This is a genomic window from Kaistella gelatinilytica, assembly GCF_015679325.1.
In the GTDB taxonomy this organism is placed as follows: domain Bacteria; phylum Bacteroidota; class Bacteroidia; order Flavobacteriales; family Weeksellaceae; genus Kaistella; species Kaistella gelatinilytica.
In genome coordinates, this window is the sequence record NZ_JADPVI010000001.1 from 980,415 (window position 1) to 1,441,787 (window position 461,373).

At 35.7% G+C, this 461,373-nt stretch carries 434 protein-coding genes, 3 tRNA genes, 1 other RNA gene and 1 pseudogene (1 of these 439 cut by a window edge); 213 read left to right on the forward strand and 226 right to left on the reverse strand.

Translation table 11 applies throughout. The features are described 5' to 3' along the window. The 9 genes from IV494_RS04250 to pdhA all read right to left on the reverse strand — a co-directional run. Window positions 1–1,124, reverse strand: partial view of a sodium-translocating pyrophosphatase gene (locus IV494_RS04250; protein WP_196078911.1) — the 5' portion only. 1,615 nt of this gene lie to the left of the window's left edge; 1,124 of the gene's 2,739 nt are visible here — the first part of the coding sequence; its start codon is at window positions 1,122–1,124; its stop codon lies beyond the left edge, outside the window. Between the two features lie 145 nt (window positions 1,125–1,269). Continuing rightward, window positions 1,270–1,881, reverse strand: coding sequence for an inorganic pyrophosphatase (locus IV494_RS04255; protein ID WP_196078912.1), 612 nt, complete (start codon window positions 1,879–1,881; stop codon window positions 1,270–1,272). 8 nt (window positions 1,882–1,889) lie between these two features. Beyond that, window positions 1,890–2,399, reverse strand: a complete 510-nt coding sequence (locus IV494_RS04260) for a DUF7935 family protein (protein WP_196078913.1) — start codon at window positions 2,397–2,399, stop codon at window positions 1,890–1,892. A 36-nt stretch (window positions 2,400–2,435) separates the two neighbouring features. Then, on the reverse strand, window positions 2,436–3,311 hold the full coding sequence (locus tag IV494_RS04265; protein ID WP_196078914.1) for a hypothetical protein: 876 nt from the start codon (window positions 3,309–3,311) through the stop codon (window positions 2,436–2,438). Beyond that, the gene (radC, locus tag IV494_RS04270) at window positions 3,308–3,985 is read right to left on the reverse strand and encodes a RadC family protein (RefSeq protein WP_196078915.1); all 678 of its coding nucleotides are present in this window, start codon (window positions 3,983–3,985) and stop codon (window positions 3,308–3,310) included. Before radC ends, IV494_RS04265 begins: the two co-directional genes overlap by 4 nt. 48 nt (window positions 3,986–4,033) lie before the next feature. Further along, window positions 4,034–4,591: a murein L,D-transpeptidase catalytic domain-containing protein gene (locus tag IV494_RS04275; RefSeq protein ID WP_196078916.1), complete on the reverse strand. Its 558-nt coding sequence runs from the start codon at window positions 4,589–4,591 to the stop codon at window positions 4,034–4,036. 20 nt (window positions 4,592–4,611) lie between these two features. After that, entirely contained in the window at window positions 4,612–5,277 is a 666-nt protein-coding gene (locus IV494_RS04280; protein WP_196078917.1) for an ABC transporter ATP-binding protein, read from the reverse strand. Window positions 5,278–5,521: 244 nt separating this feature from the next. Beyond that, the gene (locus IV494_RS04285; protein WP_196078918.1) at window positions 5,522–7,198 is read right to left on the reverse strand and encodes a pyruvate dehydrogenase complex dihydrolipoamide acetyltransferase; all 1,677 of its coding nucleotides are present in this window, start codon (window positions 7,196–7,198) and stop codon (window positions 5,522–5,524) included. Window positions 7,199–7,271: 73 nt separating this feature from the next. After that, window positions 7,272–8,276, reverse strand: a complete 1,005-nt coding sequence (gene pdhA / locus IV494_RS04290; protein WP_196078919.1) for a pyruvate dehydrogenase (acetyl-transferring) E1 component subunit alpha — start codon at window positions 8,274–8,276, stop codon at window positions 7,272–7,274. A 165-nt stretch (window positions 8,277–8,441) separates the two neighbouring features. Between pdhA and IV494_RS04295 the strand changes: the two genes are divergently transcribed. The 3 genes from IV494_RS04295 (at window position 8,442) to IV494_RS04305 (ending at window position 11,382) form a co-directional block, all read left to right on the forward strand. Further along, window positions 8,442–9,044, forward strand: a complete 603-nt coding sequence (locus tag IV494_RS04295) for a phosphatase PAP2 family protein (protein ID WP_196078920.1) — start codon at window positions 8,442–8,444, stop codon at window positions 9,042–9,044. 4 nt (window positions 9,045–9,048) lie between these two features. Continuing rightward, window positions 9,049–9,528, forward strand: a complete 480-nt coding sequence (locus tag IV494_RS04300) for a BlaI/MecI/CopY family transcriptional regulator (RefSeq protein ID WP_196078921.1) — start codon at window positions 9,049–9,051, stop codon at window positions 9,526–9,528. Window positions 9,529–9,591: 63 nt separating this feature from the next. Next, on the forward strand, window positions 9,592–11,382 hold the full coding sequence (locus IV494_RS04305) for a DUF4153 domain-containing protein (RefSeq protein ID WP_196078922.1): 1,791 nt from the start codon (window positions 9,592–9,594) through the stop codon (window positions 11,380–11,382). Window positions 11,383–11,429: 47 nt separating this feature from the next. On the opposite strand, the gene IV494_RS04310 is transcribed toward IV494_RS04305, so the two are convergent. Together IV494_RS04310 and IV494_RS04315 are read right to left on the reverse strand one after the other, a co-directional pair. Continuing rightward, entirely contained in the window at window positions 11,430–11,810 is a 381-nt protein-coding gene (locus IV494_RS04310) for an RNA recognition motif domain-containing protein (RefSeq protein WP_230379899.1), read from the reverse strand. 137 nt (window positions 11,811–11,947) lie between these two features. Then, window positions 11,948–12,811: an aldo/keto reductase gene (locus IV494_RS04315; RefSeq protein WP_196078923.1), complete on the reverse strand. Its 864-nt coding sequence runs from the start codon at window positions 12,809–12,811 to the stop codon at window positions 11,948–11,950. Window positions 12,812–12,915: 104 nt separating this feature from the next. Between IV494_RS04315 and IV494_RS04320 the strand changes: the two genes are divergently transcribed. The 3 genes from IV494_RS04320 (at window position 12,916) to IV494_RS04330 (ending at window position 16,189) form a co-directional block, all read left to right on the forward strand. Beyond that, window positions 12,916–14,379: a T9SS type A sorting domain-containing protein gene (locus tag IV494_RS04320; RefSeq protein ID WP_196078924.1), complete on the forward strand. Its 1,464-nt coding sequence runs from the start codon at window positions 12,916–12,918 to the stop codon at window positions 14,377–14,379. Window positions 14,380–14,639: 260 nt separating this feature from the next. After that, on the forward strand, window positions 14,640–15,506 hold the full coding sequence (locus tag IV494_RS04325; protein ID WP_039354162.1) for a sigma-70 family RNA polymerase sigma factor: 867 nt from the start codon (window positions 14,640–14,642) through the stop codon (window positions 15,504–15,506). 95 nt (window positions 15,507–15,601) lie between these two features. Further along, window positions 15,602–16,189 carry a hypothetical protein gene (locus IV494_RS04330; RefSeq protein ID WP_196078925.1) on the forward strand — a complete coding sequence of 196 codons (588 nt, stop codon included), beginning with the start codon at window positions 15,602–15,604 and terminating at the stop codon, window positions 16,187–16,189. Between the two features lie 30 nt (window positions 16,190–16,219). Here the strand turns inward: IV494_RS04330 and IV494_RS04335 are convergent, their stop codons facing one another. The 3 genes from IV494_RS04335 to IV494_RS04345 are packed head-to-tail and all read right to left on the reverse strand — an operon-like array spanning window position 16,220 to window position 17,764. Continuing rightward, on the reverse strand, window positions 16,220–16,807 hold the full coding sequence (locus IV494_RS04335) for a Crp/Fnr family transcriptional regulator (protein WP_196078926.1): 588 nt from the start codon (window positions 16,805–16,807) through the stop codon (window positions 16,220–16,222). Window positions 16,808–16,818: 11 nt separating this feature from the next. Further along, complete coding sequence (gene ytxJ, locus IV494_RS04340) at window positions 16,819–17,193, reverse strand: bacillithiol system redox-active protein YtxJ (RefSeq protein WP_196078927.1); 375 nt, start codon at window positions 17,191–17,193, stop codon at window positions 16,819–16,821. A 34-nt stretch (window positions 17,194–17,227) separates the two neighbouring features. Beyond that, entirely contained in the window at window positions 17,228–17,764 is a 537-nt protein-coding gene (locus IV494_RS04345; protein ID WP_196078928.1) for a YfiT family bacillithiol transferase, read from the reverse strand. A 143-nt stretch (window positions 17,765–17,907) separates the two neighbouring features. Here IV494_RS04345 and pncA point away from each other — a divergent pair, with 143 nt between their 5' ends. Both pncA and IV494_RS04355 read left to right on the forward strand, forming a co-directional pair. Next, entirely contained in the window at window positions 17,908–18,513 is a 606-nt protein-coding gene (gene pncA, locus IV494_RS04350) for a bifunctional nicotinamidase/pyrazinamidase (RefSeq protein WP_196078929.1), read from the forward strand. 96 nt (window positions 18,514–18,609) lie between these two features. Then, window positions 18,610–20,154, forward strand: a complete 1,545-nt coding sequence (locus IV494_RS04355; RefSeq protein ID WP_196078930.1) for a S41 family peptidase — start codon at window positions 18,610–18,612, stop codon at window positions 20,152–20,154. 70 nt (window positions 20,155–20,224) lie between these two features. On the opposite strand, the gene IV494_RS04360 is transcribed toward IV494_RS04355, so the two are convergent. After that, window positions 20,225–20,602, reverse strand: coding sequence for a GreA/GreB family elongation factor (locus IV494_RS04360; protein ID WP_196078931.1), 378 nt, complete (start codon window positions 20,600–20,602; stop codon window positions 20,225–20,227). Between the two features lie 470 nt (window positions 20,603–21,072). Between IV494_RS04360 and tpx the strand changes: the two genes are divergently transcribed. Continuing rightward, window positions 21,073–21,645 (forward strand): thiol peroxidase, encoded by a 573-nt coding sequence (gene tpx, locus IV494_RS04365; protein ID WP_196078932.1) that lies wholly within the window; start codon window positions 21,073–21,075, stop codon window positions 21,643–21,645. A gap of 360 nt (window positions 21,646–22,005) precedes the next feature. On the opposite strand, the gene IV494_RS04370 is transcribed toward tpx, so the two are convergent. From IV494_RS04370 to IV494_RS04385, 4 genes are all read right to left on the reverse strand, one after another. Continuing rightward, complete coding sequence (locus IV494_RS04370; RefSeq protein WP_196078933.1) at window positions 22,006–22,353, reverse strand: hypothetical protein; 348 nt, start codon at window positions 22,351–22,353, stop codon at window positions 22,006–22,008. Between the two features lie 79 nt (window positions 22,354–22,432). Next, window positions 22,433–23,110: a peptidoglycan DD-metalloendopeptidase family protein gene (locus tag IV494_RS04375; RefSeq protein ID WP_196078934.1), complete on the reverse strand. Its 678-nt coding sequence runs from the start codon at window positions 23,108–23,110 to the stop codon at window positions 22,433–22,435. A 189-nt stretch (window positions 23,111–23,299) separates the two neighbouring features. Then, window positions 23,300–25,285, reverse strand: coding sequence for a urocanate hydratase (locus IV494_RS04380; protein WP_196078935.1), 1,986 nt, complete (start codon window positions 25,283–25,285; stop codon window positions 23,300–23,302). A 179-nt stretch (window positions 25,286–25,464) separates the two neighbouring features. Continuing rightward, entirely contained in the window at window positions 25,465–25,758 is a 294-nt protein-coding gene (locus tag IV494_RS04385) for a hypothetical protein (protein ID WP_196078936.1), read from the reverse strand. A gap of 315 nt (window positions 25,759–26,073) precedes the next feature. Here IV494_RS04385 and IV494_RS04390 point away from each other — a divergent pair, with 315 nt between their 5' ends. After that, complete coding sequence (locus tag IV494_RS04390) at window positions 26,074–26,484, forward strand: acyl-CoA thioesterase (protein ID WP_196078937.1); 411 nt, start codon at window positions 26,074–26,076, stop codon at window positions 26,482–26,484. Between the two features lie 45 nt (window positions 26,485–26,529). Here the strand turns inward: IV494_RS04390 and IV494_RS04395 are convergent, their stop codons facing one another. Continuing rightward, the gene (locus tag IV494_RS04395) at window positions 26,530–26,781 is read right to left on the reverse strand and encodes a hypothetical protein (RefSeq protein ID WP_196078938.1); all 252 of its coding nucleotides are present in this window, start codon (window positions 26,779–26,781) and stop codon (window positions 26,530–26,532) included. Window positions 26,782–26,958: 177 nt separating this feature from the next. On the opposite strand from IV494_RS04395, the gene IV494_RS04400 reads away from it, so the two are divergent. The 3 genes from IV494_RS04400 (at window position 26,959) to IV494_RS04410 (ending at window position 31,650) form a co-directional block, all read left to right on the forward strand. Next, window positions 26,959–29,418 carry an FtsK/SpoIIIE family DNA translocase gene (locus tag IV494_RS04400; protein ID WP_196078939.1) on the forward strand — a complete coding sequence of 820 codons (2,460 nt, stop codon included), beginning with the start codon at window positions 26,959–26,961 and terminating at the stop codon, window positions 29,416–29,418. A 62-nt stretch (window positions 29,419–29,480) separates the two neighbouring features. Then, entirely contained in the window at window positions 29,481–30,128 is a 648-nt protein-coding gene (locus IV494_RS04405) for a LolA family protein (RefSeq protein ID WP_196078940.1), read from the forward strand. A 67-nt stretch (window positions 30,129–30,195) separates the two neighbouring features. Continuing rightward, on the forward strand, window positions 30,196–31,650 hold the full coding sequence (locus IV494_RS04410) for an LptF/LptG family permease (protein WP_196078941.1): 1,455 nt from the start codon (window positions 30,196–30,198) through the stop codon (window positions 31,648–31,650). A gap of 136 nt (window positions 31,651–31,786) precedes the next feature. Here the strand turns inward: IV494_RS04410 and IV494_RS04415 are convergent, their stop codons facing one another. The 4 genes from IV494_RS04415 to IV494_RS04430 all read right to left on the reverse strand — a co-directional run bounded on the left by IV494_RS04415 (window position 31,787) and on the right by IV494_RS04430 (window position 35,367). After that, window positions 31,787–32,356: a glutathione peroxidase gene (locus IV494_RS04415; protein WP_039354208.1), complete on the reverse strand. Its 570-nt coding sequence runs from the start codon at window positions 32,354–32,356 to the stop codon at window positions 31,787–31,789. 187 nt (window positions 32,357–32,543) lie between these two features. Continuing rightward, a complete protein-coding gene (locus tag IV494_RS04420; protein ID WP_196078942.1) occupies window positions 32,544–33,206 on the reverse strand; it encodes a histidine kinase in 663 nt (220 codons plus the stop codon). A 162-nt stretch (window positions 33,207–33,368) separates the two neighbouring features. Further along, window positions 33,369–34,109, reverse strand: a complete 741-nt coding sequence (kdsB, locus tag IV494_RS04425) for a 3-deoxy-manno-octulosonate cytidylyltransferase (RefSeq protein ID WP_196078943.1) — start codon at window positions 34,107–34,109, stop codon at window positions 33,369–33,371. A 4-nt stretch (window positions 34,110–34,113) separates the two neighbouring features. Next, window positions 34,114–35,367, reverse strand: a complete 1,254-nt coding sequence (locus IV494_RS04430; RefSeq protein WP_196078944.1) for a pyridoxal phosphate-dependent aminotransferase — start codon at window positions 35,365–35,367, stop codon at window positions 34,114–34,116. A gap of 317 nt (window positions 35,368–35,684) precedes the next feature. On the opposite strand from IV494_RS04430, the gene IV494_RS04435 reads away from it, so the two are divergent. Continuing rightward, on the forward strand, window positions 35,685–36,509 hold the full coding sequence (locus tag IV494_RS04435; RefSeq protein ID WP_196078945.1) for a hypothetical protein: 825 nt from the start codon (window positions 35,685–35,687) through the stop codon (window positions 36,507–36,509). Between the two features lie 58 nt (window positions 36,510–36,567). Here the strand turns inward: IV494_RS04435 and IV494_RS04440 are convergent, their stop codons facing one another. The 5 genes from IV494_RS04440 to IV494_RS04460 form a co-directional block, all read right to left on the reverse strand. After that, on the reverse strand, window positions 36,568–37,068 hold the full coding sequence (locus IV494_RS04440; protein WP_196078946.1) for a hypothetical protein: 501 nt from the start codon (window positions 37,066–37,068) through the stop codon (window positions 36,568–36,570). A gap of 83 nt (window positions 37,069–37,151) precedes the next feature. Then, window positions 37,152–38,864, reverse strand: coding sequence for a phospho-sugar mutase (locus tag IV494_RS04445; RefSeq protein ID WP_196078947.1), 1,713 nt, complete (start codon window positions 38,862–38,864; stop codon window positions 37,152–37,154). A gap of 181 nt (window positions 38,865–39,045) precedes the next feature. Then, on the reverse strand, window positions 39,046–39,747 hold the full coding sequence (locus IV494_RS04450) for a GIN domain-containing protein (RefSeq protein ID WP_196078948.1): 702 nt from the start codon (window positions 39,745–39,747) through the stop codon (window positions 39,046–39,048). Between the two features lie 13 nt (window positions 39,748–39,760). After that, a complete protein-coding gene (locus IV494_RS04455; RefSeq protein WP_196078949.1) occupies window positions 39,761–40,711 on the reverse strand; it encodes a glycosyltransferase family 2 protein in 951 nt (316 codons plus the stop codon). Between the two features lie 88 nt (window positions 40,712–40,799). Continuing rightward, entirely contained in the window at window positions 40,800–41,378 is a 579-nt protein-coding gene (locus tag IV494_RS04460; RefSeq protein ID WP_196078950.1) for a DUF4199 domain-containing protein, read from the reverse strand. Window positions 41,379–41,522: 144 nt separating this feature from the next. Here IV494_RS04460 and ffs point away from each other — a divergent pair. Continuing rightward, an RNA gene (ffs, locus tag IV494_RS04465) (signal recognition particle sRNA small type) lies at window positions 41,523–41,620 on the forward strand. Window positions 41,621–41,707: 87 nt separating this feature from the next. Here the strand turns inward: ffs and IV494_RS04470 are convergent. From IV494_RS04470 to IV494_RS04490, 5 genes are all read right to left on the reverse strand, one after another. Further along, complete coding sequence (locus tag IV494_RS04470; protein WP_196078951.1) at window positions 41,708–42,388, reverse strand: metal-dependent hydrolase; 681 nt, start codon at window positions 42,386–42,388, stop codon at window positions 41,708–41,710. Window positions 42,389–42,403: 15 nt separating this feature from the next. Beyond that, window positions 42,404–43,333, reverse strand: coding sequence for a 1,4-dihydroxy-2-naphthoate octaprenyltransferase (gene menA, locus IV494_RS04475; protein WP_196078952.1), 930 nt, complete (start codon window positions 43,331–43,333; stop codon window positions 42,404–42,406). A 75-nt stretch (window positions 43,334–43,408) separates the two neighbouring features. Continuing rightward, a complete protein-coding gene (locus IV494_RS04480) occupies window positions 43,409–44,245 on the reverse strand; it encodes a 1,4-dihydroxy-2-naphthoyl-CoA synthase (RefSeq protein ID WP_196078953.1) in 837 nt (278 codons plus the stop codon). Between the two features lie 314 nt (window positions 44,246–44,559). Beyond that, window positions 44,560–44,796: a putative signal transducing protein gene (locus tag IV494_RS04485; protein WP_196078954.1), complete on the reverse strand. Its 237-nt coding sequence runs from the start codon at window positions 44,794–44,796 to the stop codon at window positions 44,560–44,562. Window positions 44,797–44,990: 194 nt separating this feature from the next. Next, entirely contained in the window at window positions 44,991–46,403 is a 1,413-nt protein-coding gene (locus tag IV494_RS04490; protein WP_196078955.1) for an APC family permease, read from the reverse strand. Between the two features lie 207 nt (window positions 46,404–46,610). On the opposite strand from IV494_RS04490, the gene IV494_RS04495 reads away from it, so the two are divergent. Then, complete coding sequence (locus IV494_RS04495; protein ID WP_196078956.1) at window positions 46,611–47,114, forward strand: DUF4920 domain-containing protein; 504 nt, start codon at window positions 46,611–46,613, stop codon at window positions 47,112–47,114. A gap of 53 nt (window positions 47,115–47,167) precedes the next feature. Here the strand turns inward: IV494_RS04495 and IV494_RS04500 are convergent, their stop codons facing one another. After that, window positions 47,168–48,274, reverse strand: coding sequence for a M14 family zinc carboxypeptidase (locus IV494_RS04500; RefSeq protein ID WP_196078957.1), 1,107 nt, complete (start codon window positions 48,272–48,274; stop codon window positions 47,168–47,170). Between the two features lie 346 nt (window positions 48,275–48,620). Here IV494_RS04500 and IV494_RS04505 point away from each other — a divergent pair, with 346 nt between their 5' ends. The 13 genes from IV494_RS04505 (at window position 48,621) to recG (ending at window position 65,926) form a co-directional block, all read left to right on the forward strand. Beyond that, a complete protein-coding gene (locus IV494_RS04505; RefSeq protein WP_196078958.1) occupies window positions 48,621–49,712 on the forward strand; it encodes a TerC/Alx family metal homeostasis membrane protein in 1,092 nt (363 codons plus the stop codon). Window positions 49,713–49,846: 134 nt separating this feature from the next. Next, complete coding sequence (locus tag IV494_RS04510) at window positions 49,847–50,359, forward strand: helix-turn-helix domain-containing protein (RefSeq protein ID WP_196078959.1); 513 nt, start codon at window positions 49,847–49,849, stop codon at window positions 50,357–50,359. A 140-nt stretch (window positions 50,360–50,499) separates the two neighbouring features. After that, window positions 50,500–51,855, forward strand: coding sequence for an AAA family ATPase (locus tag IV494_RS04515; protein ID WP_196078960.1), 1,356 nt, complete (start codon window positions 50,500–50,502; stop codon window positions 51,853–51,855). 164 nt (window positions 51,856–52,019) lie between these two features. Continuing rightward, window positions 52,020–54,146 carry a S9 family peptidase gene (locus IV494_RS04520; protein WP_196078961.1) on the forward strand — a complete coding sequence of 709 codons (2,127 nt, stop codon included), beginning with the start codon at window positions 52,020–52,022 and terminating at the stop codon, window positions 54,144–54,146. Between the two features lie 165 nt (window positions 54,147–54,311). After that, the gene (locus IV494_RS04525) at window positions 54,312–55,166 is read left to right on the forward strand and encodes an alpha/beta fold hydrolase (RefSeq protein ID WP_196078962.1); all 855 of its coding nucleotides are present in this window, start codon (window positions 54,312–54,314) and stop codon (window positions 55,164–55,166) included. A gap of 217 nt (window positions 55,167–55,383) precedes the next feature. Beyond that, on the forward strand, window positions 55,384–56,115 hold the full coding sequence (locus tag IV494_RS04530; protein ID WP_196078963.1) for a hypothetical protein: 732 nt from the start codon (window positions 55,384–55,386) through the stop codon (window positions 56,113–56,115). Window positions 56,116–56,170: 55 nt separating this feature from the next. Continuing rightward, a complete protein-coding gene (locus tag IV494_RS04535; protein WP_196078964.1) occupies window positions 56,171–57,178 on the forward strand; it encodes a sensor histidine kinase in 1,008 nt (335 codons plus the stop codon). Next, window positions 57,175–57,927, forward strand: coding sequence for a LytR/AlgR family response regulator transcription factor (locus IV494_RS04540; protein WP_196078965.1), 753 nt, complete (start codon window positions 57,175–57,177; stop codon window positions 57,925–57,927). The genes IV494_RS04535 and IV494_RS04540 overlap by 4 nt, the downstream gene beginning before the upstream one ends. A gap of 47 nt (window positions 57,928–57,974) precedes the next feature. After that, window positions 57,975–59,639, forward strand: a complete 1,665-nt coding sequence (locus tag IV494_RS04545; protein ID WP_196078966.1) for a peptide MFS transporter — start codon at window positions 57,975–57,977, stop codon at window positions 59,637–59,639. Between the two features lie 135 nt (window positions 59,640–59,774). Next, the gene (locus tag IV494_RS04550) at window positions 59,775–61,523 is read left to right on the forward strand and encodes a peptide MFS transporter (protein WP_196078967.1); all 1,749 of its coding nucleotides are present in this window, start codon (window positions 59,775–59,777) and stop codon (window positions 61,521–61,523) included. Between the two features lie 122 nt (window positions 61,524–61,645). Further along, window positions 61,646–63,157, forward strand: coding sequence for a peptide MFS transporter (locus IV494_RS04555; RefSeq protein ID WP_196078968.1), 1,512 nt, complete (start codon window positions 61,646–61,648; stop codon window positions 63,155–63,157). Between the two features lie 37 nt (window positions 63,158–63,194). Continuing rightward, a complete protein-coding gene (locus tag IV494_RS04560; protein ID WP_196078969.1) occupies window positions 63,195–63,728 on the forward strand; it encodes a thioredoxin family protein in 534 nt (177 codons plus the stop codon). A 107-nt stretch (window positions 63,729–63,835) separates the two neighbouring features. Further along, window positions 63,836–65,926, forward strand: a complete 2,091-nt coding sequence (gene recG, locus IV494_RS04565; protein WP_196078970.1) for an ATP-dependent DNA helicase RecG — start codon at window positions 63,836–63,838, stop codon at window positions 65,924–65,926. 9 nt (window positions 65,927–65,935) lie between these two features. Here the strand turns inward: recG and IV494_RS04570 are convergent, their stop codons facing one another. Further along, a complete protein-coding gene (locus IV494_RS04570) occupies window positions 65,936–66,631 on the reverse strand; it encodes a hypothetical protein (RefSeq protein ID WP_196078971.1) in 696 nt (231 codons plus the stop codon). Between the two features lie 139 nt (window positions 66,632–66,770). Here IV494_RS04570 and IV494_RS04575 point away from each other — a divergent pair, with 139 nt between their 5' ends. Next, entirely contained in the window at window positions 66,771–69,209 is a 2,439-nt protein-coding gene (locus IV494_RS04575) for a DUF5686 family protein (protein WP_196078972.1), read from the forward strand. Window positions 69,210–69,211: 2 nt separating this feature from the next. Then, the gene (locus IV494_RS04580) at window positions 69,212–69,448 is read left to right on the forward strand and encodes a hypothetical protein (RefSeq protein ID WP_196078973.1); all 237 of its coding nucleotides are present in this window, start codon (window positions 69,212–69,214) and stop codon (window positions 69,446–69,448) included. Here IV494_RS04580 and folP read toward each other — a convergent pair. Next, window positions 69,445–70,299: a dihydropteroate synthase gene (gene folP / locus IV494_RS04585; RefSeq protein ID WP_230379903.1), complete on the reverse strand. Its 855-nt coding sequence runs from the start codon at window positions 70,297–70,299 to the stop codon at window positions 69,445–69,447. The two genes, IV494_RS04580 and folP, sit on opposite strands and share 4 nt — an antisense overlap. 95 nt (window positions 70,300–70,394) lie before the next feature. On the opposite strand from folP, the gene IV494_RS04590 reads away from it, so the two are divergent. From IV494_RS04590 to tpiA, 4 genes are read left to right on the forward strand one after another with little or no spacing between them, the layout of a single operon-like run. Next, a complete protein-coding gene (locus IV494_RS04590) occupies window positions 70,395–70,937 on the forward strand; it encodes a DUF1599 domain-containing protein (protein ID WP_196078974.1) in 543 nt (180 codons plus the stop codon). 29 nt (window positions 70,938–70,966) lie between these two features. Then, complete coding sequence (locus IV494_RS04595; protein ID WP_196078975.1) at window positions 70,967–72,055, forward strand: BT_3928 family protein; 1,089 nt, start codon at window positions 70,967–70,969, stop codon at window positions 72,053–72,055. Between the two features lie 42 nt (window positions 72,056–72,097). After that, entirely contained in the window at window positions 72,098–72,448 is a 351-nt protein-coding gene (locus IV494_RS04600) for a tellurite resistance TerB family protein (RefSeq protein WP_196078976.1), read from the forward strand. A gap of 41 nt (window positions 72,449–72,489) precedes the next feature. Further along, the gene (tpiA, locus tag IV494_RS04605; protein WP_196078977.1) at window positions 72,490–73,245 is read left to right on the forward strand and encodes a triose-phosphate isomerase; all 756 of its coding nucleotides are present in this window, start codon (window positions 72,490–72,492) and stop codon (window positions 73,243–73,245) included. A gap of 71 nt (window positions 73,246–73,316) precedes the next feature. Here the strand turns inward: tpiA and clpP are convergent, their stop codons facing one another. Together clpP and dnaG are read right to left on the reverse strand one after the other, a co-directional pair. Continuing rightward, window positions 73,317–74,018, reverse strand: coding sequence for an ATP-dependent Clp endopeptidase proteolytic subunit ClpP (gene clpP, locus IV494_RS04610; protein ID WP_196078978.1), 702 nt, complete (start codon window positions 74,016–74,018; stop codon window positions 73,317–73,319). Window positions 74,019–74,111: 93 nt separating this feature from the next. Then, entirely contained in the window at window positions 74,112–76,037 is a 1,926-nt protein-coding gene (gene dnaG / locus IV494_RS04615; RefSeq protein WP_196078979.1) for a DNA primase, read from the reverse strand. A gap of 381 nt (window positions 76,038–76,418) precedes the next feature. Here dnaG and IV494_RS04620 point away from each other — a divergent pair, with 381 nt between their 5' ends. From IV494_RS04620 to IV494_RS04640, 5 genes are all read left to right on the forward strand, one after another. Beyond that, window positions 76,419–77,423 carry an isoaspartyl peptidase/L-asparaginase family protein gene (locus IV494_RS04620; protein WP_196078980.1) on the forward strand — a complete coding sequence of 335 codons (1,005 nt, stop codon included), beginning with the start codon at window positions 76,419–76,421 and terminating at the stop codon, window positions 77,421–77,423. Window positions 77,424–77,426: 3 nt separating this feature from the next. Continuing rightward, complete coding sequence (tsaE, locus tag IV494_RS04625) at window positions 77,427–77,834, forward strand: tRNA (adenosine(37)-N6)-threonylcarbamoyltransferase complex ATPase subunit type 1 TsaE (RefSeq protein ID WP_196078981.1); 408 nt, start codon at window positions 77,427–77,429, stop codon at window positions 77,832–77,834. A 102-nt stretch (window positions 77,835–77,936) separates the two neighbouring features. Beyond that, the gene (locus IV494_RS04630) at window positions 77,937–79,130 is read left to right on the forward strand and encodes an alanine dehydrogenase (protein WP_196078982.1); all 1,194 of its coding nucleotides are present in this window, start codon (window positions 77,937–77,939) and stop codon (window positions 79,128–79,130) included. Further along, on the forward strand, window positions 79,131–79,502 hold the full coding sequence (locus tag IV494_RS04635; protein WP_196078983.1) for a DUF4258 domain-containing protein: 372 nt from the start codon (window positions 79,131–79,133) through the stop codon (window positions 79,500–79,502). Window positions 79,503–79,544: 42 nt separating this feature from the next. Then, complete coding sequence (locus IV494_RS04640; RefSeq protein WP_196078984.1) at window positions 79,545–80,390, forward strand: prephenate dehydrogenase; 846 nt, start codon at window positions 79,545–79,547, stop codon at window positions 80,388–80,390. Between the two features lie 201 nt (window positions 80,391–80,591). Here IV494_RS04640 and IV494_RS04645 read toward each other — a convergent pair whose 3' ends face one another. Further along, window positions 80,592–82,010, reverse strand: coding sequence for an L-serine ammonia-lyase (locus IV494_RS04645; protein WP_196078985.1), 1,419 nt, complete (start codon window positions 82,008–82,010; stop codon window positions 80,592–80,594). Window positions 82,011–82,142: 132 nt separating this feature from the next. Here IV494_RS04645 and IV494_RS04650 point away from each other — a divergent pair, with 132 nt between their 5' ends. Further along, entirely contained in the window at window positions 82,143–83,678 is a 1,536-nt protein-coding gene (locus IV494_RS04650; protein WP_196078986.1) for a GMC oxidoreductase, read from the forward strand. Between the two features lie 10 nt (window positions 83,679–83,688). Further along, on the forward strand, window positions 83,689–84,432 hold the full coding sequence (locus IV494_RS04655; RefSeq protein ID WP_196078987.1) for an aquaporin: 744 nt from the start codon (window positions 83,689–83,691) through the stop codon (window positions 84,430–84,432). Window positions 84,433–84,460: 28 nt separating this feature from the next. On the opposite strand, the gene IV494_RS04660 is transcribed toward IV494_RS04655, so the two are convergent. The 6 genes from IV494_RS04660 to IV494_RS04685 all read right to left on the reverse strand — a co-directional run bounded on the left by IV494_RS04660 (window position 84,461) and on the right by IV494_RS04685 (window position 88,808). After that, window positions 84,461–85,105 (reverse strand): alpha/beta hydrolase, encoded by a 645-nt coding sequence (locus tag IV494_RS04660; protein WP_196078988.1) that lies wholly within the window; start codon window positions 85,103–85,105, stop codon window positions 84,461–84,463. Between the two features lie 125 nt (window positions 85,106–85,230). After that, the gene (locus IV494_RS04665; RefSeq protein ID WP_196078989.1) at window positions 85,231–85,797 is read right to left on the reverse strand and encodes a YceI family protein; all 567 of its coding nucleotides are present in this window, start codon (window positions 85,795–85,797) and stop codon (window positions 85,231–85,233) included. A gap of 74 nt (window positions 85,798–85,871) precedes the next feature. Beyond that, window positions 85,872–86,444, reverse strand: a complete 573-nt coding sequence (locus IV494_RS04670) for a YceI family protein (RefSeq protein WP_196078990.1) — start codon at window positions 86,442–86,444, stop codon at window positions 85,872–85,874. An 83-nt stretch (window positions 86,445–86,527) separates the two neighbouring features. Continuing rightward, the gene (locus IV494_RS04675; protein ID WP_196078991.1) at window positions 86,528–87,574 is read right to left on the reverse strand and encodes a glucokinase; all 1,047 of its coding nucleotides are present in this window, start codon (window positions 87,572–87,574) and stop codon (window positions 86,528–86,530) included. A 126-nt stretch (window positions 87,575–87,700) separates the two neighbouring features. Further along, window positions 87,701–88,270: a hypothetical protein gene (locus tag IV494_RS04680; RefSeq protein WP_039352362.1), complete on the reverse strand. Its 570-nt coding sequence runs from the start codon at window positions 88,268–88,270 to the stop codon at window positions 87,701–87,703. A gap of 250 nt (window positions 88,271–88,520) precedes the next feature. Next, a complete protein-coding gene (locus IV494_RS04685; RefSeq protein ID WP_196079490.1) occupies window positions 88,521–88,808 on the reverse strand; it encodes a rhodanese-like domain-containing protein in 288 nt (95 codons plus the stop codon). 113 nt (window positions 88,809–88,921) lie between these two features. Here IV494_RS04685 and queG point away from each other — a divergent pair, with 113 nt between their 5' ends. Then, window positions 88,922–89,851 (forward strand): tRNA epoxyqueuosine(34) reductase QueG, encoded by a 930-nt coding sequence (gene queG / locus IV494_RS04690; protein WP_196078992.1) that lies wholly within the window; start codon window positions 88,922–88,924, stop codon window positions 89,849–89,851. Window positions 89,852–89,870: 19 nt separating this feature from the next. Continuing rightward, window positions 89,871–90,548, forward strand: a complete 678-nt coding sequence (locus IV494_RS04695) for a TIGR02117 family protein (protein ID WP_196078993.1) — start codon at window positions 89,871–89,873, stop codon at window positions 90,546–90,548. A gap of 109 nt (window positions 90,549–90,657) precedes the next feature. On the opposite strand, the gene IV494_RS04700 is transcribed toward IV494_RS04695, so the two are convergent. The 22 genes and pseudogenes from IV494_RS04700 to IV494_RS04805 all read right to left on the reverse strand — a co-directional run bounded on the left by IV494_RS04700 (window position 90,658) and on the right by IV494_RS04805 (window position 108,603). After that, on the reverse strand, window positions 90,658–91,164 hold the full coding sequence (locus tag IV494_RS04700; protein ID WP_196078994.1) for a YceI family protein: 507 nt from the start codon (window positions 91,162–91,164) through the stop codon (window positions 90,658–90,660). 60 nt (window positions 91,165–91,224) lie between these two features. Next, the gene (locus tag IV494_RS04705) at window positions 91,225–92,550 is read right to left on the reverse strand and encodes a hypothetical protein (RefSeq protein WP_196078995.1); all 1,326 of its coding nucleotides are present in this window, start codon (window positions 92,548–92,550) and stop codon (window positions 91,225–91,227) included. Between the two features lie 38 nt (window positions 92,551–92,588). Next, a complete protein-coding gene (locus IV494_RS04710; protein WP_196078996.1) occupies window positions 92,589–93,122 on the reverse strand; it encodes a YceI family protein in 534 nt (177 codons plus the stop codon). 475 nt (window positions 93,123–93,597) lie between these two features. After that, window positions 93,598–93,912 (reverse strand): annotated as a pseudogene (locus IV494_RS04715) (VIT1/CCC1 transporter family protein); the annotation flags it as partial. A gap of 200 nt (window positions 93,913–94,112) precedes the next feature. Beyond that, a complete protein-coding gene (locus IV494_RS04720; protein ID WP_196078997.1) occupies window positions 94,113–94,604 on the reverse strand; it encodes a DUF2231 domain-containing protein in 492 nt (163 codons plus the stop codon). A gap of 12 nt (window positions 94,605–94,616) precedes the next feature. Continuing rightward, window positions 94,617–95,381, reverse strand: coding sequence for a rubrerythrin family protein (locus IV494_RS04725; RefSeq protein WP_230379904.1), 765 nt, complete (start codon window positions 95,379–95,381; stop codon window positions 94,617–94,619). Window positions 95,382–95,409: 28 nt separating this feature from the next. After that, window positions 95,410–95,649, reverse strand: a complete 240-nt coding sequence (locus IV494_RS04730) for a hypothetical protein (protein WP_196078998.1) — start codon at window positions 95,647–95,649, stop codon at window positions 95,410–95,412. 94 nt (window positions 95,650–95,743) lie between these two features. Continuing rightward, the gene (locus IV494_RS04735) at window positions 95,744–97,120 is read right to left on the reverse strand and encodes a HAMP domain-containing sensor histidine kinase (protein ID WP_196078999.1); all 1,377 of its coding nucleotides are present in this window, start codon (window positions 97,118–97,120) and stop codon (window positions 95,744–95,746) included. 2 nt (window positions 97,121–97,122) lie between these two features. Next, window positions 97,123–97,794: a response regulator transcription factor gene (locus IV494_RS04740; protein ID WP_196079000.1), complete on the reverse strand. Its 672-nt coding sequence runs from the start codon at window positions 97,792–97,794 to the stop codon at window positions 97,123–97,125. Between the two features lie 26 nt (window positions 97,795–97,820). Further along, window positions 97,821–98,279: a DUF2231 domain-containing protein gene (locus IV494_RS04745; RefSeq protein ID WP_196079001.1), complete on the reverse strand. Its 459-nt coding sequence runs from the start codon at window positions 98,277–98,279 to the stop codon at window positions 97,821–97,823. Between the two features lie 318 nt (window positions 98,280–98,597). After that, entirely contained in the window at window positions 98,598–99,593 is a 996-nt protein-coding gene (locus IV494_RS04750) for an FAD:protein FMN transferase (RefSeq protein ID WP_196079002.1), read from the reverse strand. Window positions 99,594–99,723: 130 nt separating this feature from the next. After that, window positions 99,724–100,536 carry a T9SS type A sorting domain-containing protein gene (locus IV494_RS04755; RefSeq protein ID WP_196079003.1) on the reverse strand — a complete coding sequence of 271 codons (813 nt, stop codon included), beginning with the start codon at window positions 100,534–100,536 and terminating at the stop codon, window positions 99,724–99,726. Between the two features lie 24 nt (window positions 100,537–100,560). Continuing rightward, window positions 100,561–101,109, reverse strand: coding sequence for a YceI family protein (locus IV494_RS04760; protein ID WP_196079004.1), 549 nt, complete (start codon window positions 101,107–101,109; stop codon window positions 100,561–100,563). 23 nt (window positions 101,110–101,132) lie between these two features. Then, the gene (locus IV494_RS04765; protein ID WP_196079005.1) at window positions 101,133–101,459 is read right to left on the reverse strand and encodes a cytochrome c3 family protein; all 327 of its coding nucleotides are present in this window, start codon (window positions 101,457–101,459) and stop codon (window positions 101,133–101,135) included. 24 nt (window positions 101,460–101,483) lie between these two features. Next, window positions 101,484–102,368 (reverse strand): DUF5777 family beta-barrel protein, encoded by an 885-nt coding sequence (locus IV494_RS04770; RefSeq protein WP_230379906.1) that lies wholly within the window; start codon window positions 102,366–102,368, stop codon window positions 101,484–101,486. 14 nt (window positions 102,369–102,382) lie between these two features. Next, on the reverse strand, window positions 102,383–102,766 hold the full coding sequence (locus IV494_RS04775) for an OB-fold protein (protein WP_196079006.1): 384 nt from the start codon (window positions 102,764–102,766) through the stop codon (window positions 102,383–102,385). Window positions 102,767–102,844: 78 nt separating this feature from the next. After that, window positions 102,845–103,273 carry a QcrA and Rieske domain-containing protein gene (locus IV494_RS04780; protein WP_196079007.1) on the reverse strand — a complete coding sequence of 143 codons (429 nt, stop codon included), beginning with the start codon at window positions 103,271–103,273 and terminating at the stop codon, window positions 102,845–102,847. A 137-nt stretch (window positions 103,274–103,410) separates the two neighbouring features. After that, complete coding sequence (locus tag IV494_RS04785) at window positions 103,411–105,798, reverse strand: TonB-dependent receptor (protein ID WP_196079008.1); 2,388 nt, start codon at window positions 105,796–105,798, stop codon at window positions 103,411–103,413. Window positions 105,799–105,939: 141 nt separating this feature from the next. Then, complete coding sequence (locus IV494_RS04790; protein ID WP_196079009.1) at window positions 105,940–106,836, reverse strand: FecR family protein; 897 nt, start codon at window positions 106,834–106,836, stop codon at window positions 105,940–105,942. Window positions 106,837–106,887: 51 nt separating this feature from the next. Next, window positions 106,888–107,406, reverse strand: coding sequence for an RNA polymerase sigma factor (locus tag IV494_RS04795; RefSeq protein WP_196079493.1), 519 nt, complete (start codon window positions 107,404–107,406; stop codon window positions 106,888–106,890). Window positions 107,407–107,643: 237 nt separating this feature from the next. After that, a tRNA-Leu gene (locus IV494_RS04800) sits at window positions 107,644–107,725 on the reverse strand. Window positions 107,726–107,838: 113 nt separating this feature from the next. Continuing rightward, complete coding sequence (locus tag IV494_RS04805; protein ID WP_196079010.1) at window positions 107,839–108,603, reverse strand: MBL fold metallo-hydrolase; 765 nt, start codon at window positions 108,601–108,603, stop codon at window positions 107,839–107,841. A 56-nt stretch (window positions 108,604–108,659) separates the two neighbouring features. Between IV494_RS04805 and IV494_RS04810 the strand changes: the two genes are divergently transcribed. Both IV494_RS04810 and IV494_RS04815 read left to right on the forward strand, forming a co-directional pair. After that, entirely contained in the window at window positions 108,660–110,087 is a 1,428-nt protein-coding gene (locus IV494_RS04810) for a TonB-dependent receptor (RefSeq protein ID WP_394368400.1), read from the forward strand. 12 nt (window positions 110,088–110,099) lie between these two features. Next, window positions 110,100–110,549 carry a GAF domain-containing protein gene (locus IV494_RS04815; protein ID WP_196079012.1) on the forward strand — a complete coding sequence of 150 codons (450 nt, stop codon included), beginning with the start codon at window positions 110,100–110,102 and terminating at the stop codon, window positions 110,547–110,549. 70 nt (window positions 110,550–110,619) lie between these two features. On the opposite strand, the gene IV494_RS04820 is transcribed toward IV494_RS04815, so the two are convergent. Both IV494_RS04820 and IV494_RS04825 read right to left on the reverse strand, forming a co-directional pair. Next, window positions 110,620–111,090: a GNAT family N-acetyltransferase gene (locus IV494_RS04820; RefSeq protein WP_196079013.1), complete on the reverse strand. Its 471-nt coding sequence runs from the start codon at window positions 111,088–111,090 to the stop codon at window positions 110,620–110,622. A 214-nt stretch (window positions 111,091–111,304) separates the two neighbouring features. Continuing rightward, complete coding sequence (locus IV494_RS04825) at window positions 111,305–112,639, reverse strand: dihydrolipoamide acetyltransferase family protein (RefSeq protein ID WP_196079014.1); 1,335 nt, start codon at window positions 112,637–112,639, stop codon at window positions 111,305–111,307. A gap of 130 nt (window positions 112,640–112,769) precedes the next feature. Between IV494_RS04825 and IV494_RS04830 the strand changes: the two genes are divergently transcribed. Together IV494_RS04830 and def (IV494_RS04835) are read left to right on the forward strand one after the other, a co-directional pair. After that, window positions 112,770–113,063, forward strand: a complete 294-nt coding sequence (locus tag IV494_RS04830; RefSeq protein WP_196079015.1) for a putative quinol monooxygenase — start codon at window positions 112,770–112,772, stop codon at window positions 113,061–113,063. A gap of 3 nt (window positions 113,064–113,066) precedes the next feature. Further along, window positions 113,067–113,684, forward strand: a complete 618-nt coding sequence (gene def / locus IV494_RS04835) for a peptide deformylase (RefSeq protein ID WP_196079016.1) — start codon at window positions 113,067–113,069, stop codon at window positions 113,682–113,684. Between the two features lie 48 nt (window positions 113,685–113,732). Here def (IV494_RS04835) and lipB read toward each other — a convergent pair whose 3' ends face one another. From lipB to IV494_RS04905, 14 genes are all read right to left on the reverse strand, one after another. Then, window positions 113,733–114,455 (reverse strand): lipoyl(octanoyl) transferase LipB, encoded by a 723-nt coding sequence (gene lipB, locus IV494_RS04840; protein ID WP_196079017.1) that lies wholly within the window; start codon window positions 114,453–114,455, stop codon window positions 113,733–113,735. 174 nt (window positions 114,456–114,629) lie between these two features. After that, window positions 114,630–115,409 carry a tryptophan synthase subunit alpha gene (trpA, locus tag IV494_RS04845; RefSeq protein WP_196079018.1) on the reverse strand — a complete coding sequence of 260 codons (780 nt, stop codon included), beginning with the start codon at window positions 115,407–115,409 and terminating at the stop codon, window positions 114,630–114,632. 160 nt (window positions 115,410–115,569) lie between these two features. Continuing rightward, on the reverse strand, window positions 115,570–116,751 hold the full coding sequence (gene trpB, locus IV494_RS04850) for a tryptophan synthase subunit beta (protein ID WP_196079019.1): 1,182 nt from the start codon (window positions 116,749–116,751) through the stop codon (window positions 115,570–115,572). A 29-nt stretch (window positions 116,752–116,780) separates the two neighbouring features. After that, window positions 116,781–117,410, reverse strand: a complete 630-nt coding sequence (locus tag IV494_RS04855; protein WP_196079020.1) for a phosphoribosylanthranilate isomerase — start codon at window positions 117,408–117,410, stop codon at window positions 116,781–116,783. A 140-nt stretch (window positions 117,411–117,550) separates the two neighbouring features. Further along, window positions 117,551–118,330 carry an indole-3-glycerol phosphate synthase TrpC gene (trpC, locus tag IV494_RS04860; protein WP_196079021.1) on the reverse strand — a complete coding sequence of 260 codons (780 nt, stop codon included), beginning with the start codon at window positions 118,328–118,330 and terminating at the stop codon, window positions 117,551–117,553. Window positions 118,331–118,332: 2 nt separating this feature from the next. Continuing rightward, on the reverse strand, window positions 118,333–119,319 hold the full coding sequence (gene trpD / locus IV494_RS04865; RefSeq protein WP_196079022.1) for an anthranilate phosphoribosyltransferase: 987 nt from the start codon (window positions 119,317–119,319) through the stop codon (window positions 118,333–118,335). A gap of 1 nt (window position 119,320) precedes the next feature. Next, a complete protein-coding gene (locus IV494_RS04870; protein WP_196079023.1) occupies window positions 119,321–119,890 on the reverse strand; it encodes an anthranilate synthase component II in 570 nt (189 codons plus the stop codon). Window positions 119,891–119,902: 12 nt separating this feature from the next. After that, the gene (locus IV494_RS04875; RefSeq protein WP_196079024.1) at window positions 119,903–121,321 is read right to left on the reverse strand and encodes an anthranilate synthase component I family protein; all 1,419 of its coding nucleotides are present in this window, start codon (window positions 121,319–121,321) and stop codon (window positions 119,903–119,905) included. Window positions 121,322–121,520: 199 nt separating this feature from the next. Beyond that, the gene (locus IV494_RS04880) at window positions 121,521–122,645 is read right to left on the reverse strand and encodes an efflux RND transporter periplasmic adaptor subunit (protein WP_196079025.1); all 1,125 of its coding nucleotides are present in this window, start codon (window positions 122,643–122,645) and stop codon (window positions 121,521–121,523) included. A 13-nt stretch (window positions 122,646–122,658) separates the two neighbouring features. Next, complete coding sequence (locus IV494_RS04885) at window positions 122,659–123,231, reverse strand: cytochrome b/b6 domain-containing protein (RefSeq protein WP_196079026.1); 573 nt, start codon at window positions 123,229–123,231, stop codon at window positions 122,659–122,661. 19 nt (window positions 123,232–123,250) lie between these two features. After that, on the reverse strand, window positions 123,251–124,471 hold the full coding sequence (locus tag IV494_RS04890) for a TolC family protein (protein ID WP_196079027.1): 1,221 nt from the start codon (window positions 124,469–124,471) through the stop codon (window positions 123,251–123,253). Window positions 124,472–124,619: 148 nt separating this feature from the next. Beyond that, the gene (locus IV494_RS04895) at window positions 124,620–127,790 is read right to left on the reverse strand and encodes an efflux RND transporter permease subunit (RefSeq protein ID WP_196079028.1); all 3,171 of its coding nucleotides are present in this window, start codon (window positions 127,788–127,790) and stop codon (window positions 124,620–124,622) included. Between the two features lie 45 nt (window positions 127,791–127,835). Then, on the reverse strand, window positions 127,836–128,348 hold the full coding sequence (locus IV494_RS04900) for a hypothetical protein (protein ID WP_196079029.1): 513 nt from the start codon (window positions 128,346–128,348) through the stop codon (window positions 127,836–127,838). A 90-nt stretch (window positions 128,349–128,438) separates the two neighbouring features. Beyond that, entirely contained in the window at window positions 128,439–128,822 is a 384-nt protein-coding gene (locus IV494_RS04905) for a hypothetical protein (RefSeq protein ID WP_196079030.1), read from the reverse strand. A gap of 220 nt (window positions 128,823–129,042) precedes the next feature. Here IV494_RS04905 and lysS point away from each other — a divergent pair, with 220 nt between their 5' ends. Both lysS and IV494_RS04915 read left to right on the forward strand, forming a co-directional pair. Further along, window positions 129,043–130,743, forward strand: a complete 1,701-nt coding sequence (gene lysS / locus IV494_RS04910) for a lysine--tRNA ligase (protein WP_196079031.1) — start codon at window positions 129,043–129,045, stop codon at window positions 130,741–130,743. Between the two features lie 21 nt (window positions 130,744–130,764). After that, window positions 130,765–131,184 carry an OsmC family protein gene (locus tag IV494_RS04915; protein ID WP_196079032.1) on the forward strand — a complete coding sequence of 140 codons (420 nt, stop codon included), beginning with the start codon at window positions 130,765–130,767 and terminating at the stop codon, window positions 131,182–131,184. Window positions 131,185–131,240: 56 nt separating this feature from the next. Here IV494_RS04915 and IV494_RS04920 read toward each other — a convergent pair whose 3' ends face one another. Then, window positions 131,241–131,519 (reverse strand): helix-turn-helix transcriptional regulator, encoded by a 279-nt coding sequence (locus IV494_RS04920; protein ID WP_196079033.1) that lies wholly within the window; start codon window positions 131,517–131,519, stop codon window positions 131,241–131,243. Window positions 131,520–131,818: 299 nt separating this feature from the next. Between IV494_RS04920 and IV494_RS04925 the strand changes: the two genes are divergently transcribed. The 4 genes from IV494_RS04925 to IV494_RS04940 all read left to right on the forward strand — a co-directional run bounded on the left by IV494_RS04925 (window position 131,819) and on the right by IV494_RS04940 (window position 137,017). Beyond that, window positions 131,819–132,805 carry a hypothetical protein gene (locus IV494_RS04925; protein ID WP_196079034.1) on the forward strand — a complete coding sequence of 329 codons (987 nt, stop codon included), beginning with the start codon at window positions 131,819–131,821 and terminating at the stop codon, window positions 132,803–132,805. 412 nt (window positions 132,806–133,217) lie between these two features. Continuing rightward, window positions 133,218–135,152 carry a DNA topoisomerase (ATP-hydrolyzing) subunit B gene (gene gyrB, locus IV494_RS04930; protein ID WP_196079035.1) on the forward strand — a complete coding sequence of 645 codons (1,935 nt, stop codon included), beginning with the start codon at window positions 133,218–133,220 and terminating at the stop codon, window positions 135,150–135,152. Between the two features lie 151 nt (window positions 135,153–135,303). After that, window positions 135,304–136,113 carry an RsiV family protein gene (locus tag IV494_RS04935; protein WP_196079036.1) on the forward strand — a complete coding sequence of 270 codons (810 nt, stop codon included), beginning with the start codon at window positions 135,304–135,306 and terminating at the stop codon, window positions 136,111–136,113. A 52-nt stretch (window positions 136,114–136,165) separates the two neighbouring features. Beyond that, a complete protein-coding gene (locus tag IV494_RS04940; protein ID WP_196079037.1) occupies window positions 136,166–137,017 on the forward strand; it encodes a diacylglycerol/lipid kinase family protein in 852 nt (283 codons plus the stop codon). Between the two features lie 20 nt (window positions 137,018–137,037). Here the strand turns inward: IV494_RS04940 and IV494_RS04945 are convergent, their stop codons facing one another. The 8 genes from IV494_RS04945 to IV494_RS04980 are packed head-to-tail and all read right to left on the reverse strand — an operon-like array spanning window position 137,038 to window position 142,741. Continuing rightward, window positions 137,038–138,336 carry a cryptochrome/photolyase family protein gene (locus IV494_RS04945; RefSeq protein ID WP_196079038.1) on the reverse strand — a complete coding sequence of 433 codons (1,299 nt, stop codon included), beginning with the start codon at window positions 138,334–138,336 and terminating at the stop codon, window positions 137,038–137,040. Continuing rightward, entirely contained in the window at window positions 138,326–138,979 is a 654-nt protein-coding gene (locus IV494_RS04950) for a MarR family winged helix-turn-helix transcriptional regulator (RefSeq protein ID WP_196079039.1), read from the reverse strand. Before IV494_RS04950 ends, IV494_RS04945 begins: the two co-directional genes overlap by 11 nt. Before the next feature lie 15 nt (window positions 138,980–138,994). Next, a complete protein-coding gene (locus IV494_RS04955) occupies window positions 138,995–139,690 on the reverse strand; it encodes an SDR family NAD(P)-dependent oxidoreductase (protein ID WP_196079040.1) in 696 nt (231 codons plus the stop codon). Between the two features lie 18 nt (window positions 139,691–139,708). Beyond that, the gene (locus tag IV494_RS04960) at window positions 139,709–139,846 is read right to left on the reverse strand and encodes a DUF2256 domain-containing protein (RefSeq protein WP_196079041.1); all 138 of its coding nucleotides are present in this window, start codon (window positions 139,844–139,846) and stop codon (window positions 139,709–139,711) included. Window positions 139,847–139,861: 15 nt separating this feature from the next. Further along, window positions 139,862–140,551 (reverse strand): flavin reductase family protein, encoded by a 690-nt coding sequence (locus IV494_RS04965; protein WP_230379907.1) that lies wholly within the window; start codon window positions 140,549–140,551, stop codon window positions 139,862–139,864. Beyond that, complete coding sequence (locus IV494_RS04970) at window positions 140,481–140,717, reverse strand: TIGR03643 family protein (protein ID WP_196079495.1); 237 nt, start codon at window positions 140,715–140,717, stop codon at window positions 140,481–140,483. The genes IV494_RS04965 and IV494_RS04970 overlap by 71 nt, the downstream gene beginning before the upstream one ends. 35 nt (window positions 140,718–140,752) lie before the next feature. Continuing rightward, window positions 140,753–142,072: an ABC1 kinase family protein gene (locus IV494_RS04975; RefSeq protein ID WP_196079042.1), complete on the reverse strand. Its 1,320-nt coding sequence runs from the start codon at window positions 142,070–142,072 to the stop codon at window positions 140,753–140,755. Between the two features lie 3 nt (window positions 142,073–142,075). Then, window positions 142,076–142,741, reverse strand: coding sequence for a TetR family transcriptional regulator C-terminal domain-containing protein (locus IV494_RS04980; protein WP_196079043.1), 666 nt, complete (start codon window positions 142,739–142,741; stop codon window positions 142,076–142,078). 86 nt (window positions 142,742–142,827) lie between these two features. Here IV494_RS04980 and IV494_RS04985 point away from each other — a divergent pair, with 86 nt between their 5' ends. From IV494_RS04985 to IV494_RS05010, 6 genes are all read left to right on the forward strand, one after another. Next, window positions 142,828–144,297 (forward strand): phytoene desaturase family protein, encoded by a 1,470-nt coding sequence (locus tag IV494_RS04985; protein ID WP_196079044.1) that lies wholly within the window; start codon window positions 142,828–142,830, stop codon window positions 144,295–144,297. Window positions 144,298–144,301: 4 nt separating this feature from the next. Next, window positions 144,302–145,147, forward strand: a complete 846-nt coding sequence (locus IV494_RS04990; RefSeq protein ID WP_039352487.1) for a phytoene/squalene synthase family protein — start codon at window positions 144,302–144,304, stop codon at window positions 145,145–145,147. After that, window positions 145,147–145,605: a hypothetical protein gene (locus tag IV494_RS04995; RefSeq protein WP_196079045.1), complete on the forward strand. Its 459-nt coding sequence runs from the start codon at window positions 145,147–145,149 to the stop codon at window positions 145,603–145,605. The genes IV494_RS04990 and IV494_RS04995 overlap by 1 nt, the downstream gene beginning before the upstream one ends. A gap of 1 nt (window position 145,606) precedes the next feature. Then, window positions 145,607–146,083, forward strand: a complete 477-nt coding sequence (locus tag IV494_RS05000; RefSeq protein WP_039352489.1) for a sterol desaturase family protein — start codon at window positions 145,607–145,609, stop codon at window positions 146,081–146,083. Window positions 146,084–146,289: 206 nt separating this feature from the next. Further along, on the forward strand, window positions 146,290–146,775 hold the full coding sequence (locus tag IV494_RS05005; RefSeq protein ID WP_196079046.1) for an SRPBCC family protein: 486 nt from the start codon (window positions 146,290–146,292) through the stop codon (window positions 146,773–146,775). Further along, complete coding sequence (locus IV494_RS05010; RefSeq protein WP_196079047.1) at window positions 146,772–148,199, forward strand: SDR family oxidoreductase; 1,428 nt, start codon at window positions 146,772–146,774, stop codon at window positions 148,197–148,199. Before IV494_RS05005 ends, IV494_RS05010 begins: the two co-directional genes overlap by 4 nt. Window positions 148,200–148,399: 200 nt before the next feature. On the opposite strand, the gene IV494_RS05015 is transcribed toward IV494_RS05010, so the two are convergent. Next, window positions 148,400–149,008: a Crp/Fnr family transcriptional regulator gene (locus tag IV494_RS05015; protein ID WP_196079048.1), complete on the reverse strand. Its 609-nt coding sequence runs from the start codon at window positions 149,006–149,008 to the stop codon at window positions 148,400–148,402. A gap of 6 nt (window positions 149,009–149,014) precedes the next feature. Continuing rightward, entirely contained in the window at window positions 149,015–150,700 is a 1,686-nt protein-coding gene (gene ggt / locus IV494_RS05020) for a gamma-glutamyltransferase (protein ID WP_196079049.1), read from the reverse strand. A 222-nt stretch (window positions 150,701–150,922) separates the two neighbouring features. On the opposite strand from ggt, the gene IV494_RS05025 reads away from it, so the two are divergent. From IV494_RS05025 to IV494_RS05055, 7 genes are all read left to right on the forward strand, one after another. Beyond that, complete coding sequence (locus IV494_RS05025) at window positions 150,923–151,888, forward strand: NAD-dependent epimerase/dehydratase family protein (RefSeq protein ID WP_196079050.1); 966 nt, start codon at window positions 150,923–150,925, stop codon at window positions 151,886–151,888. Window positions 151,889–151,893: 5 nt separating this feature from the next. Further along, window positions 151,894–152,646 (forward strand): polysaccharide deacetylase family protein, encoded by a 753-nt coding sequence (locus tag IV494_RS05030; RefSeq protein ID WP_196079051.1) that lies wholly within the window; start codon window positions 151,894–151,896, stop codon window positions 152,644–152,646. Between the two features lie 367 nt (window positions 152,647–153,013). Beyond that, window positions 153,014–154,897, forward strand: coding sequence for a T9SS-dependent choice-of-anchor J family protein (locus tag IV494_RS05035; RefSeq protein ID WP_196079052.1), 1,884 nt, complete (start codon window positions 153,014–153,016; stop codon window positions 154,895–154,897). Between the two features lie 130 nt (window positions 154,898–155,027). Further along, window positions 155,028–155,369, forward strand: coding sequence for a 30S ribosomal protein S6 (rpsF, locus tag IV494_RS05040; RefSeq protein ID WP_039352511.1), 342 nt, complete (start codon window positions 155,028–155,030; stop codon window positions 155,367–155,369). Window positions 155,370–155,396: 27 nt separating this feature from the next. Next, window positions 155,397–155,699: a 30S ribosomal protein S18 gene (gene rpsR, locus IV494_RS05045; RefSeq protein ID WP_039352513.1), complete on the forward strand. Its 303-nt coding sequence runs from the start codon at window positions 155,397–155,399 to the stop codon at window positions 155,697–155,699. A 143-nt stretch (window positions 155,700–155,842) separates the two neighbouring features. Then, the gene (gene rplI / locus IV494_RS05050; RefSeq protein WP_196079053.1) at window positions 155,843–156,364 is read left to right on the forward strand and encodes a 50S ribosomal protein L9; all 522 of its coding nucleotides are present in this window, start codon (window positions 155,843–155,845) and stop codon (window positions 156,362–156,364) included. 112 nt (window positions 156,365–156,476) lie between these two features. Then, on the forward strand, window positions 156,477–157,889 hold the full coding sequence (locus IV494_RS05055) for a chloride channel protein (protein ID WP_196079054.1): 1,413 nt from the start codon (window positions 156,477–156,479) through the stop codon (window positions 157,887–157,889). Between the two features lie 54 nt (window positions 157,890–157,943). Here IV494_RS05055 and IV494_RS05060 read toward each other — a convergent pair whose 3' ends face one another. The 7 genes from IV494_RS05060 to IV494_RS05090 form a co-directional block, all read right to left on the reverse strand. Beyond that, window positions 157,944–159,464: an FMN-binding glutamate synthase family protein gene (locus IV494_RS05060; protein ID WP_196079055.1), complete on the reverse strand. Its 1,521-nt coding sequence runs from the start codon at window positions 159,462–159,464 to the stop codon at window positions 157,944–157,946. Window positions 159,465–159,563: 99 nt separating this feature from the next. Then, the gene (gene bglX / locus IV494_RS05065) at window positions 159,564–161,891 is read right to left on the reverse strand and encodes a beta-glucosidase BglX (RefSeq protein ID WP_196079056.1); all 2,328 of its coding nucleotides are present in this window, start codon (window positions 161,889–161,891) and stop codon (window positions 159,564–159,566) included. Between the two features lie 267 nt (window positions 161,892–162,158). Next, window positions 162,159–163,529, reverse strand: coding sequence for a glucoamylase family protein (locus tag IV494_RS05070; RefSeq protein WP_196079057.1), 1,371 nt, complete (start codon window positions 163,527–163,529; stop codon window positions 162,159–162,161). 25 nt (window positions 163,530–163,554) lie between these two features. Next, the gene (locus tag IV494_RS05075; protein ID WP_196079058.1) at window positions 163,555–164,946 is read right to left on the reverse strand and encodes a glucoamylase family protein; all 1,392 of its coding nucleotides are present in this window, start codon (window positions 164,944–164,946) and stop codon (window positions 163,555–163,557) included. Between the two features lie 48 nt (window positions 164,947–164,994). After that, the gene (locus tag IV494_RS05080) at window positions 164,995–165,972 is read right to left on the reverse strand and encodes a LamG-like jellyroll fold domain-containing protein (RefSeq protein ID WP_196079059.1); all 978 of its coding nucleotides are present in this window, start codon (window positions 165,970–165,972) and stop codon (window positions 164,995–164,997) included. A gap of 21 nt (window positions 165,973–165,993) precedes the next feature. Beyond that, window positions 165,994–167,460, reverse strand: a complete 1,467-nt coding sequence (locus IV494_RS05085) for a RagB/SusD family nutrient uptake outer membrane protein (RefSeq protein ID WP_196079060.1) — start codon at window positions 167,458–167,460, stop codon at window positions 165,994–165,996. A 17-nt stretch (window positions 167,461–167,477) separates the two neighbouring features. Further along, complete coding sequence (locus IV494_RS05090; RefSeq protein ID WP_196079061.1) at window positions 167,478–170,261, reverse strand: SusC/RagA family TonB-linked outer membrane protein; 2,784 nt, start codon at window positions 170,259–170,261, stop codon at window positions 167,478–167,480. 188 nt (window positions 170,262–170,449) lie between these two features. Here IV494_RS05090 and IV494_RS05095 point away from each other — a divergent pair, with 188 nt between their 5' ends. The 3 genes from IV494_RS05095 to IV494_RS05105 all read left to right on the forward strand — a co-directional run bounded on the left by IV494_RS05095 (window position 170,450) and on the right by IV494_RS05105 (window position 172,417). Further along, window positions 170,450–171,133, forward strand: coding sequence for a DUF4197 family protein (locus tag IV494_RS05095; RefSeq protein ID WP_196079062.1), 684 nt, complete (start codon window positions 170,450–170,452; stop codon window positions 171,131–171,133). Window positions 171,134–171,202: 69 nt separating this feature from the next. Beyond that, complete coding sequence (locus IV494_RS05100) at window positions 171,203–171,511, forward strand: DUF493 family protein (protein WP_039354379.1); 309 nt, start codon at window positions 171,203–171,205, stop codon at window positions 171,509–171,511. Between the two features lie 12 nt (window positions 171,512–171,523). Then, a complete protein-coding gene (locus tag IV494_RS05105; protein ID WP_196079063.1) occupies window positions 171,524–172,417 on the forward strand; it encodes a TIGR01777 family oxidoreductase in 894 nt (297 codons plus the stop codon). A gap of 18 nt (window positions 172,418–172,435) precedes the next feature. On the opposite strand, the gene IV494_RS05110 is transcribed toward IV494_RS05105, so the two are convergent. The 4 genes from IV494_RS05110 to IV494_RS05125 all read right to left on the reverse strand — a co-directional run bounded on the left by IV494_RS05110 (window position 172,436) and on the right by IV494_RS05125 (window position 175,339). Beyond that, on the reverse strand, window positions 172,436–172,783 hold the full coding sequence (locus IV494_RS05110; protein WP_196079064.1) for an ArsC/Spx/MgsR family protein: 348 nt from the start codon (window positions 172,781–172,783) through the stop codon (window positions 172,436–172,438). A gap of 53 nt (window positions 172,784–172,836) precedes the next feature. Then, window positions 172,837–173,451 (reverse strand): deoxynucleoside kinase, encoded by a 615-nt coding sequence (locus IV494_RS05115; RefSeq protein ID WP_039354382.1) that lies wholly within the window; start codon window positions 173,449–173,451, stop codon window positions 172,837–172,839. Window positions 173,452–173,536: 85 nt separating this feature from the next. Further along, on the reverse strand, window positions 173,537–174,295 hold the full coding sequence (locus IV494_RS05120) for a hypothetical protein (protein WP_196079065.1): 759 nt from the start codon (window positions 174,293–174,295) through the stop codon (window positions 173,537–173,539). Between the two features lie 21 nt (window positions 174,296–174,316). Beyond that, entirely contained in the window at window positions 174,317–175,339 is a 1,023-nt protein-coding gene (locus IV494_RS05125) for a glutaminyl-peptide cyclotransferase (RefSeq protein ID WP_196079066.1), read from the reverse strand. 115 nt (window positions 175,340–175,454) lie between these two features. Here IV494_RS05125 and IV494_RS05130 point away from each other — a divergent pair, with 115 nt between their 5' ends. Then, the gene (locus tag IV494_RS05130) at window positions 175,455–177,074 is read left to right on the forward strand and encodes a M1 family metallopeptidase (protein WP_196079067.1); all 1,620 of its coding nucleotides are present in this window, start codon (window positions 175,455–175,457) and stop codon (window positions 177,072–177,074) included. A gap of 74 nt (window positions 177,075–177,148) precedes the next feature. On the opposite strand, the gene IV494_RS05135 is transcribed toward IV494_RS05130, so the two are convergent. From IV494_RS05135 to dacB, 3 genes are all read right to left on the reverse strand, one after another. Beyond that, window positions 177,149–178,084: a hypothetical protein gene (locus IV494_RS05135; RefSeq protein WP_196079068.1), complete on the reverse strand. Its 936-nt coding sequence runs from the start codon at window positions 178,082–178,084 to the stop codon at window positions 177,149–177,151. A 109-nt stretch (window positions 178,085–178,193) separates the two neighbouring features. Beyond that, the gene (locus tag IV494_RS05140) at window positions 178,194–179,360 is read right to left on the reverse strand and encodes a sensor histidine kinase (protein ID WP_196079069.1); all 1,167 of its coding nucleotides are present in this window, start codon (window positions 179,358–179,360) and stop codon (window positions 178,194–178,196) included. A 17-nt stretch (window positions 179,361–179,377) separates the two neighbouring features. Beyond that, window positions 179,378–180,751 (reverse strand): D-alanyl-D-alanine carboxypeptidase/D-alanyl-D-alanine endopeptidase, encoded by a 1,374-nt coding sequence (gene dacB / locus IV494_RS05145; RefSeq protein ID WP_196079070.1) that lies wholly within the window; start codon window positions 180,749–180,751, stop codon window positions 179,378–179,380. Between the two features lie 168 nt (window positions 180,752–180,919). On the opposite strand from dacB, the gene IV494_RS05150 reads away from it, so the two are divergent. After that, window positions 180,920–181,360 carry a hypothetical protein gene (locus IV494_RS05150; protein ID WP_196079071.1) on the forward strand — a complete coding sequence of 147 codons (441 nt, stop codon included), beginning with the start codon at window positions 180,920–180,922 and terminating at the stop codon, window positions 181,358–181,360. A 142-nt stretch (window positions 181,361–181,502) separates the two neighbouring features. Here IV494_RS05150 and IV494_RS05155 read toward each other — a convergent pair whose 3' ends face one another. Beyond that, entirely contained in the window at window positions 181,503–184,007 is a 2,505-nt protein-coding gene (locus IV494_RS05155) for a T9SS type A sorting domain-containing protein (RefSeq protein ID WP_196079072.1), read from the reverse strand. A gap of 374 nt (window positions 184,008–184,381) precedes the next feature. Here IV494_RS05155 and IV494_RS05160 point away from each other — a divergent pair, with 374 nt between their 5' ends. Beyond that, a complete protein-coding gene (locus IV494_RS05160; RefSeq protein ID WP_196079073.1) occupies window positions 184,382–186,586 on the forward strand; it encodes a RelA/SpoT family protein in 2,205 nt (734 codons plus the stop codon). 13 nt (window positions 186,587–186,599) lie between these two features. After that, complete coding sequence (gene nhaA, locus IV494_RS05165) at window positions 186,600–187,772, forward strand: Na+/H+ antiporter NhaA (protein ID WP_196079074.1); 1,173 nt, start codon at window positions 186,600–186,602, stop codon at window positions 187,770–187,772. Between the two features lie 20 nt (window positions 187,773–187,792). Here nhaA and IV494_RS05170 read toward each other — a convergent pair whose 3' ends face one another. Continuing rightward, window positions 187,793–188,758, reverse strand: coding sequence for a YihY/virulence factor BrkB family protein (locus tag IV494_RS05170; RefSeq protein WP_196079075.1), 966 nt, complete (start codon window positions 188,756–188,758; stop codon window positions 187,793–187,795). Window positions 188,759–188,788: 30 nt separating this feature from the next. Here IV494_RS05170 and rlmH point away from each other — a divergent pair, with 30 nt between their 5' ends. The 3 genes from rlmH to IV494_RS05185 all read left to right on the forward strand — a co-directional run bounded on the left by rlmH (window position 188,789) and on the right by IV494_RS05185 (window position 190,635). Further along, window positions 188,789–189,262: a 23S rRNA (pseudouridine(1915)-N(3))-methyltransferase RlmH gene (rlmH, locus tag IV494_RS05175; protein ID WP_196079076.1), complete on the forward strand. Its 474-nt coding sequence runs from the start codon at window positions 188,789–188,791 to the stop codon at window positions 189,260–189,262. Between the two features lie 220 nt (window positions 189,263–189,482). Next, the gene (locus tag IV494_RS05180; protein ID WP_196079077.1) at window positions 189,483–190,265 is read left to right on the forward strand and encodes a HipA family kinase; all 783 of its coding nucleotides are present in this window, start codon (window positions 189,483–189,485) and stop codon (window positions 190,263–190,265) included. Continuing rightward, window positions 190,252–190,635: a DUF3037 domain-containing protein gene (locus IV494_RS05185; RefSeq protein ID WP_196079496.1), complete on the forward strand. Its 384-nt coding sequence runs from the start codon at window positions 190,252–190,254 to the stop codon at window positions 190,633–190,635. The genes IV494_RS05180 and IV494_RS05185 overlap by 14 nt, the downstream gene beginning before the upstream one ends. A gap of 20 nt (window positions 190,636–190,655) precedes the next feature. On the opposite strand, the gene IV494_RS05190 is transcribed toward IV494_RS05185, so the two are convergent. Beyond that, window positions 190,656–192,743 carry a tetratricopeptide repeat-containing sensor histidine kinase gene (locus tag IV494_RS05190; RefSeq protein WP_196079078.1) on the reverse strand — a complete coding sequence of 696 codons (2,088 nt, stop codon included), beginning with the start codon at window positions 192,741–192,743 and terminating at the stop codon, window positions 190,656–190,658. After that, window positions 192,740–193,441: a LytR/AlgR family response regulator transcription factor gene (locus tag IV494_RS05195; protein WP_196079079.1), complete on the reverse strand. Its 702-nt coding sequence runs from the start codon at window positions 193,439–193,441 to the stop codon at window positions 192,740–192,742. Before IV494_RS05195 ends, IV494_RS05190 begins: the two co-directional genes overlap by 4 nt. A gap of 305 nt (window positions 193,442–193,746) precedes the next feature. On the opposite strand from IV494_RS05195, the gene IV494_RS05200 reads away from it, so the two are divergent. The 7 genes from IV494_RS05200 to IV494_RS05230 all read left to right on the forward strand — a co-directional run bounded on the left by IV494_RS05200 (window position 193,747) and on the right by IV494_RS05230 (window position 201,384). Next, the gene (locus IV494_RS05200; protein WP_196079080.1) at window positions 193,747–195,849 is read left to right on the forward strand and encodes a beta strand repeat-containing protein; all 2,103 of its coding nucleotides are present in this window, start codon (window positions 193,747–193,749) and stop codon (window positions 195,847–195,849) included. Between the two features lie 20 nt (window positions 195,850–195,869). Further along, the gene (locus IV494_RS05205) at window positions 195,870–197,198 is read left to right on the forward strand and encodes a hypothetical protein (protein ID WP_196079081.1); all 1,329 of its coding nucleotides are present in this window, start codon (window positions 195,870–195,872) and stop codon (window positions 197,196–197,198) included. Window positions 197,199–197,219: 21 nt separating this feature from the next. Continuing rightward, on the forward strand, window positions 197,220–197,519 hold the full coding sequence (locus IV494_RS05210) for a hypothetical protein (protein ID WP_196079082.1): 300 nt from the start codon (window positions 197,220–197,222) through the stop codon (window positions 197,517–197,519). Window positions 197,520–197,778: 259 nt separating this feature from the next. Then, window positions 197,779–198,855, forward strand: a complete 1,077-nt coding sequence (locus tag IV494_RS05215; RefSeq protein WP_196079083.1) for a serine hydrolase domain-containing protein — start codon at window positions 197,779–197,781, stop codon at window positions 198,853–198,855. A gap of 442 nt (window positions 198,856–199,297) precedes the next feature. Next, window positions 199,298–199,786 (forward strand): T9SS type A sorting domain-containing protein, encoded by a 489-nt coding sequence (locus IV494_RS05220; RefSeq protein ID WP_196079084.1) that lies wholly within the window; start codon window positions 199,298–199,300, stop codon window positions 199,784–199,786. A 2-nt stretch (window positions 199,787–199,788) separates the two neighbouring features. Then, window positions 199,789–201,072, forward strand: coding sequence for a complement C1q domain-containing protein (locus IV494_RS05225; RefSeq protein WP_196079085.1), 1,284 nt, complete (start codon window positions 199,789–199,791; stop codon window positions 201,070–201,072). Between the two features lie 18 nt (window positions 201,073–201,090). Further along, window positions 201,091–201,384 carry a hypothetical protein gene (locus IV494_RS05230; RefSeq protein WP_196079086.1) on the forward strand — a complete coding sequence of 98 codons (294 nt, stop codon included), beginning with the start codon at window positions 201,091–201,093 and terminating at the stop codon, window positions 201,382–201,384. Between the two features lie 73 nt (window positions 201,385–201,457). Here the strand turns inward: IV494_RS05230 and IV494_RS05235 are convergent, their stop codons facing one another. Then, window positions 201,458–203,788 (reverse strand): ATP-dependent helicase, encoded by a 2,331-nt coding sequence (locus tag IV494_RS05235; RefSeq protein WP_196079087.1) that lies wholly within the window; start codon window positions 203,786–203,788, stop codon window positions 201,458–201,460. A gap of 164 nt (window positions 203,789–203,952) precedes the next feature. Between IV494_RS05235 and IV494_RS05240 the strand changes: the two genes are divergently transcribed. Next, window positions 203,953–204,213 (forward strand): hypothetical protein, encoded by a 261-nt coding sequence (locus IV494_RS05240; protein ID WP_196079088.1) that lies wholly within the window; start codon window positions 203,953–203,955, stop codon window positions 204,211–204,213. A 41-nt stretch (window positions 204,214–204,254) separates the two neighbouring features. On the opposite strand, the gene IV494_RS05245 is transcribed toward IV494_RS05240, so the two are convergent. Both IV494_RS05245 and IV494_RS05250 read right to left on the reverse strand, forming a co-directional pair. Beyond that, entirely contained in the window at window positions 204,255–204,620 is a 366-nt protein-coding gene (locus tag IV494_RS05245; protein WP_196079089.1) for a response regulator, read from the reverse strand. A 10-nt stretch (window positions 204,621–204,630) separates the two neighbouring features. Beyond that, the gene (locus tag IV494_RS05250) at window positions 204,631–206,478 is read right to left on the reverse strand and encodes a sensor histidine kinase (RefSeq protein WP_196079090.1); all 1,848 of its coding nucleotides are present in this window, start codon (window positions 206,476–206,478) and stop codon (window positions 204,631–204,633) included. A gap of 203 nt (window positions 206,479–206,681) precedes the next feature. Here IV494_RS05250 and secG point away from each other — a divergent pair, with 203 nt between their 5' ends. Next, window positions 206,682–207,035 (forward strand): preprotein translocase subunit SecG, encoded by a 354-nt coding sequence (gene secG / locus IV494_RS05255; RefSeq protein ID WP_196079091.1) that lies wholly within the window; start codon window positions 206,682–206,684, stop codon window positions 207,033–207,035. A gap of 55 nt (window positions 207,036–207,090) precedes the next feature. Here the strand turns inward: secG and IV494_RS05260 are convergent, their stop codons facing one another. Genes IV494_RS05260 through recR form a run of 5 tightly spaced genes read right to left on the reverse strand, consistent with a single transcriptional unit; the run spans window position 207,091 to window position 211,269 of the window. Then, a complete protein-coding gene (locus IV494_RS05260) occupies window positions 207,091–208,122 on the reverse strand; it encodes a CgeB family protein (protein WP_196079092.1) in 1,032 nt (343 codons plus the stop codon). Beyond that, the gene (locus IV494_RS05265; RefSeq protein WP_196079093.1) at window positions 208,119–209,255 is read right to left on the reverse strand and encodes an NAD-dependent epimerase/dehydratase family protein; all 1,137 of its coding nucleotides are present in this window, start codon (window positions 209,253–209,255) and stop codon (window positions 208,119–208,121) included. The genes IV494_RS05260 and IV494_RS05265 overlap by 4 nt, the downstream gene beginning before the upstream one ends. Next, complete coding sequence (locus IV494_RS05270) at window positions 209,252–209,812, reverse strand: acyltransferase (protein ID WP_196079094.1); 561 nt, start codon at window positions 209,810–209,812, stop codon at window positions 209,252–209,254. The genes IV494_RS05265 and IV494_RS05270 overlap by 4 nt, the downstream gene beginning before the upstream one ends. Then, complete coding sequence (locus IV494_RS05275; RefSeq protein WP_196079095.1) at window positions 209,809–210,600, reverse strand: glycosyltransferase family 2 protein; 792 nt, start codon at window positions 210,598–210,600, stop codon at window positions 209,809–209,811. The genes IV494_RS05270 and IV494_RS05275 overlap by 4 nt, the downstream gene beginning before the upstream one ends. A gap of 57 nt (window positions 210,601–210,657) precedes the next feature. Next, on the reverse strand, window positions 210,658–211,269 hold the full coding sequence (gene recR, locus IV494_RS05280; RefSeq protein ID WP_196079096.1) for a recombination mediator RecR: 612 nt from the start codon (window positions 211,267–211,269) through the stop codon (window positions 210,658–210,660). A 121-nt stretch (window positions 211,270–211,390) separates the two neighbouring features. Between recR and IV494_RS05285 the strand changes: the two genes are divergently transcribed. Together IV494_RS05285 and IV494_RS05290 are read left to right on the forward strand one after the other, a co-directional pair. Next, window positions 211,391–211,996 carry an LURP-one-related/scramblase family protein gene (locus tag IV494_RS05285; protein ID WP_196079097.1) on the forward strand — a complete coding sequence of 202 codons (606 nt, stop codon included), beginning with the start codon at window positions 211,391–211,393 and terminating at the stop codon, window positions 211,994–211,996. 167 nt (window positions 211,997–212,163) lie between these two features. Continuing rightward, the gene (locus tag IV494_RS05290; protein ID WP_196079098.1) at window positions 212,164–213,606 is read left to right on the forward strand and encodes an aminoacyl-histidine dipeptidase; all 1,443 of its coding nucleotides are present in this window, start codon (window positions 212,164–212,166) and stop codon (window positions 213,604–213,606) included. Between the two features lie 95 nt (window positions 213,607–213,701). Here IV494_RS05290 and IV494_RS05295 read toward each other — a convergent pair whose 3' ends face one another. Then, a complete protein-coding gene (locus IV494_RS05295) occupies window positions 213,702–214,721 on the reverse strand; it encodes an SDR family NAD(P)-dependent oxidoreductase (protein WP_230379908.1) in 1,020 nt (339 codons plus the stop codon). Window positions 214,722–214,903: 182 nt separating this feature from the next. On the opposite strand from IV494_RS05295, the gene IV494_RS05300 reads away from it, so the two are divergent. Continuing rightward, window positions 214,904–215,461 (forward strand): DUF4256 domain-containing protein, encoded by a 558-nt coding sequence (locus IV494_RS05300; RefSeq protein ID WP_196079099.1) that lies wholly within the window; start codon window positions 214,904–214,906, stop codon window positions 215,459–215,461. A 139-nt stretch (window positions 215,462–215,600) separates the two neighbouring features. On the opposite strand, the gene IV494_RS05305 is transcribed toward IV494_RS05300, so the two are convergent. Beyond that, window positions 215,601–215,933: a 2Fe-2S iron-sulfur cluster-binding protein gene (locus IV494_RS05305; protein ID WP_196079100.1), complete on the reverse strand. Its 333-nt coding sequence runs from the start codon at window positions 215,931–215,933 to the stop codon at window positions 215,601–215,603. A 47-nt stretch (window positions 215,934–215,980) separates the two neighbouring features. Next, window positions 215,981–217,033 (reverse strand): NAD(P)/FAD-dependent oxidoreductase, encoded by a 1,053-nt coding sequence (locus tag IV494_RS05310; RefSeq protein WP_039354410.1) that lies wholly within the window; start codon window positions 217,031–217,033, stop codon window positions 215,981–215,983. 145 nt (window positions 217,034–217,178) lie between these two features. Here IV494_RS05310 and IV494_RS05315 point away from each other — a divergent pair, with 145 nt between their 5' ends. Further along, window positions 217,179–217,940, forward strand: coding sequence for a DUF3108 domain-containing protein (locus IV494_RS05315; protein WP_196079101.1), 762 nt, complete (start codon window positions 217,179–217,181; stop codon window positions 217,938–217,940). 109 nt (window positions 217,941–218,049) lie between these two features. Further along, entirely contained in the window at window positions 218,050–220,473 is a 2,424-nt protein-coding gene (locus tag IV494_RS05320; protein WP_196079102.1) for a DUF5916 domain-containing protein, read from the forward strand. A gap of 100 nt (window positions 220,474–220,573) precedes the next feature. Here the strand turns inward: IV494_RS05320 and pheS are convergent, their stop codons facing one another. The 3 genes from pheS to IV494_RS05335 form a co-directional block, all read right to left on the reverse strand. Continuing rightward, the gene (gene pheS, locus IV494_RS05325; protein WP_196079103.1) at window positions 220,574–221,584 is read right to left on the reverse strand and encodes a phenylalanine--tRNA ligase subunit alpha; all 1,011 of its coding nucleotides are present in this window, start codon (window positions 221,582–221,584) and stop codon (window positions 220,574–220,576) included. 334 nt (window positions 221,585–221,918) lie between these two features. Then, window positions 221,919–222,494, reverse strand: a complete 576-nt coding sequence (rdgB, locus tag IV494_RS05330; protein ID WP_196079104.1) for an RdgB/HAM1 family non-canonical purine NTP pyrophosphatase — start codon at window positions 222,492–222,494, stop codon at window positions 221,919–221,921. Window positions 222,495–222,548: 54 nt separating this feature from the next. Next, the gene (locus IV494_RS05335; RefSeq protein WP_196079105.1) at window positions 222,549–223,382 is read right to left on the reverse strand and encodes a CPBP family intramembrane glutamic endopeptidase; all 834 of its coding nucleotides are present in this window, start codon (window positions 223,380–223,382) and stop codon (window positions 222,549–222,551) included. A 214-nt stretch (window positions 223,383–223,596) separates the two neighbouring features. Between IV494_RS05335 and IV494_RS05340 the strand changes: the two genes are divergently transcribed. Then, entirely contained in the window at window positions 223,597–225,192 is a 1,596-nt protein-coding gene (locus tag IV494_RS05340) for a peptide chain release factor 3 (protein ID WP_196079106.1), read from the forward strand. Between the two features lie 332 nt (window positions 225,193–225,524). Then, window positions 225,525–226,676, forward strand: a complete 1,152-nt coding sequence (locus IV494_RS05345; protein WP_196079107.1) for a DUF4349 domain-containing protein — start codon at window positions 225,525–225,527, stop codon at window positions 226,674–226,676. A 99-nt stretch (window positions 226,677–226,775) separates the two neighbouring features. Here IV494_RS05345 and IV494_RS05350 read toward each other — a convergent pair whose 3' ends face one another. The 4 genes from IV494_RS05350 to IV494_RS05365 all read right to left on the reverse strand — a co-directional run bounded on the left by IV494_RS05350 (window position 226,776) and on the right by IV494_RS05365 (window position 229,872). After that, window positions 226,776–227,846, reverse strand: a complete 1,071-nt coding sequence (locus IV494_RS05350) for a DUF2891 domain-containing protein (protein ID WP_196079108.1) — start codon at window positions 227,844–227,846, stop codon at window positions 226,776–226,778. Between the two features lie 17 nt (window positions 227,847–227,863). Further along, window positions 227,864–228,112 (reverse strand): hypothetical protein, encoded by a 249-nt coding sequence (locus IV494_RS05355; RefSeq protein WP_196079109.1) that lies wholly within the window; start codon window positions 228,110–228,112, stop codon window positions 227,864–227,866. A gap of 231 nt (window positions 228,113–228,343) precedes the next feature. Next, entirely contained in the window at window positions 228,344–228,709 is a 366-nt protein-coding gene (locus IV494_RS05360) for a hypothetical protein (RefSeq protein WP_196079110.1), read from the reverse strand. Between the two features lie 14 nt (window positions 228,710–228,723). Further along, complete coding sequence (locus IV494_RS05365; RefSeq protein ID WP_196079111.1) at window positions 228,724–229,872, reverse strand: acyl-CoA dehydrogenase; 1,149 nt, start codon at window positions 229,870–229,872, stop codon at window positions 228,724–228,726. A 242-nt stretch (window positions 229,873–230,114) separates the two neighbouring features. Between IV494_RS05365 and IV494_RS05370 the strand changes: the two genes are divergently transcribed. The 11 genes from IV494_RS05370 to IV494_RS05420 all read left to right on the forward strand — a co-directional run bounded on the left by IV494_RS05370 (window position 230,115) and on the right by IV494_RS05420 (window position 236,542). Continuing rightward, on the forward strand, window positions 230,115–231,893 hold the full coding sequence (locus IV494_RS05370) for an AMP-dependent synthetase/ligase (RefSeq protein WP_196079112.1): 1,779 nt from the start codon (window positions 230,115–230,117) through the stop codon (window positions 231,891–231,893). A gap of 146 nt (window positions 231,894–232,039) precedes the next feature. Next, window positions 232,040–232,414 carry a hypothetical protein gene (locus tag IV494_RS05375; protein WP_196079113.1) on the forward strand — a complete coding sequence of 125 codons (375 nt, stop codon included), beginning with the start codon at window positions 232,040–232,042 and terminating at the stop codon, window positions 232,412–232,414. A gap of 194 nt (window positions 232,415–232,608) precedes the next feature. Beyond that, the gene (locus IV494_RS05380; RefSeq protein ID WP_196079114.1) at window positions 232,609–232,953 is read left to right on the forward strand and encodes a DoxX family protein; all 345 of its coding nucleotides are present in this window, start codon (window positions 232,609–232,611) and stop codon (window positions 232,951–232,953) included. Between the two features lie 2 nt (window positions 232,954–232,955). Beyond that, on the forward strand, window positions 232,956–233,300 hold the full coding sequence (locus IV494_RS05385; protein WP_196079115.1) for a DoxX family protein: 345 nt from the start codon (window positions 232,956–232,958) through the stop codon (window positions 233,298–233,300). Window positions 233,301–233,424: 124 nt separating this feature from the next. Then, window positions 233,425–233,673 (forward strand): hypothetical protein, encoded by a 249-nt coding sequence (locus tag IV494_RS05390; protein ID WP_196079116.1) that lies wholly within the window; start codon window positions 233,425–233,427, stop codon window positions 233,671–233,673. Between the two features lie 3 nt (window positions 233,674–233,676). Further along, on the forward strand, window positions 233,677–234,402 hold the full coding sequence (locus tag IV494_RS05395; protein ID WP_196079117.1) for a DUF3667 domain-containing protein: 726 nt from the start codon (window positions 233,677–233,679) through the stop codon (window positions 234,400–234,402). An 8-nt stretch (window positions 234,403–234,410) separates the two neighbouring features. Next, window positions 234,411–234,668 carry a hypothetical protein gene (locus tag IV494_RS05400; RefSeq protein ID WP_196079118.1) on the forward strand — a complete coding sequence of 86 codons (258 nt, stop codon included), beginning with the start codon at window positions 234,411–234,413 and terminating at the stop codon, window positions 234,666–234,668. Between the two features lie 26 nt (window positions 234,669–234,694). Then, the gene (locus IV494_RS05405; RefSeq protein ID WP_196079119.1) at window positions 234,695–234,937 is read left to right on the forward strand and encodes a hypothetical protein; all 243 of its coding nucleotides are present in this window, start codon (window positions 234,695–234,697) and stop codon (window positions 234,935–234,937) included. Then, the gene (locus IV494_RS05410) at window positions 234,901–235,506 is read left to right on the forward strand and encodes a DUF5694 domain-containing protein (protein WP_196079120.1); all 606 of its coding nucleotides are present in this window, start codon (window positions 234,901–234,903) and stop codon (window positions 235,504–235,506) included. The genes IV494_RS05405 and IV494_RS05410 overlap by 37 nt, the downstream gene beginning before the upstream one ends. Before the next feature lie 45 nt (window positions 235,507–235,551). Next, window positions 235,552–235,770 (forward strand): hypothetical protein, encoded by a 219-nt coding sequence (locus tag IV494_RS05415; protein ID WP_196079121.1) that lies wholly within the window; start codon window positions 235,552–235,554, stop codon window positions 235,768–235,770. 130 nt (window positions 235,771–235,900) lie between these two features. Beyond that, window positions 235,901–236,542: a class I SAM-dependent DNA methyltransferase gene (locus IV494_RS05420; protein WP_196079122.1), complete on the forward strand. Its 642-nt coding sequence runs from the start codon at window positions 235,901–235,903 to the stop codon at window positions 236,540–236,542. 41 nt (window positions 236,543–236,583) lie between these two features. Here IV494_RS05420 and IV494_RS05425 read toward each other — a convergent pair whose 3' ends face one another. Continuing rightward, the gene (locus IV494_RS05425; protein WP_196079123.1) at window positions 236,584–237,324 is read right to left on the reverse strand and encodes a DUF3891 family protein; all 741 of its coding nucleotides are present in this window, start codon (window positions 237,322–237,324) and stop codon (window positions 236,584–236,586) included. 251 nt (window positions 237,325–237,575) lie between these two features. Here IV494_RS05425 and IV494_RS05430 point away from each other — a divergent pair, with 251 nt between their 5' ends. The 3 genes from IV494_RS05430 to IV494_RS05440 are packed head-to-tail and all read left to right on the forward strand — an operon-like array spanning window position 237,576 to window position 243,015. Beyond that, window positions 237,576–237,923: a hypothetical protein gene (locus IV494_RS05430; protein WP_196079124.1), complete on the forward strand. Its 348-nt coding sequence runs from the start codon at window positions 237,576–237,578 to the stop codon at window positions 237,921–237,923. 25 nt (window positions 237,924–237,948) lie between these two features. Next, window positions 237,949–241,923 carry a T9SS type B sorting domain-containing protein gene (locus tag IV494_RS05435; protein WP_196079125.1) on the forward strand — a complete coding sequence of 1,325 codons (3,975 nt, stop codon included), beginning with the start codon at window positions 237,949–237,951 and terminating at the stop codon, window positions 241,921–241,923. Between the two features lie 3 nt (window positions 241,924–241,926). Further along, a complete protein-coding gene (locus tag IV494_RS05440) occupies window positions 241,927–243,015 on the forward strand; it encodes a tetratricopeptide repeat protein (protein ID WP_196079126.1) in 1,089 nt (362 codons plus the stop codon). Window positions 243,016–243,222: 207 nt separating this feature from the next. Here the strand turns inward: IV494_RS05440 and IV494_RS05445 are convergent, their stop codons facing one another. Continuing rightward, window positions 243,223–244,056, reverse strand: coding sequence for a CvfB family protein (locus tag IV494_RS05445; RefSeq protein ID WP_196079127.1), 834 nt, complete (start codon window positions 244,054–244,056; stop codon window positions 243,223–243,225). Window positions 244,057–244,158: 102 nt separating this feature from the next. Here IV494_RS05445 and IV494_RS05450 point away from each other — a divergent pair, with 102 nt between their 5' ends. Continuing rightward, window positions 244,159–245,166 carry a catalase family protein gene (locus IV494_RS05450; RefSeq protein ID WP_196079128.1) on the forward strand — a complete coding sequence of 336 codons (1,008 nt, stop codon included), beginning with the start codon at window positions 244,159–244,161 and terminating at the stop codon, window positions 245,164–245,166. A 59-nt stretch (window positions 245,167–245,225) separates the two neighbouring features. Here the strand turns inward: IV494_RS05450 and IV494_RS05455 are convergent, their stop codons facing one another. The 3 genes from IV494_RS05455 to lpdA form a co-directional block, all read right to left on the reverse strand. Beyond that, window positions 245,226–246,149 carry a DUF4476 domain-containing protein gene (locus IV494_RS05455; RefSeq protein ID WP_196079129.1) on the reverse strand — a complete coding sequence of 308 codons (924 nt, stop codon included), beginning with the start codon at window positions 246,147–246,149 and terminating at the stop codon, window positions 245,226–245,228. A gap of 381 nt (window positions 246,150–246,530) precedes the next feature. After that, window positions 246,531–247,526, reverse strand: a complete 996-nt coding sequence (locus tag IV494_RS05460; RefSeq protein WP_196079130.1) for a T9SS type A sorting domain-containing protein — start codon at window positions 247,524–247,526, stop codon at window positions 246,531–246,533. A 452-nt stretch (window positions 247,527–247,978) separates the two neighbouring features. Further along, complete coding sequence (gene lpdA / locus IV494_RS05465) at window positions 247,979–249,382, reverse strand: dihydrolipoyl dehydrogenase (RefSeq protein WP_196079131.1); 1,404 nt, start codon at window positions 249,380–249,382, stop codon at window positions 247,979–247,981. 56 nt (window positions 249,383–249,438) lie between these two features. On the opposite strand from lpdA, the gene IV494_RS05470 reads away from it, so the two are divergent. From IV494_RS05470 to IV494_RS05480, 3 genes are read left to right on the forward strand one after another with little or no spacing between them, the layout of a single operon-like run. Then, window positions 249,439–250,215, forward strand: coding sequence for a hypothetical protein (locus IV494_RS05470; protein WP_230379910.1), 777 nt, complete (start codon window positions 249,439–249,441; stop codon window positions 250,213–250,215). Between the two features lie 7 nt (window positions 250,216–250,222). Then, window positions 250,223–250,978, forward strand: a complete 756-nt coding sequence (locus IV494_RS05475) for a hypothetical protein (RefSeq protein ID WP_196079132.1) — start codon at window positions 250,223–250,225, stop codon at window positions 250,976–250,978. Window positions 250,979–251,037: 59 nt separating this feature from the next. Then, a complete protein-coding gene (locus IV494_RS05480; RefSeq protein ID WP_196079133.1) occupies window positions 251,038–251,745 on the forward strand; it encodes a DUF2071 domain-containing protein in 708 nt (235 codons plus the stop codon). 64 nt (window positions 251,746–251,809) lie between these two features. Here the strand turns inward: IV494_RS05480 and IV494_RS05485 are convergent, their stop codons facing one another. The 5 genes from IV494_RS05485 to recQ all read right to left on the reverse strand — a co-directional run bounded on the left by IV494_RS05485 (window position 251,810) and on the right by recQ (window position 258,642). Beyond that, window positions 251,810–254,362 carry an adenosylcobalamin-dependent ribonucleoside-diphosphate reductase gene (locus IV494_RS05485; RefSeq protein ID WP_196079134.1) on the reverse strand — a complete coding sequence of 851 codons (2,553 nt, stop codon included), beginning with the start codon at window positions 254,360–254,362 and terminating at the stop codon, window positions 251,810–251,812. 212 nt (window positions 254,363–254,574) lie between these two features. Further along, a complete protein-coding gene (locus IV494_RS05490) occupies window positions 254,575–255,678 on the reverse strand; it encodes a glycosyltransferase (protein WP_196079135.1) in 1,104 nt (367 codons plus the stop codon). Window positions 255,679–255,735: 57 nt separating this feature from the next. Beyond that, entirely contained in the window at window positions 255,736–256,059 is a 324-nt protein-coding gene (locus tag IV494_RS05495; protein ID WP_196079136.1) for a hypothetical protein, read from the reverse strand. Further along, on the reverse strand, window positions 256,044–256,427 hold the full coding sequence (locus IV494_RS05500) for a hypothetical protein (RefSeq protein ID WP_196079137.1): 384 nt from the start codon (window positions 256,425–256,427) through the stop codon (window positions 256,044–256,046). Before IV494_RS05500 ends, IV494_RS05495 begins: the two co-directional genes overlap by 16 nt. A gap of 10 nt (window positions 256,428–256,437) precedes the next feature. Next, window positions 256,438–258,642, reverse strand: coding sequence for a DNA helicase RecQ (gene recQ / locus IV494_RS05505; RefSeq protein ID WP_196079138.1), 2,205 nt, complete (start codon window positions 258,640–258,642; stop codon window positions 256,438–256,440). Between the two features lie 224 nt (window positions 258,643–258,866). On the opposite strand from recQ, the gene IV494_RS05510 reads away from it, so the two are divergent. The 5 genes from IV494_RS05510 to IV494_RS05530 all read left to right on the forward strand — a co-directional run bounded on the left by IV494_RS05510 (window position 258,867) and on the right by IV494_RS05530 (window position 264,220). Continuing rightward, window positions 258,867–259,826 carry a KpsF/GutQ family sugar-phosphate isomerase gene (locus IV494_RS05510; protein WP_196079139.1) on the forward strand — a complete coding sequence of 320 codons (960 nt, stop codon included), beginning with the start codon at window positions 258,867–258,869 and terminating at the stop codon, window positions 259,824–259,826. 112 nt (window positions 259,827–259,938) lie between these two features. Further along, on the forward strand, window positions 259,939–260,757 hold the full coding sequence (tatC, locus tag IV494_RS05515) for a twin-arginine translocase subunit TatC (protein ID WP_196079140.1): 819 nt from the start codon (window positions 259,939–259,941) through the stop codon (window positions 260,755–260,757). Window positions 260,758–260,932: 175 nt separating this feature from the next. Then, window positions 260,933–262,030: an MBL fold metallo-hydrolase gene (locus IV494_RS05520; protein WP_196079141.1), complete on the forward strand. Its 1,098-nt coding sequence runs from the start codon at window positions 260,933–260,935 to the stop codon at window positions 262,028–262,030. Between the two features lie 118 nt (window positions 262,031–262,148). Further along, window positions 262,149–262,919 carry a tryptophan-rich sensory protein gene (locus IV494_RS05525; RefSeq protein WP_196079142.1) on the forward strand — a complete coding sequence of 257 codons (771 nt, stop codon included), beginning with the start codon at window positions 262,149–262,151 and terminating at the stop codon, window positions 262,917–262,919. Between the two features lie 86 nt (window positions 262,920–263,005). Continuing rightward, on the forward strand, window positions 263,006–264,220 hold the full coding sequence (locus IV494_RS05530; RefSeq protein WP_196079143.1) for a 3-oxoadipyl-CoA thiolase: 1,215 nt from the start codon (window positions 263,006–263,008) through the stop codon (window positions 264,218–264,220). Window positions 264,221–264,442: 222 nt separating this feature from the next. Here IV494_RS05530 and IV494_RS05535 read toward each other — a convergent pair whose 3' ends face one another. From IV494_RS05535 to IV494_RS05575, 9 genes are all read right to left on the reverse strand, one after another. Then, complete coding sequence (locus IV494_RS05535) at window positions 264,443–264,889, reverse strand: VOC family protein (RefSeq protein WP_196079144.1); 447 nt, start codon at window positions 264,887–264,889, stop codon at window positions 264,443–264,445. A gap of 16 nt (window positions 264,890–264,905) precedes the next feature. After that, window positions 264,906–265,376 (reverse strand): hypothetical protein, encoded by a 471-nt coding sequence (locus IV494_RS05540; protein ID WP_196079145.1) that lies wholly within the window; start codon window positions 265,374–265,376, stop codon window positions 264,906–264,908. 232 nt (window positions 265,377–265,608) lie between these two features. Further along, complete coding sequence (locus IV494_RS05545) at window positions 265,609–266,064, reverse strand: DUF1569 domain-containing protein (RefSeq protein WP_196079146.1); 456 nt, start codon at window positions 266,062–266,064, stop codon at window positions 265,609–265,611. A 52-nt stretch (window positions 266,065–266,116) separates the two neighbouring features. Beyond that, complete coding sequence (locus IV494_RS05550; RefSeq protein ID WP_196079147.1) at window positions 266,117–266,677, reverse strand: Crp/Fnr family transcriptional regulator; 561 nt, start codon at window positions 266,675–266,677, stop codon at window positions 266,117–266,119. Window positions 266,678–266,771: 94 nt separating this feature from the next. Beyond that, complete coding sequence (locus tag IV494_RS05555; protein WP_196079148.1) at window positions 266,772–267,671, reverse strand: 3-hydroxyacyl-CoA dehydrogenase; 900 nt, start codon at window positions 267,669–267,671, stop codon at window positions 266,772–266,774. A 155-nt stretch (window positions 267,672–267,826) separates the two neighbouring features. Then, window positions 267,827–269,068 (reverse strand): ABC transporter permease, encoded by a 1,242-nt coding sequence (locus tag IV494_RS05560; protein ID WP_196079149.1) that lies wholly within the window; start codon window positions 269,066–269,068, stop codon window positions 267,827–267,829. 22 nt (window positions 269,069–269,090) lie between these two features. Next, window positions 269,091–270,050 (reverse strand): HlyD family secretion protein, encoded by a 960-nt coding sequence (locus tag IV494_RS05565; RefSeq protein WP_196079150.1) that lies wholly within the window; start codon window positions 270,048–270,050, stop codon window positions 269,091–269,093. A gap of 104 nt (window positions 270,051–270,154) precedes the next feature. Continuing rightward, window positions 270,155–271,561, reverse strand: a complete 1,407-nt coding sequence (locus IV494_RS05570; protein ID WP_196079151.1) for a TolC family protein — start codon at window positions 271,559–271,561, stop codon at window positions 270,155–270,157. Window positions 271,562–271,713: 152 nt separating this feature from the next. After that, the gene (locus IV494_RS05575; RefSeq protein ID WP_196079152.1) at window positions 271,714–277,542 is read right to left on the reverse strand and encodes an alpha-2-macroglobulin family protein; all 5,829 of its coding nucleotides are present in this window, start codon (window positions 277,540–277,542) and stop codon (window positions 271,714–271,716) included. Between the two features lie 57 nt (window positions 277,543–277,599). Between IV494_RS05575 and IV494_RS05580 the strand changes: the two genes are divergently transcribed. From IV494_RS05580 to IV494_RS05610, 7 genes are all read left to right on the forward strand, one after another. Further along, on the forward strand, window positions 277,600–278,361 hold the full coding sequence (locus tag IV494_RS05580; RefSeq protein ID WP_196079153.1) for a UbiA prenyltransferase family protein: 762 nt from the start codon (window positions 277,600–277,602) through the stop codon (window positions 278,359–278,361). A gap of 27 nt (window positions 278,362–278,388) precedes the next feature. Then, window positions 278,389–280,191, forward strand: coding sequence for a BamA/TamA family outer membrane protein (locus tag IV494_RS05585; protein WP_230379914.1), 1,803 nt, complete (start codon window positions 278,389–278,391; stop codon window positions 280,189–280,191). Window positions 280,192–280,256: 65 nt separating this feature from the next. After that, window positions 280,257–280,568, forward strand: a complete 312-nt coding sequence (locus tag IV494_RS05590; protein WP_196079154.1) for a hypothetical protein — start codon at window positions 280,257–280,259, stop codon at window positions 280,566–280,568. Further along, a complete protein-coding gene (locus IV494_RS05595; protein ID WP_196079155.1) occupies window positions 280,556–280,864 on the forward strand; it encodes a type II toxin-antitoxin system RelE/ParE family toxin in 309 nt (102 codons plus the stop codon). The genes IV494_RS05590 and IV494_RS05595 overlap by 13 nt, the downstream gene beginning before the upstream one ends. Further along, window positions 280,861–281,964, forward strand: a complete 1,104-nt coding sequence (gene recF, locus IV494_RS05600) for a DNA replication/repair protein RecF (RefSeq protein WP_196079156.1) — start codon at window positions 280,861–280,863, stop codon at window positions 281,962–281,964. Before IV494_RS05595 ends, recF begins: the two co-directional genes overlap by 4 nt. Before the next feature lie 89 nt (window positions 281,965–282,053). Further along, window positions 282,054–282,434 (forward strand): four helix bundle protein, encoded by a 381-nt coding sequence (locus tag IV494_RS05605; protein ID WP_196079157.1) that lies wholly within the window; start codon window positions 282,054–282,056, stop codon window positions 282,432–282,434. A 36-nt stretch (window positions 282,435–282,470) separates the two neighbouring features. Then, a complete protein-coding gene (locus tag IV494_RS05610; protein WP_196079158.1) occupies window positions 282,471–282,761 on the forward strand; it encodes a hypothetical protein in 291 nt (96 codons plus the stop codon). Here the strand turns inward: IV494_RS05610 and IV494_RS05615 are convergent. From IV494_RS05615 to IV494_RS05625, 3 genes are read right to left on the reverse strand one after another with little or no spacing between them, the layout of a single operon-like run. Beyond that, window positions 282,739–284,775, reverse strand: coding sequence for a recombinase (locus IV494_RS05615; RefSeq protein ID WP_196079159.1), 2,037 nt, complete (start codon window positions 284,773–284,775; stop codon window positions 282,739–282,741). The genes IV494_RS05610 and IV494_RS05615 overlap by 23 nt on opposite strands. An 18-nt stretch (window positions 284,776–284,793) precedes the next feature. After that, window positions 284,794–285,438: a monofunctional biosynthetic peptidoglycan transglycosylase gene (gene mtgA, locus IV494_RS05620; RefSeq protein ID WP_196079160.1), complete on the reverse strand. Its 645-nt coding sequence runs from the start codon at window positions 285,436–285,438 to the stop codon at window positions 284,794–284,796. Window positions 285,439–285,493: 55 nt separating this feature from the next. Further along, window positions 285,494–286,540 carry an ABC transporter substrate-binding protein gene (locus IV494_RS05625; RefSeq protein WP_196079161.1) on the reverse strand — a complete coding sequence of 349 codons (1,047 nt, stop codon included), beginning with the start codon at window positions 286,538–286,540 and terminating at the stop codon, window positions 285,494–285,496. A gap of 44 nt (window positions 286,541–286,584) precedes the next feature. On the opposite strand from IV494_RS05625, the gene IV494_RS05630 reads away from it, so the two are divergent. Beyond that, window positions 286,585–286,658 (forward strand) — tRNA-Arg (locus tag IV494_RS05630). A 14-nt stretch (window positions 286,659–286,672) separates the two neighbouring features. Here the strand turns inward: IV494_RS05630 and prmA are convergent. The 4 genes from prmA to IV494_RS05650 form a co-directional block, all read right to left on the reverse strand. Then, window positions 286,673–287,512 (reverse strand): 50S ribosomal protein L11 methyltransferase, encoded by an 840-nt coding sequence (prmA, locus tag IV494_RS05635; RefSeq protein WP_196079162.1) that lies wholly within the window; start codon window positions 287,510–287,512, stop codon window positions 286,673–286,675. A 208-nt stretch (window positions 287,513–287,720) separates the two neighbouring features. After that, window positions 287,721–288,848, reverse strand: a complete 1,128-nt coding sequence (locus IV494_RS05640; RefSeq protein WP_196079163.1) for a lactonase family protein — start codon at window positions 288,846–288,848, stop codon at window positions 287,721–287,723. 201 nt (window positions 288,849–289,049) lie between these two features. Continuing rightward, on the reverse strand, window positions 289,050–290,051 hold the full coding sequence (locus tag IV494_RS05645) for a glycosyltransferase (protein WP_196079164.1): 1,002 nt from the start codon (window positions 290,049–290,051) through the stop codon (window positions 289,050–289,052). Between the two features lie 103 nt (window positions 290,052–290,154). Beyond that, window positions 290,155–291,330, reverse strand: a complete 1,176-nt coding sequence (locus IV494_RS05650) for a THUMP domain-containing class I SAM-dependent RNA methyltransferase (protein WP_196079165.1) — start codon at window positions 291,328–291,330, stop codon at window positions 290,155–290,157. 89 nt (window positions 291,331–291,419) lie between these two features. On the opposite strand from IV494_RS05650, the gene IV494_RS05655 reads away from it, so the two are divergent. Together IV494_RS05655 and IV494_RS05660 are read left to right on the forward strand one after the other, a co-directional pair. Continuing rightward, on the forward strand, window positions 291,420–292,166 hold the full coding sequence (locus IV494_RS05655) for a class I SAM-dependent methyltransferase (RefSeq protein ID WP_196079166.1): 747 nt from the start codon (window positions 291,420–291,422) through the stop codon (window positions 292,164–292,166). 9 nt (window positions 292,167–292,175) lie between these two features. Continuing rightward, window positions 292,176–292,868: a ZIP family metal transporter gene (locus IV494_RS05660; protein WP_196079167.1), complete on the forward strand. Its 693-nt coding sequence runs from the start codon at window positions 292,176–292,178 to the stop codon at window positions 292,866–292,868. A gap of 171 nt (window positions 292,869–293,039) precedes the next feature. Here IV494_RS05660 and IV494_RS05665 read toward each other — a convergent pair whose 3' ends face one another. Both IV494_RS05665 and IV494_RS05670 read right to left on the reverse strand, forming a co-directional pair. Then, window positions 293,040–294,446, reverse strand: a complete 1,407-nt coding sequence (locus tag IV494_RS05665) for an OmpP1/FadL family transporter (protein ID WP_196079168.1) — start codon at window positions 294,444–294,446, stop codon at window positions 293,040–293,042. Window positions 294,447–294,480: 34 nt separating this feature from the next. Beyond that, window positions 294,481–295,497 (reverse strand): prolyl-tRNA synthetase, encoded by a 1,017-nt coding sequence (locus IV494_RS05670; RefSeq protein ID WP_230379915.1) that lies wholly within the window; start codon window positions 295,495–295,497, stop codon window positions 294,481–294,483. 152 nt (window positions 295,498–295,649) lie between these two features. Between IV494_RS05670 and proS the strand changes: the two genes are divergently transcribed. From proS to IV494_RS05700, 6 genes are all read left to right on the forward strand, one after another. Then, a complete protein-coding gene (proS, locus tag IV494_RS05675) occupies window positions 295,650–297,125 on the forward strand; it encodes a proline--tRNA ligase (protein WP_196079169.1) in 1,476 nt (491 codons plus the stop codon). Between the two features lie 123 nt (window positions 297,126–297,248). Further along, entirely contained in the window at window positions 297,249–298,538 is a 1,290-nt protein-coding gene (locus IV494_RS05680) for an OmpA family protein (RefSeq protein ID WP_196079170.1), read from the forward strand. Between the two features lie 114 nt (window positions 298,539–298,652). Beyond that, window positions 298,653–299,993, forward strand: a complete 1,341-nt coding sequence (locus IV494_RS05685; protein WP_196079171.1) for an Nramp family divalent metal transporter — start codon at window positions 298,653–298,655, stop codon at window positions 299,991–299,993. 184 nt (window positions 299,994–300,177) lie between these two features. Beyond that, a complete protein-coding gene (locus IV494_RS05690; RefSeq protein ID WP_196079172.1) occupies window positions 300,178–300,717 on the forward strand; it encodes a nucleotide exchange factor GrpE in 540 nt (179 codons plus the stop codon). Between the two features lie 69 nt (window positions 300,718–300,786). Beyond that, window positions 300,787–301,905, forward strand: coding sequence for a molecular chaperone DnaJ (dnaJ, locus tag IV494_RS05695; protein ID WP_196079173.1), 1,119 nt, complete (start codon window positions 300,787–300,789; stop codon window positions 301,903–301,905). A gap of 99 nt (window positions 301,906–302,004) precedes the next feature. After that, the gene (locus IV494_RS05700; protein ID WP_196079174.1) at window positions 302,005–302,868 is read left to right on the forward strand and encodes an alpha/beta hydrolase; all 864 of its coding nucleotides are present in this window, start codon (window positions 302,005–302,007) and stop codon (window positions 302,866–302,868) included. Between the two features lie 105 nt (window positions 302,869–302,973). Here IV494_RS05700 and IV494_RS05705 read toward each other — a convergent pair whose 3' ends face one another. The 6 genes from IV494_RS05705 to IV494_RS05730 form a co-directional block, all read right to left on the reverse strand. After that, window positions 302,974–303,672: a DedA family protein gene (locus IV494_RS05705; RefSeq protein WP_196079175.1), complete on the reverse strand. Its 699-nt coding sequence runs from the start codon at window positions 303,670–303,672 to the stop codon at window positions 302,974–302,976. 73 nt (window positions 303,673–303,745) lie between these two features. Then, a complete protein-coding gene (locus IV494_RS05710; protein WP_196079176.1) occupies window positions 303,746–304,714 on the reverse strand; it encodes a sterol desaturase family protein in 969 nt (322 codons plus the stop codon). A gap of 35 nt (window positions 304,715–304,749) precedes the next feature. Then, window positions 304,750–305,862 carry a peptide chain release factor 2 gene (gene prfB / locus IV494_RS05715; protein WP_196079177.1) on the reverse strand — a complete coding sequence of 371 codons (1,113 nt, stop codon included), beginning with the start codon at window positions 305,860–305,862 and terminating at the stop codon, window positions 304,750–304,752. A 110-nt stretch (window positions 305,863–305,972) separates the two neighbouring features. After that, entirely contained in the window at window positions 305,973–307,079 is a 1,107-nt protein-coding gene (locus IV494_RS05720; protein ID WP_196079178.1) for an NAD(P)/FAD-dependent oxidoreductase, read from the reverse strand. A gap of 91 nt (window positions 307,080–307,170) precedes the next feature. After that, on the reverse strand, window positions 307,171–308,829 hold the full coding sequence (gene glgP, locus IV494_RS05725; protein ID WP_196079179.1) for an alpha-glucan family phosphorylase: 1,659 nt from the start codon (window positions 308,827–308,829) through the stop codon (window positions 307,171–307,173). Between the two features lie 197 nt (window positions 308,830–309,026). Next, on the reverse strand, window positions 309,027–309,386 hold the full coding sequence (locus IV494_RS05730; RefSeq protein ID WP_196079180.1) for a hypothetical protein: 360 nt from the start codon (window positions 309,384–309,386) through the stop codon (window positions 309,027–309,029). Between the two features lie 50 nt (window positions 309,387–309,436). Here IV494_RS05730 and IV494_RS05735 point away from each other — a divergent pair, with 50 nt between their 5' ends. Then, window positions 309,437–310,030: a DUF1572 family protein gene (locus IV494_RS05735; RefSeq protein WP_196079181.1), complete on the forward strand. Its 594-nt coding sequence runs from the start codon at window positions 309,437–309,439 to the stop codon at window positions 310,028–310,030. A 78-nt stretch (window positions 310,031–310,108) separates the two neighbouring features. After that, on the forward strand, window positions 310,109–311,458 hold the full coding sequence (gene mtaB, locus IV494_RS05740) for a tRNA (N(6)-L-threonylcarbamoyladenosine(37)-C(2))-methylthiotransferase MtaB (RefSeq protein WP_196079182.1): 1,350 nt from the start codon (window positions 310,109–310,111) through the stop codon (window positions 311,456–311,458). Between the two features lie 154 nt (window positions 311,459–311,612). Here the strand turns inward: mtaB and IV494_RS05745 are convergent, their stop codons facing one another. The 8 genes from IV494_RS05745 to IV494_RS05780 form a co-directional block, all read right to left on the reverse strand. Further along, entirely contained in the window at window positions 311,613–311,795 is a 183-nt protein-coding gene (locus IV494_RS05745) for a hypothetical protein (RefSeq protein WP_196079183.1), read from the reverse strand. A gap of 25 nt (window positions 311,796–311,820) precedes the next feature. Further along, complete coding sequence (locus tag IV494_RS05750; protein ID WP_196079184.1) at window positions 311,821–312,435, reverse strand: DUF1684 domain-containing protein; 615 nt, start codon at window positions 312,433–312,435, stop codon at window positions 311,821–311,823. After that, on the reverse strand, window positions 312,432–312,908 hold the full coding sequence (locus tag IV494_RS05755; protein ID WP_196079185.1) for a hypothetical protein: 477 nt from the start codon (window positions 312,906–312,908) through the stop codon (window positions 312,432–312,434). Before IV494_RS05755 ends, IV494_RS05750 begins: the two co-directional genes overlap by 4 nt. A gap of 2 nt (window positions 312,909–312,910) precedes the next feature. Next, window positions 312,911–313,300, reverse strand: a complete 390-nt coding sequence (locus tag IV494_RS05760) for a hypothetical protein (protein ID WP_196079186.1) — start codon at window positions 313,298–313,300, stop codon at window positions 312,911–312,913. Between the two features lie 80 nt (window positions 313,301–313,380). Beyond that, window positions 313,381–314,886: a malate dehydrogenase (quinone) gene (gene mqo, locus IV494_RS05765; RefSeq protein WP_196079187.1), complete on the reverse strand. Its 1,506-nt coding sequence runs from the start codon at window positions 314,884–314,886 to the stop codon at window positions 313,381–313,383. A gap of 37 nt (window positions 314,887–314,923) precedes the next feature. Continuing rightward, window positions 314,924–315,598 (reverse strand): PAQR family membrane homeostasis protein TrhA, encoded by a 675-nt coding sequence (trhA, locus tag IV494_RS05770; RefSeq protein ID WP_196079188.1) that lies wholly within the window; start codon window positions 315,596–315,598, stop codon window positions 314,924–314,926. After that, window positions 315,598–316,605 (reverse strand): NAD(P)H-dependent glycerol-3-phosphate dehydrogenase, encoded by a 1,008-nt coding sequence (locus tag IV494_RS05775; protein WP_196079189.1) that lies wholly within the window; start codon window positions 316,603–316,605, stop codon window positions 315,598–315,600. Before IV494_RS05775 ends, trhA begins: the two co-directional genes overlap by 1 nt. Before the next feature lie 93 nt (window positions 316,606–316,698). Further along, window positions 316,699–318,150: a hypothetical protein gene (locus tag IV494_RS05780; protein ID WP_196079190.1), complete on the reverse strand. Its 1,452-nt coding sequence runs from the start codon at window positions 318,148–318,150 to the stop codon at window positions 316,699–316,701. Window positions 318,151–318,388: 238 nt separating this feature from the next. Between IV494_RS05780 and IV494_RS05785 the strand changes: the two genes are divergently transcribed. The 4 genes from IV494_RS05785 (at window position 318,389) to IV494_RS05800 (ending at window position 323,186) form a co-directional block, all read left to right on the forward strand. After that, entirely contained in the window at window positions 318,389–319,306 is a 918-nt protein-coding gene (locus IV494_RS05785) for a M23 family metallopeptidase (RefSeq protein ID WP_196079191.1), read from the forward strand. Between the two features lie 106 nt (window positions 319,307–319,412). Beyond that, window positions 319,413–321,530, forward strand: a complete 2,118-nt coding sequence (locus tag IV494_RS05790; protein WP_196079192.1) for a type IA DNA topoisomerase — start codon at window positions 319,413–319,415, stop codon at window positions 321,528–321,530. Window positions 321,531–321,725: 195 nt separating this feature from the next. Next, entirely contained in the window at window positions 321,726–322,226 is a 501-nt protein-coding gene (locus IV494_RS05795; protein WP_196079193.1) for an FKBP-type peptidyl-prolyl cis-trans isomerase, read from the forward strand. Window positions 322,227–322,361: 135 nt separating this feature from the next. Beyond that, on the forward strand, window positions 322,362–323,186 hold the full coding sequence (locus IV494_RS05800) for an alpha/beta hydrolase (protein ID WP_196079194.1): 825 nt from the start codon (window positions 322,362–322,364) through the stop codon (window positions 323,184–323,186). A 16-nt stretch (window positions 323,187–323,202) separates the two neighbouring features. On the opposite strand, the gene IV494_RS05805 is transcribed toward IV494_RS05800, so the two are convergent. From IV494_RS05805 to IV494_RS05865, 13 genes are all read right to left on the reverse strand, one after another. After that, a complete protein-coding gene (locus IV494_RS05805; protein WP_196079195.1) occupies window positions 323,203–324,912 on the reverse strand; it encodes an ATP-binding protein in 1,710 nt (569 codons plus the stop codon). Between the two features lie 63 nt (window positions 324,913–324,975). Beyond that, entirely contained in the window at window positions 324,976–326,088 is a 1,113-nt protein-coding gene (locus tag IV494_RS05810) for a sensor protein KdpD (protein WP_196079196.1), read from the reverse strand. A 44-nt stretch (window positions 326,089–326,132) separates the two neighbouring features. Then, entirely contained in the window at window positions 326,133–327,215 is a 1,083-nt protein-coding gene (locus IV494_RS05815) for a porin (RefSeq protein ID WP_196079197.1), read from the reverse strand. A gap of 239 nt (window positions 327,216–327,454) precedes the next feature. Then, complete coding sequence (locus IV494_RS05820) at window positions 327,455–328,012, reverse strand: potassium-transporting ATPase subunit C (protein ID WP_196079198.1); 558 nt, start codon at window positions 328,010–328,012, stop codon at window positions 327,455–327,457. 165 nt (window positions 328,013–328,177) lie between these two features. Continuing rightward, window positions 328,178–330,220: a potassium-transporting ATPase subunit KdpB gene (gene kdpB, locus IV494_RS05825; protein WP_196079199.1), complete on the reverse strand. Its 2,043-nt coding sequence runs from the start codon at window positions 330,218–330,220 to the stop codon at window positions 328,178–328,180. A 17-nt stretch (window positions 330,221–330,237) separates the two neighbouring features. Beyond that, window positions 330,238–331,932: a potassium-transporting ATPase subunit KdpA gene (gene kdpA / locus IV494_RS05830; protein ID WP_196079200.1), complete on the reverse strand. Its 1,695-nt coding sequence runs from the start codon at window positions 331,930–331,932 to the stop codon at window positions 330,238–330,240. Between the two features lie 11 nt (window positions 331,933–331,943). Next, a complete protein-coding gene (locus IV494_RS14935; protein WP_126340520.1) occupies window positions 331,944–332,021 on the reverse strand; it encodes a potassium-transporting ATPase subunit F in 78 nt (25 codons plus the stop codon). A 544-nt stretch (window positions 332,022–332,565) separates the two neighbouring features. Further along, window positions 332,566–333,879 carry a sigma-54-dependent transcriptional regulator gene (locus tag IV494_RS05840; protein ID WP_196079201.1) on the reverse strand — a complete coding sequence of 438 codons (1,314 nt, stop codon included), beginning with the start codon at window positions 333,877–333,879 and terminating at the stop codon, window positions 332,566–332,568. Between the two features lie 202 nt (window positions 333,880–334,081). Beyond that, entirely contained in the window at window positions 334,082–334,762 is a 681-nt protein-coding gene (locus IV494_RS05845; RefSeq protein ID WP_196079202.1) for a type 1 glutamine amidotransferase domain-containing protein, read from the reverse strand. Between the two features lie 159 nt (window positions 334,763–334,921). After that, on the reverse strand, window positions 334,922–336,082 hold the full coding sequence (locus tag IV494_RS05850) for an iron-containing alcohol dehydrogenase (RefSeq protein WP_196079203.1): 1,161 nt from the start codon (window positions 336,080–336,082) through the stop codon (window positions 334,922–334,924). An 18-nt stretch (window positions 336,083–336,100) separates the two neighbouring features. Continuing rightward, window positions 336,101–337,096, reverse strand: a complete 996-nt coding sequence (locus IV494_RS05855) for an NADP-dependent oxidoreductase (RefSeq protein WP_196079204.1) — start codon at window positions 337,094–337,096, stop codon at window positions 336,101–336,103. Between the two features lie 47 nt (window positions 337,097–337,143). Continuing rightward, window positions 337,144–337,719 carry a TetR/AcrR family transcriptional regulator gene (locus IV494_RS05860; RefSeq protein WP_196079205.1) on the reverse strand — a complete coding sequence of 192 codons (576 nt, stop codon included), beginning with the start codon at window positions 337,717–337,719 and terminating at the stop codon, window positions 337,144–337,146. Next, on the reverse strand, window positions 337,716–338,114 hold the full coding sequence (locus tag IV494_RS05865; protein ID WP_196079206.1) for a DoxX family protein: 399 nt from the start codon (window positions 338,112–338,114) through the stop codon (window positions 337,716–337,718). The genes IV494_RS05860 and IV494_RS05865 overlap by 4 nt, the downstream gene beginning before the upstream one ends. Window positions 338,115–338,310: 196 nt before the next feature. Between IV494_RS05865 and IV494_RS05870 the strand changes: the two genes are divergently transcribed. After that, window positions 338,311–340,434, forward strand: a complete 2,124-nt coding sequence (locus tag IV494_RS05870; RefSeq protein WP_196079207.1) for a Tex family protein — start codon at window positions 338,311–338,313, stop codon at window positions 340,432–340,434. Window positions 340,435–340,522: 88 nt separating this feature from the next. On the opposite strand, the gene IV494_RS05875 is transcribed toward IV494_RS05870, so the two are convergent. From IV494_RS05875 to IV494_RS05895, 5 genes are all read right to left on the reverse strand, one after another. Next, entirely contained in the window at window positions 340,523–341,269 is a 747-nt protein-coding gene (locus tag IV494_RS05875; RefSeq protein ID WP_196079208.1) for a glycerophosphodiester phosphodiesterase family protein, read from the reverse strand. 96 nt (window positions 341,270–341,365) lie between these two features. After that, window positions 341,366–342,079 carry a 3-ketoacyl-ACP reductase gene (locus tag IV494_RS05880; protein ID WP_196079209.1) on the reverse strand — a complete coding sequence of 238 codons (714 nt, stop codon included), beginning with the start codon at window positions 342,077–342,079 and terminating at the stop codon, window positions 341,366–341,368. A gap of 181 nt (window positions 342,080–342,260) precedes the next feature. Then, window positions 342,261–344,222, reverse strand: coding sequence for a heavy metal translocating P-type ATPase (locus tag IV494_RS05885; protein WP_196079210.1), 1,962 nt, complete (start codon window positions 344,220–344,222; stop codon window positions 342,261–342,263). Between the two features lie 45 nt (window positions 344,223–344,267). Then, window positions 344,268–344,726, reverse strand: a complete 459-nt coding sequence (locus IV494_RS05890; protein WP_449553825.1) for a Fur family transcriptional regulator — start codon at window positions 344,724–344,726, stop codon at window positions 344,268–344,270. Between the two features lie 45 nt (window positions 344,727–344,771). After that, the gene (locus IV494_RS05895; protein ID WP_196079212.1) at window positions 344,772–345,569 is read right to left on the reverse strand and encodes a hypothetical protein; all 798 of its coding nucleotides are present in this window, start codon (window positions 345,567–345,569) and stop codon (window positions 344,772–344,774) included. Between the two features lie 246 nt (window positions 345,570–345,815). Between IV494_RS05895 and IV494_RS05900 the strand changes: the two genes are divergently transcribed. The 6 genes from IV494_RS05900 (at window position 345,816) to IV494_RS05925 (ending at window position 352,572) form a co-directional block, all read left to right on the forward strand. Beyond that, window positions 345,816–346,940, forward strand: a complete 1,125-nt coding sequence (locus tag IV494_RS05900) for a patatin-like phospholipase family protein (RefSeq protein ID WP_196079213.1) — start codon at window positions 345,816–345,818, stop codon at window positions 346,938–346,940. Between the two features lie 53 nt (window positions 346,941–346,993). Further along, window positions 346,994–349,165, forward strand: coding sequence for a toll/interleukin-1 receptor domain-containing protein (locus tag IV494_RS05905; protein ID WP_196079214.1), 2,172 nt, complete (start codon window positions 346,994–346,996; stop codon window positions 349,163–349,165). An 87-nt stretch (window positions 349,166–349,252) separates the two neighbouring features. After that, window positions 349,253–350,485, forward strand: coding sequence for a TRAFs-binding domain-containing protein (locus tag IV494_RS05910; RefSeq protein WP_196079215.1), 1,233 nt, complete (start codon window positions 349,253–349,255; stop codon window positions 350,483–350,485). A gap of 1 nt (window position 350,486) precedes the next feature. Then, window positions 350,487–351,074 (forward strand): TIR domain-containing protein, encoded by a 588-nt coding sequence (locus IV494_RS05915; RefSeq protein ID WP_196079216.1) that lies wholly within the window; start codon window positions 350,487–350,489, stop codon window positions 351,072–351,074. Beyond that, complete coding sequence (locus tag IV494_RS05920) at window positions 351,074–351,958, forward strand: DUF4231 domain-containing protein (protein WP_196079217.1); 885 nt, start codon at window positions 351,074–351,076, stop codon at window positions 351,956–351,958. The genes IV494_RS05915 and IV494_RS05920 overlap by 1 nt, the downstream gene beginning before the upstream one ends. Window positions 351,959–351,960: 2 nt before the next feature. Next, window positions 351,961–352,572 (forward strand): toll/interleukin-1 receptor domain-containing protein, encoded by a 612-nt coding sequence (locus tag IV494_RS05925; protein ID WP_196079218.1) that lies wholly within the window; start codon window positions 351,961–351,963, stop codon window positions 352,570–352,572. A gap of 96 nt (window positions 352,573–352,668) precedes the next feature. On the opposite strand, the gene IV494_RS05930 is transcribed toward IV494_RS05925, so the two are convergent. The 3 genes from IV494_RS05930 to mce form a co-directional block, all read right to left on the reverse strand. Further along, complete coding sequence (locus IV494_RS05930; protein WP_196079219.1) at window positions 352,669–353,880, reverse strand: TIR domain-containing protein; 1,212 nt, start codon at window positions 353,878–353,880, stop codon at window positions 352,669–352,671. Window positions 353,881–354,130: 250 nt separating this feature from the next. Next, window positions 354,131–354,204: transfer RNA gene (locus tag IV494_RS05935), tRNA-Ile, on the reverse strand. 317 nt (window positions 354,205–354,521) lie between these two features. After that, window positions 354,522–354,926 (reverse strand): methylmalonyl-CoA epimerase, encoded by a 405-nt coding sequence (mce, locus tag IV494_RS05940; protein ID WP_196079220.1) that lies wholly within the window; start codon window positions 354,924–354,926, stop codon window positions 354,522–354,524. 273 nt (window positions 354,927–355,199) lie between these two features. On the opposite strand from mce, the gene rbfA reads away from it, so the two are divergent. The 9 genes from rbfA to IV494_RS05985 all read left to right on the forward strand — a co-directional run bounded on the left by rbfA (window position 355,200) and on the right by IV494_RS05985 (window position 364,808). Beyond that, complete coding sequence (rbfA, locus tag IV494_RS05945) at window positions 355,200–355,562, forward strand: 30S ribosome-binding factor RbfA (protein ID WP_196079221.1); 363 nt, start codon at window positions 355,200–355,202, stop codon at window positions 355,560–355,562. Window positions 355,563–355,584: 22 nt separating this feature from the next. Next, window positions 355,585–356,796, forward strand: coding sequence for an ABC transporter permease (locus tag IV494_RS05950; protein ID WP_196079222.1), 1,212 nt, complete (start codon window positions 355,585–355,587; stop codon window positions 356,794–356,796). Window positions 356,797–357,048: 252 nt separating this feature from the next. Continuing rightward, a complete protein-coding gene (locus IV494_RS05955) occupies window positions 357,049–358,167 on the forward strand; it encodes an endonuclease (protein ID WP_196079223.1) in 1,119 nt (372 codons plus the stop codon). Between the two features lie 209 nt (window positions 358,168–358,376). Continuing rightward, window positions 358,377–359,447 (forward strand): endonuclease, encoded by a 1,071-nt coding sequence (locus IV494_RS05960; RefSeq protein ID WP_196079224.1) that lies wholly within the window; start codon window positions 358,377–358,379, stop codon window positions 359,445–359,447. A gap of 160 nt (window positions 359,448–359,607) precedes the next feature. Beyond that, the gene (locus IV494_RS05965; protein ID WP_196079225.1) at window positions 359,608–360,345 is read left to right on the forward strand and encodes a shikimate dehydrogenase family protein; all 738 of its coding nucleotides are present in this window, start codon (window positions 359,608–359,610) and stop codon (window positions 360,343–360,345) included. A gap of 76 nt (window positions 360,346–360,421) precedes the next feature. After that, on the forward strand, window positions 360,422–362,446 hold the full coding sequence (locus tag IV494_RS05970) for a DUF349 domain-containing protein (RefSeq protein ID WP_196079226.1): 2,025 nt from the start codon (window positions 360,422–360,424) through the stop codon (window positions 362,444–362,446). An 11-nt stretch (window positions 362,447–362,457) separates the two neighbouring features. Further along, window positions 362,458–363,057, forward strand: a complete 600-nt coding sequence (locus IV494_RS05975; RefSeq protein ID WP_196079227.1) for a hypothetical protein — start codon at window positions 362,458–362,460, stop codon at window positions 363,055–363,057. Between the two features lie 93 nt (window positions 363,058–363,150). After that, a complete protein-coding gene (gene ribD / locus IV494_RS05980; protein ID WP_196079228.1) occupies window positions 363,151–364,173 on the forward strand; it encodes a bifunctional diaminohydroxyphosphoribosylaminopyrimidine deaminase/5-amino-6-(5-phosphoribosylamino)uracil reductase RibD in 1,023 nt (340 codons plus the stop codon). A 29-nt stretch (window positions 364,174–364,202) separates the two neighbouring features. Further along, window positions 364,203–364,808 carry an IMPACT family protein gene (locus tag IV494_RS05985; RefSeq protein ID WP_196079229.1) on the forward strand — a complete coding sequence of 202 codons (606 nt, stop codon included), beginning with the start codon at window positions 364,203–364,205 and terminating at the stop codon, window positions 364,806–364,808. A gap of 54 nt (window positions 364,809–364,862) precedes the next feature. Here the strand turns inward: IV494_RS05985 and IV494_RS05990 are convergent, their stop codons facing one another. Then, window positions 364,863–365,570, reverse strand: coding sequence for a zinc metallopeptidase (locus IV494_RS05990; protein WP_196079230.1), 708 nt, complete (start codon window positions 365,568–365,570; stop codon window positions 364,863–364,865). Between the two features lie 110 nt (window positions 365,571–365,680). On the opposite strand from IV494_RS05990, the gene IV494_RS05995 reads away from it, so the two are divergent. From IV494_RS05995 to IV494_RS06130, 28 genes are all read left to right on the forward strand, one after another. Next, window positions 365,681–366,805: a GNAT family N-acetyltransferase gene (locus tag IV494_RS05995; protein WP_196079231.1), complete on the forward strand. Its 1,125-nt coding sequence runs from the start codon at window positions 365,681–365,683 to the stop codon at window positions 366,803–366,805. A gap of 28 nt (window positions 366,806–366,833) precedes the next feature. Further along, window positions 366,834–367,022, forward strand: coding sequence for a hypothetical protein (locus IV494_RS06000; RefSeq protein ID WP_039354797.1), 189 nt, complete (start codon window positions 366,834–366,836; stop codon window positions 367,020–367,022). 117 nt (window positions 367,023–367,139) lie between these two features. Beyond that, window positions 367,140–367,511: an NADH-quinone oxidoreductase subunit A gene (locus tag IV494_RS06005; protein ID WP_196079232.1), complete on the forward strand. Its 372-nt coding sequence runs from the start codon at window positions 367,140–367,142 to the stop codon at window positions 367,509–367,511. A gap of 56 nt (window positions 367,512–367,567) precedes the next feature. After that, window positions 367,568–368,125 (forward strand): NADH-quinone oxidoreductase subunit B, encoded by a 558-nt coding sequence (locus IV494_RS06010; protein ID WP_196079233.1) that lies wholly within the window; start codon window positions 367,568–367,570, stop codon window positions 368,123–368,125. 3 nt (window positions 368,126–368,128) lie between these two features. Further along, the gene (locus IV494_RS06015; protein ID WP_196079234.1) at window positions 368,129–368,629 is read left to right on the forward strand and encodes an NADH-quinone oxidoreductase subunit C; all 501 of its coding nucleotides are present in this window, start codon (window positions 368,129–368,131) and stop codon (window positions 368,627–368,629) included. A 79-nt stretch (window positions 368,630–368,708) separates the two neighbouring features. Next, window positions 368,709–369,932 carry an NADH dehydrogenase (quinone) subunit D gene (gene nuoD / locus IV494_RS06020; protein ID WP_196079235.1) on the forward strand — a complete coding sequence of 408 codons (1,224 nt, stop codon included), beginning with the start codon at window positions 368,709–368,711 and terminating at the stop codon, window positions 369,930–369,932. A 113-nt stretch (window positions 369,933–370,045) separates the two neighbouring features. After that, on the forward strand, window positions 370,046–370,555 hold the full coding sequence (locus IV494_RS06025; RefSeq protein ID WP_196079236.1) for an NADH-quinone oxidoreductase subunit NuoE family protein: 510 nt from the start codon (window positions 370,046–370,048) through the stop codon (window positions 370,553–370,555). Between the two features lie 15 nt (window positions 370,556–370,570). Further along, a complete protein-coding gene (gene nuoF / locus IV494_RS06030) occupies window positions 370,571–371,926 on the forward strand; it encodes an NADH-quinone oxidoreductase subunit NuoF (RefSeq protein ID WP_196079237.1) in 1,356 nt (451 codons plus the stop codon). Window positions 371,927–371,974: 48 nt separating this feature from the next. After that, a complete protein-coding gene (locus IV494_RS06035) occupies window positions 371,975–372,805 on the forward strand; it encodes a hypothetical protein (RefSeq protein WP_196079238.1) in 831 nt (276 codons plus the stop codon). Between the two features lie 36 nt (window positions 372,806–372,841). After that, complete coding sequence (locus IV494_RS06040; protein ID WP_196079239.1) at window positions 372,842–373,879, forward strand: 2Fe-2S iron-sulfur cluster-binding protein; 1,038 nt, start codon at window positions 372,842–372,844, stop codon at window positions 373,877–373,879. Window positions 373,880–373,915: 36 nt separating this feature from the next. Next, a complete protein-coding gene (gene nuoH, locus IV494_RS06045) occupies window positions 373,916–374,989 on the forward strand; it encodes an NADH-quinone oxidoreductase subunit NuoH (protein WP_196079240.1) in 1,074 nt (357 codons plus the stop codon). Between the two features lie 153 nt (window positions 374,990–375,142). After that, window positions 375,143–375,700: a NuoI/complex I 23 kDa subunit family protein gene (locus IV494_RS06050; RefSeq protein WP_196079241.1), complete on the forward strand. Its 558-nt coding sequence runs from the start codon at window positions 375,143–375,145 to the stop codon at window positions 375,698–375,700. Continuing rightward, the gene (locus tag IV494_RS06055; RefSeq protein WP_196079242.1) at window positions 375,701–376,195 is read left to right on the forward strand and encodes an NADH-quinone oxidoreductase subunit J family protein; all 495 of its coding nucleotides are present in this window, start codon (window positions 375,701–375,703) and stop codon (window positions 376,193–376,195) included. It begins immediately after the preceding gene. A 56-nt stretch (window positions 376,196–376,251) separates the two neighbouring features. Continuing rightward, window positions 376,252–376,578 (forward strand): NADH-quinone oxidoreductase subunit NuoK, encoded by a 327-nt coding sequence (gene nuoK / locus IV494_RS06060; RefSeq protein WP_196079243.1) that lies wholly within the window; start codon window positions 376,252–376,254, stop codon window positions 376,576–376,578. A gap of 7 nt (window positions 376,579–376,585) precedes the next feature. Next, complete coding sequence (gene nuoL, locus IV494_RS06065) at window positions 376,586–378,481, forward strand: NADH-quinone oxidoreductase subunit L (protein ID WP_196079244.1); 1,896 nt, start codon at window positions 376,586–376,588, stop codon at window positions 378,479–378,481. 3 nt (window positions 378,482–378,484) lie between these two features. Then, on the forward strand, window positions 378,485–379,978 hold the full coding sequence (locus IV494_RS06070; protein ID WP_196079245.1) for a complex I subunit 4 family protein: 1,494 nt from the start codon (window positions 378,485–378,487) through the stop codon (window positions 379,976–379,978). Between the two features lie 88 nt (window positions 379,979–380,066). Beyond that, window positions 380,067–381,446, forward strand: coding sequence for an NADH-quinone oxidoreductase subunit N (locus tag IV494_RS06075; protein ID WP_196079246.1), 1,380 nt, complete (start codon window positions 380,067–380,069; stop codon window positions 381,444–381,446). A gap of 97 nt (window positions 381,447–381,543) precedes the next feature. Beyond that, window positions 381,544–382,143, forward strand: a complete 600-nt coding sequence (locus tag IV494_RS06080; RefSeq protein WP_196079247.1) for a hypothetical protein — start codon at window positions 381,544–381,546, stop codon at window positions 382,141–382,143. Window positions 382,144–382,288: 145 nt separating this feature from the next. Beyond that, complete coding sequence (locus tag IV494_RS06085) at window positions 382,289–383,245, forward strand: T9SS type A sorting domain-containing protein (RefSeq protein ID WP_196079248.1); 957 nt, start codon at window positions 382,289–382,291, stop codon at window positions 383,243–383,245. A 153-nt stretch (window positions 383,246–383,398) separates the two neighbouring features. Further along, entirely contained in the window at window positions 383,399–383,995 is a 597-nt protein-coding gene (locus tag IV494_RS06090) for a TetR/AcrR family transcriptional regulator (RefSeq protein WP_196079249.1), read from the forward strand. Between the two features lie 13 nt (window positions 383,996–384,008). Continuing rightward, window positions 384,009–385,256, forward strand: coding sequence for a TolC family protein (locus tag IV494_RS06095; protein WP_196079250.1), 1,248 nt, complete (start codon window positions 384,009–384,011; stop codon window positions 385,254–385,256). A 74-nt stretch (window positions 385,257–385,330) separates the two neighbouring features. Continuing rightward, a complete protein-coding gene (locus IV494_RS06100; RefSeq protein WP_196079251.1) occupies window positions 385,331–386,302 on the forward strand; it encodes an HlyD family secretion protein in 972 nt (323 codons plus the stop codon). Window positions 386,303–386,338: 36 nt separating this feature from the next. Then, entirely contained in the window at window positions 386,339–387,310 is a 972-nt protein-coding gene (locus IV494_RS06105) for an ABC transporter ATP-binding protein (RefSeq protein ID WP_196079252.1), read from the forward strand. A gap of 157 nt (window positions 387,311–387,467) precedes the next feature. Next, window positions 387,468–388,220, forward strand: a complete 753-nt coding sequence (locus IV494_RS06110; RefSeq protein ID WP_196079253.1) for an ABC transporter ATP-binding protein — start codon at window positions 387,468–387,470, stop codon at window positions 388,218–388,220. 136 nt (window positions 388,221–388,356) lie between these two features. Then, window positions 388,357–389,457 (forward strand): ABC transporter permease, encoded by a 1,101-nt coding sequence (locus IV494_RS06115; RefSeq protein ID WP_196079254.1) that lies wholly within the window; start codon window positions 388,357–388,359, stop codon window positions 389,455–389,457. A gap of 265 nt (window positions 389,458–389,722) precedes the next feature. Continuing rightward, window positions 389,723–390,844, forward strand: a complete 1,122-nt coding sequence (locus IV494_RS06120; RefSeq protein WP_196079255.1) for an ABC transporter permease — start codon at window positions 389,723–389,725, stop codon at window positions 390,842–390,844. A 47-nt stretch (window positions 390,845–390,891) separates the two neighbouring features. Further along, entirely contained in the window at window positions 390,892–391,263 is a 372-nt protein-coding gene (locus IV494_RS06125) for a hypothetical protein (protein WP_196079256.1), read from the forward strand. Further along, window positions 391,260–391,757 (forward strand): hypothetical protein, encoded by a 498-nt coding sequence (locus IV494_RS06130; protein WP_196079257.1) that lies wholly within the window; start codon window positions 391,260–391,262, stop codon window positions 391,755–391,757. Before IV494_RS06125 ends, IV494_RS06130 begins: the two co-directional genes overlap by 4 nt. A 37-nt stretch (window positions 391,758–391,794) precedes the next feature. Here the strand turns inward: IV494_RS06130 and mazG are convergent, their stop codons facing one another. From mazG to ruvX, 4 genes are all read right to left on the reverse strand, one after another. After that, window positions 391,795–392,562, reverse strand: coding sequence for a nucleoside triphosphate pyrophosphohydrolase (mazG, locus tag IV494_RS06135; RefSeq protein WP_196079258.1), 768 nt, complete (start codon window positions 392,560–392,562; stop codon window positions 391,795–391,797). Window positions 392,563–392,877: 315 nt separating this feature from the next. Beyond that, window positions 392,878–393,438, reverse strand: a complete 561-nt coding sequence (locus tag IV494_RS06140; RefSeq protein WP_196079259.1) for a DUF5606 family protein — start codon at window positions 393,436–393,438, stop codon at window positions 392,878–392,880. 51 nt (window positions 393,439–393,489) lie between these two features. Further along, window positions 393,490–394,062 carry a peptide deformylase gene (gene def / locus IV494_RS06145; protein ID WP_196079260.1) on the reverse strand — a complete coding sequence of 191 codons (573 nt, stop codon included), beginning with the start codon at window positions 394,060–394,062 and terminating at the stop codon, window positions 393,490–393,492. Next, a complete protein-coding gene (ruvX, locus tag IV494_RS06150; RefSeq protein ID WP_196079261.1) occupies window positions 394,059–394,475 on the reverse strand; it encodes a Holliday junction resolvase RuvX in 417 nt (138 codons plus the stop codon). Before ruvX ends, def (IV494_RS06145) begins: the two co-directional genes overlap by 4 nt. 143 nt (window positions 394,476–394,618) lie before the next feature. Here ruvX and IV494_RS06155 point away from each other — a divergent pair, with 143 nt between their 5' ends. Both IV494_RS06155 and IV494_RS06160 read left to right on the forward strand, forming a co-directional pair. Then, the gene (locus IV494_RS06155) at window positions 394,619–395,659 is read left to right on the forward strand and encodes a zinc-dependent alcohol dehydrogenase family protein (RefSeq protein ID WP_196079262.1); all 1,041 of its coding nucleotides are present in this window, start codon (window positions 394,619–394,621) and stop codon (window positions 395,657–395,659) included. Between the two features lie 84 nt (window positions 395,660–395,743). After that, window positions 395,744–396,220: a SixA phosphatase family protein gene (locus IV494_RS06160; protein WP_196079263.1), complete on the forward strand. Its 477-nt coding sequence runs from the start codon at window positions 395,744–395,746 to the stop codon at window positions 396,218–396,220. Window positions 396,221–396,290: 70 nt separating this feature from the next. Here the strand turns inward: IV494_RS06160 and IV494_RS06165 are convergent, their stop codons facing one another. After that, window positions 396,291–397,841, reverse strand: coding sequence for a serine hydrolase (locus IV494_RS06165; protein WP_196079264.1), 1,551 nt, complete (start codon window positions 397,839–397,841; stop codon window positions 396,291–396,293). A gap of 184 nt (window positions 397,842–398,025) precedes the next feature. On the opposite strand from IV494_RS06165, the gene IV494_RS06170 reads away from it, so the two are divergent. The 10 genes from IV494_RS06170 to IV494_RS06215 all read left to right on the forward strand — a co-directional run bounded on the left by IV494_RS06170 (window position 398,026) and on the right by IV494_RS06215 (window position 408,862). After that, on the forward strand, window positions 398,026–399,156 hold the full coding sequence (locus tag IV494_RS06170) for a hybrid sensor histidine kinase/response regulator (protein WP_196079265.1): 1,131 nt from the start codon (window positions 398,026–398,028) through the stop codon (window positions 399,154–399,156). Between the two features lie 4 nt (window positions 399,157–399,160). Then, a complete protein-coding gene (locus IV494_RS06175; protein WP_196079266.1) occupies window positions 399,161–402,745 on the forward strand; it encodes a response regulator in 3,585 nt (1,194 codons plus the stop codon). Between the two features lie 10 nt (window positions 402,746–402,755). Beyond that, a complete protein-coding gene (locus IV494_RS06180) occupies window positions 402,756–403,130 on the forward strand; it encodes a response regulator (RefSeq protein ID WP_196079267.1) in 375 nt (124 codons plus the stop codon). A gap of 2 nt (window positions 403,131–403,132) precedes the next feature. Then, window positions 403,133–403,954, forward strand: a complete 822-nt coding sequence (locus IV494_RS06185; protein ID WP_230379917.1) for a CheR family methyltransferase — start codon at window positions 403,133–403,135, stop codon at window positions 403,952–403,954. Continuing rightward, window positions 403,955–404,521: a chemotaxis protein CheB gene (locus IV494_RS06190; RefSeq protein WP_196079269.1), complete on the forward strand. Its 567-nt coding sequence runs from the start codon at window positions 403,955–403,957 to the stop codon at window positions 404,519–404,521. It begins immediately after the preceding gene. Next, window positions 404,518–404,904: a response regulator gene (locus tag IV494_RS06195; protein ID WP_196079270.1), complete on the forward strand. Its 387-nt coding sequence runs from the start codon at window positions 404,518–404,520 to the stop codon at window positions 404,902–404,904. The genes IV494_RS06190 and IV494_RS06195 overlap by 4 nt, the downstream gene beginning before the upstream one ends. A 119-nt stretch (window positions 404,905–405,023) precedes the next feature. Continuing rightward, the gene (gene pyrF / locus IV494_RS06200; RefSeq protein ID WP_196079271.1) at window positions 405,024–406,382 is read left to right on the forward strand and encodes an orotidine-5'-phosphate decarboxylase; all 1,359 of its coding nucleotides are present in this window, start codon (window positions 405,024–405,026) and stop codon (window positions 406,380–406,382) included. Between the two features lie 152 nt (window positions 406,383–406,534). Further along, complete coding sequence (locus IV494_RS06205) at window positions 406,535–407,461, forward strand: AEC family transporter (RefSeq protein ID WP_196079272.1); 927 nt, start codon at window positions 406,535–406,537, stop codon at window positions 407,459–407,461. 95 nt (window positions 407,462–407,556) lie between these two features. After that, on the forward strand, window positions 407,557–408,261 hold the full coding sequence (locus IV494_RS06210; protein WP_196079273.1) for a DsbA family oxidoreductase: 705 nt from the start codon (window positions 407,557–407,559) through the stop codon (window positions 408,259–408,261). Window positions 408,262–408,361: 100 nt separating this feature from the next. Beyond that, window positions 408,362–408,862 (forward strand): GreA/GreB family elongation factor, encoded by a 501-nt coding sequence (locus IV494_RS06215; protein ID WP_196079274.1) that lies wholly within the window; start codon window positions 408,362–408,364, stop codon window positions 408,860–408,862. Between the two features lie 54 nt (window positions 408,863–408,916). On the opposite strand, the gene IV494_RS06220 is transcribed toward IV494_RS06215, so the two are convergent. Together IV494_RS06220 and IV494_RS06225 are read right to left on the reverse strand one after the other, a co-directional pair. Beyond that, complete coding sequence (locus tag IV494_RS06220) at window positions 408,917–410,080, reverse strand: MFS transporter (protein ID WP_196079275.1); 1,164 nt, start codon at window positions 410,078–410,080, stop codon at window positions 408,917–408,919. A gap of 103 nt (window positions 410,081–410,183) precedes the next feature. Beyond that, on the reverse strand, window positions 410,184–411,056 hold the full coding sequence (locus IV494_RS06225) for a DUF4846 domain-containing protein (protein ID WP_196079276.1): 873 nt from the start codon (window positions 411,054–411,056) through the stop codon (window positions 410,184–410,186). A gap of 78 nt (window positions 411,057–411,134) precedes the next feature. Here IV494_RS06225 and IV494_RS06230 point away from each other — a divergent pair, with 78 nt between their 5' ends. Beyond that, window positions 411,135–413,954: a gluzincin family metallopeptidase gene (locus IV494_RS06230; protein WP_196079277.1), complete on the forward strand. Its 2,820-nt coding sequence runs from the start codon at window positions 411,135–411,137 to the stop codon at window positions 413,952–413,954. Window positions 413,955–414,050: 96 nt separating this feature from the next. Here the strand turns inward: IV494_RS06230 and IV494_RS06235 are convergent, their stop codons facing one another. Next, on the reverse strand, window positions 414,051–414,833 hold the full coding sequence (locus IV494_RS06235; RefSeq protein WP_196079278.1) for a T9SS type A sorting domain-containing protein: 783 nt from the start codon (window positions 414,831–414,833) through the stop codon (window positions 414,051–414,053). 154 nt (window positions 414,834–414,987) lie between these two features. Beyond that, the gene (locus tag IV494_RS06240) at window positions 414,988–415,734 is read right to left on the reverse strand and encodes a T9SS type A sorting domain-containing protein (protein WP_196079279.1); all 747 of its coding nucleotides are present in this window, start codon (window positions 415,732–415,734) and stop codon (window positions 414,988–414,990) included. Window positions 415,735–415,915: 181 nt separating this feature from the next. Between IV494_RS06240 and IV494_RS06245 the strand changes: the two genes are divergently transcribed. After that, window positions 415,916–419,119, forward strand: coding sequence for a hypothetical protein (locus tag IV494_RS06245; protein WP_196079280.1), 3,204 nt, complete (start codon window positions 415,916–415,918; stop codon window positions 419,117–419,119). 133 nt (window positions 419,120–419,252) lie between these two features. Here IV494_RS06245 and IV494_RS06250 read toward each other — a convergent pair whose 3' ends face one another. Further along, window positions 419,253–420,449 (reverse strand): exo-beta-N-acetylmuramidase NamZ family protein, encoded by a 1,197-nt coding sequence (locus IV494_RS06250; protein ID WP_196079281.1) that lies wholly within the window; start codon window positions 420,447–420,449, stop codon window positions 419,253–419,255. A 4-nt stretch (window positions 420,450–420,453) separates the two neighbouring features. Here IV494_RS06250 and IV494_RS06255 point away from each other — a divergent pair, with 4 nt between their 5' ends. Together IV494_RS06255 and IV494_RS06260 are read left to right on the forward strand one after the other, a co-directional pair. After that, the gene (locus IV494_RS06255; RefSeq protein ID WP_196079282.1) at window positions 420,454–421,683 is read left to right on the forward strand and encodes an ABC transporter permease; all 1,230 of its coding nucleotides are present in this window, start codon (window positions 420,454–420,456) and stop codon (window positions 421,681–421,683) included. A gap of 97 nt (window positions 421,684–421,780) precedes the next feature. Further along, complete coding sequence (locus tag IV494_RS06260; protein ID WP_196079283.1) at window positions 421,781–422,761, forward strand: PLP-dependent cysteine synthase family protein; 981 nt, start codon at window positions 421,781–421,783, stop codon at window positions 422,759–422,761. A gap of 129 nt (window positions 422,762–422,890) precedes the next feature. Here the strand turns inward: IV494_RS06260 and IV494_RS06265 are convergent, their stop codons facing one another. The 4 genes from IV494_RS06265 to IV494_RS06280 form a co-directional block, all read right to left on the reverse strand. Continuing rightward, window positions 422,891–424,207, reverse strand: coding sequence for a glycosyltransferase family protein (locus tag IV494_RS06265; protein WP_196079284.1), 1,317 nt, complete (start codon window positions 424,205–424,207; stop codon window positions 422,891–422,893). Between the two features lie 136 nt (window positions 424,208–424,343). Continuing rightward, on the reverse strand, window positions 424,344–426,911 hold the full coding sequence (locus IV494_RS06270) for a YfhO family protein (protein WP_196079285.1): 2,568 nt from the start codon (window positions 426,909–426,911) through the stop codon (window positions 424,344–424,346). Window positions 426,912–426,968: 57 nt separating this feature from the next. Beyond that, window positions 426,969–427,193: a hypothetical protein gene (locus IV494_RS06275; RefSeq protein WP_196079286.1), complete on the reverse strand. Its 225-nt coding sequence runs from the start codon at window positions 427,191–427,193 to the stop codon at window positions 426,969–426,971. A gap of 67 nt (window positions 427,194–427,260) precedes the next feature. Beyond that, the gene (locus IV494_RS06280) at window positions 427,261–428,316 is read right to left on the reverse strand and encodes a DUF6263 family protein (protein ID WP_196079287.1); all 1,056 of its coding nucleotides are present in this window, start codon (window positions 428,314–428,316) and stop codon (window positions 427,261–427,263) included. 228 nt (window positions 428,317–428,544) lie between these two features. Between IV494_RS06280 and IV494_RS06285 the strand changes: the two genes are divergently transcribed. The 3 genes from IV494_RS06285 to IV494_RS06295 are packed head-to-tail and all read left to right on the forward strand — an operon-like array spanning window position 428,545 to window position 431,487. After that, window positions 428,545–429,192, forward strand: coding sequence for a CPBP family intramembrane glutamic endopeptidase (locus tag IV494_RS06285; RefSeq protein ID WP_196079288.1), 648 nt, complete (start codon window positions 428,545–428,547; stop codon window positions 429,190–429,192). A 43-nt stretch (window positions 429,193–429,235) separates the two neighbouring features. Continuing rightward, entirely contained in the window at window positions 429,236–431,248 is a 2,013-nt protein-coding gene (locus IV494_RS06290) for a M3 family metallopeptidase (protein WP_196079289.1), read from the forward strand. 38 nt (window positions 431,249–431,286) lie between these two features. Further along, window positions 431,287–431,487, forward strand: a complete 201-nt coding sequence (locus tag IV494_RS06295) for a YqaE/Pmp3 family membrane protein (protein WP_196079290.1) — start codon at window positions 431,287–431,289, stop codon at window positions 431,485–431,487. On the opposite strand, the gene IV494_RS06300 is transcribed toward IV494_RS06295, so the two are convergent. Both IV494_RS06300 and panD read right to left on the reverse strand, forming a co-directional pair. Beyond that, window positions 431,484–432,509, reverse strand: a complete 1,026-nt coding sequence (locus IV494_RS06300; RefSeq protein ID WP_196079291.1) for a lysylphosphatidylglycerol synthase transmembrane domain-containing protein — start codon at window positions 432,507–432,509, stop codon at window positions 431,484–431,486. The genes IV494_RS06295 and IV494_RS06300 overlap by 4 nt on opposite strands. Window positions 432,510–432,530: 21 nt before the next feature. Further along, window positions 432,531–432,881: an aspartate 1-decarboxylase gene (gene panD / locus IV494_RS06305; RefSeq protein ID WP_196079292.1), complete on the reverse strand. Its 351-nt coding sequence runs from the start codon at window positions 432,879–432,881 to the stop codon at window positions 432,531–432,533. Between the two features lie 389 nt (window positions 432,882–433,270). Between panD and IV494_RS06310 the strand changes: the two genes are divergently transcribed. Next, window positions 433,271–433,579: an HU family DNA-binding protein gene (locus IV494_RS06310; protein ID WP_039354327.1), complete on the forward strand. Its 309-nt coding sequence runs from the start codon at window positions 433,271–433,273 to the stop codon at window positions 433,577–433,579. A 78-nt stretch (window positions 433,580–433,657) separates the two neighbouring features. Here IV494_RS06310 and pdxH read toward each other — a convergent pair whose 3' ends face one another. Then, entirely contained in the window at window positions 433,658–434,302 is a 645-nt protein-coding gene (gene pdxH, locus IV494_RS06315) for a pyridoxamine 5'-phosphate oxidase (RefSeq protein WP_196079293.1), read from the reverse strand. 53 nt (window positions 434,303–434,355) lie between these two features. Between pdxH and IV494_RS06320 the strand changes: the two genes are divergently transcribed. Further along, window positions 434,356–434,904: a YqgE/AlgH family protein gene (locus IV494_RS06320; protein ID WP_196079294.1), complete on the forward strand. Its 549-nt coding sequence runs from the start codon at window positions 434,356–434,358 to the stop codon at window positions 434,902–434,904. A 144-nt stretch (window positions 434,905–435,048) separates the two neighbouring features. On the opposite strand, the gene IV494_RS06325 is transcribed toward IV494_RS06320, so the two are convergent. The 10 genes from IV494_RS06325 to IV494_RS06370 form a co-directional block, all read right to left on the reverse strand. After that, the gene (locus IV494_RS06325) at window positions 435,049–435,855 is read right to left on the reverse strand and encodes an aminotransferase class IV (protein ID WP_230379919.1); all 807 of its coding nucleotides are present in this window, start codon (window positions 435,853–435,855) and stop codon (window positions 435,049–435,051) included. A gap of 73 nt (window positions 435,856–435,928) precedes the next feature. After that, window positions 435,929–436,315 carry an START-like domain-containing protein gene (locus IV494_RS06330; RefSeq protein WP_039354336.1) on the reverse strand — a complete coding sequence of 129 codons (387 nt, stop codon included), beginning with the start codon at window positions 436,313–436,315 and terminating at the stop codon, window positions 435,929–435,931. A gap of 241 nt (window positions 436,316–436,556) precedes the next feature. Continuing rightward, on the reverse strand, window positions 436,557–437,732 hold the full coding sequence (locus IV494_RS06335; RefSeq protein WP_196079295.1) for an aspartate aminotransferase family protein: 1,176 nt from the start codon (window positions 437,730–437,732) through the stop codon (window positions 436,557–436,559). 7 nt (window positions 437,733–437,739) lie between these two features. After that, on the reverse strand, window positions 437,740–440,232 hold the full coding sequence (locus tag IV494_RS06340; RefSeq protein WP_196079296.1) for a T9SS type B sorting domain-containing protein: 2,493 nt from the start codon (window positions 440,230–440,232) through the stop codon (window positions 437,740–437,742). Window positions 440,233–440,374: 142 nt separating this feature from the next. Next, window positions 440,375–442,114 (reverse strand): OstA-like protein, encoded by a 1,740-nt coding sequence (locus IV494_RS06345; protein WP_196079297.1) that lies wholly within the window; start codon window positions 442,112–442,114, stop codon window positions 440,375–440,377. Further along, entirely contained in the window at window positions 442,114–442,587 is a 474-nt protein-coding gene (locus IV494_RS06350; protein WP_039354343.1) for a Fur family transcriptional regulator, read from the reverse strand. The genes IV494_RS06345 and IV494_RS06350 overlap by 1 nt, the downstream gene beginning before the upstream one ends. 70 nt (window positions 442,588–442,657) lie before the next feature. Next, a complete protein-coding gene (locus IV494_RS06355) occupies window positions 442,658–444,658 on the reverse strand; it encodes a KUP/HAK/KT family potassium transporter (protein ID WP_196079298.1) in 2,001 nt (666 codons plus the stop codon). 102 nt (window positions 444,659–444,760) lie between these two features. Then, window positions 444,761–445,744, reverse strand: a complete 984-nt coding sequence (locus IV494_RS06360) for a pyruvate dehydrogenase complex E1 component subunit beta (protein WP_196079299.1) — start codon at window positions 445,742–445,744, stop codon at window positions 444,761–444,763. Between the two features lie 114 nt (window positions 445,745–445,858). Continuing rightward, a complete protein-coding gene (locus tag IV494_RS06365; protein WP_039354349.1) occupies window positions 445,859–446,278 on the reverse strand; it encodes a DUF2147 domain-containing protein in 420 nt (139 codons plus the stop codon). Between the two features lie 137 nt (window positions 446,279–446,415). Beyond that, window positions 446,416–448,338, reverse strand: coding sequence for an LTA synthase family protein (locus tag IV494_RS06370; RefSeq protein ID WP_196079300.1), 1,923 nt, complete (start codon window positions 448,336–448,338; stop codon window positions 446,416–446,418). Between the two features lie 115 nt (window positions 448,339–448,453). On the opposite strand from IV494_RS06370, the gene IV494_RS06375 reads away from it, so the two are divergent. The 5 genes from IV494_RS06375 to IV494_RS06395 all read left to right on the forward strand — a co-directional run bounded on the left by IV494_RS06375 (window position 448,454) and on the right by IV494_RS06395 (window position 451,653). Continuing rightward, window positions 448,454–449,197, forward strand: coding sequence for a CDP-alcohol phosphatidyltransferase family protein (locus IV494_RS06375; protein WP_196079301.1), 744 nt, complete (start codon window positions 448,454–448,456; stop codon window positions 449,195–449,197). Between the two features lie 64 nt (window positions 449,198–449,261). Continuing rightward, a complete protein-coding gene (locus IV494_RS06380) occupies window positions 449,262–450,026 on the forward strand; it encodes a 3'-5' exonuclease (RefSeq protein ID WP_196079302.1) in 765 nt (254 codons plus the stop codon). 21 nt (window positions 450,027–450,047) lie between these two features. Continuing rightward, entirely contained in the window at window positions 450,048–450,470 is a 423-nt protein-coding gene (locus tag IV494_RS06385; protein WP_196079303.1) for a putative signal transducing protein, read from the forward strand. Window positions 450,471–450,516: 46 nt separating this feature from the next. After that, window positions 450,517–451,125 carry a fumarylacetoacetate hydrolase family protein gene (locus tag IV494_RS06390; RefSeq protein ID WP_196079304.1) on the forward strand — a complete coding sequence of 203 codons (609 nt, stop codon included), beginning with the start codon at window positions 450,517–450,519 and terminating at the stop codon, window positions 451,123–451,125. Window positions 451,126–451,218: 93 nt separating this feature from the next. Continuing rightward, window positions 451,219–451,653: a universal stress protein gene (locus tag IV494_RS06395; RefSeq protein ID WP_196079305.1), complete on the forward strand. Its 435-nt coding sequence runs from the start codon at window positions 451,219–451,221 to the stop codon at window positions 451,651–451,653. 80 nt (window positions 451,654–451,733) lie between these two features. Here IV494_RS06395 and IV494_RS06400 read toward each other — a convergent pair whose 3' ends face one another. Continuing rightward, complete coding sequence (locus IV494_RS06400; protein ID WP_196079306.1) at window positions 451,734–451,967, reverse strand: DUF6341 family protein; 234 nt, start codon at window positions 451,965–451,967, stop codon at window positions 451,734–451,736. Between the two features lie 42 nt (window positions 451,968–452,009). Between IV494_RS06400 and IV494_RS06405 the strand changes: the two genes are divergently transcribed. The 3 genes from IV494_RS06405 to IV494_RS06415 are packed head-to-tail and all read left to right on the forward strand — an operon-like array spanning window position 452,010 to window position 454,179. Next, on the forward strand, window positions 452,010–452,918 hold the full coding sequence (locus IV494_RS06405) for a DUF6427 family protein (RefSeq protein ID WP_196079307.1): 909 nt from the start codon (window positions 452,010–452,012) through the stop codon (window positions 452,916–452,918). A gap of 5 nt (window positions 452,919–452,923) precedes the next feature. Beyond that, complete coding sequence (locus IV494_RS06410; protein ID WP_196079308.1) at window positions 452,924–453,508, forward strand: DUF3109 family protein; 585 nt, start codon at window positions 452,924–452,926, stop codon at window positions 453,506–453,508. Between the two features lie 23 nt (window positions 453,509–453,531). After that, on the forward strand, window positions 453,532–454,179 hold the full coding sequence (locus tag IV494_RS06415; protein ID WP_196079309.1) for an MgtC/SapB family protein: 648 nt from the start codon (window positions 453,532–453,534) through the stop codon (window positions 454,177–454,179). Window positions 454,180–454,249: 70 nt separating this feature from the next. Here the strand turns inward: IV494_RS06415 and IV494_RS06420 are convergent, their stop codons facing one another. The 3 genes from IV494_RS06420 to IV494_RS06430 form a co-directional block, all read right to left on the reverse strand. After that, window positions 454,250–455,584: a trigger factor gene (locus IV494_RS06420; protein WP_196079310.1), complete on the reverse strand. Its 1,335-nt coding sequence runs from the start codon at window positions 455,582–455,584 to the stop codon at window positions 454,250–454,252. A gap of 193 nt (window positions 455,585–455,777) precedes the next feature. After that, window positions 455,778–458,234, reverse strand: coding sequence for a TonB-dependent receptor (locus tag IV494_RS06425; protein WP_196079311.1), 2,457 nt, complete (start codon window positions 458,232–458,234; stop codon window positions 455,778–455,780). 168 nt (window positions 458,235–458,402) lie between these two features. Further along, window positions 458,403–458,756 carry a hypothetical protein gene (locus IV494_RS06430; RefSeq protein WP_039354367.1) on the reverse strand — a complete coding sequence of 118 codons (354 nt, stop codon included), beginning with the start codon at window positions 458,754–458,756 and terminating at the stop codon, window positions 458,403–458,405. 91 nt (window positions 458,757–458,847) lie between these two features. Between IV494_RS06430 and pfkA the strand changes: the two genes are divergently transcribed. Next, window positions 458,848–459,834 (forward strand): 6-phosphofructokinase, encoded by a 987-nt coding sequence (gene pfkA / locus IV494_RS06435; protein ID WP_039354368.1) that lies wholly within the window; start codon window positions 458,848–458,850, stop codon window positions 459,832–459,834. A gap of 32 nt (window positions 459,835–459,866) precedes the next feature. Beyond that, entirely contained in the window at window positions 459,867–460,871 is a 1,005-nt protein-coding gene (gene gap, locus IV494_RS06440; protein ID WP_196079312.1) for a type I glyceraldehyde-3-phosphate dehydrogenase, read from the forward strand. Window positions 460,872–461,373 lie beyond the last annotated feature (502 nt).

Here is a 461,373-nt window from a genome sequence, read left to right on the forward strand (position 1 = left end):
TTTCCCATTGCAGTATAATATTCAGTGATGATACTCATCAATGTTCCTACAACCAAACCAACGATGATCGCTCCGAAAACTCCCATCTTGGTGAATTCGTGACCTCTTAAAGTCATGGTTTCCGGCATTAAATAATTCACAAGAAAATAAGAAGAAATCGCCGTCAAGACTATACTTCCCCAGTTTCCTAAATTTAAAGCATTCTGAACCGGTGCTGTATCTAATTCTGCAGTTTCTGCGATTTTCACAAATAATGTTCCGACAATGGAATAAATAATTCCTGTTCCAGCGATCAACATGGGTAAAAGAATCGGCGCAAAACCTCCGAAAAGATCTTGAGAAATAGTTTCGTTACCCAAAACCATGGTCGCTAAAACCGTCGCAACGTAAGAACCAAATAAATCGGCTCCCATACCCGCAACATCTCCTACATTATCTCCTACGTTATCAGCGATCGTTGCTGGATTTCGTGGATCATCTTCCGGAATCCCGGCTTCTACCTTTCCAACTAGATCCGCTCCAACATCGGCAGCTTTAGTATAAATTCCACCACCTACTCTGGCGAAAAGTGCAATTGATTCTGCACCTAAAGAAAATCCGGTAAGGATTTCAATTGCCTTCTCCATCTCATGAGAATTAGCTATTGCATCTGGTGCAAAAATTTGTTTGATAACAAGGTATAATGAACCCAATCCTAAAACTGCTAAACCTGCAACACCCATTCCCATTACAGAACCTCCGGTGAAAGACACTTTCAAGGCTTTAGCAAGAGAAGTTTTTGCAGCTTCCGCGGTTCTAACATTCGATTTGGTGGCGATCTTCATCCCTATAAATCCGGCCGAAGCAGAAAGAATAGCACCTAAGATAAACGAGATACCCAAACTCCAGTGGGAATTTGCACTTGAAGCGCCCATTAAACCAAGTAAAACGGCAACAATAATTACGAAATAACCCATCACTTTGTATTCCGCTTTTAGAAATGCCATCGCCCCATCAGAGATGTAGCCAGCAATTTCCTGCATTCGGGTGCTTCCTGCGTTTTGTTTGGTCACCCATGCACTCTGAATAAAAGTGTAGATCAAGGCAATAATACCAAAAATTGGTACTAAATAAAATAGATTCATAGTTTATAATTTAATGTTAATTTTTTGTTAAATAAAAGGCAAGCCGAAAGTACAAATTTTATTTTAAAATGTGGCTTATTTTCTTCGTAAACACAAAAAAGACAGAATAGAAATTCTGTCTTTTTATGAATATTAATCGTTTTAATTAACCGCCAAACTTATTGGCGTAATCCTGCTCTGAAGCCTGGATCACTTTTTTAGCGTGTTCTGCCCCATAAACCTCCTGAATTCTACATTTTGCAGGTTCATCCGGAAGATTTTTATAGGTCAAGAAATAATGCATCAGTCTTTTAACTTCTGCTTGTGGCAAATCTTCTATATCGCGGAAATGACCGAAAGCATGATCGCCTTTCATCACTGCAACGATTTTATCATCAGCTTCGCCTTTATCGATCATTTTGAATCCACCAATTGGAATTGCTTCCAATAACATTCCACCTGAATGGATATTATGAGAACTCAAAACACAAATATCCAGCGGATCTAAATCACCTGTGGTCACATCGGTTGCACCACTTTCGATCGCAAGTTTTAAAACTTCGTCATGGCAATATGTTCTGGGAATAAATCCGTACAATGCCGGAATGATATTCGAAAATTGCTGCGGGCGGTCAACTTTTAAATAGCCACTCTCTTTGTCTACTTCATATTTAATGGTATCGCTTGGAACGATCTCCACAAAAACATTTACAATGTCTGGCGCCTCGCTTCCTACTGAAATTCCGTGCCAAGGATGGGCTTTAAAATTTGGTATCATTATTATTTTTAATTTACAATTAAGTTTTCTTTTCTTAAATCTTCGATCGTCTGTGAAATGAAATCTGCTTCATTCATATAATTCATTAAAAACACCGTTTTGAAATCATCCAAAGTGGAGTTATCGTTTAGATTTTCATACGTTTTATGCAAAAGATGCAAGGTATTATTTTTACAGTTGACTACATTTTTCCATAAATTTTTGGTGAGATAAAGCTGTTGGGAAGCGTTGTAGTCAAATTCTTCATTAATGGTTTTTTCAACCAAAAAGATAAATTCGTGCGGAGCCAAATTCCGGTCAAATTTGGTTACCAGATTTGAAGGTTTCAATCGCTCCAGAAACAGAGTTATTCTTTCGTAAGCATGAACTCTTTGTTCAGAATTTCCTTTTACGGTTAACAATTTGATCTCCTGATTTTTCAATTTAATGTAGCTGAAAACAAACTGTCGGATGTAAATCAAAAAAGGTAAAGCAATCACTAAGGCAAATGCATACGGAAAATAAGGCCAATCAATCATATGGAATATTGAGGTTGCAAAATTACTAATAATTTGCTACTTTCTATAAAAGTTTTTCAACAAATCTTTTTTAGAATTTTCCAGCACTGGATATTCCTGCAAAACGGAGCCAAAACTTTTAAAGAAAACCTCGATTCCACGGATGCTCCCACCCATAAAGTTAAAAGATTTTTCGTGAATATGTTCTTTTAAAATACGGTCGATGAGGAATGAAGCGCCATTGTCAGACTTATATTGTTCATCATTGATCAGTCCCAAAAGTGAAAATTGATTTTCATCATCAATAATAATTGCCATATTCGTAAGATCATTCTCTTTGTAGGAGCCGAAAAGCCTTAACGTATTCTCACTTTCTAAGAAATTCATGTATCTGAAAAATTGATCCATATCTCCTTTTTTATCCAAACCTTTGAAATTACTTTTGATAAAATCTAAAAAATCTGCAGCTTTTAATTCTTTAAAATTCAAGTATTGTGCAGTCTTTACGGTAGATTTTCTTCCTTTAAAATAGTTTTTTCTTAAAAGTTGATAATCAGTCTTCTGAATAAAATAATTTTTTTTCTTTTTTAAATTCTGGGTGATTAAATTTTTATCATTAAAAAAATAAGAAAATATTCTATAGTTTTTCTGCAAAAAATTTAAAAACTGAAGTTCGATCTCTTCGTTACTTTTTGGTCCAAAAACCCCCAGTTGTTGACAAAATAGCGGCATGATCACAATTCGGAAACCCAATTTTTTCTTGATCGGAATCGGCATTACAAATTCGTAATCTCCATAAATCAGAAGTTCCCAGGACTCACAAAGTACATCGAGTACCTCCTTTTTTGCGTACTGATTTTTTTGTAAAGACTGATCTAAACACTTGCTGTACCGAGAAAAATCGATTTCTTTATATTTGAGTTTTTTGATCATAATAAATTTTCGTCGGCAAAACTTAAATAAGCATTTTGGGTAATGATCAAATGATCGAGCAGTTGAATATTCAAAATTTTTCCGCCTTCACTTATTTGTTTGGTTATTTTCAAATCTTCCTGACTTGGTTTTAAATTTCCGGAGGGATGATTATGCGCGATGACAATTCCCGTTGCAAAATTTTCAAGGGCAGCTTTGAATAAAATTCTTACATCAACAACCGATTGATTTATTCCGCCTGAGGAAAGTTTTGATTTTCCTAAAATCCGATTGCTTTGATTCATGAAAACAACCCAAAACTCTTCGGTTTGTAAATCTCCCAGAAACGGCTGCAAAACTTTAAAAAGATCTGAACTTGAATTGATCTGGATTTTTTCGGGAACTTCCTGCGAGGCTCTTCTTCTGCCTATTTCCAGTGCTGTTGCTATTGAAATCGCTTTGGCTTCTCCGACACCTTTAAATTTTATCAGATCCGAAATCTGCAGGAGCGATAAATTATGCCAGTTATTTCCGACGGAATCCAAAATTTTTCTTCCTAATTCTACGGCAGAATCTTCGCGGTTTCCGCTTCCCATAATAATCGCTAACAACTCTGCATCAGAAAGCGAATTCTTACCTTTTAGTAAAAATTTTTCTCTGGGGCGATCATCTTCTGCAAGGAATTTTATAGACATCTATTTGATGAGTTGTAAGTGATTAATAAAGATATAACTTTCTTGTAATTAATAGAATGCGTAGAGAATTAAAGGTTTTTTGGAGTGATCAATATATTTTTCTGCGGTCCGAAAAAATTCTTTTGAAATCATGGGACAGCCTAAACTTAAACAGGCAGGTTCAGCGCTTTCTTCATTTTGAATACAAGGAAATGAATGCATCACAATTGCACGTTTGATGGCGTTGCTGTTGGTTTTGTCGAGCCCTTTTAAACGGTACGATTTGCCGAAAGTTCCCACATAGGAATTTCCAATTTCGTATTTCCCTAAGGAACTTTGATAAGAATTTTCAGTATTGCTGAAGCGCAAAGAATTTGAATTTTTAACAACTGAACCTGAACCGTGCGAAACAATGGCTTTTTCCACTATCCTTTCGTTTTTCAGATCATAAATAAAAAACCTGAATTTGTTGGAAGGAATTTTAAAATCTATAAAAATTGCGAGGTCTTGATTGTAATTTTTTCCTTTGATAAAATTTTTAACTTCTGAAATTTTTGCACTCGAAATTGATTGTGCTGAGATGCCACAAAAAAGTAAAAAACTGATTAAAAGTAAAATCTTTCTCAAATCCTGCTCTATTTTCTTTCTTAAATAATTTGACCGTCTTTCATTACGAGTTTGCGGTCGGTCGTATCTGCAAGATGAATGTTGTGCGTGACGATCACAAAGGTTTGATTGTATTTCGATCGTAAATCGAAAAAAAGCTGGTGCAGATCGTCGGCATTTTTTGAATCTAAATTTCCTGTTGGTTCATCTGCAAAAATAATTTTCGGAGAATTGATAAGCGCTCTTGCGACTGCGGCTCTCTGCGCTTCTCCTCCCGACATTTCGCTGGGTTTGTGATGAAGTCGATGGGCAATATTCAGGTCTTCGAAAAGGGAATAGGCTTTTTCTAAAGATTCTTTCTCGTTCTTACCCGATATTCTTGTCGGCAATAAAACGTTTTCTAATGCTGTAAATTCGGGTAAAAGCTGATGAAACTGAAAGACAAACCCAATATTTTCATTTCGGAATTTCGAGAGTTGGCGGTCATTCATATTGATAAAAGACTGTCCGGCCAAAGTAATTTCTGTGTTAAAATTTTTCGGATTTGTTGGCGTATCCAAAGTACCGAGGATCTGCAGAAGCGTTGATTTTCCCGCGCCGGATTCACCGACAATCGAGATCACTTCACCTTCTTTGATATGGATATCTACGCCTTTCAAAACTTCTAAATCTCCGTACGATTTATGAATATTACTTGCTTTTATCATGGTTTCAAAATTAGTGAAAATGATTGTAATCTGCGATTTATTTAACGCCTTTTTGCGCAAGGGCGAAGTGCATTGTTAGAGCTCGTTTATAAATTAGGCGGCGGCTTCGCCGCCGCCTAATTTATAAACAGCGACTGCACGCAGACCGACCCGGGAAATGGCAGAAGCTTCGGCGAGGGTTGCGCCCAAATAAAAAATCCTTCCAAAACTAATTGAAAGGATTTATATAAAGTAACGTTAAATTTTAGAGTAGCAACGTTAATGGCTGTTCCAGATAAGTTCTCAAAGTCTGTAAAAACTGTGCTCCAGTTGCACCATCAACAACGCGATGATCGCACGCAAGAGAAAGTTTCATGGTATTCCCGACAACAATTTGTCCGTCTTTTACGATTGGTTTTTCGATGATCGCACCAACGGATAAAATCGCAGAATTCGGCTGGTTGATGATTGAAGTAAAGGTTTCGATCCCGAACATTCCTAAATTAGAAACTGAGAATGTTGAACCTTCCATTTCGTTGGCTTTCAAACCTTTCGATTTCGCTCTTCCGGCTAAATCTTTTACGCTTGCAGAAATCTGGTTATAATTCATCTGGTCTGCATTTTTCAACACAGGAACAACTAAACCGTCTGGAATTGCTACTGCAACGCCAACATTGATATTTCCGTGGTGAATAATTTTATCAGCTTGCCAACTTGAATTTACCTGCGGATGTTTTCTTAAAGCCATCGCAGTCGCTTTGATGATCATATCGTTGAAAGAAATTTTGGTATCCGGTAAAGAATTGATCTCTTTTCGGGCTACAATCGCTTTATCCATGTTGATCTCAACAATCAGATAATAATGAGGGGCTGTAAATTTACTTTCAGAAAGTCTTTTCGCAATAATATTTCTAACCTGAGAATTTGGGGTCTCAGAATCCTGTCCCTGAACGAAATTCATTGTTGTCTGAGCCGGCGCTGCGGAAACTACTGCACTTGGCTTGTTATCACTCACAGCAACTTCTTTCGTACTTGGAGTGAATCCTTCGATATCTTTTCTTACAATTCGTCCGTTTTCACCAGTTCCTTTTAGAGAATGAACATCGATTCCTTTTTCTTCTGCCATTTTCTTGGCTAAAGGGGAAATCGCAACTCGTTCAGAACTGCCCGCAGATACTTGTTTGATATTTTCGGTTTCTTCAGCTTTTGGAGCCTCTGTTTTCTCGGCAGATTTTTGTTCAGAAACTTCCGCTTTCGGCGCAGCATCTTTTTTTCCACCGCCAGAAACGATTCCGGAAACATCCGTTCCTTCCGGTCCAATGATCGCTAAAACAGAATCAACCGGATTTGCTCCACCTTCCTCTGTTCCAACATATAATAAAGTTCCATTAAATTCTGATTCAAAATCCTGAACAGCTTTGTCGGTTTCAATTTCAGCCAGGATATCTCCTTCTTTAACTGCATCGCCAACTTTTTTGTGCCATTTCGCTACTTTTCCTTCCATCATGGTATCTGAAAGTCGGGGCATTGTGATCACTTCGACACCTGCCGGAATTTCTGCAGAAGATGTATTTTCATCAGATTTAGAAGTTTCCTTAGCAGCAACTTTTTCCTCCGTTTTATCTTCTTCTGTTGATTTTTGGTCCGCAGTATCTGACTTTTTATCTTCAGAACTACCACCTTTTAAAGCAGAAATATCTTCACCTTCCGCACCAATAATGGCTAAAACTGAATCTACAGGAGAAGATCCACCTTCTTCAGTCCCAATATACAAAAGCGTTCCATTAATTTCCGATTCAAAATCCTGAACGGCTTTGTCGGTTTCAATTTCAGCTAAGATATCGCCTTCTTTTACGGTGTCGCCTACTTTCTTGTGCCACTTCGCCACTTTTCCGTCTGTCATCGTATCAGAAAGTCGGGGCATGGTTATTACTTCTGCCATAATTTTTATTTTTTAATTATTCCTCACTCTAAATGCCTCTCCAACAGAGATTGATTTTTTGAGCAGGTAATTTTTAGTTATTCTCTAATTTATTTAAAAATGGATAATCTTCCTGCGCGTAAACATATTCGTACAATTTATCCTGCGTTGGATATGGAGATTGCTCCATAAACTCTACACATTCGTCAACAAATTCTCTGGATTTTTCATCAGTAGCAGCTAATTCTTCTTCAGTCGCCCATTTGTTGTCCAAAATTCTGTGCTTCACGATTTCGATGGGATCATCTTTTTTGCGTTCTGCAACTTCATCTTTGGTTCTGTAAGCTTCTGCATCAGACATTGAATGCCCTCTGTAACGATAAGTTCTTGCTTCAATAAATGTTGGTCCGTCTCCTCTTCTTGCTCTTTCGATCGCTTCATAAGCTGCTTCTGCAACTTTTACAGGATCCATAGCATCTACAGGAAGACAAGGCATTTCATAACCTAAACCTAATTTGTAAATATCTTCGTGGTTTGCAGTTCTTCCTACAGAAGTTCCCATCGCGTAACCATTATTTTCAACTACAAAAACAACCGGCAATTTCCAGTTCATTGCCATGTTGAACGTTTCGTGCAGTGAACCTTGACGTGCCGCACCGTCTCCGAAGAAACAGATATTTACGCCACCAGTTTCAAAATATTTATCTGCGAAAGCGATTCCGGCACCCAAAGGAATTTGACCTCCTACGATTCCGTGACCGCCATAAAACCTTTTTTCTTTGCTGAAAATGTGCATAGAACCACCCATTCCGCCAGAAGTTCCCGTAGCTTTACCGCACAATTCTGCCATAATTCTTTTCGGGTCCACTCCCATTGCCATTGCATGCACGTGACATCTGTAAGCAGTGATCATGCTGTCTTTGGATAAATCCATTGCATGAGCAAAACCTGCAGGGATTGCTTCCTGACCGTTATATAAGTGTAAAAATCCTCTGATTTTCTGTTTCAAATAAAGAGATCGGCATTTATCTTCAAACCTTCTCCACATTGTCATTTCTTCATACCATTTAAGGTAAACTTCTTTCGAAAATTCTTTCATGAGTTAGCTGTTGCTTTTTTAGATACACAGAACCGTATGGTTTTATGTCTGTTGGAAATATTCAGCAAAAATAATAAAAATCTTTGTCTTTATTGGTAGCATATCAAAACAAAGTTGAGTTTCTAACCAATAAAAAATATTACTTTTGAAAGCACAATCTTATTTATGATCAAAACCCGCGATTCGTTTATTACTACCATTTCAAAAATCATCTCTAATTTTTTCAATCCACTGACTTCGCTTTTTATATTTTTTATTTATCGCAATTTACAATTACACACTTTCAAAGAAACCTTTTATCTCTTTTTACCCCTGTTTCTTTTTACCGCTGTTCCTATTTATTTGTGGATCATATGGAATGTAAAAAAGGGAAAATACACCAACATGGACGTTTCTAACCGTAAACAGAGGAAAAGTCTCTACTTTGTGATCGCAGGTATATTGCTGACTTACCTTTTATATGATTATTTGATCAATCAAAATACAGACCTGATCATTGTATTTATTCTTCTTTTGCTTTTCGCAATGCAGGTCAGTAACTATTTTATTAAAAGTTCAATGCACACTTCATTCAATATTTTTGTAGCTGCTTTATTTTTTGCAGTAAATCCGGTGATGGGATTGATCTGGTTCGGAATTGCAATTACAGTTGGGGTTACGAGAATTATTCTAAAAATGCATACGACGAAAGAAGTGTTAGCAGGAGCAGCGGTCGCGATTTTAGTTTCTTTTATTTACCTTTATGCCAATATCCAAATTCAGTCTTAAACTTATGAAAATAAATCACCTTACGCCCTCTGAAGAAATCTTAATGAGTATTTTGTGGAAACTCGATTCTGCTTATATGAAAGATGTCATCGAGCATTATCCTGAACCAAAACCACATCAAAATACAATTTCTACTTTCATGAAAATTTTGGTGGAAAAAGAATTTTTGACCACTGAAAAAGAAGGACGAATTTTCAAATACACCGTTGCAGTTCCGTTTGATGTGTACCGAAAGTTTCTACTGAAGAATTTTTTGAAAAGTTATTTTGATGATTCTGCGAGTGAATTGATGAAAACTTTGCTTGATGAAAACCTGCTCCAATTTTCAGATCTCCATCAGTTTTTTGAGATAAAAACCATCGTTAATCCGATTGTCGATCACAGAGAAAAAGACGATTCTATCAGTGATTTTATTGAAGAAATTACTTCTTCGAAGAAATCAAAAAAGAAAAATAAAAAAAAGAAGGATAAGAAAAATAAATAGAGAACTTATTGCTTTATCTTTCGTTTATATTCAAAAATCGCTAATTCATTTAAATTAAGGCGCATGCGAAAAAAATTCAAAGAGATTTTTGGGAAGACCGATGATATGTTTCGTGAATATCCCATGGTTTTACTCATGGCATTTTTAGCTGCTATTTCTTTGATGGCAACTGCGAGAGGGAATTACGACCTAAATTATAATGATTTTGTTTTCTTCAAATTTGGTTTAGTTTCCTGTTTGGGAATTTCTTTGATGTTTGGTTTGAAGATGCTCTCTCAACGAATCGGCAAAGAAATTTATTTAGAAATCGGAGGAATCATATTTCTGATCGGATTTTATCTTTTACTGCCCGATCGGGAAAAAGATTTTACTGAGTTTTACGCTTATTTGCTTCTTCCAACTTTTATTTTATCACATTTACTCGTTTCATTCATCGCATTTTTTGGTGAAAAAAAAGAACTCAATTTCTGGCAGTACAATAAAAACCTTTTCATCAATATCTTCTTAACTGCTGTATTTACGGGAGTTTTGATCGGCGGCGTCGAACTCGCAATTTTAGCAATTGACAAGCTCTTTGATTTTAATTTTAACAATCATTATTACCTGCAGACCTTTTATTTTCTTGCAATTTTTGGTAGTTGTTTTATCTTTCTACTCTTTAATGAAAAAGGACTGAAAGATCTGGAAAAAGATGGAAACTATCCATTGATCCTAAAATTTTTCACGCAGTACATTCTGATTCCTCTTCTTTTCATTTATGTAATTATTCTTTATTTCTATAGCGCAAAAATTTTGATCAATTGGGAACTTCCGCGAGGATGGGTTTCTTACTTGGTTTTAGCTTATTCGATTGTAGGGATTTTAGGTTTATTGCTGGTATATCCTTTAAAACAGGAGGCCGCAAAATCCTGGGTTAAAATATTTTCGAAAATGTTTTATTTTACGATGATTCCGCTGATCGTTTTACTTTTCATTGCGATCTTTACGAGAATTCTACAGTACGGATACACTGAACCGCGATATTTCGTCCTGTTGCTCGCACTTTGGCTTACCGTTGTTGTTTTATATTTTGTATTTACAAGAAGAAGTACCATCAAATTTATTCCAATGAGTTTATTTGCTTTTGGTTTATTTGCTTTGATTTTTCCTTACCTCAATACATTTTCTGTCGCAAAGAGAAGTCAGAAAACTGAATTACAAAAGATCCTGATTGAAAATAGATTATTGGAAAACGGAAAGATCAATTTTGATAGAAAAGTTTCAGATACCGTTGCAGATGAAATATCCGATAAGTTTAAATTTCTGGCAGAAAGGAAATCAGAAGATTTTGTGTTCAAATATTTAAAAGCAGATGATCAAAAAGTATTTGCTAAAAATATAGAGAACGCTGATTTTTACAAGATAGAAAATGACATCAGAAATCGCTTTTCAAATATTGAAAATACGAATAGAAAAGGAAGAGAATTTCGTTTGGAATTGGTCTCTCTCGAGAAATTTCAAAGTATTGAAAACTTTGATTATTTGATCAACGTTCCTTATTCAGAAGAAAATAAATTCATTTTATACGGTGATAAATTCCAGATCGATAATCAGCAGAATAAAGAAAAATTATTGACCATCATAATAAATGATAAAGAATGGAATCTTACTCCATTTATCCTGCAGACTTTGAAAAAACACGAAGGTCAAAATGGGAATATCGAAGTCAATGAAATTACGACCGAAAAAGATTTAGACAACTATCACTTAAAATTGGTATTCGCTAATTTGGTCAATGAAAAGATAGATAATGTAAAAATGTTAAGCAACGGAATTTATTACAATCCGCCCATTTTACTTGTAAAAAAGAAATAAAAAAAAGCGACTTTAAAAAAAGTCGCTTAAATTATTTAGGTAAGTTTTTACCAGTTAGAACCACCTCCACTTCGGCTTCCACCTCCGTATCCGCTTCCACCGCCGCTTCCGCCACGACTTCCACCTCCGTAACCACCACCGCCGCCTCCGCTTCGGTTGTTGTCAAAACTTCTTCTTGGTTTGTCTTCTCTTGGTTTAGCTTCAGAAATGTTAAGTTCTTTACCATCCAATTCTTTTCCGTTTAGAGCTTCGATAGCATTCTTGCCATCTTCGTCGCTCATTTCTACAAAACCGAAACCTCTGGATCTCCCAGTTTCTCTGTCTGTGATAATTTTGGCAGACGATACGTCACCAAATTCTGAAAATAAATCTTGCAACGATTGTTCTTGAGTTGCATAGTTAATGTTTGAAACAAAAATGTTCATCATAAAAAAAATTAAAAAATTAATACTTGCTTGTAAATTATAAATGAAACTCAACTAAGGATGAACATAGATTGACTTCGGTTATAAAAACGGTTGCAAGATACAACATAATATTTATAACAGCAATATTTTTTTAATGTTTAATCAACTTCTTTTCCTTCCTTCGCTTCCAGAAGTTTAAACCAGTCTTCTCTCTCCAGATTTATACTTAAACTATTTTCGAATTTTACGATATTCTCTGCTCGCGAAGTACCGATAACAGGCAATATTTTAGCCGGATGTTTTAAAATAAAAGCCAGTAAAATTTGATTTTCCTCTGCATTGTATTTTTCGCAAAGGATTGCGAGTACTTTTTTTATTCTTAAATTTTCTTCTGAATCTGTTGAAAAATAATTTCCCAACACAGAATAAGCCGTCGGTTTTAGTTTTTTGAGCAGCATTTGATCCAGTGTTCCGTCATAAAAAGTTTTAGTTTGGTTCAAAGATATTTCAACCTGATTGGTGATGATTGGAAAGGAGTTATTAATCAAATCAAATTGAGAAGGCGAAAAATTTGAAACTCCAAAATGACGAACTTTATGCTGTTCTCTAAGAATTGAAAAACTTTCTGCAATTTCATCAGGATTAATCAAAGGCGATGGACGGTGAAGCAAGAGCACATCAAGATAAGCGGTCTTTAAATTCTCTAAACTTTGATCAACCGATCTTAAAATATGTTCCTTCGAATAATTGTAAGATTTAAGGGTGAAATCTCTATTTTCACACGGCATTTCTATCCCACATTTAGAAATAAACTGCACTTCTTCCCTCTTGATGTTCATATCTGAAAATGCATCACCAAATAATTTTTCCGTTGTGTAATTTCCGTAAATATCTGCATGATCGAACGTACAGAGCTTTTGTTCGACAGAAGTTTCAATTAATTTCTGTACTTCTTTTTTGGAATGATCAGCGCCCCAAATTCCCCATCGCATGGTTCCTATAATGATTGGTGAAAAATCCATATTAATATTTTTTTCAAAAGTAAAAAATTCCCTCTCAAGTTTTAACATTTGAAACTTATATTTTCAGCATAATATTTTTAACTTTGAGAAAAATTTTATCAATTATGAAGAAGCTTTCTATTTTTTTACTGTCCTTATTTTCAGTTTTAATGTTTTCCCAATTTGTAAGTCCGGGAACTGGAATTACTTATAATTTAGCGTCACTTTCGACGGCAGCTCCCACTGTGGTTGTAAATAATGGCACCTATTACCAAATGACAGCAAATGTGACCATTTCTGTTGGCGATAAGCTTTTGATGGATCAAAATACAACTCTGAAAATCGACGGCGCAGTACAACTTACGATTTTTGGAACTTATGATACGACGGCAACTAATTTTCTAATTACCGCGACCACTCCGGCAACTGTTTTTAAAGGAATTAGATTTGAAGAAGGTTCGGCGGCAACTTTTAAAAATACCATTTTAGAATATGGTGGTGGAATTCAGGTTTTGACAGCTACTTTTCTAATGGATAACTGTACCGTAAGAAATTTTAAATCTGGATTGGTAACCGGAGCGGCAATCAATTTCTCCCGCGGAAATCCTGTGGTTAAAAATTCTACTTTTAAAGATAATGATCTACCTGCAGTTGCGTCTGGTGCGAATCAATCTGTCGCTTTGGAATTTTCTAATAATTACCTTTCCGGAAATACTAAATTAAACTCTAATCGTCCGCAAATTAATATGGGACCAAGTGGAACAGGAATTACTAAAATTTTAAATAATATCGTACTTGGCGACCGGACTTTAACCAAAGTTGGCGGTATATCTGTTTCTTCCCTTTTAGGAGTTGAAAATAACGTATTGATCGACGGAAATACGGTGACAGACAACCGCTACGGAATTACGTGCGCAGGAAATGCTTCATCCGGAACAATTTCTAATAATATTTTGACCAATAATAACTCTGAAAACATTCCAAATAATGGTGGTAGCGGAATTTCTTTGAACGGAAGCGGAACTGTTGGCGCAGGATTTAAAATTGAAAAAAATCAGATCCGTGGGAATCTCTGGGGAGTGACCATGATCGGAACAGCAACCGCTGATTTTGGGGGCGGAACTTTAGAAAGTGTAGGTCAAAATATTTTTAAAGATAATGGAAACGGTGGAAATCTTTTCGCCCTTTTCAACAATACGCCAAATGCTTTGAGTGCAACCAATAATTGCTGGAGAGAAGGCGAACTTTCAGATGATGCGATGGTTGAAGCTGTAATTTCGCACAAAGTTGATGATCCTTCTTTGGGATTGGTTAATTTCAAACCTTATTTATGTGCAATTCCTTTGGCTACTAATAATTCATCAACAATTCAAAATAAAATTTATCCGAATCCGAGTAAGGGAACTTTTACTTTTGTCGCAGAAAATTCTGGAAATGTAAGTGTTTCTGATGCTTCCGGAAAATTAATTTATTCAGGAATCGTTAATAAAGGAAATAACACCGTTTCTGTAAAAGCAAAATCTGGCATTTACTTTTTGAAGTATGAGTCGCAAACTAAAAAAGAATCTACTAAATTAATTATTAAATAATTGAAAGTCCTATAATTAATTTGAACTCATTCTGTGCCACTGCAGAATGAGTTTTTTTTTGAAAAATAGTTTTTTTATGATGCGGAAATCGCGACCCGGCTTGAGTGGATCCCGATTTAAAATCGGGAGGGAATGGAAAATCTCGTCCTTAAAAGACGAGACCCAAATAAATATTCTACAAATATTACTGAACTTTTGTAACCTTTTGATAATTCATATCGTATAATATAATGCAGTCCTAAAGTGGATTGTTTTACTACATGAGACAATTAAAAATTACAAAGCAGGTTACCAACAGGGAAACCGCATCGCTGGACAAGTATTTACAGGAAATCGGAAAAGTAGATTTGATTACCGCCGACGAAGAAGTTGACTTGGCGCAAAAAATTCGTGCTGGAGACCGTGTTGCCCTGGAAAAATTGATTAAAGCCAACTTGCGTTTCGTGGTTTCTGTATCTAAACAATACCAGAATCAAGGTCTTTCTTTGCCCGATTTAATTAATGAAGGTAATCTTGGTTTGATGAAAGCTGCGAAAAGATATGATGAAACAAGAGGTTTTAAATTTATCTCCTACGCCGTTTGGTGGATTCGTCAGTCGATTCTGCAGGCTTTGGCAGAACAGTCGAGAATTGTAAGATTGCCATTGAATAAAATTGGCTCGATCAATAAAATTAACAAAGCGTACGCACATTTGGAGCAGGAAAACGAAAGACCTCCGTCCCCAGAAGAGTTAGCGGAAGTTTTGGATATGAGTGAAGATGACATTAAGGAATCAATGAAAAACTCCGGAAGACACCTGTCGATGGATGCGCCATTGGTAGAAGGTGAAGATTCTAACTTGTACGACGTTTTGCGTTCAGGAGAATCTCCAAGTCCGGATAAAGATTTGATGTTGGAATCTTTGCAGATTGAAATTGAAAGAGCGTTGCAAACCTTGACTCCACGTGAGGCTGATTTGGTTCGTTTGTATTTCGGTTTAAATGGAAAACATCCGATGACTTTGGAAGAAATCGGCGAAACTTTTGATCTGACAAGAGAGAGAGTTCGTCAGATTAAAGAAAAAGCGATCAAAAGATTGAAACATAATACCAGAAGTAAGATTTTGAAATCTTATTTGGGTAAATAATATTTCTCAGAAGTATCAAATTAAAGGAATTCGAAAGAGTTCCTTTTTTTTTGTAATATTAATGAATATTAATGCAATCATTTTTAAGGTATATTATGAAAAATTTATTAATTGTTACTATCCTACTTTTAGTTTTCTCTTGTAAAGATAAAAGTGCTAACGAAATTAAATCTCAAAATGAGAATGTAATTTCCAGTGTTGAATCAAAATCATTTACGAGATACAGCAAAGGAAGTTCTCTTATTGACGAAATATATTTTGAACTTACTAAAAATGACGATCGCCTAAAAATGCTTGATGATGAAATAAATCTTATCATTAAAAAATCAAAGGAATTAATTACTCAGAAGGAAAAAATTCTCGAGAAACCTACTGAATATTTTAATAACGTAAATGGTAAAATTATGAATTTTACAGATTCTTTATTAAAAAAAGAAATGCAAAACTTCATAAAACCAAGTTTAGAAAATTTCAATAAGAAGAAGGAAGATTTACGATTAATTGTAATGCAAATTCAACGAAATAATCGGAAAATTACAGAGTTTTATGATGCTTTTAAAATCAAAAAGACCTTGCCAGAAATAGAAAAATATCAAAAACAAAACCCTCTAAATTTAAATGATTTGGATAAGATGATTTCTGAGCAAAATCATTTGTTAGATAAATTAAAAAATCTTAAATAAAAAAAAAGAACTCAAATCGAGTTCCTCTTTTTATGATGGTTCAAAATTCTTCCGCGCCAATTCCTTTCGAACTCTGCTCAAACTTTCCGGCGTAATTCCCAGGTAAGATGCAACCATCCATTGTGGAACTCGCAGTAAAATATCGGGATACATTTTAATAAAATTCATGTAGCGTTCTTCTGCAGTATCTGCTAAGAGTGAATTCACGCGATTCTGTAAATTTCGAATGTGCTTCTGCAATAATAAATCATTTTTTTCTGCGGTATGCGGATAAATTTCAATGAGTTTGCTAAAGAAATCTTTTTTCATCAAAATTACTTCTGTATCTTCCACTGCTTCGATGTAGTAATGAGATTTTTCGTTGAAGAAAAGGGAACTTCGATCAGACATTAACCATTTTTCCGGCGCGAACTGTATGATGTGTTCTTTTCCATTTTTATCAATAGAATACATTCTGAGCAAACCTTTTTCCACAAAATAAGTTTCATTGCAAACCTCTCCCGCCTGAAGCAAAAATTTATTTTTCTCTACATTTTTCGATTGATAAAAACTACTGCAATGCGAAACTGCATCCTTCGGAATTTCTAAAGTTTCTGATAAATAATCTTCGATATCCATTTGAAAAGAAATTAAATTATTGAAACGGAAATGCTTTGGTGAGAAGCATTTTCAATTGCTTTTCCATTTTCTAGAACAATCAGCTGCGGACTTTGATGAGTAACATCGAACTGATCTGCAATTTTATTGGAGATATTTCGGTGAGCCAGCAAATCGAGAAAATAATAGGAAACCTCTTTATCAGAATTTGCAACTTCTCTTTCAAAATTTTTCAAAACCGTTTTGCTGATAAAACAGCTCGTTGAATGTTTAAAGATTGCCACTTTCTTGGTGGCAGACTCTTGTACTGCCTTATCGAGATCTTCTTCAGAAGCAATATTTTTCCAAAATGTTTCTGAAGATTTTTCTTCTTCTGAACCGCCAAATAATTTATTTAAAAAACTCATATACTATTTATTTTAATTGAATGATTAAGTAATTTTACCAACCTTTTTCCTGTCTCAGGTTTTCGATATGTGCAAAATGATGGTCGCAATGCCAGGAATAGAAGGCAATACTTTCTCTCAGCGTAATATTTCTATTTTGGTCAGGATGATGAAAAGTACTTTTTAACTCTCTATTCGTAAGACATTTTATTTCGTACACCCATCTTTTGTGCAAACCTTTCAATATTTGAAGAGCAGGTTTTATCTCCATGCTAAAACTGTCTTGTAGTTCTGCCCACTGTGCTTCATCGTAAGTTTTGATGGTAGGATTATCTTCTGTTAAAGCCAGTTTAAAACGAATAAAACTATTCATATGACTGTCGGAAAGATGGTTGATCAACTGCCGAACTTTCCAGCCACCTTCTCTATATTGCGTATCCAATTGGTCATCGCTCCAGTTTTCTACCAGATGTTTCAATTTTGAAGGAAAATCTTTCAAGGTTTTTATATAATGATCCAGATCGAGATCAGAAATTTTTTCAGTCAGTTCAAATTTCCCGATCGGATATTTTTTATGCTCTAAATTGTCCATGATGTTATTAATTTTTGTCGATTTGTCTGAATAATCCTTTTGGCTAAAATTTTGCCTTTTCTCTTTTGTAAATTTACGATATTAAATCAATGTTTTATTTCGTGAATTTCTTAAAGTTATTATAAAATCTCAAGTATCAAGATATGAAAAAAGCCTTAATTATAACCGATGTTCAAAATGATTTTTTTGAAGGTGGTTCTCTCGCTGTTCCAAACGCAAGTGAAATAATTCCGTACATCAATCTTTTGATGGAAGAAAATGAATACGATAAAATTATTCTGACCCAAGACTGGCATCCTGCAGATCATAAAAGTTTCGCCTCCAATAACGAAAAAAACGTCGGAGACACAATTATTCTGAATGAGATCCCACAATTTATGTGGCCAGATCATTGTGTTCAGGGAACTCATGGCGCAGAATTTCATAAAGATCTAAACCGTGAAAAAGTAGATCATATCATCCAAAAAGGTACAAATGCAGCGTTCGACAGTTACAGCGGTTTCCAGGATAATAATCACCTTGTGAAAACCGGTTTAGATGATTATTTAAAATATCATGATATTCAACTGGTAGAAATTGTAGGTTTAGCGATGGATTTTTGTGTAAAATATACGTGTTTAGACGCGGCAAAACTAGGTTATGTAACCTGTTTGCATTTTAATGGAACCCGCGCTGTGAATACGAATCCCGATAGTGGAAAGAATGCGATCTACGAAATGCTACAAAATACGGTGACCATTTTAGGATAAAAACTTTGAGGTCATTTTTTTAAACTCTGCAGTTTTCTGTAGAGTTTTTTTACGTATTTAAAGGAAAAATTTTTCTATTTTTATAAAAAATTTGTCTTGAAAAATACTTTTCTTCTTTTATTCATCTTCCTTCTAACTTCTTGTATTTCCGTTAAAAAATTCAACGAAAAGCTTGAAATTCCAATCGCACCAGAAAAATTAAAAACGGATGTCGATTTTACGAATATAAAACTTCAAAATTTACATCCAAATCTGTACTGGTATATTTCTAAAGAAAAGTTAGATTTTAAGTTCGACAGTTTGAAAACTACGATCAATAGGCCGTTAAAACCGAATGAATTTTTTCAGAAGTTAGCACCGATCATTGCTCAGGTTCGGGAAGGTCATTTAAGTTTGAGGCTTCCCAGCAAAAAATTAACAAAACAGGAAATTAAAAATCTGAAAAAACAAAAAGGTTTGTTGAGCCGATATAATTTTGTTTTAGATGGCGACCGAATTTTCGTAAAAGACAATGCAGACAAAATTCCAGACATGAATGTTGGAACGGAAATTCTTAAAATAAAGGATATTCCTGTAAAAGATTTACTCGATCAGTACAAACCTTTCATCAATAGTGATGGGTATAATGAAACTTTTCAAAAATACATTTTAGCTTTAAGATGGCCTGCTTATTTTACGATAGATCATGGGATTTTAGACAGCGTGAAAGTAGAAACTAAATTTCAGAATGAAATTAAAACTTTCTATTTACACCGGGAAAAAATCACCAAAATAGAAGAGAAGGAAATAAAAACAGAAAATAAAAAGCTCACCAAAAGTGAAAGTGGAAAAACAAAGGATTACAATATTATAACGAAAAGTTTCAACCGTGATCTGCAGTTTCCGACGAAAGACAGCATGGTGGCTTACATGAAAATCAAAACATTTTCGGGAACTTATTCGAAGAAATTCTACAAAGAAAGTTTTGCCGTATTGAAAAATTCGAAGGCAAAATATTTGATCGTAGATATCCGCGATAATCTGGGCGGTTCACTTTCTGAAATCAATAATCTCTACTCCTATCTTGTTTCTGAAAATTTTAAATTCATTAATGATATCAAAGTAACATCGCGTTCAGCTATGTTTCAGGCAGATTATTTATCTGATATTCCTTTCGTTTTTAAACCGGTTGCAGTTATTGGATATCCATTTTATTTGGCTGGAATGGCATTTTCCACAAAAAAGGTGGGTGATCAATTCTACTTGAGAAACAATGGCATATTCGGTCTTAAAAAACCAAAAGAAAATAATTTCAAAGGAAAAATTTACATTTTGATCAACGGAAGCAGTTTTTCGGCTGCCTCTATTTTACCTTCAAAATTAAAAGATGATCACCGTGCCTTTTTAGTTGGTGAAGAAACAGGTGGCGCAAATGATGGAACCGTTGCAGGAAGATATTCAACTGAGAAATTACCAAACTCAAAATTGTTCTTACCTATTGGTTTAATGTTGATTCAACCCAACATCAAATTTACAAATACAAAAAAAGGAGTAACACCTGATAAAGAAATTTTGCTTTCAACTGCGCAAATTTTGCAGAAAAAAGACCTTCAGTTAGAATGGATCATGGATGATATTAAAAGTGATCAACTTCAAAAATAATCTCAGATTTACAACAAAAAAAAACTCTCAAATTGAGAGTTTTTTTCGGTTTTTTAAGGAAACTAAAAAATTAACTTTGGTGTACAACACTTACAATCTCAATTTTTTTCTCCCCATCTTTGAAAGGCCATTCGATGACATCTCCTACTTTATTTCCTACAATTGATAAAGCGATATCGGATAAAATAGAATATTTCCCCCTCTTTACTTTTTCTAAAGCAGCAGGAACAAACTGATAATTTTTCTCCTGGTTATTCGAGAAATCTTTCAGCCTCACCAAACTGTTAACGGTTACAACATCGGCCGGAAGTTCTTTTCGCAAAACCTGTTTTGCCCCTTTCAATTGTGCCAACAGAATTTCTTCTTCTTGCGCGGTTACTTGTTTTCTTCTTAAATGATCTTTTATAAGATCATAAACTCCAGTTGTTAAAACGATACTATTTGTCATAATATTTTTTATTTGAAACATTCTTTTTTGAAAAAACTTTTATACAGACTTAGGCATTAAAACGCACTCCAAAAACTGGAATTTTATTTTATGCAAAAAGCTAAATCGAAAAAGAAATCGGTAATGATGATTATTTAATATACGGTGTAAAACGCCCTGCCCTAAGTCGTGACAGGGATCTTAGATAAACTCTTTCGAATTTTTCAAGAAAATATCATCGTTAAGATATGACAACAACAAAGAAAGTCCCAGTGGGAATTTTTTCTTCGAAAATAAGGAAATTGTTGTCATTTTTTATTATTGAATGGCAAACATACGCCTTATATATGACAAAAGCAAAGTCGGATAGTTTTTCCAATGATTGATCTTCAATATTAGTCTGCTGGAATTGACCAATAGATTTTTCGTATTTAAAATATTTAGAACTTTATTCTAATTCAAAAAGGATAATTTTGTTTAAAATTAAAAATATGTTTTCAAAATTAGTTTTAAGTTCGTTATTATTTTTCTCGGCATTTCTATTTGCTCAAAATTCTAAAACCGCAAATACTGTTTTGTTGGGCGGAAAACCTGTTCACACCTATTCAAAATTACCGGCAGTCAATAAGCAAGCGCCGAAATTTACTTTAACGGGTGTTGATATGAAAGATCAAAATCTGGATTCTTACAAAGGAAAATATTTGATCCTCAACATTTTTCCGAGTGTTGATACAGGAGTTTGTTCGGCTTCAGTTCGTCATTTCAATGAGGATGCTGCTAATCTTCCAAATACGGTTGTCCTTTGTATTTCTAAAGATCTGCCTTTTGCACAGAAAAGATTTTGTGGTGCTGAAGGAATTAAAAATGTGGTCATGCTTTCAGATTTCCGTTCAGATTTCGGAAAAATATATGGTGTAGAAATCACCGATTCTGCAATGAAAGGTCTTTTGAGCAGAGCAGTTGTGGTGATTGATCCTTCCGGGAAAATTATTTATGAAGAACAGGTTGATGATATTTCACACGAACCTAACTATGAGGCGGCGATGAAAGCGGTAAAAATGTAAAATACCTTTTTTCTGAAATATAAAAACCTGCAATTACGCAGGTTTATTTTATGTTATGAATTTTGGTCCTACCAATTTATTTTTAATCTAGGATCTTTTTGTAATTCTGCTCAGGATCTTGAAAGTTCTGAAGAATTCTAATAATTTTTAAAACATCATTCTCAACAAGGTAAATGAGTGTGTTATGTTTAGTAATTAAAATTTTGTGGTAATCAGTATCTTCATATTTTTGAAAAATGACATTACCTTCTAAAATTATTTCCACAATATTATAAAAAACGATCTACGAAATTATCAAACACAGTTATACTCCCCTTTTCTAATAGATAATTTTCTATTTCATATAAATCTTCGAGTGATTCATCGGTGAATTGGACTCTCATCTTTATATTTTTGAATTCGTTTCTTTGTAGCTCCCATCACTTCATAGAAATCGTGCACTCTACCATTTTTGAAATCCTCTTCCGAACGTTTAAAAGATTCTAAAATCTCTTCTTTCGTTTCATTTTTCCAAACTTTGGCTTCCACGGTTTTAGAAATTAGAAGAAGTTCTTCCGGAGTAAACCGTTTCTCTTTTAATTTTTTAAAGAATGTTGGTTTTTTTATTCCAGATTTCTCAATGATATAAGACATTTTGAAAGGAGAGTTTTTTATAATCTCGTCAATATTATTTGATATTTCAATATATTTTTCTATTTCTGCTGTCATAATATTATCATTTTTAGTATCAATTATTGAGACAAATTTACTAAATTTTAGATATCAAAAGCTATCTAGGGAGCAGATTTTATTTAATTTTTAAAAGCAAGTTAGGATCAGGACAATTTTCTTTATAAAAATCCAGTTCCTTCGAACTGCAAACTCCAGGGTAATCCCCTTTTTTATCTTCTATATTTTTGATAATTTGCAAATGTAAATGTGGTGCATAATCTCCGTTAATTGGAGGTTTTCCTAATTCTGCAATTTTTTGACCTTTTTCTACAACCTGACCTTCCACTTTTCCCTCTAAACTTTCAAGACTTAGATGACCATACAAAGTGTAAAAAACAACTCCTTCAATTTCATGTTCTAAAATAATCGTCGGTCCATAATCTCCGAGAGAATTATTGTTTTGGAAACTGTGAATTTTTCCATTTAATGCGCTCAATACGGAAGTTCCAGCTTTGATCCAAAGATCCAAACCGATGTGAATATTTCGCTCTTCTGTATTATGATCATTAAAAGTTGTACTTCTTTTGTAGAGATTTCGTTGTTCTAAATAACCACCAAATGCAACTTTAGCTTTATTTTTTACAAGATGATTTTCTACAAATTCCTCAAACTTTTCTGAATCGGTTAGATTTAAATCGAGTTCATCGGTATGAGAAGCAGAAAGATTGAAAGCCACGTAATCTTTGTAATCGATCGTTGAATCTATTACATAGACATTTTCTTGATTCTGTAGAATTTCTTCTAATGATTTCATCTTTTTATTAAATTTCAATTTTGATTCTATTACTATTTTTAATAAACAATCTTGCAGCCCGACCTGAGTGGAGCTCTTTTTGCGAGGAGGAACGACGAACAAAAAAGCGGGAACGGAGGGCGGAAAAAGCTGCCCAAGAAAATAGGAAATAGCTTTTCGCCGAAGTGAAATGTCTGCCCAAAAAAAAAATTAAAACAAATCCTCATCTACCAAATTCGGCAGCGTCACTTTCAAATTAGGCTCTATTTCCATCGCACGTTTAATAGCGAAAACGGCCCCTTCATTTCTTGCCCAAGATCTGCGGGAAATTCCATTATTGACATCCCAGAAAAGCATTGATTTTAAACGTCGGTCTGCGTCGTCACTTCCATCGAGCAACATTCCGAAACCGCCATTGATCACTTCGCCCCATCCAACTCCACCTCCATTGTGAATGGAAACCCAGGTTGCGCCACGGAAACTGTCGCCAATCACATTCTGAATCGCCATATCTGCGGTGAATCGAGATCCATCATAAATATTAGAAGTTTCGCGATACGGAGAATCTGTTCCGGAAACATCGTGGTGATCTCTTCCCAAAACAACCGGTCCAATTTCACCATTTTTAATGGCTTTGTTAAAGGCTTCTGCGATTTTCATTCTTCCTTCCGCATCGGCATAAAGAATTCTGGCTTGAGAACCCACGACCAACTTATTTTCCTGCGCACCTTTGATCCACGTAATATTATCCTGCATTTGTTGCTGAATTTCGATTGGAGAATTTTTCATGATTTCTTCTAAAACTTCACAGGCAATTTCGTCCGTTTTCTGAAGATCTTCCGGTTTTCCACTTGCGCAAACCCAGCGGAATGGTCCGAAACCAAAGTCAAAACACATTGGTCCCATAATATCCTGAACATAACTTGGATATTTAAATTCTCTTCCCAAAGTTGGATTTTCTGACATTACATCAGCTCCAGCTCTACTCGCTTCCAGTAAAAAAGCATTTCCGTAATCGAAGAAATAAGTTCCTTTTTCGGTATGTTTATTAATTGCCGCCGCGTGTCTTCTCAAACTTTCCTGAACTTTTTCTTTAAATAAATCAGGATTTTCAGCCATCATTTTATTGGCTTCTTCAAAAGGAATTCCGACTGGATAATATCCTCCTGCCCACGGATTGTGAAGCGAAGTCTGATCTGAACCAATATCTATATGCAAATTTTCTTTGTCAAATTTTTCCCATACTTCAACTACATTTCCGAGATATGCCAAAGAAACTGTTTCTTTATTTTCCTGGGCTTTTCGAACTCTTTCTACCAATTCATCAAGGTTTTCATGAATTTCATCAATCCATTTTTGTTCGTGACGAATCTTTGTAATTTTAGGATTTACTTCGGCACAAACAGTGATGCAACCTGCAATATTTCCGGCTTTCGGTTGTGCGCCGGACATTCCACCTAATCCTGAAGTGATGAATAATCCACCTTTTGGTTCTTTTTTAATTTTTCTAAAAGCATTCAAAACCGTAATCGTCGTTCCATGAACAATTCCTTGCGGACCGATATACATATAACTTCCAGCCGTCATTTGTCCGTATTGCGAAACTCCCAACGCATTCATTTTTTCCCAATCATCGGGTTTCGAATAATTTGGAATCACCATTCCATTCGTTACAACAACTCTCGGAGCCTCTTTATGACTCGGAAATAATCCCATCGGATGTCCGGAATACATGGTCAAAGTTTGATCATCAGTCATTTCCGACAAATATTTCATCGTCAAAAGATATTGCGCCCAGTTTTGAAAAACCGCTCCGTTTCCACCGTAAGTAATTAATTCGTGTGGATGTTGTGCAACAGCGTAATCCAAGTTATTTTGAATCATCAACATAATCGATTTCGATTGCTCAGATTTTCCTGGATATTCAGAAATTGATCTCGATTTCATCTCATAATCCGGACGAAAACGATACATATAAATTCTGCCGTATTTCTCTAACTCTTCTCTAAATTCAGTCAATAGTTCAGCATGAAATTTGGGATCAAAATAACGCAAAGCATTTTTCAGTGCCAGTTTTTTTTCTTCTTCGGTAAGGATATCTTTCCGTTTTGGCGCGTGGTTGATTTGTGGATCGTATGGTTTTATGGAAGGAAGTTGATTTGGAATTCCCTGTTGAATCTGTTCTTGAAAAGTCATGATTAAATATAGATTTATGAATTAATCTTGTCAAGGTTCAGAACCATAACAAGCTTTCGGTTACGAAGTTTTAAAGATATTCAAATTAGAAAATACAAAGCAAAAAAAAGAGGAAAAAGCATTTCTTCCGCATTTTCAGCCACAAAAAAAACCTTACTAAAAAAGTAAGGCTGTATTCATTACGACAAAAGATCTTCATTCTTTTCTTCATGATCATCTTCGTTATCGCTGAGACTGTAATAATTATTTTCTTCGTCTTCAGATCCAATTTCTTCCATGTCGTCATCGGCACTAGCGCCGGGAACATCTAAATTTTCGTCCAGATCACTCTCCTCCATTGATTCTTTGGTAATTGGATTTCCGTTTCCATCTAAAGATATATGATCTTCCTGATTAAAAATGTCATTTTCAGGATTATAGTTCATTTGTTTCAATTTTTCATCTTGCTCCCAAGTGTTGTCTTCTGGTGTCATAATATTTGGTTTAGTGTATTTAAAATGCGACAAAAATGAGTCCAAGCTTTCTTTTAAATGAAATTAAAATCACATTTTGAATTCGTTCTAGAATTTATTTTCAAATAAAGAAGACTATTCACGTACTGATAATGATGTTGAAAAACGATATATTTGCCATTGAAAAGGGTGAATCGTGTGAAAATCACGAACTGTCGCGCAACCGTAATTCAGCGAAATGAAAAGTCGGATCCTCAAAAACTTTCGCGATTTGAAGTAGAAAATTATTGACGATTTTCTGTTCATTTCAATTATTAATATTTTAATTCAATAACAATGAACTACGAAGAAAAAATTCAAAATTCAGAAACCCACGTTTTCAAAGTCGTTTTCCCGAATATTACAAACCATCACAATACCATGTTTGGTGGAACAGTAATGGAAATGATGGATGAAGTGGCTTTTATGACCGCTACCCGATTTGCGAGAAAATCTTTTGTTACGGTAAGTTGTGACCGTATCGATTTCAAAAAACCGATTCCTGCAGATACTTTAGTGGAGTTAATTGGTCGCGTAAAATATGTCGGAAACTCCAGTTTAAAAGTAAATGTAGAAGTTTATGTCGAACAGATGTATGATGACATTAGAGAAAGAGCAGTTTCAGGCGATTTTACTCTGGTCGCGATCGGTGCAGATAAGAAACCCATTAAAATATTTGAAAGAGAAGAGATAGCCAACCAACTGTAAATTAAAAATCCACTAAATAGTGGATTTTATTTTTTGCTTTTAAATTTAAATATCATCTTCCAAATCGCGGTTTTTATTATCTTCCCAAGCGTCGTCGTAGGCTTTCTTCTGATTTTTCCAGGCTTCAGGTGGAACCGCATTCTCCGCAACTTTTATAATATTTCCCTCTGCATCATGTTGAACTCCAAATTTTTGATCCGGCAAATTCTGTTCTGAATAATTTGACAATGGTTCATTTGGGTTTAAAATCTCATTATTATTGATTTCTTCGCTATTACTACCTTTATTTTCATTCATGATTTTGAATTTTAATTGTGATCGAAATAGATTCAAATATTATTCCGAAGCCTTAGAAAAATCTGCTCAATTTCTGAAAAAGAAGGTAAAATTCTTTGTAAAAAAAACGCTGAAAAATTCTGTCTATTCGCTGAAAAAATCTTAAATTTTATTATTAAATTTGCCCTCATTGACATTATGGAAAAAAATACTAAAAAAGCCCCGCAACAACCGACTGAACAGAATAAAACACTATCAAAACCCCGTATATTTTTTGGAGTTCTTTTCATTGTTACTTCTATCATTCTTACCTTTTCATTTATATCCTATCTTTTAAACTGGCGCGCTGATCAAAGTCAAGCCGGAACGATGCTTGATAAAACTGTAAAATCTTCGAACATTTTTGGTAAGATCGGCGATTGGTTGGGTAATTTTTTTATTTTTCAAAGCCTTGGAATTGCTGCCTTCGTAGTTGCCTTTCTTTTTGTCGTTTTCGGAATGATGATCCTGAAAAAAAATTATTTCAAACCCTGGAAAACTTTCGGTCATTCCCTGTTTTTGATTTGCTGGGTTCCTATTTTTATGGGAGCGGTAACCAATGGACAAGGCGTTTTAAGCGGTGTTTACGGTTTTCAAATTATGGATTTCTTAAATTCTGTAATCGGCACCGTTGGTTTATGGTTGATTCTTTTGGTAAGCATTTCGTTATATTTTATTCTGGAATTTAATTTAAATCCAACGAACGTAAAATCAAAACTGAACGATCTGAACGATCAAACTTTAGGAAGAGTAAAAGCGATGATGCCAAATTCTTCTGAAAATTTTGAAGCAGATGAGGAATTAGAAAGTGAAGTCGATGGAACTGAAAATAACATTCCAGATTCGAAAGTAAATAAAGTTTCTGATTTTGTTCCGGAAATTGAAATTGAACCCATAGTAACTCCGAACAGAACTTCTTTTGAAGATATTCCAAATGTGAGCGTAACTGAAAGCACAGGAAGTTCCATTAATTTAAATCCTGTTTCTATTCCAGTTGTAGAGTCAACTCCGAAAACTGATGACATTGAATTCAAAGTTGAAGTTCCAAAAACAGTTGATATTGTAGATGAATCGGATAAGAAATCGCAGGAATTAGTCGATAAACATGGACTTTACGATCATAAATTAGATTTGGCAAATTTTCAAATGCCAACTTTAGATTTATTAAGAGATTATGGGAACGAAGAAATTGCCATTAACAGAGAAGAACTCGAAGAAAATAAAAATAAAATTGTTGGTCTTCTCAAAAATTTTAATGTAGGAATTGCCGAAATTAAAGCGACGGTTGGACCGACTGTAACTTTATACGAAATCGTTCCGGAAGCCGGAATTCGTGTCGCTTCTATTAAAAAATTACAGGATGATATTGCGTTGAATCTTTCTGCGCTTGGAATTAGAATTATCGCTCCAATGCCTGGAAAAGGTACTATTGGTATCGAAGTTCCAAGGAAAAATCCGGCTATGGTTTCTATGCGAAGTGTGATCGGTTCTCAGAAATTCCAAAATACGGATATGGATTTACCCGTGGTATTTGGTAAAACGATTTCCAATGAAATTTTCATGGCAGATTTAACAAAAATGCCTCACTTATTGATGGCAGGAGCAACCGGACAAGGAAAATCAGTTGGAATCAACGCGATCTTGACTTCCCTACTTTATAAAAAACATCCAAGCGAATTAAAATTTGTAATGGTTGATCCTAAAAAAGTAGAACTTTCTCTTTATTCAAAAATTGAAAGACATTATTTGGCAAAACTTCCAGATGGCGATGACGCGATTATTACGGATACGCACAAAGTGATCAACACGCTTAATTCATTATGTATTGAAATGGATCAGCGTTATGATCTGCTTAAAAACGCTTTTTGTAAAAATATAAAGGAATACAATAAAAAATTCACGGAGCGAAAATTAAATCCGGAAAATGGACACCGATATTTGCCTTACATCGTTTTGGTTGTTGATGAATTCGCCGATCTAATTATGACGGCCGGAAAAGAGGTAGAAATCCCGATCGCAAGATTGGCACAGTTGGCAAGAGCGGTTGGAATTCATTTAATTGTAGCAACACAACGACCATCTGTAAATGTAATTACGGGAATGATCAAAGCCAATTTCCCGGCAAGAGCTGCATTTCGAGTAATTTCGAGTGTAGATTCCCGCACCATTTTAGATTCTCCTGGAGCAGATCAACTGATCGGAAAAGGTGATATGCTTTATTTTAATGGAAATGAAATTATGCGACTTCAATGCGCATTTGTAGATACGCCCGAAGTTGAAAAAATTGCTGAATTTATTGGGGAACAAAAAGGATATGCAAGTGCTTTTATGTTGCCCGAATATTCCGCAGACGAAACCACTTCGACTGTTGGAGCTTTTGATCCGAACGAAAAAGATGTTTTGTTTGAAGATGCTGCACGAATCATTGTTTCAACGCAACAAGGTTCTACGTCAATGCTTCAAAGACAGCTGAAATTAGGTTACAACAGAGCCGGAAGAATTATGGACCAGCTGGAAGCGTGCGGAGTTGTAGGAGGCTTTAATGGCGCGAAAGCAAGAGAGGTACAGATCTCTGATTTAAATTCTTTGGAACAGTTTTTGGAAGAATTGCGAAAGTAAATTTAAACTTAAACAATAGTTTAACTTTATCTTAAAATTCTAATCAAAAAATAAAGGAAAGAATGAAAAATATACTGAAGAAAATTTCTGTTGGAATCTTTGTTATTGCGACAAGTGCAAGTTTTTCTGCACAAAAAATTGATGCAAAAGCAAAAACTATCTTAGACGCGATATCTACTCAATACAAATCTAAAAATAATGTCTATTTCAAATTTGTTTATGGAACTGGAAATGGTAAAAAGATAACCCGAACAGAACCCGGAATTTTTTATTCTGCCAAAGACAAATACAAATTGAAAATCATGGGAACAGAACAGATTTTTGATGGAAATAAAATTTATAATATTTCCGCAGAAGATCAGGAAGTTACCGTTGCTAAACCTACCGGAAGCGAACAAATGTTTTCCCCTTTAACTTATATGGAAGAATATAAAAAAGGCTATAATGTAAAATATATGGGAAAAGTTATGGTAAATGGAATAAATTCTGATTACATTAAATTAACGCCCGTTGCTAAAAATGGCATCAAAGAAGTCAATCTTTTTATAAATGACGCTAAAAAGCAAATCGTGAAGTTGGAGCAATTTTCTACCGATAATTCAGTTTCTGTAATTGCGATCAGTGACTACAAAGAAAATCAAACTTTAAACAATGCTATGTTTAATTTCGATAAAGATCAATACAAAAATTACATTGTCACCGAACTTTAAAATTTTTTAAATATAAATAAAGTCACAAAGGAAAACTCTTTTGTGACTTTTTTGGTAAATTTGAACCATGATAAAAAAAATCGACGGTTACGTCATAAAAACCTTTTTCGGCCCGTTTATTTTTATTTTCAGTGTGTTGTTCTTCATATTTGTAGTTAACATCATCTGGATCAGGTTGGCGCAGTTTACAGGAAAAGGTTTGAGCTATTGGGAAATCATGAAACTCCTCTCCTATTTGTCTGCAATTGTGGTGCAGCTGGTTTTACCTTTGACGATCTTACTGTCGGCGATTATGACTTTCGGTGATTTTGGGGAACGATACGAACTCGCCGCAATGAAAGCCGCCGGAATTTCTTTGACGAGAATTATGTTGCCCCTGTTTTTTGTCACTTTTATATTTTCTCTCTTCCTCTTTTTCTTTTCCAATAATGTCATACCCGACTTTCAGCGGAAAGCAAAGAATATGCTCTATAACATTGCTGCGACGAAACCTGCACTCAATTTCACACCAGGACAATTCATTCAGCAAATCCCGGGATACAGTGTAAAATTTGATAAAATTTTAGGAGAAAATGGTGAAAATATCGAAGGAGTGTTTATTCATAAAATGGCAAATTCCTACGAGAATCAGCAATCGATCATCGCGGAGAAAGGAAAATTTGTACCTGCAGATAACCGAAACTATTTAAAACTGGTTCTTTTTAATGGCCATATTTTCGAAGATAATATTGAAAATGTAGAATACAGTCAACGTATAAAACAACCGGATCAAGCAATTAAATTCGATACGATGGTTTCGCATTTTAATATTTCAGAAATCATTAATAAAGCCTTGGAAGCAGAAAAGATCACCGATGACTATTCCTTCCAGAATTTTATTGAGCTGAACAAAACCATTCGCAAAGCAAAAGTTCAGAACAGCTCTATTCTGAACAATATTAATTCAGAACTCGTGAATCAAACCAACGGTTTTGTAAGTTATATCGACAAATCGAAGACCAAAATAGCACTTACTCCTGTACCCAAATTAGATACCTTAAAAAAGCAGAAAAAGCAGGAATTTCTGTATGCAGCTTATAATAAAATTGAAAGCGTAAAACAGCTGAACACGGCTAAAGCAGAACAAATTCAGGATTTACATGCTTATTATTCAAGGATCATTATTTATCAACAGCGGATTTTTGCGTACTCCGTTACCTGTTTAATTTTCTTTTTGATCGGTTCAAGTTTAGGCTCGATCATTAGAAAAGGTGGGTTAGGATTACCGGTTGTGATTGCGATCGTAGTGTTTATTATTTTCTACGTCATCAATTTATCGGTAGAAAATATGGCCTGGTCTGGAAAAATGGATCCTTATCTCGCTGCATGGTTACCGAATCTTATTTTGTTTCCATTCGGAGCCTGGCTCACTTACAAAGCATTAACAGATTCCCAACTGTTTGATGTTGAGAAATACAAAGCATTGTTCAAACCACTCATCAACAGGTTTTCAAAAAATAAAGAACACGCGAGATATCGCTAGATCTTTTGAACTAAAAGTTATAGTTTTATAAAAAATTCAAACAAATAAAAAAGCAAAATAGATCAACTATTTTGCTTTTTTATATCTTTTCAGGAAAACTATTTGTGATTCCTAAGTGCTTATCTTTAACTAAAAATTACTTTAAATATTTGGTGATCGATTCGCTTGTAGGTTTCGTAGTACTGATAAAACTATCAATTAATTTACCATTCTCGTCTACCAAAAACTTAGTAAAATTCCACATAATGGTCGTATTTTTTACTCCGTTTAAATTTTTCTCAGTTAAATATTTAAAAATCGGCGCAGTGTCTGCTCCTTTCACTGAAACTTTCGCAGCCATGGGAAAAGTCACTCCGAAGTTTTTCTCGCAAAAAGCTCCGATCTCAGCATTAGTCCCTGGCTCCTGACCTCCAAAATTATTTGCTGGAAAACCCACAACAACCAATTTATCTTTGTACTGATCTGCAACTTTTTCCAGATCCGCATATTGTGGCGTAAATCCGCATTCTGACGCGGTGTTTACGATCAATACTTTCTTTCCTTTGAAATCGGCAAAGTTGATTTCTTTACCGTCGAGACTTGCAACCTTGTAGTCGTATAAGTTTTTCATTTCCTGGGGTTTATCTTTCGATACTTCTTTTTTCTGATTGGTGCAGCTTTGTAAAAAAGCGCCTATTGACAGTAGAACGATGAATAATTTTTTCATTGGGGAGAATTTGTAGACCGTGGTCTTTTGTTAAGTAATTTGATGTTTAAATATATTATTCAATTTAAAAACTAAAAAGTCATCAATAAATAATAATTTCTAAAATGACTTTTTGTGTCTAAAAATAATATTTCAGCCCCAAATTCACATCAAATTTTACACCATTAACATCAATAATTAATTAAATTTAAAATTTAAAAATGTTCGCAGGAAAAACTTTATTGGTTTCAATTTTATTGATGATCATCAGGTAATCACTTTCTCTTTTCTGAGAAGATGATTCTAATCTAAAAGGCATTACCAAGCTCCCAACTTTCCGGTAATCGCCGTATATTAAAGTTTCTTCGCTTTTAATTTCTTTTACAAGCATATAGCTTTTCGTATCAAAATAGTAAATCGTTTTGTTCACATTTTTGGTCAGTTCTACTTTATGACAATAAACTTCTCCAATTTTTTCTTTACCTAGATATTGTGCATCAAAACCTTTATTTTCCCAATCGATGAAATCGTTATCAAAACTTTCCGGGACATAATTTGGGTATTCCTGAATCTTATTTGTTGCGTAATTCATCGCATACCCTTTTTTACCATCGTAACCTTCAATTGGCGTTTCCTTTTTATTAATGGTAATCACCGTTTTAGTAAGATTAGGTCGTTGCTGATAAATTTTTATCGGATATTCATCATTGATTCCCAAAGTTACTTTTCCCTGTAAAGTCACGGAATTTAAAAGTTTCCAGTTGGTCAGACCACCCGATAATTCTATGTTTTTGTCTATAATTTCTTTTGCAGTTTGTGCTGAAACGATGCAGCTCATCACCATTATAAATCCTAAAAATATCTTTTTCATTAAGGCAATCTATTTATTTTTCAAATATATACTTTTATTTCTTGTCGAATTATGATCGACTTTCGAAAAACACGCATATCTACTCTATTTTGTGATCGTGAAGATCATATTTATTATTTTCGCAAACGCTCAATCGCTTTTAAATGGATAAGTCGCGCCTTATCATTTCAAGGTTTGATTCTTCAAAATTTCCCGTGCTTTTTCCAGATCTTCCGGAACATCAATTCCGACTCCAACAAAATCTGTTTCTATCATTTTGATTTTCATGCCATATTCTAAATAACGGATGCATTCTATCTTCTCTGCTATTTCTAAAGGGCTCATCGGCAATTTTGCAAAATTCAGCAACGCATTTTTCCTAAAAGCATAAACGCCAATATGTTTAAAATATTCTGCTTTTACTGCAGTTTCTCTTGGATACGGAATTACAGAACGGCTAAAATAAAGGGCAAAACCTTCGTTGTCAGTAATCACTTTTACATTATTGGGATTTTCGATCTCCTCTTTTTCTTTTAATTTGATCTTTAAAGAAGCTAAAGAAATTTTCTCTTCCACGTCATCTTTAAAAACAGAAATTAACTGTCGCAAAGGTTCGGTTTTCAGAAACGGTTCGTCACCCTGTACGTTGATCACAATATCGCAATCTATATTCGAAACTGCTTCTGCGATTCGGTCGCTTCCTGTTTCATGTTGCGAAGTCATGACTGCATTTCCACCGATCTCTTTAATTTCATTAAAAATAAATTCAGAATCTGTGGCCACAAAAACTTCCTGAAAAAGTCCGGTTTCTACTACATTTTCATAGGTGGTTGCAATCACCGTTTTGTCCCCCAAAATCTGCATCAGTTTTCCGGGAAAACGACTGGCTTCGTAACGCGCTGGAATAACGGCAATGATCTTCATTAAATTATTTTAATTGAGATAAAGCGTTTTCTAGTCTTGGCAACATTTTCTCTATTTCATTTAATGATAATCCACCTGCAGATGCTCTAAACCAAGGCATTTCTCCTGAATTCCCAAAGGCTGAAAACGGAACTAAAGCTACTCCAGCTTCATCAATCAAGTAGAAAACTAAATCGGACGAATTCGTAATCTTTGTTCCATCGGGTTTTGACTTTCCGATATAATTGAGTTCTATCGTCAAATATAAAGCGCCCATCGGTTTGATGCTTTCAACGAGAAATCCACGAGATCTCATATCCTGAATTCCGTTGTGAAGAGTTTGTAGACTTTTTGAAATCTTTCCTTTAAAATCATCAACAAAATGATCGACATTTTCAGTTTCATTCAAGAAAATACTCACCGCTTCCTGCTCAGGTTTTGGCGCCCAAGCTCCAACATGCGTAAGAAGTGCCTTCATCTTATCGATAATTTCGGCGGGACCAAAACTCCAGCCTACGCGAACTCCTGTCGCAGCAAAACATTTAGAAATACCATCAATAAATACCGTATATTTTTTTAGCTCAGGAAAAAGAGAAACAGGGTTGAAATGTTCATCCTCAAAAGTGAGCATCGCGTAAATCTGATCGTACATTAAATAAAGGGGCTTTTCGTTTTCGCCTCTTCTTTTATTTTCTTCCAAGATCAACTCGCAGATTTCCGAAAGCTGGTCTTTCGTAAACATGGTTCCAGTAGGATTGAGAGGTGAACATAAAGCCAGTAAAACAGCATCTTTCAAATGAGGTTTTAAGTCTGCTGCAGTGGGCAAAAAATTATTTTCCTGCGAAGTCTCCACTTCAATTTTATTCGCGTTGGTCAGGTAAGCATAATGGTTGTTATTCCAGGAGGGAATCGGATAAACCACTTTATCACCATCATCAACAATTGTTTTGAAAGTGGCATAAATTAATGGTCTGGACCCGCCCGCAACTAAAATTTCATTTTCATTATATTCTAGATTCCAGCGGTTTTTTAAATCTTTGGAAATTGATTTTCTTAATGATAACAACCCGTTTGCAGGTGGATAATTGGTTAAATTATTCTGATAAGCTTTGTTGATTTCTTCTTTTAGTCGCGCAGGAATCGGATAAATATCAGCGTTCAAATCACCGATCGTAAGATTCGCGATTTCTGCACCTTGCGCCTTCAGATCATTTACCTGATTTCCGATTTTAATAATTTCTGAACCGATTAAATTTTCGGCGAGTTTTGATACTTTCATAGTTAATTTTTAGTAAGAAAATACAGGATCGAATCAACATTCTTATCCTTCTCAAATGTACAAATTTTAAATAATTTTAAAGAGCGAAAATACAAATTGGAAGACTGAAAACCGCATTTTTAATCTTAAAAAAAGTTAAATAATGATCTTTCAAATGAAATAATATTTGCTTTAATCTACCGGAATAATCATTCAACAAAAAGAATTTTGCAAATTTTATGTACTCAATTTGGTTCGTAGTGCAGACTCCTTTACAAAATGAAATAAAATTCTTATATTTAAATCGTTAACTAAACATTCATTAAAAAGAGAAAAACATGATTGAAAACCAGAATTCCGAAGAAATTGTTTCCAGCCCTCCTGCGAAAAAAAAATCTAAAAAAGGATGGATCATAGGAGTTGTTGTTGTAATCGCACTCATAGCGATAGGACTGTTTCTAAAAAATAAATCTTCAGAGACTAATGCCGATGGTACTTATCCTCAGGTTGAAGCGTTATTTTCTGCTCCTGCTTACGACAAAATACCCCAAGATTATAAAGTGTACATCTATAATTATTTGTCGAATAGCGGATATTTGGACGGGACTTACTTTATGACAAAAATTCCAGATCGCGCTAAAAGAGTTTTTGCTTTTGGAGATTTCACTGATGATGGAAAGGAAAACAGCGATCTAGCGGTTATTTTGGAGAAAAATGATTTTAAAAGTTCAAAATTGGTTATATTTAATGATAAGGGAGAACTTCTTTTTGTAGAGGATTATGATTATGATCTGCCAGTTATTAATTCTTTCAATACGGGTGCTAAAATTTTCTTGCAGGAAAATAAATTAATTCCCGCACCTGTCAGTGGTTTAATTATTCAAAAGGAATCGAGTAAATATGTAGTTCTTTACGATAAGAAATCAAAAAAGTTCAGCTCTTATTATCAATATACAGATGATGACAATAGCGTGGCAGATGAAGAATATGATGAAGGCGGTGAATATACCGAGTCTGAAGGAGAGACTGAAATAAGTACGCCAGCTGTAGAAGTTCAGAAACCAAAAACTGAAGTGATCGAAAAAAAATCACCATCTGTAGAAACTGAAAAATCATCTGTTCCAGAGGTTAAAGTAGAGGTAAAGGACGAAACATCGCTTTAGCGTTTCGGTCAATTTTAAAATAAAAAAAGTTTCACAAGATGTGAAACTTTTTTTTATTTTAAAAATCTAAGCCGCCGTCTTCCTCTAATTTTAGTAAACTATTTTCCTGTAGGTAGAATAAACTTTCTTTGCGGGTTTTAATGATCCCTTTGATCCTTGCTTTCTTCTGAGTGGCTAAATTGGTGATCAGAATTCCGGTCTGCATTGATTCATCTTCTGAAAAATAAGTGGAATACACTAAATACTGAAATCCGTTTTGAGTAAAAGCGAGATTTGCGATTTCCTGTCCAGAATTTGCTTTACCACCGCCTCTCATATAATAATTGTAAGAGAATAACTTCCAACTGTCGGCATTTCTTTCTGCGGGAAATTCTAATTCGATCTTATTTTTTGTCCCAAAACGATACTGAATATATTGATTGTTTTTGTCTTTGACCAAAACCATTTTCTTCCGGTCTTTTGTTTCAAAAGAATACAGAATTATTTCATTAGGCCGCAAATATTGAGAAAATAAATTCAGTGGCAAAAGGTAAAGAATAATAAAGAGGAGGCATTTCACGAAGGCAATTTTTTAATTTATGAATAATTTAAAAAGGCAAAAGATAAAAATCCTCTGCCTTTTTTCCTGTAAATACGTTGTTGTTATAGTTTCAGATCCGCTTTAATTCTCTGTATTTTATCTTCCGCTGCAATTAATTTCTTTTCGAAATCATCTTCAGAAGTAACAGTATCTTTCACCGAAACATAAAATTTGATCTTCGGCTCTGTTCCGGAAGGACGAATACAAACCTTCGTTCCATCTTCAGTATAATAACTCAAAACATTAGATTTTGGAATTTCATCCATCACCGATTTTTGATTATCGGCTAAATTTAAAGAGGTTTGTTCCTGAAAATCTTTAATTTCCGTCACTTTCGAACCTGCCAATTCTTTCACCGGATTATTTCTGAAATCGCTCATCATCTGATTGATCTCTTCCGCTCCTGTTCTACCCTTTTTCACCACATTTACTAAACCTTCGTAGTACATTCCCAGATCTTCGTAGATCTCGATCAAGTACTGATACATTGTTTTTCCTTGTGCTTTGCAAACTGCTGCAATTTCGCAAGCCAATAAAATGGAACCACAAGAATCTTTATCGCGAACGAAATCTCCCGTCATGAAACCGAAGCTTTCCTCTCCACCACAAATAAATTTTTCTTTTCCCTCAAAATCGCGGATCATTTTTCCGATCCATTTGAAACCGGTTAATCCAACTTTGCAGTCAACACCGAATTTTTTCGCGATATCATAGAAAATATCTGAAGTCACAATGGTAGAACCGATAAATTCTTTTCCAGTGATTCTGCCTGCTTTGTTCCACTGATCGAGAATATAATACGTCAAAATGGTATTGCACTGATTTCCATTTAAAAGTTGTAATTCTCCTTCTAAATTTCTCACCGCAATTCCCAATCGGTCTCCGTCTGGATCGGTTCCGATGACAATATCACCATTCGTAATTCTTGCTAAATCGAGCGCCATTTCCAGAGCTGCAGGTTCTTCCGGATTCGGAGATTCTACGGTTGGAAAATTCCCGCTCGGAATCATTTGTTCCCTTACCAAAACCACTTTTTTAAAACCAGCTTTTTCCAAAGCTTGAGGAACGGTTGTGTAAGTTGTTCCGTGAATCGAAGTAAAAACAATATTTAAATTATCTCTGCCAATATCCTGATAAAGGGAGTTTTCCATACAGGCATCGATATAAACCTGATCTTGCTCCTCGCCGATCCATTCGATTAGATCATCATTTCCGTCGAATTTAATTTCAGCAAATTTTACAGAATAAACTTCTTTGATAATCGCACCATCTTGTGGCGGGACGATTTGCGCACCGTCATTCCAGTAAACTTTGTAACCATTATATTCAGGTGGATTATGAGAAGCAGTAAGCACAATTCCAGCGTTGCATTTTTTATCACGAACCGTGAAAGAAAGTTCCGGCGTTGGACGGTGTTGCTTAAATAGCAAAACTTTAATTCCATTTGCAGTCAGAACATCAGCACACATTTTTCCAAACTCTTTCGAATTATGACGAACATCGTACGCAATCGCAACTTTTATTTCTTCACCAGGAAACTGCGAGTGAAGGTAATTTGCTAAACCTTGAGTGGCTTGTCCGAGTGTATATTTATTAAGACGATTGGTCCCAACACCCATAATTCCGCGCATTCCGCCAGTTCCGAATTCCAGTTCCTTGTAAAAAGAATCTTCGAGTTCATCAGAATTGGTATCAATCCAGTTTTGAACGGTATTTTTTGTTTCCTGATCGAAAGAATCTGTTAACCAGAGCTTTGCTTTTTCTAAAGTAGTCATGTTTTTTAAGTTTGGAAGAAGGAAGTGGGAAGATGGAAGTTTTAAAGACCTCTAAAATTTCAATTCCCTTCTTGTTATACATTTATTTTAAGGAGTTCAGAAGTTGAATGTTTTGTAATAATATTTTTCTGAACTAAATTTTATTTTTTAAAATTGAATTCTTAAGCTATATTCCTAAGCTCTACTCCAATTTTTTATTTTCTACGGTTGCGTCTTTTTCAATTTTAAAGGCGCGAATCGGATCGTTGTAATAAACAAATTTAGAGGTGTTTTTTATATTCCCTTTGATGGAATCCTTAACATTAACTTCCGTATAATTTTCGTTTTTGGAATCAATCATTAGATCATCGATTTTCCAGTAGGGAGCAATTAAACTTGCGGTATCAGAAATTTTAATGCTTGCACTTTTTGAACTTCCCAGAAAATTTGCACGACTTTTCCCCGTCATTTCAAGGTCTGTTTTTCTTGAATTTACCGACCCAATAAATTTAGCATTTTTTTTCAAGTTCAATTTGAAATTATCTGTCTTAATTTCACTCGAAATATTCATTTCGATACTGTCCGAAAGGCTTAGTTGCTCTAAATTATATTTTGAGTAAATAGTGACGTTGTAAAAATCAACACCTTTGCTTTCTCTTTTTTCAGTAATGCTCAATGTTTTATCTTTCACTGAAATTTTAAGATTATCAGCAATATTCTTATAGGTTTCTACATTGATGAAACTGCTGTCACTTTTAATATAAAATGCACGAAATTTCCCATGAAGACTGAGATTGACGAAATGTTCCACTTTAATATCTTTACTTTCGATTTTACCTTTCGGAGAAATCTTTCCGCAGGAAAAAAGCGTGAAAATTGCGAGCAAATAAAATAAATTTTTCATTGTTTCCGGTACATTAAATCACTTCGTCAATATTATAATTTTTGTGATCTCTGTTGGTGCGAATAATCAGCTCACCTAAGAATCCAGCGATAAATAGAAGCGACCCTAAAATCATCATCGTCAAAGCGATAAAAAACCAGGCATTATTGGTTAAAAGATGACCATAAATTCCGCGCGAAACATCGATTAATTTAGAAAGTCCCAACCAAAATGCAGAGAGAAATCCTACGATAAACATTACCGTTCCAACTGCACCAAAAAAATGCATCGGTCTTCCACCAAAACGGCTCACAAACCACAGCGTAATTAAATCGAGAAATCCGCGAACAAAACGTTCTGATCCAAATTTTGAAGTACCGAAAGGTCTGGCTTGGTGTTGAACCGGTTTTTCAGTAATCTTTCTGAAACCTGCGTTTGCTGCCAAAACAGGAATATATCGGTGCATATCGCCATAAACATCAATTGATTTTACGACTTGTCTTTTATAAGCTTTCAGACCACAGTTGAAATCATGCAATTCTACACCCGACAATTTTCTGGCCGCAGCATTGAATAGTTTGGAGGGCAAATTTTTGGTCATCACATTATCGTAACGTTTCTTTTTCCAGCCGGAAACAATATCGTAATCCCCCAGTTTTATCATGTCGTACAATTCCGGAATTTCTTCGGGAAAATCCTGTAAATCAGCATCCATGGTAATGATAACGTCGCCAATTGCTTTCTCGAAAGCGGCATGAAGAGCCTGTGATTTCCCGTAATTTCTGGAAAATTTGATTCCATGAATTTGAGGAAATTGCACTTTCAGATTTTCGATGATGCTCCACGAAAGGTCGGTACTTCCGTCGTCTATGAACCAAATTTCATACGAAAGATTGGCCGTGTTACAAACGGAATTGATTCTGGAAAAAAGTTCTTCCAGCGATTCTTCTTCATTTAAAAGAGGAATTATAATGGATAAATTCATTAATGATTCAAAATTTGAAATTATTACCTCAAAATTAGAATATTATTTCTTCATTTTGAGATAGGAAAAGTAATACTTTTTACTTAAATTAATTTTCGATGCTGCTGCGGAAAAAACTTGCAAAAAAGACGGACAGAATAACGTAAAATGCCATAATTGCACCAAAATAATAGGTGAATTGTCTAAAAGAAAACATATCTTTTCCCTTGATCATTTCTGGGGAGAAGCTTTGCAAACGGTTCTGATAATTTTTTTCGAGTTCTTGTTTTTGCTCCGCATCCTTCATTCCGATTTTCGCTTTTTCGTACTCATTGTTGAGTTCAGTTTTCTGTCTTTCGATGTATTGATAATTAAGGAGATCTTTAGCGTCAGTATCAACGAAATTTAGAAATAAAAACATGGTAATCACCGATAAAATTCCACCAACAAACATCGGTTTAAAAGTTCGCCCGAAAACTTCCTGAAAACCCATCGGAATTCCCTTCTTTTTGACGGAATATACAGAAAAATAAGCGCCCGCGACAAAAACAAGAGGAAGTAGAAATGCATTCATAAGCAAAGAGTTGCTAAAATATTCGGTGTTCATTCCGAAAAAATACATTCCAAAAAAAAGCAACATCGTCGCACCATACAAGGCGAACCCAACTCCATAAACATTTTTTACCATATCTGAAACTTTGTAAATTTTATTTTTTAACCGTTCAAATTTTAATTTGAGGTCTTAATTATTTCTTTTATCTCTTTATTTAAAAAATCTTTCAAAAATAAGCGATTCTATTTTGAATTTTCAATTAAACCCTTATCTTTGCACCGGCAAGTCCTAAACAACCAGCTCCTGAGAATCCTCCAGGGTGGGAACGCAGCAAAGGTAATTGGTTGTAGCGGTGTGATTTAGGTAGCTTGCCATTTTTTGTGCCTTAAATTCAGATTTTACTGAAATATATCGCACTCCTTTCCAAAATTCTTTTTCTACCCTATTCAACATTTTCTTTCAGCTTAAATTTCGAAAGTTCCTCCTAATTCAGGTAAAACTAATTCAACATTTCTTTCTGCAAATCTTGCTTTAGCTTCGTCGTGATCAATTTTAATGGGCGGAAAGGTATCGAAATGACAACCGATGACTTTCTTAGTTTTCAATAATTCCGAAGCAGCAAAACTGGCTTTTCTTGAGCACATGGTGTAATGAGAACCGATGGGAAGAATTGCTAAGTCGATGTTTCCAAATAGTTTCGGGAACATTTCCATATCTGCCATGACGCCGGTGTCGCCCGCGAAATAGACATTCTTACCTTCGAATCTAAAAATATATCCGCAAGGTTCACCACCATAAGTGCCGTCGGGAAAAGAGCTCGTGTGAGAAGCGGGAACCATAGAAATTTTCATATCCAAAAATTTCGCAGAACCTCCAAAATTAATATCAATCGAATTCGGATGACCGAAATGTCCACAAATTTCTGGTTGTCCAATGATCTGCGCTTCAGGATAATGTTGCAAAACTTCTTTCACATCTGCAATGTGATCACCGTGTGCGTGCGTAATTAAAATGTAATCGATTTTCTGAGCCGAAATATCGAAACCTGATTGATCTTTCTGATAATTATAAAAAGGATCGCTCAATATATTTTTTCCTTTGTAGGAGAACAAAAAACAGTTTTGTCCGAGAAATTGTATTTTCATCGTGATAATTTTTAATTAAAAATAATTTAATCCAACAGCGACTAAAACTGCCATTGTTAAAGTCAAAATCCCAACCTGTTTCAGAAATGGATCTAATTCAGCAGGTTCTTTAACCTCCATAATTTTTCGTCGAACTCCCATCATAGGAAGTATTAAAATAAAAAAGATGAAAGCGTAATATTTTCCCTGCGTATGCAATCCATTTTTCATCATGAAAACCAGCATGATGATCAAAGGAAGTTGTAATAAAATGATCTCATAAATCATGGCATTTTTAAATCCTAATCTTAACGCCAAGGTCTTCTTGCCACTCGATTCATCGCTTACAATATCCCGCATATTATTAAGGTTTAAAACCGCTGCACTCAACATTCCGACTGCCGTTGCGGGTAAAAGCATGTCCCAGTTGAAACTTTTCGTGAACAGGAAATAACTGCCACACACCGATACTAAACCGAAGAAAATAAAAACAAAAATATCGCCTAATCCCATGTAACCATAAGGTTTTTTTCCAACGGTGTAACCAACAGCAGCTAAAATACAGGCAATTCCCAACCCTACGAAAACGTAGAATTCCTTCATTAAATTTTCTCTGAAAAAGGCAAAATATAAAAGTGCGATGGTTGCAACTAAAGACAAACCAGAAAATAAGATGACGGCATTCCGCATTTGATCTGCGGTAATTCGTCCGGAAGCAACGGCTCTCTGTTCTGCTACATTGTGCCGTAATTCATCAGTTCCTCTGATCCCATCGCCGTAATCGTTGGCGAAGTTTGACAAGATCTGATAAAGCAAAGTCACCAAAATTGCCAATGCAAAGATTTTCCAGTCCCAAGTCCCGCCAAACTCTGTCATTCTCCATTTCGCGATGAAGGAACCTAAAATTATTCCGCTCATCGAAAGCGGCAAAGTGCGCAATCTTGCGGCTTTTATCCAATCCGTCATAAATTATGAATAATGAGCAAAGAGTAATTGGTAATGCGTAATAAATTACTTATTACCTATCGCTGATTGCTAATGTTAAGATATCCAATTATTTTCCCCGAAGTCCGGTTTTCTCTTTTCAAGGAAAGCATTTCTACCCTCTTTTGCTTCTTCAGTCATGTAAGCGAGACGCGTTGCTTCACCTGCGAAAACCTGTTGGCCAACCATTCCGTCATCGGTTAAGTTCATGGCAAATTTTAGCATTCTGATAGACAATGGAGATTTTCCTAAAATTTCCTGTGCCCATTCATAAGCCGTATCCTCCAATTTTGCGTGCGGGATTACGGCGTTAACCATTCCCATTTCCGCTGCTTCTTTTGCATTGTAATTTCGTCCTAAAAAGAAAATTTCGCGGGCTTTTTTCTGCCCAACCATTTTTGCCAAATAAGCAGAACCATAACCGCCATCAAAACTCGTAACATCAGCGTCGGTTTGTTTGAAAATCGCATGTTCTTCACTTGCTAAGGTCAAATCACAAACCACGTGCAGAGAATGTCCACCTCCTACAGCCCAACCGTTAACAACGGCAATTACGACTTTCGGCATAAATCTGATCAATCGCTGAACTTCTAAAATATTTAAACGATGTCTTCCGTCTTCACCAACATAACCCTGTTCACCACGCGCTTTTTGATCGCCGCCACTGCAAAAAGCGTGACCGCCATCTTTAGGACTCGGTCCTTCACCGGTCAGTAAAACTACTCCCACAGAAGAATCTTCTGAAACGTGGTAAAAAGCGTCGTATAATTCTGAAGTTGTTTTCGGTCGGAATGCATTGCGAACTTCCGGCCTGTTAAAGGCGATGCGAGCAACCGCACCACATTTTTGATAGGTTATATCTTCGTATTCTTTTACGGTTTTCCAGTCGATCATTTTCTCTAAAAATTTTGCGTAAAGATAGGGAAAATAAAAAGTGAAGTCAAAGGGAAATGGACTTCTATTTCGGGAAGATTATCAGTTTTTGGGAGCGCGAAGATTTGTTTGTTTTTCGAAAACACAACCCGCTTTCCGTTGCAATTTTTTCAATAGGCGCGGCGGCTTCGCCGCCGCGCCTATTGAAAAAGATTTACGCTACAATCGGGGCTAAAATAAAGATTTATTTTTTCTTCAAAAAAAAGTTACTAAGTTTTTGAGTGATTGAGTTGTTCAGTTTTTAAGAGATTGAATGATTGAGTTAACAAGTTTGCCTAAAGCAGATTTACATCTTCTGAAACTTCATCGTTTTCCTGCAATACCTTCTCAGCATTTTCGAAATCTCTTTCGCTGACCATTAAATAATAGTTTTGGGACATCGGAAAAACGGCGATATTATTTACGTATTCATTTTTAATATAGCTTGGAATTTCGCGGGAAGCGAGTTTTGTTTTAGCGACTTCGATCTCGTATAAATAAGAGGACTGGAATATAGAGACTAATTCTGACATTTTTTATTTTTTAAAGTTGCTCCAATGGTATCAAATAGAACGCCATAAAAAGCTTCGGGAAGAAAAAATTCCCTCAATTTTAGCCCCGGTTGAACGGCCTGTTTGAGCTCTCCCGATGCATTTGATCGGGAAGCGAGTAGTGAAAACGGGAATGATTTTGGAGCAAAAACCGAATCTCCTTGCTCCCAGAAGAATTAATCTGCTTTTTTGTTTCGATTAATGAATAAATAGACGGGTAAACCGAGCAAAATCAGGATAAATCCGGGCCACGTATATTGTGGTTTGAAAAAGACCAATAAGACGCAAAACGAGGTTCCAATGACCAAATATAAAATTGGCGTGATTGGATAAAGCCAGGTTTTATAGGGTCTTTCGAGTTCTGGTTTTTTGATCCTTAAATAAATAACGCCGAAAACGGTGATCATATAAAAAAGGACGATGACGAAGGAAATCATGTCGAGTAAATCGCCGTATTGTCCGCTCAAAGCGAGAACCGAGGCCCAAATTCCCTGCATCCATAAGGATTTTCCGGGAACGTTGTTTTTATTATTTTCGATGGCTGATTTGAAAAACAGACCGTCTTTTGCCATGGTTTGAAAAACACGGGAACCTGCTAAAACCAATCCGTTGATACATCCGAATGTTGAAATCATAACTAAAACTGCCATAATCACAGTTCCGATATTTCCAAAAATCACTTCAGAAGCCGCAACAGCAGGACGATTTTTATCGGCAAATGCAATTCCATCGCGATCTAAAGCGTGGAGATAAACGAAATTGACGAGCATGTATAAAACCATCACGACGATGGTTCCTAAAACCATTGATTTTACAACATTCTTCTTCGGATTTTCGATTTCTCCGGAAACAAATGTTACGTTTTCCCAAGCCACAGAACTGAAAACGGAACCAACCATTGCCGCGGCGATCCCGCCTAAAAGGGTAATTCCGCCGATGGATTTCCAACCAGTTGGGACTAAATCGTTTCCTACTTCTTTACCGAAATCCTGAAATGCGCTCCAACCAAAATTCATATTTTCTGTCCACATTGAATTTTTTACCAATATGAATCCGAAAATGATAATTCCGAGTAAGGCTAAAATTTTGGACGTTGTGAAAAGATCCTGAAGAATTTTTCCGTTTTTCAGTCCTTTTGTATTAATATAAGTCAGCAACATGATGACGCAAATTGCTAAGATCTGAATCCAGGTTATTTTGAAACCACCACTTTGAAAAAGAGGCGCAGAATCATTGAGCGCCGGAACAAGATAAGCTGTAAATTTCCCGAAAGCCATTGCTACAGCGGCAATTGTTCCTGTTTGAATTACGGTAAATAAACCCCATCCGTAAAGAAAACCCGTCATTTTTCCGAAAATTTCGGTGATGTAAGTGTATTGTCCACCCGCTTTGGGAAACATGGAGGAAAGTTCGCCGTAAGAAATCGCAGCAGCAACCGTCATAATTCCTGTAATCACCCAAACCGTGATCAGCCAATATCCTGAACCTAAATTCCGCATCATGTCGGAACTTACTATGAATATTCCGCTGCCAATCATAGAGCCCATTACGAGCATCGTTGCGTCCCAAAGTTTGAGTTTTTTGTCCATAAGCTTATTTAGTTTCAGTTCTAATCCGGAAAAATGTAGATATAATAAGTACTTTTCTTCTTTTGAATTTTGAAAGACGTAAATATATAAATTTTCGCTAATGATTTTTATATTTAAGTAGGACTTATCTATCATTATTCGGTAAAAGCTGATTAATCAGAAATTTAGTCTCAATAAAATTTGTTATTTTTGTAAAAATTATATAACATGAAAAAATTAGTTCTTTTATTAACAGTCGCATTTTCAACTGTAGTTTTCGCACAGGAAGCCGAAAAGAAAATGGGGCCGCCAGAAGGAAACGCGACAATAGGTGAAGTTTATGGGGGAAAAGTTTCTGCAGTTGCAGAAAAATCTGCAGTTTCTCCAGCTCAATTACAGAAGAAATTAAAAAAATCTAAAAAAGTTGAGAACGTCGCGATCAAAGGAAAAGTGATCGACGTTTGCGATAAAAAAGGATGTTGGTTAACGGTAGAAACAGAAAACAACGACAAATTTTTTGTGAAAATGAAAGATTACGCCTTCTTCGTACCAACAGCTCTAAAAGGTAAAAATGTAGTTTTGGAAGGAACTGCAGAAAAGAAAGTAATTTCTGTTGATGAACAAAAACATTATGCAGAAGACGCAAAAAAGCCACAGTCAGAAATTGATGCGATTACAAAACCACAAGAAGAAATCAGATTTGTAGCAAACGGGATTAAAGTAGTGAATTAGTTTCTTACTTTTTAAATTAAAATATAAGCGAAGTTTTTTGACTTCGCTTTTTTTTATATAATTTTAAAATTCACTTCTTCATCAAGCTTCGGAAATTTTTTATCGCAAACAAAAGTCTTTCCTGAACAATCAATTTCTTTCCAACCTTTCTTTTTTCCGATATCACCAACTTCAACAACGATTGGGAGAAATGAAATCTCCTCTTCACCTTCTAAAATCTCTTCTTTAAACTGCACTGCAATATCTAAAATACATTCAAAATCGGTATTTAGTTTTACATTTCTGTAAATGATGTCGAAGTGCGTTTCTTTATTTTCAGGAATCTGTTTGTACGTTTCCCATTTTTCTGTTGATCCATTTAATTCTGAAATGGCTTTCAATCCTTCATATAAAGCAATCGTATAATATTTTCTTGTTCCTTCTCTCTTGTAATCGTTCGGAAAATGACCGCCTTCATAAAGAATTGTTGGAATACCCATTTTCGTCAGATTATCACCGGTAGAAGTAGGATAAAATTCATCCGAATATCTCGCGATCTGATTTGGAATTTCTGGTTTTAAATTTTCATAAATTCTGGAGATCACGGCCATCGCTTTTTTACGGGTTTCTGTTATTGTTCTTTCATGATCTTCAGCCGGAGCTAAAAAAGAAAGTGTTGCAGGATGTTCGCCATCTGTTGTAAAAATGGTGCGTTGTTCATGAAGATTTAAAGCATAATTGTAATTTCCTGTTTCTGCCATCTTCTTTAAAACCCGAAATTCTTTACTTGAAAGTTTCAGAAAATCTCTGTTCATATCGATATCTAAAGCATTTCGACGCGACCATTTTTCAGAACCGTCCGGATTAAGCATAAATATAAAATTTAAACTTATTTTCGAAAAGAGCTCTTCTTTTAATTCTGCTTGATGTTTAAAGATTTCTAATAAGTCAAGCATTGCGTGCGTCGCATTCGATTCATTGCCATGCATCTGAGACCAAGCCAGGACTCTGATATCACCATTTCCTACAGTCATTCTAAAAATTGGTTTCTCCAAAAAAGACTGTCCAACTTTCACAATATGATCGCTGTAATTCGTCTGTAGGTAAAAAAATAATTTTTCCGGGGATATGTAACGGTTTGGGAAATCAGGGTTTTTTCGGTACTCCAATGTTTCAGGCATATTTTGAAATTTTACATTTCTCAAATTTAATTTTTTTTAACCGAATTTTAAAATTAACTTTTGTAAATAATTTAAACGCGACGAAATGTCAGTTTGTCTGTTGATTAAATTGTGGATTGCCTTATTAATAATTATAATTCATAAAATATTGAAAAACAATTATTTAAAATATTTAACTTAAGTATTAAATTAATAATACTTTAAGTAGAAAAGAGGTGCAAAAAGCCCATTTGTAGGGTAAAAACATAAACGTGATCAATGTTAGTTACTTCGTAATCTAGTATTGTATTACAAATGTAAATTAGTTTAAAAATGATATTTGAGTATATTTGTACATAATAATATTATGACAAACGAGACCTTATTTTTAATTGGATTTTTAGTCTTCATCTTCTTTATCCTCGCTTTGGATTTAGGACTCCTGAACAAAAAATCTGCTACCGTTTCGATGAAACAGGCAGGCTTGATGAGTTTTCTTGTAGTAGCACTGTCGATGTGTTTCTATGTTTTGCTGATCAGTTACGGTCACCTACTCCACGGCATCAACAGTATGGAAAAACTGCAACATGTCATTTCTTCGCATCATCACGCCGTGAAAATTATTCCCGGAGATTTAGAACATAGCATTCAATTATACAATCAAAATTTAGGATTAGAATATTTGACGGGTTATGTTGTGGAATATGCGCTTTCTGTGGATAATATCTTTGTAATGGTTCTTATCTTCACTGCATTTGGAGTAGCGCAGAAAAACTATCACCGCGTTCTATTCTGGGGAATTTTAGGTGCGATTGTCATGCGTTTCATCTTTATTTTTGTGGGTGCAGCACTTATAGCCAAATTCGCCTGGATCATGTATGTATTTGGAGCTTTCCTGGTATTTACGGGGATTAAAATGTTCCTTGATAAAGACGGCGACGAAAAAATTGATACCCAAAATCACCCCATCGTAAAGTTTGCGAATCGGTTCTTTAAGGTTCACAATCATTTCGTCGGAAGTAAATTCTTTGTGACTATAGAAGGAGTAAAGAAAGTTACGCCACTCTTTTTGGTTTTACTAATCATTGAAGCGACCGATTTGATCTTCGCTGTTGACAGTATTCCCGCTATTTTTTCAGTGACTAAAGATCCTTATATCGTCTTCTTTTCAAATATATTTGCAATTATCGGTTTACGTTCCATGTTCTTTATACTGGCAGGAATTATCGACAAATTCCGATTCCTGAAATTGGGTTTAGCGATTCTTTTAATATTCATTGGTTTAAAGATGTTGTTCCATCATTATCTGGAAAACTGGGGATTTTCAACCACCGATTCCCTCTTCGTCATCATCGGAATTTTAGGTTTAAGTATTCTATTCTCCTTGATTTTCCCTGAACGTAAGAAAGAGCGTACGTTAAAGGTTAACCCTGAAATTGATGATCATACGCGTCATTAATTAAACTTGTAAACAGAATAAATTATTAAAAACCAATGCATTAAGTGTTGTTTTTACTTTTGTAAAGAAGTAAAATCTTTATTTGTTTACTTTTGTATTTTATATTTGTAAAATATTGTTTTACATTTGTAATTATGAATTTGAACGAGCGAATTACAAAAATTATCGAATATTCAGAATTATCTGCGTCTGAGTTTGCAGATGAGATCGATGTGCAGCGATCTAATATTTCACATATTACATCAGGAAGAAATAAACCTTCCCTCGATTTTCTTATTAAGATAAAAAGTCGTTTCCCCGAATTACAATGGGATTGGCTCATTAGTGGATCTGGTGAAATGGTAAAAAAGCAGGAAGAAGAAATCGTTATCGAAAAACCTAAACCCGCATCTCTACCCGATTTGTTCTCTTTGATTAATGACGAAAATTTTGGAGTTACCGAATCTGAAGATAAAATTATAAATGATATTCCTCGAGAATCTAAAATTCATGAACAAAGTCCAAAGAAAGAAGAAATATCAGCTTCTCAACGATTAGCCATTTCGGAACCAAAATTAGAAAGTCAAGTAATTGAAAATCAAGAAAGTAAAATAAAAAGAATTGTCTGGTTCTATGAAAATGGAAAATTTGAAAGTTTTGAACCTTAATTTGGCAAAAAATAGTACTCTTCCTATTTAATTTCAAATTTCATTTTCGTTTCTACTTATATATTAAATATTCTACTTTTTAGCACTTACACTTTTTCTGATAATTTTTGTAGCTTTGGTTATACCCAAAATTTTATCTTATGAAATTGGCCGAACTTGCAAAAGAACTTCAAATCTCCACTGGAAGCTTTATTAAATTTATTCAGGATTTCGATCTCGAACTTGCAGAATGTTTAACAACTAATTTCCAAGTAAAAAAGGACTTTGAGAAGTTCGCAAGAGAAAATATTTCCTTCCTAAAAAAATACGAAAAAGATTTAGACCAAAATAAATCCATCGAAGATATTGCCGAAAATATAAATCAACCCAAAGAAAAAGTTGCGGAAATTATCGCTAATGAAAAACCTCAAGTGTTCGATAACGGTTTGTATAAGTCAACTGTTTCGAGCTTTGGGATCGATAACAAACTGGGCGGAAATTATCAATTTGTTTATGATTATTTTGGTAAAAAATCGACTTTAACAAAACAGGATTTTATTGGATATCGAGATTTATTCTTCTATTTATCCCGGGAATTAGAACCGTTTATCAACAAAACTCCGCTGACCGATTGGGGAATTCACAAACCTGTAGGCATCATTCTTTACGGTCCACCGGGAAGCGGGAAAATTTTTTGGGCGAATAAAATCGCCGAGATCACCGGTTACCGTTTCGATGAAGTTAAAAAGTATTATTACGGAACCTCGTTTGTTGATGGTAATAAAACGAGCTTTAATGATTTTCTCATACAAAAGATGAAAGAAGAAAAGTCACTTCTTTTTATGGAGGATTTTGACACCATCATGAATCAGCGAACCGAGGAAAAGTCAGTGTCTTCGTGTGATGAAGAAACCAAAGAAATCATTTTACATTACATCGGTCATTTTGAAGAGGAAAATTTATTGATGGTTGGTTCAGCCAATTCAGTTGCAGATATTGACAAAGAGATTTTGGCTCCCGGCAGATTTGATGTCTTGATCCCGATTTTCCCGCCCAATGCTCAGGAAAGAGTGGAAATGATCTTGCTGCATATTACACGACATCTGTCGGAAGATTCACTTTTGATGAAAATTCTGATAAAAAACAACGCAAATAAACTTCCTTTCTGGAAAGACATCTCGTCGAAAATGAATGTCTTTTCGAACACGATGATCATCGATTTTACACAGAGTTTAAAAAAACGCCTTCGAAATATGTATTTAAAACACAGTTCTGAAGACATAAAAATTGACAGCAAGCTCTTAAACTCAGCACTTCGCGACGCTTCTGCAAAACTGACAGAAGAATATTTAGATCAGGTCGCTCAATTTCTCAGGGATGTTTCTGTAAACAATTATGATGATTTTCCACACCGAATTGAGAAGTTGAAAAAAGAATTAGACCATTATAAGTTGGTTGAAATTCCAAGACCTTCCATCGGTTTTTCTCATAATGAGGAGGAGAAAATAAAGAAATAACCTTCTTTTGTAAACCTAACTAATTTAAGACTAAAATTTTAATATCCTTACTTTAAGAAAGTTGAGGAAAACACCTTACGTTTATCTCTTTTTCTAACAAACTTATTGAACTTAAATTCCTGTTTAATAAAATTACTATCTTTGAATTCTTACCAAATTATACAATGAAAAAGCTTTTTTTATCAGTTTCAATCCTCGTTTCTGTGTCTTACTTTGCACAGGAAATTACTTTAGATAAAATTTATTCCGGCTATTATCGTGGCAAAGGAATTTCAGGAATCGCCTCCCTAAAAAATGGCGAAAATTATGCAGTCATTGAGAAAGACGGCATTGCAAAATATTCCTATAAAACCTCGAAAAAAGATGGAAATATTGTGGACGGAAATTTCCTGTCCTATATATTTAATGATGACGAATCCAAAATCCTATTATTGAAAGATAGTGAACAAATTTACAGACATTCTTTCCTGGGAAAATTTGATGTGAAAGATTTGAAATCTGGAAAAGTTCTGAATTTAAATGGAGGAAATTTTGTTCAGGAACCAACTTTTTCTCCAGATGGAAGTAAAGTTGCATTCATCGCTGATAATAATTTATTTTACCAGGAATTATCTTCCGGAAAAATTACGCAGATCACTACCGATGGAAAGAAAAACGCTATCCTAAATGGTCTTGCTGACTGGGTTTATGAAGAAGAATTCGGCCATGCAAAACAATACGAATGGACGAAAAATTCTGATGCGATCGTCTATGTAAAATCTGATGAATCCGATGTTCCTGAAATGTATATTCCTGTTTATGGAAAACAGCTCTACCCTTCTGAAATGCGGTATAAATATCCAAAAGCAGGTGCTAATAATTCAGTAGTTTCAGCGCATTTGTATCGTTTGGATTCCAATAAAACGATTGTTTTAAATTTGGCAAGCTTTAAAAATTATTACATTCCAAATGTCTATAAAACGGCAAAAGCGGATGAAATTATTTTGATCACTTCCGAAAGATTACAAAATGCTTCTGACGTTTTAAAAGTGAATACAAAAACAGGAACGATCAATAAATTGTTCACCGAAAGTGATGCAAAATGGATCGATACCGATAATGTTACTTTGGAATTTTTAGATGATAATTCCTTTATCTGGGGCGCAGAAAGAGACGGAAACCGTCACCTTTATTGGTATGACCAAAATGGAAAGCTCAAAAAACAAATAACAAAAGGAGATTGGGAAGTAACTGACTATTACGGATTTAATCCTAAAACTAAAGAGGTTTACATTCAGACAACCGAAAAAGGAAGCATCAACAAAGTCGTTTCAAAAATAAATATCGACTCTGGAAAATCGATATTACTTTCTAATGACTCCGGAAATAATAGCGCAAATTTCAGTGGAAATTTCAATTATTTTATCGAAACTTCTTCTTCTGCCGCAAAACCTTACACCTATACTTTAAAAGATAACAGTGGAAAAAGCTTGAAAGAACTTCAAAATAACAACGAGCTTTTGGCAAAATTGAAAGTCGATAATTTTGTTGATAAGGAATTTTTCACGGTTCCAAATGAAGCAGGCGATCAAATGAATGCCTGGATCATGAAGCCAAAAGATTTCGATAAAAATAAAAAATATCCATTGTTTATGTTCCAGTATTCAGGTCCGGGTTCTCAGCAAGTTTCAAATTCCTGGGATGGAGGAAATGCGATCTGGTTTGAAAGTCTGGTTCAGCAAGGATACATCGTTGCCTGTGTTGACGGACGCGGAACAGGTTTCAAAGGAACCCAATTTAAAAAAGTGACCTATTTAAATTTAGGGAAATACGAAATTGAAGATCAAATCGCCGCAGCAAAATGGTTCGGAAAACAATCCTACATTAATAAAGACAGAATTGGTATTTTCGGCTGGAGTTTTGGTGGTTATATGTCAAGTTTAGCTTTAACAAAAGGAGCTGACGTTTTCAAAATGGGAATCGCTGTTGCACCCGTTACGAACTGGAGATATTACGATTCAGTTTATACCGAAAGATTCTTGAGAACGCCGCAGGAAAACCCGAAAGGTTATGACGATAATTCACCGACAAGTTATGCGCAATTATTGAAAGGTAAATTTCTTTTGATTCACGGAACTGCCGATGATAACGTACATTTTCAAAACTCAATGGAGTTTTCTGAAGCTTTGATTCAAAACAAAAAGCAATTTGAATTTATGGCATATCCAGATAAAAACCACGGAATTAGTGGTGGAAAAACAAGACCACAACTCTATCAGAAAATGACGGATTTTATTCTCAATAATCTTTAAAATATTTTTCAGAATTATAAAAATTGAACCACTTCTTCATCGGAGTGGTTATTTTTATTTCAAAATTTCTTTGATTTATTACAAAAAATGGTGAGTTGATTCAATTTCTATTGGAAAATAAGCTGATCCAAAATACTTTTGTTTTCTAATTTAAAATCATCAGTTATGAAAACATCATTTCAATTCCTTCTGCTATTTTTCGCGATTTCGCTTTCTGCACAAGGAAATAAATATGAACAATGGTACTTTAATACCTCGGACAGTTTACGGATTTATGTAAAAGAGTCACTTTCCAAATCGAAAGACACGGTCATTGTTTTACATGGCGGATTTGGTGCAAACCACGTTTATATGTTGGATGCGACGAAAAATTTAGAAAAAGGTTTTCATTTTGTCTACTTTGATCAACGCGGTTCATTGATGTCTGAACCTTCTGCAAAGGAAAAATCGCTCACTTTCGATAAAAATGTGGAAGATATTTTTACTTTGATGCAGGAATTAGGGATTAAAAAAGCAAAATTTTTCTGCCACTCCATGGGAACATTAGTTGGTATGGAATTTTTGAGGAAACATCCAGAAATGGTGAAGAACATGGTATTAGTTAGCGCAATTGCACCTTTTTCTGAAAAAGAAAATGCCAAAAATGAAAGACTTGCAGACCAAGTAAAATTTCTGATGAATCGACTTGAAGTTCAAAATTTGTTAAAACCTTTAGAAGAGAAAAAAAATCCTACTGCTCGAGAAAAAACACAAATATGGCGTATTAAATTCGCCTCAGTGAACACTTTTCAGATCGAGAAATCTATAAAAAATATTAAGGGCGGAATGGCTTACTACAACCAAAGAGTCGGAAATATAATGCCTAAAACAGTCAACTGGAATTTCGATTACCGCGATGTAATGAATCGCAATGGAAAAGTTACCGTGATTGGTGGAGCTTATGATTTCATCGATTTTAGGGGTGAAAAATACCGGGACCAAATTAAAAATTATCCTAATATTGATTTCAGATTAATTTAAAATTCTGGACATAATATCTGGAGCGATGAACCGGAAATTTTTCAAAAAGAATTAAAAAGAGCACTTTCAAAATAATTAAGAAAATTCGGAGAAACAATTCTATTTCAATTTTCCCCGATTTCATTTTCGATATTCTTGAACTCACTTCATATCGGTTTCAAAAACGAGAACATCGAAATATCTTTACATCATCAATAAAAACCAAAATAAAAATATTATGAAAACAACGATTAAAATGCCTTTCGGAATTGTAGTATTTGGAATACTAACATTACTTTTTACGCTTTTAAATTCTTTTCGATTGGAAAGAAAAATTGAGAATTTTGACGAAATAAATGTGAAAAGAATTAACATCATCGAAAAAGATGGAACCATTAGAATGGTAATTTCCAACAAAGAATTGCAGCATTCCGGCAGAATGAACGGCAAAGATTGGGAGAAACGCGAAAGACAAGCTGGAATGATTTTCTTCAACGATATCGGAGATGAATGTGGCGGATTGATTTATGAAAATAAAAAAAGACCGGACGGAAGTATAAAAAACGGAATGTCCATCACGATGGATCAATATAGAGATGACCAAGTCATCCAGATTTTAAATAATGAATCCATTAAAGGAGACAAAATGACTTCTGAACGTGGCTTTTCTGTAAATAGTTTTAAAGGTTTGGAAGGAATTGACGCCCGAAATAAAGCGTATACAGACGCTGAAAAGATCACCGATGAAAAATTGAGGAAAGAAAAGCTGCGTGAAATTTCTAAAAATCAGGGAAGTAATAAACTTTTATTTTTAGGTAAAACTATTGGTAATTCACAGGGTTTATTCATCGCAGATCAAAACGGTCAACCAAAATTAATGGTCTACGTGGACGAAAAGGGCGATCCGAAAATTCAGACCTTTAATGAAAAAGGAGAAGTAAAAGATTTTCTGGTAGCTGAGGCTAAATAAAATATAAATTGGGTATTATCTTTCAGGAAAAATACCCATTTTTGATTTATCAATTATGAGAACCAAAAAAATACTCCTCAATTCACTCTTTGCATTACTTTTTATCGTAATCATCAATACGGTTCAAACCTACGTTTTGCACATTACTAAAAGATTCGGAGACATTGATTTTTTCAAAATTGGGACGCATATTTTCGGAGTTATTTCCTGCATTATTTCTCTGCTAAGCACAATCATCTCTTGGAAAATCACTTCAAAAATTCAGTTAAGAAAATTTTCCAGGATCGCCTCTGCTTTCGTTTTGTCCATTCTTATTTATGCGATTTTGCAAAGTATTTATTATACAGTTCAGCGATTTCTTATTTATGATTTAGGAACAGATTTTAGTATGTTGGTCGGTAACTTTGTTTTTACCACGGTGATTTTTCATCTTTATATCAGCGGACTTTCTTTGGCTTATTTTTATTTTGAAGAAAATGCTCAAACCAAAATAAATCTTCAGAATACAGAGAAAGAAAAGGAAATTCTGCAGTTCAAAATTTTACAAAAAAATCTGGAGCCGCATTTCCTTTTCAATAATTTGAGCGTTCTTTCCGGTTTGGTGAAGAAAAATCCTGCAGAAGTTGAAGGATTTATCGAGGATTTCTCTGATGTTTATCGGTATTATTTGAAACACAGCGAAAAGGAATTGGTGAGTTTAAAAGAAGAATTGGAATTCCTAAAAAAGTATATTTCTCTCATGAAGAAACGATTTCGCACCGCTTATCATTTTGAAATTGAGCTAGAAAATGAAAGTGGATATGTTCTACCTTGTTCGCTCCAACTTTGCGTCGAAAATGCGATTAAGCACAATCGTGGTTCCGAAGAGAATCCATTGCAAATAATAGTGACTAGAAATCAAGATTACATCATTGTTTCTAATGATTTCAAACCAGTTGATTTTACGGCAGGTTCTGGAGTTGGAAATCAATTTCTCCAAAAAAGTTACGAATTAAATTTCGGTAAAAAAGTGAATTTCAAACAAACGGAAACGCTTTACACCGTGGAAATACCTTTGATATGATGAAAGTTTTAATCATTGAAGATGAAGCGCTGAATGCAGAAATCATCACCGAACATTTGAAAAAATACGATACTTCCATTGAAATTGTTGCCTATTTAAAAAGCAAAGAAAAAACGCAGGAATGGATTGAAAAAAATGGTCAGGTTGATTTAGTTTTCAGCGATATCGAACTTTTAGATGGCAATGTTTTTTCCTTACTAAAAGAAAATATCATCACTTCTCCTATTATTTTCACCACCGCTTATAACAATTTTTATCAGGATGCTTTCGATGTGAATGGAATCGCTTATCTCTTAAAACCAATCAATTACGAGCGATTTTCTCAAGCCATGAAGAAATTTGAAACGTTAAAAACTTCAGCAAAAAATCCAGATTGGAGCGTTATTTCCGAATTACTTCAGCAAAAGACAAAGCAATTTAAAGAGCGGATTATTATCAAAACCTCCGAAGAAATTCAAATTTTGAACACGGAGAAAACGGTTGCGATCCTATCTAATTCCGGAAAATTAACTGCAGTTGATGATTTGGGTAAGGAACATGAATTTCGGTATAAACTCTCCGATTTGGCTGAAGAGTTAAATCCAAAAATATTTTTTCAGATCAATCGTGGAGAAATTGTAAACATTAATTTCATCGAAAAAATCGAACCGTATTTTGGTGATCGACTTTCCCTCAAACTCAAAAACCTTAAGACTAAATTGATAACAAGCGCATCTTCTACAGCTGAATTCCGTAAATGGATCGAATGATTTTGCCATTCAATTAAAAATCCTATTTTTGAGAAAATTAAAAATTTATGGAAAAGTCGACCAGTAAACACCCGAAAGGATTACCGTATCTATTTTTTACAGAAATGTGGGAACGATTCGGATACTACCTGATCTTGGGAATTTTTGTCCTGTACTTAATTGAACCGCAAGGAATTGGCGGTGGTCTGGGAATTACAGATAAAAACGCCGACGACATTTTCGGAACTTATATCGCATTAACTTATCTCACTCCTTTTATTGGTGGATTTTTAGCTGACCGCGTTTTGGGCTACATCAAATCTATTTATTTAGGCGGAATTTTAATGGCGGCAGGATATATTGGGATGGGAATTTTTAAAGACATGACCTGGTTTTACAGTTCCTTAGCTTTAATTATTATAGGAAATGGATTTTTCAAACCTACCATTTCGACACTTCTCGGAAACCTTTATTCAGAAGAACCTTACAAAGCGAACAAAGACTCGGGATACAATATTTTCTACATGGGAATTAATATTGGGGCTTTTATCTGTAACATTATCGCCGCTTTCATGCGGAATAAATTTGGTTGGGGTGAAGCATTTATCACCGCCGGAGTTGGAATGTTAGTTGGCTTAGTTATTTTCACCATCGGAATGAAACACTACAAACACGCCGCGGTCATGAAACCGAGTGAGGAAGGCGACACGAAACTTTCAGAAATTTTATTGAAGGTTTTTGTTCCGGCTTTAATTGCAGGCGCGATCGGTTGGTTTATTCCAGGCAATTTAATTGGAAGTGATTCTACAGATGCTTTTATTTTCGCCACTATTCCAGTGATTTATTTCTATGTTTCTCTTTACTTTAAAGCAAAACCGGAAGAAAAACCTTCAATCGGTGCACTGCTTTCTATCTTTCTAATATCGATGTTTTTCTGGGCCGTTTTTAAACAAAATGGAACCGCTTTGACGAGATGGGCTAATTATTATACAGACAGAAGTGTTCCTGCAGCCTTAGAAAAACCTTTGGAATCTATTTATATGGTTGAAGGTTTGAAATACGCAGACAAAGAAGTTCCTGTTTACGATGAACAGTTTCGGGCACAAAAAGATGCCGATAAAAAAACGGTGAAAGTTCAGGGCAAAGATGTCTATTTCAAAAACATCAGTCCAGAAGAGCGGAAACGTTTAGAATCTGGGAAAGAAAACACAACCTTTCTTTATAATACCGAACTCTTCCAATCGATCAATCCATTTTGGGTAATTGCTTTAACACCAATAATTGTGGGCGTTTGGATGTTTTTAAGGCGTAAAGGAAAAGAACCTTCTACTCCTTCAAAAATAGTTTTGGGACTTTTCATTTCCGCACTTTCGTGTCTGGTCATGATTTTAGCAGTTCAAGCCGGACAAAATGGAGCCATAAAAGTTTCGCCGTGGTGGCTTTTTGCTAGTTATGGCGTCATTACAATTGGGGAACTTTGTCTTTCTCCGATGGGACTTTCCTTCGTTTCTAAACTTTCACCAGCACGAATTACAGCTTTAATGATGGGCGGATTCTTTCTGGCGAATTCTGTAGGAAACAAATTATCCGGAATTTTGGCAAGTACGTGGTACGATTATGAAAATAAAACCAACTATTTTCTGGTGAATTTTGCATTGTTGATCTTCGCAACTTTACTTGGACTTTCAATGTTGAAAAGATTAAACAGAATTATGAAAGAGAAAGGACACTAAATTTTATATTTTAATCTAAATAATTAAACCACAGTTCAATTCTGTGGTTTTTTGGTATAATGTTGCTAAATGTCTTTGTAAAAACACAAAAAAAACTATATTTGCTAATCTTAACAAATAATTAACACTACAAATATGGACGAGCTAGAAGCAGTGAACTCAAGTAACGAACTTTTAAACGAACCAAAATCGAAACATCCGAAAGGTTTGTGGGTACTTTTTGGCACAGAAATGTGGGAGCGTTTCAACTTTTACGGAATGCGCGCTTTGTTGACGCTGTTTATGGTGAACGCTTTGTTAATGAAAGAAGGCGATGTAACCATAATTTATGGTGGTTTTTTGGCGCTTTGTTATCTTACCCCAATGCTCGGTGGTTTTATCGCTGACCGATTTTTAGGAAATAGATATTGTATTATTGTCGGCGGAGCTTTGATGGCAGTTGGACAATTTTTGATGTTTATGAGTGCTTCTACATTCGACTCCAACTTGAGTTCAGCGCAAATGCTGATGTGGATCGCTTTGGGAGTTATTATTTTCGGGAATGGTTTCTTTAAACCAAATATTTCTTCGATGGTTGGAAGTCTCTATCCAAAACAGGAAAAATCGAAATTAGATTCTGCTTTTACCATTTTCTACATGGGAATTAACTTAGGCGCATTTTTAGGTCAGTTCATTTGTCCTTTCTTGGGAGATGTAAAAGATGCAGGTGGGATTAGAGATATTCACGCTTTCAAATGGGGATTTTTAGCCGCTTCCATCGCAATGGTGATCGGAACACTTACTTTCATTTTACTTAAAAATAAATATGTTGTAACACCGGAAGGAAGAGCAATTGGTGGATTACCAAGTCAAAATACTGCAGAAGATTTCGAAGAAGGTGAAACTCAAACCGCTAATTTCTCTGGAAAATCAATCGGTATTGCAGTGGCTATTTTTGTACTTACATTCTTTGGATTTCAATATTTATTCGTTGATAAAATCGGATTTGCTTCCGTTGGAATGGGCGAATTTGTGAAAGCAGTTATATATCCATTCATCTATTCTATGGGACTTGCGTTGGCTTATTTAATTATGTCGGCAACTGAAAATAAGGTAGAAAGAGATAGAATCTGGGTAATTTATATCGTATCCTTTTTCATCATTTTCTTTTGGGCTGCATTCGAACAGGCAGGTTCATCGTTAACATTCATTGCAGATAACCAAACAGATAGAAATATTTTAGGCTGGAATATGCCGCCATCAATGGTACAGATCTTTAATGGTTTATTCATCGTTGTTTTAGCAGTTCCTTTTAGTATGCTTTGGGATAAATTAAGAGCAAATAAGAAAGAGCCAGTTTCGCCTTTGAAACAAGCAATTGGACTTGGTTTAATCGCTTTAAGTTATCTGATCATCGCGTACAACGTAAAAGATTTAGGAAACACCGGATTGCTTGCCGTAAAATGGTTGATCTTACTTTATTTGATCCAGACCATGGGAGAACTTTGTTTGTCACCGATCGGTTTATCTTTGGTTGGAAAATTAGCACCTAAAAGATTTGCTTCCCTGTTATTCGGTGTCTTCTTTATTGCAAATGCTGCAGGATACGCTTTATCCGGAATTTTAGGATCAATTTTGCCCGCAACGGGAGACAAATTCCTAAAAGCTAAGGAGATAGGAATTAATCTTCAAGATGTTTTAGATAAGAAAGTGACCTTAAATGCTGAGCAAATGTCTCTTATGAATAAAGAGCAGATCTCGACAGTTTATAATAGTTTTGTTGGATTTGAAATTCACAATTTATTTGAATTCTTCATGGTATTCGTTATTCTTTGTGGAATTGCAGGCGCAATTTTAGCAATGATCTCTCCAATTTTGAAAAAAATGATGCACGGTGTAAACTAAAAACATTATTCAAAATAATATGTAAACCTCTGATTTATCAGAGGTTTTTTTATAAATTCGTGGGATGGAAATATTTAAAATATCTTCATCATCAAAAATTAATTTCTAACTACTCAAAACTTATGAACCTGACTCTCGATCAAATTCAAGATTTCAAAGGAAAATACCCAAAGCAAATCTGGTCTTTATTTTTCTCCGAAATGTGGGAACGTTTCTGTTTCTACGGAATGCGTGGAATGCTCGTTTTCTTTATGATTTCCCAGCTGAATTTGGGTGAGAAAGAAGCGAACCTGCAATATGGTGCTACTCAAGCTTTTGTTTATGCCTTCACTTTCGTCGGAGGTTTGTTCGCAGATAAAATTTTAGGTTTTCGGAAATCTCTCTTCTGGGGCGGAACTTTAATGATTATCGGAAGTTTAATTTTAGCTGCAGATCCACACCGGTTTTTCTTTTTAGGAATTGCATTTACGGTCGTTGGTACAGGATTTTTCAAACCGAATATTTCCACCATGGTCGGTAAATTGTACAAAGCTGGTGATAACCGTACAGATGCAGGTTTTTCTCTCTTTTATGCAGGAATCAATTTAGGCGCTTTGCTTGGTGGTTATTTGTGTATTGCTATTGGAAAAGGCGAATTACTCCCACATTTGATCCCCGAAGGATTGCACTGGAATGTTGCTTTTGGTTTAGCTGCAGTGGTAATGGTGATCAGCTTAATTAATTTTGTTTTTACTCAAAGAAGTTTAGGTCCCATCGGACTACAACCTCAAACAGTATTAGCGAACGGCGAACTCGTTTCCATGGAAAAATGGAAAGAATACGGTGTTTATGTATTGTCTTTAGTTTTCATTCCGATGATTATGGTGATGGTTGCAAAAACCGAATACACCGATTATTTTATGTATATCGTAGGTCCCTTGACTTTGATTTATTTATTTTATGAAATGTCCAAGGTGAGCAAAGTTGAAAGAAACAAATTGACTGCAGCCCTTGTCTTTATTCTGTTTTCCATTGTATTCTGGGGAATTTATGAACAAAGTGGCGGCTCTCTAAGTATTTTCGCGGCACATAATTTAAATAATGATCTGCTTGGTTTAGATCCAAATGGAGTGAATAATTCTGGTGGTGCATTCTTTATATTATTGGTTGCAATACCAATCGGTTTGCTTTGGATCTGGCTCAGTAAAAAGAAATTAGAACCGAATACCATTATTAAATTTGGTTTAGGATTTATATTTTTAGGTTTAGGATTTTACGCAATTTTTGCCACTAAATTTTTCGCAGATGCAGAAGGAGTAACTTCTTTAAGTTTGTTTACAATTGCCTTATTCATCATCACTTTGGGTGAAATGTGTCTCTCTCCTATTGGTTTGTCGATTATGACAAAGCTTTCTACCCAAAAATTACAGGGAATGATGATGGGAATGTGGTTTTTAGCTTCAGCTTACGGACAATACGTCGCAGGATTAATTGGCGCAAACATGGCTACAGCAAGAGCAGATGCTTCAAACATTGAAAAATTGACAGCGTACACTTCAGGTTACAAAGATCTGGGTTTATATGCGGTAATTGCCGGGATCCTTTTAATTATAATTTCCCCATTAGTTAAAAAACTGATGCACGAAGTAAGATAATATATAATTTGGTATGAATTTAGCCATGCAACACGAGATGAAAAAAATTACCCTTTTATTTTCGCTTTTTATTACAGTTTTAGCTTTTGCACAAGTCAACTGGATGACTATGGAACAAGCAGTTGCAGCGCAAAAGATCACTCCAAAAAAAATCATTATTGATTTTTACGCCGATTGGTGTGCGCCCTGCAAAATCATGGATAAAAATACTTTTAATAATCCCGTGATCGCAAAATATTTGAATGAGGATTATTATCCTGTAAAATTCAATGCAGAAGGAAAGGAAAACATCACTTTATTTGGACGAACGTTTGGTAATCCTGGATACAAAGAGGGAAAAAATAAAAATTCGCTCCATGATCTGACAAAATATATGAATGTGAATGCCATACCGAGTATTGTTTTCCTGGATGAAAAAAGCAATCCGATCACCATTTTGCAGGGCGCACTGACTGCAAAAGAACTTGAGCCCTATGTTCCATTTATAGCAAAAGATGAGTATAAAAAAATTGATACGCGGGAAAAGTGGGAGAATTATCAGAAAAAATTCAAATCAAGTATTAAAGATTGATCGATAAAACCTCGATATTAAAACAGAAGACTTTCAAATAAACTTTGGAAGTCTTTTTAATTTTAACGAAATTCGCTCCTTCACAAAATCAAGTATTTAATTAAAAATTGACTTTAGAAACTTCCATAGAATTCTTAAAAGGAATCGGTCCTGAACGAGCAAAATTCATTAAAAATGTCTTGGGATTTACCACGGTGGAAGATTTTATCACCTTCTACCCTTTGCGTTACATCGACAAAAGCAAGATTCATAAAATCGGTGATTTAACTGAAGACCTTGAAGCTGAAATTCAATTTAAAGGAAAAATTACCGATATTCAGGAAGTCGGTTATGGTAAAGGTCAGAAAAGGATGACCGCCAAATTCCGCGATGAAACCGGGACTTTGGAGTTGGTTTGGTTTCGGTATTCAAAGTGGATGAAAGATCAGCTTCCGCTCAATCAGGAAATTTTTATTTTCGGAAAAATTAATCATTTTAACGGCAATTTTTCAATGCCACATCCAGAAATTGAGATCGATGAAAAGAAAGCCTTGTCCGGAACACTTTTACCGATCTATCCCGGAAGTGAAAAACTTGCCAAAAGAGGACTCAACAATAAGTTCTTCCAGACCGTTCTCACAGATATCACGAAAAATTTGCATTCCCTAATTAAAGAAAATCTCCCGCAGAATTTAAGAAATCAGTTGAATTTAATTGGAAGAATGCACGCTTTTTATCACATCCATTTCCCCAAAGATCTCGATCATTTCGAACATGCGAACCGAAGACTCAAATTTGAAGAAGCCTACTTTTTCCAGTTGGGTTATGGTTTAAAAAAACAGCATCATAAAGCTTCAGCTGTTGGAAATCCTTTTCCAAAAATTGGCAGTCAATTTAAAAATTTTTATGACCATGTTTTGCCTTTCGAACTCACAAATGCACAGAAAAAAGTATTAAAGGAAATTCGGACCGACATGAAAAAACCGGTTCAAATGAATCGACTTTTGCAGGGTGACGTTGGTTCCGGAAAAACCATGGTTGCCTTACTTTCCATGTTGATCGCGCTTGACAATGGTTTTCAGAGTTGCATTATGGCTCCGACAGAAATTTTGGCGCAACAGCATTTTGCCGGAATTTCAGAATTATTAGCAGAAACGGATGTAAAAGTTAAATTACTCACCGGTTCTACAAAAACTTCGGAAAGAAAAATTATCCACGAAGCTTTGCTCAATGGTGAACTTTCCATATTGGTCGGAACGCACGCTGTTTTAGAAGATATTGTACAATTTAAAAATCTCGGTTTGGCAATTATCGACGAGCAGCATCGATTTGGTGTGGCGCAAAGAGCGAGGTTGTGGGCAAAAAATAAAATTCCGCCTCATATTTTGGTGATGACGGCTACACCGATTCCCAGGACTTTAGCGATGAGTTTTTACAGCGATCTCGACGTTTCTGTGATTGATGAAATGCCGGTTGGAAGAAAACCGATTATTACAGCACATCGTCGCGAAAAAGACCGATTAACTGTTTTTCGTTTTGCAAAAGATGAGATTGAAAAAGGTCGGCAGGTTTATTTTGTTTATCCATTAATTGAAGAATCTGAAACTTTAGATTATAAAAACTTACTCGAAAATTATGACCATATCTTAGAATTTTTTGAAGGTAAAAATGTCACCATGCTGCACGGACGAATGAAACCCGCAGAAAAAGAAGCCGCCATGAATTATTTTGCCTCCGGAAAATGTGAAATTATGGTCGCTACAACCGTGATAGAAGTTGGTGTGAATGTTCCAAATGCTTCCGTAATGATCATTGAGAGCGCAGAAAGGTTTGGTTTATCACAGCTTCATCAACTTCGGGGCAGAGTTGGTCGCGGCGGTGAACAGAGTTACTGTATTTTGATGACGTCTGATAAATTATCGAAAGAAAGCCGCACCCGAATAAAAACCATGACAGAAACCAACGACGGTTTCAAAATATCAGAAGTTGATATGCAACTTCGCGGTCCCGGAGATATTTTGGGAACTCAGCAAAGTGGTGTTGTAGATTTTAAAAAACTCGATTTACTTTCGGACGGAAAAATAATTAAAGCTGCAAAAACAGCCGTAGAAATTTTACTTAAAAATGATCCTAATCTCCAAAATCCGGAAAACTTAGATTTAAGAAATTATTACACCAAGCAATATAAAGGCAAAAATAAATGGGGAAGAATTTCCTAAAAAGCATTTCTATTTCATTGGCGGTGGTGGCGACGAATACTCGATGACTTCAGTTACAACTTGTCTTTTTGCCGGAGACAATCCATTGAGAAGATCTAAAATTACGGGGAAATTTGATTCAAAATTTTGTTGCGTAGAAAAGCCAACGACTCCACAATAGCCAGAATTATCGATATAATAGTAACCGGCGTACTCAAAATCGAGACCTTTAATATTGGCGATATACCTGATGTAAATTACGTTTAAACCATTTACGGTGCGGTACTCAGATTCTTTTAACCGAAAATAATCAACTTTGTTTTGAACTCCTGTAAGAATAATATCTTTCAAATTTTTCAGGGTAGGAATTTGCACTTTTTCTGTCATCATAAAAGCTCCCACAGCATTTTCATCATGAACATCATTAAAAACATATTCCGTAAAAGGACTTTTCGTTTGTGTAGAGATCCGCCATATTTTTGTATTCAAATAAAGACCGATATCTAATTTTTTACTTTTAATCTGGAAAGTTGATGCTTTACTCTTTGCAAATAACGTTGGGTTTGTTTTGATCGTTTGCAATGCCAAAGAATCTGTAATATTAACGTATCGCCACGTTCCGTTGTCTAACAACAACACGTCTTTTCCATCCTCTGTGAGTGCTTTTGTCTGGCTGAACACCAGCATATTTATTAGTAAAAACGCAAGCGTATAAAGTTTTTTCATAAGTCTAAAAATACAAATTTTTATTAATGAACAGGAGTTTTAGAATGAAAATAAATTCAAATTTAGACCTTAAATTAAAGAGCAAATTAACTTAAATTCATAGCTCACATTTTTAATTATTTTGAATATATTTGTTTCTATGAAAAAACTTCTTTTTATTGTCTTTTCTTTTATATTTTTAAATATTTCTGCCCAGTCAAAAATAACCGTTTTCAGCGCTGGAAATCATCTGCCAATTGAAGGTGCATCGATATCCTGTAATAATAAACTCTTAGGAAAAACCAATTCTCAAGGGATCCTTCAATTTCGGACAAACTGCAAAAAAGTTGATGTGAAAGCAAACGGATTCTTCGCAGACGAAGCTGTTGTAGATAAAGTGATGGAGACAGTTTTATCTAGATTAGATCCAAAAACACAATCAATTGAAGGCGTGATCATCGACGATAAAAGTGATCCGTTGGCTTTGGCAATTTTGCGAAAAGTAAACGATAATTATAAGAATAATTCTCCGCAAAGTTTAGATTCCTATTCGTTCAAATCCTACGAGAAAATATCTTTAGATATTGATGAAGACAGCATTAAACATTACGATCAGTTCATCAATCACAGAATCGATTCACTGAAAACACTTCCGCAAAAAGTACAGTCGAAGGAGAAAAAGAAAGATTCGATTGAAAGCGTGAATGTGCAGAAATTAATGGCTTCGAGCAAACTTTTTCTTTGGGAAAGAGCTTCGCAGTATTTGTTCTCTAAACAATATGGCGAAAAAATAAACATTCTCGACAACCGTGTTTCAGGATTGAAGCAGCCGATTTACGAAATGATGTCGCTGCGCTCAAATAGAAATCAAATTCCAAGAGAAATTCGGGAGGAAAACCGTACGCTCTACCGCTACTTTTTAACAGATTCAATTGATATTGAGGGAAGAAAAAATTACGTTATCCGCTTTCGACAGGTTGATTATAAACAAGCGGTTAAAAAAAGAAGATTCAATGGATACATTTATGTGGACAGCGAAACTTATGGTCTGAAAAAAATAGAAAGCAACAGCAAGAAAAAAAGTGAAGGTTCCATTACTAGCATCTGGAAACCGATCGATAACAAATGGTTCCTTAGTAAAGAAAATCTGAAATTCAAAATGGGTTCCAATGCTTTTGACACCGAAAAAAATGATAAAAAATCAAAAGATAAAGACGAACAAAAGAAACAGAAATATGGAAACTATGTTTTTATAACTGCAGATTATTTTGATTTTAAAACACCAATTGAAGTTAATAAAAAAGACTTCTCGGGCTACACCATCGATGTGAAAAACTCTGATGGAAGCACGCTTGATCAATTCCGTACCGATTCTCTAACGACACGGGAAAAAATGACGTACGAAAAAATTGACAGTGTTGGAAAAAAGTACAAATTAGATCAAAAATTGAGTGTTTTTACAGGACTGATTAAAGGTGATTTGCGTGTAGGAATGGTCGATTTCGATGGCATTAGATTTATTCAGTATAATGATTATGAAGGGATAAGACTGGGAGCTGCGGCAAAACTGAATGAAAAATTTAATAAATATATTTCTCCCGACGTCTACTTTGCATACGGAATTAAAGATAAAGCCTGGAAATACGGCGCTGGAGTTAGTGTAAAAACAACCTTAGAAAAAGTATCTTTTTTCCGGGTAGAATATTACAACGATGTTGCTGCAGCCGGACGGTTCAACGAGATTCTCTGGAATTTTAAAAAGAGGATCATGAATTCGGGCATCGATATGTATAACAACCGTTTTTACAAAAATGAAGGTTTTAAACTATCGTATCAAAATGATTTAACGAACGCTCTCACTATAAATATATCTGCAAAAAAAGATAACGAAGAATCTAAATTTGATTATAATTTTATGAATCTGGGTAATAAATTTCAAAATTTTGCCACTCAAATTACTTTGAAATATTCGCCAAATTCAAAGAATATTATGACGCCTTCAGGAAAATTCACGTACGAAGAAAATTATCCCGAATTTTTTGCAAATTATGAACAGGGGTTGAAAACATTTGGTGGAGATTTATCTTACAGTCGATTTGATTTGATGGGACAGCACAGTTTCAAAACAAAGATTGGTGTTACAGGAGTTCGCGTTTACGGAGGTTTACTTACGGGAAGTGCGCCGATCTGGCATAATTTCGGGATGAATGGTTTAGGTAGCAACAAAGGTGATTTGAATTTTAATTTAACCTCTTACCTCGGTTTTGCGACCATGGAAGCTGGGAAATACTACAATGATAAATTTGTTGGATTCTATTTCACACACCGGATCCCATGGTATTTTAAAACTTTTGGTAAAAATATTTCAAGTTTTGACATGGTGCTTCGTGGCGTGACCGGAGATATGAAAAACCCACAAAACCACCAGTTTGACTACCAAAAATTAGATCATCTTTATCAGGAAGTTGGTTTTGAAAGCAATAACTTTCTAGGTTCACCTTTCAATCTCGGATTTTTCTACAGAGTTGGATATTACGCAACACCTATTTTCAAAGAAAATTTCGCCATTCAACTTAAACTGAACTTTTTAGGATTTTAAAAATGGAGATCATACAGATTAAAGCCTCCTCATTCTTTGAATTATTAAAGATGAAAGACACTTCGATGTGGGAAATTTTCGCACAAATGCTGGGTGAAAAAGAAAAAGAAGTAATTTTTTTGGATGATGAAGAGAAGATTTTATTCAATTATATTTTGCCCAATAATTTAAAGCAACTGAACGAAGACCGGGAAAAATTTTCAAAAGAGTATTCTGATAAATTATCAGGTTTGAATTAGCGGTTCAGAAACGTGTCAATAGTTTTCTTCGCTTCTGCGACATCGTGAACACGCAAAATTTTCGCGCCTTTTTCTAAAACCTGCTGATGAAATTTTTGAGTTTCTTCAATTATTTCGGAATGTTTTTTTCTTAAAGGTTTATAAATAAAAGATTTCCGTGAAATCCCTATTAACAATGGATGTTTCCCAAAATCGATGAATTCTGTCTCATTCAAAAGTTGATGTTGCTGCTCCACTGTTTTTCCGAAACCAAAACCCGGATCAAGAATGATATCTTTCACACCTAAACTTTGTAACTCATTAATTTTTTCGGAGAAATATCGATTCATCTTTAAAAGCAGATCCTCCTCAATTAATTTTTTGTGCATTAGATCGTACGTCTCATTATTATGCATCAAGATGTACGGAAGTCCAGTTTTCGAAACGGTTTCAAACATTTTAGGATCAAAATTCCCACCTGAAATATCGTTGATAATATCAATTCCTTCATCGAAACCAAACTGTACGACTTCCGAATAAAAAGTATCGAGAGAAAGCGTTACTTCAGGAAATTCCTGCTTGATCATTGGGATTAAATTTCCTAATCTGGAAATTTCTGTTTCCGGCTGTAAAAATTCAGCTTTTGGTCGTGTTGATTGTGCTCCGATATCGATAATCGCTGCACCTTCTTTTAACATTTTCGCCACTTGATCGAGCGCAGGTTTTTCCTCAAAATGTTTTCCACCATCAGAAAAAGAATCAGGCGTCAAATTGAGGATCCCCATAATAATCGGAGTCGATAAATCAAGCAGTTTTCCGCGACAGTTCAGAGAAAAACCAGGATCTTTAATATCACAAGTTGTAACATTCATAACCGCAAATTTAATGAATAGTATGGTGATAACTTCAAACTTCCTGCTTCCATCTTCCCTCCAAAATTCCTATCTTTGAAAAGTTTAGAAATTATATGCAGAAAACAGCGAAACAATTCGACGAAGTTATCAAAGTCTGTCGGGATTTATTCAGTAAAAAGCTCCAGGATTATGGTGCCTCTTTTCGGGTCTTGAGAACGCCTTCTTTGACCGATCAAATTCTAATTAAAGTGAAGAGTTTAAGAACTTTTCAAATCACCAATACTTCGAAAGTTGGCGAATCAGCAGAAGAAAATTTTATCGCCATTGTAAACTACTCCATTATCGGATTAATTCAGCTGGAGAAAGGTTTTGCAGATGATTTCAAACAGGATCAAAATGAAATGCTCGAACTTTACGATAAATTTGCAAATGAAGGTAAAGAATTGATGATGAAAAAAAATCATGATTACGGCGAAGCTTGGCGCGACATGCGAATTTCTTCGATTACAGATTTGATCTACCAAAAAGTTTTGCGAACGAAACAAATTGAAGATAATTCTGGCGCAACACTCGTTTCCGAAGGAGTTGATGCCAATTATTTTGACATGCTGAATTACGCCGTTTTTTGCCTCATTAAATTTTCTGAAAAAAAATAAATATTCAAACTTGATATAAAATAAAAACTATGTTTAAACATGTACTCCGAATCGTAATTGCCCTGATTTTCATCGCTTCCGGATTTGTGAAAGCAGTTGATGTAGTGGGCTTTTCATTTAAAATGGAAGAATATTTTTCACCTTCCGTTTTTAATATTCCGTTTCTGGAAAAACAAGCTTTATTTTTAGCAATTATCATGGTTGTTTTAGAGCTCGTTTTAGGATTTTTATTATTGATAAAAAGACGTCTTAAAATGACACTTTCGCTTCTGATCGCTTTATGTGTTTTCTTCGCTTTCCTTACATTTTACTCGGCTTATTTTAATGTGGTAACCGATTGTGGATGTTTTGGTGATGCATTGAAATTTACGCCTTGGCAAAGTTTTTGGAAGGATATTATCTTATTAATAGGCTTAATAATTCTCTGGATTCTCTACCGAAATCATTTTAATGACATCGATGAAAGAACATCATTCAAAAAATATTTTTCTGCATTCGCTTTTCTAACCATGGTTTTTGTCATCAACTGGGGAATTACGCATGAACCTGTGATTGATTTCAGAGACTATAAGATCGGGACCGATCTGAATGCGGAGAAAGCTAAAATAGAAAAAGATCCTTCTGAATATAAAACATTTTATTCTTTGAAAAACGATAAAACCAATGAAGTTTTAAATGTGAATCAGGATGATTACGTGAATGATAAAAAATATTGGGAAGAAGGATCGCCCTGGAAAATCGAGGAAGGAAAAACAAGCTCAAAAATTGTAAAACAAGGTTACGAATCAGAGATCTCAAAATTTAAACCTGAAAGTCCGGAAGGAATGGATCTAACACCAGAAATATTGCGAGCACCGAAAGCAGTTCTTATCTTTTCTTATCATCCGGAAAATATAGATCCTGTTTTATTGGCTAGAACAGAAGCGAAAGTAAAAGCAGTAAAAGGTGCACTTATTTTGGGTATCTCTACCAATGCAACCACTTTCAAAACAATAAATAATGCAATGATGGACGGAACTGCCATTAAAACTATTGCCAGAAGCAATCCGTTTGTCTTAACTTTGCAGAACGGAAAAATCATCGATAAAAGGTCTGCTAAAGATTATTTAAAATATTAAAAAAAACCTAATTCAATTTAAAAAAGATAAAATAAAATAGAAATGCAAAAATCAAATAAATCAATCGCAGGTTACCACCTTTTAATGATACTTTCTTCTGTAGATGGAGAATTCGCGCCGGAAGAAGGATTAAAATTACAGGAATATTTAGCAGAAGAATTTCCGTTCAAAATCAATTTAGATGATGAATTAGATGTGATCGCAACATTACATGCAGATCAATGGAAAGATCATTTTGAATTTCACGCGAAATGTTTCTTTGATGATTCTACGGAAGAGGAAAGAAAAGATTTTATAAAATTCGCCAAATCACTGATCAAAGCTGATGATAAAGTAAGCGATCAGGAGCATGATTATTACGTGATCTTAAAAAAAATATGGAATCTGAATTAACTAAAATTCAAACGAATTAATTTTAATATTTACCTGAAATTATGAGAAAAAATATCGTAGCCGGAAACTGGAAAATGAACAAAAACGTCACTGAAGCGCAAGACTTAATGTTTCAGTTATTAGAATACAAACGAAATCACACACCAAACTGTAAAGTGTGGATCGCACCGCCGTCTTTGTATTTGATGATGGCGAAAGACCTGTATGAGCAAAATGAAATCGGTGTTTTCTCCCAGGATATGAGCGAACATGAAAGTGGCGCTTACACGGGCGAAACTTCGGCTGATATGCTTGAATCTATTGGTGTGAATGGTTCATTGATCGGACATTCCGAACGAAGACTTTATCATGGTGAAACCGATTCTCACTGCAACAGAAAAATAAAATTAGCTTTAGATAAAGGTTTGACGCCAATTTACTGTAATGGTGAAACTTTGGATCAAAGAAAATCCGGACAACATTTAGAAGTCGTAAAAAACCAAACTGAAGTGGCTTTATTTACGCTTTCTGCAGACGAAATTAAAAAAGTAGTTATCGCTTACGAACCTGTTTGGGCAATCGGAACTGGCGAAACAGCTTCTCCGGAACAGGCGCAGGAAATTCATGCACACATCAGAAATTTAATCGCAAACAAATACGGAAACGAAGTCGCTGACGAAATTTCGATTTTATACGGTGGTTCTGTAAAACCTGATAATGCAAAAGAGATCTTCTCTCAACCCGATATCGACGGTGGTTTGATCGGCGGCGCTGCTTTGAAAATGGCAGATTTCGCACAGATTATCGAGGGATTTTAATTAAAATTTCTCTTTTAAAATAAAAAAATGCGCCTTATTTCCAGGGCGCATTTTGTATGTAATTCGAAAAATTATTTCTCCTCTCCTTTTTTAACCTCTTTTTTTCTTTGCAAAACTTCATCTACCATCCCAAAATCTTTGGCTTCAGAAGAAGTCATCCAATAGTCTCTGTCAGACGCTTTCTCCACCCACTCGTAAGTCTGCCCGGAATGTTCTGAAATGATATCGTACAATTCTTTTTTCAGTTTCAACATTTCTCGTAAGTTGATCTCCATGTCGGAAGCAACTCCTTGAGCACCACCGGAAGGTTGATGGATCATTACCCGCGAATGTTTCAAAGCCGAACGTTTTCCTTTTTCACCTGCAACCAAAAGAACAGCGCCCATTGAAGCGGCAATTCCCGTACAAATCGTAGCAACATCTGGCTTAATGATCTGCATCGTGTCGTAAATTCCCAAACCTGCATAAACACTTCCTCCTGGAGAATTAATGTAGATTTGAATATCTTTTGAAGCATCAGAACTTTCCAGGAAAAGCAACTGTGCGGTTACGATATTTGCAACCTGGTCATCAATTCCTGTTCCCAGGAAAATAATTCGGTCCATCATTAATCGGGAAAAAACATCCATTTGAGTAACATTCAAACGTCTTTCCTCCATAATATAAGGGGTAAGATTGGTCGGTCCGTACATTCCCATGTATTGATCTGTTGCCAAACCGCTGTTTCCTAAGTGCTTTACAGAGAAATCTCTGAAATCTTTTTTTATATCCATTCTATTTTTTTTTAAAGATAATAATCTGCTTTTTTACTTGCCTGACTCAAATTTACACAAACAATATTCCACAACCAAAAATTAGACAATCTGTCACAAAACCCTGAACAGTTTTTCGTCCAGATCCTTTCTTAGCTGGTTTAGATTGATGATCATTTTATATGTTTCGTCATTATTTTCAGTTTCAGAAAGTTTATTTTTCATGGTATTGATGATCTTCATCACATATTCTCTTTTGTGCCGAAAGATAACATCCTGCACAATTTTTGGAACTACCTCTTCTTCGGTGCTGAAAAATATCTGATGTTTTCCCCAATTGCTGTTTTCATAAGGATCAAGCAACGCATCTGCAATTTTTCCCGAAATGTTTTCATCCATTAAAGTCATGAAAAAATTTCCCGACCGAAGTTCATTTTCCGTGATGCCCTGCTTTATCTCTTCAATAATCTTTTTATTGATTTCGGACTGAATTTCATAATCATCTTCCTGCAGATGACCTATTATTTCCTCGATCACTGTAATTTTATACGCTTTGTTTTCCTCGTCTTCCCGCTCCAAGATCAGATCGCCATATTTCAGCATTAATTCGACCAGTTTTTCTTCTAAAATTAAAAGCGGATCAATCGTTGGCGAAAATTCAGTAACTTTTTCCAGTTTCGGCTGAATCTGTATCTCCTGTCTTTGTTGCGGAGAAACGTGCTGTTTCTGCAGTTGTTTCTGAACATTCAGTTCATTAAAAAGCGACTGTTCGGAAAGTCCGAATTTATTAGAAACTTCTTTTAAATAAACTTCCTGTTTCAGCGCATTTTGAACAAAAGCTACCGATTTTACAATATCGCGGATCGCTTCTGCCTTTCTGATCGGATCACTTCCGGCGTCTTTCAGTAAGATTTCAGCTTTAAAATCAATGAAATCCTTAGCTTCATTTTTTATGAAATTCTCAACATATTCCTGCGGATGTTTTCTTGAAAAAGAATCCGGATCATCTCCATCGGGAAAAAGCAAGATCCGAATGTTCATCGACTCCGAAAGCAACATATCTATACTTCGAAAACTCGCTTTAATTCCTGGCGCATCACCATCAAAAAGAATAGTTACATTTTCTGTAAGCCTTTTAATAAGTTTGATTTGCTCCACCGTCAAAGCTGTTCCGGAACTCGAAACTACATTCTCAATTCCGCTTTGATGAAGCGCGATCACATCCATATAACCTTCAACCAGAAGACAAAGATTATTTTTTGAGATCGCCTGTTTTCCCTGATTTAGACCGTAGAGAACTTGTGATTTATGATAAATTTCTGTTTCCGGAGAATTCAGATATTTCGCAGTTTTTACATTATTTCTTAGAATTCTGGCGCCAAAACCTAAAACTCTTCCCGAAAAACTGTGAATAGGAAAAATCACTCTCTCCCGAAAACGGTCGATTCCTCTCGGCGCATTTTCAGGGAAAATAGAAAGTCCTGATTTCTCCAAAATATCTTTCGAATACCCTTTATCTAAAGCAAACTCAGTAAACGCATCTTTCTGTTCCGGCGCGAAACCTAATTGAAATTTGCGAATAATGTCATCGCGCAATTCCCTTTCCTTAAAATAAGAATAGGCGATCGTTTTTCCTTCTTCCGTTTCGAACATTTGGTCCTGAAAAAAATCATTCGCGATTTCATGAATTTTATAAAGCAATTCTTTTTCGGTTTGCGACTGTTTCTGCTCTTCGGTTTGCTCGCGAAGATCTTCTTCGATCTCAATTCCATACTTTTTTGCGGCATGTCGAAGCGCTTCCGGATAAGTAAAACTTTCGATTTCCATCAAAAAAGAAATCGCAGTTCCGCCTTTTCCGCTGGAGAAATCTTTCCAGATCTGCTTGCTTGGCGACACCACAAAACTGGGAGATTTTTCGTCATGAAAAGGACTCAAACCTTTAAAATTTGAACCCGCTCTTTTCAGTTGTACATACTCGCCGATGATTTCTTCCACCCGAATTGTGGAAAATATTTTGTCAATGGTCTGCTTCGAAATCATTTGGTAAAAATAGGGAATAAGTTTTTCTTTTCGTTAAATTATTTGGGCGTATCCCTCGCCGAAGCTTATAATCATTCCTACCATTTTCCCGCATCTCGGGTCGGGCTCTCCATTACAAGTCCTCATTCCATCCCGTCTCTTAAGACGAGATTCCATTCCGGGCTTTTCATTGCGATCCCTTACGCGAGGGAAAACCCAACTAAGAAGAGCCAGGTAAAAAGTGGAAAGACCCAAGGAAAATTAATTTTATATTTTAGGATTCCCAAAATAAGTTCTGAATTTCAAAAATTTATAATTAAGGAAAATTAAAAAAAGACTTTCGGCGCTCGCTTCGCTCCCGCCTCCAAAAAAAATCAATAAATTTGACAAACTTTTCTACTCATGAAAAAACTACTCTTAACTTCTATTCTAACTTTTTCGGTGCTGTTTTCGGCCCAGAAAAAATACGTTTTAGTCATACACGGCGGTGCAGGAACGATTTTGAAATCGAGCATGACCGATGAAAAAGAAAATGCCTACAAAGAAAAACTCACCGAAGCTTTAAAAGCAGGTTATGCAGAAATTCAAAAAGGAAAATCTTCTCTCGATGCAGTTGCCGCTTCTATTATCGTGATGGAAAATTCTCCCCTTTTTAATGCCGGAAAAGGCGCAGTTTTCACCAACGAAGGAAAAAATGAAATGGACGCCGCGATCATGGTTGGAAAAGATAAATCAGCCGGAGCGATTGCCGGAGTTCACACCATCAAAAATCCTATAAAAGCTGCCATTGCTGTCATGCAAAAATCTGAACATGTCATGTTGAGCGGAGAAGGTGCGGAACAGTTTGCAAAAGAACAGGGTTTAGAAATCTTCGATCCTTCTTATTTCTGGACCAAAGACCGTTGGGAAAGCCTTCAAAAAATGAAGCAAAAAGAAAAATTAAAAACAACCAAAAAAATATCTCAAAATACATTGCCCGATTCTTACGAAGTCGATAAAAAATTCGGAACAGTTGGAGCAGTAGCTTTAGATAAAAGCAGAAATATCACCGCAGGAACTTCTACAGGCGGAATGACCAATAAAAAATGGAATCGAATTGGCGACGCACCGATTATCGGCGCCGGAACTTATGCCAATTCCCAGGTTGGAATTTCCGGTACAGGTTGGGGCGAATATTTTATCCGCGCGACTGCAGCCAGAACTTTGGCAGCCAAGATGGAATATCAAAATAAAGACGTTAAAACCGCAGCTCAGGAAACCATCGACGAGATTGAAAAAATGGGCGGAGACGGCGGTCTGATCGCTTTAGATCAATACGGAAATATCGCAATGCCTTTCAACACCGCTGGAATGTATCGCGGTGCAATCACCGAAAACGGAGAAATTTTCATCGAAATTTATAAATAAAACATGGAATTTAAGATTAGTAAACTCGAAGAATGGCAAACCGTCATCAATGAAATTTTACCAAAACTTCAACACAATATATTATTATTAAAAGGAAATCTTGGCGCCGGGAAAACGACTTTCACGCAATTTCTTTTGAAAAATTTAGGAAGTACTGATGAAGTTTCCTCTCCTACTTACGCGATCGTTAATGAATATGATACTCCAAAAGGAAACGTTTTTCACTTCGATCTGTACCGCATGAAAAACATCAATGAAGTTTTTGACATCGGTATTGAAGAGTATCTCGACAACAGCTTTCTCTGCATTATTGAATGGCCGGAAATTTACGAAGAGGAACTTGCAGATTTTCCGCATCATGAATTGAAAATCGAAAATGTTGGCGAGGAGCGCGTCATCAATTTCAGGTAATTTAAACTATTAAGTAATGAAATGATTGTATCTTTGTAGCTTCATTTTATTCGAATTTAATCAATTGATATCCCTGAAATGTCAGGAAATAATTTTTAAATAATGAGCAGTACCAATATATTTACTCCTTTTTCTGAACAGGAATTAATGCCGCAAGAAGAGAAGCTGGAAATCATTAAAAAAGGAAAACAATTCAGTATCGGAATTCCAAAGGAAACTTGCCTTAACGAGCGGAGAACTTGCGTAACTCCGGATGCAGTGCAGGTTTTAGTTTCTCATGGTCATCAGGTTATTGTAGAGACAGGAGCTGGTGAAGGTTCATTTTACACCGATCTGCAATATTCAGAATCGGGTGCTAAAATAACTTACGATCCAAGAGAAGCATTTGCACAGGATCTGGTTCTCAAGATAAATCCGCCAACTACTGATGAGATCGAATTCTTGAAACCCTGTACTTATTTGGTTTCAGCGCTGCAAATTAATCTACGCGACAAAGAATATTTCAAAAAATTATCGGAGAAAAAAGTCAATGCCATTGCTTTTGAATTTATCGTTGATGAATACAAACAGCTTTCTTTGGTAAGACTGATCGGCGAAATTGCCGGTAACATTTCTGTTCTTTACGCAGCCGAACTTTTAGCGCTTTCCAATGGATTAATGTTGGGTGGAATTACGGGAGTTCGTCCGACCGAAGTTGTTGTTTTAGGTGCCGGAATTGTTGGTGAATTTGCGACAAAAGCAGCCATCGGTTTAGGAGCAAGCGTAAAAGTTTTTGACAATTCACTATCTAAACTTCGTCGACTTCACATGATGGTCGATGGACGCGTACCAACTTCAATCATCGATCCGAAAGAACTGGGAAAATGTTTAAAAAGAGCAGATGTCGTAATTGGCGCGCTTTCTAAAATAAGTTTAGCCCCAATTGTGACGGAAGAAATGGTGTCGAAAATGAAGAAAGGAAGCGTCATTATTGATGTGACGATCGATAACGGAAAAGTCATTGAAACTTCAGAACTGACCTGTATGGATGATCCGTATATCATTAAACATGGTGTAATTCACTGCGGTTTACCAAATCTGACTTCAAAAATGCCGAGAACGACGACGAAAGCGATTTCTAATTTCTTTTTGAGTTATCTCTTAAACTATGATGAAGAAGGCGGTTTCGACAATATGTTAGTTCGCAAAAACGAAATGAAACATACTCTTTATATGTACAAAGGTCGCCACACGAAAAAAGTGATTTGCGATCGTTTTGACCTTACTTACCACGATATCAATCTTTTAATTTTTTAAATGAGGAAGATCAAATTTTTCTTAATCGGCCTTGTTCCGGGACTTCTTCTTGTGTTTTTCATTCTCAATAAAAAAGGAGTAAGTTGTAGTGGTTATCTTCCCAATTCGCGCGTAATTGCAGAAACACTTTCTAAAAAAATGGTTTTATCGCCTGCTTTTTACCAAGAAATGGCAGAAAATAAAATCGACGAAAAATTCTTAAAAGACAGCATCATCACGAAAGGCGAAATTGATTTTGACCACAGTCAGGCTCAAAAAAAACCTTGTCCGGAATATGTTTTAGTTTATCCGAAAAAAAATCCGAGATATGAGATTCGCTTCGAGAAATGCAAGGACGACGCAAATTTTACTGCTTTAAAAAAATTAAGATAGTTTCGAATCTTCGACAAACTCATTGATATTATTCTACTTTAAATGAAAATTACACTCATCGGTGTCGGATTAATTGGAGGCTCCATGGCCTTAAAATTAAAAGCAAAAGGTCTTGCTTCCTATATTTATGGCGTAGATCAAAACCAGGATCATTTAAAGGAAGCAAAAAGTCTCGGCATTATCGATGAGATTGCAACTTTAGAAAATGCCGTTTCAAATTCAGAATTGATCATCATTGCGATTCCTGTTGATGCGACGAGAAAAATTTTATCGAATGTTTTAGATCTGGTTGATGACAGAAAAACTGTTATGGACGCCGGTTCTACCAAAGAAGGAATTGTAAATTCTATTGAAGGTCATTCACATCGAGATCGTTTCGTGGCTTTTCACCCAATGTGGGGAACGGAAAACTCCGGACCGAAATCCGCAATTTCTGACAGTTTTTCTGGAAGAGCTGGTGTAATTTGTGATCGTGAAAGCTCTGCAGAAGATGCTTTGGAAACCGTTCAAAAAGTTGCAGATGCGCTCGATATGCATTTAATTTATATGAAAGCAGCCGATCATGATGTTCACACCGCCTACATTTCACATATTTCACATATCACTTCCTACGCTCTTGCAAACACGGTTTTAGAAAAAGAAAGAGAAGAAGATACTATTTTTCAACTGGCAAGTTCGGGTTTTTCGAGTACGGTTCGTCTGGCGAAATCTCATCCTGAAATGTGGGTTCCGATCTTTAAACAAAACAAAGAAAATGTGTTAGATGTTTTGAATGAACACATTTCGCAGCTTCGCAAATTTAAATCGGCGCTGGAAAAGGATAATTTTGAATATTTGGAAGAGTTGATCCGGAATGCGAATAAGATTAGAGGCATTTTGGGTAAGTAATTTCAACCAAATTACACCTGTCTTATAAAAAAATTACATCACTCTTTCCTTATTAACAAGCACTTCCCTACTTTTTAGCCCGGATAGAAACGGCATCCTTTTTATTTTTTTCAAGGAAAAAATAAAAAGATATAGTGGATAGCCGGTACACTTTTCGGAAAAGCGAAAATCTGGTTGCTCTTAAAAATTACAGCATTTATTTTAACATTCGGCGACATTAACTGCAATCGCTAAACCACCTTCCGAAGTTTCTTTAAAGCGTTCACTCATACCTTGCGCAGTTTCCCACATCGATTGAATAACCTGATCAAGAGAAACTTTGGCTTTTGACGGGTCAGATTCTATGGCAATATTTGCAGCCGTAATTGCTTTGATAGCGCCCATAGAATTTCGTTCGATGCATGGAATTTGAACCAATCCACCGATGGGATCACAAGTAAGCCCAAGATGATGTTCCATCGCGATTTCTGCCGCCATGAGAACCTGTCCCGGAGTTCCACCCATAATTTCTGTCAGTCCAGCTGCAGCCATTGCCGAAGAAACACCAACTTCTGCCTGACAACCACCCATTGCGGCCGAAATGGTAGCATTTTTTTTGAACAGCGTTCCAATTTCGCCGGCAACCAAAATAAAACGGATCATATCTTCATCTGAACAATGATCAGTGAAAGCTCGGGCATACATTAAAACCGCCGGAATTACGCCACTTGCACCATTAGTTGGCGCAGTAATGATCCTTCCAAAACTCGCGTTTTCTTCATTCACAGCCAGTGCAAAACAGGAAACCCACTTGTTGATCGTGGTAAATGTCTCATGAGAATCGATGACCAACTGAAACCATTCTTTTTTATTTTTATAAATTTTATCGCCGAGTAACTTTCGGTTCAAACCTGCTGCACGACGCGTAACTCGTAATCCTCCCGGAAGTATTCCTTCTTTATTAACGCCCTTGTAAATACATTCTACAATTTGATCCCAAATATAAAGCGCTTCTTTTTCTGTCTCTTCCTTTGTGCGCCAGGATTCTTCATTGAGGAAAATAAGATCTGATACTTTTTCAAGGCCGAGTTTCTCGATGTTTTTAAGCACAGCGTCACCACTATGACATGGATAAAGTGTTCTGATACAATCATTCTCGAAAGAATTTTCTTCCTGAGTTGCGATAAATCCGCCACCTAAAGAATAGTAATCCTGAATCAGTTCGTCGCCATTTTCGAAAACAGCTTTAAAGATCATTCCGTTCGGATGAAAGTCTAAAGATCTTTGTTTATTTAGAATTAAATGTTCGCCGTAAACGAAATGAATCACTTTTTCACCTCCCAGATTAAGAAGGTTTGATGATTTGATGACCTCAATTTTCTCATCAATTTTTGTGGTATCAATTAATTTGAAATTCTCTCCCGAAAGTCCCAGCATTCCCGCGATATCTGTTCCGTGACCAATTCCGGTTTTTGCAAGTGAGCCGAAAAACTCTACGAAAACTTCTTTAACATCCTGAAGCTGATGATCTGTTTTTATTTTTCTGATAAAGCTTTCTGCTGCGTTCCAGGGTCCCATCGTATGAGAACTTGAGGGTCCGATTCCTACTTTTATAATTTCAAAAACACTGATTGATTCCATGATAAATGATGAGCGATAAGGGAAATTCCCTTTAAAAGTTAACGACAAAGATAATCCTATTTTAATTAAATTTTAACCTTAACTATTCCAAAAAAATCTTTTTAATCGCTACTTTTGATAGAAATAAACAGCATGCTTTTACACTACGACTATATAATTATTGGCACCGGTGCAGGTGGCGGAACGATTGCGAAAGTTTTAGCAGATACCGGAAAATCAATTTTAATTTTAGAGCGGGGCGGATTTTTACCTCAGGAAAAGGAGAACTGGGATTCTGGCGCTGTTTTTCAAGAAGAGAGATACCATACGAAAGAAGTCTGGAAAGATAAAGAAGGCAACGATCTTCATCCCGGAACCGGTTATTGGATTGGTGGAAATACCAAAGTTTACGGCGCAGCATTATTCCGTTTGCGGGAAAGAGATTTTGGTGAATTGCAGCATTGTGCGGGAATTTCCCCAAGTTGGCCTTTGAAATATGATGATTTTGAAAAATATTACGATCAGGCAGAAAAACTGTTTGATGTTCATGGCAAAACAGGCGAAGATCCTACAGAACCTTTTCGTTCAGAACCGCTTCCTTTTGAAGGAGTTGCGGATGAACCCAGAATTGCAGATGTAAGAACTGCGCTGAAAAATTATGGTTTGAAACCTTTTGATATTCCTTTAGGAATTAAATTAAACGAAAGAAATCGGGTTGAAAGTTTATGCATCAAATGTGATACTTGCGACGGTTTCCCGTGTTTGCTTCATGCGAAAGCAGATGCAGATATCAATTGTATCCGACCGATTATGCATGATTCAAATATTACGTTGATGATTGATGCGATGGTAGAAAAATTGATTACGAACGAAGCAGGAGATCAAATACGTGGCGTTGAAACCGTTATTAATGGAGAAAAAATCACTTTTACTGCGGAAACAATTATTGTTTCTTGCGGCGCCATTAATTCTGCGGCATTGTTTTTAAAATCTGCAAACGAAAAACATCCGAATGGTTTGGCAAATAAAAGCGATCAGGTTGGAAGGAACTTTATGAAGCATCAAAGTGCGGCGATGCTTGCGATTTCTTTTACAGAAAATCCGACCAAATTTCAGAAAACAATCGCGTTGACCGACTTTTACTTTGGTGATGAAGATTTCGGATTTCCTATGGGAAGCATTCAGCTCATGGGAAAAAGCAACCGTTATATGTTGACCGATGACGCTCCGATTTTCACGCCTGTAAAGATTTTATCTGAAATGGCTCAACACTCTGTAGATTGGTGGTTTACAGGAGAAGATCTACCCGATCAGGAAAACCGGGTTATGTGGAAAGACGGAAAAATTCACCTGAATTATACCATTAATAACGAGGAAGGTTTTGACCGTTTAATAAAAAAATTCTCTAAAATTCTGACCGAACTGGAAGATGATATTAAATTCCTTCCAGAAAATATTAATATCAGTAAAAAAATTCCGTTGGCCGGAGTTGCGCATCAATGTGGAACATTACGGTTTGGAACAGATCCGGAAACTTCGGTTTTAGATACGAATTGCAAAACCCATGAGATCGATAATCTGTATGTTGTTGACGGTTCATTTTTTCCAAGTTCGGGCGCTGTAAATCCTTCATTAACCATTATTGCAAATGCGATCCGGGTTGGTGAACATTTAAAATCTTTAATTTAAACTCTCGAAATTGTTTGAAGTTCTAAAGAAAAACTACGCCGATTTTTTAATGGAAGGTTTCGGACTTTTCATTTTTATGGTTTCTGCGTGTTTTTTTGCGAGCATTTTAGAACATCGTGATCCCAGTTTTAATATTGGAATTTCGAATCCGAAAATTCGGTTGTTGATCATGGCGATTGCGATGGGAACTACTGCGCTTGTGATATTTTTATCGCCTTTAACTTCACCTTCCGGAGCTTTTATTAATCCCTCGGTTACGATTATGCGATGGAGATTGGGACAATTAAGTTTAGAAAAACTGATCTGGTATTCTGTTTTTCAAACGATTGGCGGCCTCGTTGCCGTTTATTTAATGAAATTTTTATTGGGAAGAATTTTGAGTGATCCGCCGGTAAATTATGTCGTAACTGTTCCGGGAAAGGGAATTTCAGATTTGCAGGCTGCTTTAATGGAAACTTCTACGGCTTTTGTAATGATAGCGATGGTTCTTTTCGTCTCAGATACCAAATTCTCGAAAACTGTTCCTTACTTATCTGCTTTTTTGGTGGGCGTTTACGTTTATGTAGCAGGACCGGTTTCAGGTTTTGGAATGAATCCGGCGCGAACAATTGCGAGTGCTTTTCCAGCAAATATTTACACTGATTTCTGGATTTATATGTTGTGTCCAACCATCGGAATGCTTGCTGCAGCTGAATTATATTTGGTCTTAAAGCACCAAAAACCTACTGTAGATTATCATTTAGATGGAAAATAATTTTAAAGAGTTCAGTTTAAAATTAGATTTATTTACTGAAGATTTCTTCTAAAATTCTCGAAACTTCTTTCGCTTTTGTGGCCGGGAAAAGATGCGTTCCACCTTCTACAATGTAATCAGGCTTGGAATATTTGACGGGAAAGACAATATCTTTGGTTCCTAAAACCTGAATCACTTTTGGATTTACTCCGGATTTCCAGGCAGAAACTTGCTCCAGACTCCATTTTAAATAATACTGATCGGTGACTTTTACATATTGCATCAGCTTTGGATTGCGGGGATCTACTAATTTCCGGGCAACTGAGTACATAATGATCGACTTTAAATTAAACATGCTTTCCGGCATATAACGGGGAATTTTGGTGACCTCTCCTAACTTAATGAATCTCGATTTTTCTTTGTCAGATTTGATGCTTCCTAAAATGACGATCTTTTCCGCGGGTTTTATCTTGTCGATTTCCTGAACGATGATCCCGCCAAAAGAATATCCAAGTAAAGAAAAAGGTTCAGACACATCGATCTTTTCAGCCATTCTTTCAACATAGTGAGAAAACGCTTCCTTTTTCGTGGGAATGAGCCAGTCAATAAAAACAACTTCTAAATTTTCGGGGAATTTTATTCTTTCTAAAACGGTAAAATCGGCAGCAAGTCCGCTTATAACGTATAATTTCATTTTGTTATTCATAACAAGATCGGTGAAAATTTAATTTTTTTAAACTAAATAAGTGCTGATATTTCACTATGTAAAAATAAAAAAAGAGCAGTGAAAACTGCTCTTTTTGATGATCTATTTCAAAATTATTTTGCGGTCACTTTTACCAGCATGTCGATATCATCTTTTACCAGGACGTCCTGCATTGTTGATGCATAAGCAATATCGAATTTTTGTCTGTCGAAAGTAAATTTGTTCGAAACCAAACTCACAACTCCTTTGCTGTAAGCGATCTTTGCGGGGAAAGAAACTGGATTTGTTTTTCCTTTCACAGTAAGATTTCCATTAACAATGTAGTTGTATACTTTGTCGTTATTTTTTTTCACAGAAGTGATCGTATAACTTGCTGTTGGATGCTTTTCAACTTCGAAGAAATCGCCGGTTTTTAAATGGTTATTCAGTTTTGTTTGATATTCTCCCTTTAAATCTGTTGAAGTAAGCGAAGTCATATCTAAAACGAAAGTTCCGCCAACAACCTGGTTTCCTTTCATCACGATGTTTCCTGCTTTCAAATTTACAGTTCCGTTATGAGAAGAAGCTTCCGTTTTTGCGATTTTATAACCCCACCAGTTCACTTGAGAGCCAACAACTTTTTTTGTTTGACCAAATGCTAAATTCCCGATTACCAAAGCAAATAATACTAATTTTTTCATTCTAATTTTCATTAATTATTTAGCAGTAAAAATAGACTTATAAAAGTGAGAACCTATTGATGTATGTTAAGAATTTACTTTGCGACCACGGTAATATTCATCTCAACATCATTGCTGATGAGCATGTCTTCGAAAATATTATATTGCAGACCGAAGTTTTTTCTGTTAAATGTGAATTTTGCCGAAGTAATGGTGGTTAAATTTTTAAAATCGGAAATTTTAGCCGGAAAAGAAATGTTTTTAGAAATCCCTTTGATGGTCAGAACGCCATTAATTTGATAATTAAAAGCAGGATTATTTAGTTTTTTAAGCGATTTAATTTGAAAGGTTGAAACAGGAAACTTTGCGCTGTCGAAAAAGTCATCACTTTTTAGATGATTTTCAAACATTTTCTTCAACTTTTTGTCTTCATTCAAATCTTCTGCATCCATTGTTGTCATATCCATAACAAAATTTCCACCAATAATGTTGTTGTCTTTAAATACAAGATTTCCAGATTTTAATTTAATGGTGCCATTGTGAGAAAGAGATTCTGCCTTCAAAGTTTTATAACCTTTCCAGCGGATTTCTGAAGAAATAATATTTTTAGTTTGGGCAAAAAGGGTGAAAGTAAAAAAGAGAAATATAAATGGAAGCAATTTTTTCATTGTAAAGATTGTTTTAAAAACGTGCAAATTTAAACCAAAAAACTCCAGCAATTGCTGAAGTTTAAATTTTATATTTGAAGATTTTACTCTTCTGAAAAAGCCGCGTAAACAGCTGCTCCATTGATGATCGTATTTTTATCTTTAACCAGATAAATTGGGATATCTTTTAATAAAGAATCCATTTTATCGCTGATGATAAAGTTTTTATAGAATTTGTCATTATTCAAAAATTTCTCCACCATAATTGGTATTTCTCCCGTTAAAAAAAGACCACCGGTTGCTTTCAATTTCAAAACCAAACTATTTGCCTCTCTTGCCAAGAAAATAATGAAAGTATCGATCGTCATGTTACAGATACGATCTCTTTGTTCTAAAGCTCCATTAATAATAGCTTGCGTAAAATTACCTGCTTCAATTTCCTGAGTTAGCCAATCGGGTTGCTTCTGCTGTTTTACGTCTCTTAAAAAACGGTAAATATTGAATAATCCGGAAGTTGAAAGAACAGATTCCCAACTTACAATACCATAAATTTTCTGAAGAAACTGGTAAAACTCTACCTCATCTGTAGTTCTGGGAGAAAATTCACAATGACCACCTTCTGTTGCGAAAGGGCGTAGAGAATTGCCATCATAAAATAATCCAGCTTCACCTAAACCATCTCCCGGAGATAAAAGCGCTATATTTCCGGCAGCAAAATCATCAGAATTATGAAGGGTTAGATAACTGTCGTCAGCATTTCCTAGACCATACGCGGAAGCTTCTAAATCATTGATCAGATAAACTTTTCCAATTTGCGTTTCTCTCTTAATTTCTTCAGCATCAACTTTCCACGGTAAACGCGGCGGCTCACTTCTGCCACCAATAACAGGACCGGGAACAGCTATCGCAATTTTGCTGATATTGGTGAGGGAATGATCTGATACGAACTTTTTAATTATTTCTGAAATCGAGCTAAATTCCTGGGTTTTGTAAATATCCTCTCTTTTTGAAACTACTTTTCCATTTTGGGTAACAAAAAGTGCCACAAAAGTCTGGTCACGGCGAATATCAGCCGAAATCAACGAAATATTATCGTTGCAGGCAGCCGAAAGCGCAGGTAAAAAAAGTTTGAATTTATTTCTGTTCTCCATTTCTTTTATGTTAATAACCAAAGATAATAATTGTTTTTAAAAAATATAGGAAAAAATAAAAAACCTTCTTAAAATAATTAAGAAGGTTTTTATGTTATTGACGTCGAAACATTACTGTTGACGAAATTATTTTCCTAGTGGAATATTGTAACCAACACCTACACCAACAGAACCTGCGCTGTATTTTTGGTTTCCAATCTCTCCTTTGTCACCTGTGAAGGTTTTTTGATACTGTACTGCAAAATTCCAGTCCTTGTTGTGGTATCCGATTTCTGGTTTGATATAAAAACCACCATCAGGTCTTTGTGTATTTGCAAGATCGTTAGAAGCAACATTTTTATCACCTACGATAAAACCGTAACCGATATCAGTTCCTAAATAGAATCCCATTTGTTTTGGATAAATTCTGATCAAAGCTGCTACAGGAACTACACCGAAATCATTGTTTTTGATTCCATTGTTATCTTTCCCAAAAAAGTGAGTATAACCGGTTGCGATCCCTAAACCGAAACCTGGAGTTACCAAGTTCTGGTAAGCAAGGTCTAAACCTAAAGTTGCAGAAGCATTTTCTGCAGGAACTGCTAAACCTCCATTAATACCAACTTTTAGCATGTTTCTCATGTCAGAATTCTGAGCACTTACTAGTCCTACTGTCATTAATCCTAAAGCAAGGATTGTTTTCTTCATTGATTTCATAATATCTAAATTTTTAATTTTACAGAAGGGTTACTTGTCAAAATCGTGCCAAAATCTAAAATACGCCCTGTTTAAAAAGCTTTAAATTACTCAATAAACTGGTTATCAACGAAATAGATTTCATAATTAATTAAACAAGCATTTAAATATTTATGTAATGTTTAACGGAATTTGTAATCTATTTTTTAAGTAAAACATAAAAAAAGAGTCAAATTATAAAATTTGACTCTTCAATATTGTTGAAATGATATTACAGATTTTCTAGCTGCTTCATCATGTCATTATAACCGCCTCCATTGTAAACATCGGTCATTCCTTCCGATTTGAAATATTCAACTGCCTTTCCGCTTCTGTTTCCGCTTCTGCAAAAGAAAATTTTATTTCCTGCTAAATTGGTCACTTCCTGCTTTCTGTCTTCAATTTCGCCTAAGGGAATATTTTGTGCTTCCTCAATACTGCCATCCATTTCGAGTTCCATAGGTTCGCGAACGTCGATCAAATGATAGTTTCCTGCTTTTAGTACTTCTTCTATTGACATCATAATTTTATTTTAGATTTATTTATTCCGGAAATTCTTAGAAATTAAAACTGTAAGATCTTAAATCCTTAGAAGCAAATTTATGAAATAATGTTAGTTTTGCAATATCAAAAATGAATTCGACCGCAGAAAAATATTCACTCCTGATTAAAGCCAAAGCAAAAAAGTTTGGCTTTCAGGATTGTGGAATTTCCCGTGCAGGTTTTTTAGAAAATGACGCCGTCGCTTTGGAAAAGTGGCTAAAGAATGATCACCACGGGAAAATGTCTTACATGGAAAATCATTTCGATAAAAGACTTGATCCTACTCTGCTTGTTGAAGGTTCAAGATCTGTCATTTCGCTTTCTTATAATTATTTCCCGGAAGAAAAGTTGCCCACGATCAATAGCTTTAAGATCTCTAAATATGCATATGGGGAAGATTATCATGAAATCATTAAAGAGATCATGCAGGAAATGGTTGCCGAACTAAAGGATGAAATTGGTGATTTTCAATGTCGGGTCTTTACGGATTCAGCTCCGATTTTAGAAAGAAGCTGGGCGAGAAAATCGGGGATTGGCTGGGTCGGGAAAAATGCAAACCTCATCACCAAACAGAGCGGATCTTTTTATTTTCTGGCAGAAATCATTTGCGATCTCGATCTTCTGGAGGATCATGCAAGAACTGATCACTGCGGATCTTGTACAAAATGTATTGAAGCTTGTCCCACCGATGCCATTGTGTCTGACAAAATTATTGATGGCAGTAAATGTATTTCCTACGCGACGATTGAACTGAAGGATGAAATTCCCGCAAGTTTTAAAGATAAAATGGAGGACTGGATGTTTGGTTGTGACATTTGCCAGGATGTTTGTCCCTGGAATCGTTTTTCGTTGCCTCATCAGCAGGAAAAATTTAAACCTAATACTTTTCTTCAAACCTATAGAAAAGAAGATTGGAAAGAGCTTACGCAGGAACTTTTCTCAGAAATTTTTCGGAGATCGCCCGTAAAACGAACGAAGTTTGCCGGTTTAAAAAGGAACATTCAATTTCTGAGTAAATAAATTTTATTACTTTTGAAAAATGAAGAAATTTATCCTTGTCATTCTTAAAACGATCTGGGCAATCATCGCATTGATCGCAATTTATGTATTGTTCGCATTTTTTATTCCATACATTGAAGTTCCGGCAAAAGAAGTTCACGAACCTAAAAATATCACAGCTTATATTTTAACGAACGGCGTTCATACCGATCTGGTCGTTCCCATCAAAACTGCAGAAATCGACTGGAGCAAAGAAGTTCCTTTTGAAAATACGGTATCAAAAAGTACCAATTTCAATTATCTATCCATCGGTTGGGGCGACAAAGGCTTCTATCTCGATACGCCAACGTGGGCTGATCTAAAAGTTTCAACAGCATTTAAGGCCGCTTTTTGGCTGAATGAATCTGCGATGCACTGTACTTTTTACGATAAAATGACAGAAGGAAAAGATTGTAAAAAAATTATGTTGACGCATGATCAATACTTGGCATTGATTGATTTTATTCAAAATAAATTCGATCACGACAAAAACGGAAATACTATCCTTATAAAAACCGATGCAGTTTACAGTAAAAACGATGCTTTCTACGATGCCAAAGGAAGTTACAGTTTTCTGAATACCTGCAATACGTGGGCGAACAAAGGTCTAATTGTAGCTGGACAAAAAGCAGCATTCTGGACGGCAAGTGATTTTGGGATTTTTCAGCATTATAAATAATTGCGGTTTTGATCTATTAAAATTTCGTTGAAATATTTTTTAAGATCAATTTTACGCAAAAAAAAACTCCCTTTAAAAGAGAGTTTAGAAAAAAATTTAGTTGAAAAAATTAATTCTTAATTGCGAGACTGAAAAGTAAATCAACATCGTCTTTTACATAAATCATTCCGCCCATCTTTTTCGGTGGTGTGATATTGAAATCTGAGAATTTCAATCTTTTATTTCCGACGAGACTTTTGTTGTATTCACTAAATTCGATGGTATATTTTTTAGAAACGTTCATCATTTTGACTTCTACAATTGCTGAGAATCTATTACTAACTGCTTTGAATTCTAAAAATCTGATCGTAAAAAGCGGATATTTTTCCGCATTTAAAGTTTTTCTGAAATCAGCGGTCATCATTTTGTTTCTGCAGTTGAAATCTTCCACTTTTAGGTGAATATTCGGCATTTGATTTTCAGGAGTCGCACTGATCGAAGCCGGCATTTTGAAATTATCATTGGTACATTTGAAAGTATTAACATTCGTCCAACCATCAATTTCAACCGAATTTTTCTGCGCAAACACCATCACTGAAAAGATGATCAAGAGTATGGTGAATATTTTATTTTTCATGATATTTAAAAAAAAAGAAAGAGGGATCATTGCAACCCCTCTTTCAAGAAATAAAAAAAATTAGAAACCTATTGTTGCTTCGAGCATCAATCCATTAAATTTACCGCCTCTTAGAGCACTTGTTGCTCCCCAAACTGCATCATCATTATATTTCTGAGTAACATACTCCACTTTTGCAAGTACATTTTTGGTCATGAACCAACCACCGCCTAAATTCAGTCTGTCGATTTTTCTTTCAGAAGCTGTATCATTATCTTTACCAGTCACTGTATTATATCTTCCACCTAAGTAGAATTGTTCGTGGCCACCTAATCGGTATAGTAGTTCTCCTCCAAGTTGAGTGTAAGAACCTCTGGAAGGTGAAGTAAGCGCTTTGACACCAGTTACATATTCGTAAACTCCGAAGAATTCAAGTCCCTGATATTTAATGAAAGGATTCACCTGGAACGCCTGCATTTTTTTGAATCCTGGGTTAAATCTACCTGTTGACTGATTATTCATTCCCATCAGATCATTTTGAGTAAGAAGTACGTAATAGTATCTTGATCCCGCTCTGTCTGCGCTATATAAATTCGCGGTATTACCACCATTTGTCTGAAGGTAAGAACCGGTAATTCTAACTCTCAGATCTTTCGTCATTTGTTTGTCATATCCAATTTTGGCATATACTGAAGGTGAATTCCAGTTGTTCCCTTTAACAGGAGTCTGATTCAATTTTCCATTAGAAACTCCCAGAACTCCTAAGAAATTATTGTAGAACACATAACCCTCTCCAAAAGCCTCTGTTGTAAAACTGTCCATAATATAGTTTCCTACGAATGGGTTGTTGATCGCTTCTGCGTTATCGGTTCTTCTAAAGTGCGTATCACCGTAGTTGATTTCATCCATCCCCACTTTTACCCTCGCATATTTCATAATGTTTGCGGCAAAACCTTCTTTGATAAAATCTAAATTGTCAACCTGAATATATCCTCCTTTTACCCACGCTTCGTTATGATGACGTGCAGAAAGATAAGTTCTTAAATGCATTTTCAGACCTTTCGCCAAATAAGCATTGATATCTAAGTTCGCAGTAGGAAGGTTGAAGTCGCTTCCCATCACCTGCAAAGTGTTTGGTGTTGTGGTCCCGGTAACTACTCCAAGAGAAGGAGCGCTTGTTGAGTGATCAAGTGCTTGAAACTGCAAAGCAAAATCACCACCTACCACTACTTTTACACCGTCATAATCCGGAGACTCTCCTTTTGGATCTTCAAATACATTTCGGGCAGATTTCTCTGGAGCCAAATAATCTCTCATGGAAGTTGAAGCGGTTTCCTGTGCGCCGACAAAGTTGATTCCTGTGACCAAAACTGCAAGCATTGATGCTTTAATTAACATAGTTTTCATATCCTTAATTTTAATTATTTACTGTTTGAATGTTTGTTTTACTTTGTTACTGCGTTGACGGTAATGGTTATCTCATTTCCGGTTTTAACAGTGTTCATCATAAATGATGGTGGAGTCACGCCGTAATCAGTCATTTTTATAGTTAGTGTTCCCCAAACGGTATAAGAGTTTCCGTTTTTTGTGATGTTAACAGGAACATTAATTGTTTTAGTCACATCAGTAACTGTTAATTTACCGGTCATTGTTCCTTTTCCGATATTTACAGACGATGCGGTAAAGGTGATATTCGGATGTTTATCAGCTTTCAAAGCTTTATAAGCATTAGAATCCATCGCTCCTTTTCCACTTTTCAGGGTTTTAACATTCATTACATATTGAACATCCTGAATAGAGTTGCCGGAAACCATTCCAGAGAATGTTCCGGTTGCAGAGGTCATTTCCCAATTGTGTAAGGTTGAAGTTCCTGAAACGACTGTTCTGACATTGTTACTGCTGATTTTTTGTCCGAAGGCCATTCCGGAGAGTAATCCGAGCCCGAGAACAATTGTTTCGAATTTTGCTAAATTTTTCATTATTTCTAAATTTTAATATTTCTGTATTTCTTTCTCCAATTATAGTGTAAAGATAAGATGTTAATTATGAATTATTAAATTTATAACTCAAAAATTTAGATGATTTATATCTTATTAGACAATTATATTGTCATTTTCATAATGAATTTAAATATTATTTAAAACTAATTATGTTATAAATACAATCTATTAGCGCAAATGTTAAAAAAGGGGAAAAATGTTAAATTTTATTAACATTAAATTAAACAGACATTTAGAAAAAAATGACAGAAATCAGTTTAAAAGATGGTAAATAGTGTATTTTATTGATTATTTTAATCAGGAAAAGCTTTAAAAAAAGATGTAGGTCTGAAAAAAAAGAGTTCAAAAATGTATTGACTGGGGGAGAAAATTTGATATAAAAAAACCTCTGCAATAATTACAGAGGTTTTTGGTACCCGGTGCCGGTTATATGGTGCCAAAACCAATACAATCATACTAATTCGTTTTCTTCTTCTGGCATATCTCGTAATTCTTGAATTTCTCTTTCAATGTCTGCTTTTTCGGTATCGGTTTGAGAACTTACTGAAACATATTCTCCTGCAGCCATGGATAAAGCTCCAGCTACAAGTCCTGCTACAGTTGCTAAAATTATAGGTTCTCTTGTAGAACTTGCTGCAGCTATACCAATCGCTAAACTTGAAATAGAAATGATACCATCATTTGCACCCAAAACAGCGGCTCTTAACCAATTGCTTCTGTGGATATAATGGTTGTCTAAATAGTGATCAATTGTTATCGGTTTATTCATTCTTTTAAAATTATTAGTTGTTTTATTTTGCTTTTTTAATGTAAAATCTTATCACATTATTTTTTTTTAATTATAATAAAGAATGTAATTATTTGTTTTCTAACTATTTGAAATATAAATTTCTAATATTAATAAACAAAAGCGCTTCTATTGAATCGCTTTTGTTTCATTGTTATAATTTTGCAGATTTCTGACTTTTTTTAATCATCATCATCTTGTTCTCCTCCTTGATCAATTGCATTTTGAGTTGTATTTGATGTGATTTCTGCGTGGCGTATTTGACCTCCAAGATAACCGGTTCTGGCTACTAAAACAAAACTAATCATTGCTAAAACCAAGGTTATTGTTGTCGCCGATTTTGGGAAACCATTTTTTTTGTACTCGAGATAAATGTTTATTAGAGAGAAAATTCCCACTGCTATTAAAGCGATTAGTGCATATATTGCAAAATCTGCGTGTTGCTCAATCACATTTTCTGAAACGCCTTGTATATTTTCAACAGTTTCTTCAGCTGCTTCTCCTGTAATATAAGCTATACATGCGCCAATAGCTGAAATAATTAGTAAGTAGTGTGCTGCGATTTTTGTAGTACTGCTTTTTTTCCAAATACCAAATCCTAAAACTAAAGTTCCTAAAAGTGAACCAAATATTGGAAGATGCGTAATTAATAAGTGAATGTGTGTTTGATCCATGATTTCTATATTTTAAAGTGAATTAACTTTAATAAATCGTTCTCCACTCGTCATTGAAATTCCACAACGTTTTGGTGCTGTTGTTTCATAAGTATTACCACAAGTTGGACAAACGAAATAAGTCGAAGCTAATGTATTTGTCGTATTATTGTTTAAAGCTGCTAATGCATTTTCATAAAATACTTTATGTTTTTTTTCTGTTTTGTACGCATAGTTTAAACTAATTAATGCCAATTGATTTCCTGCTGCATCGGCATCTTTTAGAAAATTAGGATACATGGTTGTAGCTTCGTAGGTTTCTCCTTTGATAGCAAATTCTAAGTTTTCTTTTGTAGATTGAACCTTAACGTCAAGCACTGCAGGTTTAACGGCAACTCCCATTTCTTCTAAAACTGCTTTGTGGTTGTTAGCGTGTATACTTTCCGCCAAAGACGCTGCTTTGAACAGCAATGCAATTTCTTTAAAACCTTCTTCATTGGCTTTTTTAGAAAACGCAGCGTAACGAGCGGTTGCATTTGATTCTCCATTAAATGCATCTTGCATATTGTTGATTGTTTTTGCCTTTGCTTCTTCCATAGTCATTGTTTTTTGCGTTGAAGATTCTGTATTATTTGCTCCTTTTTCTGTTGGATTTTTCATTTCATTGCTGTTCTCATTTGCTTTGCTACAAGCGTTTAATGAAAAAACGGCAACCAAAAAAAGACTTACTAAGACTAACTTTTTTTCGCTACGGCTAAAAAAATTATTTACTGAATATTTGCGATTTAGTGATTTCATAATTTCTATATTTTTTTAAATTTTGGGATTAATCTTTATCGTTTTTTTCGTTTGCTTCATTTTCCTTTTTTTCTCCTTTTTCAGAAGATTTCTCTTTGGCTTCAGCAATTCTTGTTTCTGCAGAATCTTTTTCCTTCGGTGAAACTTCAACTCGGTTAGTCGATTCAGTTGTTGCTTGATTTTCTGTTGATTTTCCTTCGGTTTTTTTACAAGAAGTAAAACTTAAGGTTCCTAAAAGTAATGCGATTGTTAAAATTTGCGCTTTCATAATTTAATTGATTTTTAAGATTATTTATACGACAAAGGTAATCTGGGCTGTCTTTTACCTTTCTAAGTGAAATCTTAAAATCAACTAAAGTTTTTTAGGAAATGAACTGTAAGTAGAATGTAGTGCCTTGATTTTTGACACTTTTTACAGTAATGGAAATGTTTTGTACTTCGCACAATCTTTTTACGATAGAAAGACCAATTCCGTTTCCAGGTATTTGAGAATTTCTGGAATCGTCTACTCTGTAAAAACGATTGAACAATAAGGGTAATTTATCGGTTTCAATTCCAATTCCTTCGTCTGAAACGGACAGTATTTTTTCTAATGAATTCCAGGCAATATTTACAGATCCATTTATTTTATTGTATTTAATGGCATTAGAAATCAGGTTGTCTACTATTAATTCTAACAAAATTGGATCTGCTAAAACTGAAATTTCTTCGCGAATAGTATTTTTGAGGAGAATGCTGTTTTCACCGGCAAATGTTTCGTGATTGAGGACGCTTTTTGCAACGACATTGCGTAAAACAATTTGTTCATAATTTGCTTTTAAAACACTTGATTCCAACCGGGCCAACTGTAATAATTGGTCGTGTAATTGTGATAATCTATTGGTTTGACGCAATACTTCTTGCATTTTCGCTTCATATTGTTCGGCAGTTCGTGGTTTTCTTAAAAGCACTTCTATAATTCCTTTAATTGCCGTCAAAGGTGTTTGCATTTCGTGTGAAGCATCTGATGTAAATTGCTTTTGTTGGTAAAAACTATTTTCTAATCTGGTTAACAATTGATTTATAGTAGTTGCTAATTGGTGTATTTCGTCTTGATTTTCGGGTAATGGCAATCGAGAATTAATGTTGGTATAATTAATTTGTGAAGCAGAATTAATCAATTGATGAATGGGTGCAATGGCTTTGGAAGCCACAAATGACATAATAAAATAGAGCATCAATAAAATAATAACATACGTAATGATTAAAATGATCATCAAATTATGCAAAACATTGTAGGATTCTTGTTGCGAAATTCCAATAGTGAGTTGACCAATTATTTTATGATGATCATTAAAAACAGGAAATTGTCCTTGTCTGATTTTTTGTTCATTGATGGTAGAGTTATAAAAAACTACCGTTGTATTTTTTGGATTAAAAAGGAAGTGATCGTCTTGTAAATTAACCGATTTGAATACGCTATTTCCGTTTACATCTACTATTTGAATAAATGTTGGATTTACTTCTATTTGCTTGTGCTCTGCTTCTTGCCATTCGGGTATTTTATTTACTATGATTTGGTGATCATCCCAATCTAAATTGGCAAAAACTTCTCTTTTTTCAGTCGTTATGTCATCATCTAAATGTTTATAAGAAGTATAATAGACCACACTATAAATAGCTATAAATGCGACTGCTGTTAAGGAAGCTATCGCAAATAAATTATAAAAAGCAATTCTTTTTTTAAAACTAAATTTCATTCTTAGTCATTAATGATGTATCCAACTCCTCTGATGGTTTTTATAATTGATTCTTCGTTTTCAGTATCTAATTTTTTACGCAAAGTGTTGATAAAAACATCAATCACTGCGGTGTCTTTATCAAAATGAATGTCCCAAATTTTTTCCATAATTCTGGAACGGCGACAAACTTTACCTTTATTGCGAAGTAATAATTCTAATAAACCGAATTCTTTTTGAGTTAATATAATTTGTTTCCCGTTTTTAATTACTTGATGCGCATCAATATCCATTTGGATGTTACCAACTGTAAATACGGATTGTTCGCCAGTTTTATTTCTCATTAAAACTCTAATTCTTGCTAATAATTCTTCAAAAGCAAAAGGTTTTTTTAGATAATCATTTGCGCCAGTTTCTAATCCGAAAATGGTATCATCTACTGTATCTTTTGCGGTTAAAAAAATAATCGGCACTTGTTGATTTACTTTTCTAACGTTTCTACAAATTTCTATTCCACTCACACCCGGAAGCATCCAATCGAGGAGCATCACATCGTATTCATCTACAAAATCTAAAGCCAGTTCTAAACCTTTTCTTCCATTATCAGCAACATCTACAGCAAAACCTTCTTCCTCAAGTCCTTCTTTTAAAAAACCAGATATAGCCGATTCGTCTTCTACAATTAAAATTCTCATTGCTAATTATTTTTTAAAGTTTTAATCTATTTTTCATTAAAATCTGGTAATGCTAATTCTACACCCGCTCCGTGCTGGTAAACCAATTGTCCACCTAAATATGCAGTGCGAGAAACACCACAAATTACAGAAGCAAATAATACAACACAGGCGACTTTAATCCATTTGTTTGAATACTTCAACCAATTAGCGACAATGTATAATATTGAGGTAATTATTGCAAGCCAAAGCGTTATTACTGCGGCATTTTCGTGTAGTTCAATTGCTTTACCTAATGTTCCGCCTTCCATACCTTCACCAGCAGAACTTCCTGATAGATAGGATGCAATTGTACCAAAAGTACCTAAAATTAAGAGGTAAAATGCTGTTTTATTGAAAAATGTTTTTTTTAAAACAAATCCAGTTACTTCGCTAAGAAATCCGATAAGAAGTAATGCTATCGGAAAATGGATTACCATTGCGTGTAAATGTGTGGCACTAATCATTTGTAAATATTTTTACAAAGATTATAAAATCAGAATTTGGATTGGATTAATTAAATCTAAAGATTGCCTAAAGAAGTACTATAAGACTTAAAAATCAAGGTATTTCAACTATTCGATAGCTGATTTTAAATAATTAAAACGTTTCTAAATAGCTAATCCCAATTTGCTTTTGCATATAAAAAATTGAACCAGATGATGTAGATTTTTTTTCTTTGGAATTGAAGATTTTTCTTTGAATAAATGGATTAATGCAGTGGTCGATTTTTAGTTTTGGAATTTTTATAAATATAATTTTGGCAAACTAATCTAAGGTCTTTTTTATGGAATTCCTTCGATGATATCCTTTATTTTTTCTGTTTCGTAAATTTTATAATTTCCGTTTTCATCAGAATAAATTAAATAGGCTTGTAATTCTGGATGTTTTGACAAAAACAATTTTGCTTTTTCTAAGCCCAATACCAAAACTCCGGTTGCATTGGCATCAGAACTGATGCATTGTTTTGAGAAAATAGAAGCACTTAAAAGATTGTTTTTCGTAGGATAACCTGTTTTCGGATCAATGTGATGTACATATTTAATGCCGTCTTCAACGATAAATCTTCTATAATTACCAGAAGTGGCAATCGCCAAATTTTCTAATTTTGCCACCGCTTTCAAAGGATTAGTGTCTTCTTTATTTTCTATCGGCTTTTCTATACCTACAGTCCACGGTTGATTGTCTGGTTTCAAGTTGTTTGCATATACTTCTCCCCCAATTTCTACAATAAAACTCGTTATTTTTTTAGATTTTAAGTAATCAGAAACTACATCTACAGAATATCCTTGTGCAAATGCATTAAAATCTAATCCAACTCTTGGATCTGTTTTTTTAACATAATTCCCCCTTAAAACAATTTTTTCAAAACCCACAAATTGCATTATACTATCAATAATTTTATTTTCATTTTTCATTTTTCTTCCTGGTCCAAAACCATAAGCATTCACTAATGGATAAACTGTAGGATCAAATGCGCCATTGGTATTTTTCCAAACTTCTTTGGCTTTTTTAAAGCATGTTTTAAAATACTGATCTACTTTTATCCTTTTTTCGTCTCTATTAATTTTAGAAATAATGGATTTCGGATTATAAGTGGAAACTGAAAGATCAAAATCTTGCAATATTTGATCAATTTCTGGTTGTAGATTCCTATTTTGCGCATCGTAATAAGAGATATGATACGTTGTTCCTTGCGCGAATCCTTCAAATTTTACCAATTGTTGCCCGTAAGTTGTACCAAATAATATGATAAAAAAAAGTTGCGTTATGTTTTTCATGAATTTAGTATGATTTTAAATTTATAAAGTTGCTCACAATACTTTAAAATTAATTTCTTGCATAAAATTACACAAGAAATTAATATATTTAGATTACTAAAAGGTCTTTGAGATTATAGAAATAAAAAAATTAGTTTTTAATTAATTTCTGAAGCGGAAGTTTTGTTTTTTCAGATTTCAATTCTACATAATATACTCCATTTTTTAAGTCAGAAATATTATATTTATCGGCTTTGCCCAGAGATTTTATAAATCTTCCTGTAGCATCATATAAAATTACTTCATAAACAAGTTCGTTATTAGCAATCGAAAAATTATTATTAGCAGGATTAGGATAAATTTGATTCGTCGATTTTGCACCATTTACATCTACCGTAGCCAATGAAGAAGGGGTCCATTTTAAAGTAATACCTGTGAAATTGTTATCTGAGGTAGGAGTTTGTGAATCTTGCGATGGTCCTTTCGTAAATGTAAAATATCGTGTTGCTGTATTTGAAGAGTGTCCCCAAGTTTCTTGAACTGCCACTCGATAAGTTCCGTCTGCAACTAATGTCCCATTGGAAGTACCGGATACATTTTTACCATCCCAAGTAAAACTTTTTGATAAAAATGATGTAAGGGTAGCTCCTGTTGTTGCATCTGTAATATTGCAACCAGTTGTGCCCAAAACAGCAGTTGGATCTACACAACCCGCAGCGGTTCCCCAAACTGGAAGATGGTCATCTGTATTTCCACCAACATATCTCATTTTGGTTTTCACAAATACTCCAGCAGAAGTTTCTACCCAGGCTGCAAGTACAAACCTTCCATCTGAAACATAATTTCCTGTTGTGTGTTTCGGAGTGGTGAAGGTAAAAGTAAGCGTACCCGCAGTTTGCGCAAATACGATAGACGATAAGGATAATAGCAATAAAGCAAGTCCTTTAAAATAGTTTTTTTTCATAATGATATTATTTAATTGTTATTTTTAGAAACTAAAATTCACCCAAATTTTGGAATTTTCTGTGATTTTTTGTTTTATTAAAGAAGGAATTTTAATGTTATAATCTTCTGGTTTAATGCCAAAAGTAGATACAATGAGTGTTTTTCCATTTTCTTTAGAAATCATTGCAGGAAATTTGATGTGTTTAGTAACACCGTGTAAAGAAAAATCGCCTTCTACATCATAAGATTTCTTGGTTGCATTTACTTTGGAAGCATCAAAATTTGCAATTTTACCAGAAAAAGTAGCTTTAGGAAATTTATCAGACTCTAAATAGTTTTCATTAAAATGTTCCTCCATCAAAGGGATTTTAAATTTAAAACTCTTGATTAATGCTTGTATTGCAACAGCGCCAGATTTACTATCCATTACCGCTGAAACTGAACTATTGGTAGCCGAAACCTCTTCTAAAGCACTTGCATTAGATGCTAAAAATTTTACTTGTCCGGATTTTGTAACTATTTTTTGCCCAAAAGTAAAATTGGTGGCTAAAATAATTGAGAACAGAAGGATTATTTTGTTAAATATTTTCATTGTAATTGTTGTTAAATTGTTATTTATTGTGGCGTTCCTGCATCTTTCCAAGATTGCACTGTTTGTATTGTTGTAGAAGATAAAGGTCCATTTGGTGGCATACTTCCACTATTTAAATCTTCTAAAATTAAATTAATGTTAGATTTTACATCGTCATAATTATCCAAGTAAGGAGATTGTCCTCCATTTGGGGAATGACAACTGGTGCAATTAGCATTCATAATTGGTTTGATGCTATTGGTATAAGTAATATTTGCAACAGGTGGTCCTGAAATATCTTCGTAGGTTCTGGTATCGCAAGAGTATAAAATTACAGTACAAACGATACAAGAAATGATTATTTTTTTCATTTTTTATTTAAATTTTATTGATTGTTAAAATACTCTGTACATGTTAAAACCAAAGAAGACACCTCCTTTACTAATGTCTCCAGAAGTATTGGTGAAATATCCTACATCATTCATTCTTTGGCTGTTAGAGAAAACAAGTTGGAAAATGTGACCACCGGTATCAATATCTAAACCTACAGAAACAGGGTTTTTATAAGTAGAGGAGCTTACTGGGTTTAATCGAAGTCCGTATTCGCCATTAATGCTCATTCTTTTGCTAATTTTCACTCTACCACCACCAGAAATTATTTGCATATCTTTAGATTCCATCGTTGGATCTATTAAATTTTTATGAACCCATATTCCTGCTAATTCTAAGGAAAATCGATCATTTAATTTTCTAGAAATTAATAATTGATTGGAGAAAGACAGCTTATCCTTAAACATAATATTAGGATATACTGCTTGTTTCAAAGAAGTGTCCATATTTAAAGTATGATATCCTACCAAAGTTACCGGTGACCCTTCTTCTTTTTGGTTGATGATTCGGTATTTTACTGTTGCTTCATATAATTTCGGAGTTAATCTGGATGCTCCAAATGATAACCAATCAGTCATACCGTATATCATTCCTAATTTTGTTGTCGCCTTATCAAAACCAAAGAAATTATCAAAAAAGTTAACATCTTCTCCTCCTAAAGCTCCAAACCTGTGAGAAACTATAAGATAAAACTCTTTTTTTGCTGGCGTTTTGGTGGATTGCATATTAACTACCTGCAATGCTTTGAAAGCGTTCGAGGCGTCTACTGTAATTTTTTCATTGACATTTGCACTGTCCAAAGATTTCATAAGATCATCCTTTTCTTGTGCAAAAGAAAATGCGAAAAATCCTAATAGCAAAAAGCTACAGCTTATTTTTTTTAAATTCATAATTAATTATTTTTTTATTTTACTACAGAACATTGGTCGATGTTTACAATTTCTAAAAGACTGTCATAGCCAACCAATCTGCCTTTTAAGGAAACTTTATCACCAATTTTTAAAGATTTTTCTGCTAAGGTGAAAATGCAATCTACTCCATCGAAAGAAATAGTAGATCCAACAATACTTGTAATTTTTCCATTTACAATCATGGCCTTACTTTGGTATTTTTGGGTTGCCGCCGTTTCATTTTTTACAAATTCTGCTTTTAAACCCTCTGAAGTTGTTGTAAAATCTGCAGTTGCCGTTTCATAATTTTTTACTCCGTAATGATAGGAGAAGTAGTAATAAGCACCAAAAAGGGAGAATCCTAATAGGAGAATAGCGGTAATTATTTTCTTAAGCATATAGTTTGAATATTTGAAATTTAATAGGTGATCTAATTATCTTTTTAATAAATTATGTGAAATAAGTTGATTGTAATTTTAAGAAAACACTCTTAACGTTGTTCCAGTGAGCGTAGTTTTGTAACTCGTCAAATTTTTACTTGCAGGACCATTTGTAACAGCACCATTACTGCTAAACTTTGCACCGTGATTTGGGCAAACAAAATCATTTTCAGACGCATTGTAATTCACATTTGTTCCTTGATGCGTACAAGCTGCAGAAACTGCTAAAAAACTTCCGGTATTTGTTCTTGCGATTACAATTCCATTGCTGACCATAAAACCACCATTTGTAGCGAGACTTCCTGAAGATACATCTACATTAAAATCTACATTTGTGGGACTTGGAGTTACATTACCGTCTTCTTCTCGGCAACTGGTAACTAAACCTCCTGCAAAACATGCGGGTAAAACAACTGCGGCTGCAGCACCAACTCCGGCTAATTTGAAAAATTCTTGTCTTGTCATAGTATAAATTTTAATTTTAACTAAAATGATTTATACTACTATAACACTTGAATCAACAAGCACCCTACCTAAAAAAGTAAAAATTTAAGCTAAAATGTAAAATGTATTGAAAATCAGAGAGATAATAAGTTGGGTAATTAGAAACTTACCCGGAAAGCGGCATTAATAGTTCTGGAAAGACCGAAAGATTTTACTTGTTCTATTTCGGTACTTTCTTGGTTTATTTTGTAATATTCATTGATTTCATTTTTTCTATTAAATATATTTAATAGAGAAACATTGAAATAATAATCCCAATTGTGATTTGTTTTGAAATGGTAGGAAACAGAAGCATCTACTTGAAAATACTGTTCGAGTGGTTTCCCATTTGGAAGCGCAAAATTTAAAACTGGATTATCAGGATCAGAAAAATTGATGTTATTATCTCTCAATTCTGTTTCGGGTTTCCCAGAATGCCATTTGGATCCCAAAGCAAATTTGTATCTCTTTTTTTCGAAGTTGCACCCCAAAGCGAATAGATGATTGATTTGAAAATTATTTTCAAAAACGGAAGGAGTCAACGCAGGAAAATTATATTTGCTTTGCCCAAAATTATAATGGCTCCAAATCAAAAAATAGTTTATTTTTTTTTGTGCCAATAATTCAATTCCTTTTACATTATAATTGCCCGAAGTTTGCACATATTGAAATTGATTCTGAAAACCTTGGCTACTTGTAGTTATTCCAGATACTTTTTTATAATAGGTTTCAGCAGTGATCAACCAATTGTTTTGCTTATAATCTAAACCCAGAGAAATCTGCCTGCTTCTTTGCACAGGAATGTCGGAATTGTTTGCCAAAATCCACCATCTGTTTTCCACTCCAAAAAAATCATTTTGCCGTTCGATTTGTTGAGAAATAATTTGGCTTTTCATTTCTCCCAAAAATATAAGATCAAGGTTTTTGTTAATTTCATAATTTAATTGAAATCTTGGTTCCACCATTATTTTCCGAAATGTTGTAATATAATTTCCTCGTATTCCTGCAGAAGCATTAAATTTTGAAGTACTATCGTTCAACTTCGCTTCAGCAAAAATTGCGTGTTCTGTGAGGTTACTATTTGATTTTTCAAATGAAGAAACAGACTTATCTTCCGCTACATTTCGCACCGCAATTTTATTTAATTGATAACCAAATTTAAGCGCATATTTTTTATTTAATTGATAATGATGGTCTATCTTTAGACTTTGATCATTTACCTTATTTTCTTTGGTATTGTAACTGGAGAGATCAAATATATTTTCTATTTTAGAATCTAATTCATAAACTGAGTTTGATAATTGTATGGTAGAACTATTTTTTGAATTCCAAACGCTTTTCCAAGTTGCATTTAGACCTAAATTTTTTTGGTAAATTGTATTTTTTAATAGATTATCTTCATCTCCGTCTTCATCCGCTTCAGAAGCATTCACTTTGTCATTGATGTTGATAAAATCAAAAATTAAGAGGTTTTTTGCACCAATTTTTTGCACCAATTTGGTAGAAATGTCATAAAACCGAAAATCTTTATTTACAGAATATTCTACATTTTCATTCGTATTTAAATTTAGAATAGAGGTGTTTTGAAATGTTTTCTGAAAATATTTATTAAAAGTAGGAGTGCTTAAAAATTCAGTAAAAGATTTTCTTGCGGCAACTTCTATAAAACTATTTTTTGTAATATTTACCTTAGCATAAATATCTGCATTCAACATATTGAGGCCGAAACTGTATTTGTTTTTAGCAGAAAAATTAGCATCTGTAGAAATATCTACCACACTAGAAACTCCATCTCCAAAAAAAGCCGGACTGCCATTTTTAAAAATTTTAATATAATTAGATAAATAGGGATTTATGGTAGAAATTTGTCCAAAAAAATGTCCTGTTTGGTAGAGTTTAATACCATTCCACAAAATAAGATTTTGATCATTGGTACCACTTCTCACATTGATACTGGAGAGACTTTCTTTTGCACTTGTAATTCCCGGTAGAAAGAGTGTCGTTTGCAAAACATCTGGTTCTATCAATCCAGGAATGATTCCACCTTTTTTAGGCGAAATTCCGTAAGAACCATCTTTGTTTTTTGAAATACTATTTGAAATATACTGTTGTATAAAGACTTCATCAATTTTTTTTATCTTTTCATCTAAAATATAGATGTTTTTTTCAGCATTATTTTTTTCAATTGCTGATACTTGTAGTGTAATAAATTCTGGACTTTCAATTTTGTATCCAACTGGTCTACTAACCATTATATCAAAAAAACCATTTTTATCTGCACTTGTTTTTTCGCCATTTTCTAATATGATAGTTGCGCCTGCAATTGGTGTATTATCTTTCTTATCGATGATTGTTCCAGAAATTCTAATTTTTTTTTCCGGTTGATGAATAGAAAATATATTTTCACTTATTTTTTCAAAAACCAGATGCGTATTTTCTTCTAAATAAAATATTTTATCGCTTACATTAAGATTTTTATCTGGTGCAGAAATAGAAATGTTTTTCAAATCACGCTCCAAAAAATTAAATGATATTTGATGCTGATTTTCAAGGGATTTTAAAACTTTTTTTATTGGAATTTGTGCATAAAAAATACATCCAAAAAAAATCAAAAAAAGTAAGGCGATAATTTTCCGAAATCCTACCATTTATTTTTTATCAATAAAGAGAATTTTTCCTGCACTTTTTCTATACTCTAAATGATAGGTTTTTGAAATGATAGAAAGTGCCATTTCTAAATTATCGTTTGGTAATTTCCCTGTGAACAATTCTTGCGAATTTGATTTTGAAACCATTTTGAGGTGATACACTTTTTCCAATTGAGATAAAATAGTTGATAATTTTTCATCTTTAAAGTCTAAAGAAATTACTTGTTCATATGGATTTTCTGCATTTGCATAGGAATCTTTTTCTATCCCATTTTCAAATTTCACGCGCATTCCTTTGGTTAGAAAAACTTCCTTATTTTTATAATTCACTTTCACTTTTCCTTCAAAACAAACAACATTAAAATTATTTTCTGCAGCTTGCACTTCAAACTTTGTTCCCAAAACGGTCACGTTTCCCAAATCTGTAGAAACTGTAAATTTTTTGCCTTTTGATACATGAAAATAGGCAATTCCTTCCAAATGAATTTTTCTATTAAATAACCATCGAAAATTATTATAATGGGCAATAGAATTATTATTTAAAATCACTTTAGAATAATCTGGTAATAAAAATGTTTTGCTTGTCAACTGATCTGTAACTACTTTTTTTGAAGACAATAGATTTGCAGCAATAAAAGTAAGGGTAAAAATGGCAATAAAAATTGCAGCCATTTTATAAAAATTTGTAAATAAATTTATTTTCTTTTGATCAAGTTTTTTTGCATTTAATATGTTCGTTAAAATTTGATTTTCATCAAAATCTTGTACAGATAAATTTTTAGAATAATTTCTTATTTTCTCGTAGATTTCATAATCTGGATCAGCTTTAAATAACTCTAACTCTTCCTGAGAAAGTTCGTTATTAAGCCATTTTGCCAAAAAGTGTTCTTTTTCCATTGATTTAGCATTTGTGAATATAGAACAATCTAACTTACTTTTTACCCTACCTTATATTTTTTCAACTATTTTTCTTAAGTCCAAAAGAGCGAGGTGTATTCTTTTTTCAACCGCTTTTACACTTATTTGCAGTTCTTTTGCAATTTCGCTGTATTTTTTTCCATCAATTCTATGTAATAAAAATGCAACTCTCTGTTTTTCAGGTAAATTTTCAATGGCTTGGTATAGTTTATTTTTAAATTCTTGTTCTTCTAAAAGAAACTGCGGATTCTCACTATTTCTATCAATTGTGGCATTATTTTTCTCGTAATTTAAAATTACATTTTTATGAGAGATAACGTTTAGAGATGAGTTGATTGCTATCGTGTAGATATAAGATTTCGCTTTTAATAAAGGAACATCGCTGCAATTTTGCCAAAGTTTAATAAAAACATTTTGTACAACATCTTCCGCATCTGTTTGGTTGCCAAAACGGTAAAGTAAATAATTTCGCAGAGGTTTTATATGTTTTTTAAAAAAATCGCTAAAAACGATTTCATTACATATATTATTGATAATTTCCTTATCCATTTGCTTTTCTGTCAATAAAAAATCAAATTTATAATAATCTTAGTGCAAAAACAATGATTTATTTCCCGTTTTTTTGAAAATAATATAAAGCAAGAAGTAATGGTAATAATGCAATTAATTGCTTTTGAAATTATAGCTTCCATCTAAAACTTAATTAAAATGCGGACAAATTGCGGACAGATTACAACCCTTAAAAATACAAAACGCTGCTAATCAACAGATTAACAGCGTTTATAGTACCCGGTGCCGGAATCGAACCGGCACATCTTGCGATACTAGAGTTTGAGTCTAGCGCGTCTACCAATTCCGCCAACCGGGCTTTTTAAATTGGTGTGCAAATATAGAATTATTTTTTATTTAAGGAAAATTATTTTAACAAATTTTCTCTGTTTAAAAGGTTTTTCGACGGAAAATATTTTAACTGATTGATTATCAAAACTCCAGTTCCAAACCATCGTAAGCAAGATGTACATTTTCCGGAAGTTCACTTTCAGTTTCGGCGTGAGTTCCTAAATGATGGGAGATATGCGTGAGATATAATTTCTTTGGCTGAAGTTCTTCAAAGAGTTCCAAGACCTGAGGTAAGATAAAGTGGGCAGGATGAAGCTCTTCTTTACGGATACAATTTAAGATCAAATAATCAAGATTTTGTAATTTTTCCTTTTCCACTTCTGAAATAAAACTTGCGTCAGTAATGTAAGCGAGGTTTTTAAACTTAAATCCTAAAATTGGGATTTTATAATGCATCACATTAACAGGAATGATCTCCGTATCAAATAGATTAAAATTTCCTTCAATTTCGTGCAGGTCAAATGACGGCGCTCCAGGATATTTCACATCCGCAAAAGCATACGGGAATCTGTTTTTTACTTCAGCTCCTACTCTTTTATTACAATAAAGTGCCATGTTTTTTTTACTCCGAAAAATTACGGGACGCAGATCATCCAACCCAATAACGTGATCATTGTGTTCATGGGTAAGTAAAACCGCATCAACATTATCCTCATTATTATTGAGCATTTGAATACGAAAATCCGGACCGCAGTCGATCAATATTTTTTTTCCGGAATCTGTGCTGATTAAAGCCGACGATCGGAACCGATTATCTTTTGGGTCTTTCGAACTGCAAACTTCGCAGTGGCAACCAATAACAGGAACTCCCTGGGAAGTGCCCGATCCTAAAAATTTCAACTTCATTTCTTTTGAGGTTGGTATATTATTGGTAAATTTACAAAAAATAAGAATTGCTTGTGATTAATCCGAAATTAACTCCTAAACAGAAAGCTTTAGCCATTAATTTAGACCCCGATATTTACGGAACTTTTGCCGAAATTGGTGCAGGTCAGGAAACGGTGCGTCATTTTTTTAGAGCGGGAGGTGCGTCTCAAACGATTGCAAAAGCGATGTCTGCTTATGACAAAGATTTTAGTGATGCGATCTATGGTAAAGAAGCCAGAAACAGATATGTGACCCAAAACCGTCTGCGCAAAATGCTTCGTTATGAAGTTTCTTTGATCGAGGAACGATTATCCAGAGAAAATAATCCCGGAAGAAAATTCTTTTCCTACGCTAACACGGTCACGACGATCAATTTCGATAAGACCATGAAAGGTCACGGTTGGGTTGGCTTGAGATTTCAACTCGATGAAAAAGAAGATTACAATGAAATAGTGTTTCATGTAAAATTTAATGAAAATGATACGACTCTGCAACAGGAAACGTTGGGAGGTTTAGGTGTCAATTTGATCTACGGAGCGTTCAACTATTCCGATAATCCGAGAAGGTTAATTGAATCTTTATATGATGACATTTCTACAGATAATGTGGAGATTGACATGATCGATTTCAGTGGTCCTGCTTTTTCTTATGTCGATAATCGCCTAATGAGTTTGCAACTCGTAAAAAATGGTATGACCGATGCGGTAATTTTTAATCCACAGGGAAATAATATGTTGCCTGCAGATATTTTATATAAGAAGAATATTTTCGCAGTTCGTGGGAGTTTTCGCCCTGTAACATTGGTGAATATTGATATGTTCGAGAAAGGTCTTGAAATGTTCATGAAAGATTCCGAATGCAATTTTGATGAAAAGGAAGTTCTTTTTGAAATTACGATCTCAAATTTAAGAGCAGCCGGTGATATTGATGAGCGCGATTTTCTGGACAGAGTTGATGTCTTAGCAAAGTTGGGATACACTGTAATTATTTCAAATTTCTCCGAATATTTCCGGCTTATCGATTATTTCGCCAACTATTCGAGTGGAGAAATAGGAGTGGCAATGGGCGTTAACAATCTTTTGGATGTGTTTGATGAAAATTATTATAAAAATCTCTCCGGCGGAATTCTAGAAGCTTTTGGTAAATTTTTCAGAAAAGGCATGACCGTTTATCTTTATCCGTACAAAGATCCTGAAACTCATGAATTATTGACCTCTACCAATTTGAAGGTGAGCGATAATCTAAAAGAGCTTTATAAATATTTTAAACTTAATAAAAGGATCGTTGATATCAAAAATTACAATCCTAATTTCTCTGAGATCTATTCCCGAGAAATTCTAAATAAAATTGCAAATCACGAAAGTGGCTGGGAAAAACAAGTACCTGCAGATGTTGCCGATATGATCAAGGAACGCGGAATGTTCGGCTACAAAGAAGAATTAAAACTAAAACAGTTTTCCTAAAAAAATAAAAAAATGTCTGAAATAAAAAAACGTCTTTCTTCAATATTAGAAAGTCCAAATCACAATACAGAAGTTAAACTTCAGAAAATCTGTCATCTTCTCGATCAGGAAATTCAATATTTCAACTGGACGGGGTTTTACTTTAGAAACGGCGATAAAGAAGAATTAATTCTGGGACCTTATGTTGGTGCAGAAACAGATCACACCGTGATTCCTTTTGGAAAAGGTATTTGCGGACAGGTTGCAGTTTCTAACGAAACTTTTGTTGTTCCTGATGTTCACGCACAAGACAATTATTTGAGTTGTTCTATCGCAACGAAAGCAGAGATCGTAGTTCCGATCATGAAAGATGGCAACAACATCGGTCAGATCGATATCGATTCTCACGAGTTAGATCCGTTTACTACGGAAGATCGCGAAATGCTGGAATGGTTGTGTGACGAGATCGCGAAAATTATGTAATTGAAATTTTAATATAATAAAAAAGTGTGGGTTTTTAGAAATCCACACTTTTTGTTTTTATGAGCGTTTGTTATTTTGCTAAATCCCCGATTCCTTTTCCATCCAAACGATAAACGGTCCATTCATTCATTGGTTTGGCTTGTAGGGATTCATAGAAGTCGATTGCGGGTTGATTCCAGTTGAGAACCGACCACTCCATTCTGCCGCAATTTTCTGCTTTTGCAATTTTCGTCAGTTCGATAAGAAGCGTTTTACCATATCCTTTTCCGCGGTGTTCCGGCTCTACATAAAGATCTTCTAAGTACAAACCAGGTTTTCCTACGAATGTTGAGAAATTGTAGAAATAAAGGGCAAATCCAGCAGGAATACCATTCTCTTCGCCGATGATTACGTGTGCGAATTTTTTCCCAAATATATTTTCCCGAAGTTCTTCTACGGAAGTCACGACTTCATTTTCCATTTTTTCGTAAACGGCGAGTTTTTTAATGAGATCAAAAATTATTGGAGTATCTTCTGGTGTGGCTTTTCTAATGGTAAACATTTCTTTTTATTTTAGAAATCAAAGTTAAGGTTTTTACCAGAATTTTATTTAAAAATCCAGCCGTATCTAGCCCCGATTGAACGGCCTGTTTGAGCTCTTTTTTCGATGTTGGAATTTGTGGTGGCGAAAAAAAGCGAGTAGTGAAAGCGGGATTTAGCTCCTAAAAAAAACCTCCAGAAATATCCTGAAGGTTTTAATTTTATTTATTGAGATCTTAAATTTCTGTGTCTAAATCCCAGTTCTGCAAATAATCGTGAACATGTTTCAGGAACATTCCACCCAGAGAACCGTCTACAACACGGTGATCGTAAGAATGCGACATGAACATCAAGTTACGGATCGCAATAACATCGCCATCTTTGGTTTCCAAAACTGCCGGTTTTTTAACGATCGCTCCGACCGCCAAAATTGCAACTTGAGGCTGCGGAATAATCGGCGTTCCCATCAAATTACCAAATCCACCAACGTTGGAAATCGTGTAGGTTGCACCTTGCGTATCTTCCGGTCTCAATTTTTTATTTCTTGCTCGGAAAGCCAGATCATTGATCGCTTTTGTCAAGCCTGAAAGTGACAGTTGATCCGCATTTTTGATAACAGGAACAATTAAATTTCCGTCGGGAAGTGCGGTTGCCATTCCGATATTGATGTTTTTCTTTTTGATGATCTTATCACCATCTACAGAAACGTTGATCATCGGCAAATCCTGAATTGCCTTTACAATTGCTTTCACAAAAATTGGCATATAGGTCAGTTTTTCACCTTCTCTTTTTTCGAAAATATCTTTATGTTTCGTTCTCCATTTCACGACGTTTGTTACATCGGTTTCGATGAAAGAAGTGACGTGTGGAGCGGTATGTTTGCTTTTCACCATTGCCTCGGCGATGATTTTTCTTACACGATCCATTTGAATGATCTCGTCGCCTTGTCCAACAACCATGGGTGTAGAAACCGGTGCTGCAGCTTTCGGAGCTGGAGTTGATTGTACTTGAACAGGAGTTTGAACTTCCGGTTGCTTTTGACCTCTTGTGGAAACAAAAGATAAAATATCTTCTTTGGTGATTCTGCTGTCTAAACCACTTCCTTTAATCGACTGCAATTCGTTTTCGGAAATATTTTCCTGTTGAGCGATTGATTTTACGAGCGGTGATAAATAGAGATCGGAACCTGCAAAACTGGTTGCTGATTTTGAACTTTCCATGGCTTCTTCCAGTCCTTTTACGACTTCTGAATCAACATTTGGAATTTGAGTTTTTACTTCTTCTGCAGATTTCGGTTCCTGTGGTTGTTCAGAAATAATTTCGCCTTCTCCCGCAACTTCCAGTATCGCAATGACTTCGCCAATTTTAGCGATTTCATCTTTTTGTTTCAGAATTTTTACAATTTTCCCTGAAACTGGTGTCGGAACATCGGAATCTACTTTATCAGTAGCGATTTCTACAACAGAATCGTCTTCTTTTACCATATCTCCTTCATTGTACATCCAACTGATGATCGTCGCCTCCATCACGCCTTCTCCCATCGAAGGAAGAATTAATTTATATTCTGCCATTTTTCTTTTATTGATTCTTACAAAGATAAAAATTTTTACCGATTAAGAAAAAACGATTTTATGTCAACTTTTTTTATCGATTTTTCAAAAATTCCATTTTCAGTTCATATCTTTAAACTTTGAAAATATTATGAAGAACTTATACATCGTCGCCCTCTTTCAATTTAAAGAAAACGACATCATGGACGCTTTGGAATTACTAAGAAAACTGGTCATCGAAACCCGCAAAGAAGAAGGTTGTATTCAATATGATCTGGTTGAAGACAATGAAAATAAAGGAATGTTCTTTATCACGGAGGTGTGGGAAAGTGTGGAACATCATCATCAGCACAATGGAACCGACCATTTAACGCAGTTCAGAATTCAATCTGTAAGAATGCTGGAGAAGTCTGCGGAAGTTTATAAAGGATTCAAAACCTTTTAAAGCATGAGAAAAACCTCCTTGCTTTTTGTTTTATTTTATATTTTATCTTCCGGACAAAAATATACAAAAGCTGAAATTTCCCTTATTAATGAAGGAAATATTGAGACGGCACTTCCGGTTTATCAAACGGCAGATTCCTTGCAACACAAAGTTTTGCTCGATCGATCTTTAGACGCTGATCCAAAAGACAAAACCACCAAAACTTTGGTGAACCGAATGAAATTGGCATTGCTTTCCACAAAAAGTGGGGTCGGAATTGCAGCTCCGCAAGTTGGTATCAATCGAAATATTATTTGGGTAAAACGTTTTGACAAGCCAGATAAACCTTTTGAATATTTGATCAATCCTAAAATCTTGTGGCGGTCCGAAATTTTAAATCTTGGTCCGGAAGGTGATCTTTCCATCGCAGTTTTTAGAGATTATTTTTACCGAAGTCAGGTCATTCAAATAGAATATTACGATCTGGAGGGAAAACAACACACTGAAATTGTGGAAGGTTTTACCGCTATTATTATGCAGCACGAAATCGATCATTTGTCGGGAATTTTAATTTCGGATAAAATTGAAAAGCAAAAATTGAAGAATTTCGAGAAAGTAGAACTTTACAAAGAGGTGCCATAAAAAAATCACCTTCAAAAGACGTGATTTCTGTTATTTGATGGTATTGGATTAAATAAATTTTGCTTCAAAAACTTCACAGAAATGGTGTTTAATTTTTCCTTTTAAATCTGCAATTTCTTCCGCGGAAAATTCTCGTTCCAACTCGCGTGTTAAAGAAGTCACCGTTTTATCTTTAATTCCACACGGAATGATATATTCAAAATAGCGCAGATCGGTATTTACATTTAAGGCGAAACCGTGCATGGTCACCCATTTTGAGGTCTTCACACCCATTGCACAAATTTTCCGCGCGTAAGGTTTTCCAACATCGAGCCAAACTCCGGTTTCACCTTCAGATCTTTCGCCTTTCAAGCCAAATTCTGCGATGGTGCGAATGATTACTTCCTCCAGATTCCGCATATATAAATGAATGTCGGATTTGAAATTATCGAGATCTAAAATCGGATAACCAACCAATTGTCCAAAACCGTGATAGGTAATATCTCCGCCACGATTTGTTTTCACGTAAGTTGCGTTGATCTCTTCCAGCCTTTTAGAATTGGCGAGCATATTTTCTTCATGACCCGATTTCCCCAAAGTGTAAACATGCGGATGTTCTACAAACAGCAAATAATTTGGAGTTACTTCCTGAATTCCATCGGTTCGGTCGCGGTTTTTCAGTTTCAACGCGATGATTTCTTTCATCAGTTTTTCCTGATATTCAAAGGCCGGAAGATAATCCATCAAACCTAAATCCTGAAATTGCAAAGTTCTGTTCTGTGTCGTTGTCATTGAAATTCATTATTTTGGGCAATCCCCTTTCCTGCGCAAATGCCAACGCTTGGGTCGGGCTCTCTGTTACAATTCCTCATTTCGGCACTCGCTTCGCTCGCGCCTCCATTCCGGGATTTTCACGTCGATCCCTATTGCAGGATTGCGTTTTTTAAGAGGACAAATTTACAAAATTTAATTCTTTATGCTATGAATAAAGTCGCTTCCTTTCTGTTTCCAGTCTTCGTTTCCTAAAAGAATTTTCACAAATGCGGTTCCGATAATTCCACCTTCTGCTTTTTCGGTTACGTTCTCGAAATCGGTCTTATCTTTAATTCCGAAGCCTATAAATACCGGATTTTTTAAATCGAGCTCTGAAAGATGTGTCAAATAATCTTCATTCTTCACTTCTTTATTTTCGTTTCCTGTTGTTGAAGAACTTGAAACCGCGTACAGAAATCCGGAGCTTAAATCATCTAAATATTTAATTCGTTTCTCCGAAGTTTCAGGAGTGACGAGGAAAGTAAAGTTCAGATTATATTTTTTTAGAATTTCGCTGTAATTTTTCTCAAATTCAATCGGTGGAAGATCTGGAATAATTAAGCCAGAAACGCCGGAATCTGCACATTCTTTGCAGAAATTTTCAAAGCCGAAACTTAAAACGGGATTGATGTAACCCATTAAAATAACGGGAATTTTGATCTCTTCTTTTACCGTTTTCAACTGTTCGAAAAGTTTCGCGATGGTCATTCCATTTTTCAACGCAATTTCGTGCGCTTTCTGAATCACTTCTCCATCGGCAACCGGATCCGAATAAGGCATCCCAATCTCCATATAATCTGCCTCGGAATTTTGGATGGTCTTCATAATTTCCGTCGTGTCTTCTAAGTTTGGAATTCCCGCAGTGAAATAGATATTGAGTTTTTTTTGAGGCTGGATGTTGGTTCCTGGATGCTGGATGTTATCGTTGATCATAATTTTACTGTTATTTGATGAGATTGATTTTTACTACAATCTTTTATTTTAAAACTAATATTTGAAAGAAGCGCGATCTGCGCTCCGACATGAGCGGATCCCGATGTAAAATCGGGAGGGAATAGAGGGTCTCGTCTTTTAGAAAGAGACCCTAATTAAATTACAAATTTTGTAAATACATTTCCAGATCTTTATCACCTCGACCACTCAAACAAATCACGACTACATCGTCTTTCGCAAAATTTTTCTTGTCTAAAACTGCCAAAGCGTGCGCAGTTTCCAAAGCTGGAATGATGCCTTCAATTTTAGTCAGTTCGAATGCAGATTTCAAAGCTTCATCATCGGTGATGCTGAAAAATTCAGTTCTTTTTTCTGTAAATAAATTCGCGTGGAAAGGTCCAATTCCTGGATAATCTAAACCCGCCGAAATGGAATGCGGCTCAATTACCTGACCATCATCAGTTTGCATGACGATACTTTTACTTCCGTGCAAAATCCCCAAAGTTCCTAAGAAAGTGGTTGCGGCAGATTTCCCTGAATTGAGTCCAAAACCTCCTGCTTCAGCTGCAATTAATTTGACGCTCGGTTCATTCACGAAATGGTAGAAAGTTCCGGCAGCATTGCTTCCACCGCCGACACAGGCGATAACATAATCAGGATTTTCCCGTCCGATCTTTTCCTTCAACTGCCATTTAATTTCTTCCGAGATCACACTTTGAAAACGTGCCACCAGATCCGGAAAAGGATGCGGACCGACAACACTTCCAATGATATAATGTGTTGTTGTAGCATTGTTGATCCAGTCTCGTAGAGCTTCATTCACAGCGTCTTTCAAGGTTTTAGAACCTGAAGTTGCGGGAATGACTGTTGCGCCCAACATTTTCATTCGGCCAACATTCGGCGCTTGTCTCGCGATATCGACTTCGCCCATGTAAACGATGCATTCTAAATTCATCAGTGCACATGCAGTCGCGGTTGCAACGCCGTGTTGACCTGCACCTGTTTCTGCAATGATCCGTTTTTTTCCTAGTTTTTTGGCGAGTAAAACCTGTCCGAGAGCATTATTGATCTTGTGCGCTCCAGTGTGATTCAGATCTTCGCGCTTTAAATAAATCTGAGTCTGATATTTCTCACTTAAATTTTTAGCGAAATACAATGGTGTAGCGCGACCAACGTAGTCTTTGAGCAAATCTCTAAATTCTTTTTGGAATTCAGGCGTGCTGATGATGTCGACGTATTTTTCCTGTAATTCTTCGACATTTGGATAAAGCATTTCGGGAACGAAAGCGCCACCAAATTCGCCGTAATATCCGTTTTTGTCGGGGTTTTTATAATTTTTCATTTTATATTTTGATTGATTTTTCGTGTAGTTTAACCGAGAAGGTTTTTAAATTCTTTTATTTTTTCGAGATCTTTATTTCCGGGTTCAATTTCAAATTTCGAGTTGATGTCTAAGGCAAAAGGTTTCTGATTGAGAAATTTTAAATTTTCAATATTTTCTTCTGAGATTCCGCCACTTAAAAAGTAAGATTTAGTAAGTTCGAGTTCATTTAAAATTTGCCAGTCAAAAGAATTCCCAGTTCCACCAAAGGATTTTGAGTCAGTATCGAAGAGTAAATAGTCAACTTCTGATTTTAAATTTTGGATCTTAAATTTTAAATTTTCTAATTCTGTTCCTATTCTGAAGACTTTGATGATCTTTATTTCAGGAATTAGCTTTTCTCTTAAATCTGAAATGAACTCGTCACTTTCGTCGCCATGAAGTTGAATGAAGTTGAGTCCTGCTTTTTCCGAGACTTCTAAAATTTGTTCTATTCTTTCGTTAACAAAAACACCTACTTTTCCATGATGTTTTACTGATTTTATTTCTTCTAAAGTCAAAGAATTCAAAACATAACGCGGTGATTTTTTATAAAAAATGAAGCCCAGGAAATTAACGTCTAAAGAAATTAATTCTTCTATTTGATCTATTCTTGTTAAACCGCAAACTTTTAATTTCATATTACAATAAGTTTTGGCTAAAGCCAATTGAACATTTATATTTTGTAAACGGGCTAAAGCCCGTTCCTATTGATAACATTTAGTTTTATATCAATTCTTACAGCAATTAATTTTAAAAATCATTCGTGCATTCGTGGCTTTTAATTTTTAATTGTATTTAAAAATTCTTCGAAAGCAACTCCAGGATTTTCATTTCGCATAAAATATTCGCCCATCAAAAATCCATCAAATCCTTTTTCTTTAAGAAATTTAAAATCTTCTACAGAATAAATTCCGCTTTCCGCAACTGCCAAAACTTCTTTTGGCAAGAGGTTCTTTAAGTTGACTGAATGTTGCAGATCAACTTTGAAATCTTTAAGATTACGGTTGTTGATTCCGACCAGATCGATATTTTTATTAAAATGCTGCAATTCATCTTCTGTGTGAATTTCCAGCAAAACTTCCAGACCTAATTCGTGTGACAAATCCGTAAACTCCTGAACTTGGTTTGGAGAAAGACACGAAGCAATTAATAAAATCACATCTGCACCATTCGCTTTAGCTTCGTAAAACTGGAATTCATCAATCATAAAATCTTTTCGCAAAATAGGAATCGAAATTTCATTTCTGACTTTCAAAATATCTTCTAATTTTCCACCAAAAAATTCTGAATCAGTCAAGATTGAAATTCCACTTGCTCCAAACTTTTGATATGATTTTGCAACTTCTAAAACATCAGCCTTTTCATTAATAACTCCTTTACTGGGAGATTGTCTTTTAAATTCAGAAATGATTCCACTACCCGACTTCACCGATTCCTTTAAAGAAATCGTATTACGTTGAAAAAATTTCGAATCTTTTAATTCAGTTAGAAAAATTTTCTTTTTCGCTTCGTCAACTTCTACCTTTTTCTGGTCAATTATTTTATCGAGAATATTCATTTCTAATCAATTAAAACATTTAGACAATTCAAGGCTTTTCCTTCCATCAAACTTTCTTTCGCCATCATTAAGCAATTTTTGTAATCGCCATATTTCTCAGTATTCTTCAAAGCCATCGCAGCATTTGCTAAAACAACTGCGTTTTGTTCGTATGTTCCTTTTCCTTCTAAAATCGTTTTAAAAATCTCCGCTGCTTCTTCAACACTATTTCCGCCTAAAATAGTTTCTGCTTCGATATTCTTAAACTGCAATTCTTCTGCAGAATAAATCTTCTCGCCATATTTATCAATGATTTTAGTATCGCTCGTCAAACTGATTTCGTCATAACCATCTAAAGCATTGACGAGTAAAAAATCAGCATTTTTCTTCTGCAATAAATATTGATAAATCCTAGCGATTTCCAAATTCGCCACACCGATCATGGTATATTTTGGTTGAGCCGGATTGATCAATGGTCCCAACATATTAAAAAAAGTTTTTAAACCTAAATTTTTACGCATTGGCGCAATTGATTTCAATGAAGTGTGAAAAATCGGTGCGTGTAAATAACAGAAATTCCCTTTTTCCAAATCACTTCTCAATTCGACTTCTGTTTCTTTAAAACGATAACCTAAAGTTTCCAAAACATTTGATGCACCGCTGATTGTTGAGGCTGCATAATTTCCATGTTTGGCTACTTTTTGTCCAGTTCCAGCGACAACCAAACTCGCTAGAGTGGAAATATTAAACGTATTTTTTCCGTCGCCACCAGTTCCAACAATGTCTACTAGATCATCTGTTCCTAAGTCTATTTTCGGCGCGAGCTGCTGCAATGCTTCGGTAAAACCTTCCAACTCTGCCAACGTTATACTTCGCATTAAGAAAACGGTAACGAAAGAAGTCACTTCAATTTCATTAAAAATATTCTTTGAAATTTCCAGCAGAATTGATTTCGCTTGGGCTTTGCTCAGAGTTTGGTGGTCGAATAAATATTGTAATATTTCTTTCATTTTAATTCTGTAAAAAATTTTGGATAATCTTTTTTCCGTGTGGTGTCAAGATACTTTCCGGATGATATTGAACTGCCTGAACATCATATTTTTTATGTTGAAGCGACATGATCATTCCGTTCTCATCAACGGAGGTAATTTCCAGTTCTTCGGGGAAATCTTCAGGATTTACGGCCCAACTGTGATATCTTCCAACTTCAAGATTTTCAGGTAAATCTCTTAAAAGTCGAGCGTCTTTTTTGATGGTTTGAGCATTGGTTGCAACGCCGTGATAAATTTCTGTAAGATTAATCAAACTTCCGCCAAAAGCTTCTGCAATGGCTTGCTGACCAAGACAAACTCCTAAAATAGATTTCGTTGGTGCGTATTTTTTAATCAGTTCAATTAAAATTCCTGCTTCAGTCGGAATTCCCGGACCTGGAGAAAGAACGATCTTGTCATAATTTTCGACATCCTTCAACGCGATTTTATCGTTGCGGAAAACATCTACTTTTTCGCCACTGATCTGCTCAATCATTTGAACTAAATTATACGTAAAACTGTCGTAATTATCGAAGACTAATATTTTCATAATTGTATTTTCTTAAATTGAGGTTGCTTTTTTAACGGCCATTTTCAGCGCATTCAGTTTATTATTCACTTCCTGTAATTCATTTTCTGCCGTAGATTTCGCCACGATTCCAGCACCGGCTTGATAAAAAAGCGTGTTGTTTTTACTTAAAAAAGTTCGGATCATAATGGCCTGATTGCAACTTCCATCAAAGCCTACAAAACCAATACAACCGCCATAAAAGGAACGCGATGTTTTTTCATAAGAATCGATCAACTCCATCGCCTTATATTTCGGTGCGCCACTCAAAGTTCCCTGGGGAAAAGTTGTTGCGATCATTTCATAAGGATTTTGATTTTCTTCAACATCTGCCGTAACTTCACTTACCAAGTGAATGACGTGAGAAAAAAACTGAACTTCTTTCAACTTTGTTACTGTTGTATTTTTTCCGCAAATGCTTAAATCATTTCGCGCTAAATCAACCAGCATCGTATGTTCTGCATTTTCCTTTGCATCTTTTTTCAATTCTTCGGCAGCTTCTAAATCTTTCTGAACTTCACCAGTTCTTTTAAAAGTTCCCGCAATCGGATGAATAATCGCTTTTCCGTCTTTTATGATCAGTTGACTTTCCGGACTGGAACCCATTAATTTAAAATCTCCATAGTCGAAATAAAATAAATAAGGAGAAGGATTAATATGTCGTAAAGAACGATAAACATTGAATTCATCACCATTAAATTTCTGTTCAAATCTTCTGCTCAATACCAGCTGAAAAACATCCCCACGGAAACAATGCTTTTTTGCGGTTTCAACCAAGTCACGATATTCTTCATCTTTTAGATTTGAAGTTTCATAATCAGTTGTTTTAAAGGGAAAAATAGGAGCATTTTTCTGATTGATGAGATTTTCGATCTCAATCATATTCGATTTCAGCCCGTCGATTTTGTTTTCGATAATGAACATTTCATCGTTGTAATGGTTGATGGCAATTACATATTGATAAAGACGATATCGCAGTAATGGAATTTTATTTTCTTCTGAAAGTTTTTTAAACTTAATATTTTCAAAAAAAGGAATTGCATCATAACTCGTATAGCCAAAAAATCCCTGTGCAGATTTACCGATTTCCTTAGTAGTTTCTTCGCAAATAAAACATTTGGTGAAATCATTTAAAAATTCACTCAACTTCTCTTTATCTAATGCGATCTTTTGTGGATTACCAAGCGGAAATTTAATTTCTGCTTCATCAAAATTTCGGATCTCAATTCCAGCAACCGCGTTGATGGCGATAAACGAAAAGTTGTTATCGGTATTTTGGTTTCCGGCACTTTCCAACAAAATGGTATCGCGAAATTTATCACGAAGGCGAAGGTAAATTCCAACCGGCGTGAAAAGATCGCTCATCACCGATTTTACAGTTGTTTTTATGTTTACAGTTTGGTTAAATTCCATGAGATTTTTTAAAATTTAGATAAAAAAAAGACTTTAACGGGTCACGTCAAAGTCTTTTATATGTTATTACAAACAGAATACAAGATTTGCTTCAGACCCTAATAAAGTTTGAATGATGCCACCAAGTAATGTTTGTTCTCGTTTTCATTGGGACAAATATATAAATGTTTTTTCTATCTGCAAATAATTTTTAAACAAATTATTCTTCTACATTTTTCAAAGCCATCAATAATTGATAAGCACCTTTTGTGACAAATTTTTTATTGGCATTGGCTGGGTTGAAATTCAAAAGTTCGGTAAATCCATTTTCAGAATTTCCGATTTGTACGGGAAACATTTTATAGGTTTTAGGCTTAATTTCCTCAAAAATATACTGTTTTTCTTCCCAGGTTACGATCGCATCATCGGGAATTACAGTGCCTTGTTCAGAATCGGCTTCCATTTCGGCGTTCATAAAAGTTCCCGGAAGTAAGGTCAAACTATTATCAACAAAGTGGCAATGAACCAAAACACTTCGGTCAGGAGAAAAATCTTTACCAATAATGAAAACACGCGCTTCATATTTTTTAGTAGGATTTTGATTGGTAAAACCATACACTTTTTGACCTACTTTGATCTTATTTAGATCCTTTTCAAAAACCTTTAAAGCCAAATGCAGATCGCCCGTATTAACGATGTCAAACATCTTATCGATGGGCGAAACGTATTGTCCGATATTGACATTTACGGTAGAAATATATCCTGAAATTGGGGAAGTCACCGCGAAAGTCCGGCGTATATTATTAGCGTTCAAAGAGCCAGGATTAATTCCCATCGCAGTTAATTTTTGAGCCATTCCTTTCATCATAATATTTTGATTTTGACTTTCATTAAAGGCTTTTTGAGTTACTTTATCTGAACTTGCTTTGTTCTCATTCAAATCTTTTTGACGGGAATAATCCTGTTGCGCGTACTGCAAATTCGATTTTGCCAAGAGATAATCCTGCTGTAATTGCACGAGTTCAGGATTTTCCAAAGTTGCTAACGTTTGTCCTTTGATCACATGATTTCCGGGCATAAATCTCGAAACTCGAACATAACCGCCGCTTGGTGCAGAAACGCTCGCCATTCCTTGTGGCGGAACGTCGATTTGTCCGGTAAGCATAATTTTATGCGCAATATCGAGGTTGTTTAAAGTGTTGGTTTCAATGCCCGAATTTTTAATTTGCAGATCAGTCAGAGAGACCTGATCTCCGGAAACAGTGCCCATCTTTTCCTTCTCGAGTTCTTTTTTGGAACAGGAAAAAATAATTAGGCTTAAAAATATAATAAGTAATTTTCTCATTGTAAAAATTTTGTTATTTCGAATCACCGCCAATCATTTGTGAGGTAATTCCTTTTCGATTTGTATTTTCAGAAATCGCAACTCCGCCGAAGTGTAGAACAACGAAAATTGGCATCCAGTAAACGGCAAGTTTGTGGGTTGTTTCTGCTAAATTACCAAGAGATTCTGACCCGATCTCAAATTTTAGAATGCTGCCTGTAATTATTTGGATGGCGATCAAAACGTAGAATCCAAGATAGATGAAACCCTGCAGTTTTTCTTTTGATGTCGTTGTTTTTGAAAAAGGATTCGGAAATCTAATTCCTTTAACGATCATATAAATGATCCTTGCTATAAAAGCAAAAGTAATCAGGTAAGCGGCGTAAACGTGCCATTCAAACATGGGATCCTGAACGGCATGAACGATGGTCCGAAGACTTTGTTTATCTAAATTTAGACTTTGAATTTGTGCATTTTTATTCACAGCATCTGAAATTACGGCTTTGCTCATCCAGACAATTCGGAGGAATCCTGTGGTAAATAAAACCAACATTCCCAATGCGAAAATCCAGTGTAATAAGCGATGTAGAACGGTATATGTTTTCATTTTGATAAAAATTAAATTATTATTGCGTTAAATTATTCAATTGAATTGTTTTCTCATTCAGCATTTTCTGAGTATCGATGAGTTTGTTTTGAATGTCTAAACTCTGGTTGATGAGAATAGACCATTCCAGGTAATTAATTTCACCTTCGTAGTATAAGCGGTTTGCAGTTTTCATAATGGTTTCTGCATTTTTCAGACCTTTGGATTTATAATAATCAGTTTCGCTTTTTAATTTTTGAAATTCACCAAACAATGCTGCATATTGATGTTTTAGATTCTTTGAACCTAATTGATAATTATTTTCGGCGATGAGCTGATTAATTTTCTGACCTTCAATTAGTGATTTCTGAGCTCCATTAAAAAGCGGAATTCCGACGCCGATCATTCCTGAATGAAAACGTGCGGATCTTTCGTAGAACTTATCATCTGCTCCTGTTCCGTACATGCTGGAATTATTATAACCGATATTGAAAGTCGGCAAGAGTTTCGATTTTTCTGCATTTAGTTTGGCGAGTTCGATCGCTTTCTGCTGTTCTAATTGTTTTAAAACAACCGCATTTCCAGCGTAATTTACATCTTGAGTCAGTACATTCATTTCATAGAAATTTGAGTTTTCATTGGAATACAATGTTTCGTCATTGATCAGATAATTGAATTGATAAAGGGAAACTTCACGGTCTTTTTTCAGATTTGCCAGTTGAATTTCTGCCTGACTTCTGTAGTTTTCAGCGGTCGTTTTTTCGAGAATATTGCTTTCTCCTTTTTTCAAACGAAGTTCGGCCCGGTTGTAATAATTGGTGTAAATGGAATCGGCTCGCAAAAGCAGTTTTTCCTTTTCATTTTGATAATTAAGGTCGTTGTAGATCAACGCGATCTCTCGTTTTAACTGCCATTTTTGAACATCTAAAGTCAACATTGAGTTTTTCCATTCCTCGATGAGAACCTGCTTTTGATTGTTATAAAATCCGGGTAATCTCAAAGTTTGGTTGACTGAAAATTTATTGTCGGTGTAAGCGGAAACAAATTGTCCAATTTCTCCGGAGACATTCAGCGGATCTACTACTGCATAAGACTTTTTGATCTTGTCCTGATAATCGATCCGAAGTTGCCCGTTTTTTAAATTCAAATTATTCTTGAAGGCTTTTTCGTAGGCCGATTCGAGGGAAATAGGCGTTTGTGCTTTCAGTTGAATTGCGATCAAGACTGAAAATGCGGTTATTATTTTTATAAGTTGTTTCATTTTTTAATTTATTAAAAGTCATTTGATTGAAGCTAAAATCTGCAGCCCGACTTGAGCGGAGCTCTTTTTTATTGGTGGCTGAGCTTGTCGAAGCCAGCAATAAAAAAAGCGGGAGCGGAAGGCGGAAACGTCTGCCCAAAACCTAATTCTATTCATCGTAGCCATCTTCTTCTTCGCTTATTTCCTGAATTTTTTTGCGTCTGTCGGGGAAATGTTCCTCAAACCAGATATAAATTAGTGGCAATAAATAGAGCGTGAGGAAAGTTGCCAAGAGTAAACCACCGATAACGACTGTTGCTAAAGGTCTTTGTACTTCTGCACCTTCGCCGGTACTGAGTGCCATTGGTAAAAATCCGAGTGATGCTACCAAAGCGGTCATTAAAACCGGGCGTAATCGGGTTCTGCCGCCGATTTTTACGACGTCGTTTAAATCCGAATGTTTTAGTTTCTGCCGATTAAATTCTGCGATCAGGACGATTCCATTTAATACGGCCACTCCGAAAAGTGCTATGAAACCTACGCCTGCAGAAATACTGAAATTCATTCCACGAATCCAGAGCGACATTATTCCGCCGATCATAGAAAGTGGAATTGCGGAGAAAATCAGCAAGCCATATTTGACCGAATTAAAGGCGAAATAAAGCATCAGTAAAATCAGCAATAAACTGATGGGAACTGCGATCATTAAACGGGATTTCGCATGCTGAAGGTTCTCGAAAGTTCCGCCATAAGAGATCGAATAACCGGTCGGAAGTTTGAAATCTTTTTCGACGACTTTCTGCAGATCTTCTACGGTGGACTGAATATCGCGGTTTCTGACATTGAAGCCGACAATAATTCTGCGCTGTGCATTTTCCCGCTGTATTTGATTGACACTTTCTTTGAGTTCGACGGAAGCCACGGTGCTCAAAGGGATTTCAGTTCCTGAAGGAGTCGAAATTAACAGATTGTTGACATCATCGACATTCTTTCTTTGCTCGCCATCTAAACGAACAACAAGATCAAATTTCTTCTCTCCTTCGAAAACAGAACCTGTAGATTGTCCCGCAAATGCAGTGTTTACGATATTATTCACATCTTCTACATTTAATCCAAATTGCGAAAGCGCTTCTCTTTTGTAAGAAATCACGATCTGTGGCATTCCCGAAATTGGTTCTACGTAAATGTTTTGAGCTCCTTTTATTTTTTTGGAGATCGCTCCTAATTTCTCGGCGTAAACTTTTAAACTATCCAGATTTTCACCATAAATTTTAATAACAACATCTTGTCTTGCACCGGTCATTAACTCGTTAAAACGCATGGCGACCGGATATTGGAAGGAATAGGTAACGCCGATCAGATTTTTCTTAAGTTCTGCAGACATCTTTTCCGATAATTCATTATAAGATTTCGCAGAAGTCCATTCTTTGCGGGGTTTCAGAATGATCATCATGTCACTTGCATCGATTGGCATTGGATCGGTTGGGATCTCACTGCTTCCGGTTTTCCCGACGATCTTTTCAATTTCGGGGAATTTTTTCATTAATATTCGGGAAGATTTCTGAACTGCATCGGTGGAAGTTTTCAGATTGCTTCCGGGTAAAACCCGGGTATCAACGGCGAAATCTCCTTCCGGAAGTGAGGGAATGAACTCACCGCCTAATCTCGACATTACAAATAAGGATACGAAAAATAATCCGACAACGCTGAAGAAAACTAAATTCGGAATTTTTAAAACAAAATTTAAAGTCTTATGATAAAAGCTTTCCAGTTTTGCCATCATTCGATCTGAAAAGTTTTTCTTTAGATCTATTTTTTTAGATAAAAACAAAGAACTCATCATTGGAATGTAAGTCAGAGAAAGAATGAACGCACCAAGCAAAGCGAAGATCACGGTTTGTGCCATTGGTTTGAACATTTTTCCTTCAATTCCCTGCAATGTTAAGATCGGCAAGTAAACGATCAGGATAATAATCTGACCGAAAACCGCTGAATTCATCATGGTACTCGAAGAAGTATAAACCTCGCGATCCATAAATTCCTGAGAAATTTTCTTGTCCTGAAACTTCGTTAAATGTTTGAATCGATGTAAGATCGCTTCGACAATAATCACGGCACCATCGACGATCAATCCAAAATCTAAGGCTCCTAAACTCATTAAATTCCCGGAAACACCGAAAATATTCATCATGATGATCGCAAAAAGCATTGCCAAAGGAATGACAGAAGCCACTAAAAGTCCGGCGCGAAAATTTCCCAGGAATAAAACCAGGACGAATATGACGATCAGCGCACCTTCCAGCAGGTTTTTACTTACGGTTCCAATCGCGTTATTCACCATTTTGGTCCGGTCCAGAAAAGCATCAATCTTTACGCCTTCCGGAAGTGTTTTTTGTATTTCTTCAATCCTGCTTTTCACCAATTTAATGACTTCATTGGAGTTTGCGCCTTTCATCATCATTACCACGGCGCCTGCAACTTCGCCCTCTCCATTATAAGTCATCGCACCGTAGCGAATGGCTTTTCCGTATTGAACTTTTCCAATATTTTTAATAAGAATCGGTGTTCCGTCCGCTAAATTTTTAATGACGGTATTCTCAATATCGGGGATCTTATTCATCAAACCTTCCGTTCTGATAAATAAAACGCTGGGTCCTTTTTCAATGTAAGCGCCACCAGTGTTTTGATTGTTTTTTTGCAGTGCATTAAAAACCTCGGTGATCGTAACGCCCATCGATTTTAAAATGGCGGGATTTACTGCAACTTCATACTGTTTCAAATTTCCACCAAAACTTGCGACATCGGCAACTCCAGGAGTTCCTAACAGTTGTCGGCGGACGATCCAATCCTGAATAGTTCGTAATTCCATCGGATTATATCGGTGTTCGTACCCTTTTTTCGGACGGACCACATACTGGTAAATTTCCCCTAAACCTGTGGAAATTGGCGCCATTTGCGGCACTCCCAAATTGATAGGAATTTCTTTTGAAACCTGCTGCAATCTTTCTGCAACCTGTTGACGAGCCACCATCAAATCGATATCGTCTTTGAAGACAATGGTAATTACAGATAAACCAAACCGCGAGAAACTCCGCATTTCTTTGATTCCCTGTATATTGTAATTGATCTGCTCTAAAGGGAAAGTGATGAAACGTTCAACATCGGGCGCTCCCAAACTCGGTGAAACGGTAATGATCTGAACCTGATTATCGGTAATATCAGGAACCGCATCGATGGGAAGTTTTGTGAGTTCGAACAGTCCATAAATTATTAAACCGAGCGTCATCAAAATGATGATCAGTTTATTTTTTATAGAAAATTCTATTATTTTATTAAGCATTTTTTTTCTTTAAAAATTGTCAGAGAATGTAGCGTGTACATCAAATTATTGATCATCATGTTTGTCACTTTTGGAAGTCGGATCATCGCCCTCAAAATTTCGATAATCGAAGTCTTTACCAGTTCTGATTTCAGTGTGTTTAATTTCACCACCGGTTGTTCCTACTTTTTGAGCAAAGAAGAGACAAACAATCGCGAGAATTCCCACTGCAAAGGGAGCATATTTTGATAATGCTGAATTTCTAAAACTTGCAATAAGCGCAAGCAATGAAATTCCACCTAAAACGTAAGTAAGGATTGCAAAAATTTCGGAAAAATCGGCATGTTTTTCAATGAGGTTTTCAGAAAGACCAGCTATCTGTGTGGCAGAATTTTCTGCGTTTTCGCCTGTAACAATCGCTGCAATAGAAGCTATGGCTCCTAGAATAAAGATAATGTAGGCGTTTCGTTTGGTAACTTCGGATTTACTGAAAATCCCGATAAGGAGTATAATGATTCCAACAATAGGAAATATGATCGGCAAATGGTTGACAACCAGATGCAAATGTAATTCGTCCATTTTTTTTAATTTAAAATTTAATTCTTGTTTAGCATATCATGAGTTGAAACCAAAAGATTTAACAACGCGGAATGCGAGAAAATTTTTAAATTAAATCTTAGGAGGTTCCCAAATTTTTTGAAATACAGAAGGATAAAACTTTTCTGAATAAGAAAAATTAGTTGAATAATCAACGTAAATTGACTGATGCGGAAAAATTAAGTTTTCCTTTTCCGGTGGAATGTTTAAGGTGATCAAAGTGCTCGAAAAATCATGAGTTTTAAAGGGAAGCTTCATATCCTCAGAATAATCTTTATCCTTTTTCTGTTCATCTAAATAATGCATTTTAAAAAATGCATATACCGAAATATCATGATCAGCGATCTTGTGTGAAATATAATGTTGCACGAGTTTCGGAAGTTTCGCCACCTGTCTAACTTCACAAAAAGAAGTAAGATAAGTAAAAACCATAAAATACAGCAACCATTTTTTCACATTACAAATTTACATATAATATGCAATACAACGCGGTAATTTGAGAATTTGGAATGAAACCAAATAAAAAACATTAACTACATTTTAGATAGGTTTTATTAAGCACGAATCTTCGAATACTAATTAAAATCCCCGATCTGGGATTAATTTCTCGGAAATTTTAGCCTTCTATTTTTCGCAAAAAATTCACTAAATTTGCCGTCTTAAAATAGCAAGAAAAATGCAGTTATCAGAACAGGAAATCATCAGGAGAGAAAAGTTACAAACCCTGGAAAAAATGGGCATCAATGCTTTTCCAGCCGAAGAATATAAAATTACAGATACTTCTAAAACCATCAAGCAAGACTTTGTTGAAGGTAAAAAAGTGACCATTGCAGGTCGTTTGATGAGCCGTAGAATTCAGGGAAAAGCAAGTTTTGCCGAACTTCAGGATTCAGAAGGTAAAATTCAGGTTTATTTCAACCGTGATGAAATCTGTACTGGTGAAGATAAATCGCTTTACAATGATGTTTACAAACACCTTTTAGACATCGGTGATATTATTGGGATTGAAGGTGAACTGTTCAATACGCAAGTTGGTGAAATGACAGTTAAAGTCAGCAATTTCAAAATTTTAACCAAGTCTTTACGTCCGCTTCCACAACCTCGAACAGATGAAAATGGCGTGACTTACGATGCCTTCAATGATCCGGAACTTCGATACAGACAACGTTATGTCGATCTGATCGTGAATCCTCACGTCAAAGAAACGTTTTTAAAAAGAACGAAATTGTACAATGCAATGCGTCAGTTTTTCAATGATGCAGGTTATATTGAGGTAGAAACTCCTGTTTTGCAGGCAATTGCTGGTGGTGCCGCAGCAAGACCATTTATGACGCATCATAATGCTCTTGATGTTCCATTATATATGAGAATCGCAAATGAATTATATCTAAAAAGATTGATCGTTGGTGGTTTTGATGGCGTTTATGAATTTTCTAAAAACTTCAGAAATGAAGGGATGGACAGAACACATAATCCGGAATTTACCGTTATGGAAATTTATGTAGCCTACAAAGACTACTACTGGATGATGGATTTCACCGAAAAAATGATTGAACATTGCGCAATTGCTGTAAATGGCACAACCGATGCTAAATTTGGTGATCAGGAAATTAGTTTCAAAGCACCTTACGCGCGGGTTTCGATGACGGAAGCGATCATTAAATATACGGGTTTTGATATCACAGGGAAGTCTGAACAGGAACTTTTTGATTTTGCAAAATCAATCGGAATCGACGTGAATGAAACGATGGGTAAAGGAAAGTTGATCGATGAAATTTTTGGGGAAAAATGTGAAGGAAACTTTATACAGCCGACTTTCATAACAGACTACCCTATCGAAATGTCGCCTTTAACAAAAAAACACAGAACGCAGGAAGGCTTAACCGAGCGTTTCGAATTAATGGTTTGCGGTAAAGAAATCGCAAATGCTTATTCGGAATTAAATGATCCGATCGACCAAAGAGAACGTTTTGAAGATCAATTAAAATTAGCCGAAAAAGGAGACGATGAAGCCGGACAATTTATAGACGAAGACTTCCTAAGAGCCTTAGAATACGGTATGCCGCCAACTTCGGGAATGGGAATTGGTATGGATCGTTTGATCATGTTTATGACCAACAATCAATCGATTCAGGAAGTATTATTTTTCCCTCAAATGAAGCCGGAAAAAGCAACACCAACTTTGGAACTGGATGAAGATGAAAAACTGGTTTTAGAGATCTTGAGTTCTTCAGAAGAACCAATGACTTTGGGCTTGGTAAAAGTGAAGAGTAACCTTTCTGGAAAGAAATGGGACAAAGCAGCGAAAAATTTGACGAAATATAACTTGGTTAAAGTAGAGAAGATCGACGATGTCGTTTTGATGAAAAAAATATAAAACACCTTAAACAATTCTATTATGAAAAGAAATGCAACAGCCATTTGGCAAGGTTCAGGTAAAGATGGAAAAGGAAATTTGACTACTCAAAGCACGACCTTAAACAAGACGCAATATTCCTACAGCTCGCGTTTTGAAGAAGGCGTCGGTACGAATCCGGAAGAATTAATCGCTGCAGCACATGCGGGCTGCTTCACAATGGCTTTATCTTTTAAAATAGATGAAGAAGGTTTCAAAGCAGAAAATTTAGAAACAAAATGTGTGATTAATTTGGACGCAAAAGAAGGAAAAATAACGGAATCTATGTTGACATTAGTCGCAAATATTCCGGGAATTTCTAAAGAAAAATTTGACGAATTAGTTGCTGATGCAGAGAAGAACTGCCCTATTTCTAAATTACTCAATACAGAAATTAGAGTAGAAGCAACATTAGTTAAATAAGAAAATTAAGGTTAACTGTTATCTTATTAATCCTCAAATTTTTTTGAGGATTTTTTTTATAAAATATTGCAATGTAAAACGTAAGAAATCAATTCTAGGGTGGTTTTACTTCCCGTTTTTATACGCAAATTCTTCTTGTAATTTTCGACAATGTGATAAGAAATGAAAAGTTCTTCCGCGATTTTTGGACAATTTTTTCTGTTGATCAATAAAGCCAGAATTTCCCGTTCTATCTTCGTAATGTTTGCTCTATTGACGTTGCTGCAAGGTTCATCATTATCAACAATCGCTTTGTAGAAAGGCTTTTTGGAATTTGAAGTATCGATCAACATCATTACAGGTTGATATTTTCGATATCCCTTTTAAAGATCTTCTCTAATTCATTTTCTTTTTATTTTCCACTTTTATAGTCGTGGAAATCGTTTCGTAATCAATTGGTTGAATTTCAGAAGCTTCCCTCATCTTCAATTGTAATTTTTCATTAAAATGACAGATATCTACTATTTTGTTTTCAAACAAACTTAAGGATATTTACTTTATCAAAAAAAACTTTACAAATCTTCCTGATCATCGTTACAAAGGTAAAATACACAAATTCTAAACTTATTTTTTAACAGATTAAAAAATTAAAATCATGAAAAAAATTATACTTCTATTAACGCTCAGTCTGTTTTACTTTGCCACTGCCACTAATCCTGTCTCGAAAAAATCTGGGAAAAATGTCAATATTTTGGCGCTCGAAAATTCAGTCGCGATCGACTTTACTACAGGCGAAGACAATTTAGACCACCGCGATTTTCAGAAAAATGTAGATGTAAGAATTACCTTTAATGGAAAACCTGATCTTTTTCTGGAGAATGTAAATAAAGGGGAAAACTGGCCAAACAATTCGGTGCGAAGATTCGTGTCGCCATTACCGGCAAATATTGTGGTAACCGACATCAAAACCATCGCTGTAATGCGGGGAAATGCGAAAGGTTCCTGGAATAATGTCGATGGCGCAATGGCAGATAACTGGAATTTGGGAAAATTACTGGTTGTCGCTAATATTGCCGAAAATGGAATGATGAAAAGATATGTTTTAGCAGATTTAAAAGGAGTCGGCAGAGTTCCACTTTACAGATTTATCTACGAAAACAGAAATCCCTGCAGCTATTGCGGCGACACTTTCAAATATACTTTCCCTCATAATTATACACCTGCTATGACAACTCCCTCTGTATCGACAAGAACGAATGCCAAATTATCATTCACCATCGCAACGGGCGGAGATAATTTGGAAGGTGGCGATAATAACAATGTAGATATTACCATTCGAATGAGAAACAGCACGCAGGTTTATGTTCTGAGAAACATTAATGCCAAAAGAAAATGGAACAATTTTACGGAAGCAAGCCGTGTTATGGAGATCACGAATTCTGCCGCCATGGATTTTAATGATATTAAGGAAGTAGAAGTTCGACACACAGGAGGCGGCGGTATTGGCGCAGATAACTGGGATGTCGATAAAATTTTTATCAGCGTTGAAAAAAATGGCGAAACAAAAATTCTGATGGATAGAGTCGGAACGCCTACCAGGAGATTTACCGGTGATAATAGAGCTTTAGTTGCTCGATTTTAAAAAGAATACCATGAAAACATTTGTGTTATTATTGATCTTCGCAATACCTAATTCGTGCAGATATCATCAAAAAGTGATTTTAGATCAGTCCGTTGCAAAATTAGAAGCGACAAAATAAATAGACCTGTTAAATTAATTCCGGAATTCTAATATTAATTTCAAAGTTCATAATGAGACCGATTAATTATTCATAACCATAGAAAACTTAGATTTTAAATCCTCAAATATTTTGAGGATTTTTTCATGAAAAACGCTCCTAATTTTATGACTTTGTTAACTTTGATGTTACATCGAAATTCAGTATATTTGTGAGCCTTTTGAAAAAATAAAAAAGACGAAAATTTCAGTTAAAATTTAATATAAATTCATTGAAAATGTTGTTGTAGAAATACTTCAACAAATAATAAATATTATGAGTCAAAAAGAATATACAGCGAGTAGCATCCAAGCTTTAGAAGGAATGGAACACGTAAGAATGCGACCTTCAATGTACATCGGTGATGTAGGTTTAAGAGGTTTGCATCATTTGGTTTACGAAGTTGTAGACAACTCGATTGATGAGGCTTTAGCAGGACATTGCGACACCATCTCAGTGATCATTCACGAAGGTGAAAGTATTTCTGTAAAAGATAACGGTCGTGGAATCCCGGTTGATATGCACGAGAAGGAACAGAAATCTGCTTTGGAGGTTGTAATGACCAAAATTGGAGCGGGTGGAAAATTTGATAAAGATTCTTACAAAGTTTCCGGTGGTCTTCACGGAGTTGGGGTTTCGGTGGTAAATGCACTTTCGAATTCCTTGATCGCAACCGTTAAAAGAGATGGTAAAATTTATGAGCAGAAATATTCTAAAGGAAAAGCTTTAGCAGATGTAGAAGAAATAGGTAGTACAACAGAACGTGGAACTGAAGTTTTCTTCCAGGCAGATGATACTATTTTTCAGGAATTGATCTTCAATTACGACACTTTAGCAAGTAGAATGCGCGAGCTTTCTTATTTGAACAAAGGAATCAAGATTACACTAACCGACGAAAGAGTTTTGGAGGAAGATGGAACAGTTAAACATGACTTGTTCTTTTCTGAAGGTGGATTGAGAGAGTTCGTAGAATACATCGACGGAAACCGTGAAAGTATCATGAACAGCGTGATTTTCATGGAAGGTGAAAAAGATAATATTCCTGTAGAAGTTGCGATGAGATACAATACTTCTTACACGGAAAATCTGCACTCTTACGTTAATAATATCAATACGCATGAAGGTGGAACTCACCTTGCAGGTTTCAGAAGAGCTTTAACAAGAACTTTAAAGAAATTTGCAGATGAATTAGGACTTCCTGCGAAAGAAAAAGTAGAAGTTACGGGTGACGATTTCCGTGAAGGATTGACTGCCGTGATTTCTGTAAAAGTGATGGAACCTCAGTTTGAAGGACAAACAAAAACGAAATTAGGAAACTCTGAAGTTTCTGGTGCGGTTGATAAGATCGTAGGAGAAATGTTGAGCAACTTCTTGGAAGAAAATCCTAACGAAGCAAAACTCATCGTACAAAAAGTAGTTTTAGCTGCAAAAGCAAGACAGGCTGCGAAAAAAGCAAGAGAATTGGTTCAGCGCAAATCTCCAATGGGTGGAAGCGGATTACCGGGAAAACTGTCTGACTGTTCATCCAAAGACCCCGCAATTTCTGAATTATTCTTAGTCGAGGGAGATTCGGCAGGTGGAACGGCAAAACAAGGTCGTGACCGCCATTTCCAAGCGATTCTACCTTTGAGAGGTAAAATTCTTAACGTTGAGAAATCAATGGTTCATAAAGTTTATGACAATGAAGAGATCAAAAATATTTATACAGCTCTGGGAGTTTCTGTGGGAACAGAAGAAGACAGTAAAGCTTTGAATATCGCGAAATTAAGATATCACAAAATTGTGATCATGTGTGATGCCGATATTGATGGTGCTCACATTTCTACTTTAATTTTGACTTTCTTCTTCAGATATATGAAGGAATTAATTGAAAACGGATACATTTATATCGCACAACCTCCTTTATATTTATTGAAAAAGGGAAGCAAAAAAACATATGCGTACAATGAAAAAGAACGCGAAGAAATAACAATGGAAATGGCTCCAGACGGAAAAGGAGTTGAAGTTCAGCGTTACAAAGGTCTTGGGGAAATGAATCCTGAACAGCTTTGGGAAACAACCTTAAATCCGGAAAGAAGAACCTTAAAACAGGTTACAATTGAGAGCTTAGCAGAAGCAGATAATGTTTTCTCTATGTTAATGGGCGATGAAGTACCTCCAAGACGTGAGTTCATCGAGAAAAATGCGATCTATGCAAAAATTGATGTTTAAGATTTCTTAAAATAATTATATAAAACTGTTCAAAATATTGAGCAGTTTTTTTTATTCAAAATCGTGAACAATACAAAGTTTACGATTTTTTGGGTTCAAGAATTAGCTCCGTAACATTTTTTTAAATAAATAATTTTCATTAAATTTAAAAATGAAAAATTTCTTCGCAATTTCCACCATCTTCTTTCTATCTTTTATCAGCTGCAACAAAGAAAAAAATTCGGTAGAATCCACTTCACAATTACCTGAAAAAACCGTTTCAACTCCTGAAAAATTTGCTATTGATTCTGTAAAAGTTGATGATTCTTTGAAGATTGACAATAATCTTACCATCGCTTTTAAATCGAAATTACTGGTCTTTTCCCAGATTAAAGATTCAATTTTACTGGATTCTATTTATGCTAAAGAAAACATTCATTCAACAAATTATTCCAAAGCAAACCTTACTAAAGAACTGGAAGCTAAAAAAGCTGCATTTTACACAGAAACGAAGAATGGATTAAAAGATTACAAACCAGATTTTAAACAAACATGGAACAACAATTCTGATATGAATGTTTTTTCCAATCAAAATGATTTGCTGACCATAAAATATTCAGGTGATGGTTTTACAGGCGGCGCTCACGGATATTACTACGAATTTTACAAAGTTTTTGATCTTAAAAATAACAAAACGCTGTATCTCTCAGATATTCTTTCGGAACAGGACCCCAAAATCTGGAGCAGAATTTTGATGGATAATTTCCTAAAAAATGATTTGGGAAAAGGACAGGCTGAAATGCTTTTAGTGAAAGAAATTCAGCTTAATGAAAATTTTTATTTTGGAAAAGACCATCTGTATTTCCTTTATAATCAATACGAAATTACCGCTTACGCAGCAGGTCCGGTCTTGATCAAAGTTCCTTTTTCAGCCATTAAACCACTCCTTAAAAGTGAATTCAAAACGCGATTAGGATTATAATAATTTTGAAGATATCAGGTTTAATGATCTGCTTTCTTTACTTTTGCAAACCATGAAAAAAGTAGCTTTCATCATCAATCCTTATTCTGCAAAGAAAAATTATCAGCCTTTTGTTGATTCCTTAAAAAAAAGGATCGAAAAGGCAAATTTTTATATTTCAGAATCTCTCGAAGGGACTGAAACTTTCATTAAAGAAAATTTTGAAAATACCGATATATTTGTAGCAGTTGGTGGCGATGGAACCATTTCCTCTGTTGCAAAAAGCCTTATTAATACTGGAAAAATTCTTGCCATATTTCCGGCAGGTTCTGGAAATGGTTTTTCAAATGAGACCAATTTTACTAAAAACTTAGACGGTCTTTTAGCCAAAATTAAAGCCTGTCAATTCCGGGAAATCGACACTTTCAAAGTTAATGATCAACTTTCTATAAACGTTTCAGGTACAGGTTTCGACGGGAAAGTCGTGAAAGAATTCGAAAAAACAAGCCGTGGTTTCAAAAATTATATTCAAGTTTCAATCAAAACTTTCTTTAAGTATAAACCCATTAATGTAAAATTTAAATCGGAAAAATTTAAACAGCACGACGGCGAATATTTAATGCTGAACGTGGCAAATACCCGTCAATTCGGAAATAATGCCTACATCGCACCGCATGCAAGTACAGTCGATGGTTTGGTAGAAATAGTTTTGGTTAAGAAATTCCCGTTAACCTATGGCGCACTTTTCGCAACTCGGATGTTCACAAAAAATTTAAAGGAAGATAAATATGTCACTTATCTTTCAGTTCCGGAAATAGAATTTAGTGTGAATACCAAAGATTGGCACTTAGATGGAGAATACAATGAAATCTCCTCTCCTGTTCACATTAAAGTTTTACCAAAAAGCTTGAAGATTTTAGTTTAAGATTTAGATCTTTTTACAACTTATTCCTGCAATCCTTTTTTATAGGTTTCGAGCGCTCGTAAACGCGCAAACTTGTGATCAACCATTGGTTGTGGATAATCTTTTGTTCCAAATTCTTTGACCCATTTTTTGATATACTTAAATTCTGGATCGAATTTTTTTTGCTGTTCTTCCGGATTAAATACTCTGAAATATGGTGCAGAATCACAACCAGTTCCTGCGCTCCACTGCCAGTTCCCATTATTCGCAGATAAATCGTAATCCAGTAACTTTTCTGCAAAGTAAGCTTCACCGATTCTCCAGTCCATTAAAAGATGCTTCGTGAAAAAACTTGCACAGACCATTCGAACGCGATTGTGCATAAAACCAGTTTCATTGAGTTCGCGCATTCCCGCATCAACAATAGGATAACCGGTTTTTCCTTCCTGCCACTTCTTCAAGCTTTCATCATCATAGATCCAGGTGATCTTGTCGTATTTTCTTTTAAAAGATTCGTGAACAACTTTGGGGAAATGATATAAGATCTGCATAAAAAATTCCCGCCAAATCAATTCCTTCAGATAGGTCTCGTTTAATTGACTGGCAACTGAAGCTAATTTCCGAACGCTTATTGTTCCAAAACGAAGATGAACACTCATCTCGGAAGTTGGTGTTGTTGGAAAATTACGCGTTTCGTGATAAGTTTTTAATATATCACGATCAATTTTTGGAATTTTAAATTGATAATCTGTTTTTTTGAACCCAATTTTTTCTAAAGTTACGTCCTGCTTTTCTACGTCAATAAAATGATGAAGGTGCTTCTCACTGGGATATGACTCGATTTTACCATTATTAAATTTGATTAACCATTGCTTCGAATATGGCGTGTAAATCGTATAAGGAGTACCATCAGATTTTAAAATATCATCTTTATGAAAATGAACCTGATCTTTAAATAATAAAAAATCAATGTCATTTTTATTTAAAAATTCTGCAATTTCTAAATCTCTTTTAATGGCGGACGGTTCATAATCTTCATTACAGAAAACATTTTCAACACTGTAATCATCAATTAGATCTTTAAAAATACTTAGCGCATTTCCGTGCAAAATTTTGATCGATTTTCCCGATTTTTCTAGATATTCGTTGAGTGTTTGCAAAGCCTGCAAAATAAAATCAACGCGTTTATCTTCCTTATTTTCTAATTTAGAAAGAATTTCCTCATCAAAAATAAAGATCGGCAAAACATTTTCTGAAGACTCCAAAGCTTTAAAAAGTCCGTGGTTATCGGACAGTCTTAAATCGCGGCGAAACCAGAAAATACTAATTTTATCCGCCATTTTCTACCATTTTCAATAACTTCTTCGTCGATTCATTTCTGAGATTTGTATAAACGGTATGATGGAATGTATTTAATTTTTTCAATGAAACCAGTAAATGTTCCTTTTCCTCACTGTCCAGTTTCCCGCACATGATTTTAGAAACCATGGTAATATCTTTCATCGATTCTGCAAAAACTTTCTTTCCTTTTTCAGTCACCGAAATTCGGGTACTTCTTTTGTCATTTTCGTCCGGACTTTCGACCAGTAAACCGTTTCTCACCAATCTTTTGATGATCTCGATACCTGTTTGCTTTTCGTGAGCATTTTTCTCGATCAACTGCATTTTCGTCAGCGATGGATAATCCATCAATCTAAAAAGATACGTAAAGTCTTCGTTCACCAAATCCGGGTGATTCTCTAATGACTTCTTTATCAAATGCTTAGAATAACGACCGAGCATAATTACCTGTTTAGCAATTTCATTCTCAAGATCGAAAACCTCCAGACCAAACTTTTCGGTAAGGTTTCTCGGCGTTTCGCTTTCGTATGCTTTCTGATTTAAGTAAAGACGAAATTCTTCCAAACTGGTTTGATTTCCAGGTTGAACTTTTTGAAAAGTATCTAATTCTGATAAGATATCGACGATTAAATGTAATTCCATATGATTGATTTTATGTTATAATTTTATATTTCCCAAACCGCCGTCAACTCCGATCACCTGTCCTGTAATCCAGGAACTCTTATCTGAAAGCAAAAACTCGACGAGTTGCGCGCTGTCTTCTGTTGACCCAATTCTTTGCAGTGGATGACGTTTTGCCGAAGCTTCCCTTTTTTCCTCCGTTGAAAGAAGCATTGCGGCCAAAGAAGTATCTGACAGCGATGGCGCGATCACATTGACCCTGATTTTTGCAGCAGCCAATTCTGAAGCTAAACTTCGGGCAAAACTTTCAATAGCACCTTTACTCGCTGCGATCGACGTATGAAAAGGCATTCCTACTTTCGCCGCAACGGTACTGAACAAGACAATACTTGCACCACCCGACTTTTTTAGAATCGGCAAACATTTTTGAATAATGCGAACTGCTCCCAAAAAATTCTGATGAAAATCTGCTAAAAAATCTTCTTCCGTTAATCGGTTAAAAGGCTTCAAATTAATGGATCCCGGACAAAAAACTACGCCATGCAATTGGTCGGGCAAAGATAATTGACTCAAGTCGTCTTTCGCCACATCAAACTGAAAAAACTGGGTACCTAAACTTTCAAGTTCTGGTGTCAAGTTTCGCGAAATGGTATAGAGATTTTCCTCCTTTAAAAGTTGTGCGGTTTTCAGTCCAATTCCTCTTCCGGCACCAATTATTAATATATTTTTCATTGCTGAATTTTAATTTTTTTATTTATTTCTTTTGCATTTTTCACTGCAGTAAATGACATTATCCCAATTTTTCTCCCACTTTTTCCGCCAGGAAAATTCTTTTTTACAGACGGGACAAATTTTGAAAGGAAGATTTTCCTTCTTTACATTTTTCAAAACTCAAATTTTATCTTAAGGCTTTGCATAGGGCAATTGCTCTAAAAACTGACTCGAATAATACGCATCTAAACCACCACTTAATAACAGATCATCTGGATTGACCAAACCATCCTCAGATAAACGATTTTCTGGAATTTGAAGCGACTCAATACTACCAATGACCATGATCGTATTGTTGATTTCAATATTTAAGATCTGCTCAAATTTCATTTCAATTTTTATGGCTGCTTCCTTCACAAACGGCGGAAAAATTCCATCTAAATACTCTGGCGTGAAACCTACAGCCTCAAACTCAGAAGTATCTTTTGGATAACGAGCCGAAGTTTGATGTGCCTCTTTTACCCACTTTCTATCGATCAAATTAATCGTGTATGTCCCGGTTTCCTTTATATTTTCTAAAGTATCGCGCTCCACAACATCGGGTCTCGAAATAAAACCAAACAGCGGCGGATTCGCTCCCAAATGGATCACCGAATTGAAAATCGCAACATTTTCCTGACCCTCTTTCGACTTCGTTCCTATCAAAGCAACCTGACGAATTCCGGCTAAAGAATTGATCAGTTTGATCCGGAAATATTTTTCACTTTCCGAGATCATTTCTTTCGTCATTATAATTACAGCATCGCTCATCTTATCTCTTACTAATTTTATTTCCAGAGATGGATTTTTGTCGGCTGCATCGGAAGCGATCGATTTCTGCATTTCTTTTGTGCAGATGCTTTTGGCTTACTCCGGAATTTACACGAGCGCGCCACAAATTGAAAGAACTTCTTTTCAGTTTCTTTCTCATCAAAGCGATCACGTCTTTTTCTGCCAAAGCAAATTGGTAAGTAATTGCCTCAAAAGGAGTCCGGTCTTCCCAGGCCATCTCTATAACCCGGTCGATTTGTGCGTCGTTTAAAATCAATTTTTTATAAAATTTTTGTAATTACTAATCTTAACATCTTTCGCATTAATGTCATGCATCAAACTGTATAAACCGAAAAATGTTCTGTTCATGTAGATAAAATGTTTGGAACCACGGTTCGCATTTCGACCTTTCATCTGGGTATTCTTCGCATATTTTTGACCTAAATCAGCGATAGCTTCAAAAAAAGTATTGTCTGAAAAATCAAAATTTTCTTCCTGAAAAGGCGTCGTGAACAAATAGAGCAATTCGTAAAAGATCTGGGTGAAAAATTGCTTCTCTTCCTCAGAATCATCTTCCCTAATGATTTCCAGTTCCAGTAATTTTTTGTCAAAGAATTCTTTATTATCTAAATTTTCTCTCACCGATAATTCAAAATAAGGGACATAAAAATCATCCGGAATCGCTTTCATACAACCAAAATCGATGGCGATCAAAGTTCCATCTTCTGAAACTAAGAAATTTCCCGGATGCGGATCGGCGTGAACTTTTCTCAAGTAATGAATTTGAAACATGTAAAAATCCCACAAAGCCTGCCCAACTTTTTGCGCCAGTTCCGGATCCTTATTCTGCTCGCAAAACGTAGATAAATGCTTTCCGTGCATCCAGTCCATCGTTATTATTTTGCCATTCGATAATTCCGGATAATAATTAGGAAAAGCCAGATTCGGTAAGTTTTCACAACTTTTTCTTATTTCTAAACTTTGTTGGAGTTCCAAAACGTAATCCGTTTCTTCTAAGAGCTTATCCTCAACTTCTTTGAAATATTGATCAGAATTCTTTCCTTTAATATTAAACATCTTCATCGCAATCGGTTTAACCATTGCTAAGTCAGAAGAAATGCTGTCGGAAATACCCGGATATTGAATTTTAACCGCCAATTCTTTTCCATCTTTCGAAGCTTTGTGAACCTGACCAATACTTGCTGCGTTGGTAGACTCTGCATTAAAACGGTCAAATAATTCTGTAGGTTTTTTTCCAAAATAATTTTTAAAAATCTTTACAACCAAAGGTGCAGAAAGTGGCGGAACCTGAAATTGAGAAAGCGAAAACTTCTCAACGTAAGCAGCTGGTAAAATATTTTTTTCCATGCTTAACATTTGAGCGACTTTCAAAGCACTTCCTTTCAATTCTTTCAGACCGTCATAAATATCAGAAGCATTGTTCTTATTGAGGTTTACCTTGGCTTCATCTTCTGTTTTGGTAATTTTTTCGCCGTAATATTTCAGGTAATTCACGCCGATTTTTGCTCCGGTGGAAATCAACTTACTTGCGCGTTCAATTTTACCTGTAGGGATTCTATCTAATGTCTTCATCCGTTATTTTTTTACCTTTTCATTAAATAAAAATTTGCCCAGATCGACTAATTTCTTCAAAGGTTTCACATCTAAAAGTTCAAAACTCGTATCGACTGATTTCTCAATAAAAATGTCTGTTTTCTCGAAATTTGAACTCGTATCATCGAGCCAGAATTTGAGTGTCGCCATAAAATGACCCCAGTACAATTCCTCAATTCCTTTGTTTTTAAATCGTTCGATCTTCGCCATACTTTCAGAAGTTTGCTCCATCATCGGCTCAGAAATTTCTAAACTCCTTACAAATATTTGGAATTCTTTTTTCAAAGGCCACATTTTTTTGATGTTCTGAAGGTCATTTTTCTCAGAATCTAAAAGATAAATGATCAGACTTCGGTTCATTGTTAACTGCTCAAAAAAAGTATAATAAAAAGAAAGCAGTTTGTGTTTCGCACTTTGCGCTGCATAATTTTCTTCTTCTGAGATCAGCATAAGCGCTTGATTCAGGAAGAATCTTAAATAGTCTCCTTCTAACTGAACGAAATTTGCATAGTAAAAATAGAAGTCTGTTTCGCTGATCTGATTATCTTCACAGAAGGTAAAAACATTCAAAGGCTTTTTATTATTTCTTAATACATAATTAGAATAGAGGTCGAGTATTTTTTGCTGAGAAGCATCTATATTTTTCATATCTTGTTGAATATTTATTGACAAATTTAGTAAAAATATTTTCTAATTAAGAAATAAAAGTATATTTTTGTTCTATTATTATTTAAATGAAAAAAGTAGTCATTATTGGATCTGGTTTTTCTGCAATTGCTTCTGCCTGTTATATGGCTAAAGCAGGATATTCTGTGCAAGTTTTAGAAAAAAACGAACAGTTGGGCGGTCGTGCCTCTCTTTTAGAAATCGATGGATTCAAATTCGATATGGGACCAAGTTGGTACTGGATGCCGGATATTTTTGAGCGGTTTTTTTCAGATTTTGGAAAAAAAGTTTCCGATTATTACGAATTAAAAAAACTCTCTCCGGGTTACAGGGTGGTTTTTGGGAAAGATGACTACATCGATATTTCCGATGAGCCTGAAAAAATCATTGCAAAATTTGAAGAAGTAGAGCCAGGAAGCGGGAAACATCTGAGAAAATTCATGGAAGATTCTCGGAAAAATTATCAGATCGCAATGAAAGATCTGGTTTATAATCCCGGAAAATCATTATTAGAACTGGTGAGTTTAGAAACTGCGACGAGATTAAATTTATTTGTGCAAAATATTTCACAAACGGTCCGCAAGAATATTAAGAATCCAAAACTTCAAAGTATTTTAGAATTTCCTGTATTATTTTTGGGTGCAAAACCACAAAATACACCCGCTTTTTATAATTTTATGAACCATGCCGATTTTGGTTTGGGAACGTGGTATCCGAAAGGTGGTTTTAATGCCGTTGCTTTGGGAATGGTGAAACTGGCGAAAGAATTAGGCGTTCACTTTCTCGTCGATCAGGAAGTTACTCATATTGAAACTTTAAATAATAAGGCGACCAAAGTAGTTACAAAGACTGAAACGTTTGAAGCGGATCTGGTAATTTCCGGCGCAGATTATGCGCACACTGAAAAGTTATTAAAACCTGAGCAAAAAAATTACCCCGAAGACTACTGGAAGAAAAAAGTTTTTGCACCTTCCTCCTTCTTATATTATGTAGCATTTGACAAAAAAGTGCCGGAACTTCAACATCATAATTTATTTTTTGACACCGATTTTGGCCTGCACGCTGTAGAGATCTACGACGAACCAAAACTACCAACTAAACCTTTGTTCTACGCAAATTTCTCTTCTAAAACCGATCCTGATCTATGTCCGGAAGGAAAAGAAATTGGCTTCTTCCTGATTCCTGTTGCAGTGGATCTGGAGGACAACCAGGAAATTCACGACCGGTATTTTGAACTGATCATGGATCGTGTGGAAAAAAATATTGGGGTCGATTTGCGGGACTCTGTAATTTTTAAGAAAAGTTTTGGGGTACAGGATTTCAAAGAGCGGTACAATTCTTGTCGTGGTAATGCTTATGGCTTAGCAAACACCTTATTACAAACTTCTATTTTAAGACCAAGTATCAGCAACAAGAAAATTAAAAATCTTTTTTATACTGGTCAATTGACTGTTCCGGGACCCGGCGTTCCACCAGCATTGATTTCTGGAAAAGTAGTAACCGATTATATCATTCAACATCAAAATAAAATATTCTAATATCATGAATAATTTAGAGATTTTCAACTCATTTTGCGGCCAGTCTTCTAAGATGGTTACCGAGAAATACAGCACGTCGTTTTACAAAGCATCGTCGCTTTTTCAGCCAGAAATTCGCCAACACATCTATAATATTTATGGTTTTGTAAGATTAGCTGACGAAATTGTAGATACCTTCCATGATTATGACAAAGTAAAATTGATGGGCGAATTTGAGCAAAATTATCATTCGGCAAAGGAGAACGGTATTTCACTAAATCCGATCCTGCATTCTTTTTGTCTGACGCAGCGTGAAAAAAATATTCCGCAACATTTAGTAGATGCTTTTTTACATTCTATGAAAATGGATCTGGGCGAGATCAAAGATCTGAATGATGAAAAGTATAATGAGTATATTTACGGTTCCGCAGAAGTTGTAGGTTTGATGTGTCTGAAAGTTTTTGTGAACGGAAATGATGAAGAATATGAGAAACTAAAACCTTACGCACAAAGCTTAGGTGCTGCATTTCAGAAAATTAATTTTTTGCGGGATATTAACGCAGATTTTATCGATTTGAACCGTACTTATTTTCCCGGTGTTGATTTTAAAAACTTTTCAGCGCGGGAAAAAATTGAAATTGAGCAAGATATTGCTAAAGATTTTGAACATGCGAAAATTGGAATTAAAATGTTACCTATTTCGAGTAAATTAGCCGTTTTTATGGCTTTTAAATATTACTTTAATCTGTTGAAAAAAATTAAAAAAACCAAACCAGAATTGCTCTTAACGAAAAGAATCAGAGTTTCAAATGCTCGAAAAATGTATCTTTTCGGAGAGATGATCTTAAACAAAAATTTGAATTTGCTTTAATGAAAAAATTGGTCCTATTGTTTTTCTTATTAATTTCCAGCTTTATGTTAACCCAGAATTTAAAAGAGTATAGAACTTTAATTCAACTTGGTAAAGATTCTGAAAAATCTTCAATACAATTAATAGAGAAATCGACAAGCGCTTATAATTCAACCAAAGAACCTATTTTTTTAGGATTTATAGCCGTTGGTGATTTTTTTATGGCCAAACATGCTTTTAATCCGATAAAAAAAATTTCCTATTTTTCGCACGGCAAAAAAATGTTGGAATCAGCAGTAGAAAGGGATCCTATGAATTTGGAAATCAGATTAATGCGTTTAATTGCACAGGAAAACATTCCGAGGATCTTAGGATATCATCAACATATTGAGGAAGATCGTAATTTTGTACACAGAAATTATAAGAAGACCACCGATTCTGATTTAAAAACTTTTATTGTCGAATATTTAAAATTATAAAATGGAAATTTTAGGATATATTATTTTAACACTTTGCGTCTTTGTAACCATGGAAGGCGTCACGTGGCTTACTCACAAGTTTATCATGCACGGTGCAGCGGGTTGGTATTTTCATGAAGATCATCATCAACCGGGATATCCTCATGTATTTGAAAAAAATGATGCTTTTTTTGTAGTTTTCGCAGTTCCAAGCATGTTGCTTTTCTTTTTCGGAACCTGGAATGGATTGAACTGGATGTTTTTTGTCGGACTGGGAATTCTTTTATATGGAATTGCTTATTTCACCATTCACGATGTTTTAATTCACAGAAGATTCAAATGGTTTGAAAAAACGAACAACTGGTATTTGAGAGGCTTGAGAAAAGCTCACAAAATTCACCACAAACACCTAGGAAAAGAAGAAGGTGAATGTTTCGGAATGTTGTATGTGCCGCTGAAATATTTCAAAGAAGCTCGATTAGCGACCGTTAAAAAGTAGTTGATCAAACCTTTAGAGCTGAACTCTTTTCAAGACCAATAATTAAAGCCATCTCATATAATATTTGGCAAAGGAATATTGCGTTTAAGCCATAAACTTTTTGGTTTGAATTTGATCTAACGTCACTACAATAATAATCTCCTTTACATTAAAGTTGAGTAAAATTTGTAATACTCAGCAGAATAAAATTTCTTCTAAAAACTACCATGAAAATTAACATCGTCAAACAATCAGGAATCTATACCTTAACATCAGAACAGATTTTACCCATTTCACTGGAGAAAGCCTGGGAATTTTTTACAGTTCCCATGAACTTAGATAAGATTACCCCTAAGGAAATGGATTTCAAGATCACCAACAATCCGCCTGCGAAAACTTACAAAGGACAGATCATTACTTATAAAATCGGTATTTTACCAATGATCAAAGCCAATTGGGTAACTGAAATTACGCATTTAGAAGACCATCAGTTTTTTGTAGATGAGCAACGTTTCGGACCTTACGCAATGTGGCACCACGAACATCATTTTGAAGAAATTGGTCCGAAAAAAGTAAAGATGACCGACATCGTCAATTTCAAAATGCCTTTCGGGATTTTGGGCGATTTATTCGGCGGAACTTTAGTCAAAAATAAGGTGAGATTTATTTTTGAAAGTCGCTATACTATTTTAGAAAAATTCTTGAAACCATGAAAATACTTCTTACAGGCGTCACCGGTTATATTGGCAAAAGACTTCTCATTCAACTTTTGGAAGAAGGTCATCACATCGTATGTTCTGTAAGAGACCGTCAACATTTTGGAGCGCATCTTTTCAAAAATAATTTGGACCAAATTGAGGTCATAGAAAATGATTTTTTGGACAAGGATACCTTACAGGATATTCCTCAAGATATTGATGTTGCTTATTATCTGATTCACTCCATGTCCTCAAGCGACGGCGATTTTTCTGAAAAAGAAAAAACTTCTGCAGAAAACTTTCGGGATGTTTTGGAAAAAACACAGGTAAAACAGGTCATATTTTTAACGGGAATTATCAATGAAGATAAACTTTCTAAGCACTTAGAATCGAGAAAAAATGTGGAAGAGGCATTGCAGAGTTCGGTTTACGCTTTAACCTGTTTGCGAGCCGGGATTATCGTGGGATCAGGGAGCGCCTCTTTTGAGATCATTCGTGATATCGTAGAAAAACTACCGGTAATGATCACTCCAAAATGGCTGAATACGAAATGTCAACCGATTGCAATTCGTAATGTTATTCAGTATTTAATCGGTGTTTTAGGAAAAGATTTTACCTACAACAAACATTACGACATCGCCGGAACCGACATTTTGACGTACAAACAAATGCTTTTGCAGTACGCTGAAATTCGCGGGTTGAAACGGACCATCTTTATTGTGCCTGTGATGACGCCAAAACTGTCTTCTTACTGGCTTTATTTCGTGACTTCCACGAGTTATTTTCTTGCGCAAAATCTGGTTGACAGCATGAAGATCGATGTTGTTGCCACTAAAAATGATTTAGGTGAAAAATTAGGAATTCATCTTTTTTCTTACAAGGAAGCGATACAAATGGCCTTCGATAAAATTAAGCAAAACAATGTTTTATCAAGTTGGTATGATTCATTTACCAATCAGTTCCATACCAGACAGGTTTGGCAATATTTAGAAGTTCCGGATGAAGGCTGCTTCAAAGATATCAGAGATATAAAAGTCGATGATGAAGAAGCAACGAGCAATCGTATTTTCAGTATTGGCGGCACAACCGGATGGTATTACGCAGATTTTCTCTGGAGGATCCGTGGATTTTTAGACAAACTTTTTGGTGGCGTTGGTTTAAGACGCGGTCGTAGAAATATGACTGAATTAGAAGCTGGAGATTCTGTGGATTTTTGGCGTGTTTTGTACGCTGACCGGGATAAAAAAAGACTTTTACTTTTCGCAGAGATGAAACTTCCGGGTGAAGCCTGGTTAGAATTTAAAATTAAAGACGGCATTTTACATCAGGAAGCTACTTTTCGTCCTTTAGGATTGTCAGGAAGATTATATTGGTATTCCGTGTTACCTTTTCACGGAATGATCTTTAATGGAATGCTGAAAAAACTCGCAGGAAAATAATTGTTTCCGAATTTAAAAACTTGCTGCTTTGTTGTACTATTTTTTAGAATTAAAATAAAGTGCAGTAATTTAAATCACCGAATTTTACTCAATACAACAAAGGCAAGAAATTTTTAATGATTGCTCATTATTCTATTCATCATGTATTCTAGAATCGGTGCAAATGTATCGCACTATTTTCATTTATGACTAAACATTTGTTAATTTACATCATCTTTTATTCTTTCTTTACGAATTCGGGATAAGTGAACAGCAGAAATATTAAGCCAGGATGCGAGATGTTTTAAGGGAACTACATTTAAATAGCGTGAAAAATAACTTTCTATATAATCATAATTCTCGGTTGCTGAATTAAAGCTTATTATATTTCGAAAATTCATCAGTTTCACATAATGTTCCTCCATGATTATTAGTCCAAACAGAGCCCAATCATGATGCTGAATATAAAGCATCATTAATTTATCCCTGTCTATCGTATATATGGTAGAATCTTCGTAGCAACAAATATCACATTTGCTTGGTGTTTGTGTACTAAAACTTTGATACTCTGTAATAAGAGTGCTTTCCTGCTCCAGCCAAATCGTTCTTTCTTCGCCGTCTCGATCCTCAAAATAGCAACGCGTGATTGAATTTTCGCACATAAAAATACCTTTACATATTTCACCTGCTTTCAAAATAAAATCGCCGCTTTTACATTCAAATACCTGAAATTGCTCTAAACCGATTTCTAACATTTCTAAATCGAAATCGGGTTTATAAGCAAGTACTTTTTGCCTTATAAAATCTTTATCTCCTTTATTTTTTATCATAGTAAATTATTCTACTGCGACAGAATCATCGCCGCGTCCGTCTGCAACTGCAACTGCATTTCCTTTTTCATCAATGACGATCATTTCGGTTCTGCCGATTTGAGATTCTCTTTCAATTTTATAATTCATCTTTTCTAAATCTTTGATGGTAGATTCTGGGAAATTCTTTTCAACCATCACGCTTTCAGGAAGCCACTGATGATGAAATTTCGGAGAATTTACGGTCATATTCGGAGTTAACTTAAAATCTAAAACATCAACAATAGATTGATAAACCGAAGTTGGTATCGTAGTTCCACCCGGAGTTCCTACAATAATATTAGGTTTTCCGTTTTTCAAAACAATCGTTGGCGTCATAGAACTCAACATTCTTTTACCGGGTTTAATGGAGTTTGCTTCACCACCAACCGCACCAAACATATTCGGAACCCCAGGTTTTACAGAGAAATCATCCATTTCATTATTCAGGAAAAATCCGGCACCGGAAACGACCACTTTACTTCCGTACAATCCATTTAAGATCGTTGTAACTGCCACTGCATTTCCGTCTTTATCAACGATCGAAATATGAGTGGTTTCTGTAGATTCTTTCGGTTGTGCGATAATTTTCCCTACTTCTGAACTTGGCGTTGCGGCATTTTTATTAAAAGATTTCCATCTGTTTTTTAAGTAATCATCAGAAATTAACATCGCAGTTTGATCTTTAATAAATTCCGGATCACCCATATATTCTGCACGGTCAGCAAATGCGCGGCGTTCTGCTTCTACCATAATTTGAACAGCTTGCGTAGAATTCTGTTGGTATTGATCCAGCTTTTCGAAACCTGCCATTTTTAACATTTGGGCTAGAAGAATTCCGCCACTTGAAGGTAAAGGCATGGCGACGATCTCATTATTTTTGTAATTAAAAGCGAGTGGTTTTCTTTCCACCACTTTGTAATTTTTTAAGTCATTTAAAGTAATGATTCCGTTGCCGCGTTTCATTTCCTGGGCGATGAGTTCTGCAGTTTTTCCTTCATAGAAACCTTTTGCTCCATTTTTCTTGATCAATTTTAAAGTTGCTGCCAATTCTTTCTGAATGAGAATATCGCCTTGTTTCCAGGGAGAAGTTTTTTGAAAAACGGTTTTGCTCTTATTATGTTGATTAAAATATTCCATTTGGTTATTAAGCAAACCGGCTTCTTTTTCTGTGATCGCAAATCCCTGTTCCGCCAGATCAATTGCGGGCTTAATGAGTTTTTCCATGGGTAGTTTTGCATATTTCAAGGTAGCAAAAAATCCTGCAACAGAACCTGGAACGCCAACGGCTAATCTTCCATTTTGGGAAAGGTCGGTATTAGCATTTCCTTTTTTGTCCAGATACATATCTTTTGAAGCCTTTTCCGGAGCTGTTTCGCGGAAATCAATCGTAAATTTTTCGCCATTATTTTTTACGCCAACTAAAAAACCGCCGCCGCCAATATTTCCTGCTTGTGGATAAACAACAGCCAAAGCAAGTTGCGTCGTGATAACAGCATCGTAAGCATTTCCACCCATTTTCATGATTTTTGCGCCTGCTTCACTTGCCAGTGGATGTGCAGAAACAACCAACCCTTTATTTTTAGTGTGAATTTCTTTAACAATATTAATATCGGTGAATTGACCAAAAGAATACTGACAAATAAGGACGAATAGAAAAACAAATTTTTTCATGAATTAAGATTTTATCAAAAGTAATAAAATTGGATGGTTTTGCGAAGATTTTATTTAAAACACGATCTGCGACCCGGCTTGAATGAAGCTCTTTTTGTGGAACGAAGAGGAACAAAAAAGCGGGAATGGAAGACGGAAAAAGTCGCCCAAAAAATTATTTTAAGAATAGTATTTCTTTTAAACTTCTATTTTTCTAAATTTGTGCATCTCAAAAATCAAAATATGGAATCCTACTCGGAAAAAATTCTTATCACCGGTGCTCTTGGACAAATCGGTACTGAACTTACAAACAGACTGGTTGAAATTCACGGCGCAGAAAATGTAGTGGCTTCCGGATTGGACCGATGGGATAAAAACCTTACTTCTGCGGGATTTTATGAGAGAATGGATGTGACGAATACTCAATTGGTGCGTCAGGTTATTAAAGATTACGAAATAACAACAGTTTATCATCTGGCTTCTTTACTTTCCGGGACTTCGGAAAAACAACCGCTTTTTGCGTGGAAATTGAATCTGGAACCTTTGCTGAATTTCTGTGAACTGGCGAAAGAAGGTTTGCTGAAAAAAATCTTCTGGCCAAGTTCTATTGCGGTGTTTGGGAAAGGAATTCCAAAAGAAAATGTAGGTCAGGATGTAGTTTTGAATCCAACAACCGTTTATGGAATTTCTAAAATGGCGGGTGAAAAATGGTGCGAATATTATTTTGACAAATATGGTGTTGATGTTCGAAGTATTCGTTATCCTGGATTAATTTCCTGGAAAACTCCTGCAGGCGGTGGAACGACTGATTATGCGGTCGAAATTTTTTATGAGGCTATCGAAGAAGGAAAATATACAAGTTTTATTTCTGAAAATACAGCGATGCCAATGTTGTATATGGAAGACGCGATCAACGCAACTTTGAAATTAATGGAGGCGCCGAAAGAAAATTTAACGGTTCACACTTCTTATAATTTAGGTGGATTATCTTTCACTCCAAAACAGTTGGCGGAAGAAATTAAAAAGGAGATCCCGGAATTTACGATCGATTACACCACAGATTTCCGACAGGCGATCGCTGATTCCTGGCCGGCTTCGATCGACGATTCGGTCGGTAAAAAAGACTGGAATCTAAGTTATGATTACGATATTTCGGCAATGACAAAAGATATGTTGAAGAATCTTCGTGTGAAACTGGCGGATAAATAATTCTGATGATTCTTTTAACTTTCAACATTATTAACAACAAAAGTGATTTTGAAAAGAATTACGATCTTAATGATGATGAAATCCTAAAAATCACTGAACAAAACACGCTCTCAATTCTGAGAACTCTGGAAAACAATAATGTTCTTGCTACTTTTTTTGTGGAAGTTTCTTTGGTTACGAAGCTGACTCCTTTAATAAAAAAAATAATTGGCAATGGTCATGAGATCGCTTTCTACAATGAGAATTCTTCTTTATCAGAGATCGAAGATGCAAAAAGAAGTATTGAAGAAAACATCGATAAAATCATTCGTGGAATAAGACAAAAAGAAGTTTCCCTTTCAACCGAGGAACTTAAAAAACTGGAATTCACTTACATTTCAAATATAGAGAACGCAGATATTCTTTTTCCGTTTAAGAGGTTGCAAAGAAGTACGCAGATCTTGCAGCAAAGCGGCGTGAGTGTAATCCCGGAGAGCATTTCACCCTACTCCCAAATTCCTTATAACGATTTTGTTTTTCAAGGCGTTCCCCTTCAGTATTATGAAAGTATGGTTTTAGAAACCATTAAAAACGATGATTTTGTTTTGGTTTATTTAAACACGTGGCAATTCACTGATTTCACTAAATTCAAATTCAAAATTCCTTTTTACAGAAAATATAATTCCGGACGAAAAATGAGCGATAAATTGAATGATTTTCTGCAATGGTCCAATAAAGAAGAACTCGCTTTTTCCCGAATTAAGGATTTTATTTTCTAAAGAAATTTTGGACGGGGTGGAATTGATGCGATAACCTTCGCCGGAAATACAAACGGTCTATTCACAAACCGATTCGTAGTTTTCATTGACTGGAATCAAAATGGAAATTTTACCGACGCAAATGAAACCATCGAAATTGCGCAAACAATAAACAAAAGGTCTGTACTATTTACAGGCCTTTCTTATATAAAAGATTTAAGTATTACAGAATAAGATTTATTTTCTACCATTAAATTTCAGTATTTTTTAATTCGCAACGATATCGATGATCTCCTATTTTTTAAAAACATATTTATGGTTTTTATTGTTTTTTAAATAAATATATGGTAGTTTTGAAGGAAGTTTAACCAAATTAAATTATCTTATTATGAAAAAAATTCTACTGATTGCCTCCTTTTTGGCAATTCCTTTCTTGGGAAACTCCCAGATTTTTCAAGAAAATTTCGATGGTAACGGTCCAGGCTTTGCTGCGTGGACATTAATTGACGTAGATGGTCTTATTCATGATCCTGCAGTGACAGATTTTGACGCAGGTGCATGGATCAGAAAAAATCGGGGCGGCCCAATACCAAATTATGGTGGACCTGACAACGATTTTGCTGCGATGAGTTCATCTTGGTATGCACCTCCAGGAACCTCTAATGACTGGCTTATCTCCCCACAAATAACTTTACCGGCAGGAAATGCTTTCCTACAATGGGATTCAAAAGCGCAGGATCTTACCTTTAAAGATGGATACAAAGTAATGTTATCTCCGAACGGTGGAAATACTGTTGCTGATTTTACAGTTCAGTTGTTCACTATTCCGGCAGAAAATTCCGCCTGGACGACCAGAACAGTTAATCTTGATGCATACAAAGGAACTACAGTTCGTATTGCATTTGTAAATAACTCTACTGATATGTTCGTATTGTTGGTAGATAATATTTCTGTGAATCTACAACCAACAGCTCCACCAAACTGCCCTACACTTGTAGCTCCGGCTAATGGTGCAACAGGAATTAACTATTACGTTCCGGTTCCATTATCCTGGGCAGCTTCTACAGGAGCGTCAAGTTATGATGTTTATCTTGGAACAAGCCCAAATCCTACTACCCTATTAGGAAATGTAACTGGTACAAGTACTACTGCGACAGTTTTAGCTGGAACAACTTACTACTGGAGAGTACTCGCTAAAAATACAGCAGGTGCTTCAGTTGGATGTACGGATTTTTCTTTCCAAACTAATCAGGCTCCGACATCGCCACCGAACTGTCCAGCTCTTGTAGCTCCGGCAAATGGTACGGCAAGCGTTGATTATACCGTTCCGGTACCTTTATCCTGGACTGCTTCAGCAGGAGCAACAAGTTATGATGTTTATTTAGGCACCAATGCTAATCCTACAACTTTATTAGGAAATGTAGTTGGAACAAGTACCACTGCACCAGGACTTTTACCTTTAACTACTTACTACTGGAAAGTTCTTGGTAAAAACGAAGCAGGAGCTTCTGTAGGTTGCACTGTGTATTCATTTACAACCGCAGCAAACCCATTCGCACCATATTGCGGACCGTTGGTATTCACTTATAAGGAACCAATAACTTTAGTCAATTTTGCAGGAATTAATAATGTTTCAAGCCCCGCAACAGCAGGAGGAATTGGTCATGAGAATTTCATAAATATCGTCGGAAATGTTAACCAGGGAGGTTCTTATCCTATTACATTGAAAGGAAATACTGATGGACCATACACGAACAGATTTGCAGTATTTATCGACTGGAATCAAAATGGAATTCTTGATGATAACGGCGAATCTTATTTAATCACGCAAACTATTGTAAACTCCACAGGAGTAGATGCAGTACAGGCAGTTCAAACTTTGGCAGTTCCAGCGGGTGCAACCTTAGGAAACACCAGAATGAGAGTTAAAAAGATTTTCGGTACAACAGATTATGCGAATCCATGTTTAGGTGGATCATTTGGACAGGCTGAAGATTACACGATCAATGTTGGAGCAGCTTTAGCAGTAAACGATATGACTAAAAATGCGATTAGAGTTTATCCTAATCCGGTTGTAGATGTTTTAAATATTGAAGCACCATCAAACGTGAAATCAGTATCTGTTTTTGACTTGTCAGGAAAAGCAGTTTCTACCCAAGTTTTAAACGCAGCGAAATCTCAGGTTAATCTTTCGAAATTAGCACCGGGAGTATATATGGTTAATGTTGTAATGGACAACGAAACCAAAACAGTAAAAATTATTAAAAAATAAGTTTTAACTTTTAATACCTAAAGGTCTGCAGCAATGCAGGCCTTTTTTATTTATTTCACTGAAACATTGCGTCTTTGGGAAAAAATTTATATTTTTGCACCTTGAAATAATTAACAAATTAATTAACATTATGAACAATTACGAAACTGTTTTCATTTTAACTCCCGTTCTATCTGATGCTCAGGTGGAGGAAGCAGTAAAAAAGTTTGAAGATTTGCTTAAAGCAAACAATTGCGAAATCGTTGCCAAAGAAAATTGGGGACTTAAGAAATTAGCTTATCCTATTCAATTAAAAAAGAATGGATTCTACACTTTGATCGAATTCAAAGGTGAAGGAACTGTAGTTGCAGATCTAGAAACTGCTTACAAACGTGACGAAAGAGTAATTCGTTACCTTACTACAAAACTTGACAAACATGCGATCGAGTATGCAGTTACAAGAAGAACGAAAGTAAAAACTGCGAAAGTTTAATTTTAACCCTCAAAAAAAAGAAAAGTTATGGCAATAGATGATATGGCAAAACAAGCCTCTGCAGGAGGTGAATCTGAAGTTAGATTTCTAACTCCACTTGACATTAATACAAAAACTGATAAAAAATATTGTAGATTTAAAAAATACGGGATCAAACACGTAGATTATAAAGATGCAAATTTCCTTCTTCAGTTCGTAAACGAACAAGGTAAAATTTTACCAAGAAGATATACCGGAACATCTTTGAAATACCAGAGAAAAGTTTCTTCAGCGATCAAAAGAGCAAGACATTTGGCTATGATGCCTTACGTTGCGGATCTTTTAAAATAAAAACTGCTCTTAGCAATACGCTTTATGCAAAGTGCATATCGCCAAAAAAGTTGCTGAATAATCAATTAATTCTAACGATTTTTAAATAGAAGACCTGGGACTTTATTCTTCATTCTATTTAAATTTAAAAACGGACAACAACAATGCAAATTATACTAAAAACAGACGTAGAAAACTTAGGACTTGAGTTCGATACGGTAGATGTAAAAAACGGATACGCGAGAAATTTCTTATTACCAAAAGGTTTAGGACTTCTTGCAACACCAAAAAACAAAGCAGCTCTAGAAGCAACTTTGGAAGCTAGAAAAGAAGAAGAAGCGAAATTGGTTGCTGCTGCAAACTCAATCGTTGATCAATTGAAGAAAACTAACATTACTATTGCTACGAAAGTAGGGTCTGGTGATAAACTTTTCGGATCGATCAACAATGCTAATCTTTCTGAAGAACTATCTAAAGCTGGTGTTCAGGTTGACAAAAAATACATCAAAATTCCTGGGAATACGATCAAGAGAACTGGTAAAGTAACTGCGATCATCAGACTTCACAGAAATGTAGAACACAATTTCGAATTCGATATTGTTTCTGATGCTCCACCGGTTGTAGCTGCTCCAAAAGCAACTTCAGCTCCGAAAAAAGTTGAAGAAACTCCTGCTGAAGAAGCGTAAGCAATTTGAAAATAAAAAAATAATCCGGTAATTCATTTTACCGGATTTTTTTGGCTTTAAATTCTATACGCAATAATTTTTTTTTAATTTATTAAAGTAATAATTTTGATTTATGCTAAAGATAGTAGATTACCTGCGATACGCGATTAAAAAATCTTTCGACAATCTGCATAATGAAAAACTGAAACATAATTTGTTGCAGGCGATCCCATTTTGGATCGGTTCTTTGATCACCGGATTTTTTGCCGTGATGTATGCGAAAGCTTTTGTTTGGGGAGAAGCGCTGATGAATCTTATATTCGACTGGCATGACTGGATGATTTTCATCATCGCTCCGGTCGGATTTGTGCTTTCCTGGTGGCTTGTTAAAGAATTTGCACCGTACGCCAAAGGAAGTGGCATTCCGCAAGTGATGGCCGCAGTAGAACTGGCGAATCCTAAAGAACATTCTAAAATTCAGAATTTATTAAGCTTAAAAATTATTGTTTTCAAAGTTTTATCGAGTCTTGCATTAATCATTGGAGGTGGTGCAGTTGGGCGGGAAGGGCCTACAATTCAGATCGCCGGCTCAGTTTTTAGGAAAGTCAATGAATACCTTCCCGATTGGTGGCCAAAAATTTCGAAGAAAAATATGATTCTCACCGGTGCTGCAGCCGGACTTTCCGCGGCTTTTAACACGCCTCTGGGTGGAATTGTTTTCGCGGTGGAGGAATTATCAAAAACGCACATTAACTACTTTAAAACCGCTCTTTTTACGGCAGTCATTATTGCAGGTTTAACTTCACAGACTTTAGCCGGTTCCTATCTTTATTTAGGTTATCCAAAAACGTCGAATGTTGGTTTGGGAATTATGTTTCCAGTTATTATGGTTTCGGGAATTGCCGGAATTTTTGCAAGTCAGCTTTCCGTATTGATGCTGAAAATCGGTGCCTGGAATAAAACATTAAAAACAGACAAGCATAAAGTGATCTTTCTCGTTGGATCTGCTTTACTTATTGCTACTCTCGCTTATTTTGTAAACAGAGAAATTTTGGGTTCCGGAAAAAATATTATGGAAAGAACCCTTTTTACCAATGATAAACATGAGGATTGGTACATTCCGTTTTTTAGAATGATCGGTCCAGCTTTATCCTTTACTTCTGGTGGAGCCGGCGGAATTTTCGCACCTGCTCTATCGGCTGGAGCAAGTATTGGTTCCGTAATTTCAGGCTGGATCCATTTATCACCCAATGAAACAAACGTGGTTATTTTAGCCGGAATGGTGGCATTTCTTACAGGTATTACAAGAGCACCGTTTACATCTGCAATTATTGTTTTGGAGATGACCGACCGCCACTCATTGATCTTTCATCTGATGCTTGCGGGAATGGTTTCTACGCTTATTTCTTCGATGGTGAGCAAAAGATCACTGTATGATTATTTAAAGATCGCTTACTTAGAAGAACTGCGCACTGAGGAAGAAAATGCAGATGAAAAGAAAAGAGAAAAAGAAAGTGAGGACGAGGAAAATGAAAAGAACTTTTAATAAAAAATCCCCAGAAATTCTAGAATTCCTGGGGATTTTTATAAGATCGAAAAATTAATATTTCATTGTGTGCTCTTTTACATTTCCTAAAATATCAGGGAAATAAAGATCAGAAAGATGCTCAAATTCATCACCTCTCATAAACATGCTTGCATCAACTTCATCGTAAGAGCTTTTTCCGGCAGCACCGATCAACTCATTACAAGTGTGAAGCGTATTTTTGTGGAAGTGATACACTCTTTCGCTTTTATCAGTTACATCTAAACCTTTGATCAACATCTTATCCTGTGTTGCAACTCCCGTCGGACAATTGTTCGTATTACATCTCAAAGCCTGAATACAGCCGAGTGCGAACATAAATCCTCTCGCATTGTTGCACATATCTGCACCCATTGCGATGGCTCGTAAAATATCGAGGGAAGTCAAAACTTTTCCACTTGCAATCACACGAACTTTATCCCGAACATTAAAAATATTTAAAGTTCTGTTGACAAAGATCAAAGCAGGCTCCAAAGGCATTCCTACTCCATCAGAAAATTCCGGTGGCGCTGCTCCAGTTCCTCCTTCTGCTCCATCAATGGTAATAAAATCGGGATAAATTTTCAGAACATTCATTTGTGCACAAATTTCTTCAAATTCTCTCGTATCTCCGATACATAATTTAAATCCAACAGGTTTTCCGCCAGATAGTTCTCTTAACTGCTGTACGAATCTCAATAATCCAGGTGCATCAGAAAAAGATGAATGCGACGGCGGGGAAATAATGGTAATTCCGGGTTGAACGTGTCGAATTTTAGCAATTTCAAGGGTGTTTTTAGCACCTGGTAAAACTCCACCATGACCAGGTTTTGCACCTTGAGAGATTTTAATCTCAATCATTTTAACACTTGGCAGTGAAGCATTTTTCTTAAAAATTTCCGGAGAAAATTTACCTTCCTCATCTCTACATCCAAAATATCCGGTTCCAATTTGCCAACACAGATCGCCACCCTCTAAGTGATATGGAGAAATTCCCCCTTCACCGGTATTGTGATAAAAATTTCCTTTTTTCGCCCCTTTGTTCAGGGACATTTGAGCGCGGTCACTCAAAGAACCAAAACTCATTGCAGAAATATTAAATAAAGAAGCGTGGTATTTTTGCGTACACTGTTCGCCTCCTACCCAAACTCTCGGTAATTCTTCGTTCGGTGATTTTGCGTAAATGGAATGTTTAATTCCCTCGTATTTTCTTTGGTTCACTTCGAGTTGTGTACCAAACGGAACGGTATCACTGATGTTTTTCGCACGTCGATAAACAGCAGACCGCTGATTTCTTGGGAAAGGTTTTCCATCAGTTTCTCTTTCGATAAAATATTGCTGCATCTCCGGAGAAATTCCTTCAAAGAAATACCGGAAATAACCAATAACAGGAAAGTTCCTAAGGATTGCGTGTTTAGATTGCGTTACATTATAAATTCCTAAAGCATAGATTGCGGTCAATAAAATTGGAATCCAATAGTGGGCTCTGATGAGCAGTGAAACCGCCCAAACCGCTACTAAAATTACAATACCCCAACGAATGAATTTGTCTCTCATTACAAAATTTTTATATATTTTGTCCAAATTTAGCAATAATAAACCGAGTAAAAAAACCGCTTTCGATAATTGAAAACGGCTTTGATCAAGTTGTTACATTTATTTATTCCACGTAATTTTTGTTCGTTGCACCTCATCGGAATTGGTACCGATCATGATGTCAAAATCCCCTGATTCCCAATCATAAATCAAGGAACTGTTATAAAATTTCAGATCTTCGGGAGTAATATTAAACGTTACTTTTTGACTTTCTCCTTTTTTAAGGAAAACTTTTTGAAAGCCTTTCAGTTCTTTTACAGGTCTTGTTATGCTACCGACTAGGTCCCGAATATACAACTGAACAACCTCTGCACCGTCAAAATTCCCAGAATTAGTAACTGTAACTGAAGCTTGGAGCGTTTGATTTCCTTTCAGATCACTAGTTGAAACGGACATATCGCCGTATTTAAACTGCGTATAACTGAGTCCAAAACCGAAGGGATAAAGCGGAGTGTTGCACTCATCCATAAAGTTGGATTTAAATCTTTCGTATTCACATTTCTCCGTTTTTTCCGGGCTCAAAGGTCTTCCTGTATTTTTATGATTATAATAAAGAGGAATCTGGCCCAAACTTCGTGGGAAAGTCACCGGCAATTTTCCGGAAGGATTTATTTTCCCAAAAAGGACGTCGGAGATTGCATTTCCGGCTTCAGTGCCAGAAAACCATACATTTAAGATCGCATCAGGAACGTCTTTCACATTGGTCAACGCCAAAGGTCTTCCCGTGAAAAGAACCATTGCGATTGGCTTTCCTGTTTTCTTCAGTTCATTTAACAGATCAACTTGTGACTGCGGAATATCGATATGAGTTCTCGACGAAGATTCACCGCTCATTTCTGCTGATTCCCCAATTGCTAGGATGATGACGTCGGCTTTGTTTGCAACATCTACCGCTTCTTTTAATAAAATTTCTTTCGAACGGTTGTCCCGATCTGTTAATTTTCCGTGGGCTGCATAAATATTTTCAAGTTTTTCACTGTAATCAATATTGGATCCTTTTGCCGAAATAAATTGAACATCTTTACCAAAATTATCCTGAAGACCTTTCATCAAAGAAACAGAATTAGCATGTTTCGCACCGACACTCCATGTTCCTGCCATATTGAGGGAATTGTTAACCAAAGGACCGATCACGGCGATGGTTCCTCTTGCTTTCAACGGTAAAACCTGTTTGTCGTTTTTCAATAAAACCATAGATTGTGCTGCTGTATTTCTTGCAATATTTCGATTCTCCTGGCTGTACACTTCTTTTGCTGCCCATTTCGGATCTCCGTACTGGTAAGGGTTTTCAAAAAGACCTAGATCATATTTTGCTTCCAGAATTCTCCTGGTTGCCTCATCGATCGTAGCTTGCGAAACTTTTCCGTCATCCAGAGATTTTTTTAAAGTGGTCAAAAATCCTTCTCCAACCATATCCATATCAACCCCCGCATTTAATGCCAATGCGGAAACCTGCTGCAAATCTCCCATTCCATGATCGATCATTTCATTGATGCCCGTATAATCTGACACTACGAAACCTTTGAAACCCCACATGTTTCGTAAAACATCGGTTTGAAGCCATTTATTTCCCGTCGCCGGAATTCCATCGACCTCATTGAAGGAAGCCATCACGGAACCAACTCCCGCATCAATTGCGGCTTTGTAAGGCTGGAAATATTCATTAAACATTCTGATGCGACTCATGTCAACGGTGTTATAATCTCTTCCCGCTTCACCTGCTCCGTACAGTGCAAAATGCTTCACACACGCCATGATGGTATTTTTCAGGGATAAATCTTTTCCCTGATAACCGTAAACCATGGCTTTTGCGATCTCACTTCCGAGATAAGGATCTTCGCCGGAACCTTCAGAGATCCTGCCCCATCTTGGTTCGCGGGAAATATCGGTCATAGGAGAAAATGTCCAGGAAATCCCATCGGAAGCTGCTTCATTTGCGGCGACTCGTGCAGATTGCTGAATAAGTTTCATATCCCAGGAAGCAGCTAAACCTAATGGAATCGGGAAATTGGTTTCATAGCCGTGAATAACATCCATGCCGAAAATCAAGGGGATTTTTAAACGGCTTTTTTCCACGGCAACTTTTTGTACGGCCTGAATTTTTTCAGCGCCTTTGATATTAAAAAGTCCGCCGACTAGACCATCTTCTATTTTTTTGCCGATATTAGAACTTTGAGCTTGTCCCGTAGTGAAATCTCCTGCACTTGGAAGATTGAGTTGGCCAATTTTTTCCATCAAGGTCATCTTGGAGAGAAGTGCCTCTACAAAAACTTTTTTCTTGGCTTTATAAGAATCTGTTTGATAAGACTGAACAGATCTTGTTACGATTTCCTGCGCAAAAATGGCGGTTGAAAATGCCACTGCTGCGATAAACATCAGTTTCTTCATTTTATTTCTTTTTACTTTTTATCTAAATTATATTTTCGAAAACATCTTTTCCTATAATTACGGATAGAACCGGAAGTTATGATTGTCCTGGGAAAATGATACTCCATCTACTTGTTCGCTTTTCTAATTTAATGTTCATCATTTAATTTTTAATAATGATTTCCTAGCCCCGATCGCAACGGCATCCTTTTTCTTTTTTCAGCGGTGGATAAAGCGGTGGGAAAAGAAAAAGATATAGTGGAGAGCGGGAAATAGCTTCAAAAAAACCTACTTATATTTCGTTGATTTGAAATCTAACTTCTTTAAACCGTTCTTAATTTCGGGGGCGTTCATAAATAATTTCCAGAGTAATCCTGTTCTGTAATTTTCGATCATTGGGGAAATTGTTCCCTGATCGATGGCTAAATATCTCGGCGTAAACCAGTTTCCATAATTGATAGAAGTTGCATCGTAAGGACCTGCGGAACCGATAAATTGCGGTTTCTGCGTGTAAATAAATCTTAAAAAATCCATCGATTCTTTTGGGGTGTAGGGAAAACTGCTTAGAGCTGCGGTTGGATTGATGACGCCGTTATCGTTTATGGGCGAATGTGCGGTGTAACCGGTGGAACCGTCTTCATTTCTGGTATATCCGGCGGAAAGTCCCCAGTAATTTGGACCGTAACCTTTGAATTTTTTAGGATTTTCGACGCAATATTGGTAATCAATAAGGACGTGATTTCTGTTTAAGTCAAAATAATTGGAAATATTTTTATCGGATAAACCTGTAGGATCCAAACCCAGGTAAGAATATTGCGCCCAAAAAAGTGGACCGCCATATTCCTCGGACCCATTGTGTTTTACGTAAAGGGGCAAATTGTATTTTTTATGAGCGGTGAGATATTGTCCGTTCCTTGTAAAACCATTGTAATACGTTTCGGCATCGATCGGGAAAGTGGGCGACGACGCTGCTAAAATATAGGTAATTAAAGTTTCGTCATAACCTCTCAAAGGAAAATTCATTTCCCAGCCATAATTTGGGGACCAATGCCAGTAGAGAACCTTTTCGCCGCCTTTGGTATACCAGTTCCACTCTACTCCTTTCCACAGATCATCCATTTTTTTTGCGAGAATTTTTTCGTCGGGACTTCCATTCTTAAAATATTCGCGAACGGTAAGAATTCCCTGGACTAAAAATGCTGTTTCAACCAGGTCGCCGCCATTGTCTTTTTTGCCGAAAGGAACTGTTTTTCCGGTTTCGCCATTGATCCAATGGGACCAAGCTCCGTGATGACGGTCAGCTTTTGCGAGAAAATCTGCCATTGTTGTTAGTCTTTTCACGGCTTCTTTCCGTGGAATAAAATTTCTGTCAACTCCTGCTAAAATGGTCATTAATCCAAATCCGGAACCGCCTGTTGTAATAATATTTTTATCATTCTGTGGGTAAATATTATCTTCATGATATCTTTCGCGTCCCAACATGGAATGAGGTTCGGCAAAATCCCAGAAATATTTTAAAGCATCTTGTTGTACTTTATCCATGAGTTGTTCATCTGTGAAAACTGGAATTTTTTTAGATTTTGAATAAGAGATCGAATTGGTTGTACAAGAAACCAACAAAGCAGAAAATAATATTGAAAAGCTAAAAAATTTAAGCATGAAAAATTTTTGAGTGTAAGTAAATTTAAAATCCGTATTGCGTGGAATGAAACCCTAATTTAATCAATCCTGCTTTAACATCGGGTGCATTCATAAATAAATTCCAGAGGAATGCGGATTTATAATTTTCGATCATCGGAGAAACCGGACCTTGATCAATGGCTAAATATCTTGGCGTAACCCAATTGTACTGCATCGAATAAGCATCATAAGGACCTGCAACACCGATATATTTTGAATAATTTTCGTTGTATAGAAACCTTAAATAATTCATACTTTCTGTCGGAGTATAAGGATAATCTGAAATCGCTGCGGTGGGCGAAATTACTCCAAGATCATTGTTTGGTTGATGCGCTGAATAACCTGTACTTCCATCGGAATTCCTACTGTAACTTGCGGTTAAACCCCAATTCTTTGCACTGTAGCCATTCCAGCCTTTTGGATTTGCGACGCAGTATTGATGCATTATTTTTGCGTGATTGGTGGTAACATCTCCGTAATTTACGTACTCATCTGAAAGTCCACGCGGATCTAAACCTAAAAAAGAATAGTGCGAAAAAAACATAGGTCCAACTGTTCCAGCGGCTCCGTTATGATTGACGACCAAAGGAATTCCGTATTGGGAACCAGACGATTTTATGGCTCCATTTCTTGCCCAGCCTTGTTGATAAACTGTTTTATCAATGGAATAATTTGGTGATGCCGCAGCAAGGATATAAGTCAACATCGTTTCATCATAACCCTGCAATTTGAGATTGATCTGGAAATTATAATTTGGAGACCAATGCCAATACAAAACATTCTGATCTTGGGTGTACCAGTTCCATTCGACCCCTTTCCACAAGGCATCTGCTTTTTGACTTAATGCAATTTCCTGAGGATCTGCACTAGATTTGAAATATTCGCGAACACAAATTAAGCCTTGAACCAGAAAAGCAGTTTCAACGAGATCGCCGCCATTATCTAAAGTCCCAAAAGGAATTACATTTCCGGTAGTCCCATCGATCCAATGAGACCAGGCTCCGTGAAAACGATTAGCATTTTGCAAAAAATTGAGTGCAGTACTTAATCTGGAAACGGCTTCTGCGCGAGGAACATAACCATTTTTGATTCCAACAAGGATTGTCATTAATCCAAAACCTGATCCTCCTGTGGTGACAACATTTGCATCCTGACCGGGATTATCGGTATGATAACGCTCTCTGGCTAATTTGGAATTGACTTCAGCGTAATCCCAAAAATATTTGGTCACGTCTTTTTGAGTCATTTCTATGATTTGGGCGTCGGTGTAAATGGTATTTGTGGGAGGTTCTGTACCGCCACCTCCGATTGGAGTTCCACCGCTTTTTGGTGTTGAATCACGGGAACATGAAACAACCAAAACTGCGACGATCAATAACTGGATTAAATTTTTCATTTGACTTTATATGAAAAGAACCACCTTTCGATGGCTCTTATTAAGAGTTTATCTGTTGTCTTTCTCGAGTTTGTAAAGCGCGATCACATCTGAACTTTTCAAAGCCGTATTATAAATTCTGAATTCATCGAGCATGCCCGCATAACTCGTGGCCCAATCTTGCGCAGAGCCATTATTCAAAGGAGGAATAGTTTGAAACTGATGATTGCCCAGAACTGCTTTTCCATTGGTTCCTGTTAATTGAATTTCACCATAACCTGGAGCACCATTAGGATTATTTAATCCACCGGGATTATCGGCGAACCATTTTGCAGAACCAGTTACGCCTTCATCAGGTGCATAAGCAAAACCTGTTAAGTTAGATGCAGGCTCACCATTTAAATAACAACTAACAAGACTCGTCACTGGATCGTAAGAAATTGTTATATGCATCCATTTATTTTTATTTCCATCGATATTCATCATGATACTCTGCCCTTTCCATTGAACTGCAGATCTGCCGTTTTCTACAGAAAGTTTTAAGCGAATTCTATCAGGTTTTGTATTGTCTGGATTTTCAATAAAAATATTAATTCCACCCCAAAATTCCGTTGGTCTCACGATAGAAAAAATTCCCTGTGCACCTTTTCCCTGTCCTGGTATTGCGGGATCTACTGTGTTTGCACTGTTCATCCAAAAAGATATCGTAAAAGCATTTAATTTAGTTATTGCCTGCGAAACATTTTCAACGGAATATCTCATTTGAGAATCTGAACCATTATAGGCTTGACCTTTTGCACCTTGAGTGTACGCAACCATCACGGGTGCAGGGGAAGTCATATTATTAAATTTATCCTGCAAGTCTCCTTCGAAACTTAATTTTGTAATCAAATTACCGGAAGCGATATCATCTGAATTTGTATACCCTCCAATGGCTGCGTAAGGAACTGGAAGATTTTCCCGATCGATACTGTCTTCACAACTCAGTGTAACTGCACCCAAGAGGAATGCGACACCAATATATTTAAATAAATTTCTATTTTTCATTGTAGATCATTTTTTAGAAAATTAATATCCTGGATTTTGTGCAGATAAACCTTTGGCTTCAGTAATAAAAGAACTCGGCAACGGAAAGACTTCATGTTTACCTACTATAAATGTTTTTCCATCTGCGGCCATGGCAGCAGCAGCTTGTCCGGTTCGTACGATATCAAACCAACGATCGTGTTCGAAGGCCAGTTCTAATCTTCTTTCTTTCCAAATTGCTACTCGTACATCTGCCTGTGAAACTGCTGGTGTATCTGCTAACGCTGCTCTGGTTCTCACCTGATTTAAAAAAGGTATTGCTGCACCAGTTTGTCCCAGTTCATTCATTGCTTCAGCTTTCATTAATAAAACTTCTGCATATCTTAAATATCGGATATTGGCATCAGAATCATCATCTCCGCTGAAGGCAGAGGAATATGCTTTGTAATTATAGTAAGGGTTATCGACCGTGCTCGGAACTACTCTACCATCATATAAAGTAGAATTTCTAAAAATGATGGTCGCATTTCTTCTTACTGTATCTCCTGCTGCATTATAAGCATCTACCAGGTTTTGTGAGGGAGTATTAAAACCCCAACCCCAACCGCCGTTGCCACGTGCGCCCTGAGTCTGAGAATATTGTTGAATTCCCGGCTGATTAAAACCTCCTTTTCCCTGAATTTCAAAAATTGATTCCTGGTTATTTTCGCCTGAGATTTTATAAATATCCTGAAAATTTGGAGTTAAAGAATAACCAACGACCAAATTACAGTTATCGACAACCTGTTGCCATTTTTTTTGATAAAGTGAAACTTTTGCAAGCAATGCATAAGCTGCTCCTTTTGAGGCGCGTCCGGCATTAGCGCCAGAATAAGCAGATTTATCGGGTAAAACCATTATGGCATCCTTAAGATCTTTTTCAATAAAGGTGTAAACTTCTTCCTTCGATTTTTTTGTTAAGGTCATAATTCGGTCTGCATCATTACCAGCAACAGGAACATGGTCCAGAACCGGAACGCCGCCAAATGAACGAACTAAAGTGAAGTAGGAAAAAGCACGCAAAAATTTAGCTTCTCCGGCAAGCCTTTCGCGCAAAGCAGGATCTGCATTTGTGAGTTGAGGTAAGTAAACAAGAGCTTGATTTGCACGGTTGATCACCTGAAAATTACCTTCGAAAACATCTCTGAAAGAAGGTGTTGTCGCAGTGAAGTTCAAAGCATCTAATATATCTTTATCTAAACCTGTATCTCCGGGAGAGGAGCCTTTGTCGGCATCATCACTTGTAATACTGCTTACGCCGATCCAGGGAAATGAACTGATATTAAAATCTAAGAATTTTGCATAGGTTGCAGTTACAAAGCTTTCTGCACCCGCATTGTTATTGAGTAATGCAAGATCTGTAGTAGAAACAAATTCTGTGGGCTTTACGTCTAAGAAATCATCGCTACAACTCTGATTCAGAACTGCGAGCGACATTATCGCCGATAATAATATGATATTTCGTTTCATAATGATTGTTTTTAATTTTAAAATTTAATATTCAAACCGAATAAAAACGACCGAAGCGTTGGATAAGCATCAAGTTCGATCCCGGGAGAACGGTAAGGATTTCCATCACCATTTAATTCAGGTGAAAATCCTGTGAATTTTTGGGTGATAAAAGGATTTAAGGAACTCACATAAAACCGAAGCGAACTGATATATTCAACTGGTTTTGATAGTGAATATCCTAAAGTAATGCTGTTTATTCTGAAAAAATCACCAGACTCTAAATAATAATTAGAGGCGATAGGGACTGTATTTGACGGTGCTGGATTTCCTGCATTTAAATTTCCCGGACCTGCATAATTAGTAGCAACGCTGTATTCTATATTTTCGTCAACAAAACGCTGCGCTTTTTTACCGTTGTATACACTGAAACCATATGCCCCGTAACCGCTTACAGAAAAATCTATGTTTTTGTAATTGAGATCGATATTTACACCCATTGTTGATGTGGGAATGTATGATCCAAAATATTTTCTGTCTTTCTCGTCATTGCTTCCGGTTTGACCGTTTCCATTGGTATCGGTATAGGTGAAATTACCGTTTGCATCATAACCGGAAACTTCCCAGAGATAAAAACTGCCTAAAGGCTGACCAACACTCTCTGAACTAAAATATTTCGTGAATTGCCCATTTCCTAAATCACCACCGCGAATCGGACTGATATTAACATCGGAAATAGCATCTAAATTATTTTTATTGTTTGAATAATTTGCACCCAGTGAGTAAGACCAATTTTCACCGATTTTATCTTTCCAGCTTAATGAGATTTCATACCCTTTGTTAGAAACTTGTCCTAACTGGGCAAAACCTTCAGTAGAAATCCCCGTCGGACTGCTTGGTAATAAAGCCAAGATAATATTCTTCGTTTTTTTATCATATAAATCTACAGATCCGGAAAGTCGTCTGTTAAATAATTCAAAATCAATTCCACCACTGGTTTCCTCCGTAATTTCCCAGGTTAAATTGGGGTCGATTATTTTATTGATCGTGTTTCCGTTTGAGTTAGATCCGCCGCCAAAAGAATAGTTATAACCTGTTCCCGAAGCAAAAGGTAAGATGTTTAAAGGAACATTTTGATTTCCTAATCTTCCCCATCCTGCTCTTAATTTAAGTAGATTCAAAACACTTATATCTTTTAAAAAACTTTCTTCAGAAATAACCCATCCTGCTCCAAATGAAGGGAAATTCCCCCATTTATTACCGTTTGTGAATTGTGAGGAACCATCTCTTCTGAAGGTTGCAGTTAATAAATATCGGTTCATCAATTTATATTGCGCTCTTGCAAAATAAGACAGTGTTCTGTTTTCATTTTGATTTACACTTTCAAGATTTACCAGATCCGGATTTGCATAATTAGTTCCAGCGACATCCCAGTAATTTTGAACCGCAAGCACATTATTTCTTACAAGACTTAATCTGTTAGTACCATCTTTAACGGTAGTTTCGGTACCAACAGTTGCCTCAACATCATGTATTTCAGCAAATTTTTTATTGTACGTTAAATAATTAGTCAATGACCAGTTGTAATAATCTTCTTTGGTATTTGATAATCTGTTTGTAAAACCTGGAGGATTTTCTCCCAGTAATCTAACGCCATTATCATATGCATAAGCTTTAAAATCATAAAACTCCCCTGAAAATTGTGAAGTGAATTTTAAATCTTTATAAATGTTCATATCTAATTTCAATCCGCCCTGTAATTGAAGAGATTTTGACCGCTCGTTGTTCAGTTCTAGCTGTGCAAGTGGATTACCAACGTTATTAAATTTAGACCCGGTTTGACTGGCGAAACCATTTGCACCCACGAAAGAAACTCCATAAGTTCCATCCGGGAAAAATACAGGTACAATTGGTGACTGTTTATAGGCTGTAGTAAATGCTCCCAAAGGTTTTGGTGTATTGTTCACAAAAGCCACACTTAATGTCTGTGTCAACGTGATCTTCTTTGCAATTTTGAACTCATTATTCGTACGAACGGTGGTTCTGTTGTAATCGCTTCCTTTTAAGATCGACTTTTCATCATAATTACTTAAACTCAAAAAATATTTTGCACCTTCTCCGGAACCGGAGATTGAAATATTGTGTTGATTATAAGTTCCAACTCGCGTAATTGTTTTGAACCAATCTGTATTTACGGGTTGATCCTGGGAATATTTTGTACTTCCCAAAGCGGTATTGCTGTAATTAGCAAATAGATTGCTTCCCGCCATTTTAACTTTTTTGAGAGGAACTCTGACGCCTGTAAATCCGTCGTACTCTATTCTAATTTTTCCTTTCCCGGATTTCGTGGTGATGATTACAACACCGTTTGCGCCTCGGTTACCATAAATTGCCAATGCAGAAGCATCCTTCAAAATATCATAAGTCAAAATATCATTGGAGTTGATATTGCCGATGCCATCTACAAATAAACCGTCTACGACATATAAGGGGTTTCGTCCAGATAAGACCGTTCCTAAACCTCTGATCAAAATGGTTGGAGCCGCTCCAGGTAAATCAGATGCAGTTACCTGCACTCCGGCTGCTTTTCCCTGTATTGCCTGGGTTGCATTCAGCACCTTGGTCTTCATTAATTCTTCTGAATTGATGGAACTTATGGCAGTTGTATTATCAACTTTTTTCCGCGTTCCGTAACCAATCATTACCACCTCCTCAATCTGCTGTGTTTTCAGGGTGTCTTTCGGAGTTTCCTGCGCGCTTACATTCATACCGAAGTATAATGCAGCAATCAGGCAGGGAAACTTTAAGTTACTGTGTTTCATATGATCGTTTTATAGTTATAAGTCATTTATAATAAGATGGTTAGTCCTTTATTGAATCAAAGTTAGATAATAAAACAATACAATGTTAAAAAAAACTTAATTTATTTTAAAATTTTGTTAAAACACACAGTAGGCTAATTGGCTTAATATTTGAGAATAGATCGTTATTAACTTAACAAAAATCTATCATGAGAAGAAATACCTTTCTAATAGCGACAGTAACAGCAGTTACTCTTGCACCGGTCACCCAATCTTGCGTCGCTTTGGCCACATCAAGTGTTGGTTTAGCAGTTTTAAAATCAATATTATTAGGTGGAATTACGAAGGGACTCAATATCTTCAGTAATAAAGACAGTTTTCTGGCGAACCAGTTGATCGATGCTGCAATGCCGCAACAGTTAAAAGACGTAAACAGCACTTTACAAAAACTGGGATTAAGCAATTTAGTTCAAAAAGAAAAAGATTATATCGCACAGGCGGCGCAGTTCACCGTTGATACTTCAAGACCAATCTTAGTGAATGCAGTGAATAATCTTACGACGGAAGATGCAGTGAGAATCGCTCAAGGCGGAACTGGTGTTGCGACGCAGATCCTTAAAGAAAGAACTTCGCAGCAATTGATGGCTGCCATCGCACCAAAGGTTGATGCGAAACTGAACGAATTTGGAATTGTGAAAACTTTGAACGCAGCACTTGGAAGTTCCAACATTTTAGGAAATCTTTTTGGCGGACAGAATTCTACAAGTGCAGTAACTGGGGGAATCAGCAGATTTGCTTCAGAGCAGATGGTGAACGGACTGTTCAGTATCATTCAAAACCATGAGCAACAAAATAAAAGCGCAATTATGAATTCACTGACGGGGATGAAATAATTCGTTTTAATTTAATTATATTTGAATTCCGAGTACTTCGGAATTTTTTCATTGTAAAAACCTACAAAAATGGACAATTTAGAAAGTGAAAAAGGAGGTAAAAACCCCGAGGAATTTTACGCTTCGTTAAAAGAAAAACTGGAAGGAACTCATAATTTCCCGGAGGATTATCTCTATAAATTTATCATTACCAATGAAGAGGCAAAAATCACTGAAATCTACCGTGCTTTCGACGATGTGAAATTCACATTGACAACGCGAGACAGTAAAAACGGCAAGTACACCTCTATCAGTATCAGTGCTTTTGTTTTAGATGCAGATCAGGTCATCAGAATTTATAAAGAAGTTGGTAAAATTCCCGGCGTAATAATGCTTTAGTCAAAAAAATAAATGAATATTTTAATTACCGGCGGAACTGGATTGATCGGAAAACCCTTGGTTGAAAAACTGAGACACAAAGGTCATGAAGTAAGAGTTATAACCCGCAAAAAATCTGATGATCCAAACGAATTTTACTGGAATCTCGAAGACGGGTTCATCAATGAAAATGCTTTCAAAAATTTAGATTCGATCATACATTTGGCGGGTGCAACGATCAGCGAAAGATGGTCAGATGATTATAAGAAAGAACTTTTTACAAGCAGGATCGATACTGCAAATCTTTTAAAAGAATATTGCATCGCAAATAATGTTCATTTAAAATCATTCATTTCAGCGTCGGGGATCAATTATTACGGGACTTTCACTTCTGATCAGATTTTAAACGAAAACTCCGGTATTGTACATCCAGATTTTCTGGCCACGCTTTGCGAAGACTGGGAAAAAGCAGCGTATCATTTTTCAGATATTTCCGATCGGATCGTATGCTTGAGAACATCTGTTGTTCTGGCAAAAGACGGCGGAGCTTTTCCTCTTCTTAAAAAAACAGTGGATCTTAATATCGGCTCAGGAGTTGGAACTGGAAACCAATGGATGAACTGGATCCATATTGACGATCTGGTGGAAATGTATGTATTTGCTTTGGAAAATTCAGAACTAAAAGGAGATTTCAACGCTGTTGCCGATTATTTACCGACGAACAAGATGTTTATGAAAAAGTTAGCAAAGATCTCCGGCAAGTTTTTCCTTCCTATTAATGTTCCTGCTTTTATGTTAAAGCAGATCTTTGGAGAAATGAGTTCTATTATTTTGGAAGGAACGCGTGCTTCAAACGAAAAAATCAAATCGCATGGATTTGATTTTAAATATAGTGAACTTGAAAAAGCCTTTAAAGATTTAGTATAAAGTTTGCGTTCGAGTTTCTTAATTATCAATAAAGTATTTCACATTTTCAATAGGTCTTCCAACCATTGCAACTTCTCCTTTGATTAAAATTGGTCTCTGAATTAAGGATGGATTTTCAACCAAAACATCGATCCATTCATCCTCTGAAAGTGTTTGATTTGCAAATTTCTCCTTAAACAAAGGTTCACTTTTACGGATGAGTTCATCTGCAGACATGTGAAGTTTCTTCAAAACCGTTTTCATTTCTAAAACCGTTAAAGGATGCTCTATAAAATCAATGATCTCAAAAGCAACATTGTTCTCATCTAAATGTTCCAAAATAGCTCTGGACTTGGAGCATGAATTATTGTGAAGTACTTTTATCATGGCATTTAGATTAAAGGTGAATAAATGAAAATGAACAAATAAGAATTGTTCACTTAAAACAATCCATGCAATTCAGTTTCGATCCGTTCCAAAATTAAACCGAAGTCTTCCGGTCTTTCTACAAAATCCAGATCGTCAACCTCGATGATAAGAAGCTTTCCTTCCTTATAAGTAGAGATCCATTTTTCGTATTTCTGATTCAATTTCGAAAGGTACTCGATACTGATCGTCGCTTCATATTCACGACCTCTTTTGTAAATTTTCTTAACCAAATTTGGAACGTCGGATTTTAGATAGATCAGCAAATCCGGTGCCGAAACAAAACTCTTCATTAAATTAAAAACTGAGGAATAATTGTTGAAATCGCGATCCGTCAAAAGATTCATATCATTCAGATTCTCTGCAAAAATGTGTGCATCTTCATAGATGGTTCTGTCTTGAATAATGTTTTTTCCACTGTCGCGAATCTCTTTCACCTGCTGAAAACGGCTTCCCAGGAAGTAAATTTGAAGTGCAAAACTCCATTTACCCATATCGGCATAAAAATCTTCCAGATAGGGATTATGATCTACGTCCTCAAATTGCGCATCCCAACCATAATGTTTTGATAACATGGTAGTTAAAGTAGTTTTTCCGGCGCCAATATTTCCTGTAACAGCAATGTGCATTTCCTAAATTTAATTGATGATTAATGATTAAATATGTCTCGTAATCCCTTTCAATAAATGATTTTCATCAATTATTTCTTCTGAATTAGGGTTTGTAAAGATAAAGTTTGTTGTCTTTGATAACAAAATAAGCTGCAGAGTTTTTATCCACAATCTGCGAATTTTGCGAAGAAAAAATCGTCTTTAGAGTAAGATCCTCAAATTTCTGAACTGAATTTTCGCTCATGATCAAAATATTTTGATTTTCGCGCCGAAGTCTTCTTCCATTTTTAAATGGTAGCTCAATAATTTTTTCAGCTTTAAAATTATAAACGGAAAATTGGTTTCGTCCTAGAAAATAGACCTTACTTTCAAATACCAAGAAGTCAGTCAGATCTTCAAAATTAATATCGAAGGGAAAAGAATTGACGATCTTATTATCCCTAAAATTATACTGAATTAGCCGTTTCATACTTTCATCAAGGAGCCAAAGTTGCTGCAAATCTTCGGCGTAAACCATTCTGATAAATCCGAATTTCTGTCGAAAATTGACGGTCTGAATTTCATTAAGATTCTGGTCAAAGAATTTCAATTCCTGCGCATTCTCAGAGAACGAGGGAATGTTCAACGGATTTTGAACGGACTGAATTTTAAAGGGCAGCGTTAACATTAATTTCCCTTTCTGATTTCCGAGAGAATCGTATTTGGTAAAGCTGAAATCTTTGTTTTTGTAGAGATAAATATTTCCGTAATCATCGGCAAATAAATCCCGAACCTCTTTTAATTTTAAAGAATCGAATGCAAGATTTTTCTGCGCAGAAAGTGAGCAAATTAAAAATAGAAATATGATTTTACAAATTTTCAAATTTCAATTCTTAGCATTCAATTATTTAATCGCAACTTCATAAATTTTAGACCAATTTTTCCCCGTAATCAACATATTTTCTCCTTTAAAAGCGATTCCGTTTAATACATCATCATTTCCTGTGGTATTTTTTTTCGCAATTTCAGAGAAATCAAATTTCCCAACAACTTCCCCGTTCGCGGGATTAATTTTCAAGATAATGGGTTTTTGCCAAACATTTGCATAGATAAATCCATTGTGATATTCCAGCTCATTGAGTTGATCGAAAGCCTCTGTATTTCCCGCAACTGCGATATAACGAACCATTTTGGAGGGATCCGAAGCATCTAGAAAATAAATATTTTTAGTTCCATCAGAAGCGATCAGATTTTTACCGTCATACGTTAAACCCCAACCTTCGCCCATGACATTTGGATAAGGAAATTCGCTCAATAATTTTAAAGAATTTTTATCGTAAACAAAACCTTTCTTATCCAGCCAGGTTAATTGAAAAACTTTATCGCCTACAATGGTACAACCTTCAGAAAATATTTTACCAGGTTGCTTCGTAGATGCGATCGGCGTCGTTGTTCCTAACGTATATTTTAAAATCCTGGAGGAACCTTCCTGTCCATCAGATTCATAGATCGTATTGCCTTCCAGCTGAAAACCCTGAACAAAATTTTTGGGATCGTGTGGATATTCTTTGATGATCTCATAATTCAACGTCGCTTCCGGATTTTTTGCAAAAACATTGATCGTTGCATCCTGATTTAGCGTTTCACCTCCTTTTTTCTTGATGATAAATGTAACCGCATTATCGCCTAATGTGAAAAATTTCGGATCAACAACCAAACTCGATGTTGCTTTATCCCCAAAACTGATGGAAACACTTTCTGCATTACCGGTCACTTCTTTTGGTAAATTGAGCGGGTCACCAAAGTGATAACCTTTAGATTCCATCGAAGTATTGTAATCGTTTAAAGTATTGAGAATTTCATTGTCTTTGTTACATGAAATTAAAAAAGCAAAGGCTAGAATTGGTATGATCGTTCTAAGTTTCATTAAAGTAATTTTGCCAAAAATACTGATTTTTAACGACACCTATAAAGGAAAACCTATGTTTCCAAAATTTAATAATGCAAATAATAATTATCTTTGTTTCTCTTACTTTATTACTATGAAAAAATTCGCACTCTTTCTCATTTTACTTTCCGGTATTTTACCTGCTCAAAATTTTACGAAACAGGATTCTCTAAAAGGTTCAGACACTCAATTCAGAAATTTCTGGGATGTCAAAAAATACGAAATTACGGTTGAACCGAACTTTGAAGAAAAATCGGTTTCAGGCACGAATAAAATTACTTTTGAAATTACGAAAGATGTTACGGATCCTGTTTTTCAGATCGATCTGCAACAACCGATGAACTACAAGATCATCAATTCTGACGAAAAACTATGCACTTCAAAAAGAGATGGCGATTTTATTTTCATTGAAACGAAAAGAAATTACAAGAAGGGCGAAACACATTCTTTCACCATTCAGTTTTTCGGAAATCCGACGATCGCAAAAAATGCTCCGTGGGATGGAGGTTGGGTTTTCACAAAAGATAAAAACAATAATCCCTGGATTTCTGTAGCACAGGAAGGAATAGGTGCGTCGGTGTGGCTTCCTACAAAAGATATCTGGAGCGATGAACCAGACAATGGAATGGTCATGAAAATCATTACGCCAAAAGATCTGGTCGGTGTAGGAAACGGCAGACTGATGTCTCAAACAACAGAAAATAATAAAAACATTTTTACCTGGGAAGTCAAAAACCCGATTAACACCTACTCTATCATTCCTAACGTGGGGAAATATGTGAATTTTAAAGAAACCTACAACGGCGAAAAAGGAAAACTAGATCTGGATTATTGGGTACTTGATTATAATCTGGAGAAAGCAAAAAAGCAATTTGCACAGGTAAAACCTATGATGAAAGCTTTTGAGCATTGGTTTGGACCTTATCCTTTTTACGAAGATTCTTATAAATTGGTAGAAAGTCCTTACTTGGGAATGGAGCACCAAAGTTCTGTCGCGTACGGAAATCATTTTGAAAATGGATATTTAGGACGTGATCTCTCCGGAACTGGCGTTGGTTTAAACTGGGATTTCATTATTATCCACGAAAGCGGCCACGAATGGTTTGCGAATAACATCACGGCAAAAGATCAAGCCGATATGTGGATTCACGAAAGTTTTACGAATTACTCGGAAACCCTCTTTGTTGAAGATTATATGGATAAAAAATCCGCAGAAAAATATGTCATCGGAATCCGAAAAAACATTAGAAATGACGCCCCAATTATCGGAAAATACGGGGTAAGAAATGAGGGAAGCAGCGATATGTACTACAAAGGTGCAAATATGATCCACACGATCCGTCAGGTTATTAATAATGATGAGAAGTTTAGAGAAATTTTGAGAGGTTTAAACAAAGATTTTTATCACCAAACAGTGACTACGAAACAAGTCGAAGATTATATATCTAAAAAATCGGGCATTGATTTTTCTTCCGTTTTTAATCAATATTTAAGAACAACAAAGATTCCCACTTTGGAATATTCGCAAGTGGGAAATATTTTGAAATATCGTTATACTAATATCATTGATAACCTTCGATTACCCATTAGAATTAATGGAACAAAGGTAATTTCACCAACAGAAAACTGGAAAACTGTGAAATTAAGTTCAGCGAAACCAGTTATTTTAGATGAAAATTATTACATCATTTATAAAAATCAAAATTTAAAATAAATTTTCTCTTGAAAGAGAGTTTAAAACAAATGCCGCTTCTTATGGAAACGGCATTTTTTATTATTATGAAAAATTTATTTACAGTTCAGAACATCAGAAACCATTAATCTTTGACTTCCGGTATTTGCAGGAACAGCAACATCATCTGACGGAATAAAAGTAGTATTGGTTATCGTACTTGGAACATAAATTTTTACCGTCATTTCCCGATAACCATGAGGTTGGTAAGAAACATAGTATCCTTTGGGATGAAGTCCCCATGTTCCATAAGAAATTTCAGAAGTTTGGGGATTTACTCCGCCGAGCATTGCCAAACGTTCCAGATCTGCATAATTTGAGGAAGATGAACTAAAGAAATTTCGGATCTTGTTCTCCGCGTCTAAAGCCACTTGAACCGGTTGTGGAAGATTGCTTTTTGCTTTAGACATCAAATTATCAGGCACAAAATCGAGTCCCATTTTCGACAGTTGAAACAATTCACTTTTAGTAAGAAGTGTTGCAGCGGCGAGTTGCAGATCCGGACTCATATTTTTGAAACTGGATTTCGCAATAACTCCCCAAACCAAAGCCTGTACTGTCTGCTGCGGAATTTCCTGATGCAAATACCAGTTTTTTACGAGGGAATTTATAATTTCTTTCTTTGGACCTTTCACGGGAGCATACAAATAGCCGTCACCTTTGCTGGGTGCGTGAGTTCCGGCTTTCAAACAAAAACTCTTTAGATTTAATGTATAATATCCCGGTTTTAAAGCATAACCTGAACTTTGAGAAAATTGAGTACTGCAAAGATTGGTATACTTTTCGTTTTTTCCGAAGTCGGCATTTTTTACGTCTGACTTGTTGCAATCTTTAAAATTAGTGGTGATTGCTTCAGTTGTTAAATTTCCGATGAGCTTCTCTCCTACCACTGATGTGGCTTTTTCTTTAACTTTATCTTTTAAGAAATCGATAATTTGGGCATTCGCTGCAAAAATAAAAAGCAGTGAAAAAGTGACTAGAATTTTTTTCATGATATTGGTTTTATTGAGTGTACTAAATTAAACAATAAATCCTGAAAAAATTTAAAATCGCTACCGTGTTTTCACCCAATTATCTTTGTCTCAATACCTTAACAGCTGCTTAAGAATTTTTCATTATAATTCGAAAGGTGCTTCCTTTTCCAACTTCAGTCTGCGCAATTTTAATATCTCCGTTGTGATATTCTTTGATCACTCTTTTTGCCAAAGACAGTCCTAAACCCCAACCACGTTTTTTTGTAGAATATCCAGGCTTGAAAGCATTTCTGGATTGATAATTGGTCATTCCCGCACCGGAATCTTTAAAATCAATGACCGTATACTTATTTTTTTCGTAAAGTTCAATTTCTAATCTCCCTTCTCCTTTCATAGAATCGACCGCATTTTTTACAATATTTTCCATGACCCAACTGAGGAGAATTCGGTTATGTGGAACCAAAATTTCCTGCTTCGGCAATATCAACCTGAAAATGACTTTTTTTGAAATTCTGGACTTCAAATAATCGTAATTCTGCTGTAAAGTTTCATTGATGTTCAAATCCTTGAGTTCCGGGACAGATCCAATTTTAGAGAATCTTTCAGAAATTGTTTTCAGTCGGTTGATGTCGTTCTCAATTTCTTTTACGCCTTCACTATTCTCATTTTCCATGCGAAGAATTGTGATCCAGCCGATCATGGAAGAAAGCGGTGTTCCGATCTGATGCGCTGTTTCTTTAGCCAAACCTGCCCAAACATAACCTTCGTCGGTTTTTTTAATGGTGCGTAAAAACCAAAAGGAGAAGAAAATATACGCAAGGATCAGTGATCCTAAAATGTAGGGCGAATAGCGTAAATTATTGAGCAGATCAGAGTTGGTGTAAAAAACATACTGATTATTTCCATCGGGCATTTGAAGTTCGATAGGTCGGTAAGAACTTTCCATTTTCCGAAGCAATGCCAACATCTTTTTAGGATCTTGCTGTATTTTTTCCGGAATATTTTTTTGGAAATCAGGACCAATTGGAATTTTATTTTTGTCGGTCACGATCACCGGAATTGTATTATTCGTTTTACTGATCTGCAATAATAAATCAAGTGCAATAGGATCTTCAATGATCTCTTCCTGCTGATATTTGATGGCAGTTGCAAAAAGTTCTATTCTTTTAATTTCCTCTTTCCGTAAATAGTCGATCAGTACAATTGATGCAATTACTACTCCTGCAACCGCCGAAGTCAATAAGATGTAAATGACCCAATTATTTATTTTAGTAAAAAAACTTCTGCGTTTCATTGATTATTTTTCTGGAATTATTTCAAAACATTTAAGACTTTATATAATGCATCACTTACATTGCCACCCTGGTAATTATTAATGATGATCGCAAAAACATATTTTTTCCCGTCGCTCGATGTGTGATAGCCTGCAAAAGATTTGGTATCCTTCATCGTACCGCTTTTCATTTTCATCCCATTTCCCTGCGTTGGAAACCCGTCAAAAAATTCATTGAACCAGGACTGTTTTTTACTCCAGACCAAAGACTGAACCTCGGCTCGCGCAGAAACGTAGTTTTGAGGGGAAAGTCCGCTTCCATCGGCAAAATTGATCATCGCAGGATTAATTCCTCTGCTTTTCCAAAATTCTTTTAAATAAGAAACTCCCGCGTCAAAACTTCCTTCATTTTTCTTTTCTTTTCCTAAAGTTTTAATTAAAGTTTCTCCGTAAAAATTAATACTTTTGCGCATAAACCAAAAGATAATCTTGTCTAAAGTCGGCGATCTATATTCCAGAATAATATTAGTTTTAGGAGCATTTGATATCTTTTCGCCTTTTATTTCCTGCATTGATGTGGAAGTTACATTACCTTTAAAATCAATTCCAGCTTCTTTCAGCCAAGCTTGAATTTCGGTACCAAAAGTAAGCGGCGGATTTGGTGTTGCGCCCGAAACCGTGATGTTTTTTGCAGGCAATGTTCCGTTAATGTAAGCGACATCTGAATAGGGTGCCGTATAAATTAAACTTTCATCAGAACTTCCCCCGTTTTTTAAATTATTGACCCATTTCACATTAGGTAAATCTACATTAAAGGCTTTCATTTCTTTTCCAGTCATGTTGATATCAAACTGATTTTCGCGCCAGTTCACTCCAAAAACTCCCGCTCCGTAATAATTACCCATATCATTCCATGGCCAACCTCCGGGCGTACTTTGAAAGTCAAAATAGGAGTCATCAATTATCAAGTCGCCGGAAATTTTTGAAATATTTTTCTCTTTTAAAGCAGCAATTAATTTTTGCTTAAAATTTTCAGGTTTATAACCTTCGTAGCGCCAACTTCCTAAAGTAGGATCTCCATTGGATTTGATGTAAAGATTACCTGACAAATTTCCACCATTAATGGAGCCGGAATATGAGGAAGTTGTCGTAAACTGATAATTTTTCCCCAAAGTTTCTAAAGCTGCGGCTGCGGTAAAAATCTTCTGCGTCGAAGCCGTTGATAATCCTTGATTTCCCTGATATTCATAAATAAAATTTCCACTTTCATCTGACACATAAATAGACAGGTTCGCGGAAAATGCTGGAGCAGTGTTGAGTAAATTTTTGGTGGCAACATCTAACTTCTGAGCCAAATTTTGCGCAAAAAGAACATTTGCAGAAAGGAAAAGGAGAGCAACTAATTTGTACATCGAACTTTTTGATTTCAAATATAACGAAATAAAATTTTTAATAATGAAAATCTACTGCAACACAATTATATTACCATTGAGAGAAAACTTAAATATGACTCAAAAACTTGTTTATATGACATTATTTTCGTAAACTTTGTAAAGAAACTATAATCAAAAACCGAAATTATGTCTTCAATCATCACAGGCTTATTTCACAGCCAAGACCAGTCTGCAAAAATATCCGCAGATTTAGAGAGTGCAGGTTTCACTGATTCAACTTTCATTATGTACCTGCATGAGAAACCAATTTCCAAGGAAATTAAAACATCGATCTGGCGTTCTTTTTTCCATGACAAGACCCAATTGGAAGACGACAGTTTAGTTGTAAGTGTAAAAGTTAAAATACCGATGGAGGAAGAAAAAGTAACCGAAATTTTTAAGAGTAACGAGGTTCGCCATCAAAATTATTTAGCAAACGTTACAATAAAAGATGCGCAGTCATTGGGATATCTAAAAAAAGTTGCGGCCATTCGTGCCAAAGCTCTGATCTATTCTTCACCTAAAATTAACCATCATGGCAAATTGTTAGGTATGAATTCCGAAGTTTTATTTGGAAAAAACTCATAAATAAAAAATTCAATTTTACTATTGCAGAAAATTTTTGGGATTACTTTTCCCATCATCAATTAAAAATAAAAGAACCCTTCAAAAATTTGAAGGGTTCTTAATTAATGTATTTTTTAGAATACTTTTTAGAAATGATCAATCATTATTGTTTGATCACTTTATTGGTAACCACTTTACCGTTAACAAGTGCTTTTACAAGGTAAACGCCTTTTGCTAAAGATGACATATTGATTTCTGATTTATCAGTTTTTGGTGAAAAACTCATTACTTTTTGTCCAACCAAATTATAAACTTCTACATTTTCTATTTTACCAGAAGCTGTAATATTTAAAATTCCTGTAGTTGGATTCGGGTAATAACTGAATTTACTTCCATTCACATTATCTACTGCTAAACTTGCACAAGTGATCGTTGCAGACCAACCTGCTTTTGGCAAACTTGAATCTGAACGGAATCTCACGGTCAATTGTCCGCTTGGATCAGTTGAAGTGAAAGAATCACCTACCAGCAATGAACTTGCAGGAACAGATGGAGGTCCACTTGTTTCCCCACATTTTACCGCTGCTAAAACAGCAGAGTTGATCGTTGGTCCATTGTAGAATGATAAATAATCCCAACATCCACCAACAGTTCCGGTTCCAGAAGATTTTTCAATTTCCACCTGCGTGAAAGTTATTTTAACACCTTGTCCCGCTGTTGTAGGTGCAAAATGATAAACAATATCTTCATTGTTTGAGTAATTTCCAGCAGCGCCTCCAGAATCAAGGAATGTATCACCACAAGTCAATGGTGGAACAAGAGGAGCATTTGGTATTGTATCTGCAATTGTGAACGTAGTTAATTCATTAGCAGCAGTATCTCCCACTAAAGTTGCAGCACCTGTCGCAGTATTTACGGTATAGAGGTTACTTGTTTGGTCGCTTAAGAAAGCTGCCATGTAAAGAACATTATTGGAAGTATTGAAATCAGCATCCTGAGCGTACTGAATATTTATTCCTAAGTTTCCTACTTCTGTCGCAACAGCAGTTGTTAGATTAAGAGAATACAATTTATCTGTTAAAACATCTGCAATGTAAGCAAGACCTGCGTTATCAATTTCTAACCAGATCGGTGCAAGTGAACCTGCGATTGTTCCGACAACGGTAAGTGTACCAGTTGCTAAATCTACAGTGTAAAGTGTGGCTGCAGTAGCGTTTAGTGAGGTGGCATACATTTTATTGTTTGCACGATTCCATGATAATCCTGTTACGCCGTCACCTGCAACTAAATTTGTAAGTGCTCCAACTGGTTGACTTGTCCCGTCGCTGAAAATTTTAACCAGTTTCAGTCCGCCATAATCTAAACCATAAAGGTTTCCATCGCCTGCCAGATCATCCGCAAATATTTGAGTAGACAGTGGATTGATGGTAGTTAATGTATTCGGCGGAGTTAAAGGCATGGTACCAAAAACTACGGGAACATTTGGATTAGAGTTTTTAGTAAACGCTTTATCCAGAACTGGTTCTGTTGTATTTGCGACACTGAACATCGTATATTCAGCGTTATCAGGAGTTGTATCTCCGACTAAAGTCGCAGCACCCGTTGTCGTATTGATGGTGTAGATTCCACCAACGCCACCACCTGTATAAGAAGCCGCATAAAGAACGTTTGTATCTTTATTAAAATCAGCATCCTGCGCAAATTGCATGTTAACTCCTAAAGCTCCGATTTCAGTCGCAGCTCCATTCGCTAAATTAATAGAATACAGTTTATCACTGGTAATATCTGCGGAGAAAGCATTCCCTGCATTATCGATTTCCAGCCATATCGGTGTCGTCATTCCTGTGATCGCCCCAACTAAAGTTGCAGCTCCTGTGGTCAAATTAATACTGTACAATTCTCCGCCAGTTGCGCCAATTGCAATGGCAAACATTTTACTTTTTGTAGCATCCCAGGATAATCCAGATAAAGTGGAAGCAGCAGGAATAGGATTTACAGCACCAATATCTGTTACTGTACCCATATTATTTACAGTGACTAGATTTCTACTGGCATTATCCAGAGCATACAATTTTCCGTTGCCTGCGATATCATCTGCGTAGATTGCTCTCGGAAGTGGTATTGCTCCTGTAGGAGTTAAGGTATGCGGTGGTACAAGCGGCATCGTACCGAAAGGGCGCGCTGCATTTCTTCCATTTAAAGCGTAGGCTTTATTTAAAAGTTTCTCGCCAGATGCCGGCGAAGATCCCTTAGGAGTTTTTAGATTCTGAAGTTCATAAATTCTCAAAGTTTTTAATTCCTGCTGCGTAAAAAGATGCTCAGGAAAAGCAAGTGGTGAATCGCCCAGATTTTTGATCTTGTTCAAAATGGGTTGCACTTCAGTTTGCGAAACTTTAACTTTTAAATCTTGCTCCGTAATTCCGTAAGGATAAGTTTTAAGATTTTTGTTAGTGGCAGTTTGTTGCGATTTGTATGTTCTGTACAAAGCAAATTCTTCTTTAGATAATTTATCCAGCGGAATCGCCCCAGAAGGATTTTGTTTACCTAATGTTTCCAACTTGTCTAAAACAGGTTGAATTTGATCCGCCGAGATTTTCTGTTGAGAAAATGCCGAATTGGAGAGGAGAACCATCGAAATGATTGCTAAACCCGAGTAAATTTTCTTCATAGTATAATTGTTTGTATTTAGTAAGTCGAAATTAAGAATTTAATTTTCAAAACAGACGGTAAATTATTAAAACTTTAAAAAAGTTTATATTTTAATATTTATTGAATTGTATTTACGCGATAAAATTTCAGTATCAACAAGCTTTCCAGATAAACTTAGCATTATATTCATATCCGTATTTTAGTCAATTATTGCTTTCTATTTCAAAATATGAACTTTTTTTCGAAGATAAAAATAATAAATCGCATCATTTTCCGATTATTGATGTGGTGAAAATCGACATATTCGCACCTTTCATACTCGAAAATATTTTAAATTAATCCGGACAGAATCCCTCAGATTTTCGTATTTTCGTGTCTTAATTGGCATTTTGAATGGTTTACGATTTAGAACAGGAAAACAAAGAAATACTCGCACGTTACAGAGATTTGATCTCAAATACCTATCGCGCTTTAGATGAGGAACAGAACAAACTCATCCGAAAAGCGTTTGATATTGCTTTGGATGCTCACAAAGATCAGCGTAGAAAAACCGGCGAACCTTACATTTATCACCCGATCGAAGTTGCAAAAATTGTTGCCAATGAAGTGGGTTTGGGCGCAACTTCAATTGCCTGTGCTTTGTTACACGATGTCATCGAAGATTCAGATTATACCTACGAAGACATCAACAAAATTTTTGGAAAAAAAATTGCAGATATCGTCAATGGACTCACCAAAATATCGGTGATGAACCATCAGAATATTTCCATTCAATCCGAAAACTACAGAAAACTTTTACTTACCCTATCAGAAGATTTCCGGGTTATCTTGATAAAAATTGCAGACCGGCTTCACAATATGCGAACGCTGGAAAGCATGACGCCGGAAAAGCAGAAAAAAATCGCCTCAGAAACGGTTTATATTTACGCGCCACTTGCGCACCGACTCGGACTCTACAACATCAAATCAGAGCTGGAGGATTTATCTTTAAAATTTAACAGTCCAGAAGTTTATGTTGAAATTTCTGAAAAATTAGAACTCGCAGAAGAAAGCCGCGAAAAATATGTCGAAGAATTTAAAAAAGAAGTATCAGAACAGCTGAACGAGGAAGGTCTGAATTTCACCATCAAAGGCAGAGCAAAAGCCATTTCTTCTATCTATAGAAAAATGCTGAAGCAAAGCGTTACTTTTGATGAAGTTTTCGATAATTACGCGATCCGTATTATTTATAAATCCGACGCAAAGAACGAAAAATTTCTCGCCTGGAAAATTTATTCCATTGTTACAGATCTTTATCACAGCAATCCGCAAAGAATGCGCGACTGGATTTCGCAACCTCGATCTACAGGGTATGAAAGTCTGCATTTAACCGTTCTTGGTCCCGACAAAAAATGGATCGAAGTTCAAATTCGGTCCGATCGAATGGATGATATTGCAGAAAAAGGCGTTGCAGCTCATTTTAAATACAAAGAAGGTTTTCGCCAAAATTCAGACGAGAAAAATTTTGAAACCTGGGTCTCCGAGATCCGCGAGGTTTTAGAAAATCAGCAATCACTTTCCACGACAGAACTTTTAGATAATATAAAACTTAATCTTTATTCCAAAGAAGTTTTTGTTTTCACGCCAAAAGGAGAAATTAAAATTTTACCGATTGGTTCTACGGCACTCGATTTTGCATTTTCGGTACACTCCGATCTGGGAATGAAATGTCTTGGTGCAAAAGTGAACGGAAAGTTGGTCCCGATATCCTATGTTCTGCAAAATGGTGATCAGATCGATATTTTGTCCTCTCAAAACCAAAAACCTAAAGTGGATTGGTTAGATTTTGTGGTAACTTCAAAAGCAAAATCAAAAATCAAAGCAGTTTTAAATTCCGAAAATAATCATTTGGTAGAAGAAGGAAAAGAAATTTTGCAAAGAAAAATGCGCCATGCAAAATTGAATTTTAACGACGAGGAGATCAATAAAATGCAGAAATTTTTTGCGCTGAAAACGTCGCAGGAATTATTTTTAAGCTTTCAAAATGGAAATTTAGACACGGGTGATATTAAAAAATACACGGAAGGGAAAGGAATTTTCGGTAATATTTTAAATCGTTTCAGAAAGTCTCCCAACAAAAACGAACTATTTATAGAAACTCCCGAAACCAATCTCGACATGATCGTTTTTGGAAAAGATGAGCAGAAAATGGATTACTCGTTTGCGAAATGCTGCACCGTAATTCCGGGGGATAAAATTTTCGGGTTTATCACCATTTCAGATGGTATCAAAGTTCATCACGACAGTTGTCCGAATGCGATCAACCTTCGCGCACAATACGATTACAGAGTTTTACCTGCGAAATGGGTGAATGAAGAAAGTTTCAAAAACAGAATAAAATTTGAAATTGAAGGTCTCGACCGAATGGGAATGATCAACGATATTACTGCAGTAATCAGTAACTCGATGATCATGGATATGAAAAGCATGTCGATCGAATCGAATAACGGAATTTTCCTGGGAACCATCACGCTCGAAGTGAAAAACAGAAGTCAGCTGGAAGAAACTTTCAAACAGCTCAAAAATATTAATGGCGTTTCGCGCGTTAAACGTCTTTAAAAAATAATAATTCATGCTCATCACCAAGTATTTTAGAAATTTTCTCCAAAGTTCGCAGTCCTCCGGAATCGTCTTAATGGTTTGTGTAGGATTATCATTAATGATCGCTAATTCCTCGATGGGCGAAGCATTTCAGGAATTACTAAATCAAAAAATTGGAACCGAAATTTTTCATCTTAATTATCCATTAAGCATTTGGATCAATGATGGTTTGATGGCGATTTTCTTTTTACTCGTAGGTTTAGAGATCAAACGGGAAATCATCGAAGGGGAACTTTCTACGGTCAAAAGCGCTTCATTACCGATCGTTGCAGCCGTCGGCGGAATGTTGGTTCCAGCTTTGATTTTTCATCTTTTCAATCAGGGAACAGATTACGCAAAAGGTTGGGCAATTCCCATGGCGACAGATATTGCTTTTTCTTTGGCGATTATTTCAATGTTGGGAAGAAAAGTTCCGCTCTCTTTAAAAATATTTCTAGCGGCGCTCGCAATTGTCGATGATTTGGGAGCAATCTTAGTCATCGCAATATTTTACACCGATCAAATTCACTGGAATTATATTGCATTAAGTGGTTTAATGGTGGCGATTTTAGCCCTCTTAAATTTTCTGAATTTCAAAAAGCATGTTTTCTATTTAATTCCAGGCGTTTTTCTCTGGTATTTTATGCACCATTCCGGGATTCACGCGACAATTGCGGGAGTTTTGCTTGCATTTACAATTCCTACTAATATTTCAACCACTGAAATTTCGCCGCTTGAAAAACTGGAACAAAAACTTCATCTTCCCGTGAATTTTTTAATTATGCCCCTTTTTGCACTCGCAAATACCAATATTAAATTCAAAGATGGAATGGTCGATGGATTATTCAGCAATTTCGGATATGGAATTATCTTAGGATTAATTTTGGGTAAAATAATTGGGATCAATCTATTTTCCTGGATTTTTATTAAATTAAAAATATCAAGTTTACCCGACAAAAGTTCCTGGAGTCAAATGTTGGGAGCCGGACTATTGGCTGGAATTGGCTTTACGATGTCAATATTCATCGCTTTACTTTCCTTTAAAAATCATCCCGAAATTCAGGACGAGGCAAAATTTGCAATTCTTGTCGCTTCCGTTATTGCCGGAATTTCAGGATATTCTTTATTAAAATTTGTTGGAAAGAGAAGATTAAACAGAGAATGATAAACAAGGAATCAATACGATCAATCTAACTCCGGAAAAATTTTAGAATCATATTCCAGATTATTCGATTTCATCTCGTCAGAAATCATTTTTTCCACGCGAACTTTCTTAATTGCGATATTCAATTCATTCCCCAGAAGAATTAAAATAATATTTACATTTACCCAAACCATCACCAAAATAATGGAACCGATGGAACCGTAAAGCACATTATATTTCGCAAAATCTTTAACATAGATCGCAAAAAGGTACGTGAGCAGCATGAATAAAACCGTAGTCAAAATCGCGCCCGGCATCGCCTGTTTGAAGGTCGTGATCTTCAAACAACCCACCCAATAAAATAGGGCAAGCAAAATAAAATAGAAAATTGGGAACGAAATAAATCCAATGATTTTCGCCATATTATCTACAAACCAGGAAATATTGATCTGTGGCGTGAAGAGTTTCAGCACAACTTCACTGTAATAAATTCCCAACAATGAAGCGATTATCAAAAATATAAAGGCGATCGTAATACCAAAAGCCACGAAATATTCTTTTACCACGCCACGCTGTAAATTGGTATTCAGATTAAACCCATTAATCAAGGAATGTGTTCCGTTTACTGCAAAAACCATCGCAAAAATAATGGTCAGATTGCTGATGTTTTTCATATTTGGAATAATAAAATCCTTGATGTAACCTGTTACATCATTTTGAATATGTGATGGAAAAACATTGTGCATCAAAACTTCGAAAATATAAAACTGAAGCTTGTCGTAGTGCGGCAAATAGGGCAAAAGTGAAAGTAAAAAAAGAATAAAAGGAAACAGACTCAAAAAGAAACTCCAGGAAATACTCGCAGCGATCCTGCCGATCTGCATTTTGAAAACACCCTGTCCGTAAATTTCGAACATTTTCCAGAGGGATATCCCTAAAAAAGGAATATGAATATCATTAAGAAATCCATGTATTTTGAGAAGGAATTTAGGAGTTTTCAGACCCATTAATCTATATTTGCAACACAAAGATAACAAATGAGAATCAATTTAGTATGTATTGGTAAAACCGATGATAAGGAAATTCAAAATCTCATTAAATATTACCAAAATCGTCTGCCGAAACACTGGAATTTTGACCTGACAGAAATCGCCGATGTGAAAAATGCAAAGAATCTTTCACCTGAATTATTAAAGAAAGAAGAAGGAAAATTATTTTTAAATCAAAGTGAGAATTCAGATTTCATCGTTCTTCTGGACGAAAAAGGGAAACAGTTTACGAGTCGTGAATTTTCTGCCAAGATCGATCATTGGATGAATTCTTCCGTAAAAAAGGTTTCTTTCTTTATTGGCGGTGCTTATGGTTTTTCAGAGGAAATTTACGACCGCGCCAATGAAAAAATTTCACTTTCCAAAATGACCTTTACGCATCAGATGATCCGTTTATTTTTTGTGGAACAATTGTATCGAGCAGATCAGATCTTGCAGGGAAAACCTTATCATAACGACTGAGAAGAATTTAGGGTTTCGGGTTACGAGGTTCGGAATTGAAGGACTAATTTATAATGATTGGTTAGTTTGCAATTTTATTTGAAGTTTTTCAATACTTGTTTTTTTACCATAAACACTAAAAAAATCTTAAATCGAATCCTGAAACTTGAATCTCGCATCTCGCATCTCAAACCACGAAACTCGAAACTCGAAACCCGCCACTTTTTTGTATTTTTGCGACATGAGAAACGATTTATCTTTGCGAACAGTTACGGTGATGCGTTACATTTTGCCTTTGCGAGAAGGCGGTTCTCTTCCTGCGCTTGCCGAAGCTGATGACGATTTTAAATATGTTTTGAAATTTCGCGGCGCCGGACATGGCGTGAAAATGCTGATCTCGGAATTGTTGGGTGGAATGATCGCCCTGAAATTAGGACTTCAAATTCCGGAACTCGTTTTCGCTAATCTGGATGTAGATTTTGGAAGAATGGAAGCCGACGAAGAAATTCAGGACTTGCTGAAATTTTCCGAAGGTTTGAATTTGGGTTTGCATTTCCTTTCCGGTGCGATCGCTTACGATTCTTCCATTAAAGTTGATCCGCTTTTGGCTTCAAAAATTGTTTGGCTGGATGCTTTTACGACGAATATCGACCGGACTTTCAAGAATACGAACCTTTTGATGTGGCACAAAGAATTGTGGATCATCGATAACGGCGCTTCTTTTTATTTTCACCATTCCTGGCAAAATTTTGATGCCGCTGCAAAAACTCCTTTTAAATATGTAAAAGATCATGTTTTGCTTTCACAAGCCAGCGAACTCACTCAAGCAGATCAATTTGCAAAAGAACATTTAAACGACGAATTTTTCCGCAGTTTAGTGAATCTCATTCCTATAGATTGGTTGCAGTGGAATGATGCCGATGAAAATCCGGATGAAATTAGAGAAATATATTTTCAGTTCTTGAAAACACGATTAGCGAATTCAGAAATCTTTTTAAATGAAGCCCAAAATGCAAGAGGATAAATTATACGAATACGCTGTAATACGCTTGGTTCCAAAGGTGGAGAGAGAAGAATTTTTCAACATCGGTCTTGTTATGTTCTCGAAAAAGGAAAAATATATACGAATCGAATTCAGTATTTGTCCGAAAAAATTTGAACTCATGCACAGCAAAATGGATTTCGAAGACATTCAGCAAAATCTGGAAAGTTTTGAAAAAGTTGCCAACGGTTCAAAAGATGGCGGCGAAATTGCAAAACTTGATATTCCGGAGAGATTTCGATGGTTGACTGCAGTTAGAAGTTCAGTCGTGCAAACTTCTCGACCACATCCGGGAAAAACGAAAGATCTGGATTTGACTTTTGAAAGGTTATTTGAAGAATTGGTAAAGTAAAAAATAGTATTCCTATGAAATCATTTCGACTTCGGGATTTTCAGTATTATTTTCGTTCCAACATTGTCTACAGAATCTACAGAAATCTCCGCATCAATGGCTTTTGACAGATCACGGATCAAATGCATTCCTAGACCGCTCTTAATTCCAATGGAAACATTCTCATCAAATAAAGCACGAAATTTTTCCGGCATCGCTCCTTTTCCGTTGTCTGTAATCAGTAATTCCACAAAAGTTTCATGGTCAATCGCTTTCCATAAAATCGTGGGATTTTCTACTTTTTCTAAAATTTTGATGGCGTTGTTCGTTAAATTCCGAGTGATGGTCTTTAAATATTCTTTGTCGGTAAAAACAGAAAGTTCTTCCGGAACTTCAAACGAAATCTTTACCCGATCTTCCCAGGAAAAATTCTCTTTGATATCCTGAAAAATGGTTTCAACAGAAACTTGATTTTTCTCGGGTTGAAAATGATCCATTTGCCCTTTGCTCCATAAAAGAAGATCTTCCATTTGAACCAAAAGATTTTCGGCGGCTTTGAAAGATTGATTTTGCAAACGTTCTTTCGTTACTTCATCCAAAATTTCAGGCGACTCTTTTTGTAAATGTAAAAAATGAATGAGTCCAACAACCGGACTTCTCAGATCGTGATTTAAGATCCCAAAAAATTGCATTTTAGTTTTATTGGCTTTCTCCAGTTCTAAATTTAATCTGGATAATTTCCCGTTGATCTTCTTTCGATTTTGACTTTGATAGTAAAGCAAGCCTCCAATAATGGCGATCAGAAACAAGCCTGAAATAAGATAAATACGCTGTCTTTTCGCATTGGCAATATTTCGCTCATGTTCAACATTCAAAGCTGATAATGTTTTAATTTCTTTCTGTTTATTTTTATTCTGAAAGGTTGCTTCTGCATTGGCTAAACTTTGTTTTCCGGATTCTAAAAAGAGAGAATCGCTGGTTCGGGAGTAGATTTCATGATATTGATACGCTTTTTCCCATTGCTGAAGTGCGGCATAACTTTCAGAAATTTTCTTGTTGATCTCGATGAAAAAACGTTTGTCATAAATATAGGCGTATTTTAAAGCGAGAGTCAATTGATCGATGGCTTCCTTGTATTTTTTTTCGGCAAATAAAACTTTTCCCTTTACGACATTTGCTTCCATCAAAATTTCCTCATCTTGGGATTTTTTCCCAAAGAAAAGGGCTTTATCAGCGAAATCATCTGCTAATTCCAGTCTATTTTTCTGCAGGTAAAATTCGGCCATATTTCTATTTCCGTAGCTTACATTTAAATCCAGAACCGAATTACCATCAGCTAATTCGTATAATTTTTTATAATATTTTTGCGCAGATCTTAAATCATCAAGATGCGTGAAAGCTTCGATGTACGAATTGTATAAAAAAGCAAATCCATCATCTCTTTTTAAATAAGGTTCCGCATATTTACAGTATTCGACAGCTTTTTCATACTGTTTCATATCATTGTAGGCATCGGAGATCTGCAGATAAGAAACGCCAATATTATTGATTTTGAGCTCATCCTTATCTTTTTCTGCCATCAACAAATTAATGGCTTTCAGTTTATACGTAATGAAATTTTCAAATTCGGACCTGTCTAAATAGTATTCGCCTAAACTTCCCAGTAAGGTTGCTTTCGAATTAATATCCTTAATTGTATCAACAACTTTTTTGATATGTTCGATAAGTTGTTTGCCTTTTTCATGCTCCTTGATGGAATAATACATGTAATTCAACCTCATCAGATCGGAAGTCTCTAATCTGAAATTTTTATTTTTCTGTGCCAGTTGCAGCGATTTTTCGTAACAATCCGTGGCTTTTTGATATTGATTTTGGGTGTATTCGTAGCCATACCCTTTGTAAAAATAAAATGAACCCAAAAAATTTTCATTGTTTTTAGCCATTTTGATTCCTTCATCTGCAACAGCGATGAGTTGGGAATAATTTTCATTTTCACTGATGGATTTGCAGTAATTTTCCCAGACGGTCAATTTTTGGTGAAGTGTTTTGTACTCTTTTAAATTTGGTTTTTGCTGCGAATTCACGAAAACGCTTACCATTAAACCAAAAAAAAGAAGTAAAGATCTCATACCAGAAGATTCAGATTGTCTTTGAAACTCCTGCCAATAGGAATGATTGCCTGATTATGTAAAATGAGATCGTGGGTATTTATTTGTTGAACAAACTGTTTCTGTACGGCAAAACTTCGGTGAACTCTAATGAAAGACTGAAAATGGATTTCTTTTAAAATATTGCCGATGCTCGCTAAAACACAATGCCTTTTTTGAGAGGTGATCACGAGTGAATAATCTTTTAAAGCCTCGATATAAAGGATATCATGGAGTTTAACTTTGGTTTGTTCATGCCCTTCTTTTATATAAATAACGTCACCACCAATGCTTGATTCAAAAAGATCTGCTTTCTGACGTATTTCCATAAATTCTACGACCCTTTTAATGGCACTTTCGAATCGGATGGGATTGATGGGTTTTACAATAAAATCTAAGGTGTCGAGCTCAAAACTTTCTACCGCAAATTCCGGATGCGAGGTAATAAAGATGCACACCGGAATATCCTGAGCTCTTTTTCTTAGTTCAACCCCTGACAAACCCGGTAGATCAATGTCTAAAAACAGAACATCAATTTTATTTTCATTGATAAACACCAAGGCTTCTTCAGCACATGAAAAGATGCCGATAATATTTAAAACAGGGTATTTTTTCGCGTAACAAAGAAGAGTGAGCCGGTCAATTTCGTTGTCATCGACAATGATAGAATTGAATTTCAAGGTTTTAGGTTTTAGTTTAATTCAAATTTACAAAAAACTATGATATATAACGCTTATCTATTTAAAATGTCGTTCGTCGATTTGGTATTGTTGATTTGGGCAAAATATTCAACTTTTACAGTATCAAAATTATTACTTAGAAACCTCAACAATGATGACAAAATTTTATTAACCCTTCAAAATTGTTGTGATATGAGGATGTCCGGAATTTAAGAATCAAAAGAACCAATCTAATACCGGGAAATAAACCATCTCAATTAATGGAAAAAACGTAAAAACCTTGAAAATAATTAAAAAAAATAACCATGAAAAAATCATTACAAATTTTCGCCTTGCTTTTCTGCATCATTATTTCTGCACAAGCACCGGAAAAATTTTCTTATCAGGCAGTAATCAGAAATGCTTCAAATTCAGTAATTACAAACGCTGCAATTGGAGTAAAAATCAGCATTTTAAAAACCACAAATTCCGGAACTGTGGTTTATTCGGAATCACAAACAGCTAATACGAACTCTAACGGATTAATTTCATTGCAAATCGGTAATGGTACCATTATCAGTGGTTCTATCGCAGCAATCGACTGGTCAACAGATTCATATTTTATAAAAACAGAGGTAGATCCATCTGGTGGAAGCAGTTATACAGTCGTCGGTACCACTCAGCTTTTGAGTGTTCCATACGCCCTATTTGCAAAAACCTCAGGCAATGGCTCCACCTTTACGTTACCCTATGCGGGAACGTCGGCTACAAGTAACGTTACCCCATTTAAAATAACAAATTCTGGAAGTTCACAAAACAGTGCGGGTATTTTTGAAAATACAAATGCCGCAAATGGAGAAGCAGCAATTTTGGGAATTAATAACTCCACAGGTGTTTTTGGCGCCGGAGTTGAGGGACGTGCACAATCAAACAGCAACGCAAATACTTCTTCGGGAGTTAGAGGATATCTCTTGGGCACAGGAACAGCAGGAGCAGGCGTTTTAGGAAACGCGCAAAATGCGGATGGAGTTTACGGTTCAACTACTAATGGTACAGGAGTTCGTGGATCTGCAAACGGGACCGGTACAGGTGGTGTTTTTAACTCTGGAGCTGCAGGTCATTCTTTGATCACTAATGGTCCAATACAATTAACAAGCATCAGTGAAGGTTCGGGAAAAGTACTAACCAGTGATGCTTCTGGAAATGCTAGCTGGCAAGCAATGGCAACAGGAATTTCACCATGGGCCACGACGGGAACAGATATTTCTAACACCAACACTGGAAATGTGGGTATCGGTACAAGCACTCCGGGAACCAAGCTTACCGTTAAATATAACGGACAAGGATTTTCACAGGAATCAGTCACTGGAAGTGTAGAAGCCGGTTTTTATGTAGATGATAATTCTGCCTACGTGCAAACTCATACCAATACCGATTTGAGTTTTACTACCAATAACGGACTCTCCCAGATGACTTTACAAAAAGGAACAGGAAATGTGGGTATCGGAGTTACAAACCCTGCCGAAAAATTGGAAGTTGGTGGAAAAACAAAAACGACAAATTTGCAGGTAACCAATGGTGCAGCTGCCAGTAAAGTGCTTACTTCCGACGCTGCCGGTAACGCTACTTGGCAGGCTCCAACGGGAGGAATTACGTTACCCTATGCAGCGACAAATTCATCGGCTGGAACTTCTTTTGGAATCACCAATGACAACGGCGGTAATGCTGTTACCGGTTATTCACCTGGAGGCATTGGACTCAATGGACTTACAAGTGGTGGTAAAGGAGTATTTGGCAGCGGAAATACAGGAACAGGTGTTGAAGGATCTTCAGTTTCAGGAACCGCTGGTTATTTCAGCAGTGCTTCCGGATTGGCATTAAAAACAGGAACGGGAGGAACAGAGATCAACGGAAATCTGAAAATTGCAAGTGGTACTCCGGGCGCCGGAAAAGTACTTACCTCTGACGCAACCGGGAACGCCACCTGGAGCAATGCACCTATCGGCTTCACGGTAAGAAAAACCGCAGCGCAATCTATTCCAATCAATGTTGCAACTAAGATTATTTTTGGCAACGACGGTACACAACAGGGTAATTCTTACTCTTTTCCCAACTCAAATTTTACTGTTTCCACAGCAGGATATTATAAGATCGATGCAACACTGGATATGCAAAACGACCCGTCGTATGCCCCAAGTAGTGGAGATGTTTCTATTGTAATTACCGTAAATGGAATAGGCACTTATACCAGTAGATATGCTCGCGGCACCACCACCCTCGGTGATCATGCTATCTCTGCCTTGATCAATTTACAAAGTGGAGACATTGTAGATATTAGGGTATTAAACCTCAGCAGTAGTCCTCTCCTTGTTTATTCCTGGGCTAATTCTCCTTCGTATTCCTATTTCTCGGCTTACAAAGCATTTTAAAAAATTAAAATATAATCACAATGAAAAAATTACTATCAATTACAGCAATCATATTCGGGGTAATGCTCACGTTTGCACAGGCACCGGAAAAATTTTCTTATCAGGCAATCATTAGAAACGCCTCAAATGCTTTAGTTACAAATGCCAATGTGGGCATGAAGATCAGCATTTTAAAAACATCTGCAGCTGGAACCGTTGTTTATTCCGAATCACAAACAGCGATGACAAACCTCAACGGTTTGGTTTCCATACAAATTGGAGCTGGAACTCCAATAACAGGAACAATTGCCGGAATTAACTGGGGCTCAGATTCCTATTACATCAAAACAGAAACTGATCCTGCAGGTGGAACAAATTACACCATCGCCGGAACTACGCAATTATTGAGCGTTCCTTATGCTTTATACTCGAAAAATTCTGGAAGTGGATCTGGATTGACTCTTCCTTATGCTGGAACTTCTGCAGTGGATAATATTAATCAGTTTAAAATTACAAATACGAGTGCTTCTCTATATTCTGCAGGTGTCTTTGAAAATACTAATTTGGCAAATTTCTCAGGTGCAGTAGTTGGCAATAATCTATCTACAGGAGGATTTGGAACTGGAGTAGTAGGTACCGCAAACTCTAATTCGACTAGTAATTTATCAGCCGGAGTAACAGGATATCTTCTAGGAACTGGAACTACCGGTGCCGGATTTTATGGTTACGCTGAGAATGGATATGGGATTTATAGCGCTACCACAAATGGTAAAGGTGTACTGGGATTTTCAGATGGAACCGGAACAGCTGGTTACTTTCAATCTGGTGCTACAGGATACGCCTTTAGAACATTCGGAGCCTTAAAACTAACTAATATTGGAGAGGGTGCTGGAAAAGTTTTAACTAGCGATGCTGCCGGAAATGCAACCTGGCAAAATGGAACTCCTAAAGTTCATTTTAGTTCAACCGGGGGAAGTACACAAGCAACACCAAATGGTATCTTGACCGTTATCAACTCCTGGACAGGTCTGGATGAGAGCGGTGGTGCAAATTATAATGCCGCAACCGGAGAATATACCATTCCTGTTACAGGTTACTATGCAGTAAAAGCACAGATGAGCTTTGTTAGCTCAAACACATTAGCAGGACCACAAGCCGCTGTTAGAATACAGGTAGATGCATCTACTGTAAAAACAGCTTATAGCAATAATTCTATTGTGGGGGAATTTTACAGCGATGCCTCGGTTAATATAGAAAAAACTTTTACTGCGGGACAAAAAGTACGAATCTCAGAACAACAATTTGGCTCCGCAACTAATGCTTTATATGGACCTTCTACTAGTTTCAGTATTCATCTTATTCATCAATAATAAATTTAAAATAAAGACATCATGATAAAAATAATCATCACTACAGCATTCCTATTTGGAACTTCTATGATTTATGCTCAACAAAAAGATGCTCCCAGAAGCAGTAGAGAACAAGTAATTAGCACAGAAAATCCGCATAATCCTCTGGTAAATGGGATACCTTATGATCAGTACAAAACTCAAGTGCAAGCTGAAGAAAAACAGCGCGCTGCGAAGGAAGCAGAGGCAAAAAATCAGATGAAAGAAGAATTAAATCGGCAAGCCAAAATCAATCTGCCGCCAAATCCAAATCTGAATAATAATGAAAAAACCAAAAAGTAATTCGCAAGTTGATTTAATGTGTTTTGACCTTATTTTAAAAGTTCAAGACTGAAAATCAAAATGAGTCGGCAGACCAGAAAGTTGAAAAACTAAAATAATTTTCGAAATAAAAACAAACTAATAACCAAAGGGGTTTTCACCAGTGAAAATCCCTTTTTTCATAATTAAATTCTTTTCTTAAAGATGAATAAATTATTCTTGACCCATTTAACAAATTCTTTTTTTTGAAATCATAATGATAACCTTGAAAATTTAAACCATGAAAATCAAAAAGTATTCGTTATTTATCTTGCTGATCTTAGTAACAGCATGCAGTTCAGATCGAATTTCCCCAACACCCGAAATTCCTCTAGTAGAAAAAATGTACTTTCCGCCTATCAATACTACTGAATGGGAAACAAACCCGATTTCCAGTTTGGGATGGAATACGTCAAAAGTTCAGGATCTACTGGATTACCTTGAACTGAAGCATACCAAAAGTTTTATAATTTTGCAAAATGGGAAGATCGTTATGGAAAATTATTTCGATGGACACTCCGCTACTTCTCCATGGTACTGGGCAAGTGCGGGAAAAACACTAACTTCAGTGGTCACAGGAATTGCAGCGCAGGAAGGTTTCATCAACATTAATAATAAGGTTTCAACATATATCGGAACCGGTTGGACAAGCGAAACTTTAGCCAAAGAAAATCTGATCACGTGTAGAAATTTGTTAACAATGACTTCTGGTTTAGATGATGATCTGGGAGATGATGTTTCCCCCGCAAACCTACATTACAAAGCTGATGCAGGAACAAGATGGGCTTATCACAATGTATATGTAAAACTACAGGATGTCATTTCTCAGGCAACAGGAAAAACCTGGGAAGACTATTTCAATACTCGGTTAAAAGATAAAATTGGCATGACCGGAGCTTGGATTCCTTCAAACAATAATATCGTTTTTTGGAGTACCGCAAGAAGTATGGCCCGATTTGGCTTGCTCGCTTTAAATAATGGCAATTGGAATGGAACTCAAATCCTAAATCCAACTTACTTTCACGACGCAACCAATACTTCACAAAATATCAATCATTCTTACGGTTACTTGTGGTGGCTTAACGGAAAATCCAGTTATCATCTTGCGCAAACGCAGGTTCAAATTTCGGGTTCCATTATTCCGAATGCGCCAAAAGATATGTATTGTGCTTTGGGAAAAAATGATCAAAAAATCTATGTAGTTCCGAGCAGAAATCTGGTGATCGTGCGAATGGGGAATTCGGCGGATAATACCAACTTTGCTCTTTCCGATTTTGATGATGTCCTCTGGCAAAAAATCAATGCAGTGATCAATTAAATCTTATTGATTTTCGCGAACTTTAAAATCAGATTATTTTCGTTTTCGAGGTGAAATTTAACTTTCGCTTCTCATTTCTGCATCTCATTTCCACTCAGACAGAGATCTTCTGTTATAAAAATATCTCAACTTACGCAACTACCTAAAAACTCAGGTAGGGACTTTTCCTTTGTACTAATAATTTTCAATGTTTGAAACCTGTTTTAAATGTTGAGGTATTAACATGTTCAATTTTTACTTCAAAATCTCAATTCTAATCTTCATTTTTAAATACGATCTGTTTTTAATAAAGTCATGCAATAATGATCTCAAGTTAATAAATAGATTTCAGAATTAACATTCGTCGATTATAATGGTCGTTCGTCTATTAGGTATTGTTGCGTTTGATAAAATAATGAAATTTTACAGTATTAAATATTTCAAAACTAAAAACTCTAAAACAATGAAAAATTTCTACTTCACTTCAAAATTACTATTGCTCTTCATTTTGGGTAATTGCGGATTTTCCCAAGCACAGCAGGCAACACTTTCCGCGGGGAATAATGCACAGTCAGGAACAGGTTCAGTCTCTTATTCTGTGGGACAAACTTTTTATGAACCACAAGCAAGTGCTACGGGAAAAGTGAATCCCGGAGTGCAACAACCCTATGAAATCTTCACTCTGGCAACAAACGAAAATGCTGTTCAAAGTAAAATCTCTGTTTATCCGAATCCTGTAAAAGATTTTTTAACCATCGACTTTAATACTGAAAAATTAGAAAATTCCCGCTATCAGTTATTTGATGGAACTGGGCGAATGATCAATCAGGGAGAATTAAAAAATTTAAAAACCGACATCAATACTTCCAGCCTTACCTCTGGATTGTATATGCTCTCCATCTCCAGTGCTGGAAAAAACGTGAAAACCTTTAAAATAATCAAAAACAGATAATCATGAAAAAATCAATACAAATTTTCGCATTGCTCTTCTGCGTCATCATCTCTGCGCAGGCACCGGAAAAGCTTTCTTATCAGGCAGTCATTAGAAATGCTTCAAATGCTTTAATTACCAATACTATGGTTGGCGTAAAAATCAGCATTCTTAAGACATCCAGTGCAGGAACAGTTGTTTATGCAGAATCTCAAACTCCAACTACAAACTCGAATGGTTTGATTTCGATTCAAATTGGAGCAGGAAGTGTTATCTCCGGAACAATCGCTGGTATTAACTGGTCTGCAGATTCCTATTATATTAAAACGGAAACTGATCCTGCCGGTGGAACAAATTACACGATTGCGGGAACTTCTCAACTCCTGAGCGTTCCATATGCCTTGTATGCTAAAAACTCTGGTGGAGGTTCAGGTTTTACATTGCCGTATTCCGGCACCGCTACAAATGCATCGAGCCTATTCCAGGTAACAAATAACGGCGCCGGAAGTTCGCTGGAAGGAATTAATACTTCTATCGATAATAATATCAGTGCTCTAAAAGGAGTCATCAATTCTACTTCTCCCGGTTCCTTTGCAGCGGCAGTACGGGGAATTAATAATGGAACTTCAAATTTAGGAATTGGAGTTTATGGGTCACAAAATGGGTCCGGTTGGGGAGTTTACGGAACGACTCCTGCAGGTATAGGGGTGTATGGAAATTCTTCAGGGACAGGATCGGGAGGTTACTTTACCTCAACAGGAATAGGATATGCTTTAATTACAAATGGATCTATCCAATTAAATAACAATGGTGAAGGTACTGGTAAAGTTCTAACAAGCGATGCCGGTGGAAACGCCAGTTGGCAGGACTTAATTACTCCCGATGTACATTTTAGCAGCTTAGGTGGAAGTACGCAAGCTATTCCAGATGGAGCAACTTTTACGGTAATTGATTCCTGGACTGGACTTGAAGAAACAGGTGGAGCAAATTACAATACTACTACCGGTGAATATACCGTTCCCATAACCGGTTATTACTACATTACGGCAAAAATTGGTTTTTATAACACAAATACGGTTGCAGGAGGTGACTCCTCAGTCGGAATACAAGTTGACAATGTTTCTCAAAAAACGGGAACTTCAAATTATTCAGTTATTGGGCAAATCTATGGTGACTCCTTTGTCGATCTACTGATCAAACTAACTGCTGGTCAAAAAATAAGAATTCGCGTTTATCAGCATGGTGGTCCAACTAATAACTTATATCCTCTTGGTACTAACTTCACTGTTAATTTAATTCACAAATAAATATTTAAAATAAATATTATGAAAAAAATAATTATCACCACCGCAATGTTATTTGGTACAACTTTAATTTACGCTCAAAAAAAAGATGCAGTTAAAAGCAGCAAAGAACAAATAGTGAGTAATGAAGATCCACACAATCCTTTGGTAAATGGAATTCCTTACGACCAGTACAAAGCAAAAGTACAAACTGAAGAAACACAGCGAGTTGCAAAAGAAGCTTCTGCAAAAATTCAGCGAAAAGAATTTTTAGAAAAAGAAGCAAAAATAAATATACCACCGAACACAAATACTGCGGAGAAACCTAAAAAGTAAAACCTAACAAAAACTAATAACCAGTAGAGCTTTCAAATTGAAAGCTCTTTTTTTTATTTGAAAGGATCAAATTTTAAATCTTCGTCAGTTTGGCGAACTTCAAAATCAGATTTTTCTCGCCTTCATGCTGAAATTTTACTTTTGCCTTAATGTTCTGTGCATCTGTACCATCCAGAAAGATTACTTCGCCCACGCCAAAACGGTCGTGACGAACTTTGTCACCAACTTCAATATCCTGGGAAGAATTTCCGCTTGGATTAATGATCCTTGCCGTAGCAACAGGTTTTAAATTTTGAGGTATAGCAATCGGTTCATCTCGCTGAAGCGTTTTCTTCTCCTCTTTCTTTTTGTAAAATCTCGGTTCGCTCGGTAGATCATCGAATATATTAGAAGTAATTCCGGAATGATTTACAAATCTGCTTTCAATCGCAGGATTGATAAATTCTAAATATTGGGCGTCAACTTCACTCAAAAATCTCGATGGTTCTGCATCAGTAATTTTTCCCCACTGAAATCTCGAAATTGCATAGGTGAAAAAAGCCTGTTTTTCGGCTCTCGTTAAAGCCACGTAAAATAATCGCCTTTCCTCTTCTACTTCTTCTCTGGTTGAAGAACTCATAAAACTGGGAAATAAATTTTCTTCCAAACCAACCAAATGAACAATTGGAAACTCTAAACCTTTTGAAAGGTGAATCGTCATCAAGGAAACTTTATCAGTATCGTCGTCGTTTTTATCCGTTTGCGTATCCGCAGAAAGTGCGATATTTTCCAGAAAATTAGAAAGCGATGCATCTCCATCATCCAACTGAATCTGTTCTTCCAGAAATCCCTGCATTGAATTCATTAATTCCTGCACATTTTCAACGCGTGAAATTCCTTCCGGAGTTTGATCGTCTTTTAAAAATTTAATGAGTCCGCTTCTTTTCGCGACTTCCATTGTAACGCTGTAAACATTTTCGGTTTTCAGCATTACCTGAAATGCTTTGATCATAGACCAAAAATCTGAAAGCTTGGTAAGAATTCCGTTATTTAAACTCATTCTCGGCGCATAAAATCCTAGATTATCTAAAACCTGCGTCACCGAAATATTTTGAGAATCTGCAAAAACGATCAATTTATTTTGAGTCGTTTCTCCAATTCCACGAGCGGGATAATTAATGATCCTTGTTAAAGCTTCACTATCATTTTCATTTACCAGAAGTCGAAGATATGCGATAAGATCTTTCACTTCTTTCCTTTGATAGAAAGATAATCCACCATAAACGCGATAGGGAATATTTTTTCTTCTTAAGGCATCTTCAAAAGCCCGTGTTTGAGAATTCGTTCTGTACAAAATGGCAAAGTCTGTAAATTTTCGCTGCGCAGAATTATGCATCTCCCAAATATTTGAGGCTACGAAATTCGCTTCATCAGCATCAGAAAGAGAACGGTAGACTTTGATCTTCTCCCCTTCTTCATTTTCACTGAACACATTTTTTTTGAACTGCTGTACGTTTTTAGAAATGACCACATTTGCAGCGTTCACAATGTTTTGCGTGGAGCGGTAATTTTGTTCCAGCGAAACAGTTTTTGCGTCGGGATAGTCTTTTTTAAAGTTTAAAATATTCAAAATATTCGCACCCCGAAAGGAATAGATCGACTGAGCATCATCACCAACAACGCAAATATTTTCAAATTTGGAAGCCAGAGCTTTTACAATTAAATACTGCGAATGATTGGTATCCTGGTACTCATCAACCAAAATATATCTAAATCTATCCTGATATTTCGCCAAAATTTCGGGGAATCTCGTTAATAACTCATTGGTTTTTAATAACAGATCATCAAAATCCATTGCACCATTTCGGAAACAAACATCAACATATTTTTGGTAAATTAAACCGATCTGTTTCATGTTTGCACGTTCATCAGCTTCAATCAATTCCGGATTGTTGAAATAAGCTTTAACGGTGATCAGATTATTTTTATAGTTTGAAATTCTCGCCTGAACTTTTTTTGGCTTGTAAAGATCAGCATCGATGTTCAATTCTTTCAACACCTTTCTAATGACATTCAAAGAATCCTGAGAATCATAGATCGTAAAATTAGAAGGAAAACCAAGAAAGTGAGCTTCACTTCTCAAAATTCTCGCAAAAACAGAGTGAAAAGTTCCCATCCAGAGACTTCGCGCTTCACTGTCACCAACTACTTTCGCGATCCGGATTTTCATTTCCTTTGCCGCCTTATTTGTAAAGGTGAGCGCTAAAATATTAAAAGGATCAACCAAATTGGTGATCAAATGAGCAATTCGCATGGTAAGAACCCGCGTTTTCCCCGAACCAGCTCCTGCAAGAACCATGAGTGGTCCTTCCAATGCAGTTACGGCTTCATATTGTGCTTCATTTAATCCTTTTAAGTAATCCATTCGTATAAAAAATTGAGTGTCAAATTTACGGAAAATTTAAAGAAAAGAAGTCCAAAATAAGCATTGAGGAAAAGTAAAAAGTTTTCAAAAATTAATCTTAAAACCTAAAAGAAAGGGCATAATATTTGTAAATATTGCATTAATAATATAATAACAAAAGCACAATGTCAGAAAATATACTATCTGTTGAAGATCTTAAATTTCTTGAGAATCTTCATACCAAATGTGGTTTAGAATTTTTGAGGTATGATGAAAACGGAATTAAAACGAATGAAAATTCCAAAATTTCTAAGTTTATTGAAAACGAATCTTTCGATAACAAATCTTACCTCACAGAAATATCCAAGAAGCTGCGATTTAGATTAAATTCAAACTTCCAGCTGAATTTTTCGCACGATTTTAATTTTGAAGTTGTACGCGTTTAAAACTTAATAAAAAAGACAAACTGATTAGTTTGTCTCTTTTTTTATGCGGTAAGTTGATTGAGTTTGTTCATCATCTCATCGATCTCGAAGGGTTTTGCAATAAAAGCATTTGCTCCCGACTGCAGCGCAGTTTCTGCTAATCCTCTGCTTGCAGACATTATGATGACCGGAATATTTTTTGTGTTTTCGTTAGCTTTTAATTTCCGACAGATCTCTCTGCCATCTTCCTCGCATAACCACATATCCAACAGGATCAGATTAGGTTTCGAAGCCGAGTCTACTAACTTAAAAATTTCTGAACCTCGTAGAAAGGTATTTACTTCAAATCCTTCAAAGTCGAGAATAGTTCCTAAAGAATCCAGAATTGCAACGTCATCATCGACTATAAATATTTTTTTAGAATCCATTTTTTACATTTTACTGATTAGCAACAGGTAAGGAGAAACAAAAAGATGATCCTTTTTCAGGAATACTGTTCACCCAGATTTTTCCATTGGACCGCTCTACAATTTGAGCAGAAATAAATAATCCCAAACCTAGCCCCGGAAAAGTGGTTTCTTCATCGCCACTCACTCGGTAATATTGTTCAAATACCTTGTCTTTTTTGTCTTCAGGAATACCAATACCAAAATCTTGAACTGAAAACTGAATATTATTCTCTACCCTTTCAACGCGTGCTATTATCTTTTGCGTATTCGGTGAATACTTGATAGCATTTGAAATAAAATTGGTAATAACCTGACTAACACGATCCTTGTCTGCAAAAACTGTACCTGATTTTTCGATATGCATTTCAATTGTAAAGTCAGTCGACAATTGCTGTTCCTCAATCGTTTCGATGACTAATTTTTCAAAATCGAAATGAGTTTCATTTAAATAAATTTTGCCTGAATTAATTTTTGTTACATCTAATAAATCACCAATTAGAGAAGTTAATTTAATGATCTGCACATCCATCTTTTTTGCAAATTCTGCGTTTTTTTCGTCGCCCGTTTTCCGCAGCATCCGTTCTAAAACCTGTGCATATAATTTAAGGGAAGTCAGTGGCGTTTTTAATTCATGACTGGCAATTCCTAGAAAAGTGTCTTTTTGAGCTGCTAGAATTTTGAAATCATTAATATTGGTGCTAGTTCCAATCCATTGCATCAAATTTCCCTCCTCATCTAAAACTGGCGTTGCTCTGTTAATGAACCAAATATATTCACCTGTTTTAATATCGCGAAAACGTGCTTCCAGTTCGAATATTTTTTTATCCCGGATAGCTTCTAGCCAAACTCTTCTAACATTAACAGCATCTTTTGGATGCACAATTTTCGAAAAATCAAAATTTTCTATTTCATCTTTTTCGATGTTGAGAAATTTCAGCATATTCTCATTAAAATAAATTAAACCTCCAGCTTGATCTGTGGTCCAGACAATTTGCGGCATTGCCTCTGCCAGATCGCGGTATTCTTTTACTACAATTTGCGCTTTTTGGCGGGACTCCACCAATTCGGTTACATTTAATCCCATATTTAAAATAGAATCAATTTCTCCGTCGGCATTACGAAGCGGACGGTAAGAAATACTGTAATAAAATTGCTGTAAGATACCGTCGACCACCAAATCAACCTTATCCTCTGTCGCATTGTATGGTTCGCCAGTTTTAAAAATATTCCGGAGGATCTCAGCAAATGGCTGACCCTCGAGCTCGGGAACTGCCTCTTCTAATTTCTGACCTACAACAGCGCGCGTTTTCCCCCAACTTTTGATCATCTGATCATTAGCGAACTCAATGATCAAATCTTCTCCTTTAAATAGAGCTACAGAATAATCCGAAATTTCCATCAGTTCTTTGAATCGCAATTCGGTCTCCCGTAATTTCTGCTCGCTCAAAACCTGATCTGTAACGTTGATCGCTACTACCGAAACCCCTGTGATTTCTTGATCTAAACGAATGGGCGAATAAATAAAGTCGAAATAATAGGTTAACATCACGCCATCTTTTTCCAATAAAGCTTTTACTTTATTCCCTTTAATGGTTTTTCCCGTTTCGAAAACTTCTTTCAAAATACCTGGGAACTCCTGATCTGCAATCTCTGGCAAGGCTTCGACAACAGGCAAACCAATCACATTATCGCCTTTTCCCCAATATTCCAAAACCTGCGTATTTGCATTTGCAATAACATGGTTTTCGCCCATTAAAATGGCAAGTCCAACCGGCGCCTGACTGAATAGTGAGGTGAGCGATTCGAGACTTATGGAATTCTCCAAAAATTTTTTCATGACTACGAATGTAAAAAATTTATGTTAAACCGTGCTTAATTATTTTCCACTTCAAATTCTTAAAAGCCACGTGAAAATAGAAAGGGAGAATATAAAAAAGAGATTTAAAATAATATTGAATTATTATGCTTCGATCCTCACTTTAGTAATAAATATTTAAAAATAATGATTATATTTGCACTTCGAAAACTTTGAAATAAAAAATGGACACAATATTTACATTATTCATGATCCTTATCATGATTGCGAGTATCTTACTCATCATTATTGTTATGGCACAAAATCCAAAAGGCGGCGGTCTTTCGGGAACATTTGGCGGAACATCTTCTGCGCAGTTTGGCGTTCAGAGAACAAATGATTTCATGGAAAAAGCAACCTGGAGTTTAGGGGCAATTATTGTTGTTCTAATTCTTATAAGTGTTATTTTGACAGCAAAACCCAGTTCAAGATTACAGCAAGCTCCAGCGAAGAAAGAAGCTCCGGCTCCTCAAACTGCACCTGGAACAAATAATACAACTACAGTTCCTATTAAAACTCCACTTCCTGCAGGGAATTAAGAGAAATTTAAAATACTAAACGGTTTGGAAATTTTCTAAGCCGTTTTTTTTTGACTTATTTGAATTTTTTATGAGAAACTCCCCAAAAATCATCTTGTGGTTTCTCAAACAGACATGAGATCCAACTGTCAAGCGACATTCTCTCAAGCATTTCTGAATCTATTTTTTGAAACGGAGTTTGAAAAAAATCACCCTTAATTTTGAGATCGTTTCGTTCCAGAATATGAATGTTTTCTGAATTGTAGAAAGGATAATTTTTAATATCTGAATTGGTCGTCAATAATTTCTTTCCGGAAGCCAAAGCTTCAAAAGTCCGCATACTCAAACCATTTTGAAACGGTTTATTAATGTCTAAGACCGCAAAAGAATCTCTATAAATATCAACGATTTCCTGATGACTTAATTTTTTAAAACTCAATTTTTTACGATCAAATTTCTGTAGATTTTTATCAAATATTTTTTTTAAAATGAAAGTTGTTTTCCCCGGAGCATAATAATAAAAATAAGATCTTAACTTTAATTCATCACACAATTCCCGTACTTTCTGGCCGATTAGATAACGATCAGTATGTGCACTACCAATAAAAACAAGATCATGCTTTCTTTGAACTGACTTTTCAGATTGAGCATATTCATTTAAAAAAAATAGAGGACGAAAATGGAGGTTATATTTGAGTGCATCTTTGGGTTCAAAGGTAAAATTTAAATCAAAATAAGAATATAATTGATGGAATTTCGGATATTCGTTAACGCTATCGTAGGAATAGAATATCATTTTTGCATTTGGGTTTCTTTCCCTAAAATTTTCCAGAAAAAACAAAGGAATCGTTTCGCCTTTGATCAAAAGAAAAAAATCATAATTTTTTGTTCCTGTTTCATTAGATATCTTTTGATAATAATGGTCGATTTTTCTTTGGTACAAATTACTTTTTACACGGATAATTCCTTTGGAAATAATAGAATCTGAAGGTCTTTCATTATAAAAATCCACAGTTGCGCCGTATTCTATAAGCTTTTTGACAATAGCTTTCTCGTAACCAAAAAAATTGGCAGATAAAAACAATATTTTTTTACCAGCTAAATTCATGATTTTAAAAATCCTTTTTCTTTCATTTCCTCAAGGGATTTATCAAAATTATTTTCCTGAATCGGTTGTTTTAACACCCAATTGGTAAACTCTTCAATTCCCTCATTAAGATCAATTTTCGGTTCAAAATTTAGGTATTTTTTCATGTTTGAAAGGTCCGCGAAATTATGTCGGATATCTCCTATTCGAAAATCCCCGGAAATATTAATTTGAGTATCCCGTCCAAATTTATTCTTCAGGAGCTCAGCAATAGACAAGACAGAAGTCGCTACTCCCGTTCCAACATTGATTATTTTGTTATTGACAGTTTCAAATTCCAAACTCCTGATGGTGGCATCTACCGTATCTTCAATATTGATAAAATCTCGTGTCGGCAATCCGTCTTCAAAAATATTAATATTTTTTTCACTTAAAATCTGGGTTGAAAAAATAGATAATATCCCGGTATAGGGATTTAAAAGTGATTGTCCGACTCCGTAAACGTTCTGATAGCGTAAGATCACAAAATTAATTCCGATCGATTTGCAAACGTGTTTCACCACTTCTTCCTGCTGGAGTTTTGTAATACCATAAAAAGAAGTTGGATGCAATTTTGAATTTTCGTCCGTCGGAAGCGGTTTTAGAAACTCCCCTTTTTCGTCGGTCATTTCAAAAATTCCCTTCTGCATTAATTCAACATTTCTTTCGCTTGGATAAGAAATTTCTGAAAGTACATTTTCATATTTTCCTTCTCCGTAAACTGCACGAGAAGAAGCAAGAATGAATTTCTTAACTGAATTTTTTTTATTCACCAAAACATCCAAAATCAAAGAACTACCGTAAACATTAACGTGGCTGTACTTTTCTATTTGATACATCGATTGTCCAGTTCCTGTTTCTGCTGCTAAATGAATGATCGCATCTTGGTCTTCAATCGCTTTTTCAACATCATTTCGATTAGTAATGTCTCCTTTAATAAATCTTACTTTCCCTTTGATACTAAGAAATAAAGGTGAATTTTCATCAGGATCTTTGCCATGAATCTGTTCCGAAAGAGTATCGAGAACAGTCACAGCATATCCTTTATCGATGAGCTTCAAAGCCAAATTGCTTCCAATAAAACCAGCTCCTCCTGTGATTAATATGTTTTTCAATTTTTCTCCGATATTTTTTCCCAAATTTGAGTTTCAGGGTTATAATTTTTTACAATTTTTGCGGGAGAACCAACAATGACACAGTAGTCAGGGAAAATCCCGCGCACTACGGAATTAGCACCAACGACGCACTGCTTTCCTAAAATGGTTCCTGCCATAATCGCGGCACCCATTCCGATAAAACAGTTTTCGCCAATCTGGGTTTCTTTCACCGAAATTTTTTGCTTTAAAATAGGTACGCCAATTTCTTTATAATCGTGGTCGATATTGGTGATAAAAACATTACCTAAAATCAGTGAACCTTTACCAATAGTCAAATTACCAGCGGAAGTAAGGTGAACATTTTGAGAGATCACGACATCATCTTGAATATGAATCGTTCCTTCATTTTGCGTTTCCATTCGGAGATGCGGCAGAATTCGAACTTTTTTACCAATAAATACATTGCGAATTCCCTTTAAAAAAATGGGTTTACCTAAATAAGAAGGCATTCCAAATTTGCCAAAAAATGGCGCGTATAAAAGTGCTCTCAATCCCCAAAACATTTTTTCGATCATAATTTCGCTCTTAACGGTCGTACTGCATATTTCAGTTTTGAAATTACAAAATAAAATAGATATTCAGGGAGATTAATTCTATTTGTTTGATACATCTCGAGGATATTTTTCTGAATTCCATTTTCCATTTCTTTTAAATTGGCAGAAAGACCTGAAATTCCAAATGATTTTTTACCATCTCCTGCAATTACCAATTTCTCCGGTAAAAGATACATTTCATTTTTCTCAGAAATTCTCATCCAGTAATTTGCATCCTCTGAATATTTCTGATTTTCATCAAAAAATCCCGTATTGTCAAGAACTTTCCTTTTAAAAATCGCAGTTGATGTTTGTCCTGTGATTTTGAACAGTAACTTTTTTAAAGTGATTTTTACCAGTTTGTCTTGTGGGAGGAGATTGTAAGGAAACGTTAAATTTTCGTCGTTCCAAAAAGAAGTGATGAAATCCACATTATAATTTTCATTTTCTAAAAATTTCACTTGATTCTCCGTCTTCTCAGGAAGCCATTCATCATCGGAATCTAAAAGTGCAATATATTCGCCTTTTGCAATTTTCATCGCAACATTTCTCGCTTTCGAAACACCACCGTTTTCCTGATTTATGAGAATAATATTTTGGTCTGGATTTTTTTCCAGGTAAGTTTCAATGACATTTTTACTTTGATCATTAGAACCATCATTCACCAGTATAATGTCAAATTCTCCTTTCCAAGTTTGATTTTTTATGGAAATTAAAGATTTTTCGATGCTCTTTTCGGCATTGTAAACTGGAATTATTACAGAAATCACGCTTTTTGAATGTTTATATTTTTAACCAATTGCTAAAATAAGAAATTCCTTTTAGATTTAATCCTTTTCATTATACGGCAATCTATTCTGAATCGAACGTCCGAGAGAGATCTCATCTGCGTATTCCAATTCATCACCTACAGAAATCCCGCGTGCAATTGTTGAGAAATTAACTTCAAAATTTTTAAATTTTCGGTAAATATAATAAGCGGTGGTATCTCCTTCCATTGTTGCACTGAGCGCAAAAATAAGTTCTTTGATTTCCTTGTTTTCTAATTTTCTTTCAATGGAAGAAATATTTAACTGATTCGGGCCAATTCCTTCCATGGGCGAAATCTTACCTCCTAAAACCAAATATTTTCCCCGAAACTTTCCGGTATTTTCAATCGCCATTACATCGCGGACATCTTCAACGACGCATAAAATTTCTTCGTTCCTTTTTGGATTCGCACAGATTTCGCAAATTTCTGAATCTGAAAAATTGTGGCAGTCTTTGCAATATTTAATATCGGTGACGAGTTTTTTTAAAGAATCTCCCAAAGCGATCGCCTGACTTTGGGGTTGTTTTAATAAATGCAAAGCCAGCCTCAAAGCTGATTTTTTACCAATTCCGGGAAGTCCCGAAATTTCTTCTACTGCTTTGCCTAAAACCTTACTCGGATAATCCATTTAGCAAAGATAGAATTCGAGAGGTAATATTCAAAATTTTTTAATGAATGTAAATTTGATCAATGTTTATTAGAGAATAGTAAAATTCATTCTAAAATAATATCTTTGAACAAACTATGAAATGATACTTAAAAACCTCAACTATCCTCTCGATTTTAAATTTAAAATTACCACGATCTCCAGCGATTTTAATATTACCGACAAAAACGGAAATTATGTCGCTTATGTACGACAGAAAATATTCAAACTGAAAGATGACGTTATCATTTTCAATGATGAAAGCAAATCGCAGGAATTATTTCGGATCAAAGCGAATCAGTGGATTGATTTCAATGCATCTTTTTCGATAACGGATTTGGTGAACGGAAAAAACTTTGGCCGCCTTGCAAGAAAAGGAATGCGCTCGTTTTGGAAATCACAGTACAATATTTTGGATGAAAACGATCAGCAGAAATATCAAATCAACGAGGACAATGCGTGGACAAAAGTTCTAGATGGCTTTGTAGGCGAAATTCCGATTGTAGGAATGTTTACAGGATATTTCCTCAATCCTTCTTACACTGTAAAGGACAATTCTGGAAAAGAATTTTTCAGACTGAAGAAAATGCCTTCTTTAATTGGAAGAAGATTTCAGCTCGACCGACTCATCGATATTCCGGATGAAGACGAATCCCTGGTTGTCTTAAGTTTTTTGATGATGGTGCTTTTAGAAAGAGCCAGAGGTTAGCATTGAAGATCGACAATGAATGGTAAATGATGAATGATAGAAATTTTAAAGGCATTTTTCTACTTCAAAAATAAGGCTGTTAAATACTATTAAAATTAAGAATTTACGCTTTCGAATTTTTCGAGAGCGTTTTTTTATTTGTAAATTTGAAAGAAATATATCAAAAAATGGAATTATCACAATTGGAACCTCAACTGATCTGGAAGAATTTCTCCGCATTGAATTCAGTTCCAAGACCTTCAAAAAAAGAAGAAAAAGTAATTGAATTTATTAAAAAATTTGGCGAAAATCTGGGATTGCAAACGACCGTAGATGAAGTTGGAAATGTCATCATCAAAAAACCCGCGACCAAAGGAATGGAAGACCGAAAACCGATTATTTTGCAATCGCATCTTGATATGGTTCATCAAAAAAACAGCGATGTGAATTTCGATTTTGCAACGCAGGGAATTCAAATGGAAGTTGACGGTGATTGGGTAAAAGCAAAAGGAACCACTTTGGGAGCTGACAACGGAATTGGCGTGGCTTCGATCATGAGTGTTTTAGAAAGTAGCGATATTGCACATCCCGATCTGGAAGCACTTTTCACCATCGACGAAGAAACCGGAATGACCGGCGCAATGGGTTTAAAAGCAGGACAACTTCACGGCCAAATACTATTAAATTTAGATACAGAAGAGGACGATGAGATCGATATCGGTTGTGCCGGTGGAATTGATGTGACGGTATCTCAAAAATATAATGTTGAAGATTCGACCGGACAGATCGTAAAAATTTCGGTGAAAGGTTTGCAGGGTGGACATTCAGGAATGGACATTCACAAAGGTTTCGGAAACGCAAATGTAATTTTGGGGAGACTTTTATACACCGGAATTGAAAACCAAAATATTCAGTTAATTTCTATTGATGGCGGCGGTTTACGTAATGCGATTCCGAGGGAAGGAAACGCGGTTTTATCGGTCCGGAATTCAGTTGAATTTATCGACAATGCCAATGTTTTGAAAGCTTCCATTTTAGAAGAATTCGCTGATGTTGAAAAAGATCTGCAAATTAATATTGAGAATTTTTCAACCGCAGAAAAAGCGATCTCTGAAGAAGATTCGAAAAAAATAATTTTCGCCTTGAAATCAGCGCACAACGGTGTTTACAGAATGTCACCTGATGTTAAAGATTTGGTTGAAACATCAAATAACGTTGCGCGAGTATTATTGAGCAATGGCGAATTGACGATCATGAATCTTTCCCGTTCGTCTGTAGATTCCACAAAATCTGCAGTTGCAGAACAGCTAAAATCTGTTTTTGAATTAGCAGGAATGAATGTAGAATTCACCGGATCTTATCCAGGCTGGAAACCAAAACCAGGTTCAGAGATCGTAAAATTAATGGAAAAGATCTACGAAAAAGATTTCGGTGAAAAACCAATGGTTGTCGCTTGTCACGCAGGTTTAGAGTGTGGAATTATCGGCGCTAATTATCCAGAAATGGAAATGGTAAGTTTCGGTCCTACAATTCGTGGCGCGCATTCTCCGGATGAAAGAGCAAATATTCCATCCGTTCAGAAATTCTGGGGATTCTTGAAAGAGATCTTAGCAAATATTCCGACGAAATAACATTTATTTTAGAAAATAAAATATCCAAAAAGCAAATTTGTTTTTTGGATATTTTTTTATAGTAATTAGCACGAATTATAAAAATTCGAATATATTTATTTAGCAATCTTCTTTTTATCTTTTTTCTTTGATGAGGCTGTAAATAAGAATCCTAGTCCAACTCCCAGAACCATCATCATTACTGTTTGAGTTCTTTTTGAAGGAACAGGAATTGCCATTTCGCCATAAATTCTCATGGGTGATTCAGAAGGGTATTTTACATTTCCATCGGTATCAGTTTCAGCATTTTTTTTCATGACCAACCTCATCGCAGCCGACGCTGTGTTGATAACAGCTCTTGGAAATAATCCGTACAAAACTTTCATTACTTGCGCATAACCATCGGTAATCACACTTTTCTTTGGATTTTTTGCTGCTTCAATCATTTGTGCTGCTAATTCCCGTGGGTCTGAAGAAAAAGGTGGGATCTTAAAATCAAGTCCTGAATATTTTGCGGAATGCATATTACCCGTTGAACGCTGAATTCCGGGATACAATCCAACGATATGAATATTGGGTTCATCGGAAACCTCACCCTGTAATCCTTCTACCATTCCTCTGATCCCAAATTTTGTACTCGAATAAACGGTGGAATATGGAGCCGGCATCCAACCGCCGATAGAAACATTATTAATTAGAACACCTTCTTTCTGTCTTTTAAAAATGGGTAAAACGGCATACGAACCATGAAGGTAGCCCAGGAGATTTGTTTTCACAACCTGATCTAAAGTTTCTTCGGGAATATCTTCAAATTTTCCACTTGCCATTACTCCAGCATTATTCACCCAAAAATCGATTCGTCCGTTAAACTGTAAAGCTCTTTCTGCAAGGTTTTTCACTTCTTCCATATTCGAAACATCAGTTTGTACACCCAACGCAACTGCGCCTAGATCGTGACACAGGGAGACCGTTTCATCTAATCCTTTTTGTCCTCTTGCGCCTATCACGACATTGCAACCTTCCAATGCAAAAGCTTCAGCAGCCGCTCTTCCTACTCCACTAGTTCCGCCTGTAATTACGACCGTTTTTCCGGAAAGTATTTTAAATGTTCTGTCCTGTTGCAATATTGTATCCATTTTATTTATTTTGATTCTTCTTTATGCTATCAATTATTATGCAATTCGCTGTTAAGCATGATTTTATTTGGAAACTTTATGAGGTTAAAGAATCTTATAACTAAATCTGATCTCATCTTAATAAAATATTCTAATTTTAAAGTACAGAACTTCTTATTCTTTTCCTTTCGAAAAATTTAAAAATGAAAACAATGGTTTCAAATTATAATGATAGCAATATTTTCGAAAAATTAAAAGGACGTTTCGACTACAATATGAATAGACATGAAAATCTAAAATGGGCAGAAATTTTAGATAAATTAGAAAAAAATCCTGAAAAGCTAGAATCATTAAGACAAATGGAAGAAAGTGGCGGTGAACCTGATGTAGTCAATTTTGATGAAAAATCTGGTGAATATCACTTCTATGATTGTGCTGTAGAAAGTCCAAAAGGTCGCAGAAGTTTTTGTTACGATCAGGAAGCTCTTGATAAAAGAAAAGAAAATAAACCAAAGAATAATGCGGTCGAATCTGCAAAATCAATGGGAATAGAAATTCTGACAGAAGTAGAATATCGTTATCTGCAAACGCTGGGAAACTTTGATACCAAAACTTCAAGCTGGTTAAAAACTCCGGAAAATATTAGAAAATTAGGAGGTACTATTTTCGGAGATTTTCGGTTCGATACCATTTTCGTTTATCACAATGGTGCCGAATCATATTACGGCGGAAGAGGTTTTCGCGGAGTTTTAAAAGTTTAATTCTCAAAAAATATTTTAATAATAACCCCACAAAAAAATCCCGGAAAATTATTCCGGGATTTATATTTTTATCAAAGTCTTTGTTGCGAAAAAACAATCTCAACTAGGTTCTTTTTCCTTTTTACTTGGCTCTTAAAAACTAAGGATACGGCGCAACGATAACTTCCAGACCATCAATTTCTTCGGTAATATGGATCTGGCAACCTAGACGAGAATTTTTTTCAACATGAAAAGCTTCAGAAAGCATTGCATCTTCTTCGTCGCCCATTTCCTGTAATTTTTCAGAACCTTCTACAACATAAACCTGACAGGAAGCGCACATCGCCATACCACCACAAACGCCGATCGTTCCTTCTTCCGCCAATTCATAGGATCGAATTACTTCCATCAAATTCATCGACATATCAGTCGGCGCCATGATTTCATGCATATCTCCGTTCCGGTCGGTAATTTTTAGTTTAATATCCTGCATTGCTTATATTCTGGGCTCTTTTTAAATTTTACTTAAGTATAAAAAAATTAATCAATCTTTTTAACGACTGATTTTTCAGCCTCTTTTCGGCTTCCGTCGAAACCGTCAACTCCACTTACCGTTGTATATTTTAGGACATACTTTTTTCCCGGATTCAACATATTATAAACACTTTGACACATCAAAGTTGCTTCGTGAAAACCACATAAGATCAGTTTCAGTTTTCCCGGATAAGTATTGATATCGCCGATCGCGTAAACGCCCGGAATATTTGTTTGGTAATCCAGAGCATTGTTTACCACGATTGCATTTTTTTGAATTTCGAGACCCCAATTTGCCAGATCACCCAATTTTGGAGTAAGTCCGAAAAGCGGAATAAAATAATCGGTTTCCAGATCAAAAGTTTCGCCATCTTTTTCGATCGTAATGGCAGATAATTTTCCCTCGCCTTTAATTCCTGTTACTTCAGCGGGCGTCATCATCTTGATTTTTCCCTGATCTTTTAAAGCCTGAACTTTTTCAACAGAATCTAAAGCCCCACGAAATTCATTTCTACGGTGAATCAAAGTTACTTCACTTGCGATCTCCGCAAGAAAAATGCTCCAGTCCAAAGCAGAATCGCCACCACCGGCAATCACTACTTTTTTATTTCTGAAATGCTCCGGCTCTTTGATGAAATATTCAACGCCTTTTTCCTCGTAATCTGCAATATTTTCAATCGCTGGTTTTCTTGGCTCAAAAGTTCCTAAACCACCAGCAATTGCAACTGCTTTTGCATGATGAACCGTTCCTTTATTAGTGATCACTTCAAAAGTTCCGTCTTCCAGTTTAGTTAAAGTTTGCGCGGTTTCACCTAAGGTAAATCCTGGCTGAAACTGCTTAATTTGTTCCATTAAGTTATTCACTAATTCTCCCGCATTGATCGAAGGAAAACCTGGAATATCGAAAATAGGTTTTTTAGGATACAATTCGGTCAATTGTCCACCAGTTTGAGGAAGTGCGTCGATCAAGTGGCATTTCATTTTGAGTAAACCTGCTTCAAAAACTGCAAAAAGTCCCGTTGGTCCGGCTCCTATTATCAATATATCCGTTGTAATCATTCGATGATTTTATTTAGAAAATTATTTGCACAAATTTAAGAAAAATAAAAGAACGGCGGATTGCATAATACTGACAAATATCATTTTAAATCCCAATGAATTCAATGTTTTATATTTGTGGCAAAATTTTTGCAAAGTCAATGCCATGAAAAAGATTTTTAGTTTATTTATCGTACTGTTTTTCGTCTTGGGACACTCTCAAAAACTCAACAATATTCAATCCGGCGAAGTTTTAAATTATAGAATTCATTATGGATTTCTAAATGCAGGAACTGCCTCCTTGACGACGTTGAAAACCACCTATCAGGGAAAACCTCACTTTTACGTTAAAGGCTACGGAAGAACAACCGGTGCGGTTCGCGCTTTCTTTAAAGTAGAAGACAACTACGAAAGTTTCATCAATTATAATACAGGATTACCAAGTTTTTATGTTCGCAATGTGCAGGAAGGCGGTTATACGCAGCATTTTGAAACGGTTTTTAACCACGACAATAATACGCTGATCTTAACCGATAAAGAGAAAAATAATTCCAGAGTTATAAAAACGGTAAAAGATGTTCAGGATATGATCTCGGCTTTTTATTATTTAAGAGGTTTGAGTCCGGATGAATTAAAAGTTGGGAGTGTGAAAAAACTCAATGTCTGGATTGATGATGAGCTCTTCCCTTTCCAGTTAAAAGTGGTTGGATCAGAAAATGTTGCTACAAAATTTGGCACGATCAACTGTTTAAAAATTGTACCGCAAGTAATTAGCGGCCGTGTTTTTAAAGATAAAGAAGGCGTTACACTTTGGGTGAGCAACGATCGAAATCTAATTCCAATTGCTGTGAAAGCAGAGTTGGCGGTTGGTTCTTTAAAAGCCAGTTTAGACTCGTACAAAAACGTAAAATATCCGCTGAACTTTTAAATAAAATTTCAGCAATCATAATATTAATCGGCTTCGGTCGATTTTTTTTGTTTTGATGTAACAAAGTGTGCTAAATAGTTGTCTTATTTCTAAGAAAACAAATAACTTCATGAAATCCCGATTATTAGCGACCTTAACCCTCTTCATTTACGGACTGCATTTCTCGCAAAAAATTGAGAAAGACTCTATCGTTCGTAAAAGTGTTACCGCTCAAAAAATCACTATGCCTCCAAAAATAGATGGGATTTTAGATGAAGAAGTTTGGAAAAATGCAGCACCTGCTAAAAACTTTGTAGAATTACAACCACAAAATGGTAAAGCGGAATCACCTGAATTTAGAACGGAAGTAAAAATATTGTACGACGATACCGGAGTTTATTTTGGTGCAAAAATGTACGATCCGGAACCTGACAAAATCGCAAAAGAATTGGTGGAGCGCGATAATGTCGGAAATGATGATTTTTTTGATGTTGTCTTAAACGGTTATAATGATAAACAGCAAAGTTTAGAATTTATGGTCTTGCCAAATGGCGTTCAGTTTGATGCAAAAATGACCAACGATTATGGCGAAGATTCCAACTGGAGCGCTGTTTGGTACAGCGCAGCAAAAATTGACAACGAAGGATGGACCGTGGAAATGAAAATTCCCTATTCAGAATTACGTTTTCCGAAAAAAGATATTCAGGAATGGGGACTTAATTTTGTGAGAATAATCAGAAGAACAAAAATAAAAACGACCTGGAATTTCATCGATAACAAAAAAGGTTCTTTTAATCTGTACGACGGAGTTTTAAAAGGAATTGAAAATATAAAACCTCCGACCAGACTTTCCTTCCTACCTTATTTTTCTACTTACATCAATAATTTCGACAGCAAAACAACAACCAGTATAAATGGTGGAATGGACGTTAAGTACGGGATTAATGACGCATTTACCTTAGACACAACTTTGATTCCGGATTTTGGGCAAACTGCTTTTGATGATAATATTTTAAATTTAGGACCCTTCGAACAGCAGTTTTCAGAGAAGCGCTCCTTTTTTACAGAAGGCACAGAATTATTCAGCAAAGGCAACTTATTTTATTCACGCCGAGTTGGAGATTATCCTTCCAGAGAACCTAACATCGGAGAAAATGAATCTGTGGTAGGAACCATTCAGAAAGTAAAATTACTGAACGCCACCAAAATTTCCGGACGAACCAATAAAGGTTTGGGAATAGGCTTCTTCAACGGCGTTACGAAGAAAACTGACGTAGAAATCAAAAATGATATTACAGGACAAACCCGTTTTGAAACCATCGAACCTTTAGCCAATTATAATGTTTTGGTTTTTGATCAGCGATTCAATGGGAATTCTTCAGTCTCTTTGATCAACACCAATGTAACCAGAGCCGGAGATTTTAGAGATGCAAATGCAACTGCGTTACTGGCAGATCTGACCGATAAGAAAAACAAATACAATCTCTATGGAGGTTTCCGCGGCAGTTATGTGAAAGATGGCACTGGTAATTTTGGCACCAACATTAATGGCGGAGTCAAAAAAATATTCGGAAAAAGCAATTATGAAATAGGTTTCGAAGCGATCACGAAAAATTATAACATCGATGATCTGGGCTACACCGGTGAAACAAATAAAATTCATTACAACGCAAATTACCACTATGGCCTTTTGCAACCTACCAAAAACTTCAATAATATTAATCTGAATATAAATTTAGATTACGCAAGAAGATTAGATACGGATTTATTTAAAAATTTTAAAGTTAATTTAAACTTTAATTTTCAAGATAAAAAGTTCCGAAACTATGGTGGTGGTTTAGAAATTACTCCAAATGGACAAAACGACTTGTATGAACCACGTGTTTTCGGAAAATATTTAGCCATTCCTTCTTATGTAAATCCATGGATTAATTTCAATTCTGACAACCGTAAAAAATTTACTTATAATTTGAGTTTAGATTATTACGCTTTTGATCAGACTGGAAGAAATCAATTTGATAATGAAATTGCCCTAAAATACCGGGTTTCCGACCATTTTTCTGTGAGTTATGCTGTAACTTATAATATCAGTAACCAGGACCAAGGTTTTGCAGGAAAAGATGCCGATAATATTTACATCGGAACCAGAAATAGAAACACGGTGATCAATGCACTCACTTCAAATTATACCATTAATAATAAGATGGCTTTGACCTTTAATTTAAGACATTATTACACGGAAGTGACCTACAAAAATTTCGGGATCTTGCAAGATGATGGAAGCGTTTCACCAACAAACAATTATTCCACCGACAACAAAACATTCAATGCATGGAATGTAGATCTGCGCTATTCGTGGTGGTTTGCTCCTGGAAGTCAGTTGACGCTGCTTTATCAAAATGCGGCGCAAAACTATCTGAACTATTCTAAAATTAATTTCAACAAAAACTTCAGCAATTTGTTTAATGAGCCGATGAACAATACATTGAGTTTAAAAGTCACTTACTATATTGATTATAATCAGGCGAAAAACTGGTTTAAGAAGAAGAGCTAAATTCCTCAGTTATTAATAAAAAGAAAGCTTCCGGAATATTTCGGAAGCTTTTCTATTTATCTTAAAAGGATTCAGATGGAATCTTTTATTTTTTCTCTAATTAAAGGCTTTTGAACTGTTCCAACATTCTCTTATCATTTTCGAAGAACATTCTGATGTCGCTCATTTGATACAACAACATGACAATTCTTTCGATTCCCATTCCAAAAGCATAACCGGAGTATTTATCAGCGTCGATATTGACGTTTTTCAAAACCGCTGGATCAACCATTCCGCAACCCATAATTTCTAACCAACCTGTTCCCTTTGTAATTCGGTAATCGGTTTCTGAGTTCAAACCCCAGTAAACATCAACTTCCGCAGAAGGTTCTGTGAACGGGAAATAAGAAGGTCTCAATCTGATTTTTGATTTCCCAAAAAGTTCCGTGGTGAAAAACTGAATCGTTTGTTTGAGATCTGCAAAACTTACATTTTCGTCAATGTACAAACCTTCAATCTGATGGAAAATACAGTGTGAACGCGAAGAAATTGCTTCATTTCGGAAAACTCTTCCCGGAGATAAAATTCTGATCGGCGGTTCGTTTTCTTCCATATATCGAATTTGAACGGAAGAAGTATGTGTTCTCAACAAAATATCCGGAGCCGTTTCGATGAAGAAAGTATCCTGCATGTCTCTCGCCGGATGATATTCTGGTAAATTAAGTGCCGTAAAATTATGCCAGTCGTCTTCAATTTCCGGACCGTCTGCAACTGCAAAACCGATGGATTTAAAGATTTCCGTAATTCTGTTTCGCACCAAATTAATGGGATGGCGCGTTCCTAATTCTGATGGAAATCCTGGTCTTGTTAAATCTTCTTTTTCAAGAATAATCTTAAAACTTGTCGCGGCTTTTAAATCTTCCAGTTTAGTTTCAACGGTTTGTTTCAACGTATTGATTTTTTGGCCAAATTCTTTTTTCTGTTCGTTGGGAACTTCTTTAAACTGTGCCAAAATATCATTAATCAAACCTTTTTTACCACTGAATTTTATGCGGAATTGTTCAATTTCATCTTTACTCGTCGTAGTGAAATTTCCTACTTCAATCAATAATTCCTCAATCTTTTCTAACATCTTTAAATTATAATAGGTTGCAAAAATACGATTTTTCCTCTAAAAAATTTTGGTGGAGGATAACTAAATTTATTTTAAAGAATAGTAATAAAATTAGTATTTTTATTTCATCCACAAAGTGACAATAATTTTGACTGTGCTTTTTTTAACACATAAGTCACATTAGTTTTTAGTTTTTTATTGAAATACAAAGATCACAGAAGATTTACAAGAAAATTACAGAAGAAAACCTTAATATTCTTAATCCTTCATCAAAACTTAATGGTTGAATCCTTAAAGTTTGAAAGGTAATATTGTAAAAAAATTTGTGCCTTAAAAGTTTATTAAGCTGTTTTTAGTTTTCCATAAAATCCAAAAACTTTTCAATCGCCTGTTTTCTATGGCTGATTTTATTCTTCTCTTCGGATTTCATTTCAGCAAAAGTAATTTCGTAGTTGTCTGGAATAAAAATCGGATCGTAACCAAAACCTTTTTCTCCCCGAATTTCCTGCGTTAAATTACCGTAAATCCTTCCTTCAAAATAATTGGTTCCACTTTCATCAACCAAACACATCACCGTTACGAAATAAGCTTTTCGGTTTTCTTGATCTTTCAATTCCTCCAGAACTTTCGCCATATTTTTTGCAAAATCGTGATCTCCCGCGTAACGTGCGGAATAAATTCCGGGTCTTCCATCCAAACCTTCGACAACCAAACCGGAATCATCGCCAAGACTCGCTTTTCCTGTTTTTTCAAAACAATATTTTGCTTTGATGAGCGCATTCTCGTGAAAGGTCAATCCGTCTTCAACAATTTCGTCGTAGATGTTGTAATCGGTTAAAGAAGTGACTTTATAGTAATCGCCTAAAATCTGCTGAATTTCTTCTTTTTTGTGCTGATTGTGAGTGGCGATGAGGATTTCTTTGTTCATGAGTAATGGGTAATAAGTAATGGGCAATGAATGATGAGTAGTGGAGAGAGGTGATTAATTTTCAGAATAATGAACACGGTATTTTTTCATAAAGAGGTAATAAAAAACACTGAATAAAATAATTCCGAAGCCTAAAATTAAAAATTCTGAGACATGAAACGTTTCTGCAAAACTTTCGGTTTTTCCGTAAAAGATGAGAATTGAAGAAATCAAATTATTAAAAGCATGCAATAGCATCGATAAAAGCAAAGATTTTGTTTTATAATACACCAATCCTAAAACGGAACCGAGTAAAACTGCTCCTACAAATTGCCACGGATTCCCATGAACCAATCCGAAAACCAGGGCTGAGATTCCTATTGCTTTCCAGGGTTTTACGCCTTTATTCATTAATCCTTTCTGAATAATTCCACGAAAAACGATCTCTTCAAAAATCGGCGCCATAATAACGGCAAGTACGATTAATGTTGCATGGTCATTTGTCATTTGCTCCATTAATTTAGAAAAGTATTCGTAATATTTTCCGAAAAAAGGTCCTTTTACAGGAATTTGAGCTGTAATAAATTCACCGATCAACATCATTCCAAACATCATTGGAAAGATTAAAAGGTAAGTCATGAAATTAGTTGGAGAAAAATTAAAATTCAACTTTCTGCCAGTTTGCGGTCTCGCTATAAAATAATCGAAAGCGAAAATAGCTCCTAAAAAACCCGCCGCATTGGCAATTAAAAAATAAAAATCTTTGTACTGCAGATTTTCATTAAAGGCGAAAATAGAGATCACGTTTGCAACCGCAACAATCGAACTGCCTACAATCATTCCGCCAATTAAAGCGAAAGCACCTTGCCAGTTGAAAATATAATTTTTTCTGAGAGAATTTTCGTTCATTAAATTTTGTTTCGGCAAAGATAAATTAAAATGTAAAGACACCACATTGTTAAAACCTAAAAACAACAATGCAATAATCAAACAGACAATAATTCATCAATCTATTTTGGCAAAAATAAGTTCATTCATTCACGTTGAAAAATCACAATTTGAATCAACCTTCCATTTTCATGTCTCATAAAAAAACACGATTTTTGCAGTCTCAAAATTTATTATGTCAGAACTCCTCAAAGAAATAGAAAGAAGAAAAACCTTCGGAATTATCTCGCATCCCGATGCCGGAAAAACTACGCTTACAGAAAAGTTGCTTCTTTTTGGAGGTGCAATTCAGGAAGCTGGTGCGGTAAAATCGAATAAAATTAAAAAAGGAGCGACTTCCGATTTTATGGAGATCGAAAGACAGAGAGGTATTTCTGTAGCGACTTCCGTTTTGGCTTTTGAATATAAAAATCATAAAATAAATATCCTCGATACTCCCGGTCATAAGGATTTCGCGGAAGATACTTACCGAACTTTAACCGCCGTAGATTCTGTAATCGTTGTCATCGACGTTGCAAAAGGTGTCGAAGAACAGACGGAAAAACTTGTGAAAGTTTGCCGAATGCGTAATATTCCGATGTTGGTTTTCATCAATAAATTAGACCGGGAAGGAAAAGATGCTTTCGATCTGTTAGATGAAGTGGAGCAGAAATTAGGTTTAACCGTAGTTCCGCTTTCTTTGCCAATTGGGATGGGAAGCGATTTTCAGGGAATTTATAATATCTGGGAAAATAATATTCAGTTATTCTTAGAAGATAAAAAGCAAAAAGTTGGTGAAGCGATTAAGTTTGATGATATCAATGACACCAAAATCGATGCGATCATAGGAGAAAAAGCTGCTGCCAGTTTGAGAGAAGAACTGGAACTGGTACAGTCTGTTTATCCGCCTTTTGATCGACAGGATTACTTGAATGGCGATCTGCAACCGGTTTTCTTTGGTTCTGCTTTGAATAATTTTGGAGTTCGCGAATTATTGGATGCTTTTATCGAGATCGCGCCAAAACCTCAACCGAAAGAAAGCGAGACCAGAATTGTAAAACCAGAAGAAAAAGATTTCACCGGATTTATTTTTAAAATTCACGCCAACATGGATCCGAAACACCGCGACAGATTGGCTTTCGTGAAGATCGTTTCCGGAACCTTTAAGAGAAATGAAAATTATTTGTTGGTTAGAGATAACAAAAAAATGAAATTCTCTTCACCGAATGCCTTCTTCGCGGACAAGAAAGAAATCGTAGATGAAAGTTTTCCAGGCGATATCGTCGGACTTCATGATACAGGAAATTTCAGAATTGGTGATACTTTGACAGCTGGCGAAAAAATCTCCTTCAAAGGCGTACCGAGTTTTTCTCCGGAACATTTCAGATATATTAATAACGATGATCCGTTGAAGGCGAAACAGCTTGCGAAAGGAATCGATCAGTTGATGGATGAAGGTGTGGCGCAATTATTCACGCTCGACATGAATAACCGAAAAATTATCGGAACGGTTGGAGCTCTTCAGTATGAAGTTATTCAGTACCGTTTGGAACATGAATATGGTGCGAAATGCAATTACGAAGCGCTTTCCATTCATAAAGCATGTTGGATCGAAGCCGACGAAAAGTCCGACGAATTCAAAGAATTTGCGAGATTGAAACAAAGATTTATGGCGAAAGATAAATACGGACAACCCGTATTTTTAGCTGATTCTTCTTTTACGATCCACATGACGCAGGAGAAATTCCCGAATGTGAAGCTGCATTTTATTAGTGAATTTAAGAAAGAGTAAATACTTACACCACAACGTTACAAAGGTTTTGACGGGTTTTTGACATATAAGTCACATTAGTTTTTTAGTGAATGTTATACTTCATAAAAGTTCACATTAAACTATTCGTTGTTCAATACACTTTAAAATTAACATTCATTTTATGAACTTCACGCAGGATCTATATCGTTAGTCTTTTGTGACTTTTGTAGTTCGACATTTTAACTTTGTAAAGTTGTTGTAAAATGATTTGCAAAATACGCATTTACAGACTCTTAATTAATTTAGGAGTCTTTTTTTATTTTTTAGGGAATACTATTTGATTCTACCCGATTGTAAAATTTAAAATGATAATGAAGAAAATATTTTTAGGTCTTTTTATTTCAGGGGCTTTAATTTCATGTGATAAAAGTACCATTCAACAAACCACAGATTCCATCAAACATGCGGACAGTCTTTTCACGAAAGCGAATGATGGTTTGAAAACTCTAGATTCTATTTCAAAAACCATTAATGATTCTGATGGTATTGCTAATAGAGTCATCCTTCCGGAAATTCAAAGACAGAAAAAATCAATCGACAGTACCATCAAATCCGGCGGTTGGAAAATTGATTCCATTAATAAAGAAATTGAAAAAATAACAAAACATGTCGTGGTCGGAACCGATGTCGCAAAAACTTTAGATTCTGCGAACGACGCGTTGAATAGTGGTGAAAGTCCTATAAAAGTTTTGACGAGAACGGCGGACAAAATTTTAAAACAAACAAAACGACAAACTCAACCGTCAAATCCTTCTCCAAATAATGGTGCAAAATCTCCAGATCAAAATAATACGGTTGTTATTCCGCCGATTGTCGAAAAAAATCCTTTGGTAAAAACGGCAAAAATAGAAATTGAAGTCGAAGATTTGCAGACCTCGAACGCTCTTTTAAAACAGAAAATTCGGGAAAACAATGCGGATCTGGTGACTGAAAATCTGAGTGCGAAAGAAGGTTATCAAAGAGAATATGTCACCGTAAAAGTGCCGCTTCAAAATTTTGATCAACTGGTTGGAAACGTTTCTTCTCAAATTGGAAATTTAAAAACAAAAGAAGTAGAGTCGGAAGGAATCGATTATGTTTCGGGACAAATGTGCGATGTTGAAATTACGTTGGTTCAAAATGAAAAACTGGGCGGAAACGCGTTAAGTAAAGATGAATCTGCAAAAAACCCAGATTCTTTCGGCTCAAAATCATCAAATGCTTTTATGGACGGCTTTAAAGTTTTAGGAACGGTGATGATCGCGATTCTTCCCTTTTGGCCGCTGTTTCTGATTGCAGGATTAGTTTGGTATTTCATCCGAAGAAATAAAAGAAAAGCCGCTGAAAAAGCTTTTGAAAACAATAAAAATATTGTTCAGCCAAAAACCATTAGTGAAGAAAAAGCGGTAGAAAACGAGCCTGAAATTAGTGAAGTGAAAACTGATGAACCCACCGATTACTCCAAATATTTACCGAAGAATTAAAAGGTAAATTAATTTTGGCCAAAACAATTTTAAACTAAAAAAAAAAACAGGTTAAAGCCTGTTTTTTCTATTTTTATTAATTTATTAAAAGTAAAAACTTTATTCTTCAGTCATCGCATAAACCGCAAAACTTGCTAACCAGTGATCGCCGCCATAATTCCCCTGAAAAAGAAGTGGTAATGCATTATTTAAAAACAACGTCGAAGTTTCAGCCAATTGTTTTTTAAGCGGATGGTGATCTGGTAAAGCTTTAGAAATTGCTTTCATCGTCCAGGCTCGCGTGAAGGAAAGTCCGACCAGATGAACGGTTTGAAAATCATTGATATCACTGATGATGGGAATTTCGGAGATGTTCGCAATACTTTTTTTATCGTAGAAAGCATTGAACCATTTTACAAAGTCTTTTTGAGGTAAAACTCTTCGCATCAGATCGGCGATCTCGAGACTTGGGGAAAAGAAATCACTTCCATCCGGTTCCAGATAAGCTGGAGTTTTGCGGTCGTTCAAATAGAAATATTTTGCTTTTTCATTTAGCTGACCTAAAAAAATCTCATCGTTTGCAGCTTTTGCCCAATCGATGGCAAATCCCAGTGCAAAAGCAGAATTAGGGTGAACTCCGGTTCGGTTTGGGTAAGTTTGTTTAGGCAAATAAATTTTCCAGAGTCGCAGAATTTCATCGGTCAAAGGTTTCAAATTCTGGTGCCATATTTTAGCCTGCGGATCATCCCAGGTCATCAATTCTTCGTCCAGTTTAAGAATCCACGCCCAACCATAAGTTCTTTCAAAATTAGCAGAAATTTCATATTTAGTGAAGTAAGCGGATTCTTCTTTAATTTTTTCAGCCTGAAATGAATTAGCTAAAAGCGCAATGATTTCCTTTCTGTTCGCCAAATTTGGTTTTGATTTTAAGAGGCGAATTAACATCCAATGCCCGTGAACAGAAGAATGCCAGTCAAAACACCCATAAAAACTGGGATGTAAATCAGAAGGCGACAACAAAACTTCCTGTTCGTTATTAATGATATGCGCCGTCTTATTGGGATATTCCTGATTGATGCATTTCATTGGTTTTTCTGCCAACTTCATTGCGATGTCATGTGTGAATTTTGGTAAAACTTGAGCGTTTAATGCAAAACTGCAGAAAAGTGCAATAGGTAAGATCTTCTTCATTTTAATATTGGTCAATTCTAATGACTGAGCGATTTGAATTTACCGGTTACAAAGTAAAAAAAGATTCCTGCACCAATTAATAACACGATATAAATGATGATCAGAATCTTCTGTTTTTTCAAAACCGATAAAAGCAGCAAACCTAAAATCCCGACTACCAAAAGACCCATTTTTTGAAAGGGATCTTTTAAAAACAGGGAAACTGCAACGAGTCCTAAAGACAGGAAATGGAGCACACGCTCTCTTCTTAATATCAATTCTTTCATAATTAATTTTTCATTGTTTTAAAATGATCATCTGCAATCGCCTACTTTTTATCGGAAATTATTTGCAAAACTTGTTAATGGCGATTTCATGGCCTAAAAATAAGAAATCCTTTCAAACAAGTTGAAAGGATTTTCTTTTTATTTCAAATGAATATTTTTAATGTTCTTCATTTGTTATTTGGACTCGTCAACGTTGAAGTTACCGGCGTTTCCAAACTAATTGTTTTATTACTATTTCATATTGACCACCTTATCTACGACATAAGTCGTATTTCCTCTCCAGGGAAGAACGCCGTGATATTCTTTGTAATGGAGATCAAACGTTTTACCGTTGTTCACTTCTAAGACTTTAAATATCGCTTCATCTTCGATAGAAAATTCGAATTCATAGCTTGTTAAACTTCCTGTTTTTGCATTGGCTCCAAAACCTTGCTGAATGAGCTTTCCTTCGTATGTCTTGAAAACGTTGCCTTTTTTAACCGCGTAATTCAGCACACCGGATTTTACACCTTCACCGAAAACGAAGTAATATTTATACCACGTAAATCCACTCAATAAAAGCAGAACTGCAACCAGGATCACCCAAAAATATTTCATAGGAAGTTTTTTTATTACTTAGAATTTTTAACAATACTACGGGAAATTACAATTTTCTGGATCTCAGAAGTTCCTTCGTAAATCTGTGTAATTTTCGCATCACGCATCATTCTTTCTACATGATATTCTTTTACATAACCGTAACCACCGTGAATTTGTACTGCTTCAATACTCGTATCCATCGCAACTTGAGAAGAATATAATTTTGCCATTGCACCTATTTCTGAGATATCTTTTCCTTCATCTTTTTCAACCGCCGCCTTATAACACAACATTCTCGCCGCCATGATCGACGTCGCCATATCTGCTAATTTAAAAGCAATCGCCTGATGATTGATGATCTCCGTTTTAAAGGCTTTTCTCACCTGCGCATATTTCAAAGACAGCTCGTAAGCACCAGATGCGATTCCCAAAGCTTGAGAAGCGATCCCGATTCTACCGCCATTTAAGACAGCCATTGCGAAATTAAAACCAAAACCGTCTTCACCGATCCTGTTTTCTTTCGGCACTTTCACATCCGTAAATAATAAAGAATGCGTGTCGCTTCCTCTAATTCCGAGTTTATCTTCTTTCGGTCCGATCGCAAAACCTTCCCAACCTTTTTCAACGATAAAAGCATTGATTCCTTTATGTTTTTTTTCAGGGTCAGTTTGAGCGATCACAATATAGTAAGTCGCGGTTCCACCATTGGTGATCCAGTTTTTGGTCCCGTTTAAAATATAATGATCTCCTTTGTCAACCGCGGTTGTTTGTTGTGAAGTCGCATCAGATCCCGCTTCCGGTTCAGACAATGCAAAAGCACCGATTACTTCCCCACTTGCGAGCGGTTTCAAATATTTCATTTTCTGCTCTTCATTACAGAATTTTTCTAATCCGGCACAAACTAAAGAATTGTTTACCGACATTACGACTGCTGCAGAAGCATCTATTTTTGCGATCTCCTCGATCGCTAAAACGTAAGAAATACTGTCCATTCCGGCACCACCATATTTAGGATCGACCATCATTCCCATAAAACCCAACTCTCCCATTTTCTTTACTTGCTCGTGCGGAAATTTCTGTTGGTTGTCTCTTTCTATAACTCCAGGTAAAAGTTCAGTTTGAGCAAAATCTCTTGCGGCTTGCTGAATCATCAACTGTTCTTCAGATAAATTAAAATTCATAAAAAAGTATATATGTTGTCTGTAAATTTACGTAATTTCTTAAACGTGAAAAATTTAATTATGCAAGTCTATGAATATTTCTTAAAAACGAAAATTTTATAAACAATTAATGATAAATATACGCTTTTTGCTTAAAAATTAAGAACTAAAAATACTTTTTGCTGTTTAAAATAAAAATGATATTTTTACAAATATGCAAATTAAATTTACTTAATATTACGCACAACTAAGAAAAACAAGCTATGTCTATAAAAAGAATTTTCGATTTTGCTCATGAAGCATTACAAAAATATCCGCAAGATGAAATGTTCATCACAAAATATAACGGAGAATGGGAAAAAACTTCTACCAAAGAATATCTTCATCTTGGAAATCAAATTTCACGCGGACTATTAAAATTAGGAATTAAACCTGGTGATAAAATTGCCCTGATTACGACAGCGACGCGAACAGAATGGGCTGTAATGGATTTGGGAATTTCCCAGATCGGTGCAGTTTCGGTACCGGTTTATCCGAGTATTGCTCCCGATGATTTTGACTATATTTTTAATAATGCTGAAGTAAAATATTGTTTTCTGTCCGATAAAGATCTGCTGGAAAAAGTGCTGAAGATCAAACAAAATGTTCCGACTTTAAAAGGGGTTTTCAGTTTTGACGAAATTGAAGGAACTGCAAACTGGAAAGAAGTACTAGATCTGGGAAAAGATGAAGCCACGCAAAATGAAGTGGAAGATCTTTCAAAAAGCATTAATTCTGAAGATTTAGCTACGATCATTTTTACATCTGGAACTACAGGAAAACCAAAAGGGGTCATGTTGACGCATCAAAATATTGTTTCCAACGTTATCGCGTCGAATTCCAGAATTCCGCGCGTGAAGGGAATGGATTATACCGATGTAAAAATATTGAGTTTTTTACCGATCTGTCATATTTTTGAAAGAATGCTGTTTTATCTCTATCAATACAATGGCTACTCGATCTACTTCGCTGAAAGTATTGAAAAAATGGGCGATAACATTAAAGAAGTTCAACCTCATATCATGTCGGTTGTACCCCGTTTGATCGAAAAAGTTTATGATAAAATTTATGACAAAGGAACCAGCGCAGGAGGTTTAAAATCTAAAATTTTCCTTTGGGCACTTGGCGTAAATAAAGCCAAACAAAAATTAGGAAAACCTTCTGGATTACAGGAAATTATTGCCGACAAACTTGTATTTTCAAAATGGCGGGACGGTCTTGGTGGAAACATTATCACCCTCGTTTCAGGTTCAGCTGCATTATCGCCGCGACTCAATAAAATGTTCCAGAATGCGGGGATCCCAATATTGGAAGGATATGGTTTAACAGAAACTTCGCCCGTAATTGCGGTGAACAGTTTCGGTAAAATAAAAATTGGAACCGTTGGTCATGTTCTGGATAATCTGGAAGTGAAAATCCAGGAAGATGGGGAGATCACCGTAAAAGGACCTTCTATTTTCAAAGGTTATTTTAAAAATGAGGAACAGACCGCCGAAGCATTTACACCGGAGGGTTTTTTCAAAACCGGCGACATTGGGCATATTGATGAAGAAGGTTATCTGCATATCACAGACCGTAAAAAAGAAATGTTCAAAACATCCGGTGGAAAATATATCGCGCCTCAAGTTCTGGAAAATCAGGCAAAAGCATCTAAATTTATCGAACAGGTAATGGTTGTAGGCGACGGCGAAAAAATGCCATGTGCATTTATACAGCCCGATTTTAATTTTGCAAAAAACTGGGCAGAAAGAAAAGGTTTAAATATCGGAACAACACCCGAAGAAATTTCACAGAGCAAAGAGCTGAAAGAACGGATCGGAAAAGAGATCGATTATCTCAACACAAAACTGGGCAACTGGGAACAGATTAAAAGATTTGAACTCACGCCTGAAGTTTGGTCGATTGACCTCGGACTACTGACGCCAACTTTAAAATTAAAAAGAAAAGCAGTGAAAGAAAGATATCTGAAACTGTACAATAAAATGTATGGTCATGAGGATTAATTTTTGAGGTGCGAGATTCGTGTTTCAAGTCATGAGATCTTGAAAAAGTAAAATTATTGTAAGAGCACGGTTATTTTTGAGCCGTGCTTTTATATTTATTTAAAGAAAAATAGAAGAATAGCATTCACAAAAACATAAAAAAAAGAATGATAACAGAAATCAGCTTCGAGTATTGGAACAAACTTTCTAGCCAAACCGTTTTTATCGTTTCACTTTTGGGTGGTTTTTCAATTTTAGTCATTGCAAATCTTTTGGTTTCTGAGCTGAAGTCGAAACTTGTAAAATATATTCTTTTGACATCCACATTAGCCGCAGGTTTATTTCTGATCTCCATATTTGCATGGACCGCTGTTATGATGATGACGACTCCGGGATATCCTGAAAAAATTGATAGGGGCGAATTTACGTACCACAGAACGCTCGGCGCAGCTACTCTTTTACTGGGAATTATATCCTTACTATCTCTGATTTCTTTAGTCGGCTGGACCAAATCAAGAAAAATGGGAATTGTAACACAGTGATCTCAGTTTTAACTTTTATCTTGATATTGACCACCATCAGTTAATAGTGGTAAACTTCTTAAAATGTAATTTGAGTTGGTGTGAATTCAATACCAAAACACTACTTTTGGTAAAATATCTTTTCAATTAGTAATCAGACGAAAAAGAAATCATTCATCGAACAAAAAAGAATTTAATCCTTTAAAATAAATACCATGACAAATCTTCTAATTTTAGCACAAATTATTGTAGCAGCATCTGTAGCCTATGTTTGGATCTTCAGATACGACGTAATTATCAAAGAATTCAAACAATTCGGACTTAGTGATCTAACGCGAACGTTCGTGGGAGCAGCAAAAGTTTCCCTGGCCACGCTCTTGGTTGCAGGAATCTGGTTTCCCGCTTTGGTTGCAATACCTGCGATCCTGATGGGATTATTTATGGTCGCTGCACAGTATTTCCATTTCAAAATTAAAAATCCATTCATCAAACATTTGCCGTCGCTCGTTTTACTTATTTTATGTGCCTTCATCGCACTTGTTTCAATGAATATCATTTAAATATGAATTATTTACTGGTTTCCTGTATTTTAATTTCAAGCCTCTCTTTTGCGGGATATTCTATTTCTTATTTTGTTTCACCAAATATGAAGGAAGAATTTGAACGGTTTAACTTAAAGGGTTTTGGCATTTACGTAATTATTCTGGAAGCATTAGGAGCCATCGGTTTGCTCGTAGGTTTATTTTCTAAACCACTTTTGCTATTGTCCTCTGGCGGACTTGCATTATTAATGTTGCTTGGAGTACTAACAAGAATTAAATCAAAAGACAGTTTAAAGGTTTCATTACCCGCTTTATTTTTTATGATTTTGAATGCCTTTATATTTTACTTAGGAATTAGCCATTAAACTTAGAATCACCGACCAACAGCACCTTCTCAAAAGGAAAGGTTTTGTTTTCTATACTTTATAGTGTGAATAGTTGATCAAAATTAGATCTTCGGAAGAATTTAAAATAATAATTATCAAAAAAATGAATCAAGAAAAATTAGAAACTTTAACAGACGAACAACTTCTTGAACAAGTGAAGAAAAATAAATCCGGCAACATATTAAATGCAGTCTTAATTGGAATTTTGATCGGTATAGGAATTTATAGCAGTGTTAAAAATGGTTTCGGCTTTTTTACGGTCTTCCCTTTATTTTATGTTTTTACCTTATGGAAAAGTGGAAAAGATAAAAAAGCACTGGATAAAGAAATGGCAAACAGAAATTTACAATAAATAATGGCGGAAAATTGTAAATCTTGCGATACAGAAGTAATATTGAATTTCTGTCCAAACTGCGGCGAAGCCGCAAAACTAAAGCGAATCGACGGTCATTATATTATGCATGAAATTGAACACGTTTTGCATTTTGAACGGGGAATTTTGTACACGGTGAAAGAACTTTTCATCAATCCGGGACAAAGTATTAGAAAGTACATTTCGGAAAATCGAAGTCGTCTTGTAAAACCCATTATTTTCATCATTGTCACTTCCTTAATTTATACGATCATCAGTCATTATTTCCATATTGAAGACGAATATGTGAAGCAGGAAGGATTGCCCGCAAATTCAGCTTTTGTCAAGATCTTAACGTGGATGCAGGCAAATTACGGATATATGAATATTTTGACAGGAGGATTTATTGCGCTTTGGCTCAAAGTATTTTTCAAAAAATATGGATATAACTTTTTCGAATTGCTCATCATGCTTTGTTTCGTTTTGGGAATCTCCATGTTAATTTTTGCATTGTTCGCTTTAATAGAAGGTTTGACTCATATTAAACTTCTTAATGTTGCTGGAATAATTGGAATTATCTACTTGACTTGGGCAGTTGGAAATTTCTTTGAAAAAAATAAAATTGGCAACTATTTTAAAGCTCTTCTTTCTTATATCTTAGGATTTATCGCGTTCTTCATCGCCATCGGGATAATAGGAATTACAATCGATCTGCTCACAAAAAATTAAAACACAATATGAAAAGTATTTGGACTTCGACTTACGAAAACAACACCATAAAAATTATCAACACCTGGTTTTCAGGGGAAAAACTTTACGTAAATGACGAGTTGCAGGATAAGAAGTTTGGAGCAATTTCTTCAAACCATACAGGACATATCATGAACTTTAAAAATGAAAAAGAACTGATCAAAGCAACCATTTTCGGGTGGTACAAAGCAGAATGCATTCTATTCATCAATGATAAAGAAGTGGCGATAAAACAAGAAAAATAAGAGGATAATAAGAAACTCAAAGACTTATGAAAAAAATAATACTGTTTGCTTTCACCACATTTTCTTTGGTTTCCTGTGGTAAAAAAGAAAAATTAAACGAAGAAAATTTGACCCAAAAAGTCAAAGTTTTAAATGTGGGAACTTTTCACATGGGATATACCACCGATAATTATAAAAGTGAGTTTGACCCAAAACTGGAAGCCAATAAAGAGCAGATCGCAACTTTAAATAAATGCTCGCACAATTCAAACCCACCATCATTCTTGTAGAATCTGGACCCAAAGAACAGGCAGGTCTCGATAAAAATTACGCTCAATATTTACAAAATCCTGCAAAAGACACCGGCTTTCAAAGTGAAATTCAGTTTTTAGCTTTTGAGATCGGACGATTATCGCAGACCAAAAAAATCATTGGCATCGACAAACAAATGGGTTATGATTACATGGGAATCGATAAACTTGCGCACGAAATTGAAGCGAAAACTTATTTAAAAGGTCAGAGTGAAATCAAGAAAATGTTTCAAAGTTTAGAATCAGAAAGTTTGGTCAACAGATTTATTAAAATGAATACTCCAGGTTTTTATGATGCCATGATCAATTTTAATGCGGATCTACTGACCTACGTCAACACGAAAGATCATTTTGAAGGAGCCGAAGCTGCCGGTGATTTTTATTTGCGAAATTTAAAAATGTTTGCGAATATTAATCGGGTTAAAGTAAATGATAACGACCGTATATTAATTTTATCAGGTACAACTCATGCTGCGTTCTTCGATATGTTTATGAAAAGAAGTCCGAAATATGAAGTGGTGCCTATTACGGATTATCTGAAACATTAAAATTTAGGATTGAAGTGTTACTAATAAATTCAAAATAAATTTTCCATGGATTTGAATAAAGATAAAAGTCTTGCCTTAATAATTCTTTCTGTTTTTATGTTCGTCAATAATTCAATGGGTTTGTTGATGGCAAGATTTGCTTTTAACGATCCAGATCAAAGAGACTCCGTTCCGCAGATATTCTATATTGTTTGTGGATTCATGATGTTGATTTCGTTAGCGGGTTTAGGTTATGGGATTTTTCTGAGAAAGAAAACAAAATAAAGCAGTCAAAAAAATTACGATTTAAATGCGGTTGAAATATTTGTTTGGGCGAAATCTTTAAGCTTAGATTTTTAACAAAATAAGCTCGAAATAAAATAGTGGGTAAAACTTTTCAAAATCACAAGTGAAAATGGATAAGTATAACGAAACTTTCGAAACCTGGAATAAAATCGCCTTACAATATGAGGAAAAGTTCATGGACATGAACTTGTATAATGACACTTACGACTTGATCTGCACTTCCCTGCCTGAACCAAATTCAAAAATTTTAGAAATCGGTTGTGGACCTGGAAACATCACGAAATATCTTTTATCAAAACGTCCCGACTTTGATATTTTTGGAATCGACATTGCGTCAAATATGATCGAACTTGCAAAAAAAAATAATCCGAAAGCAAATTTTAAGGTTATGGATTGCAGAGAAATTGACCAACTTAAAACAAAATTCGACGCAATTGTCTGCGGTTTTTGTTTGCCTTATCTTTCGCAAACAGACAGTGTAAAATTAATTTTCGACTGTTCTAATCTGTTAAATAAAAGCGGACTAATTTATCTAAGTTTTGTTGAAGGAAACCCGAGTAGATCAGACTTTCAAACCAGTGGCAGTGGTCACAGAAGTTATTTTTATTATCATGAGTTCGAAAATTTGAAGGACATACTTCTCGAAAATAAATTTGACGAAATTCAAACATTTAAAGTAAACTATAAAAAATCGGAGCACGAAACGGAAATTCATACCATAGTGATTGCCAAGAAAAAAGCGATCGAATAACATCAATTTCCCCAACATTTCTAAAAAAAAACAATCTGAACTTACTTTGAAAAAACGAACTCTTCTCTTTGCACAGGAGTTTCTTTACAAATTTTATCAAACTCCTCAATTGACTTAAATTTTAACTGCTCCACAATTTTATATTCGTAAAACACTTTGAAAGTATCACTTTTAAATACCCAGGGTTCCACCGTAATTACGTTCTCTGCTTTGTAAAAAGTTTGATTCATATCACCATCCGGACTTTGAGAAATTTCCATTTTTCGTCCTTCTGGCTGAATTTTATCCATGCAGATCAAAAGGGAAAAGGCATCGCACCATTCTACAAATCGATAGATCATTTCAGCATATTTTTTATCAATGTCTAGATGTTTAAGAATGTCTTTCCGGTTTTTTTCCTGCTCTTTTAAAAACGCTTCTAATTTTTCGTCGCGATCTACTTCACTGCCGGAAAAAATAAAATTCAAATGCATGGAAGTTAATAAAGCATTTAACTGACTTTTTGCAGTGGCGATCTCCATGATGTTTAATTTCTGCTTCAACGCTGTCTTTTTGGATGAATCACCTACCGTGAAGTTTCGCGGCGCACCTGCTTCGGTAAGATTTTTATTTTGCAAAGTTTCCGCGGCACCATCATCGTGCTCCGCAATGGCGATGAGCGTAGGAACCATTATTTCATTAGGCAGATCAATGTCATATTGATAAGCGATCATAGCTGCAAGAAGTCCGTGAGAACGTTGGTTAATAATTTTCCAACCTTTTTGATGGGAGATAACGATCATGATTTATACTGTATTTAAAAACTTATTTCTAAAGGTTTGCCTAAGTCAAATTTAGTAAAAATCCTGAAAATTTTCAGAATTATTCGCATGTTCGAATTCTATAAATTTCAGAATGAATTATCTTCCCAAGAGATAATTGATCGCATTAAAACAGATCATCACCTATAATTTTGAGAGACGAGAAATCTCCGGCAACATTCATCCGTTTACAAACGGATATTTTTTATATATTTGATTATCAAATGATTCTTATGGAAAATTGTTTAGAATGTGGCGAAAAAATCATCGGACGAACGGATAAAAAATTCTGCAATGACGGCTGCAGAAACGCCTACAATAACAAAAACAACCAGGATTCCTCCAATCTTATGCGCAACGTGAATAATAAACTGCGCAAAAATTACCGCGTTCTGTCAGAACAAAAATTCATTGAAGGAAAAGCCAAAACTACGCGAAACAAATTAGTTTCAGAAGGATTTAATTTTGAATATTTCACAAATTTGAAGGTCTATAAAAATGGTGCAGAATATCGTTTTGTTTATGATATAGGCTACAAATTATTAGAAGAAGACTGGATTTTGTTGGTAAGGAAAGAATAATTTATATTTGAACATACTTATCTGCATGAAAAAACTTTTACTTCTTCTGTTTCTCCATTCCTTTTCAATTGTCCTTTTTAGCCAAAATCACACAACTAGATCCGACCATTTTTTCTATGAAAATAAAGGTCAGATTGTGGATCAGGATGGTAAAGAAAATTCCGCAGTAAAATACCTTTTCAATTCTGGTGGATTAAATGTTCAGATCAAAAACTCCGGTTTTTCCTACGACGTTTATGAGACCAGGAAAACGTTCAAAAAGAAACAGGAACGGACAAAACAAGATCTTCCAACCGAAGGTAAAAAACGTCCTGAATTTGATCTGCAAAATGAATTTCACCGCGTTGATATTCAGTTTCTCGGCGCCAATCATAACTCCGAAATTATTGCTGAAGGCAAGTCAGAAGATTACGACAATTACTACAATCTACCCAACAATCCAAAAGGAGTAGAAAATGTTCACCGCTTCGAAAAAGTCACCTACAAAAATCTTTACCCAAATATTGATCTGGTTTTCTTTAAACCAGATGATACTTTAAGACCTGTCGAATACAATTTCATCGTCAATCCAGGCGGAAAAATTTCTGACATCAAATTAAAATTTCAAGGTGCAAAAACAAAATTAAAAGACGGAAAACTTTCGATGACTCTTCGTTTTGGGGAAATGCAGGAAAACATTCCTCATTCCTGGGAAGAAATCGGAAGTGCAAAAAATTCTATCGATGTTCAGTTTAAAGATTTAGGAAATCAAACTTTTGGTTTTGCATCTACAAAAGATAGTTCAGATAAGACTATCGTGATCGATCCTGTTCCGACAAGAATCTGGGGAAGTTATTTTGGCGGAGATGGTGAAGAATACGCTTGGATCAGACCTGATAATAATAATAATATTTATTTATTTGGTTATTCAACAAGTACCAATAATGTTGCGACAACTGGAAGCTATCAAAATTATTTAGCTGGAGGTGGAGATGCTTTTATTTCAAAAATAAGCAAAAACGGACAGCGATTTTGGGGAACGTATTATGGAAAAAAATATTTTGATACTACAGGATCTTTAGACTTTGACGCAAATTTTAATATTTATGCTGCAATAGTCGTTGAAAAACCAAATCCACTTTATCCAGGAAACCGATATTATTTTTATCAGAAAATAGTTCTTCTAAAATTAAATTCAAATGGCAATTTAATCCTTGAAAATGAAATAGGTAGAGAAGTAGGAAATCCTGCCTATTCTGGGTATAGCGACGAAACAGAAATAAATGATGTAAAACTCCTCAATAATAAAGTTTATATCACTGGAAAAACAAGATTAAATGTTTTCGGAACAGCGGGTGCCTTTCAAGAAAATATTGGAGTCGGTGAAACTGGATTTTTAACAAAATTCGACGCGATTACTGGAGCGAACGATTTCTTCACCTATATCGGAGGTAATGGACCAAGTGTAATGTACAGCATTTTTAATACAGACGCTACAGGTATAGAACTATCGGGAATTTCAAGAGGTACCGATTTTCCTATGATCGATGCTTTTCAACAAGTAAATAATGGTGGGAATTTTGGAAACAATGGTTTATATGTGAAATTTTCAGAAGCTGGAAATTTATTGAAGTCGAGTTATTTTGGCAATGCAGAAAGTTATTTTTTCCTTTCAACACGTCGTTTTGGTAATGAAGTGATGTTTGCCGGAAAAATGTACACTCAAAATAAACTGTGCTATTTTCTTGTAGATACTGCTCTCAATACTGTTAAAGATTATAAAGAAGTAAGCATTTACAACAGCGATGGAGATATTTATATCGACAATAACAAAAATATTTTTGCTTCAGGTCGCGCAAGTCCAAACGATCCCTGGATCAATCAACAAACTACAACGGGATCTTATTTGCCAAATATTGGACAATATATTTCTACCTTTTACACCAAATACGATTCTAATTTTCAAAAAATTTGGTCCACTTTTTACCAAGGAAGTGGTGGAACGCAACTTGGTATGATCACCAAAGATTACGACAATTATCTTTATTTATGGGGATTGTCATCACGTAATTATACGGGGATTGCAACACCGGGAACTTTCCAACAAACTACAAATACGAACAATAACGATATGTACATCGCCAAGTTTGCAGATTGTGCTTCGAATGTTACGGTATCTTTTGTCCCAACCTGTATTAATCAAAATCTTCAGTTAAATGCTTCGGGAGGAACAAGCTACGAATGGTTTGGACCAAATAATTTTCATTCACTTATTCAAAACCCTGTAATCAATAATGCACAGGCAAGTGATTCAGGAGAATATTTTGTCAGGATTACCGGCGGACAATCATGTGGCGGAATATTTTCGGTCATTGTAAACATCGGAAGTCCAACTTTACCTGTTTTAGACATTCCCAATTTGCCAAACATTACGGCTTTCTGTAAAATAACAATCACTACAATTCCAACAGCAACAACTGGTTGCGGAACAAAAATTAATGCAACAACCACCGATCCTTTAACCTATAATACTCCAGGAAATTACGTGATCCATTGGTTTTATAATGATGGAAATGGTCACATCCTTAATCAAAATCAAAATGTGAGCGTACAGGGAGTTGCACTTCCAAATGCAAACGCGACTCAAAATTTCTGCGCAATTAATACTCCAAAAATTTCGGATATTCAAATTTCCGGAACATCCATTAAATGGTGTGATGCGGCAGGAAATCTTTTAAGTCTAACTACTCTTTTGGTTAATGGAAATAAATATTTTGCAACGCAAACTTTAAACGGATGCGAAAGTAGCAAAACAGAAATTACCGTAACTTTAAATGATCCAAATCCACCCACAGGAAATGCAACTCAAGATTTCTGTTCCGCGCAATTATCAACGATTTCAAACATCATCATCGTTGGTCAAAACATCAAATGGTTCGACGCTGCTGGGACTGTTTTAGCGACCTCTACTCCACTTGTTGATGGAAAAACCTATTTTGCCACTCAAACTTTAAATGGTTGCGAAAGCACTCAGAAATTAGCCGTTAAAGTAAATGTGACAAATGGTGGAATACCTGCAAATGATTACTCAACAGTATTTTGCAATCCGACGACCGACAATACTAAAGCTGAAAACCTCAACAATTTCAAAGGAAATTTAATTGTAAATCCTGCAAATTATCTATTTGAATTTTTCAATGCGAACAATCAATTGATTACGGATCCATCAACGGTCAGTTTAATTTTAGGTTCGAATTTATTTAATGTAAAAATTTCAAATAACCTCGGATGCTTTGTATTCGTAAAACTGACTTTAACATTAAATCCAAAACCGAATATCAATCTTCCTACCGACGTAGAATTCTGTAATGGTCAAAGCGCAAATTTAGATGCCGGAATAGGTTTTTCTTCTTATGAATGGACGAAATCAGGTGATCCAAAAATCATCTCCACCAAACAGATTTTGGTCGTTACAGAAGCTGGAAAATATAGTATCAAAGTCAAAAACACTTTTGGTTGCGAAAATTCTGCGCTGGTCACTGTGAAGCAATCGGTTCTTGCTACGATTACAGGAGTGCAGATTGTAAATAATACGGCGACAGTTCAAATTTCTACTTCAGGAGATTTTATTTATTCGCTCGATAATTTAACCTGGCAAAATTCTAATGTTTTCACCAATTTGAACAATGGAAATTATACGGTTTACGTAAAAACAAAACTGGGCTGTATCATTGGAACTATGAATTTTAGCATTTTCAATGTAACTAATATTTTTACACCAAATGCAGACGGAATTAATGATACCTGGAAGATCTCCGGCTTAGAAAATTATCCAAATTCTGAAATCAAAGTTTTCGACCGTTTCGGTACTATGGTTTTAAACAAAATTACAAACGGAACTTTTGAATGGGACGGAACTTTCAATTCCCGCCATTTGCCGACAGGAAGTTATTGGTACATCATAAAAGTTTCTGACGGTAGATTGTTAAGCGGTTGGCTCGTTTTAAAGAATAGAAATTAAGATATGAAAAAAATAGTTTATTTATTTTTGATTTTAAACGTTGGTTTCCTCTCTGCGCAAATTGACACTAAACTTTTATATCAAGATTGGTATGCCGTAAAAGTTGAAATGAAAGACGGAAGTAGACCATTTAAAAAAGAAAAATTTGTATTTAAAGATTATTGCATAAGCATCGATAAGAACAACTATTATTTAGGAAAAGTCGATGCGATACTATCACATAAATCCAACCCGGCCATAAAATATTCCTTGATTGGACGCAAATTACTAACTTCTTCTGAGTCATCATTGAATATTGATAAACTTACGGCAGATTCGTTAATACTCACCCAAAATATCTCGCAAACAGATCCTAAAGATTTAGAAAGATATGTTTTAATTCCTTTAAAAAAATTAGTAGATGATAAAATTGCCGAACAAAAAGGAAAGGATACGTTGGTCGCAAATTCATTTTTACATCCTGAATTTAAAAATTTTAAATATACTAATCGATCGATCAAGACTATTTCTAAATCGAATCCTTATACGAAAAATCCAACCTTAAATTTTCGTTTCAGTGGTTTCGTAATTTTAGATTTAGAAAATAAAAAAGTAACAGCTACAGCAAATAAATATGATGAAAAATTCAAAAAAGAAGTTGATGAACAGTTAAGACTATTAGACAATTCCTATAAAAACTGGAATTTATCTAAACTGAATGGATATAAGTATGTAAAAATCCCTTTTGCTTTTATTCATTATTATGAGAAGAAAGAAGATTTAGAATCTTCAGGAGATTTATTAAATCTGTATTCATTGGATTTCAATGATATTTTTATAACTGCCGAAATCAGTTTAGCTCAGCTTGAAGAAAGCGGGAAATTTTTCACAAGCGCAGTTTCTGCTTATCAAAGAAAAAACTATGCTGAATCGCTAAAATTGTTTCAAAAAGCATTTCAAACAAACAATACTTACCTTGATGCATATTATAATTTTGCAGAGATCAATTTTGCTTACGGAAGCAAAAAAGAAGCATGTACAACTTGGCTTTTTTTAAAGGATGAAGGTCAAAAAATTGCTGAAAAAAGTTATAACAGTAAATGTTTAAAATAAATGGAATGAAATCATTAACACTTGTTGTAATTGCGATAACTTAATTCTTAGAAATTACTGGTACTTTCCGATGGTCGATTATTAAACGGTCGGCCAGTTTTAAAGAACAGAAATTAAAGGACATTACTTTTTAAAACAGCAATATTAAGTAAAGCAAAAAAGAGCAGAAATTACTGCTCTTTTTATATTTAATTGAAGTCGCTTTACCTAAGCTTCGTCGATCAACTTAATTTTATCATCTAAAATCTCAATTTTTTTATCTCTGTACAAACCACCGATGGCTTTCTTGAAATTTTTCTTGCTCATCTGAAGTTCATCTTTAATTTCTTCCGGCGTCGATTTGTCGGACAGATAAAGCAAACCATAATTGATTTCGAGTTTATCTAAGATCATTTTCTGGAATTCATCAATATTTTCATAACCTTCCGGTTGTAGAGAAACATCGATCTTTCCGTCTTCACGGATGGTTTTAATGAAACCCACTTCTTCGCTCAAAGGGAAGAGTTTTTTATAAACATCTGAAGTATAAATCAAACCGATATATTCTTTATTGATGATAACATTCCAACCCAGTTCACTTTCGCCAGCTACGATTAAATGAACTTTTTCTCCTTTTTGCAAAGGCAGATTTTCGTAGTGCGGATTTCTTTTATAGCGCGTTGTTCCTGTAATTAATTCTAAAAACTCATCAACATAAACATAAACCAAATATCTTTTTCCCTCGATAATTTTCGCTTTCTGCTGCTTATATGGGACAAATAAATCCTTGATAATTCCCCAATCCATAAAAGCGCCGGTTGGCAAACTTTGTACACACGTCATGATGGCAAACTGGCCAACTTCTGCATTGGGTTTTTCGGTCGTCGCTTTTAATTTGTCATCATCCTGATAAACGAACACTTCCATTTCATCCCCAATTTCCGCATCTTCGGACGCAAAAATTTTGGGTAGAAAAGCTCTTTCACCGTCTTCATCTTCCAGAAATAATCCTGAATAATTTTTTTCTGCGATTTTTAATAATTGAGTTTTTCCGATGTTCATGATGACTGATAACTAAAAGTGAATATTAATAAGGTGCAAAGATAAGGTATTTTCTGCCGAGATTTTCGGGAATGGTTGTTGCTATTTCCAAAGAAAAAATTCATGAAACCTCTTTTAAAATACCGTCAGGAATTCGATGAACTTTCCGCAGAGGAAACCAGAGATTTGGAAAAAGCTGTAAAATCAGTTGAAAAATTCATCGAGAGTTCTTCAAAAATAAGCGAGGTCGATCATGCAACACGAGATGCTCATGCCAAAACTTATGCGACAGCAAAAGGATTTTTGAAGATCTCAGAAAATTTACCGGATTTCTTGACGGAAATTTTCGACCAAAAAGAATATGACCTTTTGGCAAGATTCTCTAACGGAAATTTAATCATCAATAAAAAAGGCAGAGATTCCCCACTCTACGGATTTTCTTTAAAAATAAAAAACATAAAAGGTCAGGACGCCAATTTTCCCTTGGTTAATTTCCCTTTATTTCCTACAAATTCTCCCTCGGTTTTTCTAAATTTCTTCAGATCGGTGAATACTTTTTTGGTCACGAAACAAGATAATTTTTTAGTCTCCGTTTTAGATCTGCCTTCACTTATAAAAAACAGTTTATCTCTTTTCAGTTCCATGTTTTCGGTAGATTTGGCGAAGAAAATAATGAAATTTATTCCGAAACGAAATGACTTTTTCTTTTCCTTTCATTTTGATGGGATTGGATGTTACCGAATCGGCGATCACGTAATGAAGATCGGCTTGAAACCTGTTCGAAACCTTTCTGAAATTGGCAAAGATGAATTGCAGAAAGATTCTATCAATGAATTTATTTCCCTGCAGGATTCCCATTTTTTATTGACGGTGCAGCTTTGCGAAAATTTAGAAGATCAGCCCATCAACGATTTGATGAAAACCTGGAAAAACGCGCCCGAATATCTTTTAGGAAAAATTATAATAGTGCAGGATTCTGCGCTTGACTCTAAGACTTCATCTGTCGAAAACCTCAATTTTAATCCATTTGAAAATGCGGAAAATCTACAACCCGTCGGAAAAATTCAGCAGATCAGAAAGAAAATTTACGAGGCTTCCATCGAAACACGAAACCGTTTAAATGGAAAGTAAAAAAAATTGACCATTACTTTTAAAATAAAAAAAAGAGAAGTTTGCACTTCTCTTTCTTCTTAAAATCTTGAAATATATTCGTTGAGCTTTCTTCTTCCGCTGTCAAAATCAAAAGCCTCATTGACCACATAATAATTTCGGCGATCAACGCAATTCTGATACAATTGTTTTGCGACTTCTAATTTGTTATCATCAAAACTCATCACTTTTATCAAAGCCTGAACCTGCAATGCAGTGAAATTGGTATTTCTTGCGATCGAGAAAATCATGGCTATTTTATCTTTGTCAAAACTTGCATTTCTTTTCAAAGACGTTAGGAAAGTGCCGAATTCCTGATTGTTCATTACGTTTGCGTAATTACTTCCGTTTCCGCTGTTTCCATTCCAGTAATCGTTTTGGTTTCCGTACGGATTATTCCAGACATCGTCCCACTCATTAATTCCGTAAGACTGATTTTGAACCGGATAATTTCCCAGAAGATACAATCCTTGATTTGGAAAGAAATCTAGCACCAATCGCGTGCTGTTTCTCACGCTGAGTTGTGTTCTGTAGATCAGATAATTATTTTCGTAGATCGAAATCGGAACAGTTCCAGCTCGAAGTTCAAAAAACCTGAATTTTCCTGTAGGATTGCTCATGAACTGGTCTCCGATTTCCACTGCGTAATTTCCATTTTGTGGGATCCTTAAAAACACTTCAGAATTGCCGTAGTTGTAGTTCCAGCGATACTCATTACTTCCAGATGACTTTGGGTTTTTAAAACCTGGAATGATCCTGTCGTTAGATTGCTCCTGACCTTTTCCGTTGTTGTTGTTATTGTTGTTGTTGTTGTTGTTATTATTTCCCCGAAATCCGTCGCTGCGTTGCGATTGCATTTCGGAAGTTTTCGCTTCATTTTTCAGAAGTTCTCCGGCTTTTCCTGCTTCCTGCGCAAAAACGCTAAGATTCATTAATAAGACGCCAATAGTAAAGATTGTTTTCATTTTGTAAATTTTAAAGGTTGTTCCGAAATATTACTCTATAATAATGCCAAAAAGTGGCTCTATCAAGTAATTTCAACGAATAACTGCAAATAACCGTATTATTCATTAATTGCCTGAAAGTGGCTTTAACCTTCCATAAAAATGTTAATCAAAGCGAATCCCGATCCTCAAAAATATTTTTATGAGAACACGTGAATTTCATGAAAATATAAATGAAAGGATAAGTTTAAATAAAGACAATTCCCAGTATTCAAAACATCCCATAAAAAAAAGAGAAGCCTAAACTTCTCTTCATTGATCAACTTTCCAAAAGTTTTGTTTCATAGTTCATCATTAAAAAATTTTAAGTCAAATAAATATTAACCCTTTAAAAACTTAATGTTACTTTTTAATGACCTGGATTGTTTGATCTTTGTCATTTTTACCGGAAAGTTGTAAAAAATAATTTCCCGCTGGTAATTTGCTCATATCTATTTTTCCTGAATTAACCGATTGTGTAGTAATTATTTTACCATCAATAGAAATCACTTTCACAGTGTCGAAATTGCTAAAATCTCCGGTGAAGAATATATTTTCCGTCGCAGGATTTGGATAAACCTGTACTTTATTTTTTAAAGAATTATTTTGCGTTACTAATGTTGGATTTGCCTGTCCCATCGCAGAATTCGTCGTTTGATTGATCCCTGCTAAAGCAACGACTACCGTTGCTGTTGTTGCCGTAAACAAAGGATATCTATTAACATTATCATAATAAGTATAAATAGTGCTTACTAAAGTTCCAACTTGAAAAGTGAAACCTGCATCTAAATACAATTTATAATCCTGAAAAGTTTTGACACGGATGACATTAGTAAAGATCTGACTTCCAAGTTTAAGTATTCCTGCACCATCTGCAGTTGTCGTGATAGTGCCTTTGAAAAAAGCGTTATTGGTTCCAGTCACGCCGGTTCCGGACGCAGTATCAGTATAAGTGTTGCTGTAACTCGTGGGGAATTTTAGAAATAATGCATTGTCACTGCTAAAATTTAAAACTGCTCCACCGATAGTTGCACCCGTAATCTGTAAATCTGCAGCAGAAGATTTGTAGAAAATCTCATTACCGCCTCCATCAGAAAATTTTACCGTAGAACCTGGAAATGTAGTAATTTCTGATGCACTCGGCGTAGAGACAGTAGCTGTAATTGCAGACCCGGGAGTAAGTGAGCTGTTATCAAAAGTTTTGGGATAACCGGTGACAGAATTATCTGGTGTTCCCGTGTAATTCACATTATTGATGGTGTTACCAGATAAATAATCGTTTGCAGCTTTAGTAAGCGTCGTTTGTGAGAAGGCTAAACAACTGCACGCAGTCGTTAGCAGTAAATAAATATTTTTCATCATTTTGTTATTTACAGCGAAGTTACTACATAATTACATTTCCTTTATTAAATTATTGATTTATTTACCATTTTTCTAAAAGCATCTTCTATTTCAGCCATTTTTTACATTTAAAGCAAAAAAAGAGAAGCCGAAACTTCTCTATTAACATTATGATCATATTCAATTCCATGCATGATATAAATCGTTACATTCGCCCACGATTTTTTTTATTGAACATTGTGGATTATAATATTTTAATTCCGCAGGTTACACCCACGGCTATTATAATTAAATCCTCCGGATTTAAGAAATGCATGATCTCCGTAATTAAATTTCAAATTGCAAAAAAAAGAGAAGCCGAAACTTCTCTTTTAATATGATAATAAACCGAACCGCCGATCAATTCGTGAATCTCTCCTTGGCTCTTTTTACTTTTACCTTGGCTCTTTTAACTTTTTACTTGGCTCTTCTTAAAAATGAATCGCTCTCTTCCCAGTCGCGTCCAAAGCCGCTTCTTTCATCGCTTCAGCATAGGTTGGATGTGCGTGAGACATTCTCGAAATATCTTCAGCACTTGCTCTGTATTCCATGGCGACAACAGCTTCTGCGATTAAATCTGCGGCTCTCGCTCCGATCATGTGAACACCAAGAATCTCATCCGTTTTTTCGTCAGCGATTACTTTAATGAAACCATCAATATCACCGGAAGCACGGCTTCTTCCCAAAGCACGCATCGGGAAATTACCCACTTTAATAGCAACACCTTCCGCTTTCAATTGCTCCTCTGTTTTACCAACAGCAGCAACTTCAGGCCATGTATAAACAACACCTGGAATCAAATTATAATTGATGTGAGGTTTTTGTCCAGCGATCAATTCAGCAACCATTGTTCCTTCTTCAGACGCTTTGTGGGCCAACATTGCACCTACTACAACATCACCGATGGCGTAAATATTCGAAACATTAGTTTGTAAATGTTCGTTCACTTTCACTCTTCCTCTTTCGTCAAGATCAACTCCGGCTTTTTCCAGTCCAAGTCCTTTCGTGTACGGACTTCTACCCACAGCAACCAAAACGTAATCTCCTTCGAAAACTACTTCTTCGCCTTTTTTATCTTTCGCTGTAACTTTTACGGTATCGCCATTTCTTTCAACAGACTGAACGCCCGTAGAAAGGTTGAACTTCATTCCTTGCTTACGCAAAACTTTGTTCAATTCTTTCGACAAAGAAGCATCCATTGTTGGAATAATTCTATCCATAAATTCGACCACCGTTACTTCAGAACCTAATCTTTTGTAAACAGAACCCAACTCCAAACCGATTACTCCACCACCGATTACTATCATATGTTTCGGAATTTCTTTCAATTCCAAAGCCTCCGTAGAAGTAATAATTCTTTCCTTATCCAAAGTAATAAAAGGAAGCGCAGTTGGTTTAGAACCTGTCGCGATAATCGTATATTTAGAATCGATCGTTTCCGTAGAACCATCGTTTTTCGTAACTTTAATTTGAGTTGCAGATTCAAAACTTCCAACACCTTCGAAAACAGTAACCTTGTTTTTATCCATCAGGAATTGAATTCCTTTCGTGGTTTGATCTACCACTTCACTTTTGCGCGCAATCATTCTCGACAAATCTGCCACAGGATCATTGATGATAATTCCGTGGTTGGCGAAATCGTGTTTAGCGTTATAAAAATGCTCCGAACTGTCCAAAAGCGCTTTACTCGGAATACAACCTACATTCAGGCAAGTACCGCCAAGAACCGAATATTTCTCGATTAATGCTGTTTTGAAACCCAGTTGCGCACATCTAATTGCCGCAACATAACCACCAGGACCGGAACCGATTACGGTAACATCGAATTGACTCATATTTATCTTTTTATGATTTAATTAAAAGTAGGGCAAATTTACAAAATATTTTCGCTTTGGGTGGTGTGGATTTGCAGAGATTTTCCGTCGATGTCATTGCGAGGAATGAGGAACGAATGAGGTGGCGATCTCAGAATTTAATTGCTTATAATTCTGGGGAGCCGGGAACCTGCTTTCCGCTGTATCTTTTGCGCCACTTCGTTCTGCAAAAGGATGCCGCTGCAATCAGGGCTATGAGATTGGTATTTGAAAGAAATGTTTGTACATTTACTTTTTTGCAGAAGTTGAAACTAATGAAACAAAAAAAGAAAATATTTGAACAACACCTATATCATGAAATTGACGATGAAGACAAGGCTGAAGAATACTTGGACAATTCTCTTCCTCTCATAGGATTAGTTGTTATGTATTTTAATGGTCTTGAAAAATCGCTTGACAGTATAATATGTCAAATGTCTACTGATAGAACAGATGCAACTGGACTAATTGTATTACACAAGATGAGTTATTCGACAAAGGTAGATTTATTCAAAAGATTTAGTGATGAGTTCCATCTCTGTTGCGACAATAAAATTGAGGAATTTGAAAACTTAATTTCCAATCTTAAGGAAACTGGAAGATTACGCAATTTAGTTGTCCACGCAGATTGGGAAAACACAGATGATGACGGTTACACTTATGTAAACCTAAGAATTTCAAATAATGGTATGGAACAAGAATATTTACAATTCTCCGAAGACTCACTTAAAGAAATTATCCAGTTAATTTTCACAAGTCGTCAGCAACTGGGAAATTATTGGGAGAAACGAAATGAGGAATTATATAAAAATTAAAAACAATTTGAAAATCCCCACAATCCACGGCTACATCGACAGAAGAATTTTAATCAACTTCATCGCTGATCCAAAATCGCTGGAGAAAAGAATATTCGAAAGATTACCCTTGATATTATTGCTGCTATTTCTCTCTTGTAGTGGACAAGATGAGAATAAAAAACAATCTGATTATCATAAAAAGTACAACTTGTTTTATGATAAAACGCAGTTTGCAATTGAAAAAAAAGATTCTACAAATTTTCATACATATTATGATTCTACAAAAATATATTTAGATACTCTGTTAACAAAGCAACCAAATAGTGTGAATCTATTGCGTAAAAAGTTAGGATTACTAATTCTGAATAATGATTTAAGGGAAATGATTGGTACCTATGATTTATTGATTAAAAATGACTCATTAAATTCAGCACAAAAGCAAGATTTAAAGTTCGGCCAATTTTACTGCATGGCATTAACAGACTCAATTTTGTATAAAAAACAAATGTTACAATATTATAATGAACTACAAAGAAATGAACCAAAAATAAATATCTTGTTAAAAAATCCCAATCCATATAAGGATCAGCCTGAGATATATAAAAGAATGGGTATAAGTTATTATTTTGCGGGAAAAGAAAAAACATTGCAAGATTTTGAATCTATCAGTCAGAAAATTCCATATAAATTTAAATATGATATGATAAAAGAAAAACTGAAAGATCGAATAGACTTCTTAAAAGATGGAATGGATTTTCCGATAAAATATGATTGGAAATAATTCCCATACTGCCGTATGAATCCTTTCGTACGATCAGTAATAAAAAACATTTGATCTAAATGAAAATCCCCACAATCCACGGCTACATCGACAGAAGAATTTTAATCAACTTTACCGCTGATCCAAAATCGGTGGAGAAAATAATTCCATTTCCCTTCCGACCAAAAATTTATAAAGACAAAGCCATTGTAGGAATTTGTTTGATCAGACTGAAAGACATTAAGCCAAAAGGATTTCCAGACTTTATCGGCGTCAATTCAGAAAACGGAGCCCACAGAATCGCCGTTGAATGGGACGAAAAAGAGGAAACAAAATCGGGCGTTTACATTCCACGCCGCGACACTTCTCTAAAAATAAACGCATTTATTGGCGGTCGACTATTTCCAGGCAAGCATTATCTGGCAAAATTCAATGTGCAAGAAACAAACGGAAATTATCATATCGACTTTAAAAGTTCCGATGAAACCGAAACATCAATTGATGCAACTGAAACCAAAGTATTTAATGAGAACTCCATCTTCGGAACCTTAGAAAATGCTTCCGATTTTTTCGAAAATGGCGACCTTGGATATTCACCCAACAAAGATAAGTTTGATGGATTAAGATTGAAGGCATACAAATGGGAAGTTCAACCGCTTGAAGTTTCAAATGTGAAATCAAGTTTTTTTGAAAATGAAGAAATCTTTCCAAAAGGTTCTGTGACTTTTGACAATGCTTTATTGATGACCAATATTGAGCATGAATGGAAAAGCGAGCAGGGAAAATAATAAGAAAATATTTAGACATAAAAAGACGCATTTCTGCGTCTTTTATTATATCTAAAAACTAGTTTTACCCACACTTACTATTCCCGCAATTCTTGCAGGTCAAGCAACCTTCCTGATAAACCACTTGGTCAGAACCACAACTTGAACATTTTCCAGTGGCTTCAGTTCCATCGGCGATGTAGCGTTTTAAAGCACGTGCAACTCCGGCTTTCCAGTTGTTAATCGATTCAGAATCGAGTTCTAAACGGTTGATTAATTCCACCGCATTTTCAATCGGCATTCCGTGTCTTAAAGTTCCGGAAATCAATTTTGCATAATTCCAGAATTCTGGTTTGAACTTGTGCGATAATCCTTCAATCGTCGTTTTATAACCTCGCTGATTTTTAAACTGAAAATCATAACGGGATTTTCCATTCTCGTCCTGGTTTTTAATAATCACGCCATCATTCACCCAACGTGGAACGGAAATCCCTTCTTCATCATCGGCCAATCCCGTAAAAATCTCATAAGGTTTGCCTTCAATTAAACCAACAAAAGCAATCCATTTTTCTTTATTATTTTGAAAACGAACAACATCGGCTTCTAAAATGTGCGGTCTTTTCGTTGGGAAAACCGACGTAATCATTTCTGCTTTTTCCTCTTTTTTATCGTCTGCAGAAATTAAAACTCCGGACCGTGAACCGTCGCGATAAACCGTCACGCCTTTGCAACCCACTTCCCACGCTTTGATGTAGAGTTGATTCACCAATTCTTCCGTCGCATCATTCGGAACATTGATGGTCACCGAAATCGAGTGATCCACCCATTTTTGAATCGAACCCTGCATTTCTACTTTGCTCAACCAGTCCACATCATTGGAAGTTGCTTTGTAATAAGGCGATTGCTCAATAATTTTATTTAATTCTTCCTGAGAATAATTTTTATCGGTGTCGATTCCATTGACTTCCATCCATTCTTTAAAACGGTGATGGAAAACCAAATACTCTTCCCAGGAATCACCAACTTCATCTACAAAATCCACGCGGATATCCTGATCATTTGGGTTTACTTTTCTGCGTCTTTTATAAACCGGCATGAACACAGGTTCAATTCCAGACGAGGTTTGCGACATTAAAGAAGTACTTCCAGTTGGCGCAATCGTCAATAATGCGATATTTCTACGTCCGTATTTTTTTAAATCTTCGTATAATTCCGGATCGGATTCTTTCATTCTTAAAATGAAAGGGTTTTTCGCTTCTCTCTTAGCATCATAAATTGCAAACGCTCCTCTTTCTTTCGCCATTTCAACCGACGATCGATATGCCGCCAAAGCCAAAGTTTTATGAACCAAAGTTGAAAATGCATTTCCTTCTTTACTTCCATATTGAATTCCTAAGGCAGCCAACATATCGCCTTCCGCCGTAATTCCAACACCGGTTCTTCGCCCTTCAATTGTTTTGTGACGGATTTTTGTCCAAAGATTTTTCTCGGTCGCTTTGATTTCATCACCTTCCGGATCGGATTCAATTTTAAGAAAAATCGCATCAATTTTTTCAATTTCCAGATCGATAATATCATCCATCATTCTTTGAGCATAACCAACATGCTCTTTGAATAATTCAAAATTAAACTTCGCTTCTTTCGTAAACGAATTTTCAACATAAGAGAAAAGATTCACGGCCAACAATCGGCAAGAATCATACGGACACAAAGGAATTTCGCCACACGGATTTGTGGAGACCGTTTCGTAGCCAAGATCGGCATAACAATCCGGCAAAGATTCATTAATAATGGTATCCCAGAAAAGAATTCCCGGTTCCGCAGATTTCCAGGCGTTATGAATAATTTTATCCCAAAGATCAGTCGCTTTTATTTCCTTCTGAAACTTCGGATTTTGACTGTGAATCGGATATTTCTGAATATAATTTTCTTTATCAACAACGGCTTTCATAAACTCATCATCGATTCTTACGGAAATATTGGCTCCAGTAATTTTTCCCTGCTCCAATTTCGCATCTACGAAATCTTCAGAATCCGGATGATTTACGGACACAGAGAGCATCAAAGCACCGCGTCTTCCATCTTGCGCAACTTCACGCGTCGAGTTGGAATATCTTTCCATAAACGGAACCAAACCAGTTGAAGTCAAAGCCGAATTTTTGACCGCAGAACCTTTCGGACGAATGTGTGACAAGTCGTGACCAACTCCACCACGGCGTTTCATTAACTGAACCTGCTCTTCGTCAATCTTCATAATACTTCCGTAAGAATCACTCTGAGTTCCGCTACCGATTACAAAACAATTTGAAAGCGAAGCAATCTGAAAATTATTCCCAATTCCCGTCATCGGACTTCCTTGTGGAATAATATATTTGAATTTTTTGATGAGATCAAAGATCTTTTCTTCCGAAAGAGCATTTGGATATTTCGCTTCAACTCTGGCAATTTCCGAAGCAATCCGGTGATGCATATCATCTGGATTTTGTTCGTAAATATTACCTTCTGAATCTTTTAAGGCATATTTACTCACCCAAACTTTGGCTGCTAAATCGTCACCTTCGAAATATTGTAAAGAAGATTGAATTGCTTCATCGTACGTATAAGTTTTTATTTTTTTTGCTAAGGCAGTTGCTTCCATAATTATTTTTTTGACGAAATAAATATACATAACTATCTTTTAATAAAAAATTGTTTACAAATAATTTACCTTAAATCAATGATTACCAGATTAATAAATATATTATAAATGTGAAAAGTTTACAGAAAATAAAATTTTACTATGATTAATATCATAATTATTTAAAAATTTATTTCTTTGTAGTTTAATTGGAATTGAATTTGAAAACCCTTTCAGCCTTGTGAAGGCTGAAAGGGTTGATTACATATTTTCAAAAAAACATCTTCGTATTTCTTTAAGATAAAATCTTTAGAAAATCGAGAAGAGATAGAATTTTTGATGGCTTCAGAATCGTGATTATCTTGCAGAATCCGCAATATGTTACCAGCGAATTCCTCATGATTTTCAATATTAGAAATCTCCCCATTTATTCCAGGCTGAATAATTTCAGTAATTCCGCCCAGACAATTATTTGCCAGAGAATAAGTTCCGCACGCTCCGGCTTCCAACAAAACATTTGGAAAACCTTCGTAACGTGAAGAAAGAATAAATAAATCTGCAAATTTTAAAAACTGATATGGATTTTTTTGCTGTCCGTGGAAGATGACATTTTCTAATCCCAAATCTTTTTTCATTTGATGAAGCAATTCTTGATCTCGGCCAGCTCCTAAAATATGAAGCAGAATCTTTTCATTTTTTAAATGAGAGAAAACTTTAAGCAAATTATCGAAACCCTTTCTGGAAGATAGGTTTCCGATAGCGACGATATTTTTGAAATCATCTTTGAAAGATTCCCCCTTTTCTGAATTAGCCAATCTTTCATTAATAAATTCAAAATCGACCGGATTATTAATCTTAACCAATTTCTCTTTTTTAATTTTAAAATTCTCAATCAGATCATTTTGCATGTCATCGCTCTGACAAATAATCTTGTCGTAGTTATTGTAGAACTTATAAAAAAATCGAATTTCCTTTCGGGTAACGTGTTGAGAAACAACATTAGTTTCACGCGCTATGAATTTTATCTTCGGAAAGAATTTAATAAATAAAGCCAGATACGCATTAACTTCACCAAATCCACTGAAAACGATATCAGGTTTTCTTTTGCGAATTTCTTTTAAAATCGGTATTAAAGAGTGGCGAATTCTGGGAGTTTTTAAATCCATGATTGCAACATCATTTTTTAGAAATTCCAGATATCCACCTTCCTTACGCAGAAGCATGATTTTAGGTTCGAATTTTTCGCGTGGCAAATGATTGGCAATTGTTGTTACGATTCGTTCTGCCCCGCCAGTTTCTAAATCTGGAAGGATAAATAGGATAGAGATTTTTTTCATGCTTTTCTTAAGAAAACTTTGTCAAAGATTGCAACTTTGACAAAGTGAATCTCAAATTTACAACAATTCGGGAAAGTCTTGTGAATGGTTATTGAGAATATGATTGATAATAAATTGGTTGCCTTTTTGGTCAAAGAATATATACCAAGAAGTTTGATTGTTGGCTTTATAGTGAAGAAATTTCTTGCCGTACTGTAGGAATTTTTTCGTAGAATTTCTAGAAATTGGATATGCTATATTTCCTTCTATGAAATCATAAATTTTGTCGATATAAACATCGACATCTTCTACAAAACTAAAATATTTTTGTTGATAAAGAACCTTTGCAAGATCATCTAATTCAGAAATAAAAAGCGGTGAATAAATTATTTCCCCCACCATTCTCTCACTTTTTCTTTTGACTGTTTTCTTGCATCTTCAGAATTCAGACCCTTAGCAAACCTTTCATCAAAATCATCTTTAACCGCATATTCGGATTGGGTATCAGAAACTACCGAAGATGGTTCTTCTTCAGCCATCGTTTCCATATGAGCTGTAATATTTTCCATGAGTTCGTCGGAGGTCATTCCTGCAGCAAACTGTTCATCAAAATCATCTTTAATACTAGTTTCAGAATTGATATCCGAAATTAATGACGATGATTCGATACCACTTTTTAGATCCACTATTTTTTGCAGGATTTCTAAATCAAAAGTATTTTCGATCCATTCAATTAAATCATTTTTAGTGTCTATCATTGAATTTTCCATGACTTACTGTTTAATTTGCAACGTCTGAAATAAATTTAATTCTGAGCATTCTTACTTCTTCATCGCTTAAATCGTCTCCGAATTCACCCAAAAGAACTTTCATACTGTCGCTTTCACTTCCTTTCATAAAATCCATAAACTCTTCAACTACATCTTCATCAAAATTTTCATCGACGTAGTAGTTGATATTAAGTTTTGTTCCCTGATAAACAATGCGTTCCATTTCTTTCAACAGATCATCCATGGAAAGATTTTTTGCTTTTGCAATATCTTCCAGATCAATTTTCTTATCGGTGCTTTGAATGATAAATACTTTGTGCGAAGATTTATTGGCGACCTGTTTCAAAACCATATCCTGAGTTCTTTCGATCTCATTTTCCAGCACATATTTCTTGATAAAATCTGCAAAATCTTTTCCAAATTTCTTGGCTTTTCCTTCTCCTACTCCATAAATTTTCCCAATTTCTTCAATGCTCGTCGGATATTGAACGGTCATGTCTTCTAAACTCGGATCCATGAAAACCGTGTAAGGCGGGATCCCATTTTTCTTGGCGACTGTTTTCCGCAGTTCTTTTAAATGTCCAAATAAAATTTGATCTAAACCGCCACTTTGTTGAACCTGAACCTGATCAGAATCGGCTTTTGTTTGGGCCAAATCATATTCACGGTCTTCTGCGATCAGGAAAGGACTTTTATCTTTTCCTGCTATTACTTTGAGACCTTTATCCGTCAATTTTAAAACACCATATGTTTCAATATCTTTCTGTAAAAAATTTTGAACTGTTGCCTGTCTGATGATCGTTTTCCAATAATTTTCGGATTCATTTTTACCTATCGCAAAATGCTTTGTCGACTCTAATTTATAAGATTTGGTCACCGAATTCTCTTTCCCAACCAAAACAGAAATTAAATCTTTGGTCCGGAATTTCTCCTCCAGTTCTTTGACCAAAGTCAACACCAATTTCAACTCTTTAGTTGCATCTTTGAGTTTGGGCGGATTGACAGAATTGTCGCACATCATCGCGCCATCACCATGAATTGGATCAAACTGTTCCCCGAAGTAATTCAAAATATACTGTCGGCGACTCATCGATGTTTCGGCATATCCAACGACTTCATTTAGTAACTGAAGTCCAATTTCGCGTTCTGAAACTGGTTTTTGAGCTAAAAATTTTTCTAACTTCTCAATATCTTTAGGATCGTAAAATGCTAAACAAATTCCTTCGCCACCATCTCTTCCGGCACGACCGGTTTCCTGATAATAACTTTCCAAAGATTTCGGAATATCATAGTGAATGACAAAACGAACATCTGGTTTATCGATCCCCATTCCGAATGCGATTGTCGCTACGATGATATCGGCATCTTCCATCAAAAACCGATCCTGATTCGTAACCCGAGTTTTTTGGTCTAAGCCTGCGTGATAAGGAAGTGCATTAATTCCATTAACTTGAAGAAGCTGTGCAAACTCCTCTACTTTCCGGCGACTCAGACAATATACAATTCCTGATTTTCCGTGATGACCATTCACGAATTTTACGATTTCTTTATCGATATTTACTTTTGGACGAACTTCATAATAAAGATTTGGCCGGTTAAAACTTTCTTTAAAAACCAGAGCGTTGCTCATTCCCAAAGTTTTCTGAATATCATCTTGAACTTTTGGAGTTGCAGTCGCAGTTAGAGCAATTACCGCAACATCTGCGATCTTATCGATAATGGTTTTTAAATTTCGGTATTCCGGTCGAAAATCATGACCCCATTCGGAAATACAGTGCGCTTCATCGATCGCTACGAAAGAGATCTTAACGTCGCGAAGAAACTCCATATATTCCTCTTTGATGAGAGATTCCGGCGCAACATATAATAATTTTGTTTTACCTGCTTTAATATCGTCGAAGACCTGTTTTGTCTGGGTTTTATTGAGAGAAGAATTCAGTACGTGCGCAACACCTTCATTTGAAGAAAGCCCGTTTACTGCATCGACCTGATTTTTCATGAGTGCAATTAAAGGCGAAACTACAATTGCAGTTCCTTCAGAAATAAGCGCGGGAAGTTGATAACACAAAGATTTTCCGCCGCCTGTCGGCATTAGAACAAAGATATCTTTGCCTTCAAGCAAATTTTTTATAATTTCTTCCTGTTGACCTTTAAATGTTGAGAAGCCGAAATATTTTTTAAGTTCTTTCGATAAATCGGCGTTTTTTGTATTCATTGGATATTTTCACTTTTATAGCTACAGATTCGGCGCCGGTAAAACCAATTGCGATACAATTATTTTGGTCTTTGGCGCAACATCTAAATTTGTTTGTTAAATTTGCATTTACCCAAAGTTAAAGAATAATTATCGAAAACAAGAAAATAGATTTTTAATTTTGAACTCTTTAATTAAAAGAGTGTTGTACTTTATAACCAATTATTGACCTGTAAATCACAAAAATGACTCATCCCGAAATCCTTCAGATCGCTAAGACAGCCATTAGTATAGAAATTTCAGAACTTGAAAGCCTCAAAAACCGTTTAGACGAAAATTTTCTAAAAGCAGTAGAAGTCATTAATTCTGCCAAAGGAAAACTGATCGTTGTCGGAATTGGGAAATCTGCTCATGTTGGGAATAAAATTGTTGCTACCTTGAATTCAACGGGAACTCCATCGCAATTCCTGCACGCTTCTGAAGCTCTTCATGGAGATTTGGGCGTGATCCAGAAAACCGATGTAGTACTTTGTATTTCAAATTCAGGAAATTCACCGGAGATCGTGAGTCTTCTGCCTTTTCTAAAAGATTATTCTTCTGCATTAATCGGAATGACAGGAAATTTAAATTCAAAACTGGCGGAATTTTCCTCAGTTATTTTAGACAGTTCTGTGGAAAAAGAAGCATGTCCCATTAAATTAGCGCCAACGAGTTCAACTACGGTTCAAATGGCTTTAGGAGATGCTTTAGCGGTTTGTTTAATGGAAATGAATAATTTTAAAGAAAATGATTTTGCTAAATTTCATCCGGGTGGAAGTTTAGGAAAAAACCTTACTGCAAAAGTAGAGCAGTTTCTGTCTTCTCAAAAACCGCAGGTCTCGGAAAATGCGAACATTAGAGAAATTATTATTTCAATCAGCAGTTCATCCCACGGAATTACGGTGGTGACGGAAAATGAGCAGATCATTGGCGTGATAACCGATGGTGATCTGCGAAGAATGTTGATGAGTGATCAAGATGTTTCACAAATTTCCGCAAAAGATATCATGAGCAAAAATCCCAAAAGTGTTGACAAAAATGCCTTGGCAAAAGAAGCGATGGCGATTTTGAAAGATAAAAATATCGGTCAGCTGATCGTGACCGAAAACGATAAATATTTCGGAATCATCGATATTCACCGTTTGTTAGACGAAGGAATTAATTAAAATAAAATCTCATCTAACTTTCCCATCGTATATCAATAAAAACAGGGCGATATTATCATTATAAACTTATAATTAAGTAATTTCGCATCTTCAAAACTTAAAAATAAAATTCGTGAGCGAGGCAAAAGAAATGTCCTTTTGGGGACACATTGGGGAATTGAGAGGTCACTTAACCCGCTCAGTTATTGCCATTATTATTGGCGGAATTATTATCGGATTCAATGTAAACTGGATCATGGACAATGTTTTTTTCGGCCCCACAAGAAATGATTTCTTCACTTTTCGGGTGGTCAATCATTATTCCCGCGAACTTCTTGGTCATGACAGCATTACTTTACCCGGACATTTTGCAGTACAGCAGAAAAAGCTATTTCAGCAATTCAATGTGATGATGGCGGTTTCCGTTTTTGGCGGAATGGTTCTGGCTTTTCCTTATATTATCTGGGAATTATGGCGTTTTATTTCTCCAGCGCTTCATCCAAAAGAAAGAAAAAATTCTGTTTTCGTTATCAATTTCGTCTGGATCCTTTTTATGCTGGGAATTCTGTGTGGATATTTCCTCATTTTACCTTTCGCCATTAATTTTGGTTTGCTTTTCAAAATTTCAGATTCGATCGTACAACTATTCGATCTGAGTGATTATACGACGTTATTTATGCAGGTCGTTTTAGGAATGGGTGTCGTTTTCCTTTTCCCTGTGATTGTTTATTTCTTGACGATGATCGGTATATTAACGCCGCAATTCATGAGAACTTATCGTCGTCACGCTATTGTTTTAATTCTTGTTGTAGCGGCGATCATTACTCCTGCCGATGTTTTGAGTATGATCATGGCAGCTTTACCGCTTCTTTTATTGTATGAATTCAGTATTCTGATGAGTGCTTATACCTTCAAAAAAGTGCAGCAAAGAAAACTGGAAGATGCCATCTAAATAATATTCATCATTCTGTTTATTCTTTTGCATTAAAGTTGTTAATCGTTTATTCTAAGACAATATTCTGTTTAAAATTTAAATCAAATTTGCTTGAATTTTAAAGTAAACAGACAGCGAATTCGTCTTTAGTAAAATGGCACTTAATTTTAGCGTTATAAATTTAAAGAAAACCATGATTATAATACTGCTGATCATCGTTGCATTTTTTGCAGTGATAATCCTTTTCATGCAACATCCAACATTTGGAAAAGCACCGTCGGGAAAACGTTTGGAAAGAATTCTAAAATCTCCACATTATAAAAAAGACCAATTCGATAACATTAATTTCACGCCACCGCTTGCAGAAGATGCCTCGATGCCAAAAATAATGTTCCGTTTTCTTTTTGGTTCAAAAAAAAATTTGAGTCCAAAAAATGCATTTAATTTTTCGAAAACCGATCTGAAGAATTTAGATCCCGATGAAAATGTATATGTCTGGATGGGTCATTCTTCTTATTATCTTCAAATTGATGGTAAGAAAATTCTTGTAGATCCGGTTTTTAGTGGAAATGCATCACCCGTTTCCTTTACTACAAAAGCTTTTCCAGGAGCTGATCTGTATTCTGCAGATGATATTCCAGAGTTGGATTATTTAATAATCACGCATGATCATTGGGATCATCTCGATTATAAAACGGTGAAAGAATTAAATCCCAAAGTAAAAACGGTCATTACAGGGTTGGGAACCGGCGAACATTTGGAATACTGGAATTACGATCCAAAAAAAATCATTGAACTGGATTGGGGCGAAAATTTCGATTTAGGAAATGGATTTAAAATTCATGCAGAAACAGCGAGACACTTTTCGGGACGGACTTTTAAACGAAATCAGGCGATCTGGGCAAGCTTTGTTTTCGAAACACCAGATAAAAAAATCTACATCGGTGGTGATTCGGGGTTTGACGATCACTTCGAAAAAATAGGTAATAAATATGGCGGTTTTGACTTGGCAATTCTCGAAAACGGCCAATATAACAAAGACTGGCGATACATTCATATGATGCCGGAAGAATTTCTTGTGGCAGCAAAAAATCTGAAAGCCAGGCGGATCATTCCCGTTCATAATTCAAAATTTATACTTGCATTGCATCCCTGGGAAGAACCACTGCAAAAAATTTCGGCGCTGAACGAAAGTGAAAATCTGCGATTAATTACTCCGAAAATCGGAGAAAAAGTAGATTGGGAAAATGACCAAAAAGTGTACGATAAATGGTGGGATTTATATCAATAATATCGGTGATCAATTGTAAAATTTTATTCGTATTGTAAAAATTGGTAATTTCTTGGTTTTAAAACATTAAATTTAGAGTTGCAAATTCAATTGATTTTTCCAACTTAAACTTCACAAAATGTTAAAAAAATTACAGATCGCAAACGGTTTTTTCCTCATTTTCACGATTATATTCAATTATTTGAGCAACACGGGAATATTTAATGGTAAAACTATTGCGAATGTTTCCGATCAATACCACAATTTATTTACGCCCGCAGGTTATGCCTTTTCAATTTGGGGCGTTATTTACTTACTCTTAATCGGATTTGTTTATTATACGGGCAGAAGTTTGTTCAACCCTTCCAAAAATGAAGCTGACGGTTTTGTAAAAAAAATCGGATGGTGGTTTGTCGTTTCCTGTCTTGCAAATTGTGCGTGGATTTTAACATGGTTATATGGTTACACAGGATTATCGGTAATTGTTCTGTCGATCGCTTTTATTTCTCTTTTAATCATATTAATGGAAGCTTTAAAGTACAATTCTACTATCGCACAAAAATGGTTCATCAACTTTCCATTTCAAATTTATGCAGGTTGGGTCAGTGTGGCCTTGATCGCCGCTGTTGCTGCCTGGTTAACCAAAATAAAATGGTCTGCATTCGAAATTTCTGAGGAAAAATGGACCATCGTAATGATTGTTATCGCGACCATCATTCACGTAGTAATGATCTTCAAAAAGAATGCTCCAATTTTCGCTTTGGTCGCAGTTTGGGCTTTAATAGCAATAGCTGTTGCAAACAAAGAAGTAAGCCAGTATATTTATATTGCAGCTTTGATTGCGGCGGGATTTATTTTTATAAGCAGTTGCCTGAAAATATATCAGGACCGATCCGCCGTAAAAATTTAATAAAAGAAACTCAGTAGTAACATAAAGATTTCCCGCAATGGAGATCTTTTTTATTTTCTTAAATTTACAATCATTAAAAATAAAGCATGAAAAACGCATATATTATCGACGGAACTCGTTCTGCGATCGGAAATTTTAAAGGAAGTTTGGCACCCGTAAGAACTGATGATCTGATGGCTTCAGTTCTAAAAAGTCTTATTGAAAAAAATCCAGATTTACCTTTAGATAAAATTGATGATGTTATTATTGGTTGTGCGAACCAAGCTGGTGAAGATAACCGTAATGTGGCAAGAATGGCTTTGCTTCTGGCTGGAATTCCAATCAATGTTCCGGGCGAAACAGTGAACAGATTGTGTGCTTCCGGAATGAGTTCGATCGTTCAGGCAATGCGCGCGATCAGATCTGGTGAAGGAGATTTATTTATTTCAGGCGGTGTTGAAGGAATGTCGAGAGCGCCTTATGTTCTTTCAAAATCAGAATCAGCATTTGGAACAGATTCTAAAATGTTTGATTCCAGTTTCGGATGGCGTTTTGTAAATCCTGCGATGGAGAAAATGTACGGAATTGATGCGATGGGAAAAACCGCTGAAAATCTTGCCGAACTTTATAAAATCTCACGCGAACAACAGGATGAATTTGCTTTGAATTCTCAAATAAAAGCGACGAAAGCGCAGGAAAGCGGACGATTGGCAGAAGAGATTTCTGACATTAAAATTCCACAAAGAAAAGGTGATGCGATCGTTATTAACAAAGATGAGTTTATCAAGCCAACCTCTACTTTAGAAATTTTAGGAAAACTGCGACCGGCTTTCATGAAAGAAAATGGAACGGTTACTGCTGGAAATGCTTCGGGATTAAATGACGGTGCCGCTGCAGTAATTATCGCTTCAGATGATGCGGTGAAAAATTATAATTTAAAACCTTTGGCAAAAATCGTAAGTTCTGCCGTAGTTGGTGTCGAACCCAGAATTATGGGAATCGGTCCGGTTGAAGCAACGAAACTTGCTTTAAAAAGAGCAAACTTAACTTTGGATCAGATCGATATCATCGAATTGAATGAAGCGTTTGCAGCACAAAGTATTGCGTGTTTAAAAGAATTAGGAATTGCTAATAATGATGCACGAGTTAATGTAAACGGTGGCGCAATTTCTTTAGGTCATCCGCTCGGAATGAGCGGAACCAGGATTACTTATTCTGCAGCTTTAGAACTTCAAAAAACTGGTAAAAAATATGCTTTGGCTACGATGTGTATCGGTGTTGGACAAGGTTATGCGATTATTTTGGAAAATGTAAATATCTAAATATTATCATCTTTATTTTAGAACCCTTTCAGCCTTTAAAAGGCTGAAAGGGTTTTTACTTTTTACCGCAAAAACTTTTTTTTATATCGTTAAGAAGAAAACTTACATTTAATTTTAGCCCCGATTGAAGCGGCATCCTTTTGCGAAACGAAGTGGAGCAAAAGATAAAGCGGAAAGCGGGTACTGTTTTTGAACGAAGCGAATATAGTGTTGCTCCTGAATTTAATGCTGTTCAACTTTGGAAGGATCGTCATAATTCACCATCCATTCTATACCGAATTTATCTTTCCACATGCCGAAATAAGCGCCCCAAAAGGTATCTGCTAAAGGCATTGTGACGATTCCACCCTCGGATAAATTATTAAATAAATGCGTTGCTTCTTCGCGGGAATCTGCATTCAAAGAAACTGCGTAATTGTCACCGGTTTTAAAACCAGGAGTTCCCGGGAAAATATCACTGCCAAATAAAATGGTTTCTGCGGAGATTTCTAAACGCACATGCATCACCATCGATTTCTGATCGTCTGACAAAGCCGGAGTTCCTTCCTGTGGCGGCATATCACCAAAAAAATTAATGTCTGCAAACTCTTTCCCAAAAGCATTTTTATAAAAATCAAATGCCTCTTTGCAGTTTCCGTCGAACATCAAATAAGGATTTACTGTTGCCATAATTTTTAGTTTTATATTATTGATTTTTCCAGCTGGTTGAGTAAGTCAAATTGCCATCGTAACTCTTCCAGTTGCCGATGAATTCAATGAATTGATGGTCGATTTTCTCGGTTTTTTTATTCCAGATGAAGGTATAAATAAATTTACCTTTTAAAATTCCAGAATGTTTCCCGGTTCCTTCTTCTGCCAGTTCATATTCACCGAAAACGGTATTTCTTTTTTTGCCGTCTTTGTATTTGTCGATTTTCAGTTTGCCTTCGAACTTGGTATTTGTATTTTCTACCAATGAAAAACCAGAGACGAAATATTCCTGATCATTTTTTTTATTCTGTTCTGAAGTCGTAATTCTAACCTTAATCGGCATTTTTTCGTTGCTGATCGTTCCAAGATAAGGTTGAGAATTATTCATCCAAACACTGGAAATATTGGGCATCTGCGAGAAAGCAAAAGTGCTGATCAGCAAAAATAAAAGAGTTAATTTTTTCATAGTTTGTGTTTTTAATTAAATTTAAGTCGGTAAATGACAATAAAACTAAATACTTTTTGTCGCTCAAAAAATCACAGAAGTATGCCTTAAAAAATTATTAATAGAAGTTTACAAAATGAAAATCTATAGATTTTTAAAGATTTTGTGTTCTTTTAGGAAGCATGATTTTAATCTTATCTTCAACTTAACTTTTGTGACTTTGTGGTTTTAAATTTGTGATATTTAGTTCTGCCTAAACTCCAAATTGTTCCAGATGGTGATTCAAATGTTTTGCAAACATATTATTCCATTCCTGCGCTTTCAGTTTTCCGAAAGAGAACGATTCTTTTCCGTCAAATGCATCTCTGCCTAACTGTTGTGTTTTTTGAATGAAGCCGATTAACCGTTTTTTTTCTAGATAGAAATCCTGGTCTCCTTTAATTTTAAATTGTGGCGCAGTGGGTGAATTTTGTGAATACGATTTTTCTCCGACCACTTTTGGTTTTACGAAATTCTTTAAAATAAACTTCGCAATTCCACTTGGTGCTTTGTGTTTTTGAGGTTCATAAACCATTTCATAAGTCACGTTGCAGTGCGCCAACATTTGGTCCACGGTCATTGTTCCCCACTTCCCTCCTGTTTCGGGTGATAGTTTATTGATCCGGTCGATGTAGGTTTGCGCTTCTTTCGCGTTGAAGATATCTTGCATAGTTTGTTTTTACTTTAACAAAAATAGAAATTATTAAGGAACAATTTTCAACTTAAATTTCACTTCTGATTCTACTTAATGTTTCCTGTGAAATCCCAAGGTAAGACGCGATCATGCCTAAAGGTGCGCGCAGAATAATGTTCGGATTTTCGTGAATTAATCTTAAATATTTTTCTTTAGCTGTGTGAAATTGAAGCGAAGAAATTCGGTCGGTCATTTGAGTAATGATATTTCCTAGTACAAACCGGCTAAAATTGGCACTTTCTAAAGATACTGAACACAATTCTTCCACTTTTGCGTAGTTGCAGAATTTAACGGTGCTTTCTTCGACGGCCTCAAAATTATATCGGGTAGGATTATTTTGAAAAAGTGTGTCGGAATTTGCCATTATATTTCCTTCGATATAAAATTTTGTCGTAATTTCTTTTCCGTTTTCGTAATAAAAAGAACGTATCAGACCTTGTTCTACAAAATAAATATTTCGATTGTATTGATCCTGTTTGCTGATCAGTTCTCCTTTTTTGAAAGTTTTGGTTTGAAAATCTCCATTTAAAAATTTTTCAATTTCAGGATTGTTTTTCAGATTATGGGGAAGAGCATCGATAAGTTCCATTAAAAGCTTTTTGCGAATTTAACGAAAAAGAACGTTTCGAATATTGAAACGTTCTTTCTATTAAAAGCTACTGTTAAAATTAAGTCTGTTAAACCTATGGTTTCAGAAAATCTACGTCTTGAAAAGTAGGATTTGGATATTTATAAAAGCCTTCCAAAGTTGAAAGTCCAAGCTTGTTTTGATCGATAAAATTTTTCTTCAAATAATCTACTACTTTACCCGCAGTTTCATCTTTTGTTTTTTCAAATTTAATTTTATTGATGTTATATGCAGTTGTAATTCCTACCACATCCAAAATTCCAAATGGACCAACCGGTGCGCCTGTTGCGACCATCCAGGCTTTATCTACCGTTTCTACATCGGCGACATCATTCACCAATAAAGTGGTTGCAGCATCCAAAAGCGGAACCAGTAAAGAATTCACAATGTAACCCGGCTGTTCTTTATGAAGTGGCAAAGCAACCATTCCAATATTTTTCGCAAAATCCACAACATCCTGAAAAACTTCGGGATTGGTCGTTGCATGACCCATAATTTCTGCGGTGTTGTGTTTCCAGATTTCATTCGCAAAATGCAGAGATAATAATTTCTCCGGTCTTCCACTTACCGAAGCAAACATACTTGGTAACAAGGTTGAAGTGTTGGTTGCAAAAATGGTTTTCTGCGGTGCGAGGGGCGCCAGTTTCGTATAAAATTCCGTTTTAATTGCGGGGTTTTCCGGTATCGCTTCGATCATTAAATCCGCATTTTTTACAGAATCTTTTAAATCAGTGGAATAAGAAATTCTTTCGAAAGTTTCTTCCAGTTGGGCATCTGTAACATTAAGATCTTTTTTAAAGTTTTCTGCCAGAATTTGGAAACTCTTTTTTGCTTTTTCTAAAACCTCATCATTAATATCATAAACAACCACGTTGAAACCGTGAAAAGCAGACTGAAATGCAATCTGTGAGCCTAAAACTCCACTTCCTGCAATAGTAACATTTTGTATTTTCATTTTTTAAATTTTATTATTTTAAATCATTCTCTACCTCAAAGTTGCAATTTAATCGGCACAATTCCTTTGATATATATCAAAATCGATATAAAAAGAACGTCCGAACCGAAGTCCAGACGTTCTCAACAAACAAACAGTATGAAAACTGTTATTTTTTAATTCAGAAAATTTTCATCGTCAATGATTAAATTCGGATTTTCTTGGCTAGGAATTTCTTCCTCGTAATCTTCTGAAACATTATATTTTTTAAATAAGAAATGGATTTTAATTTTCAAAGCGATCCAGCCGATAATGAAATAAACCCAACCTAAAATCAGCAAGTGAACCAGATATTTTTTAGTCAAAATTGCAGATCCATTTTGTACCACCATGATCTTCAGCGCTTCTAAATAAGGCGTTAAAGGAATAATCGCAGTAAAATTTTTGATAAATTCCGGCATGGCGTAAGTTGGCCACGTAAATCCACTGATAATAAATGCAGGCGACGCGATCACCATTAAATACTGAGTCGCTTTCAGCGCATCCGGAATTACGATACTTACCAAAACTCCGAGATTCGTCGCTGCGACGACAAAAACTGCGGTGATTAAAAAGAAATTCCAGACATTATCCGGGACGGGAATTTTGAAATAGAGACTGCACAGATAGAAAAAAAGAATGTTGAAATTCGCAAAAACCCATATTGGCAGACATTTTATCGCCATCACGGCAACGGCATATTTTTCCTTACCTGCAAAATCTTTGATGAAGGATTCTCTTTTAAATTCTTCGGAAAATGAAACAGCCATCGCCAATAAAATCACCTGCTGTAAAACGACCGCCATCATTGCGGGCCACATAAAAACTAGGTAATTGCTGGTCGTGTTGAAGAGCGTAATATAATTCGCTTTGAAAGGTTCGAACTGGGTTTTCGCCAAATCGGCATTCATTCCTTTTTTTTGTAGTGCTTTTATTTCTGCTCCGGCGGAAAACGTTCCTAAGGTTTGCTGAATGGCCTTCGTTGCGAAATTCGCCGTCAAAACGTTTGAAGTGTTTACATAAACATTCACTTCCGGATACTTTTTCTGCAACATCATTGCTTCGAAACGTTCCGGAATGATGATCACTGCAGCTGCCTCTGTTTTGATAGTTTCATCTTTCAGGTTTGCCGGTTCGTTGATGTAACTCAGCACTTTTATCGCTTTGCTGTCCTGAAGCATTTCCAAAAGTTGGTCCGATAAAGGCGTGTTGTCGTGATTCACCACGATCACGGGAATGTTTTCTACTTTCCCGGATTGATACGTAAACCCGATCAATAATGCATAGAAAACCGGCGCTAAAAAGAAAACCGAAATCAAGGTTTTGTTCGTTAAGAACAGGCGGAATTCCCTTTTTAATAAATATCTAATTTGTTTCATTTTGTGACTTTTAGTTAAACAATTACTTTAAAGTCACATTAGAATTCACCAAAATATCTTTCGCTGCCTTCTTATTTTCCGGCACAACTTTGATTTCGTAAATCGCTTCTTCCGGTTCGTAATCAGGGAAAGCCGTCGTGATATCTGCATATTTTGCCAGTTGTTTAATGGCGACAATTTTTCCGGTAAATTCTTTTTTGTTATAGTTTACCAACATTTTGACGGTCATTCCTTTTTGATATTTCGAAATTTTACTTTCGGGAATCGTGAATCTGAAATAAGAAGTTTCGGGAATGTAACCTGTGAAAAGTGGATAACCTGCAGTTGCCAATTCTCCTTTGTTCAACGCGATGGTTTCAATTTCCATGTCATTGGTGGCAATGATGTATTTTTCAGAATTCGCAATATTTGCTTCCTGCAAAGCGCCGGCTGCTTGATTTGCTTGTCCTTGCGCCATTTCAATTTTTTCGTAGCGCGTTCCGGATTGCACATCATGAAGTTCAGCATTCACCGCATCCAATTGTGCTTTTGCACCTTGGTATTTTGCAAAATATTCATCGTAATTTTGGGGCGAAAGCAAACTGTCATCATACATATTTTTTGCTCTGTTAAAAGATTTTTGAGCATATTGAAACTGCTCTTGCAAACCTTTTTGTTTGGCTTTTAACTGACGAAGTTGATCATTGGTTGCTCCATTTTTCGCCATTTGAACTTGTGCTCTTGCTGCAGAAGTTGCACCTTTTGCCTGCGCAATTTTCGCGGAAACTTCAGGAACATCTAAAATCGCAAGCGTATCGCCAACTTTCACGGTTTGTCCTTCTTCCACTTTAATGGTGAGAATTCTTCCGGTCAATTTTGGGGCGAAGGAAACAATTTCCTTTTTCGTTTTGCCCACAATTTCTCTTTCAGGTTTTGATTCTTTACAGCCCGAAAGTGCAAGAGCACTTGCCAAAGCCAAAGAAGTTAATACAGTATTTTTCATGTCTATTGTTTGTTTGTTTGTTGTATTGTTGAAGGAATTTTCTTCCGTCATTTTCTCTTATCTAAAAGTCTATATCTATTATCTTTCAGTCTGTCCTCTTTAATTTAAAGTTTTTCGAGCTGTAAATTCTGCGTAGATTTCATCAGTTCGATGGCGCTTCTTCTTTGATTGAAAATTGCGTTCTGATATTCCAGTTCGGCATTTTGTAAATCATTTTCGGCTTCAATTAAAGCCGCGGAAGTTTTGGTTCCATATCGAAATTCCTTTTCCACTTGTTCTAAACCTTGTTTTGCAATTTCACGGGATTTTTCTTTCAATTTGATTTGAGAATTCGCTATCGTGTAATTCGTTTGATTGTTGGCTAAATTCAGATTCAGTTTTTTAGATGCATCGCGTTTTTTATTTTCCAAAATTTCTTTTTCAATTTTGGCTTTTTCTACCAGATGCTTTCCTTCATTACCATCAAAAACATCCCATTTAAAACCAACTCCGGCTTGAACCAAAGGCAACACATTTAAATTCGATGGATTAAAATCCAGTTTCTTTCCAGAGTTGGGCAACAATTCTTTTGACGTTGAAATATTCCCATTAAATAATCCAATATAACTTACGGAAGTTTGCGCCTGAACTTTCGGAACCCACCATCTTTCCTCGGCTTTAATTTTATAATCAGTTGCTTTGATGCCGTGATCCAGGGCTTGAATCTCTACTCTATTCTCAATGTTTTGATCAAGAACTTCATAGGAAATAGTTTCCAATTGTGGCTGAATTAAAGCAATTCTTTCTCGTTCGATTCCGGTCAATATTTCGATCTGAGTAATCAGCAATTCTTTTTTTCCTTCGTATTCTACTAATTTCGAATCCAAAGTTGCTTGCGCCAATTCAATTTTTTTATGATCGTAAGGAGTGATTAATCCGTAACCTAATGCTTTATCAGCCGTTTTTTTATTGATATCTAAACGTTTTTTTGCTTCATCTAAAACTTTCTTCGATTCCTGAACCAAGGCCATTTGATCATACGCTTTAGAAATTTCGGTAATGATTTCATCCCGGCTTTTCTGCATCAATAAATTTTCAGAAATATTTTTTTCCTTGTTGGCTGCTTTCAGATATTTCACTTTTCCACCAGAATAGAGCAAAACACTCGCCTCGGCTTTTGCCATGGTTGAAATCCCAGAAATATTAAGATTATTTGAAAGTTGACCTTCAGGAATTACAGCGCCCGGGAAAATGGGTGGAAGTGCGGGAAGATTAATTTCAGGCGAATTAAGACGCGCGGAAGTGTAGAGATATCCAGCCTTTCCTGTTACTTCAACTTTCGGAAGAAAAACATCTTTCAGTTTTTGATCATCGAGTTGGGTATATTTATTTTCGAGGGTTTGTTGGGTTAAAGTTCCGTCGTTTTTTAGCGCGCTATCGATCAGTTCCTGTAAAGTCGGCGCTTGTTGGGCAGAAAAAACCAGCGGGAAAAAGACCAGCAATTTGGCCAAATTATTTTTAAGCGTTTTCATATTCGTTGTCTGTTTGTTTGTGGGTACAAAGTTGAGCATAATATGTTTTGATTCCTTTGACATTTGTCAAAAAGGTAATTTGTAAACGAATTTTTCGGACAAAAAAATCCGCTTCAAAATTGAAACGGATTTGTGATTAGTGGAAGTGAAAATTATTCGGTAATCGTAACTTTCGTTCCTTTCGTATGTGCATTCATTTGCGGTGCGTAATAATTTTGCAACGTTGTAATTCCATTGCTGAATGTTCCCGATGCGTTACAAATATAATCGTACTCGAAAACATATTTTCCTTTCGGCATGTATTCGATGTAGAAGTTCGTGGACGCATCTTTAGTCGATTGATAATATCCTAAACCGTTTTTCCATTCATAACCGGAAATGACATTTAAAGGTTCAAATCCTGCCGCTCTCATGTCTTTCAAGTGAATAAATTCCATATTTCGGTCCGTGTTCAAAATCATTCTTACGGTGACTTTATCACCAACTTTTAAGGGCGAATTTTCTGTAATTTTCACCAATTCTTCGCCATTCACAGTTTTTACTTTCTTGTACAATTCTTTAGTGATGGAAAGGTAAGATTCGGAAGATTTTATTTTATCCAGATCCTCATAATATTGCCAGAATAATCCACCTTGAACAATTCCAGGACCAGGTTTTGTGACGGTCACTGTTCCTAATTTTTTGTCGATATCTTCTCCTTTTAAAGTTGATTTCACATAACCTGTCGCTTTCGTATCAGGATTGGTTAGTTCTTTTCCGCCCCAAATTATCGTGGCTTTATCACTTTCAGAACTTGTCCAGGATTTTCCTGAATTAAGAATCGTGAAAATAACTTCCGCCGTTCCGCGTGAACTTCCCCAGGAATTAACTTCTTTCTGCGTGATCAACCAAATTTTCATTTCTTCAATGAAAGTTTCATCCGTTGGCGTCAACTTATTAAACGCTTCCAAAGCTCCGGCGTGATTCACGGTTTTGGAATTATACCATCCCCAATCGTTGAGATTTTGTTTCCAATAAATTCCTTGAGTTTCCGATTCTGTGGAAGTTTCTTTTAAATAAGTCAGTAATTTTTTAGATAAAACCGGCAGTTTATAATCATTAAAAAGTAAAGCAGCACGATGCAAACCGAAGAACGTAAAATCAGTGATTTTCGCAGTTGGTGCTTTTTTAATGACCAAATTTTTCAGTTGCGCACCTTTTCCTTTTAACGGAAAGTCTTTTTCCCAGAAATTTCTGGTGTCGAGATAGTCGAGAACATAATTATTCCAAACGTGTTCTTTCTTCACATCCCAATATTTATGAACTTCAGAATCTACATAATTAATGAGTTTTGCAACCATTTCTTTTTGCGCTGATGATTGATAATCCGCTGTATTTCCTTTCAGCCATTCATTAATTTTCCCTAAATTTTTCAAGATGTAAAGGGAGTTGTAATAGGAACTCGGATAACCTTGATACCAGGAAAATCCACCATCTGGATTTTGCAATTTATGCAATTCGCTCCAATCTTCATTGATGGAATTTCGCATATTATTCGCGTCAAATAATCGAGCGAGTTTTTCCATTTGCTCCGTTTCATTTTTACTTTCCAAAACCCACGGAGTTTCTTCCAAAAGCAATTGTTTCAGTTCCTGATTTTTTTCCAGGTTAGAAACTAATAAACCTTTGCTTTGATATTCTTCGAAAACGGTTTTTAATTTCGGATTCGCTTTAAAAATTTCGGAAGCCAAAACATCAGCAAACCATTTATTAAAAACGACATCCGCAGAATTGTTCGTGTCATTTTTCAAACTTGGCAAAGCAAACATAATTTCCCAAATCGGATTGGTCGTCAATTCCAAAGTATTGGAGAAATTGGTTGCGGTGGTCGAAGTGTTTTTTGCTAAATTTTCTAAAGTAAAAGTTTTGGTTTGACCTTCTTTCACAAAAATTGGAACCGCGTCTGTCACCAACATTCTATTTGGCAACACGGCGATTGCTTTTTGTTCACCATCAGAAAAATTCCCCGCTTTGGCCACGACTTTTATAATCATGGGAGAAACATCAATTGGAACTTTTAATTTCCAGCTTACGACTTCATTTCCATTCTCTTTTAATTCAAAGGATTTTTGAGTTTCATTTAAATTGAATTTAGATGAAATATCTTCATTCGTAAAAGCATCTAAAATTTGCAACTGCGCAGTTCCACTCAATTTCTTAGCAACTAAACTGGAGAGTTTTGATTGCAGATTTAATTCATCACCTTCCCGCAAAAATCTCGGATAATTTGGCGTTACCGAAAACTCTTTTTGAGTAACAACTGATTTTTCTAAAGTTGCAGAACGCGCATCTTTAGTATGTGCTAAAAACATCAATTTCCATTGGGTTAATGCTTCCGGCGAAGTAAATTCAAAAGTGACATTTCCGTCTTTGTCGGTCATTAAATTAGGATAGAAAAAGGCGGTTTCGTTAAGATTTTGACGAACTGGGATTTTGTCGAGGTCTAACTTTTTTTCTTCAATATTTTTAGTTTTGATTGAATCTGTGGCATAACCTACACTCATTTTCTCTCTTTTTACTCCTAGTGCCGTCACCACGACTCCTTCAACATCATGCGATTCTCTAATTTCTTTTGCTGATGCCATTGGAGCGGAAACGCTATCATACATAACATTCCCATAAATACCGCCATTAAACCAATTAAATTCCGGAATATTTACATTCTTTTGTCCTAAATAAGGAACTCTTTTGCTAAAGTTTTTCTGCGAAAGATTTTCGTTAATTACATAAGAGTTCATGATGAAAGATCTTTGATAGATTTGTTGGAAAGAATAAGAATTACCCGCAAATTGATCCAGAGATTTATCATACATATTCGCCAAAACTTCAGCGTTAATTTTTTCTTTATCATCGCCCATAACTTTAACCGTCCATTTTTCTTTTTGTCCAGGCTGCAATTTATCACGGAAAGTAACGGTTTCAATTCGCAATGGTTTTTTGTCGGAAGCAATTGAAAGATTGATATTTTCAGTTTTTACATCGTTAAAAGCGACCAACTGAAACTGAACATTGATTTGATCGATGCTTTCATCTTTCGGAAAAGCAACTTCATATTCTAAAAGTCCATTTTTGAATTTTTTCTGTTCCGTTAGAGTTTCGCCATTTCCATTTTGAACATAAACATTTACCAAAGCATCCGGAACTGCAGAATACACGTAGATTTTCGCTTTCTCATTTCGCTTGTATTCTAATTTTGGCTGGATCACTTTCAAATAAGGATTTTGAGATTCTGTCAAAAATCGCTTGTCATAAACAGCGAAAGTTTTTTCGGTTTTAATGCTATCTTTTCCTTCTATATTAAAGAGTTCGAGTTTGTAATTTCCAGCAGAAAGTTTTCCAAGATCTAAGGATTCTTCACCTCGTTTCTCTCCATTGATAATGATAGATTGTGTTTTCCACTCTTTCTCTTCTTTAGAAAAATAATCATGCGGGAATTTTTGAATGAATTCAGATTTTGAAAACTTCGGCAGATCCTGAATTTGATTTTCAAAATTAGTTCGGAAAATCCTTTCTTTAGGCTGAAGTTTCGACAATTTAACCTGATACATTTTTTTTAAATTCTGATCATTATAATTTTTAGTTTCTACTTTAATTTTGATATTCTCATCGGTGAACGTATCTTTGATATCATCTGCTTTGATATAGTGCGAAACAGAAGCAACTTTTACATTTTCTGTAGAAGATTGCGTTTCTCCGTTAATGTCGGTTACAGAAGCATTAATTTGATAATTATCAACTTGAATTCCTTCTAAAGTTTCATCTTTTTTCAGATCGAGTTTAATAATAAATTCTCCTTTATCGTTGGTTTTAACTTCTCCGAGAATTGAGTTTTCATTATCATTTCCTCTTGAATACCACCAAAAATATCTCCAGCGAATATTTTGTTTTTTGATTTCATAATTCAAAATTGCATTGCTTAAAGCAATACCCGAAAACATCACTGCTTTTCCTTTCAATTCGATGGTTTGCCCGTATTTATATTCTTCTTTAATGGGTTCAAAAGTCACCTCAAATTTCGGCCGTTTGTATTCTTCAACTTTAAATCCTTTGTAAGCATCTATTTTATTTGCATGAATTTGAAGGGAGAATTGTCCATTCAGTTTTCCGTTCGGTAAAGTGAAACTTCCGTGGTAAGAACCGAACTCATTGGTAGTGAATTTTTGAGAAGAAATTTTTTCACCGTTGGCATCATTTAAAGTTATTTCCTGGGAAACACCAGACGACACAGATTCTTTATCCATCAACAATTTCGTGTTGATCACTTTAAAATAAACAATTTGTCCGGGACGATAAATTCCGCGATCGATAAAAATCTGCGCCAGATTTTGCTGTCCAGTTTTTTGCGGTTGATCATAATTTCGAGTGCCGTAAACCTGCATCAAATTGTAATCATTTGAAGAAGGTTGCTGAATCAGATAATGACGGTAATAATCATTATTCTTAGAAACTGGGAATTTAAACAGCGCAAACTGATCTGTTTTTGCCACAAAAGAATTGGCTTTGTTATCGTTTGTAAATTCATATATTTTCAGATTTTCATTCGAAACTGATTTCCCATCTTCGCGATTCACCAATTTTAATTGGCCAGAGATGCTTTTACGTTCATCTTTTTTATTATAAATAATTCTGGAATTTGTGGCAATGAAATAAAAATTCTCCTGAATCGTATTTTCCACCACATATTCCGCGAGATAGATCCCGGAAGGAAGAGCTTTTATTTCCAGAGAAGTTTTGTGATTTTTATAATCTCGTAAATCCTCTAGATCGAAACTTTCTTTTCTCACCAACGTTTTCTTAACCGCTGGAAAACGAGTTTTATCGTACGAATTTGCCACATATTTCAGAAAATTCTGCTGATCGTCTTTAACTTCATAAATATTCAAAGAAAACTTAGAAACATTTTTTGCGTCGGCAACCAAGTGAATCGGCAAATTTGACTGCGTATGTGTTTCGTAATGAATCGTTAAATTGGGTTGAAGAATACTGTTTTCCCGATTAAGAATACTATTTATAAATTTAGATTTTGCATATTGTTCTTTCGTATTTTTAATCAAAGCAAGCGCTTCAGTATATTTTTGTTCAGCCGTTAACTGATCAACTATTTCAGCAATAATTAATACTTTATAATCTCCTTCTGTGGAAGATTTAACCAAATTTTGAAGTTGTTGAGTTTTGTCTTTACAATTGGTAAAATCACAGTCATCATTTAATTTTTGATGTTGAAAATAAAGTTTTGAATTTCCTGAATTTTTATTTATTAATGCGGAATACAGATCTGAAATCTTAGATTGATTGATTTTCAGTTCATTTGTAGTGAAGAGTTGCGAATTATTATAGAATTTAATCTCATTCATTGCATTCCAGTCAAATAAAGTGGGGAAGAAATGTAAGTCTTCGGTGTCCTCAAAAATTTCTTTGTATTTTGAAATTTGAATTTTCTGCAACTCTACTTTTTTCCCTGCTAAAACGGTAAAATGCTTGGTCAGATAATTTTTAAAATCCAGTTTCGACCACGTTTCAATCTGGGAAAGATCCTGATTATTGAAATTGGTTCGCTGATTTATTTGCCACTGATTTTCATTGTAGTAATCACCAAAAAATTCGCCCAACAAAACCTGAAATAATAATTTTTCGTCGCCTTTCAATTTCTCATCGAAACCGCTCAACTTTTTAAAAAATACGCTTGAAGAATTATTTTTAGTGTCATCATACGTTTGATTCACGATGCTAAATTCTGCTTTCAAAGAACGAATAAGTTGAATGGCGTTGTCTTCTTTCATAGATTGGTTTTGAATTTCTAAAATTAAAGGCAGATTCGATTTGAACTTTCCCGTTTTGTAATTTTCAGCGATTTTTTTCCATTGGTCATCATAGTGTTTCTGTCCGAAAACATAAGCAAAACTAAATAGCAAAAGGAGGATTGTAAAAATTTTATTTTTCATAGATTTGTTTTCTGATTGGCAATCTTGAAGGTTTTAAGAACTTGAAGATTTATGAATATGCACCGTTTAAATTTACTAAAAAAATACATCATCGACAGTCAAATTTATGTTTCATTAATGGGAACTCTATTTGCTGTGTTTTTTATGTTTGAGCAGGATATTATCAAAACTCCGACCATTGCACTTATTTTCATTACGTACTTCAGCGGATATTTGTACACGAAATACCAGGACAGCGGAAAAATATTTTATAAAGTATTGATCGTAAATGTTATATCCGGACTTATTTCTGCAGCATTAATTATCTACAATCACAATGATGGTAGACTTGTAAAATGGGCGATCATCATTATCATTGGACTTTTATATGACAGTAAATTCCTGAAATATTTTGTTCGGAAAATTCCACTTTTCAAAGTTTTTTACGTGGGTTTAACCTGGGCGTTGATCAACTCCTGGTTGATCTTACCAACTTTTCATCCAGAGATTTTTTGGATCAGTTTACTGTTTATCACCGCGTTGGTTTTACCGTTTGACATTCGGGATATGAAATCTGACAATGTCATTACTTTCCCGCGATTAATTGGTGTACAAAAGACCAAATATTTTGCTTACTTTCTTGTTTTTCTTAGTTTAATGATCTCTATTTTTTATTTAAAACCAGCATATTCCTTTGCCTTTTATTTGACATCCTTAGTCACTTTTATACTCATCTATTTTTCAGAAAATGGTAACAAAGAATCTTATTTTTCTTTTTGGGTAGAGACTTGCAGCGGAATCCCTTTATTATTTATATTGTTAAATTGGCTCATTAATTGATATTCACTTTCCCAAAAAATAAACGAATTGCGATCTAAATTTATTTTTCCTCTTATTTTATTGTTATCCTCCATTTCTTTTGTCTCCGCACAAGAGAAAAAAGACTCCATATATTACAAAATTGAAACATTTTCTGACAAACGGAAATCAACAAAATTTATTCACCGCCTGATCTTTCGGCGAGAAGCAGATTCTGTTTCAGTAGAATCAAGAACAAAAGAACATGCTCAGGTTAGTTATGATGGCAAAATCATTAGAAATATAAAAATTGAAACCATCGATCCTTTTGGACATAAAACTTCAGATAAAAATGGAGACACGAAATGGTATGACCGTCTAGCTGACCGCGTTCACATTGATTCTAAAAAATCAACCATCAATAATTATCTGCTCTTCAAAAAAGGGGAAAAATACAATGCACAGAAATTGTATGAATCTGAACGTGTATTGCGGAATATGCAGTTCGTGAACCGCGTAAACATCAGTGTTATTGACAGTTCTGCAACCAAAGATTCTATCGATGTCATGGTGAAAATTCTGGATTCCTGGAGTTTGAAACCCAGCTTAAGTTTCTCCGGAAGTAGAATTGGAGCCGGGATCACCGAAGAAAACTTTATGGGTTTGGGACATGAAGTTAGTTTCCTTTATGACAATGATTTTAAAGATAAACAGAATAAAATCTATGGAAGTTATACGGCATACAATATGTTTGGAACGTTCATCAATGCAGGAATTTCTGCAGAAAAAGATTTTTTGGATAATGAAAGAGTCAATTTCAGTGCGCGGCGGGATTTCTTTTCTCCATTAACAAGATGGGCGGGAGGATTTACGTTCGAATATTTTATGCGAAAAGTTTTAATGCCCGTTGAAAACACAGATGTATTCCCGGAAGTTCAGATCAAAGTTTACAATCAGGATCTATGGGGCGGTTATCAGTTTCCTGTTTTTTTTGGAGACAGAAGTGAAATTTCCCGGAACATTGCGGTTTTAGGCCGATTTCAGAACTATCAGTACAAAGACCGTCCGATCACAGATCAACAAAACTTTTTTGCGACGTACAACAGCTTTTTAGCTTCTGCAACTTATATAGAACGGAAATTCTCTGTGAAAAAAAATGTCTTCGATTACAATCTTCCCGAAGATATTCCATATGGAAAATCATTTGGAGTTACCTCAGGATTGATCAAAAGAAGCAGTAAAATAACGCCGTACGCCGGGATTTCCGCAGGAGTTGGGACTTTTATCAACTGGGGTTATGTTACGGTTAACGCAGAATATGGAAGATTCTTCAACGAAGCCACGGAAAACAGCGATTCCTTCCGTTTCGAAGGTACTTATTACACCAAGCTGCAGAACTTAAAATTTGGCAAAGTGAGACATTTCTTCTCTCCTACTTTTGCATGGGGAAGCGAATTGTACAATACGACCTACAAAGACCGCATCAATCTTTCTACCCAAAACGAATTTCCTGCATACAGCGGTGATTTCATTGGGACAAAAAAATTAATCTTGCGTTATCAAACTCAATTTTTCATCGATAAGACGTGGAAGAACTTTCATTTTAGTCCGTACAGTATTATCGCTTTAGGCTGGCTTTCACAAAACAATCAAAAATTATTCAGTGCAAAAACGAACTCAAAATTTGGGATCGGGGTTTTGATCAATAATCCTTATCTGGTTTTCAACAAAATTCAGGTTTCATTTGTTTATTATCCGAACGTTCCTTTTGATAATAAACCTGTGTTCGATTTTAACAGATATCGCAATGATATGATCCCTTTTAATTCATTCGGAACCGATATTCCTCACTTTGTAAATTTTGATAACTAAATTCAAAAATCTTTTTTTAAGAGCATTCTGAAATGAAATTTTTATCTTTACTGAAATTTAGCAGGATGGAAAATTTCGAAGATCTTAAAAACAAATTAGTTCAGGCAATCAACGAAAGTTCAGACAAAAATTTGATTTCCAAACTTTGGAAATTAGTGAATATGGAAAACAGTAATTCCGTGTTTGAACCACAATCTATCTACGAATCTGAAAAACCGATGACGGAGGAAGAAGTAGAAGACTATTTTCGGGAGGAAGAAATTATTTTACCGCCTGCAGTTTTGAAAATGATTGAGCGGGGAATGGACGATGTAAAAAATGGAAGAGTTTACACCGAAGATGAAATGGACAAAATGGATGAAGAATGGCTAAATTAAAGGTCGAATGGACTCATTTTGCAAAGCAACAAAGAGACGAAATTTTTTCATATTGGAATATTAGAAATAAAAGCACATCGTATTCGAAAAAATTGAAAATTGAGATCAAACAGAAAACTGAGCAATTAAAAGCCTATCCTTTTTCTGGAAAGAAAGTATTTAATAATGAAACTAGAATTTTAATTTTAAAAAATTATAGCCTAATTTATCTTGTTCAAGGAGAAATCATTTATATTATTTCATTTTGGGAAAATCATCAAAATCCTGAAAAACTCCAAACCATTTTAGGATCATGATCATCAGCAATTTAAAAATTCTCAACTTCAAAAATCATCAGGAAAGGAATTTCGGATTTTCTGCGCAAATCAATTGTTTTGTGGGCAATAATGGTGTCGGAAAAACCAATATTCTCGATGCGCTCCATTATTTATCGGTCGCGAAAAGTTTTCTGGGAAACACCGATTTAAATAACATTAAAACTGACGAAGATTTTTTCACCATTGAAGGAACAGTCGATGATGGCGAAAAGGAAAATATCATTAAGGTTCAGCAACCGAAAGATGCTAAGAAGCTCATTAAAAAAAATGATAAATCTTATGATAGAATCGCGGATCATATCGGTTTTTTACCAAGTGTAATTATCTCACCCTACGATTCGAATTTGATTTCAGATTCGGGGGAAAGTCGCAGAAGATTTTTGGATGCGATGATTTCACAGACTGATTTTGAATACCTTTTTAATCTCATTCAATATCAAAAAACGGTTCAACAGAGAAATGCTTTGCTCAAAAGTTTTGCAAAAAACAGATATTTTGATGCAGATAATCTGGAAATTTACAACCAGCCCTTAATTAAATTTGGTACCAAAATTTTTGTAAAAAGACAGCAGTTTACGGATTCCATATTGCCTTTAATTCAGAGTTATTACGAAACGATCTCCAACGGAAAAGAAAAAGTTACGGTTAATTATCAATCGGATCTGCAGGAGGGTTTTGACTATTCTCAACCTGACCAGAAATTTAAAAATTTACTCCTCGAAAATTTAGAAAAAGACAGAGCGGTAACGTATACTTCCAAGGGAATTCATAAAGATGATCTGCTTTTCGAAATGAACGGAAATTCATTGAAAAAAATCGGAAGTCAAGGTCAGCAAAAATCTTTTCTGATCGCGCTGAAACTTTCTCAAATGAACCGAATTAAGGAATTGACCGGAAAAACGCCCATTCTTTTACTGGATGATATTTTTGACAAACTCGATGATTCCAGGGTTTCACAATTAATAGAACTCGTCAATCAGGAACATTTCGGACAGATTTTTATTACGGACACAAATAAAGAACGAACGGAAAATTTGGTAAAAAGGATCAACGAGGAAAGCAAAATTTTTGAGTTGTAAAAGGAGTTTCGGGTTTCGGGTTCCGTGGCTCGAGTCTTTGAATGTAAACTTATATTAAAAACAATATTTTAATTAAAAAATAGGAAATAATGAGTTACAGAACACTTGATATTTATAAAATAAGTTTTGATCTTTTTTTAAAAACGCATCCATGTTCGTTAAAACTTCCCAAGTATGAGCTTTATGAATTGGGTAGTCAACTGCGACGATCATCAGATTCTATTGTGTCAAACATTATCGAAGGTTATGGAAGAAGCTATTACAAAAAAGAATATGAGAGATTTCTTGTTTTTAGCCACTCAAGTTGCGATGAAACAATTGGTCATTTAGAAAAACTCATTTGTTTATACCCACATTTAAAAGACGATTTTGAACCGCTTCGAAAAGAGTATGATTTATTAGGTGGAAAAATAAATAACTATCTTAAATGGGTCAGAATCAACTGGAACGATGAAAAAACCAAACCTTAAACTCGAAGCTCGAAACTCAAACCTCGTAACTCTAAAATGAAAAAAAAGAGAGAATACCAATCTTCTGAACTCGTGAAATCTTTCGCGAGATTGTATGGCTTTGAAGATAAATTGCTGGCTTTTGAGGTCAAAGATTTCCTGAATGAATATCTGAACGATGCCCTTTTCAGTGAAATAGAATCTGTGAATCTCAACAAGAAAATTTTAGAAATAAGAATAAAATCTCCTTTACTGAAGAACGACTTCAGGATGCGGAAAACTTTTTTTCTGAATAAATTTAATGAACAGTTTCCGGAAGCTGATTTTACTGATCTCCAGATTTTGTAGATACCGTATTATCAACCATCTCCTGCGAACGAATGTCTAATTTTTCGGATTTTATGGGTAAGAAAAAGCGCAGTGGATTTCTCATAAAATATCTGAAAATTTCCCGATAGATTTCTCTCACTTCTCCAAAATTTACTTTTCGGGAGCGAAATGCCAAAATCATCGACAATCCGAAACTCACAGCGAAATTAAAAAACCCAATGATGAAAACGGTGGTTATGGTTAAGAAAATGGTATAAGAATCCACATCAAAACCTTTTCCGTAAAATCCTAAAGCAACATTTCCGGCGGCAAAAGTAATGTGACGAATATCCAGATCTAAACCTAAAAATAAGCCGATGGGACCGGTTATTCCGAGGAAAACTCCAAACCATAAATTTGACATAATTCCCGGCCAGTTTCGCGCATAATATTCTGAAATACTTTTTGCTCTTTTCTCCCCAAGAAAATAGTTGAGGGATGGATTCTTCGCAATTCTTTTAGGAATATGGTAGAATACAGAACTGTTCGCAACATTCCCTGAAATAATACCGGAAATAAAAAGAAAAAATCCCGCGATACATGAATGAAAAATCGCTTTTGAATGGAAAGGATCGTGATCCAGTAATAATTTGGTTGCTTTTTCAGCCGCAAAATTTTGCTGGAAAAGAACATCTAAACCATAAATTAATATTAAAGCGACGGGGAAAGAAAGCAGTACATTCCCCATAAATGCGATAAATTGTGTCCGAAAAAGTTTGGAAACCAAATGCGCAAAATCAACATAGTTCTTCTGCGTATTTTCTCCTTCAGAAAGCACTTTTGCCATCGTCGCAGCAGTCATTGCAGGCTGTTTTGTAGCTAAAGTAAAATTCATCAAATAAATCATGATGAAACCCATAGCGTAGTTAAAAGAATACAATATGGCGTGAGAAAAATCGCTTCCGGAAAGAGAACCAAAAAATAATTTCAATACAACCAAACAACCTACGATAATACCACCACCACTCGCTTTCAAAAACATTTTGAGATAATCTCTACGGTTTGAAGTAATGTAATGAGTACCGGTTTCCGCAGTGTGATTCGTAATAAGATGAGACATCAAAGTGGTGCTGTCTGCAACCAGATCGCGCAGATTCGTCTTGTGTGATTTATACCTTAATATATTGAAAAACAATTGTTTGGACTTCGATACAGTCTCTTCTTCGTCGTCAACAACCATCACCGACAGAATTTCACCCATTCGGTCAAGTTGCTGTCTTATTTTGATAAGTGACTGGTTAATTTTACCGGAAATCCCATATTTCGAAGCATTTTTGAAAGCCAGATTGACAAAATCGAGGCCCTGTTGCAAATAAACTTTGATCTGCTTGTAATGCTCGTCTTTGGAAAAAAGCTCAAAATCAGGATTCTTTTTGTAATTTTCATTCAGAATATCGAGTTCATTCTGAAGCGCTACAAAAGGATTGTCAAACTTTCTGTATTCGGGCGCCATGTTGACCACCTCAACATCCATCGCATTTCCGATGACACGCCACGCCAAAATATTCATCGAAAACAGAAGTTCCATTTTCACATTTGGATGGGTAATGAAATCATCAATTTCCAGTAATTTAAAAAATTCTGTTAACTGCTCTTCATGCAGATCCCTAAAGTATTGAAGATCGCGCAAAGGTCTTACCGACACACTGTCAACTAAAAACCAAACGGTATTCTCGTTTTCAACAGGAGGTAAAATTTTATTCAGAAGTCGTTTCTTAAACTCCGGAAAGAAAGCGTTTTCAGATAAAATATTGGCCTCGGTCAGGGATAAATTAAAAGGTTTATCCTTAAAAACATTTTTAATATAATAACCGAAATTTTTGGTGATATCGTGATTAGCACGCAGAAAACTTAAGATCTCCTCAAAATTAATTTCCCGAAGATTTCGAACTAATTCAGAAAGAGGCTCCAATGATTTCGTCTCGTTTCGGAAACTGAAATATTGCTGGAGCAAAGTTCTAAAATTGATTTTATTTCTACTGTAAATTGGCATAATCGCGATAAAGATAAATTATTTCAAAGTCACATTATTCATTTGTCTCATAATCCAGTTGTGTTTCTTGTTGAGATAGGCAGATGGATTTTTCGGATCGTATTTCGCGGGACTGGGCAAGATCGCGGCGATCCAGGCAGCTTCACTTTTCGTAAGATCCTTCGACTTTTTATGGAAGTAATATTGAGAGGCAGCTTCAACGCCAAAAACGCCACGCCCCATCTCGATGGAATTTAAATACCTTTCCAGAATAACGTCTTTCCCCCAAACCAGCTCGATAATGAAGGTGTAAACCGCCTCAAAACCTTTCCTGATGTAACTTCTACCCTGCCAAAGAAAAATATTTTTTGCGGTTTGCTGCGAAATTGTACTTCCGCCACGCAATTTTTTTCCCTGTTCATTGTGAGCCATGGCTTTTTGAATGGCTTTATAATCGAAACCGTTGTGGTCATAAAAGGCTTGATCTTCAGACGCGATGACGGCCCTTTTCACGTTAGAACCCATTTCATCATAAGAAATGTAATCTCTGTCTAGTTTTCCGTATTCAATTAAACCGCCGATCTGCGTTAAAGTGATCGGTGGATTGAAGAATTTCCCCCAAAAAATAAAGAGAATATTTGCTAAAATAATAATAAAAATAAGTTTTTTAATTTTCTTCCACATAGTTAATGAGTCTGTGAGTAATCAATATTTATCGGTGCAAAAATAGAAATATAATTTACTTCAATTCTTTCATGTAAGTTAAATTATAATTCGGGAATAATTCGGGATGAAATATTTTGATATAATCTTTCAATACCAGATCAGCACGAACCACGCCGCTTTCGAAGTAATCATTAGATTTTCCGACTTCCTTTCCGCTCAACGTATATAATTTTCCGGTGTTGAAAACATTCATTTTGGTGTAATTGGGATTGATCTGCAGCAATTCTTTTTTGGTTTGATGGTTTCCGACATTGATCCAGTACTCCGCTTTCTGCGATTTGGCGTAAACTTCTTCGAAACTCATTGGAACTGCTTTAAAATCTGTATTAGATGCATTGATGTAATTTCCATTCGAATCTGAGATAAACCGCGCTAAATTAGATTTTCCGCCAGGCAAAAACCATTGATTTCCGTACATTTCATTGGCTAAAACAACAGGTTTTACTTTTGATTTTTGTGCTAAAGTTTTTAAAGAATCGTAGGAGTTTTTAATTTCATCAAATTTTGAAATCGCCTCCTTTTCTTTTCCTAAAAACTTCCCGAAAACCAATAAATATTTCGATTTTTCTAAAGGGTCTTGCTCTAAATATTCATCCAGAAAAATAATTTCAATACCATTTTTTTTGAGTAGATCGTAGGTGTTATCGAAGCTTGCGATGTAATTTGTGAAGATGACATCGGGTTTTAAAGCGATAATTTTTTCGATATCATATTTCTGTTCATTGCCTATATTTTGAATTTTTCCGTCCTCTAATAATTGGTGAATCTTTTTTGAAAAAACGTACTCCGGACTTGAAATCCCGATGATTTGATTTTCTGAACCCAATTCAGTAAAGTAACCAACCAAACTAGCATTGAGTAAAATGACTTTTTTGAAAGGTAGTTTCGAAGCCGGTAGATCATAATTAAATTTACCGGATTTCAATTTTAGAAAATCTCCTTCAGTTTTAAGCAGAACATTTTGGGAAATTTTTTGCCAATCGTTTTCTACATTTTTGAATTCTTTTTTGCAGGATAAATTGAGAAATAAGAGGAAAATTAATAAAAAGTAGTTTTTCATTTTTGAGACGAATAAAAAATTGTTATATTTGCAGACCGAAAAACGGCTTCGTGGCGCAACTGAATAGCGCACCTGATTACGGCTCAGGAGGTTACTGGTTTGAATCCAGTCGAGGTCACTAAAACCCTGTTTTTACAGGGTTTTTTCTTTTTCTAATAATAGAGAAACCCATTCTTCCCTTTGTAATTTCTTTTTCAAAGTCAGTTTTTGTTCCCTGCAAACTTCCAGAATATCATCAACATCAAAGAAACATAGTCCAGACAATAAAAGTTGTCCACCAGTATTTAGTACCGAAACATAAGTTGGAATATCGGAGATCAAAATATTTCTATTGATGTTGGCTAAAATAATGTCGAAATTTTCGCTCCCTAAATTCACTGCAGTTCCCTGAGAAATTTCAAGTTCTACGCTATTTCTAGAAGCATTTTCGATGGAGTTTTCTACAGACCATTCGTCGATATCAATTGCTACGGTTTTTCCGGCGCCTTGTTGCTTGGCGAAGATGGCTAGAACCGAAGTTCCGCAACCCATATCTAAAACCGTTTTATTTTCAAAATTCATGTCGAGCATTTGCTGGATCATCAAATAAGTTGTCGCGTGATGACCGGTTCCGAAAGACATTTTTGGCTGAATAATAATTTCGTGCGGCAAATTTTGATTGGGATGAAATTCTGCACGAATAGATACTTGATCTTCAATATTGATTGGAGAAAAGTTTTTTTCCCACTCTTCGTTCCAGTTGATATTAGGCATTTCCTGAAAAGTGTAAGAAATATTGATATCAGGATTCTGAAGCAAATGAACTTCTTTCAGTTCTTCTTCTTTGAATAATTCTGTTTGAATATAAGCCAAAATTCCGTCGTTCTCCTCTGTAAAACTGTCGAAACCAATTTCGATGAGTTCTGCCATCAATATTTCGTTCCAGGGTTGTAAAGGCTCTATCTTAAAATTGAATTCCAAGTAATTGTTCATGTTTATCTTTTGTGCAAAAATAAGGTTTTTGGGTGGAATTATCTTTAACCACAAAGTCACTTAGGATTTGCGGTGAATTTTTATACTTTTAATTTTTTAACCACATAAGTCACATTAGTTTTTTGGAAATTGTATTAAAGAAAAAAGTGAACATTAGTTTAATGCATTTCTTTAAGAAGTTTTTGAGATGAAATTGCTGGAGAAATTTTTATTGATTATATTTTTTAATTTGCACAGAAGAGACTCCAAATATTTTTACTTTTTTGCCTACTTTTTTCAATAAACCAGTTTCAAAATTTATCTTAAAAACGACGACATCGCCACTTACAGAATTGGTTGCGATGAGAAATTTTCCAGATTCGTCAATTGCAAATATTCGTGGATGCTTCCCTAAAGTTGACTGATAACCAATATTTTTTAAGGTTCCATTCTCATGAATTTCAAAAATTGCGATGTTATTTTCGGAACCGCGATTTGAAGCATATAAAAATTTTCCATCAGGAGAAATATGAATATCTGAGCTTTCAAATTTGTCTTTCTGTTTGTCGGAATGCGTATTTATTCTTTGAATACTTTCTAATTTTCCGTCTTCGTATTTGTAGGCATCAACGGTTCCTGTTAATTCTTCAATGCAATAGGAAAATTTTTCGTTGGGATGAAATGTAAAATGTCTTGGTCCGCTTCCTAAGGTTGTTTTAGTAAATGGAATCTCTGCCGCTTCAAGAGGTTCGGTTTTCTCGCTATCAAATTTGTAGGTTCGGATCTTATCTGCGCCCAGATCCGGAAAAAATAAATAGTCAAAGTTCGGTGAAAAAACCGCCGAATGAATATGCGATCGGTCTTGCCTATCTTTATTAATACTTCCTTCTTCAAATTGAAAGTTTTGCACCATCGGATCGATCGTTCCGTTATCGGAAAGTGGATAAACGGAAATACTGCCTTCTGTATAATTCCCATTAATGAGCCATTTTCCATTTTTATGAACCGTTAGATAAACCGGATTTTCACCACCACTTTTCTGACTGTTGATGAAGTTAAGTGTTTTATTCTCCGGATTAAATTCAAAACTGCTAACACTTCCTGCATTTTTAGTTTTGCTTTCGGTGCACGCAAAAACATATTTTCCGTTTGGAGAAATGTTTAGAAAAGAGGGATTGAGAATGTTTTTTACGGTGGTCACTTTGGTGAGTTTCCCGTTGTCGGTATTCAGTTGATAAACATAAATTCCGTCGGTGTTTTTGTCTCGGTTAAATGAACCCAAAAAAACGTATGTATTTTGAGAATATAAATTGAAACAGCTGAAAATAAGAATTAAGAAAGCGATTATTTTTTTCAATTTGTTGATTTAAAATTTTCGGTAAAAATAAATAATTTTAGATTTATAATATAATCGCGCCCCGGATCGAACGGCCTGTTTGAGCTCTTTTTTTTGGGCGGGAAAGAGCGAGGGCAAAAAAAGCGAGTAGTGAAAGCCGGAAATGTGCGCCCCAAAAAATATTTAAGAAAGCCTTTCTACGAATTCAATTGTGCGCCCTACTTACTTTTTATGAAAATGAGAAGGAAATGCGTCTTCGGGTTTTTGGCGGAAAACATTGAGTAAAATCCAGGATTTGAGGAAGCCGTAACCGTAAGAGAACATTTGAATATACGTTGAAATGATCGCCATTGCTGCGATGCTGATGTTTTTAGTTTGGTACAAAGCGTGGAAAAAAATGAGAAAGGTGTACAATCCATAAAATCCTAAAATCAAACCTTGGCGGAAAAAGAAATATTCGATGAATCCGAGGATGTAACCGATGAGGAAAAAGGAGGGAAATGCGAAGGAAATCTTGACGTATTTCGGATGTCTTTGGTTGAGAATCGGTCGCGCGCAACCAAACTGATAAACCTGTTTGGAGAATTTCCCGAAGTCAACTCTTCGTTTATGATAAACGCCAATATTATCGAAAAATGCTGTTGTGAAACCGTTTTCCCAGAGTTTCATAGAGAGATCCGGATCTTCACCGATGCGCATTTCGGAAAAACCACCCACTTTTTCAAAGGCAGATTTTCGAACGCCCATATTAAAACTTCGCGGTTGGAATTTCGTAACGGCTTTTTTACTGCCACGAATTCCTCCCGTTGTAAAAACGGAAGTCATGGAATAGGAAATGGCTTTTTGCATGAGATTAAAACCTTTGTGCGCTTTGTCTGCGCCACCAAAAGCGTCGCATGCAATTTCTACAAGATTTTTTTTAATGTTTTGAATATAGTCTTTTTCAACGATCACATCGGAATCTACGAAAACGAGCCAGTCATTTTTGGCTCGTTTTGCCCCGTAATTTCGAGACAAACCGGGACCGGAATTGTCTTTTCGGAAAAATTCAATTTTCAAACTTTCGTGAAACAATTCCGAAGTCGGTCGTAAATTGATCAGCGAACCATCATCGACAATAATCACCTCAAAATCTTTATCAGTTTGATGCGACAAGGAATTGAGGAGTTCGAAAAGTTCGTCTTTTCGGTTGTAGATGGCGATGATGATTGAAATTGACGGCATAGTTTATTTAATCACAAAAGGCACAAATGTTTTATTTCTAAAAATTTTTCAAAAGTTCAAAAAAGAAAATGGAGTTGAATAATGATATTTGAATTGACATTTATTAACTGTCTCCTTCTCTGCCTTCTAATTTGTGAATTTTCTTAGTTCCTTCATACATTTCGAACTGCATAAAACGGCATTCTAATTTTCCGTTGAAGAGTTTGATTTTTCTAGAAGGTCGCAAACCAATTCTTTTCATAGAATCAAGATCTGAGGAAATTAACCATGCTAAAGTATTGGGATAATTTTTCTTGAAAGTATCGCCGATTTTCGCGTAAAACTCATCATCATTAATGACAATTCTTTCGTCATAAGGCGGATTGAAAACCATTAATAATGGAAAAAGATCTTTCTTTGATTCAAAGAAATCCTGCTCTCTAACTTCGATAAGATCTTCCATTTCGGCTGCTTCAATATTAATTCTGGAAGCATGCAACATGTTAGGATCAATGTCGTAACCCACAATTTTTCCGGTGAATTCACGAACACGGTTCAGGCGAACATCTTTGATGGTCTTGAATAATTCTTCGTCATAATTCAACCAGTTCTGAAATCCGAATCTTTTGCGGAAAGTTTGAGCAGGTAAATCCATTGCGATCATCGCAGCTTCGATCAATAATGTTCCGGAACCACACATTGGATCGAGAAAGTTTCCTTTTCCGTCCCAACCTGCGAGTTGTAACATTCCTGAAGCCAAAACTTCATTGATCGGCGCTTCACCCTGTTCTTTTCGGTAACCTCTTTTGAATAAGGCATCTCCGGAAGAATCCAAAGAAATCGTCACCAATTCCCGGTCGATGTGCAGGTGTAATTTTATTTCAGGTTGTTGCGTATCTACGCTAGGTCTTTTGTTGTATTTGAATTTGAAGAAGTCAACGATCGCATCTTTCATTTTTTGAGACATGAACTGCGAATGCGAAAATCGATCTGAATAGATCGTAGTGTCAATCGCAAAAGTTTGATCAACCGTCATGATCTCATCCCATTGAAAATCGAACAGTTTATCGTAAAAACGGTTTTCATCCCAAGCTTTGAAAGTAAGCAACGGAACGAGAACCTTCAGCGCAGTTCTGGCCGAATAATTTATTTTATAAAGAAAACCAAGATCGCCTTCGCAATTTACGGCGCGGTTTTTAACTTCGACATTTGCGCCACCCAATTTTCTAATTTCTTCTGCTAAAATTTCTTCGAGACCGAAAAAAGTTTTGATCTGTATTTTTAAATTTTCTGTATCCATAATTCGTTATTGGCAATTTTCCTTTGGCTCAAGAGAAAGGTCTGGAAATGTTGCTCAGTTATTTCGGCAAATTTAGTTATTTTTGCACAATGGCATGGTTTGAAACTTGGTTTGATACCCCTTATTATCACATTCTTTATAAAGATAGGGATTTTGCAGAAGCTGAAAATTTTATATCTCTACTAATCAAATACTTAGCATTACCGAAAGACTCCAAAATTATTGATCTGGCATGTGGAAAAGGACGACATTCTGTTTTTTTAAATCAGTTGGGCTATGAAGTTTTGGGTTTAGATCTGTCGAAAGAGAGTATTTTGAACAATAAGAAATTCGAAAATTCAACTTTAAAATTTAAAGTTCATGATATGCGGAAAGAAATTTTCCCGGAAATTCTTAATGAAAAATCAGACGCAGTTTTCAATCTTTTTACGAGTTTTGGCTATTTTGAAAATGAAGTAGACGATCAAAAGGTCTTTCAATCGATTTCAAATTGTTTGAATGATGAAGGTTATTTTGTTCTAGATTTCCTTAATGCGAAATGGGTAGAAAAAACTTTAGTTAAAGAAGCGCGGAAAACAAAGGAAGGAATCGATTTTTTGATCAAAAAGAAAATTGAAGACCAACATATTATTAAAGATATCAGTTTTACGGACAAGGGACAAAAATATGATTACTTTGAAAAAGTGAAACTTCACACTTTAGAAGAAATTGAAAATTATGGCGCGGAATTCGGCTTCGAAAGGGTGAAAATCTTTGGAGATTATAAATTGGGAGATTTCGATCTGGACCATTCACCACGATGCATCAGTGTCTTCCGGAAAAAGCAACAATATTAAATTTCAAGAATGATTATTTTACTATTAATTTTAAGCGTTTTGATCGGTGTTTTTCTGGGGAAATTTTTCGGAGAAAGAGAGAAATTTGCTAAAAATCTTCTGGTCGTAAGTGCGGGATTTTTAATTACGATCTGCCTTAATGAAGTTTTCCCTCAAGTTTATTCAGGGGAACATCATAATATCGGATTGTGGGTAATTGGCGGCGTTTTGCTCCAGATGTTACTCGAAAATTTAACGAAGGGATTTGAACACGGTCACTTTCATCATCATACAGAAGGTAAAAACATTCTTCCTTTGGCTTTGATGGTTGGACTCTTTGTTCATGCTTTTCTGGAAGGAATTCCTTTAGCAAATCAAAAGGTAATTTTGAGTCCATATCTGACCGGAATTTTGGTTCATAACATTCCAATTTCCTTTATACTCGGTGCTTTTTTGGTTAAAAATAAAAAGTTTTCGGCTTCCTCTTTTCTAATTATTACCATTTTCGCATTAGCTTCTCCGTTTGGATTGCTGTTAGGAAAATATTTTAATCCGGATTTAGAAGTTTACTTTCTTGCTTTGGTGGGTGGAATTTTCCTTCATATTTCATCCGTTATTATTTTTGAAAGCAACAAAAATCATAATGTTGATTGGCAGAAAATCGGTTATGTAACCTTGGGAATTTTGCTTGCGATGACCGGTCATCTTTTTCATCAGCACTAAAAATTTTTAAACCACAAAAGACTAATTTAAATATAGACTCTATTCCTGTTTAAGTTCGCAGTAGTTAGAGTTTGCTATACCTTTTTAGAGGTTCTTGAAATCTTTACCTAAAAAAAGAAGACTTCGAATTTCTTCGAAGTCTTCAATTATTTATTAAGATCGTTCTAAAATTTAGAATTTCCAACCAAGTGTAACAAAGAAATTATCTTTCTTATTTTTCACATTGGATACAATTGAAGCATCTGAATTCACAACATATTGATCAGAGAAATAACCTGTATTTTTTGCAAATGACCCTTGAATAAAAGGACTGTTGTATTCTGAAGTTACATTTTGATAAGCTGCATCTATATAAAAAGATTTGAAATCGTAACCAATTCCGGCACCGATCGTATTTCTTTTTCCGACGAATAAATTGTCGTAACCAACGTTTGCGGAACCACCATTATCTGGAACTGAATTAATTTTCACTGTGTCAAAAGGGCTCGAAGCAAACGCATAACCACCTCTCAATCTGAAATCACTGATCCTATATTCTGCACCAACTTTAACTTCAGAAAGATTTTTGGTGTTATTTGAAATCAATTGATTCAACTCGGTTTCTGCAGGTCCGTCAACTTTATATTTCGCTTTGGTTAATCCTAATGAATAATCAACATTGATCGCAAAATTTTTATTTGCCACATATGCTGCACTTAAGGTTGCTTTCAAAGGCGTAGAAAGATTGCGGGATTCTCTATAAGTACCATCTCCGGTTGAAGCATTTCCATATTCGCTATAAATTCTTTCGATACTCCACCATGTTGGGGATTCCAGCGCAGCACCTAATCTAAACTGGTGACTGATCTTACCGATAATACCAAGCGTCGCAGAAAAACCGTTCGATGTTTCAGAAAATGGAGTGTATTGTTTATTATAAACGTCGGTACTATTCGTTTTATCAGTAAACGCTGCAGTATCGTATTGATCGATCGCGGCACTGTGAAAATTTAATCCCGCGCCGACATAAATTCTATTGTCATAATTACCACCAACTCCGATCGACATTTTAGAAAGATTTCCGTATCGGTTGTAAGCGTGTCCTGCGAAAGCAAGGTTGTCTATTACAACGCCTCCACCATCTTTAATGTCGTAAATTAAATTGCTGTTTCCGGCAGTTTCAGAATAATCTTCTAATGATTGATTGGAATAATTAACTGCAACATTCACAAATTTCCAGGGCGACGATGAATCTAACTGAAAAGCAGCGATCCCACCTGTATTTCCTAAATTCGTCTTGTTAACTTTGTAGTTTAAAGTTTTTCCGGCGTAGGATGTTGTGTTTTTATTATTTTCAATGAATAAAGTTCCGGAAATTTCGCTCGCAATACTTACCGCGATACCTGCAGGATTAGAATTAAGAACCGAAACATCTCCGCCTAAAGCTCCCATAGAACCTGCCATACCATTGTATTTAGACGATCCGTTCAGCGCTGAATTTGAATAAACTTCTACTGTATTTCTAATTGTTGAAACATCTTGAGCACTTGCAAAATAGGCAACAGATATACTCAAAACCGTTAAGGATTTTTTGATCATTTTTTTATTAGTATTAAAATAAATTTTTTAAACATTATCTTCTGAAACCACCACCTCCGCTAGATCTGGTAGAACCGGAATTTGAAGATCCACTATTACCACCATTGAATCCACCACCTGAATTTCCTGATCTGAAACCACCACCATCATTAGAATTGCTTCTTGTTGGCTGTTGGTAAGTTGGAGCTTCCTGTCTTGGTGAATTGTTTTGTCTCGGTGTATTGTAGGGTTGAGAATTTGTTCTGATTCTCGGCTGTGAATTGTTTTGTTGATTGAATCTTGGGTTATTTTGATTGCCATCATTCATTCTTGGAGTATTATATCTCGGAGCATCATTTCTGAAACCTCCTGAATTATTACTTCTAATCGATGTATTTGAAGGATTATTTCTAAAACCTGAATTGTTAGAATTTATAATTCTTCCACTGTTAGAATTTCTCAAATTATTAAAGGAACCATCGCTTCCACTTCTCTTGTTGATAAAACCGCCGTTGTAACTATTATAATTACCATATCCGTACCCGTAATTCCCGTAAGGATTGTAGCCGTAATATGGGTTATAACCATAATAATTATTGTAATAACCATAGTAAGGAGAATAGTAACCGTACCAAGGATTGTAACCCCATGGATCGTACATACCGCCATATCCAAAAGATGAACCCCAACCGAAACTCATCCCAAGACCAAATCCGGAATAGAATCCATAAGGATAACCCCAGGAAGAATCGCTATAATAAGTGTCTGTACCATTATAATTTCCCCATTCAGTACTCTGATTATCTTTCCAGTTGTCATTACGGTTATCGGTATTTAGATATTTATTTGCACTATCATTTGCCTGATAATCGTAGTATTCGCCTACTCTATTCCCGCTGTTCATCACGGTTCCTTCCGGTAAAGTATCTCTGCTTGGGTCGTAATATACTCCGTCGGTCTCACTGTAACCCATTTGGGAGCCACAAGACATCAAAAGTAATCCACCTGCAACTGCCAAAACTCCTTTGGATTTCAGCAAATTGACTAATTTTTTATAAGTAATTTTTTCCATGATAAGGTGAAAAGTTTAATTTAATTTATATTTGCAATTTATACCAAAACTATACCAATTAAATAGTATGAATTTTGAGTAAAACTACGCTTTTTAGATTAGATTCAAAGCGCATCATTAAGTTAAATCAATAGATAAAATAATATATTATAATGGCAAAATTGACCTCGAGAGCAGAAGATTATAGCAAATGGTATAATGAACTGGTAGTTAAAGCAGATTTGGCAGAAAATTCCGGAGTTCGTGGTTGTATGATCATCAAACCTTATGGTTATGCGATTTGGGAAAAAATGCGTGATGAAATGGATAAAAAATTCAAAGAAACAGGGCACGAAAATGCCTATTTCCCTATTTTTATTCCCAAAAGTCTGTTTGAAGCAGAGGAAAAAAATGCAGAAGGTTTCGCAAAGGAATGTGCCGTTGTAACTCATTACCGTTTAAAAACAGATCCTAATAATCCTAAAAAACTCATCGTAGATCCGGAAGCGAAATTGGAAGAAGAATTAATTGTTCGCCCAACTTCTGAAGCCATTATCTGGAATACTTATAAAAACTGGATTCAATCTTACCGTGATTTGCCGATCTTAATTAATCAGTGGGCAAATGTAGTTCGCTGGGAAATGAGAACCCGCTTATTTTTAAGAACGGCCGAATTTCTATGGCAAGAAGGTCATACTGCGCACGCAACAAAAGAAGAAGCAATTGTGGAAACGGAAACAATGCTCGATGTTTATGCAAATTTTGCAGAAAATTTCATGGCGATTCCTGTAATTAGAGGAATTAAAACGGCTTCCGAACGATTTGCCGGAGCCGACGAAACCTATTGTATCGAAGCTTTGATGCAGGACGGAAAAGCGCTTCAGGCCGGAACTTCTCACTTTTTAGGACAAAATTTCGGTAAAGCATTTGACGTAAAATTCACCAACAGAGAAGGTAAAATCGAGCACGCATGGGGAACTTCCTGGGGAACTTCTACCCGGTTAATCGGTGCTTTGATCATGACGCATTCTGATGATTTAGGACTAATTCTACCACCGACTTTGGCTCCGATACAAGTTGTTATTGTGCCTATCTTTAAAGGAGAAGAGCAATTGCAGCAAGTGAGCGAAGTTGCTTTTGAGATTCAAAGAAAATTGAAAGAGAAAGGAATATCTGTCAAATATGATAACAGAACTGAAAATAAACCAGGCTGGAAATTCGCGGAATATGAATTAAAAGGAGTTCCTATCAGAATAGCGATTGGCGCCAGAGATCTGGAAAATCGAACGGTTGAAATCGCGAGAAGAGATAATCTGACGAAAGAAACGCAACCTTTAGAAAACATAGAGGTTTACATTGAAAACCTTCTTAAAACCATTCAGGAAGATATTTATAAGAAAGCTTTAAACTATCGTGACGAGCACATCACCGAAGTAAATTCGTACGAAGAGTTCAAAAAAGTGTTGGACGAAAAAGGTGGTTTTATTTCTGCGCACTGGGACGGGACAGACGAAGAAGAGGAGCAGATCAAAAATGAAACAAAAGCCACAATCAGATGTATTCCTTTGGATAATAAAATGGAAGAAGGCGTTTCATTGCTCACAGGCAAACCTTCAACACAACGCGTAATTTTCGCGAAATCGTATTGATGATAAAATGATGATTATATTGCTTATTAAATGTTAATTTTTATATAAAATTAAGATCTTTCTAAATAAATGGATTAATATTTGCTTATCTTAGGAAACGTTAAACTTTAAAAATAAACTATTATGGCTTTAAACATCATTGATCTTATTAAAGGACAATTAGGTCCTGCATTGGTTTCTCAAGCTGCTTCACAGTTCGGAGAAAGTGAATCTGGAATTTCTAAAGCAATCAGCGGATTACTTCCGGCTGTTGTTGGTGGAATGGCAAATAATGCCGACAAACCTGGAGTTCTCGATGCGATTACAGGTGCTTCTTCAAGCGGTATGCTTGGTAATTTACTGGGAGGATCTACAAACAACTCTTTAATTACTACAGTTTTAACTGCGATTTTTGGAGATAAAATTGGTGGAATTGTTAATGCAATATCTACTTATTCCGGAGTGAGCAATTCTACTTCGAGTTCACTATTAAACATGGTTACCGGAGCAACTCTAGGTTCTGTTGGAAAATACGCCGCAGATAATAATTTAGGGGCATCTGGAATAACCAGTTTGTTACATGATCAAAAAGGAATCGTCTCATCATTGCTTCCTGCTGGATTATCTTTAGCTTCTTTGGGAGTTGGAAATATGTTTGGCGGTCACGAGGCAGAAAAAGTAAAAGTTACTTCTTTCGATGAACCTAAAATTGAGGTCAACAGAGGTGGAAATACAAATACCCACGTAAACGTTGATAAAGCAGACAATACCACTGAAGGAGGATCAATCTGGAAATGGTTATTGCCGTTATTACTTCTTGCTCTTGCCGCATGGTTCTTATGGAAACAATGTAACAAGCCTGCAACTGAAACAGCAACAACTACTGACTCTACAATGGTGAACAAAGATTCTGCGGCTGTAGCAGTTCCAGCAGATTCGGCTACAATGACAACTACCAAAACTGATGAAAACATCGATTTGAATGGTACATCATTAAAAGGTATGAAAGGAGGTCTGGAAGATTCAATGATTTCCTTCCTAAAATCTGGCGGATACAAAAATGCTGCTGATGATGCTGCTTTGAAAGATACTTGGTACACTTTTGATAAAGTAAACTTTAAAATGGGATCTGCAACTGATTTAGAAGCAGGTTCTGCAGGACAGATGGATAATTTATTAGCAATTTTAAAAGCCTATCCAGAAGCTAAAATCAAAGTTGGTGGTTATACTGATAAAGTTGGCGACGAAGCAGCTAACGTGAAGTTATCTCAAGCCAGAGCTGATTATATCAAAAAATGGTTAACTGAAAAAGGAGTTGGTGCACAGGTAATGACTGCTGAAGGTTACGGAAGTAAATTCGCAACTGTTGCTCCTACTGCTTCAAACGATGAACGTGCTATTGACAGAAAAATGGCAGTAAGATTTGCAAAATAATCTTTAGAATATATAATGTAAATCCTGACTTCGGTCGGGATTTTTTTTGCTTAAATTTTGTGCATTAGATTTATTTATTTAAATTTGTTAGTCTAATCTAACATTTAACAATTTATGGCTTCAAAACTCCTCAAGCAAGGTTGGAGAAAAGAAAGATCTTCAAATTCTTTACCTGAGGTTTTCTCCAGTATCAACATCCCTAAAGACGCAGGTTTTTGGCGGAAACTCATGGCTTTTGCAGGACCGGGTTTAATGGTTGCTGTCGGTTACATGGATCCGGGAAACTGGGCAACAGATATTGCAGGTGGTGCACAATTTGGCTACACCTTACTTTCTGTTATTTTAATTTCAAATCTTTTTGCAATTGTTCTACAGCATTTATCTTTAAAATTAGGAATAGTTGCAGAACGGGATTTGGCGCAAGCTTGTAAAGATCATTTCAATCCGACCACCAATTTTATTTTATGGATATTATGTGAGATCGCCATCGCCGCCTGTGATCTGGCAGAAGTAATCGGATCTGCAATTGCCATAAATCTACTCTTCGGCATTCCATTAACGTGGGGAGTTGCAATTACGATCGTTGATGTATTTCTAATATTATTTCTGCAGGCAAAAGGTTTCCGCGTGATTGAAAGTATTGTCGCGGGTTTGATCGTTGTAATTTTCGGGTGTTTTGCTTACGAGATCATTCTTAGCAAACCCGATATTTTCCCTATTTTAGCGGGAATGGTTCCTCAAAAAGAAATTATCACCAATCCAACAATGCTTTATATTGGCATCGGAATTTTGGGAGCGACCGTGATGCCCCATAATTTATATTTACACAGTAGTATCGTTCAGACCAGAAATTACGAACGAACACCTGCAGGTAAAAAAGAAGCCATCAAATTTGCAACGATCGACAGCAGTGTTTCGCTGTTCCTTGCCTTTTTTATCAATGCCGCCATCTTAATCGTCGCAGCAGCTACTTTTCACACCACTGGAAATAAAGATGTTGCAGATATTCACGATGCTCACAAAATGTTGACACCTCTTTTAGGAACTACTTTCGCAAGTATATTTTTCGCAGTTGCACTACTCGCCTCCGGACAAAACTCAACTTTAACAGGAACTTTAGCCGGACAAATTGTAATGGAAGGTTTTCTGAATATCCGTTTGAAACCTTGGTTGCGACGATTAATTACCCGTTTGATCGCAGTGATTCCAGCCTTGATTGTGACCATTCTCTATGGAGAAAAAGGCACCACCGATCTATTGGTTTTAAGTCAGGTGATTCTCTCCATGCAACTGAGTTTTGCGGTCATACCTTTAGTAATGTTCACTGGTTCAAAATTGAAAATGGGTGAATTCGTAAATAAATTATGGATGAAAATATTAGTTTGGATCATCGCCGGAATTATCCTTATTCTCAACCTTTACCTTCTCATTGAAACATTTTTTCCTTCCCATTAAATCTCATCAAAGGAAATAGTAGCAATTTTTAAATTTAAAAATTCCTTTGAAGTTTCCATAATGGAGTTTTTCTGCTAAAATTTCCTATCATTAATGTTCATAAATGAAGATTTTCTGCCGAATTGTCCTAAAATGCTCTTTGGCAAAATCTTTGCGAATTGATGATTATTAAAAATATAAAATTATGTCCGAAAATCAAGATATGCAAGACGATCAAATGAATTCGCCAGAAGAATTCACTGAGAATAATGAAAATGAAACGGTAGAAAACGTGACAGCAACACCTTCGCCGGAAGAACTTTTGGCAGAGGAAAAAGACCGGTATATCCGTCTTTTTGCGGAGTTTGAAAACTATAAAAAAAGAACTTCCAAAGAAAAAATGGAGTTTTTCCAGTATGCCAATCAAGATATGATGATTTCAATGTTGGGTGTTCTCGATGATTTCGAAAGAGCCTTAAAAGAAATTGCTAAAAACGGAAATGAAGCCGATTTACAAGGCGTTGAACTGATCTATCAAAAATTGAAAAATAAGTTGACAGAAAAAGGATTGAAATTAATGGAAGTAAATGCCGGCGATGATTTTAATGTTGATTTTCACGAAGCTATTACTCAGATTCCTGCACCTACCGAAGCATTGAAAGGTAAAATCGTAGATGTTATCGAATCAGGATATATGTTGAACGATAAAGTGATTCGTTTCGCAAAAGTGGTTACAGGTCAATAAAATATTAATGATAAAAGATAATTGATGACTCATTAATTATCTTTTATCTTTTATCAATTATAAAGGAAGATGTCAAAAAGAGATTATTACGAAGTTTTAGAAATATCTAAATCTGCCTCACCAGAGGAAATAAAAAAAGCCTACCGAAAAATGGCGATCAAATTTCACCCAGATAAAAATCCGGGAGACAGTGCAGCCGAAGAAAAATTCAAAGAAGCAGCTGAAGCTTATGAAGTTTTGAGCGACGGTAACAAAAAAGCTCGTTATGATCAATATGGTCATGCAGGAATGGGCGGTGCTGCAGGAGGTTATGGTGGTGGCGGTTTCGGCGGCGGAATGAATATGGACGATATTTTCAGCCAGTTTGGAGATATTTTTGGCGGACATTTCGGCGGCGGCGGTGGTGGTTCTCAAAGACAACAATTGCGTGGTTCTAACCTTCGGGTGAGAATTAAATTGAATCTGGAAGAAATTGTTAATGGAACTACGAAAACCATTAAAGTCAAGAAAATGAAACTGGCTCCCGGAGCTACTGCAAAAACGTGTACAACCTGTAATGGGAGTGGTGTTCAGATCAAGGTGATGAATACCATGTTCGGGCAAATGCAAACTCAGGCGCATTGTTCAACTTGTCAGGGAATTGGTAAAATTGCCGATAAAATTCCAGCTGGTGCAAACGCACAAGGTTTAATTAAAGAAGACGAAGAAGTTACTATAAACATTCCGGCAGGAGCGAGAGAAGGAATTCAGCTCAGCGTTCGCGGAAAAGGAAACGACGCTCCATTCGGTGGAAATCCTGGAGATTTACTGGTTGTTGTAGAAGAAGAAATTGATACGACCATCAAACGGGAAGGCGATAATCTTCATCAGGAATTGTATGTTTCTTTTGCGGAAGCAGCTTTAGGAACGCAAAAAGAAATTCCTACCGTTGGTGGAAAAGTAAAAATTAAAGTTGATCCCGGAACACAATCTGGTAAAATCCTGAGACTTTCAGGGAAAGGATTACCGAGCATCGACAGTTACGGAAAAGGCGATATGTTCGTTCATATCAATGTTTGGACGCCACAAAGACTTTCTCCCGATCAAAAAGAATTTTTCGAAAATCAAATTAAAAATGGTGAAATGATGGCAGAACCTTCCGGAAAAGAAAAAACTTTTTTCGATAAGGTTCGGGACTTATTTAATTAATATAAAAAAAGAGACTTTTCGAAGTCTCTTTTTTATTTAAAGCATAATGATTAAAGATTTTATAGGATGTTTTGGCACTAAATTGCTAACCATAGAGGTATGAAGAAATTAATTTTAAATTATCATTTTTGGGTCATCGGAAGTTTGGGAATGATCGTCAGTTCCTGTTCTACAAAATTTAAAACCATCGAAGAAAATGGTTCCAAAAAAATCTATAATATCAAATACGGCGATCATCTGCAACAACGAATGGATGTTTTTCTTCCCGCCAATTATTCAGCTGAAACTCCTGTCGTAATGATTGTTCACGGTGGTGGTTGGAAATTCGGTCATAAAGAACATATGAAAATGATTCAGAATTTTTTATTTAAGAACAATATTCCGAGCATCAACATTGATTATCGTTTATTGTCAAAGGAAGTTCGTTATCATCAACAGGTTGAAGATATTTCAAAAGCCATTTCCAAAAGCAATGAAATGGCTGAAAGCTGGAATTTAAAACCAAGTAATTACATTTTGTTGGGTGAAAGTGCAGGCGGACATTTAGCACTCCTTTATGGCTACCAAAACCCTCAGGAGATCAAGAAATTGATTTCAATGAGCAGTCCGACCGATTTTTATTCTGAACGATATCAGAAAAGCAAATATTACAAACGCACAAAAGGAGTTTTTCAAAAAGTAGTTGGGGAAAAATATGACACGAATTTAGAAGCTTTTAAACAAGCAAGTCCAATCGCAAATGTCTCCAATATTCCAACGTTAATTTTTCAGGGAGATAAAGATTTTTTGGTCAATAAGAATCAGGGTTTAGCTTTGGATTCGGTGTTGACTTCAAAAAAAATCCCTCATAAATTAGTAATTATGAAGGATTCTGGTCACGTACCGAGATTTATAAAAAGAAAGCGTGAATCCTTTATTTTTCCAAATATCTTGACATTCATTACAGAGGGAAATAATCAGTGATCATATTCTCTACAACTTTATCCAGAAAGAACACCTTTAATATTAAATCAAAAAAAAACAGCATTTCGAAAAATGCTGTAGTATATTTTGATCAACGAATTGAAGTTATTCCGGACGATCTTCCTCTTTTGAAGCTACCGCTTCTTTCTTTTTACCAAAGAAAAATTTAGCAATAATCGGAACAGTTGTGATCAATACGATGATGATGATGATCACTTCTAAATGGGCTTTTAAATCGATGTTAAATTGATTTTGAAATAAAGCATCCAAATAATGGCCTGCAAAAATAAGGGAGAACGACCACAAAAATGCGCCAACCACATTATCAATTAAAAAACGGGTTTTATCCATTTTTACAATTCCCGCAACGATTGGAGTAAAAGTTCTTACAACGGGTAAAAATCTCGCCATAATCACAGCCAGTGCGCCGTGTTGCTCGAAAAAGTCGTGTGCCTGAAAAAGGTATTTCTTCTTGAACAGAAATGAATCTTCTCTTTTGTAAAGTGCAGGACCAGCTTTCACACCGAACCAATATCCAATTTCATTTCCAATCACCGCCGCAATCGAAACTGCTGTCGCTAAGATTGTTGTATCTAAAAAACCACTTCCCGTAGAACCGAAAGTTTCTTTAATAATTTCTACCGCATAAATTCCGGAAACGAAAAGCAAACTGTCTCCAGGTAAGAAAAACCCTACAAATAAACCAGTCTCCGCGAAGATGATAAATAAAATGAGCCAAAACCCGCCCATTTTTATATAAAATTCAGGATTTAACAGATCCTTCCAACTTTCAAAGTTTTCCATATATTTTCTAAAAAAACAAAAATACCTTATTAAAATCGGTAATGAAAATTATTTAAGGCGATTTAACACTATTTTAATTCGAATTCTTCTGCAATGTGGCAATTCGCTCGTCTTTTCCGTTGTAACTCCAACCGGGAGCTCTGAAAATATAGTTCATTTTCGCTCGAAAATTAGGCGCAGATTTCACATCTTTTATCAAATTCCCCAATTCATCGAAAACGATGTGGAAAACATTGTGAGTTTGAATGTTATGCAGAATTCCGTACTCTTCAACTTTTTTATTTTCAGCTTTGTAAGTTCCAAATAGATGATCCCAAATCATCAAAATTCCAGCAAAATTTTTATCCAGATCTTCAATTTTTCTGGAATGATGAACGCGGTGATTAGACGGTGAATTGAAAATTTTATCGAACCAGCCGAGTTTTCCAATCGCATTGGTATGCGGCCAAAACTGATAAATTAAATTAATTTGATGCATCATCGCAATCATGATCGGGTGAAAACCCACCAAAATAAAGGGGATATACCAAATATCGCGGTAAATAATTTCGAACCAACCCTGTCGTAAAGCGATCGCAAAACTAAGGTGCGTCGCAGAATGATGATTAACATGTCCCGTCCAAAGTAGCCGAATTTTATGGCTCAACCGATGGTGCCAGTAAAACCCAAAATCCTGAACGATCAAAACCAAAAGCCATAACCACCAATGGTCGAGCTGCCATTTTAAAGTGAAAAATTCCGAAAAATTCTCAATTCCAAAAAGATTGGTTAATCGAAGGTGATTGTAAATCCAGAAAAAGTAGGAAAGCGAAATGGCCTTCATCCCAAAATCCAAAAACACGGCGCCCAAACCTAATCCTACACTGGAAAGTTCATCTTTTACCAGTTTTTTCGTCAATAATTTTTGAGGAATTTGATATAAAAACGTTTCGCCCAAAATCAAAAGTATAAATCCGGGAACAAAATACGTAACCGGATCTGTAAAATCCAACGGACTGAACAAACCATGGTTATTGAAAAATTGAGTGATTGTTTCTTTCAAAATTTTGATTTTATTTTAAAATTATCGAAAAAAATTTAAAGGGTGAAATCGTCTTCTGAAACTGCAGTTCCGTCTGCCATTAAAAATGCTTTCAAAAATGGGGTCAAATCACCATTCATAACGCCATCAACATCGGACGTTTCGTATCCGGACCGTACATCTTTTACGAGTTTGTAAGGATGCATCACATAATTACGAATCTGACTTCCCCACTCGATTTTCATTTTACCGGCTTCGATCTCGTTTCTCGCTTTCATTCTTTCGGCAAGTTCCATTTCGTACAAACGGGATTTTAGCAATTGCATCGCTTTCTCTTTATTTTGAAGTTGAGAACGCGACTCAGAGTTTTCGATTATAATTCCGGAAGGAGCGTGACGAAGGCGAACCGCGGTTTCTACCTTATTTACATTTTGTCCTCCTGCGCCACTCGAACGCATGGTTTCGAAGGAAATATCGGCAGGATTAATGTTAATTTCAATCGTGTCATCAACCAAAGGATACACATAAACCGACACAAAACTCGTGTGTCTTTTTGCATTTGAATCGAACGGCGAAATTCTCACCAAACGGTGAACACCATTTTCCCCACGCAAATAACCGAACGCAAATTCACCATCAATTTCTAAAGTCACGGTTTTCACACCGGCAACTTCACCTTCCTGAAAATTCAATTCGCGCAGCTTGTAACCTTGCTTTTCTGCCCACATCGTGTACATTCTCATGAGCATTTGTGCCCAGTCGCAAGATTCTGTTCCACCTGCTCCTGCGGTAATTTGCAAGACCGCAGAAAGTTCGTCGCCTTCATTAGACAACATATTTTTAAATTCCAGATCTTCAATTTTTTGTACAAGTATTGGGAAAGATTCGTTGAGTTCCGCTTCAGAATCTGGATCTTCTTTTGCAAAATCCATCAAAACCTGAATGTCTTCAAATCGGGAAAAAATTTCTTCATAATCATTGACCCATTTCTTTTTGGACCGAAGTTGCTTCATGAAAATTTCGGCTTCTTTCGGCTGATCCCAAAATTCCGGCGAGAGTGTTTTCTCTTCGTCATTGGAGACTTCGATTTTTTTCTTTTCAATTTGAAGATATTTATACAATTCACCAATTCTGGTTTGAATATCTTTTATCTGGTCGCTGTTAATCATACTCCAGCAAAAATACGGAAATTTTCGCTCAACCTAAATTGAATTCTGAAATGGATTACATTTTTTTTGAAAGGATTAATTTTAAAAATAATAGAATTAATTATTTTCAGTTAAATAATTTCCGCCACCATTTCCCCAATTTTCGGCGCTAAAGCAACGCCCATTCCGGAGAGTCGAACTGCTGCAATTTGTCTGTTTGAAATTTTTTCTATAATTGGCGATTTCTCTGTTCCCATTGCCATAATTCCGCTCCATTGACTGGAGATTTTAAATTCCTGATCGGGTAAAATTACTTCCCTTAAAAATTGAATTAGGTAGTTTTGAAGAAATTCTGTCGTTTCTAAAGAAGTGGTTTCTTCCGTCTGAAAATCCTGATTTCTTGCGCCACCCAAAAGAATTCGATTCCCCAGATTCCGGAAATAAATAAATCCTTCATCGTAATGAAAAGTTCCTTCCAGTTTTAAATTTTCGATAGGTTCGGTGAGAAGAATTTGTCCACGAACCGAAAATAAATCAATGTTTGAGATCAGATCATTTGCAAAAGCATTAGTTGCAATCACTAATTTTTCAGATTGAATTTGAAAATTTTTAGCAATTACTTTTACTGAATTTTCATCTTCTGAGATTTCCAGAACTTCCGACCCAAAAAGAAATTCAATTCCTAAATGCTGACATTTTTCCAAAAGTTTCTGAACCAATTTTCCTGAATGTAATGAACCTTCACAAGGATTTTCCACTAAAAATCCGGTAGTTTTTAAACCAAATTGAGTAATTTTTTCCGGACTTAAAAAGAAAGTTTTTTCTGATCCGGTAATCGTTTTCAACTTCTCGTTAACTTCCTCAATCCGCTGTAAAGGCTTTTCATCATTTAGAATTTCAAAACCGCCGCAATTTTCAAAATCAATTTCTTCTGCTTTAAAATATGTTTGAATTTTCTGCAAACCTTCAAAACGCATTCTGATCAGATCTAAAGTTTTTGGCCAACCCATTTTTTCAACATCTGCAATAATTTCGGTCAAACTTCCAAAGCATGCAAAACCAGCATTTCTTGTCGAAGCTCCCATCGGAACAGAACTTCTATCGACCACTAAAATTGATTGTTCAGGAAATTTTTCTTTAATAGAAATTGCTGACCATAAGCCGGTAAAACCTGCACCAATGATAATTACATCGCGATTTCGGTAAAAAGTTTCGAGTTCCCAAATGCTTGGTTTCATAAGTTGAAAATTTTAAAATGAGGGTAAATGTAAAGAAAAATCCGCCTCATTATACAACCAGACGGATCTTAAATATTGAAATATTTTAAATTTATACGGTATAAATTTGTTTATAATATTCATCGGCCATTCGGTCAGAATTAAAGGCAACTTTCACATCATCCATCGCATTTTGCTGAATTTTTCTCCATTGGTCGGGATTATCGTAATACGTTGGAAGAATTTCATTTTCCAAAACTTGGTATAAATTTTCGAGATCAAAATTATCCTGATCATAAATACTCATATTGTCATAATCTGCTTGTGGCGTCACGAATGAATTAACTCCATTTTTTGCAAATTCCGGGATCCAGCCATCATCCGTAGAAAGATTGACAGAACCACACATTGCAGCCGACATACCTGAAGTCCCGGAAGCTTCTCTCGGAACTCTTGGATTATTAAGCCACAGATCAGAACCTTGTTTCATGGACTTACTCAACGCAAGTTCGTAACCGGTAAGAACCGCCATATTTTTGTAATATTTGCTTTCTTCAACCAAAGTATTAAACGTAGAAATCGCCGAATAATCCATTGGATAAGGTTTTCCCGCCCAAATAATCTGTACCGGATATTTTGGATTGTTTAATAATCTTTCGAATCTTTCCTTGTCGTGAAGAAGCAGATCGGCTCTTTTGTAGCCGGCAAATCTTCTCGCCCAAACAATGGTGAAAATATTGGGATTGAAAAGATTTCCGGTTTGATCAGCTACAATTCTGAACATTCTTTTTTTCAAATGCTTTTTTCTAAAGTCGAAAAGAACCGAATCATTATCGTCTTTTGCATCGAACAATGGTTTATCTGCCCAATATTTGAAATCCTGAGCATTGGTGATCGCTTTAATTTCACAAATTCTGGAGTATTTGCTCCACATTTTACGGGAAACTTCACCATGAAGTTGAGAAACTCCATTGGCAACTCTGGCCATTCTCAGCGCACATAATGAGTGATTAAAACGGTCATCTTCTACGCCTTCAATCGTTTTCACTTCATCCAGCGATAAACCGGAGAAATAAGACATGTCATGACATAAATTGATATTGTGTTTCTCGTTTCCTGCTTCTTCAGGAGTGTGTGTGGTGAAAACCAACTTTTCTTTTACTTTCTCTAAATCGCCACCAAATTTTTCCAGTAAATAAAATGCTGCAGGCAATCCGTGCGCTTCATTCAAGTGATAAACATCTCTTTCACAATTAATTACATCCAATAATTTTGCTCCACCTTTTCCAAGTAAAACATATTGCGCGATCTTTGTGGATTCGTTCGCATCATATAATCGATGACAGATTGTTTTTGAGATATGGTCGTTTTCCGGCACATCGGTAGAAAGAAAAAACATTGGTGCCGTATGGAAAATGTCAGGATCAAGGTAATAAACCTTTACCCAAACTGGCGCGGAGTGTATATCAATTTGAAATTTTATGCCCGTATCTTCGAGAAAAGAATACATTTTTTTCGTCCAGGTTGGCTGCAATGTTTGGTCGTGATTTCTGGCCTGATCGTAATAGCCAAATTTCCACAAAATACCAATTCCTACCAGATCCTGCTTAAGGTTGAAGGCACTTCTCATGTGAGAACCCGCCAAAAATCCCAGTCCGCCGGAATAAATTTTTAATGCCTGATCGATGGCAAATTCCATTGAAAAATAGGCGACCTTTTTCGAATATTCTGGGTTGATGCTGAACGGCATCGTAAAGTTTTTAAAATCCATTTTCTGTCTTATTTAAAATAAGGTGCAAATGTATTGAAATATTGTTTTACGATAATTTTTTAAATAAAATAATTTGAATACGGAATAATATAAACCGTATTCAAAATTTAAAAATATATTGTTGAATTTGAAATACTTCAATGCAGAAATTTATGCAATTTCTATTTGAAGATATTCAAGAAAATTTCGAGAAATAATTATGAAAAAGCAGAAGTATCCTTGAAATAGTCCGATAACGATTTTATCTTACCACAGTCCGTAAAACTTATTACCGTACAAATATTATTGGTATAAATTCCTTTTCCTCTAAGGTTACCAATAGAAATTGTTTCGTAAAAATATTTTCCTTTACCCAGATCAAAAATTTCAGATTCGCACCAGTTGATACTCTCATATTTTCTAAAAATTGCCCGGAACATAGCTAAAATACGTCCTCCACCCTGAATTTCTTTCGCAGGTGGAATCCAGATCTTACTTTCTTCGTTGAACCATTTTTGTAGATTTTCTACTTTCAAGGAATTCAAATCCTCCATAAATGATGTTACTTTACAATCCATGCGCATATATACGATGAAAACATTAACTTTAGATTTAATTTTTAATAAAAATGAAAAATTTACTATTAAAAAGATTTCAATACTATAAAGATCTGGGAGATAAAACCTTTGATCAGCTCAATGATGATCAGGTTTTGTGGCAGTTTAACGCAGAAAGCAATTCGATTGCAACAATAGTAAAACATATTTCCGGCAACATGATTTCGCGCTGGACCAATTTTCTTACAGAAGATGGCGAAAAAGAATGGAGAGATCGGGATGCAGAGTTTGAAAACGACATCCATTCAAAAACTGAAATGCTTCAGATCTGGGAAAAAGGCTGGAATGTTTTAATGGATGCTTTAAGTCAAATCAATGAGGAAAATATAAATTCTACTATTTATATCCGGCGTGAGAAGCATTCGGTTTTAGATGCGCTTCTGCGTCAATTAGCGCATTATCCTTACCATATTGGACAAATTATTTATGTGGCTAAAATGTTACAAAATGAAAGCTGGAAAACGCTTTCTATCGCCAGAAATAAATCTCATGAATACACGACTGAACTTTTAAAAAAACAATCAGTTGGTGATATTCAGGAAAATTCTTCACCCGTTTGTTACGCAAAAAGCGATGAAGTTCGTGATGAATACAAAATAGAATGAGTTCTAAAATGAAGGTCAACGAATTATTTTTTGAAATTTTGAATTCCTTATCTTTGCAGTCTTAAATTTTTTATCAAATTGAATTCACTTCACTCAAAAACGGCTGCTTTTCATACTCTTGGCTGTAAATTAAATTTTGCAGAAACCTCAACAATTGCCCGACAATTAACCGGGGCAGGTTACGAAAAAGTAAGTTTCGATGATAAAGCAAATGTTTATGTCATCAACACCTGTTCGGTTACAGAAAATGCAGACCGAGAATGTAAGCTTCACGTGAAGCGAGCTATGAAGGCTAATCCAGAAGGTTTAGTAGTTATTTTAGGATGTTATGCGCAGTTGAAACCGGAAGAAATCTCGGCAATTGAAGGCGTAGATCTGGTTTTAGGAGCGAAAGAAAAATTTAATATCCTGAGTTATCTGGAAGATCTGCAGAAAACCGAAAGCCACGGGATCATTCATTCCTGCGAAATTGATGAAGCAGATTTCTTTATCGGAAGTTATTCGATCGGAGACCGAACCAGAGCATTTTTAAAAGTTCAGGATGGTTGCGATTATAAATGTACGTATTGCACGATTCCTTTAGCACGTGGAATTTCGCGTTCTGACACCATCGAAAGTGTCGTACAAAATGCCAAAGAAATTGCAGCGAAAGGCATTAAAGAAATCGTTTTAACCGGTGTAAATATCGGTGATTACGGCAAAGGTGAATTTGGAAATAAAAAACACGAACATACTTTTCTGGATTTAATTTCAAATTTAAATAAGGTCGAAGGAATTGAAAGAATTCGGATTTCCTCCATCGAGCCTAATTTATTGAAAGATGAAAGCATCGATCTGGTGGCTCAAAGCAAAAGTTTTGTTCCGCATTTTCACATGCCGCTGCAAAGTGGAAGCGATGATTTGCTGAAGAAAATGAAACGCCGATATTTGACTTCACTCTATCAAAACAGAATTAATAAAATACATGAAGTAATGCCCGATTGCTGCATCGGCGTTGATGTGATTGTGGGATTTCCGGGAGAAACAGAAGAAAAATTTTTAGAAACCTATAATTTCCTGAATCAATTACCCATCAGTTATTTACACGTTTTTACTTATTCTGAACGAGAAAATACCGAAGCTGCAGAAATGGAAGGAGTTGTTCCAATTCCGGAAAGAAAACGACGCAACAAAATGCTCAGAATTCTGTCGGAGAAAAAGAAAATGGCATTTTACCAGACTCAGGTCGGGAAAACTCTACCAGTTCTTTGGGAACACGAAAATAAAAACGGAATGATGTTCGGGTTTACAGAAAATTATGTTCGGGTACAAAAACCTTTTAACATTCATTCGGTGAATCAAATTGAACATGTTGAACTCCAAAAAATTCAGGAAGACGGAAGCGTATCAATTGGTTTAAGTTTCGATAAGTTTCTGGAAAAAGTTTAGTATTTTCAAAAAGGAATGCAATTAAAATAATGAAAAACACCGCTGAAGTGCGGTGTTTTTTTATGCATATTATTAATGACTGCAAAGCTCTCTGCCTTTTTTAATGAGGAGAAAATCGTAATAATAAAAATTTGAGTTACAAAGTCATTGACTTTTATTTACCAGGTACGTCTTCGCCTACATTCATTTCACTAAGCAATTCGGGAAAGTACATCAAAAGGATAAAATAGAAAATAATTAATAAAACAATGATTAAAACTGAGCCAATAACAAGCGGTCCCGGTGTATTTTTTTTTGAAGATTCCATCACTTTATAGTTTGGTGTGTTATCTTTCAAGGAGCTATTTTTGTGCCATTAAAAACTAGTGGTGATAAACATCCTCATACATGACGCCGGCTTCAATTCTGATGGGTAAAAAGTTGACTTCAGGCACTATTGGGCAATTATAATCGTACGCATTATATGCACAGAACGGTTGATAGGATTGATTGAAATCGATGATTATTTCTCCGGCTTCAGGTATTCTTAAATCGAGATATTTACCACCACCATAAGTTTCTTCTCCATTTGTTTCATCCCGAAAAGGAAGAAATAAATAATCTTCGAAACCTTCTTTTTTGATCAAATTTAAACTTTGATAAACAGCTAAAGTGTAGGCTTGTCCGTCCAGATAAAAAGTGGCTTTCCCAAATTCGATGTAAGGTTGAGTTCGTCCCGATGAAGTTGGAAGTTCGAAAGCCGTTGCATTTTCGGTCTTCGTAAATTTTGCTTTAACACGGTATTTTAAGTCAACAGGAAAGAAAGGATGTCTTTTGAAACTGGTGAAATTACTTCCTCTTAAGGGTGTTTCCTTTGGGTTTTTATATTCAGCATTCAACTCATCCTGGAATTTTTTAATAGCAGATATTTCTTTTTTCTGTGCTGAAGAAAAGGTTGATATTAATAGAGATAGCAAGATCAAAAGATAATTTTTCATTTTTTGTAATATTTTTTCCGAACGGTTTCGTAATAATTTTCATCTGTGGAAATGTAGAAAGGAAGCTCGACATAATTCTGATCGCGATACATTCCGAGATGAAGATAATACTGCCTTTGAATTTTTTCCTGCTTGATCTTAAAATTAAAAACATCAAGAAAGTTCTTTGGCGAATTTGGAGTATGTACAGAAACTAATTTCTCGACCGTGCCTTTCCCGTTGATCCGGTCGATCCTTTCGCAGGTTTTTTTTATAGAATCAGAAGAAAGTTTAAGCTGAAATCTTTTAGAAATATTAAATCCTGCAATTTCCGAATAGTCTTTATTACTGCATTTTTTAAGAAATGTTTCGGCAAAGTTCTGTGCGATCTGCTTTCTTTCTAAACCAATAGAACTTAGCGAAACCGCACTGTTACGGGAATTACAATTAACCAAAAATAAAGACAGGAGAAGAAGTAAGTAATTTTGTTTCATATTTAAGTAAGCTTAACCCGGTAAACATCTGTACCGTTTCTTTTGATATTTTTCACATGAAAACCACCTTCTTCGGGAATCACTTCCTGCAGATCAAAAGTTTTGCAGTCTTTGGGCAAACCCGTAAATACAAGCGTAAACCAAAAATCTTTGAATGGCGGAACCTCCGTCCAGTAAGGGAAAAGCGAAATGTTTTCGTGATGGATCAAACTGCTTCGATGCGCTAAAGAATCATCGATCAAAAAAGTAGAACTCCATATTCTGATCAAACTGCCTTCAAAATAAGTTGCTGGAAAACAGCAGTGCACAATTACCTGCTTTTCTTCCTCCACCTTTGGCTGAAGCGCTTGCAGTACTTCCTGTATAATTTCAGGTTTGGTGATGGTTGCCATTTTGTTGATCAGTAATCGATAATAAATAATGAGTAATAAAGTTTTCAGATTGCTTATTACCCATTAATCATTGCTTATTTTTAATATTCCAGTTCTAATTTTTCTTTCGTGTAATTTCTTACTTTTTCTGCGAGATCATTATTTTCAGATAATTTTTGACCGTAAGACGGAATAATTTCCAGAAGTTTTTCCTTCCATTCATTTTCCAGTTTCTCGGGGAAACATTTTTCAATGACCTGCATCATGGCAAAAACCGCTGTAGAAGCACCGGGAGAAGCGCCTAAAAGTGAGGCGATCGTTCCATTTTTGTTGACCACGACTTCTGTCCCAAATTCTAATTTTCCGCCCAGCTTATCATCTTTTTTAATGATCTGAACACGTTGTCCCGCAATTTTTAATTCCCAGTCTTCCTCGTTCGCATCTTTTACAAACTCCCTCAAATGTTGAATTCTTTGCGCTTTCGTCATGGCAACCTGTCGAACCAAATACTGCGTTAAAGGCAAATTATGCCACCAAGCTCCGAAGAGAGAGCGAATATTTTTAAAGTTGACACTTTCCGGAAGATCAAGATAACTGCCTTCCTTCAAAAATTTGGTAGAAAAACCAGCAAAAGGACCAAACAGAAGTGCTTTCTTACCATCAATAATTCGTAGATCCAGGTGTGGAACGCTCATTGGTGGTGCATCAACCGTTGCCTGCGTATAAACTTTTGCATGATGTTGCGCTATTAATTCAGGATTATAGGTAACGAGCCATTCCCCAGAAACCGGAAAACCGCCGTATCCTGCACTTTCAGGAATATCTGAACTGTCGAGAAGTGGCAATGCGTAACCTCCGGCGCCAATAAAAACGAAATCTGCATGCACATCTTGCTTATGATTATGAAGGCGGTCTTTAATTTTTATATTCCAGCTTCCATCTGCCAAAAGGTCTAAATCTTTTGCTTCATGGTAGAGGAAAATTTCTACGTTGGATCCATCCGCCAGAAATCTGCCCATTTTTCTCGTTAATGTTCCGAAATTCACATCGGTTCCTAAATCCATTTTCGTTGCAGCTAGAACTTCATTATCTTTCCTTTTGCTCATGATCAGCGGAATCCATTCTCTGAGCTGGTCATGATCGGTAGAAAATTTCATCCCTTTGAAAAGGTTTGATGTTATCATTTTCTCATGACGTTTCCTTAAAAATTCAGAATCACTTTTCCCAAAAACCAAACTCATGTGTGGACAGGAATTAATGAAATTTTTTGGCTCCTGGATATAATTTTTTTCAAGGAGATAAGACCAGAACTGTTTTGAAATTTCAAACTGTTCCGCAATATTTTCAGCTTTGGAAATATCGATGCTTCCATCCTCTTTTTCTAAGGTATAATTCAGTTCGCAAAAAGCAGAATGTCCTGTTCCTGCATTATTCCAGGCTGCAGAACTTTCGCTGGCGAATCTTCCGAGGCGTTCGAAAATCGCAATCTTAAGATTAGAATCAAATTCGTGGAGAAGTGTTGCGAGTGTGGCACTCATAATTCCGCCGCCGATCAGGACAACATCGTACTTTGGTTTTGGAGTTCTTTTGGTAAGGAAATCGGGCATATTGATAATTTAGAATTACGAATTTCGATAAAAGTTTTTAAATATGCGTCGCAGAAAGCGGAACTACATAAAAATAAACAGAGATAAAATGGCAGAACGTTCCAAGCAAAACGAAAAGATGGAAGATCGCATGATTCAACTTCAATTTATCAATGCTGTACAAAATTGCGCCTAAAGTATAGGCAACTCCGCCAGAAATCAGCCATAAAACGCCATTAAAATCAAGTTGCTGCAAAAGACTTTTAAAACTGAAGATGATCAGCCAACCCATTGCAATATAGAGAATGGTCGATAAAATATTGAATCTTCCTGTAAAGAAAATTTTAAAGATAATTCCCACGAATGCAATGCTCCAAACAATAGAAAAAATAGTATAACCTTCTGCTCCATTCAGAGAAACCAAAACGAACGGCGTATAACTTCCGGCAATTAAAACGTAGATCGCGGCATGGTCGAAAATGTTCATCCGATATCTTATTTTGGGACTTTTTGAATAATGATACATGGTCGAAGCTGAATATAACACGATCATGCTCAAACCAAAAACAGGAAAGCTGATCATCGCCCAAACATTTTCCAGATCAATTGCACGAAAAATCAATAAAACCATCGCGAGCACACTCATCAGCAAACCGATAAAATGGGACCAGACATTCAACTTTTCTTCTAAAGCTGAATAAGTATGAATGGTATATTGTTTTTCAGTTTTCATCAATTCAATATCGCTGTTAATTTTTTATATTGCTTTTCGGCATTTTTCTCTTCATACAAAATACTGTAAATGATATCGATAATCGGAGTTTTTAAATTTTTATCTTTGGATGTTTTGTAGATAGAATCTGCGGCATAATAACCTTCAGCAATCATATTCATGGACTGAATCGCAGATTTTACCGTATATCCTTTACCAATTAAATTCCCCAAATTTCTATTTCTTGAAAAAAGTGAATATGCGGTTACGAGTAAATCTCCGAGGTAAGCACTTTCATTAACATCTCTGGGTGTTTCGTGGATTCCTTCTAAAAAAACCTCCATTTCGCGGATCGCATTCGTTACGAAAACTGCCGTGAAGTTATCACCATAACCAAGGCCGCTTGCAATTCCGGCTCCGATGGCGTAAATATTTTTCAGGATGGCGCTGTATTCATTCCCCATAACGTCGCAACTGGAGTTTACTTTAATAAAATGCGAGGAAAAAAGATCGTGTAGAATCTTTTGATTTTCCGCGGTGGAAGCAATCGTTAAATAAGAAAGTCTTTCCATGGCAACTTCTTCCGCGTGACAAGGTCCTGCGATGACTGCCTGATCCTTAAAATCTATTTTGAATTCATCATGCAGATAATTCGCAACAACATCATTCACTTTCGGCACGATTCCTTTGATAGCAGAAACAAACATTTTACCCGAGTAATCGCACGTCATCTTATCTAAACTTTCCGATAAATAAATGGAAGGCGTTGCTAAAACCACAATATCACAGGCTGAAACCAGTTCATTAACATTCGTCGTTATCGCTAAATTTTTAACATTAAAATTGACCGCCGTCAAATAAGTTGGGTTATGGTGACGCAGCTCGATGGCTCCTTTCACAAATTCGTTTCGAACACACCAGTGCACGACTTTGCAATTTTCGGTGAGCATTTTTACAATAGCTGTTGCAAAACTTCCACTTCCTATTACTCCAACCACTCTATCGTCGATTTGATCTTTATTTGCCATAATAATTACTTCAAATACAAAGATACAAATTAGAATCATTTTTAGTGGAAATAAAAAGACACTCGTTGCAGAGTGTCTCATTTAATTTTCCTTTTAGTTACGGCATTCTCCGTATTCTTTTGCGATCTGTATTAAGTTATCAATTTCTCTGATGTTAAAACTGTTATTTTTAATATCAGCAACAACAGATTTACAGTCTTTCAGATATTCGGCGAGTCTTGCGCCATCTTTATCCGATGAATTTCGATCTAACATGAGAGCTTTTGGATCCTTGTCGATTTTAATAACCAATTTTTGCTTTTCAACAGGATCCTGAAAAACAGATATTCCGCGACCTTTATATAACAATTCGTAATAATAGGAATTGTTAAAACTTAAAGAGTTTAAATTCTGAAGTTTTTTCATGGCTTCTCCTTTCACATCCAAACCATAATAACAAGTTTCGCCTGTGCTTGTTTTCACACAAAACTGCGCTCCTGTAGAAGCGTTGATTGTTTTGCTTCTCGGCTGATTTTTCTCATTAAGGTATTTCACGATGACAACTTGACCGAACTTATCGGCAACTTCCGTTGGCAAAACCTCTCCTGTATTATTTACATCTAGCTGCTGGAAATAAACGGTTACGTTCCCTTCTGTTTTTGTACCATTTTTTTCGATAACAAATCCGGGAATTCCATATAAATTAACTGAGCGCTGTTTTGCATCATCAATTCTCGCTACTCTTACTTTTTCATTATCATTTTTTGCCTGATGAGCAAGCATATATCCTTCTGCCATTACTCTAGTCACTAATTCCTGCGCAAAAAATTTGTTGGATGGCGTATACATTTCCTTTGAATTATAAAAGAATTTTTTTCCATCATAAGTATTCACTTCATATTTACGGTGACCGTCTTTCGATTCTTTTACCGAGGCTACCAACGTTCCGTCTAAATCATAAATAGAAACGCAGCTTTTACTATCAAAAGCACTACACGGAATCATATTAATTCTGCCGATAATTTTTGCCGCACTACCAAAAGTACTCGCAATAATTTCGTTCGTATTGGTTATTTTGGGGTTAAAATTTGCGGTTATCCCATTTATTTTTGAATTGATCTCTCCTGCATCTGTTTTCGCTTGAACAGCGATATCAGAAAATGTTCCAGTCCCTTTTTCATAGATCTTATCCAATGCATTGGTATCAATTCCCTGGCTTGTGAATACATTGTATTTTACAGCTAAACCATGCGTTATAATACGTTCTGAATTTAAAGAAGTCACTAAAACTTCATAGGGAATTTCGCCTTTTTTAGTACCATCGGCTGATTGCACGATTAAATAATACAGTGGATCGGGAGAAGTAGATTGCATAATTCCTTTAAAATCAACCTGGAAAATTTTTTCACCATTCAATTTTGAATATTCATAATGATCGCGATAAGGATTTTTCACGATCGCTATTGGAATATTATTTAATAGTACCTGTTCTTTTTTAATTTTAACATCCTGGGAAAAAATTGTAATTGAGATAAATAGTAAGACAAAAAGTAGCTGTTTCTTCATAATTTTTTTTTGCAAGATACAATATTAAACAAAGTAGAAATCCAAGATATAAAAGACAAAACATTAATAGAAAGAAGATTAAATAAAAGTATTCCATTCGACTTTTGAACAAAAATGAAAGAAATCGTTTAATTAAACCTTACGTTAAAGTTTTTATAAAATTAATTACTGAAAGATAATTTTTTATTAGTTTTGCAAACCAAAATTTCATAAAAATTTGTAATTCAACAAGATAAGAATGAAGAACTTTTTAAGCAAAAAGAAAAACACAAACCTACTTTTGGGAGCTTTACTACTGCTTGTTTTCGGGCAAGCTCTTTATATAGGAAAGCTTTTCTCTGAGAAAAACAATAAAAATTACGAAGTTAATTTAGTACAGATCAACACTCAAAAAGACAGTATCGATTACTCTGAATTGCGCAACGATCTTGTTTTGGTGGATCATACGGTAAGAGAACTCAATTCTTTTTTGGCTTCTAAAAATATTTCGGATGAAAAGATTGCAACACTTGCTCAAGACAGCCTTTCGGATGCAGTTTATCTTTCAAAACAAAGCAATCGTTACAGCCAATATTTAGTCGATCTACAAAATAAACTGCAGCAAGTTCCGCTCGGAATTCCTACGGATGGTTATATTTCTTCTAATTTCGGAAAAAGAATTAATCCGATTCCTTTCAGAAATGTTCTACTCGCTTCGGTTGGTAGTACAAAGCCTGTTGCAAAAGCAACTCCACAAAACGTTGAAGTGAAAGACAGTCTGGGAAATGTCGTAAAAAAAGTTTCACCAAATTCTGCTGAAAATTCTCTTGCAGAAAAAAACAATCCACCGGCAGAAGCGGATCAGATTCAGTTTCATAAAGGTTTGGATATTGCCGTTCCTTATGGATCAGATGTTCGTGGTGCCGCAAAAGGAACTGTAATTTTCGCTGGGGTAAAAGGCGGTTACGGAAACTGCGTCATTATTTCTCATGGCAACGGTCTAGCAACTCTTTACGGGCATCTTTCTCAAATTTTAGTTAAAGCAAATGATCTCGTACAAGTGAATCAGGTGATTGCAAAATCAGGAAATACAGGTCGATCGACAGGACCACATCTTCACTATGAAGTTCACAAAAACAACACGCCGGTGAATCCGAAACTGTTTCTGAATATTTAAAGAAGTAATTTTTAAAACTCATTAACGCTTCTGAATATCGGGAGCGTTTTTTTTTGCGGTAAAATTTACTCAAATTTGCAGCACGTCCCAAAAATGAAGCTGAATTATGAAATTATGTATCGCTGAAAAGCCAAGTGTTGCACGAGATATTGCCAAAGTTTTAGGCGCAGATGTGCCTAAACAAGGTTATTTTGAAGGCAATGGATATTGGGTGACCTGGACGTTCGGACATTTCTGCACGCTGAAAGAACCGCATGATTACAGTCCGCATCTTAAATCTTGGGCATTATTTAATCTTCCTATCATTCCTGAACCTTTTGGAATTAAATTAATAGAAAATGCAGGTGCTCAAAAGCAGTTTAAAACCATTGAAAAGTTAGTTCAAGATTGCGAAGAAGTCATTAACTGTGGTGATGCGGGACAAGAAGGAGAACTCATTCAACGCTGGGTTTTACAAAAAGCGAAATGTAAAAAACCGACAAAAAGATTGTGGATATCTTCTTTAACTGAGGAAGCAATTAAAGAAGGTTTTGCCAATTTAAAACCGGCGGAAGATTATCAAAATCTTTATCTCGCAGGAAATGCACGCGCAATTGGTGACTGGCTTTTAGGAATTAATGCAACGCGGTTATTCACGAAAAAATTTGGCGGAAACAAAACAGTGCTTTCTATCGGACGCGTGCAAACGCCGACTTTAGCGATGATCGTTCAGCGACAAAAAGAAATTGATGCTTTTGACACCGAAGAATATTGGGAACTGAAAACCAATTACCGCGACGTTCTTTTCACGGCGGCGATCGACCGTTTAAAAACGAAGGAAAAAGCGGAAAAAGGCCTGGAATATTTAAAGCAAAACCTTTTTAAAATTATCTCTTTTGAAATTAAAGAAGGAAAAGAAAAGAATCCACGACTTTTTGATTTGACCGCTTTGCAGGTCGAAGCGAATAAAAAATATGGTTATTCGGCAGAAAATACGTTGAAATACATTCAAAGTTTGTACGAGAAAAAACACACGACTTATCCAAGAGTTGATACGACTTACCTTTCCGAAAGTTTGCATCCGAAAATTGCAGGGATTCTTCAAAGCATGAATTTTTACCTGGAATTTACCGCTCCACTTTTGGCACAACCGATTCCGAAATCGAAAACGGTTTTTGATGATGCGAAAGTCACCGATCACCACGCGATTATTCCGACAGAAATTCCTCCTTCTTCCAATTTAAGCAGAGAGGAAAAATTGATTTATGATTTGATTGCGAAACGATTTATCACCGTTTTTTATCCGGAATGTAAGATTTCCAATACTTTGGTGGAAGGTCAGGTTGGAACGATTCCTTTTAAAACTTCAGGTCGTCAAATTTTAGAATTAGGATGGCGGCAAGTTTATGTAAAAGATAAAAAAGAAGAGGCCGAAAAAAAGGAGAAAGACGAAGAACAAACTATTCCCGAATTTAAAGCCGGGGAAAAAGGACCGCACAAACCTATAATTCATCAGGGGAAAACCAGTCCGCCAAAACCTTATACGGAAGCAACTTTACTTCGGGCCATGGAAACTGCGGGAAAACAAGTCGATGATGAAGAATTGCGGGAAATGATGAAAAACAATGGGATTGGAAGACCTTCAACGCGCGCAAACATTATTGAAACGCTTTTCAAAAGAAATTATATCGAGCGGAAGAAAAAAAATATTCTGGCGACTTCAACCGGCGTTCAACTGATCGATACGATTCAGGATGAATTGCTCAAAAGTCCCGAATTAACAGGAGAATGGGAATTTAAATTAAGAAAAATTGAGCGTGGTGAATATGATGCTTCTCAATTTAAAGAAGAGTTGATCACAATGGTGACGAATTTAACGCGAAATGTCATCAACGAAAAAGCAAAAGTGATTTCTATTCAGGAAGAAATTCAAACGAAAGAAAAAAAAGAATCAACGCCTAGAAAAACGGTCGCAATTATTTGGGAAGAAGAACAATGTCCGAAATGCAAGGAAAGCAAACTGATGAAAGGGAAAACTGCGATCGGTTGTTCTAATTTTAAAGGTTGTGGATTTAAAGTTCCATTTCAAATTTTTGGGAAAAAGTTGACGGAAAAACAAATTCAGGATTTGATCATTAAAGGAAAATCATCCAAACTGAAAGGTTTTACAGAACATCCGGAAAGTTTATTAGAGGGAGTTTTGCGTTTGCGCGATAATTTCAATATTGAATTGAAAGCTGATTAACATTTCCTCTGGAAATTGAACGCAGCAGAAACTTATTTGCTCTAAGCTTATACTTTGTCAATCAGATCATTTTTCTTGAAATTCAATTTAATTGAAAATATTATCTTTGCACCAAGAAAAGATGAACCGAAAAGTAATCTTTATTATTTATAATTTCTAGAATATAATTTTGATATTCTTGATAACATTAACTTTATGAAAATAGACAAAAATCACGTAGTATCATTACATTACACGTTAAATGCCATCGAAGAAAACGGTGAAAAAACATTCATCGAAAAAACAGATGCTGAAAATCCTTTCACTTTTTTATATGGTGTAGGAATGATGTTGCCAAAATTTGAAGAACATCTTCAGGGAATGGTTGCAGGCGACAAAAAATCTTTTACCATCGTTCCGGAAGAAGGATACGGCGACAAAGATGAGAATGCAAAAACAGAATTGCCGATCGCAATGTTCGAAGAGTCCGGAATTCCGCCAGTTGGAGCAATTTTACCTTTACAGGATCCTGAAGGAAATCACTTGAACGCAATCGTTTTAGAAGTAACTCCAGAAGCTGTTATCGCTGATCTTAACCATCCAATGGCAGGGAAAACTTTGCATTTCGATCTGGAAGTTGAATCAACCCGTCCAGCGACGGAAGAAGAGTTAGATCATGGTCACGCTCATGGCGTTGATGGGCACGAAGAACATTAAGAAAACTTATCTTATAAATTAAAAGCTGCGAATTTCTCGCAGCTTTTTTTGTTTTTAAATGAAAATATTTGCAATTATTTTACGCTTCTTCTATTAAATCAAAACCCAATTCATCAAAATCTCGTATTTTTAAACATGCAAAAATTAATTTATATCATGCTTGGATCTCTACTTTTTATGAGCTGTCAATCTAGAAAATACAAAGATGTGGTTTACGGGCAAACTGCAAATAAAGAAGATTTAAAACTCAATATTTTCGTACCGAGTAATTCTGAAAATAAAAAGTTACCGGTTTTAATTTTCGTTCATGGTGGAAACTGGAACAGTGGTAATAAAGATCAATATGGTTTTTTCGGTCGAAACTTTGCGAAGAACGACGTGATCACGGTGATTCCTTCCTATACTTTGAGTCCAAACGCAAATGTTGATGAAATGACGACGGAAATCGCTTCTGCCGTAAAATGGGTTCAAAGTAATATTTCAAAATACAACGGAGACGCAAAAAATCTTTTTGTGACGGGACATTCTGCGGGTGCGCAACTCGTAGCTTCTGCAGTTTTAAATCCGAAGTTCGGTATTAATGAACAATCAATCGCGGGAATTATTTTAAATGACGGCGCCGGAATTGATATGAAGGATTATCTGGAAAGAAATCCGCCGACTTCTCAAGACGATTATCTGGCAACCTGGAGTAATGATCCGAAAAACTGGTATCAGGCTTCTCCCATTAATTTCCTGGATAAAAATTCGCCGCCATTTTTAATTTATGTGGGAACGAAAACGTATCAATCCATTAAGACTGCTAATGAACATTTTCTGAAAAAACTCAATGAATTTCAGCCAGATGTGAAACCGATCATGCTGAATAAAGGTCATATTCCCATGGTGTTGCAGTATTTTTGGTCTGGAAGTGATCGTTTTAAAGAAACGACTGATTTTATGAAAAAGAATCGGAAATAGAAATCTTTCGGAGCTTTTATAAAATCATCCAAAAAGTACTTCCTTCATTCAAAGTACTTTCTACACCGATCTCGCCGCCTTGTTTTTCGATGAAATTTTTGCTGATCGCTAAACCTAAACCGGTTCCGTTCTGGTGTTCTTCCGGAACTTGAAAATAGCGGTCAAAGACTTTAGATAAATACTTTTCGTCTATTCCCTTCCCGAAATCCTGCACAGAAAATTTGACTTTACCATTCTCAGCTTTTGTAGAAAGAATTATTTTTTGACCGATCTCCGAATGTTTGATGGCATTGGTCAAAAAATTATTGAGAACCCAAACCGTTTTGTCAAAGTCAGCTTGTACGTTTTGAACTTCTTCTGTTTGAATGTCTGAAATCAATTCAATCTCTTTATTTTCCGCGATGACCAAGTTATTTGACAAAGCATTTTTCACTAAGTTGGCAACGTTGCAATCTCTGATGTTCAAGCGAATATTTCCACTTTCAGCCTGAGATAAATTGAGCAGTTCTCCTGTGATATTAAGTAGTCTTTCACCGTCTTCTTCGATACTTTTCAAGAGTTCTTTTTGTTGCTCGTTTAAAGTTCCAAATTTTTCATTTTTCAGCAATTGCGTTCCCATTTTCATGGAGGAGATCGGTGTTTTCAATTCGTGGGAAACAGTGGCGATAAAATTTGTTTTCGCGAAATCAAGTTCTTTGTAAGCCGTAACATTTCTTAATAAAATCACTTTCCCAGCTTCCTTTTTTTCAGTTTCACCGGTGGGAATAATATTGATGGGAATAATTTCCTGCTCAAAATAACTTTCTTTATTGTCTGCGAAAATCTTGATCGGGAAATCAGTTTTGTCATTCATAGAAGCATTTCGCAAAAGTTCCCGCAACAAATCGTTATTGACTGCAACTTCGGAAGCTGATTTTCTAAAAATATCCTCTTTAACCAATCCGGAAATTTTCAGCGCTTCTTCATTAATGAAATTGATAAAATTATTTTCGTCTAAACCGATCACAGGATCATGCATGTTCGCGATCAAAGTTTCGACCCGTTTTTTGTCTAATAATTGCTTGGAAAGATTGCTGCTTTGGTATTCCTCTAATTTTTCTGCCATTGAATTAAAGGAGTTTGCCAGATCCTCAAATTCAGCACTGCCTTCAAAGTGAACGCGTTCGTGGTAATTTTTATTCGCAATTTGTTTGATACTTTCTGTGAGTTCACGGATTGGACGCGCGATATTTCCGGGTAAATTAAAAAGTAAAGTGAAAGCAATTAAAAAACAGACACTTCCCAAAGAAATCACCCACGTAATGGCGGTTTGAGACGTTGCGATGGCTGTATCACTTTTCTGAACGATGGCGCTCATATTCAGCCGCATAATTTCTACCAAGTCATTTCTGATGAGTTTTTCACTTTCCAGATTCGGAGATTGTTGAAAATTCTGGAAATGGCTAAGTAAACTCTGGTAAGAATCGTTCTCGCCGGGTTCTGTTAAATTTTTACTTTCTAAAGCCAAATTATTTTTAAAGATCGATGTCTGAGTACTGTCTGTCTCGATCTTATCCAAAGCCAGCATCATATTTTTAGAATATTCCAAAGAGTTATAATTGGCGATCAGAATTTTTTCTGTGTCAGATTTTTGCTTATAAATGTTCAATGCACTGATGACGGAGAGCAAAACGATCATCAGGAATAAAAGTCCGACACCGAGGGTCAGTTTTGTTTTAATTTTCATTTTAGAAAAATTAATTGAAAGAGGTCATTTATTAAAAAGTCTGATATCAACACGACCGCAAAATTACGACAGAATGATGATATCTACTTTTTCGTTCATCATTTTATTCACAAAGTTATGAAACCAGTTGAGTCGAAAGAATTGCTGAAAAAAATTGAGATGTGGTTTCCCGATACAAACGGTGGTAATTTTATTTTCCTGCACATATTCTAAGATCGCATCTGAAATATAATTACCATTTTTTTTCACCACTTGTGCTCCCATTTCCTGCGCAAAATTTAAATTATGGATGAGATATCTCTGTTTATCCAAAGCAATTTTATCCGGATTTTCTTTGGGTAACTGAACGTACAAAACGGTCCATCGACTGTTGTAATAACTCGCCAAACGTGCAGTTTTTCGAATGACCGCTTTTGCAGTTTTTTCGTTGCTGCTGATGCAGGCTAAAAATTTTTCCGGACGCGTATTAACCGATTTCGTGACTTCAGTTTCCACCTTTTTCTCTACATGAGTCGCAACCTCCTTTAAAGCCAGTTCACGCAGTTGTAAAATATGATCACTTTTAAAAAAATTATTGAGCGAGGTTTGAATTTTGTCTGCGGGGTAAATTTTTCCCTCTTTTAAACGTGAAATAAGTTCATCTGCAGTTAAATCGATGTTGACGACCTCATCCGCCAATGCGAGAACTTTATCCGGAACTCTTTCTGTGACTTCGATGCCGATGATATTTTTTACACTTTCGTTCAGACTTTCAATGTGTTGAATGTTGACGGCACTGATGACATTAATTCCGGCTTCCAGAATTTCCAGCACATCTTGCCATCTTTTTTTATTGGAACTTCCTTCCACATTGGTATGCGCCAGTTCATCAACAATTACAATGTCGGGATGATCATTAATGATCGCCTGAACATCCATTTCCTCTAAATATTTTCCTTTGTAGAAAATAGATTTTCTTGGAATGGCAGGAATTCCATCCACCAACGCAATCGTCTCGGCGCGAAGATGTGGCTCAATGTAACCAATTTTAATATCAACACCATGTTTCAGCAAAGAATGTGCTTCCTGCAACATTCTGTAGGTTTTTCCCACACCGGCGCTCATTCCGATATAAATCTTGAATTTACCGCGTTTGGAGCGTTGAATGAGTTCGAGGAAATGTTCTGCTGAAGACATGGTTGATTGGTTGCTGTTATATTTGAGCTGCAGTTTTTTCAGTTTCAAAACCAGGCAGAAAGACTTGTTGTAATAAAGAAATTCGTGCTTTCAGGCAAATTATCTTTCATAAAGATAGCATCTTTTGAAGAAAATCCGCGCGCTTCTGTTCGCCATAAAATATTTTTCTGAATTTCATGATCGATGTTCAGGGAATATCCAAAAGTTTGGAATCCATTTGGTGTTGTAGTTCCGATGATTACGCCTTTATCATCGTTGAAATATTCTACTCTACCGCCGATTTTAGTTTTATCAGTTATGGCATATCGCAATAATAAATTGGGAGAATACCATAAATTATATTTCTCACTTCCTTTTGCATTTTGTTCTGCTCCAGCGTCAAAACCTGCAATTCCGGACCATTTTGTTCCAAGATTAAAATTTGCGTAAAGATCGTGGAAGTAGCGCATTTTTTTATCAATTGTTGGTTTGTCATTTCCAATGAATGAACTGCTGTTTAAACTGAAATTATCTGAGAATTTATAACTGATCTGATGTCCAAAAGCGAGCGTTTGATTTCCTTCTGGACGCGCAATTCGTTGCCAACCGTTTAAAACCAGTCCACTCAGAAAAAATTTGCCATTATCGGAAGTGTAAGAAATCTTCGCTCCTGTTTCAAAATAAGGCGAATTTTCCGCTGCAATACTTCTCGTTAATGTCAAATTATCTTTTCCGATGGCACTTTCCCATCCAATATGAGAAGGCATAATTCCGGCATCGATCCAGATGTTTTTCTTTTTAGAGATCTTGAATCCGATGTTGGCTTCGTTGATCAATTTCAAAGCATCTTGTTCTGCTGAAAGATTATCTTGCGGATAAGTTCCGGCCATCAAAGCTAAATTGGCGCGCATATTTTCTGTAGAATAATTCGCTTTTACCAATCCCAAATTCAAATTAAACTCGTTATGACGGTTGTAAGTATAAAGAAAAGGTTGGCGAATGTGATTATCAGGTTGATTGAAATCGTAGGAGTAAAAAATTTCGGCGTAACCAGAAAAAGTAACTTTTGGAGCGGCTGATTCTGTTTGTTCCTGCGCATTGAAAATTCCAAAAGCCAATATTGAAGCTGATATAATTAATTTTTTCATCGTTGAAAAAGGGTATGAAATTGTTTTATTTTTTTTAAAGAGTTTTAATTAAAACTCAAGATTTTGTCTAAAAATCTTTAACCACAAAAGATAGAAAAGGCCGATTTTGGTTTGCTGTCAAAAGTTCGCATATCGATGGGAATCTTAACAATTATAAAATGTTGCTTGCTTCTGCAGATCACTTTCCATCTAGGCTTTTGCTACTTTTGCGGTTTGAAGATCTTATTTCTAGAAATTGATTATTTAAGCTGATCCAGCGAGGCGTTTAATTTCAGCACATTGACCTTTTGAGGCGCAAAGAAGATTATATTTTCATCTGCTGAGTTTTGTGCGATCAACTCTTTCACCTGATTCGCAGTAATTTTTCTGGATTTGGCTACTCGATCGATTTGAAATTCTGCGGCCTGAACGGAAATATTTGGATCTAATCCGCTTCCACTTGCTGTAATTAAATCTACGGGGATCTTCACTTCTGTCATGGTTGGATTCTGCATTTTTAAAGTGTCAATTCTTTTTTGAACCATTTCCAGATATTCGGGATTGTTCGGTCCTTTGTTGCTTGCGCCACTTCCGGCAGCATTGTAATTGACAACCGATGGTCGACCGTGAAAATATTGAGGAAGCGTAAATTGCTGTCCGATATTGGCATATTGTTTCTGACCTTTCACGGTAATTTGATCCGCAAGTCCTTTGTTTGGAATTATTTTTCCGAAACCGAAGACGATAAACGTGTAAACACCGATTACTACTACCATTCCTAAAGTAAGTACTAAAGCTGGTACGATATATTTTTTCATTATTTTAAGATTAAAATTTTATTAATTGACTGTATTTCTATTTTTAAAACTGCCTTTTATGAGATGTCTAAATTGCAGCCCGTCTTGAGCGGAAATCCTTTTGTAAGGAGGAACGACGAGCAAAAGATTGAGAGCGGAAGGCGGAAATGTCTGCCCAAAAAATTATTACATAAAGAACGTCACCACCAAATCGATCAATTTAATTCCGATAAATGGAACGATAATTCCGCCCAAACCGTAGATCATTAAGTTTCTTCGCAACAACGCACTTGCACCGATCGGTTTGTATTCTACGCCTTTTAAAGCCAGTGGAATGAGGAACGGAATGATGATCGCATTGAAGATGACCGCTGATAAAATGGCGCTTTGTGGACTGTGCAAATTCATGATATTCAAAAATTGAAGAGCCGGAATAAACGTGATAAACAAGGCTGGAATAATGGCGAAATATTTGGCAACATCATTCGCGATGGAAAATGTGGTTAAAGTTCCGCGCGTCATCAAAAGTTGTTTCCCGATCTCTACGATCTCAATTAATTTGGTTGGATCGTTATCCAGATCGACCATATTTCCGGCTTCTTTTGCAGCCTGAGTTCCACTGTTCATCGCGACACCAACATCTGCTTGCGCCAAAGCCGGTGCATCATTCGTTCCATCGCCCATCATTGCGACTAGTTTTCCGCTTTCCTGTTCGCGTTTGATGTAGTTCATTTTATCTTCCGGTTTGGCTTCGGCGATGAAATCATCAACTCCGGCTTTTTCGGCGATAAATTTTGCAGTTAAAGGATTATCTCCTGTTACCATGACGGTTTTTACACCCATTTTTCGCAACCTTTGAAAACGTTCGTTCATGCCGGTCTTGATGATATCCTGAAGTTCGATAACGCCGATCACTTTATTGTTTTTCAAGACTACCAAAGGTGTTCCCCCGTTATTTGAAATTTTCTCTACGGCTTCTTTGGTTTCTGGCGGAAAATTATTTCCAGCTTTTTCCGTCATTTGTTTGATGGAATCATACGCTCCTTTTCTGATCTGAGTTCCTTCGAAATCAACGCCGGAACTTCTGGTTTCCGCAGTAAATTCAATAAAACTTGGATTCTCTATGATCAGATTTTCAGGTTGAAGCGCGGCGAGTTCCAGAATTGATTTTCCTTCGGGAGTTTCATCTGCTAATGAACTTAAGGCTGCAGATTTAATGAAATCTGCTTCTTCAATTCCATTTGAAGGATAAAAATTGGTTGCTTTTCTATTTCCGATCGTGATTGTTCCGGTTTTATCTAAAAGCAAAACATCAATATCACCAGCAGTTTCCACGGCTTTCCCAGATTTTGTAATCACGTTTGCACGCAAGGCTCGGTCCATTCCTGCAATTCCGATGGCTGAAAGTAAACCTCCAATTGTAGTTGGAATTAAACAAACAAAAAGGGAAATAAAAGCTGCGATCGTGATCGGCGTTTGAGAATAATCTGCAAACGGTTTCAAGGTTACTGTTACGATGATGAAGACCAAAGTAAACCCTGCCAATAAAATAGTTAATGCAATTTCGTTCGGAGTTTTTTGACGACTTGCTCCTTCAACCAAAGCAATCATTTTATCTAAAAAACTTTCTCCCGGTTTCGTATTTACTTTTACTTTGATCCGATCCGAAAGAACTTTTGTTCCACCTGTCACGGAAGATTTATCGCCACCTGCTTCCCGAATAACTGGTGCGCTTTCTCCAGTAATGGCACTTTCATCGATCGTCGCTAAACCTTCGATAATTTCTCCATCCATCGGGATTTGATCACCCGCAACGCAAAGGAAGATATCGCCGAGCTGCATTTGTGCAGACATTTTCTGAACGGTTTCTACTTCGAATCCGCGTTTATTATCTACAATGAGTTTCGCCGGAGTTTCTTCCCTGGTTTTTCTTAAAGTATCCGCTTGTGCTTTTCCACGCGCTTCGGCGATGGCTTCAGCAAAATTCGCAAATAAAACAGTAAGAAAAAGGGTAACAAATATGGTAAAATTATAACCAAAACTTCCCTGACTTTTTTCTCCCATCAACGTCCAGATGGAAACTACGAGCATCACAACCGTTCCAACTTCTACCAAAAACATGATTGGGTTTTTGATCATTACGCGTGGATCCAGTTTGATCAAAGAATGTTTCAGCGCTTCATTTACTAAATCTTTTTGAAAAAGACTTTGTGTATTTTTTGTATTCATCTTAAAATTATCAAAAATTATTTGGTGATCGAGGTCAAATATTCTGCGATCGGTCCTAATGTTAAAGCCGGGAAGAAAGCCAATGCAGCAATCAATAAGATCACGCCCAAAGTCATTAAACCAAAAGTCGGCGTATCTGTTTTTAAAGTTCCGGCACTTTCCGGGATGTATTTTTTTTGAGCCAACAATCCTGCAATGGCAACTGGACCGATGATCGGTAAAAACCGGGAAAGAATTAAAACAATTCCTGTCGCGATATTCCACCATTGCGTGTTGTCGCCCAATCCTTCGAACCCTGAACCGTTATTTGCGGAAGCAGAAGTAAATTCATACAACATTTCACTAAACCCGTGAAAGGACGGATTGTTCAAAGTTGCCGTTCCAAACTGCGGTTGATAAGCGGTTAAAGCCGTTCCTGCGAGAATTAAAAGTGGATGTAAAAGTGCGATCATCATTGCGATCTTCATTTCTTTGGCTTCGATCTTTTTTCCTAAAAACTCCGGTGTTCTCCCTACCATCAAGCCACTAATAAATACGGCAAGAATAATGAAGACGAGATAATTTAGAATTCCGACTCCGACTCCACCGTAAAAACAGTTGATCATCATTGCGAGTAACATATTCATTCCGGAAAGTGGCATATAACTGTCGTGCATGGAATTCACAGAACCGGTAGAAATAACGGTTGTTGCAACACTCCAATAAGCAGACGCGGAACTTCCGAACCGAATTTCTTTACCTTCCATATTTCCGAGAGAAATATTGGCGCCCATTTCCTGTAAGGCTGGATTTCCGGCATTTTCAAAGGCAACATTCATCGCCATTAAGGATAGAAATCCAATGGACATGACGGCAAAAATCGTCCAACTTAATTTTCTTCTTTTAATAAAATATCCAAAAGCAAAAACCAAGGCAAAAGGAAGCAACATTTGCGTCACCATTTCTGTGAAATTGCTAATGTAATTAGGGTTTTCTAAAGGATGTGCGGAGTTGGTTCCAAAAAATCCACCACCGTTCGTTCCTAAATGTTTGATAGGTACAAAAGCCGCAACAGGACCAGTTGAAACATCGATAGTTTTCCCTTCCAAATTGGTAATTTTATCTTTACCATTGAAAGTCATCGGAGTTCCGTTCACCAATAAAATAAAACCAACTATTATTGAAAGTGGAATTAAAATTCTTGTAATAGATCGCACGAAGAAATCAAAGAAATTTCCCAGATTTTCAGTTGTTTTTTCTTTAAAGGCGACAAAAACGTGCGCCACTGCGGCCATTCCTGTTGCAGCTGTGGTAAACTGAAGAAACATTAAATACAATTGTCCTAAATAGCTTACGCCGGATTCCCCGGAATAATGCTGCAAATTACAGTTCACTAAAAAGGAAATCGTCGTATTGAAAGCCAGATCAGCGCTCATTGCTGGATTATTATCCGGATTCAAAGGCAACCAGTTTTGGCTCATAAAAACAAACATTCCAAGTAAAAACCACAAAAAATTAATTGCTAACAAAGCCATCATATTTTGTTTCCAGTTCCAGCCAGTCAGCGGATTCAAACCTGAGAGACGGAAAAATAATCTTTCAACAGGATCAAAAATAAAATCCAAAAAATTTTTTTCGTGTCCGTAAACTTTAGCGATATATTTCCCGAGTGGGATCGCCAAAATCAGCGTGACAACGAACATGAGGATAAGTCCCAGTAATTCTATATTCATTTTGTTTTAATTTAAAATTTTTCGGGTTTGATGAGCACGTAGCAGATGTAGCCAAATGCTGCGAGAGAAAGGATAAATAAGGTCCACATAGGTTTAAATTTTATCAAAAAAGTTAATAGATTTGGCGAGGAGGAAGAAGATCGCAATTCCGAGTGCCAGTAAAATAAGGGTCAACATTGTTTTAATTATTTAAGGATTAAAGATTCTGTAAGTCATTCCGATAAAAATAATGAGACCGAAGAACGCGGCTAGTAAATGCCAGGATCTTAGTTTTCTGTAATATTTTAATCTCCAGTTGATCATTGCTTTATATTTTTATATGCCAGAAGATTTACAAATGGCAGTCCGCAACTTTTAAAAAGCGCTGTATTGACTTACTATAAAGGGTTTTTACTTATTTTCAAAATTGAGGAACAGCAAAAAAGCCTATCATTTTGATAGGCTTGATTCTCAAATTGAGAAGTTATTTTGGTGGAATAAGGTTGATATTGCGCGGAATTTCTTTAACGCAAAGACGCAAAAATTTTCTTTTATGGTGTTAACATTGTGAACAATTAAGGTCGCAAAGGCGTTTCATTTAGTAAAGGGAAAAAGTTTTTATAAATTTTCTTTTAAATTTTAAATCAGAATAAATTATTTCATTTGGTATTCCTCCAGTTTGCGGTATAAAGTGGCAATACCGATGTCTAGAAGTCGCGCTGCTTCGGCTTTATTTCCTTTCGTGTAATTAAGAACTTTTAAGATATGATCTTTTTCTACGGAAGACATGGCGAAGGAATTTCCACTTTCGGAAGTCGGTAAATTTTCCGCGGAAAGTTGGTTGTTTTCCATTAAGATCAGACTTCTTTCGAGCGTGTTTTTTAATTCACGGATATTTCCTTTCCAGGGATTATTTTCTAATTTATGATAGAAATCTTCGTTAACGATGATATTTTTGAGGTTCATCTTCGTCGAAAATTGAGCGATGTAAAAGTCTGTCAGTTCCCGAATATCAGCTTTTCTTTCCCGCAGAGGCGGAAGATGAATTTCGAAAATATTTAAACGGAAATAAAGATCTTCCCGGAAATTCCCGAGTCTGCTTTCTTCTTTTAAATCCCGATTTGTGGCAGCGATCAGACGGAAATTTGAATTAGAAATTTTGGTGTCGCCCATTTTGATAAACTCCCCACTTTCTAAAACACGCAACATTTTTGACTGCAATTCTAAAGGCATTTCACCGATCTCATCTAAAAATAAGGTTCCGTTTTGGGCTTCTTCGATCAAACCTTTTTTATCCGAAATTGCGCCGGTAAAAGCGCCTTTTTTATGTCCAAAAAGTTCACTTTCCAAAACATCTTTTCCGAAAGCCGAACAGTTGATCGCCATGAAATTTCCTTTTTTTCGGGAACTTTCGTGGTGAATGGCATTGGCAAAAACTTCTTTTCCGGTTCCGGTTTCTCCGGTTAAAAGTACGGCAGTTTCGGTATTTGAAACTTTTTCTGCAAGCATTTTTGAATAGAGAAAACTTTGAGATTTCCCGATAATATTTGAAAAATCGGTTTTAGAATTCACTTTTTCCTGCTGAATATTTTTGCGATTATAACTTACTTTTTCCAAAGCTTTGGCAACGAGTGGAATAATTTTTTCATTGTCGTCGCCTTTCACAATATAATCATAGGCGCCGTTTCGCATCGCTTGAACGCCGTCCGGAATATTTCCGTACGCAGTCATCAAAATAATTTCAATGTGCGAATATTTGGTTTTAATTTCCCGAACCAAATCAACGCCAAACGCATCCGGAAGTTTAACATCACACAAAACCAGATCAATATCATGATTCGACAACATATTCATTCCGGAACGTGCGGTTGAAGCCTGAAAAACTTCGTAGCCTTCGTTGGAAACAATCATTCCGAGGAGTTTGAGGAGTTTGAGTTCGTCGTCGATGATGAGGATTTTGGAGTTCACAAAAAATTATTTTAAAGTTGTTGCTAAAGTAGGAAAAGATTAGTTCATCTCGTTTAAATTTCGGGATATAGATTTTGAGCACAGAACGTATTATTTTTTCGTGATCACCATGAAAATTACCAGTTTCAGTAGCAAAAAAAATGTTCCAAAGCGAAAACTCACTTTGGAACATTTTAATTAAAAAATAGAACTTAAGTCTATCTTATTTTTGAAGCTTAGCCAAGAGCATTTCAGCTACTTTTTCAGAGGAAGCTGGATTCTGACCCGTGATCAATAATCCGTCTTCGATTGCATATTCTTCGAAATCTCCTTTTTTGCTGTAGATTCCGCCGTTTTCCTTCAACATGTCTTCTACTAAAAATGGAACAACGTCTGTAAGTTTTACCAAAGCTTCTTCTGTATTGGTAAATCCAGTGACTTTTTTACCTTTTACCAAAGGTTCTCCATCGGTATTTTTTACATGTTTCAAGGCTGCCGGAGCGTGACAAACGAAAGATACAGGTTTGTTAGCATTATAAAAACTTTCGATCAGTTGCGCGGAAGTTTCGCTTTCTGCCAAATCCCATAATGGTCCGTGACCGCCTGGATAAAAGACGGCATCGTAATCATCAGATGAAACTTCAGAAAGTTTGTGCGTTTTGCTTAATTTTTCCTGTAAAGATGCATCAGCTTTGAATCTTTTGGTCGATTCTGTTTGATTTTCTGGTTTGTCACTGGTTGGATCAATTGGTGGTTGACCGCCATTTGGTGAGGCTAAAGTCACGTCAACTCCTTTGTCAACTAAGTAGTAATATGGACTTGCAAATTCTTCAATCCAAAAGCCTGTTTTTTCGCCAGTATTTCCTAATTGATCGTGTGATGTTAAGACAAATAATATTTTCATATGATTTTTTTATGTATTTAATTTATGTTTTGATTTTAATTCTTAACGCAAAGCGCGCAAAGATTTTCTAAAAAAGATGGTGCTTTTGAAAGGACGCAAAGGCGTAAACTTAGCAAAGGCTACAATCGATTCTAAGTTAGAACTTACTTCATTTCTTTCTTAATAACTCATTTCGATGATTTTCTGAGCGTCAGAAGGTTTCAAAGATTTGTGTTCTCCAAGTCCTTCCCAACCTCTTTCAGTAAAACGTTTTGCAACGGTGCTTCCGGTTTCTGAGTAGTCTTTGGTGTAATCTGATAATTTAATATCGATTTTTAAAGATTTGAAAAACTCATCGGTTTTGTCAATTCCAGCGTGGGCTTTTTCTTCTAAAGTTCCATCGGTGATATTCCAAACTCTCTCAGCATATTGTGCTAATTTTTCTTTCTTGGTTTCGAAATTATAACGGTAATGATTTCCGGCTAAAATTGCCAAAGTTCTGGCGTGATCGATTCCGTACAATGCGGTCAATTCGTGTCCCATGGAGTGAACTGCCCAATCTCCCGGAACACCTTGTTGAATTAATCCATTCAAAGCCATCGTACAACTCCACATAAAATTCGACGCTGCTTCATAATCTGAAGGATCTTTCATAATCGCCGGAGCCGTTTCAACCAAAGTCTGCATAATACTTTCTGCGAAACGATCCTGTAATTTTGCACCGATCGGATACGTCATATATTGTTCCATCACGTGCGTGAAAGCATCTGCAATTCCGTTTGCTAGTTGACGTTGTGGAATTGACTTAATAACTTCCGGATCCAGAACAGAAAATTGCGCGAACATTCCCGGTCCACCAAAAGCTAATTTTTCCTGAGTTTCTGCTCTCGTAATTACGGAACCTGAATTCATTTCTGAACCGGTCGCAGGAAGTGTTAAAACCGTTGCGAAAGGCATTCCTTCGGTTACTGGTTTTTTATTCGTCAATAAATCCCACGGCGTTTCGCCTTCATACAAAGCGGCGGCTGATAAAAATTTAGTTCCATCAATGACAGAACCGCCACCAACGGCTAAAAGATAAGTGATTTGTTCTTCTTTAATAACTTTCAATGCATCCAATAAAACGCTGTATTCCGGGTTTGCCGGAATTCCACCGAATTCTACCACTTCATATCCTGAAAGTGCTTTTTTCACTTGGTCATAAACTCCATTTTTCATAATACTTCCTCCGCCGTAAAGCATGAGTATTTTTGAATTTGCTGGAATTTCTGTTGATAGATTTTCTATTTGTCCTTTACCAAACAATATTTTTGTTGGATTTCTGTATTTAAAATTGTTCATATTTTTGTTTTTTACTGTTTATATTTTTACGATCATTTTTCCTTCATTCTTCCCTTCGAAAAGATCCATGAATGCTTGGGGAATATTTTCAAAACCTTCCACGATGGTTTCTGAATAAGTCAATTTTCCATCGGATAACCATTGTGATAAATGCCTCATTCCTTCCGGAAACTTCTCTGCATAATTCCCTACGATGAAACCTTGCATTAAGGCACTTTTACGAATTAAAAAATGTTCAACTCTTGGACCTTGAGGAACGGAAGTATCGTTGTAAGCGGAAATGGCGCCACACACAATAATTCTTCCCAGTCTATTGATATTCGCATGAACGCTGTCGGAAATCGTTCCACCAACATTGTCAAAATAAACATCAACTCCATCCGGACAAACTTCTGCAATGGCTTTGGTCAAGTCCGTTGTTGTTTTATAATTAATGGCTTCATCAAAACCGAATTTTGATTTTAGCATTTCTACTTTTTCGTCTGTTCCGGCGATTCCAATAACGCGACAGCCTAATATTTTTCCGATCTGACCAACGATACTTCCGACGGCTCCAGCTGCTCCGGAAACAATGAGAGTTTCTCCTTTTTGTGCTTTCCCAATTTCTGTGAGTCCGAAATAAGCCGTTAATCCGGTCATTCCCAAAACACCGAGATAATTAGAAAGTGGCGCTATTTTATCATCTATTTTTAAAAGGTTTTCTCCTTTTAATGTTTGAAATTCCTTCCAGTTCAACATTCCCGAAACAAAATCTCCTTTCTTGAATTTTTCATTTTGCGATTCTGTCACTTCTGCTACAACTCCGGAACTCATTGCTTTTTGAAGTTCAAAAGGCGGAACGTAAGATTTTGCATCACTCATTCTCCCTCTTAAATAAGGATCTACTGAAACGAATTTTGTTTTTAAAAGAACTTCACCTTCCTTTAAAGCAGGCATTTCTTCTTCCAACAATTTAAAATCTGAAAGTTGAGGTTTGCCAAATGGACGGCTGTTTAATATGATTGTTTTATTCATTGTGTTGAATTTTTTAATTTTTAAGAATTAATTTTTTGAAAAATAATTTAGATTTTAATCGCATCCCAAGCTGCTTTAAAAGTCTCCGCTTTAGCTTCTTCACTTAAAGTGTAAATTTCGCGTTCCTGCATTCCCAACAAAAAAGACAGTGGATACACGGTAAAAGCGTATAAAATATAATCGGAAAGCGGTTTTATAATTCCTTCCTTTTTTCCTTTTTCCCAAAGATTTAATAAAGGCTGCAAATTTTTTAAACCTTCTACTCTAATTTCTTCCTCGATCATAGGACTGTTGTCACACTGCGATAAAAAATTGGCTTCTTTAATTTGGTTGAGTTTGTAATTCGCTATATTAAACCAGATGACTTCGAAACCTTTTTTTACCGATAACTCTTCGGTGTAACCTTGGAAAGCACAGTTGCTAAAATCTTCTTTTACTTCCAAATACAATTTGTTGACGAGATCCTGTTTATTTTCGAAATAGAGATAAATGGTCGCTGGAGCGACACCTGCGAGTTGTGCAATTTTAGACATCGGTGCATTGTGAAAACCATGGTTATTCACCAAAGTCAAGGTTGCGTTCAAAAGTGCTGTTCGTTTGTCTGTTATTTTTTCTTTTTTCATCGTGATTCAATTCTTGCCAATGAAGTAAATTGGTAGGATTTCCAGGAAAGCCAGATCAATACAAATTGAAAAAACAATCTGATATTCGCAACCGTGTGACTTCCAATAACGGGTTGATCTTTCAAAGCATCTGAAATATGAAGCGGCAGAAAAATCACCATCAGAACGAAAATTCCGAACAAGCCATACTTCGTATATTTTTGATTTAAAAATAAAGTGACAATCCCCAAAAGCAACTCTATAATTCCCGACAAATAAACGATTGCCAGCGGAAAAGGAATATAGGAAGGTACGATGGGAACGTAAAATTCAGGATTCAACAAGTGATACACCCCTGAAACCATCATTAAACCAGCTAAAAATATACTTACGATTACCCAAAATATTACTTTCATGTTATTCTTTTTTTTAACTACACAAAGGTACGATAAAAAAGAATGAACGTTCATTTATTTTATCTATGTGACTATTTTGAAATTTATTTTGAAGAAATTCAGCTTGATCAGATTTAAAGTAAAGACTTTTAATTTCTTGAAACAATCCTTTCAATTCCTCTTAAACTTCTTATTTTAGCGCTTCTAAAAATGCTTTATGAATTCCATTGATTATATTAAAAAATCTCTTCAATTATCTGACAACAGCATCAAATCGACGCTGAAATTGTTGTCAGAAGACTGCACCATTCCATTTATTTCCAGATATCGAAAAGACATGACAGGAAACTTGGATGAAGTTCAAATTGAAGGAATTTTTAAACTCAACAAACAGTTTGAGGAAATCATTAAACGGAAAGAAAGCATTTTAAAATCAATTGAAGAACAGAATGCTTTAACGCCGGAATTCAAACAGAGAATTGAAGAAAGTTTTGATCTGCAGGAATTGGAAGATCTGTATTTGCCTTTCAAAAAAAAGCGGAAAACAAAAGCAGATACTGCGAAAGAAAAAGGTCTAGAACCTTTGGCAAGGATGATCATGAGTCAGAACGCTAACAATCTTGAAGGTTTAGCATCGAAATATTTAAACGCCGAAGTTTCCTCTGAGGAAGAAGCTTTGCAAGGTGCGAGAGATATTATGGCGGAATGGATCAATGAAAATATGTACGTTCGGAAAAATCTGCGGCGCCTTTTTCAGCGAAAAGCGGTCATTACTTCCAAAGTTGTAAAAGCAAAAAAGGAGGAAGAAGCTGCTCAGAAATTTTCGCAATATTTTGAGTGGGAAGAAAGTTTGAACAGAATTCCTTCACACCGATTATTGGCAATATTGCGTGCAGAAACGGAAGGTTTCGTAAAAACCAATATTGGAATTGATAAAGAAGAAGCGCTGGAATTAATAGAAAATGCCCTCATTAAATCGAATAATGAATGCGCTGATCAAATTGTTTTGGCCATCAAAGATTCTTATAAAAGACTGCTGGAACCTGCAATTGCCAATGAAGCTTTGCAGGAAGCGAAAGAAAAAGCCGACCAAAAAGCCATTGAAATATTCTCTGAAAATCTGCGACAGCTCCTCCTCGATTCGCCTTTGGGAGAAAAACGGATTTTGGCCATCGATCCAGGATTTAAAAGTGGTTGTAAAATCGTTTGCCTTGATGAAAAAGGAGATCTGCTGCACAACGAAACCATTTATCCACACGCACCGCAAAATGACACGGGAATGGCGATGAAGAAGATTCGGTCGCTCGTGAACTCATTTAATATTGAAGCCATTTCTATTGGGAACGGAACGGCAAGTCGGGAAACTGAGTTTTTTATTAAGAAAATAGCTTTCGATAAGCCACCGCAAGTTTTTGTAGTATCAGAAGCTGGAGCCTCGGTTTATTCTGCAAGTAAAATTGCGCGGGATGAATTCCCGACTTTTGATGTGACGGTTCGTGGTGCGATTTCGATAGGTAGAAGACTTTCCGATCCGTTGGCAGAATTGGTGAAGATTGATGCAAAATCAATTGGTGTCGGACAATATCAACATGACGTCGACCAAACGCAGCTTAAAAATGAACTCGATTCTACGGTAATGAAATGTGTAAATTCTGTAGGTATTAATTTGAATACTGCGAGTAAATCTTTATTAAGTTATGTTTCCGGAATTGGAGAAAAAATGGCAGAAAATATTGTGAATTATCGCGCAGAAAATGGCGCTTTCGAAGACCGCAAACAATTGAAAAAAGTTCCAAGACTGGGCGAGAAAGCTTATCAACAAGCCGCAGCTTTTATACGAATTACGAATGGTAAAAATCCTTTGGATAATTCTGCCGTTCATCCGGAAGCGTATTCAATAGTAGAGAAGATGGCGAAAGATTTAGGTATTAAAACGAATGACCTCATCGCGAATAAAGAGCAGATTAAAACGATCGATCCCGAAAAATATATTACAGAAACTATTGGTATTTTAGGAATTAAAGACATTCTAAAAGAGCTGGAAAAACCAGGTTTAGATCCAAGAAAAGCAGCTAAAGTTTTTGAATTCGATCCGAATGTAAAATCCATTAAAAATTTAAAAACCGGAATGGTACTTCCCGGAATTGTTAATAATATCACGGCTTTCGGTTGTTTTGTAGATGTGGGAATTAAGGAAAGCGGATTGGTTCATATTTCCCAGTTGAAAGAAGGTTTTGTGAGCGACGTGAATGAGGTGGTGAAGCTGCATCAGCATGTTCAGGTGAGAGTTGTGGAGATTGATGAAGAGCGGAAAAGAGTGCAGTTGAGTATGATTTTGTAATTTTTTTTCATCTCGTGTGAGAATAGCACGAAAGTTTTAATCTCGTCTAAGGACGAGACAAAGTTTCAATTATTTAACTTCTTAAAAATTACGATCGTAAAGGCGTTTCACTTAGCAATGGGATTCTTAAAATTAAAACTTGCTTACCCACTAACTGATCGGGAATGTCTGTGGTGATAAAATCGATACCTTGTTTTTGTAATTTCTCGAATATTTCAAGGTCATTTACCGTCCAGGAATTTGTGATTAATCCAAGAGTTTTGGCCTCTGAAATCCAGGTTGGATTTTGTAAGAAAATAGAGTAATGATAATCGATTCCATCAAAGCCTTTTTCTTTAATTTCCAAAGGCGAAAGATCTCCATTCAGACAATGAACTTTGAAAGAAGGTTCTTCTTTTTTAATTTGCTCACAAATATTTAGGCTGAAGGAAATAAATTCGCATTGTGATTCAAGTTGCAGTTTTTTAACCAATTGAACTGATTTTTTAACCAATTCATTTTCTTTCATTTCTGAATGTATTGCTTTCAGTTCAATAATCAGTTTTAAGGATGAATTCTCTTTTCCTTTTGCTAAATAGTCCTTTAAAGTTGGAAGATTCTCCCCATTTTGTAATTTCAGCTTTTCCAGATCTGCAAAATTGCTTTCCGAAATTTCCAGGTTACCAAAATTTTCATCATGATGGATAAGCAGCACGCCATCTTTTGACATTCGAACATCGAACTCTGTCCCGTAAATATTTAATTGCTGGGCATTTTCTAAAGCTTGAAGGGAATTTTCAATCGCTGGTGGATCAGTTTGCCAAAACCCGCGGTGCGCAATAATTTGAGTTTGCATGATGAACAAATTTAAAACTAAAAAAAACAAAAGCGAGTAAAAACCCGCTTTTGATATAAGTATTGAAACTCTTTATTAATTTTTAAAGAATGGCGATTAAGGATTCGTTGAAAAAATAGAACCATTTGCAATTAATGCTCTTCTATTCATTTTCAAAATATCTCTTACCCATTCTGCAAAATCTTCCGGTTGAAGTACAGTTTCTGGATTTCCATCAGTCAAACCACCTTGAATCGACATATCCGAAGCGATCGTACTTGGTGTTAAAGTGATAACACGTATATTTTGTTTTCTCCATTCTGCCATCATCGATTGTGATAACGAAACAACTGCCGATTTTGAAGCCGCATAAGCCGACATATTCGGTCCACCTTTTAAACCTGCTGTTGAAGCAACGTTAACTATATCTCCGGCTCCTTTTTCTTTCAAAAACGGATAAACTGCTTTCGCGGCATAATAAACGCCGAACAAATTCGTCCTGATCACTTGTTCCCAAGTTTCAGACGGCATTTCTTCAATGCTTCCAAAGTCACCAATTCCAGCGTTGTTGATGAGGATATCTACTCCACCCAAATTTTTTGCTAATTCGGCGATTCCTTTTTGTACCGCAGTTTCTTCATCCATACTGAAAATGGAATACGAAGCCTGAACGCCTAAACCTTTCAATTCTTCAACCGTCGTTTTTAGATTTTCCTCATTTCTTCCGGTGATTCCTATATTAACTCCTTCTTTGGCTAAGATCAAAGCCACGGCTTTTCCAAGACCTCTTCCACCACCAGTAACGATGGCGCTTTTTCCTTTTAAATTCATTTCAATTATTTTTTTGATCCTACAAATTTAAAGAATAAGATATTATTTCAACATGGATGAGTTCAAGTTAACTTCTCTTAACATTTAAATTAGTCGCGTTAGGGAATTGAATTCTTAAACTTCACCCAACGATCCACAACAATGAATACATCAATAACTAAAGAGGAAAAATTCTAGAAGATCAAAAAGTCATTCTCTGAATTCGGACTGCATTTAAAATTGCAAGCATCGCAACTCCGACATCTGCAAAAACGGCTTCCCACATGGTTGCTAAACCACCTGCACCGAGAACTAAGACGACGGCTTTTACTGCAAATGCTAAACTGATATTCTGCCACACAATTTTTTTCGTCTGTTTCCCAATATTGATCGCTATCGGGATTTTGCTGGGTTTGTCATCCTGAATAACGATATCTGCCGTTTCTATCGTGGCATCACTTCCGAGACCGCCCATAGCAATTCCGACATCGCTCAAGGCGACAACCGGCGCATCATTGACGCCATCGCCCACAAAAGCGACACTTTGATTCAGCGCTTTAATTTCTTTCAGTTTATTCACTTTATCTTCCGGAAGTAAGTCTCCAAAAGCATTTGCAATCCCCAACTGTACTGCGACATATTTTACCACCGCAGTTTTGTCGCCACTCAACATAGTCGTTTTTACACCTAAATCTTTTAACTTTTGAATGGTTATTTGAGCATCTTCTTTGATGACATCGGCTATGGTGAGATAACCCACAAATTTTTGATCATACGCAATGGCGATCAACGTATACACAATATTGGCGTGATTTAAGTCGTACAAAATGTTGAATTGATCCAGCAATTTAAAATTCCCTACCAACAATTCCTTTCCTTTAATGGTCGCCTTTAAACCCTGACCTGCAATTTCTTCTACATTTTCCAAAAGGAGAGAATGATCTACCTCTCCCACAAATTCATGAATAGCAGTCGCTATCGGATGCGTACTTTGACTTTCCAGAGCATTGACCAGGAGGAGAATTTCTTCTTTATTAAATCCAGGTTGAAAATTAACTTCCTGAACTTTGAAAACCCCTTCAGTCATGGTGCCGGTTTTATCCATGACCACGTTTTGGATATTCGCAAGAAGATCTAAAAAATTACTGCCTTTGATTAAAATTCCGTTCCTGCTTCCAGCGCCAATTCCTCCAAAATAACCGAGCGGAATTGATATCACCAAAGCACACGGACAGGAAATTACAAGGAAAACGAGCGCTCTGTAAAGCCAGTCCCGAAAGATATAATCATTCACGATAAAGTAAGGTAAGAATGTAATTCCGAGGGCGAGAAAAACCACGATCGGCGTATAAATTTTTGCGAATTTGCGGATGAATAATTCAGTTGGTGCTTTCTGAGAAGTTGCATTCTGAACCATTTCTAAGATCTTACTCAACTTGCTGTCATCGTAAGCGGCAGTTACTTTGATCTGACTCACGGTATTGAGATTGATCATTCCGGCTAAGACTTTTTCGCCTTTCATTTTGCTCGTAGGTTTACTTTCACCCGTTAAAGCAGCGGTATTAAAAGAGGCTTTTTCAGAAAGTAATTCTCCATCCAGACCTAATTTTTCGCCGGACTTGAGTTGAATAATTTCATCGATATTTACTTTTTCAGCTTTAACAATTTGAGGTTTCCCGGAAGTGATGACCGTCACCTCATCGGGTCTTTGATCGAGCAAAGCTTTAATATTAGATCTCGCTTTGGTCACTGCCATTATCTGAAAAATTTCACCGACGGAATAGAAAAGCATGACCGCAACACCTTCCGGATATTCGCCGATAGAAAAAGCACCCACCGTTGCGATTCCCATTAAGAAAAATTCCGAAAAAACATCACCATGAATGATACTTTGAAAAGCTTCTTTTAAAACGGGAATTCCGACGGGAATATAAGCGATGAGATACCAAACGAGGCGGATCCAGCCGGAAAACCAGTTGGGTTCTAGCCAGTAATCGAAAACAATTCCGAGAAGTAACAGGATAAAAGAGATGATGGCCGGAAGAAAAAGCTGGAAAGTCGTTTGATCTCCCGTTTCATGGGAATGATCGTGATCGTGATCGTGGCCATCATGTTCCGAATGAGTGGGTTGTTTTTTAGATTCTGTACTACAGCATTCCTCCATATTGAATAATTTTATTTCAAAGGTAATGGTATAGCAAATGCAATGCTATTGCAAACTTTCGAGGCAATTTTCGCAAATCCCTTTTGCAAAAAGCCGGATCTCATCAATTCTAAAATTACCCTGCACCGATTCTGAAAAGGAAATATCTTCTTTGCAAGTCGTTTGTTTACAGATCTTGCAGTAGAAATGCAGATGCCAGTCCTTGTGCGTTTTTTCGTCGCAGTCATCATGACACAATTTATATCTCGTCGTCGAATTTTCCTGAATGCTGTGGACAATTCCTTTCTCTTCAAAAGTTTTTAAAGTTCTGTAAATGGTTGTGCGATCCGCATTTTCAAAATGTTTTTCAATTTCAGAGAGGGAAAGAGCCGCCTCCTGCACGCTTAAAAAGTCATAAACCAAAATCCGCATGCTGGTCGGTTTTGTATTTTTATGAAGAAGTTTTGATTCACTTTTTTTGAGACATGAGAAGAAATTTTTTGGGATTGCTGCAGGAACAAAGATAAATTCAAAATTGTCAGAAAGCTTCCGAAATTTTATTCGACATGTTTAAGCTCTTAATAATTGGGAGATCTGATGAACCACCGCCGTTGGATGCGCTCCTTGCTGCAAAGAATCTGCTGCGATCTTAAAAGCTAAAATCTCGAGTCCCAATTCTTTTCCTTTCTTTTCTATCATTTTGAGGAGTTCCTGCATCTCAATTTCATAACCAGACATTTCAAAACTCTCCATCATTTTTTCCGCAATCTCCTGATCGGTTTCCCCAAAAGCTTTTGCGGCGATGAGTGGCAAAATAAATTCGTCATCTAAAAAGGATTCATCCGTATCCGGAAATTCGTTTAAAAGCGCTGGATAATCGAATCTTGTTTTTGCACTTTCCAGAATATAATCGGTAACAGAATCCAGTTCTTCATCAGAAAGATGGCTGAATTGATCGTCGTTTTCCTCATCGTCGTCTTCCTCGTCAAAATCCTCGTCGTCTTCATCGAAATCTTCATCTTCCTCAAAGTCTTCTTCATTATCAACCTCAAATTGATGAGGGGTAAGATTTACATTGGAAGGTGACTGGATTTTCCGCATTTCCTGTTGAACCAATTTGTAAAAATCATCAAAACGAAAATCATATTTTTCATCGAGTTCTTTCAGTTCTTCCTCAACTTCTTCCAAAAGTTCAGCGTCTTCTTCAAAAATCTCCTCTTCCGTCGCAACTTCACGAAGCCAGATTTTGTCACGTTGCAAAATACTGTAAACGCGAAAAATTACTTCCTTCGCCTGTTTATGGTCATCATCCTGGATGAGAATATCAAAGGCGGAAAGGTTTTCGAGATAGAAGTTTTTGTCGATCATTGGGATGGTTTGTTAAAATTGAAGAGGCAAATTTAGAAAAATCATTATAGTGAAAAAAAATAGATTCGTGAATTTTTAAGGTGAACATAAAAAACAATATAATGACCGTAAGCTTTTCGAATATTCTTCCATCAAATTTTTATTAATTATAGACGTTCTTCGAAAAAAAATTCATAGATAAAATTAATATAACGATTTAAATTTTATTTTTCATAATTTTATATAAACTAAAAAACTTCTTTTACCATGAATGACAATCTTTTAAATAGGTTTAGTAGCACTGAACCTAAAAAAATACTTTCCCTAGATGGTGGTGGTATTAGAGGTGCTCTTTCTTTAGGGTATCTAAAAAGAATTGAATCTATCTTGCGTGAAAAAGAAAATAATCCAAACTATGTTTTAAGCGATTATTTTGACCTCATTGGTGGCACGTCTACTGGAGCTATCATAGCAACTCTACTAGCATTAGGTAAATCAGTTGATGAAATCAGGGAAATGTATATGGAACTTGGTGGAGAAATCTTTGCTGGAAAACGTAATTGGTGGAATCCATTAGAAACCTACCGGTTTTTTAAATCTGAATTTAGTGAGAGAAGTTTAGTGAAGCATCTTAAAAAACATGTAGGCGATATAACATTGGGAAGCGACGAACTAAAAACTGGATTATGCATTGTAGCCAAGAGAGCAGATACAAACAGTACATGGTTTTTCTTTAATCATCCTAATGGAATGTTTTATAAATCCAATAAAAACATTCCATTATGGCAATTATTACGTGCAAGTTCTGCAGCTCCATCTTATTTTATACCGCAATCCATTGATATTGGAAATGGCGAAATAGGTGCTTTTGTTGATGGTGGTGTTAGTATGGCTAATAATCCAGCATTAAGTCTTTTAATGATTGCCAACATGAAAGGATTTCCATGTCAATGGGAATTGGGCGAGGATAAACTTACTCTAATTTCTGTTGGAACTGGCTATACAGAATATCATAAACATTCAAAACAAATAGATGAATCTTGGTTACTATCTTGGGCTAAAAGCGTTCCTGATATGCTGATGCAAGACTCAAGTTGGCAAAATCAAATTATGTTGCAATGGCTTTCCAAATCACCAACTGCAGAAAAAATTGATGAGGAAATGGGAGATTTAAAGGATGATTGTTTATATAATAAGCCAATGCTCAATTACCTCCGTTTTAATATATGCTTATCTGAAAACTCTTTAAATGGTTTAGGTTTGAAAAGGGACTTTACATTAAGAGATGTTAAAAGTCTTGCGGAAATGAGTAATGCTTCTAATCGATATTTGCTATATGAAATTGGAGAAAAAAGCGGCGAAATAGAGGTTTTAGAAAAATTTTTCAAATAAATGAAATACGATGCTTTCAAATTCACGATAACATTTTGACTAAATATTCGACTATGATTACCGAACATAAATTTCAATATTATGCCTTTATAAGTTACAGTAGTGAAGATGCAAAGTGGGCAAAATGGTTACAAACCAAATTAGAAAATTACAGAATTCCAAATTTTCTATCTAAAGAAAAACAAGCAAAATACCTTCGACCAATTTTCCGTGACAAATCTGATATTGGTTTAGGAAGATTGGAACAAAATCTATCTAAAGAAATAGAAGATTCCCGATTTCTGATCGTTATCTGTTCTCCCAAAGCTTCAATATCACCATGGGTAAAAAAAGAAATTGCAAGATTCAAAGAACTTGGTGGTGAAAATAGGATAATCCCTTTTATAATTGAAGGAAGCCCAAATCCTAAACTTGAAAATCAGAAAAATTGTTACCCTGATGAATTAAGCAAAGATATTTTAGGTGCCTCATTAAATGAACTTACAAAAGAAGAAGCATTTATAAAAATTGTTGCATTCATTTTAGGATTAAGATTTGATGTATTGTGGCAAAGACATGAGCGCGAGAAAAAACGAAAACGAAAAATAAATCATACATTTCTTGCGATTCTGATACCTTTAGTATTATTTTCTATTTTTAAAATATGGGATTACAACAGAGTTAAATCAAAATTCTATTCCAATTATGTGGATAAATTTGGAATTCCGAATGGCATTTTTGAATTATCAAAAGAGCAAATTACCCATAAAAATTCTCATTATAGATTTCAATACAGGAGAAATAAGTTAATAGCAGTAGAACATTTAAACTCTTCTAATATTTTAACAGATTTTCTGTTAGGTGAAAATCAATATAGACCTGTCTTGATGAATCTATTTTATAATGAAGATGGGACACTCAATAGTATTGATTATTCTGATTTGCACAGGATAAAACTAGCAAGAATAATATATTCAGGATCCAAAAAAAATGAAATTGACATTAAAACCCCATCTGGAAGTACTGCTGTATTGAATGCTAATCAAACGATTGAAACTGGAAGCCCAATTGACATTGGTTTATATTCTAAAAGTTTAATAAACCATATTAGTTTAATTAGAGATAATCAAGGTTATATTTATGAAGAAAAATATAGTTATGGTGGTATGGAACCTATAAATGATTTAAATGGAATATATGGGAAAAAATATATAAGAGACCAGCAAGGTCAAATTTTAAAAGAAACATTTTTAGATCATCGAGGTCAACCTATGAATAACGCAAAAGGAATCGGGATAACTAATTATAAATATGAGGAAGGTAATTTGGTACAAATTTCATATTACAATTATGAAGGAAAACCAATTTTAAACAATGAGAATGGACATAAAATAATATTTCATTATGACTTAAATAAAAATATTGATTTCACTTCTTCTTTCAATATAGAAAATAATAAATTTCAAAGTAGTGATGGGACATTTGGATGTAAATATGAATATAATGAAAAAGGGGAAATGACTTTAATAACTTTTCTTAATACATTCAATAACCCAATAAACAATATTTATGGCTACGCTTATTGGAATCTAACTTATAATGACAATGGTCAAGAAGAATCCAACTCTTTTTTTAATAAAGATTACAAGCCTACAGTAAGAAATACTAATACAGAACAAACGCATAAAGTCGTAACTCATTATGACAATTTTAATAATATAATAAGAATTGAACATTTTGATATTAGCGGAAGTAGAACAAATTGTGCTGAAGGATATTCCGTTCTTAAAAGAAAAAGTAGTAAAAATGGATTACTCATTGAAGAAGAAACTTATAATGGAAAATTAGAAAAAATTGAATTAAATGGATACTTTTTGACAAAAAATTTTTATGATGAAAATAGTTTTTTGATTAAGGTTCAGACATTTGACAAAAGACTGATGCCTTCTAATTCTGATAAAGGTTATAGTATTGAAACAAGATCCTATGACAACAGAGGCAACCCTACTAAATTTAGTTACTATGATAAAAACGATCTACCAATAAATATTTTAGGAAACTATCAAACTATCAAACAAGAATTCAATAAATCAGGTAATATCGAATGGATTAGATTATTTGATGATAAAAACAAACGAACCGAAAATGAAATAAGAGTTTCCACAATACATTTTTCTTATAATAAATTCAAATTAGTAAACACGCAATATTTTGACAAAAAAAATAAAGAACTTAAATTAGAGTGAAAATGGCTTAAGGTAAAATGGGCTCCACATAAAGTCTAACATTTTAAGCTTTTTTTAAAATAATTTATCACAAAAAAATAACAACCAATGAAAACCTGCTTCGTAATTATGGGATACGGCAAAAAGACCGACCCTACTTTAGGAAAAACTTATGACCTTGATAAAACCTATCACAATATTATAAAGCCAGCCGTAGAAAAAGCAGGCTTTATTTGTGTACGTAGTGATGAAATTCTTGAGTCAGGCACAATTGATAAGAATATGTATGCATTGCTTATTCATGCAGATCTTTGTATTGCCGATATTACCACCTTTAATCCCAACGCAATATATGAACTTGGGATTCGTCATGCCGCAAAACCTTTTTCAACTATTGTTATGAAAGAAAAAGATGGGAATATCCCATTCGATTTAAGTCATAATAAAATTTTTACCTATTCGCACATGGGAGAAGATATTGGTTTCACAGAAACGAATAGATGTGTTGATGCACTTACAAAATTAATTACGGAAGTTGATAGAATTGGTGAAGTTGACAGTCCTTTGTTTCATCATATTCGTGGAATGCAACCTTACGTTTTACCTGAAGACGAATATGGTCAAATAATTAAAGACTTGGCAAACAAAGAAAATAGTCTATTCGCATTAGTAGAAGCTGCAAAGCAAGAAATGGCAAAAAGTAACTTTTTAGAAGCCAAAAAGCATTGGAAAAAAGCAAGTGAAAAAGTAGAAAATGATGCGTATTACATCCAACAATGGGCTTTGTCAACGTACAAGGATAAAACTGTAGAACTTTATCTTGCGCTTCCTGATGCTTTGAATATTATTAAAAAATTAGAACCAGAAAACAGAAATACAACCGATCCCGAAACATTAGGAATTACCGGAGCAATATATAAAAGAATGTGGCTTGAAGACAAAGATAAAGTTGGATTTTTAGACTTAGCAATAGAATATTACAAAAGAGGTTTTACAATTAGTCAAGATTATTACACTGGAGAAAATTATGCGCTTTGTTTAGATTTAAAATCTGAAATTACTATCGATGAAGAAGAAAAAATATATTTCAAATATTCCGCGAAACAAACCCGAAAAGAGATTATCTATGTTATTAAAAAACTAAAAAATGATGAAGATTTTGAGAAACGAAGTGACCTAAAATGGATTTATGCAACAAGTGCAAATTGCTATTTTTCAGCGAAAGATGAAGAAAACTTCAATAGATCTAATGATAAATTTTATAGCTTAAATCCTGCTGATTGGGAAATTGAAACTTACAAGGATGGATTAAGTCGCTTAGAAAAAATTAAAAACACATAATATGGCTCATAAATGCTTTATTTCCTTTAAGACACAGGACAAACCATACAAAACTTTTATACATGAAAATCTCAAGGTAGAGATGATCGACAAATCTTTACACGAACCTATAAATTCTGACGATGAAGACTATATCATGAGGAAAATTAGAGAAAATTATTTGTCAGATTCAACTGTTACAATTTTCTTAATTGGAGATAAATCCGCTGAAAACTCTTGGTTTGAAAATCAAAATTATATAAAAAGGGAGTTGCAGGCTTCTTTATACCATGGGATTGGTAACACGCAAAGTGGTATTTTAGGAGTAATTTTGCCTTCAATGACAGAGAAAATCTATCCTGGAACTTCTAATACTTGCAGTACTTGTGGCGGAACTCACACTATTGTTAAAATAAATAATGATACAGTAGTTAGAGAATTTGCTTATAACTACTATATTCCAAATGATAAATGTGCGTGGAGCGAAGATGAACGATATTGCGTTTTGACTACTTGGGAAGAATTTTGCAAAAGGCCTAACTACTATATTGATTTAGCATATGATAAAAGAGACCATCCGATTTCTAATAAAACCAAAGTGAAACCATAATGGACGAGAAAGACTTTCCAAATTTCTATATCGCTGGAGATAGCGCTTCATTAAGTGCCCAAAAATTTTATACAAACTATATTAAATGGAGTTTGATATCCATGCTGACTGCGGCAGTTGTTGCAATATATAGTTTTCAAGAAGTAGAATCAAAGAGAATTGGTTATGTAATTTCGGGGATTTTATTAATGATTTCAACCATTTTATCTTTGATTATAAAAAACAAAAAGTATGAAAGCACGTGGTATCGAGGTAGAGCTTTAGCAGAATCTGCCAAGACCCTAACATGGCGTTTCATGACAAAATCTGAGTATTTTGAGGATACTATAAATGATGATGAAGCAAAAAAAAGATTTATTAACAGGATTAAAGAAATTAAAAATGAATTCAAAGATTTAAATGCTTCTCTTAAAGCAAAACATTTATCAGTACCAATCATCACAGAAAAAATGATTGCTACAAGGCAACTTAACTTAAAAGACAGAATGGAATTTTATTTAAAAAATAGAATTGAAAATCAAATAAGTTGGTATTCCAGTAAAGCAGACGCAAATAAAAACAAATATGAAATTTGGTTTTGGGCAGTTATAATCATGCAAATTTTAGCATTGGTTTCTGTTGCGTATTTAGTTTTTAATCCCGAATCTAATATCAAATTAGTTGGTTTATTTACAAGTTTATCCGCATGTTGCTTAGCATGGCTTCAACTTAAAAAATATCAAGAGAATAAAGAAGCATACACTACAGCAGTTTCGGAACTCAATCTAATTAAGCAAGAAGCTGAATTAATACATACCGAGGAAAAATTTCAAATTTATGTTTTAGATTCTGAAAATGCAATGTCGAGAGAACATACACTTTGGTTGGCTCAAAAAAGAATTTAACCATGGTAAAAAAAGGATATAATAAGGCAAAGTTTGTTGATAGTTTTAAATGGCTATTAGACACATTAGAAGATAAAGAATTAGAAAAAAGACCTTGTATATTTTGGAGCCACAAAAGAGAAGATAAACCCGCTTGCAGAAAAATTGCTGAATATTTAAAAGATGCAGGTGTCGATTATTATCTTGATGAAGAAGACGCTGGATTGCAATCAGCATCAACAGAAAATAATCCCGAGAAGATTACTGAATCTATTAAAAAGGGAATTAGTGAAAGTACGCATATGTTAGTGGTTATTTCTGAAAAGACATATTCTTCACAGTGGGTTCCATTTGAAGTAGGTTATGGACATGCAACAATTTTAGATAAAGATGCTTCGGAGAATAAACAGAAGAATAAAATCCAATTGGCAATTTTGACGCTACAAGATATTTCCGAAAAAACACTTCCTGATTATTTGCAAGTTGGATATATTATTAGAGGCACAAAATCTATTAATGAATATATTTCTGAAATTTCGGGCAAAACCGAAGGTACGATGATTAATGAAACAAGAATTTTTTCAAATATTAAATCGTATCATCCATTAGATAATGTTCTTAATTGGCGGTTATAGAAACAGAGTAATTGATATAAAAAATTGAATGATAGAAAATGATGCGAGTTCAAATCACTACTCTATGCAATTTGTAAAAAAATTATATTTCATAAATTACTGAATAATTAATTCTACTCTACTTAATCCAACTAGATCTAATAATTTTTTATCTTTTTCACTATTCCCTCTTCCGATGGCTCTTATATTACTTCCATCATAACCATTTTCCTTTAAATAGGTCGCAACTGAGCTTGCTCTTCTTTCTGATAAATTTAGCGCATACGAATTACTGTAATTTTCTCTATCATAACCTATCAGTTCAATCTGGCTTTTATTTTTCTTCAAGCAAATGAGCAATTTTGAAAGATAATTTTTAAAAATCGGCTTCAATTTATCACTTTCAACGTCAAAAAGTATGATGTGCTCTTTTTTCAAACATTCACATTCAACATTAAAAGGCGGTTCATAAGAATTTAATGTTTTATTTGTAAAGTTATTAACTCTTTCTTGAGATGTCATAAGACCTTTATCTGTTTCAGCAAGTTTTTCTTTGTTAACAAATAATTCCGCGGTAATGTTATTTAGAGAAACTCCTTTTTTCTTTAAACTATCTACTGTATTACTTAAATCTGATGATGTTATATCTAGATGGTCTTTTGTTTGTTTTAATGAATCATTTGTTGATTGTAAAGATTCCTCTTTAGAACTTAGTTCCTTTTCAATATTTACTAATTCTTTTGTCCTGATTTTAATTGAATCATTCAATGATAAGTTAACCTTTTCGATTTCTTTCCTTTTTGAAAACAAATAAGACAATGACCCAATTGACAAAATCATTAAAAATATGAATAAAACTATACTATTTCTAATTCTAGAAGATTGTCGAGTATAGTTTAATGAGTTTTTAATTCTTGTTAATAGTGTCTCAGAAATAATATTATTTTTGAAATTTATTTTTTCATTGGATCTGGCAGTACCATCAATAATCTTAAACCAACTCGCTTCAGTAATATTACATAATTCAACAGGTATAATTATTTTTTTTGTTTGTTCAAAAATATTTATTTCCTCTTCTATGGCATTCGATAATAATGATGCTTCGCTCCCTAATAAAATTAAAACTGAGCTATTTTTTAATTTTCTTTTTAAGGAATTTGGCAGCTCCTTACCAGGTTGTGATCCCCATTGATCTAAATAACAACTATATTTTTGCTCAATAATTTTGTTAGCTAAATTTGAAGCATATTCCGAACAATCTAACCTAGAATATGAAATAAAAAAATCGTATCCTGTAAAATAGCGTTGCGAGGTTGTAATTATATTCATATTTAATATTTTTAAAAATTATATTTAATTAAATAGATTCGCTTACCAAATCGTAGAATAAATTTATTTAATTGTAAGCAAATACTAAATGTAAGACAACAAATTATTCTATGGCCACTAACAATACCAGTAATTAGGAAATTTAAAAACAGTTTTTCTGCCTTTCATATATTCAAATTTAAATAATATTAATAACTATTAACATAAAAAAAGCACCTACATTTTTGTAAGTGCTTCTATTCCAATGTTGTGGCCCCACCTGGGCTCGAACCAGGGACTTGCTGATTATGAGTCAGCTACTCTAACCAGCTGAGTTATAGGGCCTAACTTTATTTCCGGAGAAATTGAAGTCTCAATTGGGTTTGCAAAAATAGCGTTTTTTTGAAATAATCAAAATTTATTTAAGGTTTTTCCTGAGAAATATAATTGAGAAGAGGGATTTGGGATGTTGGAGGAGAGAAGATGGATGCTGGATGTTTGGTGTTTGGTGTTTGGTGTTTTTATGTAATGTTAATAGAATTCTTACGCAAAGATCCAAAGGTTTTTGACGGCGTCTTCATGATTGGATATGAGTAAATTGAAATTGACCATTCAAATTCCGGGTGCTATTGGACAAGTGTCGACTTGTCCCTACATGGCTCTTAAACTGCAGGTTTTTCCTGACACAACTCTACTAAAATACCATTCGTGGATTTTGGATGGAGAAAAACGACGAGTTTATTATCGGCGCCGTCTTTGGGTTCTTCGGAGATGAAGATAAATCCGGCTTTTTTTAGGCGTTCGATCTCTGTTTGGATATTTTCTACGCCGAAAGCGATGTGGTGAATTCCTTCCCCGCGTTTATCGAGAAATTTGGCAATGGGACTTTCTGGATTGGTGGCTTCCAGGAGTTCAATCTTCGATTCGCCAAGTTCGTAGAATGAAGTGGTGACTCCTTCCCTTTCCACGGCTTCCTGTTTGTAGTTTTCTTTTCCCAGGAGTTTAGCAAATAATTCGTCGGAGGTTTTTAAGGATTTTACGGCGATTCCGAGGTGTTCTATTTTCATGGGTGTTGGATGTTGGATGTTGGATGAAGAATAATGAGCAATTGGTAATGGGTAATTGGTAATTGGTTATGGGTGATTTATCTTACTTTGATTTTTAGCGCGTTCTTGCGTGAGGGTGAAGTGCATTGTTGGAGCTCTTTTTTTGCGGTGGGTTTTGCGGCGGCGCAAAAAAGCGACTGCACGGAAACCGACCTTTTTTTTGGGGTGGATTTTAGCGGTGGCAAAAAAAAGGGCACGCCCCAATAATTGAAACAAAAATAGTAAATTTGCGCCATGAACGAAAGCAACAGACAGAAAAAAGTCGCACAGATTATACAGGAAGATTTTGCAGAATTGTTCCGCAAACAGGCTTCGGAAAGTAAGCAATCCTTTTTGGTATCGGTTTCAGATGTGAAAGTAACGGCTGATTTGAGTATCGCAAAAATTTATTTGAGCATTTTCCCGACAGAATTCCGGAAAGATATTATGAAGGAAATTCTGGTGAATAAAGCACATTACAGAAATTTTATCGGTCAGAAAATGGGGAAACAGGTGCGGATCATTCCGGAACTTAATTTTTACCTGGACACGACTTTGGACGATGTGGAAAAAATTGAGAAAGAATTGAGAGGCGAAGGCGACAATCCTATTCTATAATCTGTTTTAAAGTTTATTTTCTTTGAAGAACACGGCTTTTTATATTGCGACCCGATACCTTTTGGCAAAAAAAGGAAGTACTGCAGTCACTTTTATTACGTGGCTCGCCGCTTTAGCGATGATGGTTGCAGTGACGGCGATGTTTATTATTATTTCTGTTTTCTCTGGTTTGGAGGATCTGAATCAGGATCTGATCGCCAATCTGCATTCTGACATTACGGTGACAAGCAAGGAGGGAAAAACACTTCCGGACGTTGATAAAGCCACGAAAATTTTAGAATCTACTAAAGATATTCTTCATTTTTCTAAAGTAATTGAGGAGAAAGTTTATATCAATTTTCGGGATAATGGTGATATTGCGAATTTGCGCGGCGTAGATTCTGCGTACATTTTTGTGAATCCGATCAATAAAAATATTTTCTACGGTACCTATCCGAGTTTTAAATATTCGAATGAAGTTTTACTGGAAAACAAACTGGACAACCGACTGGCAATCCCGATTGGGGAGTCGACTGATTTTGCGGAATTGTTGATGCCGAAACCCGGTACAGGAATGATCAGCGCGGAAAAAGATATTTTCAATAAAAGGGAAATTTTTGTTTCGGGTGTTTTTCCAGGAAATGATCAGCTGGACAATACGATCATTGCGCCCATTGAACTCACGCGGGAATTGCTGAATCTACCAAAAAAATCGGCGTATCAAATTGTTATCAAATTAAAAAATCCTGAAAATACAGATGCTGTAAAAGACCATGTGCAAAAACTTTTGGGAAAAAAATACGACATCAAAACCAAATCGGAAGAAAATGCAGCGTTTTGGAAGATGATCAATACGGAGAAACTCTTTATTTACCTTATTTTTATGCTCGTGATCTTCATCACGACTTTTAATCTGGCAGGAGCAATTATTATTTTGCAACTTGATAAAAAGGAACAGTCGAAATCGTTGATCTCATTAGGAATGAATTTAAAATCGCTCCGAAATGTCTATTTCTTCACCGGAATTCTTATTGTAACTTTTGGCTTGTTGAGTGGTTTAATTCTGGGAAGCGCGATCAGCTATTTGCAGATGGTGACTGGATTTTTCAAAGCGGGCGAAAATACCGATCTCCCTTTTCCGGTTCGGATCCGACTCATGAATTACGTTATTGTAGCGCTGACTTCGGGTATTTTTGGAATTGGGGTTTCCTGGATTTTCTCTAAAATCAATAAATCGTTTTTCAAAATTCAATAAGTTTTTTTTTTAAGATAAGAATCTTATGAAAGGTCGAGTTTTATTAAAAAAAACACCTTTTAACTAGCAGCAAAAAACAGATAATTTCTCTTTAACGTAATGAGGAAAATCATTCTCGAATTAAGCATTCTGATGATCAAACATTCCAATTTCAAAAAATCTAACATCGAGTCCTTAAAAAAAGTAATTCAAACCATGATGGTCGATTCATTTTTTAGCTAACTTTGAAGCCCTAATTTAGTTATCACTCCAATGAAAAAAATTCTTACTCTTTTACTTGGTGGATTATTCTCCATCACTTTCGCGCAAGCTCCTGCCAATTATTATGACGGAACTGCAGGATTAACAGGTTACGCCCTGAAAACAAAACTCAACGTGATCATCTCCAACGGAGCTTTAGATCTGGGTTACGGAAGCGGAACCGGTGGCTTATGGCAAACTTATTTTACGTCAGACCGCGATTTGTATTACGAAAATAACGGAACTCTTCTCGACATGTATTCGGAAAAACCAGCAGGTCCCGATGCTTACGAATATAAATTAGGACGTGTTGTAGATGGTGGAAATCAGTGTGGAAACGGTGCGAACAGCGAAAATAGCTGTTACAATCGCGAACATTCTGTACCGAAAAGTTTTTTTGGTGGTCAGAGCGCAGTACCAATGGCAAATGACGCGCACTTTGTAATTCCGACCGATTATTATGTGAACGGTCAGCGGTCAAATTATCCTTATGGAGAAGCAAGTGTCGCAAGCTGGACTTCAACAAACGGCTCAAAATTAGGCACCAGTACTTTCCCGGGATATAGTGGAACGATCTTCGAACCGATCGATGAATTTAAAGGAGATTTAGCAAGAATGTCTTTATTTTTTATCACGAGATATGAAGATAAATTAGCTTCTTTCTCCCCTTATCAAAGTGCAGGAAACCCTTTAGACGGAACAGTTGACAGAGGTTACAAACAATGGTATATCAACTTACTGTTAAAATGGTCTGCTCAAGATCCTGTTTCACAAAAAGAAATCGATAGAAATAATGCAGTTTATGTCAGACAAAAAAATAGAAATCCTTTCATCGATCATCCGGAATGGGTAAATATGATCTGGACTTCTACCCTTTCTACGAGTGATGTTGCTGCTTTCGATCAGAAAATCTCTATTTATCCAAACCCTGTTAGAAATGGCGAATTGCATCTTTCAGGTTACGGTTTAGATCAGGTAAAAACGGTACAGATCTACACCATGGATGGTCGATTGATACAGACCATCAATCAGAATCTGAAAACTTCCAGAAAGATTATTTTAAAAAACAGAGAAAAAGGAACTTATATCTTAAAAACAGAAAATCAGTCAACCAAATTTATAGTTGAATAAGTTTTTTGAGATTTAAAAATTGAAACCGGCATTTTTTGTCGGTTTTTTTTGTCTGAAATCGAAATGCTGAATCCATTTTCGATATGAATTATTTAATGAAACCGCGATCAAATTTGAGAAAAATCATGTTTAACATAATATTAATTTGAATTTGATTTTTGGATTGAATTTTTATATATATTTGCCCTCCAAATTAATTATTAATTTACATGAAAAAATTTACTACTCTTTTACTGGGCTTTTTGTTTTCGATGACATTTGCTCAAGCTCCAGCAACTTATTACGACGGAACTACAGGTTTAACAGGTGCTGCTCTGAAAACAAAATTAAGCTCGATCATCACAGCAGGTGCGATTGATAATGGATATAATGGCCTTTACAACGGCTATCCAACAACAGATAAAGATCATTATTATGAAAATGACGGTTCTGTTTTAGACATGTATTCTGAAAATCCAACCGGAACAGATCCTTATAATTATCAGCACGGCGTGAAAAAATGTGGAAATTACAGCGTTGAAGGCGATTGCTACAACAGAGAACACGTAGTTCCTCAAAGTTTTTTCGGCTCTAATGCACCGATGGTTTCCGATATCCATTTTATTCGTCCAACCGATGGAAAAGTAAACGGAATGAGAAGTAATTATCCTTTTGGTATGGTGACGAATCCTTCATTTACCTCCAAAAATGGAACGAAGGTTGGACCAAGCACTTCACCGGGTTACAGTGGATCTGTTTGCGAACCGATCAATGAATTTAAAGGAGATATCGCCAGAATGATCTTTTATTTTGTAACTAGATATGAATCCAGACTTTCAGGGTTTTCTTCCGGCGGAATGTTGGGCAACACCACTTATCCAGGATTGACGAGCTGGGAAAAAGACGTTTTGGTAAGCTGGGCAGCTCAGGATCCGCTTTCCCTTACGGAAATCGAAAGAAACAATGCTTCTTACGTTTTTCAAAAAAACAGAAACCCGTTCATCGACCACCCAGAATGGGTAAATGCAATTTGGGGATCTGGTCTTTCTACAAGCGATGTAAACACTGTTGAAAATAAACTTTTTGTTTCTCCGAATCCGGTTAGAAATGGGGAACTACAACTTTCGGGAAGTAATCTTGATGAAATCAAAAAGGTACAGATCTATTCTATGGAGGGTAAATTGATCCAAACTGTGAATCAGGATTTTAAAACTTCAGGAAAAATAATTTTGAAAAATGCAGTGAAAGGAATTTATATTCTAAAAACTGAAAATGAATCAGTGAAATTTATCGTTGAGTAATTTTCTTCTGCTATCAATTAAAACCGGTGATCAATTCGCCGGTTTTTTTTTGTCGAATTTGAAACATTGTCCTGCAAATGAATGGACCATAAATTAAAACAATAGTATAAATCATATAGAAGATCGGTTATTAACTGGTCTTTTTTTTTATTTTTGACGGATGAACGATCAGAAGCATTTAGGGATAATCGGGAAAAACATTTCCTACTCCTTTTCGAAAAAATATTTTGAAGATAAATTTCAACGTTTGATGTTGAATGATTATTCTTATGACGTTTTCGACTTAAAGGATATTTCGGAAGTCGAAGAGATTTTTAAAGATCCAGATCTTATTGGGTTAAATGTGACCATTCCCTATAAAGAAAAAATCCTTCCTTATTTAGATGAGTTGAGCGACGAAGCTGCCGAAATTGGCGCAGTGAATTGCATTTTGATCAAGGACAACATCAAAAAAGGTTTTAATACTGATGTTTTTGGCTTTGAAAAGACCCTTTTAATTCATCGGAAAAGTTTTCACGATTCCGCTTTGATTTTGGGAAATGGCGGTGCTGCAAAAGCGGTACAATATGTTTTAAATAAATATGAAATTCCTTTCCAAACAGTTTCCCGAAATTCTGAATTAAATTTTTCAAATATTACGAAAGAAATCGTGGCTGAAAACACATTAATTATTCAGTGTACACCTGTTGGAACTTTTCCAAATGTAGAAGATTGTCTTGATTTTCCTTTTGAAGGAATGACCGAAAAACATTTGATTATCGACCTCATTTATAATCCCGTTTACACTTCATTCATTAAAAAAGCCTCCGAAAAAGGAGCCAAAACTGCAAACGGATATTATATGCTTGAGCAGCAGGCAGAAAAAAATTGGGAAATTTGGAATTTTCAAAAAAAATAAGTTAATTTAGTGCTCTGTTTACACACAAATGAAACAAAATTAATTTCCGCCCTTTAATTCTAATAAAAAGCTTGCTATGATCACAGAAGATTCAATCTCTGACAACCCTGAAAAACAACCAATTCCTGAAGAGGTTCCCACTGAAAACACAGCCGAAAAACCGACAGAAGTTCTGGAAGAAAATACCGTAGCTATTCCTGAAACGGAAGTTGCTGTTGAAAATTCAGAAAGTACTGAAGAAATTACTGCTGCGGAAACCGATTCACCTTCTGAAGAAGTTTTACAGGAAAAACCAGAACATCAAGCAGATGTTGATACTCAAAAATCAGTTGAGATCCCAGCTGCAACAAAAGTTCTGTCAGAAATTGATCCGAAAAAAGCAGATCATGGCGAACCAGCTCAGGATCACAATGAAGAAACTGAATTAGAAGAAACTGCTTCTTTAACGTTACCAGAAATTTTAAAAGAAATGGAAAGCATCGTTAATAAAGAAGATGCAGGCGCAAATTTCAGAACCTTTAACCATCTGAAAGAACAGGCCAACCATTTTATTCACGACGAAATCGAAGATCAGAAGCATGAATTTATTGGCGCGGGAAATCCGGAAGAGAATTTCAACTTTCACCATCCTGCTCAAAACAAACTTTCTGCATTGATTCACCTTTTCCGCGAGAAAAACGATGAATACAGCAAAAAACAGGAAGCCAATCATTCTAAAAATTTAGAAGAACGTCAGGGAATTATAGAAAAACTTAAAAATCTTTATACCAATACGGAAGCAGGAACGAATCTCTTTAAAGCCATTCGTACCATTAAAGAAGACTGGAAGAACGCGGGACAAGTTGCAAAATCTGAGTTTAAAATTCTTAATAATAATTATTTCCACCATTTGAATCAATTTTATCAAATGCTGGATATGAATAAGGAATATATGGAGCAGGAATATGCCCATAATTTGGAGAAAAGACAGCACATCATCGACCGTGCAAAAGTTCTGGAAACTGAACCTGCCGTACAGAAAGCGCTGAATGAACTGCAATATCTGCATAAGCTCTGGAAAGAAGAAGCTGAACCGGTAGCAGAAGAATTCCGGGAGAAAACCTGGGACGAGTTCAAAGAAATATCCAACAGAATTCACGATAGAAAAGGTGAACTTTCTGCACAGATAGACGGAGAACAAGCTGAAAATCTCGAAAAGAAAACGAAGATCATCGAGGAAATTAAAAAGATCTGCAACCCTGAAAAAGAAGCAAATCACAATTACTGGCAGAATTCCATCAAAAAAATTGAAGATCTAAGAACTGAATTTTTAAAACTCGGAAGTGTTCCAAGAAAAGTTTCCAATCAAAACTGGAATGATTTCAAGCAACATCTTAGAAATTTTAACACCAAGAAAAACGAATTCTATAAAGGTCTGAAAAATTCGCAGCAAACCAATCTCGATAATAAACTGAAATTGATCGCCACTGCGAAAGACAATATGCTTTCAGAAGACTGGGAAATTATAGTTCCGCTTTTCAAAAAACTTCAGGATGAATGGAAAACGATCGGTCACGTTCCAAGAAGCATGACGAATAAAGTTTGGGATGATTTCCGCGAAGCCTGTAACACTTTTTTCAATAATTACAGAGAAAAAAATAATGCAGTAAGCGACAACTGGAAAGACAATTACAAACATAAGAAACAACTTCTCGACGAGCTGAAAGAAGTTACTTACGAAGAAGGAAGTGTTGAAAAAATAGAACATATTAAAACCAGCTGGAACAATATCGGAAAAGTTCCACGCGAAAAATTAGCCATCAATACAGAGTTTAACAAAACTTTGAGAGATAAGTTGAAACTGAATAAAATTAGTGAATACAGTCTGAAAGAAGAAGGCCTGTCTGAAGATCAGCTTACCGACAAAGCCCGAAAAATCAAAAATCAAATTGGAGATCTTGAGGCAGAGATTGTAAAAATGGAAAATAATTTAGGCTTCTTCAAAAATTCAACGCGAGAAAATCCTTTATTAATAGAAACCTACGAGCGAATTGATGACAAGAAATCTGAACTTGAAAGTATGAAACAAACGCTTCACAATATTCTTTCGGGCGAAAATTAATCAAAAGCGGTATGATCAAAAAAATATTTTTATTGCTGTTCATCGCAAGTTTAGGATTAATTAAAGCGCAGGGTTCTGTCGCAGATTTAATTTCGGTTCCCGGACCGATCGATTTAGATGGGACCGAATTTTTGTTGAGTTGGAGCAAACAACCGTCAAAAACGCTTTACAGGCAGCAGTTTTTACCGCGAGTTGAGCAGATTGAAAATTTCACGCAACTACTCGACTTCTCTTATTTTAATAAAGAAATTGATATTGAACTGGCCGTAAGACAAAAAGTAGAATCGATTCAGAACAGAGCTGAAAAAGATAAATTTGCAAAGGTGAATGTTTCTGAAAGCCCGGATGGAAAAGAATATATTGTTGATTATTTTATTTCTGAAGCGCCGTCAAAAGGCGATTCATATATCGAATACAATGTTTACCGATTTAAGAAATTAGATGCGGGAACGCAAAAAAGTTTCCTCATTCTTTCCTACGCGAAGAGAAGTTATGGTGATCTGAAATCTGCGGCAAAATCTTTGAATAAAGAAAGAGATCGTTTGATGACCAACATCATCGAATATAAAATTCCAGAAATTAAAGTGGCAGCTTTACCCGCAGGGAAGTAATTTTACAAAAAAATAATTATCAAAACACTCGACAGATTTGTTGGGTGTTTTTTAGCAAATACTCATTTTTCTCAACCCTCTATTCATTCGAGAATGACCGACCAAATCTACATGAAACGCTGTATTGAGCTTGCCAGAAAAGCTTTGGGGAAAACATATCCTAATCCTTTCGTTGGAAGTGTGATCGTTTATAATGACACCATTATTGGAGAAGGATTTCATGCAAAAGCCGGGGAAAATCATGCAGAAATTAATGCGATCAATTCGGTTGTCAATAAAGACTTATTGAAAGATTCTACGATTTACGTCTCGCTTGAACCTTGCTCTCATTTTGGAAAAACGCCACCTTGCGCCAATAAAATTGTAGAAATTGGTTTCAAAAAAGTAGTGATCGGAACATTGGATTCCCACAAAAAAGTAAACGGACGAGGAAAAGAGATTGTAGAAGAAGCAGGAATAGAGGTCATCTCAGGAGTTTTAGAAAATGAATGCCGGGAATTGAATAAAAGATTCTTTACTTTTCACCAGAAGAAAAGACCATTTATTATTTTGAAATGGGCGCAGTCCAACGATGGTTTTCTGGACAAAGACTTCAAAAGAACTCAAATCAGCAACGGATTGGTAAAACAGTTTGTTCACAAAATGCGCAGTGAGGAACACGCAATTTTGGTAGGAACTCAAACTGCTTTGTCTGATCATCCCAGTTTAACGACACGAGAAATTTCGGGGCGAAATCCCGTTAGAATTCTCATCGATCTCCGTTTAAAAGTTCCGAGAGATTTCAAAATTTACAATGACAAAGCGCCAACTTTGGTTTTTAATGCCGAGAAAAATTCAATAGAAGAAAATGTAAAATTCATAAAAATAGAAAAGGAAAATTTCCTCCAAAATTTAATACAGAAACTCTATGAAGAGCAAATCCAGTCGGTAATTATTGAAGGTGGAAGTTTTACTCTGACTCAATTTATTAAAGCTGGTCTTTGGGACGAAGCGATCATCATCAAAAATGAAGATCTGAATGTAGGAAGTGGAACCAAAGCTCCTGAATTTAATTTTAAACCTAACAGAACTGAAAATTTCCGGGATAACATTGTTGAATTTTATAGCAATAAGTAATTTTTCAAATTTTACTAAACTTAAATATTTTGGAAAACTTTAGTTTTAAAACCATTAAAAAACCCATTGAGAATATTTTGCTCAAAGAAAAAGGCAGCAAGTTTATTGGCTTTGCATTTCCGGTGAATAGTGAAGCAGAATTAAAAGCAAGTTTAGAAAAAATTAGAAGCGAACATCCAAAAGCGACGCATCATTGTTACGCCTTTCGTTTAGGTCTTGAAGGTGAAAATTACCGTGCAAATGATGACGGAGAACCAAATGGAAGTGCAGGATTACCTATTTATAACCAACTTCTCGCGAATGAATTGACCAACATTCTTTTGATTGTAGTGCGATATTATGGCGGTACAAAACTCGGCGTATCAGGTTTGGTAAAAGCCTATAAAGAATGTGCAAAAATCACTTTGGAGGAAGGTGAAATTATGACCAAAGATCTGGAAAGCGAGCTGGAAATAGCGTTTAATTTTGATAAACAAAACCAAATTTTCACTTTACTTAATAAATTCCAGGGTAAAATACTGGATTTTCTTTCTGAAGAACAGTGCAAGATTGTCGCAAAAATCAATACTTCTCAAAAAGAAAACATCTCGGAACAATTGTCCGAGATGCAAAATATTACTTTCAAATTTCTTTGATATCTTTAAACCAATCTAAAAGACTTGGCTCTTTTTACTTTTTGCCTGGCTCTTCTAATTCCTTCTTCCCATCAACATTGACGCCCAGTAAAGGAGCTGTGCCAAAGATCCAAGCGCAGCAACGACATAAGTTCGAGCTGCCCAGGTTAAAGAATCTTTTACACCAACATATTCTTCGGAAGTTACGGTTCCGCTATCTTTCAGCCATTTCATTGCTCTGTTGCTCGCATCATATTCCACCGGTAAAGTTACGAAAGAGAAAAGTGTCGTAAATGCAAACAATGCAACACCGATCGCTAATACGGTAGTATTTCCATTAGGATTATCAATTGATCTTGTAGCGAACATTAAAAAAATACCCGCCATCAAAACAAACTGCATTAATCTTGAACTGATGTTAACCATCGGAACTAGTGTGGAACGAAGCTTTAACATCGAATATCCAACCGCATGTTGTACAGCATGACCACATTCGTGCGCCGCAACTGCCGCAGCCGCTGCATTTCTCTGCATATAAACGCCTTCCGAAAGATTAACTGTTTTCTCTGCAGGATTATAATGATCGGTCAACTGACCTGGAACCGAAATTACCTGTACATCATTAATTCCATTGTCACGCAACATTTTTTCTGCAACTTCTTTTCCTGACATTCCATTTCGAAGATGAACCTGAGAATAATAAGCAAATTTAGATTTGAGTTTTGATGAAACCAGCCAGCTGATCAACATCGAAACGCCTATTATCAAATAATATCCTATCATTTTTACTTGTATTTATGTATTTTGAAATTGCCTTCTTAGCTGTAAAAAACGTGCCAAAGTTTTTATATTTGTATTAATAATTTATATTTGTTTTTTCAAATAATATCCGCATGTCACAAGTCTCAATAACTGAAGTACTAACAGAAACTGATCTAAAAAAGTTCATCAAATTTCCGATGGATCTTTATAAAAATAATAAGAATTATGTCCCATCTTTAATTAACGATGAAAAAAACATTTGGGACCCAAAAGAAAACCCTGCGTTACAATTTTCAGATGCGAAAAAGTTTCTCGCTTATAAAGACGGAAAAATTGTCGGAAGAATTGCAGTAATATGGAACCATAACGAAGAAAAAGAATTGGGGATCAGCAAAGTACGTTTTGGCTGGCTCGATTTTATTGATGATTTTGAAGTTTCTGAAGCGCTGATCAATTTGGCGATCGATTTTGCAAAAGAAAGAAATATCAAAAAAATTGAAGGTCCGATGGGATTTACGAATCTTGATAAAGCCGGAATGCTGATCATGGGTTTCGATAAGTTAGCAACAATGATCGGATTGTATAATTTTGAATATTATTCCCAACATTTAGAAAAATTGGGCTTGGTCAAGGAAAAAGAATGGGTAGAATATGAAATGGATTTCCCGACGGTTTTGTCTGAAAAAGTAAAAAAATTCAGCGAATTAGTTGCTCAGAAATACAAGCTGAAAGTTCTCGATTTTAAAAATAAAAAAGAGATCATTCCGTATATCGAACCGATGTTTAAATTGCTTGATCAAACCTACAATACGCTTTCTACTTTTACTCCGATCACTGATGAACAGATAAAAACGTACAAGGAAAAATATTTTCCGTTCATTGATAAAAATTATATTATTTGTGTGGAAGACGAAAATCATCAGTTGGTTTCTTTTGCTGTCACAATGCCTTCTTATTCCAGAGCTTTGCAAAGATCGAAAGGGAAATTATTCCCTTTTGGATGGTGGCATTTTTTACAGGCAGGAAAGAAAAATGATCGCGCCAATTTTTATCTGATCGGCATTCATCCCGAGTATCAACGTCGTGGAGTTACTGCGATCATCTTCAAAGAAATCTTCGTGCGGTTCAACAAAATGGGAGTTAAGTTTGCAGAAACGAACCCGGAACTGGAGGAAAACAAAGGTGTTCAGGCACTTTGGCAAGATTACAATCCGACCAATCACAAGCGAAGAAGAACTTATTCGATGGAACTTTAATTTTCAACTTTGTATCTATTTTACACCAATGAAGAAACAACTTATCATCTACGTCGTTATCATTTTAGCCTTTGTTGCTTACAACCAGTTCTTTCAGGTTCAGGATGAAAGAGTTAACAGCGTGATCAATATTCTGTTTGCCAGCTTCCTGTTCTTGTACATTGGTTATGTTGCTTATACCGTTTTGAAACGCTTGAAAGACACTGGAAAAAAATAGTTGTTTTTAATAGTTCTAAATTAAACAAATAGGCTTTTTCAATCACATTTGCGAAGCATATATTTCCGCTTTACATCTTTATTCGTTAAATTTGCGAATTGAGAAAATAATGTATTAATGAATTTACCTGAAAATTATATACCGATTATCATCCAGGCCTTGGTTGCTATTGGTTTTGTAGCGATTTCTTTGTTGGGCGCCCATTTTTTGGGACCAAGACAGCAAGACAGTACCGTAAATAAAAATAAATCGTTTGAATGTGGTGTAGAAAGCGAAGGTGACGCAAGAACTCCTTTTTCTATCCGATATTTTTTAACGGCTATTCTTTTTGTTCTTTTTGATATCGAAATTGTATTTTTCTATCCTTATGCGGTTAATTTCCGGGAATTTGGATTGGAAGGATTTCTAGCAGTTTCTACATTTGTAGCCATTTTCTTTTTAGGATTTTTATACGTTTTAAAACGTGGCGCTCTCGATTGGGACAAGTAAAATTGAATCTTGTCAATTAAATTGATTTAAAGTTTCTTTTAAAAAATTAAATTAAAATGTCAGAAAACACACCAAAAATAAATACGAACGCTCCTGCTCCTCCGGGATTTGAAGGAGAAGGTTTCTTCGCAACGAACCTCAATAATTTAATTGGAATGGCTCGTTCACTTTCATTGTGGCCGCTTCCTTTTGCAACTTCATGTTGTGGAATTGAATTTATGGCGACAATGGGACCAAATTATGATTTAGCCCGATTCGGTGGGGAAAGAATGAGTTTCTCTCCAAGACAAGCCGATGTTTTGATGGTTTGCGGAACAATCTCTAAAAAATTAGGACCAATTTTAAAGGAAATTTATACCCAAATGGCAGAGCCAAAATGGGTAGTTGCAGTTGGAGCATGTGCTTCAAGCGGCGGAATTTTCGATTCTTATTCGGTTCTTCAGGGAATTGACAGAGTGATCCCTGTTGATGTTTATGTTCCGGGTTGTCCACCAAGACCAGAACAGATCTTAGAAGGATTTATGCAGATTCAGGCTTTGGCAGAAAGTGAAAGTCTAAGAAGACGTGATCTTCCTCAATACAAAGAATTATTGGAATCTTATAATATCAATTAATTTATGGAATTTACCAATAATTTCGTTTTAGAAGCTATTACGAGAGAATTTCCGGAATCAGTAATTTCAAGTTCAGAACCTTACGGAATGTTGACTTTAGAACTTAAAAAAGAAGACCTTAAAAAAGTCGTTCATCACATGAAGGACAGTTCTTTAGGTTTTAATTTTCTTACCGATATTTGCGGAATTCACCACCCAGAAATTCCTGAAAAAGAATTAGGAGTAATTTACCACCTTCACAATTTGGTTGAAAATCTTCGGATCCGTCTGAAAACGTTTATGCCATTTGAAAATGCAGAAGCAGATTCATTAACTGATCTTTTTGCTGGAGCAAACTGGATGGAACGCGAAACTTTTGATTTCTACGGAATTAAATTTAAAGGTCATCCTGATTTAAGAGTAATCCTGAATGATCCGGGTCTTGGTTATCATCCAATGTTGAAACAATATCCTTTGGAAGATGGTACAAGAACTGATAAAGATGATGTAATGTTCGGCAGGTAAAATAATAAATGATCAGCGATAAGTGATGATGGGTTTTTAATCAAATCATTTATCAAAATCAATTATCAATCATAAAAATATGAAAGACAACGCACTCTCCAATATATTAACGCAGTACGAAACCAAGGAACAGATCGATGGGCAATTATACACCCTCAATTTAGGTCCGACGCACCCTGCAACCCACGGAATTTTTCAAAATATTCTGACAATGGACGGGGAGAAAATTCTCCATTCTGAGCAGACTGTTGGTTATATTCACCGTGCTTTCGAAAAAATATCTGAAAGAAGAAATTTCACGCAGATCACCACTTTAACTGACCGTCTAAATTACTGCTCTTCTCCAATTAATAATATTGGATGGCACATGACGGTTGAAAAATTATTAGGCGTTGAAGTTCCAAAACGCGTACAATACATGAGGGTTATCATGATGGAATTGGCGAGAATTGCTGATCACATCGTGTGTAACGCCGTTACCGGAGTTGATACCGGAGCTTTAACCGGATTTACGTATATGTTTCAGGATCGTGAAAAAATCTACGATATGTACGAACAGGTTTGTGGTGCACGATTGACAACGAACATGGGAAGAATTGGCGGTTTTGAGAGAGATTTCACTCCAAAATTTCATGAACTTGTTCGCGACTTTTTAAAAACTTTTCCAGCGCGATTCAAAGAATTCGGAGATTTATTAGAGAGAAACAGAATTTTTATGGACCGTACAATTGGTGCTGGTTCAATTACTGCTGAACGTGCTTTAAATTACGGATTTACAGGTCCGAATTTACGTGCTACAGGAGTTGATTATGATGTTCGAGTTGCAACTCCCTACTCTTCTTACGAAGATTTCGATTTTAATATTCCTGTCGGAACTTCAGGAGATACTTACGACCGTTTTATGGTTCGTCAAGGCGAAATGTGGGAAAGTTTAAAAATTATTCAGCAAGCGATGGATAATCTGCCGGAAGGACCTTTCCACGCTGATGTTCCTGAATTTTATTTGCCGGAGAAAGCAGATGTTTATACCAAAATGGAAGCCTTAATTTACCATTTCAAAATTGTAATGGGAGAAACAGAAGTTCCGAAAGGTGAAGTATATCACGCCGTAGAAGGTGGTAACGGAGAATTAGGATTCTATCTTGTAAGCGACGGTGGAAGATCACCTTATAGATTGCACTTCAGAAGACCTTGCTTTATTTATTATCAAGCCTATCCCGAAATGATCACAGGATCTGTAATTTCTGACGCGGTAGTAACATTGAGTAGTTTGAATGTGATCGCTGGAGAACTGGACGCATAAGTAATTATAAATTTTGAGATTTAAAACAGTCTTGAGATCAATATCAATCAATATTAAAAAAACTTAAATTTTGGAATTTAAAATCTAAAATTTAAAATTTAAAATCATAAAAAGTGAGCGAAAATATAGTTTTTAAACCTGAAACACTAGAACAGGTTCATAAAATAATCGCAAGATACCCGGAAGGAAAACAGAAATCTGCTCTGATTCCTATTTTACATTTAGCACAAAAAGAATTCGGCGGCTGGCTCGATGTTCCTGTGATGGATTACGTTGCAGAGATTCTGAACATCAAACCGATCGAAGTGTACGAAGTTGCTACATTCTACACCATGTTCAACATGAAACCGGTGGGAAAATATGTTTTGGAAGTTTGTCAAACCGGACCTTGTATGCTGAATGGAAGCCATGATATCATCAATCATATTAAAGAAACCCTCAACATTAAAAATGGGGAAACAACTGCCGACGGACTTTTCACGTTGAAAACAGCGGAATGTCTTGGAGCATGCGGTTACGCACCGATGATGCAGTTGGGCAAATTTTATCACGAACATTTAACAAAAGAAAAAGTAAACGAGATCCTGGAACTTTGCAGACAGGGACAAGTTGCTTTAGATTAATTTTTAATAAATACGATGAGTAAAAAACTTTTACTTAAAGACGCACATATAGAAGGAATCAGATACTTCGACGTTTACCGCAAACAAGGCGGTTACGACGCTGTAGAAAAAGCCCTCAAAATGACTCCCGACGCAATTACCGAAGAAGTGAAAATTTCCGGTCTTCGTGGTCGTGGTGGTGCAGGTTTCCCTACAGGAATGAAATGGAGCTTTCTGGCTAAACCAGAAGGTGTAGCGAGATACTTGGTTGTAAATGCCGATGAATCTGAACCAGGCACTTTCAAAGACCGTTATTTAATGGAATTTTTACCACATCTTCTGATCGAAGGAATGATAATTTCCTCTTTCGCTCTGGGTGCAAATACTGCATATATCTATATTCGTGGAGAATATTCCTGGATCCCGGATATTTTGGAAGCAGCCATTGAAGAAGCAAAAAAAGCAGGATTTTTAGGAAAAAATATTTTAGGGACTGGTTACGATTTAGAAATTTACGTACAACTTGGCGCTGGAGCCTACATTTGTGGGGAAGAAACTGCACTTTTAGAATCTCTGGAAGGAAAAAGAGGAAATCCTCGTTTGAAACCACCATTCCCTGCGGTAAAAGGACTTTGGGAATGCCCAACAGTTGTGAATAATGTAGAAACGATTGCAGCAGTTGTTCCTATCATTAATATAACCGGTGCAGAATATGCGAAAATAGGTGTGGGAAGATCTACAGGAACGAAATTAATTTCAGCTTGTGGAAATATCAACAAACCCGGAGTTTACGAGATCGACATGACGATTTCTGTAGAGGAATTTATTTACTCTGATGAATATTGCGGTGGAATTCCGAATGGTAAAAAATTGAAAGCCTGTATTCCGGGTGGAAGTTCAGTACCAATTGTTCCGGCAAATTTATTATTGAAAACCATCAACGGTGAACCGAGAATAATGAACTACGAATCTCTTGCAGATGGTGGTTTTGCGACTGGAACTATGATGGGTTCAGGAGGATTTATTGTTTTGGATGAAGATCAGTCTGTCGTAAAACACACTTTGTCTTTGGCGCATTTCTATATGCACGAAAGTTGTGGACAATGTACCCCATGTCGTGAAGGAACTGGCTGGATGTGGAGAATTCTGACGAAAATCGCAAACGGAACCGGAACAATGGCAGATATCGATTTGCTTTGGGATGTTCAAAGAAAAATTGAAGGAAACACGATTTGTCCGCTTGGTGACGCCGCAGCTTGGCCGGTTGCAGCAGCGATCCGTCATTTCCGTGATGAGTTTGAATGGTATATCGATAATCCTGAATCTCAAACAAGAAATTACGGACTGGCAAATTACGCAGATCCAATACCAGTAGCTGCAAAAGCAGAATAAAAAGAAGTTTTATTTAGAAGATATAAAGAACAGCACGTTCTTTTAAAAATGAAGAAAGTAATAATTTTATCAGCCCTATTTTTAGGATTTAGTTTTGTCTTTGGGCAGGATCATCCAAAACCGGAACCTTTATCAAAAAAAGGACAAATGTTTGTTTTTTTTGGTTGGAACAGAGGCGCTTTTAGCAAATCAGATATTCACTTTAAAGGAAATGGATATGATTTTCAACTGGATAATGTAGTTGCACACGACCGACCGACGCCATTTGGAATCGTTTATTTTGATCCGGCTTGGTTTACAGTGGCGCAGTATGATGTAAGGATCGGCTATTTTTTGAAAGATGATTTGGCTTTAGTTTTGGGAATTGACCACATGAAATATGTTATGGATCAAAATCAAAGCGTTAATTTCTCCGGAAACATCAGTGATCCAAAATATGCAGCGTATGTACAGAACGGACAGGTGAATTTAGCGGACGAAAATTTCCTTACATTTGAGCATACCGACGGATTGAACTATGAAAATTTAGGTTTAGAAAAATATAAAAACATTCTTAATAAGAAAAATATTGATCTGGTTTGGTCTTACGGCGCAGGAATCGGAGTAATGTTCCCGAAGAGTAATGTAAAATTATTCGGCAACGAAAGAAGCGACCGTTTTCATGTTGCAGGTATTGGAACCGATTTAAGAACGAGTTTAAATTTAGTTTTTTGGAACCACTGGATGGCAAGACTTGAAGCAAAAGCAGGTTACATCAATATGTGGGATATTAAAACGACTTTAAATAATAAACCTGATAAAGCGAGTCAGGATTTTGTATTCGGACAGGTTCTTTTGGGTGTTGGATATACTTTTAATACAAAGAAAAATAATAAATAAGCCGATTGCCAAAAGCAAAAAGCCAATAGCGATATTATGAGCGAAGAAATTAAAAAATTCAAGATAACCATCGACGGACAAACGACTGAAGTTTTGCCCGGAACTTCCATTTTGGAAGCTGCGAGACAAATCGGAGGAAAATCTGTGCCGCCTGCAATGTGCTATTACAAACCGCTGGAAACAAGTGGCGGTAGATGCAGAACTTGTTTGGTAGAAGTTTCTAAAGGTTCTGATGCAGATTCGCGACCGATGCCAAAATTGGTAGCAAGTTGCAGAACTGGTGTGATGGACGGAATGGAAGTGAAAAATCTTACCTCCGAAAAAGCACAGGAAGGCAGAAAAGCCGTCACCGAATTTTTATTGATCAATCACCCTTTAGATTGCCCGGTTTGTGATCAAGCTGGAGAATGTCATCTTCAGGACTTAGGATATGAGCACGGCGTTGAGGGAACAAGAACTGAATTCGAAAGAAGAACTTTCGAACCTGAAGATATCGGTCCGAACATTAAGCTTCACATGAACCGTTGTATTTTGTGTGCAAGATGTGTTTTGGCAGCAAACCAATTGACAGAAGAAAGAGAGCATGGAATTTTATTCAGAGGAGAACACGCAGAAATTTCTACGTATTTGAATAAAGCTTTAGACAATGATTTCATCGGAAACGTAATTGATGTTTGTCCGGTTGGAGCTTTAACAGACAGAACTTCAAGATTTGCCAGTAGAGTTTGGTTTACAAAACCGGTGAATGCTACCTGTAAATGTGAAAAATGTTCCGGGAAAGCTGTTCTTTGGATGAAAGGCGACGAAATTATTAGAGTTACCGCAAGAAAAGATCAGTACGACGAGATCGTAGACTGGATCTGTAACGAATGCCGTTGGGAAAGAAAAGATATTAAATTGTGGGACATTGAAGGACCAAGACATATCGACAGACACTCCGTGATATCTTTGAATCATTACGAAAAGCCTAAAAATATGGTGAGTTTGCTCGATAATCCTGACGCAAAAGAATTAAGTCCGGCAGATGAAATTGAATCTGAAGAAAAGACTGATAATAATTTTAAATTAATGTAACATTCAATTTTTGAATGTCAAATTTTATAAAAAATAATGGGTTTATTAACTTTTAAAATCATACTTGTTCTTGCTTTGTTTATACTGGCACTTACTGTTGCAGCTTACTCTACATGGGCTGAACGAAAAGTTGCTGCGATTATGCAGGACAGGATCGGGCCAAACCGTTCAGGACCTTTTGGTTTGTTGCAACCACTTGCCGATGGTGGTAAATTTTTCTTTAAAGAAGATTTTACGCCTGCAGCGGCAGAAAAATTTCTCTTTATTGTCGGTCCGTCATTGGTAATGTTTATTTCATTGATCACAGGAGCCGTGATTCCTTGGGGGAAAACGCTGAATATCGGCGGAACTTCTTTCGATCTACAGGTTGCGAATGTTGATATTGGAGTTCTATATCTGGTAGGAATGGTTTCCATCGGAGTGTACGGAATTATGATCGGAGGTTGGGCTTCGAATAACAAGTTCTCTTTGATCGGAGCAATTCGTGCAAGTTCGCAGATGATCTCTTACGAATTAGCGATGGGTCTTTCGATCATTGCAATTATTATGATGGCAGGATCTTTAGATCTAAAGGTGATCGTAGAACAGCAAACTCACGGTAAGATCTGGGGTTTTGTTCCAGAAATCTCCGGGATGAACTGGAATATCTTTTACCAGCCGATCGCTTTCATTATCTTTTTTGTAGCGGCTTTGGCTGAGACGAACAGAGCGCCTTTCGATCTTCCTGAATGTGAAAATGAGTTGGTCAACGGTTATCATACTGAATATTCATCAATGAAATTAGGTTTGTACATGTTCGGCGAATATGTAAATATGTTTATTTCAAATGCTTTGATCGTGGTTTTATTTCTTGGTGGTTATAATTATCCGGGAATTGACTGGGTGACAAATCATTGGGGTGAAAATGCTGCAGGAATAATATCTGTTGCCGTATTCTTGGCGAAAACATTCTTCGGAATTTTTGTATTTATGTGGATCAGATGGACTTTGCCAAGATTCAGATACGATCAATTGATGCATTTGGGCTGGAAAAAATTGATCCCGATCGCATTGTTTAATTTAATGGCAACCGGCGCAATTATTTTGGCGTACGACCATTTTATGAAATAAGAAAAAAGAAAACGTAATTTTAGCCCCGATTGCAGTGGCATCCTCTTGTAAGGACGAAGGACGAGCAAGAGATAGAACGGAAAGCGGGTACCATATTGGAAAGAAGCGATAAAATGGTTGCTTCTTAAATAAAAATAAAAAATATTTCTGAAAATGAAATTAACGAATAGATCAAAAGTGGTCTCGGACAAAAAAATGACTTTCGGGGAAAGTATTTACATTCCTGCGATTTTGAAGGGAATGAAAATTACCATCAGTCATGCCGCTAAAACGGTTTTTGGAAAAGGGTTGGCCACGATTTCGTATCCTGAAGAAGTACGACCACGCGTAAAAATCTGGCGCGGTGAACACGTGCTGAAACTGGATAATGAAGGTAGAGAAAGATGTACTGCATGTGGACTTTGTGCGGTTGCCTGTCCTGCTGAAGCCATTACGATGACGGCGGCGGAAAGAACCAAAGAAGAAAAAGACCTCTACAGAGAAGAAAAATATGCAGCGGTATATGAAATTAACATGCTGCGTTGTATTTTCTGCGGAATGTGTGAAGAAGCTTGTCCGAAATCTGCGATTTACCTGACCGATAAGTTGGTGAATGTTGAGGAAAACCGCGGAAGTTTTATTTACGGAAAAGATAAGTTGGTCGAAAAAATTAATGCAAGAATCGATGTTTCTGAGAGACAAAGTGAGTTGCAGAAAAAAATGATGAAATAAATGGAACAGATCTTATTTTTCTTCGTTGCCCTGGTCGCAATTACAAGTGCCGTTTATTTCGTATTTGCGAGAAATCCTTTGTATTCAATTTTATCACTGATCGTCACCATGTTTTCGATCGCGGGTCTTTATATTTTACTCAATGCGCAGTTCCTCGGGATTGTACAGATCATCGTTTATGCAGGAGCCATCATGGTATTGTTTCTTTACATATTAATGATGCTGAACCTGAACAAAGCCGACGAAAGTAAAAAACAAAACCTCATGAAATTCGCCGGAGTTTTTTCTGCCGGATTACTGTTAATTGCTATTTTGGGCGCATTCAGAGGTTTTAAAGTTGAAGCTGCTGCTGCGAATGTAGATTCCAGTGTTGGATTAACCAAAAACCTGGGAAGACTATTGTTTAACGAATACGTTTTGCCTTTTGAGTTGGCTTCGATCCTCATTTTTGCAGGAATTGTAGGTGCAGTATTGATCGGTAAGAAAGATTTATAGAAAATTCGCAGGAATTCACTTCACGTGAATTCTTTATTTAAAGGAAATTAGATTATATGGAAGGAAATTCATTTATACAAAGCGTTCCGCTGGAATATTTTATTATTCTGTGCTCGGCTTTGTTCTGCTTAGGAGTTTTGGGAGTTTTGGTCAGAAAAAATGCAATCATTATTTTGGGTTGTGTTGAATTAATGCTGAACTCGGTCAATCTTTTATTAGCAGCATTCTCGAGTTACAAAGGCGACGGAAACGGACAGATCCTGGTATTTTTCATCATGGTCGTTGCAGCTGCAGAAGTAGCGGTTGGTTTGGCGATCATCGCAATGATGTACCGTAATACAAAATCTGTGGACATCAGTATTTTTAATAAATTAAGAGGATAAATAGAGGATGGAAAATTTAGTTTACGCAATTATACTTTTACCCTTACTCGGATTTTTAATAAACGGACTTTTCGGCAAGAGTTTGCCTAAAATGGTGGTCGGAACTTTTGGAACGCTTGTCGTTTTTGCATCGTTCTGTATCGCAGTAAGTTTATTTTTAAAGTTCGATGCAGAATCACAACCTGTTGTGGTAAGAGCTTTTGAATGGTTTAGAATTAACGGAATTCAGATCTATTTTGGTTTTCAGATCGATCAACTTTCTTTGATGATGATCATGATCATTACAGGAATTGGTTCTTTGATTCACCTTTACTCGATTGGTTATATGAGCCATGATAAAGGATTTTATAAATTCTTTACTTACTTGAATTTATTTATTTTCTCCATGTTGCTTTTGGTAATGGGAAGCAATTATTTAATTCTTTTTATCGGTTGGGAAGGTGTTGGACTTTGTTCTTACCTGCTCATCGGATTTTGGTATACGAATAAAGAATATGGCGCTGCTGCGAGAAAAGCTTTCATCATGAACCGTATTGGGGATTTAGGAATGATCATCGGGATTTTAATGATCGCCTATCAAACCAATGCTGTAGATTTTTTATCTGTAGCTGAAAATTCTTCAAAATTCACTCTTGATTCTCCGATTATTATTTTTATCACTGCCAGTTTATTTATTGGAGCAGTTGGTAAATCTGCACAGATCCCATTATTTACGTGGCTTCCGGATGCGATGGCAGGACCAACTCCAGTTTCGGCGTTGATTCACGCTGCGACGATGGTAACTGCCGGAATTTATTTGGTGGTTCGTTCGAATTTTCTCTTCTCTTTAGCACCAACAACGATGGACGCCATTCTTTTCATCGGATTGTTAACTGCTTTGGTTGCTGCCTTTATCGGACTTCGACAAAATGATATTAAAAAAGTTCTCGCCTATTCTACCGTATCTCAATTAGGATTTATGTTTGTAGCAGTTGGTGTTGGAGCTTATACTACTGCAATGTTTCACTTAATGACGCATGCATTTTTCAAAGCTTTATTATTCCTAGGTTCAGGTTCTGTTATTCACGCAATGAGCGACGAACAGGATATGAGATTAATGGGTGGTTTAAAGAAAAAAATTCCAATTACGCATATTACTTTCCTCATCGGAACCTTGGCTATTTCAGGATTTCCTTTCCTTTCCGGAATGATCTCTAAAGATGAAATTTTAACCAATGCTTACGGGAAAAATCCAATTATTTGGGTGATCTTATTTGCAATTGCAGCGATGACGGCGATTTATATGTTCAGAGCATATTACTTGACCTTCCAAGGTGAATTCCGCGGAACTAAGGAACAGGAAAAACATCTTCATGAAAGTCCGGCGACGATGACGATTCCTTTGATCATTCTTGCGGGATTATCGGTTGTTGGCGGTTTCATTAATCTTCCACACTTCATCGGTCAGGGAAATTATTCAAAATTAGCACACTGGCTAGAATCCATTTATGTTTACAATATTGAACTTCCGGAAGTACCTTTTAGAACAGAAATGATCCTTCTTGGTTTAACAGTTGTCATGTTTTTCACAGTTTGGTTTGTGGTTAAAAACATCTACGTCAGCAAGGAAAAAATGGTTTTACCGGATGAAAAATATACCGGTTGGGAAAGACTTTCAAACAAAAAATTATTTTTGGATGAATTGTACAACGCAACTTTCGTACGATTTATCGAAGGTCTTGGTGTCGGCGGAAATATGTTTGAAAAAGGAGTTCTGGGTAAATTCAGTGACTTTATCGGTATTGGTGCCGAAGATTCCGGAAGAGCGGCAAAACGCCTTCAAAACGGAAATGTAGAGAATTATGTTCTCATCATGTCTTTGGCCATCGGAATTATTTTAATTGTTAACTTTATATTACAATAGTAAATGTCGTATCTATTATTAACATTACTACTATTACCTCTCGTAGGTTCTGCATTGGTGTTCGCGTGGAAAAATCCCGCAAGTAAATATTTAGCCTTGGGAATTGCATTTGCACAAATGTTTCTCACGTTTTATATGCTGTCGAATTTCGATTTCAAACCTACCGTTGACGGAGTTTTGCAATACGAGATCAATTATCCATGGTCTAATTTTATCAAGAGTAATCTGCACTTCGGTATTGATGGAATGAGCATGTTATTGTTGTTACTAACAAACATTCTAACACCGCTGATCATTTTGTCTTCCTTTAATGAAAAACCGGGTTACAAAAACTCTTTCTACGGATTAATTCTGTTGATGCAGTTTGGTTTGATAGGAGTTTTCACTTCGCTTGACGGATTGTTATTTTACATTTTCTGGGAAGTAACTTTGATTCCAATTTGGTTGATCGCCGGAATTTGGGGACAGGAAAACAAGAAAATTCATTTCACTACGAAATTCTTCGTTTATACTTTTGTAGGTTCGCTATTTATGTTGATCGGCTTGATCTACGTTTATACGCATTCAGCATCATTCGCTTTAACCGATTTGTATAACGCAGATTTAAACGCTTCCGAACAAACGGTAATCTTCTGGTTTATCTTCCTGGCTTTTGCGGTGAAATTACCAATTTTCCCTTTCCATTCGTGGCAACCGGATACTTATACGTATTCGCCAACGCAAGGTTCCATGCTTCTTTCGGGAATTATGTTGAAGATGGCGATTTACGGATTACTAAGATATTTATTACCAATAACACCGATTCCTTTGATGGGAATTTCCGGACAAATTGTTCTGGTTCTCGCCATTATCGGAGTCGTTCACGGTGCTTTGATCGCGATTATTCAAAATGATTCCAAAAGAATTATTGCATACTCTTCCCTTTCTCACGTTGGTTTAATGACTGCCGGAATTATGGCTTCAGCGATCTTAACGATGAAAGGAACCTTAATGATTGAAGGTGCTGAAGGAGCTTTGGTTCAAACTTTCGCTCACGGGATCAACGTTGTTGGATTATTTTATTGTGCAGATGTTTTGTATAAAAGATTTAAAACAAGAGATATCCGTCAAATGGGTGGTTTGGCAAAAGTTGCTCCGAAATTCGCAGTGTTATTCATGATCATTTTATTAGGATCAATCGCACTTCCTTTGACCAATGGTTTTGTCGGAGAATTTATTTTAATAAAATCAATTTTTGATTACAGTATTTTAGCGGCAGTGATCGCTGGAACGACGATGATTTTCTCTTCCGTTTATCTATTCAGATTTTACGGAAAAGCAATGTTCGGCGAAGGGGACGAAACCGTTTTATCTTCAGTTGGAGATGTATCGCCTGTAGAATTTACGGTCCTGGCAAGTTTGGCAGTGTTTGTTATTCTTTTGGGAATTTTCCCACAACCGATCTTAGATATGGTCGGCAGTTCGTTGAAGTTTATTTTCACTTCGATGATGAATTAAAAAAATTAAATAATTAAAGAAAATAAGTGCGGCAGACCAACGATGTTAATCGAAGGTCACCAATCTAAAAATTTCAAATCTAAATTAAATGGGCGTTTTAATCATTATATTCCTTACCGCAGTTGCCGCATTATTTGCCGGTGTTTTTGAACAGGGAAAATATTCAAGATACATTGGTATTTTGGGTCTCCTCATCGCATTTTATGTGAGTTTCTTGCCAGAATTGGCTTTCTTCAGTCAGTACAAAAGCATGTTTGAATACGGTGCAAACGCAGCCCTGTTTACTAAAATATCTCTCGTCGTTACTTTATTGATCTTCTTTTTGGGAGGATTTGCTTTTAGCAATCACAGAAGTCATCAGTCAGAATTATACGCTTTAATGTTGATGTCTTTGTGCGGCGGAATTGTACTATTTGGTTTCCAAAATTTAGTGACCTTATTTTTAGGGATTGAAATTCTTTCTATTCCCCTTTATGTTTTGGCTGGAAGTAACAAAAGTGATCTGCGTTCCAACGAAGCTTCCATCAAATATTTCCTGATGGGTGCTTTTGCAACAGGCTTCCTTTTATTCGGAATTGCCTTGATCTACGGAAGTGCAAGTACTTTTGATCTCTATAAAATCCATGAGTTTTCGGTATCAAATCCAAAAAATTTAATGTTCTCAATGGGTGCAGTTTTAATGTTGGTTGCTTTGGCTTTCAAAGTTTCCATGGCGCCATTCCACATGTGGAGTCCTGATGTTTATCAGGGTTCACCATCTTTGATCACCGCTTTCATGATGTCGGTTGTAAAAATTGCAGCGTTCTTTGCCTTCTTCAAAATGATGACCATCGGTTTCCTTGGAATTACGGGAGAATGGATCAACATTGTTGGCGTATTGATCATTATCACTTTATTCCTTGCGAACGTAATGGGATTAGCACAAAGCAATGCGAAAAGAATGTTGGCTTATTCATCGATATCTCACGTTGGGTATTTAGGATTAATTTTCTTTGGTTTAAACAGTCTTTCCGCTTATAATTTAGCCTTCTACTTATTCGCTTATTCTCTCGCAACAATTGGAGTAATGATGTGTTTGATCTGGGTCGAAAAATTAAAGCGCGAAACTTCTTATGATGCTTTCCGTGGTTTAGCACATTCTGAACCGATCTTAGCCGTAGTTGCAGCGTTATCAATGCTTTCAATGGCGGGAATTCCTTTAACAGCAGGTTTCATGGGGAAATTCGGGATTTTTGCACAGGCAATTAAATCAAGTCCCTTCTTAGTTTTAGTCGCAGTTTTAGGTTCAGCAATTTCGATCGCTTATTACTTAAGATTAATTATGTTCATGTTCTTCCCGAAAGAAAGCAGTTTCAAAACTTCAGAAAAAGTTTCAGTGACTTACAATATCATTGCGGTATTTATCATTTTTGCAATTATTGCACTTGGAGTTTTCCCAGATCTTTTTGCAAAACAATTCGGTTTGTAGAATTCTACTTTAAAAATATATCAAAACGCAATTCCTCGGAGTTGCGTTTTTTTTGTATAATTGTAATACAAAACGTACTCAACGAAGTTTTTTAACAATGAAAATCACTCAAAAAAAATTATTTAAAACTCAAGTTCTAGATTTTGATGATTCAAAACTTCATATTACCACATCGAAACTGGGAAACAAAAATGAGTTCGATATTTCATTTGAGTCAATTTTTACGGAAAAATATCATATAAAAGAATCGTCTTTAATACTTTTTTTTAGCGCAGCTTTTTTCTATCTACTTTCATTCGCTTTATATTACTGGAGGTTTATCCAGCATGATAAGAATATAGAAGAAGAAGCTTTTGTTTTCTGGGCAATTGTAGCGACAATTCTTTTAGCTTTAGGAATATTATTTCTGCAAAATTTTTGGAAAATAAATTTGGCAGGTGGAAGCTTTTTAAAAATATATAAAAACAGTCCTGCTAAATCTGAAGTTGATCATTTTATCGAAGAACTGTTTAATCGCCGTAACGAATATTTAAAGAAAATGTATGGACATATCAATCCAAATTTAGACTACGAGAATCAACACAATAATTTTCGCTGGTTATTGAACATGAAAGTTTTTAGTACCCTCGAATTTGAGGAAAAAGTACGAAGTCTGGACGAGATCTTTAATAAAAATTCTACAAAAATTGGTTTTTGAGTAAGCTTATGTTTTTTAAGTTTGAAAAGTTTTAATCTCTTCTATCCAATCGATCATCACTTTTTTAATTATAAAAATTAGAGTAATTATTACACCAAACAATTTTACCTAAATTTGTTTTTAAACCAATTAAATTTATTTTATTATGAAAACAAAATTTACTTTTTTTAAAAACCCCAATCATTTAATAAAGACCATTGCGATATGGAAGTTGAACAAACGAATAATCCCCGGCGTGATGGGATTAATGATGTTGATCTGTAGTATAAAAACCAATGCGCAGACAAGATTAGTGGTACCAAATACCGATGAAGGAAGTGCTTTTATCGGCCCCTTTGGAAATGCTGCCAGACAGTTACAATTTATTATCGACGACACATTGCTCACTACTCTTGTCGGAAAAAACCTCACGACGATATCATTTCGTTTGCCTGCAAGCACGACCGACGCTTGGCCACCAAATGCATTGACCATGTCTTCATTTGAAATTTATTTAAGTAACAGTGTCGAACCCGCTGACCGACAACTTGATTTCCCGGCGAATGTTGTTGGTCCTCAAACCAAAGTACGATTGGGAAGTCTTCCAATTCCTGCTGGTGCTTTAACCGTTGGTTCTAATCCAAATCAATTCAGCTTTAAAATTCCTTTCACAAGTTTATGGAAGTACAACGGTGGCAATCTATTGATAGAAATACGCCACAGCGGAACCGGAATATCTTCCAGATCTGTTCACGCTGCTTCAACAAGTTCCGCAGGTTACGGCACCTTGTATTCTGCGCTTTGGCAATCAACAGGAGCAGTTTTGCAAGGCAACTTTATCTATGTAGAGATCACTGCAGAGAATGTATTAGGAGAAAATTCAGTAAAAATCGGAGGAAATTCGGTTGTTTATCCGAATCCTGTAAAAGATATGCTGTCTATTAAATCTGACAAAGAATTTACATCTTACTCGATTTACAATATGGCTGGACAAATGCTTAATTCAGAGAAAATCTCTGGAAGCCAACCAATAAATGTAGCGCGTCTCCCAACTGGTCAATTTATATTAAAGTTGACTGATAAAAATGGAAATACGGAAGTAACTCAATTTATCAAAAAATAAACGTTCAAATCCTCTCCAAAATGCCATCTTATTAAATTGAGGTGGCATTTTTATATTCCCTTTAGAAGAAATCAAAAGTAAATTTAATCATTTGATTAATTCATTTGTTTAAATCAAAAAATTAGTGGTAACTTTACCTTAGAATTTAAAGACATGAAAGCAGAAGAACTTTCTACAGAAGACAAAATTTTACTCGCAGCCTCAAAAGTTTTTACCGAAAAAGGATTTTCAGGAACCAGAACGCGCGAAATTGCCGAAGAAGCGGGCATTAATTTGGCTCTCCTCAACTACTATTTCCGAACGAAAGAAAAATTGTTTGAACAGGTAATGAAAGTAAAGATTGTTCTACTTTTCGGACAAATCATTCCCATCGTGACGAATGAGAAAACAACTTTAGAGGAAAAGATCGATTTGGCAAGCGAAAAATATTTCGACATTTTATCAAAAAATCCAAACCTTCCCATTTTTATTCTAAGTGAAATTCAGAAGAAAACTTCCGATATCAAATCAATCCTGCCTTTTGAAAAAGTTTTGAATAATTCAATCATAATCAAACAGATTAAGGAAAGAAAACCCAGAATAGATCCATTTCACTATCTCCTGAATTTTTTGAGCATGACTGCTTTTCCTTTCGTAGTGAAACCAATTTTACAAAGTTTTGACATCATGAACGACGGTGAATTTCAAAATTTCGTGAAAGAAAGAAAAACCTTAGTTCCAATCTGGATAAAAATGATGTTGAATAATTAAAATTATTACGGCAATGAAAATTTTAAAATACTTATTTCTCCTCCTCTTCTTCTCTGTTAACTCACAAACATTGACTTTAGAAGAATGTTACGGTTTGGCGAAACAGAATTATCCGCTTATCAAACGTCACGATCTCATTGCGAAAACCAAAGAATACAATCTTCAGAATGTAACAAAAGGTTGGCTTCCACAAATCCAGATTATTGGACAGGCAACTTATCAAAATGATGTTACGCAAATTCCGTTCAAACTTCCTAATCTCAACATCGATCCTGTAAGTAAAGATCAATATAAAGTCTATGCAGATGTTCAGCAGAATATTTATGACGGTGGAATGATCGCCAATCAAAAGAAAATAGCAACCATTAATTCTGAAATCGAACTGCAAAAAACAGAAGTCGAAACCAATCAACTGGAATTGAGAATCAACCAAATTTATTTCGGAATTCTACAAACCAACGAACAGCTTCAACAAACAGAACTCACCAAATCCAATATCACAAACGGATTAAAAAAAGCTGAAGCACAATTAGAAAACGGCATTATTTACAGAAGCAACGTAGATGTTCTAAAAGCACAATTAGTCAATCTGCAGCAGAAACAATTGGAACTTCTATCGATTAAAAAGAGTTTTCTCCAAATGCTTTCCCTTTTCATTAACAAAAATTTAGAGGAAAACACGATACTTTTAAAACCTGAAAAAATCCTCATTCAAGATGAGAATAGACGTGCAGAACTAAAACTTTTCGATTTACAAAAACTCGGTTTAGAACAGCAGAAATCTAACATCAACTCGAAAAACACTCCAAAATTAGGTGCGTTTTTTCAAGGTGGTTACGGAAAACCAAGTTTTAATATGTTGAAAAATGAATTCGATGTTTTTTATATTGGCGGTCTGCGTTTGAATATTCCAATTTCTGGATTTTATACCAAGAAAAATGATTTGGCTTTAGTAGAAACTCAACAACAGGAAATCGAGGTACAGAAAGAAAACTTCCTTTTCAATCAGCAATTTCAAACCATTCAGAACAATAATGACCTTGATAAAATCCAGCAATTGATTGAGAAAGATGATGAACTTGTTTTATTACGAGAAAGCATCAAAAAAGCATCTTTAGCACAACTGGAAAACGGCGTTATTACAACGAACGATTATCTCCGCGAAGTGAATGAATTGGATCGCGCAAAAAACCAAAAAATCACGCACGAGATTCAATATCTTTTAACGCAATATAACCTGAAAGCACAACTGAATCAGTGATTGAGTATTTGAGTATTTGAGTATTTGAGTATTTGAAAATTAAATGAAGACCTCCTTAATAAAAAAAATATCCGATGAAAATATATATATTACTTGTAGCAATTCTTTCTCTTGCTTCCTGCAATAATTCAGATTATAACTACGATGCTTCCGGAACTTTTGAGGCCGATGAAATCTTGGTTACGGCGAAAGCAAATGGAACCATTCTGCATCTTAATGTAGAAGAAGGACAAAATTTGAAGCTCAATGAAAAAGTTGGAGAAATTGATCCTAAAAGTGTAGAATTACAAAAAGATCAAGTCGTCGCAAGCATCGACGCCATCGACCAAAAAACAAATTCTGCGCTACCACAAATTCAGGTTTTGCAATCCCAGATTTCCGGCCAATCTGCGAATATCGGCGTTCTTCAGGAACAACTTCAAAATGCGGTGCGGGAAAGAAACAGAACAGCGAATTTAGTGGCGAAAGATGCTGCAACAAAAAAACAACTCGATGATGCAAACGGACAAATTAAAGTCATTCAAAAACAAATTTCTGCCGCTCAAAGTCAGTTGAGTGTTTTGAAGCAACAAATTTCTACCACTAAAGAAAATGTCTCGATTCAAAACCGCGCAATTTTAAGTGAAAGAAAACCGACCGAAAAAAAGATCGCACAAATCGATGAACAGTTGAAAAACAACACGATCGAAAGTCCAATCTCTGGAATGGTTTTGACGAAATATTTAAATCAGGGCGAATTTGCAGTTGTTGGAAAACCAATTTTCAAAATGGCGAATTTAGATTTGATGACTTTAAAATCATTTGTTACAGGTGATCAATTGCCCCAAATAAAAATCGGACAGAAAGTAAAAGTGCTCATCGATGCAGGTAACGGAAAAACCAAAGATTTTCCCGGAACGATTTACTGGATCAGTTCAAAAGCTGAATTCACGCCAAAAACCATTCAAACCAAGAACGAAAGAGCAAATTTAGTTTATGCCGTAAAAATTCACGTAAAAAATGATGGCTTCCTCAAAATTGGAATGTATGGCGACGTGAAATTTTAACTGTCAATTGTCAACTTTCAATTATCCACTAAAAAAATGAAATCAATAATCGTCAACAACCTAACAAAAACCTACGGCAAAGGCAAAGAAAAAGTCCTTGCTGTTGATGATGTGAGTTTTGATGTCGGTACTGGCGAAATCTTCGGATTGATTGGTCCAGACGGAGCGGGAAAAACTTCCATCTTTAGGATGTTGACAACGGTACTTCTCCCCGATTTCGGTTCTGCTTCGATTGAAAATTTAGATATGGTAAAAGATTATAAAGAGATCAGGAAAATTTTGGGATATATGCCGGGAAGATTTTCTCTTTACCAGGATTTAACGATTGAAGAAAATCTGGAATTTTTTGCCAGTGTTTTTAATACTACGATTGAAGAAAACTACGATTTAATCAAAGATATTTATATTCAAATTGAACCTTTTAAAAATCGAAGAGCGGGGAAATTATCGGGAGGAATGAAACAGAAACTGGCTTTGTGTTGCGCCTTAATTCACAAACCGAAAGTTTTATTTCTGGACGAACCAACAACCGGAGTTGATCCTGTTTCAAGAAAAGAATTCTGGGAAATGTTGCAGCGTTTAAAATTACAGGGAATCACAATGATCGTCGCAACTCCTTACATGGATGAAGCAGCGTTGTGCGACCGAATCGCTTTAATTCAAAACGGAAAAATCCTCTCCATTGACACGCCGGAAAACATCAGTAATTCTTATCCAGATTATATTTTTGAAGTAAAAGCAGGTAAAAATTCCAAAGTTTTAAAAGCTTTAGAACAGTTTGACCAAAAGAAAAATGTTTACGCTTACGGCGAATTTGTCCATTTGACCATAGACAAAAACGAAAGTTTTTCAGAGCAGAAAGTCGTAGAATATTTAAAAAAAGAAGGATTTAAAAATATAGAGATCAATATTGTAAAAGCCAGTATTGAAGATAGTTTTATCCGTTTATTGTCTCATAACTCGAACCATAAACCAAAATATTTAAACACATCAATCACATTAGTTTAGTAACAACATGCTGTATAAAAGTCCACAGAAGCGGCTGAAAATGAAAGATTTTTTAAAACTAATGTGAGCTAAATAGTTACCGTTACAGGACCTAACTTCTGTGACTAATGTGTTTGAACCGTCCTAATTGAAGAAGAAAGAAGTTGAATCAGAAATAATGAATTCAGAAAATCAAAATATCGCCATTAAAGCAGAAAATATCACCAAAAGTTTTGGGGATTTTACCGCCGTTGATCACATCAGTTTTGAAGTGACAAAAGGAGAAATTTTTGGATTCCTCGGTGCAAACGGTGCCGGAAAAACCACAGCGATGAGAATGTTCAGCGGACTTTCAATTCCAACTTCCGGAACTGCGACTGTTGCAGGTTTTGATGTTTATAAAGAAACCGAAAAGATCAAAAAAAGCATCGGTTATATGAGTCAAAAATTTTCTTTGTACAATAATTTAACCGTCAAAGAAAACCTCAATTTCTTCGGTGGAATCTACGGAATCCCCAGAAAAGAATTAAAAACGAAAGGCGAATCACTGCTCCATGAACTCGGTCTGGAAAAGGAAAAGAACAAATTGGTTTCAGAACTTCCTTTGGGTTGGAAACAGAAACTGGCTTTCTCCGTCGCAATCTTCCACGAACCCGAAATTGTATTTTTAGATGAACCAACTGGCGGCGTTGATCCTGTAACGCGCCGACAATTTTGGAATATGATTTACGAAGCTTCCGATCGTGGAATCACCATTTTCGTTACGACGCATTACATGGACGAAGCCGAATATTGTGACCGGGTTTCCATAATGGTAGATGGAAAAATTGCAGCTTTAGATACGCCGGCAAATTTGAAAAAACAATTCAAAGCAAAAAATATGGACGAGGTTTTTTATGAATTAGCGAGAGGAGCGAAACGGGTGGAATGAGTAATGAGTAATGGGTAATGGGTAATGGGAAATGAGTAATTGGGTATTTGGGTAATTGAGTTATTGGCTATTTGAGTATTTATTTAAAATCTCTAATCATCAAGTCCAATTTATCACTCATTAATAATTGAAAGAAATGAAGCAACTTATCACCTTTGTAAAAAAAGAATTCTGGCACGTTTTGCGTGACAGAAGAACATTGTTGATTCTTTTCGGAATGCCGGTTGTACAGATTTTACTCTTCGGTTTTGCCTTAAGCACGGAAGTCAAAAACACAAAAATTGGTATTTTAGATCAAGATAAATCCCAAAATTCCATTGAACTGATTTCGAAAATTAATGCCAATCAATATTTCGACGTTGACAAAAATTTAAAATCCATCGACGAAGCCGAAGACGCTTTCAAAGGCGGAAAAATAAAAATGATTCTCGTCATTCCAGCACAGTTTTCCCAAAATATCATCAGTGGAAAAAAAGCACAACTCCAATTAATCACCGACGGAACCGACCTTAATCTAGCAAATCAGATCTATAATTTCATGTCGAATATCGTCATGGATTTTTATGAACAACAAACTTTACAACCAACTTCCGGCGTTCAACCCGAAATCCGAATGCTTTACAATCCGCAGCTGAAGGGCGCTCCGAATTTCGTTCCCGGCGTCATGGCATTCATCCTTTTAATTATTTGCGTTTTAATGACCGCCATCGCAATCGTTCGCGAAAAAGAATCCGGAACCATGGAAATATTGCTCGTTTCGCCCATGAAACCTTATATTATTATTTTAGCCAAAGCAATTCCCTACTTCATTTTATCGATGATTATTTTAGTTTCCATCCTCATTTTGAGCGTCACCGTTCTCGATTTACCCATCAAAGGAAACCTCTTTTTACTCTTCGTAATCAGCATTATTTTCATCATCACCAATCTTTTGATCGGCATCGTCATCTCAATTCTCACCGACACGCAACAAACCGCAATGCTCATTTCCCTCGTCGGAACCATGCTTCCAACGCTCATGTTAAGCGGTTTTATGTTCCCCGTAGAAAACATGCCGGTTCCTCTACAAATGGTCGGAAACCTCATCCCCGCAAAATGGTATTACGAAATCGTAAAAAATATTATGATCAAAGGAACCGGCTTAGAAGTAGTCTGGAAACACGTTCTCGTCCTTTTCGGAATGATGGTTTTTCTGTTCGTAGTCGCCGTGAAAAAATTTAAAATACGATTAGAATGACAAATTGTAATTTTTATTTGGGCAGACATTTCCGCCTTCCACTCCCGCTTTTTTTATCGCTGACTTAGTTTCGACAGGCTCAACTACCCCACCAATAAAAAAGAGCTCCGTTCAAGTCGGGCTGCAGATTTATTATAAAATAAAAATTTAGGATAAAATTAAAATTTTTTCAGAAAGAAATTTAAACTCTATGACCTTTTGTAAACTTTTGAAAAGCTCGAAAAAATAAAACTTTTGTGACTTTTGTGGTCAAAAAAAATTAAAAATGTTCAGAACACTTTCCATATTGATCAAAAAAGAATTCCTGCAAATATTCAGGAACAAATCAATTTTGGCGATCATTTTCGTCATGCCTGTTATTCAATTGGTCATTCTTCCTTTGGCGGCAAACTATGAAATAAAAGACATCAAAATCGCCGTCGTCGATCATGACAAATCAACACAATCCCGCGAACTCATTCGAAAAATAAGTGCGTCCGGATATTTTAAAATTGTAGAATACGGTGAAAATTACAACACCGCTTATCAGGAAATCGAAAAAGACAAAGCCGATCTGATTTTAGAAATCCCCAATAATTTCGAGAAAGATCTTGTACGTGAAAACAATGAAAAGGTTTTAGTTGCTATCAATGCCATCAACGGAACAAAAGCCGGACTTTCCGCGAGTTATTTAGGTCAAATTTTACAGAATAATCAGCAAGTTCAGTTAGAGATGTCTCCCGAATTAGAATCGGCCAAGAAAATTTCAGGCTTAGAAGTCGTACCGACGTTTTGGTTTAATAAAAATTACAATTACCGACTTTCCTTGGTTCCGGGAATTCTTGCTTTTTTGGTGACTTTAATCAGCGGTTATTTGGCAGCTTTAAATATCGTTCAGGAAAAGGAAATCGGCACCATCGAACAGATCAATGTTTCCCCGATTAAGAAAAGAGATTTCATTTTAGGAAAACTCATCCCGTTTTGGATTCTGGCAATGGTCGCTTTCACCATCGGACTTTTGGTGACTATTTTCGTTTACAAAATCCAGATGCAGGGAAGTTTTCTCTTGCTCTACGGATTCATTTCAGTTTATCTCGTCACGATTTTGGGAATGGGACTTTTGGCTTCAGTTTACAGTGAAACCCAACAACAAGCTATGTTTATGGTTTTCTTCTTTATGATGATCTTCATTCTCATGAGCGGACTTTTCACGCCAACCGAAAGTATGGCAGATTGGGCAATATATATTGCGTATGTAAATCCAGTCACCTACGGAGTTGATGGCGTTCGTTTAATTATGCTAAAAAACAGCGGTTTCAAGGATCTTTTACCGCACTTTGCATTTATTACTGGATTAGGATTTGTGGTGATTACTTGGGCGGTTTTACGGTACAGAAAAACGAATTAGATATTGGATGTTAGATGTTAGAAAACTTTAATTAAAATTTAGAAATCATGAAAAAAACAATACTTTTGATCATCCTCATTCTTTTCGGGGCAGTGACGCTTTTTATGAGCAGCTCCGTTCTTTTTGATTGGTTTGGAATCAGAGCCAAAGAAGGAAATTTCGTTCCGCTCGTTGTTTGGGCAAACTGGCTTTGTGGAATTCTTTATTTAATCACAGCATATGCGATTTTAAAAAATCAATCCTGGGCAAAACTTCCTTTAATTATTTCTCTCGTGATTTTGGTAATCGCCTACATCGGCTTATTTATTCATATCAATAACGGTGAATTGTATGAAACAAAGACGATCGGAGCAATGGCTTTCCGAATGATCGTCACCGCACTATTTCTTTTTACAACTATCAAAATTTTAAAAAAATGAAAAAATTAATTTTATCTGCAATCTTAGGATTGGCAATCCTAGTTTCTTGTGAGAAAAAACAAGAAACCGTAACCGACGAAAATAACAACATGGCAAAAACAGAACGTAATGCTTCTGAAGAACATGCAACCGAAGATCATGAAAAATCTGAAGACCACGATAAATCCGTAAAACTGGAATTAAATAAAGGTGAAAAGTGGCCCGTAAATAACGAAATGAAACCTTTCATCACCGAAACAGAAACTTTGCTTAACAGTTACAAACCCGAAAATGGTGATTATAAAATGTTGGCAACGAATCTGAATGCTGCGAATGAAAAACTGGTAAAAAGCTGCACCATGACAGGAACGCCACATGAGAATTTACACGTTTGGTTAGCGCCCCACATGAAAGAAATCGAAAAATTACAAAAGGCAGATAATAGAGAAGACGCCAATAAAATTGTGGGTGAATTGAAGGAATCCATGGAAAAATACCATGAATATTTTAACTAAAATTTTTTAGAATAAACCTTCGGAGAAATCTGGAGGTTTATTCGTTTTTCTTCGCTTCTTCCCAGAGTTCATCCATTTTTTCTAAAGATAAATCAGCCAAATTGAGATTTTTCTCTAACGCCAGACTTTCCATTTTTTGAAAGCGGTTAATGAATTTATTATTCGTTCTTTCTAGAGCAGAATCGGGATTTATACCAGAAATTCTTGCATAATTAACGAGGGAGAAAAATACGTCGCCCAATTCCTGCTCTTTTTTATCCAGATCGGTTTCTGCGTGAAATTCCGCTAATTCTTCATCAACCTTTTTCCAGGCATCTTCTGCATTGGCAAACTCGAAACCTATTCCTTTTACTTTGTCTTGAATCCGATAGGCTTTTATCAAACTCGGAGTTCCTTTTGTAACCCCGGAAAGTACCGATTTGTTACCTTCTTCCAGCTTCAGTTTTTCCCAGTTTTGCTTTACTTCTTCCTCATCTTTCACCTCAACATCGCCATAAATATGCGGATGACGGAAAATTAATTTTTCATTTAAAGAATTAATAACATCTGCGATGTCAAAACTGCCTTTCTCCGACCCGATTTTCGCATAAAAAACCAAATGCAGTAAAACATCGCCGAGTTCTTTTTTAATTTCCTGCAGATCTTCATTAAGCAAAGCGTCAGAAAGTTCATAAACTTCTTCCAAAGTCAAATGCCGCAAAGTTTGTAAAGTTTGCTTTTGATCCCACGGACATTTTTCCCGCAGATCATCCATGATATCGAGTAATCTGCCGAAAGCTTCGAGTTGTTCTTGTCTGGAATTCATGATTTTTGTAAGATTTAATTTTGAAGAAAAATGATAATAGAACAAAGATGAAAGACTTAATTTCTGCTAAATTTTAAAATATTAAGCTCATTAAATCTTTAAGGCCAATTAAGAAAAATATAAATACTTGTTAAGTACTTTGCTAAATTTTGCCCTCAAAATCTAAACATTCCGTAATCACTAAATAATCTTAATGTTTGAATTATAATATAATATTGAACTTCTTTGATTAAAAAAATATGATTGCTTTAAACAAAAAACTTTGTCAAAGATTTCAACTTTGACAAAGTAATAAAATTCATAAGAAAAAGGAATTTATCCCATTTTTCTGTGCGTACTTTTCGGCGCTGATTTCGCAGAAGAAGTTGCCGCTTTTACTTTCGGTGTTGCTACTTTTTCCTTCTTTGCAGCAGGTTTTTTCGTATCAATTATTTCTGATTTCGATTCATTTTCAGCAGGTTCTGTCATTTCAGGTTCTGATTTCACAAAACTGTCTGGAGTAATATATCCAGCTTTGTGCAAAATGTTATACCATTGCGCCAGTTTTTTGATATCCGAAACGTAAACTCTTTCGTTATCGTAGTCAGGCAAAGATTCTTTCATCAAATCACGCAATTCAGCATCACTTGATTTGTGAGAGATCGTTTCTTTATACTCTGTATTTTTCGCTACATTTTCAAAAACTTCGAACAAAGGAACTTCTTTGTCAAAAGTGAACATCGCGATATTATCAAGTAAACTTACTTGCGAAGAATTACCGATGCTTACTTTCTTTTTCGTCAAAACATCTTCGATGATGAAACCATTTTTCAACTGCGAAATTAATTTGAAAAGACCTGGTTTCCCAGAAATCGAAATTATTTTTTCTAACTGCATATATTTATTTTTTTGTTTAATATTTATTTAACTTTTCTAAAATGAGTTTCTCTACTTCGGAAACCTCATTTTATAATTCACAGAAACATCGCCTTGCGAGATCTTCATTAATTTTCCTTTGACCAATTTTTTCTTTAATGAACTCAAATGGTCGGTGAACAAAATGCCTTCGATGTGATCATATTCATGCTGAATAACTCTGGCTCTCATGTCTGAAAAAGTGTCGGTATGTTTAACGAAATTTTCGTCGTAATATTCTATAATGATCGTTTCCTGACGTTTCACATCTTCGCGAACATCTGGGATTGAAAGACAACCTTCGTTGAATTTCCACTCTTCACCGCTTTCCTCCAGAATTTTTGCATTGATCAAAACTTTTCTGAAATCTTTCAGCTCTTCTGCAATATCTTCATAATCCTCATCTTCTGCAAGTGGCGAAAGATCGACGATAAAAAGCCGAATATCTAAACCAATTTGTGGCGCTGCCAAACCAATGCCGTGCGCAGACTCCATCGTATCGAACATGTTTGCAACCAGGTCTTTTAAGCCTGGATAATTTTTGTCAATTTCGTGACAGTGTTTTCTTAAAACTGCATCTCCAAATGCACGTATCGGTAATATCATTTCTGTTTCTGTTCTAAAAAATTTTGCAATATGATGGTTGCACTTACTTTATCGATTAAACCTTTTTCTTCTCGTTTTTTCTTGCTTTTTCCACTTTGTGAGATTGCGAATGACGCCATTTTCGATGTAAAGCGCTCATCAAAACGAGCCACATCAACGGTCGGAAATTCAGATCTAAACTTTTCTATAAATTTTAAAATACTCGTTTCCACTTCATTTAAATTTCCTTTCAGATCCGTGGGAAGTCCGATAACGATCTCTTCAACCTTGTTTACACTAAAATACTTTTTTAAAAAAATAAAAATATCTTTGGTGGGTACCGTTTCTAAACCGCTCGCTATGATTTGCATATCATCGGTGACTGCAATTCCACATCGCGCTTTTCCGTAATCAATTGCTAATATTTGTGACATCGTGTGCAAATTTACAAATATTTGTCTGTGTTCACAAAATTTTACAAATGATGATACAAATCATTTGCTTTTCCATCGAAATCGCCCCTAATCTTTATAGCTTTAATAAGGCAAATAATGCTTAACCAATACTCACGATCATTATGAAAGCTTTAGTATTTAAAGGACCCGGACAAAAAGAATTAGTAGATTGTCCGATGCCGGTGATCAAAGAATCAACCGATGTGATTGTTAAAATGGTAAAATCTACCATTTGCGGAACCGATCTTCATATTTTGAAAGGCGATGTTCCGGCTGTAACTCCGGGAAGAATTCTGGGGCATGAAGGAATTGGCATCGTTGAAGAAATCGGAGATGGAATTACCAATTTTAAAAAAGGCGATAAAGTTTTAATTTCCTGCATTACCTCCTGCGGAAAATGTGATAACTGTAAAAAACAACTCTACGCGCACTGTTCAGATGGTGGCTGGATTTTAGGCCATTTGATCGACGGAACTCAAGCTGAATACGTTCGAATTCCGCACGGTGACAATTCATTGTATCACCTAAAGGAAGATATCGATGAAGAAGGAGCTGTAATGTTGAGTGATATTTTACCGACCGGTTTTGAGATCGGTGTATTAAACGGAAAAGTGAAACCTGGCGATACAGTTGCCATAGTCGGAGCTGGACCGATCGGATTCGCCGCACTTCTTACCGCACAGTTTTTCTCTCCTTCAAAAATTATTATGGTCGATGTGGATCAGGAAAGACTGGAACTTTCCAAAAGTTTTGGCGCAACTGATCTCGTAAACAGCAGCGGTGAAAATGCAGTTGAAGCCATTAAAAGAATTGCCGGAAAAGACGGCGTTGATGTCGCCATCGAAGCGGTCGGAATTGCTGCCACATTCGATATCTGTCAGAAAATCTTAAAACCTGGCGCTCATCTCGCAAATGTTGGCGTTCACGGAAAACCGGTGGAACTTCACATCGAAGAACTTTGGACCAGAAACGTAACCATCACCATGGGATTGGTTTGCACGAGTACAACACCGATGCTTTTGAAAAATGTGGAAAGTAAAAAATTACAGCCTGAAAAACTCGTGACACACCGTTTTGATTTTTCCGACATGATTCACGCGTACGAAGTTTTCGGTAATGCTGCAAAAGAAAAAGCTCTGAAAGTAATTATCAATTTTAACTAATGTTTTAATTGATCACTTTAGAAAAGAGAAGCATTCAACTTCTCTTTTTTTTATTTAAATTTAATGTTTCAAAAAACTGACTGCATGAAAACATTAATTCTTGTTCGCCACGCCAAAAGTGATTGGCCCGAAGAAACCGACGATTTCGACAGACCACTCGCAGAAAAAGGACACCATGACGCCGAGAAAATGTCCCATTTTTTGAAGGGAAAGAACATCGAGATCGACAAATTCGTTTCGAGTCCGGCGCTGCGTGCATTAAGTACGTGCGAGATTTTTAATGAGACATATCAAAAAGAGATTGAAACCGACAGAAAATTGTACAATGCTTCAGAAAAAAACTTCGAATCTGTGATATTTGGTTTGAATGATGATCTAAATTCGGTTGCCATGTTTTCGCACAACAACGGAATTTCCAATTTTGCAAACTCAATGTCTGAAGATCTGTTCATATTCCCAACATGTGGTGTTGCAGGTTTTGAGATAGATTGTAACTCCTGGTCTGATTTCGAAAGTGCGAAAAAGAAACCGATCTTTTTTTATGAACCGAAGAAAATTTAAATTTAATATTAACGCATAAAAAACCTCATCAAACTAAATTGGTGAGGTTTTCCATTTTTTTTGAAAAGATTTATTTAGTTCGCTGTAAATCCAGATCTCCAAAATCGAAACTGAAATCCGTCACGTCAGAAATTGGTTTTAATTTCATTCCCTGCGCTTTTCCGTTTTCATCTAAATTAAAATTAACAAAAGCATCGGCATCATAACTTCTGTCGTCCCATTTTGCGATCATTACGTTTGCTGAATATGGCAGCAACTCCCCTTTTAATCTCGGTGAATTTTTACAGGAAATACGGAAAGTGTTTCCGTCTTTTGAAATAATTACTTCTCCAAACCACGGATCGTTGTAAGTTCCAACAATTTGCTCGCTGTTAATTTGAGCGTTTTTATCTTTTTTAAAAGCTTCAGATTTTGCAAAAATTTCTTTCTTTCCTTTTTCGTAATCGGCATTTACTTTAGTCATTCGATCGCCGTAAGTTTTGAGCCAGTCTTTTTGCGGCATTCCTAAATACGTATCTTTTACGGTATTTGTAATTGAACTGAAAGCTGCTCCACTTTGCTGATTGGTTAAAACAATAATTCCTAATTTTAGATCTGGAATTAAGGTAAACTGCGTAACTGTCCCAATTAATCCACCCGTATGATAAACTTGTTTGTGACCTTTAACATCCGTTAAAAACCAACCTAAACCATAACCTCCAAAATTAGAATCGTACGGATTTTTCAGCGCGACCGGAGTAGAGATCTGTAAGTTCCAAAGTTGTTGGATCTGTTTATCGGTCACCAATTTTTTTCCATCTTTCGTGGTAAAACCATTCATAAGAAATTCTGCCCATGTTGACATATCTTTGATGTTACTCATAATTCCACCTGCAGCATTCGCACTTTCGTTCCAGTCGTGAGGAACCGCAATTACTTTTCCATCAACCGGCGCATGAGCAGCGATGATATTGGAAACATTTGCTGCTTTCGCTCTGTTATAACTTCCAAAACTTGAGGTCATTCCGACAGGTTTTAAAATTCTTTGTTCAATAAAATCTGCCCAGCTTAAACCGGAAACTCTATGAATGACTTCTCCTGCAACAATGAACATCACATTGTTATATTCTAAAGTCGTTCGGAATGAATGATCGGGTTTTAAATATCTTACGTTGTGAACAATATCGTTAACAGAAAGATTTCCACCTTCCGGGAAAAACATCAGATCTCCCTGTCCTAAACCAAGTCCGGCTCTATGCGTGATCAAATCTTTGATGGTAATTTCCTTCGAAACGTAAGCATCATTCATTTGAAATTCAGGAATATATTTCGAAACTTTATCGTCAAAACTTAATTTCCCCTCATCCGCCAACATCGCTAAAGCCGTCGCAGTGAAGCCTTTGGAGTTTGAAGCAATCCCGACCAAAGTTTCATCAGTCATTTTTTCATTCGTTGTTAAAGAGCTTACGCCAAAACCTTTGGAATAAATAACTTTTCCGTCTTTTACAATTCCGACAGAAATTCCGGGAACATCAAAAGTTTTTAAAGTATTTTGAATAAGATCGTCGAGTTTTTTTTCTTCCATTTGAGAAAAAGCGACGAAGGAAACCAGAATAAAGAGGAATGTGAATTTTGTTTTCATTGAATTTTTCATTTGCACGAAGATAGAGATTTTTAGAAATATTTCATCATTAATGATTTTTCAGAAGGCCAGAAATCCTTTCCAGGCAATCAATTTTTGCAGTCTATTCTTTAGTGTTGTCAAAAACTACAAATATCTTATCTTTGAAATCTTTTGTTGTTAAACTTAAATTCAGTTTTTAAAAATGATCTTAATTGTTGATGATTCTCCAGAGAATATTATATCCCTGAAAAAAGTTCTCGAAAAGAACGATTTTGAGGTTGATACGGCATTGTCGGGAGAAGAGGCTTTAAAAAAAATCCTCAGAAAATCTTATGTTTTGATCATCCTCGATGTTCAAATGCCCGGAATGGATGGTTTTGAAGTCGCAGAAGTAATTTCCGGTTACAGCAAAGCAAAAGAAACCGCTATCATTTTCCTTTCCGCAGCGAGCGCGAACGTAAATCTCATCACGAGAGGTTATTCTTCCGGTGGTTTAGATTATATCAGCAAACCGGTTGACATGAATATTCTTCTTTTAAAGGTTAAAACGTTCTACCGGATTTATGAGCAAAGTCGTGCATTGAATGAAATGCAGATCGCTTTGAGAGCTGAAATAGAATTTAGAAAAGAAGCGGAACGGAAAAAAGATGAGTTCATCAGTATTGCGAGTCATGAACTGAAAACGCCGATGACGAGTATTAAAGGTTATATTCAACTGCTCGAAAGAAGTCTGGATAAAAACGATATTGATACCGTGCGCACACGTCTTCATAAAGTTCAGAACCAGGTTGAAAAATTAAATTTATTGATCGCTGATCTTCTGGATATTTCGAAAATTGAAAGTGGAAAACTCAAACTGAATAGAAAATATTTTTGCTTCGAAAATTTATTGGAACATATTTTGGAAGTCGTACAGCAAAATAATCCTCAAGTCAAAATCATAAAGAAAGGTCTGGTTGAAGGTAAAGTCTACGGCGATGAAATGCGGCTGGAACAAGTCATTATGAATTTTATTACTAACGCGATAAAATACGGACCCGACGGCAAAGAAATACACATCAACGCAGAATTAAACGTTGATCAAATTAATTTTTCGGTCCGAGATTTCGGTATCGGGATGTCTGAAGACCACGAACAAAAGATTTTTGAAAAATTTTACCGAATTGAAGAAACTTCAGAGCGTTTTCAAGGTTTGGGAATCGGTTTGTATATCTGCCAGGAAATCATCGACCGTCATCAGGGAAAAATAGGCGTCAAAAGCAAGCTTGGCGAAGGCTCTACATTTTATTTTAATATACCGCAACATCCTGAAAAGGTAGAAAACAATAACTAACATTATGACTTTTAAAAGAAATCTACTCTTTGGACTCGGATTTTCGTTGATCCTTTTATTTATAAGTTCTTTAGCATCCTATCTCAGCATTACCAATTTGATCAGTAATTCTCAGATGGTGCGAAAAAGCAATGCAATTATCAAAGACCTCGACAACGTTTTATCTTTAGTGAAAGATGCAGAAACAGGACAAAGAGGTTATCTGTTGACGGGTGATCAGGTTTTTTTGGGACCTTATACCAGTGCTAAGGAAAAAATTTCGGGTGGCATAAGCAATTTAGCCTCCGAGATCAGCAATACCAATGTACAAAGCAGAAATTTCGAGAAGCTGCAAACCAGTATTGAAGATCGAATGCAAATATTAGATCAAAATTTAAATTTTAAAAAGGGAAATAATATTGTTACATCCGCATCATTATTAAATGGTAAAAAGTATATGGATGATATACGCATCACCGTTTCTGAAATGCAAAATGAGGAGAAGAAAATACTAAAGTCGCGCACCGAAATGATGGATAAGTTCGCATCTTACACGCCTCTGCTTATTATTTTATCTGCGCTTTTGGCCATCACGATCACGCTTGTATTTTTCCGTAAAGTTTCCAGCGATTTTAATGAAAAAAATGACCTGGCCAGCGAACTCGAACTTAAAAATAAGGAAACCGAAGACCGACTCGTGGCGATTGAAAATGTCGCGAAGCAAATTTCAGATGGCGATTACAATATTCTCTTAGATAAAAACACAAAAGACAGTCTTGGAAGCGTTGCCGAACCATTAAATCAAATGGCGCAATCGCTTCAAAACTCCTTTAATTTACTGGAAGAAAAAGAATGGTTAAGTTCCTCCATTGCGCAGCTGAACGACCGTACGATCGGAGAGAAAACCATCGAAGAATTAACAAATGATGTTTTAGGAAGCATCACGGAATTGACACAAAGTCGCGTTGCTGCGGTTTATCTTCAAGGCGAAGACAATCAACTTCATCTCACTGGAAGTTACGCAATAGCTGAAGACAAAATAAAAAGAAAACTCGCAATCGGTGAAGGAATTGCCGGAGAAGCTTTCAAATCATCCAAACAAATTCTGGTAGAAAATATTCCTGATGATGACATCACTATCAGTTATGCCACAGGAAATACGAAACCAAAAAATATTTTAGCACTTCCGATTACAAGAAACGGTTCCGCAATTGGCGTTATCGAATTAGGTGCAACCGATGATTATTCTCCGCGCCAAATTAAATTCCTTGAATCCATTGCTGACAATTTGGGTATTGCATTTTACGGAGTTCAAAGCCGAGTGAAGATGCAGGAACTTTTAGAAGAAACTCAGGCACAATCAGAAGAATTGCAAACGCAACATTCAGAATTAGAAAACATTAACGCTGAACTCGAAGCACAATCTCAGAAATTACTCGCTTCGGAGGAAGAACTTCGCGTTCAACAGGAAGAATTGTTGCAAAGCAATCAGGAATTAGAAGAAGGAACAAGTTTACTGGAGGAAAAAAATGCTTTGATCGAGGAACACAATCTTCACATTCAGCAGAAATCACTTGAACTTGAACAAAGTACAAAATATAAATCTGAATTTTTAGCGAACATGTCGCATGAGTTGCGAACGCCTTTAAATTCAATTTTATTGCTCTCTAAATTAATGACAGAAAGCGATGATCTCGACGAACAGTACGTTGAATATGGTGAAGTGATGCAAAGTTCCGGGCAAGGATTATTGACGTTGATCGATGAAATTTTAGATCTGTCGAAAATTGAATCCGGAAAAATGACTTTAGAAATTGATGATGTGCCGATTGAAGATATCACTACGGATATGAGAATGTTGTTCACACCAATGTCAAAACAAAAAAACATTCCTTTGAACTTAGAGATCGAACCTGAAACTTCAGCTGTAATCAACACCGATAAACTGCGTCTGGAACAGATCCTAAAAAATCTACTGTCTAACGCGATCAAATTTACATCGGAAGGAAGTATCACGCTGAATATTTCTAATGATGAAGCAAAAGAAAAAGTGATTTTCAAAGTAACCGACACGGGAATTGGTATTGCAAAAGACAAACTGAGAATGGTATTCGAAGCTTTCCAGCAAGCTGATGGAACTACTCAACGAAAATATGGCGGCACAGGTTTAGGACTTTCGATCAGTCGAGAACTCGCGCGTTTATTAGGTGGAGAAATCGATCTGAAAAGTACAGAAGGTGTTGGAAGCGAATTTACCTTAACCGTACCATTAATTTATACCAAAGAAGACCAAAATCAACCTTTAAAAAGACTGGAAGAAAAACCGGTTTATCCGATCATTGAAGCAGAAAAACAGCCTATTCGATTTATTTCTGATAAAATTCCACAACAAATTGAAGACGACAGAGAAAATATTTTAGAAGGTGATAAAGTGATTCTAATTATTGAAGACGATACGCCTTTTGCGAAAATTCTTCGCGATTTTTCGAGAAGTAAAAATTATAAAGTAATTACTGCGGTTCGTGGTGATGTCGGTATCGAAATGGCACAACATTTCAAGCCTGTCGCTATTTTACTCGACATTCAACTTCCAATTATGGACGGTTGGCAAGTGATGGAAGCGCTCAAATCAAATCCTGAAACCAAACCAATTCCGGTTCACATCATGTCTTCCATGAAATTTAAGCGGGAAAGTTTATTGAAAGGTGCGGTAGATTTTATCGATAAACCGTTTGCATTAGATCAAATGCCAGAAATTTTCAAAAAATTAGAAAACGCTTTTTCGAAAAGTCCTAAAAAAGTTTTGATCGTCGAAGAAAATAAGCAGCATGCAAAAGCGCTCTCTTATTTTTTGGCTGCAAATAACATCAATACCGATATTGTAGACAATGTCGCTGAAAGCATTGACGCTCTTCAAAACCAGGAAATAGATTGCGTAATCCTGGACATGGGAATGCCAGATAGAAATGCTTACGACACTTTAGAAACCATTAAGCAAAACAAAGGATTAGAGCAACTTCCGATTATTGTTTTTACAGGTAAAAGTCTTTCCCAAGGCGAAGAAAACCGAATTAAAAAATATGCAGATTCTATCGTGGTGAAAACCGCATTTTCTTATCAAAGAATTTTAGATGAAGCCGGATTATTCCTGCATTTAGTGGAAGAAAAGAATAAGAAAAATAAAGAGAAGATCTCTAATTTTGAAAATTTAGGCGAACTAAGAAATATCCTGAAAGACAAAACGGTTTTGATCGCCGATGATGACGTGAGAAACATCTTTTCATTAACTAAAGCACTTGAAATTCAGGGAATGAAAATAATTCCAGCGATGGATGGAAAAGAAGCGCTTAAAATTTTAAAAGAAAACCCTTCCATCGATGTTGTTTTGATGGATATGATGATGCCGGAAATGGACGGTTATGAATCTATTCGCGAAATTAGGACGATTCCTCAATTTAAAAATCTGCCAGTTTTGGCAGTGACCTCGAAAGCAATGATGGGCGATCGGGAGAAATGTATCGCAGTTGGAGCTTCCGATTATATCTCAAAACCTGTAGACATTGACCAAATGGTCTCTTTATTGAGAGTTTGGTTATACGATAAAATCTAAATTATAGATTATGACAAACGAAAAAGAAGTCCTCATCATTGATGACGATAGTAGAAATATATTTGCCTTAAGTGCTGTTTTGAAAGCGAAGAAATTCCAGTGTATTTCCGCGATGAATGCCGGTGATGGTTTAAAAATCCTTTCCTCCAATAAAAATATTGGCGTGGTATTGATGGATATGATGATGCCGGAAATGGACGGTTATGAAGCCATTGCAAAAATGAAAAGTAACGAAGCGCTGAAAGATATTCCCGTAATCGCGATCACGGCACAGGCAATGGCAGGAGATCGCGAAAAATGCCTCGAAGCCGGCGCAGATGGTTACATTTCAAAACCGGTAGATGTGAACGAACTCATGAAGTTGCTCAACCTATTAATCGACTAAAATTGAACTCACCCGAAAACAGCGATCAATTGGTTGAAACCTTACTTTCAGATGTTCTGGAAGTGTATGGTTATGATTTCACCGGATATTCCAGAGCTTCGTTAAAACGCCGAATTGTGCGTCTATATGAACTGGATCAATTCGTCAGTTTTGCAGAGTACAGGTATAAAATCAGAACGGATTCGGGTTATTTCAAACGGTTTATGGAGCAAATCACCATTAATGTCACTGAAATGTTCCGCGATCCTGAATTTTATCAAACATTAAGAAAAGAAATTTTACCCCGACTCGGAACTTATCCTTTCATTCGAATCTGGATCGCCGGTTGCAGTACTGGTGAAGAAGCCTACTCTGTTGCGATTTTTTTAAAGGAACTTAATCTTCTGCACAAATCTTTAATTTATGCAACCGATATTAATGCGACAGTTTTAGAAAATGCTTCGCAAGCAATGATTCCGATGAGCAAGATGAAACTGTACACGGAAAATTATATTGAAGCCGGTGGAAGCGAACAATTCTCCGATTATTATACCGCCAATTATTCCCTCGGAAAGTTGAAAGATGAACTGAAAAGAAATATAATATTTTCTACTCACAATCTCGTTTCCGATAATTCTTTCAACGAATTTCAGTTGATCATGTGTCGAAATGTATTGATCTATTTTGACAGACCTTTGCAGACAAAAGTTTTCGAACTCTTCGACAACAGTTTAGAAAAATTCGGATATTTGGCTTTAGGAACAAAAGAAACTTTAGATTTCTCCACCGTTTCCAAAAATTTTGAGAGAAATCCAACAAGAAAAATATGGCGTAAAACTCAATAGATGGAAAATTGCGAAGCATTACTAATAGGCGGATCTGCAGGAAGTCTGGATGTACTTTTAAAAGTATTGCCCGACCTCGATTCTTTGCTTACCTTTCCTATTGTCATTGTCCTCCATCGCAAACCCGGAAAAGAAAGTCTGTTAACCGATGTTTTAAGTACGAGGACCAAATTGAAAGTAAAAGAAATCGAGGAAAAAGAACAGTTATTGCCCTCCATGATTTACATCGCGCCACCAAGTTATCATTTGCTCATCGAGAAAAATAAAACGTTTTCCCTTGATGCCTCTGAAAAAATAAATTTTTCCCGACCTTCCATTGATGTTAGTTTTGACAGTGCCTCAGAAGTATTTGGACGAAATTTGGTGTGCATCCTTTTATCTGGCGCCAATAGTGATGGGTCAAAAGGTTTGCATAAAGTACATCAAAACGGTGGTCAAACTGTAGTTCAGAATCCTGATTCAGCAGTGACGAGATTTATGCCCGAATATGCCTTAGAACATGTAAAAATTGATTCCGTTTTGATTCCGGAAGAAATGGCCAATTATATAAACCAATTATCAAAATGATTGAAAACGCAGCTTTAAGACCAAACAAAAAAGTATTTATTTTCGATGACAATCTCGAAATTTTAGAATTGTGCACGGAGATTTTAGAAGACCTTGGCTGTCATGTAAAAACGTCGCCAACAACCAACAGTATTGAAGAACAGGTTCAGGAATTTTTTCCCGATCTTATTTTTATGGATAATTGGTTGCCCGATATCAGCGGAATTGAAGCCACGAGACTGATCAAAGCAAATCATGAATTAAAAAATATTCCCGTGGTTTATTTTTCCGCAAACAGCAATATCAGTCAGTTGGCTGCTGAAGCCGGCGCTGATGATTTTCTGGCTAAACCCTTTGATATCGATCTGTTTGAACAAGTAGTAATCAAATATATTGGAAATTAATTCGACTTGCTTCAATTAATAATTTACGCCAGTTGGTTCTAAATTTCTGTCGTTTTTAACCCGCTATCATTCGTTATAGTTCCACGGAAATCTTAACTTTGTAATAAAGTAAAAAGTACATGGAAACTAAGAAAGAATTTTTTCTGGAGTGTTACAAACTCGGCATCATTAAGTTTGGAAGGTTTACCCTAAAATCAGGAATTGAAAGCCCTTTTTATGTGGATCTCCGTCCGCTCGCTTCTGACCCAAAAATTTTGAAAAAACTCGCCAATTACCTTTTGGATATGCTTCCACTTGATAATTTCGACTTGATTTGCGGCGTTCCTTATGCGGCACTTCCGATGGCGACTGCGATGTCTCTGGAAAGTTATCTTCCATTGATCATTAAACGGAAAGAAGCCAAACAATATGGTACCAAAAAAATACTCGAAGGAATTTTCACCAAAGGTCAAAACTGTTTGTTGGTGGAAGATGTAATTACTTCCGGAACTTCTTTATTAGAAACGATTCCTGAAATCGAGAATGAAGGAATTACGGTTTCCGATATTGTCGTGGTTCTCGACCGTCAACAAGGTGGAAAAGAAATTCTGGAAAACAAAGGATTCCGTGTTCATACGCTTTTTACGATTTCTGAAGTGTGCGCGATGTTGAAAGAAGAAGGTCATTTGACCGACGACGAAGTAGAAAGAATCAACGATTTTCTTGCCGGAAACGTAGTACGTTTTGAAGAAGAAAAAAGACTTTCTTACGAAGCAAAATTAGATATTTGCGATCATTCTGTGGCTCAAAAATTATTGCAGATCGCCATCGAGAAAAAATCAAATCTCATTGTTTCTGCTGATGTTACCACGACTCAAGAATTATTGGAACTGGCTGAAAAAGTAGGTCCTCACATCGTTGCTTTAAAAACTCACGTCGATATTTTGATGGATTTTGATGCTGATGAAACTATTTTACCTTTAAAAGATTTAGCGACAAAATATAATTTCCTTTTAATGGAAGACCGCAAATTTGCAGATATTGGAAACACTCAGGAATTGCAGTTTACCTACGGAACATACCGAATTTCGAACTGGGCAGATTTCGTAACGGCGCAGGTAATTGCAGGCTATGAATCACTCGACTGTTTCAGAAATGTTGGTGTTGCCGCTATCATCGGAATGTCGTCAAATGGAACTTTGACGGATGCAAATTACCGCGAAGAAGCCACGAAAATCGCTTTGTCTCATCCAAATGTTTTTGGCGGCGTTTCTCAAAATAAAATTCCAAACGAATTGCTTTTGTTTACACCCGGAATTAATTTAGCCGATGCTGGCGACGGAAAAGGACAGCAATACAACACGCCACATCATGCATTTACACAGCTGGAAACAGATTTCATTATCGTCGGTCGTGGAATTTACAAAGCTGATGATGCAGAACAATCTGCCTTGACTTACAAGATCGCCGGTTGGAAAGCTTACGAAGGGAGTTTGTAAATAAAATACGCCAATTAACGCTCGCTGATTGACCAGATTTTGCAGATTAACTCAAAAAAATCTACTTAATCTTTTAAATCAGCGAGCGTTTTTTTAACTTCTTATTATAAAAACTTTCACAGAGTAAATCAATCCATTAATAAAATTAAAATTTGTCTAATTTAATTTTACTCTTCCTCTGTTTATTTCTGGGAATTTTTCTCCGGAAATCAAAACTATTCCCGGAAAACGGACATTTAGCCCTGAATTCTTTTGTCATCAATATTTCTCTTTCCGCATTATCACTTTATTACATTCCGAAAATTGTTCTGAATTTTCAGGTGATTTTTCCCGTCATGGTTCCGTGGTTGAATATTTTTTTAGCGTTTTTATTTTTCACGTTTCTAGGCAAGAAAATGAAATGGTCGAAAACATTGATCGGCGCATTAATTTTGTGTGCAGGATTTGGAAATACTTCTTTTGTCGGAATTCCCGTTATACAGTCTTTATATGGTGAAAGTGGTTTAAAAACCGTGATGCTCGTCGATCAACCGGGTTCTTTTGTCGCTTTATCAACTTTAGGAATTACGATCGCAAATTTTTATTCGGGTGGGAAAAGTTCCGTTTCTGATATTCTGAAAAAGATTTTAAAATTTCCACCTTTTATCGCTTTCTTAGTTGCTGTTCTATTAAATTTAATGAGCATTCACGTTCCTTTCGTCATAGATGATGTCTTCGCGAAATTAGGAGCAACAACAGTTCCGCTCGCTTTGGTTTCTGTCGGAAGTCAGCTCAAATGGCAGAAACTGGAGGACGAAGCGAAACCTTTATTTTGGGGACTTTTATTTAAACTCATTTTATTTCCTACAGTTATTTTCGTGTTGTATTTTATTCTTTTCAAACAAAAAGGGGAAATGATCGAAATTGCTTTTTTAGAATCTGCGATGGCTCCGATGATCACTGCTGCAATTATTGCATCGACTCATAAACTAGAACCGAAACTCTGCAATTTAATGATCGGCGTCGGAATTCCACTTTCTTTGGTAACGTTGACTTTATGGTATTTGCTGCTGAAATATTCAGGATTATTGGTGCTTTAAAAGCTACACATTGATAGAAACGATCTCTTCTTACCCTAAATCAATGTTTAAAAATTTCAAGATTCGTATCTTTGATTTTACAAAATAAAAAAGTTATGAAAGTAGATATTTGGAGTGATATTCGTTGCCCGTTCTGTTATGTTGGAAAAAAGAATTTTGAAAAAGCTTTGGCCCAATTTCCCGAAAAGGAAAATATTGAAGTAACGTGGCACAGTTTCCAGCTCGATCCTGACATGAAAACACAACCTGAAAAAAGTTCTCTGGAATATTTCTCCGAAAGAAAAGGAGTTTCGGAAGAACAGGCAAAAGGAATGTACGAACACGTTTACAAAGCCGGAAAAGACGCAGGAATTAAATTTAATTTCGACCATCAAAAAGTAGCGAATTCTTACCGCGGTCATCTTCTTTTACAATTGGCAGCCTCAAAAAATTTAGCCAACGAAGCGGAAGAAGCTTTATTTAAAGCACAATTGATTGAAGGAAAAAACATTGACGACGAAGCGACTTTAATTGAAATAGGGAAATCAATTTCCTTAACTGAAGAATATATTAAAAAGGCTTTAGTCTCCGATGAATTTGCAGAACAAGTTTCAAAAGATATGATGTTGGCTCAGCAAATGCGAATCAGCGGCGTTCCGTTTTTTGTGATCAATGATAAATATGGAGTTTCCGGCGCACAACCTTCACCCGTTTTCTCTGAAGTTTTGGAGAAATCCTGGGAAGAATTTTCTGCGGGAGATCAAGGTTTAAAAATTATTCACAGCGGCGAAAGTTGCGATGTTGATGGAAATTGTGATTGATGATCTCTACTTAAAATTTTAAAACTTCTGGAATTCTATTTCAGAAGTTTTCTTTTTTAGAATGGAATTGTAATTGCATTATTCATCTTAAATAGAAATTATGAGCCGAGGATTTGTAAAAGAAGATGATCAGGAAGAAGTTCCTTTAGTTCCACCAAGAGCTGATTTACCAGCAGGAACAGAAAATTTTGTAACCCAACATGGAATGGATTCTTTGGTAGAAGAAAAAGAAAATCTATTGCGGGAGCAGGAAAATTTAGATCCGTCTCAGGAAAAAGAATATCGAATTTCTTTCAATCATATCAATGCGAAACTTCAGCTTTTAAATGAGAGAATTACCTCCGCAAAAATCATTGATCAGAAAAAACTTCCGCAAGATGAAATTCATTTTGGCGCAATGGTCACTTTTAAAAATATAACAAATAATTCAACCCAAACTTTTCAATTGGTTGGTGTTGATGAAGCCAATATTTCAAAAGGAAAAATATCTTTTACTACGCCTTTAGCAAAAGCTTTGTTGCATAAAAAAGTTGGGGAGAAAGCAATTTTAAAATTGGGTGAAAGGGAAAATGTATTTGAGATCTTAAAGATTGTTTATTAAAATAAAAAAATTTTAATATCAATTCATTTCCATCATCAATCAGAAAACATAATTCTAAACCGTTCTTTTACCCGTCAACAGTTGTACGATCAAAATAATTCCGGAGAAAACCAAACCAACAACTGAAACGCCGGTCCAGCCATAATAATTCCAGGCTAAAGAACCTAAACTTGTTCCTATCGCTCCACCGATAAAAAATCCTACCATATAAATCGTATTCACTCGGTTTCTGGCTTCGGTGTTTCTGGAAAAAACAATATTTTGATTAGTAATATGAACCGACTGAACTCCCAAATCGATCAAAATCACTCCGATAATTAAGCCTATAATCGAGTGTGACGACACCAAAAAGATGATCCAGGAAATAATAATGAGAACAGCTCCCAAAATAATTAATTTGCTTTTCTCGACGCGGTTATTCATTTTTCCGACTACAGTCGCACCTAATGCACCTGCAATTCCGAACAAACCAAAACTGCCCGCAACTGCACTTCCGTAACCGAAAGAATCTTGCATGAGAAAAACCAAGGTCGTCCAAAATGCGCTCAAACTTCCAAAAGCTAAAGCTCCGCGCAAAGTTGCTAATCGTAAAGTCGGCTCTGTCTTAAAATAGAACCAGAGCGATTTCATGAGTTTCGCATAACTCTCTCCAAATTTGGGTTGAATTAAAGGCAATTTCGCATTCAATAAAAAGAAAAGCAAAGTCATTAAACCTGCAGCACTAAAGAAAACACTGCGCCATCCGAAATATTCGCCAACCAATCCACTTAAAACGCGACTTCCTAAAATCCCGATCAATAATCCGCTCATCACAATTCCGATGGCTCTTCCGCGACCTTCATCATTACTGAGATGTGCAGCCATTGGAACAAATAATTGTGGAAGTGTCGAGGTAAATCCGATCAGAAAACTGGTGACGATCAATAAAAAAATCGATTGCGATAAAGCAGCACCTAATAGAGAAAGTATCAAAATCAGAAAATCAATTTTTACAATTTTCATATTGCTGATCTTATCTCCCAGCGGAATAATAAACAGCAAACCCAGTGCATAACCAATCTGCGTAGAAAGTGCCACATTACTGACTTGAGAATCTGTTACATTTAAACTCGAAGCAATATCGTGCAGTAAAGGTTGGTTATAATATAAGTTCGCAACTACCAAACCCGCGGAAATACTCAGCAGATAAAGAAGTGAATTTGGTAATTTATTTGGCATTTGGAGATCATTATTAAGACCGGCAAAATTAAAATTTTCCACAGAAAATAAACGACTTTAGCAATCGTATTATGTTATGATGTTCGATTTCAAAATCTATCATTTACTTTAGAGCATGAAATCTTTTAATAGAAGTCGGACTGAATATATATTTCGCAGTCACGGTTTTGGGTGCGTTCACGTCCAGTTCATACCACGGTGAAATATTGGAATTAAGCGGATTTCTTAAAACGTGAATATCCTGTGCAGGCATAAAACTTTCGGCCAAAAGATAAAGTTTTTTCCCAGAACTGTTGATCGCAACTCCCACTATAATTACAGAATGACCCGGACTTCCCGGTTTTATGAGAAAATCACCCGTCTTGATCTGCTTATTTTGAAGAACTGAAAATGATTCTTTATTCAGAGAAATCGTTCCCGCGTATCTAAAAATTATATTTAGATATTTTCGGAAATTTTCATAGGAATCATCAATTTTTCCTGTCATATGAAAACTGACGCGATTATTGAGTTCTTTGGTGCGAACTCCTCTTTTAAAATCATTCCAGGCGAAAAATTGACCACTCGTAAATTCGAAACCTATCTCTTCAAATCGTTTTTGAGACCACAGATATTCGGAGTACAAACGGATCCAGGCATCTGCACATTGCTGCAAATCTTTTTCACCAACATCAATTTTGAGAATGGCGACATGATTATTTTGTTTCTCAATCGGAACTGCGTTAAAATTACGCACGGGGAAACTTGGTGGATAAAGCGGAAAATTAACCAAATATTCACCAAAACTTCCGGATAGTTCTTTTGCCCAGAAAAAACCTTTCGGCGGTGTGAATCGCGTATGGATCGTAGATTTACTTTCGTCAATGATCATGAGTTGAGTCGTCTCAATAACTTGAGAAAAAGCAGTCTGAAAATTCAGAAGCATCAACAAAGATAAAAACTGGTAGAATCGGATCAATATGTAATGTTTACTCAAAATTAACGCTATTTTTGAAATAAATTTAAATAATAATTGTTTAGATAAAACATCATTATATTTGAGCTTGTTTAGAAAATGAAAAGATTTTTGCTGGGGATTTTACTGATTTTCAATTTTGTTGTGGTTTCTGCGCAACAAGATTCTATTTACATCAATGCTAAAGTTTCCGGATCCAAAAAAGAGTTGAAGGTAAAGCAAGAAATCACGTATTACAACAATGGTTCAGCAGATCTTTCTCAGATCAAATTATTGAACTGGATCGCTGCTTACCAAAATAGAAATACTAAACTCGTAAAGCGACAATTGGAAGACCGAAAAAACGATCTGTATTTCGCGAAACCCAATGAACTCGGATCTTTAAAAAATTTAGAAATTAAAATCGGAGAAAATACTATATCTGTAAACGACAGTTCAACGGAAAATATTTTCATTCAACTTCCTAACAAATTAAAACCTGGAGAAAAAGTAGAAATCGCACTTCAATATAGTTTGAATTTGCCTGATGAAAAATTTACGGGTTATGGCAGCGACGGAAAAGAAATAGCGCTGAAGTATTTTTTTCTTGTTCCAGACGGTTTTGAAAATCAAGAGCAAAGTCCAAAAAGCTTTATGGATATTGAAGAAAATCAAAGTCCGGATCTTTACTGGAAAGTAATTTTAGATGTTCCTGTAAACTACTATTCCCAAAGTAATTTAGCCGAAACCGCACCGAATTATTTTGAAGGAAAATTAAACATCGATCCAGAATTTGTGATCTCAGAAAATCATTTTACGATTATTTCCCCGCAAGTTGATGGAGAAAAAGTCGATGTTATTTTCGGATATTCTTTAACTGAAAACGAAAAGCAAAACCTCGAATTCTACCTGCCGTTACAGCTGAATTTCATTAAAAACAAGATCGGATTTCTACCTTCAAGGATTTTCATTAGTGAGAAATTCAGGAAAAACGAAAATTTCACAGGTTTGGATGATCTTAAATTCTTAAAATTCCGGTACCAGCTTTTTACAGAATCACAAAGAAATGATCTCAATTATTTCAGCATTATTTCTAAAAACGTCGTCGAACAAGCGACTGTCTTCGAGAAAAAACAGGATCACTGGTTGATGAACGGATTGAAAACGTATCTCGAAATTCAATACATTGAACGTTATTATAAAAACGAAAAACTTCTGGGTCAATTACCAGAAAACATCAATATTTTTGGGTTCAAACCTTTAAAATTATTCTATGCATCGAAACTAAAACTTTCTGAAAGATACGGTCTAGCTTATCTCTATATCTTGACGAAAAATCTGGATCAAAAAATTGCAGAACCTTTTGAAGATTTGAGCAATTACAATGCAGCAGCGATCAGTCATCTGGAAATGGGAAGTTTATTTTCATTTGTTGCGGCAAAAATGGGACAGGAGAAATTTGATGATTTTGTCACCCAATATTTACGCAAAAATGCCCACCAACATATCGATAAGAAAAAGTTTTTAGATGAATTGACTTTAGCTTCAGGTTATTCTTCAGATTTCCTGGAAAACTTTCTTCAAAGAAAAAACCGCGTCAACTTTAAACTGAAAAGATTTAAGAAAACTGGTGATGAATTTCAGGTAAAAATCGCAAAAAATACTTCGCAACAGATTCCTTTTAAAATAGAAACCATCACAAAAACAGGAGAGAAAAAAGAATTTTGGTTTGATACCAACGATTCGAAGACCGATGTGATCTATACTATTCCACAATCGAATGCAGAAAAAATCGTGGTTAACGACGAATATATTTTCCCCGAAAAAACCTTTCGCGATAATTATTTATATACAAAAGGCATCTATTCAAATATGAAAAAGATAAAATTGAAACTTTTCCAGGATATTCCAAACCCGGAATTCAATGAGATTTACCTGAATCCACGGTTGAGTTTCAATATTTATGACAAAGTTTTACTTGGACTTAATTTTAAAAACTCGTCTTTATTTGAAAGAAAATTCAATTATTCACTGACGCCCTATTTTAGTTCAGGAACAGGACAAATGACCGGTTCGGGCGCGATCTCCTACTCTTTTCAACCTGCGGAAAGTTTCTTCCGAACTCTAGACATTGGTGTTTCGGGCTCCTATTTTCATTACGATTATGATCTGTCTTACCGCAAATTTGGCATTTTTGCCAACATCAATTTCGCAAAAAATCCGAGGAGTGATATCGGCAGAAGTTTGGGGGTTTCTTATAATTTTTATGATAAAGATCTGAATCCATTAATGATTGCACAGAACGAATATCAAAAATACAACATGTGGAGCATTGGTTACGGCTACTCGGATCGACAGTTGATCCACGAAAAGTATGCGAGTGCAAATCTGCAGTTTATGGAGGATTTTCAGAAAATTTCTGCTGAAACCTTTTACCGGTGGGAATATGCAAAAGATAAAAAATTGAGTCTGCGGTTTTTCGGTGGATATTTTCTGACCAATAAAACCAAAAATAATCTCTTCGATTACGGGATCTCAAAAGTTTCTAATTACTCTTTTTCTTACGGACTTTTAGGGCAAAGTGCAACAACGGGATTGCTTTCCCAGCAATTAATTTTGGCAGAAGGTGGTTTTAAATCTTATGTTGGAAACACGGCAAATCAGTGGATCACTTCCATCAATCTGGACTCTCATATTTGGCGCTGGTTTAATTTTTATGCTGATGCGGGAGTTTACAAAAGCAAATCTCATGATCCGCAATTTATTTGGGATTCAGGCGTGAAAGTAAAGGTTATTCCTGATTTTCTGGAGGTTTATTTCCCCATACAAAGTTCATTAGGTTTTGAACCTTCCTTTAAAGATTACGGGCAGAGAATTCGTTTTACTTTGGTTTTAAATTTCAGTGCAATTACTAACTATTTCAGTAGAGGATGGTTTTAAAGTTAGAAGCGGGAAGTTGGGAGTTGGGAGTTGGGAGTTATTGCCTATACAAAAAGCCGCTTAAAAAAGCGGCTTTTTTATTGATAAGAGATGATCTTATTTTTTCATTACTTTTCTGCTCACTTTCGCAGAACCATTGTCAACAGTTACAATATAAATTCCTTTAGTTAAAGAAGAAGTATTGATTTTGTCTCCGCTGTTAATTCTGTTTGAAGAGATTAATTTACCATCTGCAGAAATAATGTTTACCGTTGCTCTTCCTGGAAGAGTTACTTGTAATTCATTCCCGATAACAGTATTCATTTTCACTTCGCTGTCGAAAGCTTTAACGTCAGTTACAGCCATTGTAGCTTTGTCTTGGAAACTAATATCATCTACATAGATTACACCACCATTGTTAGCAGCGCTTTCCCCGTAAACTCTAAGTCCTGGTCTGGCTACAGTTGCACCTGCAGTTGGCACTGCTTCTGCACTAAAAAAGATCCATTGTGGAGAATCTACTGTGAAATCTCCCGCTTGAAGTGGGTTAGATCCTAAATCAGCAGTATTTCTAAACTGATTCCAATACTTAAATTTCGCATTTGGAGTATTGTCTAAAACCCATCCTGAAAAAACGTAAGTTTTCGTTGCCTCCACATTAATATCTGGAGTAGGATTAATTGTTTTGTTACCAGTTGCCGCAGTTGGAGCTGTAATTCCTACTGCGAAATTACCAGAGTGCTTATTAGCACCAGTTCCCTGAACGATTGTAGTTCCAGTTACATAATAACCATCAGGAGCACCTGCTGTCCAAGCTTCGAATCCTGGGTTAGGAATTAAGTTTTGAGCGCTCATTAGAGCTACTGCTGAAACTCCTAAGATTGTAAAGATTTTTTTCATTGTATTATAAATTAAATTAGTTATAAATTTTGGATTACAAATCTATGTAATTGTTTACCATAAATATCATGTAATCAGATATATTTTTAAAATAAAACAAAAGGAAGACTATTTAATTAAATAATCTTCCTTTTTATGCTAATAAATCAAAAGATTATTTTTTGATAATTTTCTGAGAAACTGCTTTTCCGTTTACATTACCTGTAACGATATAAGTTCCTTTTGTCAAAGTTGAAACGTCCATTTTAGAATTCTCGTTTACAGATGAAGTTCTTACTACTTGTCCGTTCATGTTCACAACCTGTACGTTTGCTTTTGAAGCGAAAATAATTGAATTACCAACTACAGTATTTTTTACCAAGTTTGCTTTTGTAGCGTTTACATCACCTACTGCTAAAACAACAGGGCTTGTTATTACCTTTACATTATCGATAAATGCTCTCTTTGCAGTTGTAGCAATTGTTACAGTAGAACCTGCTGTTCCTCCTGTAAATGTAAGAGTTTTAGTTTCAAAACTATCTGTACGTGTAGCAACATAAGTTACCGTTTGAGCAGCCAATCCAGAAACAGTTACCGTAATATCTCCTTCTACTGCAGTCCAACCTTTTACATCAAAAGAAACTTTAAAAGCTCCACCATCTTGAGAAAGATCTAAAGTTTTTGAAGTAATTGAACCCACTAAAGAACCAGTACCTATTTTTACAGCACCTCCCGCTTGATACACTTTTACATTTCCTGCATCGGGAAAATTTGCGTCTCCAGTCCACGCAATACCGGAACCGCCTGTAGTTGTATTATCACCAGTACTTGCAGAAGCAAAATCATCAGACAATAATGTAGTTTGCGCAACAGCAGCTACAGAGAACATTGCAATTGCGAATAAAGAATAAAGTTTTCTCATAATAGAAATTTTAAATAATTAATAATTTATACCGCAAAAATACAATCTTTTTTATTAATATCATAATGATAACATTAAGTAATTGTTAAATGTTTAAAAATACTTTTAAATACACTTTTTCGTTATTTTTACAGACTCTTTTATAACAGATTTGGCGAGAAAAATATATTTTTTAGTCTTCATGATTTCAGCATTAAATTTATTTACTGCTCAAATCTTTTCGTGGAAAAATCCCAATATTCCCGCCGACTCTACAAAAAAGGATTCCATTCTTGCTGCCCGTATTGATCAAGATGTATTTTCTAAAGACACGCTGGATTTTATTAGAACTCAAAATAAAATTATTGTCGATGAAGGGGTTTTGGTGAAAAATTCGCGATCTAAGATCTTGGGTGATCTCAATTCTAAAGGTTCCATCATTCGCGGAATTACCTTTGGAAATAATCAGGGTCAAAGTGTTCAAAGTTCAATGGACTTACAAATCTCCGGCAAGCTTTCAAACGACGTTTCTGTTTTGGCGTCGATTTCAGATCATAATTTACCCATTCAAGCCGATGGCTACACGCAGACCTTAGAAGAATTCGATAAAATTTACCTGCAGCTAAATATTAAGGATCGCTCCATTCTTCGCGCGGGACATCTGGATCTATTGGACGACAGAACTTATTTCGGCAGGTATCAACGGCGAAGTATGGGTTTACAATTTCAAACCAATTTCGGAACTGAACATAAAACGTATGTAGATATTTCTGCCGGAGTTGCCCGCAGCGAATTTCACAGAATTCGTTTCCAGGGAATCGAAGGCAATCAGGGACCTTATCGACTGAGCGGTAAAAATGGGGAACAGTTCATCACCATTATTTCAGGTTCTGAACAGGTTTTCATTGATGGGATTCTAATGAAACGCGGCGAAAATCAAGATTACGTTATTAATTATAATACAGGAGAAATTACTTTCACGAGTTTTCGACCGATCTTCAAACAGAACTTCATTACGATTTCCTACAATTATGCGAATCGAAACTACACCAGATTTCTCGTCACGGGAGGAATTCAGCATGAAAGAGAAAAAATGAAATTCGGTTTCAACTGGTTTCTCGAAAATGACAATAAAAACGCGCCCCTTTCTTTAAATTTAAGCAAAGAAGACGAGCAAATTCTCGCCAGTGCAGGAAACAATCCCGAACTTATGTACGCTCCATCCGGAACAGTGACAGAATTCGATGTGAATAAAATTTTGTATCAACTTATCACAAATCCCAACGGAAATTATTACGAATTCTCCAGCGATAAAGCACAAACTTTGTATCAGGTTGCGTTTACTTATTTCGGTCAGAATTTGGGCGATTATCAAGTTAAACAAACAACAAATAATGGTCGGGTTTTTCAGTATGTCGGTAATAATATGGGAGATTACCGGGCAGTTCGAAAATTACCCGCTCCGCAAAAAACGCAGGTTTTTTCTGCGAATTCTGAATTCTTATTGAAAGATGGAAAAATCGGTGCTGATTTTTCTTTGAGTAATTATGATGTGAATTTGTTTTCTTCTAAAGATTCCAATCAAAATATCGGTTACGCAGGAAGAGTTTTCGGAAATAAAACATTTACCAGAAATAACTGGAAAGGGACGCCTAGCTTTGAATTTCAGCATATCGACGCGCAATTTCATATCCTGGACCGAATTAATGATGTCGAATTTTCCCGGGATTTTAATCTGGTTCAGGAGTTTAATCAGATTACCCAAAACCGATTGATCTTTAGTTTTTTAAACAACTGGAAAAACCGTTCTTTCCTTAATTATAAGATCAATTATTTAGACGAAAAAAATTCTTACAGAGGAATTAAAAATGATCTCGATTTTGGCTTTCTTACGGGGCGATTCAGCACGAAAGGAAACTTTTCTTACCTTGACACCAAAGCGACTTTTCAAAACACCAAATTTGTAAGAAGCGGCGTCATTTCTGAATACACGACCAAAAAAGGAAGTTGGGGAATTGGTGGAAATTTAGAGCATAATGTAAAAACTTTCAATGAAACACAGCAACTCGATGTGAGCAGTTTCAGTTGGAAAGAAGTTTTCCTTCAGAAAAAAATTGGTGATTCTACAAGAACAAAATTATTGGCTAAAGTTTATTTCCGTCAAAATGATTCTGTGCGAAACAATGCCTTAGAAAACATGAATCATATTTTGGGAATCATGGTTGAAAGTCAAATCATTAAAACTGAAAAAACCACGCTGAATGCTCTAATTCATTACCGTAAATTTTCTTATCAAAACCAGGATGTTTCCGCGAAATTTAATCAGGATTTTGTGGTTGGAAATATTCTATACAACCAGCAATTATTCAGAAATGGAATGCGTTTGCAGGCATTTTATGAACTCGGAAATGGTCAGGAAGCGCAGCGTGAATTTCAATATATTAAAGTTACTGACGGTCAGGGAATTTACAAATGGACTGATTACAACGGCGATGGAATACAACAACTCGACGAATTTGAGATCGCAGAATACGTAGATTTAGCGAAATATATAAGAGTTTATACGAACACGGTAAACTATATTCCTTCCAATAAAAATAAATTACAGCTGGCTTTGTTTGTGAATCCATCGGTTGTGTTCAACTCTGAAAATAAATTTCTGAAACGCTGGAATTTCAATATTTCCCTGAATTCTCAAAATTCCTTCTACAAAAAAGATCAGGTTCTTGTTTTGAATCCTTTTGAAAAAAATAAAGATCAAATTCTGAAAAACCAAAATCTGCTTGCTTCCGCACAATTTAATCCGACCGACAAATCTGGTTGGAACGGGAATTATCGGTTCATCGCGAATGATAATTTGATCAACGCCAATTTTAGTAATGAAGAAAGATCGCAAACATCTAATTTTCTTAATGTTGGTTACTGGTTCAATAAAGATTTCCGCATCGACTGGGAAAATTCAGTTCATCAGATCCAAAACGCTTCCCAACTTTTTAAATCACGGGATTATATTCTGAATAATTTTGAAACGAAACCAAAAGCAACTTATAAATTTACAGAAATGTTGCAGGCAGAATTTTCTTCAGCCTTGCGACAAAAAGTGCGGAAAGATGGTGAAGAACTTTTGAAAACTCTGGATCTAACGGGAAGTTTACAGTGGGACTGGAAAAAAACGTCGCTTCGTGGCAATTTCTCTTTCATCAATAATGATTTCACCGGGAATAATTTTTCGATCGTGGGCAATCAAATGCTCGATGGTTTAAAGCCTGGAAAAAATGAGGTTTGGTCGGTGTTTTTGCAACAATCTGTGAATTCTTTTATTCAGCTCAATGTTAATTATGAAGGCAGAAATTCGGGAGAAAGAACGATTCATATTGGATCGATGCAGGTGAAAGCGAGTTTTTAACAGCTTTTTAAATGATAAGTTTTGGCTAAAGCCACTGCTGTTTTATCTTTAAAAAGCGGGCTAAAGCCCGCTCCTATTGATTGTGTTAAAATTTTTAATAGGTTGCCGAATGTGCGCCAATTACTTTTTCGTCCTAATCTTCATAAATAATATACTTCACTCTGATCTTCTGGAACTTTTCCAAATCGCTTTTCCATGAATTTTTTATTTCATTTGCAGATTTTCCCGCAACGATCTGCTTTCTCAATTCGTCACTTCCCGCTAATTTATCGAAGAACAGATTTTTTAAAAAGAAATCTTGGGTTGGATTTTTATAGTTTTTGTAAGCTTTCTGCAACCAGTCAACATTGAGTTCCCTTAGATCTAAATTTTTTTCCGAAAGATTTTCGCCATAACATAATTTGCCGTTCAAGAAAGGATCTTTCGCACCATAATTTGGTTTAGGAGTAAACTGATAGGGCAGATCTTTCGTCCACGGACTGCCATAAATTTGAAAAGGTAAATCGGTTCCACGTCCGACGGAGACTTGCGTTCCTTCCAAAAAGCACAAACTTGGATAGAGATTAATGGCTTTATCATTGGGTAGATTTGGGGACGGTGCTGCAGAAACTCCATAACGTTGCTTTTTATGATAATTCTGCATCGGGATCAAAGTATATTTTGCCTGAACACCATTTTTCAGCCACTTTTCACCATTTACCATCTTTCCATATTCTCCGATCGTCAATCCATAAACAACGGGAATTGGGTGCATCCCTATAAAACTTTTCCATGGGTCTTTCAAAACCGGTCCATCAATAAAACCATCTTGCGGATTCGGACGGTCCAAAACAATAATTTCTACATTGTTTTCCGCCCCGGCTTCCATCACGTAAGTTAAAGTGGAAATGTAGGTGTAAAATCGTACGCCAACATCCTGAATATCGAAGAGAATAATATCAATGCCTTTTAATTGCTCCGGTTTCGGTTTTTTATTGTCGCCATAAAGAGAAATAATCGAAATTCCTGTTTTGGTATCAATTCCATTTTTTACGTGTTCACCAGCATCTGCATCGCCACGAAACCCATGTTCAGGCGCGAAAATCGTTTTTATCTTAATATTATTTTTTACCAGAAAATCAACGAGAAAAGCTTTGTCTTGCAAAAGTCCTGTTTGATTGGTAACGATCGCGATCGTTTTATTCCGAAGCAAAGGAAGATACAATTCTGATCGGTCAGCGCCAGTTTTAAAACAGTTTTTTCCGATATCCTGCGCTGAACTCATTTGGCAAAAACCAAAATAAATTAGCACAACTAGAAGTAAATCTTTAATTTTGACCATTAAATTCATCCGCTTGAAATTTCCTTTATATTTTTCCAAAAAAATTGCTTTTTCCAAAGATAATAAAAATAATCTGTCGCGGATTATCGTATTTATTGGCCGTCTTTCCGTTGCGCTTGGCGTGATCGTTTCGCTCATCACGGTTTCTACGGGACTGGGTTCTAAGAAAGCCATCAAAGAAAGAATGGCTGATTTTTCGGGACATATTTCGATCAAATCTAAGCAATCCAACAATTCCTATAATTCCTCGGTTCTCAATACAGATGGTTTTCAACTGAAAAAAATAAAAGCACTTCCCGATGTTGCTTCCACACAGAGCTATGTTTCTGTAAGCGGTATTTTGCGCAATGAACATAATTTTGCCGGAATTATTTTTAAAGGTGTAGGCAAAGATTTCGATTCTGCAAGATTCCGGAAATTTTTAATTGCGGGAAAAGCTCCTGTCATGACCGAAGAAGGTTTTAACAACGGCATCTGTATTTCTCAAAAAATCGCAAATGATCTTCATCTAAAAGTGAAAGACAGTATTGTTGCTATTTTTTCTAAAGAGAATCAAAGTCCGCTATACCGAAAATTTGAAGTGGTCGGGATTTATAAAACCGATATTAAAATGATCGATGACCTCTTTATTATCGGGGCGATCAATCATGCCCGGAAAATTCAGGGAATGACAAATACTGAAATTGGTGGTGTTGATGTATTTCTAAAAAACATTAATAACATCGATGAAGATTCACCCAAGATCGATCAACTCGCGGGTTACAAAAATTACACGATCAAAGCCACTGATCAATATCCGCAGATCATGGATTTTATCGCAATTTTTGACACCAATATCGCATTGATCATTATCATTATGATGGTCGTGGTCATCATTAATATTGTGATGGTGCTTTTAATTTTAATTATCGAACGAACGAATTCTATTGGAATGTTGAAGACTTTAGGAGCGAGTAATGGTCAGATCCGCGCGATCTTTATCAATTATACTTTAATGATCATGATTCCCGGACTGGTTTTCGGTAATCTTATCGGACTAGGTTTTCTCCTCATCCAGAAATATTTCGGCATCATTAAATTAAATCCCGAAAATTATTATCTGAGTGTTGTTCCGGTCGATCTGAATATCTTCTACATTCTCGGAATTTCTTTGGGAATCCTTTTGGTTTCAGGCATTTCTCTTATTTTACCAAGTTATTTGATCAGTAAGATCTCTCCTGTAAAAGCCATCAAATACAATTAATATTTAAAATTATATCTTTGCAAATTCGTAATTATATCGATAAATAGTACGATATCTTCAATTAGACCACTAACACAATTATTCTTTAAATATATTTATGAAATACGCACAAAATATTCTTGAGACCATAGGAAATACACCATTAGTAAAATTAAATAAAGTTTTAGGGGAAGATTTTCCCGCGTTGGTTTTGGCTAAAGTAGAAACTTTCAACCCCGGAAATTCTGTAAAAGACAGAATGGCGGTGAAAATGATTGAAGATGCTGAAAAAGACGGAAGATTAAAACCTGGCGGAACCATTATCGAAGGGACTTCCGGGAACACTGGAATGGGTTTGGCTTTGGCGGCAATCGTAAAAGGTTATAAATGTATTTTCGTAACCAACTCCAAACAATCAAAGGAAAAATGCGATATTTTACGGGCAGTTGGCGCGGAAGTAATTGTTTGTCCGACCGATGTAAAACCAACCGATCCGCGTTCTTATTATTCGGTTTCTAAAAGATTAGCCGCAGAAACAGAAGATGGATGGTACGTAAATCAATACGATAATTTATCAAACAGGACTGCTCACTATGAATCGACAGCACCAGAAATTTGGGAGCAAACCGAGGGTAATTTAACGCATTTCGTTGTTGGAGCGGGAACAGGCGGCACCATTACAGGATGTGGAATGTATTTTAAGGAAAGAAATCCGAATATAAAAGTAATCGGAATCGATACTTATGGATCGATCTTAAAAGAATTCCACGAAACGGGTGAGCTTCATCCAGATCACGCTTATACCTACATTACGGAAGGTATCGGCGAAGATATTATTCCCGAAAATTTCGATATGTCGATCATTGATCATTTCGAAAAAGTAACCGATAAAGATGGCGCTATCTATGCCAGAAAATTAGCCAAAGAAGAAGGGATTTTTTGCGGATATTCTGCGGGAAGTGCGATGGCTGCTTTGGTTCAAATGAAAGATCAGTTTACAAAAGACGATATCATTGTTGTTTTGCTGCATGATCACGGCTCCAGATATGTAGGGAAAATCTACAATGATGAGTGGATGAAAGAGCAAGGTTGGTTGTAAAAGTTTTTGGGCGTGCCCAAAAAAAGAAGAAGCGCAAATTTTCAATTTGCGCTTCTTCTTTTTTAGGTCGGTATTCGGCTCCCAATCTTTTTTCGAAAGGATTTCCACCTACTCCTCACGCGGGATTTTTTATAATAATTCAGCAAGTTTTTTAGTGAGATTTTTTCGGGAGAACTGCTCAATATTTTTAGTGTTCGACGTTAATTTACCCGTTTTCCAGTCCATATATTTAGAAAGAATAAAATCCTTCACCAGATCGGTATCATCGTAGGTAAAATGTTGACCGGCTTTCGTTTCGCTCAGAATTTTCTTTACATCGCTGTTTTTTGGCCCGAAAGAAATAATTTGATTTCCCGTCGCCAAATACTCAAAGATCTTTCCTGGGATAATTCCTTCCGAAGTTTCCTGTGGAAAATTGGTGATCAGGAGCAGATCTGAATTTAGCATCTCTGCATTCGCTTCTGAATGAGAAAGATATCCCAGATTCAGAATAGAATCTTTCAAACTTGAATTTTCTAAATTTTCTAAGATCTTGTCATCAATTCTACCAACGAATTTTAGTTCGAGATCTTTTTTAAAACTTCTCACCTCAGTCAATAATTCATTCAAAACATTCCATAAAACTTCAGGATTTCGAAGCTGTTCCAAAACGCCGATATAACTTAATGTAAATTTTGGATGCTCAATCTTTCCCCTGACTTTTTCCTCAATCTTCTCCTCAACCTTAACTTTAACCTTTACTTCATCAAAACCGTTCGTGATACAAAACGCATTCGCTCCTTTCGCTTTAAAATTTTCAGCATCAGAATAACTTGTCGCTAAAGTAATATCGGCCTTTTTTAAAACATTTGCCTCCAATCTTCTATGCTTCAAATCTGCAAATTTGGTCAGCTTCAAATGTTTATAATAAGAAATTTCCGTCCATGGATCTCGAAAATCAGCGATCCATTTTAAGTGGGGAAATTCTTTCTTCAACTCCAAACCAATTAAGTGCATCGAATGCGGTGGTCCTGTTGTTACAAAAGCATCAAATCTATTTTCTTTTAGATATTTCTTTAGAAATTTAACGGAAGGATTCACCCAAAAAACACGCGCATCAGGAATAAAAAAATTTCCGCGCACCCAAATAGAGAATTTCGATTTCCAGCTTTGATTTTTTCCTACATCGAATTGTCCGGCCTTGAATTTTTTATTGTCTTTGCCAAAAAATTCTGCAATTTGATAAGGTTCCCAGATTTTTGTTTTAATGATTTCCACATCCTTTGAAACCTCTTCAGATAGACTCTCGTCCACAATCGGGTAGCTCGGATTTTCCGGAATAAAAACGATAGGATTCCAGCCAAATTCTGGTAAGTATTTTACAAATTTTAACCAGCGTTGAACTCCTGGTCCACCTGCAGGCGGCCAATAATAGGTGATGATCAATATTTTTTTGTCAGGTTTCATTTTGATTGTAGGGACAAGTCGACACTTCTCCAAAAACCGAAGGTTTTTATTTCATTTGTTTTTAAATCTTCTGAGTTCGCCATTATTTATAAAGAAAATTTTTAATTTTCGGACAATCACTGCTTATTGAAAATTTTTAATTTTCGGACAGTTCGCGAACTGTCCCTACGGATTTGCGATACATGAAATATATTCCACCCAAACTCAATAATAAAAACAAGGCGAAACAAATCATCGAAATTAATTTTCCTCTTGCGATCACATCTGGTGCGAAAATCATTTTTATGGTATGATTTCCGGCCGGAACATGAACTGCTCTCAACAAATAATCAGCTTTGATGTACGGAACTTCTTTTTCATCGACGAACATTTTCCAGCCTTTTGGATAATAAATTTCGGACAAAACTGCCAGTTGTGGTGTTTTCGATTGCGTCTTAAATTCGAGTTCGTTTGGTTGGTATTTGGTTAAATTCAAAAATGCAGTTGAATCTGCGGCGATCTGTTTTCCGTCGAAATACTTCTTATCATCTTTGGAAATGATGGCGATTTTTTTCGTGTCAACTTCCCCTATCTGTTTAATTTCTTCATTCGGAGAATTCACGAATTTAATATCGGAAACAAACCAGGCATTTCCGTTCGATTGTGGATTTGTAACAGCTTCGGGTTTTTCTTCATCACCAAAGATCATGTATTTCGCGTTGAGCATATTTAAAATCCTCGGCACTTTTACAGAATCGATTCTTCCAAAATATTCATTAATGATATCATCGTAGCGACGAAGTTTTACCGCGTGATAACCGCCAATAGAAGATTTATAATAAGAAGTATTGGTTTCACTAAATGTTCCTAAAACCTGATTGTAAATTCGGTAATGCGTTTTATCTTTTTCGGCAATAGTTTCTAATGTTTTATTGATATTGGCATTGGCAAGAAGTGACTGCAAATTTTTATTATCGCCTACTTTCTGCATGAGTAATTCCGAATTTTCGGTTTGAAAAGGATTTTCAGTAAAAGTCTTATCAATGAAATTATCATTGTTCAAATATCTCTTATTAACACTCCATAAGTCAAATAAACTTACCAAACCAATAACGATGATCACTACATTCTGACTTATTTTTTTCTTTAAACTCAAGAATAATAGAACAGCTGCAACGGCGACATAAACAATTGCTTTGATCGCATCAATTCTGAACATTTTAAATCTTTCATCCACCAAAAAATCCAAAAGATAAGGCGGAAGATAAGTTTTCTCGGTGTCCGTATGAAAACCTAAAATCGATTTTCCGAAGATGATCAACAAAAAAGTAATGCCTAAAACAGCTACACTTACATAAGTTAAGATCTTCTTTTTGTAATCTTCTGTCAAAATATTTTCCGTCGAAGTTTCGGTTTCTTCATTTGAATTAAAGAAACGATAAAGACCAAGAATTGCGATCAAAGGGAATAATAATTCGACCACGACCAGAATTGAACTTGGCGCCCGAAATTTATTATAGAAAGGAACAAAATCAATAAAGAAATCTGAAAGAACCATAAAATTACTTCCCCACGCTAAAAATACGGTAAGGATCGAAGCTCCTAAAATCCAGTATCTGTATTTTTTCCAGCCAAAGAAAAATCCTAAGATCGCTAGGAAACAAACGATTGCTCCTTGATAAGCCGGACCAGAAGTTCCGGGTTGTTCGCCCCAATAAGTTGGACTTTGAAACGCTTTCCTGATATTATTAACTTCATCTTGCGAACGGGCGTTGTTTTGAACCAAGTCACTCACCTTTTCCATTATCTTTTCGGAACCTTCCTCATTGCTCGAACCGCCCATTAATCTAGGGATAAACAGGTTTAATGTTTCCATTTTACCGTAACTCCACATTAACATGCTTTCTTTGTCCATCCCCGATTTTTCGGAGGAATGCGTGTCGTTGTCCAAAATTTGTTTCCCACGAACGGTTTCTGTGATGTATTCAGAATTCGCCATGATTCTTTGGGAATTCATACCCACTCCAAGCAAAAATGCAACGGCTAAAATCGCGGTAGAAATTCCAAAATGTTTCCAGTCTGTTTTACCCTGAAATGCCCGGATCAATTCGGAAAGGAATAAAAATCCGAGTGCGATAAATAAATAATAGGTCATTTGCGGGTGATTAGCCGCGATCTGCAATCCCATAAAAAATGCGGTGACAATAAAGCCGACCACATATTTTTTACGAATATAAACCAAAAGAATTCCGGCTAAAAGTGGTGCAAAATAAGCAACAGTCTGAATTTTACCATTATGTCCCGCAGCTAAAGCTATATAAAAATAAGTAGAAAGCCCGAAAAAAGTGGCGCCTAAAAGTGCGTATTTCCAGTTTCTGACCACGACCATTCCGAGGAGGAAAAATCCCGCAAAAAGCAGAAAAATGTAATTGGCAGGTTTAGGCAAAAAATTCAGAAGCTCATCTGCTTTCTTAATGATATCACCTTTGAACTGCGCTCCCATTTGATAAGTCGGCATTCCGCCAAACATAGAATCGCTCCAATATGTTTCTTCCCCATTTTGAGCTCTGTAATCCAACAATTCTTTTGCGCCGCCTTTGTATTGTACAATGTCGTGCTGAAAAAGTTGTTTTCCCGTGAGAACAGGATTGGCATAAACCAAAGCCAGGATCACGAAAGCCACGATGCTTCCAATGATGAAAATGAGTTTTTTATTTTTCGACATATTAAATTTTCAGTCTATAAAAAACCTTTCGAATCTTAAAAATTCGAAAGGTCTTGATTATTTTTTTGTTTCGTTGTTCTCTTTAATTTCTTCGTAATCTACCGTTTCTGCATCCCAGTTGATCCTTGAGTCTAAATTCTTCTTCGATTGATCACCACTTGATTTCTGTGGATTGTCCGGCTTCGGAAACTTATAAAAGGAGGCAAAAAACATCCGCTTTAAAATATTCCAAAGAAAAAATATAATGATGGTTGCTATTATTAATTCAAAAATAAATTTCATAAAGTTGAAAATTAGTTACAAACAGAAAGTTCTCCAAGATTACTCACTGTTCATCATCCATTACTGATTATTTAGCGGGATTTACAATGACCGTTGAATTAGAAACGCTTTTCATCGTTTGTGTTTGTTTCCCATCAGAAAGTGTTTCTGATTGCGAAGTTTTCACCGCGATATTTTGATTCTTCACCCAGCCGGTTTTTTGATCAAGGGCGATCGTACCGTTTTGCGTTAATTCAGAACTCATGCTTCTTGTAACTCCTTCCTGAGTTTTTTTGTCAGATTTGCGCGGGATTCCACCGGAAACTCCAATATTCACTACTCCGTTATCAACACTTTTTATCGTATAATTTGTTGACAGTTTAATTTTGCCATCTGGAGTTGCGTTTTCAGTCTGCGTCCATTTTTCCCCAATTTTCGCTCCTTTCGCAGGAATTAAATTTAAATTTTTGGTGAACTGGTCTTTTAAAACTTTTTCATTGAAGCTTCCTTTGAAACTTTTTAGAAAATTCTCTTTTTGTTTCGCATCTTTAATTACACTTCCAACGGAACTTGCAACTTTCGTATATACAGGCTCAAAACCAGTAATTGAAATTACTTTTCCAGTTTCAGTCATTTTCATATTAAGCTTATTTCCGACCAAACCTTTGTTCACTTTCCACATCATTTTCAGCTGATCTTCTTTGGGTTCTGCCAATTTCGTATCAACAACGATCGACTTTCCGTTGGCATTTTGAGAATTTTTTTTGCCTAACAGATCGATGGTAATGTCATAAATTCCCTTATCGAAATTATTGACGGTGAAGGTCATTTCATCAGTCGTTTCACTGGTTCCACTTTGAGTTTTTCCATCAGGAGCGGTCATTGTTTGTACATCTTTCTGAAAAGTCGTCAAAGGATAGGTTTTTCCCTTTTCGAGTTTAAAGGTTTGTTTATAAACACCCGATGAATCTTTGATCGCCATTGTTTCAGCGGGCTGTTCAACGATTTTTGTGGAATCAACCACCGGAACTTCAACCGAAACAGTTTTGCCCGTTGTTGGATCTACTTTGGTGACGGTTTTCGTTTCTTTTTTACAAGAAATCAGAGCTATAGAAAGAAGCGCAATTGCAGTGAATTTTTTCATTAAATAATTTTTCTTTTTTGAATTTTTGTTCTTTATAAATTCCTTTATTTTTGGGAATGATCGACAAATTTAAGGTAATTATTTCTGTTGGTTTCAAACATTATAATTATTTTAACAGTCTTTAAAAAAATAGAAAGTTAGACTCACCCTTTTTTACATTCTCAGATATAATTGATTTGTAACAAACTATTCATTAATGTTACGAATTAGAAAGATAAATTCACCGCCATGAAAGAAAATAAAAAAATAATACTGGGAATTATTTTAGTTCTTCTTATTGTAGCAGTATCGCCACTGATTACGGAAATCTTCGAAAAGCAGCTATCTTTTACGCAAGTTTTAATACTTTCCCGGCTTTGGCAATGGACCGGATTATTACTTTTATTCTTTTATTGCAGAAAGATATTGAAGGAAAAAATCATCATCTGGAAATCTGAACAACAAGGGATTTTATTCTATCTTCTTTCTGTTATTGCAATTCTGGCCACATTATTTGGAATGATGGTTTTGATACATCTACTTCATTTACCAAAAGAAAACAGCCCAAAACTTTTACAGATGTTGAATGCTGTAAAAAATAATATCCCGCTGATTTTTTTAATCACTTTAACAGCAGGAGTTGTGGAAGAACTTTTTTTTCGTGCATTTTTGCAAACCAGAATTACAACTCTCACCAAAAGCAAACTATTAGGAATTTTTATAAGCACACTCATTTTTGCCCTCGCTCATTACGCGTACGGAACCTGGATCAATATGATCGGTCCTTTTGTAATCGGTTTGGTATTTGCAGTTTACTATTCGAAATACAGAAATATTGGTGTTTTGATCTTCATACACTTCATCTGGGATTTCTACGCGCTTTACACAGCCGCATAAACATCAATCAAAATTCCTTAAATTTGTCTCTTTAAAAAAATATATGAATCCACTCTTAAATACCTTCGATACCCAATATAATTCTGCACCGTTTACCGAAATCAAAGAAGAACATTTTCTTCCTGCTTTTCAGGAATTAGTTAAAACTTCCGAAAAAGAAATCAATGAAATTGTTGAGAATAAAGAGGAACCCACTTTTGAAAACGTGATCGAAGCTTTGGCTTTTTCCGGTGAACAGTTAGAAGTTGTTTCCAGTATATTTTTCAATTTGAATTCTGCAGAAACTAATGATGAAATTCAAAAAATTGCGCAGGAAGTTTCTCCAATTCTAACGGAATATTCAGCCAGAATTTCTCAAAATGAAAAGCTTTTTGATAAAATCAATAAAGTTTACACCGAAAAGGAAAAATACAATCTCAGCGAAGAACAGCAAATGCTTTTGACAGAAACTTATAAAGGTTTTGTAAGAAGCGGCGCTCTTTTAAATGAAACTGAAAAAGAAAAATTCAAAAACATAAGCATTGAATTGTCTAAAAAATCGCTTCAGTTTGGACAAAATGTTTTGGCAGAAACCAATAATTATTTCAAACACGTTACCGACGAAAAAGATTTAAAAGGAATTCCAGCACCAATTTTAGAACAATATCGCGAAGAAGCAAAAGAAAGAAATCTGGAAGGATTTGTGGTGACTTTGCAATACCCAAGTTTTTTGCCTTTGATGACTTACGCAGAAAACCGGGAACTTCGGAAAGAACTGGCTTTGGCAAACGGAAAAAAATCTTTCAATAATAATGAATTCGACAATCAGAATTTGATCAAAGAAATCATTCAGCTGAAACAGGAAAAAGCCCAACTTCTCGGCTACAAAACGTACGCAGATTATGTTTTGGAAGAAAGAATGGCAAAAGAACCCGGAAAAGTAAAAACTTTTCTGAATGAACTTTTAGAAAAAGCAAAACCTTACGCTGAAAATGAGATCGAAGAATTAAAAAATCTCGCAAAAACCGACGGAATCGAAGAAATGGAAAGTTACGATCACACTTTCTACGCAGAAAAATTGCGTAAACAAAAATTCGACATTGATGATGAAGAGCTGAAACCTTATTTCCAACTGGAGAAAGTTCAGGCCGCTGTTTTTGGTTTGGCTAAAACGCTGTTTGGTTTAGATTTTAAAGAAACAAATGACATTCAAAAATACAACGAAGAAGTAAAAACCTACGAAATTTTTGAAAACGGCGAATTCAAAGCACTTCTTTATGCCGATTATTTCCCAAGAAAAGGAAAAAGAGCCGGAGCCTGGATGACTAGTTTTAAAAATCAGTATCAAAAAAATGGCGAAAATCACCGTCCACATATTTCGGTAGTTTGTAATTTTTCTAAACCAAGTTCAGATACGCCAAGTTTATTAACGTTCCAGGAAGTTACGACGCTTTTCCATGAATTTGGTCACGCTTTGCACGGCGTCTTGGCAAATACTACTTATCCAAATCTTTCGGGAACTTCTGTGAAATGGGATTTCGTGGAACTTCCGTCGCAGTTTTTAGAAAATTATTGTTACGAACCGGAGTTTCTGAAAACATTCGCAAAACACTATGAAACTGGAGAAATTTTACCTTTAGAAAAAATTCAAAAAATTTCAGATTCCAAGAATTTTATGGAAGGTTATCAGACGATGCGACAAATTGGTTTCGGACTTTTAGACATCGCTTATCACACCGATTCAGATAAAGTTGGCGACGTAAAAACCTTTGAAGTTGAAGAAACAAAAGCCACAAATCTTTATCCAAGCAATCCTGAAACGATAATGAGTACGAGTTTCTCTCACATTTTTCAAGGAGGTTATTCGGCTGGATATTATTCCTACAAATGGGCGGAAGTTTTGGATGCAGATGCTTTTCAATATTTCAAAGAAAACGGAATTTTCAATCCGGAAATCGCGGCGAAATACAAAATATTACTTTCTTCTGGCGGAACAAAAGATGCGATGGAACTGTACAAAAATTTTAGAGGAAGCGAACCGAAAGTTGAGAGTTTATTGAAAAGAGCTTTCGGATAATACCTAGAATCTTATTGAACTAAACAACAAACCAAGCAATGTTATTAGCGATTTTATTACCATTTTTATCCTTTATAGTTCGTGGCAAAATATTGACAGGAATCATCTGTTTCCTCTTACAAATCACGATCCTCGGCTGGATTCCGGCTGCAATTTGGGCAGCGTTATCTTTGAGCAACGCTAGAGCAGAAAAACGAAACAATAAATTAATTAAAGCGATCCGAGAAAATAGAAATTAAGATTTTCTATTCTTTGCCAAAACAGGAATTGCGATTATTCCGAGTATGATCATGATGACCAACTGCATCGTGTGAGAAATAAAAGCGTAGGAAAGTCCCACTTCGCCTCCTTCTTCCGGGTTTTTACCCATTGAAAGAAATAAGGCCATAATTCCGAACTTTAAAGCCAGGTGAAACGCACCAATTCCTCCCGAAGCAGGAACCATCATTCCCAAAGTTCCGACAACAATGATGAAAAATCCATCTGCAATTGTGAAATTAGAAGTTTCAGGCAGGGCAAAACAAACCAAATACGCCGCTAAATAATAGCAAATCCAAATGGCTAGTGATAATAGAATGAATTTTCCTTTTTGTTTTAATTTGAAAATTGAGGTTAAGCCGTAAAAAATTCCTTTACCGAAATTAACTACCTTTTGATAGATAGGAAATTGCTCCATTTTTTTCCTCAGCGCAAAAAATAGTACTAGTAAAACAGCCGCTATTCCTAATAATATAAACCATTTAGAATTTGAAGTGCTTTCAGTAGTCTTACTTTTTTCTGCGGTTACGTATTGGTAGAAGGATAAAATTGCTTTGTATTTGAAGATTAAAGTCAAACCCAGAAATCCTCCCATACAAATCAGATCCACTACTCTTTCGAGAATAATCGTTCCAAAGGATTTTTCCACAGGAACTTTTTCAACACCGAAAAGTGCGGTAGAACGCGCCAGTTCGCCACTTCTTGGAATAGTAAGATTCATTAAATATCCAAAAGAAATCGTCCAGAAAGCATTAGAATTGGAGATTTTGTAACCCATCGGTTCGAGTAACAAATTCCAGCGAATGGCACGAAACCAGTAGGCTAAAACACCAAAAACTGCACCCGCAAAAACCCAGAAATAATTCGCTTTCGCAAAATAGCCTGCAATTTTTTTGAATTCCATTCCTTTTAAAGCCAACCACATAAAAAACATAGCAATTCCTAAAGAAACTGCGATGGTTAATAAAGTTTTAAAAGAATTTGGTTTTTTGATTTCTTCCAAAATGGAGGGAATTTTCAGAAATTAGGTAAGAAGGTTTGTTTTTTCGTCAGGAAAAATAATTTTAGGCTGAAAAGTTTTTGCTTCCTCCGGAGTCATTTGCGCGAAGGACATGATGATAATAATATCATTTTTCTGAACTCTTCTCGCAGCAGGACCGTTCAAACAAATTTCACCTGATTTTCTTTTCCCTTTGATGGCATAAGTATCGAATCTTTCGCCGTTGTTCACATTTACAATAAAAACTCTTTCGCCCACGATAATACCGGAAGCTTCTAACAGCTCTTCGTCGATGGTGATACTTCCTATATAATTAAGATCGGATTCTGTGACCCGAACTCTGTGAATTTTAGATTTAAAAACTTCAATTAGCATGGCGCAAATTTAATTATTTTAATCAAAACAAGCGTAAATATTTTTATTGTTGATGCATCATGCTAATAACCACTGCGACAATCATCTGCTGCAATTTTAAGTTTGATCTGAAATAAAATCTGTTATCATATAAAAATGAATGCTAAATTAAGTAATTCACAATTTTAAATACAGGAATACAAAATTGATAATTATTCGATTGACAAAGGGTTTGGCATAATTTTAGCAGTCCACAACGTCGAATATTCGTATGGTCTCCAATTTAGTAGTTTCTGTTAATTTGGAGAAATTTATAGATTTTCTGTTAAATATTTGGAAAACATTTGCACAATATGAAAAATGTTTTATATTTGCTTTGATAATGATACTAACTTAAATAATTAATAATTATGAACAAATCAGAATTAATCGACGCTATCGCAAAAGACGCGAGCATTACAAAAGTTGCTGCAAAAGCTGCTTTGGAATCTTTCATTTCTAACGTTACATCTACTTTGAAAGAAAAAGATGGTAAAGTTTCTTTAGTTGGATTTGGTACTTTCTCTGTAGCTGATAGAGCTGCTAGACAAGGAATCAACCCTGCAACTAAAAAACCAATTCAAATTGCTGCAAAAAAAGTTGCTAAATTCAAAGCTGGTGCTGATTTATCAGGAGCAGTTATGGAAAGTATGACTGCGACAACAAAAAAGAAGAAATAATCTTTAGATTATTTTAAAAAAATAAAATCCCGATTCCTCGGGATTTTTTTGCGCTATAAATTATTCGAACAGCTTTCTTTAAGGAGCCAATCGGGAAATCTTCCAGTCGAAATCTTCCTGAAGTTCGTATATCATTCGATCATGTAAACGATTTGGGCGACCTTGCCAAAATTCAATTTCATACGGTTTCGCAATATATCCACCCCAGTTTTCCGGACGTGGAATTTCTTTATCCTGATATTCTATTTCCAGATTTTTCAGTTTTTCTTCTAGAAAATTACGGTCAGGAATAATTTGACTTTGTGGAGAAACCGCAGCTCCCAGTTGACTTCCTTTTGGTCGGGAATGAAAATAGCCATCGCTCAAATTCTCCGGGATCCTTTCCAGATTGGCTTTGATGATGATTTGTCTCTCCAGATTAGGCCAGAAAAAATGCAGACAAGCTTTGTGATTATTCTCGATGGCTTTCCCTTTTCTACTCTCGTAATTGGTGTAGAAAATAAAACCTTCCCACGTGTAAGACTTCAACAAAACCATTCTTGTTCGTGGACAACCATCACTTTCTAAAGTTGAAATTGCCATCGCATTGGCTTCAGAAATATTAGGACTTTCCTTTGCATCCGTAAACCAATCCCGAAACTGCTCGATCGGGTTTTCTTTTATTTGATTTTCAAGAAGTTGGGACTTTTCATAAACTTTTCTTTTGTCGTGCAAGTTTTCCATAAAATTTTTTATTACATTTGAATATAGGTTTTTCTATTTGACCTGCAATTCAGATGAATCATTCATACAAAGGTAAAATTTTAATTTCCACTCCGGATATTTCGGGAGATATATTTTCACGCGCAGTTGTCCTGATCGTCGACCATAATGAAAACGGTGCTTTTGGACTTATTCTGAATAAAAAAAATTCAAGAATGAGCGACAGATTGCTTCATATATTTGGTTTTGCAGTTGAAGTTTACGAAGGTGGTCCGGTAGAAAATGATAAAATTTTCTTCATCAATAAAGGGAAAAAAGTCACTGAAAATTTCTCAGAAATAAACAAAGAATTTTATCTCACTGAAGACATCGAAAATGTAGTAACCGGATTAATTGATGAACTCATTTCTGTAGATGAAATTAAGGTTTTTTCAGGCTATTCAGGTTGGGGAATTCATCAGCTGGAAGATGAAGTAAAACGAAAAATGTGGACGGTGGTTGATGTGTATAACTTAGACTATACTTTGCCCAACGATCAAACGCTTTGGAAAAATATCATGCAAAACCTGGGCGGCGAATATTTACTTTGGGCAAACGCACCTGACAATATTTCCATGAACTAACTGTACGAACGAACTACAAAACTTTAACAAAACTTTAATATTTCGCCGTATAATTTAAAAAAATTTCAATCGTTATACTCGAAGAGATTACAATATAAAAACCCGCTAAAGGACTTAAAAGGTTGTTTCGCGGGTTTGTCAATTCTAGGCGAAACTAGCTTTCCATTTTTCGACAATTTCTGTAAATCGGGTTTTCTCAAACGTTTTATTTCTGATCTTTGTAACCGAGAATAGACCTTTATCATCAGAAATCATCAAAATTTCTTCAGATTTTTGCGACTCGAAAGCGATCATTTCAGATTCCTGAATTTCAGCCAGATTATTTTTGTGAATGAATGTGACAAAATTTTCCATGAGCGGAGAAATATAAGCACCTTCCGTTGTCTTAGGAATTTTTATAACATTTCCTTCCAGGAACAAAAGGTTTCCGAAAATACTTCTTGCAATTCTTTTATTAGGATTTAAAAAGATCACATCATCCAAATCATTTTCCTTCGCATAAATTTCCGCGTAAATATTCTCCGGGCAATGCGTGTGGATCGTACTTAGAAAATTGGTATTTACGTTCACTTCTTTAATGAGATCCATTTCACTTTCACCCTGAATCGCCAAAACATCATCTAAATTTTTAACTTCAAAATAAAAAGACACATCCGCTTTTTCCAAAGCATTTTCATCTGCATTACGATAAACTAAAAGCTGAATAATTCCATCTGAAATTCCTTCATCAATAATTTTTTCCTTAAAAAGATTCTGAAAAAATTCCAACGTATAAGAAAGCGGAATATTCATCCGCATTTTGCGCATGGACGCCATGAGGAAAAAATAACATTCCTCTGCCATGATCAATTCAACATTGCGCACGAAAAAAGAAACCTTTACCGCATCACCAAAGAGAAATGCACGATTTCTAGCCTGAAAATTTTCTGAAGTTACAATAAGCTGTTCCAAAATAATTCTGAATTTAGTATAAAAAAATAATGAACGAGAAAATCGTTCATCATGTTATTTCGTTAAAAAAATTTTATGTTGCCCCTAATTTAAGTCTTAGGTTTTCGATCAAATTCTCCCAGTACAACTGGTTTTCTACCTCATCACCCGGATCGCAAAAATCCGTAATGATCAGCGCCAGATCATCGGTAATATCATCAATTACGATCGTCATTTCAAAATAGTTTTTGCTGCCTTCATCCTCTTCCCAACGGTAACGGACAAAACTTTCCGGCTTGTAACGAATAAGCGTCGCTTTTTCACCAGGACCACCGTTCCAGGTGAAGTAGAAATCGTCTCCTTTTTCTATTACGTCATCGGCAAACCACTCAGAAAGTCCTTCTGCACTTGCCATATATTCATATAAAATCTCCGACTGACAGTGCATTGGAAATTCGTATTGCACTTTCGTTTTCGCCATAAAGCCTCCTATTTTTAATGTGTCGCAATATATAAATTAAATTCTGATTTACGCAACATATTTTTTCTGAAAAACAAAATTCTGAGGAGCAACAAATTGGGACTTTCTGCAAAAACTCCACGCGCTGTCCACTGTATCCCCGATTACGAAGATTTCGCAATATGAGGCATGATATTTATCATCGGGGGATGCCGTTCCCATCCCGGCTAAAATTAAGGGAATTTTGTTTTCCGAAGGATTTTTAAGACTCGTTTAAAACTTCCAGAATAATTGCACAACCTTCTCTTATTTCTTCCAAAGATAAAGTCAGTGGTGGCGAAATTCTTAAATATTCGTTCCGGTACAGTTGCCAGAAAACAACCAAACCTTTTTCCATGCAGCGTTTTGCAACGTCTAAAGTAAATTCTGGCGAACCAAGATTTACCGCCAACATCAAACCTTTGCCGTTGATGTTTTTGATTTTCGGATGAACGAGTAATTCCCGGAATAGCTTTTCTTTCTCATCGATTTCATTCATCAAACCGCTTTCTAAAACTTCTTTTAAAGTCGCATAACTTGCTGCTGCAATCAAAGGATTACCACCAAAAGTGGTGATGTGACCTAGTTTGGGAGAATGTGATAAAGAGTGCATTATTTTCTCACAACTCATAAAAGCTCCGACCGGAACGCCGCCTCCCATTCCTTTTCCCATGACCATAATATCGGGAACGATTCCAAAATGTTCGAAAGCAAATAACTTTCCTGTTCTCCCAAATCCGGGCTGAATTTCATCTAAGATCAATAGCGCGCCAACTTCTTCGCATCGCCCTTTCAGTTTTTTCAGATAATCATCATTAGGAACTAAAAATCCTGCTGCACCCTGAATGGTTTCGAGAAGAACACAAGCTGTTTTCTCCGTAATTTTTTCTAAATCTTTTTCCTCATTAAAATGAATAAAACTGACCATCGGCAACAACGGACGAAATTCACGTTTGTGATATTCATTCCCGGAAACGGACAAAGCACCGTGGGTATTTCCGTGGTAAGAATTGTGGAAGGAGATTATTTCTTCTCTTCCGGTATATCTTTTTGCCAACTTCAGAGCGCCGTCGATAGCTTCTGCCCCAGAATTTACGAGATAGGTAACTTCTAAAGGTTCGGGTGTAGAATCTGCCAAAAGCTTGCACAATTTCACAGGCATTTCCTGAGCGTATTCGCCGTAAACCATGACGTGCAGATATTTTTCTGCCTGCGTTTTGATCGCGTTAACGATTTTCGGGTGAGAATGTCCGAGCGTATTTGCAGAAACTCCGGCCACAAAATCGAGATATTTCTTACCGTCTTTTCCATAGATGTAACTTCCCACCGCTTTTTCTACTTCGAAACCTGCGGCAAATTGCGTTGTTTGTGCTTGATATTTAAAGAAATCGTGTTGCATGTTAAAATTAATTTCTGTTTTGCAAAAGTATCCACATTTGTTTGATAACTGGCATTCCGGTTCGGGGGTTATTCCAAATAATTACTGCCCAGTAAGTATCAGTTGGTAAAGATTTTTTGGAATTGTCCTTTCCGGACCACTGGTAATTGGTAATGGGTTGATCGGGCTCGAAAACCTTTTTACCATATCTGTCAAAAATCTGCAGCTGCGTGATATTATAACTTTGTAATTTTGAAAAATCCCAGTAATCATTAATTCCATCGCCGTTTGGGGAAAAGAAATTCGGCAGATCGATGCTGTTCGACAATGATAATAGAATTATTTCTTTCACAATAAAGCATCCCGAAGATGCTGAAATTTTCAAATATACTTTTCCGAGCGTTGTCTGAAAAGAGCTGGGTGAAAAAATAATTTTAGTTAAAGCACTATCTTCATAAAAATCATACTGATTATTATCCAGATTGATAATTACTTTGGTGAGGTCATAAGTGGCAGTTCCATTACTTTCAACAACCGGATATATTTCATTAATTATTTCTGCGGTGGGTTTCAGATTAACGAATACGGTAGCTTTGACCGTTTCACACAATCCGTTTGTAGCATTACAAATTCTGTAAACAAAACGGTCATTCCCCGAAATCCCCTCATTCGGAGTATATTTCAAAGAAAAATTATTGATGGTCACAACTCCATTGAAAGGCTGACTAAGAATTTCTAACCTGGCAATTGCAGTATTTTGGTTGGGCGCCGAAAAAGATGGTGTGATTTCCAAAGTATCGCAAATAGCACCGAAATCTTTCTCAATAACAGTGTAGGGACAATTGACGACAGCAATACTGTTTGTAGTGTATTTTAATCCTGAGTAAGTTAAAACACAAGTGTAATTTCCTGGTTGCACAGGTACAAAAGTTCCGCTGTTCGCGCCGGGAATATCTACGCCATTTAATTGCCACTGAATAAGATCAAAATCGATATTATTAAGAGACAACAACATGCCTTCTTCTATACAATTTCCATTAACGGTAATGACCGGATCGTTGCTGTAACTTACGACACTTCCGGCATAACCGGAATATTCCACCCCTTCTATCTTGTTAATTCCTCCGACAAAATCGATGTTTAAACTTTTATCAGATTCAATGACTACATTTCCTTTTAAATTTTGTACCGTATTATATTTCCACCCTGGTTTACCGGTAATATCTGTTCCGCCGGAAACTGCAATCCCATTAACCTTTATATTGGCGTTTTTCTCTGATTTAATGGAGATTTTACTTCTCATATCAATGGTTCCCAACTTATCAACACTGGACAGCACGACCGTTTTTAGCTGATAATCTTTATCTAATGGATAAGATAAAAGCATTGCACTTGAACTGCCGACTCTCGGCACATAACCTCTTGGATCTTTGGGCTTGTCGTGAAAAGTAGCGAGAAGTTGATAACAGTAAATAGGTTTATCGGATCTGATGAGCATCGCAGAAGTTGGTATTTTTCTACCCTCCTCATTGGTAAAGTCTGGTTCATTACCACTAAGATATTTGTTATCCTGATAAGGACCAATATAATGCTGACCTCTTTTCAAAGTTTGAAAGGGAGCATTTTCATTATTAAAAAATAGCTTTGTGTTGTCTTCTGTGGCAACGATCAGTGATTTTTCCATGTAAAAATTACCGGCTGACATTCCATTTATTAATAAATATTCTTTCCCAATCCTATTTACGGGAAGATTTTGATCGATATTCAGACTGCCTCTGATATCCAATCCTGCATCCTGACTCAAAAAATTACCATTGGAAACAACAATTGGTTTATCAGAAGTCACTGTAGCACCGATGAGATTAGGGTCATAAAAATCATTAAAGCCATCGATTGGTGCATAATTATCTCTTTTCAATGCGGCTACAATATAGGATTGATTTTTATTGAGCGTGATGTTAATTTCATCCTGTTTTGAACCATCAGTAAAAACGAGACCTTTGCTGTAATTCTTTATTTTGATATGAGTGTCATCAGCATAAGCCATAAAACTTGCCTGATAATTAAAGCTGTACGTGCTGTTATCATAGATGATATTTTGATCATTTACAATGAAAAAAGATTTCCCTAAGGCTGTTTTACCTTTAGAAGAAATGATTTCTGTATTGGTGCCGTAAAATTTCAGATGAGCATAAAAACTATTTTCGCCAACCAGATGCAAACCTGCATTGAGATTTGTCATCGTATCTGCTATATTGTCAGCAAAAACAGCACCTATATTGTTTCCTAAGTTGTATTCTGCAGGATTATTTTTACTCAGGATAACCGTTCCAATAACCTGATCGGCATTATAAATAAATACTTTAAATGGGGTAATTTTATCAGTGGATAGGGAAACGACAGCGTTGCTGATATCACCCCCTGTTTTGTAAACCGGCGGAAACCAATGTTCTAGATCTAATTGGGCTTTTAAGTGATTTTGTATGAATAAAAAAATTATTATTAAAAATATTTTTTTCATATAAATTTATTTACAACTCAATAATTTGATATTATTTTTAATATGAAAAATTATACTTTTTAATAATTAGTCAGGAACCGTTTTAAATATGATCGCGCTTTTGTAAACCTTTACAAATCGACATCAAAATCTTGTGAGAAAATTACTTACGGACTCGCTTCGGTTTCTTCGCTTCCTCTTTTGCTTTGGCGTCGTCGATCGTTTTCCGGGCAGCATCAAAGAGCGTATCGTCTGATTCATATTTTACTTCTTGATACGCTGGAGAATCCAGGAAAATATCCTGCCATTTTCGAAGTCTGTCTTTAGTATTCCAGTTAAAATCAGGGAAAAATCTTTTCTCGCGCGCAATTTGACTCATCGGATAAATATCTGTATTTGCACCGATGTTGCAGGAAATGACCTGAACTTTTCGATCTTCAAAAAGCGCTTCGATGGTTCCACACGTTGATAAAGCAACACCGATGCGCTCTACTTCTTTCGTCTTTTCGTTCGGCTCATCTGCATAAGTAATTGCCTGTGCATTTCCGATTACTTTTGCGAGATTCACTTCATTATTCTTGTAGTAAACAGTCATCAATTTACCTTTGACCTGATTGAATTCATCTTTTTTATTGAGAGAATCTGCTTTGGTTATAGCAAAGGCGTTTCCGATCACTCTCAAGGAATCAATAAATTCATTTTGAGTATCGAAATAGGCTTCTATTTTATCACCCGTAACTTGTTTCTCTCCACTCCAGGCGATCGGTTTTCCGAAAAGATTCATGATTCCGTCGGTTTCATTAAAACTTAAAGAATCTGCTCTAACCTGAATATTTGATTTGAACATTCTGGATTTTTTATAAGCTCGCAGAAAACTTTTTTTCTTTAACGGATCTTGAGTGTCGATATTTTGATACGCCAAAATTCTTTCTGCGGAAAAATACATTGAATCTTTCTCTAAAATTTTTACTGCATAAGGTTTATCAGTCATCATGGCAGAATCTTTTTTCTCAAAGATCTCACCGTACCCTCCTTTCATATAGCGCTTTTCCTCAGGATCACGTAGCGTTACATTCCCTTTTCCTGTTCCAAATCCGGTAATTTGATTGAAGTATAGATCATCGCCGGTTAAAATTTTACCGTTATAATTAATGCGGGAATTCTTCTTCAGATATACTTCTTTGGAATTCATATTATAGGTTCCTTTTTCAGTATAGATCTGATTGGCGCTATTTTTTTTATTAATGATGGTTGTCGGACCGTTGAAAGTTGCCGTATTGGTATTTTGGTTCTGAATGATATTCACGCCTTCTACGGTATATTCAGCATTATCAATTTTTACGTTTCCTGTAAAATCGATCAGACGACTTGTTAAATCATAATTTGCCGATTTGGTGTACATCACATTTCCATCTTTGGAAATAGTTCCGCCGGTATTGAAATAAGCATTATTTGAAAGGCGGTCGTAGTAAAGTATTTCAGTTTTGATGGTTTGTCCGGGATCAGTAAGAACTACGTTTTTGCGCGCAATACCTTTTTGTGTATTTCCGTCGTATTCCATTTCACCGGATGTAATAACTGAACCATCCGGGTTTCTAAGCGTTACGTTTCCAATGGCTTTCACAAAATTTTGCTCCTGATAGAGAATTACAATATCGGCAGTTAAAACAGAACCTTGATGATCAAACTGGACATTGCCTTCAAAAAAAGGATTTCCCTCATATCTTAAAGGGTCTCTTCCAAATTTATCAGAATGGGTATGATGAACTTTTTCGGCCGTAGCCTGCTGCGTTTTTGACTGATTAAAGAATGCATCTTTGACTACAGGAACTTTGGGTTCTGTAGGAATTTGCGCAAAAATAGTGGCACTGATGAAGAGAAAAAAAACGAAAAGATATTTCATTAATTCTTTTTGGTTCCGTAAAAATAGAGTGAGTGTGAAGCAATATCTACACCAAAAGTACTTTCGATCGCATCCTTAATTCCCTGAATTCTGGGGTCACAAAACTCTATGATCTCTTCGATTTCTTTGTCAGAACCTTTTTTATAGATGACCAAATGATCATGCTGTTTATCGAAATAGGATTTTTCGTAGGACGAAGATGTCAGTGTTTTCTCCCCAAACTGATGCTTTCTGATCAATCCTGCATCCAGAAAAATTTCGATGGTGTTATAAATGGTCGCCTTCGAAACATGATATTTCTTCTGCATCATCAAAAGATAGAGATCATCTACGTTGAAATGATGTTCCATCGAATAAATTTCTTCTAAAATCGTGTATCGTTCAGGAGTGTTTCTAAAACCTTTATCCATCAGATATTGTCTAAGAACGTCCTTAATTGTTGTGATATTTAGCTCTCTATGATTGGCTTCCATTAAAAATTATTAGGTACAAATTTATCGAATTTTAAATTAATGCCTTTTGCACCATTAAATTAGAATTCTCCTATTTTTCAGAATTATAATGTCTGAAATTTACCAGCTGTATTTTTTTGTTAATCACCTTTTGATCCAGTATTGGTGCAGATTCTACTACTACATTATGAGATGAAATTCCCCACGCTTTGAAGTCATCGCTGCCGATATATTTCACAAAATTGTAAATATTGAGCGTAATTTTCTCCTTCACCGTCAACAAAGTATCGTTGATATAGGTGTTATCGATGATCACATATTTTAAATCTGGCGGAATATTATGAGCTCTCAACGAGGGATGACTGCTTCGGGTAGGAATACTTCCCTCTTCCATCATGTCTGCCAAAACATCATCGAAATAATCATTGATTCTTCTGTCGATTTTAAATCCAAGCAAGAAATTAATGCGGTAAATGGTTCCAGGCATAATTTCATCTACATTATATTTAAAGGTAAATGGATCTTCCTGATTGATAATATTTAAGATAAAATAGTGATCTGCTCTTTTTGGCTGTTTTCGCAGAATTGAATAAATTATTTTTGCTTCTACCTCATCTTCTCTTTTCGCACGACTCAAAAATGCAAGATTGGTAGCGTATTTGGGAATGGTTTCGTCGAGTTTTAAATCTTTAATAATTGAAACATATTTACTCAACTTTACGAATTTTATGAATTTTGTTTTGATCAATCTTCCGTTGTACCATGCGTACATGCATACACCAATAAATCCTGCCAAGACGACTGTGATCCAACCACCCTCGAAAAATTTAATCACGTTTGCACTGAAAAAACCAAGTTCGATTGATAGATAAACCAATCCGAACGCTAAAATTATAAATTTATTGATCCGTTTTTTATAGAGCCAAAAAGCCAGTAAAACAGTGGTCATCAACATGGTTATGGTGATTGATAAACCGTACGCAGCTTCCATTTTCCCGGATTCTTTAAAATGTAAAACCACGATCAAACAGAGTATTAAAAGACCCCAGTTGATTTTGGGAATATACATTTGACCTTTCACCCCGGAAGGATAATCGATCTCCTGATTGGGCCAAAAATTGAGCGACATTGCTTCAGAAAAAATAGTGAAAGATCCTGTGATCAAAGCCTGACTTGCAATAATCGCTGCTGCTGTTGCGATGATAATTCCCGGAATCAGCATCCATTCCGGCATTACACCAAAAAAAGGATTGATACCACCGTTGTGAACGAGATCATAATTTTTTAAAACCCAAGCACCTTGTCCAAGATAATTTAAGATCAGCATTACTTTCACAAAGATCCAGCTTACTCTAATATTTTTTGCACCGCAATGACCAAGATCCGAGTACAACGCTTCTGCTCCTGTCGTACAGAGAAAAACAGCCCCTAAAATCACGATCGCACTTGGTGAATGCACGATTAATTTGTAGGCATAATAAGGATTAAATGATTTTAGAATACTTAAATCATCCACTAAATGGGACAATCCTAAAGCACCCAAAATTAAAAACCAAATCACCATTACAGGCCCGAATAATTTACCGATCGAGTTCGTTCCAAACTGCTGCACTGTAAAAATTACAATTAAAATTACGGAGGTGATTAGTACAACTGGTGTATGTGGATTATAAATTTTCAAACCTTCAATTGCAGAGATCACTGTAAGAGAAGGTGTAATCACACCATCTGCAATCAAAGCGGAGGCGCCGATCATCGCAATGAGATAGAGCCAGCCTTTTTTAATATTTTTGATGAGAGAAAAAAGCGCCAAAATACCACCTTCGCCTTTGTTATCAGCACGAAGCGCGATCATCACATATTTCACGGTAGTTTGCAAAGTGAGTGTCCAGATGATGCAGGAAAGCGCACCTTCGATATATTCATCGAATGGCATATTCCCACCATTGGTCCTCGCGTTCACAATGGCTTTCATTACATAAAGAGGAGATGTTCCGATATCGCCGAAAACGATTCCGAGAGAGACTAAAACGCCAATCGTGGTGAGTTTTCGGGTATTAATATGTTGACCTCCTTCAATTGTTGCAGACATTCAATAATATTTAGGATGCAAATTTAGATTAAAAACCAATTCTGAAATGATTTTTTGAAAAAAAAACTAAAAAAAAAACTCTCTTTCGAGAGTTTTAATTTTTTATGCTTTGATGTACATGGCATTTTTAATTTCTTCCTTCACTTTCTCTAGTTTCGGGAACCATTCTGCGAAAAGAGCAGAAGAATATGGAGCCGGCGCATCGGGAGTGGTAATTCTCTTGATCGGCGCATCTAAATAATCAAATGCTTTTTGCTGAACCATATATGTAATTTCTGAAGAAACCGATCCAAAAGGCCACGCTTCTTCTAAAATAACCAGGCGATTTGTTTTCTTCACCGATTCGATCACAGTATCAAAATCTAAAGGACGAACGGTACGAAGATCGATCACTTCAACAGAAATACCTTCTCTTTCTAAATCATCAGCGGCTTGTAGCGCCAATTTCATAATTTTTCCAAAAGAAACTAAAGTCACGTCTTTTCCTTCTTTTTTAATATCTGCTTTTCCGATCGGAAGGTAATATTCTTCTTCAGGAATTTCCATTTTGTCACCATACATTTGTTCAGACTCCATGAAAATTACCGGATCATTGTCTTGAATTGCACTTTTTAAAAGGCCTTTCGCGTCATAAGGATTTGAAGGAACGATCACTTTTAAACCAGGAATATTGGCAAACCAACTTTCCAAAGCTTGAGAGTGTGTTGCTCCCAATTGACCTGCAGAAGCGGTTGGACCACGAAAAACAATTGGGCAGTTCCATTGACCACCACTCATCTGACGAATTTTCGCAGCGTTATTGATAATCTGATCAATTCCTACCAAACAAAAATTAAAGGTCATATATTCTACGATCGGTCTGTTTCCGTTCATGGCAGAACCAATTGCGATCCCTGTAAAACCAAGTTCAGCAATCGGTGTATCGATTATTCTTTTTGCACCAAACTCATCTAACATTCCTTTAGAAGCTTTGTAAGCACCATTATATTCTGCTACTTCCTCACCCATCAAATAGATAGATTCGTCTTTTCGCATCTCCTCACTCATTGCCTGCGCAATCACTTCTCTAAAAGTATATTCCTTCATAATAGATTGAAAAATTAAAGTACAAAAGTAAAGATTTTTTCGCAAACCATTAAACGATACGCACAAAAAAAAGCAACTCTTTCGAATTGCTTCTGTTCAAAATTTAATTTGAAATTATTTTACCTGATACCAGGTTTGGCTTCTTCCGATGAATGAGAATCCGATAAATCCTCTAACATTTAGTTTGTCACCATCTTTCGTAATAGTACATTTATAAGTTTTTCCTGTTTTTGGATCAGTGATCGTACCACCGGTAAATTCATTACCGTCTTTTTTCATGTCGCGGATCACTTCCATTCCCAAAATTGGTTTATTTTTTCTGTCATCTTTACAATCGATGCAATTTGCATGTTCAGGTTTGATGAGAAGTTGAACCACTTTTCCGTAATATTTACCATCTGCTTTTTTGGAAATTTCTACGATAGATTTTGCCTGTCCCGTTTCGTCGTCAATGGTTTTCCATTTTCCTTCGATTTGAGCATAAGAAAGTGTTGCAAACATAAGCGCAACGAAAGAGAAAATTATTTTTTTCATTTTTAAAATTGTTTTAATTTTTAGTTGGATAAAAGTAACTAAAAAAAGTTAAATACCAAATTATTAATTATTCTTAGCATACATTACAAAATAGATACCACAAACTTAAAAATCAAAAAATTATTGAAGTAATAAACCTAATTTAGTTTTCTATTGATAACGCGGTCCATATAATCTTGATACCAGGCTTTGGCTTTTAACTCTCCCAATTTTATTTCTGGCGTATTCACTTTTCCCAGAAGATTATTCTGATACCCTAAATCTTTGAAATCATAGATCCCTGTAAAATCTTTACCATCAAAAAGATAAATGTAATTACCAATGATAAACTGTTCTACTCCACTGGAATTCACGATAATTGATTCCTCATTTTTATCTGAAACCAAACTTCTGCCCCAACTTCTTATTTTTTTATTATAGCCCATTAAATCAGCTAAAGTCGGATAAATATCGATCTGTTGCGCCGGACTTGTAATTTCGCCTTTCAAATTATATTTCGGATTCGGTGAATAAAGCAAGATCGGAATTGCAAAACGGTTCATTGCTTTTTCATATTCCGGATACCCAGTCTGATTCGTATGATCAGCAACTAAAACAAAGATCGTGTTGTTATACCACGGCATTTTCTTCGCCGTTTCAAAAAACTTTTTCAGCGAATAATCAGTATAACCGATCGGTTCGTCAATTTCTAAAGGACCTTTTTTAAATTTTCCCTGGTATTTTTCCGGAACTTTAAAAGGATGATGCGAGGAAACTGAAAACAAAGTCGCCATAAAAGGAGATTTTTTCCTGTTCAGAGTATTTGCAAAAAACTGGAAAAAAGGTTCATCCCAAATCCCCCAGATCCCATCGAAATCAGCATCATTGTTATATTCTGTCTTCCCGTAATAATGTTTGAAACCCAAAATATTTCCAAAGCCCAGAAATCCCATCGAGCCATTTGGAGCGCCGTGAAAGAAAGAAGTATCATAACCCATTTCGTTGGAAACAGAAACGATAGACTGAATTTTTTGATTCGAATAAGGGGAACTCGTAAAAGCATCTTTCAAACTCGGGATTCCCGCCAAAACAGAACTCATTCCGTGGATCGACTGTCTTCCATTTGCAAAAGCATTCGTCGCAATTAAACTTTGAGTCGCCAAACTGTCGAAAAAAGGAGTGTAAGAAACAAAGTTTTTAATGTTGGTATTTTTGTTAAATGCACCGGAATATTCTTTACCGAAACTTTCGAGAATAAAAATAACGATATTCGGTTTTGGCTCTACTTTTTCCCGAACATACAATTTATAAGGTTTGATGTTTTCATCAATGAATTTTTGATCTACAAAGTGAACTTCTTTAAAATTATTGGTATCAATGGTTCGGAAAAAGGAGAAAACGCTGTTCAAAACAACATTTGCCTGAAGAGGATTTTTCACAAACCGATTCGCATCTACCAAATTAATCGGTCGTGTTGAATGTTTGAAATCACCGCGAATTCCGCCCACAACCAACGTAGCAATTATGCATAAACTAACGATGGAAGAGATGAAATAGACTGCTTTTTTTTCGGGTTTGAATTCTTTTACTTTTACTTTTTTATAAAGGAAGATCCAGAAAATCATCATGACGACGAACCAAAAAATAACAAACGGATGTTCTATAACCGAAAGAATAAATATTTTTCCTAAATTATTTTCATGCTGTGCGACGTTCATCGCAGCCGTTGTTAATCTCGCCTGAGAAAATTTATAATAAATAAAATCACCGAAATTCATTCCGTACGCAATTCCATTTGTGATGAAATAGAGGTAAAACAGAAATTTCTGGTAAACCTTTTTGGTATTGATAAGAATAGGGATCAAACTCAACAGAATAAAAAGCGAGTTCACGTATAAAATTGCTGTGGTATCAAACGCAAATCCATGGAAGGAAATGCTTAAATAGTCTGAAACAGAATCGATTTTGATGAGATCCTTATTAAAAAACCAAAATAAAAAACGCGCGATCTGATAGAAGAAATACGCCAAAAATATTCGGTAAAAAAGGGTGAAGAGTTCCTGTAATCTTATTTCTTTCATGAAATTGATTCAAAATTAGGCTACAAATTTACATTAAATTCACCTTTCCATATTAATTCGTTTTTTCATTTGTAATGCTAACATCAATTTTAATAAAAACCTTACTTTTGCTTTTATGAATTTTATTAAAAATAATCTCGCAAACGCTTTTACGCTCGCCAATTTGTTTTCAGGAAGCATTGGCGTAATTCATTTGATCACGGGGAATTATAAGATCACCGCCATCTGCATTATTCTGTCTTTAATCCTGGATTTTTTCGATGGATTTATCGCAAGAGCAATGAAATCGAATTCGACTTTAGGAGCGCAACTCGATTCTCTTGCAGATATGGTGAGTTTCGGTTTATTGCCGGGAATTGCGATGTATAAAGCTTTGGAACCATTTGGAAATCAATTATTTGGAATAGAACTTCCTTTTGAAATAAAATATTTCGGTTTATTCATCACCGTTTTTTCTTGTTTGAGATTGGCGATTTTTAATTTAGATGAAGAACAAACTTATTATTTTAAAGGTTTAAATACGCCTTCAAATACAATTTTAATCTTTGGAATTTTCTATCTTTTAAATGTGTATGGTTCAAAACCAATGGAATCGTCGTCTAAATTTTTACTTTTTATTTTTGAATATATTGATTTATTTTTACTCGCCTTAACCTTCATTAGTTCCTGGCTTTTAATAAGTCCAATAAAAATGATTGCCATGAAATTCAAATCGATGAAATTAGAAGATAATTATCCGAAAATCACTTTATTAATCGGATCAATTTTAATTTTAGCAATTTTCAGAATCGTGGGAATTCCACTTGTCATTATTTATTATATTTTGATCTCCATTATTTTTCAGAAACAACTAAAATAGATGTTAGAAGTTAGATGAAAAAGCCATCAAATCAACTCATTATCAAATTTTCAAATTAAAAAAAATGAATTTAAAACTCCATAAACCGCTCTGTATTTTCGATCTTGAAACAACCGGGATCAGCGTTGCAAAAGACCGGATCGTAGAAATTTCTATTTTGAAGGTCAATCCAGATGCATCGCGCGAAAGCAAAACGTGGCTCGTAAATCCTGAAATGTTTATTCCAAAAGAATCGACTGCAGTTCATGGAATTACGGATGAGAAAGTGAAAGACGCGCCGAAATTTAAGGAGATCGCATCAAAGGTTATAGAAATGATTTCCGGCTCCGATCTGGGTGGATTTAATTCGAACCGTTTTGATGTCCCGCTTTTGGCCGAAGAACTTTTGCGTGCAGGGATCGATTTTGATTTAAGTAAATTTAAACTCGTCGATGCACAGACGATTTTTCACAAAATGGAACCTCGAAATCTGACGGCCGCTTATCAGTTTTATTGCAAAAAAGGTTTAGAAAATGCACATTCCGCCGAAGCCGATGTTTTGGCAACGTTTGAAGTTTTAGACGCGCAAGTTGGACATTACGACGAACTTCCAAATGACATCGCGGGTTTGAGCGAATTTTCTTTCCACAACAAATTTGCTGATCTCGCCGGATTTATCGCTTTTGATGAAGATGAAAAAGAAATTTTCAGTTTTGGGAAATACAAAGGACAAAGAGTGAAAGACGTTTTCCAGAAAGATCTGGGTTATTACAGCTGGATTCAAAACGCTGATTTTCCTTTGTATACGAAGAAAATTTTGACAGGAATTCAGTTAAGAAGTAAATTTTAAATTCTTTAAATACCTCGTTTTATGGCATCACTTGTTAAATTTAAATACTACACCAACAGTCTTGAAGCCAATCGCGACAAGCAGATTTTGAAGAATAATGGTCTCGAAAGTTTTATTGCCAATGAACAAACCATTCAGTCAGACTGGCTTTTATCGCAAGCTTTGGGTGGAATTCAACTTCAGGTTTTTGAAGATCAAAAAGAAAAAGCAACTGAAATTTTAAAGAATTTCCTGGAAAACGAACATACTTCCTTAGAAGTTGAGCACACGATCTCAAATCCTGATTTCAAATTTACCTGTCCGAAATGCGGATCAAATCATTTGTATCGCGACGAAAATCCCGGTGGATTGTTTGGTGTTTCGCTATTGGTATTAGGATTTCCGATCAAGGCTCCGAGTCATCTTTACCATTGCTATTACTGCGATAATGAATTTCAGGCTTAACCTTTAAAAATAGAAAAAACTCAATTTTAAAAATATTTATATCGCTATGAAAATAATTTGCATCGGTCGAAATTACGCTGAACACGCCAAAGAATTGGGAAATGAAATCCCCGAAAATCCCGTTATTTTTATGAAACCCGATACGGCAGTTTTAAAAAAAGGCAGCGATTTCTATATTCCTGAATTTTCAAATGACATTCATTACGAACTGGAAGTTGTTTTGAAAATATCAAAAGGAGGGAAATATATTCAGGCAGAAAACGCCGATAAATATTATGAGGAAATTGGTTTGGGAATCGATTTTACAGCGAGAGATCTTCAAAGCAAATTAAAGGAAAAAGGACTACCGTGGGAACTGGCGAAAGGCTTCGATGGAAGTGCTGTTTTGTCTGATTTCTTTAAAAAAGAAGATTTCGATATGAAAAATCTTAATTTTTCTTTACTAAAAAACAAAGAAAAAGTTCAGGAAGGTAATACTTCAATGATGCTTTTTTCTCCGGAAAAAATTATCGAATTTGTGTCGCAATATTTCACTTTGCGATTTGGAGATTTAATTTTCACCGGAACGCCAAAAGGAGTTGGGAAAGTAGCAGAGAACGATAATTTAGAGGCTTTCCTGGAAGATAAAAAAGTTTTTGATCTAAGGATTCAATAAGTCTCAAAAAACGAAGCTAATAACCGATTTAGGGCACTTCCTTTTTTTATTACGGAAAAAAAACCGTAACTTTAATCAACAAAATTAAACACCATGGTTAATATTATTTTACCTGTAGATTTCGGAGATTCTACTGAGGATTTGCTAAAAGGAGCAATAAAATTTGCAAAAGAGATCAACGGTAAGCTTTGCCTTATTCACGTTGCACCTGCAGACATCGGTTTTGCAATTGGCGATATGGGATTTCAATATTTCCCGGAAGTTGAACAGAATGAGATCAAACAAGAACTTTTTAGTCTTAATAATCTGCAGCAACGTATTTTAGCAGAAGGCGTTGATTGTGAACATTTGCTGAAACAAGGTATCGCAGGAGATATTATTTTAGATTTTGCAAAGGAAAAAAATGCAGGATATATGGTGATGGGTTCCCACGGGAGAAGCGGCATTTACGACGTTTTTATTGGAAGTTTGACCAAAGAATTAACGCGACGCGCAACCATTCCTGTTCTGGTAATCCCTGTTCATTAATAACCTGATATTTTTACAAAAATAAATCCCGAAATTATTGCAATTTCGGGATTCTTATAATAAAAATAGGTATCAATTATTTAGCTTTCCTTTTTGTAAATTTTTGGGTCATAGTAAGGAAAATGACCTTCAGTTGGTGAATGGTATTCCTTATCTTTGTTTCCACCCAAAGTAGAGATCAAAACATAACACCAATAGCAAAATAATGCAGTTGCTACGAAGAATAAAATCCAGTTTACAAAGTTGGCTGCAAAGTCGAAAAACCCGAACGACCATTTGAAAAACCTGCTTATTAATAGAAATATTGATGTCATTATTTTCCTTTTTTAAATTAACTTTGCACAAATTTATAAAAAATGTTTCGATTACTTTCAAAAGAAAGCAATATTTTTTCAATACCTGTTTACATTGGCGTTCTTCTCTTAATTGTGATCGGATTCAACTTTCTCGATTTCAATACCTTAGATGTTTTTTCGGCAGTCATTACTTTTGCAGGAATTGCACTGGGTTATTTCTGTTTTAATGCGATCGCGCTTAATTATCAAACACATCTTCCTTTATTTTTATATACGGTCATTATTTTTTCCCTTTATCTTGGTGATCTGGATATCGGAATTGCTGTTTCCCTCTTCACCAATTCGATCATACTGCTGCTTTTAACGAATATCGATATGGTTGTTCGCAAGAATTCCTATATTCTGGTTGGAGCTATTTTGGCGATCAATTTTATTTTTCTACCCACAACCTGGCCGATGACACTTTTTGTAATTCTGCATATTATTGGGACTTCAGATAAGGTTGGTTTGCATTTTTTCCGTTTGATCTTTGGCATTTCTCTCATTGCAATGTCTTATTTCGGGATCGCCTATTTTTTGGGAATGAATTCCTGGAATCCGGTTTATTTCCCTTTTGGTCAATTTGAAATCTCCAAACATCTTATCAATCTGATCTGGCTTTTGCCCATTGGTTTATTATTGCTTCACGCAATGATGGATCATTTCAGGAATTTTAATCAAAAAAGTCCGACCAGTAAGTTTAAATATACTTTTCTGCTCATTTTTTCTCTAGCGCAGTTAATTACCATCGTGCTGTACATGGGAAATCATTATGAATACTTACTTTTGCTCGCGCTTCCGGCTTCGATCATACTAAGTAGAATGCTCAAATTTCTGCCCAAATACTGGATGAAAGAAATGGGACTTTGGTTGATAATTTTCTCCCTCGTCCTTTTCAAACTCGCCAATTATTTTAAATTTAATATTTAATAACAATGATTCAAATTGAAGATAAATTAATTTCTGAAGATGTTTTTTCTGAAGAATTCGTGTGTAACCTGAGCAAATGCAAAGGTGCATGTTGTGTAGCGGGAGATGTTGGAGCTCCTTTAGATAAAGATGAAACAGTAATCCTTGACCGAATTTTTGAGCAGGTTAAACCTTATCTGCGTCCGGAAGGAGTAAAAGCTCTGGAAGAACAGGGAACCTGGGCGATCGATCCGCAAGACGGCGATTATGTAACACCGATGGTTAATGGAGCAGAATGCGCTTATGTAATTTTTGATGAAAAAGGAATTACGAAATGTGGGATTGAAAAAGCTTATGAAAACGGAGCTGTAGATTGGCAAAAACCGATCTCCTGCCACCTTTATCCGATCCGTGTTGATGAATACAGAACTTTCACTGCATTTAATTATCACAAATGGGAAATCTGCAACGATGCCTGTATTTTAGGAAAAGAATTAAAGGTTCCGATCTACAAATTTTTGAAAACTCCTTTGATCCGAAAATATGGCGAAGATTTTTATAAAACACTTTGCGATGCAGCTGATGAATGGAAAATCGAATACGGTTCCTAAATAATTTATATCTTTAAATAAAAATGTCAGAACATTTCGAATTTTTAGATGTTTACAAAGCGATTATTTCTTTGATCGCCGGCTTGATTCTGGGTTTTGAAAGAGAAATGAAAGACAAATCTGCAGGTTTAAAAACGATTACGGTCATCACGCTGGGCTCGACTTTATTTTCAATTCTTTCCTACAAACTTTCGGGAACAGGCGATCCCACAAGAATTGCATCTTATATTGTAAGTGGAATAGGTTTTCTTGGAGCCGGAGTTATCTTCAAAAACGGATTTAATGTTTACGGATTAACAACCGCCGGAATTATCTGGATCGCTTCTGCAATTGGAATGGCAATTGGTTTTGGCGAGGTTTATATTGCTTATACTTTTTTAATTTGTGCCCTGATCATTATCTATTCTGCGAAATATTTAACGAAACGGTACATGCCGCATTATCACAATAAGATCTTGAAATTCACTCTAACTACGGAACGGTTTTTTACTAAGAAATCAATTTTGAAAGAGCTTAGAGGCATTGCAAGTGAGGTTACGGAAGTTGCATTTGAGAAAAATAATAATAATTTCATCCAGATTACCGTAGATCTGCATATCAGTTCGTCGGCAATTGAAAAATTAGAAGATTATCTCATCAGTAATAAAGATCTGGAAGCTTTTACCTATTAAGAATAAAATTTTTTAAAACAAACAAATCCGTCTCATTGCTGAAACGGATTTTATATTTATTAAAGTACAATTACTTTTTCAATTCTTCTAAAAACTCGTCGTGAGAGATTTTAGTTTCTTTTTTAGACGCTTTTTCCAGGATGACATCTTTCAATTTAGCCATTCCAACTTCAGAAGAAATCTGACGAACCTGCTCCTGATCTTTCAGCATCTCGATCGCATATTTTTGAACTTCATCATCACCCAAATGGTGAATTCCGTAAATCGCCAACTGATTTCTTACCAACTGTTCCGCTTGAGCTAAAACATCAGAATATTCCAGTTTGATTTCGTTATCATTCATCAATTTACCTTCGAGGATCTGGTATTTCAATTGATTTTTTTCAGCCTCCAAAATTTCTTTAGCCTGGTTTTCATCATTGATGTTTGCATTGCTGTGCATTAACCATTTTACCAAAAATGCTTCCGGAAGTTTTACATCTTCTTTTTCGTTGATCTGCTCCAAAACCTTGTTTACGAAATGTACATCTGCATTTTGCTGAAAATATTCATCCAACTCAGTTTTCACTTTCGCTTTCAGTTCTTCTTCAGATTTCACAGTATCTTTTCCGTACACTTTATCGAATAGATCCTGGTTCAATTCAGCTAAGTTCAAACTGAAGAAATCTTTTACTTTCACTTCGATCTCGTTGTGATGTAAATGCTCAACTTCTTCTGCATTAAAACTTAATTCCTTTGCCAACTCTTCGTTCGCAGCCAGATCAGCTTTTGAAACTTTCACTGATTCGTCTTTTTTCAAAGATTTCACCAATTCGAAAGCCACTTTTTTAGTCGCATCGATCGTAATATTTTTTGGCGCGTGCTGGTGTTCTCCTTCTGCTCCTTCCTCAACAACCTGGCTGATCTCTAAAGCAATGGTAGAATCGTCTGCGATCGCATCTTGCGGAACCTGCTCAGCAAAACGCTTCTGCATGTTCTCGATACTTTGTCCGATCTCTTTATCAGAAGCTTCTACTTTGTAGTGAGGCGCTTCATATTTAGAAAGATCAATTTTGAATTCTGGTTCATAACCAACTTCAAAAGCAACAGACAACTGTTCTGCGTTATGATTTAATTCTTCAACAGGCTGCGGAACCGGCTGACCAACCAATCTGAAATTATTATCGTTAATATAACCGTTCAAAGCTTCAGAAACCTGTTTATTAATCTCTTCAAAAGCAATACCTGCTTCATATTGTTTTCTCACCATGCTCAATGGCACTTTTCCCTTTCTGAATCCAGGAACCTGTGCATTTTTCGCAAAGTTGTGCAATTGCTTTTCAACTTTTTCTTTGTAATCCGACTTATCTAATGTAACGGTAAGTAAAGCACTTACGTCGTCATGATTTGTAGCTGTAACGTTCATTATAATTAATTGAAATTTAGGTTGCAAAAATAGGAATTTTTTTTTAAAAGTTGAGGACGATAAAATGCTAATAAACGTTAAAAATCAATTGATAAGCTTAAATTTTGGAAAGATGCAGCCTGAATCAGGTTACGGAAAAGTAAAAAGTGTTTCCGAATCGTACTTTCCTCCTTAAATTTTACCGTCCCCAATTTTAGAATGTTTTGACCAGTTTAAAACTGATGTTTCTGCCCATGTTGTAAATGCCAAGATGTCCGTTTGGCGACGATGAATATTGCTCGAAATATTTTAATCTGCTTAAATGATCCTGATAAGCGACATCAAATAAATTATTTGCCAGAAAATACACATCAACAATGTTGGCGCCGTTTCTGTCTTTTAAGGACGTTCCAAAACCAAGATTGATGAGAGAATAACCTTTGGTTGGCGTTTCTGTATCGTCATAACTGTAAACTCTGTCCTGCGTCGCTGTGTATTGTAACTGCAATTTTAAAAATGTTTTCGAAAATAGATTAGAATTTTCGAGCAGATCATAACGCAGTTCTGAAACTAAACGGAATGGCGGCATCTGCGGCACATATTTATTGTCATTATTTCTTTCTGCGCCGGTAAAACTTTTATTGTCCCCATAGATCAAAGAGGCAGAATTTTCGAAATGTAAATTTTTAATGAGGTGAAAATCAATGTTACCTTCTAAGCCGTAAAGTAAAACTTTTCCCTGCTGAAATTTATATGTTGGATATTCCTGACCGCCGCTTTCACTTAAGATATCATTTCCATCAGCATTCTGCAAACGGGAGTTATAGATGTAATTATCGATCTGGTTCACAAATAAACTGGTGCCAATATTCAAAACTTTGGAGGAATAAGTTCCGCCAAAATCTGCCTGACTGCTAAATTCAGGTTTAAAGGCAGAATTCCCGATCTGAAAAAATCCCGTTCCCGGATGGACTCCGTTTGCAGAAATTTCTGAAATATTCGGTGCTCTGTAGCCGCGCGCTATGTTGGCTTTTATCGACCAGGCTCGGTTGAACACATAACTTCCGCCTAAACTTCCCGTCACGCCATCAAAATTGGCAGAATAATTACTAAAAGGGTGATCTGCACCAACTCGGTCATTTCCATAAACCGGTTCGTCAAAACCACTTACAGGATTAGGTTTCGTAAATAATTCATCATTTTTAAATTTTCGGTGATCGTAACGGATCCCACCTGCTAAACTTAGTTTTTCCCAGTCTTTTTTGATGGAAATAAATCCGCCCAGATCAAACTGGCTGTAAGAAGGGATCACAAATTCGGTTCCGCTAAGAACATAATTATTTTGATTCATCCCATTTACTCCAAAAACGATTGCCCATTTATCAAATTCCGGCAAATAATATTTTAGATCATAATTAAAGGTATTCAGTTTTAAAAATAGTCCCGGCGTATCCTGATAAGGTTCTTCCGGATGACTGTATTCCCTTCTGCGACTGCTTTGGTAAGCAAAATTGGCATCTAACCTGCTTTTTCCGAGAAAGAAACTATTTCGAAGGTAGGCTCTGTAATGCTGAACTCTCTGGTGAATTACCGAAATATTGTAAGATGTTAAATCTCTCTGACTTACGATCGGTCGAAAATTATCGGCTTCGGTGATCTGGCTGGTAAATTGTCTGGAAAGAGAATCCCGGCTGCCGTCGGGAATTTCCTGCAGATCATCGAAAAGGGAAACATTCAAATGACTGAATCCCCATTTTTTATGAACGCCGAAAAAAACATTTGCTGCAGTTTCATTAAATCCTGTATTGTAAACTCTGCCGTCGATGGAATTTTTATAATCGATCGCTTGTTTTTTAGAAAATCTGCCACCATATTCGAAACCGTTTTTATTTCCGGTTAAAAATAGTGAACTTCCTAACAGCCGGTTATTGCTCTGGTATTCCGCCAGTGCAGATCCCGATATTTTTCCTTCCGGTCCTGTACTCGTCGGAATTAAATTAACAACTCCCGCCAAAGCGTCAGATCCGTACATCAAACTCGCGGGACCTTTAATGATCTCTATTTTATCAATGCCGTAATCATCAACCTCAATTCCATGCTCATCACCCCACTGTTGCCCTTCTTGCCGAACTCCGTCATATAAAGTCAGAATTCTGTTGAAACCAAGACCTCTAATATAAGGTTTTGAAATATTTGGACCCGTTGTAACCGTACTTACACCGGGAATTTTTGCGATCGCATCAATAATATTAGTAGAAAGATTGGTGGTGAGATATTCTTTGTTAATACTCACAATTGGCAGAGGTGACTTTTTAATTTGCGTGGCTTTCGAAGAACCGGTAATTACGACCTCCGCGATTTCTGTGGAACTTTTATCTAAATTGAAATCTTCTACAGTTGCTCCCTGTACAGCTACGGTTTGTGAGTAAGACTTGTAACCGGTAACATTTGCTTCCACCAGATATTCTGCGGCTGGAATGTTAGTGAAGGTATAATTTCCCGAGGCATCAGTTAGTATAGAATTGTGAAGATCGGCGATTGTAATTTTAACTTTTGAGATGGGTTTATTGGTATTCAGATCAACTACTTTACCTGTTAAAGAGTTTTGAGCATATCCGAAAAAACCAAGAGCTAAGCCAAAAATTAGGCTGATTATATATTTAAAGTTCATTTAATTTTTATTTAAAGTTGCTGCAACAAAAAGAATTTGCTGCAAATAATGGAAATTCATCCCCTGAGAATTTATTTTTAATGTAAATTACAGGAGAATGCCGACAGAAAACACAGAGAGGTTTTCCAAAATATGGAAAGCTAAGTTGTTTTTAAACCGGTGAAAATTTTAAATAAAATTGGGTGGACCCCGAAGTTGTAAATAGAAAAATTCCCGTTTGGCAAATCGCTGTTGATACGCAAAAATCTGCTCTTGAAAATCTACACTTTTAGAAAAACTAAACTGAAAATCCTGTGGAACCAGAGAATTTCCGGAGTAAAGAATATGACAGGAAAGACATTCAGAATATGCTTCGGTCATCGTGCTTGTTGTAAAAGTTTTTTCTGATTTTTTAAAATGAAAATCTTTGAAAACCTCCGCACTTCCATGATGGTGAAAATTTTGAGAAAATAAAGCCACAAAAAGATAAACGCTTCCAAAAAAGGCAGCGAAAATTCTTTTGAATTTTTTTTCTCTAAACATTCTGCAAAACTAGGCATTTTTACCAAATGTTATGCAACAAAGCTTTAATCTTTAAACTTGTTTTCGTAAATTTGTGCTGAAATTTTAATGTATGAAAGAAAGTGCTGTAAAAAAAATTGCAGTTTTTACATCCGGTGGCGATGCTCCGGGAATGAATGCCGCATTAAGAGCGGTCGTAAGAACGGCAAGTTATTATAATATAGAATGTTACGGAGTTCGGGAAGGTTACAACGGTTTAATTAATGACGATTTTACGAGAATGGGACCTCGCTCTGTGAAAAATATAATTACAGAAGGCGGCACCATCTTGAAATCTGCACGATCATTAGAATTCAAAACAAAAGAAGGCCGACAAAAAGCCTACGAGAACTGTGTAAAACGCGGCATTGATGGTATGGTCTGTATCGGCGGCGACGGAACTTTCAGAGGTGCAGAAGTTTTCAATAAAGAATACGGAATTAAAGTAATCGGTGTTCCCGGAACGATCGATAACGATATTTTCGGTACCGATAACACGATCGGTTACGATACTGCACTCAATACTGCGATGGAAGCGATCGATAAAATTCGGGACACCGCAACCTCACACAACAGGATCTTCTTTGTGGAAGTAATGGGACGCGATGCAGGTTTTATTGCCCTCAACAGTGGTTTGGCAACCGGCGCGATCGGTATTTTAATTCCAGAAAAAAAAGACAGTATCGAAGATCTTTTTACAAGATTTGAGCGAGCAGAAAAAGCGGGCAAAGCTTCAAGTATCGTTGTAGTGGCAGAAGGGGAAAAATTAGGAAGTATTTACGATATCGCAAAAGCGACTCAGGCTGGTTTTCCAGATTACGATATTCGGGTTGCGATCTTAGGTCATATTCAGCGCGGCGGATCACCAAGTTGTGCAGACCGCGTACTGGCAAGTCGATTGGGTTACGGCGCAGTGATCGGTTTGATGGACGGTAAAACGAATATGATGGCAGGAATGCAGTCGAATAAATTAACCTTCACTTCGATCGACGAAGCCATCAAAAAACACAACGAAATGGATCAGGAATTACTGAAAATATCAGAAATTCTCGCAATTTAATTTAACAATAAATTTAATATAAAAATAAAATTATGTCAACAATCAAAGTAGGAATTAACGGATTCGGTAGAATTGGACGTCTTGTTTTCAGAGCAATGGCGGAAAGAGAAAATATCGAAGTAGTAGGAATCAATGACCTTATCAATGCCGAATATATGGCATATATGTTAAAATATGATTCTGTACACGGAGAATTCAAAGGTGAAGTTTCTGTTTCCGGAAATGACCTTATTGTAAATGGAAAACATATTCGCGTAACTGCAGAAAGAGATCCTAACAACTTAAAATGGAATGAAGTAGGCGCAGAATATATCGTAGAATCTACAGGTTTATTTTTATCCAAAGATACTGCTCAAGCACACATCAACGCAGGTGCAAAAAAAGTAATTCTTTCAGCTCCACCAAAAGATGATACGCCAATGTTCGTAATGGGAGTTAACCATAAAGAATTGACAAACGATATCACGATTTTCTCTAATGCTTCCTGTACAACCAACTGTTTGGCGCCGATCGCAAAAGTAATGCATGATAACTTCGGAATTATCGAAGGTCTGATGACAACGGTACACGCAACTACTGCAACTCAAAAAACTGTTGACGGACCTTCAATGAAAGACTGGAGAGGTGGTCGTTCTGCTTTGAACAATATCATTCCTTCTTCTACAGGTGCTGCAAAAGCGGTAGGAAAAGTAATTCCAGCTTTGAACGGAAAATTAACCGGAATGTCTTTCAGAGTACCAACAGCAGACGTTTCTGTAGTTGATTTAACGGTAAGATTAGAGAAAGCAACTTCTTACGAAGAAATCTGTCAGGCAATGAAAACTGCTTCAGAAGGTGAATTAAAAGGAATTTTAGGATACACCGAAGATGCCGTAGTTTCTCAGGATTTCGTAGGAGAAAAAAGAACTTCAGTTTTCGATAAAGATGCTGGGATCATGTTGTCTCCAAACTTCGTGAAAATCGTTTCCTGGTACGATAACGAAATGGGATATTCTAACAAATTAGCTGATTTGTTGGTACATTCAGCTTCTCTATAGTACATAAATAATTGGTAATAAGCAATTAGCAATAGGAACCTCTCGAAATTCGGGAGGTTTTTTTTGTGTGATGATCTGGGCAATCCCCTCGCCAACGCAAAAACCACAACTCGGGTCGGGCTATCAGTTGCAATCTTTTTTTACAAAAAAGGATTTCCACTTCTATCCCTATTGCAAACTCCGCAAAGTTGAAAGACTCGGCTCAAAAATTGATGAAAAATTCCGTAATTTGATAAGGGTAAGAAATCTTCAAGTTAAATAATAGTAAGTATGAAACCAAAATTCCAAAATTCACTACACTTCATCAATTATTGGGAAAAAGGAAACGGCAAAGAATTGCTGGATTGGTCGAATATAAATCCAGATTTTCAAACCTTTCAGAAATTCGCACCCCTTTATCACCAAGTCGATAATCTGGGAGATGAAGTGGTGAAAGAAACCTATCTGAAACTTCCCTACAACGAAGCAAGTTCTTTGATAAAAAAATATTCAGAAAACCCCA

Excerpts from the sequence above, each read along its gene's own strand:
- ribD (WP_196079228.1), top strand. The coding sequence starts at position 363,151 with ATGACCGACCAAATCTACATGAAACGCTGTATTGAGCTTGCCAGAAAA.
- IV494_RS06015 (WP_196079234.1), top strand. The coding sequence starts at position 368,129 with ATGGAATTTACCAATAATTTCGTTTTAGAAGCTATTACGAGAGAATTT.
- IV494_RS05155 (WP_196079072.1), bottom strand. The coding sequence starts at position 184,007 with ATGAAGAAAATTTACTCGGGTTTAGCAATCATTTCGATGGTTCTCCTC.
- IV494_RS06095 (WP_196079250.1), top strand. The coding sequence starts at position 384,009 with ATGAAAATTTTAAAATACTTATTTCTCCTCCTCTTCTTCTCTGTTAAC.
- IV494_RS06080 (WP_196079247.1), top strand. The coding sequence starts at position 381,544 with ATGAAAATCACTCAAAAAAAATTATTTAAAACTCAAGTTCTAGATTTT.
- IV494_RS04765 (WP_196079005.1), bottom strand. The coding sequence starts at position 101,459 with ATGAAAAAAATAATCATTTCTTGTATCGTTTGTACTGTAATTTTATAC.
- IV494_RS05415 (WP_196079121.1), top strand. The coding sequence starts at position 235,552 with ATGGATTTGAATAAAGATAAAAGTCTTGCCTTAATAATTCTTTCTGTT.
- IV494_RS06365 (WP_039354349.1), bottom strand. The coding sequence starts at position 446,278 with ATGAAAAAAATAATTTTCTCTTTCGTTGCGCTTATGTTTGCAACACTT.
- IV494_RS06280 (WP_196079287.1), bottom strand. The coding sequence starts at position 428,316 with ATGAAAAAATTCACTGCAATTGCGCTTCTTTCTATAGCTCTGATTTCT.
- IV494_RS05350 (WP_196079108.1), bottom strand. The coding sequence starts at position 227,846 with ATGAAGAAGATCTTACCTATTGCACTTTTCTGCAGTTTTGCATTAAAC.
- IV494_RS06130 (WP_196079257.1), top strand. The coding sequence starts at position 391,260 with ATGAAAAAATTAATTTTATCTGCAATCTTAGGATTGGCAATCCTAGTT.
- IV494_RS05845 (WP_196079202.1), bottom strand. The coding sequence starts at position 334,762 with ATGAAAATATTATTTGTCTTAACATCACACGATCAATTAGGAAATACT.
- IV494_RS04380 (WP_196078935.1), bottom strand. The coding sequence starts at position 25,285 with ATGACTTTTCAAGAACAGATTCAACAGGGAATTCCAAATCAACTTCCT.
- IV494_RS06375 (WP_196079301.1), top strand. The coding sequence starts at position 448,454 with ATGAATTTTATTAAAAATAATCTCGCAAACGCTTTTACGCTCGCCAAT.
- IV494_RS06180 (WP_196079267.1), top strand. The coding sequence starts at position 402,756 with ATGACAAACGAAAAAGAAGTCCTCATCATTGATGACGATAGTAGAAAT.
- IV494_RS04435 (WP_196078945.1), top strand. The coding sequence starts at position 35,685 with ATGATTGAAAACCAGAATTCCGAAGAAATTGTTTCCAGCCCTCCTGCG.
- mazG (WP_196079258.1), bottom strand. The coding sequence starts at position 392,562 with ATGAATTCCAGACAAGAACAACTCGAAGCTTTCGGCAGATTACTCGAT.
- IV494_RS05035 (WP_196079052.1), top strand. The coding sequence starts at position 153,014 with ATGAAAAAAATTCTACTGATTGCCTCCTTTTTGGCAATTCCTTTCTTG.
- IV494_RS06155 (WP_196079262.1), top strand. The coding sequence starts at position 394,619 with ATGAAAGCTTTAGTATTTAAAGGACCCGGACAAAAAGAATTAGTAGAT.
- IV494_RS06385 (WP_196079303.1), top strand. The coding sequence starts at position 450,048 with ATGGCATCACTTGTTAAATTTAAATACTACACCAACAGTCTTGAAGCC.
- IV494_RS04430 (WP_196078944.1), bottom strand. The coding sequence starts at position 35,367 with ATGAAAGTATCAAAACTCGCCGAAAATTTAATCGGTTCAGAAATTATT.
- IV494_RS05510 (WP_196079139.1), top strand. The coding sequence starts at position 258,867 with ATGACTCATCCCGAAATCCTTCAGATCGCTAAGACAGCCATTAGTATA.
- IV494_RS05875 (WP_196079208.1), bottom strand. The coding sequence starts at position 341,269 with ATGCAAACTCAAATTATTGCGCACCGCGGGTTTTGGCAAACTGATCCA.
- IV494_RS05910 (WP_196079215.1), top strand. The coding sequence starts at position 349,253 with ATGAAAACCTGCTTCGTAATTATGGGATACGGCAAAAAGACCGACCCT.
- IV494_RS04830 (WP_196079015.1), top strand. The coding sequence starts at position 112,770 with ATGAAGAACTTATACATCGTCGCCCTCTTTCAATTTAAAGAAAACGAC.
- IV494_RS05185 (WP_196079496.1), top strand. The coding sequence starts at position 190,252 with ATGCAAGAGGATAAATTATACGAATACGCTGTAATACGCTTGGTTCCA.
- IV494_RS04620 (WP_196078980.1), top strand. The coding sequence starts at position 76,419 with ATGAAAAAACTACTCTTAACTTCTATTCTAACTTTTTCGGTGCTGTTT.
- IV494_RS04335 (WP_196078926.1), bottom strand. The coding sequence starts at position 16,807 with ATGGATATCGAAGATTATTTATCAGAAACTTTAGAAATTCCGAAGGAT.
- IV494_RS05435 (WP_196079125.1), top strand. The coding sequence starts at position 237,949 with ATGAAAAAACTTTTACTTCTTCTGTTTCTCCATTCCTTTTCAATTGTC.
- IV494_RS05775 (WP_196079189.1), bottom strand. The coding sequence starts at position 316,605 with ATGGCAAATAAAGATCAAATCGACGATAGAGTGGTTGGAGTAATAGGA.
- IV494_RS06260 (WP_196079283.1), top strand. The coding sequence starts at position 421,781 with ATGAAATACGCACAAAATATTCTTGAGACCATAGGAAATACACCATTA.
- IV494_RS05450 (WP_196079128.1), top strand. The coding sequence starts at position 244,159 with ATGAAACCTCTTTTAAAATACCGTCAGGAATTCGATGAACTTTCCGCA.
- IV494_RS05595 (WP_196079155.1), top strand. The coding sequence starts at position 280,556 with ATGGCTAAATTAAAGGTCGAATGGACTCATTTTGCAAAGCAACAAAGA.
- nuoL (WP_196079244.1), top strand. The coding sequence starts at position 376,586 with ATGGAAAATTTAGTTTACGCAATTATACTTTTACCCTTACTCGGATTT.
- IV494_RS05220 (WP_196079084.1), top strand. The coding sequence starts at position 199,298 with ATGAAAAATTTCTACTTCACTTCAAAATTACTATTGCTCTTCATTTTG.
- IV494_RS06265 (WP_196079284.1), bottom strand. The coding sequence starts at position 424,207 with ATGAAACCTGACAAAAAAATATTGATCATCACCTATTATTGGCCGCCT.
- IV494_RS04900 (WP_196079029.1), bottom strand. The coding sequence starts at position 128,348 with ATGGACGAATTACATTTGCATCTGGTTGTCAACCATTTGCCGATCATA.
- IV494_RS14935 (WP_126340520.1), bottom strand. The coding sequence starts at position 332,021 with ATGTGGACCTTATTTATCCTTTCTCTCGCAGCATTTGGCTACATCTGC.
- IV494_RS06215 (WP_196079274.1), top strand. The coding sequence starts at position 408,362 with ATGAGCCGAGGATTTGTAAAAGAAGATGATCAGGAAGAAGTTCCTTTA.
- IV494_RS04560 (WP_196078969.1), top strand. The coding sequence starts at position 63,195 with ATGAAAAAAATTACCCTTTTATTTTCGCTTTTTATTACAGTTTTAGCT.
- IV494_RS05995 (WP_196079231.1), top strand. The coding sequence starts at position 365,681 with ATGTCACAAGTCTCAATAACTGAAGTACTAACAGAAACTGATCTAAAA.
- IV494_RS06335 (WP_196079295.1), bottom strand. The coding sequence starts at position 437,732 with ATGCAACACGATTTCTTTAAATATCAAGCACAAACAACGCAATTTGCC.
- IV494_RS04985 (WP_196079044.1), top strand. The coding sequence starts at position 142,828 with ATGAAAAAAGTAGTCATTATTGGATCTGGTTTTTCTGCAATTGCTTCT.
- IV494_RS04260 (WP_196078913.1), bottom strand. The coding sequence starts at position 2,399 with ATGATTGATTGGCCTTATTTTCCGTATGCATTTGCCTTAGTGATTGCT.
- IV494_RS05750 (WP_196079184.1), bottom strand. The coding sequence starts at position 312,435 with ATGAAAAATTATCTTTTGATCTTGCTATCTCTATTAATATCAACCTTT.
- IV494_RS05655 (WP_196079166.1), top strand. The coding sequence starts at position 291,420 with ATGGCATGGTTTGAAACTTGGTTTGATACCCCTTATTATCACATTCTT.
- IV494_RS06070 (WP_196079245.1), top strand. The coding sequence starts at position 378,485 with ATGTCGTATCTATTATTAACATTACTACTATTACCTCTCGTAGGTTCT.
- IV494_RS05535 (WP_196079144.1), bottom strand. The coding sequence starts at position 264,889 with ATGGCAACAGTAAATCCTTATTTGATGTTCGACGGAAACTGCAAAGAG.
- IV494_RS04280 (WP_196078917.1), bottom strand. The coding sequence starts at position 5,277 with ATGATAAAAGCAAGTAATATTCATAAATCGTACGGAGATTTAGAAGTT.
- IV494_RS04480 (WP_196078953.1), bottom strand. The coding sequence starts at position 44,245 with ATGATCGACTGGAAAACCGTAAAAGAATACGAAGATATAACCTATCAA.
- IV494_RS05310 (WP_039354410.1), bottom strand. The coding sequence starts at position 217,033 with ATGATTACAACGGATATATTGATAATAGGAGCCGGACCAACGGGACTT.
- rpsR (WP_039352513.1), top strand. The coding sequence starts at position 155,397 with ATGGCAATAGATGATATGGCAAAACAAGCCTCTGCAGGAGGTGAATCT.
- gyrB (WP_196079035.1), top strand. The coding sequence starts at position 133,218 with ATGAGTCAAAAAGAATATACAGCGAGTAGCATCCAAGCTTTAGAAGGA.
- IV494_RS05540 (WP_196079145.1), bottom strand. The coding sequence starts at position 265,376 with ATGAAAAAATTAACTCTTTTATTTTTGCTGATCAGCACTTTTGCTTTC.
- IV494_RS04665 (WP_196078989.1), bottom strand. The coding sequence starts at position 85,797 with ATGAAAAAATTAGTATTATTTGCTTTGGTAATCGGGAATTTAGCATTT.
- IV494_RS05800 (WP_196079194.1), top strand. The coding sequence starts at position 322,362 with ATGCAAAAATTAATTTATATCATGCTTGGATCTCTACTTTTTATGAGC.
- IV494_RS05180 (WP_196079077.1), top strand. The coding sequence starts at position 189,483 with ATGAGAAACGATTTATCTTTGCGAACAGTTACGGTGATGCGTTACATT.
- IV494_RS06220 (WP_196079275.1), bottom strand. The coding sequence starts at position 410,080 with ATGCCAAATAAATTACCAAATTCACTTCTTTATCTGCTGAGTATTTCC.
- IV494_RS06270 (WP_196079285.1), bottom strand. The coding sequence starts at position 426,911 with ATGTCGAAAAATAAAAAACTCATTTTCATCATTGGAAGCATCGTGGCT.
- IV494_RS04315 (WP_196078923.1), bottom strand. The coding sequence starts at position 12,811 with ATGGATTTTTCACCAATCATTATAGGAACCATGCGATGGGGAATTTGG.
- tsaE (WP_196078981.1), top strand. The coding sequence starts at position 77,427 with ATGGAATTTAAGATTAGTAAACTCGAAGAATGGCAAACCGTCATCAAT.
- IV494_RS05670 (WP_230379915.1), bottom strand. The coding sequence starts at position 295,497 with ATGGAAAAAATTACTTATAAAAAATTAGTCAATTTGCTGAAATCCAAA.
- IV494_RS04745 (WP_196079001.1), bottom strand. The coding sequence starts at position 98,279 with ATGATTAGTGCCACACATTTACACGCAATGGTAATCCATTTTCCGATA.
- IV494_RS05250 (WP_196079090.1), bottom strand. The coding sequence starts at position 206,478 with ATGAAAAAATTTTTGGAGAATTCCATAAGTCTCGAATCGCTCACCTCA.
- IV494_RS05240 (WP_196079088.1), top strand. The coding sequence starts at position 203,953 with ATGTCAGAAAATATACTATCTGTTGAAGATCTTAAATTTCTTGAGAAT.
- IV494_RS05160 (WP_196079073.1), top strand. The coding sequence starts at position 184,382 with ATGGTTTACGATTTAGAACAGGAAAACAAAGAAATACTCGCACGTTAC.
- IV494_RS04935 (WP_196079036.1), top strand. The coding sequence starts at position 135,304 with ATGAAAAATTTCTTCGCAATTTCCACCATCTTCTTTCTATCTTTTATC.
- kdpA (WP_196079200.1), bottom strand. The coding sequence starts at position 331,932 with ATGAATATAGAATTACTGGGACTTATCCTCATGTTCGTTGTCACGCTG.
- IV494_RS04265 (WP_196078914.1), bottom strand. The coding sequence starts at position 3,311 with ATGATCAAAAAACTCAAATATAAAGAAATCGATTTTTCTCGGTACAGC.
- trpC (WP_196079021.1), bottom strand. The coding sequence starts at position 118,330 with ATGAATATTCTCGATAAAATAATTGACCAGAAAAAGGTAGAAGTTGAC.
- menA (WP_196078952.1), bottom strand. The coding sequence starts at position 43,333 with ATGACGGATTGGATAAAAGCCGCAAGATTGCGCACTTTGCCGCTTTCG.
- IV494_RS05680 (WP_196079170.1), top strand. The coding sequence starts at position 297,249 with ATGGCTTTAAACATCATTGATCTTATTAAAGGACAATTAGGTCCTGCA.
- IV494_RS06160 (WP_196079263.1), top strand. The coding sequence starts at position 395,744 with ATGAAAACATTAATTCTTGTTCGCCACGCCAAAAGTGATTGGCCCGAA.
- IV494_RS04970 (WP_196079495.1), bottom strand. The coding sequence starts at position 140,717 with ATGGCCTGGGAAGACCGGACTCCTTTTGAGGCAATTACTTACCAATTT.
- IV494_RS04470 (WP_196078951.1), bottom strand. The coding sequence starts at position 42,388 with ATGAAAATACAATTTCTCGGACAAAACTGTTTTTTGTTCTCCTACAAA.
- IV494_RS04950 (WP_196079039.1), bottom strand. The coding sequence starts at position 138,979 with ATGGAATTACATTTAATCGTCGATATCTTATCAGAATTAGATACTTTT.
- trhA (WP_196079188.1), bottom strand. The coding sequence starts at position 315,598 with ATGAAAACTGAAAAACAATATACCATTCATACTTATTCAGCTTTAGAA.
- IV494_RS04545 (WP_196078966.1), top strand. The coding sequence starts at position 57,975 with ATGGAAAAGTCGACCAGTAAACACCCGAAAGGATTACCGTATCTATTT.
- IV494_RS04325 (WP_039354162.1), top strand. The coding sequence starts at position 14,640 with ATGAGACAATTAAAAATTACAAAGCAGGTTACCAACAGGGAAACCGCA.
- IV494_RS04510 (WP_196078959.1), top strand. The coding sequence starts at position 49,847 with ATGAATTTGAACGAGCGAATTACAAAAATTATCGAATATTCAGAATTA.
- IV494_RS06250 (WP_196079281.1), bottom strand. The coding sequence starts at position 420,449 with ATGAATTTAATGGTCAAAATTAAAGATTTACTTCTAGTTGTGCTAATT.
- def (WP_196079260.1), bottom strand. The coding sequence starts at position 394,062 with ATGATATTACCGATACGTGCATTTGGAGATGCAGTTTTAAGAAAACAC.
- IV494_RS05115 (WP_039354382.1), bottom strand. The coding sequence starts at position 173,451 with ATGCACATTGCTGTTACAGGAAATATTGGCGCCGGAAAAACTACTTTA.
- IV494_RS04395 (WP_196078938.1), bottom strand. The coding sequence starts at position 26,781 with ATGAATGAAAATAAAGGTAGTAATAGCGAAGAAATCAATAATAATGAG.
- IV494_RS05605 (WP_196079157.1), top strand. The coding sequence starts at position 282,054 with ATGAGTTACAGAACACTTGATATTTATAAAATAAGTTTTGATCTTTTT.
- IV494_RS05375 (WP_196079113.1), top strand. The coding sequence starts at position 232,040 with ATGATAACAGAAATCAGCTTCGAGTATTGGAACAAACTTTCTAGCCAA.
- IV494_RS05930 (WP_196079219.1), bottom strand. The coding sequence starts at position 353,880 with ATGAATATAATTACAACCTCGCAACGCTATTTTACAGGATACGATTTT.
- rbfA (WP_196079221.1), top strand. The coding sequence starts at position 355,200 with ATGAACGAAAGCAACAGACAGAAAAAAGTCGCACAGATTATACAGGAA.
- IV494_RS05230 (WP_196079086.1), top strand. The coding sequence starts at position 201,091 with ATGAAAAAAATAATTATCACCACCGCAATGTTATTTGGTACAACTTTA.
- IV494_RS06340 (WP_196079296.1), bottom strand. The coding sequence starts at position 440,232 with ATGAAAAAAATATTTTTAATAATAATTTTTTTATTCATACAAAATCAC.
- IV494_RS04980 (WP_196079043.1), bottom strand. The coding sequence starts at position 142,741 with ATGAAAAATATAGATGCTTCTCAGCAAAAAATACTCGACCTCTATTCT.
- IV494_RS04735 (WP_196078999.1), bottom strand. The coding sequence starts at position 97,120 with ATGAAATTTAGTTTTAAAAAAAGAATTGCTTTTTATAATTTATTTGCG.
- IV494_RS05870 (WP_196079207.1), top strand. The coding sequence starts at position 338,311 with ATGAATTCCATTGATTATATTAAAAAATCTCTTCAATTATCTGACAAC.
- IV494_RS05055 (WP_196079054.1), top strand. The coding sequence starts at position 156,477 with ATGCTAAAGATAGTAGATTACCTGCGATACGCGATTAAAAAATCTTTC.
- IV494_RS05975 (WP_196079227.1), top strand. The coding sequence starts at position 362,458 with ATGATCAAAAAAATATTTTTATTGCTGTTCATCGCAAGTTTAGGATTA.
- IV494_RS05010 (WP_196079047.1), top strand. The coding sequence starts at position 146,772 with ATGAAAATACTTCTTACAGGCGTCACCGGTTATATTGGCAAAAGACTT.
- IV494_RS04410 (WP_196078941.1), top strand. The coding sequence starts at position 30,196 with ATGATAAAAAAAATCGACGGTTACGTCATAAAAACCTTTTTCGGCCCG.
- IV494_RS05575 (WP_196079152.1), bottom strand. The coding sequence starts at position 277,542 with ATGAAAAATAAAATTTTTACAATCCTCCTTTTGCTATTTAGTTTTGCT.
- IV494_RS04600 (WP_196078976.1), top strand. The coding sequence starts at position 72,098 with ATGCAAAAATCAAATAAATCAATCGCAGGTTACCACCTTTTAATGATA.
- IV494_RS05260 (WP_196079092.1), bottom strand. The coding sequence starts at position 208,122 with ATGAATTTAGCTGGTAAAAAAATATTGTTTTTATCTGCCAATTTTTTT.
- IV494_RS04255 (WP_196078912.1), bottom strand. The coding sequence starts at position 1,881 with ATGATACCAAATTTTAAAGCCCATCCTTGGCACGGAATTTCAGTAGGA.
- pyrF (WP_196079271.1), top strand. The coding sequence starts at position 405,024 with ATGGAAACTAAGAAAGAATTTTTTCTGGAGTGTTACAAACTCGGCATC.
- IV494_RS05790 (WP_196079192.1), top strand. The coding sequence starts at position 319,413 with ATGAAATTATGTATCGCTGAAAAGCCAAGTGTTGCACGAGATATTGCC.
- IV494_RS05865 (WP_196079206.1), bottom strand. The coding sequence starts at position 338,114 with ATGAAAGTAATATTTTGGGTAATCGTAAGTATATTTTTAGCTGGTTTA.
- IV494_RS04705 (WP_196078995.1), bottom strand. The coding sequence starts at position 92,550 with ATGAAAACTATGTTAATTAAAGCATCAATGCTTGCAGTTTTGGTCACA.
- IV494_RS04525 (WP_196078962.1), top strand. The coding sequence starts at position 54,312 with ATGAAAACATCATTTCAATTCCTTCTGCTATTTTTCGCGATTTCGCTT.
- IV494_RS05410 (WP_196079120.1), top strand. The coding sequence starts at position 234,901 with ATGCTCGCACAATTCAAACCCACCATCATTCTTGTAGAATCTGGACCC.
- rdgB (WP_196079104.1), bottom strand. The coding sequence starts at position 222,494 with ATGAACAAAGAAATCCTCATCGCCACTCACAATCAGCACAAAAAAGAA.
- IV494_RS05245 (WP_196079089.1), bottom strand. The coding sequence starts at position 204,620 with ATGGATTCTAAAAAAATATTTATAGTCGATGATGACGTTGCAATTCTG.
- IV494_RS04750 (WP_196079002.1), bottom strand. The coding sequence starts at position 99,593 with ATGAAAAACATAACGCAACTTTTTTTTATCATATTATTTGGTACAACT.
- IV494_RS04285 (WP_196078918.1), bottom strand. The coding sequence starts at position 7,198 with ATGGCAGAAGTAATAACCATGCCCCGACTTTCTGATACGATGACAGAC.
- IV494_RS04590 (WP_196078974.1), top strand. The coding sequence starts at position 70,395 with ATGCAGAAAACAGCGAAACAATTCGACGAAGTTATCAAAGTCTGTCGG.
- IV494_RS04535 (WP_196078964.1), top strand. The coding sequence starts at position 56,171 with ATGAGAACCAAAAAAATACTCCTCAATTCACTCTTTGCATTACTTTTT.
- IV494_RS05300 (WP_196079099.1), top strand. The coding sequence starts at position 214,904 with ATGAAAACAATGGTTTCAAATTATAATGATAGCAATATTTTCGAAAAA.
- IV494_RS06245 (WP_196079280.1), top strand. The coding sequence starts at position 415,916 with ATGATTTCAGCATTAAATTTATTTACTGCTCAAATCTTTTCGTGGAAA.
- IV494_RS05360 (WP_196079110.1), bottom strand. The coding sequence starts at position 228,709 with ATGAAATATTTTTGGGTGATCCTGGTTGCAGTTCTGCTTTTATTGAGT.
- IV494_RS05560 (WP_196079149.1), bottom strand. The coding sequence starts at position 269,068 with ATGAAACAAATTAGATATTTATTAAAAAGGGAATTCCGCCTGTTCTTA.
- IV494_RS04400 (WP_196078939.1), top strand. The coding sequence starts at position 26,959 with ATGGAAAAAAATACTAAAAAAGCCCCGCAACAACCGACTGAACAGAAT.
- IV494_RS04650 (WP_196078986.1), top strand. The coding sequence starts at position 82,143 with ATGCTTTTACACTACGACTATATAATTATTGGCACCGGTGCAGGTGGC.
- pdxH (WP_196079293.1), bottom strand. The coding sequence starts at position 434,302 with ATGGAAAACTTGCACGACAAAAGAAAAGTTTATGAAAAGTCCCAACTT.
- IV494_RS06370 (WP_196079300.1), bottom strand. The coding sequence starts at position 448,338 with ATGAAAGAAATAAGATTACAGGAACTCTTCACCCTTTTTTACCGAATA.
- IV494_RS05960 (WP_196079224.1), top strand. The coding sequence starts at position 358,377 with ATGAAAAAATTTACTACTCTTTTACTGGGCTTTTTGTTTTCGATGACA.
- IV494_RS04890 (WP_196079027.1), bottom strand. The coding sequence starts at position 124,471 with ATGAAACAACTTATAAAAATAATAACCGCATTTTCAGTCTTGATCGCA.
- IV494_RS05615 (WP_196079159.1), bottom strand. The coding sequence starts at position 284,775 with ATGCCAATTTACAGTAGAAATAAAATCAATTTTAGAACTTTGCTCCAG.
- IV494_RS05955 (WP_196079223.1), top strand. The coding sequence starts at position 357,049 with ATGAAAAAAATTCTTACTCTTTTACTTGGTGGATTATTCTCCATCACT.
- IV494_RS06165 (WP_196079264.1), bottom strand. The coding sequence starts at position 397,841 with ATGAAAACAAAATTCACATTCCTCTTTATTCTGGTTTCCTTCGTCGCT.
- IV494_RS05970 (WP_196079226.1), top strand. The coding sequence starts at position 360,422 with ATGATCACAGAAGATTCAATCTCTGACAACCCTGAAAAACAACCAATT.
- IV494_RS05335 (WP_196079105.1), bottom strand. The coding sequence starts at position 223,382 with ATGAACGAAAATTCTCTCAGAAAAAATTATATTTTCAACTGGCAAGGT.
- IV494_RS05685 (WP_196079171.1), top strand. The coding sequence starts at position 298,653 with ATGGCTTCAAAACTCCTCAAGCAAGGTTGGAGAAAAGAAAGATCTTCA.
- IV494_RS05105 (WP_196079063.1), top strand. The coding sequence starts at position 171,524 with ATGAATATTTTAATTACCGGCGGAACTGGATTGATCGGAAAACCCTTG.
- secG (WP_196079091.1), top strand. The coding sequence starts at position 206,682 with ATGGACACAATATTTACATTATTCATGATCCTTATCATGATTGCGAGT.
- ytxJ (WP_196078927.1), bottom strand. The coding sequence starts at position 17,193 with ATGAGTTTTTTAAATAAATTATTTGGCGGTTCAGAAGAAGAAAAATCT.
- IV494_RS05885 (WP_196079210.1), bottom strand. The coding sequence starts at position 344,222 with ATGGAGGAATGCTGTAGTACAGAATCTAAAAAACAACCCACTCATTCG.
- IV494_RS06190 (WP_196079269.1), top strand. The coding sequence starts at position 403,955 with ATGGAAAATTGCGAAGCATTACTAATAGGCGGATCTGCAGGAAGTCTG.
- IV494_RS04805 (WP_196079010.1), bottom strand. The coding sequence starts at position 108,603 with ATGAAGTTGAAATTTTTAGGATCGGGCACTTCCCAGGGAGTTCCTGTT.
- gap (WP_196079312.1), top strand. The coding sequence starts at position 459,867 with ATGTCAACAATCAAAGTAGGAATTAACGGATTCGGTAGAATTGGACGT.
- IV494_RS04820 (WP_196079013.1), bottom strand. The coding sequence starts at position 111,090 with ATGTTTACCATTAGAAAAGCCACACCAGAAGATACTCCAATAATTTTT.
- IV494_RS05805 (WP_196079195.1), bottom strand. The coding sequence starts at position 324,912 with ATGAAAATTAAAACAAAACTGACCCTCGGTGTCGGACTTTTATTCCTG.
- IV494_RS04630 (WP_196078982.1), top strand. The coding sequence starts at position 77,937 with ATGAGCAGTACCAATATATTTACTCCTTTTTCTGAACAGGAATTAATG.
- IV494_RS05780 (WP_196079190.1), bottom strand. The coding sequence starts at position 318,150 with ATGAAGAAACAGCTACTTTTTGTCTTACTATTTATCTCAATTACAATT.
- IV494_RS04385 (WP_196078936.1), bottom strand. The coding sequence starts at position 25,758 with ATGACACCAGAAGACAACACTTGGGAGCAAGATGAAAAATTGAAACAA.
- IV494_RS05305 (WP_196079100.1), bottom strand. The coding sequence starts at position 215,933 with ATGCAGGATATTAAACTAAAAATTACCGACCGGAACGGAGATATGCAT.
- IV494_RS06040 (WP_196079239.1), top strand. The coding sequence starts at position 372,842 with ATGAGCGAAGAAATTAAAAAATTCAAGATAACCATCGACGGACAAACG.
- IV494_RS06125 (WP_196079256.1), top strand. The coding sequence starts at position 390,892 with ATGAAAAAAACAATACTTTTGATCATCCTCATTCTTTTCGGGGCAGTG.
- IV494_RS05355 (WP_196079109.1), bottom strand. The coding sequence starts at position 228,112 with ATGAAAGAATTGATATTAAGAAGAGAGCGTGTGCTCCATTTCCTGTCT.
- IV494_RS05150 (WP_196079071.1), top strand. The coding sequence starts at position 180,920 with ATGTCTTCAATCATCACAGGCTTATTTCACAGCCAAGACCAGTCTGCA.
- IV494_RS05085 (WP_196079060.1), bottom strand. The coding sequence starts at position 167,460 with ATGAAACGAAATATCATATTATTATCGGCGATAATGTCGCTCGCAGTT.
- IV494_RS04720 (WP_196078997.1), bottom strand. The coding sequence starts at position 94,604 with ATGGATCAAACACACATTCACTTATTAATTACGCATCTTCCAATATTT.
- IV494_RS04730 (WP_196078998.1), bottom strand. The coding sequence starts at position 95,649 with ATGAAAGCGCAAATTTTAACAATCGCATTACTTTTAGGAACCTTAAGT.
- IV494_RS06055 (WP_196079242.1), top strand. The coding sequence starts at position 375,701 with ATGGAACAGATCTTATTTTTCTTCGTTGCCCTGGTCGCAATTACAAGT.
- IV494_RS06100 (WP_196079251.1), top strand. The coding sequence starts at position 385,331 with ATGAAAATATATATATTACTTGTAGCAATTCTTTCTCTTGCTTCCTGC.
- IV494_RS06415 (WP_196079309.1), top strand. The coding sequence starts at position 453,532 with ATGTCAGAACATTTCGAATTTTTAGATGTTTACAAAGCGATTATTTCT.
- IV494_RS06090 (WP_196079249.1), top strand. The coding sequence starts at position 383,399 with ATGAAAGCAGAAGAACTTTCTACAGAAGACAAAATTTTACTCGCAGCC.
- IV494_RS05110 (WP_196079064.1), bottom strand. The coding sequence starts at position 172,783 with ATGATAAAAGTACTTCACAATAATTCATGCTCCAAGTCCAGAGCTATT.
- IV494_RS04345 (WP_196078928.1), bottom strand. The coding sequence starts at position 17,764 with ATGGACAATTTAGAGCATAAAAAATATCCGATCGGGAAATTTGAACTG.
- dnaJ (WP_196079173.1), top strand. The coding sequence starts at position 300,787 with ATGTCAAAAAGAGATTATTACGAAGTTTTAGAAATATCTAAATCTGCC.
- IV494_RS04515 (WP_196078960.1), top strand. The coding sequence starts at position 50,500 with ATGAAATTGGCCGAACTTGCAAAAGAACTTCAAATCTCCACTGGAAGC.
- IV494_RS05095 (WP_196079062.1), top strand. The coding sequence starts at position 170,450 with ATGAGAAGAAATACCTTTCTAATAGCGACAGTAACAGCAGTTACTCTT.
- IV494_RS04495 (WP_196078956.1), top strand. The coding sequence starts at position 46,611 with ATGAAAAAATTAGTTCTTTTATTAACAGTCGCATTTTCAACTGTAGTT.
- IV494_RS04725 (WP_230379904.1), bottom strand. The coding sequence starts at position 95,381 with ATGAAATCACTAAATCGCAAATATTCAGTAAATAATTTTTTTAGCCGT.
- IV494_RS05915 (WP_196079216.1), top strand. The coding sequence starts at position 350,487 with ATGGCTCATAAATGCTTTATTTCCTTTAAGACACAGGACAAACCATAC.
- pncA (WP_196078929.1), top strand. The coding sequence starts at position 17,908 with ATGAAAAAAGCCTTAATTATAACCGATGTTCAAAATGATTTTTTTGAA.
- IV494_RS05485 (WP_196079134.1), bottom strand. The coding sequence starts at position 254,362 with ATGGAAGCAACTGCCTTAGCAAAAAAAATAAAAACTTATACGTACGAT.
- IV494_RS05205 (WP_196079081.1), top strand. The coding sequence starts at position 195,870 with ATGAAAAAATTACTATCAATTACAGCAATCATATTCGGGGTAATGCTC.
- IV494_RS06390 (WP_196079304.1), top strand. The coding sequence starts at position 450,517 with ATGAAAATAATTTGCATCGGTCGAAATTACGCTGAACACGCCAAAGAA.
- IV494_RS04300 (WP_196078921.1), top strand. The coding sequence starts at position 9,049 with ATGAAAATAAATCACCTTACGCCCTCTGAAGAAATCTTAATGAGTATT.
- IV494_RS06345 (WP_196079297.1), bottom strand. The coding sequence starts at position 442,114 with ATGAAATATCTTTTCGTTTTTTTTCTCTTCATCAGTGCCACTATTTTT.
- IV494_RS05170 (WP_196079075.1), bottom strand. The coding sequence starts at position 188,758 with ATGGGTCTGAAAACTCCTAAATTCCTTCTCAAAATACATGGATTTCTT.
- IV494_RS06240 (WP_196079279.1), bottom strand. The coding sequence starts at position 415,734 with ATGAGAAAACTTTATTCTTTATTCGCAATTGCAATGTTCTCTGTAGCT.
- IV494_RS04405 (WP_196078940.1), top strand. The coding sequence starts at position 29,481 with ATGAAAAATATACTGAAGAAAATTTCTGTTGGAATCTTTGTTATTGCG.
- IV494_RS04870 (WP_196079023.1), bottom strand. The coding sequence starts at position 119,890 with ATGAAAATATTAGTCTTCGATAATTACGACAGTTTTACGTATAATTTA.
- IV494_RS04370 (WP_196078933.1), bottom strand. The coding sequence starts at position 22,353 with ATGACAGCAGAAATAGAAAAATATATTGAAATATCAAATAATATTGAC.
- IV494_RS05320 (WP_196079102.1), top strand. The coding sequence starts at position 218,050 with ATGAAATCCCGATTATTAGCGACCTTAACCCTCTTCATTTACGGACTG.
- IV494_RS05295 (WP_230379908.1), bottom strand. The coding sequence starts at position 214,721 with ATGGATACAATATTGCAACAGGACAGAACATTTAAAATACTTTCCGGA.
- IV494_RS06395 (WP_196079305.1), top strand. The coding sequence starts at position 451,219 with ATGGTTAATATTATTTTACCTGTAGATTTCGGAGATTCTACTGAGGAT.
- IV494_RS05645 (WP_196079164.1), bottom strand. The coding sequence starts at position 290,051 with ATGCCGTCAATTTCAATCATCATCGCCATCTACAACCGAAAAGACGAA.
- IV494_RS04445 (WP_196078947.1), bottom strand. The coding sequence starts at position 38,864 with ATGACTACTTTAGAAAAAGCAAAGCTCTGGTTAACAGATTCTTTCGAT.
- IV494_RS04375 (WP_196078934.1), bottom strand. The coding sequence starts at position 23,110 with ATGAAATCATTAGAAGAAATTCTACAGAATCAAGAAAATGTCTATGTA.
- nhaA (WP_196079074.1), top strand. The coding sequence starts at position 186,600 with ATGCTCATCACCAAGTATTTTAGAAATTTTCTCCAAAGTTCGCAGTCC.
- panD (WP_196079292.1), bottom strand. The coding sequence starts at position 432,881 with ATGCTAATTGAAGTTTTTAAATCTAAAATTCACAGAGTTCGGGTCACA.
- IV494_RS04775 (WP_196079006.1), bottom strand. The coding sequence starts at position 102,766 with ATGCTTAAGAAAATAATTACCGCTATTCTCCTATTAGGATTCTCCCTT.
- IV494_RS05285 (WP_196079097.1), top strand. The coding sequence starts at position 211,391 with ATGATACTTAAAAACCTCAACTATCCTCTCGATTTTAAATTTAAAATT.
- lpdA (WP_196079131.1), bottom strand. The coding sequence starts at position 249,382 with ATGAGTCAATTCGATGTTACCGTAATCGGTTCCGGTCCTGGTGGTTAT.
- IV494_RS04390 (WP_196078937.1), top strand. The coding sequence starts at position 26,074 with ATGAACTACGAAGAAAAAATTCAAAATTCAGAAACCCACGTTTTCAAA.
- IV494_RS06410 (WP_196079308.1), top strand. The coding sequence starts at position 452,924 with ATGATTCAAATTGAAGATAAATTAATTTCTGAAGATGTTTTTTCTGAA.
- IV494_RS06380 (WP_196079302.1), top strand. The coding sequence starts at position 449,262 with ATGAATTTAAAACTCCATAAACCGCTCTGTATTTTCGATCTTGAAACA.
- IV494_RS06330 (WP_039354336.1), bottom strand. The coding sequence starts at position 436,315 with ATGGCGAAAACGAAAGTGCAATACGAATTTCCAATGCACTGTCAGTCG.
- IV494_RS04855 (WP_196079020.1), bottom strand. The coding sequence starts at position 117,410 with ATGAAATTAAAAGTTTGCGGTTTAACAAGAATAGATCAAATAGAAGAA.
- IV494_RS05125 (WP_196079066.1), bottom strand. The coding sequence starts at position 175,339 with ATGAAACTTAGAACGATCATACCAATTCTAGCCTTTGCTTTTTTAATT.
- IV494_RS05990 (WP_196079230.1), bottom strand. The coding sequence starts at position 365,570 with ATGATAGGATATTATTTGATAATAGGCGTTTCGATGTTGATCAGCTGG.
- IV494_RS06210 (WP_196079273.1), top strand. The coding sequence starts at position 407,557 with ATGAAAGTAGATATTTGGAGTGATATTCGTTGCCCGTTCTGTTATGTT.
- IV494_RS04635 (WP_196078983.1), top strand. The coding sequence starts at position 79,131 with ATGAGGAAGATCAAATTTTTCTTAATCGGCCTTGTTCCGGGACTTCTT.
- IV494_RS06430 (WP_039354367.1), bottom strand. The coding sequence starts at position 458,756 with ATGTTTAGAGAAAAAAAATTCAAAAGAATTTTCGCTGCCTTTTTTGGA.
- recR (WP_196079096.1), bottom strand. The coding sequence starts at position 211,269 with ATGGATTATCCGAGTAAGGTTTTAGGCAAAGCAGTAGAAGAAATTTCG.
- IV494_RS05700 (WP_196079174.1), top strand. The coding sequence starts at position 302,005 with ATGAAGAAATTAATTTTAAATTATCATTTTTGGGTCATCGGAAGTTTG.
- IV494_RS05200 (WP_196079080.1), top strand. The coding sequence starts at position 193,747 with ATGAAAAAATCATTACAAATTTTCGCCTTGCTTTTCTGCATCATTATT.
- IV494_RS04975 (WP_196079042.1), bottom strand. The coding sequence starts at position 142,072 with ATGAAGACATTAGATAGAATCCCTACAGGTAAAATTGAACGCGCAAGT.
- trpA (WP_196079018.1), bottom strand. The coding sequence starts at position 115,409 with ATGATCAACGATAACATCCAGCATCCAGGAACCAACATCCAGCCTCAA.
- IV494_RS05430 (WP_196079124.1), top strand. The coding sequence starts at position 237,576 with ATGGAAAATTGTTTAGAATGTGGCGAAAAAATCATCGGACGAACGGAT.
- IV494_RS04695 (WP_196078993.1), top strand. The coding sequence starts at position 89,871 with ATGAAGAAATTTATCCTTGTCATTCTTAAAACGATCTGGGCAATCATC.
- IV494_RS04710 (WP_196078996.1), bottom strand. The coding sequence starts at position 93,122 with ATGAAAAATTTAGCAAAATTCGAAACAATTGTTCTCGGGCTCGGATTA.
- IV494_RS05425 (WP_196079123.1), bottom strand. The coding sequence starts at position 237,324 with ATGATCGTTATCTCCCATCAAAAAGGTTGGAAAATTATTAACCAACGT.
- IV494_RS05130 (WP_196079067.1), top strand. The coding sequence starts at position 175,455 with ATGAAAAAATTCGCACTCTTTCTCATTTTACTTTCCGGTATTTTACCT.
- IV494_RS04420 (WP_196078942.1), bottom strand. The coding sequence starts at position 33,206 with ATGAAAAAGATATTTTTAGGATTTATAATGGTGATGAGCTGCATCGTT.
- IV494_RS05880 (WP_196079209.1), bottom strand. The coding sequence starts at position 342,079 with ATGAATTTAAAAGGAAAAAGCGCCATCGTTACTGGTGGTGGAAGAGGT.
- pheS (WP_196079103.1), bottom strand. The coding sequence starts at position 221,584 with ATGTTAGAAAAGATTGAGGAATTATTGATTGAAGTAGGAAATTTCACT.
- IV494_RS04575 (WP_196078972.1), top strand. The coding sequence starts at position 66,771 with ATGAAAAAACTTCTTTTTATTGTCTTTTCTTTTATATTTTTAAATATT.
- IV494_RS05025 (WP_196079050.1), top strand. The coding sequence starts at position 150,923 with ATGGAATCCTACTCGGAAAAAATTCTTATCACCGGTGCTCTTGGACAA.
- mce (WP_196079220.1), bottom strand. The coding sequence starts at position 354,926 with ATGAAAATAGAACACCTCGGAATCGCCGTAAAATCCTTAAAAACCTCC.
- mqo (WP_196079187.1), bottom strand. The coding sequence starts at position 314,886 with ATGCCCGATTTCCTTACCAAAAGAACTCCAAAACCAAAGTACGATGTT.
- IV494_RS04945 (WP_196079038.1), bottom strand. The coding sequence starts at position 138,336 with ATGGCGGATAAAATTAGTATTTTCTGGTTTCGCCGCGATTTAAGACTG.
- IV494_RS05660 (WP_196079167.1), top strand. The coding sequence starts at position 292,176 with ATGATTATTTTACTATTAATTTTAAGCGTTTTGATCGGTGTTTTTCTG.
- IV494_RS04520 (WP_196078961.1), top strand. The coding sequence starts at position 52,020 with ATGAAAAAGCTTTTTTTATCAGTTTCAATCCTCGTTTCTGTGTCTTAC.
- IV494_RS05005 (WP_196079046.1), top strand. The coding sequence starts at position 146,290 with ATGAAAATTAACATCGTCAAACAATCAGGAATCTATACCTTAACATCA.
- proS (WP_196079169.1), top strand. The coding sequence starts at position 295,650 with ATGGCAAAATTGACCTCGAGAGCAGAAGATTATAGCAAATGGTATAAT.
- IV494_RS04455 (WP_196078949.1), bottom strand. The coding sequence starts at position 40,711 with ATGAATTTATCCATTATAATTCCTCTTTTAAATGAAGAAGAATCGCTG.
- IV494_RS04780 (WP_196079007.1), bottom strand. The coding sequence starts at position 103,273 with ATGACAAGACAAGAATTTTTCAAATTAGCCGGAGTTGGTGCTGCAGCC.
- lipB (WP_196079017.1), bottom strand. The coding sequence starts at position 114,455 with ATGACAACGACACAGAACAGAACTTTGCAATTTCAGGATTTAGGTTTG.
- IV494_RS04675 (WP_196078991.1), bottom strand. The coding sequence starts at position 87,574 with ATGGAGAACAGAAATAAATTCAAACTTTTTTTACCTGCGCTTTCGGCT.
- IV494_RS05815 (WP_196079197.1), bottom strand. The coding sequence starts at position 327,215 with ATGAAAAAATTAATTATATCAGCTTCAATATTGGCTTTTGGAATTTTC.
- IV494_RS04580 (WP_196078973.1), top strand. The coding sequence starts at position 69,212 with ATGGAGATCATACAGATTAAAGCCTCCTCATTCTTTGAATTATTAAAG.
- IV494_RS04940 (WP_196079037.1), top strand. The coding sequence starts at position 136,166 with ATGAAAAAAGTAGCTTTCATCATCAATCCTTATTCTGCAAAGAAAAAT.
- IV494_RS06115 (WP_196079254.1), top strand. The coding sequence starts at position 388,357 with ATGAAGCAACTTATCACCTTTGTAAAAAAAGAATTCTGGCACGTTTTG.
- IV494_RS06010 (WP_196079233.1), top strand. The coding sequence starts at position 367,568 with ATGTCAGAAAACACACCAAAAATAAATACGAACGCTCCTGCTCCTCCG.
- IV494_RS05785 (WP_196079191.1), top strand. The coding sequence starts at position 318,389 with ATGAAGAACTTTTTAAGCAAAAAGAAAAACACAAACCTACTTTTGGGA.
- IV494_RS05000 (WP_039352489.1), top strand. The coding sequence starts at position 145,607 with ATGGAAATTTTAGGATATATTATTTTAACACTTTGCGTCTTTGTAACC.
- recF (WP_196079156.1), top strand. The coding sequence starts at position 280,861 with ATGATCATCAGCAATTTAAAAATTCTCAACTTCAAAAATCATCAGGAA.
- IV494_RS06355 (WP_196079298.1), bottom strand. The coding sequence starts at position 444,658 with ATGTCTGCAACAATTGAAGGAGGTCAACATATTAATACCCGAAAACTC.
- IV494_RS05925 (WP_196079218.1), top strand. The coding sequence starts at position 351,961 with ATGGTAAAAAAAGGATATAATAAGGCAAAGTTTGTTGATAGTTTTAAA.
- IV494_RS04770 (WP_230379906.1), bottom strand. The coding sequence starts at position 102,368 with ATGAATTTAAAAAAAATAAGCTGTAGCTTTTTGCTATTAGGATTTTTC.
- IV494_RS06320 (WP_196079294.1), top strand. The coding sequence starts at position 434,356 with ATGAATCATTCATACAAAGGTAAAATTTTAATTTCCACTCCGGATATT.
- IV494_RS05015 (WP_196079048.1), bottom strand. The coding sequence starts at position 149,008 with ATGATAAAAAATAAAGGAGATAAAGATTTTATAAGGCAAAAAGTACTT.
- IV494_RS05460 (WP_196079130.1), bottom strand. The coding sequence starts at position 247,526 with ATGAAAAATATTTATTTACTGCTAACGACTGCGTGCAGTTGTTTAGCC.
- IV494_RS05530 (WP_196079143.1), top strand. The coding sequence starts at position 263,006 with ATGAAAAACGCATATATTATCGACGGAACTCGTTCTGCGATCGGAAAT.
- IV494_RS05520 (WP_196079141.1), top strand. The coding sequence starts at position 260,933 with ATGATTATAATACTGCTGATCATCGTTGCATTTTTTGCAGTGATAATC.
- IV494_RS05420 (WP_196079122.1), top strand. The coding sequence starts at position 235,901 with ATGGATAAGTATAACGAAACTTTCGAAACCTGGAATAAAATCGCCTTA.
- IV494_RS06360 (WP_196079299.1), bottom strand. The coding sequence starts at position 445,744 with ATGAAGGAATATACTTTTAGAGAAGTGATTGCGCAGGCAATGAGTGAG.
- IV494_RS05215 (WP_196079083.1), top strand. The coding sequence starts at position 197,779 with ATGAAAATCAAAAAGTATTCGTTATTTATCTTGCTGATCTTAGTAACA.
- IV494_RS06310 (WP_039354327.1), top strand. The coding sequence starts at position 433,271 with ATGAACAAATCAGAATTAATCGACGCTATCGCAAAAGACGCGAGCATT.
- IV494_RS04760 (WP_196079004.1), bottom strand. The coding sequence starts at position 101,109 with ATGAAAATATTTAACAAAATAATCCTTCTGTTCTCAATTATTTTAGCC.
- rplI (WP_196079053.1), top strand. The coding sequence starts at position 155,843 with ATGCAAATTATACTAAAAACAGACGTAGAAAACTTAGGACTTGAGTTC.
- IV494_RS05610 (WP_196079158.1), top strand. The coding sequence starts at position 282,471 with ATGAAAAAAAAGAGAGAATACCAATCTTCTGAACTCGTGAAATCTTTC.
- IV494_RS05545 (WP_196079146.1), bottom strand. The coding sequence starts at position 266,064 with ATGCAAGATATCTTCAACGCGAAAGAAGCGCAAACCTACATCGACCGG.
- IV494_RS06235 (WP_196079278.1), bottom strand. The coding sequence starts at position 414,833 with ATGAAAAAAATCTTTACAATCTTAGGAGTTTCAGCAGTAGCTCTAATG.
- IV494_RS04550 (WP_196078967.1), top strand. The coding sequence starts at position 59,775 with ATGGACGAGCTAGAAGCAGTGAACTCAAGTAACGAACTTTTAAACGAA.
- IV494_RS05690 (WP_196079172.1), top strand. The coding sequence starts at position 300,178 with ATGTCCGAAAATCAAGATATGCAAGACGATCAAATGAATTCGCCAGAA.
- IV494_RS04795 (WP_196079493.1), bottom strand. The coding sequence starts at position 107,406 with ATGGATAAGGAAATTATCAATAATATATGTAATGAAATCGTTTTTAGC.
- IV494_RS05235 (WP_196079087.1), bottom strand. The coding sequence starts at position 203,788 with ATGGATTACTTAAAAGGATTAAATGAAGCACAATATGAAGCCGTAACT.
- IV494_RS06085 (WP_196079248.1), top strand. The coding sequence starts at position 382,289 with ATGAAAACAAAATTTACTTTTTTTAAAAACCCCAATCATTTAATAAAG.
- IV494_RS04415 (WP_039354208.1), bottom strand. The coding sequence starts at position 32,356 with ATGAAAAAATTATTCATCGTTCTACTGTCAATAGGCGCTTTTTTACAA.
- IV494_RS05490 (WP_196079135.1), bottom strand. The coding sequence starts at position 255,678 with ATGAAAAAAATCTCTATCCTATTTATCCTTCCAGATTTAGAAACTGGC.
- IV494_RS05405 (WP_196079119.1), top strand. The coding sequence starts at position 234,695 with ATGAAAAAAATAATACTGTTTGCTTTCACCACATTTTCTTTGGTTTCC.
- IV494_RS05900 (WP_196079213.1), top strand. The coding sequence starts at position 345,816 with ATGAATGACAATCTTTTAAATAGGTTTAGTAGCACTGAACCTAAAAAA.
- IV494_RS04330 (WP_196078925.1), top strand. The coding sequence starts at position 15,602 with ATGAAAAATTTATTAATTGTTACTATCCTACTTTTAGTTTTCTCTTGT.
- IV494_RS05565 (WP_196079150.1), bottom strand. The coding sequence starts at position 270,050 with ATGAAAAATACTGTATTAACTTCTTTGGCTTTGGCAAGTGCTCTTGCA.
- IV494_RS04645 (WP_196078985.1), bottom strand. The coding sequence starts at position 82,010 with ATGGAATCAATCAGTGTTTTTGAAATTATAAAAGTAGGAATCGGACCC.
- IV494_RS05380 (WP_196079114.1), top strand. The coding sequence starts at position 232,609 with ATGACAAATCTTCTAATTTTAGCACAAATTATTGTAGCAGCATCTGTA.
- prfB (WP_196079177.1), bottom strand. The coding sequence starts at position 305,862 with ATGATTAACAGCGACCAGATAAAAGATATTCAAACCAGAATTGGTGAA.
- IV494_RS05315 (WP_196079101.1), top strand. The coding sequence starts at position 217,179 with ATGAAAAAGATTTTTAGTTTATTTATCGTACTGTTTTTCGTCTTGGGA.
- IV494_RS04895 (WP_196079028.1), bottom strand. The coding sequence starts at position 127,790 with ATGCTTAATAAAATAATAGAATTTTCTATAAAAAATAAACTGATCATC.
- IV494_RS05135 (WP_196079068.1), bottom strand. The coding sequence starts at position 178,084 with ATGAAAAAAATTCTAGTCACTTTTTCACTGCTTTTTATTTTTGCAGCG.
- lysS (WP_196079031.1), top strand. The coding sequence starts at position 129,043 with ATGCAGTTATCAGAACAGGAAATCATCAGGAGAGAAAAGTTACAAACC.
- IV494_RS05030 (WP_196079051.1), top strand. The coding sequence starts at position 151,894 with ATGATTCTTTTAACTTTCAACATTATTAACAACAAAAGTGATTTTGAA.
- IV494_RS06295 (WP_196079290.1), top strand. The coding sequence starts at position 431,287 with ATGTTATTAGCGATTTTATTACCATTTTTATCCTTTATAGTTCGTGGC.
- IV494_RS04995 (WP_196079045.1), top strand. The coding sequence starts at position 145,147 with ATGAAAAAATTGGTCCTATTGTTTTTCTTATTAATTTCCAGCTTTATG.
- IV494_RS06175 (WP_196079266.1), top strand. The coding sequence starts at position 399,161 with ATGACTTTTAAAAGAAATCTACTCTTTGGACTCGGATTTTCGTTGATC.
- pfkA (WP_039354368.1), top strand. The coding sequence starts at position 458,848 with ATGAAAGAAAGTGCTGTAAAAAAAATTGCAGTTTTTACATCCGGTGGC.
- IV494_RS04825 (WP_196079014.1), bottom strand. The coding sequence starts at position 112,639 with ATGGCAGAATATAAATTAATTCTTCCTTCGATGGGAGAAGGCGTGATG.
- IV494_RS05730 (WP_196079180.1), bottom strand. The coding sequence starts at position 309,386 with ATGGATTGTAAAGTAACATCATTTATGGAGGATTTGAATTCCTTGAAA.
- IV494_RS04790 (WP_196079009.1), bottom strand. The coding sequence starts at position 106,836 with ATGGAAAAAGAACACTTTTTGGCAAAATGGCTTAATAACGAACTTTCT.
- IV494_RS04530 (WP_196078963.1), top strand. The coding sequence starts at position 55,384 with ATGAAAACAACGATTAAAATGCCTTTCGGAATTGTAGTATTTGGAATA.
- IV494_RS05590 (WP_196079154.1), top strand. The coding sequence starts at position 280,257 with ATGGAAAATTTCGAAGATCTTAAAAACAAATTAGTTCAGGCAATCAAC.
- IV494_RS05290 (WP_196079098.1), top strand. The coding sequence starts at position 212,164 with ATGGAATTATCACAATTGGAACCTCAACTGATCTGGAAGAATTTCTCC.
- IV494_RS05580 (WP_196079153.1), top strand. The coding sequence starts at position 277,600 with ATGCACCGTTTAAATTTACTAAAAAAATACATCATCGACAGTCAAATT.
- IV494_RS05100 (WP_039354379.1), top strand. The coding sequence starts at position 171,203 with ATGGACAATTTAGAAAGTGAAAAAGGAGGTAAAAACCCCGAGGAATTT.
- IV494_RS06350 (WP_039354343.1), bottom strand. The coding sequence starts at position 442,587 with ATGGAAGCCAATCATAGAGAGCTAAATATCACAACAATTAAGGACGTT.
- IV494_RS06035 (WP_196079238.1), top strand. The coding sequence starts at position 371,975 with ATGAAGAAAGTAATAATTTTATCAGCCCTATTTTTAGGATTTAGTTTT.
- IV494_RS06405 (WP_196079307.1), top strand. The coding sequence starts at position 452,010 with ATGTTTCGATTACTTTCAAAAGAAAGCAATATTTTTTCAATACCTGTT.
- IV494_RS06230 (WP_196079277.1), top strand. The coding sequence starts at position 411,135 with ATGAAAAGATTTTTGCTGGGGATTTTACTGATTTTCAATTTTGTTGTG.
- IV494_RS04500 (WP_196078957.1), bottom strand. The coding sequence starts at position 48,274 with ATGCCTGAAACATTGGAGTACCGAAAAAACCCTGATTTCCCAAACCGT.
- IV494_RS05495 (WP_196079136.1), bottom strand. The coding sequence starts at position 256,059 with ATGGTGGGGGAAATAATTTATTCACCGCTTTTTATTTCTGAATTAGAT.
- IV494_RS05445 (WP_196079127.1), bottom strand. The coding sequence starts at position 244,056 with ATGAACATCGGAAAAACTCAATTATTAAAAATCGCAGAAAAAAATTAT.
- IV494_RS04965 (WP_230379907.1), bottom strand. The coding sequence starts at position 140,551 with ATGCAGAAATCGATCGCTTCCGATGCAGCCGACAAAAATCCATCTCTG.
- nuoD (WP_196079235.1), top strand. The coding sequence starts at position 368,709 with ATGAAAGACAACGCACTCTCCAATATATTAACGCAGTACGAAACCAAG.
- trpD (WP_196079022.1), bottom strand. The coding sequence starts at position 119,319 with ATGAAAGAAATATTACAATATTTATTCGACCACCAAACTCTGAGCAAA.
- IV494_RS06170 (WP_196079265.1), top strand. The coding sequence starts at position 398,026 with ATGATCTTAATTGTTGATGATTCTCCAGAGAATATTATATCCCTGAAA.
- kdpB (WP_196079199.1), bottom strand. The coding sequence starts at position 330,220 with ATGAATACAAAAAATACACAAAGTCTTTTTCAAAAAGATTTAGTAAAT.
- IV494_RS05570 (WP_196079151.1), bottom strand. The coding sequence starts at position 271,561 with ATGAAAACGCTTAAAAATAATTTGGCCAAATTGCTGGTCTTTTTCCCG.
- IV494_RS04740 (WP_196079000.1), bottom strand. The coding sequence starts at position 97,794 with ATGAGAATTTTAATTGTAGAAGACGAATCGGCTATATCTGGTTTTTTA.
- IV494_RS06290 (WP_196079289.1), top strand. The coding sequence starts at position 429,236 with ATGAATCCACTCTTAAATACCTTCGATACCCAATATAATTCTGCACCG.
- IV494_RS04755 (WP_196079003.1), bottom strand. The coding sequence starts at position 100,536 with ATGAAAAAAAACTATTTTAAAGGACTTGCTTTATTGCTATTATCCTTA.
- IV494_RS04955 (WP_196079040.1), bottom strand. The coding sequence starts at position 139,690 with ATGAAAAATATATTAATAATTGGTGCCGGAAGAGGAATTGGACTGAAA.
- IV494_RS05810 (WP_196079196.1), bottom strand. The coding sequence starts at position 326,088 with ATGTCTTCAGCAGAACATTTCCTCGAACTCATTCAACGCTCCAAACGC.
- IV494_RS05705 (WP_196079175.1), bottom strand. The coding sequence starts at position 303,672 with ATGGAAAACTTTGAAAGTTGGAAGGATCTGTTAAATCCTGAATTTTAT.
- IV494_RS05500 (WP_196079137.1), bottom strand. The coding sequence starts at position 256,427 with ATGGAAAATTCAATGATAGACACTAAAAATGATTTAATTGAATGGATC.
- IV494_RS04460 (WP_196078950.1), bottom strand. The coding sequence starts at position 41,378 with ATGGTAAAAAATGTTTATGGAGTTGGGTTCGCCTTGTATGGTGCGACG.
- IV494_RS05720 (WP_196079178.1), bottom strand. The coding sequence starts at position 307,079 with ATGAAACCAAGCATTTGGGAACTCGAAACTTTTTACCGAAATCGCGAT.
- IV494_RS05340 (WP_196079106.1), top strand. The coding sequence starts at position 223,597 with ATGTCAGAACTCCTCAAAGAAATAGAAAGAAGAAAAACCTTCGGAATT.
- IV494_RS04915 (WP_196079032.1), top strand. The coding sequence starts at position 130,765 with ATGAAAAGAAATGCAACAGCCATTTGGCAAGGTTCAGGTAAAGATGGA.
- IV494_RS04540 (WP_196078965.1), top strand. The coding sequence starts at position 57,175 with ATGATGAAAGTTTTAATCATTGAAGATGAAGCGCTGAATGCAGAAATC.
- IV494_RS05390 (WP_196079116.1), top strand. The coding sequence starts at position 233,425 with ATGAATCAAGAAAAATTAGAAACTTTAACAGACGAACAACTTCTTGAA.
- IV494_RS04875 (WP_196079024.1), bottom strand. The coding sequence starts at position 121,321 with ATGGAATTTAACCAAACTGTAAACATAAAAACAACTGTAAAATCGGTG.
- IV494_RS05400 (WP_196079118.1), top strand. The coding sequence starts at position 234,411 with ATGAAAAGTATTTGGACTTCGACTTACGAAAACAACACCATAAAAATT.
- IV494_RS04295 (WP_196078920.1), top strand. The coding sequence starts at position 8,442 with ATGATCAAAACCCGCGATTCGTTTATTACTACCATTTCAAAAATCATC.
- IV494_RS04670 (WP_196078990.1), bottom strand. The coding sequence starts at position 86,444 with ATGAAAAAATTGCTTCCATTTATATTTCTCTTTTTTACTTTCACCCTT.
- IV494_RS05440 (WP_196079126.1), top strand. The coding sequence starts at position 241,927 with ATGAAAAAAATAGTTTATTTATTTTTGATTTTAAACGTTGGTTTCCTC.
- IV494_RS06005 (WP_196079232.1), top strand. The coding sequence starts at position 367,140 with ATGAATTTACCTGAAAATTATATACCGATTATCATCCAGGCCTTGGTT.
- IV494_RS04305 (WP_196078922.1), top strand. The coding sequence starts at position 9,592 with ATGCGAAAAAAATTCAAAGAGATTTTTGGGAAGACCGATGATATGTTT.
- IV494_RS04880 (WP_196079025.1), bottom strand. The coding sequence starts at position 122,645 with ATGAGAAAATTACTTATTATATTTTTAAGCCTAATTATTTTTTCCTGT.
- IV494_RS04990 (WP_039352487.1), top strand. The coding sequence starts at position 144,302 with ATGAATAATTTAGAGATTTTCAACTCATTTTGCGGCCAGTCTTCTAAG.
- IV494_RS05550 (WP_196079147.1), bottom strand. The coding sequence starts at position 266,677 with ATGGAACTTATCGATGCTCTTCCCCATAATCTGAAAAACAATCCTGAA.
- queG (WP_196078992.1), top strand. The coding sequence starts at position 88,922 with ATGAATTCGACCGCAGAAAAATATTCACTCCTGATTAAAGCCAAAGCA.
- IV494_RS05525 (WP_196079142.1), top strand. The coding sequence starts at position 262,149 with ATGTTAAAAAAATTACAGATCGCAAACGGTTTTTTCCTCATTTTCACG.
- dacB (WP_196079070.1), bottom strand. The coding sequence starts at position 180,751 with ATGTACAAATTAGTTGCTCTCCTTTTCCTTTCTGCAAATGTTCTTTTT.
- IV494_RS04660 (WP_196078988.1), bottom strand. The coding sequence starts at position 85,105 with ATGAAATTATACGTTATAAGCGGACTTGCTGCCGATTTTACCGTTTTA.
- IV494_RS05755 (WP_196079185.1), bottom strand. The coding sequence starts at position 312,908 with ATGAAACAAAATTACTTACTTCTTCTCCTGTCTTTATTTTTGGTTAAT.
- IV494_RS06000 (WP_039354797.1), top strand. The coding sequence starts at position 366,834 with ATGAAGAAACAACTTATCATCTACGTCGTTATCATTTTAGCCTTTGTT.
- recQ (WP_196079138.1), bottom strand. The coding sequence starts at position 258,642 with ATGAATACAAAAAACGCCGATTTATCGAAAGAACTTAAAAAATATTTC.
- IV494_RS05190 (WP_196079078.1), bottom strand. The coding sequence starts at position 192,743 with ATGAGATCTTTACTTCTTTTTTTTGGTTTAATGGTAAGCGTTTTCGTG.
- IV494_RS04360 (WP_196078931.1), bottom strand. The coding sequence starts at position 20,602 with ATGACAAATAGTATCGTTTTAACAACTGGAGTTTATGATCTTATAAAA.
- trpB (WP_196079019.1), bottom strand. The coding sequence starts at position 116,751 with ATGAAAAATTATAAAAACCCCGACAAAAACGGATATTACGGCGAATTT.
- IV494_RS05855 (WP_196079204.1), bottom strand. The coding sequence starts at position 337,096 with ATGAATAAAACAATCATATTAAACAGCCGTCCATTTGGCAAACCTCAA.
- glgP (WP_196079179.1), bottom strand. The coding sequence starts at position 308,829 with ATGGATTTTAAAAACTTTACGATGCCGTTCAGCATCAACCCAGAATAT.
- prmA (WP_196079162.1), bottom strand. The coding sequence starts at position 287,512 with ATGAACAATTACTTGGAATTCAATTTTAAGATAGAGCCTTTACAACCC.
- IV494_RS04505 (WP_196078958.1), top strand. The coding sequence starts at position 48,621 with ATGACAAACGAGACCTTATTTTTAATTGGATTTTTAGTCTTCATCTTC.
- nuoH (WP_196079240.1), top strand. The coding sequence starts at position 373,916 with ATGGGTTTATTAACTTTTAAAATCATACTTGTTCTTGCTTTGTTTATA.
- tpiA (WP_196078977.1), top strand. The coding sequence starts at position 72,490 with ATGAGAAAAAATATCGTAGCCGGAAACTGGAAAATGAACAAAAACGTC.
- IV494_RS06420 (WP_196079310.1), bottom strand. The coding sequence starts at position 455,584 with ATGAACGTTACAGCTACAAATCATGACGACGTAAGTGCTTTACTTACC.
- dnaG (WP_196078979.1), bottom strand. The coding sequence starts at position 76,037 with ATGATTTCGAAGCAGACCATTGACAAAATATTTTCCACAATTCGGGTG.
- IV494_RS04490 (WP_196078955.1), bottom strand. The coding sequence starts at position 46,403 with ATGGACAAAAAACTCAAACTTTGGGACGCAACGATGCTCGTAATGGGC.
- IV494_RS05270 (WP_196079094.1), bottom strand. The coding sequence starts at position 209,812 with ATGATCGAAAAAATGTTTTGGGGATTGAGAGCACTTTTATACGCGCCA.
- IV494_RS05650 (WP_196079165.1), bottom strand. The coding sequence starts at position 291,330 with ATGGATACAGAAAATTTAAAAATACAGATCAAAACTTTTTTCGGTCTC.
- IV494_RS06075 (WP_196079246.1), top strand. The coding sequence starts at position 380,067 with ATGGGCGTTTTAATCATTATATTCCTTACCGCAGTTGCCGCATTATTT.
- IV494_RS04815 (WP_196079012.1), top strand. The coding sequence starts at position 110,100 with ATGTCTGAAATAAAAAAACGTCTTTCTTCAATATTAGAAAGTCCAAAT.
- IV494_RS05385 (WP_196079115.1), top strand. The coding sequence starts at position 232,956 with ATGAATTATTTACTGGTTTCCTGTATTTTAATTTCAAGCCTCTCTTTT.
- IV494_RS04680 (WP_039352362.1), bottom strand. The coding sequence starts at position 88,270 with ATGAAATCAATGAAGAAAACAATCCTTGCTTTAGGATTAATGACAGTA.
- mtgA (WP_196079160.1), bottom strand. The coding sequence starts at position 285,438 with ATGTGGAAGAAAATTAAAAAACTTATTTTTATTATTATTTTAGCAAAT.
- IV494_RS05795 (WP_196079193.1), top strand. The coding sequence starts at position 321,726 with ATGAAAATAGACAAAAATCACGTAGTATCATTACATTACACGTTAAAT.
- IV494_RS05480 (WP_196079133.1), top strand. The coding sequence starts at position 251,038 with ATGAAAATCCCCACAATCCACGGCTACATCGACAGAAGAATTTTAATC.
- IV494_RS05370 (WP_196079112.1), top strand. The coding sequence starts at position 230,115 with ATGTCTATAAAAAGAATTTTCGATTTTGCTCATGAAGCATTACAAAAA.
- IV494_RS04595 (WP_196078975.1), top strand. The coding sequence starts at position 70,967 with ATGTTTAAACATGTACTCCGAATCGTAATTGCCCTGATTTTCATCGCT.
- IV494_RS05070 (WP_196079057.1), bottom strand. The coding sequence starts at position 163,529 with ATGCTTAAATTTTTTAGCTTTTCAATATTATTTTCTGCTTTGTTGGTT.
- IV494_RS04485 (WP_196078954.1), bottom strand. The coding sequence starts at position 44,796 with ATGTCAGAATTAGTCTCTATATTCCAGTCCTCTTATTTATACGAGATC.
- IV494_RS05860 (WP_196079205.1), bottom strand. The coding sequence starts at position 337,719 with ATGAAAAAAGAAAAAATAACAGACAAACGAACAGCACTTTTGAACGCA.
- nuoF (WP_196079237.1), top strand. The coding sequence starts at position 370,571 with ATGAGTAAAAAACTTTTACTTAAAGACGCACATATAGAAGGAATCAGA.
- IV494_RS06120 (WP_196079255.1), top strand. The coding sequence starts at position 389,723 with ATGTTCAGAACACTTTCCATATTGATCAAAAAAGAATTCCTGCAAATA.
- bglX (WP_196079056.1), bottom strand. The coding sequence starts at position 161,891 with ATGAAGAAACTGATGTTTATCGCAGCAGTGGCATTTTCAACCGCCATT.
- clpP (WP_196078978.1), bottom strand. The coding sequence starts at position 74,018 with ATGGATATAAAAAAAGATTTCAGAGATTTCTCTGTAAAGCACTTAGGA.
- IV494_RS05735 (WP_196079181.1), top strand. The coding sequence starts at position 309,437 with ATGAAAAATTTACTATTAAAAAGATTTCAATACTATAAAGATCTGGGA.
- IV494_RS05395 (WP_196079117.1), top strand. The coding sequence starts at position 233,677 with ATGGCGGAAAATTGTAAATCTTGCGATACAGAAGTAATATTGAATTTC.
- nuoK (WP_196079243.1), top strand. The coding sequence starts at position 376,252 with ATGGAAGGAAATTCATTTATACAAAGCGTTCCGCTGGAATATTTTATT.
- IV494_RS06285 (WP_196079288.1), top strand. The coding sequence starts at position 428,545 with ATGAAAGAAAATAAAAAAATAATACTGGGAATTATTTTAGTTCTTCTT.
- folP (WP_230379903.1), bottom strand. The coding sequence starts at position 70,299 with ATGAATGTTACAACTTGTGATATTAAAGATCCTGGTTTTTCTCTGAAC.
- IV494_RS06110 (WP_196079253.1), top strand. The coding sequence starts at position 387,468 with ATGAATTCAGAAAATCAAAATATCGCCATTAAAGCAGAAAATATCACC.
- IV494_RS04920 (WP_196079033.1), bottom strand. The coding sequence starts at position 131,519 with ATGATGTTGATCGATACTTCAAATTCCAAAAAGCCTTTCTACAAAGCG.
- IV494_RS05345 (WP_196079107.1), top strand. The coding sequence starts at position 225,525 with ATGAAGAAAATATTTTTAGGTCTTTTTATTTCAGGGGCTTTAATTTCA.
- IV494_RS04320 (WP_196078924.1), top strand. The coding sequence starts at position 12,916 with ATGAAGAAGCTTTCTATTTTTTTACTGTCCTTATTTTCAGTTTTAATG.
- IV494_RS05075 (WP_196079058.1), bottom strand. The coding sequence starts at position 164,946 with ATGAAAAATTTAATCCAGTTATTGATCGTCGCAGTTTTGGTTGTTTCA.
- IV494_RS05760 (WP_196079186.1), bottom strand. The coding sequence starts at position 313,300 with ATGGCAACCATCACCAAACCTGAAATTATACAGGAAGTACTGCAAGCG.
- IV494_RS05820 (WP_196079198.1), bottom strand. The coding sequence starts at position 328,012 with ATGAAAAAATATATCGTACCAGCTTTAGTACTTACTTTAGGAATGGTA.
- IV494_RS05060 (WP_196079055.1), bottom strand. The coding sequence starts at position 159,464 with ATGAGAGACAAATTCATTCGTTGGGGTATTGTAATTTTAGTAGCGGTT.
- IV494_RS04450 (WP_196078948.1), bottom strand. The coding sequence starts at position 39,747 with ATGAAAAATTTATTTTATTTGCTCGCAATTTTCACGCTTTTTTCCTGC.
- IV494_RS05090 (WP_196079061.1), bottom strand. The coding sequence starts at position 170,261 with ATGAAACACAGTAACTTAAAGTTTCCCTGCCTGATTGCTGCATTATAC.
- IV494_RS04640 (WP_196078984.1), top strand. The coding sequence starts at position 79,545 with ATGAAAATTACACTCATCGGTGTCGGATTAATTGGAGGCTCCATGGCC.
- IV494_RS06425 (WP_196079311.1), bottom strand. The coding sequence starts at position 458,234 with ATGAACTTTAAATATATAATCAGCCTAATTTTTGGCTTAGCTCTTGGT.
- IV494_RS06195 (WP_196079270.1), top strand. The coding sequence starts at position 404,518 with ATGATTGAAAACGCAGCTTTAAGACCAAACAAAAAAGTATTTATTTTC.
- IV494_RS05905 (WP_196079214.1), top strand. The coding sequence starts at position 346,994 with ATGATTACCGAACATAAATTTCAATATTATGCCTTTATAAGTTACAGT.
- IV494_RS05895 (WP_196079212.1), bottom strand. The coding sequence starts at position 345,569 with ATGATCGACAAAAACTTCTATCTCGAAAACCTTTCCGCCTTTGATATT.
- IV494_RS05455 (WP_196079129.1), bottom strand. The coding sequence starts at position 246,149 with ATGAAAACAATCTTTACTATTGGCGTCTTATTAATGAATCTTAGCGTT.
- IV494_RS04700 (WP_196078994.1), bottom strand. The coding sequence starts at position 91,164 with ATGAAAAATAAAATATTCACCATACTCTTGATCATCTTTTCAGTGATG.
- tpx (WP_196078932.1), top strand. The coding sequence starts at position 21,073 with ATGTTTTCAAAATTAGTTTTAAGTTCGTTATTATTTTTCTCGGCATTT.
- IV494_RS04310 (WP_230379899.1), bottom strand. The coding sequence starts at position 11,810 with ATGATGAACATTTTTGTTTCAAACATTAACTATGCAACTCAAGAACAA.
- IV494_RS05140 (WP_196079069.1), bottom strand. The coding sequence starts at position 179,360 with ATGAAACGCAGAAGTTTTTTTACTAAAATAAATAATTGGGTCATTTAC.
- IV494_RS06050 (WP_196079241.1), top strand. The coding sequence starts at position 375,143 with ATGAAATTAACGAATAGATCAAAAGTGGTCTCGGACAAAAAAATGACT.
- pdhA (WP_196078919.1), bottom strand. The coding sequence starts at position 8,276 with ATGAAAGAATTTTCGAAAGAAGTTTACCTTAAATGGTATGAAGAAATG.
- IV494_RS04885 (WP_196079026.1), bottom strand. The coding sequence starts at position 123,231 with ATGAAAACATATACCGTTCTACATCGCTTATTACACTGGATTTTCGCA.
- IV494_RS05080 (WP_196079059.1), bottom strand. The coding sequence starts at position 165,972 with ATGAAAAATAGAAATTTATTTAAATATATTGGTGTCGCATTCCTCTTG.
- IV494_RS04925 (WP_196079034.1), top strand. The coding sequence starts at position 131,819 with ATGAAAAAAATTATACTTCTATTAACGCTCAGTCTGTTTTACTTTGCC.
- IV494_RS04570 (WP_196078971.1), bottom strand. The coding sequence starts at position 66,631 with ATGAAAAAACTTTATACGCTTGCGTTTTTACTAATAAATATGCTGGTG.
- IV494_RS05920 (WP_196079217.1), top strand. The coding sequence starts at position 351,074 with ATGGACGAGAAAGACTTTCCAAATTTCTATATCGCTGGAGATAGCGCT.
- kdsB (WP_196078943.1), bottom strand. The coding sequence starts at position 34,109 with ATGAAGATCATTGCCGTTATTCCAGCGCGTTACGAAGCCAGTCGTTTT.
- rlmH (WP_196079076.1), top strand. The coding sequence starts at position 188,789 with ATGAGAATCAATTTAGTATGTATTGGTAAAACCGATGATAAGGAAATT.
- IV494_RS06275 (WP_196079286.1), bottom strand. The coding sequence starts at position 427,193 with ATGAAATTTATTTTTGAATTAATAATAGCAACCATCATTATATTTTTT.
- IV494_RS05965 (WP_196079225.1), top strand. The coding sequence starts at position 359,608 with ATGAACGATCAGAAGCATTTAGGGATAATCGGGAAAAACATTTCCTAC.
- rpsF (WP_039352511.1), top strand. The coding sequence starts at position 155,028 with ATGAACAATTACGAAACTGTTTTCATTTTAACTCCCGTTCTATCTGAT.
- ggt (WP_196079049.1), bottom strand. The coding sequence starts at position 150,700 with ATGAAAAAATTTGTTTTTCTATTCGTCCTTATTTGTCAGTATTCTTTT.
- radC (WP_196078915.1), bottom strand. The coding sequence starts at position 3,985 with ATGTCTATAAAATTCCTTGCAGAAGATGATCGCCCCAGAGAAAAATTT.
- IV494_RS04685 (WP_196079490.1), bottom strand. The coding sequence starts at position 88,808 with ATGTCAATAGAAGAAGTACTAAAAGCAGGAAACTATCATTTGATCGAC.
- IV494_RS05625 (WP_196079161.1), bottom strand. The coding sequence starts at position 286,540 with ATGAAAAACTACTTTTTATTAATTTTCCTCTTATTTCTCAATTTATCC.
- IV494_RS06400 (WP_196079306.1), bottom strand. The coding sequence starts at position 451,967 with ATGACATCAATATTTCTATTAATAAGCAGGTTTTTCAAATGGTCGTTC.
- ruvX (WP_196079261.1), bottom strand. The coding sequence starts at position 394,475 with ATGTCACAAATATTAGCAATTGATTACGGAAAAGCGCGATGTGGAATT.
- IV494_RS05225 (WP_196079085.1), top strand. The coding sequence starts at position 199,789 with ATGAAAAAATCAATACAAATTTTCGCATTGCTCTTCTGCGTCATCATC.
- IV494_RS05850 (WP_196079203.1), bottom strand. The coding sequence starts at position 336,082 with ATGAACAATTTTAAATACAGAAATCCAACAAAAATATTGTTTGGTAAA.
- IV494_RS05210 (WP_196079082.1), top strand. The coding sequence starts at position 197,220 with ATGATAAAAATAATCATCACTACAGCATTCCTATTTGGAACTTCTATG.
- IV494_RS06140 (WP_196079259.1), bottom strand. The coding sequence starts at position 393,438 with ATGCAGTTAGAAAAAATAATTTCGATTTCTGGGAAACCAGGTCTTTTC.
- def (WP_196079016.1), top strand. The coding sequence starts at position 113,067 with ATGAGAAAAACCTCCTTGCTTTTTGTTTTATTTTATATTTTATCTTCC.
- IV494_RS05665 (WP_196079168.1), bottom strand. The coding sequence starts at position 294,446 with ATGATCAAAAAATCCTTAACGGTTTTGAGTATATCTGTTGCCTATTTT.
- IV494_RS06105 (WP_196079252.1), top strand. The coding sequence starts at position 386,339 with ATGAAATCAATAATCGTCAACAACCTAACAAAAACCTACGGCAAAGGC.
- IV494_RS05555 (WP_196079148.1), bottom strand. The coding sequence starts at position 267,671 with ATGAAAATACAAAATGTTACTATTGCAGGAAGTGGAGTTTTAGGCTCA.
- IV494_RS04555 (WP_196078968.1), top strand. The coding sequence starts at position 61,646 with ATGAACCTGACTCTCGATCAAATTCAAGATTTCAAAGGAAAATACCCA.
- IV494_RS05365 (WP_196079111.1), bottom strand. The coding sequence starts at position 229,872 with ATGAATTTTAATTTATCTGAAGAACAGTTGATGATTCAGCAAGCCGCA.